We start from the raw sequence: 455,366 nt of genomic DNA on the forward strand, positions 1-455,366 counted from the left end.
GGGCTCCAGCGGCTCGAGCACGCTGATCTGGGTTGGATCATCGAAGCTGTGGGGCTCGGAGCGGCTCTGGTAGTCGAGCAGCGTGGTAGCCTGCTCCGGCAGCAGTTCCCGGAGGCGTTTTCCCAGCTGGGTCGCATCCTCGCTGTTGGCGGCGATGACTCCGGATGGGCTGATGATACTGACGTGACCGTTGCCCTCGAAGAGTTCCCGGCTGCTGGCCAGACTGCTTTGCTGAAGGCTGTCGAGGCTGATGTCCAGACCGATCACGGCGATGGTGCGGTCGTTCTCCAGCAACGGAAAGGCCACGCTGGTGACCAGCTTCGGGGTTCCCGACGATGCATCGAAGTAGGGTTCCAGGACGCAAATCTGAAGACTGTCCCGAGGGCAGGTGAAGAACGCGTTGAAGGGGGCGCCGCTGGGGCCAGGCGAGGTGTCGGCCAGCAGCTTCTCATCGCCGGGCACGGCCTGTAGTTCGCCGGGGTTGGCTTGCAACCAATAGAGGGCGAAGCGCCCCGCGTCATTGCTGCCGACGTCACCTCGGCCACGAAAGTCGGCATCCCGGCCGTCCAGGGCGTTGGGTTCGAAGATCAGGAACAGGCCCAATAATTCGGACCGTTGCTGCACGGCTTGGCGCAGGGCTTCGGTCAGGGCTTCGCGCAGCGCCTGGGAGCTGATCTCGCCTTTGGCGGCCCGTTCGCGCAGGTAGAGCAGGTGCCGCGCCAGGCCAACGCCATAGTCGTGGGTGCGGTTGAAGGTGCGCTGTATCTGTAGCGCCTGCACCTTGCCCTGGGCCTGGAGGTTGAGGCGGGCGGCCTCGGCCAGCATGGCGCTGCTGGAGTCCTTGACCCGTTCCGTGCTGGCGCGGGTCTGGTACAGCGAAAGCGCTACCAGCAGGGCTACGACCAGGGTCAGGCAGAGGCTGGCGAGCAGGGTGATCTTGCTTTGGATGCTGAGGATGCTATTGGGCATGCGGGGCGGGCCGAGTTCAAAAGGCCGGGGCGCTGCCGCCCCGGAGATGCTCAGAAAGTGGTGAAGAACACCAATTGGCTGTAGAGGTTGCGGTCGTCGTTACCCAGCTGGGTGCCGCCTTCGGCCGCGCTCTTGTCCGGCTGGTAGAGGCCGACCAAAGGCATGACCACCAGGCTCTCGCTCACGGCCCATTCCGCATAAAGGTCCAGTTCGCGGCCGTCGAAGTTGCCGAGGTCAGTATCCAGGGTGTTGAAGTCGAACCACAGGGCGCCCACGCTCAGGTTTTCCAGCGGGCTGGCCTTCAGGGCGACGTGGTGGACTGCAGTGTTGCTGTTGAAGGGACCGGCGTAGTTGCCGGCAACCTCACCCTGGAACCAGGTGCCGAAGCCGCGGCTGAGGCCAAAGAACAGTGGATCGAAGGCTTCCGAGAAGCGGCTGTAGCGGTAGCTGGCGCTGGGGTTCCAGGGGGTGTCGGCAAAGGTCCAGCCGGCTTCCAGGTACCAGGCGTCTTCGTTGCCGCTTTGCTTCTTGTCCTGCCAGGCGTATTCGCCGGAGAGGAACAGGTTTTCCACGCCGGCATTGCCCTGGCCACGCAGGCTGTAGGTTTTCAGTCCGGCGCGCTCGGCCTGGAAGGGCGAAGCGTATTGTTCGTCGATGTCACGGATGTCGATGGCGGTGAGGCCGATCGTGCCGGCGTCCGCTACATGTTCCAGGGTGCCGACGAGCATTTCCGGCTTGGCCTGGGCGCGGTTGTCGGACTTCAACCACATCAGGTCGCTGCGCCAGCCGGTCTGGCCTCCAAGGCGCAGGACGGCGGTCTGGTCGAAGTTCTTGCGGGCGGCCAGGTAATAAGCGCCGCCGCGGTCGAACTCGCCATCGGCCAAGCCTTCTCCCAGGTTCAGCGCATCGCCATTGATCAGGAAACCGTCGCCGACAACGATCATCTGGCGGCCGAAGGAGAGGTCCACGCCGTCTTCGCCCAGCGCTTCGAACAGCTTGCCGGAGCGCCAGCCGAGGTAGGCATCTTCGATCTTGGTAGTGCGCTCGGAACCATCAGTGAAACCTGCGGCATCACCATCGCCCCAGGTGCCGGAGCTGAGCAGACCAAAGGCGCCATAACCGGTGCCGGCCCCACTCAGCCCCTGGTCGAAGCTCAGGCCGTACTTGGCGTAACCCTCGCGCCAGGACGAAGAGCCTTCGTCCTTGGTGCCTGTGATGGCGTAATTCTCCTGGCTGTGGAAGAGGCCGAACATGGCCTCCAGGTTGGCGTTCAGGTGGGTGTCGTCATCGGCGTACAGCTCGTAGGCGCCGACCTGCGCGGTGGCGCCAATGAGCAGAGCAAGGGTTGAAAGACGAAACAGGGGGGACCGGACCATGCGTAGCTTCCTTCTTGTAGGTATTGGTAGGGGAGCGTTTCTGGACCGGGATACTAAGGAGTTGGTAGTCACTGGCCTTGTGCCTGCTTGCCAAGCGTTTGACGCTGCGTGCCAGATTCCATCCGGGCTGTGGGGCGTAGGCTCGGCTGAGTCCTGCGAAGTCCGGCGTCTTTGCTGTGTCTGCACGGACCCTTCCTCTCCTTTTCAGGGAGAGGGTTGGGGAGGCTGGCTGCGGAAGTCTGAGCGGATTCTAAGTTGGGCCGGGCATTCCGCACCCCCGGCCCCTCTCCCGGAGGGAGAGGGGAGTAAAAGTCAAAAAAAACCGGCCCATGGGGCCGGTCGAACATTCACGCTGCAAGTTCGGTCAGGCTTGTTCCGGGCGCTTCAGCACCAAGGTGAGGATGTCGTAGCTGGCCACCAGTTCGCCGTTCTGGTTGGTGACTTCCACGTCCCAGGCCACCACACCTTGCGGTTCGCCTTTGGGGCTCTTCTTGCCCTGGTCGATCTTGCGCTTGCAGGTCAGGCGCGCCTGGATGGTGTCGCCGATGCCGACCGGGTTGATGAAACGCAGGGTGTCCAGGCCGTAGTTGGCCAGCACCGGGCCGGGTGCCGGGGAGACGAACAGGCCGGCGGCTGCCGAGAGCACGAAGTAGCCGTGGGCGATACGCTTGCCGAACTGGGATTCCTTGGCAGCGATTTCGTCGAAGTGCATGTAGAAGTGGTCGCCCGAGAGGCAGCCGAAGTTCACCAGGTCGGCTTCGGTGACGGTGCGGCGGTGGGTCAGCAGGGACTCGCCGATCTGCAGCTCGTCGAAGTAGCGGCGGAACGGGTGAACCTCGGTTTCGATCACCTTGGCTCCGCGCACGTATTCGCGGGTGACAGCGGCCAGCATGGTGGGCGAGCCTTGCACCGCGGCGCGTTGCAGGTAGTGCTTGACGGCACGCAGGCCACCCAGCTCCTCACCACCACCGGCGCGGCCCGGGCCGCCGTGCTTGAGCACCGGCAGCGGCGAACCGTGGCCGGTGGACTCGGCGGCGGATTCGCGGTCGAGGATGTGCAGGCGACCGTGCAGGGCAGCGGCTTGCGGCACCACCTTGGCGGCTACCAGTGGGTCTTTGGTCACCAGGCTGGCGACCAGGCTGCCCTTGCCGCGTGCGGCCAGGGCTATGGCTTCGTCGAGGTCGTCATAGGCCATCAGGGTGCTGACCGGGCCAAAGGCCTCGATGTCATGGGCGCCGCCTTCAGCGTGCGGATCGCGGGCCAGCAGCAGGGTGGGGGCGAAGAAAGCGCCTTCATTTACACCTTCGCCACGCGGGGCGAAGCCGTCGCGGGCGCCGAACAGCAGGTCGCTGCTGGCCAGCAGGGCGTCCAGACGCTCGGCTACGTCGGCTTGCTGGGCGTGGGATGCCAAGGCGCCCATGCGTACGCCTTCCACGGCCGGGTCACCGATCACCACCTGGCTCAGGCGCTCGCGCAGTTTGCTGGCAACGGCGTCGATATGTTTGGCGGGGACGATGGCACGGCGGATGGCGGTACATTTCTGCCCGGCCTTGACCGTCATCTCACGAGCGACTTCCTTGACGAAGAGGTCGAACTCCGGATCATCCGGGGTGATCTCCGGAGCGAGGATGGCGCAGTTCAGCGAATCCGCCTCGGCGTTGAAGGGGATGGAGTTGCGCACCAGGTTGGCGTTTACGCGCAGCTTGGCGGCGGTGTCTGCGGAGCCGGTGAAGGTCACCACGTCCTGGCCTTGCAGGCGGTCGAGCAGGTCACCGGTGCCGCCGATGATCAGCTGCAGGCTGCCCTCGGGCAGCAGGCCAGAGGCATGCATCAGGCGTACGGCGGCTTCGGTGAGGTAGCTGGTGGCGGTGGCCGGTTTGATGATGCAGGGCATGCCGGCGAGGAAGCTCGGCGCGAACTTCTCCAGCATGCCCCAGATCGGGAAGTTGAAGGCGTTGATGTGCACGGCCAGGCCGCCGCGCGGCACCAGGATGTGGGTGCCGGCGAAATGGCCTTGCTTGCCCAGCGGCATGGCCGGGCCTTCATGGACGATGTTGCCCGAGGGCAGCTCGCGGGTACCGACCCCGGCATAGGCAAACAGGGTGCCGGAACCCCCTTCTATGTCGATCCAGCTGTCGGCGCGGGTGGCCCCGCTGTGGCGCGACAAGGTGTAGAGCTGTTCCTTGTGCTCATTGAGGTACAAGGCCAGGGCCTTGAGCCGCGCGGCACGTTGTTGGAAGTCCATGGCCATCAGACTGGCGATGCCACGCTTGCGGCCATGCTCGATGGCCTCACTGAAGTCCAGGGCTTCCTCGTGGGTGCGGGCGATGGCCTGGCCGTCGATGGCGCTGCGCAGGGCCTGGGCGCCGTGTTGGCCGATCCAGCGGCCGCCGATGAAGCTTTGCAGTGTGGGGGCGTGACTCATCACGGGTCCTCCGGGGGAGTGGTAGAGGCCGGCGCCAGATGGCAGGCGCCAGCAGGGGTTTGTTTGCCTTACCAGAGGGCCAGGGTGTAGCCGAGGATCAGGCGGTTTTCGTCAACGTCAGTCGTGAGCCCGTTGCCGGAGCGGAAGGTCACATTGCGCCAGCGCAGGCTCAGGCCCTTGAGGCCGCCGCTTTGCACTACGTAGGCGAGGTCGGTATCGCGTTCCCATTCCTCACCGTCGTCGGTGGTCGTCGTTTTGACGTTGCGGCCGTCGACATAGCGGGTCATGAAGGTCAGGCCGGGAACGCCCAGGCTGGCGAAGTCGAAGTCGTAGCGCAGTTGCCAGGCATCTTCCTCGGCGCGGGTAAAGGTGTTGAAGGTCACCAGGTTGACCACGTACGGGTCGCCGCCATTGAGAAAGGGGAAGGCACTGTCGCCGGACATGCTCTGGAAGGCCGCGCTGACGCGGTGCGGCCCGTGGATCAGGCTGAACATGCCGTTGAGGTTGCGGTTATCGATCTCTCCCGCCCGCTCGTTGCCATCACCGCGACTGTCGAAGTAGCGAATGTCACTGCGCAGGGTGAAGCCGGCCGGCAGCGGCTGGGTGTGCAGCAGACCGGCAAACTGCTGGCGATAGATGTCGTCCAGCGTGCCGTAGTAGTAACTGAGCGCCAACTGCGGGTTGATGGCGTAGGTGCCGCCTGCGAAGTCGAAGGCATCGCTGCTGGCTGCACCGTAGCCGATGTCGTCGCGGCTGGAAGAGTCGCGCAGGTTAGTGCGGGTCAGGCGGCCGCCGTTGAACGTCAGGCCCTCCAGTTCCTGGGAAGTCAGCATGCCGCCCTGGAAGGTAGAGGAAAGCAGCCGGGTGTCGTTGTAGGTGGCTACCGGCAGCAACGGTTGCAGGGTGCCCAGGCGCAGCACGCTTTTGGAGGCGCGCAGCTTGGCGGTCAGGCCCAGTTCGCTGTAGTCATCCACCGGCTCCTTGCTCGTGGGGCCGAAGGGCAGCAGCCCCGTGCCGCGACGATCGCGGCTGGAATCCAGCTTGAGGCCCAACTCGCCGATGGCGTCGAGACCGACACCGACCGTGCCCTCGGTAAAGCCGGATTCCAGGCGTGCAGTAAAACCCTGGCCCCATTCGGCGGCTTTGGACTGCACCGCGCCCTCCTGGCGGAAGTCGCGGTTCAGGTAGTGGTTGCGCAGTTCCAGAGTGCCTTTGCTGTCTTCGAGAAAGCCTGCCAGGGCCGACGTGGCAAAGGGCAGGGTGAGCGCCGCCAGCAGCGGCGCAGAAATGCGGGTGTGGGTCATTGTTCTTGTATCCATCATCCGGTTCGACTGGGCTCAGTGGCGGCTGGCAGCGGCTGCGCCGATGCCGGTCATGGAGCGAATGAATTGCGCCAGGTAACGGCCGCGTTCCTCGCGGGCACGCTCGGAACTGTCGGTCACCGAGAGCAGCCAGGCACTGAAGAAGGCCAGCCCCATGGAGAACAGCGCCGGGTTGGAGTAGGGGAACAGGGCCTTGTCGTGATGCAGCACGTTCACCCAGACCGCCGGGCTGAGTACCAGCAGGACGATGGCCGAGAGCAGGCCGGCAACGCTGCCCGCAACGGCGCCACGGGTGGTCAGGCCTTTCCAGAACATGGAGAGGAACAGCACCGGGAAGTTGACCGAGGCGGCGATGGCCAGCACCAGGCCGGATAGGAAGGCGATGTTCTGCGACTCGAACAGCAGGCCGAGGATCACCGCCAGCACGCCAATGCACAGGGTGGCGATGCGGGAGACGCGCATTTCTTCGCGCTCGGTCGCCTTGCCCTTGCGAATCACGCAGGCATAGAGGTCGTGGGAGACCGCTGACGCACCAGATAGCGCCAGGCCCGCGACCACGGCGAGGATGGTGGCGAAGGCCACGGCCGAGATGAAGCCGAGGAACAGGCTGCCGCCCACAGCATGGGAGAGGTGCACTGCAACCATATTGCCGCCGCCGATGATGGCACCTGCTGCATCACGGAACTCGGGGTTGGTGCCGACCATGACGATGGAGCCGAAGCCGACCACGATCAGCAGCAGGTAGAAGTAGCCGATGAAGCCAGTGGCGTAGAACACGCTCTTGCGCGCTTCCTTGGCGCTGCCAACGGTGAAGAAGCGCATGAGGATATGCGGCAGGCCGGCGGTGCCGAACATCATGCCGAGCCCCAGGGAGATGGCATCGATTGGGTTCGACAGCAAGCCGCCGGGCGCCATGATCGCGGTGCCTTTGGCATGCACGGAGGTCGCGGCGGCGAACATGGCTTCGGTGCTGAAGCCGAAGTGCTTGAGGACCATGAAGGCCATGAAGCTGGTGCCCGAGAGCAGCAGAACCGCCTTGATGATTTGCACCCAGGTGGTGGCCAGCATGCCGCCGAAGGTCACGTAGCAAACCATCAGCACGCCCACCAGCAGCACCGCTTGCAGGTAGGAAAGGCCAAACAGCAGTTCGATCAGCTTGCCGGCGCCGACCATCTGCGCCACCAGGTACATCAGCGCCACGGTCAGGGTGCCGAAGGCGGCTGTGATGCGGATCGGGCTCTGATCCAGGCGATAGGAAACCACGTCAGCGAAGGTGTACTTGCCCAGGTTGCGCAGGCGTTCGGCGATCAGGAACAGGATGATCGGCCAGCCGGCGAGTACGCCCAGGGCGTAGAGCAGACCGTCGTAGCCATTCATGAACATCATCGCGGAAATGCCCAGGAAGGACGCCGCACTGATCATGTCACCGGCGATCGCCAGGCCGTTCTGGAAGCCGGTGAGGCCGCCGCCGGCGGTGTAGAAATCGGCGGTCGAGTGGGTGCGCAGGGCGGCCCAGCGGGTAATGCCGAGGGTGAAGAGGACGAACAGCAGGAACATGCCAATGGCGTTCCAGTTCAGCGGGCGCGCGGCGGTTTCCGCGGCGAGGGCGTTGTCGGCAATCAGGATGCCGCCAGCGAGCAACAGGCTGAGCAGGGCTTTCATTGGGCGCACTCCTGCTTCAGCTTGTCGTTCAGCGGGTCCAGTATGGCGTTGGTGCGCTGCACATAGATGCCGGTCAGGGCGAAGGAGAGGATGACGATGACCACGCCCACCAGCATGCCAACGGTGGTGACTCCGCCACTGAGGGGTTGGCCGAGGACGCCGGGGGCAAAGGCCACCAGCAGCACGAAGCCGTAATAGATCACCAGCATGGCCGCGGTCAGGGACCAGGTCAGGCGCTGCTTGCGGCGAACCAGTTGAAGGAAATCGGGATGCTGACGGATTCGATCAAGGTCTTGCGGGGTCATGGTTGCTCTCTCTTGTTGTGATTGTGAGGCGGTGTTTTCACGGGCCGACGGCAAGGCCCGGGTATTGCTCTGGTTCTTGTAGGAGCCAGCTTGCTGGCGAAGCTCTTTGGAGCTCCGCTTTCGCGAGCAAGCTCGCTCCTACAGCTCGTTTGCCCTGAGTCAGAGCTGGTCGAAGTCGAGGACTACCTTGTCGCTGATCGGGAAGGTCTGGCAGGACAGGACATAGCCCGCTGCCACCTCGTAGTCCTCCAGGGCGAAGTTGCTGTCCATTTCCACCTCGCCCTCGACCACCTTGCACTTGCAGGTCGAGCACACGCCGGCCTTGCAGGAGTAGGGCAGTTCGGCACCCTGGGCGTTGCCGGCCTCGAGGACGCTGACACTGTTGCGCGGCAGTTCGAAGGACAGCTCGCGGCCATCGCTGATGACCGTGATCTGGCTCACGGCGCCATCGGTGGCACGGGCGGCCTCGCGGGCTTCGCGCTTCTCGCTGCTTCCGGCGGCGGCGAACAACTCGAAGTGGATGCGCTCGGCCGGCATGCCGTTGCCCTTGAGCTGGTCGCGGACGGTTTCGGTCATGGCCTGCGGGCCGCAGATGAATGCGGCGTCCAGGGTCTTGACGTCAATCCAGCGGGAGAACAGTTGGCCGCATTTGTCGGCGTCGATACGGCCGTTGTAGAGGTCAACATCCTGCTGCTCCCGGCTGAACACGAAGATCAGGTTGAGGCGTTGCAGGTAGCGGTTCTTCAGGTCCTCCAGCTGCTCGCGGAACAGCGCCGAGCCGCTGGAACGGTTGCCGTAGAGCAGGGTCACGCGGCTGTGGGGCTCGGCTTCCAGAGTGGTCTTGATGATCGACAGGATCGGCGTAATGCCGCTGCCGGCGGCCACCGCCAGGTAGTTGCCATGGCGCGCGGTATCCAGCGGGACGAAGAAGTGCCCCGACGGCGGCATCACTTCCAGGCTCTGACCGGCCTTGAGTTGTTCGTTGGCATAGGCGGAAAAGCGGCCGCCGGGCACGCGCTTGATCGCCACGCGCAGTTCGCCGTCATTGACGCCGGTGCAGATGGAGTAGGAGCGACGCACTTCTTCACCGTCGAGGTGGGTACGCATCACCAGGTGCTGACCCTGGGTGAAGCGGAAGCTGTCGGCCAGATCGGCAGGAACGTCGAAGGCGATGGACACCGCGTCGCGGGTTTCCGGGCGCACTTCCTTGATCGTCAGGCTGTGGAATTTGCTCATTGTTCTTCTCCGACGGCGGCGCCGTTCAGATGCACTTGAAGTAGTCGAATGGCTCGAGGCAATCGCGGCAGCGGTACAGCGCTTTGCAGGCCGTCGAGCCGAACTCGCTGAGCCGCTCGGTATGGGCGCTGCCGCACTGTGGACAGCACACCTCCGGTGTCTCGCCCAGCAGGCTGCGCTTGCTGGAGCTGCCCACTGGCGGGGCGATGCCGTATACGCGCAGGCGTTCGCGGCCCTCGGCGCTGATCCAGTCCGTTGTCCAGGCCGGGGTCAGGCGGCGCTCCAGGCGCGGGGCGAAGCCCGCGTCCAGCAGCGCCTGCTCGATGTCACGCTCGATGACCTCGGTGGCCGGGCACCCGGAGTAGGTGGGAGTCACCACCACGTGCAACTCGCCGTCCTGCTCGTCGACTGCGCGGACGATGCCGAGGTCGACGACGCTGACCACCGGGACTTCCGGGTCCATCACCGCGCCCAGCACATGCCAGGCGCGGCTCAGGTCCTCGGTGCCGAGCGGCCCGCGGACGCGGTCGCTGGCGATCAGCTCACCAGGTCGCATCGGGGTAGGCTCGCTGAAGGAACTGCATTTCGGCCAGCAGCAGCCCGAGGTGCTCGGTGTGCAGGCCACGTTTGCCGCTCAGGTAGAAGTAGCTGGCCGGCTCCGGCAGGGGCAGGGTGGCGCTGGCGAACACGTCGGCGACCTTGGCCTTCCAGGCGGCAGCCTGTTCGGCTGGGTTCGGTGCGATTCCGGCTTCGAACAGGCGTTGCTCGATTTCGTCGCCATTCACCAGTTCCACGGTGAAGCGCCAGACCTCGGGGATAGCCGCCAGCATGCGCTTGTGGCTTTCCTCGGTACCGTCACCCAGGCGCTCGACCCATTCGGCGGAGCGGCGCAGGTGGTAGGTGACTTCTTTCAGGGCCTTGGCGGCAATGCCGGCCACGCGCTCGTCGCTGGAACCAGTCAGGCCGTGCAGGATCTGGAAATGCCAGGCGTCAAACAGGAATTGCTTGGTGATGGTCACGGCATAATCGCCGTTAGGCTGCTCCACCAGCAGCAGATTGCGGTAGGCGCGCTCGTCACGGCGGAACGCCAGGTGGTCGGCGTCGCGGCCGTCGCTCAGCAACTCGGCGGCATATTCCAGCCAGTTGCGCGCCTGGCCTACGAGGTCGAGGCCGACGTTCATCAGCGCCAACTCTTCTTCCAGCGCCGGAGCACGGCCGCACCATTCGCAGAGGCGCTGGCCCTGGACCAAGGCGCTATCGCCAAGGCGCAGCAGGTATTCGATCAGGTCGGTGTTCGGGTTCATGGCGCGCGCCTCACATGTGGCCGACTTCGGGCGGCAGCTCGTAGAAGCTGGCGTGGCGGTAGACCTTGTCCTGCGCCGGGTCGAACAGCGGCTCCTTCTCGTCCGGAGAGGAGGCGGTGATCAGTGCGGACGGCACGACCCACAGGCTCACGCCTTCGTTGCGGCGGGTGTACAGCTCGCGGGCGTTCTCGATGGCCATGGGCGCATCCGCGGCATGCACGCTGCCAACATGCTTGTGGTTGAGGCCGTGCTTGCTGCGCACGAAGACTTCGAAAAGGGTCCATTCGGACATGGCGGGAATCTCCAGATCAGGGGCAGGTCAAGCGGCGTCCGCTTTGCGTTGTTGTTTGCGGGCGTGGGCGACCGCGGCTTCGCGGACCCAGGCGCCGTCTTCGATGGCTTTACGGCGGGTACTGACGCGCTCGTGATTGCACGGGCCGTTGCCCTTGAGCACTTCGTAGAACTCGTCCCACTGGATTTCGCCGAAGTCGTAGTGGCCGCGTGCCTCGTTCCACTTCAGGTCCGGGTCCGGGGCGGTGCAGCCGAGCAACTCCAGTTGCGGCACGGTCTGGTCGATGAAGCGCTGGCGCAGTTCGTCGTTGCTCTGGCGTTTGATCTTCCAGGCCATCGACTGGGCGCTGTTGGGGGAATGTTCGTCGCTGGGGCCGAACATCATCAGGGCCGGCCACCAGAGGCGGTTGATAGCGTCCTGGACCATGTCCTTCTGGGCCTGGGTGCCGTGGCGCATCATCGTCAGGAGGATTTCGTAACCCTGGCGCTGGTGGAAGCTCTCCTCCTTGCAGATACGGATCATCGCGCGGGAGTAGGGGCCGTAGGAGGTGCGCTGCAGCACCACCTGGTTGACGATGGCAGCGCCATCTACCAGCCAGCCCACCGCGCCCATATCCGCCCAGTTCAAGGTTGGGTAGTTGAAGATGCTCGAGTACTTGGCGCGGCCGCTGTGCAGCTTGGCGACCTCTTCGTCACGGTCGGCGCCCAGGGTTTCCATGGCGCTGTAGAGGTACAGGCCGTGGCCAGCCTCATCCTGGATCTTGGCCATCAGCTGCAGCTTGCGCTTGAGTGTCGGGGCGCGGGTCACCCAGTTGCCTTCAGGCAGCATGCCGACGATCTCGGAGTGGGCGTGTTGGGAAATCTGGCGGATCAGCGTCTGCCGGTAGGCGTCCGGCATCCAGTTCTTCGCTTCGATCTTGATCTCCGCGTCGATCTTTTCCTGGAAGGCGCGCTCCTCCGGGGACATCTCCTCCAGCGCCTTCACGCGCTTCACGCCGGTTTCAACCAATTGTGCGTACATGCCGTTCTCCAGCCATGCAGGGTTCGTGGGGTGGCCTGGGCCATGGCGCTATTTTTAAATGATACAAAAACAAATATCAAACACTAATTTGTGTATCTTGTGTTCTTTTTGTATCGCTTTGACGAGTGGTAGGGGCGGCGAGCGGGCATCGCGAAAGGGCTCTTCATCTTCCTCGCAGGAGCGAATTCATTCGCGACAATGCGCTGAAATGGCTGAAATAGCCTGGATCAGAGTGGAGTTGACCTGCTTTTGCGAATGGGCTCGCTCCTGCAGGGGCGTGCTCCGGCCTCACGTTTGGCCATGTGATACGTAAAGTTGATATTAGTGTTTGTATATGCTGTTGCTTTTGGGGCGTTCAGGCCGACCAGCGATTCGTGTGGGGGTAGTGGAGTAGGCGCGTGGCTCTTGCGTACCTCCCACTCCTACGCGCTGCGAGCTAAAAACCGGACTCCACGAAGAAGCCGGGACTCGGATCGAAGAGACGGATCACGACACCCTGATGGTGGTGGTGCCGGAAGAAGAACGGCTGGCGCACCCTACGAAGCTCCGATGGAACTCCAAGAAACGCTGGGGATGGCCCACGAATTGATGGGAGTGGCCCATGAATCCGTGGTGGTGCCCCATGAGGGCAGCATGGCTGTGCCGGTAATGAAAGCCCCCGAAGTGGCCACCGCCGAGGTGGGCAGGGACCAGCAATCGCCGGATCGACAGGATGGGGGGCGAAGTTGCGCCCCATCCGACCGGCGGCCATCATCGCTCCGCTCTCGAAACGGAGCACGAGCCGGCCGAAGGTCCAGGTTCGACTCTCGGTAGGGTAAGGGCCTTTGCCCAGGCGCGTTAGCCATGGTGAGCGCGGGGACCATACTTATGTCAGTGGATTGATTACTCCAGAGGCTGGAGGTGGGTATGCGCTTCGATGCATTTTCCTTCGGCTCCATCAGCATCGATGGAGTCACCTATTCCCATGATGTAGTCATCGCTCATGAGCAGGTACGCAAACGCAAAAAAAAACCGTCCAGGAAGTTCCGCGATGCCTTTGGTCATACGCCGCTGTCAATTGAGGAGGACATCCCCTGGGATTGCCGCCGGCTTGTAATCGGCACCGGCACCGGGGCCTTGCCAGTCATGGAGGAGGTGAAGCGCGAGGCTGAGCGTCGGCACGTTGAGTTGCTCATAGTGCCGACTGAGAAAGCCATCGCGAAGCTGGCGGAACAACTTCCTCAGACCAATGCGATTCTGCATCTGACCTGTTAGATCACGCTGCCCACCAATCGCAGATTGCTGACGACCGACCCCGCTCCTTTCATTGGCCGTGCCTGCGTTGTCCCTTTCCGGACTGAAGTCCGGGTTACCTGTGCCGTGAGCCGCTGCCGTTTGCGCAGGCATGAAAAACCCCGCCTGATACGGCGGGGCTTTTTGATGGCGCGGCCTCAGCTCTTGTTGCGCTTGTCGAAGACGTGGCAGGCCTTGCCTTCGGAGCGCTTCAGCGAGTAGCTGGGGCGCAGGACGATGCGCGAGCTGATGCCGATGTAGGTCTTGATGTACTTCGACAGTTCGTTGCACAGGGCCTGCTGCTGCGATTCGCCGAGTTGATCGTGCTCGTGCTTGAGTTCGACGTGGACCTCGATGCTGTCCAGGTTGCCGTTGCGGAACAGGTGGATCTCGTAGTTCTCGGAGAGCTGCTTGACCTTCAGCACCTGCTCCTCGATCTGGGTCGGGAACACGTTGACACCGCGGATGATCAGCATGTCATCGCTGCGGCCGGTGATCTTGTCCATGCGCCGCATCGGCCGCGCGGTGCCCGGCAGCAGGCGGGTCAGGTCGCGGGTGCGGTAGCGGATCATCGGCAGCGCTTCTTTCGACAGCGAGGTGAACACCAGCTCGCCCAGTTGGCCGTCCGGCAGCACTTCGCCGGTCACCGGGTCGATGATCTCGGGGTAGAAGTGGTCTTCCCAGATGGTCGGACCGTCTTTGGTTTCCGCGCACTCCATGGCGACGCCCGGGCCCATGATTTCCGACAGGCCGTATATGTCCAGGGCAGTGATCCCCAGGCGCTCTTCGATGGCGCGGCGCAGTTCGGCGGTCCAGGGTTCGGCGCCGAAGATGCCCAGGCGCAGGGCCAGTTTGTGCGGGTCGATGCCCTGGCGCTCGATCTCGTCCGCCAGGTTCAGCATGTAGGACGGGGTGACCATGATGATGTCCGGCTGGAAGTCGCGAATCAGCTGGACCTGCTTCTCGGTCTGGCCCCCGGACATCGGGATCACGGTGCAGCCAAGGCGCTCGGCGCCGTAGTGGGCGCCCAGGCCGCCGGTGAACAGGCCATACCCGTAGGAGATGTGCACCTTGTCGCCCTTGCGGCCGCCGGCGGCGCGGATCGAGCGGGCCACGACGTTGGCCCAGGTGTCGATGTCGTTCTGGGTATAGCCGACCACGGTGGGTTTACCGGTGGTGCCGCTGGAGGCATGCAGGCGCACCACGTCCTGCATGGGAACGGCGAACATGCCGTAGGGGTAGTTGTCGCGCAGGTCGGACTTGGTGGTGAAGGGGAACTTGGCCAGGTCTTCCAGAGACTTGAGGTCATCAGGGTGCACGCCCAGTGCGTCGAAGCGCTGGCGGTACAGCGGGACGTTCTCGTAGGCGTGCTTCAGGCTCCAGCGCAGGCGCTCCAGCTGGTGCTGGCGCAACTGGTCGATGCTGGCGGTTTCCATCGGGTCAAGCAAGGCGGTTTTGGCAATCATGTTCATGGTTCACTCGCATTGTTCTTGTGCGTCAGCCCGCGTGGACTGTGAGTGCTATGAGGGCAGGATAACGCCCCCGTGTTCCTTGGTCGCTGGTGCTTTGGTCAAACCCGCTCGATGACCAGGGCGATGCCCTGGCCTACGCCGATGCACATGGTGCAGAGGGCGTAACGGCCCTGGCGCTCTTCGAGTTCGTGCAGGGCGGTGGTGACGAGGCGGGCGCCGCTCATGCCCAGCGGGTGGCCGAGGGCGATGGCGCCACCGTTGGGATTGACCCGTGCGTCATCGTCGGCCAGGCCCAGCTCACGCAGTACCGCTAGGCCTTGTGCGGCGAAGGCTTCGTTGAGTTCGATCACATCCATGTCCGCCAGGGACAGGCCGGTCAGTTCCAGCACCTTGCGGGTGGCCGGTACCGGGCCAATACCCATGATGCGTGGCTCGACCCCGGCCGTGGCCATGCCGACCACGCGGGCGCGGGCCTTGAGACCGAAGCGCTTGGCGGCTTCGCTACTGGCCATCAGCAGGGCGCAGGCGCCGTCATTGACGCCGGAGGCATTGCCGGCAGTGACGCTGCCGCCTTGGCGGAACGGCGTACCCAGTTTGGCCAGTTGCTCCAGGGTGGTATCGCCGCGCGGGTGCTCATCCTGCTCGACCCGTTTCGGCGGGCCTTTGCGCTGCGGGATTTCCACCGGGACTATCTCTTTCGCCAGTCGGCCGTTGGCTTGTGCTGCGGCAGCCTTGTGCTGGCTACGCAGGGCAAAGGCGTCCTGGTCGGCGCGGGGAATGTTGAACTGTTCGGCGACGTTTTCTGCGGTTTCCGGCATGGAGTCGATGCCAAACTGGGCTTTCATCAGCGGGTTGACGAAGCGCCAGCCGATGGTGGTGTCGAAGATTTCCGCCTGGCGGGAGAACGCGGTTTCGGCTTTGCCCAACACGAGGGGGGCGCGGGACATGGACTCGACACCGCCAGCGAGCATCAGCCCGGCTTCCCCACAGCGCAGTGCTCGGGCAGCGTTGCCGATGGCGTCCAGTCCGGAGCCGCAGAGGCGGTTCAATGTGGTGCCAGGCACGGTCACCGGCAGGCCGGCCAACAGGGCGGACATGCGTGCGACGTTGCGGTTGTCTTCGCCGGCCTGATTCGCGCAGCCATAGATGACGTCATCTATGGCGCTCCAGTCCAGTTCCGGGTGGCGTTGCATCAGGGCACGCAGCGGCACCGCGCCGAGGTCGTCGGCGCGGACGCTGGCGAGGGCGCCAGCGTAGCGCCCGATGGGCGTGCGCACGGCGTCGATGATCAAAGCGTCATTCATCTGCGTTCTCCTGCGCGAGTACCGAACCGCGCACTTTGTAGGACTTGCCATGGAAGAGGGCGATCAGTTGCCCATCCTGATTTTCAATGCGCACGTCGTAGTTGCCGGTGCGACCGCTGCGGCTCTGCTCGATGGCCTGGGCGGTCAGGGTGTCGCCCAGGCGCGCCGGGGCTACGTAGTCGATGCTGCAGCCGATAGCCACGGTCGCTTCGTTGTAGGTATTGCAGGCAAAGGCGAAGGCCGAGTCCGCCAGGGCGAACAGGTAGCCGCCGTGGCAGGTGCCGTGGCCCTGGACCATGTCATCGCGCACGCTCATGCCGACCCGTGCAGCACCCGGCGCCACCGAAAGCAGGCGCATGCCCATGCGCTGGCTGGCAGCGTCACGCTCGAATAGCGCGCTGGCGCAGGTTTCGGCGAGGGAGAGGGCTTGCTGGTTAGTCATGGAAGTTCCTCCCCTCGGCAACCCTTCGGCGCAGCAGCAGGGAAGGGCGATAGCGTTCTTCGCCATAACTGGCCTGGAGGTTTTCCAGGGTCTTGAGTACCGCCGGCAGACCGATGGCATCAGCCCAGGCCAGCGGACCTTGCGGGTAGTTGACGCCAGCGCGCATGGCCAGGTCGATGTCGGTGACCGAGCCGACACCTTGCAGGACCGCATCGGCACCTTCATTGGCGAGCATGGCGACGGTGCGAAGAACGGCGAGGGCGGGGATGTCGGCCAGCCCGCTGACCTTGAGCCCGGAGCGTTGTAGCAGGGCGACGGCCTGGTCGCGTGCAGTGGCCGTGGTGTCGGCCGCCCAGGTGATGCCCAGGCGACCCGCTTTGGCGAAATCCAGGGCGAGATCGATCAGCACCAGGTTGCGCAGGCCGTCTTCGCGGGCGCGCTGGCTGGCCAGGCGGCCGTCCGACAGGGCGAGTACGGCGTCGCCGACCCGCAGCAGGCCGCTGCCATCGCGCTCGGTGACGGCGACGCCGGCTGCCTTCAAGCGCTGGACCAGATGGCGGGCGATGCCCAGGTCGCCTTCGATGACGCAGGCGTTCACCTGGGCATCGCTGTTCAGTTCGGCCGGTTGCGGGCGTTCGGCGCCTTCGGCGTAGTCATAGAAGCCGCGCCCGCTCTTGCGGCCGAGACGGCCGGCGTCGACCAGTTCCTTCTGGGTCAGCGAGGGCTGAAAGCGGAAATCGCCGTAATAGGCGTCGAACACGGAGCAAGTCACGGCGTAGTTGACGTCATGGCCAATCAGGTCGGTCAGCTCGAACGCGCCCATGCGGAAGCCACCGGCGTCGCGCATCAGAGCGTCGAGGGTGGCGCAATCGGCGGCGCCTTCCTGCAGCAGACGCAGGCTTTCGGCATAGAAGGGACGTGCCACGCGGTTGACGATGAAGCCCGGCGTGGACTTCGTGTGCACCGGCTGTTTGCCCCAGGCCTTGGCGGTTTCGTACAAGCATTGGGCAAGTGCGGGATCGCTGGCCAGGCCCGCGACGATTTCCACTAGCGCCATCAGCGGCGCCGGGTTGAAGAAGTGCATACCGAGCACCCGACCCGGATGCTGGAGGCCGGCGGCCAGGCTGGTGATAGACAGCGAGGAGGTGTTGCTGGCGAGGATGCAGTCGGCGCTGCACAGCGCTTCCAGCTGGCGTAGCAGGGCGCGCTTGATCTCGAGGTTCTCGACGATGGCCTCGATCACCAGGCTGGCATCGGCCAGGGCCTCGATGGCCTCAGCCGGTTGCAGGCGGGCGACGATGGAGCTGCGGGCCTCGGCATCGAGCTTGCCTTTCTCGACCAGACGGCCGAGCTGGCGGTCGATGCCGTCAATGGCTTGGGCGGCGGCGCCGGCGCGATTGTCATAAAGCCTGACCGGGTGCCCGGCCTGCGCGGCAACCTGGGCGATGCCGGCACCCATGGCGCCAGCGCCGATGACGGCGACAGTAGCGGAAGTGTTCAGGGCAGGCATGGGCTCAGCGTCCTTTAAAACTGGGGGTGCGCTTTTCCATGAAGGCACTGACGCCTTCGCGGTAGTCCTCGCTGCGGCCGGCAAGGCGTTGCAGGTCGCGTTCGAGGTCCAGCTGTTCGTCGAAGCTGTTGCTCAGGCTGGCATTCAGGCTTCGCTTGATCAGGGCGAGGCCATAGGTGGGCTGGGCAGCCAGGTGGCGGGCCAGCTTCAGGGCCTCTTCGCGCAATGCGGCATCGTTCACCACGCGGTAGATCAGGCCCCATTGCTCCGCCTGTTCGGCGGTCAGGCGATCACCCAGCAGGGTCAGCGCCTTGGCGCGGGCCATGCCGACCAGGCGGGGCAGGGTCCAGGTGCCGCCGGAATCCGGGATCAGGCCGATCTTGCAGAACGCCTGGATGAAGCTGGCGGAGCGGGCGGCCAGAACCAAGTCGCAGGCCAGTGGGATGTTGGCGCCGGCGCCGGCGGCCACGCCATTCACTGCGCAGATCACCGGCAGCGGCAGGTCGCGCAGCGCGCGGATCAGCGGGTTGTAGAACTTCTCGATGGATTCGCCCAGATCGGGCGCGGCAGAACCGGGAGCGACGTTACGGTCGCCCAGGTCCTGGCCTGCGCAGAAGCCGCGGCCTTCACCAGTCAGCAGGAGTACGCGAACTTCAGGGTTTTGCCTGACTAGTTTCAGCGCTTCGCGTACTTCGCCATGCATCTGGGCATTGAAGCTGTTCAGCTGTTCAGGGCGATTGAGGCTGAGGGTCGCGACGCCCGCCTCGATGGAAAAGAGGATGTGCTCGAAGTTCATGGGCAAGGGCGCTCCAGGTCTGTCGAAGAGGTCGGTCGGCCAGTGGTTACTGGCCGGTGAATTCGGGGCGGCGTTTTTCCTGGAAGGCGCGAATGCCTTCCTCGCGGTCCTGGGTGCCGGCCAGCACGGTGAAGGCATGGCGCTCGAAGCGAAGGCCGCTGGCGAGGTCGGTGTCCTCTGCCTTGAGCAGTGCCTCCTTGGCCAGGCGCACGGCCAAAGGCGCCTTCTGGGCAATGACGCGAGCGATGGCGATGGCTCGTTCGACGGTGAATTCCGGCTGGGTCACTTCGCTGACCAGGCCTGCGCGCAGGGCATGGCGGGCATCGATGGCTTCGCCCGTGAGCACCATCTGCATGGCCAGGGACTTGCCCACGGCGCGCAGCAGGCGCTGGGTGCCGCCGGCGCCGGGCATGATCCCGAGGTTGATTTCCGGTTGGCCGAAGCGGGCGTCTTCGCCGGCGATGAGAATGTCTGCATGCATGGCCAGTTCGCAGCCGCCGCCGAAGGCAAAGCCGTTCACGGCGGCGATCAGCGGTTTCTTGAAGGCGGTGATGCGCTGCCAGTGGGCCAGGCGCGGGTCATTGAGGATGCCCACCAGGTCACGCTCGGCCATTTCCTTGATATCGGCGCCAGCGGCAAAGGCCTTGCGGCTGCCGGTGATGACCACGGCGCGGGTATCGGCATCCTGTTCGGCGCTTTCCAGCTCAAAGGCCAGCTCGCCCAGCAGCTCGGTATTGAGGGCATTCAGTGCCTCGGGGCGCTGCAGGGTGATCAGGCGGACACCCTGCTCGGGAGGCAGGACGGCAAGGGTACGAGGCATGACGACTGTCCTCAGGCTGCACGCGCGGCATTGCCGCTCTTATTAGTGGGTCAGGGAAGGCCTTTCCTGTGCTGCCGAGGCGCGGGGCGAGGCAGCTCTTGCCGGAGTATACGCATAAAGCGATACAAGACAATATGTAAAAACATTATTTATGTGTCTTAAAGTCGGTGTTTTTGTGGGTGAGGTCGAGTGTCCTATCAAGTAGTGTCTGGCTGTATGTAGCGTAAATACTGGGTTATATGGCGTGAAGAGGCGGTTTGAAAGTGCCGATTGACCGATCGTCATCTGATACAGTTAGGTTGGCTTTCATGTGTTGGAATGATGTGATACAAAGTGAAGTAGATTTTGAATCGCTTTGTGCCGCCTTGCAGAACACCCATCCAGATTCAATTGAGGACGTCTCCATGTCGACCACCGCCCGCACCGCTGCCCTTGAATTGTTCGCGCATCACCGGGAGACGCTTGATCGCGCGGTCCAGGCGATAGCCGAGCGGGGTTATTGGTCGCCCTATCTGGAAAGCCTGAAGCAATACCCGGAAGAGTCGGTCAAAGGCGCCCAGTCGGCCTTCGAATCTCAACTCAATCGCCATTTCTCGCTGGTTGGGCCCCAGTCGGTGGGACGTGCAGGTTCTGAGCGCTCGCCTTACGGTTTCGATCTGGGAGTGACCTATGACCGATACGATGCAGATGCTCTGCTGGGGCGTATGCAGCAGGCGCTGCCCGCCTGGCGTGATGCCGGCCCTGCGGCGCGGGTGGGCACTTGCCTGGAAATCCTGCAGCGGCTCAATGCCTTGAGCCCGACCCTGGCCCATGCCGTCATGCATACCAGCGGGCAGGCCTACATGATGGCTTTCCAAGCGGGTGGACCTCACGCCCAGGACCGCGGTCTGGAGGCGCTGGCCTACGCCTGGCGTGCCATGTCGGAAGTGCCGGAGGCGGCGTGCTGGATCAAGCCCCAAGGCAAACAGGAACCATTGGTGCTCGACAAGCGCTGGCACATTGTGCCGCGCGGCCTGTCCCTGGTGATTGCCTGTTCCACCTTCCCGACCTGGAATACCTATCCGGGCCTGTTCGCCAGCCTGGCCACCGGCAACCCCGTACTGGTCAAGGCGCATCCAGGCGCGATACTGCCGGTGGCCATGAGCGTCAAGGTCGCCCAGGACGTGCTGGGCGAGCTGGGCTTCGATCCGGCGCTGGTGAGTCTGGTGGTAGACACCCCCGACGCCCCGGTGAGCCAGCACCTGGCTCTGGATCCAAGGGTCAGGCTGGTGGACTTCACCGGCTCCAACGCCTTCGGCAACTGGCTGGAGGCCAACGCCACCCAGGCCCAGGTGTTCACCGAGAAGGCTGGGATCAATACCGTGATCATCGACAGCGTGCGCGACGTCAAGGCCGTGGCGCGCAACCTGGCTTTCTCCCTCAGTCTCTATTCCGGGCAGATGTGCACCACGACCCAGGTCATCTACGTGCCGCGTGGCGGTATCCGCAATGGGGAGGAGTACCTGAGTTTCGAGGAGGTGGGCCAGACCCTGGCTGGCGCCGTTCGCAGCTTCCTTGCCGACAACGAGCGCGCCTGCGCGGTGATCGGCGCCATCCAGTCCGAGGCCACGGCCCAGCGCATCCAGGCTTGCCGTGAGTTGGGCGAAGTGCTGCTGGACAGCGAAGCGCGCGAGCATCCGCAGTTCCCCGGTGCGCGCATCCATACGCCGCTGCTGCTGAAAGTGGATGCGGCCGACCGCGCGGCCTATGCCGAGGAGCGCTTCGGCCCCATCGCATTCGTCATCGCCACCGACGACACGGAGCACAGCCTGCGCCTGGCTGCCGAGGTGATCGGCGAGAAGGGGGCTCTGACGCTTGGCATCTACTCCACGGACGAAGCCGTGCTGGACCGCGCCGAGCAGTTGTCGATGGAGGTGGCGGTTGCACTGTCGGTGAACTTCGATGGCGGTATCTTCGTCAACCAGTCCGCCGCGTTCAGCGACTTCCATGCCAGCGGCGGTAATGCCGCGGCCAATGCCTCGATCACCGATGGTGCCTTTGTCGCGCGTCGGTTCGTCACGGTGCAAAGCCGCCGACATGCGGTCCCATAACAAGAAGGAGCACTGAATGACCTGCTATAGCCTTGACGGCCTGACTCCCGTGGTCGATCCGACCGCCTACGTACACCCCTCCGCCGTGCTGATCGGCGACGTGATCATCGGCCCGGGTTGCTATGTTGGCCCGTTGGCCAGCCTGCGGGGTGACTTCGGCAGGATCATCCTGGAGGAGGGCGCCAACATCCAGGACACCTGCGTGATGCATGGCTTCCCTGACAGCGATACGGTGGTCGAGCGCAATGGCCATATCGGGCATGGCGCTGTCCTGCACGGCTGCCGTATCGGCGCGGACGTGCTGGTGGGCATGAATGCGGTGGTCATGGACGGCGCCCGGATCGGTGCGCGCTCCTTCGTTTCCGCTGCCGCCTTCGTCAAGGCCGGGTTCAGTTGCCCCGAGCAGTCCCTGGTGATGGGCGCTCCGGCCGTCATCAAACGCTCGCTCAGCGATGAAGAGGTGGCCTGGAAGCTGGCCGGTACCCGCGAGTACCAGATTCTCGCCCAGCGCTGCCTGCAGAACATGGTGGCGTGTGAGCCCCTGGCAGAAGTCGAGGCGCGGCGTCCGCGCATCGCCGATCGTGGTCTGCGTCCAAAGGGGAGCGGGCCACAATGAGGGCGGTCTTCGCACAGTGGGCACGCAACCTGATGGTCATGCCATCGAGCCTGCGGGTATATTCGGCTCTTTTCCCGCATCCAGAATGTTCATGACCACGCTTGCGCCCTTGGATCACCTCGTCTCTCGCTTTCAGGAGCAGACACCTATCCGTGCCAGTTCGCTGATCATCACCCTCTACGGCGATGCCATCGAACCGCATGGTGGCACTGTCTGGCTGGGCAGCCTGATCCAGCTGCTGGAGCCGATGGGCATCAATGAACGGCTGATCCGCACTTCCATCTTCCGCCTGACCAAGGAAGGTTGGCTTAGCGCGGAGAAAGTGGGCCGACGCAGCTACTACAGCCTGACCGGCGCAGGCCGGCGTCGGTTCGAAAAGGCGTTCAAGCGGGTGTACAGCTCCAGCGTGCCGTCCTGGGATGGTGCCTGGTGCCTGGTGATGCTGTCGCAGCTGCCGCAGGACAAGCGCAAGCAGGTGCGTGAAGAGCTGGAATGGCAAGGTTTTGGTGCAATTTCCCCGACCGTGCTGGCCAATCCGCGCTGCGATCGGGTGGATGTTGCCGCGACCCTGCAGGAACTCGACGCCCTTGAGGACAGCATCATTTTCGACACCCGTCCCCAGGACGTGCTGGCTTCCAAGGCACTGCGCATGCAGGTGCGAGAGAGCTGGAATATCGATGAGCTGGGCACCCACTACAGCGAGTTCATCCAGTTGTTCCGCCCGTTATGGCAAGGGCTGCGCGAGCAGGAGCAGCTGCAGCCGGCGGACTGCTTCCTGGCTCGAACCTTGCTGATCCACGAATACCGCAAGCTCCTGCTGCGTGACCCCCAACTACCCGACGAGCTCCTGCCGGGCGATTGGGAAGGCCGCGCCGCCCGCCAGTTGTGCCGCAACATCTACCGGCTGATCTACGCGAAGGCCGAAGAGTGGTTGAATGCTGCATTGGAAACTGCGGACGGGCCACTGCCTGATGCTGGCGAGAGCTTCTATCAGCGTTTCGGTGGATTGAGGTAAGGCGCGCCTGCTGGATGGTGCGCAGATTGCGGTAGGGAAAGACCCGGCCTGTTGCTGCGCCCGGCCGGATAACGATAAGAACAGACGCTTGCATGAGGCTTAGAAAGCCATGACCACTGCACATGCACAGAAGGCAGACCGCTTCGATGAGTGGCTGCAAGGCATCAACCAGGTTTGCGGTCGCTTCGGCGCCAAGGTCCTGGGATCTGACTTCTCCGGCTCGATCCGCGAACACAAGGCCGGCGCCATCAAGCTGAGCGTTGTCGACGTGACCCAGGCGAAGCTGTTCCGCACCGAGCGGGAGGTGGCGCAAAGCGATGGTCAGCACTTTTACCTGGCCTTGCAGCTGGAAGGACACGCAGGCATGGAGCAGGGCGGCAACGGCATCGTGCTGGCGCCCGGCGACATCACGCTGATCGACTCCACGCTGCCCAGCAACTTCGTCTACAGCGACAATTCCCGCCAATTGTCCTTGATCCTCCCTCGTGACCTGGTGGAAAAAAGCCTGCGCTTCGCGGTCGCTCGTTGCGGTCAGCGTATCCCCGCATCCTCGCCGGTCGCGATCCTGGCCAACCGCTTGATCCTGGAGTCCACCCACCAGCAGTACCTCAGCCTGCCGGAGAGCGAAGCGATGTTGGAGGCAGTGGTCAGTCTGCTGCGTCCGGCCATCAGCAGTAGCGAGGCCGAGCTGGACGTGCATGAGCGCCTGTTTCGCAAGACACTGCGCTTTATCGACGAGAACATCCGAGCGGAAGAACTGAGCCCGGAAACCATTGCCCGCGAGGTGGGCGTTTCGGTGCGTGGCCTGTATCGGATGTTCTCGAAGAAGGGCCTGGTGGTCGCCCAGTACATCAAGAACCGGCGCCTGGACTTCTGTGCCGAGAGCCTGCGAAACGGCGGTGGCGAGCAGAAGCTTTCCGCCCTTGGCTACGGTTGGGGCTTCACCGATTCCAGCTACTTCTCGACAGCCTTCAAGGCCCGTTTCGGCGTGTCGCCCAGCGAGTACCGCAAGCGCTACAGCCAGAGTTGAATCCGAGCTGGGGGTGTATCAATCCCACAGGAATCTTTCGCCTAGTCCTTGGCAGCCCTGCCAACACGATTGGCATAGAGAAACAAACCTCCATTGCTCCCGACGTCGACAATCCGTGAAGCATTCGGGCGTGCGCCCCGTCTAGAGAGGATCGAGAATGAGCAAGGTTGAAATCCTGCCGCAGGTGGCGGCATTCCTGGAGCGCCGACACGGTTGCTTCATCGACGGTCAGTGGGTGCTGCCGGAAGGGCCGACCACGCCGGTACTCAACCCTGCCACGGGCAAGGCTATTTCGGCGGTGCCGGATGTGCCGCTGGAGTACCTGGAGCGCGCGGTGCAGTCCGCGCACAAGGCATTCAAGTCGCGGGTGTGGTCGGGGTTGCGACCTGCCGATCGTGAGCGCATCCTGCTGCGCTTCACGGCGCTGGTGGAGGAGCACGCAGAGGAACTGGCTCAGCTGGAAACCCTGAGCCAGGGCAAGTCGATCAACATCTCGCGCATGCTGGATGTCGGCGCCACCGTGGAGTTCATGCGCTACATGTCCGGCTGGGCCACCAAGATTGAAGGCCAGACCCTGGACGTGTCGATTCCGATTCCGCCAGGCTCTCGCTTTACTGCGTTCGCACGTCGTGAGCCGGTGGGCGTGGTGGCGGGTATCGTGCCATGGAACTTCCCCCTGATGATTGCCACCTGGAAGCTGATGCCGGCGCTGGCCTGCGGCTGCACCGTGGTGATCAAGCCGGCCAGCGAAACCCCGCTGACCTGCCTGCGCCTGGCCGAGCTGGCCTTCGAGGCGGGTATTCCGGCCGGTGTGTTCAACGTCATCACTGGTGGTGGCAGCACCGTCGGCAATGCGCTGGCCTCTCATCCGCTGATCAACAAGGTGTCCTTCACCGGCTCCACCGCAGTTGGCAAGAGCGTCGGCGTAGCGTGCATGGAGAACATGACCCGCTTCGCCCTGGAGCTGGGTGGCAAGAACCCGATGATCCTGTTGGAGGATGCCGACGTCGAGAAGGCGATCCAGGGCGCGTTGCTCGGCGGCCTGCTCAACCAGGGCCAAGTGTGTGCTGCGGCGTCGCGCTTCTACGTACACCAGTCGCGCTATGGTGAATTCGTCGAGGGCTTGGCCGCCGCGGTCAAGGACTTGTCGATCGGTCCGGGTATGGACCAGGAGGCCGCCATCAACCCGCTGGTGTCGCGCAAGCAGCAACTGGGCGTGCTCAAGCACATCGAGGTTGCCCGCCAGGAAGGGGCGCGCGTTGTGGCGGGCGGGCAGCCTATCGAGGGAGATGGCTTCTTCGTCCAGCCGACGGTGCTGGCCGACGTCAACCATTCGATGGCGGTGGCCCGTGAAGAAGTGTTCGGCCCGGTGCTGTCGGTGATCCCGTTCACCGATGAAGATGCCATGATTGAGCTGGCCAACGACAGCCCTTATGGCTTGGCGGCCAGCCTCTGGACCAACGACCTGGGCAAGGCGATGAACCTGGTGCCGCGCATCGAAGCCGGCACCGTCTGGGTCAACGCCCATGTGCTGCTGGACCCCAACATGCCCTTTGGTGGGGTCAAGCAGTCGGGGATGGGCCGTGAGTTCGGCCGTGCAGTGATCGAGGCGTATACCGAGCTGAAGTCTGTCTGCATCGCCCACTAAGCAAAACCCTCGATTTCCGGCAGGCGTCTTGCGTCTGCCGGTTTTTTTTGGGGGGGCCTGTGGGGCACATTTGCTGCGGGTGCGATTTCACTTGCGAACGGTCGCTACCCCCGAACTGACTGGCAGTCCTGCAGCCTGCTGCTCGCGAATGAATTCGCGCTCACAAGAAGCAGCACGTCAGGTAGCACTGCACTGCTCAGGTGCACGGAAAGGTTGCAGGTTCCACGGCTGGGCTAAGCTTTCGGCAGTTCCCGGACAGTAAGGACTGCCCCGATGAGCGAGCCTCTTCTCAGCTTCGATGCACTCAAGCAAGCCGTTGCCGACGGCGAGATCGACACCGTGCTGGCGTGCATGGTGGACATGCAGGGGCGGCTGGTCGGCAAGCGCTTCCAGGCGGAGTTCTTCATCGACAGCGCCTTTGAAGAAACCCATTGTTGCAACTACCTGCTGGCCGACGATATCGACATGGAGCCAGTGCCAGGGTATGCCGCTGCCAGCTGGAGCCAGGGCTACGGCGACTTCGTGTTGAAACCGGACATGAGCACGCTACGCCGCGTGCCTTGGCTGGAATGCACGGCACTGGTGCTTTGCGATGTGCTCGACCACCAACACCGTGACCTGCCTCACAGTCCCCGGGCCATTCTCAAGAAGCAGGTGGCACGCCTCACCGAGCGTGGCTATGCCGGCATGTTCGCTTCCGAGTTGGAGTTCTACCTGTTCGATGAGAGCTACGGCGCAATCCACAAGCGCAATTACCAGAACCCGAAGACCGCTTCGCACTATATCGAGGACTACAGCATCCTACAGACCACCCGTGAGGAGCCGGTAGTGCGAGCGATCCGCAAGCACTTGCAGGCCTGCGGCGTGCCGGTGGAGAACTCCAAGGGTGAATGGGGGCCGGGGCAGGAAGAGATCAACGTTCGCTACAGCGATACGCTGACCATGGCCGACCGCCACGTCATCATCAAGCACGCGTGCAAGGAGATCGCCTACCAACAGGGCAAGTCGATCACCTTCATGGCCAAGTGGCGCTACGACCTGGCCGGCTCCAGCGGCCACATTCACAGTTCGCTGTGGGACCTGGCCAACGGAGGGCCGCTGTTCCTCGACCCGGCAGCCGAATTCGGCATGTCGAAGCTGATGCGTGGCTGGGTCGGCGGCTTGCTCAAGTATGCCAATGACATCACCTATTTCCTGGCGCCCTACATCAACTCCTACAAGCGTTTCCAGGCGGGAACCTTCGCACCGACGCGTGCGGTGTGGAGCCGCGACAACCGCACGGCTGGGTTCCGCCTGTGCGGCGAGGGCAGCAAGGCGGTGCGTATCGAGTGCCGGGTGGGTGGTGCTGACCTGAATCCATACCTGGCTTTTGCGGCGCTGATCGCTGCGGGCCTGGCCGGGATCGACGAGCAACTGGATCCGGGGGCTCCATTTGGCGGGGATGCCTACCTCGGCGAACAGCTGCCGGAGGTTCCCAAGACGCTGCGGGATGCGACCAACGCACTGAAAGCTTCAGCCATGCTCGGCCAGGCGTTCGGTGAGGAGGTAATTCAGCATTACGTGCATACCGCCGAATGGGAGCAGCGGGAATACGACCGCCGCATCACCGATTGGGAACTGCAGCGGGGGTTTGAAAGGTACTGACGTGCCCCGACCGAGTCGGGCCGGTATTCAGAAGATCCGGCCCAGGTTCAGGTACAGGGCTCGTTCCGCCTCATCGTTCAACCCATAGCTGAAATCCAGCGGGCCAAGCGGCGTATCGAAACTGATGAAGACGCTGCCGGCGTTGATGTAGCCGCTGTCGAAACTGTTGTCGTTGTTCCAGACGCGGCCTCGCTCCAGGCTGGCGCCGAGGTAAAGCGGGAAGTCCAATGGCAGGAAGGAGCGCTTGGTCATTCGGCGGTAATAGACCATCCGGCCGAGGCTGACGTTCTGCCCGGACACCGAGTCCTGGCGGAAGCCGGACAGTTGGCGGGCACCGCCGAGCAGGAAGCTGGAGGTCACGACCTCGGCATCGTCCAGGGTGCGGCCGTAGCGGCCCCCTAGAACGAAGGTGTCCGGTCCTTTGCCAAAGGCCTTGTCGAGGATCAGTTCCCATTGCCGGTAGCGCTCGTCCGAGCCCAGTTGCGGGTCGTATTGGCGCAGGCTGAGCCCGATGGCTTCGCCCTGGTGCGGGTAGTCGACGTTGTCCAGGGTGTCGAAGGAGTACTTCAACTCGTAGTAGCCCTCGGTGAAGCTGAAGCTTGGCAGGTCTTGGTCGCCGACGCGCACATCGGCTTCGCCCCAGGCCTGGCCGACGCCGAAGCGGATTTCGCCGTTGTTGGCGATCTGTCGACCGAGGTTGAGGCCGAGGCCGTAGCGTTCCAGCCGATATTCGGCGATGGGGTCGTTGTCGAGAATTGCCTCGACATTCTGTGCCTCGCCGAACAGGTAGGGGGCGACGAAGTAGCGCGAGCCGGCATCCAGCGGTTGGTAAAACTCGCTGTAGAGCTCCTGATGATCACCGAGTTGCACGCGACTCAACCATTCGGCGCCCAGTTCGTTGATGCCATTCTTGCGATAGCTGGCGCCCAGGTTGTATGCGCTGTCGCCACGCATGTCGTCGGACAGGTTGAGCCCCAGCCGCAGGTAGTCGGTGCCGGCGCGCTTGCCACGGGCATTGATCACCAGCGCATTGCCGTCCGGGCGGCGGACCACGCGGTAGTGCACCTGCTCGAAGTAGTCGAGACCGTACAAGGTACTCATGTCCGACTGCAGGCGTTCCAGGTCCAGCGGCTGCCCGAGGGGTTGGCGGATGTACCGGCGGATCACTGCATCGCTGATCTTCGAGTCGTTCTCCACCTTGATGCTGCTGATGACCGGTGTGCGTTCGCTCGGCAGGCGGGCGCTGTCCAGCGGGCGAGCCTGGCTGCTATCAGGCGAGCGAAGGATGGCCAGGCGGCTGTCGAGGATGGCGGTGGCGCGGTAGCCGGCATCGATCATCTCCTTCGCCTTTCCGAAGTCCGTCGATCCATATCCAGCCAGGGGTGGCTGGATCAGGACGTCCGCCGGCTTGAGGGTGGCGAGCTGGGCCTCCGAGTTGGTGCGGGTCATCAGGGTGATGGACTGGTTGAGCACGTCCACCACCGTACCCAGCTCCTTGCGCGGCCGCAGCGGGTTGCCGATATCGACCACAATGACCAGGTCGACCCCCATGCTTCGCGCCACGTCCACGGGGATGTTGTCGACCATGCCGCCATCTACAAGGAGCCGGCCGTCCACTTCCACTGGGGCGAACACTGCTGGGATCGACATGCTGGCGCGGATCGCCCGGGGCAGGTGGCCGCGTTGGAACACGACCTTGTCGCCGGTGGCGATATCGGTGGCAACGGCGCGGAAGGGAATGGCCAGGCGATCGAAATCCCGCGTGTCGTTGGTGTGGACCAGCAGGCTCTCCAGCAACAAGGCGAGGTTCTGGCCCTGGATCACACCGAGCGGCAGGCCGAGGCTACCGTCATCGCGGAAACTCAGGCGCTGCTTGACCAGGAAGTCGCGGTCGTCCTGCTTGCGGCGGAACGGGACGTCCCGGCGCGGCGGGGCGTCGGAAAGGGCCAATTGCCAGTCCAGGTGGGTGGCCAGCTGTTCCAGCTCATCGACCCGGTAGCCCGCTGCATACAGTCCTCCGATCACCGCGCCCATGCTGGTGCCGGCGATGGCGTCGACGCGAATGCCTTGTTCCTCCAGGGCCTTGAGCACGCCGATATGAGCGAGGCCACGTGCCGCGCCACCGGACAACACCAGACCAATCTTCGGGGGCGTGGCCTGGGCAAGGCAGAGGAGGGGAAACAGCAGCAGGATAAACAGCAGACGGCGCATAACGCATCCCTGGTCAGGCGGAGTGTAGGCGGGAGTGAGCGGCGGCCGATTGCGGTTGCCAGTGGCGTTCTCAATGGCCTGCCGAAGCTCGCTATTATAGGGACCTCATGATCGAGCGAGCCCTGCCATGTCGACGTCCAAGCCCGAAATTGTCATTACCTATTGCACCCAGTGCCAATGGTTGCTGCGTGCTGCGTGGCTCGCACAGGAGTTGCTCAGCACTTTTGCCGACGACCTCGGCCGGGTCTGCCTGGAGCCGGGGACCGGCGGAATATTCCGCATCACTTGCGACGGCGTGGAGATCTGGGAGCGCAAGGCCGATGGTGGTTTCCCAGAGGCCAAGGTTCTCAAGCAGCGGGTTCGCGACCAGATCGACCCAGCGCGTGATCTCGGGCATAACGACCGAAGCTGATTCGCACTGTCTCAGAGCTCTGCAGGCTTTGGATGGTTTCCGGTTTTCAGGGGCCGTTCCCCTCACCCCAATCCCTCTCCGCGACGAGGAGATGGATGGGGAGCTGCTCCGAGCCGGGCTAGCTCCTGGGGGATGAGGGTGTTGCTCAGGCCGTAGCAGGCTTTGGTTCTGCGGCAGCCCCTTTCCTTGCTGAAAGTGCAATGGCGAAGATGATCAGCACGCCGCCCGCCAGCATGCGCAAGCTCGGCTGCTCGTCGAACAACCACCAGGCGAAGGCGATCCCGTAGACCGGTTCCAGGGCGAAGATGACCGCCGTGGTCCGCGCCTTGAGAACCTTCAGGCTCGCCACGAACAGGCTGTGGGCGAGCCCCGTGCAGAAGACCCCGAGCAAGCCGATCCAGAGCCAGTCGATGAGCCTGACGTCGGCCAGCAGCGGCCAGCTGAAGGGAGCCAGGCAGAAGACAATGGTCAGGTTCTGGCAAAGGGCCGCCTTCACTGGGTCCAACCCTTTTACGCTGATCCGGTTAAGCAGCGACAGCAGCGAGAACAGCAGCCCCGAAAGGACAGCGGAGAGCAGCCCCTGGGTCGCTTCGCTGGCCCAGTCGAAGCTGGGCGTCACCAGCACCAGGCCGAGGGACACCAGGCCCACGATGATGATTTCCTGGAGTCGGATGCGCTCGTGGAACAAGAGGCCTTCGAGCAGCAGGGTGAAGGCGGGGAAGCTGGCGAAACCCAATGTGGCAATAGCTACCCCGGCGACCTGTACGGCATGGAAGAAGGTGATCCAGTGGGCACCTAGCAGCACCCCGCCCAGGCCCAGCAGAGCCAGCTGCCGCAGGTTCGGACCAGCGCCCCGGTTGCCCGCGATCAGCTTCGCAAACAGGGCCAGGGCGATGACCGCGAAAACCCCACGACCGAAGGTGGTGACCATCGGCGCGGTGGCGGCAAGTTTGCCGAAAATGCCGGAAAGCCCGAACAGCAGGGCGCCCAGGTGGATGGCCAGCAGCGCATTGCGCTCTTTCATGCCAGGCGGGCTCCATTGGGCAGGGGCATGTCGAAACTGGCCAGGACGACCTTGCCCTCGACGTCATGGACGCCTGTCACCAGCACCTCCGAGCGGATGCCGGCAATCCGCTTGGGCGCAAAATTGCACACACAAAGCACTTGCCGACCGACTAGCACCTCTGCGGCGTAATGGGCAGTGATCTGGGCGCTGGAGGTTTTGACCCCGAGTTCGCCAAGGTCTACTTCCAGCACATAGGCGGGCTTGATTGCCTTGGGATTGGGGCCAGCGGAAAGGATGGTGCCGACACGCAGTTCGACACGTTGGAAATCATCCCATTCAATGGTCGACATGAGGTTCTCCCTGTTCACGATCGACGCAGTCTAGAGCGGGCCGTGACCTTTGTCTGTCGCCAGGCTCGCGAGCTTTGTCGCGTTACTCGCGGGAACTGCGCAGGGTTCGCGGCGTTACGCCGAACTCGCGGGAAAGAGCGGCGGTAAAGGCGCTTTGCGAGCTGTAGCCAACGCGGGCGGCGATTTCTCCCACCGTCAGGTGGCTCTCCAACAGCAATTGCCGCCCCAGGCGCAAGCGTCGGGAGCGCACGTAGTCCATGGGTGTCTGGCCGATTTCGGCCAGAAAGCGGGCGTGGAACCACGCGACCGAGAGCTCGCACAGGCGCGCCAGATCGGCGACTTGCAGGGGGTGAGCGGCGTGCTGGTCGATATGGGCGTCGAGCGCAGCCAGCGGCAGGGCCGTGTCGATTGCCTGCTGCGCGGGAGCGACCAGACTGGCCAGCAGCAGTCCAGCGGACTGGGTGGCGATGACGTCGTCGGTCAGCGGGCTGGCGGCGATCCAGCTCACCAGTTGGCTCTGTGCCGGGTTGAGCGACAGCGCACCGGGCTCTTCCAGCAGGCGGCGGCCTGAGTCGAAGTGGCGCCCAAGGGTCTGCCTGAGCCAGTTTTCGTCCGGCACGTCTACCACCAGACAAAGGCTGCCATTGGGACTGCCGCAGGCGTGTTGCGCGTCGGGCGGGACCACGGCCAGTGTCTGCCGCTCGACGCGCGCGCCCAGGCCATCCACTTCGAACTCCAGGCAGCCGGTTAGCCCGAACACCAACTGGGCGTGGTGGTGGCTGTGGACGAGCAGGTCGTGGGTGTACTGGCGCAGGGACAGGATCGAGCTCATGGCGGCTTCCTCGATGTAGGTCGCCAGTTTACCTGTTGTCGGTGCGTTTGCCCTGTCATCGGTCTGCAATCAGCTGGTCATCTGCATTTCACCCCTAGCACGCACCATCGAAAAAACTCCGCAGGAGGCCGCTCATGAGCAGTGTCGAACGCCTGGACCCGAACAACAAAGGCAAAGCCCGCAAACAGCGCGTGCGAACCCTGTGGATCTCTGATGTCCACCTGGGAACCCGTGATTGCCAGGCCGAGCACCTGTCCCAGTTCCTCAAACACTTCCACGCCGATCGCGTCTACCTGGTCGGCGACATCATCGACGGCTGGAAGCTCAGGGGCGGCATCTACTGGCCGCAGGCGCATACCAATGTGATCCGCCGGCTGTTGACCATGAGCAAGCGCGGGACCGAGGTCATCTACGTCACCGGTAACCACGACGAGTTCCTGCGCCGCTATTCGGCCCTGATGCTGGGCAATATCCAGCTGGTGGATGAGGCGATCCACGAAACGGCCGACGGCCGTAAGCTGCTGGTGATCCATGGCGACCAGTTCGACGTGATCACCCGCTATCACAAGTGGCTGGCCTTCCTGGGCGACTCGGCCTACGAGTTAACCCTGACCCTCAACCGCTGGTTGAATCACTGGCGCGGGCATTGGGGGTACGGCTACTGGTCGCTGTCGGCCTACCTGAAGCACAAGGTGAAGAGCGCGGTGAACTTCATCAGTGACTTTGAGGAGGCTATCGCCCATGAATGCGTGAAACGGGGTCTGGATGGGGTCGTCTGCGGGCACATCCACCATGCCGAGATTCGCAAGGTGGGTGCCGTGGATTACCTGAACTGTGGCGATTGGGTGGAGTCTTGCACGGCGCTCATCGAGCACTGGGATGGCACCATCGAGCTCTATCGATTGGCCGATGACCAGGCCCGACAGATGGAAGCACGCGCAGCCGAGCTTATCGAGCCGGCGGCATGAGGATTCTGATCGTCACCGATGCGTGGGCACCGCAAGTCAATGGCGTAGTCACCAGCCTGCAGGCGCTGACGGCCGAGCTGAAGGCGCTGGGCCACGAAGTCTTGCTGCTGACGCCGCAGGCGTTTCGCTGTCTTCCCTGCCCGTGCTACCCGGAAATCCCCCTGGCCTGGGACCTCTGGCGCGTCAGCCCGATGATCCGTGCGTTCCAGCCGGACTGCGTTCACCTGGCCACCGAAGGCCCCCTCGGCTGGGCGGCGCGATACTGGCTGGCGAAGCGCGGCATGGCATTCTCCAGTGCCATCCATACGCGCTTTCCAGAGTACGTGAATGGCCGTTGGCCGTGGGTGCCGCTCCGCTGGGGGTATGCCTTCCTTCGGGCGTTCCACCGTCCGAGCCAGGCGGTGCTGGTCACCACCGAGCGGATGCGCGATGCCTTCTCGTCGCATGGATTCACCCACCTCATGCTGTGGCGCAAGGGCGTAGATACCGACTTGTTTCATCCGCGTCGCGAGCTATCCAGGCCGCCTGTGGCGGTGTTTCTTTATGTGGGGCGCTTGGCTGCGGAGAAGAACGTCGCGGCATTCCTGGACCTGGACTTGCCGGGTGAGAAGTGGGTGGTTGGCGACGGCCCGCTGCGTGGAGAGTTGGAGCGCCGCTATCCCGGGGCCCGATTCCTCGGTTACCGAAAAGGCGACACTCTGGCGCAGTGCTACGCCCAAGCCAGCGTGCTGGTGTTTCCTTCGCTGACCGATACCTACGGGCTGGTGATGCTGGAGGCGCTGGCTTGTGGGACTCCGGTGGCCGCGTTCCCGGTGACGGGGCCGTTGGATGTGCTGGTAGAGGGCATCACCGGCTGCCTGGATGCCGATCTGAAGCATGCCTGTCTGGCTGCACTGGAGCTGGATCGTGGACGCTGCGCCGAAGAGGCTGGGCGCCTGTCCTGGCGAGCGTCAGCACTGGAATTCCTGGCCCGACAGCCCTTGCTGGATGGGGCGCCTTGCAACGAGGTGGCTCCCGCCACGCCTTAGTCTGTAGGGGCGAATGAATTCGCCCCTACAAATCAGTTGCGTATGACACGGGACGTCAGGGAATGATCTTGTCGCGCAGTTTTTCCGCTGCATGCTGCAGGGCCTGGATCACTTTCTCCTTGTCGTAGTTCTGGATGCCATTGGTGTCCAGGTACATTGAGAAACCGGGTAGTTCGTGTTCGACGTAGCTTGAGGCGGCGCCCAGGTCGCGGCGGAAGTCCACCACCTGGTAGATCTGCACGGGGCGGCTGAAGCCCTTGACGTTGATCTGGCCCTTGTCGCGACACATGATCACGTCCTTGACCAGCGAATAGGTCTCGTGGGAGATCAGGATCTCGCCGGCGTCGGAGGCGTTTTCCAGCCGGCTCGCCAGGTTCACTTCCCGGCCGATGATGGTGTAGTCCATGCGCGTGTCCGCACCGAAGTTGCCCACCGTGCAGTAGCCGGTATTGATGCCCATGCGGATTTCCAGCGGCTTGGTGATGCCCTGGGCGCGCCATTGCTGGCGCAGCACTTTCATGTGCTTGCGCATGGCGACCGCCATGGATGCTGCCGCTACCGCATCCTTCTTGGCGCCTTGGCTGGTCGGGTCGCCGAAGAAGACCATGACGCTGTCGCCAACGAATTTGTCGATGGTGCCGCCATACTTGAGGGCGATCTTCGACATATCGTTGAGGTAGGTGTTGAGCAGGTCCGTGAGGGCTTCGGCTTCCAGTTCCTCGGACAGTTCGGTGAAGCCTTTGATGTCGGAGAAGAACACGCTGAGCTTCTTGCGCTGGGTTTCCAATCGCACGCTTTTCTTGCCGCTGAAGATCGACTCCCAGACTTGCGGCGACAGGTATTTGGCGAGATTTCGCGCCAGGCGAGCGGCCTTTTCCTGCTCACGTTTGATCTCGCTGCGCACCTGCGCCAGGCGCAAGCCCTGCTGGTGCACGAAAAACGCGGTGATGCAGATGTAGGCCGTGGTGAAGAGGATGCTGACCAGGGATACCAGGACGGGGGGGCCGTCCTTGAAGGCTGGCTGAAGCAGCAGCCCGACCAGCGTCACGCTGACCGTTGCCGCAATCAGTACAAGCAGCATCTGGCTCAGCCCGCCAAGGATCATGGCACTGAAGCAGAGTGTCAGCAGGACCATCAGGCTGGGCACTACCGAGAAACCGAGCAGCGCGGCAGCGGCTCCGGCATGCAGGGCATCGATGCCGAGCAGAATGGTGTCGGTGCGGCGCATGTTTTCCGGCTTGACCCGCCGGCTCAGTTGCTGGGCCAGGTGCGGGTAGAGCAGGGCATAGGGAACCATCCAGAGGATGTCGATGCTGAAGTACTGGACGTAGGTGCCTGCCGCAATGCTGGCGGCGGTCGCCATATACGCGAGCACTCTGGAGTAATACTCGCGCAGCGGCGGCGTCGCCGTAAGAGGATCGAGTGTTGTTGGCTTCATTGGCTTGATTCTGTCCCTGATGCTTTATTGACGCCGGTTGCGAGCACACTACGCGCGCTGCAATTCCTAAGCCATGAGTGTAGCGGGGGAAGGATCATAACCGCGTGCTGCGTCGTCGGCCAGCCAGCCGGGCAGGCTGCCTTCGATGTGATACAGCCTAGTGGATCGAATGCCTGGGCTGGCCCCGGCCGCGCTTTGCGCCTACCCGGAATGCAGCAGCCTGGCTGCTTTGTGGGACTCAGAAGCGGATTCGGCCGGTGAAGGCATCCTTGAGCATCACCCAGTCACCCATAAAGCTATAGAGCGGGTACTTGAACGTGGCGGGCTTGTTCTTCTCGAAGACGAAATGGCCAACCCAGGCGAAACCGTAGCCGGCGAGTGGCAGTGCCACTAGCCACAGCCACTGCTGGGTGGCCAGTGCATAGCCGAGGATGAACAGGACCAGCAGGCTGCCAACGTAGTGAAGCCGTCGGCAGGTGTCATTGCTGTGCTCCTGCAAGTAGTAGGGATAGAACTCGGCGAAGCTGTTGAAACGCTGTGTGGAATCGATGGCCATGGCCCACCTCCGGCTCTTGTTGTCTTGAGAAAGTGTAGGACGGGTCCCCCTCCGAACCAGTGGCAAAGGGGGCCAGATTAGTATCCTTGCGCCCCACCAGCCCGTGGCCCTGCAAAGGGGCGTCCGGCGGTCAGCTCACTTTTGGATTATCCAGGTCACTGAAACCTGGGGGAAATATTCTTGATTTAGGGTGGCTGCACGTTTTCCTGAGGATCATCGTGTGAGTCGTGCAGCAAGAAACCTTCGAAAGACCCTGGACGCTGTGGCCATCAACAATGAGGCGGCCGCGATAGCCGTGATGCGGGCGGCCGATCGAATCGGCGATGAACTGCTAAGGCAGCAATTGTTCAATGTGGTCCGGCGGATGAACCAGGACGCGGCCGAGTTGCGGGTTGCCCGGGAGAAGGTTTCGGGAACGGGAGCCTGGATGGCTTGATCTCAGCGGGACGGGGCGTCGTGGCACGCGTGTGCGCCCTGCTGCGTCCCTTCTAGCTCTGATTCGGTCTCTGTTTGCTGGCTAACTATGTGAATCCTTGACACATTCTTGGATTGGATGTTTCGCCACCGTTGGCTTGATGTTAGAGTGCCATCGGTCGCCAAGGAAGGCGCCCATCTCAGCCGCTTGTCTCGGCATTCGCCGCACCTCCCCATTCGATCCCTTGCAAGAACCGTCGCGTGACTCGGCGAACCCGCACGGATACCTCTCACTGATGGCCCGGTATTTCGACCTGGGGCGGGCTGGATATGCCGCGACCAGGGTGAGTATTCTTGGTCGCCAACTCGTCTCGCCTCGACGCGAGTTGTCCTGAACCCATCATAAGAAGGCGTCATGAGCGAACGCACCACCTCTTCGAGCTGGGCCCTTGGCATTGTGCAGGCCCTGGAAATGGGCGGAGTCGACTGCCATAGCCTGTTTCCCGAACTCGGCCTTGACTACCAGGCGCTTAGCGACCCCGATGCGCGTTTCCCGCAGGATGGCATGACGCGCTTGTGGCTGCGTGCGGTCGAGCTGTCGGGGAATCCGGCCATTGGCCTGAACATGGCGAAAGTGGTACGCCCGGCTTCTTTCCATGTGGTCGGGTATGCGTTGATGTCCAGCCGGACCTTGAAGGAAGGCTTCGCTCGCCTGGTGCGATATCAGCGGATCATTGCCGAGGGGGCTGACCTGAGCTTCGACTCAACAACCGAAGGTTATGCCCTCAGTCTGGCGGTGCATGGCGATCGCCTGCCACCGGCACGGCAAAGTGCGGAAGCATCGATGGCCTATTGCCTGGCGTTCTGCCGTTGGATGACGGGGCGGTCGATCAATCCCCTGGAAATTCGTTTCCAGGGCGGGCCGCCGGCGAATCTGGAGCCTTATCGGCAGGTGTTTCAGGCACCATTGCGCTTCAACGCCGAGCAGTGTTCGCTGCTGTTCAGCCGCGCTGACATGGAAGCCAAGTTGCCGACCGCCAACGAGTCCCTGGCGCAGTTGCATGACCGGTTCGCGGGTGACTTCCTGGCCCGGTTCTCTGGTAGTCGGGTTACCCACCAGGCGCGGCAGGTACTTTGTCGGCTGCTGCCTCAGGGGGAGCCGAAGCGCGAGGTGGTGGCGCGCACCTTGTGCCTGTCTGAGCGCACCTTGCAGCGTCGCCTGCAGGAGGAGGGAACGAGCTTCCAGCAGTTGCTCGATGACACCCGTCGCGATCTGGCTGAGCAGTACCTTGCACAGCCGAGCCTGACGCTGCTGGAGATTGCCTACCTGCTGGGCTTTGCCGATCCCAGCAATTTCTTCCGGGCCTTCCGTCGCTGGTTCGATAGCACGCCCGGTGAGTACCGCGCGCGCCTCGAGTGATCCACTGGCGGCCTCAGTGTCGCCAGAAGTAGGGAGTGCAAAGCACCAGCACGGTAAGGATCTCCAGCCGACCCAGGAGCATGCCGAGGGTGAGCAACCATTTGGCGCCGTCGGGTAGGCTGGAGAAGTTGCCGGCTGGGCCGATGATCTCGCCCAGGCCCGGCCCCACGCCTGAGACGGTAGCCGCTGCGCCGGTTAGCGACGTGATCCAGTCCAGCCCCATCAGCGAGAGGCCCAGGGCTATAACGCAGATGATGATGGTGAAAAAGAAGGAGAACGTCAGAATCGAACGGACGATATCCTCGTCCAGGCGATGGCCGTTGTACTGCTGCTTGATTACCGCGCGAGGGTGGATCAGCTGATAGAGGTTGGCCTTGAGCAGGATATAGGCCACCTGGAAGCGGAAGATCTTGATGCCCCCTGCCGTGGAGCCGGAGCAGCCGCCTACGAATCCCAGATAGAAGAACAGCATCAGCGAGAAATTGCCCCACAGGCTGTAATCGCCAAGGGCGAAGCCGGTAGTGGTAAGAATGGACGTGGTGTTCACCGCGACGTGGCGCAGGGCGTCGAGCCAGTGCAGTTCGGTGGTAAGCCAGTACCAGGTGCCCAACACCGCCCAGATGCCCAGTAGCATCCCCAGAAAACCGCGCACTTGCTGGTCCCTGAGCAAGGCATTGCGATTTCCGCGCAGGACGGAAACGTACAGCATGAACGGCAGACTGCCGAGGATCATCACCACCACCGCAACCCAGTGAACGGCAGGTTGGTCCCACTTCGCCAGTGACTGGTCCGACGTGGAGAAACCGCCGGTGGCGATGGCCGACATGGCGTGGTTGACCGCGTCGAAGCCGTTCATGCCGGCCATCCAGAAGGCCAGGGTGCCCAATATGGTGAAGCCGACATACACCACCACGATGTACTTGGCCACCATGTGCGAGCGGGGCATGACCTTTTCCGAGCGGTCGGAGGACTCCGTCTGGAACAGCCGCATTCCGCCGATGCGCAGTAGCGGCAGGATCGCTACTGCCATGCCGATGAAGCCGATACCACCCAGCCAGTGCAGCAGTGAGCGCCACATCAGGATGCCCGGGGACATGGTGTCCAGGCCGCTGAGCACGGTGGCACCAGTGGCGGTGATCCCGGACATGCTCTCGAAATAGGCATCGGTGAAACTCAGATGCTGGGTAAAGAGGAAGGGCAGGGACGCGAAGGTCCCGACAACGATCCAACTGCTTACCGTGAGCAGATACATGTCCCTGGGGCGCAGATGCACCTGCTCCGGGCGACCTGGGATGACCAGCCCGAGGCCTGCAATGAAGGTAATCAGGCTCGACCAGATAAAGGCATTGATGTCCTGGGTGCGCTCGTAGGCCACCAGTATCGAGGCGGGAATCGCCATGCTCACAGCCAGGGTGATGAGAAAGATGCCGATTAGGAAGCCGATGATGCGCAGAGTCGGCAGGGCCATTGGGTGTGCGTTCCTGGAAGCTGGGCGAAAGGCGCAATTCTAGCTGCGCCAAGCATCGGGTTAAACGGTGATCTCAGTGTTTCCAGAAGGCCGGGGTGAGCAACACCAGCACCGTCAGGATTTCCAGTCGGCCTAGGAGCATGCCGACGGTAAGCAGCCACTTGGCGGAGTCTGGGAGGGTCGAGAAGTTGCCTACCGGTCCGATGATCGGCCCCAGTCCGGGGCCAACGTTGCAGACGGCAGTGGCGGCACCGGTCAACGCGGTGACCCAGTCGAGCCCGATCAGGCAGAGGCCCAGGGCAATCACACCGATGGTGATGGTGAAGAAGAAGGAAAAGGTGATCAGCGAGCGGACGATGTCGTCGTCCAGGTTGTGGCCGTTGTATTGTTGTTTGATCACCGCGCGAGGATGCACCAATTGCTGGAGGTTGGCCTTGAGCAACTGGTAGGCCACCTGGAAGCGGAAGATTTTCAGGCCGCCGGCCGTGGAGCCCGAACAACCGCCGACGAAGGTGAGATAGAAGAACAGCATGACCGAGAAGCTGCCCCAGAGCGTGTAGTCGCCCAAGGCGAAGCCTGTCGTGGTCACAACGGAGGTGATGTTGACGGCAACGATTCGGACCGCGTCCATCCAGTTATTCTCGGAGTTGGCCCACAGCCAGGTGCCAACAACCAGCCAGGAGGCCACCAGGAAGCCGACGAACCCGCGAACCTGGTGATCCTTGAGGAGCGCTTTGCGGTGACCGCGAAAGGTCGCCACGTAGAGGGTAAATGGCAGGCTACCGAGCATCATCAGAATCACCGCTACCCAGTGCACGGCCGGTTGTTTCCAGTTGGCCAACGACGAGTCCGATGTGGAGAAACCACCCGTGGAGATTGCTGCCATCGAGTGGTTGATCGACTCGAATGGGGTCATGCCGGCAGCCCAGAACGCAAAGGCGCCAATTACTGTCAGGCTTGTGTAAACGAGCAAGATGAACTTGGCCACCATGTGCGAGCGGGGCATCACCTTCTCACCCCAGTCGGATGACTCGGTCTGGAACAGGCGCATGCCACCGACCCGCAGCAGCGGCAGGATCGCCACTGCCATGCCGATAAAACCGATACCGCCCAGCCAGTGCAGCATCGAGCGCCAGATCAGCAGTCCTGGGGATGCGCTGTCGAGGCCGGTCAGGACCGTCGAGCCGGTGGTGGTGATGCCGGACATGGTCTCGAAGAAGGAGTCCGTGTAGCTGATGTGCTGGATCAGCACCATCGGCAAGGCGGCGAAGCAGCACACCACCACCCAGCTGGCGGTGGTCAGCATGTACATGTCCCGCGGGCGCAGGTGAACGTGTTCGGGGCGCCCGGGCAGGACCACCGCCAGCCCCGCGACAAAGGTGACCAGGCTCGACCACAGGAACGCATCCAGGTCGTCGGTGCGCTCGAACATCAACAGAGTGAGCATGGGGAAGACCATGCTGACGGCCAAGGTGATGAGAAAGAGGCCGATGATGAAGCCGATCATGCGCAGGGTCGGGAGGGACATGGAGTCCTCTTGGACTGGGAGTCAGGCGCGCCATTCTACGCATCCGCCCAGGCCGAAGGAACGGCCCCATGGGGGCTTCACAAGTTTATTGCGCGGGATAGAATAGCCAGCCAAGCGCCGGCCCTTGCCGGTTTCTGAGATCTGTTCATCATCATGTCCGAATCCAATCCATGCTTGGCGTGCGGCGCCTGTTGCGCGCATTTTCGTGTGTCTTTCTTTTGGGGTGAGTGCCAGTCCGCCGGCGGTATCGTGCCGGATGATCGGGTAGTCCAGATCAGCCCCCATCTGGTTGCTATGCAGGGGACCGAGAGCAAGCCCGTGCGTTGTGTCGGCCTACTCGGCGAGGTGGGTTGCGGCGTACGCTGTGCCTTGTACGAGCACCGCTCCAGCACCTGTCGGGAGTTCGAGGCGTCCTGGACCAATGGTGAGCACAACCCCCATTGCGATACAGCGCGAGCAGCCTACGGCATGCCGCCTTTGACACCGCCCTTGCAACCGCACCAGGTGCCGGATCGGGTGGCCTGACGATCTCCATCAGATAGAATGCCGGCTCTTTGGAATCTGGAGGTGGCCGATGGAGGCTCTCGACGCTCTGCTTAATCGTGTATCCCTGGCCCGCCTTCAGGAGCCTGCACCTGATGCAGCCCAGCGCGAGCTCTTGTTCCGGGCGGCATTGCGGGCGCCGGATCATGGTTATCTGCGGCCGTGGCGTTTCCTGACCGTTGAGGGCGCGGCGCGTGACAAGCTCGGCGAACTGTTCGCCTCTGCGCTGCTAAGCAAGGACCCGGAGGCGTCTGAGCAAGCCATCGCCAAGGCGCGTGCCATGCCGCTGCGTGCCCCGCTCCTGGTGGTGGTTATTGCCACGTTGCAGGCAGGTCACAAGGTGCCGGAGGGCGAGCAACTGCTGTCTGCCGGTTGTGCCGCTCACGGCATACTGCTTGCCGCCCATGCCCAAGGCCTTGGGGCCATGTGGCGCACAGGAGAGATGAGCTATGACCGCCAGGTGGCCGCCGGACTCGGCCTGAGTGAGCAGGAGCGCATCGTTGGTTTCCTCTACCTGGGCAGCGTTGCGGGCGAGCGACGCAATCCGCCAGAGCTGCAGCCAGCAGACTTCGTCAAGGCCTGGGCCTGATCAGAATTCAGGGGATAACGGAAGCTCCAGGGTGGCGGCGAAGCCCCCATCGGGGCGATTCTCCAGCTTCAAGGTACCGCCATGGCGCTCCGCCGCGCGGCGGGCGATGGCCAGGCCAAGACCGTGACCTGCCGCGGCCTGGTTGGGCGCGCGGTAGAACGGCTCACCCAGTCGTGTCAGGTGCTCCGAGGCGACTCCAGGCCCGTGGTCGCGCACGCGGATCAGTAACCGATCCGCTTCCTGGTATGCCGCGATCTCGATGGGCTGCCCGGGCGAGTTGAAGCGCAGGGCGTTGCGCAGGAGGTTGTCCAATGCGCGTTCCAGCATGTCGCGCCAGCCGTCCAGCTGGACTCCGCTTTCACATTCGACTCGCAGGACCTGTTCCGGATCCAGCAGCTTGGCATCGTCGACCAGTTCGTCCAGTAGCGGGCGTAGCTGGATCGGTTGGCGGGCGCCTGGCTCTGCATCCAGGCGTGCCAGTGCGAGAATTTCGCTGATCAAGGCTTCAAGCCGGTCGCATTCTTGGCTGAGTCGGGGCCAGAGGCGATCGCGCTGCTCTGGGGTGGCACGCTCAGCCAGGGCAAGGGCTACCCGCAGACGGGCGAGTGGCGAGCGTAGTTCATGGGAGACATCACGCAGCAATTGGCGTTGACTGCCAATCAGCCCCTGGAGTCGTTGTCCCATGCGGTTGAAATCACCTGCAAGTACGCCGAGCTCGTCGCGGCGGCGGGCCAGCCTGGACAGGCTGTCCTGCTGGTAGGCGGTTTGCCCCAGGTCGTGGACAGCACGACGTAGGCGGTTAAGCGGCCGGGTAATGGACAGGGTCAGCGCCAGGCTGAACAGGGTCAGCACCACCAATGCAATGACCAGGGCACTGATTGGCCACAGAAGGCTCCCACGGTGCCAGGCATCGAGTTCCGGGTAGGGAATGCGGTAGATCAGCAGGTAGGACTCGTTGCTGGTGGGGCTGGTGTACTCCTCAGTCAGTCGGCGCCAGGGCAGTCGGCGCTTGTTGGGGTGGCGCGCCTCGAAAGCCGCGGCGCGTGGCGGGAAGGTGCCTTCCACCACCGGATGTCCGGTGTCGTTAAGTATCTGCACGTCGATCCGGGCGCGGTGCCGGAAGCGCTCGAGGTAGCTCTGGGTGTCGCCTGGGCCCTGGGTTTCATAGCGCTGGACCAACTGCTCGGCGAGTCCTTGCAGGGCGGGATGACGGCTGAGGATCCAGGCGTCCTGATTCAGGGCGCGGCCAAGCAGGATCGACAGACCGGCTACGATAGCCAGGGCCAGCCACAGGGTTGCGAGAATCCGCCAGAACAGTGAGCGCACTCGAATACTCCTGAACAGCAAAGCCCACCAGGCCGGCTGGCCTGATGGGCAGGGTAGTGGGCCGTCGGCACGGGGCCGCGGGTGTTACTGGGCCTTTTTGTCCTTCTCAGCCTTCCAGGCCTCGAACTCGGCGCGTTCGGCACGGCGCTCTTCCAGCTTCTTCTGCAGGTCGTCGAAGGCTTGCTGCTGCTCGGGTTTGAGCTGCGCGCGGATCGCGTCGTGATTCTTGGTTTCAGCGGCTTTCAGCTCGTCCTGCATGGCCTTTCGCTCGGCGGCGGGCAGTTTGCCCAGGTAGCGCTGGGTGATCTCGTGGCGGCTTTTCATCTGTTCGCGCATCAGTTTGCCGATTTCCTGGCGCTGCTCGCGGGTAAGGTCCAGCTCTTTGAACATGCGCGCGCCACCGTAACCGTGTTCGTGGCGCGGGCCGCCTTCAGGCATGGCCATGGCCACAGTAGGCAGTGCGGCGGCGAGCAGCAGGGCGGTGAGTGTCTTGCGCATGGTGGTTCTCCTCGTCTTGATTCCGGCCAGTTGCCGGATGTGCCCAGTCTAGGGATGGCAGGGTCAAGGGCAGTCAGCCGAGGGTAAAGCCTGAGTAAAGAGGTGCCGGTCAGGTTGAGCGTTTGTAGGAGCGAACTCATTCGCGAGACGCTGTGTAGCATCGCCGATGGGGCTGCCGCTGTCAGGCGCTGTAGTAGTAGCCGCGGCTACGCAGCGCCAGGATGCGCGGGCGGCCGTCGGCATGCAGACCGAGCTTCTTGCGCAGGTTGCTGACGTGCATGTCGAGGCTGCGGTCGTATAGGGTGAGCTTGCGTCCCAGCGCCAGTTGCGCCAGGTGTTGCTTATCAAGGGGCTCACCGGGCTGGCGCAGCAGGGCTTCCAGGATCCGGCCTTCGGACAGGGTCAGGCTGATCTCGTGGTCACCGATGGTCACGACGCCGCGCACCGGGCTGTAGCAAAGGTCACCCAGTTCCAGTTGGCTGGACTGCTGGGGCGGCAGTGTGCGGCGCAGCACGGCGCGCAGGCGGGCCGTGAGCTCGCGTGGGTCGCAGGGTTTGGCCAGGTAGTCATCGGCGCCCAGCTCCAGGCCGAGGATCCGGTCCAGGGGCTCGCCGCGTGCCGAGAGCATCAGCACCGGCAGTTCCGGGTGGTCGCTGCGCAGTTGCTTGAGTAGTTCCAGGCCGCTGCCGTCGGGCAGCATGACATCAAGCACCACGGCGGCGGGTGTCTGTTCGGCGAGGGCGAGGCGTGCCGAGCGGCCATCGTGGCACGCACGCGCGCTGAAGCCTTCCTGGCCAAGCCAACTGATCAGGAGCTCGCAGAGCTCCTGGTCGTCGTCGATAAGCAGCAGTTCGCTCATGGGGTAGGGGTATAGGTCAATTGATCCATTGGCGGCGATGTCGTTGGCTACCGCGAGCGGGCATGCCGCTCTCCTGGGAAAGGACGGGGACGCCACCATCCACGGCGAGTCGGCTTGCGGCTCGCCGACGAAGACAGTGCGCGCAGTTATCTCAGGGGTAGACCTGCTTGAACGGTTTTACCAGCACGTCCGCGTAGACGCCGGCTGCGCGGTAGGGGTCTGCGTCCGCCCAGGCCTGTGCTGCGGCCAGGGATTCGAACTCGGCGACGATCAGGCTGCCAGTGAAGCCCGCGCTACCTGGGTCGTTGCTGTCTACGGCGGGGTGCGGGCCCGCCAGCACGAGGCGGCCTTCGGCCTTCAGTTGCTCCAGGCGGGCGAGGTGTGCAGGGCGGCTGGCGAGGCGGTTCTCCAGGGAGTTGGCAACGTCGCTAGCAATGATGGCGTAGAGCATGGCGGTCCTTATTGGTGAGGTTTCTGGGTTTCGCCGTCATGGATGTGACGGGCGAGGAAGATGCCCTGTCCGACCAGGAACAATACGGTCATGCCCAAGCTGCCGAAGACTTTGAAGTCGACCCAGAACTCGTGGAAGGTGAAGGCCACGAACAGGTTGGCGAAGCCGCAGGCCAGGAAGAACATGATCCACGCCACGTTCAGGCGGACCCAGATTGGCTGGGGCAGATTGACCGCGTGGCCCATGATGCGCTGGATCAGTGGCTTGTCACCAATGAAGTGGCTGGCAGCAAAGCCCAGGGCGAACAACCAGTTCACGACCGGTGCCTTCCATTTGAGGAAGGTCTCGCTGTGGAAGGCCAGGGTCATGCCGCCGAATACCAGGCACGCCACCAAGGTCAGCCATTGGCCTTTTTCCAGCCGACGCTGGAGCAGGAACAGGGTGCCGTAGACGATCAGCGAACTGACGATCAAAACGGCGGTAGCGCTGAAAATTCCGCCTAGCATATAGGTATGCCCGGCAAGGTCGACGGCGCGAGGATCCAGTTTGTAGACGATGAAGAAGAGGATAAGCGGGATGAAGTCGATGAATTGTTTCACGGCGGCAGCCAGAAGCGGGATGTGGCGGCATAATAACAAACCATTCCCTTAGCGAAAGCCGACCCCATGCAGATTGACCTGCACTGCCACAGTACAGCCTCCGATGGCGCCCTGGCCCCCGCCGCCCTGGTTGCGCGCGCGCGCGAGCGCGGTGTACAGGTCCTGGCGCTGACCGACCACGATACCCTGGAGGGGCTGGATGAGGCCCGCGAAGCGGCCAAGTCGCTGGATATGCAACTGATAAACGGCATCGAGCTGTCTTGCACCTGGGGTGGCGCGACTATCCACGTCCTGGGCTATGCGTTCGACACGGATGCGCCGGCGCTGGTCGCGGCGATTGCCTCGCTGCGCGAGGGGCGTTGGGCCCGCGCAGAAGAAATCTCACGTCGCTTAGCCGCCAAGGGTATGCCCGGCGCCCTGGAAGGCGCTCGAGCCGTACAACAGCAGCTGGGGGACAGCGGTAACGCCCCGGCACGTCCGCATTTTGCCGAGTTTCTCGTGCGCGAAGGCCATGTCAGCGATCGTTCCGACGCGTTCCGAAAATGGCTGGGCGCGGGCAAGCTTGGCGATGTGAAACAGCATTGGCCCACCTTGGAAGAGGCAGTTGGTACGCTACGTGCTGCGGGCGCCTGGATCAGCCTGGCACACCCCTGGCAATACAATTTCACTGGCGCCAAGCGACGCAAGCTGGTGGCCGACTTCATCAAGGCTGGAGGCCATGCGCTCGAAGTCGCCAATGGCCTACAGCCCGCTGACCAGGTAGGTTGCTTGGCCGGTTTGGCGCGCGAGTTCGGCATGTTGGTGAGTGCCGGAAGCGATTTTCATGCACCCTGCGAATGGTCGGAGCTGGGCATGTACCGACCGTTGCCGGACGATTTGCCGCCAATCTGGGCGCGCTTCCGCCATGCACACAGCCATATTGCTGCCCTCTGAACAGGGAGAAGTCGTGAGTCAATTTTTCCAGGTACACCCGGAAAACCCCCAGCCGCGCCTGATAAAACAGGCAGTGGAGATCATCAAGGCCGGTGGCGTGATCGTCTATCCGACGGACTCATCTTACGCGCTGGGTTGCCTGATCGGCGACAAGGGGGCGGTGGAGCGAATCCGCCGGCTGCGTCGCCTGGATGAAAAGCACAATTTCACCCTGGTGTGTCGAGACCTGTCGGAATTGGGCGTGTTCGCCAAGGTCGATACCGCGGCGTTCCGACTGCTGAAGGGGCATACCCCGGGTCCGTATACGTTCATCCTCAGTGCGACCCGGGAGGTCCCGCGCATGCTCATGCATCCAAAACGGCGGACCATTGGGCTACGCGTGCCGAACCATCCCATCGCCTTGGCGCTGCTGGAGCAACTGGGGGCGCCGCTGATGAGCACCAGTCTGATTCTGCCGGGCGAAACGCTACCGATGAGCGACCCCTACGAAATGCGCCAGATCCTCGAGCATCAGGTCGACCTTATCATCGATGGCGGCCCCGGCGGGATGGAGGCCTCCACCGTGATCAACCTGTCCGAAGGCGAGCCCGAGGTGGTGCGCGTGGGCTGTGGCGACCCTGAGCCTTTCCTGAGCGAGGAATAACCTCGGCCTCGCATCGACTCAGAGCAGGATTGCCACCACGATCACGATCAGCAGAATGAGCAGGAAATCCGTCCCGCTCAGTGCTCCGCCTGCCGGCAGCGAGTCGATGCGCTGCGATAATTGAGCAGCTTCCTCCGCCGTCAGGGCTTTTACGCGGGCCCGGGCTGTGGCCGGATCGACACCCAATGACTGCATTTCGTCCGCGACGGTGGCTTGCGAGAGAAATGCTTCGATCTTGGCGTGATCATCCTGGATTTGCTGAGTCGCTATCGCCTCCTGCGTGCTGATGAGGCCAGCTTGGGCGGTCGCGGCGGGCAGCAGAGCGAGGCAAATGAGGATCAAGGCAGCGCTGGACATCAGGGTCAGTCGTTTCATGGCATCCTCCCGAGTTTCCGCTTGAGACATCCGTGGACTGGTTCGTGCTTTGTAAGTCTGGCACAGAGTGATACTTTCAGCGCTTTCCTACTGACTGGTAACGTCAGCGCCCCAGGCCTGATGAGAGGATCCCATGCAAGACACGCCGCCAACCGAGGCTGGCGAGGAGCAGGCCAGCGCCCAGCAGGAGTTGCCTTTTGCCCTGGTCTACGGTCAGGCGATCACCGAGTTGCCGCAGGACCTTTACATCCCGCCCGACGCGCTGGAAATCTTCCTCGAGGCTTTCGAAGGCCCACTCGACTTGCTGCTCTACCTGATTCGCAAGCAGAACATCGACATTCTCGATATCCCGGTCGCCGCGATCACCCATCAGTACATGGCCTACGTGGAGCTGATGAAATCGGTGCGTCTGGAACTCGCGGCCGAATACCTGGTGATGGCCGCCATGCTCGCCGAGATCAAGTCCCGCATGCTCCTGCCGCGCTCCAACGAGGTTGAGGCCGAGGAAGAAGACCCGCGGGCAGAGCTGATTCGTCGCTTGCAGGAGTACGAGCGCTTCAAGCAGGCGGCAGAAGGCATCGATGAGCTGCCCCGTGTAGGCCGCGACCTGACGGTGCCGCGGCTGGACGCCCCGCAGGCGCGTGCGCGCAAGCTGCTGCCGGACGTCTGCCTGGAAGAACTGCTGCTTTCGATGGCTGAGGTGTTGCGCCGTGCTGATCTATTCGAAAGCCACCAGGTCACCCGTGAGGCGCTATCTACCCGCGAGCGCATGAGCGAAGTGCTGGAGAAGCTCAAGGGCGGCGCTTTCGTCCCGTTCGTCGCCCTGTTCGCTGCGGAGGAAGGGCGCCTCGGCGTGGTGGTGACCTTCATGGCGGTATTGGAGCTGATCAAGGAATCCCTGGTCGAACTGGTGCAGAATGAGCCCTTCGCCCCGATCCACGTGCGTGCCCGAGCCGAATAAATGAACCTGAACGACCCCAAGGAACTCGCCTTTCTGCTGGAAGCCTTTCTGCTGGCCTCTGGCAAGCCCCTGTCGCTTGAGCGTTTGGCTGAGCTCTTTGAGGAGGGCGAGCGTCCGGAGTTGTCGTTGATCCGTTCAGCCCTGGCGATCCTGGCGAAAAGTTGCGAGGGCAGGGCGTTCGAGCTCAATGAGGTGGCATCCGGCTATCGCCTGCAGGTGCGTGAATGCTATTCGCCTTGGGTGGGCCGTCTTTGGGAGGAGCGCCCGCAGCGTTATTCGCGGGCGATGCTGGAAACTCTGGCGCTGATTGCCTATCGGCAGCCCATCACGCGCGGCGAGATCGAAGACGTTCGTGGCGTGGCGGTCAACAGCCAGACCATCAAGACTTTGCTCGAGCGTGAGTGGATTCGGATCGTTGGATACCGCGACGTCCCTGGCAAGCCAGCGATGTTTGCCACCACCAGGGCATTTCTCGACCATTTCAACCTGAAGAGCCTGGAAGAGCTGCCACCACTGGCCGCACTACGTGAGCTGGAGCCGGAACCGGTGCTGGGGCTGGATGAAGACGACGTACCCGTACCGGAGGGATTGCAGGCCCGTGCTGATGCGCAGGTGTCCGCCGAGCCTCGCGAGGAGACTAGCTTCCGCTCGCTGCTGGCAGAGCTCGATGATATGGAGCAGGGCTTGAAGACCGACTTCGATGATCTGCTGCAGGATGCAGACGAAGACGAAGACGAAGACGAAGACGAGGCCGTGATGGCCGAAGATGATGACGAGCCGCTGTCCGATGAAGTGCTTAATTGATTGCAGTCTGGCCGCTGGTCGGCGGATGGGCTGACGCGGAGGCACGACTCAACTAGCCTGAGCTCCGTCGGCCGCGTATGATGCGCGGCCTTTTTGTCTGCTACACCGGGAGGTGCCCAGATGAGTGACATCGAATACAGCCCCGCAGGGGAAAAGCTGCAGAAGGTCCTGGCCCGTATGGGGCTGGCCTCGCGCCGCGATATTGAGGCCTGGATCAGTGAAGGCCGTGTCAAGGTCAATGGCGAGGTTGCCAGCCTGGGCCAACGCGTTGACACCCATGACGCCATCAGCGTCGATGGTCGTCTGCTCAAACGGGAAGAAGCGATTGAGAGCGTTCGCCGCGTACTGATCTACAACAAGCCAGATGGTGAAGTCTGCACCCGTGACGATCCGGAGGGCCGCCCCACTGTTTTCGAACGTCTGCCGCGCCTGAAGGCGGGTCGCTGGATCAACATCGGCCGCCTAGACATCAATACGACCGGTCTGCTGCTGTTCACCACTGATGGTGAGTTGGCCAATCGCCTGATGCACCCCTCATATGAAATGGACCGCGAGTACGCCGTGCGCGTGCGAGGTGAAGTCACTGACGAAATCCTCGCGAACCTCAAGCAGGGCGTGATGCTGGATGATGGCCCGGCCAAGTTCACCGATATCCAGGAAGCACCTGGCGGCGAAGGACTCAATCATTGGTACCACTGCGTGGTGATGGAAGGCCGTAACCGCGAAGTGCGTCGTCTCTGGGAGTCCCAGGGGCTGGTGGTCAGCCGTCTGAAGCGGGTGCGTTTCGGTCCGGTGTTCATGACCTCCGACCTGACGATGGGGCGCTGGCGCGAGATGAGCCAAGGCGAAGTCGACATTCTGAGTGCCGAAGTTGGCCTGAAGCCAGTGGCTTTACCTGCCATGAAGGGCAAGTCCCGCGAAAAGCTGGACCGTCTGCAGCGTAAGTCGGCGAAGCCGGTTCCTGCCCGCGCACCGCGTCGTGACGACGTCGAGCGCCCGGTCCGCGGGCCGCGCAGCGATTCGAGCGAGCGTCCGGCACGTGGCCCGCGTAGCGATTCGGGTGAGCGTCCTGCTCGTGGCCCGCGAAGCGATTCGAGCGAGCGTCCGGCACGTGGCCCACGCAGTGAATCAGGTGAGCGTCCAGCCCGTGGGCCGCGGAATGAGTCGAGCGATCGTCCGGCTCGTGCACCCCGTCCGGCCGCTCGCGGTGGTGAAGGTCGTGGCACGCCGGTCGCTGAGCGTCCTCGAGACGTCAACAAGAAGCGTCCGGGCAAGCCGCAACACGAGCGTCCGGCGGTCGAGTTGGCTGATCGTCCCGCGCGCAAGCCCAAGCCGCAGCGCCCGGAGAACAAGCGCAGCGGCCCGCCGGCTAGCGAGGGGCAGCGTCCTGGCTTTGGCCGCCGCCGCTGATCGCTTCAGCCAGTGAATGCACAAGGGGCCCAATGGGGCCCTTTGTTCATTCGCGATGGTATGGGCTGGTGTTTCCAGCGAGGTGCCAAGATCAGCTCAACGCGCTCAGGTAACGCACGACGTCGGTGGCACCCACCAGGCGTAGCCCTTCGCCCAATGCCGTGGCCTCGACATGGTCTTTAGGCAGCATGAGGAACTCGGGGGCACCGACATTGCGCAGGAACTTCAGGCGGGAATAGGGAATGCCGGTGTCCAGCAAAAGTCCCATGAAAGCCGGATCGCTCCAGGCTTGCGTGGGCATTGCCAGCATGTGGTAGCGCATATCCAGCTGCGCCAGTCCTTCCGGCCTGAGCTGGTAATGGGTCACCTCGGCGGGCAGCGTGGTTTCCAGTTGGCGCAGTCGCGCATAGGAGATGGCAGCAGCAAATGCCTCGGTGTGTTGCTCGCCACACCAGAACATTCGGCTGCCGAGCCAACTGGCCCGACAGAGGTTGATGGGGTCGCCGGCGAGGAATCTCGGCAACGGCAGGCTGATGGCCTTGATGAAGTCCTTGTAGCTGATGATTTTGACGGACCGGATGTGCAGGCTGGCCAGGTAATCCTCGAAGCTGGGCGTCGGGGGCAGGTCCACATTGCTGTTGTTCAGCCCGTCGACCTGGCGCAGGTCAATGCTGGGCAGCTGATGCTGTTTCCGTTCCACCAGGCGAATCAAAACAGCGTGGGCGTCGGCCTTGTGCTCCTGAACGGGGCCAGACAGTGCGCCTCGCGGCAGTTCGACCAGCCGCTGCAGGGGTGGGCCGGCCTGCCACCAGATGCTGGGCTCGATTTTGGGTAGGGGCGCAAACGGAAGCCGGAGCTGGCAGGCTTTTTCGAAGATCCGCCGCGGTGCCTGATTACCAAGGCCAAAACGCTGGGCCAATGCAGCCAAGCGGGCGGTCAGCGTATTGGGCAGCAGCATGCTCATGGCCTGTTGGATACTCCCGGGTCACGACTGGCAGTGTGGCAGAAGGTTGTTGCCGTCGCACAATCAACCGTGGCCAATTCCGCTTGGCGGAAGCCGAATGTATACAAACGGATTGGCATAATCATCGTGGACATTTTCGAGGATGCCTCCGTGCCCAGTCTCGTGCTGGATATTTCCCTGGCTGCCGAAGCGTTCCTGGCAGTCTACCAAGGTCGCGCAAATCGTATATTACTGAAAAGCCGAGATGGCCGCAGGGTGAGCCTGCCGGCCCATCACCTGCGGCCGTATATTGGTCATGAGGGTGTGCGCGGTTGCTTCCAACTGGAGTTCAGTGGAGATGGCCGTCTGTTGAGTCTGCATCGCCTCGCGTGATGGGGGTTGCGCAGCTATAATCGCCGGCCCACATCGCCGATCGATATCCGACCATGTACTCCCTGGCCCGCGAACTGCTGTTCTCGCTCTCTCCTGAAACCTCCCATGAACTGTCCATCGACCTGATTGGTGCGGGTGGTCGCCTGGGCCTCAATCGCCTGCTGACCAAGGAACCGGCCAGTTTGCCGGTCAAGGTAATGGGGCTTGAGTTCCCTAATCCGGTGGGACTTGCGGCTGGCCTGGACAAGAACGGTGATGCCATCGACGGCTTCGCCCAACTGGGTTTTGGCTTCATCGAGATCGGCACCGTGACACCGCGCCCGCAGCCGGGTAATCCGAAGCCGCGACTGTTCCGGCTCCCGGAAGCCGAGGCCATCATCAACCGTATGGGCTTCAACAACCAAGGCGTCGACCACTTGCTTGCCCGTGTGCGCGCGGCAAAGTACAAGGGCGTGCTAGGTATCAACATCGGCAAGAACTTCGACACCCCGGTCGAGCGCGCCGTGGATGATTACCTGGCCTGCCTGGACAAGGTTTATGCCCATGCAAGCTATGTCACGGTGAACGTCAGTTCGCCCAACACCCCAGGCTTGCGCAGCCTGCAGTTTGGCGACTCGCTCAAGCAGTTGCTCGAGGCCCTTCGGGTCCGTCAGGAAAGCCTGGTCAAGGTGCATGGCAAGTACGTACCGCTGGCAATCAAGATTGCTCCTGACATGAGTGATGAAGAAACTGCCCTGGTCGCGCAGGCCTTGTTGGAGTCCGGCATGGACGCGGTCATCGCCACCAACACCACCCTCGGCCGCGAAGGTGTGGAAGGGTTGCCGCACGGGGACGAAGCTGGCGGTCTGTCAGGAGCACCCGTGCGGGAGAAGAGCACGCACACGGTCAAGGTGCTGGCTGACGAGTTGGGTGGACGCCTGCCGATCATTGCCGTTGGTGGGATCACCGAGGGCCGCCATGCCGCAGAGAAAATTGCGGCTGGGGCCAGCCTGGTGCAGATCTACTCAGGTTTCATCTACAAGGGCCCGGCGCTGATTCGCGAGTCCGTGGATGCCATTGCCGCGTTGCCGAAGAGCTTAGGGAAATAAAAAGGGCTCCCTTGAAGGGAGCCCCTGGGCTTGCGCCCGCCGCCCGGATGGGGCGTGCTTGATGAAGTCGGTGTGATCCTGGGTCAGCCGACGGCGTGGAGTTCGTTGAGGCGGTGAATACCGGCGGTGCCGGTCAAGCCATCCCAGTTATCGCCACGGCCTTCTCGCCAGCCGTTGATCCAGGCTTGCCGTGTGGTGGGATGGGTGAAAGGACAAAGGTCGCGGGATTTGCCATTGATGCCGTGCTGATAGCCGCGCAAGAATGCTCGCTCCATCGGATCACGCTTAAGTCTTCTCATAGGGTGTAGCCCTCATTTGTTGACTGTTATGTCCCAATGGCCCCTGGTGGGACCTGGCAGAAATCCTCTGCCTTCAGATGCCCGTTGCCGGCGTGACGGGTCTCCCGCCGTCACCCTTGCGGCGACGGCATAGACTGATTTCTAACGAATGCACCCAGGCCTGTGAATGATCAATTTGTCATAAGGGCGTAACCGAAATAGGGTTACGGCCATAAGCTGTAGGAAGGATTTTTCGCTCCTTCCTGGCCAAAGCCGCGGGTTACGTGGGCTGGCTGAATGCGTGCTGTCGATCTGCTAGTTCGCCAGCGACGCGAGATTAGGAATTTTCATTTCCGACGAAGGGCCATTCTGCGGCCATACGTCACACTATTTTTCACCGCACAGTCCTGTTTCTGTGCCGCTGATCGCCCGAGGTTCTGGAAACGCCCATGTCGGACCAATACGAACTTTTTCTCACTTGCCCGAAAAGCCTTGAAGGACTTCTGGTCGAAGAGGCCACTCGCCTGGGATTACAGGATGTCCGTGAGCAGGTGGCTGCTGTGCGAGGGCAGGGCGACCTGGAAACCGCCTATCGTTTGTGCTTGTGGTCCCGGTTGGCAAACCGCGTCCTGCTGGTGCTCAAGCGCTTCAAGCTGGAGAATGCCGAGGAGCTGTACCAAGGTGTCCACGATGTGGACTGGGAAGAGCATCTGGACCCGGCCGGCAGCCTCGCGGTGGAATTCAGCGGGCACGGCTCAGGCATCGACAACACACATTTCGGTGCCCTCAAGGTGAAGGATGCCATCGTCGATCGGTTGCGGACGGCTGAAGGCATTCGTCCGAAGGTCGACAAGGTGAATCCCGACCTGCGCGTGCACCTGCGCCTCGAGCGGGGTGAGGCGATTCTTTCCCTCGACCTGTCCGGCCACAGCCTGCATCAGCGAGGCTACCGACTGCAGCAGGGTGCCGCACCGCTGAAGGAGAACCTCGCAGCGGCGATCCTGCTGCGCGCGGGCTGGCCACGTATTGCCGCCGAGGGCGGTGCGCTGGCCGATCCGATGTGCGGCGTCGGCACGTTCCTGGTCGAAGCAGCCATGATGGCTGCCGATATCGCACCAAACCTCAAGCGCGAACGTTGGGGGTTCTCAGCCTGGCTGGGCCATGTTCCGGCGATCTGGAAGAAACTGGCCGAGGAGGCCGAAGCACGCGCTGAAACGGGACTCAGCCAGCCGCCGCTTTGGATTCGTGGTTACGAAGCCGATCCTCGCCTGATCCAGCCTGCGCGCAATAACATCGAGAGAGCCGGGCTGGGCGAGTGGGTGAAAATCTATCAGGGCGAGCTCGCGACCTTCGAGCCACGCCCGGATCGTAGCCAGAAGGGCCTGGTGATCAGCAACCCGCCTTATGGCGAGCGCCTGGGCGATGAGGCCAGCCTTCTCTACCTCTACCAGAACCTTGGTGAGCGCCTGCGTCAGGCGTGCCTGGGCTGGGAAGCTGCGGTGTTCACCGGCGCGCCCGAGCTTGGCAAACGTATGGGGATTCGCAGCCACAAGCAGTACGCGTTCTGGAACGGCGCACTGCCCTGCAAGCTGTTGCTGCTCAAGGTACTGCCCGAGCAGTTCGTGACCGGTGCCCGCCGCGCCGATGGCGCAAGCTCCAGCGATAGCAACGTGTCCACGCAAAGCGAGCCGGCCCGCCTCAGTGAGGGTGGCCAGATGTTTGCCAACCGATTGCAGAAGAACCTGAAGCAGTTGGGCAAGTGGGCCAAGCGTGAGGGCATCGACTGCTACCGGTTGTATGACGCAGATATGCCGGAATATGCACTCGCTGTAGATCTCTACGGAGATTGGGTGCATGTCCAAGAGTACGCACCGCCACGCTCCATCAATCCGGAGAAGGCCCAGGGGCGTCTGCTCGATGCCCTGGCGGCAATCCCCCAGGCACTCGGCATTGATCCTTCGCGGGTGGTGGTCAAACGCCGTGAACGTCAGACCGGTACCCGGCAGTACGAACGCCAAGGCAGTGAAGGGCGCTTCATGGAGGTCAGTGAGGGCGGCGTGAAGCTGCTGGTGAACCTCACGGATTACCTGGATACCGGGCTGTTCCTCGACCATCGGCCGATGCGCTTGCGCATCCAGCGGGAGTCGTCCGGCAAGCGCTTCCTCAACCTGTTCTGCTACACCGCCACGGCGAGCGTCCATGCTGCCAAAGGAGGGGCGCGCAGCACGACCAGTGTCGACCTGTCGAAAACCTACCTGGATTGGGCCCGTCGCAACCTGGCGTTGAATGGTTTCTCTGACAAGCACAAGCTGCAGCAGGGCGACGTCATGGCCTGGCTGACTGAGGACCGTGGCGAGTACGACCTGATCTTCATTGATCCGCCCACCTTCTCGAACTCCAAGCGGATGGAGGGCGTGTTCGACGTTCAGCGCGACCACGTCCAATTGCTCGATCTTGCGATGGCACGCCTGGCGCCCGGCGGCGTGTTGTACTTCTCCAATAACTTCCGCAAGTTCCAGTTGGACGAGGGCTTGTCCTCGCGTTATTCGGTAACCGACATCAGTGCCCAGACGCTCGATGCGGACTTCGCCCGCAACGCAAAGATCCACCGGGCGTGGCGCTTTACAACGCGCTGACGGCGGTATTCGGATGACCGCTCGGTCCGGTCGTCCGGCAACTGGGTGGCAGCGGTGTTACGCCGCTGTTTCTCCTAGGCAAAGTGCCACCACCTCGCTATGTTGATGCTCACAGGGACGGTCTTTCCACCCCCAGATCCGAGAAGTGAGCATGCGGTTGCTTGCGAAGGAAATACTGAACCTGTCGGCACGTTTTCCCGGCCGCCCGCTGGCATGGCTGGCGTGTCTGCTGGCCGTGCTGGGGGGGCTGGGTCTGACCTTGCTGGTCAGCGAGGCGGTCAGACGTTCCGAGGCGACGCAGTTACGCGAGCGTTTCACGCTTGCTGCCAGCGAACGCATCAGCCGCATCGAGGAGCGCCTGGACGGCCAGCTCTCAGAGCTTAACGCCGTACAACGCTTCTTCAGTAACGCCCGCGATGTGAAACGCGACGAATTCCAGAGCTTTGTCGGGCCAATGCTGGGCGACACCCTGGCGTATTCCTGGGTGCCACGCATCATCCACGCCGAGCGGGCTCGCTTCGAAGAGATGGCGCGTGCCGAGGGGCTCACCGACTTCAGCATTCGTGATGTCGATAGCCGAGGTGACCTGGGTGTCAGCCCTCAGCGGGCGGAGTACTTCCCGGTTTATTTCAGTGTGTCGACGCGAATCGGCAAGCCGCCGCTGGGCATGGACCTGTACTCCATTCCTGCCCGGCGCGGCGTGTTGCAGAAGGCTCGGAAAAGTCGCAGCACTGCCGTCAGTGAGCGGGTTCAGGTGTTCGGTGTGCAGGATCAAGAGGCAAACGGCCTTGTCCTGGTAGCCCCGGTCTTCTATCCCCCGGCGGACTCCGGGAGCAATTTGCGTGGCTACGTGGTCGCCGTGCTAAGCCTGCGCCTTGAGATGGAGGCCGAGATCGCCCCGAGCAGCCTGGAAAGTCTGGTGATGCGAGTGAGTGACGTCAGCCGCGATGCTGGCGAACAATTGCTGTACTCGAGCGGAAAGGCTGTGCAGAGCGGGTTGCGGGAGTATCGGGTGATTGCCTTCGCTGACCGGAAGTACCTGCTGGAGGTTATGCCAAGTCAATCCTTCCTGGATTCGAGCCCTTTTTCGACCGCGCGCCTGGTCGCGCTCAGTGGGTTGGCCTTCAGCCTGTTACTGGCGGGATATCTGTTCCTGCTCATCAACCAGCGGCAGCGTGCACTGCTGGAAGTTGCCGAACGAACCCATGCATTGCGTGAGCGTGAGCAGGAGTTGCAACTCAGCGAGGAGCGCTGGGGCTTCGCCCTGGATGGCGCGGGCCATGGTGTCTGGGATTGGGATACCCGGGCTGGGAGGGTTTTCTACTCCCGTGCCTGGAAGTCGATGCTGGGCTATGGCGAAGCAGACATTGACGATACGCTCGATGCGCGGACGCGCCTGATCCACCCACAGGACCAGCCCCAGGCGCGGTTGGAGTTGGAGCGACATCTGCGGGGGGCTTGCAGCGTCTACCAGAGTCAGCACCGGATGCGGCACAGGGATGGACACTGGGTCTGGGTGCTCGATCGTGGCAAAGTCATGGAGTGGGGCAACGATGGCGCTCCGTGCCGGATGATTGGTACCCAGACCGATATCAGCTCCAGCAAGGCGGTGGAGTTGCAACTGGCGGTGGCCAATGGTCAGCTGCGCGGCCTGCTCAACGCTGCGACCCAGGTGGCGATCATTGCCACTGATCTCAATGGCAACGTGCTCCAGTTCAATGTCGGTGCCGAGCGCATGTTCGGCTATTTGGCGTTGGAGATGCTGGGCAAAAATCCTGAACACTTGCATCTGGCCGCCGAGGTCGAGCAACGTTGCCGGGAACTGGGGCGGCGCTTGGGCAAGCCCGTCGATAGCATGCTCGACTTTGTGGCAGCGGTGACAGCCGAAGACCGATATGACGAGCGCGAGTGGACATTTCTGCGGCGTGATGGGAGCGAGCTGACCGCCAGCCTGATCTTGACGGGCGTGCGGGATGAGCGAAACGAGCGTGTGGGCTACCTTGGCATTGCCATCGATGTGACGGAGCGCAAGCGCGTCCAGCAGGCGCTGGAGGCTCGTGACCGGTTGCTGGAGAAGCTCAGTGCGCGTGTACCGGGCGTTCTCTATCAGTGCCGGATGAAGGCGGATGGCTCGGCCTGCTTCCCTTACACCAGTGCGGGAATCCGGGAAGTATTCGAAGTCGAGCCGGAGGATGTGCGCAATGATGCGCGGCGCTTGATGGAGCGCATCCACCCGGACGATAACGAGCGGGTTCAGGAGTCGATCCGCCGCTCAGCCAATGACCTGACCCCATGGCGCGAGGATTTCCGTGTCTTGTTGCCACGTCAGGGGATGCGCTGGTTGCGGGGAGAGTCGGTGCCCGAGCGCAACGATGACGGCACGACACTCTGGCATGGCTATCTCACCGACATCACCGGTCTGAAGCTGGTCGAGCAGGAGCTGCGGGCACTGTCGGTGACTGACGCCTTGACTGGCGTCTACAACCGGCGTTACTTCCAGGAGCGCCTGGATACTGAGATCGCACGCGCTCAGCGTCGTGAGGGGCCGTTGGCGCTGGTGATGCTGGATGTCGACCATTTCAAGCAAGTGAACGACCGCTTCGGCCATGAGGTGGGGGATCGGGTACTGAAGGTGATTTGCCAGAGGATTGGTGAGCGTCTGCGACGTATCGACGTGTTATGCCGCTTTGGCGGAGAAGAGTTCGTGGTGCTTTGCCCGGATACCAACGCCGAGCAGGCAGCGTCATTGGCGCAGGCGTTGTGGCAGACGCTGGAGCGGGAGGAGATACCAGGCGTCGGTCGGGTCACCGCCAGCTTCGGCTGTGCCAGTTGGCGTGAGGGGGAGGGCGCCAATGCCTTGTTGCGACGGGTGGATTCTGCTGTCTATGCGGCCAAGGAGGCCGGGCGCAATACGATCCGCATTGCCGAGTGATGCAGCGGTCGCCCGGTGGTTTCCAGACGACCGTCGAGCCATCAGGGGTTGCTGGTGGCGACGCTCTTGGGTTGGCGATGGAGATCCACCAGTACCTGGTCGAGGATCGCCGAGGCACCCCACGGGCGCTGGTCGTTGAGGATCGCCACCACTGCCCAGGTGTTGCCATTGTTGTCGCGACTGTAGCCGGCGATGGCGCGAACCGTGTTCAAGGTGCCAGTCTTGATGTGTGCTTCCCCTTCCAGTGCGGTGTGGCGCAGGCGTTTGCGCATGGTGCCATCCATAGCCACCAGGGGTAGTGAGGCAATAAACTCGGCGGCATAGGGGCTCTGCCAGGCGGCCTGCAGGATTGTGGCCATTTCCCGTGCGCTGACTCGCTCCTGACGCGACAAACCGGAACCGTTCTCCATCACCAGATGCGGTGCGGTGATGCCCTTGCGTGCCAGCCAGCTACGGATGACCCGCTGGGCTGCCTTGGCGTCGTCCCCATCGGTCTGGGTGCGGAACTGGGCACCAATGCTGAGGAACAGCTGCTGCGCCATGGTGTTGTTACTGTACTTGTTGATGTCCCGGATGATCTCGACGAGATCGGGAGAGAACGCGCGAGCCAGCAACTTGCCCTCTTTGGGCACTTCGCCAACGCGATCCTTGCCAAGAATGCTGCCGCCGAGTTCCTTCCAGATCGCGCGCACTGCGCCAGCGGCGTAGCCCGCATGGTCGAGGAGCGACAGGTACGTCTGGGCACTGCAGCCTTCGGGCAGCTTGCCTGTGGCAATCACAGTGGTGCCGTCGAATTCGGTCACCGGGTTGTAGCGCACGTCGGGCCAGGACGGGCACTTGCCGGCCTTGAGGACCTTGACGCGATTGTCGATGCGGACGCTCTCGATCGGTGGCTCCATGGCCAGGTTTACCCGGCCGCCTTCTGCGCGGGCGATGAAGCGCAAGGCCTTGAGGTTGACCAGCAGTGAGTCGGGACCGACCAGGAATGGTTTGTTCTCGTCGCCGCCATCGTCGTTGAAACTGGGCAACTGCGGGTGGACGAAGTGGCTGCGGTCCAGCACCAGATCGCCGGTGATCTTCAGGACACCATTGGCGCGAAGATCACGCATCAGGAGCCAGAGCTTTTCCATGTTCAGCTTGGGATCGCCGCCACCCTTCAGATACAGGTTGCCGTTGAGCACGCCATCGCGGACCGAACCATCGGTATAGAATTCGGTTCTCCACTGATGGGTGGGGCCCAGCAGTTCCAGCGCGGCATAGGTGGTGATCAGCTTCATGGTGGACGCTGGGTTCACCGAAAGATCGGCATTGACCAGCGTCTGCGTGCCTGGGCCAGTGAGCGGCAAGGTCACCAGGGACAGGGAATTCGTGGAAATCTTGTTGGCCTGGAGGGCCTTCTGCACTTTGGCTGGCAGGCTGGTATTGACCTGTGCCGCGTTGGCAGGCAGGGCACAGGGAATGATCAGGGCAGCGAATGCAAGGGTACGAATGGTCTTGAACATTAAATATGGCCCTCCCGGCAAGGGCGGGTAACAGAGAAGAATGACATGGCAAATGTTCCCATGGTGGTTCGGGAATTCAGCGCGCATTATGCCGCAACCCTGCGGACGCTGCTTTAGGTCTCGACACAGTGCGTATTCATTTCTTTCAGCTGTCCTGATGGCAAGACGCTCTGGAGCGGGCAAGTCTCGGCGGAAACTGCTAGAGTGCCGCCCGTCAAAAACTCCGAGGACTGCCTCATGGCTACCAACCGTTCCCGCCGCCTGCGCAAGAAGCTTTGCGTCGAAGAATTCCAGGAGCTGGGTTTCGAGCTCCACCTGAACTACAAGGAAGGTATGTCCGCTGATGCGGCAATGGCGTTCTTCGAGCGTTTCCTCGTTGAGGCTATCGAGGCCAATGGCCTCGGTTTCGTCGGCGTTCATGACTATGGTTTCGTTTGCCTTGGCAAGCGTGGCTCGGTCAGCGACGTGCAGCGTAGCGAGGTTGAGTCCTGGCTCCAGAAGGGCCACGATGAAGTAGCCAGCTTCAAGCTGAGTCCGCTGATGGACGTCTGGTACCCGGAAACTCCGGTCAACGCGTAAGCGTGCAGACACATAAAAGGGGTGCCGCGGCGCCCCTTTTTCATATGCGCTACTTATCAGCCGTTTGCCGAGTCCAGACCGGCTGTGGCCAGGACTGCCTGGTGGTCCACGTTGTCGATCTGCTCGGGCAGCAGGAAACGCCTCGCGTAATCCAGGTAGATGCCGGAGCGGACGAACAGCCCGAACAGGTCGGGGTCTATGTGAGCGCCCTTGCACATGCCGGTCATGATGTTCAAGGCCTCGGACAGCGTCTTGCCTTTCTTGTAGGGACGGTCGACCGCAGTGAGTGCTTCGAAGATGTCGGCGATCGCCATCATTCTGGCGGGCAGGCTCATTTCGTCCCGCCGCAAACGCTTCGGATAGCCCGTGCCGTCCAGCTTTTCATGATGGCCGCCGGCAATTTCTGCCACGTTTTGAAGGTGCGGCGGGAAGGGCAGGTGGTTGAGCATCAGGATCGTTTGCACAATGTGATGGTTGATGATGTAGCGCTCTTCGTCGGTCAGGGTGCCGCGGCCGATCGATAGGTTGTAGAGCTCTCCCCGGTTGAACTTGTACGCTGGGACCTGAAGTTTGAATCCCCATGGGTTGTCCGGCGGTATCAGCTCGGTAGGGGGGCGTTCCATCAGGTGGTCCGGTCGATCTGCTAGCAACGGCTCTTCCACCGGAAGGGTCGGTGCCGACTCCCGTTCCATACGCTGGGCTTCTTCCCAGGAGACGCCCAGTCGATTGTCCAACGTGCGCGACCAGGTTCGGGACGCGATCACCTTGAGCCGCTCAAGATCGTTTTCCGCCATGGCTTCGCCGCCCAGATTGCAACGGGCGATGAAGGCGAACTCCTCATCCAGCGTGGTGAGCAGCTCGTTGCGCAGTCTGGCCTGGCTGCTTTCATCCGCCCCTCCAGCAATTGCCTTCCAATAGGTGATCCAGGCATCGCGCTTGAGCACCTCGAAGCGGGTGCGGATTTCATGGATACGGTCGGTCAAGGTTTCGAGCTTGGTGGCCTTGTCCACGACATACTCCGGGGTAGTGACTTTGCCACAGTCATGGAGCCACGCCGCGATGTGCAAAGCCTCCCATTCCTCATCACTGGGGTTGTAGTCGCGAAAGGCCGGGGCATCACTGGCAGCGGCAGCGCGCGCCAGCATCATGGTGATCTCTGGGACCCGTTGGCAGTGGCCGCCGGTGTAAGGGCTTTTGGCGTCGATGGCTCCTGCGATCAGCTGGATGAAAGCATCCAGAAGTTGTTTCTGCTTTTCCAGCAACCGCTGGCTTTCGATACAGAGTGCGGCGACACCCGATATCGCCTCAATGAACGCAATGCGTTCGGGTTTGAGGATCGTCGGATTCGCGTCTTCGCCCGTATCACAGTGCAGCAGCACCAACACGCCAATGGTGGCACCCAGGCGGTTGTGCAGGCCGGTGCAGACCAGGTGGACGCGAGGACTCTCCAGCGTCCTCAGCAACGGCTGAAGGGCGCCGGCCTGGTCGAATCCGATGGACTGCACTGTGCTCTTGCCTCCTGTGGCGGGCTGGCGGAGCCAGTCAGGCAGCGTCGGGTCGTCGATGACATGGGCATGGATCCCGTGCTCTGCGAGGTCCTGTTTGCGCTCGGCGATGAATAGCTCTTGCGGCTCAAGGCGGCCTGTCTGGCTATCGCACAGGTAGATGAGGCCGCCGGAGGCCTCGCTGATCCCGATAGTCTCGCTCAGCACTCGGCGCAGTAGCGGCTCGAAACGGTATTCCGAAGACAGGCTGGCGGCGATCTCGTGGAATCGGGCGATGGTTTCCTTCATCCGGGCCATGGCCACGGCCAGCAGATCTACCTCCAATACCGGGGAGCGCCCCGGGGCGGGGTGCGTGAAGTCGAAGCTACGGATCGCCTTGGCCTCTTCGACCAATGCTTTCAAAGGCTTGACCAAGACCCGAGAGAGCAGCCAGCCAATCGGGATGCATAGCAGCAGGATTGCCAGCGTCAGTACTGCGCCTTGCCAGCGAATCCGGTAGGCATCGATCAGCAGTTCGTCTTCAGGGGCGAGGATGGCCAGGTAGAGGCCTTCCGGGCCGCCTTGACGGAAGCGTTTTTGGGACACGACCCAGCGGCGGTCGGCCAGTTCGAGGCTGGTCTGCAGATCATCGCTTGCTTTCAGACCGGCCAGTGCGGCCAGGGGAGCGCTGAGGTCGCGAACAGCTCCTAGTCTCGGGGTTCCATCGATCTGCTGCACCAGTTTAGTGGTATCGGGGTAGGCGACGGCGTTGCCATCGGGTTGGTACAGAACGACTTCGGTGGACGGAGTGACCTTGTGTCGTGCGAGAGTCGCCGACAGGTCGTCCAGCGTCAGGTCGGCTGCGACGACGGCATCCTCACCAGCGGCTAGGGCCAGAGTGGTTCCAACTGCGCCGCTGGAAAAGAACACATAGGGGGAAGTGGTGATTGTCCCTTCGCTTTCCAGCGCGGTATAGAACCATGGGCGGCCCCGCGGGTCGAAGCGCTCCTGGGGCGACTGTCGGCGAGCGATCAGTTTCAGGTCCGCATCGTAGAGCAGCGTTTGTGACTGGGCTTGTGCGTGGTTGTCACGCTCGATACTCCAGACTTGGTAGGCCGCATTGGGTGGCGCATCGAACGCTTTCTTCAGTGCGTCGCTGTGCAATGGGCGAACCATGAAGAAGTCGCCATCATCGTAGCCCAGGTAGAGCGAGGCGAGTTTTGGATTGTCGTGCAGGGCTTGGGCGAGGGGGGGGAGCAGGCGAACCAGGCGTTCGGAGGTGTCCAGTTGTTGATTGGTGCCATTGAGCGCAAGAAGGTTCAGCAGGTGATGGATCGGTACGTAGGTGTCACGCAGATCGGTTTCGACCTCATCGCTGATCTTCTCGAACAACTTGTCACTGCTGGAAAGGATGATTTTGCTGGTCTGTTGGTAGTTGAACAGACCCAGGACGATCCCAGCGAGCAGCAGCAGCAGGGTGAATAAAGCGCTGATGTGGACGTGCAGGGGATAACGGTGCTCAGTGAGCTTTTGCGGCATGGGGAACGCTCCTGAAACCCTTCCCTCGAGGGTAACGGAAGGAGCATAGATGGCCGGTTGTCCGATTGTCGCGGCTTGGCCAGCAAAATCGATGCGGGGCTGCTTCAGCCGAGGAGTTGCGCGGTCAGTGCCTTGAACTGGTTAAGATCGAGCGGCTTGGGAAGGCAGGCCAAGAGCGGTAGGCGACGGCTTTTAGCCCGGTCGGCGAGCTGATCCAGTTCGTCATCCATGGCGCTGCTCAGAATGATGCCGTGGTGTATATGGCCGTGACAGAAAAGCTCTTCCAACAGCTCCAGGCCGTACGAGTCTGGAAGTCGCTGGTCGCAGAGCAGCAAATCGAAGGGCGCCTGATGTTCTCGACAGGCCTGGCGTGCCTCGTGGGCGTTCATGGCTTGCGTCACGCGGATGACCCCAGGCTGATTGAGCAGCATCTCGACGGCAATTAACTGAAAGGGATGGTCCTCGACTACGAGAACTTCCAGCTTGACCACACGATCGCTCTTGGCAGCGGGCATCTGCCTAACCCTCCAGCGATTGGGTGGGGCCGCTTTGCTCTTGGAGCCAGCGGACGAAGTCGTTGGCCGGCATCGGGCGGCCGAACAGGTAGCCCTGGCCCTGGGGACAACCGAGGGCGCGCAGATAATGGAGCTGGGACTCGTTTTCGATGCCCTCGGCGACCACATTCAAGTTGAGCGAGCGCGCGAGTATCAGGGTACTGCTCAGAACGGCTTTGCTGCGGAGGTTATGGTCCATGGATTGGACGAACGATGCGTCCAATTTGATCTCGTTGCAGGGTATTTGGCAAAAGCGCTGGAGCGATGAGGTGCCGGTGCCGAAGTCGTCAATGGATACAGAGCATCCCATGAGGCGCAGCTTCAGAAGGTTTTCCAGGCCGGTGGCGGGCGCTTCGGCCAATCCGTTTTCGGTGATCTCTATATTCAGTGTCGAGGCTGGAAGGCCAAAGTAGTCCAAACGCTGCTTCAGGTGCGATGGCAGGTCAGGGTCATCCAACAGTCGGGGATTGAAGTTGATTGCCAGCGGCAACCTTCGGGTGGGCTCCTGCGACTGCACAAATGTGAGCACCGAGTCCAGCAAGCGATACGTCAACGCTGGCATCTCGCCGCCGCGTTCAATCAAGGGCAGGAAGCTGGAGGGGGTTAGTAGACCCAGGCCAGGGTGTCGCCAGCGCACCAAGACTTCTGCGCCAACCGGACTCAAGGTGTGCAGATCGACCTTCGGTTGGTAATAAGGCACAAATTGATCCTCGGCCAAGCCGCGCTTTGCTTCATTCAACGAGGGTATTCCGGCAGCGGGGACGGCTGGCGTTGGCACATGCACAGTTTCGTATCGGCCGAGCATCCTGCGCAATCCGTCCAGTGCCAGTGGTTTTCCCAGGTCGCCCAGAACCTGCACACCGAGCAGTTCGGCAAGCTGCCAAACTGAGTGGCGAAGATCAGGGGCCAGCTCACCAAGCAGGGCGACGGCACGGATTGCGCCTATTTCCGCTGCCTTGCGTAGAAAGCTCAGTCCGTCCATGTCCGGCTTCTGGATGTCGCAGAGGGCGATGTCGACGGATCCATGCCGGGCCAGGCTGGTTAGCGCCGAATTACCATCAACCGCGCAGATCGGCTGAGGGTGGCCAAGGGCTCTCAACTGTTGCACTGCGACCTGTAGCTGGAATGGATGGTCCTCCAGGACCAGGATGCGAAGCGATGACATGGAGGGTCATTCTGGGGCTAGGAAGTGGAGGGCATATTCTCGGGGGCATCCTGATTTGGTGCAGTAGGGTGAATCTGACGGAGGAGTGCGAAAGGTCTCTGCATTGTTCTTTCTGGTCCGATTTCTCGAGTGCAAGACTACCGGCAGTGCAGTACTTATCTCTCACGTTAGGATGTGGCTTGAGTCGTTAATGAAGGCACTCCTGTAGGCGTATCCCTAAGATTGGGTAGGGCTATTCCTGAAAGCGTCAGCTGGCGCCTCCGGGCACTCGACAGCGTCACCTGCATCTCTATCTTGGCAGCCTTCAATCGCGAGCCAAGGGAGAGCTGCCGTGAGCAAACTGGTCAATCTGGATGATTTTCTCGAGCAAGGAGGCGAAACCGTCAGCAAGATCGTGATCGTCGATGATCACCCAGTCATCCGGCTCGCCGTACGCCTGCTGCTGAATCGCGAGGGTTATGACGTCGTCGCGGAGACGGACAACGGTGTCGATGCCATTGCTTTGGCTCGGGAACACCTGCCGGATCTGGTAGTGCTGGACATCGGCATTCCAAAACTGGGTGGGCTGGATGTCATCTCGCGGCTGAGTTCTCTGGAAATGCCGGTGCGCGTTCTGGTGTTGACTGGGCAGAACCCTGCCCATTACGCCACCCGCTGCATGCAGTCCGGCGCTGCTGGCTTCGTCTGCAAGGAGGGTGATCTCGCGGAGCTGACCTCCGCCGTCCGGGCCGTGCTTTCCGGCTACAGCTACTTTCCAAGCGATGTGATCAAGTCCGGTAAGCGCCAGATGGGACTGCCCAATGAGACGGATCTCATCGGAAGGCTGTCCGATCGAGAGCTGGTCGTTCTCAAGTTCCTCGCCAACGGCTATAGCAACAAGGAAATTGCCGAGGAAATGTTCATCAGCAACAAGACGGTCAGCACCTACAAGACGCGTTTGCTACTCAAGCTCAATGCTCGCACATTGATCGAGCTGGTGGAGTTCGCCAATCGCAACGCGTTGGCCTGACTAAGTCGATGCGTTATGCACACTTGATTGGAGGGCTGATCTGCTGTTTCTGCCTGTTCGGTACATCGTACGGCGCGGCTGGGGACATTTCACTGAAGCTGCTCGGTCGCTCCGATCTGCCCGACCTCTCGGTTCAGTTAGATGATTATGATTTCCAGTGGCTGCGCGGCAAGGGCGCGCTGCGAATAGGCGTCGTCGAACCGGACCTACCCCCATTCGACATTACCGCCAGTGGTCAGCAGTATGAGGGGCTGACCGCCGACTATCTGCAGCTCATCAGTCGTGCATTGTCCCTGAGGCCCGAGATAGTGCGCTTTCCTGATCGCGAGTCTGCACGTAACGCGCTTCGCTCAGGGCGTATTGATGTACTCGGTAGCAGTCTCGAGGGGGATGCCGCCAGTCCCGGGCTAATCCAGACCGTGCCTTATGTTCAGCATCAGCCGGTCATGGTGATGCGCATCGACGACCGGCTCGCCGCTGGTGAACAGCGTGCTGGCATGCGCCTGGCCGTTTCAGCAGATGGAGCGAATCTCGATGAACTCCACCGGCTTTACCCGGCTGCCGAGGTCATCGTGTATGGGTCTGTCCGCGCGGCCCTACAATCGGTGGCCTTCGATCGGAGTGACGTATTCATCGGTGACGCGATCACCGCCAACTATTTGATCAGCCAGGGCTATCTGGTGAACGTGCGAATGACGAACTTCGCCGGATACGATGGCAAGGGTGTCAGCTTCTCGCTTGCAGCCGGCAACCATCGCCTCAAACGCATCCTTGATCTCACCATTGAGGCAATTCCCGAGGTTGAGCATGCCGGGATCCTGCGTCGATGGGGAGGAGCGACCAGCATGTCGCTGGAGGACGCGAGTTTGCAGCTCTCCAAGCGCGAGGTCGAATGGATTGAGCACAATGGACCTGCGCGCCTGGTGGTGGATAGCTCCTTCGCACCGTTGACCTTTTTCAATGCCGATAAACGCTTTCGCGGGATAGTCGCTGATTTGCTGGAACTGGTTCGTCTGCGGACCGGGCTGGAAGTTGAAGTGGTCGAAAGTGCCAGTCTGGTCGATATGCTTGGCCGTCTGCGCGAGGGCAGTAGTGACTTTTCCGCAACCTTGGTTTCCACGACCTCGCGCAGCGAGTTTCTCGCGGTAACACGCCCCTATTTCAGCAGCAGTACGGTGTTGGTCGTACGTAATGCGGACACGAATACCAGAAGCCTGGACCAGCTTCGGGGGCATGTTCTGGCTATTCCGAAGGGACACGCACTCGTCGAATTCCTGAGAGAGAAGCACCCGCAAGTACGGCTGCTCGAGGTCGACACCGGAATCCAGGCGCTTTCCCGTGTGGCGGATGGCAGGGCGGATGCCACGATACACTCGATGGTTTCTGCGACCTTTCTGATCAGTCGGTATTACCCGGAGAAGCTGCGCATCGCCGATACGATCGGTCGTGATCCTGCCCGATACGTGTTTTCCGTGGTGCGCGACAAGCCTGAACTGCAAAGTATCCTGGACAAGGCGCTGCTCTCCATCTCACCTGATGAGATCGGCAACATCGTCAATCGCTGGTACACGAGCGCCGAAGTAGCCGAGAGCACATGGGCCGAATACGAAACGCGCTTCTACTGGTTGGTCGTCGCCTGTGCGCTGCTGTCGTTGCTGTTCGTCATATGGGCCTATCGCCTGCGTCGGCAGGTGGCTCGGCGGGAGCGCAATGCTCGCCACTTGAATGATCAGCTGGAGTTCAAGAGGGCGCTGATTGACGGCATTCCGTATCCGCTGCTGGTGCGTGACCTTGAGGGGCGAACAGTTACCTGCAACCTGAGTTTTGCCGAGGCTCTTGGCCTGCCGCGGGAGCGTTTGCTAGGCAAGACGCTGGGTGAGTTCTCTGGGCTGGGTGATGGGGCTCTGGCGCAACTGGGGGATCTCGATCGCAGGGCGCTACTGGGCGGCACGGCGATGTTTGGTGACGGGGTACTGCAGGTCGGATCGCAGACCCGGCACGTCTCGTACTGGGCTATTCCTTATCGAACCTCGCAGCAGGTTCCTCGTGGGCTCATTTGCGGCTGGGTCGATATCACCGAGCGCCATCGATTGATGGCGGAGCTGCAAAAGGCAAAGGACCAGGCTGAGTCCGCCAATGTGGCGAAGAGCCGATTCCTCGCCACCATGAGCCACGAGATACGTACGCCACTAAATGCCATTACCGGGATGCTCGAGTTGGCGCTGATGCGAGAGAGTGGTCTTGATCGGGAGGCGATCCTGGTGGCTCAGGAAGCAGCTCATTCCTTGCTGGCCTTGATCGGCGACATTCTCGATATCGCTAAGATTGAATCCGGGCGTATGGTGCTTGATCCCAAGGCAACTTCTCCAAGGGCAGTGGTCGAGTCCGTGGTTCGGGTTTTCGAAGGGCTGGCTCAGCAGAAGGGCCTGGAACTGGACCTGTGGCTCGAGCACGACTGCAAGGATGATGTCTTGCTCGATCCGCTCTGCTTCAAGCAAATCCTCTCGAACCTGATCAGCAATGCCATCAAGTTCACCGAACGAGGTGGTGTCTCGGTGAGTTCCCACGTCGAGGCTCTGGACGAGCGGCGGGTAAGCTTGATCGTTGCGGTAGAAGACAGCGGTATCGGGATCTCGCCGGAAGACCAGAAGCGCCTGTTCCAGCCATTCACCCAGTTAGCAGTCGGTATGACTGCGGACCAGGGCGGTACCGGCCTCGGCCTGAGCATCTGTCGCAGGCTGGTGGAGATGATGAATGGTCGGCTTGGCCTGCACAGCAAGCCAGGAGTCGGGACGCGAATTTCCGTTCAGCTCGAGCTCCCGCGGCTGAACCCGACATCCGCAGCTGTGCCTGCTGCGGAGTCCGAAGCGGCTAGCCAGAAACCGTTGCGGATACTGGTTGTCGATGACCATCCGGCCAACCGGCTTCTGTTGCTCCAGCAACTGGAGTTTCTCGGCCATGTAACCGAGCAGGCCGGGAATGGCCAGGAAGCAGCACAGCGCTGGCAGCCCGGTGCATTCGATCTGGTGATCACCGACTGCAATATGCCTGTGAAGAACGGATATGAACTGGCTCGCCTGATTCGCGAACGTGAGACTCGGAGCGGTGTGACGCCTTGCCAGGTCGTAGGGTTGACCGCTAATGCGCAGCCAGAGGAGCGGGAGCGTTGTCGGGAAGCCGGAATGAATGACTGTCTGTTCAAACCGATTGGGCTGGACACGCTTCGCCGCTTCCTGCAGGACCATTCGCAGGCCGAGCTGCCGGATTTTCCGAAAGCAGAAAATTTCAGTATCGATCTGGCACTATTGGATAGCGTGACTGGCGGCTCGGCCGAGTTGGCCAGAACACTGCTCAGCGAACTGCATCGGACCAACGAAGCCGATGCTGCGTTGTTCGATGCACTATTGCTGGCCGGTGACTGGATCGGGCTGGAGCAACTCGTTCACCGGATCAAAGGGGCTGTCCAGCTGATTGCGGCCCAGCCCTTGATCGATCTCTGCATCGGCTACAGCCAGGCACACACCCTGAATGCAGGAGAGGACGAGTTGCGGAGGCTGGGCGAGGCCGTTCGCGAAACGCTGGCGGCTCTGCAAGTGGCTCTCCTGGCGCGTCTCGAAATCTGAGTCAGTTACTTGCCTGCACACTGCCCGAAGGATTTGGCATACCCCATCGTTGCTGCGTCTTATGGGCCAGGAAGGACACCAGCAAGGCCAATGCGGCTCCCAGGAGTGTGTTGTATAGACGCAATTCGGGCAGGTCCCAATCCTGCGCAAGGCTTTCGGCCAGCAATACGAAGCAGACGGTCGTCTGCACCACGAAAAGGCCATAGTGCTGGGCAATGAAAGCACGACTCAGGATGATCAGCGGCAGCATGAAGGCCACCAGCATGCCCGGGGTTTGAAGCCATTGCCCCAGCCCGATCAGCATCACTGCGCCGATCAGGCTGCCGCAACAACGCTGGATGCCGCGCACAAGGCTCATCGAGTGGTTCATCTGCAATGTAGTCAGCACGGTTAGCGTCAACCAATAACCGCGCGGTAGGTCGGACAGGCTCACTGCAAGCCCGGCCATCGCTCCTGCCAGGCTGCAGGCCAGGGCGTGGATCAGCCATAGGCGTTGGGATTGGCGGTGGATATGTCGGCTCAAGACCTTGGTAAGGCCGCGCAGGCGAGGCAGCAATGGCCACAGTCGCAGGCCGTGGGAGGCGCGCAGGGTGAAAGCCAGGAGCATGACCAGCAGGCCACCGATTGCAAACAAGGCCCCGACTGCCAGGCCGTTGTGCAGATTGCCGATGCCCGCCTGGCCCTGACCCAGGCATAGGCAGGCAGCCAGGCCCGCTCCCAGTTTGCCGAACTCATTGCCCAGGCGTTGCAGTAGCGCGAGCAGCAGGCCGAACGTCGCGAAGGTCACCAGACTGAGCACAGGGTGGCTTGCAGACCAGTAGCCGATCCCGGCGCTGGCTGCTCCCAGGCTCGTCAGCAGCAGCATGCGCAACATCCCAAGGCGATGCAGGGGATTGGCCAGAGAGGCCTGAAAGGCGCCAGTGGCGACCCAGAGAAATCCGCTATGGCTGGTGAAAAGCCCTAGCAACAAGGGCAGTCCGCAGCCCATACCTGCGATCAAGGCGGCGCCCCAGGCCGGTGGGCCGGCATGCCAGTGCAGGCTTTGTCTGATCAGGTTTCTCATCAGCAATGACTTCCTACCGTAGCGGCTTGCATCAGAAAGGACTCGAGCGTCCGGTCATTTCCCGAGCCATTTCGGTAGCGTAGCTGTCGGTCATCCCGGCGATGAAATCGATCATCCGCACGAAGGACGTGTACAACGGCCAGCCTGGGTCGGGTGCATTGTTGCCGAGGAGGTCGAGAATCCGCTGGTGCTTGAACGAGGGCGTACGTCCTCCGTGCTGCTCCAATGCGGCTCCGCAGAAAGCGTTGAGGAGTATCTCCAGGGTCGTGTAGGCGCCGATCTCGTGAAGGGTCTTGCGTTTGTCCTGGAAGATCTTTTCGCGGGCGATGGCCTTGGCTTTGAGGACGCAGTGTTTTGCCGGGCCATGCATGTGCTCAACCAAGTCGCCCTGCAGGCTGCCGTCCAGAAGCGCGGACTGCTGCTCTACGAATGCACGTGCAGCGGCATTGGTCAGGTGTTCAATGGCCTTGCCGCGGAGGATTGCGAGCCTGCGCCGGCGCGAGTCCTTCGGGCCGAGCTGGCGGTAGGTCTCTGGCAGGTCGTCACCGACCAGGCCGAGTAGCAGTGCCTCCACTTCCGCGTAGTCCAGCAGGTCCATCTCCAGGCCGTCCTCGAGGTCGATCAGGCCATAACAGATGTCGTCAGCGGCTTCCATCAGATAGACCAGTGGATGCCGTGCCCAGCGTTGTTCGTCGAGGTGAGGTAGGCCCAGCTTGTTGGCGATCTGCTCAAGCAGCGGGAGTTCGCTCTGGTAGCAGCCGAATTTGTGCTTCTTGTAGCCAAGGGCCTCGGCGTGACGGGAGGTCCAGGGGTACTTCAGGTAGGTGCCGAGCGTTGCGTAGGTAAGGCGCATTCCGCCGTCGAATTGGTGGTACTCCAACTGTGTGAGGACGCGCAACCCTTGCGCATTACCCTCGAAACTGAGGAAGTCGGCGCGCTCCGCGTCGCTCATGGCGTCCAACCAGCCACGCCCGGCGGCCTGTTGGAACCAATGACGAATGGCATCCTCGCCGGAGTGGCCGAAGGGCGGATTGCCGATGTCGTGGGCCAGGCAGGCGGATTGCACGATGACGCCGAGGTCTGACGGGGCGCACCAGTCCGGCAGTGTGTCGCGCAGGACTTCACCCACCCGCATCCCCAGCGAGCGACCTACGCAGCTGACCTCTAGCGAGTGGGTCAGGCGCGTGTGGATGTGGTCGTTGCTGGAGACCGGGTGGACCTGGGTCTTGCGGCCCAGGCGGCGAAAGGCGCCGGAGAAGATGATGCGGTCATGATCTTTGTGGAAGGGGCTGCGGCCCAGCTCATCGGTACTGTGCACCGGTTTGCCGAGACGTTCGCGAGTGAGCAGTGTCTGCCAGTCCAAGGCCGTTCCTCGCCGTTCAGTGGCTGAAGACCCTACTGTAACCCAAGCCCCGTGCAGGCAGCTCAGTCGGCTGCAAGGGCAGCTGCGTCAACATCCACCAACAGCAGGCGACGGCCGTCGTCGATGAATTGGCCCGCCGTCAGGCAGTACTGGTTGGTGGTGGCATCGCGATAGGTGCTTGATAGCGTGAGGCGGCGCTCTTCCCAGCCTTCGGCAAGGAGTTGGTAGAAGTACGGGCGCCACGACCAATTGTGGCCCAGGTAGCGACTGTCCTCTCGCCACGTGTCTTTTTGCCAGTGCAGGTTGGGGGTCAACTGGGTGCCGTGCCTATCGCATTGGTAGATGCGCAACAGCCAGGGGTAGGCGGCTGGCGCGGCCAGGTCAGTGGTGGGGGCGTTGCACTCGGCCCAATGGCGTAGCATGCCCATCAGTTCATTGAGGCTCTTGCGCAGCGCCATGAGGTTGGCACGTTCGGCCAGCTTGCGCTGCACGTAGCGATCGCGCAGGTGCGCGAAGCGCTGGACGAAGGCATCGGCTGCGAAGAACTCCCGCTGCGGCCCCGCGAACAGGAAGCCCTGGACATAACGCGCGCCACACTCCAGGGCGAAATCCAGCTCGGCTTCTGTCTCAACCCCTTCGGCAATGATCCAGCAGCCGGTTTTCTCGGCCATTTGCGCTAGCGCTTTCACCACCTCACTGCTCGGGCCGCCGCGAGCAGCTGCCTGGAACAAACGCATGTCGAGCTTGAGGATGTCCGGCCGCAGCGCCAGTACTCGATCCAGCTGGGAGTATCCGGCGCCGAAATCATCGATGGCGACTCTCGCTCCGGCTTCGCGATAACGTGAAACCACGTCGACCAGGCGCTGGATGTCGCCGCCCAGCTCGGTGATTTCAAACACGATGCGCTGGGCGGAAATGCCACTGCGCTCGAGCTGCTGGAGGCTGGGCAGGTTTTGCCCGGGGCGCAGGCGGCTGATCCAGAGTGGGGAAATGTTCAGGCCCAGAAACCAGTCATCTGGCGCTAGGTGCAGGCGCTCCAAGGCATCGTCGCGTAGCTGTCGGTCTAGCCTGCGCAACGCCGAGGGCGACAGCCTGGCCCCGCTGAACAAAGGGCCCACCGATTCCAGCCGGCCATCGGACTGGCGCAGGCGACCCAGGGCTTCTACGCCGGCGATGAGTCCCGTGGCGGTATCGATGAAGGGCTGGAAACAGGCCAATGGCTGCCCATCGATCACGTTGACTCCTTAGCGAATGGCAATGGCGAGCTGCAAGGGAAGCAGGGGAAAGTACCCGGCAACGGGCCGCACTCCTGTAGCAAGAATGTGGCCAGTCGCCAGAGGCTTAAGCCTGGTCTAGTCCTGCCGACCAGTTGGTGCCTTGCTGAGAAGGGCTGCGAGCAAAGGAATCAGGGCGCCCCCCAGGCTCAGTCCTCGCTTCAGACTGCCTTTGCGTGCCACCAGAAAGCCCAGCGCGGCCACGGCCGCCATGCCCCATAGCGGTGCATGGGGAAGGTCGAGCTTGTGGGTGAAGTCGCGAACCTGGCGTAGCGGCTGGGTCAGCTTCAACGACTCGTGGCGCAGTTCCTGTCGATGCAACTCCAGGCGCAGCCGCACCAGAGCCTTGCGCATCTCGCGACGGGATGCGTTGCGTGGCAGTTCCGGGATACTCATGGCAGCAGGCGCTCCCGGTCATTGGCCAACTCTTCCAGGGTTGCGCTGAACGGCGAGGTTTCGTCGTCGACCGAAGCCTTCAGGCGCAGCCCGCAGTAGAGGGTGGCGATTGCAAAGACCAGGCAGAGGCCGACCAGTGCCTCCAGACGCCAGGTGTCCCAGGCCAATACCAGAACCAGCGCGGAAGCGCCAATCAGCAGTAACAGCGTGAAGATCAGCGTCAGGCCGGCAAACAGCAGTAACTTGACCGTGTTGGCCTTCTGTTCCTGCAGCTCGATGCCGAACAGCTCCACGTGGCCATGCAGCAAGCCAAGAAGCGCGCCGGATAAACGCCCTGGCGAGGGCGCGCGCCCCGTCGCCTGGGCGGATTCGGTACCTTCGCTCATGTTCAGCGCCGGGCGGCCAGCAGGCCGAGCAGAAAGCCGATTCCTGCCGATATCCCGATGCTTTGCCACGGGTGTTCCTGCACATAACCTTCGGTGGCGTCTACCGCAGCCTTGCCTCGTTCGCGCAGGGCGCCTTCCGCGTCACGCAGGGTTTCGCGCGCTCGTTTGAGGCTGTCCTGGATTTGCAGGCGCAGTTGATCTGCCTGGTCACCGGCGAGGCCGGCGGTATGTTGCAGGAGCTTCTCAGTATCGCTTACCAGGGCCTGGAATTCGGTCAGCAGGTCATCCTGGACTTGGTTTGTGGTCTTACGTTCCATGGGAAATCTCCTTGTAGGACTCAGGTTTATGAGTGTAGGAGTTTCGCCTGGGTTCACTTTGATTTTCGTCAGTTCAACTGGTACAGCGCTTGCATTGCCCTGGTGCGCGATTAGCTGAATGTGCGCTGGATTGGGGCGTTGGATGCAGCCTAAAAGTCGGAGCATTTTCAGCCTAGTCAATTGAAAAATATAGAAAAAAGCAGTTTCTAGCTGTCGTTCCGCAAGTGATGCTGCACCAGTTTGGCTAAGGCGGTGGAGGCTTTCTGGTGTGGTATTGCTTCAGGATGGTGCGTGAATGGCTCGATTCGAACTGCTTTGGTGCTTTTTTCCGCTGCCGGAGAAGTCTTCATCAATGGAAAACCTCAATAGTGCCGTAGCCACGCTGATCCATGGCTCCAACACTCTGTTCATCCTGATCGGCGCCGTCATGGTGCTGGCGATGCACGCCGGATTTGCCTTTCTCGAAGTCGGCACGGTTCGTCAGAAGAACCAGGTCAATGCGCTGTCGAAAATCCTCTCCGACTTTGCTGTATCGACGCTGGCCTATTTCTTTGTCGGTTACTGGATCGCCTACGGCGTAACCTTCCTCGAACCTGCCTCGGTACTGAGCGCCGATCATGGCTATGCACTGGTCAAATTCTTTTTCCTCCTCACATTCGCGGCAGCCATCCCGGCCATCATCTCGGGGGGTATCGCGGAACGCGCGAAGTTCTATCCGCAGCTCGGCGCCACCTTGCTGATCGTCGCGTTCATCTATCCCTTCTTCGAGGGCATGATCTGGAACGGCAATTACGGGGTACAGGAGTGGCTTACCGCCCAGTTCGGCGCGAACTTCCATGACTTTGCCGGTTCTGTGGTCGTGCATGCCGTTGGTGGCTGGTTGGCATTCGCGGCCGTCGTCCTCCTCGGTCACCGCAATGGTCGCTACCGCGAAGGGCGTCTGGTGGCCTTCGCGCCATCGAACATCCCGTTTCTCGCGCTAGGCTCCTGGATCCTGATCGTGGGCTGGTTCGGCTTCAATGTGATGAGCGCCCAGACGCTGCAGGGCGTCAGCGGTCTGGTGGCGGTCAACTCGTTGATGGCGATGGTCGGGGGCACGGTGGCGGCCTTGGTGGTGGGGCGCAATGACCCGGGCTTCCTGCACAATGGCCCACTGGCTGGTTTGGTTGCGGTCTGTGCGGGTTCCGACCTGATGCACCCGGTGGGAGCGCTGGCCACGGGCGCAATTGCTGGGGGGTTGTTTGTTTGGGCGTTCACCGCCACTCAGGTGAAGTGGAAGCTTGACGATGTGCTGGGTGTCTGGCCTTTGCATGGCCTGTGCGGGGTTTGGGGCGGCATCGCCTGCGGCATCTTTGGTCAGCAGGCGCTGGGTGGAATTGGCGGAGTAAGCCTGGCCAGCCAGCTTATTGGCACTGCGATGGGGGTGTTGGTGGCGATGGTAGGCGGCTTTGCCGTATATGGCCTGCTCAAGGCGCTGGTGGGTATTCGCCTGAGCCAGGAGGAGGAGTACTACGGCGCGGACGTGTCGATCCACAAGATTGGCGCAACGTCTCAGGATTGAGGAGGTATGAGGCGAATGCGCGATCATTGATTCCGTGCTTCGCACCACACTTTAACCATGAAAAGCCCGCCATACGGCGGGCCGGCAAGTTTACCAGAGCCGCAGCACGTAGCTGACGATCAGGCGGTTTTCATCCAGGTCGTTGCCGAAGTTGGTCGAGCGAACCGTCGCGTTACGCCATTTGAGGCCGAGGTTCTTCAGTGGGCCGTCCTGGAACACATAGGCGATGTCGGTGTTGCGCTCCCATTCCTTGCCTTCCGGCTTGGCGGCGCCGAGGTCGATGTTGTCCCCGGAGAGGTAACGGGTCATGAAGGTCAGGCCGGGAATGCCGATGCTGGCGAAGTTGTAGTCATAGCGGGCCTGCCAGGATTTCTCGTCCTTGTTAGCAAAGTCGCCGATCTGCACGTAGTTCACTAGGAATGGGTCGGTGCCGTTGATGTAGGCGTATCCAGTGTCGCCGCTCATGCTCTGGTAGCCGAGGCCGAAGGCATGGCCACCGAGGGCGTAGGTGAACATGGCGCCGAAGGCCTTGTTGTCGATGTTGCTGGTGCCTTCGTCGGTGGATCGCGCGTAGCGCAGATCGCTCTTCAGCGATTGTTTGTCGGCCAGCGGCAGGGTGTGCAGGACGGTGAAGATGTGCTGCTTGTAGAACTCGTCCAGATTGCCGTAGTTGTAGCCTGTGGCCAGGCTGTCGCTCCACTTGTAGGTGGCGCCGGCAAAGTTGAATTCATCGCTGGTCTGTCCGCCTCGGACGGTGATGCCCCGGGCACCGCCATTGGTGATGGTCATGTCCTCGTAGTTTGAGGAATCGCGCTGATTGACCTGCTTGAGCTGGCCGGCATCTACAGTCAGGCCATCGATCTCCATGGAGTTCAGATGGCCGCCCTGGAAGGTCTGGGGCAGGAGGCGCGAGTCGTTGTACTGCACGGTGGGCATTTTGGGCAGCAGGGTGCCGACCTTCAGGACGCTCTTGGAGGCGCGCAGCTTGGCGGTGACGCCGACTTCGCCGTACTCGTCCTGGGCGCGCTTGGGCGCTTCGTTGTCGCGCTGGAGCAGCCCTGTGCCGGCACGGTCCGGGCTGGAGTCGAGCTTGACGCCGAGCAGGCCGATGGCATCGACGCCTACGCCCACGGTGCCCTCGGTGAAGCCGGATTCGTAGCGCAGGAGAAAGCCTTGGGCCCATTCCTCGGCCTTGGACTGGGAGGCGTTGTCCTGACGGAAGTCGCGGTTGAAGTAGAAGTTGCGCAGTTCCAGGCTGGCCTTGCTTTCCTTGATGAACTCGGCTTGGGCAATGGTCGGAAGGGTGAGGCTGGCCCCAAGCGTGGCCAGCGCCACGGCTTGGGAGAGGGACGTCTTACTCATTCTTATTAGATCCTCGTGGTTGCAGGTCGGTCGGGTCGTCCTGTTACAACGAGGTGACTAAATCATTTCGTTTCCCATTTTTCCCTTAGACCATCGTCGGCCAGTCACTCAACCCAGTTCGGGTAATAGCCGAGCTTGTCGTGCACTTTCGCATCATGTGCCGGGACTACGGTCAGCTTGGGTTCGCGTTGCAGCAGATCATGGACTTTCCGCAGCTGTGCGTGGGTGGCTTCGCGGTCATTGTCGACCATCAGGCGGCTGAGCCAGAACTTCTCACGGGGGCCGGTGAGGCCTTCCAGGCGCCAGCTGGTATCGCCGCTGAAAAAGAAACGGCGGCCGTCGTCCAGCGTCAGGAACAGGCCGACCGAACCAGGCGTATGACCGCTGAGCGGCACCAGCACAAGACTGCGGTCGCCGAACAAGTCGAGGCTCTCTTCAAAGCCCATGAAAGGGGCCGGCAGGAAAGTGAACGGATGCCACTTCACCGGGTGCGCAAACTGACTGGGCAACACAGCCGGCGGGGCTGAAATCTGGGCAAACTCGATCTCTTCGTAGGGCGCCCAGATCGGCACGTCCGGGAAGTCCGCCAGGGCCGACGCATGGTCCCAGTGGGCATGGCTGAGCAGGATGCGGTCGATGCGGATGCCATTCCGGTCCAGTTGGTCGCGTGCAGGGCTGACCTGGCCATATTGCAGCAGGGGTTTGCCCCACCAGGGCATTTCGCTGTCGAACTGTTGGTCTACCTGGCGCCCGAGTCCGGTATCGAACAACAAAGTGGCGGCATGATGCTCGATGAGCACGGCAACATGGTTGGCCGTAGCCTTTTTCGTCCAGCTGCCGCCAGAGACCGTGAAGGCGTCCAGCGTCTGAGTTTCCGAGGTTTTGACGAGAGCGAAGCGCAAGCTGGCGGCGTCGGCCGCAAGGCTGCAGAGGCCGAGGAGGGCAAGCATGAGCATGGAAGACGGGCGCATGAGTCAGAGTCCTTGTGGCAGGAAAGGTGAGGGCTGTGCTGAGTCGAATGCCAGCGGCAGCCGGCCGCGACGCAGGCACCAGCGCCCTGGCCTCAGGGCTATCAGGCGTTCCGCGCCTGGTAGGGTCGGCAGGCCGAGTGATTCGCCTGGCCAGTGAATCGTCGCGTGGGCTTCCACCTGCAACAGGTCGCCCGTAGTGAAGTCCACCCAGAGCAGGCCGCAACGTGGCTCAAGTAGCAGGTTGCCGAGGGTGTTGAACATCAGGTTGCCGCTGTAGTCGGGTAACCACAGTTGTCCATCGTTCGACAGCCGGACAAAGCCGGACGGGCCACCGCGGTGGGAGACATCCACTCCGCCGACGAGGGGGTCGCTGTGCTGGCTCGCGATGAAGAGGGTGTCGCTGCGGCTGACCAGGTCCAGCCAGCGTTGGTCGAGGCCTTCGCCTTGTTCCTTCGGGCCCGACGATCGCTGCTCGGGACGCCATTTGCGCGCCTGGATGTACTTGGGGCAGTTGCCGAAGGACTGGTGCACGGCGACGGTGAAGCCGCCATCATCATTCTCCACTATCGGACCGTTCATGCGATTGCGGCGCCGAGTTGGCAGTTCGAGACCGAGAAGGCCAAGCCGGCTATCGGGTTGAAGGTTTCCATCCAGAGGGTCATCAGCTTCAGGGCGGGCGTTGATTCTGAGCAAGGTGGCTTCAGGCGACCGAACGAATCCTGGCGCGCCCCACAGCACCGAGGCATGAGGCTGGCCGGATTCGTCCACGCTGCCGACCAGCAGCCAGGGCAGCAGGCCGAAGAATTCGCGGTGTTGTTCCGGCATGTGATCACGTATCACCCGGCTACCGAAATCCTCGACTTTTTCACGTACGCCCGAACGAGCTTGCATGGAATGTTCGCCGGGATGAAATGGACTATTCATGGTGGGCTCCATGCCGCTCAGCGGCCGGGTAGCTCGAGGTAGCCAGGCAGGGCGCGAATGCGGGCGAACCAGGCGTTCAGCTGGGCGTAAGGCGTCAGGTCCAGGCCGCCTTCATTGGCCATGGCCAGGTAGGGGTACACGGCAACGTCTGCAATGCTCGGATGTTCGCTGCCTACCAACCAAGTCTTGCTCTGAAGATGGCTGTCGACCAGTTCCAACACGCGACGCCCGCGTTCCTGGGCTGCGGCAAGGTCGATTGTCCGGCCGAACTTCAGGCCAACCCGCGCCAGGGCAGGGCCATGGTGAACTTCGTTTGCGGCAAAGCTGAGCCAGTTGGCGATTTGGCCTTGGGTCAGGGCATCCAGCGGGTACCAGGTTGTATCGGCATGGCGTCGTGCCAAATAGACAAGGATCGCCTGGGAGTCGCCAAGAGATTCGCCGTCGTCGACCAGTACCGGCACCTGTCCACGAGGGTTGAGCGCGAGGAACGGCGGTTGCTTGTGGGCGCCTGCCATCAGGTCGACTGGCAGCAGTTCGCAGGGGCTGCCAATCAGGCTAATGAAGAGTCGGACTTTGTAGCAGTTTCCGGAGAGATGGAAGTCATGGAGCTGCATGGCGGGTTCCCTTGCGTGGTTGTTGTGGATTGGATAATAGACAGACAGGTCTGTATATTTCAACCAACAATGAACACTTGATGGGCAACCGGTTTGAGCCAGGCGTGGTGGATGCGCATAATGCGCCGGTCAGGAGACAGCAGATGACATCGAGCAAACGCGATCAACTGGTCAATACCGCCCTCGAACTCTTCTATCGGGAGGGTTTCCATGCGACCGGGATCGACCGCATCCTGGCCGAATCCGGGGTGGCGAAAATGACCTTGTACAAGCATTTCAAATCCAAGGACGAGCTGATCCTTGCCGCGCTGGATTCGCGAATGCGACCAGCTGCCGAGCAAATGGCCAAGGCACTTGAACGCCTCCCGCCGCGCGACGCCATCCTGCGGGTGTTCGACGGGTTGCATGCATTACTGAACGAGAAAGAGTTCTTCGGCTGCGCCTTCATCAACGCCGCTGCGGAGTTCCATGAGCGCGACCACCCGATCCACCGTCTTGCTGCCACGCACAAGGCCAACGTGCTGGCACACTTCCGCACCGCATTGGAGCGCTTGCAGGCGTCAGATCCCGAGCGGCTAGCCAGGCAAATTCAGTACGTGATGGAAGGAGCGATCAGCATCGCCCATATCCAGGGGCCGGGCAGCCAGGCGATGGAGGCCAAGGCCGCCGTCGATACCCTGCTGCGCGCCGAGGGGCTCTGATCAGTCCTGGCCCGCCAGAAGTCTGGATTCACCTGCCTCGATGGCTGCCAGCGTCCCTGAAATCAGCACTGCATCTCCCACCATCAAGCTCAGGCTGTGCGCCAGCGGAACTTCCTGGCCATCTCGACGCACACCCTGAAGTTCCAGTTCCAGATCCTCCAGCGCCAGTTCCTCAAGCGTCCGACCGCAAGCGAAGGCATCCTCATTGAGGTTGACCGCATGCAACAGGCGCCTCGGTTGCTCGCCGGCATCGAGGAGGTTGGCCTGGGCGCCATGGTAGTAACCATGTAGAAGCCGATAGCGGTTACGACGAACTTCATCCAGATGTGTTTTCACCCGGCCGTGGGACAGACCCAGTAGAAGCAGGGCGTGGGAGGCGAGCATCAGGCTGGATTCCAGCACTTCGGGGACCACTTCGCTGGCGCCGGCCTGCTGAAGTTCCTCGAGTCGGCTATCGTCCCGGGTTCGAACCAGAATCGGCAGTGACTCGTGAAGGTTGCGTGCCTGCTCGACGATGCGCAAGGCAGAGTCCGTATCGTTCACGGCCACCACCAGCAGCTTGGCGCGTGCGGTACCCACGGCTTCAAGCAGGTCAGCGCGGCGCGAGTCACCGAAGTGCACATTGCTTTCGCCTGCAGTGGCCTCTTGCACCCTGACCGGATCGTCGTCGAGCGCGACGAAGGGAATTTCCTCACGGCGCAGAATACGTCCGATAGACTGGCCAACCCGGCCGTAGCCGCAGATCACCACATGATGCTCGAGGCTGGCGCTACTCGCGGCGACATCATCTACCCGATAATGCTCTCGATTTCTACGCCGCAAGTGGGCTGCCAGACGTGGTGCACTGCGCAGCAGCAGCGGCGTGATAGCCATGGAGCAAAAGGTCGCGGTCAGCAGGAGGCTACCAATCGAGCCGTCCAGCAGCGAACTCTTTTGCGCCTGGGCCACCAGGGCGAAGCAGAACTCACCGCCTTGGGCCAGGGCGAGACCTGTACGCCAAGCGCCTTCGAAGTCATCGCCTCGCAGCTTGGACAGCAGCGCCACCACCGTGCCCTTGATCGTCAGCAGCAGTAGAGTCAGGCCGAGAATCAGCCAGCCCTCATCGACGAACTGCCGCAGGTCGATCAGCATGCCGACACTGACGAAAAAGAGGCCCAGCAGAATGTCGCGGAATGGTCGGATATCTGCCTCGATCTGATGGCGGTAATGGCTTTCGCCGAGCAACATGCCCGCGAGGAAGGCTCCCAAGGCCATCGATAGACCCAAAAGGTGGGTGAGCCAGGCGGTCAGCAGCACGATGACCAGTGCCAGCATCACGAAGAGCTCGGCGGAATGGGCCTGAGCGACCTCATGGAACAGACGTGGCAGCAGCCAGCGACTGACAACCAGCAAGCCGGCGAACAACAAGCCGGTCTTGGCCAGCGTGATCGGCAATGCCCAGTACCACGGTTGCTCGCCTTGGCCGGCGAGGGCGGGCAACATGGTCAGTAGTAGCACGGCTACGAGATCCTGGAAGATCAGCACGCCAATCGCATTCTGGCCGTGAGTCGAGAACACCTCACCGAGGCTGCTCAGTTCCTTACCAACGATAGCGGTGGAGGAAAGCGCGAGGCTCGCGCCCAGCATGACAGCCGCAATTGGCCCGAGGCCCAGCCAGAGCATCAAGCCGGCTAGTGGGATGCCACAGCAGATCACCTGCAAACTGCCCAGGCCGAATACCACACGGCGCAAGGCAATCATTCTGGCCAGTGAGAATTCCAAGCCCAAGGTAAAGAGCAGGAACACCACGCCCATCTCCGCCAGCTGCGGCAGATTCTGATCGTAGTTCACCCAGTTCAGGGCCGAGGGACCCAGCATCAGGCCAACGCAGAGGTAACCGAGCACCGGTGGCAGGCTCATGCGGCGGAAGAGGGCGATGACCAGCAGCGAAGCCGCCAGGATGATCAGCAGGTTGGCAGACAAAGCGATAACTCCCTTCGCATCGCGATGGTGGGTTGAGCTATTTATAGTGCCAGCCTGCCAAGGCGTGCGCTGCAAAGGCTTGCGCTAGCGCAGTAGTGTGGCCATGAATGGGGGGCGTAATACTCGACGCGCAGGTTGCCCGACCGCCTGTAGCCCCTGCCGGACAAGGCTTCGCAGCGATCCAGATGGCGCATCGTGCTAGACTTTTCTCCTCGCAGGTCTTCGAGATAGGTCTCCATGCTTCCTGAATGCCAACTCTTCGGCACCCTTGGCTGTCACCTGTGTGAGGTCGCCGAAGGTGTGCTCATGCCATTCGTAGAGCGCGGCCTGTTGGTTGAGCTGGTGGATATCGCTGACCGTGAGGAGTGGGTCGACCTATACGGCATGCGTATCCCAGTGCTGCGTCGTTGTGACAATGGCGCGGAAATGGGCTGGCCTTTCGATGGTTGCCAGGTAGCTGCCTTCCTTTCCAGCTGAGCATGCCATTGGCCAACTTCCCGAAGGGGAGGGGGCACCATCAAAAATCGCAGGCAATAAAAAACCCGCCATCAAGGCGGGTTTTTTCGGGATTTGGTCGAGCGACTGGATTCGAATTTGTTCTGTAAGCGGCTGATTTATAAGAATGAATAAGAATTCATATTTTTTAGGCATACAAGCTGGCATACACGCCATCTGCGACGGGGCCGTTTCTCATGCCCCTTTGCAGGGATTTGCAGGGAAGGATGCCTCGTAAATCCATGGCCAACAGGCGTACCAAGGCCGGCTCAAGGGCTCTTGCAGGCATGCAGAAAAATCACCCTATCTAGCCCGCAGGCGTGGAGGGGGGACGACAGCGCGCGCCAGGAGCAGGTCATGGAGGCTGGTCATCACCTGGCTATGAACGGAGCCCAAATCAGAAAGCAGGCGAATGCAAGGACGCTCTTGATGGGACAGTGGTGATTTCACCGCTGGGCCTATGACAAGAGACTTAACTCCAGCTTGCATCACAGCAGTATCTCCGACGCGTCGTGTGCGAGCGGAGGAGTTCGCAGGATAAGGGGGAGCCAGCCAGGCGGATTTGCCGGCCATAGGTTCCATGATCAAGGAGCAAGGTGTGCTGCACGCTATCACGCACAACAAGTCGAGCCTGTATCGGCGCTATTTGGGGCAGAGAGACCCCAATGAACGAAGGGTCGCGGAGGAGGATGAAATCACCTCCCTGATTTTGGGTCCGCTAGCCTTCCTACCAGCCAGCGCAATAGGTGCCTTTTGGGTCGCTCTACTGAGGTGGAACCAAAAGGAAATTGAGCTCCCTGAGGGGGCGGTGACTCAGGCTGAAATGAGCTTCTGGCCCAGAAAGAACAATATCGAGCCGGACCTGCGGGTCGACCTTTCCTGGGGACATGAGACTAGGTTGCTATTGGTCGAGCTCAAATGGCGGGCTCCGCTCAGCGGAGAAGATCAACTACAAAAGCAATGGAACGAATATTTGTCGTACGAGGAGCAACTGCGTGCGTTGCACCTCTTTATCGCCCCCGATACGGCCGAAGGTAGTAAAGCGATCGGTCGGGACGATGTATGGCATGGGAAGTTGATGCTGCGTACCTGGTTTGATGTGTTGAATACGTTGAACCACCTCGATGAATCTGATCGTCTTCTCCTCAATCGCTGGTCAGCGGAGGTGATGCGTTGTCTACAAAAACTGGGGATCTGTCCTTTCCGCGGTTTCAAGGGGGTGGCTGTGCCAGAACTTGTGCAGCCAAAAGCCGAGGCCTTTTGGCGAGGCTTTGACGGCTTTGCTCGTCTGACAAAGCCCGAAGTTCCATTGCTGGGTGACTCACAACCAGCGTTCTTTTCCATGGCAGGAGGCCATTGTGTCTGATATCGGCAAGTCTATTTCTGAGTGCATCTCCTTCCTTTCCAAAGTCGGCGCGGAGTGTGAACTCCTGGCGCCGATGTTGAGGCAGGCACTGAATAACTTATTGAGCGATGAATTAGCCAAGAAATTCGCTGTGGCTGGCCCATGGCAAGAGGTCTCACTGTCGGAGAGCAGTGGTTGGATATGCACCGACTCTGCGCATTCTTTGCCCCTCATTATCAAGCCCAAGCGGACGGTCGGCGGTTACCTCAGTTTCCAGATCAGTCTGGGCGGGACTGGTATAGCTGCTGTTGGTAACGATCAACCTCTCCTACATATCGGGTTTTGGACTAAACCGGTGGATTTTGAAGAGCGCTGGATGGGGTTCCCGCTTGATGAGTCTGCTCTGACTCTGGAGCAAGGTCGCCTCTTCAGATGGCCGACGCCCCAAGAAAACTTGAGTGAATGGGTTTACTGCGTCCGATTGGCAGAGGTCAACACGATGCAGGATGTCCAAGAGAAGGTCGTCGCCCCTGTAAAGTTTCTCTTACTGAGTGAACGCGCCTCGGATAGCCACCCTCTATGCGTCCCAGGGGTCGTCCGATTCTGCGAGGTTGAGGGCGAGCCTGGTCAGTATCGTGTAGTGCAGTGATCTTGATGGCTGCGCTCTGCCTTTTCTTGCGGTCAGAGCGCACTGTAGGCGCGAAAGAAAGCCGCCCGAGGGCGGCTTGAAGGCGAGGGGTAGGGGGACGGGTTAGTCGGCGCTGGCGGGCTGCTTCTGCGGCCTGATCAGGGCCTCCAACTCCTGGCGGCGGCGCTGACGCTGCACGGGGCTGCCGATCTGCCGCTTCGGCAACTCATGGTCGCTCAGGGTTGCCGGCTCCAACTGCTGCCAGATCGGGTCGACCTGGTGCTCTACCGGGTCGGCGGTGGCTTTCTGCACCAAAGCGTTGAGTACCTGGCCCTGGCGCTGTTCGAGGGCTTCGCTGATCCGCTGCTGAGTCGGTGCGCGGGCGTCAGGCTCGAAGGCCGGGTGCTTGGCCAGCTCGCGTCCCAGGGTGGGCTGGTAGCGGGCCAGGGCTGCGACGAGTGCCTGACCTTCCGGCAGGGCAAACACGGCTGCGGCGGTGCTCTCCAGGCAGTGGAGCGCGTACAGGTTGTGTGCGGCCTCGCGGCGTTGCTCGGCGTCCAGGAATGCCTCTGCCGTATCCAGCTGCATCAGCCCGAACTCCGGCTCGAGCACTTCCACCAGGCGGCCGTACTCTTCTGCCAGTTCGCGGGCGTCCAGCTCTTCCCGTTTGAGGTCGCGGATCTCCTTCGTCAGCTCACCATCAGCCGCGTGGAACTTGGCGCGCCAGGTCGTGCCGGCCAGATCGGATTGCGCCGTGGCAGCGGCGGTGGTGTTGCGGTGCTTCTCCAGGCGCTGGCCAAGGATCACCAAACGCTCGCGCAGGGCTTGGTAACGCGCCATTGCTTCCTGGTGCTGTTCCAGGACTTCGCGGATGGGTTCAGGTAGTGCAGAGGTGTGGTCAGTCATTTCTGATCTCCAGGGTTAATGGCCGAGGTTGCCGGCCAGGGAAAGGTGCTCGAGGAGGCGGAAGTGCCCCTCGAGCAGAAGGCTTGCCAGAGGTTGCGTGGAACGAGAGTCAACAGATGTGTCAACAAGAATCACTCACCCCCCCCTTGTTCCTGCGTCTGATTTCGAAATCGTGGGGAACGGGGGATTGAGGGGAAAACTGCTCTAGAATGCGGCTTTCAGAGGTGCATTTTGTTCCCGCAGTTTTTTTAAGGGGAACAGACGGAGGGGGTTGGTTATTTAATGAACAGAGTTGTGTTCCCCCGTTCCCACTCCTCTCTTTAATGGGGGAACAGCGCAAACCCGCATGGTTGCTGGCTTGTTCCCCTGTTCCCCCGTTCCCCATGAAAAACCGTTGGAGTGCATAGGGAGGCTTGAAGGTTTTCATTGACTTTCTCCCAGATGCTCTAATCGCTCAGGGTCGATCACGTAGAAGCGCAGGCTGCCTCCTCCTGGAGTGCGATAGCGCTTCATCCACCGGGTGCGACCGGCTTCTTCGTCTTTCTTGGCCAGCGCCTTTGCTGTCATCAGCGCGCGCACAACTCGCTCCGCACCAAACCCTGGCGCCGCCTGTGCCAGTGCGGGCGAGTTGAACAGGTACAGGCGCCGGTCGAACTCCAGCTCGAAGTAGCCAGCCCGCTCGCGCACGGTGGTATCGGCGACCTGGGCATGGATGTTGGAAAAGCGGCTGTCGCCGTGCAGGGCGATGAAGTCGGCGATACCGCGCAGAATCTGCCGATCCTCCGCGTTGCCGTCACCCATCCTGGCGAGCCATTCGTTGAACAGTTGGCGGCACGCTTGCTCGGCTGTGCCGGCGGGCCAGTCCAGAAGCTGTTGTGAGATGGCCATCTCCCCGGCCAGCGCCATGATGGCGAAGCGGTCGGCCACGCGGCCGGCCTGTGAACTCTCGGTGTGGAAGCGCTCCCGCACTTGTTGGAAGGCAGCCAACAGGGCGTCCCGTGCTGGCTGCTCCACCAGCTGCTCGACGAAGCTCGGGCCGAGGTGGCCATAGTGCTGAACCACCGTGTCGCTGAGCACGCGGTGGAACTCCTGGCCGGTCATGCCGTGCACTTCATCAAAGGCGCGATAGGGGCGGGTGCCGGCGTTCACGTCCACCAGGCGCAGCTCGGCGCCGGCGTGGGCGCTGTTGCCGCTGATGGCGGCGTGCTCCGACAGCGAGCGCTCGCCACTGGAGAGGGCCAGCACGCGCCAGGTCAGCTTGGCGCGGCCCTCCCGCTCGCGGGTCATGGTGCCTTTGCCCATGCCGTTGGCGATGGCATAGGCCATCTCCTGGACGCGCTTGGGGTCGGCGCGCTTGATCTCGTCCAGGATCAGCACTGTGTCGTTGCGCGAGGCAGCCTCGATCTCCACGCCGCCCTTGGACACGTCCCAGGACGCGGCGAAGGTGCCGGGGTTGCCCCACACCGAAGCGGCCACCAGTTGCGCCAGGGACTTGCCGCTCGAGGAGTCGCCTACCAGATGCACGCCGCCACCGTTCACGCCCACTTTGGCCAGCAGTGGCCCGGCCAGGGCGCAGCACACGGCGAGAATCAGCACCGGGTTGCCGAGGCAGTAGCGGCCCACCTCGGCGCGCCAGCCGTCCAGGGTGCCGCGACTGGTGAAGAGGTTCACCGCACGCCCCGAGTCCTGGAAGCGCACGTTGTCGCCGCCAATCACCCGCGAGGGCAGCACGAAAGCGCCGGATTCATGCCAACCCGGGCGGGTGGTGGTGGCGATCACCAGGGCGGGTGAATGCTGGCTCGCCAGATAGGGCGCCACGTAGCGGCGCTGCTGGTATTCGATAGTCAGGCCTTGGCGCATGAGCGCCTTGAGCACTTCATCCGCCTTGCCGGCCAGCGCCTCCATGGGCATCGCCCACTCAATGCGTCGGCCGCGGTAGTGGAAGCTCAGCAGGCGGCCGATGCTGCCGTCCTCGCTGTTCACCGTCTCCGCCTCGATGTGCAGCGGAGCGCAGATCCAGTGGTCCACCGGAATCGTCTTGTCATCCGGGCCGCTCTGCCGTGCGCCGTGGTACCAGGTGCCGGCGCGGTAGTGCTTGCCCTCGCGGTGGGTGTCCTGGTCGTACACGGCGAAGCAGGGCCGCTCGATCTTCTCGGGTGTGGGTGCGGAGGGCTCGCCCACCAGACTCAGATGAGGCTTGTGGTCCTGGTCCTTCATGGTCAGTGCTCCTTGTACTTGCGCGTCTGCCAGAGGTGCAGGTCGTTGAAGTCGGAAAGCTCGAGCGGGACATCGGCCGGCCACTTCGGGTAGACCACCAGTGCATCGGCAGCGAGCGCCGCGCGGTTGGCGGCAACGCGGCCCGGGTTGCCCTTGCTCTGGCGGTCGTCGTCGCCGGCAATCACCAGCTCCACCGCTTCGCCGTGGCGTGCCCGCATGGTGATGGCCACCGCCTTGAGGTTGCCGGCGTTCATGGCACACACCACCGGGCAGCCTGTGTGGGCGTGCAGCGTGGCGCCCGTGGCCCAGCCTTCGCAGACAAACAGCCGACCGCTCCCTTCGATTCGGCCCATGAGCGAATAGGCGCCCTTCACGCGGCCGCCACTGAGGAAGCGCTTGGCGCCCTGGCTGTCGATGAATTGCAGATTCACCAGGTGGCCATCCAAACACAGCGGAACCAGCAGACGGCCGCCGCGCAGTTGGCGCAGGTTGTAGGGCGCCACGTCTTTGGCTTGTAGGTAGGGATGGTGACGGTCAGCTGGCCGCGCCATCTCCCAGAGCCGCGAGGCTTCTGCTGCAACGGCCCGGTGACGCTGCTCCAGACGCTCCCGCTGTTCGCGCTGATAGGCCTCACGGGCCAATCGATCGGCGTCGCTTTCCCGGGGCTGGGCGATGGTGTCGCCGGCAGAGCCAAACACGCCTAGGGCGAGGCGCTGGTCGATGGCTTGCGCCGCCTCCAGCTGGCTGCTGCCCTGCAGGTAGGCCAGCAGCGACACGAGATCGCCGCCGTGGGCGCTGTCATCGGCGAAGTCGTTCCAGCGGCCGCTGTCCAGGGACACGCCGAAGGAGCCGGCGCGCCGGTCCCCTCGGGCGATGTTGCGCGCCACCCATTCGCGGCCCTGGCGGGAGCCTTCCGGCAGCCACTCGGGGAGCAAGGTGTCGGCGCTGCGCAGGGCATGTTCGGCCACACGGCGAATCAGCTCAGGGATGCTTGGCTTCGTCATGGCTCACCCCCGTCGCGCAATGCGGCTTGGCGAGCGGCCTGGAGCAGATCACTGGCGTCTTCCAGCAGCAGGTAGGCGGCGTCCGCCACACGATTAACGTCCTTGCCATCAGCGTGCGTGATGACCATGGATGACAGGCTCAAGAGGAGATCCCGAACGGTGCTCAGACGTTGCTCTGCGCACTCCTGGAGCTCGAGGTACGGGCGGCTGGCATCGATGAGCAGCACGGGCGCATTGGTGGCATTACTGGTGAGCGGAACGAGCTTAGTCATGGGGCATCTCCTCCATCAGCAGGCAGCGCAGGACGACCAGAGGCACACCGTCGATGTGCTGTGCGCCGCGTTGGCGGGCATCGGCCACCGCGGCACGCAGCTCGGCCTTGGCCTCGGGGTTGTCGTTGAGGATCTCGATGGCGTCCATAACGCGCTCGAGGGCAGGGCGGGGCGCACCTTCATCGGGTGCCCAGTTCTGGAAGGCAGCGATCAGGTGGGCGAGGGCAGGAATGACGTCAGACATGACTTACCTCCCTGGCCTGCGAGTGGCTTGAGACAAGGGGGCGGGAGTAGGAACGGCGGGCTGAGTGAGGGCTAGTCATGACGCACCTCCTCGGCAACCTGCTCGGCGGCAGCGAGACGGGCGAGATGCATGTGGTGGTTGTAGCGGGCGAGACGGGTGGAAAGGCTGGAGTTTGCGCGGAGTGCAGCGAAGGCCATGGCCCGGTGTGCGAGTGCGCGGGTGAATCGTGGGGACGGATTGCGGGTGTGCATAGTGGAACTCCCATTGCTGAGGAGCTGCCACCGTTCGCGGCCAAGCGAATGAGGGAGGCAGCTGTACGCGGGTTGGCCGACCGGGGCAATAGGAACCCGGCACACCCGAAGGTGTCCCGCGCACAGCTGCCATAACACGACACTGCGGGCACAAAAAAAGCGCCTGCAATGGGAGTCTTGGCGCCTGTGCGCCTATTGCTATTCGACCGGCCAGGGTCGGTCACGGGATTGACCGTGACGGGCGGACTATAGGTCTGCTGGCCCGCGCTTGGCAAGGCTTTAGCGGGCTGCTGGCTGTTGTCAGAACATTCCGATGCCAGCGGGTGAAGCGCGCCAACATGGGCGAATGCCCTGGTCGTCGTGATAGGTTGCGGCCCGTGAGTTCTGCGGTAATTGGCCCTGGCAGCGTTGGCGCGCTTGCCGGGGCTTTGTCTTTTCTGAGGCATGAGAATCCCCTGGCCGCCCGGCGCGGGGCCGGGCAGCAGTTAGGCATTGAGTGGGCGGGTTAGCAGTCGGTGAGGATCTGGCCTTGCTGGCTCAGAAACTGGCGGCCGGGCGGTGGGGTAGGCGACTTCAGGCGCCCGGGCGTGGCGCCCAGTTCCAGGGTCGCCGAAATGCGCCCCGAGCTGGAGTCGCGGAAGGCTTCTTTCCCTGGCTTGCGAGCGGCCTCGAGCATGACGGCCTCCAGGGCGGCGAAGTCTTCCAGGGCGAAGCGGATCGACTGGCCGTTGATGTTGAGGGTGTAGTGGTTCATGGCTGGATCTCCTGAGTGAGTCGAGAAGTGCGAGCCCCCCGCATCGCGCTTGCTCGGTTGCGTTCTGCCAGGCGGTCGGAGATCCACTGATCGACCTCCGCCTCCAGCCAGGCCACGCTGTTACGCCCAATGGGCACCGGCTCCGGGAAGGTGCCGGCGCGGATCTCGGCATAGATCGCCGCGCGGCTCTTGCCCGTCTTCAACTCCACCTCACGCCGGCGCAGCAGTCGGTTACCCAATTGCAGGCCCTGGTGCGGCTGAAAGGTTGCTGTTCGGCCCCGGCTCATCGGCCTTCTCCCCGTGCCTCGATGCGCCCCTGAATCCACGCCTGCACCTCACTCAGCACAAAGGCGACCGGCGCGTTGCGTGCCTTGCTGTCGCTGAGCTTTACGGGCTTTGGAAAGGTGGCGTCGCTCTTCATCAGACGATGCGCCGAACTGCGCGACAGGCCGGTCAGATCCAGCAGCTCCTGGATGCGCACCAGACGCACCTCGACGGCGCCTTTTGCCCGGTGGATGCTGAGGTCAGTCATGGCCGCGCTCCTGCTGAGCTTGCAGGCCAAGCGCCTTCAGCACGCCCCGGCGAATGACGTTGGGCGCATAGGGAAGCTTGATCTCAGGATTGGGAAAACTCGGCGGGCTGAGCCGATGCGTGATCTCGTCCACCCCTGCAAAGGTCGCACCGCACACTACGTTGCGGCACACCAGGTAGGTGGTCGACAGCAGCACGTGCTTGCAATCAGAGCTGCGCTTGAGCAACGGCGCCCCGCAGTCCGGGCAGCAACGCCGGAGATTGCTCCTGGTCGTCTCGGGTGGACGGGGTGTTTCGTTCATGTCGAATGGGCCTCCATATCTGGACGGCCCAAGCATGCTGAGGACTGGGGAAGAAGGGTATGAGGGGGACTTGTAGGTGGGGTTGCTACAGGTGGGGTTGCGCTATAAAAGCTTCTAGGTTGGCGTTCAGAACTGAACAACCATTCGATTCAGTAAGGAGGAAGGAACCTATGTCCTTTAGCGACTATTGGAACGGACCTGCGCACCGGCAGCGAGCGGATGATCTGGACATCCAGCTTACGGACCTGCAGGCGCGCTATGCGCAGCTGCAAGCGCTCACTAGGAAGATCGGTGCCATGGAGGCTCTGGAGGTTCAGAGTCTGATAGCGCAGGAGAAAGAGAAGCTTGCTGCCGTCCGCTTGGAGATTCAGCGCGCCCAAGAGGGGGTGGCGGCGTTGGCGCAACGCTCCTCGGACTTGCAGGGGCAGATTTTAGTCTGGGAGGAGACGTTACTTCTCGAGAGCTTTGCGCTCTACGAGCCGAAGTTCAAATGTAAGCGAACGGGCATTACACCTTGCCGGCGGATACCCAGTTGTGCGGCAGCAGCTCGGCTAGAGCGCTGGCCTTCTGCGTCGGCAGTCGTGTCAGCACATCCTTGAGATAGGCATAGGGATCATGCCCATTCATGCGCGCCGACTGGATCAGGCTCATGATTGCCGCCGCCCGTTTGCCGCTGCGTAGCGACCCGGCAAACAACCAGTTCGAGCGTCCAAGGGCCCACGGCCGGATCTGGTTCTCGACCGGGTTATTGTCGATGGGCACAGCACCATCCTCGACATAGCGAGTCAGTGCCTGCCAGCGTTTGAGGCTGTAATCCAAGGCTTTCGCCGTGGCTGAGCCGTTGGGCACCCGATCACGCTGGGCCAGCATCCAGGCATGCAGCGCGTCGAGGATCGGTGAAGCCTGTTCCTGCCGTATTCGCCCGCGTTCTTCATCGCTCATGTCGCGCACTTGGCGTTCGACTTCGTACAGCCCAGCGATAGAGTGCAGCGCCTGTTCGGCCAGTTGGCTTTTGTTCGCCGCGTGCAGATCGAAAAACTTGCGGCGGGCGTGGGCCATGCAGCCGATTTCGGTGATGCCTTGCTCGAAACCGGCCTTGTAGCCAGCGAAGTCGTCGCAGACCAGCTTGCCATTCCACTGGCCAAGAAAATTGCGCGCATGCTCGCCGGCACGGCTGGGGCTGAAGTCGTAGACCACGGCCTTCAGATCGGCGAAGGGCGTGGTGCTGTAGGCCCAGACGTAAGCCCGATGGGTTTTCTTTTCGCCCGGCGCGAGCATTTGCACCGGGGTTTCGTCAGCGTGGATCACGCGTTGGCCCAGCACGGCTTCGCGCAGCGCATCGACCAGCGGCTGGAGCTGCACGCCGGTTTGCCCGACCCACTGCGCCAGCGTCGAACGAGCGATAGCCAGGCCGGCACGGCCGAAGATCTTTTCCTGCCGGTACAGCGGCAGGTGGTCGGCGAATTTGGCCACCATCACGTGCGCCAACAGGCCGGCGGTGGGGATACCCTTGTCGATCACCTGCGCCGGCACCGGCGCCTGGATCAGCGTTTCGCACTGGCGGCAGGCCCATTTCCCACGCACATGCTGCTCGACGGTGAACACGCCCGGCGTGTAATCCAGCTTTTCGCTGACGTCTTCACCCACGCGTTGCAGCTGGCAGCCGCAGGCGCACTGGGTGTTCTCCGGTTCGTGATGGATCACGGTGCGCGGGAGTTGCGGTGGCAGCGGTGCACGCTTGGGCTGCTGGCGTGCTTCGGCCGGCGCAGCCGGCGGATTGACCGCTTTCAGCTCCGCCTCGATGGCCACGATGTCGGTGTCGAGCAGGTCATCCAGCAGGCGGCCCTGGTCAGGGCTCAGTTGCTCGCTGCGCTTGGCAAACTTGTGCCGCTTGAGGATGGCGATTTCGTGGGTGAGGTTCTCGATAACCGTTTGGTCGCGGTGGATCTTCTTGCCCATCAGGTCGACCTGCGTGAGCAACTGCGCGGCCAGTGCGCGCAGCTGGTCAGGTGTCAGTTGGTCGAGATTGGGCGAGGCAGTCATGCCGCTGATTGTGCCAGAGCAGGCGGTCAGCGGAGATAAACCGATGGGCTAATGGCAGGTGCTACAGCACTGTGATCGCGCCGGCGGCACCGACCCGCTGCCAGGGTAGACCCAGTACCAAAGCCTGAAGTTGCTCGGTGTCGAGTTCGACTTCCGAGCCGTGCCGGATGCCTGGCCAGTGAAACTTGCCCTGGTGCAAGCGCCGCGCGGCCAGCCAGATACCCACACCGTCATGCACCAGGACTTTCATGCGGTTGGCGCGGCGATTGGCGAAGAGATAGGCACAGTGCGGCTTCGCCGCACCGAACACGGCCACCACACGGGCCAACGCGGTGTCGGTACCGGCGCGCATGTCCATCGGTTCGGTGGCGAGCCAGATGGTATCGATGCGGATCACGGGGTGAGCCCACGCACAAAGCGGGCGCAGCCTTCAGGATCGGAGGCTGGCCATTTCACCGTGACCGCTTGCTCGCCAAGGGACAACTCAATGATTGCGAACGCCTCAGTTGTTCGTTTAGGCGTGGCCCTCAATGGAACGAACGCCGGCAACGCCGCTGGTGGCTGATCTCGGTAAAGCGGCAGCCACTTGCGAATGACGTTGGCGTTGATGCCGTGGCTGATGGCAACGCTGGAGACGGTCGCACCAGGTTGCAGGCACTCCTGAACAACCTGGGCCTTGAACGGTTTGGGGTAAGAGCTTCGTTGGCGCATGGAAATCCCGGCGATAAGGGCTATCGCGTCCGCTTAAAAATACGCGGACACCATCGCCCTTAATGCGGGAGTTCGGAAGGTGACTTGGCTGGACGCTTACGTTCAAATTGAATGCCAGTCATGAATACAAGTCCCGATTAGACAGCGTTCGCGAGCGCCAGAAGGCGATGATCAAGAGTGGAGAGGCCGCTACCGGGAACATGGGTTGGGAGGTAAACGGGAGCAAGGCGGAGGGACGCAAACTCGTCAACGACATGATCAAGCTGGTGATCCGCTCGTTCAACAACGAGGCAGACTACTGCGTGGACAACGTAAAGTTTGACAACGTCGAATTGGGCGAGAAGAGAATCCTCAAGTCCTTCGAGGCCTGTAACCGCCTAGGCAGGGTTATGTCCGTGGAGCTATCGCGGAAGTACCTGGGTCTCAAGATCGATGAGCTGCACCTTGCCCATGAGTTTCAGATCAAGAAGCAGGAGGAAAAGGAAGAAGCCAAGCGTGCCCGGGAAGAGTTGCGGGAACAACAGAAGCTAGAGCAGGAGATTCGCGCTGCCCGGGAGAAGATTGCTAAGGAGCGCAAACATTTCGCGACCGCTATGCGTGACCTCCAGGCTCGCTTGGACAAGGCAGAGTCCGAAGAAGAGCGCGCGCCACTTTTGGCGAAGCTGGCTGAGGTTGAAGCGGGAAGGGCGGCGTTGGAGAGTGAAGAGAAGCTCATTGACTATCGCGAACAGAATGCCAAGGCCGGATATGTGTACGTGATCTCCAACGTGGGAGCGTTCGGGGAAGGGATATACAAGATCGGTATGACTCGCCGACTGGAGCCGTTGGATCGCGTCGATGAGCTGGGTGACGCATCGGTGCCGTTCTGGTTTGACGTGCATGCGATGGTCTTCTCTGATAACGCCCCAGCCCTGGAAGCGAAGCTCCACGAACGCTTTGCTGCAGGCCGCTTGAACAAGGTCAACGGACGCAAGGAGTTCTTCCGTGCGGACATTGCTGAGATCGAGTCAGTAATTCGAGAAAACTACGACGCTGCAGTCGAGGTCACGCACGAGGCGCCGGCCGAGCAGTATCGCGAAAGCCTGCGTATGGAATTGCCCAAGGCCGCAATTCAGCAGTCAGGACGAGTTGCGGCGCAAGGCTAGCAATACCAATTGGCCTCGGTTATCTAGAGGTCTATTTACCTCAGGGTATTTAGAGTAGAGAGAATTGATCTGTCCTTTTGTTGTTCTACTTTGTTTTCCAAGTCTTGTCGGCATCCGAAGTTTGTCACCAGTTTCTTCAGGTCAGAAGTAGATATGAATTAATAGAGTGATTCATTGTCGTATATGGTCTGAGCGGGAAGTTGCCAAGCCGAAGGGTGTTCGGCTTGGCGATATCTCAATATCTACCTATTTCTCTCTCTGCGTCTCGGACTTTCTCGAGCTCGATTTGCTTGTCTATAACCGAAATCCTGTCGCGCACCCAATTCCGGACATTATCATTTTCGTGATCAGACAACTCGCTAAGAGTGCGCTTGTCCTCTTCAAGGTAAGGGACGAGTGAGCCAGACCAAGACCTGCTGTTCATGTTCGAGGATAGGGCCGAAGTGACTTTGCTGTTAGTCCCAAACGCCTTCAATATTTCTATAAATAGGTTTCCTGGGTGTGGCTCTTCTTCTATTTTTTCAAATATATTAAGGCAGGCTGCAACGAAGGCTGGTCTAGTTTCAGGCGCTAGTTCGCACCATGCAGTTATTCTATCGGCAGGAATGACTGAGAATACGCTAGGTAAGTTAATTGTTAGCCCATTCTCGCGTTCAAATAACTGCATTAACCAATATTTTTCTTTGCCTTTAGCAGTCGAGATTGCAATACCAAACAGCGGCCAGATCCTGTCATGATGTTTGCGCATGAGTCGCAATAGTACAGGCTTGATGTGATTCCAAATATCTCCATGATCAAAGCCGATCTTGCAATCAGAAATTATCTGTTTTGCAACTGCTTCGGCTAAGTCTGAGTTGGAGTCGCTAATGACTTTTTCAATCAGGTCTCGCCATATGTGCATATCGCGATTGTGTGTGTCAGTGTCTTTGTGAATCGGCAAATTGGCTAAAAGTGAAGATATTGTAGCTTGCAGCTGCTCAAGGTTTTTCTTTTCGCCAAAGCAGTACATGTAAATAATGTTGACTGCCGCCCAGTGTCCTTCCGTTCCAAATGTTGCGAGCTTTGAGCAAAAATCTTCCACGATCTCAGGGGCTAGATCGTCAAGTACTCCTCCATAGCTCAATGATATAGTGCTTCGAGCCTTAATTGAGGATGACTTGACCAAGCTTATAATTTTATCAAGGTGCTTTTTATCGATTTGTCCTGTTCGAATTGCATCTGGATAAAATTTCACCATTTTTAGGTCGTGGGAAAGTTTTTCTATATGGATTTCCCATTGGGCGGGGTTTCTTTCATAGATGCCACGCAATAGTCCGAAGGGGAAATCTGTGCTGGCTCTTTCCAGTGTCCTCATGAAGTCAAAGGTTCGATTAAATAGCTCCTCTGCTTTAGTTGTATCTAGAGCTAGTTGACGACCAAAGGCAAATCCCTGCTTTGGTCTTTCTTTAACCAATAGTGAAAGTTTTTCATATATTGGTTCTATGTCGCCAGAAATTTCCGTTGCAAGTTTCTTTGCATTCTCTGCCGCAATGTCAATGTATCGTCCGTCCTCGCCTTGTTCGTGCTCCCAGGGAGGATTTACTACAATAATTTTTAGTTTTTCTTCTATGCTCGTTGGGGTTGGCTCTAAACGCTCTAGCCATTCACTTATGGCTAGAGCAATCTCTGGCTTGCTCGCGTCGCTGTCGTATTTTTGTGCTGCCTTGAGACTGTCTAATGCCTCTGGCCAATATCTGCCGCTATAAGATATTACTCTATCTATTGCATCGCTAAGTAATTGTATCCTACCGTGGAATAGCAGGCCTCTAATTGATTCTCCAATTATCGATCGTGCTTTGTCTTCTTGCTCTTTCCCTCTTTCCATTAAAGTGAGGAGCAAATCAAATGCAGACTGCCAATAATCAAATATTTCTTGCCATATTTTGGGTCGCCATTCTTCTAGCGGTGGTTTGGTCCCTTGGTACTCAGCTCCCACCGACCTGCTTCCGCTGCCGGTATTTATTGCCTCCTTTAAAGCAGTTAGTACTACCAGGTCAATATTTGTAGAGTGGCAACGCAGGGCGCTTTTCAGTAATGAAAATTTAATATTAGGTTCTGCAGCTGTTCCCGATAGGTTGATTCTGTAAAGCTGGGAAAACATTCCGGTTGCGTTGTTGCTCCAGCTTTCATTTTCTGCCACTGCCATTAGCAACATGCACCATGCGGCTTTTTCGAAAGTGTTAGAGTGGAAGCAGAGCTTTTCTAGAGCCCAAACTAAATGTCTTCGAATATCCCCCTCAATAGAAAGAATGTCCTCATGGTTAAGGCTGGTAAGTATTCTATGTAGTGCCGCTGTGGTGGACTCGTGGTTGACGTTCACAAACGAGCGGAAGAGCCTAGAACCCCGAGCCGACAAGATCACTTCCGCTTGGCCAAAAGGGCCTTTGGGCCCACACAACTGTTCAGTGAGTTTCTTGACGTCTGAGTGGTAGTCAAGTTTTTCTATTTGGAAGCAGAAACCCTCAATCATGTCCATTGGCATTGAATCAAGCAATTCTCTTTGCTTGGCTTCCCTTGTTTTTGACCACCATTGTCCAGCTAATCTTATAGCAAGAGGCTTAGGTACTAGCTGGCCGTATCTTCCGCGGCGATCAATTATTCCTCTATCCGTGTAATCCTGAATGCACGAAAATACCGAGTCAATATTAACTCCAACAATTCCTGCAATGAAATCTAAATGCGCTTCAACCTCTCCTTCAATTCCGAATGTGTCAAAAAGAGAGCAGGCCTGAAGAATTTTGATTTTCTCTGGATTTTCACTTTCCCCTCTGCGCCATAGCAACTTCTGCGCTAGATCGTCTTCGGTTAAGATACCGATTCTTGGGTCTTCTGTAAGTCTTGCCTCAGCTAGTAAGACTGCCATTTGTGGAAAGCCTTGTGCGAATGAGACTATCCGCTCTAGGTCCTGTAATCTGTCTTTATAGATTGGAGTTAGTAGATGAACTAGTTCAGCATCACTCATGGGCTCCAATCTAAAGCAGATTGAGTTTGTGGAGACGGAGTCCAGATCATAGTCAAGTGTTAGTAGGCTTATTTGGCTTCCCGTGCGTCGTACTTCTTTGGAAAGGCTTTCATGCAGTCTATAGTCGCAATTGTCTACAACGAGTATTGCTCTAAGTCCCAACCCTACCCAGTCAGCGACTAAAGCATCTATTTGTGGTGCATGATTTGCGTCTACATATACTAAATGGCTTCTAAGAGACTCTCGTTCTTCAAATATTTGGAAGGCAGTTCTTGTTTTCCCTAGCCCTGACAAGCCCATTATTCGCAGGCAAACCCTAGGTTCTTCTATTTTTATTTTTAAGGTTTCAAGCGTGCTCCTCCTGCTCTCTGCTTCAAGATACGGTAGGCGCGAAATATCCTCGTGCCCCTCCCATAGTTGATATGTCTTCAGGCCTCTTTCAACCGGAGTGCCAGCCCAGTGCTGGACAGATACTATTGCTGCAATATAATTATTTACCCAGTCTGCTATCTGAGCAGCATCGTAGATCTCCATGAGGAACGAGTCGGCATACGGCTTGGTTTGAGATCGAAGTTGTTCTCTGACGGCTGTCTTCCGCTCATTCTTCTGCTGAGTATTTAGCTCCTGGGATGTGAATACTATATATGCGGCTCCGTCTTGAAGGTACTTGTCTAGTACAGGCTTGACTACGCTGGGTTGATTTGACCGGGCCTTGGTCATGATTTCCTTTGCGTATTCTGCTGGACCCATTTCGGTGGCTTTATTTTGGAATACTATCAGTCGGTGTGGGAGATAGTTTGTTTTGTTTGGGCCGTTATTCCAGCTAATAATCCCATCAATTCCGCCGTCGCCAACTCTTATGTTGAGTGCGACTTCGGCGGCGTCTTGGGAAATGCCGCTGTTATAAGCTTCGGATTGAAGTAGAATGCTTAATAATTGTGTAAGTTGAACGTCTGTTAGCCTGTTGATGTGCTCTGATTCAACTCGGAATGGTTTGGCCATTTGTGCTCTTATCCCTATAAGCTATAAGTCTAATAATTATGTTGTGAGTGTTAAGAATCTTTTCGGTTTGTGGTTAGATGTTGACTTCGCGGCTCTTGATGATTGAGCGTGTCGAATGAATAGGCTTATGCCAGCGCTTTGGTGTAAGGACGGCTCCTAGGTCATTATTATTTACAAGAGGGATGCCTATAAGCAATCACACCCTGCGGTGTACGCTTGCTCAGCTGTCATTACGTTGCTCCTTCAGCAACCTCATTGCATGGTGTCTAGGACTGCCGATCGTTTGTGATGATGTAGGCATGGACGCTGCGTGAGATAAGGGCAGCGGGAAAATGGGGAATCAATTTTTCCTAATCTCAAGACCCATCCGGCTGGTATCTGCCAGTCCTCCACCGGCAGCATCGGGCAGAGTCGGTCGGCCATTGAGGTCGGCAATCTAGCCGTGTCGATCAAAGCGAATTGGTGCTGGAGCCGCGAATGTCAGCGCCAAGCCGGCGCGGATGAAGGCGAGCCGATTTGCTCACTTTGAATCGCCGCCCGGCATCACTGCCTTTTGAAATCCACCTGAACAACATTGCCGTGCTCGAGCATCTCCAGGTGCTCGGCATACCACTGCATCATTTCCCGCCGTCGCTCCAGATAGATCGCCTTGTTGTAGACCCCTGATACACCTTCCTCCACATGCGCCAACTGCGCCTCGACGTGCTCACGAGGAAAGCCGTTCTCGCGCAACAGTGTGGACGCGATGTGCCGGAAGCCGTGGCCGGTTTGCCGACCTTCGTAGCCCATGCGCCGCAGCGCCATGTTGAAGGCCATGTTGCTGCGTGGCTTGGTCCGGTCGTTGCGGCCTGGGAAGAGTAGGGGGTAGCGCCCATTCAGTTCCTGGAGCTTGCGAAGAAGCTCCAGGGCTTGCTTCGAAAGCGGCACGACATGATCGCGGCGCTTCTTCATGCGTGCGGCGGGGATGTTCCAGAGTCCTTTCTTCAGATCGAACTCCGTCCAGGGCGCCTCACGTAGCTCGCTGGGGCGAACCGCGGTGAGCATCAGCAGGCGAAGGCCGAGGCGAATGTCGTTGGCGTGGGGATAGGCGCTAATGGCGCGCAGGAGGGCAGGAAGTTCTTCGTGCGAGACGTGGGCGTAGTTTTCCGCCGCCCTGGACTGGAGGAATTTGTGCAGCCCTTCGAGGGGGTTGTAGAGCGCGCGGCCGGTGACACGGGCAAGGTCATATATCTCCTTGCAGAAGCGCCGGACGTTGCCGGTCTGGTCGACGATTCCTTTGCGCTCCATCTCCCGCAAGAACTCCATCCACTCCATGGGAGAGATCTCCGTGAAGGGGCGTGAGCCGAACACCGGGAATACGTGCAGTTGGAGCGAGCCGATGATTCGCCTGGAGGTGCCTTCTTCCCAGCTCGGCCGGCGAGCCTCAAACCACTCGCGGGCGAGCTTCTCGAATGTGTTGGTGGCCGCAGCGATGGCGGCTGCCTTGCGGGCGTGTTTGGTGACGAGGGGGTTGTTGCCGTTGGCGGCTTCGGTTCGCAGCTCAGCGGCTTTCTTGCGGGCGAGGGCGCCGCTTACTTCGGGGTAGGCGCCAAGGCCAAGCCAGGACCATTTGCCGTCCGGCTTCTTGTAGCGGAGTTCCCAGGATTTTTGCCCATTGGGCTTCACGCGGAAGTAGAGCCCGTTGCCGTCGTGTTCGCGGTAAACCTTGAGCTCTGGCTCGAGGGTGGCCAGGGTGGTATCGGCCAACGGACGGCGCTTGATTTCTTGCCGTTTCATCCTTGTATGCCTCTGGTTCGAATTTTCCCCGGGCATACACATTAGCATACACGGCGGGGTGAAATGACCTGAAGCTACATGGTACAGCTAGAAACAAGAAAGCCCGCACTAGGCGGGCTTTTCAGGGTGTTTCTGGTACTACTTGGGACAACCAGAAACATCGTATTGGTCGGAGCGACTGGATTCGAACCAGCGACCTTCTCGTCCCGAACGAGACGCGCTACCAAGCTGCGCTACGCTCCGTTGTGTGACGCGCATTCTACAGAAAACTTTATGGCGTACAAGGGGTTAGCTGAAATTTTTTTAAGCTCCCGCTTGATGCCGGGGCTGAAATGTTTCGGCGCTGTCCGGACCGCATGCTTAGCGGGCGGGCGAAGGGGGCAGTTGAGTGAGGCCCGCCCCTCGGCATGGGCGGGGCGGGCTCGAGGGTCAGAGTTCCTTGATGGTACGTACCTGATCCTTGTTCACCTTGGCTTGTCTACCGTCGAGTTCTTCGAACTCGTAGAAGCCTGTGTCTTCGTCATAGTCGGGTTTGTCCACGGCCTGAAACTCGCGCCCGTCATTGAGGGTGATCACGGTTGGCGAGGAGCAGCCAGCCAAAGTGAAAAAGCCCAGTGCGAGCAAGAAGGCGGGAACTATCCGCTGGTTCATCGTCAATCTCCTTGAGGATTACGCTAGTTGTACGAGCGTTCTGACGTGAATCTTCCTGGCAAGTTCCGGAAAAAATACGGGCTGTATCTGGGCGCGCGTGGAAATGCTTGGCGTGCGGTAGATCCTGCAAGGTCAGTTGCGCCCTGCAGCGTCTTCAGTGCTTCGCCTGGGTAGCATCGAGCAATTCAGGCGTATTCAGGTTGGCCAGTCGTGGGTCGTTGGCAGGGCAGTAGACCGCCACGGGGTCGAGCTGGCGCAGGACGCGTTGGGGGCTTCGCTCACCTGCTTGCCAGGCACGTTCGATCTGCGGCAGCAAGGATCGTGGCAGGACGCTGAACAGCGGCTCCCAGAAGTCGCCCTGGCGCAGCATGACCGGCCGCTCCCCCGCCGCGTTCAGCAGTGCGTCCAGGAGCTCCCGATCGAGCAACGGGGCGTCGCAGGGCAATATCAGGAGGTGGTCATGACGGGCGGCGGCCAAACCAGCGCGTATTCCCGCCAGTGGGCCGGGGAAGTCCGGGCTGTCATCCTGCACCAATTGATCCGCCCAAGCACAGTAGCGGTCGGCGTTGCGATTGCAGGAGATGATCAGGTCATCGGTGAGTGGCCGCACGCGCTCATGCAGCCAGGCAATCAGCGGCCGGCCTTGCCACTCGATCAGGCCCTTGTCGCGGCCACCCATGCGCTGCCCGCGTCCGCCGGAAAGCAGCAGGATTGAGCAGGGCGGAAAAGGCGTGTCGGACATGGCAGTTCTCCAGTGCGGGGCTGTGATATAACACCGGCCATTCACTCTAACAACTGGAAACCAGCCATGAGTCACAAGGCCGAGGCGGTGTTCGTGCCGCTGAATATCGCCGTTCTCACCGTCAGCGATACCCGCACCCTGGAAACCGATACTTCCGGGCAGCTCTTCGTTGATCGTCTGACTGCCGCCGGCCACAACCTGGCCGCCCGGGTGATGCTCAAGGACGATCTGTACAAGATCCGCGCCCAGGTAGCCACCTGGATCGCCGAGGACAGTGTGCAAGTGGTGCTGATCACCGGTGGCACAGGCTTTACCGGCCGCGACAGCACGCCAGAAGCGGTGAGCTGCCTGCTCGACAAGCAAGTAGAAGGCTTCGGCGAATACTTCCGGCAGATTTCCGTGACTGACATCGGTACTTCGACCATGCAATCCCGAGCGCTGGCGGGGCTGGCGAATGGCACCCTGGTGTGCTGCCTGCCGGGCTCCACCAACGCCTGTCGCACTGCCTGGGACGGCATCCTGGGTGAGCAACTGGATAACCGTCATCGCCCTTGCAACTTCGTGCCGCACCTGAAGCAGGTTGGGGCGTGCGAGAGCCGCGGATGAGTGGTTGCGACCATGCCGGCCTGCTGCCGGTAGAAGAGGCCCTGGCCCGCCTGCTGGCGTTGGCCGAATCCGCGCCAATTGCAGGTGATGAACAGGTTGCCCTCGCCGAGGCTGATGGTCGAGTTCTCGCTGTGCCCCTGGTGGCCGGACTTGACTTACCGCCCTGGGCCAACAGCGCGATGGACGGTTATGCCCTGCGCCTGGCGGACTGGACTGGCGAGCCCCTGGTCGTGAGTCAGCGGATTCTGGCCGGTAGCGCGCCGCAGCCGCTACAACCGGGCACCTGCGCGCGCATCTTTACCGGTGCACCTCTGCCCGAAGGGGCCGACACAGTGGAGATGCAGGAGAACGCTAATGTCGAGACCGATGGCCGAGTGGCCTTCAGTGAGCCGCTGAGGCGAGGCCAGAATGTCCGCCCCCAAGGGCAGGAGACGCGCCGGGGCGAAACGGTACTGCCAGCCGGCACCCGCATGGGCCCGATCGAGATGGGGCTTGCCGCTTCCCTCGGTGCAGCTGAGCTGACTGTGCGACGCCGGCCTCGGGTGGCTGTCGTGTCTACGGGGGATGAGTTGGTGCCGCCGGGCCAGCCGCTGGGACCGGGACAGATCTATAACAGCAACCGCGCCCTGCTGATTGCCTGGTTGAAGCGCCTGGGTTGCGCCGTGGTGGATGCCGGTATCCTCGCCGACGACCTGGAGCTGACGCGTGCCGCGTTGACGGGGTTGTCGGATGTGGACCTGATTCTTTCCACGGGTGGCGTTTCCGTCGGCGAGGCGGACTTTCTCGGCCATGCATTGCGTGAGGAGGGCGAACTGGCTCTCTGGAAGCTGGCGATCAAACCAGGAAAACCGCTGACCTTTGGGCATTTTCGTGGCGTACCGGTGATTGGCTTACCCGGTAACCCAGCCTCGACGCTGGTGACCTTCGGATTGCTGGCGCGGCCTTACCTGCTGCGTCGTCTTGGGGTTCAGGAGGTCGAGCCGCTGGGCTTCACGGTGCCTGCCGGTTTCGTCTGGAAGAAGCCGGGCAATCGTCGCGAATACTTGCGTGCGCGCCTGGAGCATGGTCGCGCGGTCATTTACCCGAACCAGAGTTCAGGCGTGCTGCGCAGCGCGGCCTGGGCTGAGGGGCTTGTGGAGGTGCTGGAGGGCACCGCGCTGGCTGAGGGTGACAGCGTGCGTTTTATTCCGCTGAGCGAGATTCAGGCGTAGCACTGGGGCTAGCATGCACTAACCCTGTGGGGGAATTCATTCGCCCAGCGTGCCATTGGCCTGCCCTTCAAGGGCCAAGGGGCCGCTTTGCGGCCCTTCGCGAATGAATTTGCCCCTACAGAAAGCGATCAGCCCCCAGCTCGCCGTTTCGCCTCGCGGTATTCCCCTGGCGTCTGCCCGGTCCAGGCCTTGAAGCTGCGATGGAAGGAGCGCGATTCGGTGAAGCCGAGGTAGCTGGCGATGTCCTGGATCGGCAGGTCGCTGCGCAGCAGATAGTGTTCGGCCAGGTCCTGGCGCAGCCCATCGAGGATTTGCTGGTAGCTAGTGCCGGCCTGCTGCAGATGGCGTTGCAGAGTGCGCACCGTCATGTTGAATTTCTCCGCCACGCGCTCCTTGCGCGGTAGTCCGTCTTTCATCAACAAACGCAGCGCGTTCTTCACGCGCTGTGGCAGCGGCTCGTCGTCGTCCAGCCCGGCCATCAGGGCCAGGGCGTGTTCTTCCAAGGTGCGCAGCAGGTTAGCGTCGGCCTGGCGTAGCGGGACGCTCAGATACTCGAGCGGTACCAGCAGGGCGTTGCAAGGCTGCTCGAAGCGTACCGGGCAACCGAAGACCTCTTCGTAATCCTCCAGGCGAGTGTCTATCGGCTGCGCGTGCTCGAACCAGACTTCGCGCGGGGAGCGCCGCATGTCGGCGATCCAGCGCGCATAGAGCAGCCAGGAGGCGAGCACGTTCTCCACCATGTGACGGCGGATGGCCGGGTCCTGGTGACGGCAGCTCCAGATCATCCGCACTAGGTCGTCTTCAGCCTCGATGCGGCTAGTGCCCATGTCACCCACGAGCTTTTCGTAGGGCGCTATACGGCTCATGGCTTCGCCCAGGGTGGCGCAATTCATGGTGATGTAGCCCAGCACGCTCCAGGACCCCGGCTGCACGAAGCGCGCCGAGTGCAAGCCGAAGAGCGAATCGCCAGACACCTGGATAAAGTGCTTTAGCAGGCGTTCGTGGGTTTCGCTGGGCAAGCGTTTGCCATTGTCGGCCAGGTCCTGAGCGCTGAGGCCTGCGGCCTGTAGCGCGACACTCTGGTCGAGGCCAAGCTGTTCGGCGTGGCGAAGGTATTTGAGAAGAGCGGGGACTGAGGTATAGCCAAGCGATTGCATGTGAGTTCTTGTTCTGGGTTGTCCTGATTGGCAAGGGTCGCTGTCCCGATCCGACAGTGACGTCCTTGCGCGGCTGGCTAGTATAGGCAGCCATTGAAAAGCTCCGAAACAACTCGAACAAGGAGAGCGGCATGCGACGTTGGAATGGCTGGGGAGATGAGGCAACAGTGGTGGAACTGCCCTCCAATGGGCAGGCGTTCCTGGCTGCCCGCATCGGCGCCGGCCAGCCTTTGGTCGATGCAAGCCTGGCGCAGGTGCTGGCACAGGTGCCGGCTTCGCGCCTCGCCGCTCACCCATTGGTCAGCCTGGATGCCGAGGTGCGCGTGCGCCACGCCCGTGGCCAGAGCCTGCCGGATTGGCTGGCAATGCGCGAAGGCACCTTTGGTTGCTTTCCCGATGGAGTGGCCTTCCCGGAGACAGCAGAACAGGTTCGCCAGTTGCTGGCCTGGGCCGCCGAGCATGATGTGCTGTTGATTCCCTACGGCGGTGGGACGTCGGTGGCCGGGCATATCAACCCTCAGGCCAGTGCCAAGCCTGTGCTGACCCTGTCGCTGGAACGCATGAATCGCCTGTTGGAGCTGGACGAGGAGAGTCAGCTTGCCACCTTCGGCCCGGGCGCTAACGGGCCGCAGGTGGAGAGCCAGCTGCGTGCACGGGGCTTTACCCTTGGACATTTCCCGCAATCCTGGGAGCTTTCGACCCTTGGCGGCTGGGTGGCCAGTCGCTCCAGTGGCCAGCAGTCACTGCGTTATGGGCGCATTGAGCAACTCTTCGCTGGCGGCACCCTGGAAACCTTCGCCGGCCCGCTGGAGTTACCGACCTTCCCCGCCTCGTCGGCGGGGCCTGATCTGCGTGAGTTGGTGCTAGGTTCCGAGGGGCGTTTCGGTGTCATCTCCGAGGTCAAGGTGCGGGTCGGTCGACTGGCAGAAGACGAGGCGTTCTACTCCGTATTCATGCCCAGTTGGGAGGCGGCCTTGCTGGGCATCCGCACCCTGGCGCAGGCGCGGGTGCCGCTGTCCATGCTGCGCCTGTCCAACGCCATCGAGACTGAAACCCAACTCGCGCTGGCCGGGCATCCGAGGCAGATCGCGTTGCTGGAGAAGTATCTGGCCTTGCGTGGCGCCGGGATCGGCAAGTGCATGCTGACCTTTGGTGTTACCGGCACCCGGGGTCAGAACATCGCCTCGTTGAAGCAGGCGAAACGGCTGCTGAAAAGATTTGGCGGCGTGTTCACTGGCACCTTACTCGGCAAGAAGTGGGCGGAGAACCGTTTTCGCTTCCCTTACCTGCGTCACGCATTGTGGGAGGCGGGCTACGTGGTGGACACCCTGGAAACGGCCACCGACTGGGTGAACGTCGACCGCCTGCTCAACCTCATGGAAGGCAGTCTGCGCGATGGCCTGGCGGAGGAGGGCGAGCAGGTGCATGTGTTCACCCATCTCTCCCACGTCTATGGCGAAGGTTCGAGCATCTACACCACCTACGTCTATCGTCCCGGCGGCGGCTATGCCGAGGCCCTGAGGCGCTGGCGCAAGCTGAAGACGGCGGCCAGCGAGGTCATCGCCCGCAATCGCGGCACCATCAGCCATCAACATGGCGTGGGGCGCGATCACGCGCCCTGGCTGCCGGTGGAGAAGGGGCCACTGGGCATGGCGGCACTGCGGGCGATGGCATCGCATTTCGACCCCGAGCGGCGCCTTGCTCCCGGCGTGCTGATCGAGGATTGAGCATGGTCGTCTGGAATGCCGAGTGGCGCTCCCGACAGTTGCCCGAGCTGGCCGCGCAGGAGTGGGACCTGATCGTGGTCGGCGGCGGCATCTGCGGCGCAGGCATCCTCCGCGAGGCGGCGCGGCGCGGCTGGAAGTGCCTGTTGCTGGAGCAACGTGACTTCGCCTGGGGCACGTCCAGTCGCTCTTCGAAGATGGTGCATGGAGGATTGCGCTATATCGCCAAGGGTCAGTTCGCCCTGACGCGTGCCTCGGTGCGCGAGCGCCAGCGCCTGCTTGCCGAGGCGCCGGGACTGGTCGATCCATTGAGCTTCGTGATGCTTCATTGCGGTGGGTTTCCCGGTCCCAGGGTGTTTGGCAGTCTGCTGACGCTCTACGATGCGCTGGCCGGCCGGCGAAACCACGCCTTCTTCCCGCTGCAGCAATTGCGCTACCTGGTGCCCGGGCTGAAGGAGGACGGGCTGCAGGGTGGCACGCGCTTCTTCGATGCGGTCACCGATGATGCACGCCTGGTGATGCGCGTGCTCGGTGAGGCGCGGAGTGATGGCGGCGAAGCGCTGAATGGCATGCGTGTGCTGGAACTGTTACGCGTAAACGGCCAGGTTTCGGGCCTGCGGGCGGAGGACGTGGAAAGCGGCCGCTGCTTTGACTTTCGTGCCCGGAGCGTAGCTCTGGCTACTGGCGCCTGGGCGGATCGCCTGCGTGCTGCCGGAAGTCCCGAGCGAATTCGTCCATTGCGTGGCAGTCACCTGTTACTGCCCGGTTGGCGCTTGCCCCTGGCTCACGCCATCAGCTTCATGCATCCGGTAGATGGGCGACCGGTCTTTGTCTTCCCCTGGGAAGGGGCCACGGTGATCGGCACCACTGATCTCGATCACGCCGACGGCCTGGACCAGGATGCACGCATCAGTTCGGCGGAAGTCGACTATCTGCTGGCTGCCTGTGCCGCACAGTTTCCTGCCGCAGCCATTTCACGAGGCGATGTGCTCTCCACTTGGTCAGGTGTTCGACCGGTGGTCAGCGACGGGGAGGCAGGGGTCAAGCCTTCTGATGAGAAGCGCGAGCATGCGCTATGGGTGGAGCAGGGCTGCGTGACTCTGGCAGGCGGCAAGCTGACCACCTTCCGCCTGCTGGCCCTGGAGGTGTTGCAGGCGTGCAGCGGCTTCGTCGATCGCCCACCGGCCGATAGCGACGCCGAGGTGTTCACGCCTTGCGCTGTCCCGGCGCTGCTCGGCCTCTCGCCGGCCCAGCAGCGGCGGATGGCAGGTCGCTACGGGCGTGCGCTACCTGGGCTGGCACGCATGATCGAGCGTTTGGGCGTCGAGCGCGTGGGTGTAACCGACACGCTCTGGGCGGAGTTGGCCTGGGCGGCCCAAGGCGAATTGGTCCTGCATCTCGATGACCTGTTGCTGCGACGGACGCGTCTGGGCCTGTTGCTGCCGGCTGGCGCGCAGGCAGAGCTCCAGCGGATCCGGGCCCTGTGTCAGCCGTTGCTGGGCTGGGACGATGAGCGTTGGTCGAGTGAAGTCCAGCAGTACCAGGCGCTATGGCAGCGTTGCTACAGCTTGCCTGAATAACAAGAACAAGGACCGTACCGTGAGCGAAAAGAGTTACCTGCTGGCCATCGACAACGGCACCCAGAGCGTACGCGCCCTGTTGTTCGACCTGGATGGCAACCTGGTGGGCAAGGGCAAGGTGCCACTGGAGGCCTATTTTTCCAGCCAGCCGGGCTGGGCCGAGCAGGACCCAGAATATTACTGGGCCAGTCTGGGGGAGGCGTGCCAGCGCCTCTGGGCTTCGGTAGACATCGACAAGCGATTGATCCGTGGTGTCTCGCTCACCACTCAGCGCGGCACGGTGATCAATGTTGATCAGCAGGGTGCGCCTTTGCGCCCGGCGATCCTCTGGCTCGATCAGCGTCAGGCCGAGGTGCGGGGTCGCATCAAGGGGCCTTGGGGGTGGCTGTTCAAGCTGATAGGTGAAGAAGCCACGGTGGACTATTTTCGTGCCCAGGCCGAAGCCAACTGGGTGGCGCAGAACCAGCCCGAGGTGTGGTCGCGCACCCACAAGGTCCTGCTCCTATCGGGTTTTCTCACCCATCGCCTGTGTGGTCGCTTCGTGGATTCGGTGGCCTGCCAGGTTGCCTATCTGCCGTTCGACTACAAGCGCTTGCAGTGGGCCGCCCCGCGTGACTGGAAGTGGCAGTCCATGCCGGTACGCCGTGAGCAGTTACCGGAGCTCTGCAAGCCGGGCGAGCGCTTGGGCAGCATCAGCGCGATGGCCAGCCGACTCACAGGCATCCCCGAAGGTCTGCCGCTGATTGCCGCCGGCGCCGACAAGGCCTGCGAAGTGCTCGGGGCGGGCGGGGTGGAGCCGAGCATTGCGTGCCTTTCATATGGCACGACAGCAACCATCAACACTACGCGAAGCCAGTATCTCGAGACGATTCCACTGATACCGCCTTACCCTGCGGCGATCCCGGATCAGTTCAATACCGAGGTGATGATCCATCGAGGCTTCTGGATGGTCAGCTGGTTCAAGCAGGAGTTCGGCTTGCATGAGATGCAGCGAGCCGGGGAGCTGGGGGTCGAGCCAGAAGACTTGTTCGACGAGCTGGTGAACAGCGTACCAGCGGGCTCCATGGGGTTGATGTTGCAGCCGTACTGGTCGCCGGGCATCCGCGAGCCGGGCCTGGAGGCCAAGGGCTCGATCATTGGTTTTGGTGATGTGCATACGCGTGCTCATCTCTACCGCGCCATTCTCGAGGGGCTGGCCTACGCCCTGCGCCAAGGCAAGGAGCGCATTGAAAAGCGCTCGGGAACGCGGATCAGCCGGCTGCGGGTATCCGGTGGCGGTTCGCAGAGCGATGCGGCGATGCAGATCACCGCCGATATCTTTGGGCTGCCGGCGGAAAGGCCGCATGTCTACGAGACCTCAGGGCTGGGTGCCGCCATCGACTGCGCGGTGGGGCTGGGGTTGTATCCCGACTTCCCCAGCGCAATCAGCGCCATGACGCGGGTCGGTCAGGTATTCCACCCAAACCCGCAGGCACGGGGCATCTATGAGCGCCTGTATCGCGAGGTCTATCAGGGGATGTATCAGCAACTGCGGCCGCTGTATCGGAAGATTCGCGAGATTACCGGTTATCCGGCCTGACGTGTTTGGGCGGCGCTGCTGCCGCCCCTCACCCTGTGGGAGAGGGGGGCAGTTGTATCAGGCCACATCCACGAGGACGATTTCACTGTCTTCGCTGGCGGTGAAGCGGAGGACCTCGACGTCCCTCACCGCAACACCGTCGCGCGCTTCGGCGGGGACGCCGTTGACCTCATAGCGGCCCTTGGCGGCGACCAGGTAGGCCTTGCGGCTGTTTTCCAAGCGATACTCGGCGGTCTGCCCAGCCTTGATCGTGGCCGCCACCAGGCGGGCATTGGCGCGGATCGGCAGGGCGTCGCCACCTTCATCCATGCCGCTCGCCAGGGTTACGAAGCTGCCGGAGCGCTCCCCCTTGGGAAACGGGCGTGTACCCCAGGACGGCGCGGTGCCGTACTGCGTTGGCATGATCCAGATTTGGAAGATCCGGGTGGTCTCGTCTTCCAGGTTGTACTCGCTGTGGGCAATGCCGGTACCGGCGCTCATCACCTGCACATCGCCCGCCTCAGTGCGGCCCTTGTTGCCCAGGTTGTCCTGGTGGGTAATCGCGCCATCTCGGACGTAAGTGATGATTTCCATATCCTGGTGCGGGTGCGGCGGGAAGCCTGAATGCGGCGCGATCTCGTCATCGTTCCAAACCCGCAGCTGACCCCAGTTCATGCGCTGGCTGTCGTAGTAGCCGGCGAACGAGAAATGGTGGCGGGCATTCAGCCAGCCGTGGTGGGCGCCGCCCAGTTCGGCAAAGGGGCGTACTTCGATCATGGTCGGATCTCCTCTCTGATCGTGGGGCTGCTTCCCCGCGATGGATGGTCGGCATGTTCTATCAACTTAATATCGATAAAAAGCGCAAATAGTCGAGATTTCCAATCTAATAAATGAATGTATTTGGGGTGGTCAGGCATTCGCTGAAGCGAAGGGAGCTTGCTTTTGCCGGCCTATACTCCGGCGATTGAACCCTTCCGGAGCGGTTGATGAGTGAGCGCAAGGCGTTGCTGATCCTGCATGGCAAGCAGGCGATCAATGAAGAGGTGCGGGCCGCCGTGCAGCGACGACGCAAGGCAGGCTGGGAGCTGGCTGTACGAGTGACCTGGGAGGCCGGCGATGCCCAACGGTTGGTGAACGAGGCTCTGGCTGCCGGCTACTCGACCCTGATCGCGGGTGGTGGTGATGGCCTGGTCAGGGAAGTAGCGGAGGCCATGGCGCTTGCCCGAGCCGATGCCAGCCTGGTGTTAATGCCCCTCGGCACTGCCAATGACTTTGCGCGTGCGGCAGGCGTGCCGCTGCTTCCGAACGAAGCGCTGGCAATGCTGGATGTGCAGGCGCGTCCCGTTGATCTGGGGGAAGCCGATGGCCACCTGTTCCTCAATATGGCCACTGGCGGTTTCGGCTCGAAGATCACCGCCAATACCCCGGAAGAGCTGAAAAAGGTGCTGGGTGGTGCAGCTTACCTGCTCACCGGATTGAGTCACTTTTCCGAAGTCCATTCTGCTTACGGTCGATTCCGCGGGCCGAATTTCAACTGGAAAGGTGAGTTTCTTGCCTTGGGTATTGGCAATGGCCGCCAGGCCGGGGGCGGTCATGTCCTTTGCCCTCAGGCTGAAATCGATGATGGATTGCTTGATCTTTGCATCGTCCCCGCTCCTCAGGATGTCGTGGGCACTCTTACGACGCTCCTCTCCGGTGGTGTGTTGGGACTCGAGTCCGTGTCCATCAGTGCGCGTTTGCCCTGGGTCGAAGTAGAGGCGCCCGAAGGTCTGGACATCAATCTCGATGGCGAGCCGTTGGAGAGTCGTGGTTTGCGATTCAGCGCACGCGCCGGTGCCGTGCGTATTCACCTGCCGCCAGACTCGCCTTTGCTCGGGGCCCGGTGAATGCCCTGGGCTGGTGTCAGGGTATTGGCTTTGGCATGACAGCGCGGTGCTATAGGGCTTCAGTTTTTCCGGCTGCTGCCGATGACTTGCCGTAGCTACCCGTACCCATCGCAGTAGAGGAGGTTTCAATGGCCGGCATTCTCGACACCGTCGATCAACGCACGCAACTGGTGGGCGAGAACCGACTGGAAATTCTCATGTTCCGCCTCAGCGGCCGCCAGCTTTTCGCCATCAACGTTTTCAAGGTCCAGGAGGTGCTGCAGCTGCCGAAGATGACGCTGATTCCGCAGCGTCACCCGGTAGTTTGTGGCGTGGTCAACCTGCGCGGCCAGACGTTGCCGGTGATCGATCTTTCCCAGGCCATCGGCATGCGCCCGCTGGTGCCGGATGAGCGCAGCACGATCATCGTCACCGAGTACAATCGTTCGGTGCAGGCATTCCTGGTCGGAGGGGTGGATCGAATCCTCAACCTCAACTGGGAATCCATCATGCCGCCGCCGGGCGGAGCAGGGCGGCAGCATTACCTGACCGCCATCACCAAGGTCGACGAGCAGATCGTTGAAGTCATCGATGTCGAGAAGGTGCTGGCCGAAATCGTGCCTATGAGCACTCGCGTTTCCAGTGAGCGCCTGGGCGAGCCACTCCTGCAGCGGGCCGTGGGCCGTGAGGTGCTGCTGGTGGACGACTCCAGTGTCGCCCTGACGCAGTTGCGGGAGACGCTTTCCCAACTGGGCATGCGCATGCACATCGCCAGCGATGGCTTGAAAGCCCTTAACCTGCTCAAGAAATGGGCCGACAGCGGCGAGGTTATGACCGACAAGCTGCTGATGGTGTTCACCGATGCGGAAATGCCGGAGATGGACGGCTATCGCCTGACCACGGAGATCCGCAACGACCCGCGCCTGCGTGACCTCTACGTGGTCATGCACACGTCCCTGTCCGGCAGCTTCAACGATGCCATGGTGAAGAAGGTCGGATGTGACAATTTCCTCTCGAAGTTCCAACCGGATCGCCTGGTGGACGTGGTACTGGATCGCTTGCGCCGCGAGTAGGAGCGAGTTCGCTCGCGAATGGATCGTGGACCGGATCCGTTAACAAACTCATATCGACAGCGTTTGAAAGGGTTGGACTGTGCACGCAGCTTCCGTATAACAGCTGTTTCGCTGTTTAGCCGAACAGGACGCTGGCCGATGTTGCGACTCTCCGAGATCTATCGTTACCCGATGAAATCTGCCATCGGCGAAGCGCTGCAAAGCGCTCGTATCGATGCGCTGGGCCTGGCAGGCGACCGACGCTGGATGCTGGTGGATGCCGAGAATGGCCGTTTCCTCACCCAGAGGGCCTACCCGATCATGTCGCAGCTGATGGCCCGCTGGAATGCCGCGGGCGGCCTGACGCTGAGCACAGAAGGCCTCGCGACACTGGAAGTTGCTTTGCCGGATGCTGATGCGAACCTGCGCGGCGCTTTCGTCTGGGGCTCATCCATGCATGTGCCGGACGCTGGCGATGAGGCGGCGGAATGGCTCAGTGGCTTCCTCGGCAAGGCTTGTCGTCTGGTGCATGTGCCGGATCACCGGGCACGAGACATTCCGGGAAGCCTCCTGCCAGAGGAGAAAGTGGGGTTCGCCGATGGCTTTCCGCTGCTGCTGATCGGCCAGGCTTCACTGGATGATCTCAGTGAACGAGTAGGACGCCCGCTGGAGATGCTCCGCTTCCGACCGAACCTGGTGGTGGAGGGAAGCACGCCTTACGCCGAAGACGGGTGGAAGCGTATTCGCATCGGTGGCATCGAATTCAGCGTGGCCAAGGGCTGCAGTCGATGCATTCTCACTACCATCGATCCGAAGACCGGGGAGCGAAGTGCAGACCGGGAACCGCTGACTACGCTCAAGACTTATCGCGAGCGGGAGGGGGAGGTGTACTTCGGGCAGAACCTGATCAACCGGGGTGCCGGGGTTCTCGACGTAGGGATGAACGTTGAGGTGCTGGAATAGATTCCAGCCCCGAAGAGGAAGGGCGCCATCCGGCGCCCTTCTTCATGTCTCACTGATCGTCAAAGTAGCGCTCGTGCCAGTCCACCAGGGGCTGCGGCGCGTCGAGCTTGTGCCCGTAGATTACCGAGTAGGACAGTACGTTCTGCACGTACTGGCGGGTTTCGTCGAATGGAATGGTTTCCACCCAGACATCGAACGACAGGTGGTTGGCGCCGCGCAGCCACTGGCGTACGCGACCAGGGCCGGCGTTGTAGGCGGCGGATGCCAGCACGCGGTTGCCGTTGAACTGGCCATGCACCTGGCTCAGATAGGCGGCACCCAGCTGAATGTTCACGTCGGGGTTGAACGCCTGTTTCGGCGAGCCCAGGGGAATACCGAACTTGCGCGCGGTTTCCTTGGCCGTGGCAGGCATCAGTTGCATCAGGCCCATGGCGCCGACTCCTGAGCGCGCATCGGCCATGAAGGCGCTTTCCTGGCGAGTGATCGCGAAGACCCAGCTAGAGTGGAGGCCGCGGGCCTTGGCTTGCTGGGTGAGGGCGGAGCGGTGCGCCATCGGGAAGCGGATATCCAGGTCGTCCCAGTACTGCGCCTGGCTGATGGTGCGAATAGCCGGGAAGTACCACTGCATGTCGTAGGCCAGTTTTGCTTGCGCCACCAATTCGTCGCGGTTGAACAGGCGACTGACGTGGTACCACTCGCGGCGACCGTCGACGATCTGACCGCGGGCATGGAACTCAAGGGCGCGGCGGATGCCTGCAGTGTTGCGAACCTTCTGCACAACCTTGGGGTCGAGCGCCAGCGGCTTGTTATTGAGCTGGTATGGCGCCTGGATGCGGTCAGCGGCGAGGAAACCGTAGAAATCGCGCTCGCGGGCCACCGGCTGGTATAGCGGGACTGGCTGCTGGCTCTGGGGATGGGCCAGTTGCAGGCTGCGAGCCTGCCAGTAGCGCCAGCGGTTGGTCTTGGCCAACTCCTCGGGCATGCGCTGGGTCAGCTGGTAGGCGTCCTGCCATTGGCCCAGGCGCAGCATCAGGCGGGCACGCCACTCACTGACGGTGTTGTCGCGCAGTTCGGGGTCGTACTGGGCCATCACCTTGAGGGCGCGGGAGTCGAAGCGTTTGGCCAATGTCAGGCCGACTTCGCGGGCGATGGCCACCTTTTCCTCCTTGGAGAAGGGCAGGCGGGCGGCATAGGTTTCCAGCAGATCCAGGGCCTTTTCCGGATCCTGGCGGGCCAGGCGACGCAGACCGAGGCCGACAACGTCCGCCATATGCCGGTCAGCAGGGACGAATCGCCCAGTTTGGGTGAGCATCAGCGGTTTCTGTGCGACTTCCACCAGCAGTTTGCCCTGCGTGCCCAAGCGGGGCATGGTCTTCACCAGATGACTGGCCAGGCCATAGTTGCGAGCCTCGGCGGCCAGCTTCGCCCGTTTCCAGCGCATTTCCTCGGTCAGCTGGCCGGTCGCGCTCCACATGCCGAACAGCACGTCACAGGCCTCAGGCTGCGACTTACCCACCAGCCAGAGTTTCTGCGCAGTGGCGCTGCCTTCGGTTTTCATGCCGTGCTTGAGCTGGTACTGGCCGTACAGGCAGTCCAATTCGGTGAAGTTGAGCTTGGGATCGTAGTAATTGACGAACGTCTGCCAATCGCCTCGTTCAGCCTGCCAGCGCAGCCAACGCAGCTTCATCCATCCGGACTGGGGCAGATCGCCGTGTTCGGCCAGGAACTTCTCGATCTCATCATTGCTCGCCCATTTCAGACGGGCGGTCAGCTCGTCATAGGCGAGGTAGGGCTCCAATGGATAATCGCGCAGGGCATTGGCGTAACGCTGGTAGGGGCCCGAGTCTCCTTTGGCGAGCGCACGCTTGGCTTCGTCATACATCAGACGCTGTTGAGCGAGAGATGCTGACGCAGCCTCCAAGCTGATAGTGGAGAGGAGCAAGCAGGAAAACAGGCTGAGCAGACGACCGCGCATGACACTTCCGGGTAGTTGAATCGTTGTGAATGCCTGTTTCCAAGCACCTGATATGACTAGCTTAGCTGTTAGCCAGAAGTGGTGAAAGCATCGTGCCAGCGCACAATGGTGACGAAAAATGCAGGCGAGCAGCCGCAGCAAGTCGGGTAGAATGCGCCCCCTGATTCAGGAGGCCCTCATGACGTTGCTCAAGTTCACCGATGTATCCCTCGCCTACGGCGCCATGCCGCTGCTGGACCATGTGTCCTGGCAGATTGCCCGTGGCGAGCGGGTCTGCATCATCGGGCGCAATGGTACGGGGAAATCCAGCCTGCTGCGCCTGGTCAAGGGCGACCAGTTTGCCGATGACGGCGAGATCTGGCGCGCGCCAGGGCTGAAGATTGGCGAGTTGCCCCAGGAATTGCCGCGTGCCGACGAACGCACGGTTTTCGATGTGGTTGCCGAAGGGCTGGCAGGGGTTGGCGCCCTGCTGGCCGAGTATCACCACCTGAGCCAGAACATCCACACCGATGCCGACCTGGCCAAGCTCACCCATGTCCAGCAGGAGCTGGAAGCGCGTGACGGCTGGAGACTCCAGCAATTGGTCGACAGCACCTTGAGCCGTCTGCAGCTGCCGGCAGACAAGACCCTGGCCGAACTGTCCGGTGGCTGGCGTCGTCGTGTGCTGCTGGCCCAGGCCCTGGTTGCCGAGCCTGACCTGCTGTTGCTGGACGAGCCGACCAACCATCTGGACATCGGTGCCATTGCCTGGCTGGAGGAGGCTTTGCTGGGCTTCAGCGGCGCCGTGCTGTTCATTACGCACGACCGTTCCTTCCTGCAGAACCTGGCGACCCGCATCCTCGAGCTGGATCGCGGCCACCTGATCGACTGGAACGGCGACTACGCCAGCTTCCTGGTGCACAAGGAGCAGCAACTGGCGGCAGAGGAAACGGCCAACGCCCTGTTCGACAAGCGTCTGGCCCAGGAAGAAGTCTGGATTCGCCAGGGTATCAAGGCACGCCGTACCCGTAACGAAGGGCGCGTGCGGGCGCTCAAGGCGATGCGCGCCGAGCGTTCGGAGCGACGCGAGCGTCAAGGTAAGGCCAGCATCCAGCTGGAAGCAGCGGACAAATCGGGCAAACAGGTGATGGTTGTTGAAAATGTCACCTTCGCCCATCCTGGCGGCGAGCCACTGATCCGCGACTTCTCCATGGTCTTGCAGCGCTCGGACCGGATTGGCCTGCTGGGTGCCAACGGTACCGGCAAGACAACGCTGCTCAAGCTGCTGCTGGGTGATCTGCAGCCCACCAGCGGCAAGGTCGAAGTCGGTACCCGCCTGGAAGTCGCGTATTTCGACCAGCTGCGCCACCAGCTCGAGCTCGAGAAGACCGTGATCGACAACCTCGCTGAGGGCCGTGAGTTCATCACCATCGATGGCCAGAATCGTCACGTACTGAGCTACCTCGGCGACTTCCTGTTCAGCCCTCAGCGGGCACGCACACCGGTCAAGGCGCTCTCTGGTGGCGAGCGGGCGCGGCTGCTCCTGGCCAAGCTGTTCAGCAAACCGGCAAACCTGCTGGTACTGGACGAACCGACCAACGACCTCGACGTGGAAACCCTGGAGCTGCTGGAGGAAGTGTTGTTGGGCTTCCCGGGCACCGTGCTGATGGTCAGCCACGACCGGGCTTTCCTCGACAACGTCGTCACCAGCACGCTGGTGTTCGAAGGTCAGGGGCGCGTCCGTGAGTACGTCGGTGGTTACCAGGACTGGCTGCGCCAAGGTGGCTCGCCGCGTCTGCTCGGCGTAGGGGAGTCTCGCGAGACCAAGGCAGCAGCACCGAAAGCAGCTGAGCCTGCGCCGGTGACAACGGCACCAGTCGAGGCTGCCAAGAAAAAGCTGAGCTACAAGTTGCAGCGGGAGCTTGAGGCCATCCCAGGGCAGATCGAGGCCCTGGAGCAAGAGCAGGTGGGGTTGCAGGAACAGATCTCCGATCCGGCGTTCTACCAGCGCCCAGCCGAACAGACGCGCCAGGTGCTGGAACGTTTGGATGCCCTGCAAAAGGAACTGGATCAACTGATCGAGCGTTGGGCTGAACTGGAAGACAGCTAAGGGATTGGGGCGCAGCGCCTATGACCATCGAATACCAAATCAGCCTAGATGAACTGCACGAGTTCAATTATCGCATTGAGCTGGAGCGTGGTTACGACCTTGTGCAGGCAGAACGGGCGCCCAAATGGACGCGGCTGGAACACCACCAGTGCAGCAATTGCCCATTGAGCCAGGCTGTGCACAGCCACTGCCCGGCGGCTGTCGACCTGCATCGTGTAATCGAGGACTTCCAGGGGTTGCCTGCGTTCAAGAAAGCGCAAGTCCGCGTACGTACGCCGGAGCGCGAATACGTCAAAGTGGTGGGGCTGGAGGAGGGCTTGCGGGCCCTGCTGGGTGTGATCATGGCGACCAGCGCCTGTCCGGTATTGGGCAGGCTGAGGCCAATGGCGCATCAGCACCTGCCTTTTGCCAGTAACCAGGAATTCATCCTGCGCGCTGTTTCGCTTTATCTCGCGCGGCAATACTTCAACTTCCGTGAAGGGCGCCATGCGGATTGGGAGCTGAAGGGGCTGGTGCGTCTGTTCCAGCAACTCCAGCTGGTCAATCAGGCGTTCTGGCAGCGGATCCACGATACGTGCGAAGGGGACTCCAACCTCAAGGCGTTCCTGACGTTCTTCTCGATGGCGTCGAGCATGACCTACTCGCTGGAGACCCAGTTGCAGAAGATCCGGCCACTGGTCATGAGCGCCGGCGAAGGCCTCGAGTAAAACCTGCGCCGACGCGTTTCGGGCGGAATCAGGCGGGCTTCTTCAGGCGTACTGCGAGCACGTCGCAAGGCGCGCCGTGAAGCACGTCGTTGGCAGTGGAACCCAGTAGCAACGCCAGGCCGTGCCGGCCGTGGCTACCGACGACGATCAGGTCGCAACCCTGTTCTTCGGCGAGTCGATGGATCTCCTGGCGCGGCTGGCCATAAGCCAGATGGCGCTGGTCGGCAAGCAGTTCGGGGTAGATGCCAGCGAAGGTGTTCAGCCTTTCTCGCGCCTGGTCGAACTGCTGCTGCTGGAGCATCGACAGGTCCATGGGGACATCGCCGCCGAAGGCCATGGCCATCGGTTCGACGATATGCACCAGCGACAGCTTGGCGTTGCTGGCTTGGGCCAGCGCTTGGGCACGGCGTACCACAGGGTGGCATTCATCGGTCAAGTCGACGGCGACCAATATGTGCTGGTAGGGCATGGATGACTCCTCCTTAAGGTGCTGCATGATCACAAGTATGGCTGCCTGGAACGTTTAACACAGGCTTTTACGTAGGGATAACTGTTATGACCTTCTGGATTGTCCTGTTGCTCCTGCTGGCGGTGCTTAGCCCGCTGGTTTGGCTGCTGCCATCCAAGCGCTTGCGTGGGCGCATGGAGCTGCGCCTGGAGGCTCGTCGCATGGGGCTTGCGATGCAGTTGTCGCGCCAGGAGTGGCCGCATTGGTTGAAAGAAGAACCGCCTGGGTCCTGTGCCCAATACCACCGTGCACGGCTGCGCGGGCGTGACAGTTGGTGCTATTGGCAGGATGGGCCAGGAGCCTGGGTCAATCAGTGGCGCGAGCCCTGCGCCGATGCGCGGCTGCTGGCACATCTGGCGGGGTTGCCAGCGGATGTCTACAAAGTCGAGGCCAGCGCGCAGATGATCGCCCTGTGGTGGGGGGAGCGGGGCACCGTCGAAAACCTGCAGCAGATCGCCAAAGCGCTCAAGGCGCTGGCCTGAGATGCAGGCGCGGCAAGCGGGAGGGGCACATCGCGCTGGAACTGTATCGCTCAGAGCTGAAGCGCCGCGTAGCGAGCAGAAACCTCCTCCAAGCCTTCAGTGATCCGGTCTGAATATTTGTTCACCAGGAAGGGCACGCTTTTTTCGTTGTAGTTCTTCAGCGACTTCTCGATATACCGCCATTTGGTGCCGATCTCGCTCAGGGCTTCCCTGATTTGTGGGGTGTTCTGCGGCGCGCCCTGCAGGTCTGCCAACTGACTGGTGAACTCGCCAGCCAGTTGGTCGATGGCTTTGCTGCCATTGGCGCCGATAAAGCTACCGCCCACCGATGCGCTACGTGACGCATAGTCGACCGCTATGGTCTGCATCATCAGGCTTTGTTCGCGGCTGCGCTGGGTCAAGGGGGGAACAACAGTCGCACCTTCCTGCTGGATCGTGCTGTAGAGCTCACTGCTCAGCGCTAGCAGGCGCTGATTGCGGACGGTGAGGTCGGCTACGGGCTGCAGGTCAGTGAAGCCTTGCTGCTTGAGTGCAGCCATCAAGTTTGCCAAGTCCTTGGCGTAGGCCTTCCACTCCTGCTCCAACTGCTGGCGCAGGGCACTGGAGGCTTCTCCGGGCATCCCGGTCAGCTCCTTCAGTCGAGCGTCGGCGAGCTGTACCGATACGTCGATCATCCGCGCATAGCGCTGATCGCCCTCCATCCCGTTGTACATATAGAAGTCACCCAGGCTGCGCTGCGCAGCCAAGCGCATCTGGTGCAACTTGAGGAGACTGGTGGCTGGATCTGCAGCGTGTGCGGATGAAGTCCAGGCGGGAAGGATGAAAAGGGCGCATAGCAGAATGGCAAGCAAACGGCTCGTCATGGTGCTTCTCCGTGGGCCGTCAGGCCTCGATTGTTGTTGTTCTGGTGGCTTGGAGGCATTGCGCCGACCAGGCTGGGGCGAATGTACCGTTGCCCGAGGCCATTTGCCAACCGCCCGATTGATCGGGACTCCGGCCGGAGTCATGGATCTTGATGGCGCCTCATCGTGCTCATGAATGTGGATGAGGCCGTACCTGTCACGCTCGTCTAAATGCAGCCTCATGGCGTTCTGGCTATGGCCGACTGGTCACGTTATGGAATTGACAAGCGCCGACTTTTCCGTAAATCTCCGCTCACCCAAATCAAACGGGCGTATGAATCAAGCGTTTGTCTTGCCAGGCACGTCTGATCCAGCCCGAATATCGCGTCGGCGGGTATGCCATACCGATTGGGACTATGCTCCGACGGCTGCGCCGCGGACGAGTCCGCCGGTTGGCTCCGATGTGTACAGTCCAGTTTCCAAACCGTGGAGATCAGTTGATGATTTACGAAGGTAAAGCCATCACGGTTAAGGCTCTTGAGGGCGGTATCGTCGAACTGAAATTCGACCTCAAGGGTGAGTCCGTCAATAAATTCAACCGTCTCACCCTGAATGAGCTGCGTGGCGCAGTCGAAGCCATCAAGGCCGACGCTTCGGTCAAGGGCGTTATCGTCAGCAGCGGCAAGGACGTATTTATCGTCGGCGCCGATATCACCGAATTCGTCGAGAACTTCCAGCTGCCCGACGAAGAACTGATGGCCGGCAATCTCGAAGCCAACAAGATCTTCAGCGCATTCGAGGACCTCGAGGTCCCCACAGTCGCCGCGATCAATGGCATCGCCCTGGGCGGGGGGCTGGAAATGTGTCTGGCCGCCGACTACCGCGTCATGAGCGTCAACGCCAAGATCGGTCTGCCGGAAGTCAAACTGGGCATCTACCCAGGCTTTGGCGGCACCGTGCGCCTGCCGCGCATCATCGGTACCGACAATGCCATCGAATGGATCGCCTCCGGCAAGGAAAACAATGCAGAGGACGCGCTGAAAGTCGGCGCTGTCGACGCCGTCGTTGCGCCTGAGTTGCTGCAGGCCGGCGCCCTGGACCTGGTCAAGCGTGCCATCGTCGGTGAGCTGGACTTCAAGGCCAAGCGCAAGCCCAAGCTGGAGAAGCTAAAGCTCAACGCCATCGAACAGATGATGGCCTTCGAGACCGCCAAGGGTTTCGTCGCTGGCCAGGCTGGTCCGAACTACCCGGCACCAGTCGAGGCTATCAAGACCATCCAGAAAGCTGCCAACTTTGGTCGCGACAAGGCGCTGGAAGTCGAGGCCGCTGGTTTCGTCAAGCTGGCCAAGACCCCGGTCGCTGCCAGCCTGATCGGACTGTTCCTGAATGACCAGGAACTGAAGAAGAAAGCCAAGTACTACGACGAGGCTGCCAAGGAAGTGAAACTGGCTGCCGTGCTCGGCGCCGGCATCATGGGGGGCGGTATTGCCTACCAGTCTGCGGTGAAGGGCACCCCGATCCTGATGAAGGACATCCGTGAGGAAGCCATCCAGCTCGGCCTGAACGAGGCCAGCAAGCTGCTAGACAAGCGTGTCTCCCGTGGCAAGCTGTCGGCCACCAAGATGGCCCAGGCTCTCAACGCCATTCGCCCGACCCTGTCCTATGGCGATTTCGCCAATGTCGACATCGTGGTCGAGGCGGTGGTTGAGAACCCGAAGGTCAAACAAGCTGTACTGGCTGAAGTGGAAGGCGTGGTGAAAGAGGACGCAATCCTGACCTCCAACACCTCCACCATTTCGATCAGCCTGCTGGCCAAGGCGCTCAAGCGCCCGGAAAACTTCTGCGGCATGCACTTCTTCAACCCGGTACACATGATGCCGCTCGTGGAAGTGATTCGTGGCGAGAAATCCGGCGAAACTGCAATCGCCACCACTGTCGCCTACGCCAAGAAGATGGGCAAGACCCCGATCGTGGTCAATGACTGTCCTGGCTTCCTGGTCAACCGCGTGTTGTTCCCGTACTTCGGTGGCTTCTCCAAGCTGCTTGGCTTCGGTGTTGACTTCGTGCGCATCGACAAGGTGATGGAGACGTTCGGCTGGCCCATGGGTCCGGCCTACCTGTCCGACGTCGTCGGCATCGATACCGGCCACCACGGCCGCGACGTCATGGCCGAAGGCTTCCCGGATCGTATGGCGGTTGAGGGCAAGACGGCCGTTGACGCCATGTACGAGGCTAACCGCCTGGGCCAGAAAAACGGCAAAGGCTTCTACTCCTACGAGATGGACAAGCGTGGCAAGCCGAAGAAAGTCACTGACCCGGCGGCCTATGAAGTGCTCAAGCCGATCGTCATCGAGCAGCGTGAAGTCACCGACGAAGACATCATCAATTTCATGATGATCCCGCTGTGCCTGGAAACCGTTCGCTGCCTGGAAGACGGCATCGTCGCCACCGCTGCCGAGGCCGATATGGGCCTGATCTACGGCATCGGCTTCCCACCCTTCCGCGGTGGTGCGCTGCGCTACATCGATAGCATCGGCGTGGCTGAGTTCGTAGCCCTGGCCGACAAGTACGCCGACCTGGGCGCGCTGTATCACCCGACCGCCAAGCTTCGCGAAATGGCCAAGAACGGCCAGAAGTTTTTCGGCTAATTGAGCGAGAGTGAAGAATATGAGCCTGAATCCTAGAGATGCAGTCATTGTCGACTTCGGCCGCACCCCGATGGGTCGCTCCAAGGGTGGCATGCACCGCAATACCCGCGCCGAGGACATGTCCGCGCACCTGATCAGCAAGCTGCTGGAGCGCAACGCCAAGGTCGATCCGGCCGAAGTGGAAGATGTGATCTGGGGCTGCGTGAACCAGACCCTGGAGCAGGGCTGGAATATCGCGCGCATGGCGTCGCTGATGACTCAGATCCCCCACGCCAGCGCTGGGCAGACCGTCAGCCGTCTGTGTGGTTCCTCCATGAGCGCCTTGCACACTGCCGTGCAGGCCATCCAGACCGGCAACGGCGACGTGTTCGTGGTCGGTGGCGTGGAACACATGGGGCACGTTGGCATGATGCATGGCGTCGACCCGAACCCGCACCTGTCCCTGTACGCGGCCAAGGCCTCGGGCATGATGGGCCTGACTGCCGAAATGCTAGGCAAGATGCACGGCATCAGCCGCGAAGCCCAGGACCAGTTCGGTCTGCGTTCGCATCAGTTGGCGCACAAGGCTACTGTCGAAGGCAAGTTCAAGGATGAAATCATCCCGATGCAAGGCTTCGACGAGAATGGCTTCCTGAAGGTGTTCGATTTCGACGAGACCATCCGTCCGGAGACTACCCTGGAAAGCTTGGCTGCCCTGAAGCCGGCGTTCAACCCGAAAGGTGGCACTGTGACTGCGGGTACTTCGTCGCAGATCACCGACGGCGCTTCCTGCATGATCGTCATGTCCGCCCAGCGTGCTCAGGACCTGGGTATCCAGCCGATGGCTGTCGTGCGCGCAATGGCGGTGGCAGGTGTTGACCCGGCGATCATGGGTTACGGCCCTGTGCCGTCGACCCAGAAGGCGCTCAAGCGTGCCGGCCTGACTATCGACGACATCGACTTCCTCGAGCTTAACGAAGCCTTCGCCGCCCAGGCCCTGCCGGTGCTGAAGGACCTCAAGCTGCTCGACAAGATGGAGCAAAAGGTCAACCTGCATGGTGGCGCCATCGCCCTGGGTCACCCGTTCGGCTGCTCCGGTGCACGTATCTCTGGCACTTTGCTGAACGTGATGAAGCAGAACGGCGGTACCCTCGGCGTGTCGACCATGTGTGTCGGCCTTGGTCAGGGCATCACCACCATCTTCGAGCGCCTCTAAGCACCACGAAAATGAAAAACCGGGGCCTTGCGCCCCGGTTTTTTGCTTTATTGAGGAGAATGCGTCGAAAAGGCTGGCCTGTGAACGTCTGAATCGGCACCATGCGCAACTTTTGCGGCTTAGGCCACCGTTATCACTTCGAGGGAACCATGAGCTTGCAGCCGGGACTCTATCGTCATTACAAGGGGCAGGAGTATCGCGTCATCGGCACTGCCCGGCACTCAGAAACCGAGGAAGAGCTGGTGGTCTACCAGGCCCTGTATGGTGAGTTCGGGCTTTGGGTGCGGCCATTGAGCATGTTTACCGAAACAGTGCAGGTGGACGGCGAGCAGATTGCGCGCTTCGCTTTGGTGAGCGCTGAAGCCGATCTCTTTCCGCGGCCCTGAGGGCTGCACGGTCCGAGGTGCGCTTGACCGCGCCTCGCTGGCCACTATATATAGCGGTGCCGCGACAGGCGGCTACCGCCTTTTACTTTTTACATTCAGGAACAAACCGATCAATGGGCAAATCGCTGGTCATCGTGGAATCCCCGGCCAAGGCCAAGACCATCAACAAGTACCTGGGCAACCAGTACGTGGTGAAGTCGAGCATCGGCCATATCCGTGACCTGCCTACCAGTGGTTCGGCCAGTGCGAGCAAGGAGCCTGCCAAGCGCGGCAAGGCTGCGGCCGAGGCGCCGGCACTTTCTCCCAAGGAAAAGGCCAAGCGGCAGTTGGTCGCGCGAATGGGCGTAGACCCCGAGCACGGCTGGAAGGCCAAGTACGAGATCCTGCCTGGCAAGGAAAAGGTGATCGAGGAGCTGCGACGCCTCGCCAAGGATGCTGACACAATCTATCTCGCAACCGACTTGGACCGCGAAGGGGAGGCCATCGCCTGGCACCTGCGGGAATCCATCGGCGGTGAAGACAGCCGCTACAAGCGCGTGGTGTTCAACGAGATTACCAAGAAGGCGATCCAGGAGGCGTTCTCCCGGCCCGGGGAGCTGGACATCAACCGTGTCAACGCCCAGCAGGCGCGTCGTTTCCTCGATCGCGTAGTCGGCTATATGGTTTCGCCCCTGCTTTGGCAGAAGATTGCCCGTGGCCTATCCGCCGGCCGCGTGCAGTCGGTTGCGGTCAAGCTCGTTGTGGAACGCGAGCGCGAGATCCGCGCCTTCGTCCCGGAAGAATACTGGGAAGTGCATGCCGATCTCGGCACTTCCAAGGGCGCCAAGGTGCGTTTCGAAGTGGCGCGGGAGAACGGCGAGGCCTTCAGGCCGGTCAACGAAGCCCAGGCCATGGCGGCCCTTGAGAAGCTCAAGGCTTCCTCGTACAGCGTTACCAAGCGCGAAGATAAGCCGACCTCCAGTCGTCCGTCCGCGCCGTTCATCACGTCCACCCTTCAGCAGGCGGCGAGTAACCGCCTGGGCTTTGGCGTGAAGAAGACCATGATGATGGCCCAGCGCCTCTACGAAGCCGGCTACATCACGTATATGCGTACCGACTCGACCAACCTCTCTGCCGACGCCATCGGGATGGTCCGTGGCTTCATCGAGGGCGAGTTCGGGCAGAAATATCTGCCGGGCAAACCAAACGTATACTCCAGCAAGGAAGGCGCCCAGGAGGCCCACGAGGCGATCCGGCCTTCTGACGTGAACCTGCGTCCGACGCAGCTTTCCGGCATGGAGCGCGATGCCGAGCGTCTCTACGACCTGATCTGGCGCCAATTCGTCGCCTGCCAGATGCCGCCGGCGGAATACCTGTCCACCAGCGTCAGCGTGGCAGCTGGCAAGTTCGAGCTACGTGCCAAGGGCCGCATCCTCAAGTTCGACGGCTACACCCGCGTCCTGCCACAACAGAGCAAGCCGGGCGAAGACGATGTGCTGCCGGAGATGAGCGAAGGCGAACTGCTCGAATTGCTGAAGCTGGACCCTAGTCAGCACTTCACCAAGCCGCCGGCGCGTTACTCCGAAGCCAGTTTGGTAAAGGAGCTGGAAAAGCGCGGCATTGGCCGTCCGTCTACTTATGCCGCGATCATTTCGACCATCCAGGAGCGGGGCTACGTCACGGTGCATAACCGCCGTTTCTATGCCGAGAAGATGGGCGATATCGTCACCGAACGGCTCAATGAAAGCTTCGCGAACCTGATGGACTACGGCTTTACCGCCGGGATGGAAGAGCATCTGGACGACGTGGCCCAGGGGGAGCGTGACTGGAAGCACCTGCTCGATGAGTTCTATGGTGATTTCAGGACGAAGCTGGAGCTCGCTGAGGGCGCGGAAAAAGGTATGCGCGCCAACCAGCCGACCCTGACCGACATTCCTTGCCGCGATTGCGGTCGGCCGATGATGATTCGCACGGCCTCAACCGGTGTGTTCCTGGGGTGCTCCGGCTACAGCCTGCCGCCGAAGGAGCGCTGCAAGGCTACCGTCAATCTGGTGCCGGGCGACGAGATCGCTGCTGATGACGAGGGTGAGTCCGAGTCCCGCGTTCTGCGCGGCAAGCATCGCTGCCCAATCTGTTCGACTGCGATGGATGCCTACTTGCTGGACGAGACCCGCAAGCTGCACATCTGCGGCAACAACCCGGATTGCTCGGGCTACGAGATCGAGCAGGGCCAGTACCGCATCAAGGGCTATGAAGGTCCAAGCCTCGAGTGTGACAAGTGCGGCAGCGAGATGCAGCTCAAGACGGGTCGTTTCGGTAAGTTCTTCGGTTGCACCAATGCCAGTTGCAAGAACACGCGAAAGCTCCTCAAGAGCGGTGAGGCAGCTCCGCCGAAGATCGATCCGATCCGCATGCCGGAGCTGAAGTGCGAGAAGGTCGACGACATCTATGTTCTGCGTGACGGAGCTTCCGGCCTGTTCCTGGCTGCCAGTCAGTTCCCGAAAAACCGCGAGACCCGCGCTCCGCTGGTGATGGAGCTGATCCCCCATAAGGACGAACTGGATGCGAAGTACCATTACTTGCTGGATGCGCCGAAGAAGGATCCCGAAGGGCGCCCTGCGGTGATCCGCTTCAGTCGCAAGACCAAGGAGCAGTACGTGCAAACCGAGGTCGAGGGTAAGCCTACCGGCTGGCGCGCCTTCTACGACGGCGGCAAGTGGAAGGTCGAAGACAAGCGTTGATCGGTTGTTGCGCGCCCGGCACAGCCTTGCTGGGCGCGCATATACTGCTTGAGTTCCCTTTGGAGGGCGCCGTCATGGCCCACGAACGTTATACCCGCACGAATCAGAAACTGTTCTTTGCCGGCCTGTCCCTGGAAGCTTGGCGCAAGGCCGAAGAGGCGCGGGCAATGAATGCCCAGGCCGTGGTTCAGGCAGAGCGGGAAGCTGCGCTGTTCCATCTTTACGGTGCTTTGCTCGGGCTCTGTCATGAGATTGCCGGTTACTACCGGTTGTCCGAAGCTGATGAACCAAGGGTCGAGTCGCTGCTCAAGCCCGAAGTGCTGGCGGCAGCCCCTTGCCCTGAGCTGAGTGAGTTGCTTGAGCTTGCCCAGAACCCTGAAACCTGGCTTGCCCAGTTGCTTGATTCTTACGCTGCGTTGTTCCAGCCGCCGCAGGCCCCTAAGGTTGCAAAGGTCGACCCGACGTTACCCCTCATTCCGACTGTGAAGGCCGAGGACGCGGCTGATGCTGCACCTTTGAGCCCTGCAACGCTTGAGGAATGGCGACAGAGCCTGAAGGGGCTTGCGCTTCGCTTCCGGGAAAGCCTCAGCGAATGCTGATTTGATCGGCGGGCTAGGGCGCGAGAGTGGCTGGCTGTTACAATAGCCACCTTTCGTGGAGATCAAATCTTATGCCTACGTCCTTTCTGGAAATAGTCGAGTTGCCCGACGGGCGCATTATCCTGCGTCGGGCTGAGGACGAGGAGGCGCTTGTAACGCTGGACTTTTCCTCTGACGCCAAAGCCTTCCTCCAGGGGCACCATCTGGAGGTTGCGAAAGCCATGCTGAATGTCGGTGTTCAAATGGCCGGTCGCCTGGCTGAAGGCGAAATGGACCACGAAGAGGGTCCGCGCGTCCTTCACTGATACCGTGCTTGATCTGACAGCAGGCTAATCATTGGTGGAGCTGGTTACAGCTTGATGTCAGCCGAGCGCAGTAGAACGCTTTTGCCACGCTTATCCCAGCAAGATGTTCAGGCTTTGTGCGCTGCCTTGGCGCGCGGCGTGAGCAAGTTGTTGTCGAGCCTTTGCGCTCAAACGAATCCAGCTGACTACAGTATGGCTACGGCCCAGGCGTAGGGCTTCGCAGGCCAGTTCCAGTGCGCTCTGCTCTCCACGAGACTGCAGGAGCAGGATGCGTTCGCGATTCAGGCCCGATTCGCGCAGCCAGGCCTGGGTCAGGCTAGGTGGGGCGTCGATCAGGGTCAGCCAGCGAGCATCCAGCTCCTCGCTCAGCTCGCGGAGTATAGAGGCCAGCAAGTGCCGGCAGTGGCCGGAAGCACCTCTAAGCGACAATTCGCTGAAGGCTTCTGGCTCGTTCAGAGGCGGACTGCTCTCAATCTCTGTCAGGATCGGGGCAGCAGGATTGGCCAGGATGGCATCGTGGAACAGTGGAAGCTGAGACCGGCCGAGCGACTGCGGGAACTGCATGGAGCCTCCTTTAGCGGCGAATTACGCCGACACTCAAACCTTCGATCACCAGATCCTGTTGATCCAGATCTACCTCGATGGGGGCAAACTCGGCATTTTCTGCGATCAGCCAGACCTTGTCGCCATCGCGCCTGAAGCGCTTGACCGTTACCTCGTCATTCAGCCGTGCCACGACAACCTGGCCGTTACGGGCCTCGCGAGTGCTATGGACTGCCAGGAGGTCTCCATCAAGAATGCCGATGTCCTTCATGCTCATGCCGTGGACACGAAGCAGGTAGTCGGCGCGAGGATGGAAGAAGCCCGGGTTGATACGGCAAGATTCTTCGATGTTCTGTTGCGCCAGGATAGGGGCGCCTGCCGCTACGCGACCCACCACGGGAAGTCCGTCTTCTTCGTTGTTTCCAGGCTCGAATCCGGGGATGCGGATCCCGCGTGATGCGCCGGGCGTCATCTCGATGGCGCCCTTGCGAGCCAGCGCCTTGAGGTGTTCCTCGGCAGCATTGGGGGATTTGAAGCCGAGTTCCTGAGCGATTTCCGCTCGGGTCGGTGGGAAGCCGTTGTCTTCAAGGCAGCGCTTGATGAATGCGAGAATCTCGGCTTGGCGGGGCGTCAGTTTCAGCATGGCGGCGCTCTGTTTTTTTATACAGTGACTGGAATTATATACAGTGCTTGGCGCTTGGCAATGCTTCTTTCCTGGATTGTTGCGCGGGGCTCCCTGAGTGTGAGCGAAAGAGGTGTACCGTCCGCGGCATTTCGGGCGTCTTTTACGGACGGCGCCAGCCTTGTATGACCATTGCGTCAGATACTGAAGGGTCCGACTTGACAAGTGGCGGTTATGAAACGTATGTTTCAAACAAGTGTTTGTCAGGCGGAGGAGCCATGGCCCAGTCGGAAACCGTCGAACGCATCCTTGATGCTGCGGAACAGCTGTTCGCGGAGAAAGGCTTCGCCGAAACCTCGCTGCGCCTGATCACCAGCAAAGCCGGGGTCAACCTGGCTGCAGTGAATTACCACTTCGGTTCGAAGAAGGCCCTTATCCAAGCAGTATTCTCGCGTTTCCTCGGTCCTTTCTGCCAAAGTTTGGAGCGCGAACTAGACCGTCGCCAGGCCAAGCCTGAGAACAAGGCGAGCCTTGAAGAGTTGCTGGAGATGCTGGTCGAGCAGGCGCTTGCGGTCAAGCCTCGAAGTGGAAACGACCTATCGATCTTCATGCGCCTGCTGGGCTTGGCATTCAGTCAGAGCCAAGGTCACCTGCGCAAGTACCTTGAAGAAGTCTATGGAAAGGTTTTCCGTCGTTACATGCTGCTAGTGAACGAGTCCGCGCCAAAAGTTCCACCGCTGGAGCTTTTCTGGCGGGTGCATTTCATGCTCGGCGCTGCTGCCTTCAGCATGTCCGGTATCAAGGCGCTCCGTGCCATGGCAGAGAACGATTTCGGGGTCAACACCTCGATCGAGCAGGTCATGCGTTTGATGGTGCCGTTCCTTGCGGCTGGCATGCGTGCCGAGACTGGGGTGTCTGACGAGGCGCTGGCCAAGGCAGTGCTCAAACCGCGCAACAAGACTGCGACCACGCTTGTAAAGGTCTGAGGCTATGGGCGCGGGCGGTCTGATCGGCTAAGCTTGCGGCCCATGCGCCAGCTAGATCTCCTGTACATATCCCTTGCCGACCAACAGCTGTACGGATTCTCTGCCGGACAGCTTCTAATTCGCCTGCCTGTTTCCACTGCGCTTAACGGCCCGGGGGAGCTCAATGGCTCCGGTTGTACTCCGCGCGGCCTTCACCAGATAAGAGCCAAGATTGGCACCGGGCTGCCCTTGGCGGCTGTGCTGCGCGGGCGGCGCTGGACCGGGGAGGTCTGGAGTGCGGAGTTGCACGGGCAGTTTCCGGGGCGTGACTGGATACTCACCCGTATTCTCTGGCTGAGTGGTTGCGAGCCTGGTCTGAATCGCCTGGGCAACGTCGACAGCTTCCGGCGATACATCTACCTTCATGGCACCCCGGACAGTGAGCCAATGGGCGTGCCACGATCCCACGGCTGCATTCGCTTACGCAATGCCGATATGTTGGAACTCTTTGACCTTGTACCCGTCCACTGTGCGGTACGCATCGATGAAGCGCCGTGTCCGGATTGGGCGGCGGCCACACTCTCCTAAGGATTTTCCATGCAAGGTTCCTTGATGCTGGATATCGGCGGCACTTGGCTGACCGCTGAAGATCGCCAGATCCTGCGTCAGCCGGAAGTCGCCGGCTTGATCATCTTCGCCCGCAATATCGAACATCCTCGTCAGGTTCGTGAATTGTGCGCTTCTATTCGTGCGATTCGCCCTGATCTCATCCTGGCGGTCGATCAGGAAGGTGGTCGCGTGCAGCGGCTGCGACAGGGTTTCTTGCGGTTGCCGGCGATGCGCGCATTGGCCGACAACCTGAATGCCGAGCAGCTTGCCGAACAGTGCGGCTGGTTGATGGCTACCGAGGTATTGGCTGCCGGACTCGATATCAGCTTTGCGCCGGTGCTTGACCTCGATCATCAGCGAAGCGCAGTGGTCGGGAGTCGAGCGTTCGAATCAGATCCGGGCCGTGCGACGCGCCTGGCAGCTGCCTTTATCTGTGGCCTGCGTAGCGCTGGCATGGCGGCAACTGGAAAGCACTTCCCTGGACATGGCTGGGCCGAGGCCGACTCTCACGTGGATATTCCGACTGACGAGCGCAGCCTTGAGCAAATTCGGCAATGCGACCTGGTTCCCTTCGCGCGTTTGGCCTCGGAGCTGGACGGCATGATGCCGGCCCACGTCATCTATCCTCAGGTCGATTTGCAGCCTGCCGGCTTCTCTAGGAGGTGGCTGCAGGACATCCTGCGCGGTGAGCTTAAGTTCTCTGGAGTCATTTTCAGCGATGATTTGTCCATGGCCGGCGCCCATGTGGTGGGTGATGCAGCTGCACGTATCGAGGCGGCGCTGTCCGCTGGCTGCGACATGGGGCTGGTGTGCAATGACCGAGGCGCTGCTGAGCTGGCGCTTTCGCGTCTGCAGCAGCTTGGCGTCAAGCCCGCGCCAAGTCTGGTACGGATGCGCCGCCGGGCCTTCCCAGGCACCGAATATCGCCAAGACCCGCGCTGGCTGCAGGCCGCTGCAGCATTGCGTGAAGCCCAGTTGATCGATTGAGGAACCAACATGACCGTCTACGCCATCATTGGTGGTACTGGGCTGACCCAGCTCGAAGGCCTGAGCATGAAAGCCTTGCTCAACCCGGAAACACCTTATGGCGCGCCCTCCGCGGGTATCGTTCATGGCGAGTATGCCGGGCGTGATGTGCTGTTCCTGGCTCGCCATGGTCATCCTCACCGGATTCCGCCGCACCAAGTCAATTATCGGGCCAACCTCTGGGCGCTGAAGCAGGCCGGTGCACAGGCCGTCATTGCGGTGAATGCCGTAGGTGGGATTCATCCGGCCATGGGTAGCGGGCATTTGGCTGTGCCGCATCAGGTGATCGATTACACCCACGGTCGCATCGGGACCTTTTTCGAAGGTGATCTGGACCATGTCACTCACATCGACTTCAGTCACCCCTACGATGAGGCGCTGCGCCGCAAGCTACTGGCGGCGCTGAATGCGTGCGATTACCCGCACAGTGATTTCGGGGTATATGGCTGCACCCAAGGTCCGCGCCTGGAAACAGTGGCGGAGATCGTTCGTCTTGAGCGTGATGGTTGTGACCTCGTCGGCATGACCGGTATGCCCGAGGCGGCGCTGGCTCGTGAGCTGAATCTGCCATATGCCTGCTTGTCGCTGGTGGTCAACCCGGCTGCGGGCAAGTCTGATGGCATCATTACCATGGAAGAGATCGAGGCAGCCCTGGCCGAGGGCATTGACAAGGTGCGCAACGTCCTGGCGTATCTGCTCAAGGGCTGAGAATTGTAGGGTGGGATGGGCATCGGGGGATGCCCGTCAGCTGCTTGTGGTTGTTGCTTGCAGTCGGTTTGGGTGGTTGCGCGGCTGCTGGGGGCCAGGCTCAATTGAGACGGGGCAGGGGGGCCAGCAGGGCTTCGATGTCGTCCTCCTGAAGCCGCCAGTCCTCCTGGCCGCGTCCGTCTAGGACGCCCTGGGCCAGCGCGGCTTTTTGCGCCTGCAGTTGCTGGATCTTCTCTTCCACGGTTCCCCTCGAAATCATCCGGTAGACGAATACCGGCTTTTCCTGGCCGATCCGGTAGGCGCGATCCGTGGCTTGCCGTTCGACGGCGGGATTCCACCAGGGATCGTAGTGGATCACGGTGTCTGCTGCGGTCAGGTTCAGGCCGGTACCGCCGGCTTTCAAACTGATCAAGAACAGTGGTACTTCACCGCTCTGGAAGCGTTTGACCGGGTTCCGCCTGTCCCGGGTATCGCCTGTGATCCGCACATAGTCTATGCCGCGTTTGTGCAGTTCTGCCTCGATCAGTGCGAGCATGCTGGTGAACTGGGAGAACAGCAGCACGCGGCGACCTTCGTCGAGCAATTCCTGCAGCATCTCCAGTAGGCTATCCAGCTTGCCCGAGCTGCTGCCCCGAGTCCTGGCACCAGGTTCCTCGATCAGTCGAGTGTCGCAGCAGACCTGTCGCAGCTTGAGCAGGGCCTCGAGGATGATGATCTGGCTGCGGGCGAGACCTTTGCGGCTGATTTCGTCGCGGACCTTGGTGTCCATCGCGAGTCTCACGGTTTCGTACAAATCGCGCTGGCGGTCGCTAAGCTCGACCCATTGGGTGATTTCGGTCTTGGCAGGCAATTCCGTTGCGACGGATTCCTTACTGCGCCTGAGCAGGAATGGCTTGATGCGGGCGGTGAGGTGGCTCAGTCGTGCGCTGTCACCGTGCTTTTCGATTGGTATGCGGTAGTTGTGATTGAAGTGTTTGCTGTCGCCCAACCACCCGGGCATCAGGAAGTGAAAGAGCGACCAGAGCTCGCCCAGATGATTTTCCAGGGGTGTACCGGTTAGGCACAGGCGCTGACGGGCTTCCAGCTGGCGCACGGCCTGTGCGGCCTTGCTGTTCGGGTTCTTGATGTATTGCGCTTCATCGAGGATGAGTACATGTAGCGGAATTGCTTTGAGCTGCTCCAGGTCGCGGGGCAGTATTGCGTAGGTGGTCAGCAGCAAGTCGTGTTCTGCCAGTTGATCGAAAAGCTTCTTCCTGCCGGGCCCGTGCAATGCCAGCACGCTTAGGCTCGGAGCGAATCGCGCGGCCTCGTCCTGCCAGTTGGGGATCAGGCTGGTCGGCATGACGACTAGTGCAGGGCGCTCCAGGCGTCCCGCTTCCTTCTCCGTGAGCAGGTGGGCGAGTGTCTGGAGCGTTTTGCCCAGACCCATGTCGTCGCCCAGGATACCGCCTGCCTCGACCTCCCGGAGGGTCTGCAGCCAGGCCAGTCCTTCTTGCTGGTAGTGGCGAAGCTCGGCCTTGAGTCCCGCTGGTGGTCGAATCGGAGTTGTGTTGCTGTCACGCAGTCTGGCTGCAAACTGGCGCAGCTGTTCTCCGCCTTGCCACTGGAGATCAAGAGACTCCAGCAGGCTCAGTCGTGCGGCGTCAGGTCGGCCGAGACGAATCGCCTGGCTGGGTTCCTGATCGCGCAGGTAAAGCTCGCCCAGCGTCGCCAGCAGTGGCTTGAGTCGGGCAAATGGCAGCATCACCTGCAGCGGACGGCCGTCGGATTCCCGGAGTGCATCGAGTTGCAGGCGTAGCTGCTCGTCGTCCTTGTGTTTCTGGAGGTGGTTTGGGTCCAGCAGTTCCGGATTGCGCTGGATAAGCCTGAGCAAGACCGGGAGCAAGCTGATTCGACGTCCTTCGACGACGATGCCGAGCTCCAGGTCGAACCAGTCGTGGCTGGGTGTTTCGTCAACCTCGGCGTACCAACCTTCGACCTGGCTGAGATCGAACTGGAATCCGGGGCGGATCTCGATCTGCCAACCAGCTTCCCGCAGCGCTGGGAGTCGATGCCTCATGAAGTCCAACCAATGCTCGTCGCTGGGCAGCTCGAACATCTCGCCGCTGTTGGCCGGCAGCGCCTGGCTCTGTCGCAGGGATTCCTTGAAGCCCAGCTGGCGGAGGTTGTCGCGCAACTGCTGTTCGACCTTGGATTGGCGGGCGATGGCGATGCGCTCGCCGTTGATTCGATGCTTGAGGCGTTCGGGCTTGGTGGTCTTTCCGTGGGTCTGCAGGCCTGCGTAATCGAATGTCAGGCCGGCACGGTGCTGTTGGCTGCCCACCATGCGTCCACTGCGCAGGTCGTATTGGCTCTGGGCGTGGCTGCCCAGGGTTAGGTGGGGGGTTGGCATGATGTCGTCCACTTGGCGCACTTCCATGGGGGCTGGACTTGCAGCGGGGAGTGCGTCCTCTGGAAGCGAAAGCAGGTAGGTGAGGGTGGCGACACAGTGTTTGCAGTTGTAGCTGACTGGGCAGCTGCAGCGGCCGACTACGCCCAGCCCGCGCGGGGCGAGGCGTATCAGCTGGGTATAGCGCTTGCCGGCCGAGCCTTCACAGCTGCTCTCGACGGTCGTCTCGCCAAGGCTCAGCAGGCGAACCCGGTCCTGTCGGGCGTAGTCCAGGCCGCGGCTCAGGGCGCCTTGGTCGAAATCAAGGCGCCAGTCCAGCTGCCGCAGTTGGTCGAGCAGGGCGCTCATGACGCCTTAGAGCGGGCTGACGCGGATCAGGATGCCGAGGCTGGAGTGGTCCAGATAGGTCAGCTCGCCATTCTTCAGACGGGTGGTCTGGCGGATGCGCTCGCTACCGCTGAGCAGGCCGTCGGCGTCGAACTGATTGACCCAGAAATCGGTGCGGGCCTCGATATTGCGGTCAATGCTCAGGATCAGGGTACCTTCCACCGGGAAGTGGCCCAATTGCTGGTTGCCCGAGGTCACGGATACAGCGCTTGGAGCGGTGGAGATGTTCTGTGACCAAGCCTTGTGGAGCAATACCTGGTAGCCCTTGGATGGGTCGAGTTTGGCAGCCTCCCCGTCCAGCGCCGTTCCGCGCTCGCTGCCTTCGATACTCTGACTGCCATTCGCCCAGTCATCGGGGGCGGGTTGGCTGGATGGAATGGGCTCGCCGGCCTGGCGGAACAGGATCATTTCAACCTGGTAGAGGCCGTCGGCAAAGGCTGCGGGCGCGAACAGGGCGAGCAGTAGGGCGAAGTAACGGATGGCACGCATGGATTGTTCCTTGTAATGACTATGTTTCCGGAGGCTACTGCTGTTGGGGCGCCAGACGTTCGAACAGCGCCTCCAGTGTATTGAAGCGTTCGTCAAGGCGTTCCATGGGGACCTGGAACTTGAACAGGGTGGCTCCTTCGAACTTGTAACGCTTGGGTTGGCCCTGGATCAGCTTGATCAGCACCAGGGGATCGACGCAGGTATCGGCGGCGAACTCGATGCGTCCGCCTTGGGGGCCGGCGTCGACCTTGCGGATGCCAAGCTTCTCGGCCTGGAGCTTGAGCTGGGTCAGGCGAACCAGGTTCTTGGTGGGTTCTGGAAGCAGGCCGAAGCGGTCGATCATCTCCACTTGAAGTTCTTTCAGACCCTCTTCGTCCGCTGCCGAGGCAATGCGCTTGTACAGGATCAGGCGGGCGTGGACATCCGGGAGGTAGTCCTCTGGGATCAGCGCTGGCAGGCGCAGGTTGATCTCGGGGCCGCCGCTGAGCGGCTGCTCCAGGTTGGGTTGTTCGCCCTTTCGGATGGCCTTGACGGCGCGTTCGAGCATTTCCATGTAGAGGGTGAAACCCACCGCCTGGATCTGGCCGCTCTGGCCTTCGCCCAGCAATTCGCCGGCGCCGCGGATCTCCAGGTCGTGGGTGGCGAGGGCGAATCCGGCACCGAGATCCTGGGCATTGGCGATGGCCTCGAGGCGCTTCTGGGCGTCGTCAGTCATCTGCTTGCGCGGTGGTGTCAGCAAGTAGGCATAGGCCTGGTGGTGACTGCGCCCGACCCGACCGCGCAGCTGGTGTAGCTGAGCCAGGCCGAATTTGTCGGCTCGCTCGATGATGATGGTGTTGGCGCTGGGGACGTCGATGCCGGTTTCGATGATGGTCGAGGCTACCAGCACATTGAAGCGCTTGTGGTAAAAGTCGCTCATCACTTGCTCCAGCTCGCGTTCGCGCATCTGGCCGTGACCGACGGCGATGCGTGCTTCGGGCACCAGCTCAGCCAGTTCGGCGGCGCACTTCTCGATACTCGCCACTTCGTTGTGCAAGTAATACACCTGGCCGCCACGTAGCAGTTCGCGCAGCAGCGCCTCCTTCACGACAGGCTGCTGGCGCTCCATGACAAAAGTGCGCACGGACAGGCGGCGGGCCGGCGGTGTGGCGATGATGGAGAGGTCGCGCATGCCAGCGACGGCCATGTTCAGGGTGCGTGGTATCGGTGTGGCGGTGAGGGTGAGGATGTCTACTTCGCTGCGCAGTGCCTTGAGCTGTTCTTTCTGGCGTACGCCGAACCGGTGCTCTTCGTCGATGATCACCAGCCCGAGGTTCTTGAACTTGACATCGCCCTGCAGCAGCTTATGGGTGCCGATGACGATGTCCACCTTGCCTTCTGCCAGTTGCTGCACGGCGCCGTCGACTTCCTTGGCCGACTTGAAGCGGCTCATGACCTCGACGGTTACGGGCCAATCGGCAAAGCGATCACGGAAGCTGTTGTAGTGCTGCTGGGCGAGCAGGGTAGTAGGGACCAGGACGGCAACCTGCCTGCCGCTATGTACGGCAACGAACGCCGCGCGCATGGCAACTTCCGTCTTGCCGAAGCCAACGTCGCCGCAGACCAGGCGGTCCATTGGCTTGGGTGCAAGCATGTCCGCCACCACGGCTTCGATGGCCGTCTGCTGGTCTGGGGTTTCTTCGAAGGGGAAGCCGGCGGCGAAGGTGGCGTAGTCGGCCTTCGGGTCGGTGAAGGCAAAGCCTTCGCGGGCAGCACGGCGGGCATAGATGTCGAGCAGTTCGGCAGCGACATCGCGAACCTGCTCGGCGGCCTTGCGCTTGGCCTTCTGCCAGGTTTCCGAGCCCAGGCGGTGCAGGGGCGCGAGGGCGTCGTCGCTGCCTGTGTAGCGGGCGATCAGGTGCAGGCTGGCGACAGGCACGTAGAGTTTGGCGTCCTCGGCATACTGGAGCGCGAGGAATTCTGCGGCCTGGCCTTCGATTTCCAGGGTGATGAGTCCCAGGTAGCGGCCGACGCCGTGGTCGATGTGCACCACGGGTGCACCCTCGCGCAGTTCGGCGAGGTTCTTGATGACGTTGTCGCCGGCATCGCCCCGACGTTCGCGGCGGCGTCGCTGCATCACGCGCTGGCCAAACAGCGGGCTTTCGGCGATCAGGGCCAAGCCTGGATCGTCGAGCAGCAGGCCTTCGTCCAGCGGTGCGATGGTAATGGCGAAACGTTCGTCACTGGCGACGAAGGTGGACCAGCCATCGACTTCCTGAGGGCGCAGCTTGATGCGTGCGAGCAACTCAAGCAGGACTTCGCGGCGCCCCGCAGACTCTGCACTGAAGAGGACGCGGCCGGGGAAGTCGTCGAGGAAGCGGCGCAGGGCCGCGAGGGGTTCCGTGGCCTTGGCCTGGATCGCCAGGTCGGGCAGGGCGCGGGCGGAGAAACGTTCGCGGCCAACACCGGGCTCAATGTCGTCCTGGCTGAGCACCAGGCGTGGGGAGCCTTTCAGGCGGGCGAAACAGTCTTCCACCGGCAGGAATAGCTCTGCTGGCGGGACCAGTGGGCGTTCGGGGTCGACCCGGCGATCTTCGTAACGGTTACGAACATCATTCCAGAATTGCTCTGCGGCCTGCTCGATGCCCGGCAGGGAAAAGACCTGGGTGTCCTGCGGCAGATAGTCGAAGAGGGTCGCAGACTCTTCGAAGAACAGCGGCAGATAATACTCGATACCGGCAGGGGTGATGCCGCTGGTCAAGTCCTGATAGATGGGGCAGCGACGGAAGTCGACGTCGAAACGCTCACGGAAGCGACCGCGAAAATCAGTGACAGCCTTCTTGTCCAGTGGGAATTCCCGAGCCGGTAGCAGACGGATTGATTGGACCTTGTCGATGGAGCGCTGTGTCTCTGGATCGAAGGTGCGCAGCGTCTCGATTTCGTCATCGAACAGGTCGATGCGGTAAGGTTGTTCGCTACCCATCGGGAATAGGTCGATCAGGGCGCCACGTACTGCGAACTCGCCATGTTCATAGACCGTGTCCACGCAGCGGTAGCCGGCTGCCTCGAGGCGCAGGCGCATCTCGTCCACGGCCAGCTTTTGGCCCACGTCCAGTACCAGGCTCGAGCCCAGCAGGAAGCGTGCTGGCGCTAACCGGTGCAGGGCGGTGGTGATTGGGACCACCAGTACGCCGCGCTTGACGCCCGGCAGTCTGTAAAGGGTGTCGACGCGCTGGGAGATGATGTCCTGGTGCGGCGAGAACTGGTCGTAGGGCAGGGTTTCCCAGTCCGGGAAGTGCAATACGGCGAGGTCTGGGGCGAAGAAGCCGAGCTCCTGCTCCAGGCGCTCAGCGCTCTGGCTGTCGGCGGTGAGCAGCAGGGTGAACCGCTGGGTGGCACTGGCGGCTTCGGCGATCGCCAGGCTGAGTGTGGCACCGGGCAAGTTGCCCCATTGCTGTTTGCCAGCGGCAACTGGGAGGGGCGGTAGACGCAATACGGACACGGGCAAGATGGCTCCGGTCGGAAAAAGGATCAGCGGATTGTAACTATCCCGACTAGCGGATGTCAGTCTTCAAGCCGCTGCTGATTGCCGACGCCTGCATGCGCCGTCATAATGTAGCCCCTTTTTTCATCCCCTACATGTGGAAGGTACTGCCCGTGACTCAGAAGCCCGACCAGTGTCTCGGTGAATGGATCGATCGTGAAGCCCTCGCGGAAGCCATGATTCCGATGATTGGCCAGCTCTATCGCAACAACAACGTTGTGACTTCGATCTATGGCCGTGGCCTGATCAACCGCTCCGTGATTGCCATCCTCAAGGCTCACCGCTTCGCGCGCCACCGTCTGGCTGAAGAAGCCGGACTGTCCGTGCACGAAACCTTCCCGATCCTCAAGACTATGAGCGAGCTCAAGCTGGGCGCCGCTTCGGTCGATCTTGGCAAGATGGTTGCCAAGTTCAAGGAAGAAGGTAACGGCCGCAGCATCGAGCAGTTCACCAAAGACGAGCTGGCCGATGTGGTTGGCAAGCAGAACGGGGCCGCCCGCGAGGGTACCGACGTTGTGCTCTACGGCTTCGGTCGTATCGGTCGCCTGCTGGCTCGCATCCTGATCGAGAAGACTGGCGGTGGCGATGGTCTTCGCCTGCGCGCAATCGTTGTTCGCAAAGGCGCGGAAAACGATCTGGTCAAACGCGCCAGCCTGCTGCGTCGTGATTCGGTGCACGGCCCGTTCGATGGCACCATCGTCATCGATGAAGAGAACAATACGCTGACTGCAAACGGCAACCTGATCCAGGTGATCTACTCCAACGACCCGGCGTCCATCGACTACACCCAGTACGGCATCAAGAATGCCCTTCTGGTGGACAACACCGGCAAGTGGCGCGATGCGGACGGGCTGGGTCAGCACCTCAAGTGCCCAGGCATCGATCGCGTGGTCCTGACCGCTCCGGGCAAAGGTGCGCTGAAGAACATCGTTCACGGCATCAACCATGGCGACATCACCGCCGATGACAAGATCATCTCCGCGGCTTCCTGCACCACCAACGCTATCGTGCCGGTGCTGAAGGCGGTGAACGACCAGTACGGCATCATCAATGGCCACGTCGAAACCGTTCACTCGTATACGAACGACCAGAACCTGATCGACAACTTCCATAAAGGCAGTCGCCGTGGTCGCAGCGCTCCGCTGAACATGGTGATCACCGAGACGGGGGCAGCCACCGCAGCCGCCAAGGCCCTGCCCGTGTTGAAGGGCAAACTGACCGGAAATGCCATTCGCGTGCCGACGCCGAACGTCTCCATGGCCATCCTTAACTTGAACCTGGAGAAGGCCACCACCCGCGACGAAATCAACGAATACCTGCGCCAGATGGCCATGCATTCTGATCTGCACAAGCAGATCGATTACGTCAGCTCCCAGGAAGTGGTGTCCTCTGACTTCGTCGGTTCACGTCACGCTGGCGTGGTGGACGCCGAGGCAACTATCTGCAATGACAACCGGGTCGTCCTCTACGTCTGGTACGACAACGAGTTCGGCTACAGCTGCCAGGTCGTACGGGTGATGGAGGACATGGCTGGTGTCAACCCGCCGTCTTTCCCGCGCTAAGCTGCAGTAAAAGAAAAACGGGAGCTCTCGGGCTCCCGTTTTTTATTTTTGGGTCTGTAATCGGTCAACACGTATCTCGATTGGGAACTCCCTGATGGAAGGACATCACTTGCACACCGGTCCGCTCAAGCGCGGACTCAAGAACCGCCACATCCAGCTGATCGCGCTCGGTGGCGCCATCGGTACCGGCCTGTTCCTCGGCTCTGCTGGAGTGCTCAAGTCGGCCGGCCCTTCGATGATCCTTGGTTATGCAATTGCAGGCTTCTTTGCGTTCCTGATCATGCGCCAACTGGGCGAAATGATCGTGGAGGAACCGGTGGCCGGTTCGTTCAGTCATTTTGCGCACAAGTACTGGGGCGGCTATGCGGGCTTCCTTTCCGGCTGGAACTACTGGGTGCTTTATGTGCTGGTGGGCATGGCGGAACTGACGGCCGTGGGCAAGTACATCCAGTTCTGGTGGCCGGAAGTGCCAACCTGGGCGACGGCTGCGGCTTTCTTTGTGCTTATCAATCTGATCAACCTGGCCAACGTGAAGGCATTCGGCGAGACCGAGTTCTGGTTCGCCCTGATCAAGGTGGTGGCCATCATCGGCATGATTGTGCTCGGCATCTACCTGCTGGTCAGCGGTGAAGGTGGGCCCCAGGCAGCAGTCAGCAACCTCTGGAGCCATGGCGGCTTCTTCCCCAATGGTCTTGAAGGTCTGGTGATGGTGCTGGCAATCATCATGTTCTCCTTCGGGGGCTTGGAGTTGATCGGTATCACTGCTGCTGAGGCGAGCGAGCCGAAGAAAGTGATCCCTAAAGCGATCAATCAGGTCATCTATCGCATCCTGATCTTCTACATTGGTGCCCTCAGCGTGTTGCTGATGCTCTATCCGTGGGACAAGCTGCTGGAGACCCTCGGTGCTGCCGGTGACCCCTATAGTGGCAGTCCTTTCGTGCAGATCTTCTCCCTGATCGGCAGCGATCTGGCGGCGCACATCCTCAACTTCGTGGTGCTCACTGCGGCCCTGTCCGTCTATAACAGCGGTGTCTACTGCAACAGCCGGATGCTTTACGGCCTGGCCGAGCAGGGTGATGCCCCGAAAGCGCTGATGAAGGTCGACTCGCGTGGGGTGCCGGTTCTGGCGATCGGTCTATCGGCGCTGGTCACGCTCCTGTGCGTGGTGGTCAACTATCTGGCCCCGCAGAAAGCACTGGAACTGCTGATGGCCCTGGTGGTGGCGGCCCTTGTAATCAACTGGGCAATGATCAGTCTGTCGCACTTGATGTTCCGGAAGGCCTTGCAGGCCAGAGGTGTCGAGCCTTTCTTCAAGTCTCTGTGGTATCCGGTCAGCAACTACCTGTGCCTGGCATTCGTTGCGCTGATCCTTGCCGTGATGCTGATGATTCCGGGCATCAACGTTTCGGTTTATGCCATTCCCTTCTGGCTTGGGTTCATTGCTATCTGCTACTTCTTCAAGCGTTCAGCGAAAGGTACGGTTGCGCAGCGATGAAGGAACGGGGGCTTTCGCTCCCGTTTTTTTGAGTGGTTCTGCGGTGGGTTTGCGATGGTCGGACAGTCGTTAAAGGGCCAGACATGCTCATTTGTTACTTAATATCCGGGAAAACAATGGCTTGGCTGGCCATGCAGGCAATCCGCTCTCTATAATCTCTCGCCTAATTCGCCCAGATCCCGTTTTGTACGTCGCGCCGACCCAATGGTCGGCGCGATCTGTTCTATTTTTGCCTGCGGGTGAAAAGCGATCTCTGGGCAGTCATTGAGTGTCAGGCGAAACCTATGATTAGAGTCAAAAGAGGATTGAACCTGCCGATAGCAGGGGAGCCGACGCAGCGGATCGAGGATGCTCGCCCGGTTCGCAGCGTTGCCGTCATCGGCTTCGATTATCACGGCATGAAGCCCACAATGGACGTCCAGGTAGGCGATCGAGTCAAGCTCGGTCAGCCACTGTTTTCCGACAAGAAGACGCCCGGTGTAGTTTTTACTGCTCCCGGAGCTGGCGTTATCAGCGCAATCCATCGTGGCGAGAAGCGAGTCCTGCAGTCGGTGGTCATTGACCTCGCGGGGGACGACGAGGTCCACTTCAACCAGTTCAGCATCGGCCAGCTGGACTCGCTGGATGCCCAGCAAGTGCGCGATAACCTGGTCCGATCCGGGCTCTGGACTGCGCTGCGTACCCGGCCTTTCAGCCTTATACCTGCAATCGATTCGACGCCCAGTTCTATCTTTGTGACCGCCATTGACACACATCCGCTGGCTGCGGATCCGCGGGTCGTAATCGGTGAGCATGCCGCTGACTTCGAGCATGGCTTGAAGGTCCTCTCGCGCCTTGCCCGGGTGTTTCTCTGCAAGGCCGAAGGCGTTAACCTGCCGGGTGAGGGATTGGCCCAGGTCCAGGTTGAAAGCTTCTCTGGACCACATCCGGCTGGTTTGCCGGGCACCCACATCCACTTCCTGGATCCGGTCAGCGCGAGCAAGTGCGTCTGGCACATCGGCCATCAGGACGTCATCGCCATCGGCAAGTTGTTCACTACCGGTCGCCTCTGGATCGAGCGCGTGGTGGCCTTGGCCGGTCCCGCAGTCAATCGACCGCGCCTGTTGCGTAGCCGCCTGGGCGCGAGCCTGGAAGAGCTCACCGCTGGCGAGCTTGAGCCCGGTAACAACCGCGTCGTATCAGGCTCCCTGCTGGGTGGCCGTACCGCGCATGGTCCCTTCGCCTTCCTGGGGCGCTATCACCTGCAGGTGTCTTGCCTGGGCGAGGGCAACGACCGTGAGTTCCTGCACTACCTGCGTGCAGGCGTGAACAAGCATTCGATCCTGAATATCTTCGTGTCCAGGCTGATGGGGGCTCGCAAGTTCGATTTCAGCACGTCCACCAATGGCAGCCCGCGCGCCATGGTGCCGGTCGGTAACTACGAGGCGGTCATGCCGTTGGACATCCTGCCCACCCAGCTGCTGCGCTATCTGATCGTCGGTGATACCGAGATGGCGCAGAAGCTAGGCTGCCTGGAGCTTGACGAAGAAGACCTGGCGCTGTGCAGCTATGTCTGCGCGGGCAAGTATGAGTATGGCCCGATCCTGCGGGATAACCTCAGTCGTATCGAGAAGGAGGGCTAGACCCATGAGCCTGCGGAAATTCCTCGACAAGATCGAACACAACTTCGACCAGGGCGGCCGCTATGAAAAGTGGTACGCCCTCTATGAAGCGATCGACACATTCTTCTACCGCCCGGGCAGCGTGACCCGGACGACCGCTCATGTGCGCGACGGCATCGACCTCAAGCGGATGATGATCACCGTCTGGCTGTGCACCTTTCCGGCGATGTTCTTCGGCATGTGGAACGTCGGCTATCAGGCCAACCTGGTCTTCGACCAGAGTCCTGATCTGCTGGCGGCCCAGGAGGGTTGGCGTATTGCCTTGACCGGCGCGCTGGCGGGGTTCGATCCCAACAGCATTTGGGACAACTTCGTCCAGGGTGCTGCCTGGTTTCTGCCGATCTACGCGGTGACGTTCATCGTCGGCGGCTTCTGGGAGGTGCTCTTCGCCTCTATTCGGCGCCATGAAGTGAACGAAGGCTTCTTCGTTACCTCGGTGCTGTTCGCCCTCACGCTTCCGCCGAGCATCCCACTCTGGCAGGTGGCGTTAGGCATCAGCTTCGGCGTCGTGCTGGGCAAGGAAGTCTTTGGCGGCACTGGCAAGAATTTCCTCAACCCGGCCCTCGCGGGTCGCGCTTTCCTGTTTTTTGCCTACCCGGCGCAGATATCTGGCGATGCCGTGTGGACCGCGGTTGATGGCTTCGCAGGCGCCACTTCGCTGAGCCTAGGCGCGGCTGGTGGCGTCGAGAATATCCTCGGTCACGGCATCACCTGGATGGATGCCTTCCTCGGCACCATCCATGGCTCCATTGGTGAAACCAGCACCCTGGCCATCTTGATCGGTGGTGGAGTGCTGCTCCTGACTCGCATCGCCGCCTGGCGCATCGTGGCCGGCGTGATGCTGGGCATGATCGCCATGAGTTACCTGTTCAACGCCATCGGTTCGGCCACCAACCCGATGTTCGCCATGCCGTGGCATTGGCATCTGGTGCTGGGTGGTTTTGCGTTCGGCATGATGTTCATGGCCACTGACCCGGTTTCGGCGTCCATGACCAACACCGGCAAGTGGCTGTTCGGCGCACTGATCGGTGTGATGGTCGTACTGATCCGCGTCGTCAACCCGGCTTTCCCGGAAGGCATGATGCTGGCGATCCTGTTCGCCAACCTGTTCGCTCCGCTGATCGACCACTTCGTCGTTCAGGCCAACATCAAGCGGAGGCTGGCACGCAATGTCTAGTCAGAAAGAATCCACCGTCCGCACGCTGCTGGTGGCCCTCGTGGTCTGCCTGGTGTGCTCGATTTTCGTCGCCGGCGCGGCCGTGGCGCTAAAGCCGGTGCAGGTCGAGAACCGTGAGCTGGACAAGCAGCGCAGCATCCTGACCATCGCCGGGCTTGCGCAGCCGGATATGTCGGCCGGGGAGATCCAGGAGCTCTACGCCAACCGCATCACGGCCAAGGTCGTCGACCTGGCCAGTGGCAAGTTCAGCGATGACGTCCAGGCTGCCGGCTATGACTCGCTCAAGGCCGCAAAGGACCCCAAGCTCTCCGACGCGCTTTCCGGTGCGCAGGACATCGCCTCGATCAAGCGTCGCGAGCGCCTGAGCACCGTCTATCTCGTGGAGACCGACGGTAAATTGGACACCTTGATCCTGCCGGTGCGGGGCTACGGCCTTTGGTCGACCCTCTATGGCTTCATGGCGCTCAAGGGTGATCTGAGCACCGTGGTTGGCCTGGGCTTCTACCAGCATGGCGAAACACCCGGTTTGGGCGGTGAGGTTGACAACCCGAAGTGGAAGGCACTGTGGAACGGCAAGAACCTGTTCGACGAACAGGGTCAACTCGCCATCGAGATCATCAAAGGTAGCGTCGATCCGCAGTCGGCCAGCGCGAAGCACCAGGTCGACGGTCTGGCCGGCGCCACTCTGACCAGCAAAGGCGTGAATAACCTGCTGCATTTCTGGCTGGGCGAGAACGGCTTCGGCCCCCTCCTGGCCAACCTCAACAAAGGGGGGGCATGAACATGGCGCAACCTACTATCCGTCAGGTCCTGCTGGACCCGATCCTGCACAACAACCCCATCGGTCTGCAGATCCTCGGGATCTGCTCGGCGCTGGCGGTGACCTCCAATCTCAAGACCGCGCTGGTGATGTCTGCCGCGCTGACCTTGGTCACCGGCTTCTCCAACCTGTTCATCTCGATGATCCGCAGCCAGATCCCCAGTTCGATCCGCATGATCGTGCAGATGGTGATCATCGCCTCCTTGGTGATCGTGGTCGATCAGGTGTTGAAGGCCTATGCCTTCAGCCTGTCCAAACAGCTGTCGGTATTCGTCGGCCTGATCATCACCAACTGCATCGTGATGGGGCGTGCCGAAGCCTTCGCCATGGCTAACCCACCGGTGCTGTCGTTCTTCGACGGCCTTGGCAACGGCCTGGGCTACAGTGCCATGCTGATCGTCCTGGGCATCATTCGTGAGCTATTCGGCGCCGGGAAGCTGCTGGGCTTCGAAGTGCTGCCAGTGATCAACGATGGTGGCTGGTATCAACCCAACGGGCTCCTGCTGCTGCCGCCCTCGGCCTTCTTCCTGATCGGCTTGATCATCTGGGCGCTGCGTAGCTGGAAGACCGAACAGAAAGAGGCCCCGGCCTTCAAGATTGCCCCGCAGGTATCCAACAAGGAGGCCTACTGATGGAGCACTACGTCAGCCTGTTCGTGAAGGCCGTGTTCGTTGAGAACATGGCGCTGGCCTTCTTCCTCGGCATGTGCACCTTCATCGCCATCTCCAAGAAGGTGGAAACCGCCATCGGCCTGGGGGTCGCGGTGATCGTGGTGCAGGCCATTACCGTCCCGGCCAACAACCTTTTGTACACCTTGTTGCTCAAGGACGGCGCGCTGGCTTGGGCCGGCCTACCGGACGTCGACCTGAGCTTCCTCGGCCTGCTCAGCTACATCGGTGTGATCGCGGCTATCGTGCAGATCCTCGAGATGCTGCTCGACAAGTATGTGCCGTCGCTCTACAACGCCCTCGGCGTGTTCCTGCCGCTGATCACGGTGAACTGCGCCATCATGGCCGGCTCGCTGTTCATGGTGGAGCGCGACTACAACCTCGGCGAGAGCGTGGTCTATGGCGTCGGCTCAGGCTTTTCCTGGGCGCTGGCCATCGCGCTGCTGGCGGGTATCCGCGAAAAGCTCAAGTACAGCGATGTGCCGGAAGGCCTGCAGGGCCTGGGTATCACCTTCATCACCATCGGTCTGATGTCGTTGGGCTTCATGTCCTTCTCGGGCGTCCAGTTGTAAGGAGAGGACATGCTGAGCTTTGAAATTTTCCTGGCAATTGGCATGTTCACCGCCATCGTCCTGGGGCTGGTGGTGATCATCCTCGCCGCACGAGCCAAGCTGGTTTCCAGCGGTGACGTGAACATTGTCATCAACGGCGAGAAGACCATCACCGTCCCTGCAGGCGGCAAGCTGCTGCAGACCCTGGCGGCACAGAACATCTTCCTCTCGTCCGCCTGTGGTGGCGGCGGCACCTGCGCCCAGTGCAAGTGCATCGTCGAGAGCGGGGGGGGCGAGATGCTGCCCACCGAGGAGTCGCATTTTACCCGGCGCCAGGCGAAGGAGGGCTGGCGACTCTCCTGCCAGACCCCGGTCAAGCAAGACATGCAGATCGAGGTGCCGGAAGAAGTCTTCGGCGTCAAGAAGTGGGAGTGCATGGTGGAGTCCAACCCCAATGTCGCCACCTTCATCAAGGAGCTGACCTTGCGCCTGCCAGAAGGTGAGAGCGTCGACTTCCGCGCTGGCGGTTACGTGCAGCTCGAGTGCCCGCCCCACGTGGTCAATTACAAGGACTTCGACATCCAGCCTGAGTACCGGGGCGATTGGGACAAGTTCAACCAGTGGAAGTATGTGTCCAAGGTCGATGAGACGGTGATTCGCGCCTACTCGATGGCCAACTACCCGGACGAGAAGGGCATCGTCAAATTCAACATCCGCATCGCCTCACCACCGCCAGGCAAGGACCACCTGCCGCCTGGGCAGATGTCGTCCTGGGTGTTCAACCTCAAGCCAGGTGACAAGGTCACGGTGTACGGGCCGTTCGGCGAGTTCTTTGCCAAGGACACCGATGCCGAGATGATCTTCGTTGGCGGTGGTGCGGGTATGGCGCCGATGCGTTCGCACATCTTCGATCAACTCAAGCGCCTCAAGTCCAAGCGCAAGATCAGCTTCTGGTACGGCGCGCGCTCCCTGCGCGAAGCCTTCTATACCGAAGAGTACGATCAGCTCCAGGCGGAAAACCCGAACTTCGAATGGCACCTGGCGCTGTCCGATCCGCAGCCGGAAGACAACTGGACGGGGCTCAAGGGCTTCATCCACAACGTGCTATACGAGAACTACCTCAAGGACCACCCGGCCCCTGAGGATTGCGAGTTCTACATGTGCGGCCCGCCGATGATGAATGCCGCGGTGATCAAGATGCTCACCGACCTGGGCGTGGAGCGTGAGAACATCCTGCTGGACGATTTCGGTGGCTAAAGCGCTGTCATTGCTGCTGTCGGCCAGCATGCTGCTGGCAGGTTGCAGTGAGCGAGTCGAGGAGTTCGGTGGCCCGACCATGGGCAGCACCTACTCGGTGAAGTATGTGCGAAGTGCGTCCGCTCCTTCGGTGGAGCAGGCTCGCGGCGAGGTGGAAGCGATTCTCGGCGAAGTCGACCGGCAGATGTCCACCTACCGGGCCGACTCCGATGTCGAGCGTTTCAACGCATTGCCTGCTGGCAGTTGCATGGCCTTGCCTGCCCCGATGCTGGAGTTGGTGGGGTTCGCGTCTGCTTTGTCCAGAGACAGCGATGGCGCCTTCGACATGACACTTGAACCCCTGCTCAATCTCTGGGGCTTTGGACCCAAGGGGCGGGGTGGGCATGTGCCGAGCGCCGAAGCCGTCGCCCGGGTGCGTGCAGATGTTGGTCATCAGCATCTATCCATCCGTGGCCAGGAACTGTGCAAGGATGCGGCTGTGCAGCTCGATTTCAACAGTATCGCGGCTGGCTATGCGGTAGATCGAGTCAGTGCGCGGCTGACCGGATTGGGCGCTACCAGTTTTCTGGTAGAGATTACCGGCGAACTGAAGGCGGTTGGTCGCAAGCCAGATGGGTCGCCTTGGCGCGTCGCGATCGAAGCCCCGCAGGATGATCGCCAGGTGGCGCAGAAAATTATCAGCCTGGACGGGCTCGCCGTTTCGACGTCCGGCGACTACCGCAACTATTTTGAAGAGAACGGCAAGCGTTACTCGCATACCCTGAACCCCAGGACCGGTGCGCCCATCACCCACAACCTCGCCTCGGTGACGGTGGTGGATGAGTCGGCTCTGCAGGCTGATGGGTTGTCCACGCTGCTGATGGTCCTAGGGCCAGAGGCCGGCGGTGCTTATGCCGAAGCACGTGGGATCGCCGCGTTCTTCGTGGTTCGCAAAGGCGAGGGTTTCGTGAGCCGAGGCAGCAGTCGGTTCGAGCAGCTATTCGCTGCGAAGGAGGATTGAGATGACCTGGTTACTGGTGTTCGTGATCATGCTGTTGGTGGTGCTGGGCATGGCCGTTGGAGTGATCATGGGACGCAAGCCTATCGCCGGCTCGTGCGGCGGCATCGCCAACCTCGGCATCGAGAAGGAATGCTCGATCTGTGGCGGCAATCGACAAAAGTGCGAGGAAGTGCAGCGCGGCGGTGATGTAGTGGACGCAAAGCTCGCCTACGACGCGACCAAGCGCTAATGTGCAGCGCCAACTGACTTGGTTAAGCTGCACGCCAGTTCTGAAATGCTGCGGTGATGGGTTCCGCAGTCTTGCCGGGGGCGCCAATGGGCGCCCCGGCCCGTTATGAGGAGTAAGCATGGCTGTCTACAACTACGACGTAGTGGTGCTGGGTTCCGGTCCGGCGGGGGAAGGTGCGGCGATGAATGCCGCCAAGGCCGGGTGCAAGGTGGCAGTGGTCGATAGCCGCCGCGAGGTCGGTGGCAACTGCACCCACCTGGGCACTATCCCGTCAAAGGCGCTGCGTCACTCGGTGCGGCAGATCATGCAGTTCAACACCAACCCGATGTTCCGCCAGATTGGTGAGCCGCGTTGGTTCTCCTTCCCTGACGTGCTGAAAAGTGCAGAGAAGGTAATCGCGAAGCAAGTCGCATCGCGCACCGGTTACTACGCGCGCAACCGTATCGACACCTTCTTCGGTACCGGCAGCTTCGCCGACGAGCAGACCATCGAAGTGGTCTGCCAGAACGGCGTTGTGGAGCGCCTGGTGGCCAAGCAGATCATCATCGCCACCGGTTCTCGTCCGTATCGTCCGGACGATGTCGACTTCAGTCACCCGCGGGTTTACGACAGCGACACCATCCTCAACCTGAGCCATACGCCGCGCCGCCTGATCATCTACGGAGCCGGTGTAATTGGCAGCGAATACGCTTCCATCTTCAGTGGCCTGGGGGTGCTGGTGGACCTGATCGACAACCGCGATCAGCTGCTCAGCTTCCTCGACGACGAGATTTCAGACGCGCTTAGCTACCACTTGCGCAATAACAACGTACTGATTCGCCACAACGAGGAGTACGAGCGCATCGAGGGACTGGACAACGGCGTGATCCTGCACCTGAAATCCGGTAAGAAGATCAAGGCCGACGCCTTGCTCTGGTGCAACGGCCGTACCGGTAACACCGACAAGCTGGGTCTGGAAAACATTGGCATCAAGGTCAATAGCCGTGGCCAAATCGAAGTCGACCAGAACTACCGCACCTCCATCTCGAACATTTACGCAGCGGGCGATGTGATTGGCTGGCCGAGCCTGGCGAGCGCCGCCTATGACCAGGGCCGCTCGGCTGCCGGCAATATCGTCGACAATGACAGCTGGCGTTTCGTGGATGATGTGCCGACCGGCATTTACACCATCCCGGAGATCAGCTCCATCGGCAAGAACGAGAGGGAACTGACCCAGGCCAAGATTCCCTATGAAGTGGGCAAGGCATTCTTCAAGGGAATGGCGCGGGCGCAGATCGCAGTAGAACCGGTCGGCATGCTGAAAATCCTCTTCCACCGCGAGACACTGGAGGTTCTGGGTGTGCACTGCTTTGGCTACCAGGCCTCGGAGATCGTGCATATCGGTCAGGCGATCATGAACCAGAATGGCGAGGCGAATACCATCAAGTACTTCGTCAATACCACCTTCAACTACCCGACCATGGCGGAGGCCTATCGGGTAGCTGCGTTCGACGGCCTGAACCGGCTTTTTTGAGCGGCTCCGACCGGTGGCCTGAACCGGTCGGGGTAGATCCGTTCAGCAATTCCCAAGGGTGGCGCTGGCCAAACCGGGAAAGTCTGTAATCAGGCTGTCCGCGCCGAAGTCAGCGAGCCGGCGCATCAGTGCCGGTTCGTTGACCGTCCATACCGACACGTGCAAGCCTTCCTTCTGGGCGCGCAAGAGTCGCTCCGGGGTGCACAGCGTCCAGTTCAGGGCGAGCAGGTTGCAGCCGTGATGCTTGGCGACCTTCAGGGGATCGAGCCAGGCATATTCGGCCACCAGCCCGCGTGAAAGCCTGGGCGTCAGTCGGTTCAGTGCCCGCAGCACTTCGCGGGAGCTGGAGGTCACCGTGACTTTGTCCATCACGTCGTACCGTTCGGCCAGTTCCTGGATTGCCAGGACTGTGCGTGCCGCGCGGACCCGAGATGCGCTTTTCACCTCCAGTTGCCAGTGCTCGAAGTCGCAAAGTTCGAATAGTTCGGCAAGCCGGGGAATAGGGCAGGGCTTTGGCCAATGCGGTCCGCTCATTCGAGCGTCGTAGGTCACCAGTTCGTTGGCGTCGTGTTCCGCCACTTTGCCGCGGCGTCCAGTGGTTCGTTTTAGCGTCGGGTCGTGAATTACCATCAGCTCGCCGTCGCGGGACAGGTGCAGGTCCAGTTCGCAGCGTTGCACGCCATGGGACAGGCATTGCTGGAAACTGGCCAGGGTATTTTCCGGGCATTCGCCCTTGGCGCCTCGATGGCCGTAGATCAGGGTCACTTGTATTCCCTTGGTGCTCTGGGTTGGTGGTGGCGGACGCTGTCGATCACTCGCCCGCTTTCGAAATAGACCGAGAACTCGCGATAGTCCAAGCGACTGATAGACGGGTTGCCGACAGCCGGTCGCCGTTCATTCGGAGGGCCAAAGCGCTTGAGCACGGCGTCTTGGGTTTGGCCGCGTAAAGGCAGGGGCAGAGTCGCGTCACCTTGTTGCCCGAGCGGTACTTCGAGGGTTTCGGCGCTCGTGGGCAGGGCGAGCACAAGGCCAAGCAGCAGGGCGGCGTGCAACATACGGTGGCCTCAGTCGGATGTGGACGGGCGTTGGCGGGCCTGGCGACGCTCCGACGCTTGCCTCTGCAGGATATGCTTGGCCAGCAATTGGCGCTGGGCATCGGTCAGTGCTTCGAACTCCGCGCCAATCTCGAACTCGTCTTCCCCCTGGGCTTGGCTATGTACGACTATGGCACGCAGCTGTAAACCGAGCGCCTGCGGCATCAGAACCATCTTCACTGCGAGGCGGGTGCCAGGTTCGAAGGGTGTTCGATTGCTGAAGTTGATGCCGGCTTCCGATAACGTCACCTGACGGGCCGGGCCGATATCGCGCAACAGGCTTCGGGCAAGGGCCTGTCCAATCAGGTCGATACGCTTGTTGATGACCTTCAGGTAGCTTGCCAGTGGGCGATCTCGTTCATGAATATGCCGCAGCAGGTGCTGTGACTCGAAATCCATCAGGTGCAATTCGCTGAGGAGGCTGAAAAGCTGGGAGGCATCCTCCTGATCGCCATCCACACTGGTTTCGCCAGATTTCAAAGGGCTGATTTCCAGTGCGATCGTATCTTCGATGCGGTAGTATTCGCGACGGTCTTCCGCGTCTCGTGTCGACATGGCGAACCCATGGCAGCAGTGGTGGTCTGAGTGTAAACGCTGCTTGCCGAGCCCCGCCACAAGGACGTCCCTTCTTTCGCCAGCGAACTTCATTTCCATGTTCAGACCGCTGTCTCTGTATATAGGCGCACGCTACACACGCGCCAAGCGTCGCAATTATTTCGTCTCCTTCATTTCTCTCACTTCGATGATTGGGTTGGCCTTGGGCGTCCTCGTGATGATCCTGGTGTTGTCGGTCATGAATGGTTTCGACCATGAGATGCGCACTCGCGTATTGGGCATGGTGCCCCATGCCACAGTGGAGTCGGCCGTTCCCATCGATGACTGGCGCAAGCTGGCCGAGGGGGTGGTGCGGCATCCGGAGGTCAAAGGCGTAGCACCTTACACGCAGGTTCAGGGGCTGCTGACCGCCGACGGCAAAGTGCAGAAAGTGCTGGTCAACGCAGTGGACCCACAGGAAGAGGCCAAGGTCTCGATCATCGAGGACTTCTTTCGGGAGGGGAGCCTTGCAAGCCTCGCCCCAGGTGAGTTCGGGATGGTGATCGGCGACCGGGCCGCGACCAAGCTTGGCGTCCGTATCGGCGACAAAGTCACCTTCGTCCTGCCCGAGGTCGCGGTAACGCCAGCAGGCGTGTTTCCGCGTATGAAGCGTTTCACCGTGGTTGGCATCTTCCATGTCGGGGCCGGTGAGCTCGATGGCTACCTGGCCCTTGCAAACATTGCTGACGTTGCCCGCCTGAAACGTTGGCAGCCCCACCAGGTGCAAGGTCTGCGGCTCAAGCTCGACGACCTGTTCAAGGCGCCACAACTGGCGTGGCAGATTGCCGGCGAGTTGAAGGGCGAGGACTTCTATGCTCGTGACTGGACGCGCTCCCACGGTAACCTCTATCAGGCGATCAAGATGGAGAAGGCCATGATCGGCCTGCTTCTGCTTCTCATCGTCGCGGTGGCTGCGTTCAACATCATTTCCACCCTGGTGATGGTGGTGACTGACAAGCGCGGTGACATTGCCATCCTGCGTACCCTTGGTGCGACACCGCGCCAGATCATGGGCATCTTCATGGTTCAGGGCACGGTCATCGGGGTGGTCGGCACATTGATTGGAGGCCTGCTTGGGATCCTCGCTGCACTCAAGGTGAGCGATGCCATCGGCTGGCTCGAGCGGCTGCTGGGGCTCAGGTTCCTCAATGCCGATGTCTATTTCATCGACTATCTGCCGTCGCAGCTAATGGTCGAGGATGTGGTGCTGGTCTGCTCGGCTGCGCTGATCCTGAGTTTCCTTGCCACCCTTTATCCTGCCTGGCGTGCTTCGCGCACCCAGCCTGCGGAGGCTTTGCGTTATGAGTGATAAGGCTGTCCTGAGTTGCCGCAACCTCGGCAAGAGCTACGAGGAGGGCCCGCAGTCCGTTGTCGTGCTGTCAGGTGTCGAGTTGGAACTGCATCCAGGCGAGCGAGTGGCCATCGTCGGCAGTTCCGGTTCTGGCAAGAGTACCTTGCTGAATATGCTGGGTGGTCTGGATACACCCAGTAAAGGCAGCGTCTGGTTGGCGGGTGAGGAGCTTTCCGCCCTCAGCGAGACCGCCCGTGGCCTGTTGCGGAACCGTGCGCTGGGGTTCGTCTATCAGTTCCATCACCTGCTGCCGGAGTTCACGGCTCTTGAGAACGCCTGCATGCCCTTGCTGATTGGCCGCACACCGATCGCCGAGGCCCGTCGACGGGCTACTGCGCTGCTGGAGCGGGTAGGACTGGGCCATCGCTTGTCGCACAAGCCGGCAGAATTGTCGGGTGGTGAACGTCAGCGCGTGGCAATCGCCCGGGCGCTGGTCAACCAGCCGGCCCTTGTGCTGCTCGATGAGCCTACGGGTAACCTGGACCAGCACACAGCCCACGGTATTCAGGAGCTGATGCTGGAGCTGAGCCGCTCCCTGAAAACAGCCTTCCTGATCGTGACTCACGACCTGCAGTTGGCCCACCAGATGGATAGGGTACTGCGCCTGGAAGACGGACGTTTGGTGGCTGCCTGAGATGTTCAGACCCCTGTCGATATTCATTGGCGCCCGCTATACGCGCGCCAAGCGTCGCAACCATTTCATCTCGTTCATTTCGCTGACCTCAATGATCGGCCTGGCCTTGGGCGTGCTGGCCATGATCGTGGTGCTCTCGGTCATGAACGGCTTCCAGAAGGAAATGCGCTCGCGCATCCTGGGCATGGTTCCTCACGCCACGTTGAGCGCCGAGCAGCCTCTGGACGACTGGCGCAAGGTTGCTGACAGTGCGATGAAGCATCCCGAGGTGGTCGGCGCAGTGCCTTTCGCCGAGTTGGAGGGGATGCTCTCCTACAAGGGCATGATGCAGCCGGTGCAGATCAACGGTATCGATCCGCGTGAAGAGTCCAAGGTTTCCATCATTGGAAAACACATGGTCCAGGGCGATCTGGACGCGCTGGTGCCCGGCGAGTTCGGCGTCGTCATCGGCGAAATCTCGGCACGTCGCTTTCGTCTCAATGTTGGCGACAAGCTGACGCTGATCGTTCCTGAGGTAAGCAGCGCGCCTGGAGGTATAACGCCACGCATGCAGCGCTTGACCGTCGTTGGCGTATTCAAGGTGGGCGCAGAACTGGACGGCTCGCTGGCGCTGGTCAACGTTGTCGATGCCTCGGCGATCCAGCGTCTGAAGGACGGCCAGGTGCAAGGCGTCCGAATTGCCCTGAAGGATCTGTTCATGGCGCCCGAAGTTTCGCGGCAGATCGTGGCCGAACTCGGACAGGGCTACCGCACCGATGACTGGACTCACACCCAGGGCAGCCTTTTCAGCGCAATGAAGATGGAAAAGACCATGATCGGTCTGCTCCTGCTGCTGATCGTGGCCGTGGCGGCGTTCAACATCATCGCTACCCTGATCATGGTGGTGGCCGACAAGCGTGCCGACATTGCGATCTTGCGGACGCTGGGCGCCACGCCACGGCAGATCATGGCGATCTTCATGGTGCAGGGTTCGGTGATTGGCACGGTTGGTACGCTGATCGGCACCGCGCTCGGGACAATCACCGCGCTTAACGTGAGTCAGTGGATTGCCGCTCTGGAGCGTGCAAGCGGTCGGCAAATCTTCAGCTCGGATGTCTACTTCGTAAGCTATCTGCCGTCCGAGTTGCAGGTCGGGGATGTGCTATTGATCTGTGCCGCTGCGCTGTCGCTGAGCTTCCTCGCCACGCTTTACCCGGCATGGCGCGCGGCCCAGACTCAACCGGCTGAGGCGTTGCGCTACGAGTGATGGCGCTGAGGTTCTTGCCCGCTAAACAAAAAACGCCGCACTGATGCGGCGTTTTTCGTTTCAGCGACTTTTCCGGCGGGCTTTCTGGCGTTTGCGCCAGCTATGGGCCACCCACCAGCGCCAGTAGAGCATCGTCAGCACATAGCCCAGGATGCCTGTCAGCACGCCGCAGACTACCGAGCCAAGCAGGAAAGGTTGCCAGAGGCTGCTGAGCTCCTGAGTGATCCAGTTCCAGGTCAGTTCATCGGGCAGCGCACGTGGCGGTACTTGCATCAGCCAGGCGCCGAGCTTGTAGGTGCAGTAGAACACGGGCGGCATGGTGATCGGGTTGGTCAGCCAGACCAGGCCCACCGAGATCGGCAGGTTGGCGCGGACCATAATGGCCAGGCCTGCGGCGAGGAGCATCTGCATCGGAATGGGGATGAAGGCAGCGAACAGGCCCATGGCCATCGCGCGCGCGACCGAGTGACGGTTGAGGTGCCAGAGATTGGGGTCGTGGATGAGCGAGCCGAGAAAGCGCAGGGACTTGTGTTCCCTGATGGTGTCCGGGTGGGGCATGTAGCGCTTGAAGATACGACGCGGCATGGGGACTCTCTGGCGATTGAAGCGCCGGTATTATGCACACAAAGAAGTGACACTGCCGGTTCAGTTTGTGTCGGCGGATTAATGTGGTGGGTCGTCGCTTCCCCAGCAAAAGCCGACAACGCAGGCCGATCTCCGGACTGCCAATCCCAGGGAAGGGGGGTATATGTCGTTGCATTCAGGGCTGGCTGCGTTTGCAGCAGGCCTCCTCCTGTTGCGGGCGCTGCCAATGCTCCCACCTGTCTGGTGGTTGTGGCCGCAACTCCTGCTCGGTGTGCTGCTGCTAGCAGGAAGAGGCTGGCGACTGGGTTTTTTTCTTGTCGGATTGTCCTGGGCGAGCCTGGCAGCCCAATGGGCGCTCGACGACCGACTGGAGCCCGGGCTTGATGGGCAGACGCGCTGGCTTGAAGGACGGGTGGTTGGTCTGCCTCAGCGCAATGATGGTGTGGCCCGATTCGAGCTGACGGATCTGACCTCGCGTCGCGCTCGCCTACCTGGCCGTTTGCGGTTGGCGTGGCACGGTGGGCCGGAAATCCACGCCGGCGACCGCTGGCGCCTCGCCGTTACCCTCAAGCAGCCTAGGGGGTTGGTCAATCCGGCGACCTTCGATTACGAAGCCTGGCTTCTGGGTCGGCATATCGGCGGTACGGGCTCTGTGAAAGCCGGGGAGCGCCTCGAGCCAGCGGAAGGACCTGCCGCTTGGCGCGACCAGTTGCGTCAGCGTCTTCTACAGGTCGACGCCCATGGGCGCCAGGGTGGGCTTGCCGCGCTGGTTATGGGGGACGGTTCGGGGCTGGATTCGAAGGACTGGCGCATCTTGCAGGATACCGGCACGACCCACCTGATGGTGATCTCTGGGCAGCACATTACACTGCTGGCAAGCGTGCTTTATGGGTTCGTCGCGTTGCTCGCGCGGTTTGGGTTTTGGCCTGGTCGCGTGCCGTGGCTACCGGCGGCCTGCGCTGCTGCGTTCGCAGGAGCATTGGGATACGGGTTTCTTGCAGGGTTCGATGTGCCCGTCCGACGGGCTTGCGTGATGATCGCGGTGGTATTGCTGTGGCGCTTGCGCTTTCGTCACCTGGGCATCGTCACGCCGCTGTTGTTGGCGTTGTGCCTGGTGCTGCTGACTGACCCCCTGGTGGTCCTGCAGCCAGGATTCTGGCTGTCGTTTGGTGCCGTTGCACTGCTCCTGTTGGTATTCGGTGGGCGTCTAGGCGCATGGATATGGTGGCAGGCGTGGTGGCGCGCGCAGTGGACCATGGCGCTGGGGTTGGCACCCCTGATGGTGGCGCTGGCCCTTCCGATCAGTATCAGCGGGCCTCTGGCGAACCTGGTGGCTGTGCCGTGGGTCAGTCTTATTGTGCTTCCGCTGGGCTTGCTCGGGACCTTGTCGTTGCCTGTGCCCGTCATTGGCGAGGGTCTTTTGTGGTTGGCGGGCGGAGCTTTGGACTGGTTGTTCATTCTTCTGGCCTGGATTGCCGGGCAATGGCCTGCTTGGATACCTGAGGCGGTATCGCTGTGGGGATGGGCGTTGGGCGCCTTGGGGGTGATTCTCCTGCTCCTGCCTGCCGGTATTCCCCTGCGGGCTCTCGGTGCGATGCTCTTGCTGCCAGCTCTGTTCCCCCCATCTCCACGTCCGTTGGTGGGGCATGCGGACATCTGGCTACTCGATGTGGGTCAGGGGCTCTCGGTCCTCGTGCGGACTCGCGAACATGCGCTGCTCTACGATGCAGGACCACGAAGGGGAGACTTCGATCTTGGTGAGCGAATCGTCGTGCCGGTACTGAGAGGGTTGGGCGTGGATCGTCTCGACCTGATGCTGCTAAGCCACGCGGACTCGGACCATGCCGGCGGCGCCTCGGCTGTGCAGCGAGGGCTGGCTGTCGAAGGGGTGGTCAGCGGCGAACCTGATCGCCTGCCAGCAGAGCTCGCGGCGAGTGGCTGCAAGGCGGGTGACGAATGGAGTTGGGATGGGGTCAGGTTCGCAACCTGGCAATGGCCTGGCGCCCAGGACAGTAACGACAAGTCCTGCGTACTCAGCGTCGAGGCCAGGGGCGAGCGCATGCTCTTGAGCGGTGATCTCGGTGCGCGTGGTGAGGCTGCCTGGGTCGCCGGTACCCAATACCTGCGAGCGCGTTGGCTGGTGGCTGGCCATCACGGTAGTCGGACATCATCCTCACCAATACTTCTGCGGGCCGTAGCCCCGGAGCGCGTGCTGATTTCACGTGGGGCGCATAATCCTTATGGGCATCCGCACCCGCTGGTGGTTTCACGCATCATGGGTCTGCCGGCCGCTATCCTGGATACGGCAGAGCGTGGGGCACTTCTTATCCGGCTTGGCCACTATGTCGAGGCAGAAGCCTATCGCGACAAGCCCGTGTTCTGGAGGGAAAAATGAGAACAGCAGCGGTCGGCGAGGGCTTGCCCCTATGCTAGAGTGGCGCCAATTTTCCGAAGGGGATTTCCTACCGTGTGGGAGCTGGTCAAAGCCGGCGGCTGGATGATGCTGCCGATTATTCTGTGTTCCATCGCCGCCACCGCCATCATCGCTGAGCGTCTATGGACATTGCGTATAAGCCGTGTATCTCCACCTCACCTGCTCGGGCAGGTCTGGCGTCAGATCAAGGACAAACAACTGAATGTCCAAAGGCTCAAGGAGTTGCGGGCATCGTCCCCGCTTGGCGAGGTGCTGGCTGCGGGGCTGGCTAACTCCAAGCATGGCCGCGAAATCATGAAAGAGTGCATTGAAGAGGCGGCCAGCCGAGTCATCCATGAACTGGAACGCTATCTCAACGCTCTGGGGACCATCGCCGCCATGGCTCCGCTGCTGGGCCTCCTGGGCACAGTGTTCGGCATGATCGAGATTTTCAGTGGCTTCATGGAAAACGGCATGGCGAATGCCCCCATCCTGGCGGGCGGTATTGCCAAGGCTCTGGTGACAACTGCTGCAGGCCTCATCGTTGCGATTCCTGCGGTGTTCTTCCACCGCTATCTGCTGCGTCGGGTCGATGAACTGGTGGTGGCCATGGAGCAGGAAGCGATCAAGCTGGTGGAAGTCGTACAGGGCGACCGTGAAGTGGATTTCGCAGAGGAAACCAAAGCGTGAAGTTCCGCCGCCGGGCGGGCAACGTTGCCCGAGAAGAGGTCTTCCTCAACCTGACTTCGCTGATCGACGTGATCTTCGTGCTGCTGCTGTTCTTCGTGGTGACCACGACCTTCAGCAAGCCCAGTCAGTTGAAGATCGAGTTGCCCGAGGCGGTCAGCGGTACGCCGCCGCAGGAAACCGAACTCAAGACGCTCGAGCTGAGTATTGCCGCCGATGGTCAATATTCGCTCAACGGCCAGGTCCTGGTGAAGAGCGACCTGGCGACCCTTATCAGCGCCTTGGGCCGCGAATCCGGGGGCGACAACAGCCTGCCCCTGGTCATCTCGGCAGACGCACGCACCACCCACCAATCGGTTGTCACCGCGATGGACGCCGCCGGCAAGCTGGGCTTCAGCCACCTGCGGATGACGACTGTCGAGGCGGATGCGGCCAAGCCCTGATGGCTTTCTCCAATCGCCTGCTGGATGCCTGGTACAAAGGGCATCCCGCTCTCGCCCTGCTGGGCCCGCTCGAGTCACTTTATCGCCGAGTGGCGGAACGCAAGCGTGCTGCTTTCCTCGCGGGGCAGGCCGATACCTATCGTCCACCAGTTCCCTTGGTCGTCGTCGGCAACATCACAGTTGGCGGTACCGGAAAGACGCCCCTGATTCTCTGGCTGATCGAACACTGCCGTGCCCGTGGGTTGCGGGTCGGCGTGGTCAGTCGCGGCTATGGTGCCAAGCCGCCACAACTTCCCTGGCGAGTCACCGCAGAGCAGGGGGCTGAGCAGGTGGGCGATGAGCCATTGCTGATCGTCCAGCGCAGCGGCGTGCCTCTGGTGATCGATCCGGACCGGTCGCGTGCAGTACGTGCGCTACTGGAAGGCGACGAGTTGGACCTCATTCTCAGTGACGACGGACTGCAGCACTACCGTCTTGCGCGTGACTTGGAGCTGGTACTGGTCGATGCCGCTCGTGGCCTTGGTAACCGGCGCTGTCTTCCAGCTGGCCCATTGCGCGAGCCCGCCGAGCGTTTGCAAAGCGTTGATGCTGTGTTGTGCAATGGAGCCGCCTCTGACAGCAATGATGGCTATGGAATGCAATTGCGGCCTACTGCGTTGGTCAATGTTCGCTCCGGGGACCGCGTCGGGTTGGGGCACTTTTTGCCAGAGCAGGCGGTACACGCAGTCGCCGGTATCGGCAATCCGCAGCGTTTCTTCAAGACCCTGGAGGCGTTAAACTGGCGCCCGATTCCGCATGCCTTTGCTGATCATGCTGTCTATAGCTCTGCAGAGCTGAATTTCACGCCGCATTTGCCGCTGCTGATGACGGAAAAGGATGCGGTGAAGTGCCGGGCCTTTGCTGCTGCCGACTGGTGGTACTTGGCGGTCGACGCCGTACCCTCGGAGGCCTTCGCCGCCTGGTTCGACGTGCAACTGGCCCGCTTGCTGCCGAACCGCTTCTAACTCCAGGTAGCCCTGCGGCTGCCGACTCAAGGAATTCCCCATGGACCCGAAACTGCTCGACATCCTCGCCTGTCCCCTGTGCAAGGGCCCGTTGAAATTGGCCGACGACAAGAGCGAGCTGATCTGCAAGGCTGATGCCCTGGCCTTTCCTGTACGCGATGGCATCCCAGTGATGTTGGAAGGTGAGGCCCGTCCCCTCAGCGTTGACGAGCGGCTGGATAAATGAGCCAGGCTTTCACCGTCGTCATCCCTGCTCGTTTCGCCTCCACTCGCCTGCCGGGCAAGCCGCTGCAGGACATTGCTGGCAAGCCGATGATCCAGCACGTCTGGGAGCAGGCTCGTCGCAGCGGGGCACAGCGCGTGGTGGTGGCCACTGACGATGCGCGTATTGTCGACGCTTGCCAGACATTCGGCGCTGAAGTGCTGTTGACTCGGGCCGATCATAATTCCGGCACTGACCGTCTGGCCGAGGTTGCCACGCAGCTGGGCCTCACCAACGATGCGATCGTGGTCAATGTGCAGGGCGACGAGCCCTTGATCCCTCCTGCAATCATCGACCAGGTTGCGGCAAACCTGGCTGCGCATCCTGAAGCGGGCATTGCGACCCTGGCTGAGCCAATCCATGAGGCGCAAGCGCTGTTCAATCCCAATGTGGTGAAAGTCGCTACCGACCTGAATGGCCTGGCGCTGACCTTCAGCCGCGCCCCTCTGCCATGGGCTCGGGATGCCTTTGCCGCGAATCCTGACCAACTCCCGGATGATGTCCCGTATCGGCGCCATATCGGCATATACGCCTATCGGGTTGGGTTTCTTCATGACTTCGTGGCCTGGGGACCGTGCTGGCTGGAAAACACCGAGTCTCTGGAGCAGCTGCGCGCGCTCTGGCATGGCGTGCGCATCCACGTAGCTGATGCCCTTGATGCACCGCCGGCAGGTGTCGACACCCCGGAAGACCTTGAGCGCGTCCGGCGCCTGCTAGGTGCCTGATGAAGGTTCTTTTCGTTTGCCTGGGCAATATCTGTCGCTCCCCGACTGCTGAGGGCGTCCTGCGCCACAAGCTGTGGGAAGCTGGCCTTGCTGAGCAGGTGCAAGTCGACTCGGCCGGCACCGGGGATTGGCACGTCGGCAAGGCGCCTGATGCCCGTACCCGTGTCGCGGCCCAGCGCCGTGGCTATGACTTGTCGCAACTGCGCGCTCGTCAGGTGGAGGCTGCTGACTTCGGTCGCTTCGACCTGATTCTCGCCATGGACAAGAGCAACCTGACCAACCTGCAGCGGCTTCGTCCTGGGGCGGGCGCCGAGCTTGACCTTCTTCTGCAGCGCTATGAGCTTGCCCTGGATGAAGTGCCCGACCCCTACTACGGCGGAGAGGATGGCTTCGAGACGGTGCTGGACCTGATCGAGCAGGCTTGCGATGCGCTGATCGATGAAATCAAGGGGCGCTTGTGAGCTTGAATCTGCGCGAGAACGTTTCTCTCAAACCTTTCAATACCTTCGGAGTCGATGTCACCGCACGTCTTTTCACTGAAGCTCATAACGAAGCCGAGGTGCGTCAGGCGCTTCAGGTGGCTGCCAATCGCAGCCTGCCGCTGTTGGTCATCGGCGGTGGCAGCAACTTGCTGTTGACCCGAGACGTGGATGCACTAGTGCTGCGCATGGCCAGTCGGGGGATCCGGATCCTTGCTGACGACGGTATCAGTGTGACGGTGGAAGCCGAAGCGGGGGAAGCCTGGCATCCCTTCGTGCTCTGGAGTCTTGATGAGGGATTGGGGGGGTTGGAAAACCTCAGTCTTATTCCTGGCACTGTTGGTGCTGCCCCGATGCAGAACATTGGGGCCTATGGTGTCGAGCTGAAGGATGTTTTCGCCGGTCTGTCGGCCCTGGACCGGGAGAGCGGTGAGATCCGCGATTTTGATCTCGAGGAATGCGAGTTCGCCTATCGTGACAGTCTATTTAAGCGCGAAGCCAGCCGCTGGCTGATCTTGCGGGTTCGTTTCAGGCTCAGTCGTGTACCGGAATTGCATCTGGATTATGGCCCTGTGCGGCAGTGGCTTCAGGCTGAAGGTGTCGACGCACCGGCGCCACGCGATGTCAGTCGTGCCATCTGTGCGATCCGCAGTGAGAAGCTGCCGGATCCTGCGCAGTTGGGTAACGCCGGGAGTTTCTTCAAGAACCCCTTGGTCAGCGCTGAGCTGGCGCAGCGCCTTCGTGCGGAGTGTGCCGATCTGGTCGCCTATCCGCAGGCAAACGGGCAGGTAAAGCTGGCAGCGGGTTGGTTGATCGAGCGGGCGGGCTGGAAAGGCTTCCGCGAAGGCGATGCGGGCGTTCATCGCTTGCAGGCCTTGGTGCTGGTCAACTATGGAGCTGCCACCGGACCTCAGTTGCATGCGCTGGCGCAGCGCATCCAGACTGACATTGCCGTACGTTTTGGCGTGGAGCTTGAGATGGAGCCGAATGTGATCTGACCAGGCCTGTCGCTGCCTGCCTACGCCAGCAGTCTTCTACTGGGCGTCTACCCACAAAATAACCGGCCTGAAGGCCGGTTATTTATCGATCAGCGCAACTCAGCGGTATTCGCACAGGTACGCAGTATCCTGGGCAACCTTGAGCTGGAACTTGCTGTTCGCCGGAACGGTGAACTGGCTGCCGGCAGCGAAGGTTTCCCAGCTGTCGCTGCCTGGCAGTCTGACGGTCAGGGCGCCAGCGATGACGTGCATTACTTCCAGTTGGCTGGTACCGAATTCATATTCGCCGGCAGCCATGACGCCGATGGTGGCCGGGCCGTCGTTCATGCCGAAGGCGATGGATTTAACGGTGCCGTCGAAGTACTCGTTTACCTTGAACATGCGGGGATCCTGGATAGGGGCTGAAATGGGCCGACAGTATGCCCAACGCGGTTCCCAGCGTCACTAGCCCTGTCGATGGGCTGGAAGGACTAGCGGCAGCAGTCGTGCGGTATTACGTGCGTCTTCGAGGGCTCGGTGCTGTTGGCCCTGGAAGTTCAGGCCGGCAAGCTGCAACGCGGTATTCAACCCTACTGCGCGCTTCAACTGGCGGGCCTCGGCGAAGCGCTGCTTGAGGTTCAAGTGAGGGGCCCCGGCCAGCAGGCTGTTGAGTCCGTGGCGGCGCCAGTCCTGCTCCAGTTGCTTGCGGTCATAGTCGCCCCAGCTGGCCCAACCTGCCAGGCGGGAACGGTGCTTGCCGAGCCAGCGCTCGAACGTCGGCCAGACCTGGGGCAGGGGAGCGGCGCTGTCCACATCAGCTTGGGATATGTGCGTAAGCGCACGACAGAACTGGGTCAGGCAGGGGCGCCGTTGCGGTCGGACAAAGCGCTGGAAGTGGTCAAGCTCATGTCCGTCGGCTGCCACCAGGGTGGCACCGATTTCGATGATCTCCATCTCCTCAAGGGGCCATCCCCCTTCCTCTGTTGTGGCTTCCAGGTCAATAACCAGCCAGTGCGGCATGCGGGTCTCCTTGACAGTGCGGCGCTATTGCCGGCTTGAGGCGAGTATGGAAGCGCTTTCGCGGCGTCGCAAACCACGTGTTAGGCTTCAAGCAGATCGACGATGGAGGTGAGCGATGGCTGATGTAGCGTTTATCGGACTGGGCGTGATGGGATTTCACATGGCCGGTCATCTGGCCTGCGAAGGGCATTCGGTGCGCGTTTTCAACCGCTCTCCGGCCAAGGCCGAGTTATGGTGCGATGAGTTTGGCGGTGATTCATTCCCGACGCCGCGAGAAGCCGCGCAGGGGGCTGACCTCGTCATGGTGTGCGTAGGCAATGACGATGATCTCCGTGCAGTGGTATTAGGCGCGGATGGTGCATTTGCGGGCATGTCGCCCGGCGCCATCCTCGTCGATCACACCACTGCATCGGCTGACGTCGCGCGCGAGTTGGCTGTGCTGGCGGCAGAGCGCGAGCTCGGTTTCCTCGATGCGCCGGTTTCTGGGGGCCAGGCTGGTGCCGAGAGCGGAATGCTGTCAGTGATGGTCGGCGGCGAACAGGTTTTCTACGATCGTGCGGCGCCGGTGCTCGAAAGTTACGCGAAGATGGTTCGCCTCATGGGGCCGGTCGGTAGCGGCCAGTTGACCAAGATGGTCAACCAGATATGCGTCGGCGGCCTGCTGCAGGGCCTGGCCGAAGCCTTGCACTTCGCACAGTGCGCGGGGCTGGATGCCCATGGTGCGATGGCGGTGATCAGCAAAGGAGCAGCCCAGTCGTGGCAGCTGGAGCATCGGCACCAGACCATGCTTGAAGGGGCGTTCGACTTTGGTTTTGCCGTGGACTGGATGCGTAAAGACCTTTCCATCGTCCTGACGGAGGCCGAGCGCAATGGAGCGCAACTGCCGGTTACTGCGCTGATTGATCAGTTCTATGCCGAAGTCCAGGCCATGGGGGGAGGGCGCTGGGATACGTCCAGCCTGATTGCCCGGCTCAAGACTCCTCGTTAATTGGTGCCTGTCTCAGGCGCGGAATATGAAGTAAACCGCGCCTAGCATGCAAAGTCCTGCCCACAGATAGTCGAGCTTGAGTGGCTGCTGCAGGTAAAGGACGCTGAAGGGTACGAACACGGCAAGGGTGATCACTTCCTGCATGATCTTCAACTGGCCAACCTGCATCTCGGTGTAACCGATACGGTTGGCCGGAACCATGATCATGTACTCGAACAGGGCGATGCCCCAGCTGATCAATGCGGCAATCACCCAAGGCTTGGTGTTGAGTGTTTTAAGGTGACCGTACCAGGCAAAGGTCATGAAGATATTGGACAGTGTGAGCAGGGCTGCGGTCTGTATCCATACCGGCATGTGGGGAGGTTCCGCGAAATCAGGGCGCAATAGGCTACTGGCTGTAGGCGCGAGTGAGAAGGGGCCCTCGATGCGTTATTGGCGGATTGTCGTTTGTTTGGCGATGGTGGGGTTGGGAGCTGTAATTGCGGCTATGCGCGCCCAGGAGGCCTGGAGTTCCAGGCCTGTGGTGCTCGAGTTGGTCGTGCCTCCGGCCTTTGTTGTTCCCCGGGACTTCGTTTTCGGTCGATATCGACTCCGCTGGCTTGGGCAGGGCTTCTTTATCCAGGCTCAAAGGTCGTCAGGCGGTCCATTATGGGAAGTGCGAGGCGGGTTCGTTGGTTCCGGAGTTGGCCGGACCAGTGAGCGCGAGGGGTATTGGCAAACGCGGTTGGCCGAGCAGCGGGACCTATCATGCTTCGAGCAGAGCCTGGAAAGCTTCGAGCGCCAAGGGGACAGGTTGATCCTGCGCGGTCATCTGCGTTGTGGCAATGATCAGCTGAGCTCCTACAGCGTGACATTTTCGGATGATCATGAACGTGGGGTGAGGCTGGCGGTTGAGTTGGCGGATACGAGATTCAATCGCCTCTATCTTGGCTGGAGGCGGGGCGGTGGCGAACGGCTATCTGGTCCATCCGGGGCGACACTCCCTGATCGTCGCATCGCGTTTGCCGGACCGGGAGCGAGCCGCGGGAATGTAAATTGCCTGGTGTCGGCATTGCGGAGCTTCTGCACCGAATCCGGCGCCCTCCAGTGGGTTGATCTTCGGGGAAGGGAGGAGGTCCAGCTCGAGGTCCATGCGCGTCACTTGGTGGCGTATCTGTCCGGCGGAGACTCTAGTGCGGCTATGCCAATCCGTCAGGCACCCAAGTAAAATGAGCGCCACTTCAAGCCCCGCTATGGTTTCCGAGGTCCTGACACTATGCAATGCCGTGCTGGATGCGGCGCCTGCTGCATCGCCCCATCAATCAGTTCGCCGATACCTGGTATGCCGGAAGGCAAGCCCGCGGGAGAGCGTTGTCTCCATCTTTCCATGGATAACCTTTGTCAGCTCTTCGGTGATCCGCGTCGTCCAGCAGTGTGCTCGGCCTTCGAGGCTGATCCCGAGGTCTGCGGTCAAAGCCGGGAGGAGGCCCTCCGGCTGCTCGGCTGGCTTGAGTCTGCGACGTCGGTGATACAGCCTATCGGGCAGTCTGTGGCTGTTCCTAACGGATCATGGGGGAAACATGGGGATTTTGAATAGGGCAACCGTGCTTTGCTTGCTTGGATTGCTTGCGGCTGGGGCTGCTGAAGCCGAGGATTGGAAGCTGGTCAAGGATGAGGATGGTATCAAGGTCTATCTCAGCGAAGTACCCGGCTCTCGGTACAAGGCTTATCGTGGGGTAGCGGTCATGAAAACCGATATTGCGAGGTTGCGCCAGCTCCAGGAGGATGTGGTTGGCTCGTGTGCCTGGATTCATGAATGCCAAGAGCAGAGGCTATTGAAGAGTGACGGCGCTCAAAGCTGGACTTATACCCGTTTCAATACGCCGTGGCCGGTCACGCCGCGGGACTCGGTCCTGCATGTCACCTCGCAGCTGGGAGCGGATGGTAGTGTGACGCGGTTGTTGGAGGCTGCGCCGGATTATCTTCCGAAGTCCAAGGGCTTCGTGAGAGTTAATCGCGTTGACGGCTTATGGAGGCTGGTGCCGAAAGGAGTGGGGGAGGTCGAGGTCACCTATCAGGCACATACCGAGCCGGGAGGTAGCGTGCCTTCCTGGCTGGCCAATAGCTTCGTTGTCGATGCGCCGTTCAACACTCTGAAGGCGATGCGTGAGCGTGCTGAGCAGCATTGATGTGTGAAAAGTAAAAAAGGCTGCCATTGGCAGCCTTTTTTCGTTCCGATTGCGTTATCTGCGAGCGTCCAGTTGCACGAAATCGCGCTGTTCGTATCCGGTGTACAGCTGGCGCGGGCGGCCGATCTTGTACGGGCTGGAGAGCATTTCCTTCCAGTGGGAGATCCAGCCGACAGTGCGTGCCAGGGCGAAGATCACGGTGAACATGCTGGTTGGGATGCCAATGGCCTTCAGGATGATGCCCGAGTAGAAGTCCACGTTCGGGTAGAGGTTGCGCTCCTTGAAGTAAGGATCGTTACGTGCAATCTCTTCCAGCTTCATTGCCAGTTCCAGCTGTGGATCGTTGATGCCGAGTTCAGCAAGAACTTCGTCGCAGGTCTGCTTCATGACCTTGGCGCGGGGGTCAAAGTTCTTGTAGACGCGGTGGCCGAAGCCCATCAGCTTGAACGGGTCATTCTTGTCCTTGGCCTTCGCCACGAACTTCTCGATATTGGAGACGTCACCGATCTCGTCCAGCATGGTCAGCACGGCTTCGTTGGCACCACCGTGAGCCGGACCCCAGAGCGCAGCGATGCCGGCGGCGATACAGGCGAAGGGGTTGGCGCCAGAGGAGCCGGCCAGTCGTACGGTGGAGGTGGATGCGTTCTGCTCATGGTCGGCGTGCAGGATGAAGATACGATCCATTGCGCGAGCCAGCACTGGGCTGATCGGTTTGATCTCGGCCGGGGTGTTGAACATCATGTGCAGGAAGTTTTCTGCGTAATTCAGGTCGTTACGCGGATACATCATCGGCTGGCCCATGGAGTACTTGTAGGCCATGGCGGCGATGGTCGGCATCTTGGCGACCAGGCGCATCGCCGATACTTCGCGGTGCTGCGGATTATTGATGTCCAGGGAGTCGTGGTAGAAGGCGGAGAGCGCGCCTACTACACCGCACATGATCGCCATGGGGTGGGCGTCACGACGGAAGCCGTTGAAGAAGCTCTTCAGCTGCTCGTGAACCATGGTGTGGTTCTTGATGGTGCCTACGAACTGGGCCTTCTGGTCTGCGTTCGGCAGTTCGCCGTTCAGCAGCAGGTAGCAGGTCTCCAGGTAGTCGGACTTCTCCGCGAGCTGCTCGATCGGGTAACCGCGGTGGAGCAATACGCCCTTGTCGCCGTCGATGTAGGTGATTTTCGACTCGCAAGAGGCGGTCGACATAAAGCCAGGATCAAAGGTGAAGCAGCCCGTGGCGGTAAGGCCCCGCACATCGACTACATCGGGACCCACGGTACCGGACAGAACGGGCAGCTCGACGGGGGCTGCGCCCTCGATGATCAACTGCGCTTTTTTGTCAGCCATAGCGGCCTCCTAGTTATGCTTGAAATCATCAGACAGCCCCCCACGCAGGGCCCGGAACACTATAGAGAGATAAATTTGAATGTCAATTTGAAGAAACCCATACAGCAGAGGGGTTTGCGCGGGTTTTTTGTGGAAAAAAGCGGGCTATTTACGCCTTTTGCATAGGCAGCGCAATCCGCTTTTAGGGGCAGGACTTCGCATTGTCATTAGTCTGCTAACTGTCTATACTCAGCGCCCGATCGCCAGGGGCCTTGCGCCCATATTCTGGAGGTCGGCACTCCCTTTGGTGAGGGGTACCTGATCAGTGCACTTCCCGACAACTTGCCCTGTTTGTTAGGGGCCTCAGTGTGAAAAAAAGCCGTGAATAGCCAACGACCTGTAAACCTAGATCTCAGGACCATCAAACTCCCCATCACTGCTTACACGTCCATCCTGCATCGTATTTCTGGCGTCATTCTCTTTGTCGGCATTGCCGTGCTGCTTTATGCGCTCGACAAATCGCTGGGCTCTGAGGAAGGCTTCGAGCAGGTGAAAGCGTGTTTGACCAGCGCGCTGGCCAAGTTTGTGATTTGGGGCCTCCTATCCGCACTTCTTTATCACCTGGTCGCCGGCGTGCGCCACCTGGTAATGGATGCGGGCGTCGGCGAGACGCTCGAGGGCGGCAAGCTGGGCTCGAAAATCGTCATCGCCGTTTCCGCGGTGCTGATCGTGCTGCTGGGGGTGTGGGTATGGTAACCAATGTCACGAACTTCTCGCGTTCTGGCCTCTATGATTGGATGGCTCAGCGCGTTTCCGCTGTCGTTCTCGCGGCTTTCTTTCTCTTCTTGCTGGGCTATCTGGTATTCAATCCAGGTCTGACCTATGCCGAATGGCATGGCCTGTTCTCCCACACTTGGATGCGTATCTTCAGTCTGCTGGCCCTTGTTGCCCTCAGCGTTCACGCGTGGGTCGGCATGTGGACCATCTCCACTGACTACCTGACGCCCATGGCGCTAGGTAAGGCGGCGACTGTAGTGCGTTTCCTCTTCCAGGCGGTATGCGGCATGGCAATGTTCGCGTTCTTCGTCTGGGGTGTGCAGATTCTCTGGGGTGTCTGATCCATGGCTAGCATTCGTACTCTCTCTTTTGACGCCATCATCGTAGGTGGTGGTGGTGCCGGCATGCGCGCGGCACTGCAACTGGCGCAGGGCGGCCACAAGACTGCTGTGGTCACCAAGGTTTTCCCAACCCGTTCCCACACTGTTTCCGCCCAGGGTGGGATCACTTGTGCCATTGCTTCGGCCGACCCGAATGATGATTGGCGCTGGCATATGTACGACACCGTCAAGGGCTCCGACTACATCGGTGACCAGGATGCCATCGAATATATGTGCTCCGTTGGCCCTGAGGCCGTGTTCGAGCTGGAACACATGGGTCTGCCTTTCTCCCGCACAGAACAGGGTCGTATCTACCAGCGTCCATTCGGCGGTCAGTCCAAGGACTTTGGCAAGGGTGGTCAGGCCGCCCGTACCTGTGCTGCGGCCGACCGTACCGGTCACGCCCTGCTGCATACGCTGTATCAGGCCAACCTGAAGAGCGGCACTTCGTTCCTCAACGAGTGGTATGCCGTTGATCTGGTGAAAAACCAGGATGGCGCCATCGTGGGCATCATCGCGATCTGCCTTGAGACCGGTGAAACCGTCTACATCCGCTCCAAAGCCGTGGTCTTGGCTACTGGTGGCGCTGGCCGCATTTATGCGTCCACCACCAACGCCCTGATCAACACTGGTGATGGCGTGGGCATGGCCCTGCGTGCCGGTGTTCCGGTGCAGGACATCGAAATGTGGCAGTTCCACCCCACTGGCATCGCCGGTGCTGGCGTGCTGGTGACCGAAGGCTGCCGTGGCGAGGGTGGCTACCTGATCAACAAGCATGGTGAGCGCTTCATGGAGCGTTATGCTCCGAACGCCAAGGACCTGGCTGGTCGTGACGTTGTCGCGCGCTCCATGGTCAAGGAAGTCATCGCTGGCAACGGCTGTGGCCCGGATGGTGATCACGTGCTGCTGAAGCTGGATCACTTGGGTGAGGATGTGCTGCACAGCCGTCTGCCGGGCATCTGCGAACTGTCCAAGACCTTCGCGCACGTCGACCCTGTTGTTGCGCCGATCCCGGTTATCCCGACCTGCCACTACATGATGGGCGGCGTTGCCACCAACATTCATGGTCAGGCCATCACCCAGGATGCCAACGGCAACGACAAGATCGTTGAAGGCCTGTTTGCTGTGGGTGAAGTGGCTTGCGTTTCGGTCCATGGCGCCAACCGCCTGGGCGGCAACTCGCTGCTCGACCTGGTGGTATTTGGCCGCGCTGCAGGCCTGCACTTGGAGAAAGCCCTCAAGGAAGGTATCGAGCACCGCGGTGCCAGCGAAACCGACCTGGAGCTGTCGCTCAAGCGCCTTTCCGGTGTGAACGAGCGCACCAGTGGCGAAGACGTCGCGCCGCTGCGTAAAGAGCTGCAAAACTGCATGCAGAACTACTTCGGTGTGTTCCGCACCGGCGAATACATGCAGAAGGGCATTGCCCAGCTGGCCGAGCTGCGCGAGCGAATCGCCAAGGTGAAGATCGCCGACAAGAGCCAGGCTTTCAACACCGCGCGCATCGAGGCGCTGGAACTGCAAAACCTGCTCGAAGTGGCCGAGGCTACCGCCGTCGCCGCCGAGGTCCGCAAAGAGTCCCGCGGTGCTCACGCCCGCGAAGACTTCGAAGATCGCGACGACGAGAACTGGCTGTGCCACACCCTGTACTTCCCGGGTGAGAAGCGCGTTACCAAACGCTCCGTCAACTTCACGCCGAAGACCGTTCCGGCGTTCGAACCCAAAGTACGTACTTATTAAGGGTGGCCGATATGTCGCAAGCCAACATTCTCACTGTAAGCGTTTATCGCTACAACCCTGATCAGGACGCTGCGCCGTTCATGCAGGACTTCCAGGTCGATACCGCCGGCAAGGACATCATGGTCCTCGACGTGCTAGCGCTGATCAAAGAGCAGGACGAGGGCTTCTCCTACCGTCGCTCCTGCCGTGAAGGTGTCTGCGGTTCCGATGGTATGAACATCAACGGCAAGAACGGTCTCGCCTGCATCACCCCGCTGACTGCTGCCGGGCTGCGTGGCGGCAAGCTGGTGATCCGCCCGCTGCCGGGGCTGCCGGTCATTCGTGACCTGGTGGTCGATATGAGCATCTTCTACAAGCAGTACGAGAAGGTGAAGCCTTTCCTGCAGAACGACACGCCCGCTCCGGCGATCGAGCGTCTGCAGTCGCCGGAACAACGAGAGAAGCTGGATGGTCTGTACGAGTGCATCCTGTGCGCTTGCTGCTCGACTTCCTGCCCGTCGTTCTGGTGGAACCCGGACAAGTTCCTCGGTCCAGCTGCACTGCTGCAAGCCTACCGTTTCCTGGCTGACAGCCGTGACACCAAGACTGAAGAGCGTCTGGCTGCGCTGGACGATCCGTTCAGTGTGTTCCGCTGCCGCGGCATCATGAACTGCGTCAACGTCTGCCCCAAGGGTCTGAACCCGACCAAGGCAATCGGTCACGTACGTAACATGCTGCTGCAGAGCGGTACCTGATCGACTGTTATACCCGTAAGACCTGCGATACCGGTTTGTTGCCGGTATCGCAGTAAAACCAGGAGCGCAGCTCACAAAGCCGTGCTCCTTATTTGAAAAATATATAGATGACCAGCAGGGGCAACCGGGCTGGTGCCCGGACTATCTGCGGGATCCTCGGTGGCTTTACCGAAGTCGCTATGCCAGGACTTCAAAGCCCGATGCGGTTTCCACGCCGGTGGTGTCCCCTTATCGAGGGTGACCAAGCATGCAAGAAAGCGAAATGCAGCGCATGTGGAACAGCGCCCACCTATCCGGTGGTAACGCTGCCTATGTGGAAGAGCTCTATGAGCTCTACCTGCACGATCCCAACGCTGTGCCAGAAGAGTGGCGCACTTACTTCCAGAAGTTGCCGGCTGACGGCAGCCTCGCCACTGATGTCTCGCATTCTACTGTACGCGATCATTTCGTCCTGCTCGCCAAGAACCAGCGCCGTGCTCAGCCGGTCTCCGCTGGTACTGTGAGCAGCGAGCATGAGAAGAAGCAGGTCGAAGTCCTTCGCCTGATCCAGGCATTCCGCATGCGGGGCCATCAGGCTTCTGCACTCGATCCGCTTGGTCTCTGGAAACGCCCGGCGCCTGCCGACCTTTCCATTCGTCACTACGGCCTGACCGATGCTGACCTCGACACCACCTTCCGCACCGGTGAGCTCTACATCGGCAAGGAGGAGGCGACCCTACGCGAGATTCAGCAAACGCTCAATGATACATATTGCCGCACCATCGGCGCCGAGTTCACCCACATCGTCGATTCCGAGCAGCGCAAGTGGTTCCAGCAGCGCTTGGAAAGCGTGCGTGGGCGTCCGATGTTTTCGGCAGAAGTACAGGGGCACCTGCTGGAACGTCTGACTGCTGCCGAGGGCCTCGAGAAGTATCTGGGTACCAAGTACCCGGGCACCAAGCGTTTCGGCCTCGAGGGTGGTGAGAGCCTGATCCCGCTGCTGGATGAGATCATCCAGCGCTCCGGCTCCTACGGCCTGCAGGAAATCGTCATCGGTATGGCCCACCGAGGTCGTCTGAATGTCCTGGTCAATACCTTCGGCAAGAACCCGCGCGACCTATTCGACGAGTTCGAAGGCAAGAAGACCGAGGGCCTGAGCTCCGGTGACGTGAAGTACCACCAGGGTTTTTCTTCCAACGTCATGACTCCGGGTGGCGAAGTGCACTTGGCGCTGGCGTTCAACCCGTCCCACCTGGAAATCGTCTCTCCGGTAGTGGAAGGCTCCGTACGTGCCCGTCAGGATCGCCGCCAGGACAAGACTGGCGACAAGGTGCTGCCGATCTCCATCCATGGCGACGCGGCCTTTGCCGGCCAAGGCGTGGTCATGGAAACCTTCCAGATGTCGCAGACCCGGGGTTACAAGACGGGCGGCACCATCCACATCGTCATCAACAACCAGGTAGGCTTCACCACCAGCCGTCCAGAGGATTCGCGTTCCACTGAGTACTGCACCGACGTGGCGAAGATGATCCAGGCGCCGATCCTGCACGTGAACGGCGATGATCCGGAAGCGGTCCTGTTCGTGACCCAGCTGGCCGTCGACTATCGCATGCAGTTCAAGCGTGACGTGGTCATCGACTTGGTTTGCTACCGTCGTCGCGGCCACAACGAGGCCGATGAGCCGAGTGGTACTCAGCCATTGATGTATCAGCAAATCTCCAAGCAGCGCACGACCCGTGAGCTCTACGCTGATGCGCTGACCCAGTCGAACGTCCTCGACACGGCTGCTGTGCAGGCCAAGATCGATGAATATCGTGCTGCCCTGGATAACGGTCAGCATGTCGTCAAGAGCCTGGTCAAGGAGCCCAACAAGGAGCTGTTCGTCGATTGGCGCCCCTACCTCGGCCATGCCTGGACCGCCCGTCACGACACCAGCTTCGATCTCAAGACCCTGCAGGATCTCTCTGCCAAGCTGCTGGAAATGCCGGAAGGCTTCGTGGTCCAGCGCCAGGTTGCGAAGATCCTCGAAGACCGCCAGAAGATGGGCGCGGGCGCGATGCCGATCAACTGGGGCTATGCCGAGACAATGGCCTACGCCACCTTGTTGTTCGAGGGCCATCCGGTTCGCATCACCGGCCAGGACGTTGGTCGCGGCACCTTCTCGCACCGCCATGCTGCGTTGCACAACCAGAAGGAGGCCGGTACCTACCTGCCGTTACAGCACCTGTACGACGCCCAGCCGAAGTTTGATCTTTACGACTCCTACCTTTCGGAAGAGGCCGTACTGGCGTTCGAATACGGTTATTCGACCACCATGCCTAATGCACTGGTGATCTGGGAAGCCCAGTTCGGTGATTTCGCCAACGGTGCCCAGGTGGTGATCGACCAGTTCATCACCAGCGGCGAGCACAAGTGGGGGCGTCTCTGCGGCCTGACCATGCTGCTGCCGCACGGCTACGAAGGGCAGGGCCCGGAGCACTCCTCTGCGCGCCTGGAGCGCTACCTGCAACTGTGCGCCGAACACAACATCCAGGTGTGTGTTCCGACGACTCCGGCCCAGGTCTACCACATGCTGCGCCGCCAGGTGATCCGCCCGTTGCGCAAGCCGCTGGTGGCCCTGACGCCCAAGTCGCTGCTGCGCCACAAACTGGCGATCTCCACGCTGGAGGATCTGGCAGAAGGCTCGTTCCAGACCGTCATTGACGAGATCGACCCGATTGAGCCGAAGAAGGTCGAGCGCGTCGTCCTGTGCAGCGGCAAGGTCTACTACGACCTGCTGGAGAAGCGCCGTGCCGAAGGTCGCGAAGACATCGCCATCGTTCGGATCGAACAGCTTTATCCGTTCCCTGAGGACGACCTGGCCGAGGTACTTGCCCAGTACAAGAACCTCAAGCACATCGTGTGGTGCCAGGAAGAGCCGATGAACCAGGGCGCCTGGTACTGCAGTCAGCATCACATGCGTCGCGTCGCCAGCGCCCACAAGAAAGGCCTGTTCCTCGAGTACGCCGGCCGTGAAGGTTCGGCAGCTCCGGCCTGCGGTTACGCCTCGATGCACGCCGAGCAGCAGGAAAAACTGCTGCAGGATGCCTTTACTGTTTAACGCTTCGCGCAGAAGAAACCGAATCAGATAGGAAACTCACAGAATGGCTATCGAGATCAAAGCCCCAACCTTCCCGGAATCGGTCGCTGACGGCACCGTTGCCACCTGGCACAAGAAGCCGGGCGATGCGGTCAAGCGCGACGAACTGATCGTCGACATCGAAACCGACAAAGTCGTGATGGAAGTGTTGGCCGAGGCCGACGGCGTGCTGACCGAAATCGTCAAGAACGAGGGTGACACTGTCCTCAGTGGCGAACTGCTCGGCAAACTGAACGCTGGTGGCGCCGCTGCTGCAGCACCTGCCGCTGCAGCCCAGGCAGCCGCGCCTGCTGCTCCGACCGTCGCTCCCGTAGCCGCCGATGATGCGATCCTTTCGCCAGCCGCGCGCAAGCTCGCCGAAGAGAATGGAATCGACCCGAACAGCATCGCTGGCACCGGCAAGGGTGGTCGTGTGACCAAGGAAGACGTCGTCGCCGCCGTTGAAGCCAAGAAATCCGCCCCGGCTGCGCCGGCTGCCAAGCCGGCCGCTCCGGCCAGCGAAGCCCCGATCTTTGCAGCAGGTGACCGCGTTGAGAAGCGCGTGCCAATGACCCGCCTGCGTGCCAAGGTCGCCGAACGTCTGGTTGAAGCACAGTCCACCATGGCCATGCTGACGACCTACAACGAAGTCAACATGAAGCCGGTCATGGACCTGCGCGCCAAGTACAAGGATCTGTTCGAGAAGAAGCACAACGGCGTTCGCCTTGGCTTCATGTCCTTCTTCGTGAAGGCCGCCACCGAGGCGCTGAAGCGCTTCCCGGGTGTCAATGCTTCCATCGACGGCAACGACATTGTTTACCACGGCTACCAAGACATCGGTGTTGCGGTATCCAGCGACCGTGGCTTGGTGGTACCGGTGCTGCGCAACGCCGAGTTCATGAGCCTGGCCGAGATCGAAGGCGGTATCGCCGATTTCGGCAAGAAGGCCAAGGCCGGAAAGCTGACCATCGAAGAGATGACGGGTGGCACCTTCACAATCTCCAACGGTGGGGTGTTCGGTTCGCTGCTCTCCAGCCCGATCGTCAATCCTCCGCAAACTGCGATCCTTGGCATGCACAAGATCCAGGAGCGCCCGATGGCTGTGAATGGCCAGGTCGTGATCCTGCCGATGATGTACCTTGCGCTGTCCTACGATCACCGCCTGATCGATGGCAAGGAAGCTGTAAGCTTCCTGGTTACCATCAAGGACCTGCTGGAAGACCCGGCTCGTCTGCTGCTCGACATCTGATCGGCAGTCTCTCCAACGGCGGCCCCCCATACAGGGGCCGTCCGGTTTCATACGAGAAGGAATGAGTTATGACCCAGAAATTCGACGTGGTAGTGATTGGTGCGGGCCCAGGTGGCTACGTGGCAGCCATCAAGGCGGCTCAGCTCGGTCTCAAGACCGCCTGCATCGAGAAGTACCAGGACAAGGATGGCAAGACCGCGCTGGGCGGCACCTGCCTGAACGTCGGCTGCATTCCGTCGAAGGCGCTGCTGGACAGCTCCTACAAGTATCACGAGGCCCATGAAGGCTTCAAAGTCCACGGAATCGAAACCAAGGGCGTCACCATCGACGTACCGGCGATGATCGGTCGCAAGAACACTATCGTCAAAAACCTGACTGGTGGCGTGGCCACCCTGTTCAAGGCCAACGGCGTGACCCTGCTGGAAGGCCACGGCAAGCTGCTGGCCAACAAGCAGGTGGAAGTGACCGGTTCCGATGGCAAGGTGCAGATCGTCGAAGCCGAGAACGTGATCCTCGCCTCCGGCTCCAAGCCGGTCGACATTCCGCCGGCCCCGGTAGATCAGGACGTGATCGTCGACTCCACCGGTGCCCTGGAATTCCAGTCCGTACCGAAGAAGCTGGGCGTTATCGGCGCTGGTGTAATCGGCCTTGAGCTGGGCTCGGTATGGGCGCGTCTGGGCGCTGAAGTGACCGTCATCGAAGCCTTGGACAAGTTTCTCCCGGCTGCCGACGATCAGATCGCCAAGGAAGCCCTGAAGATCCTCACCAAGCAGGGTCTGCAGATTCGTCTGGGTGCTCGCGTGACCGGCTCAGAAGTCAAGAAGAAGCAGGTTACCGTTAACTTCACTGACGCCCAAGGCGAGCAGAAGCTGACTTTCGACAAGCTGATCGTTGCTGTCGGCCGTCGCCCGGTGACCACCGACCTCCTGGCTGCAGACAGCGGCGTAACCATGGACGAGCGTGGCTTCATCTACGTCGACGACTTCTGCGCGACCAGCGCTCCGGGCGTTTACGCCATCGGTGACGTCGTTCGTGGCGCGATGCTGGCCCACAAGGCGTCGGAAGAGGGCATCATGGTCGCCGAGCGTATCGCTGGCCACAAAGCCCAGATGAACTACGACCTGATCCCATCTGTCATCTACACCCACCCGGAAATCGCATGGGTCGGCAAGACGGAGCAGGCGCTGAAGGCCGAAGGCGTTGAAGTCAACGTCGGCACCTTCCCGTTCGCAGCCAGCGGCCGCGCCATGGCGGCCAACGATACCGCCGGTCTGGTCAAGGTCATCGCCGACGCCAAGACCGACCGCGTCCTGGGCGTTCATGTGATTGGCCCGAGCGCTGCTGAGCTGGTCCAGCAAGGGGCCATCGGTATGGAGTTCGGCACCAGTGCCGAAGACCTCGGCATGATGGTCTTCTCCCACCCGACGCTCTCCGAAGCTCTGCACGAAGCGGCGCTTGCTGTTAACGGCCACGCGATTCACATCGCCAACCGCAAGAAGCGCTAAGCAGTATCCCCCAGCGTCGGCCGCGCGCGTGTCTTCGCTGGGATGAGGAACCACGGTGGGCTGCCCGTCGTGAGCTTTCGGGCTCGCCGCGGAAAGCCCGCCGGATTGCCTTCACTGGCAGTCACAGGTGGCGCGGCACCACGAATGCAGCGCCGAATGCGCAATACCTAAACGAAGACGGTAGACAAGCATGAATCTCCACGAGTATCAGGGTAAGCAGCTGTTCGCTGAATACGGCCTGCCCGTATCCAAGGGCTTTGCCGTAGACACCCCGGAAGAAGCCGCAGAAGCCTGCGATAAAATCGGTGGCAGCGAATGGGTTGTGAAGGCCCAGGTCCACGCAGGCGGCCGCGGTAAAGCGGGCGGCGTGAAGCTGGTCAAGAGCAAGGAAGATGCCAAGGCCTTCGCAGCCAACTGGCTGGGCAAGCGCCTGGTGACCTATCAGACTGACGCCAATGGTCAGCCGGTCAGCAAAATCCTGGTCGAATCCTGCACCGACATCGCCAAGGAACTGTACCTGGGCGCCGTGGTAGATCGTTCCAGCCGCCGTATCGTGTTCATGGCCTCCACTGAGGGTGGCGTGGACATCGAGAAAGTTGCCCACGAGACTCCCGAGAAGATCCTCAAGGCCACCATTGACCCGCTGGTCGGCGCTCAGCCCTACCAGGGCCGCGAGCTGGCATTCCAGCTGGGCCTGGAAGGTGACCAGGTCAAGCAGTTCACCCACATCTTCGTTGGCCTGGCCAAGCTGTTCCAGGACTATGACCTGGCCCTGCTGGAAGTGAACCCGCTGGTGATCAAGGCCGACGGCAACCTGCACTGCCTGGACGCCAAGATCAACATCGACAGCAACGCCATGTACCGTCAGCCCAAGCTGCGTGCCATGCACGACCCGTCCCAGGACGACGCTCGTGAAGCCCATGCGCAGAAGTGGGAACTGAACTACGTAGCGCTGGAAGGTAACATCGGTTGCATGGTCAACGGTGCTGGCCTGGCCATGGGTACCATGGACATCGTCAACCTCCACGGTGGCAAGCCGGCCAACTTCCTCGACGTTGGCGGCGGTGCAACCAAGGAGCGCGTAACCGAAGCGTTCAAGATCATCCTCTCCGACAGCAACGTGAAAGCCGTTCTGGTGAACATCTTCGGCGGCATCGTTCGCTGCGACATGATCGCCGAAGGCATCATCGGTGCCGTGAAGGAAGTTGGCGTCAAGGTTCCGGTCGTCGTCCGTCTGGAAGGCAACAACGCTGAACTCGGCGCCAAAGTGCTGGCCGAGAGCGGTCTGAACATCATCGCGGCGACCAGCCTGACCGACGCTGCACAGCAGGTCGTCAAGGCCGCGGAGGGCAAGTAATGAGCGTCCTGATCAATAAAGACACCAAAGTCATCTGCCAAGGCTTCACCGGTAGCCAGGGTACTTTCCACTCCGAACAAGCCATCGCCTACGGCACCAAGATGGTCGGCGGTGTGACTCCCGGCAAGGGCGGTACCACCCACCTGGGCCTACCGGTGTTCAACACCGTCAAGGAAGCCGTTGAAGCCACCGGTGCAGACGCTTCGGTGATCTACGTTCCGGCTCCGTTCTGCAAGGACTCCATCCTTGAAGCGGCCAACGGCGGCATCAAGCTGATCGTCTGCATCACCGAAGGCATTCCGACCATTGACATGCTGGAAGCCAAGGTCAAGTGCGACGAGCTGGGCGTACGCCTGATCGGTCCAAACTGCCCGGGCGTGATCACTCCCGGCGAGTGCAAGATCGGCATCATGCCGGGTCACATCCACCTGCCGGGCAAGGTAGGCATCGTGTCGCGTTCCGGCACCCTGACCTACGAAGCCGTGAAGCAGACCACCGATGCCGGCTTCGGCCAGTCCACCTGCGTGGGCATCGGCGGTGACCCGATCCCAGGCTCCAACTTCATCGATATCCTGAAGCTGTTCCAGGAAGATCCGAAGACCGAAGCGATCGTCATGATCGGTGAGATCGGTGGTTCCGCCGAGGAAGAGGCTGCTGCGTTTATCAAGGCGAACGTGACCAAGCCGGTGGTGTCCTACATCGCCGGTGTGACTGCCCCTCCGGGCAAGCGCATGGGTCACGCCGGCGCCATCATCTCCGGTGGCAAAGGCACTGCGGACGAGAAGTTCGCTGCGCTGCAGGACGCTGGTGTGAAAACCGTGCGTTCCCTGGCCGACATCGGCAAGGCCCTGGCCGAGCTGACTGGCTGGGAAGTCAAGAACGCCTAAGGCATTCTGACTCAAGCAAAGGCCACCCCTTGTGGTGGCCTTTGCTTTTCTGGTGCAACCATTCGTTGTGCAAGGGAAACCGTTTGTCAGCTGAGCGACAGAAAAGGTTGCTATGCCGACAACCTGATCCACGTCAGGTGCAACTCGAAGTAAAATCATCAACCTTGCAATTCCCTTGCTCGCCACGCTCCAAAAGAGCGCAGGCGGGGCACTAGCGATCAATCCCAAACGGATGGATGACGTTTCCCCAACTCCACGGGAAACCCTTCGGAACTTATGAATTTCTGCCAGCGGTATTCCCCTTTATGACTCGATTGAAAGGTCTGGACCTTCTAGCCCTTGGCTTCATGACATTTGCGCTTTTCCTGGGCGCAGGAAACATCATCTTTCCGCCGAGTGCCGGCTTGGCAGCAGGCGAGAACGTCTGGCGTGCGGCTGCGGGTTTCCTGCTCACGGGCGTCGGTCTGCCGCTGTTGACGGTGATCGCGCTGGCCCGCGTGGGCGGCGGTATGGATCGCCTGACGGCTCCCTTGGGCCGGCGCGCGGGTCTGCTGTTTGCCGTGGCCGTATATCTGGCTATTGGCCCACTTTTCGCCACGCCCCGTACTGCCGTGGTGTCCTTTGAAATGGGGGTCGCCCCATTCACCGGAGAAAGCAGCCTGGCGCTGTTCCTCTACAGTGCGGCCTATTTCGCTGCAGTGCTCTTCCTGGCCTTGAATCCAGGAAAGCTGGTCGATAGCGTCGGCAAATTAATTACACCGGTGTTGCTTTCGGCGCTGCTTGTGTTGGGTGGTGCTGCATTGTTCGCACCTGCTGGCGCCATTGGCAGCAGTTCCGCCGAGTACCAGGCCGCTCCGCTGGTTGAGGGTTTCCTACAGGGCTACCTCACCATGGATACGCTGGGCGCGCTGGTTTTTGGCATTGTCATCGCGACTGCCATTCGCGACCACGGCGTCAAGGACTCGAGCCTGGTAACCCGCTATTCGGTGATTGCCGGGGCTATCGCCGCCTTGGGCCTATGCCTGGTCTACCTGGCGCTCTTCTACCTTGGCGCAACCAGCCAGGGGATTGCCGGTGAAGCGCAGAACGGGGTGCAGATCCTTACCGCCTATGTGCAGCACACCTTTGGGGTGGCGGGTAGCCTGCTGTTGGCTGTGGTCATTACCCTGGCGTGCCTGACTACTGCGGTTGGTCTGCTGACTGCCTGTGGTGAATTCTTCAGTGGAATGCTGCCGCTGTCTTACCGCACTGTCGTCATCGTATTCGGTCTGTTCAGCCTGGGAGTGGCCAACCAGGGCCTGACCCAGTTGATAAGCCTCTCGGTACCCGTCCTTGTTGGCTTGTATCCGCTGGCCATCGTACTGGTGGCTTTGAGCCTTATGGACCGTTTTTGGCTCGACCCACGCCGTGTCTTTGTACCAACCATGGCGGTAGCGCTGTTGTTCGGTTTGGTGGATGGGCTGACGGCAGCCGGTTTTGCTGGTCTGGTTCCGGCAATGTTTGCTGGCTTGCCACTGGCTGGCCAGAGCCTGGGCTGGCTGATGCCAGTTCTGATGACGCTCACTGTCGCGGTGCTGGTCGATCGTTTGATGGGGCGGAGGTTGCCAGCACCTGCCTGAGCACGATTCTGTCAGCCAAAAAGGCCACCCACCGGGTGGCCTTTTTCTTGGCGCCCGGAGTGACTTCTCACGGTTATAATTCGCGCCGCTTTTACAAGGAATCCGCATGTCGACCATTCTGCGCAACCTACCGCACTTGCTGGCCATCCTCTGGTTCATCGCCTGCTGGGTTGGCTACACCCGTTACGCGATCTGGAAGGCTAAGGACACAGCCTGCCTGGCCTCGGTCCTGCACCTGTATCGCGAAGACTGGATGCGCCGGGTATTGCTGCGTGACAACCGCATTGCCGATGCCAGCGTGATTGGCAATCTGGAGCGCAATGCTTCGTTCTTCGCATCAAGCACCCTAATCATCCTGGCTGGCATCCTCACCGTACTTGGCTCAACGGATCGCGCGGTGTCGGTGCTGGCTGATCTGCCATTCGTGCAGACCGCCAGCCGAGGAATCTCCGAACTGAAGCTGTTGGGGCTGGCAGTGGTGTTCGTGTATGCCTTCTTCACTTTCAGCTGGTGTATGCGTCAGTACAACTTCGCAGCAGTATTGGTGGGCTCGGCGCCGATGGTTGGTGAGAAACACATTACCGAACAGGAGCGCAAGGCGTTTGCCGAGCGAGCGGCGCGTGTAGTGTCGCTGGCCGCCAACCAGTTCAACTTCGGATTGCGCAGCTACTATTTCGGTTTGGCGATGTTGGCTTGGTTTATCAACCCTTGGTTTTTCATGATTGCGACCACGGGTGTCGTGCTCGTGCTGTATCGCCGTGAGTTTCACTCTGATGTGTTGGAAGTAATGGTCTACACCCCGACGCAGCCGCTGGATGTTCCGAAGGAGAAGATGGAATGAGCATCCCGTTCTGGTGCCTGTTCATCGCCGCCTTGCTGATCTACGTGGCAAGGGCGCCAGTTGCCAAGGCGATGCAGAAGGAGGGTGGTTACGATAATCGCAACCCGCGAGCTCAGCAGGCACAGCTCAAGGGCTTCGGTGCCAGGGCATTGGCTGCACACCAGAACAGCATCGAAATATTTCCGTTGTTCGCCGCAGGGGTCCTGATGGCCCACGTAACCCAGACCCAGGGTTATTTCGTCGATCTGCTGGCAGTCGTCTTCATCCTTTCACGGATTCTCTACCTGTTTCTATACTGGCGCGATCTGGCTACCGCGCGCAGTACTACCTGGGTGGTTGGATTGGTCTGCTGCCTGTTGTTGATGCTCAGCCCTGCGCTCTAAATGACAAGGCCCGCATAAGCGGGCCTTGTCGTTCCAAGAGGTAGGAGCCTTACTGGGCTTCCTCTTCCGGAGCGGCTGGAGCAGTGCTCGGAGCTGCCGGGGCAGGCTCGCTGGCGGGCGGCGTAGCAGCCTCAGGTGCAGCAGGTGCGGCTGGAGCGCTCGGCTGGGTTTCGGTTGCCGGTGCAGCCGGGGCCTGGGCCTCTTCCTTTTTATCGCAGGCAGCAAGACCAAGGCTGGCAGCCAGCAGCAGGGCGAGAGACAGGGTTTTTTTCATCGTTGGGCCTCCATGTAGGGCTTTCCTCGTAGATAGCCCTTTGAGTTTCGGTTCGGCTTCTAAGTTCAATAAATCTTTTCGGACTGATCAATCTGAAGTTTGTCCGCGGCATGGAGGTATGGGGCAGGGTATGATTCGGATCTTTGCCCATTCTCCGCCCAGGTTGCTGTCATGACGGAAAACACTCTTATCGAACAGGCCAGGCGCTTTCTCTCGGCGCTGCGCCATTGCCAGGTGCTCGGTCTCAGTGTTCAGGATGCGACGCCACAAGGCCTTACCCTGCGCTTGCCTTACAGTGATTCCATCATTGGGAATCCGGAAACCGGTGTGATCCACGGTGGAGCCATCACTACTTTGATGGATACCACCTGCGGCATTTCGACTGTTTGCGTGCTGCCTGAGTTCGAAATCTGCCCAACTCTCGATCTGCGTATCGACTATATGCACCCGGCTGAGCCAAATAGGGATGTTTTCGGATTCGCTGAGTGCTACCGGGTCACGCCGAACGTCATCTTCACTCGGGGTTACGCTTATCAGGACGACCCCAAGCAGCCGATTGCGCACGTGGTGGGCGCTTTCATGCGAATGGGCAAAGCCGTCCAGGGCGGTATCAAATTGCACAGTGAAGCCAAGCGGGGGGCTGCTCAATGAGCCTCGATCTCAATGCATTGGTGCGCGAAGCCCACGAGCAGAACAACTACGATTCGCTGATCAGCCTCATTCCCTATGCCCGCTTGATCGGTATCGAGTGCTTGCGCTTGGGCGAGGATGTGGTTTTTCGCCTACCGGCGAACAAGGACAACATCGGCAATCCCACTTTGCCTGCCATTCACGGCGGCGTAATAGCAGGCTTCATGGAGCATGCGGCAATGCTTCACCTGTTGATGTTCATGGGCGCCCCCCATATGCCGAAAATCATCGACTTCTCGATAGATTACCTACGTGCTGGTCATTATCGTGACACTTATGCTCAATGCCTGGTGTGGCGCCAGGGGCGTCGTGTGGCCAATGTCGCGATCACTGCTTGGCAGACGACTCAGACCGAACCGATCGCGACCGCCCGCGCCCATTTCAAAGTCGATGAACCTTGAGATAGCCCGGCGGTGGCGGTCGTTACCCTGTCCTAGGAACGCTTGATGGTTGCGTTATTGATACTTGGAGGCCTGCTGCTGATCATCACGGGCCTGGTCTGGCTCGTGATGCTGGCCTTTGGTACCAGCCTGCTCTGGGGGATTGGCAGCCTGATCCCGCCAATCAACCTCGCCTATGCTCTGCGTCACTGGCGCATCGCGCGAAAGGCCGTAGTGCTTGGCAGCATGGGGGCCATCCCCCTGGTGGTCGGTGTGACCATGCTGGCCGCCCAGGACCCGGGACGATTGCAGGCCATCCTCAGTCTGCGTTGGATGGGAGGCGACGAGCCCCAACTGGCTGAGTTGGACATCCGTCTGCGTGGCGAACTCAATGGTCAGCGTTTCCTGCCGCAGCATGCCGAACTGATCGACGGGGTCCTGACTCTGCGCGAGGGGCATGACTTCTATGCACGCCGCGAGCTCGTCATTCGTCTGGGCGAGCAACCTCAGGGGGCGCTGCGTTTAGACGTGCTGCCACAAGATGCCGGCAAGCAGCCAGAAGTAGAGATCAGTTGGGTGCTGCCGGACCAGGATCTGCCAGAGGCGCGACGCATTCCTCGTGGCTACACGCTGCATCTTGATCTGCAGCCGGTAGCGCCGAACAAGTTGGCGGGCGAGTTTCATCTGGTCCTGCCGCCACGATTCGCCACGACCCTCAGTGGAAGGTTGGAGCTGTTCATGGACCAGCTTCGATATCGCGATGGGCGGGTGGACACGACCTACGACTCCCGGGATACCCTGGCCCACGTGATTCGTGACTACCTGCAACGCCGCTTCTCAACCCGTGAGGTGGATTTGCGTCCATTGCCAGCCTTGAGCCTGCCGGCGCGCGAGCTGGAGGTGCAGGTTGGGGCGCGTATTGCGGGCCAGCCGCAGGATTTGCTGCTGCAGCTGTTCAAGAATGACGCCAGTGGCTGGCGTGTTCGCAACGATCGCTATCCGCCCCTTGCGCCGGTCGTTCCACAGCCTGCAACCGCGACCCTGGTGGTAGCCCGGGACGCGGTGGGCAGCATCTCAACGTCTCTGCCGGTCGATCGGCGTGAGCACTTTTCGCTCCAGCAGCTCCTGACTAATCCCCGGGATTATCAAAACCTCGAGCTACGTGTAGCCACGCTCCGTGGCAGCATGGCGCAAGGTCGCTTTGCCGGTCTCGATCAGGACGGGCGCCTGGTGATCCGGCGCAGCCTGGGAGGGGCAGGGGTGGCCATTTTCAGTGTTGGTGCCGAGGAGATCGAACGGATCGAACTCCTCGAGCCTTGAAGGTCGATCATTGTGCAGGCGAGCGAGCGTTGGCTAAGCACTTGAAATCCTTGCCGATGCCCCCATCTGGATGACATCCGCCGCTGTTGCGGCCTAAGCCATCCAAGTGGAGTTAGAAGACCATGAGTGTGGAGACTCAAAAAGAAACCCTGGGCTTCCAGACAGAAGTGAAGCAACTGCTTCACCTGATGATCCATTCCCTGTACTCGAACAAGGAAATCTTTCTCCGCGAACTGATTTCCAACGCATCCGATGCGGCAGACAAGCTGCGATTCGAGGCGCTGGCCAACCCGGAACTGCTGGAAGGTGGCGCCGAGCTGAAGATCCGTGTCAGCTTCGACAAGGATGCCAAGACCATCACCCTCGAAGACAACGGCATCGGCATGAGCCGTGACGAGGTGATCGCGCACCTGGGCACCATCGCCAAGTCCGGTACCGCCGACTTCCTGAAGAATCTCTCGGGCGACCAAAGAAAAGATTCGCACCTGATCGGTCAGTTCGGTGTGGGCTTCTACTCGGCCTTCATCGTTGCCGACAAGGTTGACGTTTTCAGCCGCCGTGCAGGCCTTTCGGCCAGCGCGGGTGTGCATTGGTCGAGCAAGGGGGAGGGCCAATTCGAAGTCGCGACGATCGACAAGGCTGAGCGTGGCACCCGCATCGTCCTGCACCTGAAGGCTGGCGAAGAGGAATTCGCCGATGGCTGGCGCCTTCGCAACGTCATCAAGAAGTACTCTGACCACATCGCCCTGCCCATCGAGCTGCCAAAAGAGCACCATGGCGAAGACGCGCCGAACGAGCAGGAGTGGGAAACCGTCAACCGCGCCAGTGCCCTGTGGACCCGTCCGCGCACGGAGGTCAAGGACGAGGAATACCAGGAGTTCTACAAGCACGTAGCCCACGATTTCGAGAACCCGCTGACCTGGAGTCACAACAAGGTGGAGGGCAAGCTGGAGTACAGTTCGCTGCTCTACGTCCCGGCCCGCGCGCCCTTCGACCTGTACCACCGCGAAGCCCCGCGCGGACTGAAGCTCTATGTCCAGCGTGTTTTCATCATGGACCAGGCCGACCAGTTCCTGCCGCTCTACCTGCGCTTCATCAAGGGTGTGGTGGACTCCAATGACCTGTCGCTGAACGTTTCCCGCGAGATCCTCCAGAAAGATCCGGTGATCGACTCCATGAAGTCGGCCTTGACCAAGCGTGTGCTGGACATGCTTGAGAAGTTGGCAAAGAACGAACCCGAACAGTACAAGGGGTTCTGGAAGAACTTCGGCCAGGTGCTGAAGGAAGGCCCGGCCGAAGACTTCGCCAACAAGGAGAAGATCGCCGGCCTGCTGCGCTTTGCCTCCACCAGCGATGATTCCGGGGAGCAGAGCGTTGCCCTTGCCGATTACATCGCCCGCATGAAAGAAGGCCAGGACAAGATTTACTACCTCACCGGCGACAGTTACTCGCAGGTCAAGAACAGCCCGCACCTGGAAGTCTTCCGCAAGAAAGGCATCGAAGTGCTGTTGCTGACCGACCGCATCGACGAGTGGCTGATGAGCTACCTGAGCGACTTCGAAGGCAAGGCCTTCGTCGACGTGGCGCGTGGTGACCTCGACCTCGGCAAACTGGACTCGGAAGAGGACAAGAAGGCCCAGGAGGAAGTGGCCAAGGCCAAGGAAGGGCTCATCGAGCGGCTCAAGCAATCGCTGCAGGAGCAGGTCAGCGAGGTGCGTGTGTCGCACCGCCTCACCGACTCGCCGGCAATTCTCGCCATTGGCGAGGAGGACCTCGGCCTGCAGATGCGTCAGATCCTCGAGGCAAGCGGCCAAAAAGTGCCTGAGTCCAAGCCGATCTTCGAGATCAACCCAGCTCACCCGCTGATCGAGAAGCTCGACGGCGAGCAGGATGAAGACCGCTTCGGCGAGCTGTCGCACATCCTCTTCGACCAGGCTGCCCTGGCAGCTGGCGATAGTCTGAAAGACCCCGCTGCTTACGTGCGCCGTCTCAACAAGCTACTGGTCGAGCTTTCTGCCTGACGTTTGTCTGGAAACGCCAAAGGCCCGCAATGCGGGCCTTTTTCATGTCGTCCTGCGCGCTTGCCTGGCAGGCGAAGCACGCTGCAAGGCCGAGTGGCGTCTTGTAAACCTCATGACCCAGGCTGCGTGGCAGGTCTAACCTTATTAGTCCCACTGCCAGGCAGAGACCGTTCCCATGAACAAATTGCTGCTTTCCCCGTTCCTGCTCGCTTTTTGTACTTCGGTAGCGGCTGAGATGGTCAGCCGGCCCGTGCCATACGAGATAGACGGCAAGCCCTTCGAGGGGGCCCTGGTTTATGACGATACGCAGAAGTCACCGCGCCCCGGCCTGGTCATGGTGCCCAACTGGCTCGGTGTATCCCCGGCCGCTACGGAGCAGGCCAAGCTCATTGCCGGCCAGCGCTATGTCATCTTCATCGCCGACATGTACGGCAAGGACATCCGTCCCAGCAATCCCGATGAAGCGAGGGCGGCTGCAACGGCCGTGCGGGGGGACCGGGCGTTGATGCGCAAACGGGCGCAGGCAGCAGTCGATGTCCTTAAGGCACAAGATGGGCAGGTGGCCTTGGCTCCCGGCAAGCTGGGTGCAATCGGCTTCTGCTTTGGTGGCGGCAGTATCCTTGAGCTGGCCCGCTCAGGGTCGCCGCTCAAAGGCTTCGTCTCTTTCCACGGCAACCTGGATACGCCTGATCCTGCCGACGCTCGCCAGATCAAGGCGCCGATTCTGGTCCTGCATGGCGCGGACGACCCGTCAGTACCCAAGGCTCAGGTCGACGCTTTCCAGGCTGAGATGACCGCTGCCAAGGTGGATTGGCAACTGGTCAGCTATGGAGGGGCGGTGCATTCGTTCACTGACCCGGATGCCAATGTTCCTGGGCGCAACCAGTACCACCCGGCTGTTGCCTTGCGTGCCTACAAGGCCATGAACGACTTGTTCGATGAGGTGTTCGCGCAACCCTGATGAGCCCCCGGCACGGCTTCGACACTAGTCTGGCAGCTCGATGCGGGTGGACTCGCCTGGGACTTTCGGCCAATCGCCGGCTGCCCAGCGGCTGCGCGCCTGCTCGATCAACTCCGGGGTGCTGGCGACGAAGTTCCAGTTCATCCGCCTGGGACTGTCCAGCGGTTCCCCACCGATCATCGCCAGGCGGCAGGCGCCGCAGGCACTCAGTACGAACTCAACTCCTTCAGGCAGTACTACGAGGGAGTTTGGTTCGAGCGGCTGGTCGTCCAGCAGTGCCTCACCGTCGAGCAGATAGAGCGCACGCTGCGGGTGCTCGCAGGGGATGGCCAGGGTGGCGCCAGCCTCCAGCTGCAGATCGGCGTAGAGAGTAGGGGAGAGCACGGGCACCGGCGAGGTCAGGCAGAAGCCCGTGCCTGCAACCATCCGGATGCGTACGCCAAGGGACTCCTGTTCCGGCAGGGCGCTGGCCGGGTGATGGCTGTAGCTCGGTGCGCAGCTCTCGAGCTCGCGAGGCAGAGCCAGCCAGACCTGCAGACCGTGAATGCGAGATCCGCTGCTTACCAGATCCGCCGGCGTGCGTTCGACGTGGGCGACGCCGCTACCGGCAGTCATCCAGCTGACGTCTCCGGGCTTTACCCGCTGGTCCGATCCTAGGCTGTCCTTGTGCTGCAACTCGCCCTCGAACAGGTAGGTGAGGGTCGATAGCCCGATATGCGGGTGCTGGCGAACGTCCAGGCCTCGGCCAGGCTCATAGGCGCTCGGCAGCATGTGATCGAAGAAGACGAAGGGCCCGACGCTGCGGCACTGTGCCGACGGCAGTGGGCGCAGGATAGGCTGTCCGGCCACCTCTTCGGCGCGCGGTCGGATGTTCAGGGGGGCAGAGATGGTCATGTCGCTTCTCCTGCGGACGAATGCAATGGAGCTGGATGATCGGGAGCGTGGCGCCAAGTGCCCGTCATTGACCGAAATCGCCTTCGGCCAGACGGGTCTCGATGGTTACCTCCACTTGAGTCATCAGTTTATGGACTGGGCACTTGTCGGCAATGCGTAGCAAGGTCGCGCGCTGCTCATCGCTCAGCGGCCCGCGCAAAGTGAGTTTGACGTTCAGGCGGTAGTTCCCTTTGCGCTCTTCGCTGTCATCGCGGGTCACCTCTACGCCGATTCCCGTCAGTGGGATGTCATTCTTGCGTGCGTAATAGGTGACGGTAAGCGCTTTGCAGCTGCCCAGGGCAACGTCGAAATAGTCGTGGGGTTCAGGGGCGGAGCCCTCTCCGCCCAGGTCTTCCGGCAGATCGGTGAACAGCGGTACCTGGCCTTCCAGTTCGATGCGTTGGCGATAGCCGCTGTCGGATTCGCTGTTCAGGGTAATGATCATGGAGGGCCTCCAGGCCTTTAGCGGAAAACAAGTCCCGCAAGGCTAGACGAATGTGCGCTTGCTGGCACCCGTAGTCATCGTGGGAACGGCCGGCTGAACCCCGAGCAAGGCGCGCCGGTCTATAGTCCCCGAGACGTCAGGAGGATAGACCTTGCCAACTGCCCGTTCATGCCTTGCCGCGTTGCTTGCCCTGGCTGCCTTGCAATGCCAGGCGAGAGACTACCGCTACAGCGACGCGCACCTGCACTACGTGGATTTCTTCCAGGAAAGCGAAGGCATGCAGCGACTGGTCAAGGAGATGGATGCTGGCGGCATCGACCATGTGATGATTTCGGGCATTCCGGTGGCGAAGAAGTGGCACGAGGATGAGCCCAAGCGTCCGCGCTACTATGCGGGTGATGATGCGGGGGCCTACTGGTTCAGCGCGACCGATGTGTTCGTCGCCGCTGCGGTGAAAGCGCTACCCGCCGAGCAGCGTCAGCGCTTCCACCCCTTCCTGACCGGCTTCAACCCCAACGATAAGAATGCAGATGCCCACATCCGCCAGATGCTGGAACTGGACCCGGGGCTTTGGCAGGGCCTGGGGGAGGTATTTACCCGCCACGACGATCTCACCGCGCTGATCTACGGTGAAACGCCACGCGCCAACAACGAGGCGATGACACGCATCTACCACCTGGCTGCCGAGTATGATCTGCCGGTGATGCTGCATGCCAACATCACTTCCAAACGTGAGAAGAACCCCTTGTACCTGGGCGAAATCGAGGAAGCGCTACGTAATCATCCCCATGTGCGCTTTATCTGGGCCCATGCCGGTACCAGCATGGAGATCCATCGGCACCAGGAAAAACTGGATTTTCTGCTTCCGACCTTGACCCGGATGCTGCACGACTACCCGAATCTCTACATCGATCTTTCCTGGACGGTGCTGCGACCCTATCTGCTCGACGCCAAAGGCATTCCGGATCCGAAGTGGCTGGCGTTGGTCGAGAAGCATCCAGACCGCTTCATGCTCGGCTCCGACGTGGTGGGCCGCTTCGATGACCTGGGCAAGTATCTGGCATCTTTTCGCCCGTTCCTGGACGCCCTGCCAGACGACGTGGCGCAGAAAGTCGCGCGTGACAACTTCCTCGCAGTACTGCCGCGCAAAGGCGCTGGCGTAGCGCCTTGAAGCTGTAATCAGCCTGTCATGCCGATGTCATAGCCTCGCGCCACCGCAAACAAGGAGCGCGACATGACTCTCTCCCGACTGAGCACGCTGATTGCACTGGGCCTGGTTTCCAGTGTTGCCATTGCCGACGTGCGCCTCGAAGGCCCGATCGAGTTCGGCATCTTCGAAACCCAGTACAAGGATCACCAGCCCGGTGAGCGCGTACTGACCCGCAGTGACCAGAATATCCTTGCTACTGACCAGGTGCCGGCCAAGCTGGGAACCAAGTTCGGCATGCGCTACTCCCTCTCGGGCAAACGCGAAAACGATACGCCTCTGACCCTGCTGTATCTCACTCCTGGAGTCACTACCCCGGACGGCAAGCGTCATGACAAGTTCGAAGTGGTCCAGAAACTGGTGCCTGGTGTGCCGATGGACGTCATGGCCTTCGAATTCACCGAAACTCACGAAGTGGTACCCGGCGAATGGCGCTTCCTGGTCTTTCAGGGGGATCGCCTGCTGGCCGAGCAACGTTTTCACGTGAACTGAATCGCCGATGAGTTGCGGGGCTGCCGGGGCACCCACGAGCTATAGTCCGAAGGATTGAAAATAGCGAAAGGCGGGCCCCATGGCCGAACAAACCAGTATCCTGGTGGTGGATGACGACGCCGAGATTCGCGAACTATTGCTCGACTACCTTGGTGGACTGGGCTACCAGGTCTGCGCTGTGGCGGACAGCGAGCAGTTGCGGGCGCGCCTGGCCGAGGCGTTGCCTGATCTGGTGTTACTGGATGTCGGCCTGCCAGGGGAGGACGGCCTGAGCCTGGCGCGTTACCTGCGCGAGCATCACGACCTCCCGGTGATCATGGTGTCCGGTGCTGGCAGTTCGCTAGACCGCATCATCGGTCTGGAAGTGGGCGCCGATGATTACCTGGCCAAGCCCTTTGACCCTCGGGAGCTACTGGCGAGGGTCAAGACCGTCCTGCGTCGGTACCGTCGACCGGCGGCGACCGTGGACGTCCCGCGAAGCGAGCCAGGGGGCGATTGCTTGCGTCTGGGGCAATGCCGGCTGCACCTGCAAAGTCGCCAGCTGTTCGATGCGGCAGGCCAGGAAATCCCCCTGACGGCGATGGAATTCGATCTGCTGCAGGCCTTCGCCCAGCGTCCCAATCGGCCACTCTCCCGCGATCAGCTGCTCAATCTCACCCAGCATCGTGATTGGAGCCCCTTCGACCGGTCCATCGATATCCGCATCGCGCGGTTGCGGCGCAAGCTCGAACAAGACCCGGACAAGCCACAGATCATTCGTACCGTGCGTGGCGTCGGCTACATGTTCGTTCCGGGCGGTGTTGCATAGCGCGGCTCTCAATAGAGCAATCTGTGCAAGGTCGAGTGCGTTGGGGCCCATCACTTGGTGGGGGCCGAAGCCGAGTGACGCCAGGCCCCTGTGGTTAACGCAGACCCGCCACCGCAACGCATTGTTTCAATTGTTTCAATACGTCCTGGGCCCTGCCGGGCTGGCACGGGCTGTCTCTATACTCAGGCTGTCCACCCAGCCCGGAGGGTCGCCAGGTGAGCCAGAGCCTGACCAGCAGTTTTGTCGCCGTGAGCGCTGAAGAGCACCAACTCCGGCAGATTGTCGACAACAGCAGCGCAGTGATCTATGTGAAGGACCTGGATGGTCGCCTGCGATTGGTCAACCGTGCCTTCGAGCGGTTGTTCAAGGTCAATTCGGATCGGGTGATCGGCCGTACCGACCACGACTTCTTCCCCAAGGAGATGGCCGACGTCCTGCGTGCCAACGACCTGCGCGTGGCACAACTCGGGCATGAGCTGGAGTTCGAGGAGCAGGTGCCCCTTGGGGGTAGCGTTCGCACCTATCTGTCGACCAAGTTTCCGCTGTTCGACAGCGAAGGCCGGGTAACAGCCGTCTGCGGCATATCCACGGACATCAGCTCGCGCAAGAGCCTGGAGGAGGTGTTGCGCTTCGTGGCTCTTGGGGTCTCCGCTGCTACCGGCAATGAAGTTTTCGAAGCCATCGCGCGTTACATGGTGCGCTCCCTGCAGGCCGACTTCGCCTTCGTCAGCCGCATCAGCGATGTCGGTCCGCATTGCCTGACGACTCTTGCGCTTTATTACGGAGGCAAATTGCACAGCAATGCCACCTATGAGCTGGTCGGGACGCCCTGCGCCGAGGTGTTCGGTGGAAGCTTCCACTTCATTCCCCGTGACCTGCAGCAGATTTATCCGAGCGATTCGGTGTTTGCCAAGTTCGGAGTGGACAGCTACGCGGGCTATCCGCTTTTCGCCAGCGATGGCCGCCCACTTGGCCTGATCGCGGCCGGGCGCTGTGGTCCGATGAGCGACCGTGGCCGGGCGGAGTCGGTTTTGCGCATCTTCTCCGTAAGGGCTGCTGCCGAGATCGAGCGTCTGGAGGCCGAGGCGAGTTACCGGGCGATTTTCGAAACGTCGGAAGATGCGATCTTTGTCCATGACATCGAGACTGGTGCCTTGGTGGACGTCAATCCCAAGGCTTGTCGGGCCTACGGCTACAGCTACGACGAGATGCTGAAGCTGGACATGGACGCCTTCAGTGCCGGCTACTCGCCTTATACCGGCAAGGAGGCGGCGGGTCATCTGGCGCGGGCAGCGGCCGGTGAGGTCCAGCGCTTCGAATGGCATCGGCGCAACCGCGATGGCAGCCTGCATTGGGACGAGGTGCTGCTCAAGCGTGTAACCATTGGCGGGATCGACCGCATCCTCGCCATCACCCGCGAAATTACCCAGCGCAAGGAGGCCGAACAGGCCCTGCGTGCCAGTGAACTCCAGTATCGGGCGATCACTAACACCGCCCTGGATTGCTTCATCAGCATGGATGAGGTGGGCCGTGTGCTGGCCTTCAATCCGGCTGCCGAGCAGTGTTTCGGGTTGAGCCGTGCTCAGGTGCTGGGGCATCCCTTGCTCAAGCTGATCATTCCGCCACGATTTCGTGAAGCCTATGAACGGGGTTTCGAACATTACCTGGAGACCGGCCACGGTGCCTTCCTCGGCAAACGGATGGAGGTGGTGGCGCAGCGCTCGGACGGTGAAGAGTTCCTCGCGGAGCTGGCGCTGACGCAGGTGCCGGGTGACGAGGGACCTCGTTTCATCTGCTATTTGCGTGACATAACCGAGCGCCAGCGGGCCGAGGAGGAGCGGGCACGGCTAGAGCAGCAGCTGCGCCAGGCGCAGCGCATGGAAGCCATCGGCCACCTGACCGGCGGGATTGCCCATGACTTCAACAACCTGCTGACCAGCATGCTGGGGTATACCGTCATGGCCCGGGAGCTGGCCGAGCAGCAGTACGACGAGCGTCTGGGTAAGTACCTGGCGCGCGTACAACGCTCGGCGGAGAAGGCGCGTGACCTCATCCAGCAGATGCTCACCTTCAGTCGCGGAAGCCGCGGCAAGCCGCAGGAAGTGGCGCTGGATCGCCTGCTCGGCGACTTCATCCGGCTGGTGGAGTCGACGTTGCCCGCCACCGTAGAGCTGCACACCCGGTTGGATCACGATCTGCCCAGCGTCCTGGCCGACCCCGTGCAACTAGAACAGGTGCTGATGAACCTGTGCATCAACGCACGGGATGCCATGGGTAGCGTTGGCTATTTACGCGTCAGTCTAGGGCAGGAGCATCTGGAAACGGTCTGCGCCTCTTGCCAGCAACCCATCAACGGGGCGTTTGTCACTTTGACCGTGAGCGACAGCGGCCCGGGTATCGAGCCGGCGCTGAGAACACAGATATTCGAGCCGTTCTTTTCCACCAAGGCCAGCGGTCAGGGCAGTGGCATGGGGCTGTCGATGGTGCATGGCATTGTCCACGAATACGGTGGCCATATTCACCTGGATAGCCCGCCTGGGCAGGGCGCAACCTTCCGCATCCTCTTGCCGCCTCATCGCGAGGGTTGTGTTGCGGCAAGTCCGGCCGAGGAGTCTGGCCTGTATCGTGCGCCGCTGCGCTCGTCGCTCTCTGGTCGGGTGGCAGTGGTCGACGATGATGATCAGGTTGCTGAGTTCATGGGCGAACTGCTGGAGGGGTGGGGGCTGGAACCGACGATCTTCTGTGATGCCGAGCAGGCCAGCCAGCAGCTCTGTGCAGAGCCCTACGGATGGGATTTCGTCATCCTCGACCAGAGTATGCCGCGGCTCAGTGGTATGCAGCTGGCGCGGCGCTTGCACGCCTCCAGGTCCGACTTGCCAATCGTGATCTATACGGGTTTCAGCGATGCCCTGGTGGAGAGTGAGGTGCAGCAGCAGGGAGTCAGGGCCCTGCTGACCAAACCGTTGGATCAGCAACGCTTGCATCGTTTGTTGCAGGCATCGCTGGGCACCCCGAGGGAGGGATACAAGACGGAAACAAATTGAGTGCGATCAGCCATCGGCTTGATACAGGCCTGGGCGAAGCTGAGTTCGACGCCAGCCATTGGCCGTCGACCAGAAACCCAGGCAGGAGCGCATCATGTTCGACTATTTCAAGCGCAGTTCGATCTTTCTTTATGGCGTGATCAGTTACCTGATTTTCTTCGCTACCTTCGTATATTCCATCGGCTTCATCGCCAATCTGCCCTTCGCCCCGCGTACGCTGGACGGGGAGCCACGGCTGCCGTTCTGGGCAGCGTTGGGGATTGATGCCCTCCTGCTGGGAATTTTCGCGGTACAGCACAGCCTCATGGCCCGGCCAGCCTTCAAGGCCTGGTGGACCCAATGGATACCGCCGGAAGCCGAGCGCAGCACTTATGTGCTGTTCTCCAGCCTGGCCTTGCTGATGCTGTATAGCTTCTGGCAACCGCTGGGGGGCGAGATCTGGACCATCGAGAACCGTTCGGGCCGCCTGGTCTTGGGCGCTACCTTCGCGTTCGGCTGGGCGCTGGTGTTTTACAGCACACTGTTGATCAACCACTTCGATCTGTTCGGCTTGCGCCAGGTCTGGCTCAACCTGCTGGGCAAACCCTATACCTCGCTGCAGTTCAAGACACCGGGGGCCTACAAGCTGGTTCGCCACCCGCTATATCTGGGCTGGTTCCTGTGCTTCTGGGCAACGCCGACAATGACCGCTACGCACCTGCTGTTCGCCGTGATGACCAGCATTTATATCCTTGCTGCGATCCAGCTGGAGGAGCGGGACTTGATGCGGGCACACCCGGAATATGCGGATTATCGTCGGCAGGTGCCCATGCTGCTGCCACGTTTTGGTCGCCGTAGCAAAGTTGAACGCGAGCGTGAAGCGGCCTGAGCATCTCGACCTGACGTAGAAAGGGCGCCTGATGGCGCCCTTGTCTTGTCTGGGATGTGGCTGCTATGGGGTACTGGTTCGCGCTGAGTCGAAGGTGAAGGCTAACATTTCGGGGTGGAGGTTCGGCCTGGCCCAAGGAGTGCCCGCAAACGAAAAAGCCCGTATCGAACGATACGGGCTTTTTCGTCAACTGCAGGACTGGATCAGCCCTTGAAACGCTTCAGGACCAGGGTGGCGTTGGTGCCGCCGAAGCCGAAGCTGTTGGACATGACGGTGTCGACCTTGGCGTTTTCACGGGTCTCGCGCAGGATCGGCATGTCGGCTACTTCCGGGTCCAGCTCGTCGATATTGGCCGAACCAGCCATGAAGTTGCCTTCCATCATCAGCAGGCAGTAGATCGCTTCCTGTACGCCAGCAGCGCCCAGGGAGTGGCCGGACAGGCTCTTGGTGGAGCTGATGGCCGGCGCCTTGTCACCGAACACCGCGCGTACGCCGCGGATTTCCGCTACGTCGCCCACAGGAGTCGAAGTGCCGTGGGTGTTCAGGTAATCGATCGGCGTGTCGACGGTGGACAGTGCTTGCTGCATGCAGCGGATTGCGCCTTCGCCGCTCGGGGCAACCATGTCGTAGCCGTCGGAGGTCGCGCCGTAGCCGACGATTTCGGCGTAAATCTTGGCGCCACGCTTGAGGGCATGCTCAAGCTCTTCTACGACCACCATGCCGCCGCCACCGGCAATGACGAAACCGTCACGCTTGGCGTCGTAGGCGCGGGAGGCCTTCTCGGGGGTGTCGTTGTACTGGGTCGACAGTGCGCCCATGGCGTCGAACAGGCAGCTCTGGCTCCAATGCTCTTCTTCGCCACCGCCGGCAAAGACCATGTCCTGCTTGCCCAGCTGGATCTGCTCCATAGCCTGGCCGATGCAGTGCGCGCTGGTTGCGCAGGCCGAGGAAATGGAGAAATTCACGCCCTTGATCTGGAAGGGGGTGGCCAGGCACGCGGAAACAGTGCTGCCCATGGTGCGGGTTACGCGGTATGGGCCGATGCGCTTGACGCCTTTCTCGCGCAGAATGTCGATGGCTTCCATCTGGTTGACAGTGGAGGCACCGCCGGAACCTGCAATCAGGCCCACGCGCGGGTTGGAGATCTGCTCGGCGGTCAGGCCGGCATCCTCGATGGCCTGCTGCATGGACAGGTAGGCGTAGGCAGCAGCATCACCCATGAAGCGGAAGATCTTGCGGTCGATCAGCTCTTCAAGGTTCAGGTCTACCGAGCCGGAAACCTGGCTGCGCAGGCCCATTTCGGCGTACGAGGGGTTGTAGCGGATACCGGCACGGCCAGCGCGCAGGTTGGCGGAGACGGTGGCTTTGTCATTGCCCAGGCAGGAAACGATGCCCAGACCGGTAATCACGACGCGACGCATGCGGATGTCCTTCAGAAGCTGTCGGTAGAGGTGAAAAGGCCGACGCGCAGGCCTTCGGCGCTGTAAATCTCGCGGCCATCGACGCTGACGGTGCCATCGGCAATGCCGAGGATCAGCGATCGGTTAATAGTGCGCTTGATGTGAATGTTGTAGGTGATCTTTTTCGCGGACGGCAGGATCTGGCCGAAGAACTTGACCTCGCCAGAGCCCAGCGCACGGCCACGGCCGGGGTTGCCCTGCCAGCCGAGGAAGAAACCAACCAGCTGCCACATGGCGTCGAGGCCGAGGCAGCCGGGCATGACCGGGTCGCCTTCGAAGTGGCAGGCGAAGAACCACAGGTCGGGGTTGATGTCGAGCTCTGCGACGATTTCACCTTTGCCGTACTTCCCGCCGGTTTCGCTGATATGAACGATGCGATCGATCATCAGCATGTTGGGGGCGGGCAGTTGCGCATTACCTGGGCCGAACAGCTCGCCGCGACTGCAGCGCAGCAGGTCTTCCCGGGAATAGGCGTTTTGTTTGGTCATGCGAGCTCCTCAATGGTCCCCGTGTGGTACAGGGCTTGGCATTTCATCCTGCTGCCGATCACGCACAGGGCGACCGTCGACAGACTAGTCATAGACTATTGCGTTGTAGTGAAAGTCACAGGGTGAAGAGAACAGTCGTTCACCCAATGGGTTTAAACGGTCGCAAGGGGCGTGCCAAAGGCATCCCGCTTGCCAAGCGTGCTGCACTTTAACACTCCTGGCCACTCTCCGAATGTCTGGAAGCGGCACTCGCTCGTCAGCTTGGCGGATTTTGCAGCCAACGCTGCATGACTCGATGCAGGTCGGCACGCTTGAAGGGCTTGGCAAGGTAATCGTTCATGCCGGCCGCAAGGCAAGCCTCACGGTCGCCCTGCAGGGCATTGGCGGTGAGGGCAATAATCGGTATCGCTGAGCAGCCATTCATCCGACGAATCTGCCGGGTGGCCTCATAACCGTCCAGCACCGGCAGTCGGCAATCCATGAGAATCGCGGAGTATTGGTTACGCGAAGCGGAGTGCACGGCCTGGGCGCCATCGCCCACCAGGCTGACCTGGAAGCCGAGGCTGCGCAGCATGGCTTCGATCACTGTCTGGTTGACCGGGTTGTCCTCCACCAGCAATACGGTCAGGCCATTAGCTTCTGCTGTGTTCTGGATCCGACTATAGGCGACCGGTCCGATTTGCCGACGGAAGGGCAGGGGAATTTCCAGGGTAAAGACCGAACCGGTGCCCTCGTGGCTCTCCGCGCGCAGTGTGCCGCCCATGCGCTCGGCTAGGGTCCGGGCGATGGGCAGGCCGAGGCCGGTGCCGCCGTAGCGCCGGGAAATCGAGTTGTCCGCTTGTTGGAAGGCATTGAACATATGTTCCAGCCGTTCCGGCGAGATACCGATGCCGCTGTCGTGGACGGCGCAAGTGAGCCAGAGTACTTCGCTATCCAGCGCCTGCCAGCGTGTTTCTACGCGGATGCTGCCATCTTCAGTGAACTTGAGCGCGTTACCTACCAGATTGACCAGGATTTGCCTGATACGCGTAGGGTCACCCTGAACCTCCACGCCTTCCAGCCCGTCCTGGGTGTCCAGGGATAGGGCGAGGCCGCGTTGCTGTGCACTGTGCTGGAACACCTGCACCGAGCCGAGGATCAGTTCGAGCAGGTTGAAGGGAATCCGTTCGAGTTCGAGGGCTCCACGCTCTATGCGAGAGAAATCGAGGATGTCGTTGATGACCTTGAGCAGGTGTTCAGTGGATTCGGTAGCGAGCGCTGTATATTCCGCCTGCTCCTCGTTCATTTCAGTGGTTTCCAGCAGCTGCAGCATTCCAAGTACGCCATTCATCGGTGTACGCAGTTCGTGGCTCATCATTGCGAGGAAGTCCGACTTGGCCCGGTTGGCGCTCTCCGCTTCCTCCCGCGCCTTGATCAGCTGGCTCATGGCTTGTTGCTGCTCGGCGCTGGCCTTTTCGAGGCCGCTGGCAAGGTCGTTGATGTGGCGGGCCAGAATGCCCAACTCGCTTTCGTCCACTACCGGCAGGCTAGTGTTGTAGTTGCCGGCCTGAATGGCCTTGACTGCCCCGCCCATGTCGATGATCGGTTGTGATAACCGGGTGGCCAGCCGGCGGGCCAGCAGGAACGTCAGGAAGAGCGCAACGAATGCCAGGACCGTGGCCTTGAGGAGGATTTCCTGCTGGCGATTGCTGAAGGCATCGTTGGACATACCGACCACGACCCGGCCGAGGTAGCCCTTGTCGTTGCGACCACGGACTACAGCCGGCACCGCCGGGCTGCCCGTCGACACCTGCTGGCGAAAGATGGGCGCATGAAATACTTCCACCTGCGGGCTGCTTTGCTCCAGTCTGGCGACTTGCTCGAGGTAGACCAGAATGTTGTCCGCCCGATCGCGGATTTCGAGGAAACGGACATGGGGTGTGCCGAGGCTGGCGTGCAGGAGGTTTTCCAATACCTCCAGCTTGCCGGATACCACCCCATACTCTGCTGCCGGTGCCAACTGGTTGGCGATCAATTGGCCGGTATGGTTGAGCTCCTGGCGCAGGTCCTGCAGGCGAGCGAAGGTGAAGAATCCAGTGAGTAACAGGGTGAGCAGGAGTGCCGGCCCAAGGCTGATCAGCTGGGTGCGGGTGTGGATGTCCCAGTGATGCCTAAAGGTCATTGACCGAGCCCTGTCGTCACGCAGATCAGGGGCTTGCAGAACAGTCTGGTCGCCGGTGGCGATTCGGGCGGCTGGGTCAGGGGATAGCATCGGCACTTCATCCTTAGGCCTCGTCACAACGTCGTCCGTGGAGAGGGCAGGTCTATGCTGGAACTCTAGCCTTGTTATGTCCCCGGTACTGGGGATTTTCGACAGTATCAGGATTGTGTCGGACGTTGGTTCCGTTTTTGTGCATCCAAGAGGTGGCACCTTGCCGCATCGGGCCTGTCAAAACTTCACGACATCTTAACCGAGGCGCGCTGCTTTGCCAGCGGCAACGGGCGAGATAGAGGCTGCCCGGCAGGCGGTGCCTCCGTATAATGCGCGCAACCGCCACTTCGATGGCTCTACATGGATCCGTTATGACTGAACAGCAACCCATTGCGGTGCTCGGTGGCGGCAGCTTCGGCACTGCCATTGCCAACCTGATGGCCGAGAATGGCCAGCGCGTGCGCCAGTGGATGCGCGACCCTGAGCAGGCCGAGGCGATCCGCACCCAGCGTGAGAATCCGCGCTACCTGAGGGGTGTGAAGATTCACCCGGGGGTTGAGCCTGATACCGATCTGTCCGCCGTGCTCCAGGCGTGCGAGTTGGTCTTTGTCGCGATCCCGTCCGGCGCGTTGCGCAAGGTACTGGAGCCGGTGGCCGGTCTCCTGGCCGGCAAGCTCCTTGTCAGCACCACCAAGGGAATCGAGGCACAGAGCTTCAAGCTGATGAGCCAGATTCTCGAAGAAATTGCGCCAGCTGCGCGCATCGGTGTGATCTCCGGCCCCAACCTGGCCAAGGAAGTCGCCGACCATGCGCTGACCGCGACCGTAGTCGCCAGCGAGGATGCCGAACTCTGCACGCGCGTCCAGCACGCTCTCCACGGCCGCACATTCCGCGTTTATGCGAGCCAGGACCGCTTTGGGGTCGAACTGGGCGGTGCCCTGAAGAACGTCTACGCGATCATTGCAGGGATGGCAGCTGCCCTTGGCATGGGCGAGAACACCAAAAGCATGCTGATTACCCGTGCCCTGGCGGAGATGACTCGTTTTGCCGTCAAACTCGGCGCAAACCCCATGACCTTCCTGGGGCTGGCCGGCGTCGGCGATCTGATCGTCACCTGCTCTTCGCCCAAGAGCCGCAACTACCAGGTCGGTTTTGCCCTGGGAGAGGGGCTCAGCCTGGAGGATGCGGTGGCGCGCCTCGGTGAAGTTGCCGAAGGGGTGAATACCCTCAAGGTGCTCAAGACCCGCTCCGAGGAATTGCAGGTGTACATGCCGTTGGTCGCAGGTTTGCATGCGATCCTCTTCGAAGGGCGCACGCTGGCCCAGGTGATCGAAGTACTGATGCGCGGCGAGCCCAAGACCGACGTAGACTTCATTCCAACCACTGGCTTCTGAATACGAACCGCATACCCGGACAAGGAGAATCCCCATGAGTGAAGAACGTGACGACCTGCAGCGTGAATCGATCCTGCTGCGCATCGTCTGGATGCTCATTTTCGTCGTCGTTTGGCAGCTTGCCGAAATCGTTCTCGGCGCTGTGGTGCTGCTGCAACTCGGCTACCGCGTGTTCTACGGAGCACCTAGCGCCAGCTTGCTGGCTTTCGGCGACAGCCTCAGTCAGTACTTGGCACAGATCGGTCGCTTCGGCACCTTCAACAGTGAAGAAAAGCCCTGGCCCTTTGCCGATTGGCCCGAAGCCCAGGCTCCGCAAGGAGAGGCTGCATATCAGGTACCGGCAGCGGCCCATCCCGTTCGCGACGAAGAGCCGAAGCTGTGAGGCTTTGGCTATTGCGCCACGGCGAGGCGGAGGCTCATGCGTCCACCGATGCCGAGAGGGAGCTGACGCGGCATGGTCGTAAGGATGTGCTCCACGCAGCAGCGCAGCTGGCTGGCAGGCATCTGGACGCGATCCTTGCCAGCCCGTATGTGCGGGCGCAGCAAACTGCCGAGCTGGTTCGCGAGGCCTTGGGATTCAGGGGCGCGGTTGGTACTGCGCCTTGGCTCACGCCCGATAGCGACCCGCGCGAAGCCTTGAATTTCCTTGCTGAACGAAGCGAAGGGGACCTGCTGTTGGTTACTCATAATCCCTTCGTCAGCGAGCTTGCCGGGCTGCTCATCAATGGCCACCGCCAGGAACCGTTGCCCATGAGCACGGCCAGCCTGGCGGAGCTGGAAGGCGATCTGCTGGTGCCTGGCCTGATGTCCTTGCGTGCGGTGCATCACGTCCGTCATCACTGACGGGCGTGCAACATTTCTTAACTTGCGCCACCTCCAGACGCGTGGAATAGTCAGCCAAGCAAGTGCTTGGTTGTCCCCACAAAAAGAATAAAGGAGGAGGCCCTGTGGCTGATGCAGTCCGTTTGCCGCTTGAGAAGTTCTTTGAGCGTGAAGCTCGTCATCCGAACAAACGCTACTTGGTCCAGCCCATGGAGGGAGGTCGGCTCGAAGAGCTGACCTGGGCCGAAGTAGGGGACCAGGCAAGACGCGCCGCCAGTTGGTTGCGCGGACGCGACCTGCCCCAGCGCAGCCGCATCGCGATCATTTCCAAGAACTGTGCTCACTGGATCATCGCCGACCTGGCAATCTGGATGGCCGGTCACGTTTCCGTTCCGCTTTACCCCAATCTGACTGCCGATTCGGTGCGCCAGGTGCTGGAACACTCCGAATCCGTCCTGGTGTTCGTCGGTAAGCTGGACGATTGGCCGTCCATGGCCGACGGTGTGCCGGCCGGCGTACCCGCCGTGGCGTTGCCGATCCACCCGAAAAGCGAGTTCAACTACCACTGGAGGGACCTGCAGGCTACTCCGCCGATCCGCGATGACCCCAAGGGTCAGCCCGACCAGCTCGCCACCATCATCTACACCTCCGGGACCACTGGCACGCCGAAGGGCGTAATGCACAACTTCAGCAACCTGGCCTTTGCCGCCAGCCATGGCGTGGAGCTTTTCAGTACCAGCGAGGATGATCGGCTGCTGTCCTACCTGCCGCTATGCCATGTGGCCGAGCGCATGTTCGTTGAGATGGCGTCCATCTATGCCGGGCAGACGGTGTTCTTCGCCGAAAGCCTGGAAACCTTCCTCGAGGACCTGCGCCGGGCCCGGCCTACGGCAATCTTCGGCGTGCCGCGGATCTGGACCAAGTTCCAGATGGGGGTCTACGCGAAGATGCCGGCGCAGAAGCTCGATCGCCTACTCAGGTTGCCCATCATCGGACGCATGGTCGGGCGCAAGGTGCTGGCGGGCCTTGGCCTCGACGCCGTGCGCATTGCATTGTGCGGCGCCGCTCCAGTTCCCGAGGCGCTGCTCGACTGGTACAAGCGCCTGGGCCTCGACGTGTTGGAGGTCTACGGCATGACCGAGAACTGCGGCTACTCCCATGTCTGCCGTGCCGGGAAGCAGAAACCCGGCTGGATCGGCCAGAACAGCCCAGGCGTCGACGTGCGCATCAGCGAGGAAGGCGAGGTGCTGGTGCGCAGTGGTGCCACCATGCAGGGTTATTACAAGGACCCGGCCAAGACTGCCGAGACCCTGACCGTCGACGGCTACCTGCGAACCGGTGATAAAGGCGAACAGGACGCCGAGGGCAACCTGCGGCTGACCGGGCGCATCAAGGAAATCTTCAAGACCAGCAAGGGCAAGTATGTCGCGCCGGCCCCCATCGAGAATCGCCTGGCGGTGCATCCGCGCATCGAACAGGTGTGCGTCGTCGGCGATGGATTGCCGCAACCCATGGCGCTTTGCGTGCTGTCTGAGGTGGGGCGCCAGGAGGCTGCCAACAGTGCCCGTCCTGAACTGGAACTCAGCCTTCGGGAGCTGCTCGAGGAGGTCAATGGCGTGCTCGACAAGCACGAGCGCCTGCAGGGGCTAGTGTTGGTCAAGGAAATCTGGGCCGTGGACAACGGCTTCCTCACTCCGACGCTGAAGATCAAGCGCAATCAGGTGGAAGATGCCTACGGCAAGCGTTTCCCCGAATGGATCGAGCGCGGCGAGGCAGTGCTTTGGCACGAATGAGTCCAGCACGCCGGGAGTATCCCTCCGGCATCATGACAAGGAGCGAACATGTGCTTGTGGAAACGAAAGCCTGATCTGAAACACCTCAACGAAACCCTGAGCAACACCATCGGCGAGCAACTGGATATTCGCTTCGAAGCCTTCGATGATGAGTCCCTCACGGCCAGCATGGTGGTCGACAGTCGCACCCATCAACCGTACAGCCTTCTGCATGGCGGTGCCTCGGTCGTGCTCGCGGAGACCCTGGGCTCCACCGCCAGCTACCTGTGCATCGATAGCAGCCGCTTCTACTGCGTTGGCCTGGAGGTGAATGCCAACCACCTGCGCGGACTGCGCAGTGGACGTGTCACCGCTGTGGCGCGACCGGTTCACCTGGGCCGTACCACCCATGTCTGGGATATCCGCCTCCGCGGCGAAGATGGCAAGCCCAGCTGCATATCCCGCCTGACCATGGCCATCGTGCCGCTTGGTGCTGAGCCACCGAGGGGTTGACGGGGGATCGAAGCAGGAAGGTCCGGGTGGAACACCGCCCGTTCACGCATCGGGGAGAGGGGCTGGGGTGTGAGAGCTCGGGAGGCTGCTTGGACGCCCAAGGGCAGGCCTGCGGTCTGCTCGGCGAATGTGTTGGCTCTGTCTGCATCGAGTGTTGCAAGTGGCGGCATTTCTTATAGGAGCGAGCTTGCTCGCGAAAGGGTCCGGTTCGCGAGCAGGAACTCGGCGTTCCCTCGCTCCTACAAGGCTCTCAGCCCGGCCATTGATTGCTAGTAACAGCCAACGCAGGCATAGCCAATGAGTTCACCCTTACAAAGCCCAGGCCCACGTCCCCACCCCTGCAATTTTGTCCAAGATGCTGCCTTCGCCACGGAGTAGAGTGGCGTCCACGGAACAGATCAATCACATCCTAAGCAGCTTGCCCAGCGTCCGCTTGATCGACGCCGAGGACCACGGCTTCCGTTTCCCCCGGCACTTCCATCTGGAATTCCAACTGGGACTGTTGGTGCATGGTCGGCAGCGCTATCTGCACCAGGGCGAGAAGTGCCAGCCGGATGCTCGGTGATGGTTGCCAGGGAGCTCTTAGGCTGACCAGGTCGGTGCTGCGGCCTGGTATTCCTGCTGGTCGCTCTGGCCATCCTCACCCGGCTGCTGGCACCCGGAGTTTGGCATTAGCGCCATCATCACTGGCGGTTACGGTCATTGCCCAACTCGTGGGCCTGCCGGAGAATTCCGGCATCTCCTGAAGAGCTGGCATTACGATGTCGCAATCAATCTTTTTCGCTCATGCCAACGGGTTTCCCTCGGCTACCTACGGCAAGCTATTCGCTGCTCTGGCACCGGACTTCCGTGTCGAGCACCTGGATCAGCATGGCCACGACCCGCGTTTCCCGGTCAACGACAACTGGGAAAACCTGGTCGACGAACTGATCCACCATCTGGAAGTAATTGACGAGCCCGTTTGGGGCTTGGGCCACTCCCTCGGCGGCGTGCTGCATTACCACGCCGCCCTGCGCCGTCCAGACCTTTATCGGGGCGTGGTGATGCTCGACTCGCCGGTGCTGACCCTGGCCGACCGCATTGTCATTCGGGCGGCCAAGCGCTTTGGCTTCATCGACCGGATCACTCCTGCGGGTCGTACCCTTGGACGACGGGAAGAGTTCGCCGACTTCAGCGAGGCGCGTGACTATTTCGCCGGCAAGGCCTTGTTCCGCCGCTTCGACCCGGAGTGTCTGGACGCCTATGTCCGCCACGGCCTGGCCCAAGGTGGTAGCGCCTTGCGTCTGAAGTTCGACCCGGCGACCGAGATCAGTATCTACCGCAGCGTGCCGCACAGTACGCCTGGGCGGCCGCAGCAGCTCGAAGTGCCGCTGGCGTTGGTGCGTGGGCGCCACAGCCGCGTGGTGCTGCCGCACCATGCACGGCTCGTGAAGCGGGTACCCAAAGGGGAATACCTGTCGGTGCCGGGCGGCCATATGTTCCCTCTGGAGCAACCCAAGGAAACGGCCGACCTGCTGAGATCGGTCTTCAATCGTTGGAACGAACGCCATGAAGGCGAACAGGTAATTGCATGAGCGCCCACGTCGAAGAGATCCGCCTCAACCTTCCGCATATCGAACTGGCTGCACATCTCTACGGACCTGAAGATGGTCAGCCGGTTATCGCCCTGCATGGCTGGCTCGACAATGCAGCCAGCTTTGCTCGCCTGGCCCCGCGCCTACCGGGGCTGCGCATCGTCGCCCTGGATTTCGCCGGTCACGGCCATTCGGCCCATCGGGCACCCGGCGCCAGCTACCTGCTCTGGGACTATGCACTTGACGTTCTGCTGGTGGCCGAGCAACTGGGATGGGACCGTTTTGCACTGCTTGGCCACTCCATGGGGGCGATCGTTTCGGTGATGCTGGCGGGCGCCATGCCAGACCGGGTAAGCCGGCTGGCCCTGATTGATGGCCTGATGCCTTACACCGGCGAAGCTGACCAGGCGCCCACCAAGCTTGGCGAGGCGCTACTGGCGCAGCTAGCCCTGCCCGCCAAGCGCAAGCCGGTTTATGCCGCGATTGATCGTGCTGTCGAAGCGCGCATGAAAGGGGTTGGGGCTGTCAGTCGCGAGGCTGCGGAGCTGCTGGCCCAACGCGGGCTGATGCCAGTCGCGGGAGGCTATACCTGGCGCACCGACAGCCGCCTGACACTGCCCTCTCCGTTGCGTCTGACTCGCGCCCACGCCCTGGCCTTCGCCCGCAACCTGAAGTGTCCAGCCCTGCTGGTGCTGGCCGAGCATGGGCTGCTGCAGACCGAGCCGAAGTTCGTCGAGTTGTTGGGCGGTCTGCCCCTGGATGTGCGCAGGTTGCCGGGCAAACACCACCTGCATCTCGACGATGAAGCCGGAGCCCAGGCGGTAGCAGACTGTTTCAATCCCTTCTTCGCCGCGCCTTGACTTGCGCTGACCAACTGGGGAGGCTGGCGGCTTTGGATCAAGGAGAATCGGCATGATCGACCTCTACACCGCTGCTACCCCCAACGGTCACAAGGTTTCGATTGCCCTGGAGGAACTGGGGTTGGCCTACCGGGTTCATGCACTGTCCTTCGACAAGAAGGAGCAGAAGCGCCCCGGGTTCCTGCGGATCAACCCCAACGGTCGCATTCCGGCCATCGTCGATCGGGACAACGACGACTTCGCCGTGTTCGAGTCCGGCGCCATCCTGATCTACCTTGCAGAAAAGACCGGCCAGCTCATGCCCACGGACGTCAAAGGTCGCTCGCGGGTCATCCAGTGGCTGATGTTCCAGATGGGTGGGATCGGGCCGATGCAAGGCCAGGCCAATGCCTTCTTCCGCTATTTCCCGGAGAAGATCCAGCCCGCCATCGACCGCTACCAGCACGAGACGCGGCGCCTCTACGAAGTGCTCGATGGACGGCTGGGTGAGGCCGAGTTCCTGGCCGGCGACTACAGCATTGCCGACATCGCCACCTTTCCCTGGGTGCGCATCCATGATTGGGCCGGTGTGTCGATCGACGGGCTCGCACATCTCCAGCGCTGGCTCGCCGCAATCGAAGCGCGGCCAGCTGTGCAGCGGGGACTGGCGGTTCCAAAGCGCCAGGAAAACACCGACAAAATGGTCCAAACTGCTCAATCCATGTTGATTCGCTAAGGATGCGCATGCGTCTGATGATTCTTGCCGGTGTGTTGCTGGCGGTCGCTGCGCAGGCTGCCGATCTGCCTGACAGCCACGACCTCGCGGCACTTCCGCGCTTCCCCCATGCTGAGATCGTCGATTTTCGTGATGTACCTGATCAGGAGCGCACCTATCCGCAGGCGTCCATCCGCCGGATCAGCAACCAGTTGCGCATGGAGCGCAAGATCGAAGTCGAGGGGCGGCAGACGGCCGTGACCTATCGCTTGCCCAGCGACCACAGTTCCACAGAGGCATTCGACCGTGCGCGCAGGGACCTGTTGGCAGGCGGCGCTGAGCTGCTCTACTGGTGCCAGGGCCGAGACTGCGGCTCCAGCAGCCTCTGGGCCAATGCCATCTTTGGCAACTCGAAACTCTACGGACCGGACGAACAGCAAGCTTATCTGCTGCTGCGCCTGGCTGAGCCTCAGCAGGACAGCGTGCTGGCGATCTACAGCATCACCCGTGGCAACCGTCGTGGCTACCTGCATGCCGAGCAACTGGACGCGGCAAAGCCTCTGGGCGAGTTGCTGCCGACCCCTGATACCCTGATGCGTGAACTCAAGAGCAGCGGTATCCTGCGCCTGGCACGCCTGCCAGCCGAGCCCTCTGAGGCCTGGGCTACGCTGCTGGCGCGCTGTCTCAATCTCGACAGCACCTTGCGCGTCAGCCTTGCCGGCGAGGGAGCCGATGCCTGGCGTGAGGCCCTGGCAAGCCAGGGTGTCCGCGCTTCACGCCTGGAGCTGGGGGAGGGCGTCGAACCCGGCCTGCAACTGAACCTCCTGCACTGAGCGCTGGTCTTCGAACCGCCACCACCATCTGCCTCTATGCTTGTGCTTGCGAGCCATTTCCGTTGCATTGGCTTGCGTTACCTTTTCTGTTCGCCGGAGTACTACAGGGATGCTCAATAACGATCGGCTGCTCGTGCAGATACTTCTGCTTGGCTTACTCGGTGCCAGCCTTTGGGTTCTTGCTCCCTTCTGGTCCGCATTGTTCTGGGCTGGCGTGCTGGCGTTCGCCAGTTGGCCGTTGATGCGCCTGCTGAGCGGCCTGCTGAATGGTCGCGAGTCCATGGCTGCAGCGTTGCTCACCGCTGGGTGGGTGCTGCTGGTGGCTCTGCCGCTGGCATGGCTCGTATCCAATCTGGCCGAGCACATTCGCGATGCGACCGAACTGGTCAAGAGCGTGCAGTTGCAAGGACTACCCGTTGCGCCGGACTGGCTGCGGCAGATTCCGTTGGTGGGCGAGCGGCTGGTTCGTCTATGGCAGACCGTCGATGCCCAAGGCGGCGCGTTCTTTGCCAGCCTGAAACCCTATATGGGCGAGGCGGGGAACTGGCTCCTCGCGCGCAGTGCCCAGGTTGGCGGTGGCTTGGTGGAACTGGTGCTGAGCCTGGTGCTGGTGTTCTTCTTCTATCGCGATGGCCCGCGCATGGCGACGTTTGCAGAGCGAGCCCTGGAGCGATTGATCGGTGATCGCGCCGAGCACTATCTGGAACTCGTCGCAGGCACTGTGCAGCGTGTTGTGAATGGTGTGATAGGCACTGCTGCCGCCCAAGCACTGCTGGCGCTGATCGGCTTCTGGATTGCTGGAATTCCAGGGGCGCTGGTACTCGGCATCGTCACGTTCGCCTTCAGCCTGATTCCCATGGGGCCACCCCTGGTCTGGGTGCCTGCGACGGCGTGGCTGGTGTGGCATGGCGATTATGGCTATGCGGTGTTCCTGGGTATCTGGGGCATGTTCGTCATCAGCGGTGTGGACAACGTGCTCAAGCCCTATCTGATCAGCCGCGGCGGTAACCTGCCGCTGGTGGTGGTGCTGCTTGGTGTGTTCGGGGGCATTCTGGCGTTCGGCTTCATGGGCCTGTTCCTCGGCCCAACCCTGCTGGCTGTGGCCTATAGCCTGATTTCCGACTGGATAGATCAACCTGTGCCGAAACTTCCGGAGCAGGCCAGCATCGAGGAAGAAGCCCGGCCTTCCTGAGCAATGGCCGGGGGCTTTCGGGTCGACAGGTTCAATTGGCAGTTACCACCGCTTGAGCCGCGTCGCTAGCTGCTGTCCATGACGTTGCTCGTTGCTGATGGTGGTGCTGCATCGGGTTGCTTGCAGGAGACGTCCTCCATGCTGTAGCCGGACAGCTATCGGCGCGAGGGCTCGCTTGTGCGGGGCTCGGGACCATGTCGGCTATGTGTCGGTGTTGGTACAGAGCTTGTGCGGCTTGCGCCCCTCACCCCCGGCCCCGCTCCAGAGGGACGAGGTCGGATATCACATGGCCCGCCAGGGCACGGAAAGCTCCCTCTACCTGGGCCGCCAGGCCCATTTCTTTACGCATTCTTGATGCCCCACGCCCCCCGTGGGTCTCGTTCCTTTACGCACCCCTTTCCGACAATGGCTCCACAGCGGCCCAGACCGCATCAAGGAGCAGAAGCAATGAGCATTCTCGACGGGGCGTCCCTGGTTCTCGCCACGGGGCTTTTCATCTATTTGCTGGTGGCGCTGCTGCGCGCCGAGCGCGGCTAGGAGGCGGCATGCACGTTCAAGACTATGGCCTGATCCTGGCTTTCTTCGTGCTGGTGCTGGTGCCAGCACCGTTTCTCGGGCGCTTCTTCTATCGGGTGATGGAGGGTGAACGCACCTTCCTGGCCCCGATATTCGCGCCGGTGGAGCGGCTCAGCTACCGCCTCTCCGGCATCGACCCCAACCGTGAACAGGACTGGAAAACCTATGCACGAGCCTTGGTGGCCTTCTCCCTGACCAGCCTGGCGGCACTGTTCGCCATCCTGATGCTGCAGGGTATGCTTCCGCTAAACCCGCAGAAGCAGCCGGGCCTGGAGTGGACCCTGGCGTTCAACACCGCGGCCAGCTTCATGACCAACACCAACTGGCAGGCCTACAGTGGTGAAGCCACCCTGAGCTACTTCAGCCAGATGGTCGGCCTTGGCGTCCAGAACTTCGTCAGCCCTGCCGTCGGCCTGGCCGTATTGGTGGTGTTCTGTCGCGGCATCGCCCGTCGCTCGACTGACAGTGTGGGCAACTTCTGGGTCGACCTGACCCGCGCAACGCTCTATGTCCTGCTACCGCTGTGCGTGCTGCTGGCGCTGTTCCTGGTTTGGCAGGGCGTACCGCAGACTTTCCTCGGATACGCCCATGCCGTGACTCTGCAGGGTGCTGACCAGAGCATTCCGCTCGGTCCGGCAGCCAGCCAGATTGCCATCAAGCAACTGGGCACCAATGGCGGCGGCTTCTTCGGCGTCAACTCAGCGCATCCGTTCGAGAACCCGACTGCCTGGAGCAACTTGCTGGAGATGGCCTCCATCATCCTGGTCCCTGCGGCGCTGGTGTTCACCTTCGGCCACTACGTCAAGGACCTGCGCCAGAGCCGTGCACTGTTGGTGTGCATGCTTGTGCTCTTCATCATCGGCCTGGGCGTGACCCTGTGGAGCGAGTACCAGCCGAACCCGGCGCTGGCTTCCCTGCCGGTCGACCAGACGGGTTCGCTGGAAGGCAAGGAAAGCCGATTCGGCATAGCCGGTTCGGCGCTCTGGGCAGTCACCACCACGGCGGCGTCCAACGGCTCGGTCAATGCCATGCATGACAGCTTCAGCGCCATTGGCGGCATGATCCCGATGTTCAACATGATGCTCGGCGAGATCATCTTCGGCGGTGTTGGCGCGGGCCTCTACGGCATGCTGCTGTTTGTCCTGATCGCCGTGTTCCTCGCCGGCCTGATGATCGGCCGCACCCCGGAATACCTCGGCAAGAAGCTGGAAGCCCGCGAAGTGCGCCTGCTGGTGGCAACCCTGCTGGTGATGCCGATCGGCGTGCTGGTGTTCTGTGGCCTGGCCATCAGCCTGGAAGGCCCGGCTGCGTCCATCACCAACTCCGGTGCGCATGGCTTCAGCCAGGCGCTCTATGCCTACACCTCAGGTACCGCCAACAACGGTTCGGCCTTTGCCGGCTTTAGTGCCAACACGCCGTTCCACAACCTGATGATTGGCCTAGCCATGCTCCTCGGTCGCTTCGGTTACATCCTTCCGGTGCTGGCCATTGCCGGCAGTCTGGCCGCCAAGAGGCGCGCGCCGCTGGGTGCCAACAGCTTCCCGACCCATGGTCCGCTGTTCGTCACGCTGCTGACCCTGACCATCCTTCTGGTCGGCGGGTTGACCTTCCTGCCGGCGCTGGCCCTTGGGCCGATCGCCGAACACTTTGCGCTGATCCAGGGCTTCTAAGGGAGATCACAATGAATGCCCCCATGCAGGCGCACAAAAGCGCCAAAGTCCAACCCAAGACCACCTTCGATGCGCTGTGGAAGCAGGCGTTGATCCAGGCTTTCGTCAAGCTGGACCCGCGCCAGCTGGTTCGCTCGCCGGTGATCCTGGTCGTTGAGTTAACCGCTGTTCTGACGACGATCCTCTGTGCCATCCCCAGCCCTGCGGTGAGTACAGGTCTGGCAGTGCAAATCGCACTCTGGCTGTGGTTTACCGTGCTCTTCGCCAACTTCGCCGAGGCATTGGCCGAGGGCCGTGGCAAGGCCCGCGCAGACAGCCTGCGAGCCGGCAGCCAGGGGCTGAACGCGCGTCGGCAGAAGAGCAGCGGCCAGTTCGAAACCGTCCCCGCCAGCACCTTGCGCAAGGGCGATATCGTCCGTGTCGAAGCCGGCGAGCTGATCCCCGGCGACGGCGAAGTAATCCAAGGGATCGCCGCCGTCAACGAAGCAGCGATTACCGGCGAGTCTGCGCCGGTGATCCGTGAGTCCGGCGGTGACCGCTCCGCTGTCACCGGCAACACCCGCATCGTCTCCGACTGGCTGCTGGTGAAGATCACCGCCAATCCGGGCGAGTCGACCCTCGACCGCATGATCGCCCTGGTGGAAGGCGCCAAGCGCCAGAAGACGCCCAACGAGGTGGCGCTGGACATCCTGCTGATCGGCCTGACACTGATCTTCCTCCTTGTGGTGGCCAGCCTGCAGCCGTTCGCCCGCTTCGCCGGTGGCGACCTGCCGCTGGTGTATCTGTTGGCCCTGCTGGTGACGCTGATTCCGACCACCATCGGTGGCCTGCTCTCGGCCATCGGCATTGCTGGTATGGACCGCCTGGTGCGCCTGAATGTGATCGCCAAGTCTGGCCGGGCGGTAGAAGCGGCCGGTGACGTGCATGTGTTGCTGCTGGACAAGACTGGCACCATCACCTTCGGCAACCGCCGTTGTAGCGCGATGATCAAGGCGCCGGGCGTGTCCAGCAACGAGCTGGCCGAAGCTGCACTGCTGGCCTCGCTGGCCGACGAAACCCCCGAAGGCAAATCGATTGTCGAGTACCTGCGTAACTTGCACTCGTTACAGGCGCCGGAGCGCGAGCAGATCGAGGTCATCCCGTTTACCGCTGAAACTCGCCTGTCCGGCGCCGACTGGGCTGGCCACAGCTACCGCAAGGGCGCGGTGGATGCGGTGCTGGACTGGGTTGGCGTCAGCCGCAGCGACGTGCCGGCACCTCTGGCCCGTGAGATCGAGAAGATCGCCCAGAGCGGTGGCACGCCGCTGCTGGTCTCTGCCGACAGTAAGCTGCTCGGCGCCATTCACCTGAAGGACGTGGTCAAGCCGGGCATCCGCGACCGTTTCGCCGAACTGCGGCAGATGGGCATTCGTACCGTGATGGTCACCGGTGACAACCCGCTGACCGCCGCCGCCATTGCTGCCGAGGCCGGCGTGGACGACGTGATCGCCGAGGCCACGCCGGAGAAGAAGCTCGCCCGCATCCGCCAGGAACAAGGCGAGGGCAAGATGGTCGCCATGTGCGGTGATGGCGCCAACGACGCGCCGGCGCTGGCCCAGGCTGACGTCGGCCTGGCCATGAACGATGGCACCCAGGCTGCCCGCGAAGCCGCCAACCTGGTGGACCTGGATTCCGATCCGACCAAGCTGCTGGACGTGGTGCAGGTGGGCAAGGAGCTGCTGGTGACCCGTGGTGCGCTGACGACCTTCTCGGTAGCCAACGATGTGGCCAAGTACTTCGCGATCCTCCCGGCGCTGTTCGCGGGCATCCATCCGCAACTGGGCGTGCTCAACATCATGCACCTGGCCAGCCCGCAGAGCGCGATCCTCTCGGCCATCGTGTTCAACGCACTGGTCATCATCGCGCTGGTCCCGCTGGCCCTGCGTGGGGTTCGCGTGCAGGCCACCGACGCGGCCCACCTGCTGCGTCGCAACCTGTTGATCTACGGTCTGGGCGGCATCGTTGCTCCCTTCGTGTGCATCAAGGTGATCGATGTGCTGCTGACCGCCGTCGGCCTGGTGTGATGGATCGCCCCTCTCCCGCTTATGGGGGAGGGGCAGGTGGGAGGACCTGACTTGTCCCGCCTGAACTTAGATTTCCGTAGAGGAACTGAATATGCTTACGCAACTTCGCCCGGCCCTGAGCATACTGGCTTTGATGACCCTGATCACTGGTGTTGCCTACCCGCTGGCCGTAACCGGCATTGCCCAAGTCGTTTTTCCGGAGCAGGCCAATGGCAGTCTGGTGCGCGATGCGAAGGGCGCGATTCGTGGCAGCGCGCTGCTGGCGCAGAGTTTCGAGGGCCCTGAGTGGTTCCAGCCCCGCCCTTCGGCGGCGTCCTTCGCCACTGTGGCCAGTGGTGCCAGCAACCTTGCGCCGAGCAACCCAGCCCTGGCCGACCGTATCGGCAAGGATGCTGCGCGGCTGGCAACGGAAGGCCAGGGCAGGGTGCCTATGGCCCTGGTCACTACCTCGGGCAGTGGTCTGGACCCACACCTGCCAACGGCAGCGGCGCGCTACCAGATCCCGCGCATCGCCGCCGAACGCGGAGTTCCAGCCGAGGCCCTGGCCCGCCTGGTTGACCTCAACACCGAGCGCCCGTTGGTGGGGCCCGCGGTGGTCAACGTACTGGCCCTGAACATGCAGTTGAATGAGATGCCTCGATGAGTGATGCCCTCCGCGCCGATGCGCTGCTGGCCGAAATGCCCCGGGAGGGGCGCGGCCGACTGAAAGTATTCCTCGGCGCGGCACCGGGTGTAGGCAAGACCTTCGCCATGCTCCAGGCCGCTCAGGCGCAACTGCGCCAGGGCGTGAATCTGCGCGTTGGCGTGGTGGAAACCCATGGCCGCGCAGAAACCGAATCCATGCTCGCCGGCCTGCCGCAGCAGCCGCTACGTCGCCTGGACTACCGTGGCGTGGCCATGACCGAGATGGACCTCGATGGCTTGCTCGCGCAGCGGCCGAAACTGGCGCTGGTGGACGAGTTGGCCCACACCAATGCGCCAGGTAGTCGTCACGCCAAGCGCTGGCAGGATGTGCAGGAACTTCTGGATGCCGGCATTGACGTCTACACCACGGTCAACGTCCAGCACCTCGAAGCCCTCAACGACCAGGTACGTGACATCACGGGCGTGCAGGTGCGTGAGACGCTGCCCGACTGGGTGTTGCAGGAGGCCGACGAGATTCTCCTGGTGGATCTGCCTCCACGGGAGCTGCTCGAGCGCTTGCGCGAGGGCAAGGTCTATGTGCCAGAGCAGGCCCGTGCCGCCATCGACGCCTTCTTCAGCCAGACCAACCTCACTGCCTTGCGAGAGCTGGCCATGCAGACGGCCGCCGCACGTGTCGATGCGGATCTCAATCGCCGCTATCGCCAGCGTGGCCAGGAAGCACCGGCCGTGCGTGGACGCCTGCTAGTGGGCATTGACGGCGACCATCAGGCCGAGCGCCTGGTGCGCCATGCCTGCCGGGTCGCCGAGCGCCGCCACCTGCCGTGGTCGGTGGTCCACGTGGATACCGGCATTGGGCGCTCGGAAGAGGCACGCGTGCAGCTGCAAGGCGCCCAGCAGCTGGCTGAGCGGTTGGGCGGCGAGGTAGTCACGCTGCGTGGCGAATCGGTGGCCAAGGCTTTGGTCGAGCATGCCGATGAGCGACGTGCCAGCCTGCTGCTGGTTGGCAGGAGCCGACAGCGCTTGCGTCGTCACTGGCTGGGTCGGGGACTGGCCGAGCGGCTCCTGCGCCAGGCCAATGGCCTGGAGATCAGCGTGATCGACACCGAAGTCGACCGGCGTCCGGCCACGGCGAGGGCCCGTCAGCCGGTGCGCCTGCTCGATTACGGTGTGGCGATGGTCGCAGCAGTAGCCGCCACGGGCCTGGCCTGGGTGGTGTCGCACACGCTGGCGCTGCCGAACATCTCCCTGGTGTTTCTCGCCGCAGTGCTGCTGGTCGCCGTCCGCAGCAGCCTGGGACCAGCGCTGGCCTGCGCCGCGCTGTCCTTCCTGGCCTATGACTTTCTCTTCATACCGCCCACCTTCTCGTTCACCATCGCCCGCCAGGAGGATGTGCTCACCTTGCTGTTCTTCCTGCTCATGGCGGGGTTGACCGGCAACCTGGCCTCACGCCAGCGACGCCAGCTCGATGCTTTGCGCGATACCCAGACGGAAACCACCGTCTTGCTCGACCTGTCGCGCAAGCTCACCGCAGCCACTGACCGCCAGGCGGTGCTGAATGTCGCAGTGCAGCAGTTCTCCGCCTGGACCGACGTGGAGGTCTGCCTGCTGGCCCGTGGCAAGGATGGTGTGTGGAAGGTGGAAGCTGGCGTTCAGCGCTTGCTGGCCGACCAGGAGCGCGCCGCCGCCGAGTGGTCTTGGCAGCATGACCAGCCTGCGGGCCTGGGCACTGATACCCTGCCAGGCGGGCGCTGGTGGTGGCTTCCGCTATCGGGCGAGGAGGGGCCGCTGGTGCTGCTGGGTGTCAGCCCGCGCGACGAGGCCCCGCTGCCGGCCCCGCGTCGACGCTTGATCGCCGCCCTCGGGCAGCCTTTGGCCCAAGCCCTGGCCCGCGCCCAACTGGCCGAGGATCTGGAGGCCGCGCGCCTGCATGGCGAAACCGAGCAGCTGCGCAGTGCCTTGCTCGCGTCCGTCTCCCACGACCTACGTACCCCGCTCACGGCCATGCGCGGCTCCATCGACAGTCTGTTGGCGCTGGGCGAGGCCATTCCCCTGGGGGACCGACTCGAGCTGCTCGAAGGCACCCGCGATGAGGCCGAGCGGCTCGATCGCTACATCCAGAACCTGCTGGACATGACCCGCCTCGGCCATGGCGGCTTGAAGCTCGCACGCGACTGGGTGGCGCCCGTGGATATCGTCGCCAGCGCGCTGCAGCGCTTGCGACCCGTGCTGGCGCCGTTGCAGGTGGAAACCCTGATTCCCCAAGAGCTACCGCTGCTCTACGTACATGCCGCATTGATCGAGCAGGCCTTGGTCAATGTGCTGGAGAACGCGGCACGTTTCTCTCCCAGCCAAGGCCGCCTGCGGATCAGCGTGGAGGCCGATGACGTCGAGCTGCGCTTCGCTGTCAGCGATCAGGGTCCGGGTATCCCGCTTGAAGAACGCGACAAGATCTTCGACATGTTCTATACCGCTGCCCGTGGCGATCGGGGCGGGCAGGGTACCGGACTGGGCCTCGCTATCTGCCAGGGCATGGTCGGTGCCCATGGTGGCAGGGTTTCGGTCGGTGATGGCATCGATGGCCAGGGCACGACCCTGACCCTGCACCTGCCTCTGCACCCGCAGCCGCAGCTGGAAGAAGAGTGAGTGGCCGGTCATACGAGTGAGTTTCCGGGGAGGCTAGTTCTGTGGGGGCAAATTCAGTGGCTATGTCCCAGTTAGGTATTGCAACTGGCTGCATTCCCTGTAGGAGCGAGCTTGCTCGCGAATCGGACCTTTTCGCGTGTATGAACTCGGCATCTCCCCATTTCTACAAGACTCTTCGCTCGGCGGCCTATTCCTGGCAACAGCTAGCGCAGACAGAGCCAATTCATTCGCCACGCAGACCGCAAGTCTGCCCGGGGGGCGCAATCGGGATAGCTTTGCCACCCTTGGCGAATGAATTCGCACCCAAAGAAAAAGAACGGCCCTTGCCACTGACGGATTGATGAACGGAACGATGACAATCAACCAGCCGACCATCCTGGTCATTGACGACGAAGCGCAGATTCGCAAGTTCCTGCGTATCAGCCTCACAGCCCAGGGCTATCGGGTGCAGGAGGGCGCCAACGGCCGCGAAGGCCTCGCTCAGGCAGCGCTTGGCAAACCGGATCTGGTAGTGCTCGATCTCGGGCTACCGGATCTGGATGGAAAGGACGTGCTGCGCGAACTCAGGGAGTGGTCCCAGATCCCCGTGTTGGTGCTCTCGGTGCGAGCCAGCGAGGGCGAGAAGGTGCTGGCGCTGGATGGCGGCGCCAACGACTACGTGACCAAGCCGTTCAGCATCCAGGAATTCCTCGCTCGCGTCCGCGTGCTGCTGCGCCAGGGCGCGCCTGGCGAGCAACAGGTCGCCCATGTCGCCAGTGGCCCGCTGGTCGTGGATTTCGCTTACCGCAAGGTCATGCTCGATGGCGCCGAGGTTGGGCTGACGCGCAAGGAGTACGCCGTGCTCGCCCAACTCGCCCGACATCTGGGCCGCGTGGTCACCCAACAGCAATTGCTCAAGGACGTCTGGGGCCCGACCCATGTGGAAGACTCGCACTACCTGCGCGTGGTGGTAGGGCACCTGCGGCAGAAGCTTGGCGACGACCCGGCCAATCCGCGTTTCATCGTCACCGAGGCAGGCGTCGGCTACCGGCTTCTGGAGGGGTGACAGGACTCCATTAGCCCGGACCTCAGTCCGCTCTACGTGAAGTTTGCTGCGCTTGTGCTGCGAGGCGGGAAATAGGCGTCTAGCCCATATCAAGCCTGAAACCCGTACTGCTGGAAAGAAAGCATGCAGCAATTGCTGAACGAGATTCTCGACGAGATCCGCCCCCTGATCGGCCAGGGCAAGGTCGCCGACTACATTCCCGCGCTGTCTCACGTCGCACCCAACCAGTTGGGTATCGCGGTCTACAGCAACGAAGGAGAACTCTACTCCGCCGGTGACGGCCTGACGCCATTTTCGATCCAGAGCATTTCCAAAGTGTTCAGCCTGGTTCAGGCTATCCAGCACTCGGGAGAGGACATCTGGCAGCGCCTGGGACACGAGCCCTCGGGGCAGCCGTTCAACTCGCTGGTGCAACTGGAGTTCGAACGCGGGGTACCGCGTAATCCCTTCATCAATGCCGGGGCCTTGGTGATCTGCGACATCAACCAGTCGCGATTTGCTGCACCAGCCCTATCCATGCGGGATTTCGTTCGCCGCCTGAGCGGCAACCAGTTAGTGGCGTCCGACGACGTGGTGGCCCGATCGGAGTACCAGCATCGGGCGCGCAACGCGGCGATGGCCTACCTGATGCAAGCGTTCGGAAACTTCCATAACGATGTCGAGGCGGTGCTGCACAGCTACTTCCACCACTGCGCCATTCGCATGAGTTGTGCCGACCTCGCGCTTGCCTTCAGCTTCCTCGCCAACCAGGGCGTCAGCCCGCATAGCGGCGAACGGGTGCTGACGCCGCGTCAGACCAAGCAGGTCAACGCCATCATGGCCACCAGTGGCCTGTACGACGAAGCGGGCAACTTCGCCTATCGGGTCGGCCTGCCCGGCAAGAGCGGAGTAGGCGGCGGTATAGTCGCCGTGGTGCCGGAGCGCTTCACGGTGTGTGTCTGGTCGCCCGAGCTGAACCCGGCTGGCAATTCCCTGGCAGGCATGGCAGCACTGGAATTGCTCTCCGAGCGAATCGGCTGGTCGATTTTCTGATCGTGCTGTCCCGCTCCCAAGGAGAGAACAGTCAGGGCGGGCTCTAGCCCGCCCTTGAGTTCGACCCTTGGCTGACGCGGAGCGCCGCCCGACCTACCCTACAGGCTGCCCGACATCCTTCACTCCAAGGGGATGGGTATTGGTCAGTTGCCCTGTTCGTAGCGGTCCAAGGTGTCGCGGGCAACCAGGCGGCCGAGTTGGATCAACTCCGGCGCCTTGTAGAACTCGAAGAAGCGGCAGACCTTCTTCGGTACGTTGATCAGGATGTCTGGCGGATAGCCAGCGATCTTGTATTGCGCCAGCGACGTCTGCATCACCTCGAAACTCTGGTTGATCAACTCCAGCAGCGAAGCGGCTCCGACACTGGCAACGACCTCGGAACCGGCAGCCGACTTCGGCGCTCCGGAGCTTTCCGGGGCGGCTGGTGGCTGCTGGGGCGCGGCGCGCTCCAGCCAGGGGTTGCCACCTGGCAGGCTTTCCGGGTCCAGCAGGCCAGCTTCATCTTCCGGTGCACGTTTCAGGAAGGGTAGGCGTGAACCAAGGGAAAACATCAACTGGTCGATGCGGCTCTTGATAGCCGGCGGCCGTTCGATAACGGGCAGTTGGTATTGCAGTTGGTTGGTGGCGTTGAGGTTCACGGCGATGATCAGGTCGCAGTGGCTGGATACCACCGGAATGATCGGCAGGGGGTTCAGCAGGCCGCCATCCACCAGCATGCGCTGACCTTGCAGTACCGGGGTGAACAGGCTCGGAATGGCGGCTGAGGCACGCATGGCCTGGTGCAGGCAGCCTTCCTGGAACCAGATTTCCTGCTGGTTGGTCAGGTCCGTGGCGACTGCCGTGTAGGGAATCGACAGGTCTTCGATATTGATCTCCCCCACGATGTCGCGAATGCGGCCAAAGACCTTCTCGCCACGGATTGCGCCGAGGCGGAAACTCACGTCCAGCAAGCGCAGCACATCAAGATAGTCGAGGCTTTCCGTCCACTCGCGGTACTGGCGCAGTTTTCCTGCGGCATAGATACCCCCCACGACAGCGCCCATCGAACAGCCCGCGATACAGGCGATCTGGTAACCACGTGCCTCGATTTCCTCAATCACGCCAATATGCGCGTAACCTCGTGCGCCCCCCGAACCCAACACCAGCGCTACTCGCTTGCTCATCCGTTCACCCCTACAACCAGTGGTTTGACGATACGCTGCAACCAGGGTGGCGCCAAGGCATGCCATGCCCATCCTCCGTCCGGTCGTCGGTGGCCCGGTCCAGACGTATGCCATGCAGCGCACAGAGTTGAATCTTGGTGTTTTCGCAGCGTCTATTCAGGCACTAGACTTTCGCCATCTCGACCATAAGGAGCTTCATCGATGAAAGCCTGGATCAGCCTGCCCCTGATCGCATTCATGCTTGTTGGCTGTGCTGGCAAGACGGCCTATCGCAGCAGTTGCGCTGCCGAACTTGACGCCGCCTGGCAGGAACTGGACCTGGCCAAGGCCGAAGGTTTCTCCGGTACGGTCAGTTATTCCAAGGCTCTTAGCCTGCTTACCGCTGCCAAGACTCAACAACAGTTCGAGGCCTTCGAAGGTTGCGCCAACAAGGCGGAGAAGGCTCGTTTCTACATTCGTGAATCGCGCGCTGGGCGGTAGAGTGCCCTTGCAGCCCTCACTCCCAACCCCCAGGGGTGGGGGAGAGGGCCCGTTCCCGGCGATAACGTCCCGGTGTCACTCCCTTCCAGCGCTTGAACGCATGCAGGAAGTTGGACACTTCTCCATACCCTAGCCGCTCGGCAATTTCCTCCAGGCTCAATCCCGTTGAGGCCAGCAGCTCCTCGGCCAGCGTCTGGCGCACTTCCTCCAGCAGCCCCCTGAAGCTGGTGCCCTCCGCCTCAAGCCGGCGGCGCAAGGTGCGCGACGTCATGTGCAGTTCGCTCGCCAGCTGTTCCATATCAGCCCCTAGCCCTGGTAGCGCGAGCAGTCGGTCGCGAACCCGCCCGGAGAGTCCGCCGCGCTCCCGTCGGCGCGCCAGGAGGACGCGACACTGCTCTTCGCAATGCAGGGCAACCTGTGGGTTGGCGCCGGGCAGGGGCAGGTCAAGGAGGCGGCGGGAGATGATGATGCGGTTGTCCTCGGCGTTGAATTGCGGGGTCAGGCCCAGTAAATCGCGATAAGGCGCGAGATCGGTTGGTGCCGGGATACGGAAGCGGGCTCCAAGCAGCGGAAGTTTGGCGTTGGTCAGGTCGCGCTGTACGCTCAGGGCGCCGGCAACGTCGCGTTCGAGCGTGAAGGTGCGCAGGTCTTCCGGCACGTCCTTATCGTCGAACACCAAGTGGGCCTCGTCGCCGTCTTCATCCAGGCGTATGCGGTGGAACGCGTAGGTCAGGTCCAGGTAGCGCAGTCCGAGTTGTGCGGCGCTGCGGTAAGTAGGGCTGCTGAGCAGAGCGAAGCCCCAGATCCCATAGGTGTTGAGGCGATAGCGCTGGCCCGCCTCAAGGCCCGCGCTTGGGAGATGGCCAAGACCCTGGGCGATATTGCGCAGAAGTTGCAGCTCCTGGCTGGCAGCCACTTCGGCGCTCGGGTCGGCGAGCAGGCGCCAGTCCAGGCCCGTGTTGGCCAGGCAATGCTCGATGGACAGGCCGTGATCGAGGCCGAATTGGGTCATCAGTTGCACGCTGATAGCGCTGCGCCGTGAAGGCCAGCGAGGAGGCTGGGGCATCAGGGAAAACCTGTCCGAATTTCACAATAGTATGTCCGACTATGCCATAACGCGACGTATCGCAGCGCATTAGCATTTTCTCTACCACGCAAGCCCCTCGGGCTCGCGAGAGTACATCCATGGGAGAGAACAATGCAGAAGAATCCCCAGCAGCCAGCGCCCCTGCACGTGCTGATCATTGGCGCCGGTTTTGGAGGCATGGGCCTGGCCATCCAGTTGCAGAAGGCCGGCAACCACGACTTCCTGATCCTGGAGAAAGGCAGCGAAGTGGGCGGTACCTGGCGAGACAACAGTTACCCCGGCGCAGCCTGCGATGTGCCCTCGCACCTGTATTCCTTTTCCTTCGAACCCAAGGTCGACTGGTCGCGCAAATTTGCGCCGCAGGCCGAGATATTCGCCTACCAGCGCCATTGCGCGGACAAATATGGGCTGCGCCGGCACATTCGCTTTGGATGCGAAGTGGCGGGTGCCGAGTTCGATGAGGCCAGCGGCCTCTGGCAGGTGCATACGCAGAATGGGGAACGCTACAGCGCAAGGGCCCTGGTCAGCGCATGTGGTCAGCTGAACCGCCCCGCGTGGCCGCGTATCACTGGGTTGGAAAAGTTCCGTGGCGAGCTGTTCCATTCGGCGCGCTGGAACCATGGCTACTCGCTGGCAGGCAAGCGCGTGGCGGTGATCGGTACCGGCGCCAGCGCCATCCAATTCGTTCCGCAGATCGCCCCAGAGGTCGCTCGACTGCATCTGTTCCAGCGCTCGGCGCCTTATGTGATCCACAAGGCGGACCGTGCCTATCGCCCCTGGGAGCTCGCGGTGATGCGGCATGCGCCAGGCCTGCAGAAACTGGATCGGATGCTCAAGTACATCCAGCACGAGTCGCGGGTGTTGGCTTTCTCGATGTTTCCGCCGTTGATGAAGTTCATACGCTTCAAGTTCGACCGACACCTCGCACGCGGAGTCCCCGATGCATCGTTGCGCCAGCGCCTGCAACCGGACTACCCGCTGGGCTGCAAGCGCATTCTCATCTCTAACGACTTCTACCCGGCGCTGGCCAGGCCAAATGTCGAGTTGGTGACCGAGGCCATCCGCGAAGTCACCGAGGATGCGGTGATTACCCGTGACGGTGTAAACCATGAAGTGGATGCCATCATCCTCGGCACCGGCTTCACCGCTACTGATTTCCTCGCGCCCATGAGCATACGAGGCTTGGGCGGGCGTGACCTGAACCAGGCCTGGCGGGAGGGCGCAGAGGCTTACCTGGGCATCAGCGTCAGCGGCTTTCCCAACCTCTTCATCCTTTACGGGCCGAACACCAACCTGGGTCACAGCTCGATCATCTACATGCTCGAAAGCCAGTACCCGTATGTGTTGGACGGCATCAATGCCTTGGTTGAGCGGGGCCTGCGTTATCTGGACCTGAAGCAGGACGTGCAGAAGGACTACAACCGGGAACTGCAGCGCCAGGTGCACCACACTGTTTGGGAGCAGGGATGCAACAGCTGGTACAAGACCGCCGAGGGCAAGAACACCAACAACTGGCCGGGTTTCACCTTCACCTACCGCCTACAGGCCCGCCGGCTGGAGTTCGAGCACTATGAATGCGCCCGTTGAGTTCACTGCGCCAGCGCCCGGCCAGCCGCTGCGTCGTGCGCTGTTGCGCGGCGCCTTGCGCCTGTTGTTCCGTGGCTTGATGCGACCGCCGACTCCCGTGACGCTGCAACGCCTGGTGCTGCGCGCACTTGCGGCCAGCACGCTGGCTCCACGCGGTATCAGGCACGAGGCCGGCCAGTTGGCGGGCGTGCGGTGCGAATGGCAGCGGCCGACGGACAGCGGCCATGGCGTACTGCTCTACCTGCATGGCGGGGCCTTCATGACTGGCTCGCCGGCGACCCACCGGGCCATCACCGCCAGCCTCGCCAAGCGTACGGGCCTGAATGTGTGCGCGTTGGATTACCGGCTGGCACCCGAGCATCCATTCCCCGCCGCGCGAGACGATGTCCTGGCCGCCTACCAGGCGTTGCTGGACGTTGGGTATCCGGCGTCGCGCATCATCATGGGGGGCGACTCGGCCGGAGGGAACCTGACTCTCGCCACAGCTCTTGAGCTCAAGCGCCAAGGACTTCCGCTACCGGCGGGCTTGATTTGTTTATCGCCGGTCACGGATTTGGGTGGAGCGCATCGGCATCGGCCGGTAGCGGGCGACCCGCTGATCCATCCTGCTTGGGTCGAGCAGGCGACGAACCGGTATTGCCCGCCTGGAATGGACCGCTGTAGCCCAGGCCTTTCGCCCATCTATGCCGACCTCACCGGGCTGCCGCCGCTGTTAATCCAGGTTGCGGAGGACGAGGTGTTGCGAAACGACAGCCTGCGCTTGGCTGCCCGAGCAGGGGCGGCTGGCGTGTGGGTGCGGCTGGAGCGCTATCCGGGGCTGTGGCACGTGTTCCAGGCCCAGGTGGGCCTGCTCCGGGCGGCAGACGAGGCCATGGCACGGGCGGCGGATTTCATTGGCAAGCACATCGGGGAGGGAACCTGAGATGGACAACATCCTGATTACCGGGGCCGCTTCCGGCATAGGCGCAGCGACGGCGCGGCTCTTCCACGAGCGCGGCTGGAAGGTGGGGCTGATCGACTTGAATCGGCAGTCTCTCGAAACCCAAGCGGCAGCCTTGGGTGGAGCCTGGTTCCGCTCCCTCGACGTCACCGACCTGGTGGCGTTGCAGCAAGCGCTGGCAGACTTCTGCAACCGCCACGACGGTCAGTTGCGGCTGTTGTTCAACTGCGCGGGCGTGTTGCGCTTCGGTCATTTCGAGGAGATCGAGATGGTCGAGCACGCGCGTATCCTCAATATCAACGTGCTTGGGCTGGTCCAGGCGACGCACGCGGCATTTCCCTACCTCAAGGTGACCCGGGGCGGCCAGGTGATCAACATGGGTTCGGCTTCGGGGCTCTATGGCACGCCGGACATGACTAGCTACTCCGCCTCGAAATTCGCAGTGCGCGGCTTCACCGAGGCGCTGGAACTGGAGTGGCGCCGTCATGGCATCCGCGTCGGTGACCTGATGCCCCCTTTCGTGCGTACGCCGATGGTCAGCAGTCAGCGCTTCGAGCCACCCGTACTGCGCCGCCTGGGAGTCAAGCTGACGGCTGAGGACATCGCCTTGGCGGCCTGGCAGCAGGCCCATGGCGCAGCCGTGCATCGGCCGGTGAGCGTGCTGTTCAAGCTGATGTACTGGTCGGGGCAAGTCTCGCCCACCTGGGTCAGCAGGGCGATCATGGGGTTCCTGAGCCGGGCGTGAAGTCAGTTTACTGGCGCAGCAGCCTTGGGCACCGCCTGTCGCCAGATTTGTGACAATTTGTCCTGCCATACGGCAGACCTCGCTCAGCAACGCTACCCTGCAAATTGATGTTGTCATTCACGCTTCACGAGCGGGTGACTGGCCAAGTCCGCGCGGGATGTGGCCAGGGGTCGTACTTGTGTTATCAGGGGACGACTCAGGGCGGCACTGCATGGTGCTGTGAGGTCGATGTCATCGGCCTCGGGGATTAAGCGAAACATTATCCATCGCCAAGAGGAGGTCGTTTCATGAGCACAGCCTTCCACGATGATGTCAGCAGTGATCTCCTTCATCGGATGAAAGAGGGCGGTTTCGATTTTGCCCGGGTCCATCCGATCGAGTTCTACGCCATCTTCCCCGATGAGGACCGGGCGCGATTGGCGGCACGTAATTTCCGTGGCGAATCCTTGAATGCCCAGGTGTCCGCCCGTGCAGATGGGGCTTGGCACCTGCAGGTGAGCAAGGTGATGTATGCGACCCATGCCGGAATCGGCGATTTCGAGCATGACCTGGAAGCCCTGGTGGTACCCCTGGGTGGGGTGCTGGATGGTTGGGGCGTCACACAGGAAATCTCTCCAACGCACCCTTGATCAGATGTCTGGGGGCGCGCCGGCCAGCCTCTTGGGCTGGCTGGTGGGTGGGGCGAAGGTATTCCGGGCAATTGATCAGGCGGTTCTGCGTCCCCTTGCAATGACACGTATTCCACGAAAGCACCTATGTTTCCTTCGCTCGACCCCGACATGCCCTTTGCCTCAGACTCCGCCAACGGAGGCAAACCATGACCGATATCCTGATCCTTACCCACGCTGATTTCTGCTCCCCTGGCCACCTCGGTGCCGTGCTCGATCGCGCCCAGCGCGAATTCACCGTGCTGCGCGTCGACCAGGGCGAGCTGGACGATTACGACCTTGATCGGCCCAAGGCAGTCGCCATCATGGGTGGTCCCATGAGCGTCAACGATCCGATGCCCTGGATCGGGCAGGAGATCGACGCAATTCGATACTGGGTCGACCGTGATGTCCCGATGGTCGGTCACTGTCTGGGTGGGCAGCTGATCGCCCGCGCCCTGGGTGCTTCGGTTCACCGCATGCCCTATACGGAAATTGGCTGGCAGCCGCTGGAGAAGCGTGCACAGGCATCTGACAACCCCTGGCTGGCGCACCTGCCGCAAGAGTTCGCCATCTACCAATGGCACAGCGATACCTTCGAGCTGCCGGAGGGCGCCGAGGGGCTGATGGGCAGTCCCTGGTGCCCAAACCAGGGTTTTGCCTGGGGGGACAAGGTGCTTGGACTGCAGGGCCACCCGGAAATGACCGAGGATCTGGTGCGCCTCTGGTTGACCGACTGGGCGCACCTGCTGGATGAAACCCAGGCCAGCCAGCAGGGCAGGGCACAAATGCTGGAGGACCTGCCGGCCAAGGTGACGGCGCTGAACCAGGTCGCGGAAGGGTTCTACCAACGCTGGCTGAGCTTGGCATTTGCCTGAAAACGCAGGTTGGGTGAAGTGAGCGGCTCTGTGAGGGCGAATGATTTCGCCCTCACAAGGACCAGGCCTTCAATGCCGGATCATCACGTGGCGTACCACGGTGTAATCCTCCAGGCCATACATCGACAGGTCCTTGCCGTAGCCGGATTGCTTGAAGCCGCCATGGGGCATTTCGTTGGTCAGCATGAAGTGGGTGTTGATCCAGGTGCAGCCGTATTGAAGGCGCGAGGCGACCGCTGCGGCGCGGCCGATGTCGCGGGTCCAGACGGACGAGGCCAGGCCATAGTCGGAATCGTTGGCCCAGCGCACGGCTTCATCCACGTCGCTGAAGGGCGTGACGGTCACAACGGGGCCGAATACTTCCCGTTGCACGATCTCATCGTCCTGCCGGGCGTGCGCTACCACCGTGGGTTCATAGAAAAAGCCGCTGCCGGCGACGGGCTTGCCGCCCGTGGCGATCTGGATATGCGGCACGGCACGGGCGCGCTCGACAAAGCCGGCCACGCGCTCACGCTGGCTTTGAGTGATCAATGGGCCCAGTTCGGTAGCCGGATCGTCCTGCAGCCCGGTCTTGAGGCTGGACACCGCACCGGCCAGGTCGGCGACGAAATTGTCGTAGATCTTCTTGCCGGCGTAGATGCGGCACGCCGCCGTGCAGTCCTGCCCAGCGTTGTAGAAGCCGAAGGTGCGGATGCCGGCCACCACGTCGGCCAGGTCGGCGTCATCGAACACCAGCACCGGGGCCTTGCCGCCCAGCTCCATGTGCGTGCGTTTCACGCTTTCGGCGGCGCTGCGGATGATCGCCTTGCCGGTGCCGACGGAGCCGGTCAGTGACACCATGCGCACCAACGGGTGAGAAACCAGGGGGCTGCCCACGGTCGGGCCACGGCCGAGGACGATATTGACCACTCCGGGCGGCAGCAGCTCGGCGATGAACTCGGCCAGGCGCAGGGCGGTCAGCGGGGTCTGCTCAGAGGGTTTCAGCACAACGGTATTGCCGGCGGCGAGCGCCGGGCCGAGTTTCCAGGCGGCCATCATCAGTGGGTAGTTCCACGGTGCGATGGAGGCGATGACGCCTATCGGGTCGCGGCGGATCATCGAGGTGAAGCCCGGCAGGTATTCCCCGGCGGCGGAGCCGGTCAGGCAGCGGCTGGCGCCGGCAAAAAAGCGGAATACGTCGGCGATGGCCGGGATCTCGTCGTTCAGCGCTGCGGAATAGGGCTTGCCGCAGTTGTTCGACTCCAGCCTGGCCAACTCGTCGGCGTGGGTCTCGATACGGTCCGCCAGCTTCAGCAGCAGGGTGGCGCGCTCGCGTGGGGCGGTGCGGGCCCAGCCTTCGAAGGCAGCATCGGCAGCGCGCACCGCCGCGTCCACTTGGGCTTCATTGGCTTCGGGGATTTTTACCAGCACCGCTCCGGTGGCCGGGTTGAATACTTCCAGTGCTTCGCCTTCACCTTGGACGAACTGGCCGTTGATCAGCAATTTGGTTTGCATGGGGCATCCTCGTGTCAGGTGCTAGCCCCTCTCCTGGAAGGAGAGGGGAAAAGACTATTTCCCACCGCCCGCCACCGCTTCGGTACCCCGCGTCAGGTAGTAAGCGCCGAGGATTGGCAGCATGGTGACGAGCATGACCAGCAGGGCGACCACGTTGGTCACAGGTACGTCTCGTGGGCGGCTGAGCTGGCTCAGCAGCCAGAGCGGCAGCGTCTGCTCGTGGCCAGCAGTGAAGGTGGTAACGATGATTTCGTCGAAGGACAGCGCAAAGGCCAGCATGGCGCCAGCGAGCAGCGCGGTCGCAATGTTGGGCAGAATGATGTAGCGAAAGGTCTGCCAGCCGTCGGCGCCCAGGTCCATCGAGGCTTCGATGAGGCTTTGGGAGGTGCGGCGGAAGCGCGCAATCACGTTGTTGTAGACGATCACCACGCAGAAGGTGGCATGGCCAACCACGATGGTGAAGATGCCGGGCTCTATCCCCAAGGTCTTGAACGCTGCAAGCAGGGCAATGCCAGTGATGATGCCGGGCAGCGCGATGGGCAGGATCAGCATCAGGGTTATGCTTTCCTTGCCGAAGAAGTCGCGGCGGTACAGTGCGGCGGCGGCCAGCGTGCCGAGCACCATGGCCAGGACGGTGGCCATGCAGGCGACCTTCACCGAAAGGATGATGGCCTGGAGCACGTCCTCGCGGCCCAGGACCACGCCGAACCATTCGAGGGTGAAACCCTGCAACGGAAAACTGTAGGCCGACTCTTCGGTATTGAATGCATAGAGCAGGATGATCAGGATCGGGAAGTGCAGGAAAACCAGCCCGCCCCACGCGGCCAGTCTCAGTCCCCAGGAGGCTCGCTCAGAGTGCATCGAAGGCCCCCAGCCGTTTGGCGATGGACAGGTAGATAGCAATCAGCAGGATGGGTACCAGGGTGAAAGCGGCAGCCAGGGGGATATTGCCCACCGAGCCTTGCTGCACATAGACCATGGTGCCGATGAATAAACCGCTGGGCCCCACCAGTTGCGGGATGATGAAGTCCCCCAAGGTGAGGCTGAAAGTGAAGATGGACCCGGCCACCACGCCCGGAAAGGACAGCGGCAGGATCACCTGCACGAAAGTCTGGCGGGGCCGTGCGCCGAGATCGGCCGAGGCTTGCAGCAGTGACGGGGGCAGGCGTTCCAGCGAGGCCTGGATCGGCAGGATCATGAACGGCAGCCAGATGTAGGTAAACACCAGGAAGCGTCCCAGGTGGGAAGTGGACAGCGTGTTGCCACCCACTGTGGGGACTGTCAGCAACGCACCCAGCAAACCGTCCAGGTGCAGTTGCTGGATGAGCCAGTAGAGAATGCCGCCCTTGGCCAGGATCACCGTCCAGGCATAGGCCTTGACGATGTAACTGGCCCACATGGGCAGCATCACCGCGATGTAGAAGAACGCCTTCTCCTTGGGCGTGGCAAAGCGCGCCATGTAGTAGGCGATGGGGAACGCGAGCACGGCACTGGCCACGCTGACCGCGATGGCCATGGTCAACGTTCGCAGGATGATGTCGTAGTTGGCCGGGTTGAACAGGGCAACGTAGTTGGCCAGGGTCAGCTCCGGTGTCACGGCCATGGTGAAGTCGTCGAAGGTGTAGAAACTCTGCCAGAGCAGGGCGAACAGCGAGCCGACATAGACCACGCCGAACCACAGCAAGGGTGGCGTCAGCAGCAACAGCAGGTACAGCGTACTGCGGCGGTAGAGCAGGTTGGAGAGACTGCGTAATGGGCCGCTGTGCGGACGTTGAAGCACGGCGGCCATGGCCGCTACTCGCTGAGCGCGATCATCGCGCTGCGGGCCCAGCAGACCTGCACCTGCTGGCCGGGTTGCGGGCGATTGGCGTCCAGTAGCTCGCCATTCGGCAGGCTGACCGCCAAGCGGCTGCCATCGTCCAGGATCAGTTCGTAACGGCTGCTGGCTCCCAGGTATTGCACATCGTGGACGGTGCCGCCGAGTTGCAGCTCGCCCTCTCCGGCATTGCCAAATCGCACATGCTCGGGCCGCAGGGAAAAACTGCCAGTGGCGCCGGTCAGGCGTTGGGCCTGCTCGCCGTGGAGCACGTTGGCGGTGCCGACGAACTCGGCCACAAAGCGGGTTCGCGGCTGGCGATAGAGGTTTTGCGGGCTGTCTACCTGCTCGATACGGCCCTTGTTGAACACGGCCACGCGGTCGGACATCGACAGCGCTTCGCCTTGGTCGTGGGTCACGAAGATGAAGGTGATGCCGAGCTGACGTTGCAGCTTCTTCAGTTCGACCTGCATCTGCTCGCGCAATTTGAGGTCCAGCGCGCCGAGCGGCTCATCCAGCAATAGGACACGTGGGCGGTTGATCAGCGCGCGGGCCAGGGCCACGCGCTGGCGCTGGCCGCCGGAGAGCTGTGCAGGTTTGCGCTCGCCATAGCCGCCCAAGGCGACCATGGTCAGTGCTTCTTCCGCGCGGGTATGGCGCTCGGCCTTGGCCACGCCTTTGACCTTGAGACCGTAGGCAACGTTGTCGCGCACGTCCATGTGTGGGAACAGGGCGTAGTCCTGGAATACCGTGTTGACGTCACGCTCGTAGGGCGGCAGACCTGCGGCTTCCGAGCCGTGAATGCGGATGGAGCCGGAAGTGGGCTGCTCGAAGCCGGCGATCAGGCGCAGGCAGGTGGTCTTGCCGGAGCCCGACGGGCCGAGCATGGAGAAGAATTCGCCGTCCCGGATCTCGATGGACACCCGATCCACGGCCTTCACGTCGCCATAGTGTCGGCAGACATCGGTGAACTGAACGGCTGTGGTCATGGCAAGCAACTCCGGGGGCCCCCTCTCCCCAAGGGAGAGGGGGAAGTTGGGTCCTACCTGCCACCCATGATCGCGATGTAATCCTGGGTCCAGCGGCTGTAGGGCACGAACTTGCCGCCCTGGGCCTCCGGGGTTTTCCAGAAGGCGATCTTGTCGAACTGGTCGTAGCCGTTGGTGGTGCAACCGCCGGGGCCCAGCAGCTCGCTACTGGTGCAGCCTTTGGCAACGACGGGCAGTGAGCCGAACCAGGCGGCGAGGTCGCCCTGGAGCTTGGGCTCCAGCGACCAGTTCATCCACTTGTAGGCACAGTTCGGGTGCTTGGCGTCGACATGCAGCATGGTGGTATCCGCCCACCCGGTGACGCCTTCCTTCGGCACGACCGTGGCCACTGGCTGCTTCTCGGCCTGCAGGGTGTTGGCCATGTAGCCCCAGGTGCTCGCCGCAGCCACGCCTTCGTTCTTGAAGTCGCTCATTTGCACGGTCGCGTCATGCCAGTAGCGGTGCACCAGGCTGTGCTGCTTGCGCAGCAACTCGAGCGCGGCAGCGTATTGCGCTTCCGTCAGCTGATAAGGGTCCTGGATACCCAGTTCCGGCTTGGCGGACTTCAAATAAAGGGCGGCGTCGGCGATGTAGATCGGGCCATCGTAGGCCTGCACGCGGCCCTTGTTGCTCTTGCCGTCAGCCAGCGTGGTTTCCTCGAACACGACGCTCCAGCTATCCGGGGCCTGCTTGAACAGCTTGGTGTTGTACATCAGCAGGTTCGGACCCCATTGATAGGGTGTACCGAAATGCTGGCCATTCACCGTATGCCAGGGCGCATCGGTGAGCCGCTCGTCCAGGTTCTTCCAGTTGGGGATCAGGTCCGGGTTGATCGGTTGTACACGCTTGCCAAAGATCAGTCGTAGCGATGCGTCGCCTGAGGCTGTGACCAGGTCGTAGCCGCCCTTGGCCATCAGGCTGACCATTTCATCGGAGGTGGCTGCGGTCTTCACGTTGACCTTGCAGCCGGTGTCTTTCTCGAACTGGGTCACCCAGTCGTAATTCTTGTCCGTTTCGCCGCGCTCGATGTAGCCGGGCCAGGCAATGATGTCCAGGGCGCCTTCAGTCGGACCCAGTTGTTTGGGAGGGTCCGCAGCTTGCGCCGAGGCGACGAGGCACATACAGCTGACAGCAAAGGACAGGCAGGTGGGTTTGAGCGAAAAAGACATGGTCGACTCCTGAGGTACGGAACGTTGGGAGCCGTTGCGGCGAAAGTACAGGCCGATGGCGGCGTGCTGCAAGCAGTCGGAAAATTTGCTGCTACTCGCTCTGAGCAGCGTAGTTCGGGGCTTTTGGGCTGACAAGGAATCGCCCGCGCAGCCCTTGGCGATGAAGTGACCAGGTTCAGAAGCGGATGGTGGGTTCGCCCTTGTGCCAGTTGCAGGGACAGAGCTCATCGGATTGCAGAGCATCGAGCAGGCGCAAGGTTTCCTGGGGATTGCGTCCCACGGAGTGGTCATTGACCGATACGTGCCGAATCAGATTGGCGGGGTCGACGATGAAGGTGGCACGCAGTGCCACCCCCTCACGGCGATCGAGAATGCCGAGGGCGCCGGCGAGTTCATGCTTGATATCGGCCAGCCAGGGAAAGCTCAGACCCTTGAGGTCCTGGTGGTCGCGACGCCAGGCAAGGTGTACGAACTCGCCATCCGTAGAGGCGCCGATCAGCTGGGTGTCGCGCTCATTGAATGCATCGAGAAGGTCGCCGTAGCCCCTGATCTCGGTCGGGCAGACGAAGGTGAAGTCCTTCGGCCAGAAGAACAGCACCTTCCATTTGTCGGGGAAGCTGTCCTGGTTCACGCGCTTGAATGCCTGGTCGGGCTGCGCGGCCAGTTCCGAGTCGCTGTCCACGGCCAGTAGATCGAAGGATGGCAACTTGTCTCCGACGGTGAGCATGGCAGAGCCTCTCCAAAAGGGGCGGGCGAATTGCCCGAGGAATATGGAAAGCCTCGGTGAACCGGGGAAATGCACTCCGACTATATCGCCGATAACTCTGGCTCTCGTCACCGCCCAGCGAAGATTTTAGGCCGGATAGTTATAGGTGAAATTCCAAATCGCAACATATGCATAGAACAATCGGGCGCAACCTGCTCTGCAATGCTGGCCTAGACTGAAGTTCTCGTGTGTCGCGGCGCTCAACCGACTGGCCATGGCAGAGTCCCCGCCAGTCCGATTCACTCCAAAAATACGGCGCCGCCTAATAGGGCGAGGCTGCTGGTTCTGCCCTTCGGGCTGCACCAGACTGGAGCGTGATGGTTGTGTGGGGCTTGCAAGTTATTGAATTGCATTGAGTTGTTGCGATGGCACGAGGCTTGCGAATGAGCATTTGCCCGTGGCGACAAGGAGTACGGCATGTCCCGCACCTTTTATGACGAGATGTATGACGCGAGTGGCCAGTGCCGTCCGCATTATCAGGAATTTGCGCGCTGGCTGGCGGATGCCCCGCCGGAAATGCTCGCCCAGCGCCGGCGTGAGGCTGACCTGCTGTTTCACAGGGCCGGCATCACCTTCACCCTTTATGGCGACGAGCAGGGCACCGAGCGGCTGATTCCCTTCGACACCATTCCGCGTGCCATCCCGATGAGCGAGTGGCGGGTGGTGGAGAGTGGCTGCATCCAGCGTGTGAAGGCGCTGAACCTGTTCCTCGCTGACCTCTACCACAACCAGCGCATCATCAAGGCCGGAATCATTCCCGCTGAACAGGTGCTGGCCAACGAGGGCTATCAGATCGCGATGCAGGGCTTGGACCTGCATCGCGACATCTACGCCCATATCGCCGGCGTGGATCTGGTGCGCGACGGTGATGGCAGCTATTACGTGCTGGAGGACAACTTGCGCACGCCAAGCGGCGTCAGCTACATGCTGGAAGACCGCAAGATGATGATGCGGTTGTTCCCCGAACTCTTCTCCGCGCAACGCATCGCGGCCATCGACCATTACCCGAACCTGCTGCTCGACACCCTGAAAAGCTCTAGCCCGCTGGACAACCCCAGTGTGGTGGTGCTCACGCCAGGGCGGTTCAACAGCGCCTATTTCGAGCACGCCTTCCTCGCCCGTGAGATGGGCGTGGAGCTGGTGGAAGGGGCCGACCTCTTCGTGCGCGACGACCGTGTATTCATGCGCACCACCTCCGGCCCGCAAGCGGTGGATGTGATCTACCGGCGTCTCGACGATGCCTTCCTCGACCCGCTGGCCTTCAACCCCGAGTCCATGCTCGGCGTACCGGGCCTGTTAGCGGCCTACCGTTCCGGCAACGTCGTGCTGGCCAACGCCATCGGCACTGGGGTCGCGGACGACAAGTCAATCTATCCCTATGTCGGCGAGATGATTCGCTTCTACCTGGATGAGGAGCCGATCCTGAAGAACGTGCCTACCTGGCAATGCCGCAAACCCGAAGACCTGTCCCATGTGTTGGCGCACCTACCGGAACTGGTGGTCAAGGAAACCCAGGGCTCGGGCGGCTACGGCATGCTCGTGGGCCCGGCGGCCAGCGCCAGGGAGATCGAGGATTTCCGTGCGCGTCTCAAGGCCCGTCCAGAGGCCTACATCGCCCAGCCGACGCTGTGCCTGTCCACTTGCCCGACCTTCGTCGAGCAGGGTATCGCCCCGCGTCATATAGACCTGCGCCCCTTCGTGCTTTCTGGCCGCGAAACCCGTTTGGTGCCGGGAGGCCTCACTCGGGTGGCGCTGCGTGAGGGCTCGCTGGTGGTGAATTCGTCGCAGGGCGGCGGCACCAAGGACACCTGGATAGTGGAAGACTGATCATGCTGAGTAGAACTGCCTCCGAACTCTATTGGATGTCCCGCTACCTGGAGCGTGCGGAGAACCTCGCACGCATGCTCGACGTCAGCTACTCGCTGTCGCTGATGCCACAGCACGGTCGGGGCGATGGCCTGGAGGAGCTGGCCATGTCGCTGCTCAGTACCGGCACCCTGGATCTGTACCAGGAGCGCCACGGTGAACTGAACGCCGCGCGCATGCTGCACTTCTTCGCCCTCGACGCCGACAATCAGGCCAGCATCTTCAGCTGCCTGCGCGCGGCACGCATCAACGCCCATGCCGTGCGTGGGCGGATCACTGCGGACATATGGGAGAACATCAACGCCACCTGGCTGGAGGTGCTGAGCATCGCCAACGAGGGGCTCGGCCGTTACGGCATCAGCCGCTTCTGCGAGTGGGTGAAGGAGCGCTCGCACCTGTTCCGTGGCGCGACCTACGGCACCATCATGCGCGGCGAGGCCTATCGCTTCATCCGGCTGGGCACCTTCATCGAACGGGCGGACAACACCTTGCGCCTGCTCGATGCGCGCTACGAGATGTTCGGCGAGGAGTCGGAGGAGGTCAGCGATCTGTCCGCCCGCGGTTACTACCAGTGGAGCGCCTTGCTTCGCGCCCTGTCGTCGTTCGAGGCCTATACCGAGGTCTACCGGGGGTCCCCCAACGCCCGCCAGGCCTCCGAACTGCTGCTCCTGCGTGCGGACGTGCCGCGTTCGCTGCGTGCCTGCATGGAGGAACTCAACCTCATCCTGGCCAGCCTGCCGGGCGACAATGGCCGCCCGGCTCAGCGCCTGGCTGCCGAGTTGGATGCGCGACTGCGCTACACCGCCATCGACGAAATCCTCGACGAGGGCCTGCATACCTGGCTGACGGACTTCATCCTGTTGGTTCGCCAGCTGGCCAGGGCCATCCACAGTTCCTATCTGGAGGCTGTATGAGACTGTCCATTCGCCATGACACTACCTACCGCTACGACGACCAGGTCCGCGCGAGCATCCAGTACCTGCGCCTTACTCCGCAGAAGAGCGAACGGCAGCATGTGCTCAGCTGGCAGCTGAGCCTGCCGCGCCCGGCGCGTGCGCAAATCGACCCTTTCGGCAACGTGCTCCACGTGCTGACCCTGGACGAGCCGCACGAGACCATCGTCATTGGTGCTCGCGGCCAGGTGGAAATCGATGAGAAGCGCGAAGCCGAGCACGATAAGCAGTCAGCGTTGCCCTTCCTGCGTTTCACGCGTCTGACCACCGCCGACGATGCGTTGCGTGAGTTCGCCGCGCTCCAATGCGGTACGCGGCGAGACCGCACCGGGCTGATCGACCTGATGGAGGCGCTGCATGCGCAGATGCCGTTCAAGCCCGGTGCCACCTGTGTGGACAGCACTGCCGCGGAGGCCTTCGCCGGGCGCGCCGGAGTCTGTCAGGACCACACCCATGCCTTCCTCGCCTGCGCGCGGAGCCTGGGCATCCCGGCACGCTTTGTCTCTGGCTACCTCTACCAGGGCAACGAACAGAACCTGGCCAGCCACGCCTGGGCCGAGGCCTGGATCGGCGATGCCTGGTACAGCTTCGACGTGACCAATCAGCTGGCCAAGCCCGAACGTCATCTGAAACTGGCGGTCGGCCTGGACTACCTGGATGCCTGCCCGGTTCGCGGCATGCGCCGTGGCGGCGGAGGCGAGCAGATGCACGCCAAGGTCGATGCACCGCCGATGCTGGTGGTGCAGGAGCAGTAAGGCACCACACAAGCTTCATGCCGCGCCGGCAAGCTGTTTCCTGCCTGGCCCGTTATTCTGGACGGACCCGGCTTGCCGGCACAGAAGCGTGTGCAGGAAACGCATGGGGGACTACAAGGAGAAAGTGGCATGACGTACTGCGTAGCCATGCACTTGGCCGAGGGCCTGGTGTTCGTGTCCGACTCGCGAACCAACGCGGGCATCGACCACATTGCCACCTTTCGCAAGCTGTTCACTTTCGGCGTTACCGGTGAACGCCTGATCGTCCTGCAGACCGCAGGTAACCTCGCCACCTCACAATCGGTGGTCAACCTGCTCAAGCAGCGACTCGACGGCCAGCAGCCCAACCTGCACAACGTACCTACGTTGTACGACGCCACGGCCCTGGTGGCGGAAACCATACGCGAGGTCATCGCGCGTGACGGTGTGTCACTGGCCGGCAATACAGACCTGACCTGTTCCTTTCTGGTGGGGGGGCAGATTGCCGGCAGCCTGCCGGACCTTTACAGCATCTATCCGCAGGGGAACTTCATCCAGGCAACCGAGGACACCCCGTTCCTGCAGCTGGGGGAGAGCAAGTACGGCAAGCCGATCCTCGACCGCAACCTGGAGTTCGACACCGATCTGGAGGAGGCCCTGCGCTGCGCTCTGGTGTCCTTTGACTCCACCATCCGCAGTAACCTCTCGGTGGGCATGCCGCTGGATCTGCTGGTCTATCACCGCGACAGCCTGATTATCCCCGCCGGGTATCGAGTCACCGAAGAAGACCCCTATTTCGCCGGTATTCGCCGTCGGTGGGCCGCAGGGCTGCATGACCTGTTGGGCGAGCTGCCGTCGCCTCCGGTGGAGTACAACGTGTAGGCAGGGCTTCCCTTTTCCCACAGGACTCGGACTGCTCCCTCTCCCTCCGTGAGAGGGTTGGGGGGAGGGATGCCTGGCAGACCTGAAATCATTCATCGTGATTGAATTCGCTCACAGGGTTTGGGATGGGTTTGGCGTCGGGGAGAGGCGAACTGCGGTTTCCGTGGCGAATGAATCCGGCCCTGCATTGCCAGGGTGCCCCACGGCAGTTCACTGGAAGGGGCGAGCGGCACTCCATTGAACGGGGCGATACCCAGCGAACCCTTCGCGCACGAATTCATCACTACAGCGTCAGGCCCAGCGGTGCGCCAACCGTCAGGGCGTCACCTTCCTATCTGCCATATGTCGCAGGTAGCCAATCAACTGCCCCAGCTCGGCATCGCTGATCACCTCCCTGGAGAAGCCCGGCATCTTGCCCTGGGGCCAGCGGCGCAGGCTCTGCGGGTCGCGGATGTAGCGCGGCAGGAAGTCGCCTGCGAGATACTCGGTCGGGTTGTGGGGAATGTTCAGGTCGGGCCCGAACTGGGCGTCGCCAGCACCGTTGAGGCGGTGGCAGGCCAGACAGTTCTTCTGGAACAGGGCAAAACCCGCCACCACCGCCGGGCTGGCATTGCCGGCCGGGCGCAGCGCGGGGAAGCGTTCAGCCGCTGAAGGCAGGGTACGGATCTTCGCCACTTGGAATGGCCACTGCTCCGGCCCGATGTCGGAGGCTTGTGGATCGGTCCATACCAGATAGAACGGCCCCGCGCTGGGCTTGCCTTTGGCGAGTGGTGGCCAAGGCTTGGACGGATCTTCCACGGCCAACCAGGCCCGCGATCCACGGCGGTTGAGCAACGGCGCGGCGGGCAGTTCTGCGGCAAAACCGTCCAGGGCGACGGCCTGCAGGTGCTGATCGGGGGTTACGCCTTCGAGCAACGCGGCCAGCGGGACCGCACGGTAGTGCATGGTCGTCTTGTAGGTCACGTCTGCCGTGATCGCCACGTCCCGCGCCTGGGGATGGGCGAGCAGGGTGTCGGTATCCCAGATGCGGGGGCCGCCGGGGAGATCCAGGGTCAGCTCGGCGGCGTGGAGCGGGGTCAGGGCGAACAGCAGGGTGAGTAACGCGCGGCGCATCGTCAGTCCTTTTCGAGAGCGGTTTTCAGGTCGTCATAGCCGCCGCCGTTGATTACCTGGCGATAGCCGAGGCCTTTGAGGTTGTCCTGGGCGATGCCGGCCCTGCGACCACTTTGGCAGTAGAGCACGATGGGTGTGTCCTTGTTCGGGGCGACCTCGGCGATATGTGCATCGATTTTATCGTACTCGATGAACTTGGCGCCGGAGATGGCTCCATCAGCTATCTCCTTGGGCGTACGGACATCGATCAGCACTGTGTCGGAACGTTCGAGCGCTGCGAGAGCAGCTGCCTCATCGATATCGCCGGCCAGCGCCGGCAAGCTGAGCGAAAGGGCGAGAACGGCAAGCAGTGTACGCATGATGGCGTCTCCCTCAGCAGGGTGTTCTGGCACCCTAACACAGTTGCCCAGCGCTGTTATCGCCGGCTAGGATCGCGTTTTTTCGTCATAACCAAAGCGTTTTTCAAGGCCCTTGGGCGGACGAAAAGGCTTTTAAGGAGCAGGCCATGCTGGCCGAGTTGTTCGCCGTGATGGCGCCGGTGTTGATCGTTGCCGGCATCGGCTATGGCTGGGCCCGCTCAGGCCAGTCCTACCCCACGGAATTCATCGCCCGACTGGTTCTGAATATCGGTACGCCGAGTCTGGTGCTTTCCACACTGAGCCGAACCGAGATCGATCGCCACGCCTTCGGCCAGGTGGCCATCGCCTGCCTGGTAGTGATGCTGTTGATGGGACTCATCGGCGCCGGGTTTAGCCGGGCGTTCAAGCAGGACTGGCGCATCCTGGTGCCGGCCTATCTGTTTCCCAACTCCGGCAACATGGGCCTGCCCATCGTCCTCTATGCCTTTGGCGAGAAAGGCTTGGCGCTGGCAGTGGCCTTCTTTCTGGTGCTTTCGGTGGGGCACTTCAGCCTGGGGTTACTGCTATCAGGTACTGAACGCTCGCCCAAGCGGTTGTTGGCAAACCCCATCATCATCAGCCTGGCGCTGGCTTTGCCGATCGTCCTGCTGGATCTCGAACTGCCGCGCTGGCTGGCCAACACCATCGGGTTGCTGGGCGGCATGACCATCCCGCTGATGCTGCTCACCCTTGGTGTTTCGCTGGCTAGCATTCGCGTACGTCATCTGGGAAACGGGTTATTGCTGGGCGGCCTGCGGATTCTCTGCGGGGCAAGCGTGGCCTGGGTGATCGGTGCCGCGCTGGGGCTACCACCCTTGGCCCAAGGCGTACTGGTGATGCAATCGGCTATGCCGGTAGCGGTGTTCAACTATCTGTTTGCGGTGCGTGCGGGGCGCTCGCCGGAAGAGGTGGCGAGTCTGGTGATGTGTTCGACGTTGCTTTCGTTTGGTTTGATTCCGCTGCTGCTGGCGTGGTGGTTACCCGCGCTGCGTTGACCGCCTTGAGCGGTGCGCAGCACAGGACGACCACGTAACGACGATCAGCTGATCAGTCGAGTCAGGTTGGGCAAAATGAGGACGACGGTCGTGGCAAAGACGATAAGACTCGCTTGCCGCATCTTCGGCTGCTTGAACATGGCCAGTTGCCTTTGTTGTTGTTGGAAGATCCTTGCACCAAGCTCCCTACGGCCGGCTTGGATGCCCGAATTCTTCCGTGGCGACGACTAAAAAACCGCCCCGGAAAAACCCGGCAGCGGCCCTTGCATTTCCAACTCTAGGGCTCGGATCACAGCTGCCTTATATCAGTTGGTCACTTCTGTTGTGTTCTTAGTAGCTTCAGGTTATTGGCGCCTGTCAGGTCGAACCGGGCAAGCCCGAGGCCAGACGCATCGCTGATGGCTTTGCCGCCAGTAGGCCACCATTCAACCGTTCGTCTGAGCGCAGTGGTCAATGGGCCTGAGCATTTCCGTCATTGAACCCATGGCCTATAGCGATAAGGTAACTGCACCCTGCCGGGGTATTGGCAAGGCCACTTACAAGAACAACGGGCACCCCGCGTGCCGACCAGCTGCCTCAAGAGGACGCCATGACCGAAGCATTCATTTTCGACGCGGTGCGCACGCCCCGCGGCAAGGGCAAGAAGGACGGTGCACTGCACAGCGTCAAGCCGGTCAACCTGATGGCTGGGCTGCTCAGGGCCCTCGTCGAACGTAATGATCTGGACACCAGTCAGGTGGATGACATCGTCCTCGGTTGCGTGACTCCCGTAGGAGATCAGGGCGCCGACATCGCCAAGACCGCCGCGCTGGTGGCCGATTGGGACGAGTCAGTCGCCGGCCAGCAGATCAACCGCTTCTGCGCATCCGGCTTGGAGGCGGTGAACCTGGCGGCGATGAAAGTACGCTCGGGCTTCGAGGACCTGGTGGTTGCGGGAGGTGTGGAGTCCATGTCGCGCGTGCCCATGGGGTCGGACGGTGGTGCCTGGGCGATGGACCCGGAAACCAACTTCCACACCAACTTCGTGCCGCAGGGCATTGGCGCCGATCTGATTGCCACCCTGGAAGGTTTCAGTCGAGAAGATGTCGACGCCTTCGCCCTGCGCTCGCAGCAGAAAGCTGCCCGGGCCAGTGCCGAGGGTGCGTTCAAGAAGTCCCTGGTACCGGTCACCGACCAGAACGGCATCGTGCTGCTCGATCATGACGAATTCATTCGCGCTGACTCCACGCCCGCCGGCCTTGCTGCGCTCAAGCCGAGCTTCGAGATGATGGGGCAAATGGGCTTCGACGCCACCGCGCTGCGCAAGTACAGCCATGTGGAGCGCATCAACCACGTACACACGCCGGGCAACAGTTCCGGCATCGTCGATGGCGCCGCCGCCATGCTCATCGGCTCTGCCGCCAAGGGCCAGGAGCTAGGGCTCAAGCCGCGCGCGCGCATCGTCGCGACGGCGGTGACCAGCACGGACCCGACCATCATGCTCACCGGCCCGGCGCCGGCCACCCGCAAGGCCCTGGCCAAGGCAGGCTTGACCGTGGCCGACATCGGCTTGTTCGAGGTCAACGAAGCATTCGCCTCGGTGGTGATGAAGTTCATGAAGGACATGGGCGTTCCCGAGGAGAAGGTCAACGTCAATGGCGGCTCCATCGCCATGGGCCACCCGCTGGGTGCCACCGGTTGCGCCATCCTCGGCACCCTGCTGGACGAGCTGGAGGCGCGCAACCTGCGCTACGGCCTGGCCACGCTCTGCGTGGGCGGCGGAATGGGTATCGCGACCATCATCGAACGAATCTGAAATGTAGGAGCGAGCTTGCTCGCGAATGACGCCAAGGATTCGCGGGCAAGCTCGCTCCTACGGTTTCCCCATCGGGATGAGAACAAGAACATGACAGACGCCATTCGTTACGAAAAAGGCCAGGACAATATCGTCGTACTGACCATGGACATGCCCGGGCAGAGCGCCAACACCATGAACGCCGCCTATCGCCAAGCCATGAGCGAGACCGTTGCGCGCCTCGAGGCGGAAAAGGACAGCATCGCTGGGGTGATCATCACCTCCGGCAAGAAGACCTTTTTCGCTGGCGGCGACCTTAACGAGCTGGTCAAGGTCACCAAGGCCGAGGCCAACGAGTTTTACCAGATGGTCCTGGGCATCAAGGGCCAGCTACGCCGCCTGGAAACCCTTGGCAAGCCAGTGGTGGCCGCGATCAACGGCGCGGCCCTCGGCGGTGGCTGGGAAATCTGCCTGGCCTGCCATCATCGCATTGCCCTCAATGACAACGCCGTGCAATTGGGGCTGCCGGAAGTCACACTCGGCCTGCTGCCCGGCGGTGGCGGCGTGGTGCGCATGGTGCGTTTGCTAGGGATCGAAAAAGCGCTTGCGTACTTGGCAGAAGGCAAGAAGGTGCGCCCCGAGCAAGCGCTCAAGGCCGGCCTGATCCACGATATCGCCCAGACCCCGGATGAGATGTTGGCCAAGGCCCGTGCCTGGATCGCTGCCAATCCGACTGCTGTGCAACCCTGGGACGTGAAAGGCTACAAGATCCCCGGCGGCACTCCGTCCAGCCCCAACGTGGCGCAGATGCTCGCCATCGCCCCTTCGGTGTTGCGCGACAAGACCAAGGGCTGCTTCCCGGCGCCGGAGAAGATCATGTGTGCGGCCGTCGAGGGCGCCCAAGTGGATTTCGACGTCGCCCAACTGATCGAGACCCGCTACTTCACAGAGCTGACCACTGGCCAGGTGGCGAAGAACATGATCGGGACGTTCTGGTTCCAATTGAACGAAATCAATGCCGGCAGCTCGCGTCCGAAAGGCCCGGCGCCTTATGTGACGAAGAAGGTCGGCGTGCTCGGCGCGGGCATGATGGGCGCGGGTATTGCCTATGTCTCGGCTATTTCCGGCATCGAGGTGGTGCTCAAGGATGTCTCCGTCGAGGTAGCACAGAAGGGCAAGGCCTACTCCAAGGGGCTGCTGGATCAACTGGTGAGTCGTGGGCACATGAGCGCCGAGAAACGCGATGGACTGCTCGCCCGCATCAAGGCGACCGATCAGGATGCTGACCTCGAAGGCTGCGACCTGATCATCGAGGCCGTATTTGAGAACCGCGAGCTCAAGGCCAAGGTCAGCTCCGCTGCCGAAGCGGTTGCGTTGCCGGATGCAGTGATCGCCTCCAATACCTCGACGCTGCCCATCACAGGCCTGGCCAAGGCCGTGACCAAGCCCGAGAAGTTCATCGGCTTGCATTTCTTCAGCCCAGTGGACCGTATGCCTCTGGTGGAAATCATCAAGGGCGAGAAAACCTCGGATGAAACCCTTGCGCGTGCATTCGACTACGTCCTGCAGATCAAGAAAACGCCGATCGTGGTCAACGACAGCCGCGGCTTCTTCACCTCGCGGGTGTTCGGCACCTTCACCAATGAAGGCATTGCCATGCTGGGCGAAGGTGTCTCGGCGTCGATGATCGAGAACGAAACGCGCAAGGCCGGCATGCCGGTAGGGCCGTTGGCGATCTCCGATGAAGTGTCGATGAGCCTGATGACGCACATTCGTAACCAGACCGCCGAGGACCTCAAGGCAGAAGGCAAGAGCATGCCGCAGCATCCGGCTTTTGCGGTGATCGACCTGATGGCCAACGAGTTCAAACGGCCGGGCAAAGCCGCAGGAGGTGGGTTCTACGATTACCCCGCCGGTGGCCGGAAAACGCTCTGGCCGGAGCTCAAGGCGCGCTTCGAAAAGGCTGATCGGCAGATCCCGCAGGAGGACGTGCGTGACCGCATCCTCTTCATCCAGGCCATCGAGACTGTGCGTTGCGTGGAGGAGGGCGTCCTGCGCTCGACGGCGGACGCCAACATCGGTTCGGTGTTCGGTATTGGTTTTGCCGCCTGGACCGGCGGCGCGCTGCAGTTCATCAACCAGTACGGCATCCGGGACTTCGTCGCTCGGGCGCGTTACCTGGCCGAGCAGTACGGCGATCGTTTCGAGCCGCCAGCGTTGTTGCTGGACAAGGCGGCCAAGGGCGAGCGTTTCTAAACGCCAGGCCTGAACAATAAAACCGGCTCTCATGGAGCCGGTTTTTTGTGTCGCTCGTCTTGCAGCTGGCCGCGGTCGGGACCTACGCCTGGGTGAAGCGGCTTTCCAGGTAGCGGATGATGTCGTTGGACTCGTACATCCAGCGGCTTTCGCCGCTCTCTTCGATCCGCAGGCAGGGCACCTTGATCTTGCCGCCGCCGGCCAGGAGGTCGGCGCGGTGGGCTTCGTCGTTCTTCGCATCGCGAAGGACAATCGGCAGGTTCAGCCGGTGCATGGCTCGGCGGGTCTTTACGCAGAAGGGGCAGGCGTTGAACTGGTAGAGCGCGAGGCTTGCCGCTTCCTCCGCGATCCTGGCTTGCTCTTCAGCGCTGCGACGTAGCTTGCGCGGGCGGGTAATGAAGTCGATGAAAATGATCAGTTGGCCCAGGCCGACTCGTAATGCCTTGATGAACACTGTTGCGCACCCTTGGGTGAAAAAGCGGGGCAGCAGTTTACCCGAACTCGCTGGGCGCGGCCGCCTTTCACGCCAGGTGGCTGTGGCAGCACACCAGCGAGCTCATATCGAACGCAGCGGGCAGTTGCAGCTCGCGGCCGGTCGGAGGGTTGCCGGAGAGGCTCTTCAGGGCTCGGTCGGTCAGGATGCTGCGACCGATGTTGTGATTGCACTCGATGTTCTTGGCGACAGCGCCAACCGAGCCGTGGCCATAGCCGAGCAGCGAGAAGCCATTGGTCAGGATCGCCAGGGCAGTAAGGATGAAGAGTCGGGTACGTTGGTTTTTCATGATGCGCATTGCCTGTGTTGGAGCATCAGCCTTGATGCCCGGCGCTACTGTTCTTCCGACTTGCCAGGGCTGCTGGAATGGCCTGGCTGAGGGATTGGTAGAAGGTCATCGAGGCATCGACTGGGCTGGCACCGACACGACCGCGTTCATACCCGAAACTCACGGTGAGCAGCACCATGACTGCGATGAAATACAGCCCGAGGGAGGCAAGGGCGCCGTTACGTGCGTATTGGAGGGGTAGGTTGCTCATAGGGTGATCCGCATCCGGGAGTTGGGATGGGCGTAGCTTCATGGAAATCGGTTCGATGAAAAAGCGCCGATTCCGCATGGTAAATATCGACAGAACCAATAGTTTCATCTGGTGCGTAAAATTTTATTGACGTCTTGAGCGGGGCAGTGAACTCGCAGGCAAGTCCCCAATTCATGCGGGCTTGAGACGGTCAATCAAGACTGGTGCCGGCGGGCTGGTAAAGTGGGCCGGAATTATGGGTGAAAAGTGGTATTTCCTTCGTTCGGTCAGTGTGTTAAATAAATTTCACATTTTGGCCGAGCGCCCTCTACGCTTCAGGAAAAGTTACCCATGCCGCTTCGTATCTGCATTCTGGAAACCGATATCCTCCGCCCAGAACTGGTTGACCAGTACAAAGGCTACGGCCTGATGTTCGAACAACTGTTCGCCAAGCAGCCGATCCCGGCGGAATTCAGCGTGTACAACGTCGTGGAGGGCCACTACCCCCCAGAAGGGGAGAAGTTCGATGCCTACTTGGTGACGGGTAGCAAATTCGACTCTTTCGGCGATGATCCGTGGATCCAGAAACTGAAGAAGTTCCTGCTGGAGCGATACGAAAACGGCGACAAGCTGCTGGGCGTGTGTTTTGGTCACCAGTTGCTGGCCTTGCTGTTGGGTGGCAAGACTGAACGTGCCACGCAAGGTTGGGGTGTGGGCACCCATAGCTATCAGCTGACCCAGAAGCCCGAATGGATGACCCCGGCACTGGATGAGCTGACCTTGCTCATCAGCCACCAGGACCAGGTCACCCAGCTGCCAGAGAACGCCACACTGCTGGCTTCCAGCGACTTCTGCCCAAATGCCGCATACACCATCAAGGACCAGGTACTGTGCTTCCAGGGCCACCCGGAGTTTGTCCATGACTATTCCCGCGCCATATTGGAACTCCGCCAGGACTACCTGGGCGAGCAGGTCTACAACCAGGGCGTGAGCAGCTTGGACCGCGACCACCAAGGTGCTGCCGTGGCGGAGTGGATGATGCGCTTCGTCGCGCGCGACCGCGCGCCGGAGTCGAGCTGATCGCAGCCACCATGAAGAAGCCCGCCATCAGGCGGGCTTCTTCATTTCTGGGCCGTCGGCAGTTCAGAGCCAGCCGTAATGCTTGAAGCTGGCGTACAGGCCAGTGCAGCCAGCCGCAATGAATCCCAGTACGCCGAAGTACCCGTAGTGCCAGGTCAGCTCCGGCATATTCTGGAAGTTCATTCCATAGATGCCCGCCACAGCGGTGGGAAAGGCGAGAATGGCCGCCCAGGCGGCAAACTTGCGCTGCACGACGCTCTGTCGGGATGACTCCAGCAGGAGACCGACTTCGATTGCGTGATCAGCCATTTCCCGCAAGCCGGTGAGGTCCTCCAGCAAACGGCTCACGTGAATGCCGATGTCACGGAAGTAAGGGCGCATGTGCTTGTCGATGAAGGGGAAGTCCAGGCGCTGCAGCTCCTGGCAGATTTCTGCCATGGGGCCGATGTAACGGCGCAGTCGTAGCAGGTCACGCCGCAGACACTGGACGCGCTCGACATCCGCCTGAGTGAGCGGGCGTTTGAGGACATCCTGTTCGATCTCCTCCAGTTCGGCGTGGTAGCTATCCATCAACGGCCGGTAGTTCTCCATCACGAAGCTGAGCAGCGCATAGAGCACAAAGTCTTCGCCGTGCTCCAATAGCAGCGGACGTGCCTCGCATCGTTGGCGCACCCGGGAATAGGGTGCGGACTCGCCATAGCGGGCGCTGATCACATAGCCCTTGCCGGCGAAAAGCTGCGTCTCGATGAACTGCAACTCGCCCTTCTCCTCGATGGGCGAGTAGACCACCAGGAACAGAGCGTCTCCGAAGGTTTCCAACTTGGGCCTGGTATGGCGCGTAAGGGCATCCTCGAGGGCGAGCTCATGCAGATCGAACTGTCGTTGCAGGTTGCTCAGCTCCTCGGCGCCCGGATCATGCAGGCCAATCCAAACGAAATGGCCGGGTTTGCTGGCCCATTCCAAGCCTTCATCGAGGGTGATGTCGGTGACTCTCTTGCCCTTGGCATAGACTGCGGCAGCAACGACTCGACCCATGGTTTCAATGTTCCTTGCGGTGACGTTCTTCTTTGAAATTATTGCGCCGAGCTTAGCGCGCTTGAGGTTATGAGTCTCGTCGCGTGCCTTGAGTTCGCGCGCGGCAGCAATCCCGGCAGCCTTTATTGAAAGTTTGAGTGCTGTGCCGTCGGTCGAGCGCCATGAAACATCATGTTACGTCTACTAGCGTTAAGTGGTGACTGCCAGCTTGAAAAGGAGGCCTGACATGTCGCTCAGAAAATGTCTGCTGGCGATTGCCATCTGCTCGGTAATGGGGGGCTCGCTGGCGTTGCTGTCTGGCGACTTGTCCAGCCTTTCTGGCGCCTATGCCAAGGAGGGCGGCAGTGGCGGTGGAGGAGGTGGTGGTCACGGTGGCGGAGGCAGTGGAAGTGGCGGACACGGTGGCGATGGAGGTGGCGGAAGCAGTGGTCACGGCGGCGATGGTGGCGGGAGTGGTCACAGCGGTGAAAGCGATGGGGGCCATGGCGGCAACAGAGGCCCGGGTAGCGCGAACAGCGGACGTAGCGGGGACGACGGAGCTGGCCACGACGTTGGCGATGACCATGGTGCTCGCCAGGGCGCCGATGATGGGCCGGACCATGACGTAGGTGATGACCATGGCATGCGACACGGAGCGGATGACGGGCCAGACCATGATGTCGGTGATGACCATGGTGTTCATGCCGGCGGTGAGCCAGGGGACGACAAGGGCGGCACGATGTAGACCTCCCTGCATGAAACAGCCCCGCGCTGCGGGGCTGTTTGTCGGCCAGTTCAGACCAGGTGTTGCTTGTCCATTTCGATGGCCGCGTCCAGGGTATCGAGCAGCGTCTTGCGTACCTTGAGCTTGGTGTTCTTGTGCGCGGTCATGTTGATCTTCTTCAGCTGTTGCGCTGCAGCGAGCGCCGCTGCGGGAAGTTGCTCGGCAGGCACCACTTTGTCGAGGAATCCAGCATCCACGGCGCCCTGCGGGTTGAACATCTCGCCATTGATGACCGAGCGGTGGAAGGCGGATTTACGCAGGCGATCACGCGCCAGCTCGATGCCCACGTGGTGCATGGTCATGCCGATCTGAACCTCGTTCAGGCCGATGTTGAAAGAGCCTTCCACGCCAATGCGGTAATCCGCCGACAATAGGATGAATGCGCCTTTGGCAACTGCATGACCCGGGCAGGCCACGATGATGGGGTAGGGGTGGGCCAGCATCCGGCGGGCCAATGTGGAACCCGCTGCCACCAGCGCAACGGCATTCTGCGGGCCGGAGGTCATCACCTTCAGGTCGTAGCCGCCGGAAAGGATGCCTGGTTGCCCGGTAATGATCACCACTGCACGGTCCTGCTCAGCGCGATCCAGCGCCGCGTTGAACGCCGCAATTACATCCGGGGAAATGGCGTTGACCTTCCCATTGCACAGGGTCAGCGTGGCAATGCCGTCCTCGAGTTGGTAGGAGATCAGCTCAGTCATGGCGGGTTCCTTATGAAGAAGTGGGGCAGACGTTACTCAGCGGCACCCGCCAGGTAAAGCACTTTGACTGACTGGTGAGTCAGGCGCAGCGGGCCTTTCAACCCTTTCGAACCCCATCCGACGCGCCCCTTGAGGCCCGGCTGTTGCGCTTTCCAGCGCCTCTTCGCCCCGCTTCAGCCCTCTTGACAGGGCAAAGGGAAGTTGGCATCGCTAAACAAAATTCATAAACGCATGAAAATTATGAAAAAAGTGTTTGCATTCCGGAAAACACTCCACTAAATTAGCGCACCTCGACGGGGCCAACGCTTCGAAGAGATTCCGGTGAGGTGTCCGAGCGGTTGAAGGAGCACGCCTGGAAAGTGTGTATACGGGAAACCGTATCGAGGGTTCGAATCCCTCCCTCACCGCCACTTTCCGTATAGATAAGCCCCTGATGTCTAACGAGATCAGGGGCTTTTTCTTTGCCTGCGAAAAAGTGGGTGCCGAAGAAGTGTCGAAGCTGTCGCAGCCACCCCTTCCAGCCTCAGCTCACCCCGGACGAGAATGCCCAATCGCTCTGGACGACAGAGCCGTGCAGGATGCGCACGAACGATGTTCTCATCGACTACGAAAGCGTCCAGTCCCTCGAGCTGCAGCAGCCTCACTTCCATATTCGGGTCTTTCTCGGCCCGAACAACACCAAGCTTCCCATTGACTTGGTCGTCTGCATACACCGCTTTCATGACCGCTCGGAGTACGCCCAGCTCGATACGCCCGGCACCAACGAGTTGTATCTGGGGGGCGCGTATTCGATCTTTATGTTGGCCTCTTTACTGAAGGGAATGAACAACTAGGGGCAGATTTGATTTCTGGTCCCTTGATGGCTTCGGAGCAGCGGCTGCCGGTCGCAAATGGCTGGAGCAGATATATGGGAGTCGTTGATTGCCCATCGGCCAGGACGACTATTGATCATCAGGACTGGAAGGAGTGTGTCAGCCGCTATGGTCCGGAGCGCGTGAGAAGAACGGGATACTGTTCTCGGCCCGCTGCGGAAGGTGGCGGCGTCTGCGCGGTTGAACGGGGGAGGGACGGGGCGCGGCCGTTGGACGGCGTTTTCCCATTGTCGGTGGGTGGCAGGAAGCCTGGCCGGCGCTCCCAGGGCGCTGGCAGGTGCCCGACGGGAACTTCAGGGTGGTAGCGGAGGTCGGAGATCACCGCCATGCCAGCCCTTCGCCCACGCGTGCGACTCCGGGCCACGGCGGGATATTCGATAACAGACAAGATCCACTACCCGCCGTCCTGAGACCTCCGTCTTGGATCAGGTGAGAATGCATCCCATGCAATCAAAGCGCTTTATGTCGATCCTGATGCTGGCCATCTGCACGGCCGCTTCGTTGCCTGCGTTGGCGGCCCAGCAAAGCAATAGCGCGTCGGCTGCGATGTTGGAGGCTGCGTCGCTGCAACTGGAGTTTGGTGAGGTGGAGCAGGCCGGCGACACCCTGGAGCGCGCCTTGCGCATCGAGCCGAACAACCCCGCCACCTTGCATTATCTGGGGCAGGTCCGCCTACAGCAGGGGCAGTATGAGCAGGCCGTAGCCCTGGCTACGAAATCCAATGCGCGCGCTCGCAACAATACCGAGTTGCACAACCGCAATCTCCAGCTGATTCAGGCGGCCCGGCAGGCCATGGGGCCGGGCGTGTCGACCGGTTCGGCCGTGGAGGTGGAGGTAGATGAGCTGGCTGAGGTCCAGGTGGGCTTGGATCAGGAAGTGGAACGGCAGCGTGCGGCGGGCATCGCAGCTGCCTCGGCGGAAGATGGGGAGCAGTTCACCTCACTCGCCCCGGCGCAGGAAGAGTTCATAACGGAGCCGCAGTCAGGGGGTTGGCAACCGCGTGACGAAGGAGGCCTGCGGGCTGCCTCTTTCGAGACACAGCCAGCTTATGAAGAGCTGCGTATCCCCCGTGGGCATATGCCGCCGCGTGGCAAGTGCCGAATCTGGTTTCCTGATCGCCCCGCAGGACGCCAGCCAGCGCCCGGGAAATGCAAAAAGCTGCAGCATCGGGTCCCGCAAGGCGCCTATCTTGTGCGGGGTTGAGGCCTGAGCCTTCATTCGTCCTGGTTCATGTTGATTTAACGGGTAACGCTACGTAAGGCCGCGGTCGGCTCCGCCCTCGAAGAAGTGGGTGCGGGTTCCCGAGCGGTTCTCGATCACCCAGGGGCCATAGATGTGCCCGGAGGATCGGTAAGGCAACCGGGTGGACCGAGCGGCTAGCCCGCCAGGCGCCGGTGATGTAGCGCTGGGTAACCGGGGAGGTTGCGACCCGTATGGTCTGGTTTTCTGCGGGCTTGTGGGGTCGTTTGCCGCACGAAGTGGCTACAGTTAAACACTGGATGCGGAGGATGGGCGATATGAAATGCGCGAACTGCTCAGGCGAGGCGCAGCAGGTTGATTCTGAACTCGATGGGATTGAGATCAATTGTCCCAGCTGCGGGCATTTCGGCGTCTCTGCGAGCGTGTTGAGGCAAAGGTCTGGACGATCTTTTGACGTGGAAAAAACCAGGATATTTCTCCATAACGAGCGTGACATCAATCCTGGGCGTATCCCCGTTATCGATAGTGAGAATGTGATGTGGGAATAGACCGGTTGGTGCATTTGCCTGTTGCCTGATTGACGCCAGTTGTCCCAATGCCCGTTTGCTCGGGAGGCTGCTATGGACTAGCGATCCAACAGACCACCATCCAGGCCAAGGGGACATGGCTGGATCAAGCCTTCGCAGTGACGGTCTTGTTCAAGGATCGAGCTTCGGTGTTGGTGTTTGCGGTGAAGCTGAAGCATCGCGTAGATGCGCCGCGCTGCATCCCGCAAGACTTGCTGCGGCGCTGGGCCGATGGACACGCCGGAGGATGCGAGGGCGAGTGATTCGTCTCGTCTGTCTGGGTCCGGTGGCGTGTCAAGTTTAGCGGAGGGCTGATGATGGCTTGCTTGATTTGTGGCGGTGCTGCTCAGGTCTGGGAGTACGACAGGGGTGGGCTTTCTGTTGATTGCGTTGATTGCGGCCGGTACGACGTTACTGGATCAGTCATGGAAATCCGCGCCAAGAACGGCTTCAGTTTCGATGTTGGCCAAACCAAGCTGTGGCTGGACGCTCAGCGCCTCACTGGCCGCCATGCACCTCTTATTGATACCGGAACGGTTAAATGGAGCGCCAGCCAAGCTGAATAGACGCAAGCCCCTGTCCCCTTTTTGAGCTATCTGATCTGTTGGGCCAGGGCGGCATCGCGGTTCTCTGGGGCAGTGTTCTGGTTGCTGTCGGCGAACAGCCGGTCGTCGTGGCTCCAGTCGTTTTTACCTACTGGCTGTTACCCCACGATCGGTATCATCTGGATCTTTCCGCCTCCTGCGGAGGCCGCTAGCCTGGCGAGCAGCAGGGTAGTGAAGGGTGCTTGGCTTGCCGGCATCAAGTCCCCTGCCAGCGAGTTGGGAGAAGGGGCAGGCGCCGAGCGCTTACCGCGGATGCATCTGGTCTGGCCGTGCGAGCCCTACGATTCGGCTGTCAAAATGGATCAGGTCCGCGGAGGAGTGCTGACCTCCCACTTTCGCAGTCTGATGGCTTTGGGCGCTGCAATACCCAGGACGGCCTTATCACCGATGGCTGCCATGATCCGGACGGTGACGTTGTCGCTGATGCGGATCGTTTCGCCGACGTGGCGGGTGAGAACCAGCATGTCGATCTCCTTTCCGCTCATGGGCGGGGGCGGGCTGGCGCCGCGCTTTCCCTGTCCTGGGAGCAGCCTTGCAGCCTCAGTGTTCCTTGGCTACTGGCGGCTTTACGCGGTACCAGCCTCACTACAGTTGATCTTGGTGCTGGCGCTGCGGTTCCCATGGATAGCGGCCGTCAGTCGGTGCCCTTGATCGGCATGGCGGTGCGGCCCACTCGTTGCCGCGCGCGGTGTCATGCCTTGCTGGGTGGCGTCCGTGTCGATTTGGGAGTTCAGTCAACGCAAATGTTACAACCGCCGGGCTTCTTGATCGTCAGGACCAGCCCCTTCTGGAGTTGACCGATGGGCCAGGTGGCGGCCAGGATGGTGTGCTCGCGGCAACTGGTGTTCTCAATTCGAAGCCCCAACCAAATCCTTGTCATTGGTGATTGTGGCCCAGCCCGTTCCCGCAGCTCTTCCTCTCTCAGCCGCTTGTGCTTTGCAGCGGCATCTTTAACTGACACTTCTTGTGTCGTGACCTTCCCCGGCACTCCAGTGATGTTCAGGTCGCCCCGCGTTCCAGTAGGCGGGCGTAGCGGGATGCTTCCTGGTAGCTCTGGCGGAAGCCCAGTACGCGGCCGGTATCAGCATCGATGAGTTGAATCGGCGCGCGGCCGGCGATCACCAGTTGAACCGCGCGGGGCGTTGGCAGCGAGGCGTGCTTCTGGTTGGGGCTGATGCTATGGAGGGCGAGTCGCTTTGCGAGTACGGAGAGGCTTTCCTTGGCCATCAGCAGTGGTTTCATCGCACGTACCTCGTCAAAGTGCCGCTGGCATGGCCAGTGGCTGGGTGGGTTAGGCAAAAGGGCTTTGTCGCCAGCGGCGCCGCTACCCCCGTGGGGGAGGACTTCCGAATTTCAGCGTAGACGCTTGCTCTGGCTTTACTCGGACTTGAGCGTGCTTTTGTGGAGTCGCGCTAACGTTGATGCGTGCCGATCCGCCCCAACAAATCGCTGCTCCCCAACTACAGATGCCCCTGCGATTCGTACATAATTCAGGCGTTTCTGCTTTTCGGCGATCCCTGCTTAGGACCGAATAATGGACGAAGATTTTGATTTGCACGAACCCGAGCACGATCACCTGCTCGACAATGACGATGATCTGGACGAGTTCCTCGACGATGAGGACGCGTACCCGCTCGATTCGCCGGAAGGGGAGTGCGATTACTGCGGCGACATCACCGGCCGAACTGATCCCCGTGGAAACTTTGTTTGCGAAGACTGTGCCGACTGAGGTTTGAGTCTCTCACTGCGGCGGGAGCTTCGCTCTCTGTTACAGCGTAAAAATGTCATTTTCCAGAGCTAGGATCAGTGCGCTTCCACGGCACTTTCTACTGGATCCCCATTCGATGGCCAACTTGATCAGTTGGTCATTTTTTTCCTGCCGTGAAATTGGGGTCGTCTTCGGCCCAGGCTCATTCAGCAGGGGGCTCCCATGGATATCTCGATCCAGCAAGTTACAAACCAGGGCTTCGAGTCGTGGCAAGTTGAGGTCTTTGGTGTGACGGTCAGCTTCAAGGATCGAGCCTCTGCCCTGGCTTTCGCGGTGAAGCTGCAGGAGCGGGTAGATGCGCCGCATCAGATTTCGGAGGAAACGCTCCGGCGCTGGGAGGCGGAGCACGCTAGTCTGCAGGCAGATGGCTGAAATGTTCTCGAGTCGGGATTCTCAGTCCGGCTTGTTCAACCCGCAGGAGGTGGCAGGTGAGGGCGGTTCAGTTCATAAGTGCAGCAGCCCTGCAGGCATGTACGTTTGTTGCGATGGCAGGAGATTGGCCAGCCGGCGGCAGCGAGAAGTTCAACAAGGAGTGCTTTGCCGGTGCGTCCGTGCAAGTGCCAGCCAAGCAAGCCCTCGCTTACTGTGAGTGTTCCAACGAGATGATGAGGGAAGTGTTCTCAACTCAGCAGCTGGCCGCCATTGCCGGCGGCAAGAAGCCATCGGAGGACGAGGTTTCGGTGCTGGTGGATATCTCGCGAAACTGTGCGCGCGAAACGCTGAAGTGATGCCGTGATCCGCCATTTCAGCAGCGACGGCCCGTCTGGCCCAGACTCAGTGCCTCGGCGAGCCATTCTTTTTCCTGGTCATCAATCCCGGCCGCGCGCCATGTCCTGATCCCGCCGACGTCGACGTGGATGAAGCCTTTCGACGGATAGAAGCCCACACCGCCGGCACCGATTGCCCTTACGAGCTTGCCCAGTCGTTCGACGCTGACACCGGGAATCCGAATGTCGGCAGCCATCCCCCGGACATGCAAAGAGTGCCGTGCCGCGCCTTCGAGCGAAGCGTTATGTTGCAGGGTCCGGTAGCCGCTATTGATGATGATTCGATTGGGCAGTCTGTTGGCTCGGAGCCAAGCCTGAATGAGGAACAACAGGTCCAGCAGCTTGGGATTGATCTTCACGGTAGCCTTGTACTTCACGTCCCGCAGGATGCGGCAGGCCTGTCTGTAGCCGGTGAGGTCCCAGCCCTTGCCTTTTCGGAAGTAACAGAAGCTTGCCTTTTCGCCGCTGGCCGGTCGTTCAAGCCGCAGGTAACGGTCACGGTTGAGGATCAATGCCCGCCAGTCACGTCGGCGTCGGGTTGTCGTGAGGGTCGCGGCGAATGTGCTGCCGGTAGCAAGCAGCAGAAGTGCGGCTGCCAGTGCCTTGAGCAGTTGCCTACGGGACACGCCAGAGTTCGAAGTAGCCATGGAGCGATCGGCCTTCTCGAGCCGGGTTTAACAATATACACCCCCGCTATCACTCAAATCGAAGCCCCGTCCACACAACGCTGGATCAGCTTGGAGACGCTAGAGAGGACCTCCTGGGTGCAGGCCGCACATCAACATGACCTCAGCGATGCCGTCCCTTCCTGTGGTCTCGGTCAGAACGATCATCATCATCCCAGTCATGGTTTTGGTGGGAGTCTCGGTAGCCGCCCCAGTAACGATCATGGTCGTGGTCGTGATGGTGGTACACACAGCCAGCGCTCGAAAGCAGGGTAACCAGCAAGGTGAGTTTGACGACTTGGGCAAGCATGGTCTCTACCTCTCACTTCAATGGGAGCCGATAGCCCTTACAGCCATCTGACAGCGTGCTTGCGTAAAGGGTCATCAGTGAGTGGTGGAGCCTTTATCTGGTGGGTGCGGCGGCGGGCTAGGGTTCTGCTCCATTGGCCAGCTCCAGCCGCTTGGCAATGCTTTCCAGCAGGATGAGGTCGCTCTGATTGAGCCGGCCCTCACGTGCCGCCTGTTCGATGGCGGACAGGGCTTCGCGAGAACGGGCGGTGAGGTTGCCGCCAATGGAGTAGGCGGCGCTTTGAGGTTCTGCAATTCGCAAAGCGGCTCGATTGGGCGGCAGCAGGTCGCCGAGTTGCAGGCCGAGTGCATTGGCCATCCGGTCGAGGTCATCGAGCGAGGGTTCCCTTGAGCCCCTTTCGTAGTTGCCGACGCGCGATTGCGAAGGCCAGCCGCAAGCGGTCGCGAGTTTTCTCTGGGAGAGTCCTTTCTGCTTCCTGAAGTGTGCAATGCGCGAGCCAAGCGTTTTCATACCGCTGATCCTGATTGTTGAGTGAAACCGCTGATAATCACGAAATGTGCTTTTCTGGTCACGAATGGTGATTAGGATGGTGCGTGTCCTAAGTATTCCCATCAACACTTTCGAATCATCGGCGAGGACAACCTGACATGGCCACCAGGCATCTGCTCGCGCCAAGGTTAACCGGAGACGGCAAGTCGTTGCGCCATCAGCACGTTAGCCAGCCCGGAACCGTTGGTACTGCACGTCGCGAGGCAGGGGAGCGGAATAGCCAGTCCAGCCGCGGGTGGCGCGGCCCAATGGCAACCGGGCCGCCATGACGGCGAGCAGGGGCTCGCATCGTTGACCTGGGTTTGAACCAGTCTGCGGGTGTCGGTGGAGGTTGCTTCCATACCGTCGGCCCGCGTCGACGTCTCTTGAACAGGTGGTCAGCCCGGGCCGGGTGAGGAATGGCGAAGTGCCCCCTGCCAATTGGCGATACGTATGAGCACTATCGAAACGGTTGATTTCTATTGGTTGCATGCGGGACTTAGTCTCTCTTCAACGCAAGTTGATGGAGGTGGCCATGTCCCACGTCGATGTCGTATCCCTGATCGGTACCGCTGTTCCAGAGTCGCTCAGGTCTGAAGGGCACATGGCCTGCTGGATTGTTGCAGTGGACGGCGTGATGCGCTCCGGCCCCTTCGTCTCGCGTGACGCTGCTGGTGCCAGCAAGTCCATCTGGCTGCTCGAGTTGGCCAGGCGCCAACGTGATTCCAACCAATTCCTGGCTTGAGGGTTATCTCAGCCAAACCTGTTCTGCTCCATGCTCCCAACCTTGGCCCGCCTATATGGCGGGCATTTTGTTTCAAGTGCCGCAGCCGGTTCGTTGAATCGGCTCATGGCGGGCGACGTGGGGATTTCCTGCTGCTGGGTGCCGGGACTGGTTACACTTCTCTTTTTCCCGGAAGCCCTGAATCGTGAAGTGGGACATTTTCTGCAACGTTGTCGATAACTTTGGCGATATCGGCGTGACCTGGCGACTGGCCCGGCAGTTGGTGGCCGATCATGGGCAGTCGGTTCGACTATGGGTGGACGAGCCCGCTGTGTTTGCACCGCTTTGCCCAGGGTCCGATCCCATGGCCGAGTCGCAGTGGCAGCAGGGGGTTGAGATCCGGCATTGGCGCAAGGAGTGGCCAGGTGCCGAGCCTGCGGATGTGGTGATCGAAGCTTTCGCCTGCCAGTTGCCGGCGCCCTACCTCGCCGAGATGGCTGCCAGAGAGCTCCGACCGCACTGGCTCAACCTGGAATACCTGAGCGCCGAGGAGTGGGTAGCCGGTTGTCACGGGCTGCCTTCGTTCCAATCCAATGGGTTGCTGAAATATTTCTATTTCCCCGGATTCACGCCCGACACCGGCGGCCTGTTGCGCGAGGCGGGGCTGATTGAACGGCGCCGCGCGTTTCAGGCTGATCCAGATGCTCGGCGGGAGTTCCTGCAATCACTGGGCGTGCCTCTGCAAGAGGGTGCCCAACTGATCTCTCTGTTCGCCTATGAGAACCCGGCATTGTCGGGCTGGCTGGATCAGCTGGCGTCCGGCCAGCGTCCCGTGCAGTTGCTGGTGCCCGTTGGTCGCGTACTGGGGGACGTTGCGGGTTGGCTCGGAGAAAATTCACTAGCAGCCGGCGCACATTTGCGCCGCGGTAGCGTGAGTATCCATGTGCTGCCTTTCGTCAGCCAGGACGATTACGACCGATTGCTTTGGAGCTGCGAGTTGAACGCTGTGCGCGGAGAAGATTCGTTCGTTCGCGCACAATGGGCCGGGCGACCATTCCTGTGGCACATTTACCAGCAGGAGGCGGACGCCCATTGGGAAAAGCTGGAAGCGTTTCTCGACCTCTACCTGCAGGAGCTGTCGCCCAGCGCAGGGCTGGCGCTGGCTGAAGCCTGGAGAGCCTGGAATGGCGGCGAGGGCATGGCTGAAGCCTGGGCTGCGCTGGCTGTCCAATGGCCAGAGTTGCAGCGGCATGCCGAGCAATGGTGCACTGCTCAGGCTGGCCAAACCGACCTGGCGACGGGTCTGGTGCAGTTTTGTACAAATTCGCTATGATACGCGGCCTGTTTTTTGTCACTCATCCAAATCGGATATTCGTATGAAAACCGCTCAAGAGTTCCGCGCCGGCCAAGTCGCCAACATCAATGGCGCTCCCTGGGTCATCCAGAAGGCCGAGTTCAACAAGTCCGGCCGTAACAGCGCAGTCGTCAAGATGAAGCTGAAAAACCTGCTGACCGGCGCCGGCACTGAAACCGTGTTCAAGGCCGACGACAAGCTGGAGCCGGTCATCCTCGAACGCAAGGAAGTGACCTACTCCTACTTCGCCGATCCCCTGTACGTCTTCATGGACACCGAGTTCAACCAGTACGAGATCGAGAAAGCTGACCTGGAAGGCGTCATGACCTTCATCGAAGACGGCATGACCGATGTCTGCGAAGCCGTTTTCTACAACGATCGCGTGATCTCCGTCGAACTGCCGACCACCATCGTTCGCGAAATCGCCTACACCGAACCGTCCGTCCGTGGTGACACCTCCGGCAAGGTGATGAAAACTGCCCGCCTGCACAACGGTGCCGAGCTGCAGGTTTCCGCTTTCTGCGAAATCGGCGACTCCATCGAGATCGATACCCGCACCGGCGAGTACAAGTCCCGCGTGAAGGCCTAAGCCTTTTGCGAGACAAGAAAAAGCCCGGCTGACGCCGGGCTTTTTCGTTTTTTGCGCTGTTTGCTTACTGCAGGTGTTTCTTCAGCTCTTCGGAGGCTTGTTGCATGGCCGAACGGGTGCCGGGGACGTTGGCCAGAACGTTGAGCAGGCCAAAGTCATGGATCATCCCGTTGTAGCGCACTGACGTCACCGTCACGCCGGCTGCGTCCAGCTTGCGGGCGTAGGCTTCGCCTTCGTCACGTAGCACATCGAACTCCGCAGTCTGCACCAGGGTTGGTGGCAGGCCTTTCAGTTGCTCCACCGACGCTTGCAGCGGCGAGGCATAGATCTCGGCGCGCTGGCGCGGATCGGTGGTGTAGTTATCCCAGAACCACTGCATCAGGCTCTTGCTGAGGAAGTGGCCGTCGGCGAACTGGTTGTACGACGCGTTGTTGAAGTTGGCGTCGGTGACCGGCCAGAGCAGTGCCTGGAAGCGGAGCTTCGGCGTGCCCTTGTCCTTGGCCATCAGGCTGACCACTGCCGCCATGTTGCCGCCCACGCTGTTGCCGGCCACGGCCAGGCGCTTGCCGTCGACCCCGATCTCCTGGCCATGCTCGGCCACCCACTTGGTCGCCGCATAGGCCTGGTTGATGGCCGTCGGATACTTGGCCTCGGGGGAAGGTGTGTAGTTGACGTAAACGGCCACCGCACCGGATCCGGCCACCAGGTCACGAATCAGGCGTTCGTGGGTCGGGTAGTCACCCAGCACCCAGCCACCACCGTGGAAGAACATGAAGACCGGCAAGGTACCCTTGGCGCCTGCGGGTCGGACGATGGTCAGGTCGATTTGCTGGCCATCGGCGGTGATGGTCTTCTGGCTGACATCGGCCCTGGGCAGTTCCAGCTTGACGCTTGCCTGGGCACCCACCAGCACGGCACGGGCATCTTTCGGCGCCAGGGTCTCCAGCGGCTTGCCGCCGCCTGCGGCCAGGGCCTCGAGGAAAGACTGGGTGTTGCGTTCGACGCCTGGGCTACCGGCGGCGAAAGCGCTGCCCACTGAAAGAGCGAGCAGGCTACCGGCGAGAATCGTGCTGATCGGTTTCATCTTCATGTTCCTCCAGTTGGGTGGGCTGGGTTCAGACAGTGACGTTCAGACGGACGTCGATGTTGCCGCGAGTGGCGTTCGAGTACGGACAGACCTGGTGAGCGGCGGCTACCAGTTCTTCCGCGGCGGCGCGGTCAAGGCCCGGCAAGTCTATGTTGAGTTCCACTTCCAGGCCGAATCCGCCTGGGATCTGGCCGATTCCGACCTTGCCGGTGATGGAGGCGTCGGCCGGGATCTGGCGCTTGTTCTGACTGGCAACGAACTTCAGGGCGCCGATGAAGCAGGCTGAATAGCCGGCTGCGAACAGTTGCTCGGGGTTGGTGGCTTCACCGCCCAGGCCGCCGAGTTCGCGGGGGGTGGTCAGTTTCACGTCGAGGAATCCATCGGAAGAAATGGCCCGTCCGTCACGACCGCCGGTGGCAGTTGCAGTGGCGGTGTACAGCGCTTTGATGGTTTGCATGTCGAAGTCTCCAGGTGGTTTGCTTGGTAAAATTTAGCGCGCTAAGTAAGTGCGTGGATAGAAATTTAGTGCGAATAAAGTTAGCGCGCAAGATACAGCTTAGAGAATTTCGAAATAAACCTATGCAGATTCTGGAATGAGTAGGTCAGACGGCCTTTTGCAGGCTGTTACGCAGGGCGACGAGTTCGGATTTGAGGCTGCCAAGCTCATCCAGGCCCAGCTCCGTTGCCGTCAGGATGCACGCGGGAACGCGCTTCGCCTGCTCCTGCATGGCCCGGCCCTTGTCTGTTAGACGCAGTTCCACCACGCGCTCGTCCTTGGTGCTGCGGGTACGCGTGAGCAGTCCCTCGGCCTCCAGGCGCTTGAGCAGGGGCGTAAGCGAGCCGGGGTCGGTGAGCAATCGGGTGCTGATTTCGCCAACGGTGATGCCGTCACGTTCCCAGAGCACCATCATCGCGAGGTATTGCGGGTAGGTCAGGCCGAGTTCCTGAAGCAACGGCTTGTAGACCTTGGTCATCATCAGCGACGTGGAATACAGGGCGAAGCACAGCTGGTTGTCGAGCAGCAGTTCTTTACAGGTTTCGTTGGCGGCCATGGCTGTCTCCGGGCTGTGGAATGTCACTAATTTAGCGCGCAAGTCTTTCGCGGGCAAAATTTATGAGGGGCAGTGGCCGGCTGGGGCAACCGGCCAGCTAGAGGCTTTCTTGCGAGAGGCGCCGAACAAGCCACACTTGCAAGACCGATAACAGCACGGAGAGCAGCATGGAAAATCTGGAGAACCCCTATCAGGCTCCTCAGGCGGAGCTGACGCTGAGCACAGCCGAACCATTGCTGGCGAGTCGCGGGACGCGCTTGGGGGCAGCGTTGATCGATGGCTTGATCATGAGCCTGACGACCCTGCCAGTCGCTTTTTTCAGTGGTGCCTTCGAGGCGGCCAAGCAAGGTCTCGAACCGACGCTCGGCCAGCAGTTGTTGGGGTTGGTTGTGGGACTCGTCGCGTTTGTGCTGATCAATGGCCACTTCCTCAATCAGTATGGGCAGACGGTCGGCAAGCGCGTACTGAAAATCGCCATCATCGGCTTGCAGGGGGAGAAGCCCGAGCTGGCCGGGTTGATCGTCAAGCGTTACCTGATCTGGTGGCTGGTGGCATACATCCCATTGGTGGGCGCTTTGCTGGTGCTGGTGAACTACCTGTTCATCTTCCGCGGTGACCGGCGCTGCCTGCACGACCTCACGGCAGGGACGCGGGTCGTACAGCTACCGGGTTGATCAACCTCGACCCAGGCCGCTTTGCAGAGCCAGGTCCCAGGGCGGCACGGGGCCGAAACGGCTCTTCAGGAACTCCAGCAACAAACGGCTGCGCGAACTGGCCTCACCTTCCAGGCGCAAGGCATAGATGCCGCTGGGTTCCGGAGGGGGCAGGCCGTTCTCGCAGAACAGCGGCACCAACTCGCCACGTACCAGGTAGTCGCTGATCAACCAGGTGGGCAGGTGAGCGATGCCGAGGCCGGCGAGGGCGCTGAACAGCAGCGTTTCGGCGTTGTTTGCGGTCATGCGCATGCGTCCGGGGCGTATCGATTGGAGGCGCCCATCCACCTCGAAGCGCCATGCGTACGGCGGCGCCAGGGCGTCCCAGTCCAGCCCGTCGTGCTCGGGCAGTTCGCGCACACTGCGGGGAATGCCGCGCCGCTTGAGGTAGTCTGGGCTAGCGCAGAGTACGCGCACCAGGGGCGCCAGTGGCGTGGCCACCAGGCGGGTATCCGCCAGCGGTCCGATGCGCAACACCAGATCCACCTGCCCAAGGTGCTCGCCTTCCATGTCGATGAAGCTGTCGATCAGCCGCAACTGCACATCCAGGCCGGGGTAGGTCACCAGGAACTCGGCAATGGCCGGAGCCAAGTGGCGACGGCCGAACGGGGCCGGCGCATCTATGCGGATCAAACCTTCTGGCGCGCTGCTGAGTGACACCGCCTCGGCGCGGGCCAGGCGCAGTTCGGCGAGAATGCGCCTGGCGCGCTCGGCAAAAGCCAGGCCGGCGGGTGTTGCCCGTACCGCGTGGGTACTGCGGACGAACAGGCTGCTGCCCAGGGCCCGTTCCAGGGAGTCGATCCGTCGTGCCACTGCGGAAGGTGTTAGTGGATGGCGGCGAGCGGCGGCGGAAAAGCTGCCAGCGTCCATCACATCAAGGAACAGTGCCAGCTGCTCGGTAAGGGCATCGGGATTCATAGGCTTGCCTTTGCGATATGTGCACAGCCATTTTGCGCCGCTGTGCGTTTCCGTTCCAGCCAGGGCTGCGTAGCATGCGCGGCAGCTCAATGGAGGCGCTATGGATTTGCTGGCGATCGTGTTCAACCTGGTGCTTGGTGCTGCCCTCGGTACCTTGGGTGGGCTTTTTGGCATTGGCGGTGGGTTGATTGCCATTCCGGCACTGGGCGTGCTGTTCGGCCTTGACCAGCAATTGGCCCAGGGAACCGCGCTGGTGATGGTAGTGCCGAATGTGCTGCTGGCGCTCTGGCGCTACCACCAACGCAACCGCATCGATGCGCGCTACGCGGGGCTGCTGGCAGCGACCGGCTTCGCCTGTGCCTGGCTGGCCTCGCTGTTTGCCGTACGTGTCGACGCGTCCAATATGCGCCTGGCGTTCGTCGCCTTCCTGCTGGTGCTGGCTGCCTACAACGCTGCCAGGATGTTCATGGCCAAGACCGCAGCCAGCAGCGAATTGCGTCACCCCTGGCCCTTGCTGGGTGTGCTGGGCGGTGCGGCCGGTGCTGCGGGAGGATTGTTCGGCGTGGGCGGTGCGGTGATTGCCACTCCGGTGCTGACCAGCGTGTTCGGTACCACACAGGTGGCGGCCCAAGGCCTTTCGCTGGCCCTGGCGGCCCCTAGTACCGCCGTGACCCTGGCGACTTATGGGCTGCACGATCATGTGAGCTGGGCAATGGGACTGCCCCTGGCAGCGGGTGGCCTGCTTAGCATCAGCTGGGGTGTGCGCCTGGCCCACGCCTTGCCGGAACGGGTGCTGCGCTCGCTGTTCTGTGCATTCCTGGTGCTGTGTGCGGCGTTGCTGTTGATGAAGCAGGCCGGGCCGTAGGCAGGTTGGTACTGAGCTTGCGAAGCCCAACATCCCACGGCACGCTGCGCCTGCCTTGTTGGGCTTCGCAAGCTCAGACCAGCGTGGCCCGCACCAACCTGCGGAGAGATCGCAGTTAGATCCTGAAACCTTCGACGATGTGCTCGGCGAGGGTTTCGGTGACCGGCGACTGGCTGCTCTGGTTGCGGACCAGCACGATGCTGCACATCGGTAGCTGGGGCAGGCCTTCGGCTTCGCCGAGGATGCGCTGGTCGGGCGTGATCAGGCTTTGTAGTTGGGCCGTCACGGCGAGGCCTGCACTGACTACCGCCATGATCGCCGACAGGCTGGGGCTGGAGTAAGCGACCCGGTATTCGCGCTCGATGGCGTCCAGCGCATTGCAAGCCCAGGCACGACAGAAGCAATCGGTGTTGAACATGGCCAAGGGCATGGGGCGTTGCTCGTGGGGGCTGAAGCCGATCGCCTCGGCCCAGACGAAGCGTTCCTGGCGCAGCAGCTCGCCGATTTCGTTGCCCGGCTTGCGGGTGACGATGGTGAGGTCCAGGTCCTGGCGTTGCAGCAATTGCGACGAGGATTCGCAATGCACTTCCACCTGCACCAGCGGGTAGGACTGGGCGAAGCGCGAGAGGATGCCGGGCAGAAAACGCATCACGTAGTCATCCGGCGTGCCGATGCGCACCGAGCCGACCATATGTGGCTGGCGCAGGGTGTTCATCACTTCGCCGTGCAGCTTCAGGATGCGCCGAGCGTAGCCCAGCAGGATCTGGCCCTCCGCGGTCAGTCGCACCTGGCGTCCGTCGCGCTCGAACACCGTGCGCTGCAGCACGTCTTCCTCCAGGCGCTTCATCTGCATGCTCACCGCCGATTGGGTGCGGTTGACCGCCTCGGCCGCGCGGGTGAAACCGCCGTTGTCGGCGATGGCGACGAAGGTGCGGAGCAGTTCGGTATCGATGGCGGGGTAACTCATACATCAAATCCTGAGATGCAGTGCATCAGAAACATTCGTTGGATTGATCATAGGCCGGGCCTGAAACTGGCGCCATCCCCGAACGGAGGGTTGCACGATGAAAGGTCAATACGGTTTTGTCGGTACGCTGCATCAAGGTCAGGCCCTGGGTTCACCCAGCCGCGACAATCTGATCGAGCGGGCATGGAAGCAGGTCAAGCGCTGGAACCAATTGGCGCGGGAGCGCTATCAGCTGGCAACCTTGAGCGATGAAATGCTCAAGGACATCGGCCTGACCCATAGCGATGTCATGCAAGAGAGCGAGCGGCCTTTCTGGGACGATCCGCTGAAAAAATGAGCCGCCAACCCAACTCAAGGACAACAGGGAGTATCCGATGTCGCAACACTATGAACTGGCCCAGGTGAACATCGCCTGGATGAAGGCGCCGCTGGACACGCCACAGATGGCCGACTTCGTCGCCAATCTGGAGCCCGTCAACGCCTTGGCCGAGGCTGCGGCGGGCTTCGTCTGGAGGTTGCAAGACGAAGGGGGCGATGCCACTGCCATTCGGCCATTTGGCGAGGATGTGCTAGTCAATCTCTCGGTATGGAGGGATGTGGCCAGCCTCACCGAGTTCGTCTACAAGTCGGCCCACGTCGAGATGCTCAAGCGGCGCAAGGAGTGGTTCGAACGGACCGCCCATGCTCACCAGGTGCTTTGGTGGGTGCCACAGGGGCATCGTCCGGACGTGGCCGAGGCTGCCCACAAACTCGCTTTGCTGCGTGAGGCAGGGCCCACGCCCGAAGCCTTCACCTTCCGCCAGACCTTCCTGGCTCCCGATCAATGGATGCCCGTCGGGCCCTTTTCGGCCAGCGGCGACTCAACCGGAGGTTGATGCTACTTTGCTGTGAAGTGTCGGTATTTCACGGCAGGGAGCCCCCCCCATGACGCCATCGCTTTCCCAGGCAGAGGCCCGCCGCTTGGCGCTCAGCGCCCAGGGTTTCGCCCGCATACCCCGTGGCATTGTCCGCCATCGTCAATTGCGGGCGCAGCTCGATGCATTGGGCGTTGTGCAGATCGACTCCGTTAACGCCCTGGTGCGTTCGCACTACTTGCCGGGCTTTTCGCGCCTGGGTCATTACGACCGAGACTTGCTGGATGACCTGGCCTGGGGCAAGGCCAGGCACCGCGCGCTGTTCGAATACTGGGGGCATGAAGCGTCATTGCTGCCTCTGGATCTGTATCCACTTATGCGCTGGCGCATGGCACGCGCGGCCAATGGCCAGGGTATCTACCAGCAACTGGCGCGCTTCGGTTTCGAACAGCAGGGCGTGATTCAGCGTGTGCTGCAGGCTGTCCGCGAGCAAGGGGCCTTGGGGGCTGGAGCCTTGAGCACTCGCGCCGAACGCGCCGGCCCCTGGTGGGATTGGAGCGCGGAAAAACATGCGCTGGAATGGCTGTTCGCTGCGGGTGAAGTCACGGTAGCGGGGCGACGGGGTTTCGAGCGCCTCTACGACTTGCCGGAGCGGGTAATCCCGAGCGAGTGGCTGAACCAGCCCGAATTGCCCGAGGCCGAGGCTCAACGCCGCCTGTTGTTGCGCTCGGCCGCGGCCCTTGGTGTGGCCACCGAGCGCGACCTGCGCGACTACTATCGCCTGGAGACCGCGGATTGCCAGGCGCGGCTGGCCGAATTGGTGGAAGCGGGCGAGTTGCAGCAGGTTGAGGTGCAAGGATGGAGGCAGCCGGGTTATTGCTCTGGCGAGCTGAAGATCCCGCGCAAGGTGAAGGCCAGTGCCTTGCTCTCGCCGTTCGACTCGCTAATCTGGGAACGCGCGCGGACCGAGCGCCTGTTTGACTTCCACTATCGCCTGGAAATCTACACCCCTCAGCATAAGCGCCAGTTCGGCTACTACGTGTTGCCATTCCTACATGACGAGCGCTTGGCGGCTCGCGTTGATCTGCGTGCCGAGCGCGCCCAGGATCGCCTGGCGGTGCATGCCTTGCACGAAGAAGAACAGGGGCTGGGCGAGGGCGGCCTGCTCGCCCTGGCGGAAAATCTGCGAAAGCTGGCGGATTGGCTTGGCCTGGCGGAAGTGGCGATCACTTGTCGCCGCCCGGGCACTGTTCGCCTGCATGCTGCGCTGGAGTGCGTGACGAACGGCTGATCCGTCGCCACGTGCTCACAGCTCTCAGAGTGTCAGTTTCAGCTTGCTGGTCAACGCCCCCGGCAGCAGCGTCGACCAGGTCTGGCGCTCGCCATAGGTGGCGTTGGAGAGGCGCAACTGCCGCTCCTGGGTCAGGGCCTCCAGGTGCTCGCCGAGGAAACTGTAGAGACTGTCGTCGAAGCGCATGGTGCTGACCGGTGCCTGGATGCGTCCATCCTCCACCCAGAACGTGGCGAAACGGGTCATCCCGGTGATGCGCGCGGCGGGTACGTCGGACCAGTTCAGATACCACAGGTTGCCGATGTAAAGGCCGGTACCGAGAGCGTCCAGCGCCTGCTCCAGAGGGAGCGTGCCGGGAGCCACGGCCAGCGACTGAGGCGCCTCGTTGGCGTCGGCGCAGTTGACCGTCAAGCCGTACTCGCTTGCGCTGCGTGGGTAGACCAGTTGGCCCGTCAGGCGACCTTCGCGCAGCAGTGCAACGTCACTGCGCGGCGTACCTTCCGGGCCGAATGCCGGGGCCATCGCGCCGGCCACCCGCTCATCCAGGTCGAGTAGCGGGCTGAGTTGGGCACTGCCTTCCTGCAAGCGTTGCAGCGGACTTTCCTTGTTGGCCAGAGCGCGGGCGGAAAAACCGCCCCAGGCGAGCATGCCGAGCACTTCATCGAGGGCGGCCGGAGCGAGGTAGGCTCGGTACTCGCCGGGTTCCAGGGTGCGCAGCGGCTTGCCTAGGTGGTCCAGTTGCTGGCGAGCATCCTTGACGCGGCGGGCGAATTCGTCCGGGCTCCACTCGGCACCCGCATAATCGGCTTTGACGGCCTGGCCGTTGGCGTGGAACAGGCTCCAGTCGAAGTTGAAGCTATGCGCAACGTGCCAGCCAAAGGCGCCAAAGCTGTTGGCAAAGCCCCGATAGAGCGGGCCAGCGGCGTAGATGCCGACCAGGTCCAGCCCGCTCGCCAAGGTTGTCATTTGCGCCAGGACATCGGTGCTGTCCGGCAGTCGAGCCTCGTCGAGCGTGCGACGCTGCCAGGCCGTTCGTTCCAGTTGCAGGTAAGGATCAGCCGGCAGCTCGCTGACGGCCACTCGCAGTTGCACCAGACCATCGGCGAGGCGCTGTTGATCGGTGTCCAGATCGCCGGTGAGGGTGATGGCGAGTTCCGCATGGCGCCCATCGCGGATCAGCTTCAAGCGGGCAACGGCCTGACGCACCCGGCCGGCCTGGCGCACTTGCGCGTGGTTGAGACGGATGAATTCGGACTCCTCGGCGCTGTACCAGAGGGTGAAGTCTTCGCCGGTCTGCAACTGGGGGCCCAGGCGTTCGGCGAGGGCGGTGAACAGGGATTCTGCGTGGCTCATCAGGCGGCACCTCCGAAGACGTCGACCTGGCTGAACACGCAGGCAGGTGAAGCATGGCCGACCCGCACCACCTGGTTCGGCTCGCCCTTGCCACAATAGGGCGTGCCATGGACTTCCACGGTGCTGGCATTGCCGACGGCAGCAAGGTTGCGCCAGAACTGCGAGGACACGCCCCGGTAGTTGGGGTTCTTCACCACACCCTTGAGCTCGCCGTTCACTATCAACCGGCCCCATTCGCAGCCGAACTGGAACTTGTTGCGTGCGTCGTCGATGGACCAGGAGCGGTTGGTACACATCATTACCCCGTGCTCGATGCCGGCGATCAACTGGGCCAGGCTTTGGTCGCCCGGCTCCAGGTTGAGGTTGGCCATGCGGTCGATGGGCGCGCGGTTCCAGCTGCTGGCGCGGCTGTTGGCCACTCCGGGCAAACCGCTACGCAGTTGCGACAGGGTGCCGCCGAGGGGGCGCAGCAGCAGGCCATCTCGGATCAACAACTCCTTGCGTGCCGGGTGGCCGTCATCGTCGTGGCTGTAGCTGGCCAGTTCTTCGGGGATGCCAGGGTCGAAGGTGACATTCAGCAACCTGGATCCGTACTGGTAGCGGCCAAAATCCGCAAGATCGATGAAGCTGGTGCCGGCGTAGTTGCGCTCGTCGCCGAGGATGCGGTCCAGTTCCAGCGGGTGGCCAATGGATTCGTGGATCTGCAGCATCATCTGGTCGGGCATCAGCAAGAGGTCGGTGCGGCCGCTCGGGGTATTGGGAGCCAGCAGCAGCTGCAGGGCTTCGTCCGCAACTCGTGCTGAGGCACCGACGAATCCCAGGCGCTGAAGTATCTCGGCTCCGCCTTGCTGGCCACTGCCGTAGCCACCGAAAGTGCGGGTCTGGCTGTCACTGCCGTCGAATGCGGTCACGCTGATGCCTGGATAGACGAAGCGCAGCGCCTGCCATTGCTCGGCGCCTGCGCTATTGAGGTAGAGCTGTTCGTGCCGCTGGCAGTCGAGATAGAGGTTCCAGTTCGCCAGACGCGGATCGTTGGGGACGCGCGCGGACTCTTCGGCCAGCAGCTCGAAGCGTTCGGCAAGGCCCGGAAAGGGGAGGTGCAGGCTGGGCGACTCGTAATGAGCCTGGCCTTTCGGTGTCGGCGGTTCACCCGGCGGCATCAGGGCATGGCGACTGATCATCTGGGCCTGTCGCTCGGCGGCTTCGAGGGCACGCTGCAGCCCGGCAAGACTCAGGTCGCTGGTAGCGGCATAGGCCTCCACGCCGGCGATGCGCACGCTGAGCATCGCACCCAGGTCGTCGGTGAAAGCCGGCGGCTCGGGAACATTGCGTCGCAGGCTGCAGTGTTCGCCCGTTTGCCGGACGATGCGCAGGGCGTGGAACTCGGCATGAGTGGTCAGCGCAGCGAAGTGCTGCTTCAAGCGTTCGAACACGGGGTTCCCCCTACAGCTGAGAATTCGCAGGCTTCATGGTGAGCGCGCCTCGAGCCGCGTTCAAGGGCTCAAGGACGATGTAATGGCTTGGTAAATAGCCGGTAAAGAGGCTATGCCTGGCGGCTACAACTGCTTATCGTTCACGCTCTCGCACAGCTTGACCCGAATCATGTCCCCAAATCCTCAAAAAACCCCGCACGCACGCACCCTTCGTCATTGGATGACCATCGCCTTCGGTCTGCTCGCCTTGCTCGCGCTGATCTGGTGGCTGTGGCCGGAAACGGCCGCCCAACCCGTCGGCAAAAGCGGTCGAGGAGGGCCAGGACGCCCGGGCTTCGGCGCGTTCTCCGGACCGGTCCCGGTGCGTGTGGCAACCGTGACGCGAGCCGACTTCCCTGTGTACCTCAAAGCGTTGGGCACGGTGACCGCGCTGAACACGGTGAACGTGCGCGGCCGTGTCGACGGCGAGCTGGTCAAATTGCAGTTCGAAGAAGGTCAGCAGGTCAAAGCCGGCGACCTGCTGGCAGTGATTGATCCGCGTCCCTACCAGGTCGCCTTGCAACAGGCCCAGGGCACTTTGCTGCAGAATCAGGCGCAGCTCAAGAATGCCGAGATCGACCTGGCGCGCTACAAGGGCCTGTATGCCGAAGACAGCATCGCCAAGCAGACCCTGGATACCCAGGCGGCACTGGTGAACCAGTACAAAGGCACCCTCAAGGCCAACGAGGGCGCTGTGGCCGAGGCCAGGCTGAACCTTGAATTCACCCAGGTCCGTGCGCCGATTTCCGGCCGCCTCGGCCTGCGCCAGGTGGATCTTGGCAACCTGGTCACCAGTGGCGACACCACGCCGCTGGTGGTGATCACCCAGACCAAACCGATCAGCGTGGCCTTCACCCTGCCGGAGGGCCAGCTGCCCGCCGTGGTTTCGCGCTTCCGCAACGGTCAGCTGCTGGTGGTCGAAGCCTGGGACCGCGCTGACAAGGTCAAGCAGGCCGAAGGTGTGTTGCAGAGCCTGGACAACCAGATCGACACCACCACCGGCACGCTGAAGCTCAAGGCCCGGTTCGCCAACGACGACGAGATGCTGTTCCCCAACCAGTTCGTGAATGTGCGCCTGCGCGCCGACCTGATCCCGCAAGCGGTGCTGATCCCTTCGGCCGCTGTGCAGTTCGGCAGCCAGGGCACCTTTGCCTACGTGATGGACGGCGAGAAGAAGGTCAAGGTCAGGCAGCTCGAAACTGGCCCTGACAACGGTGAGCTGACTGTGGTCAGCAAAGGGCTGGCGCCGGGCGACAAGGTGGTGCTGGAAGGCACTGACCGCCTGCGCGATGGCAGCGAAGTGGAAGTGGTGCACGACAAGGACGAAGAGCCTGCCGAGCCCAGCGGGCAGCTGCAGGGCGCCAAGCCGGCTGGCCAGGACGCGAAAGGCGGCGTATGAATCTCTCGCGTCTGTTCATCCTGCGGCCGGTCGCCACCACCCTGAGCATGCTGGCGATCCTCCTCGCCGGCCTGATCGCCTACCGCCTGTTGCCGGTTTCCGCACTGCCGGAGGTGGATTACCCGACCATCCGCGTCATGACCCTCTATCCGGGCGCCAGTCCGGATGTGATGACCAGCGCCGTAACCGCGCCGCTGGAGCGCCAGTTCGGGCAGATGCCGGGGCTGACGCAGATGTCCTCCACCAGCTCCGGCGGCGCCTCTGTGATCACCTTGCGCTTCAGCCTGGAAGTCCAGCTGGACGTGGCCGAGCAGGAGGTGCAAGCAGCGATCAATGCGGCAACCAACCTGTTGCCCAACGACCTGCCGGCTCCGCCCGTGTACAACAAGGTCAACCCGGCGGACACGCCCGTCCTGACCCTGTCGGTCAGCTCCACGACCATGCCGCTGCCCAAGCTGCATAACCTGGTCGACACGCGCATGGCCCAGAAGCTGGCGCAGATCAGTGGCGTCGGCATGGTCAGCATTGCGGGTGGCCAGCGCCAGGCCGTGCGCATTCGCGTCAACCCGGAAGCCCTGGCGGCCAACGGCCTGAACCTGTCGGATGTGCGCAGCCTGGTCGGTGCGTCGAACGTTAACCAGCCCAAGGGTAACTTCGACGGCCCGACGCGCGTGTCGATGCTGGACGCCAACGATCAGCTCAAGTCGGCTGAGGAATACGCCAACCTGATCCTTGCCTACCAGAACGGTGCGGCGCTGCGCCTGAAGGATGTGGCCGACATCGTCGACGGTGCCGAGAACGAACGCCTCGCCGCCTGGGCTAACCAGAACGAAGCGGTGCTGCTGAACATCCAGCGCCAACCTGGCGCGAATGTGATCGAGGTGGTCGACCGCATCCAGGCGCTGCTGCCTTCCATCACCGCCAACCTGCCGGCGGGCCTGGACGTGGTGGTGCTCACCGACCGCACCCAGACCATTCGCGCCGCCATCACCGATGTGAGGCATGAGCTGTTCCTCGCCATCGCCCTGGTGGTGATGGTCACCTTCCTGTTCCTGCGTCGCCTCAGCGCCACCATCATTCCGTCCATCGCCGTGCCTTTGTCGCTCGTGGGCACCTTCGCGGTCATGTACCTGGCCGGCTTCTCCATCAACAACCTGACGCTGATGGCGCTGACCATCGCCACTGGTTTCGTGGTCGACGACGCCATCGTCATGCTGGAGAACATCGCGCGGCACCTGGAGGAGGGCGCCACACCGCTGGAGGCGGCGCTCAAGGGAGCCAGGCAGATCGGCTTCACGCTGATCTCGCTGACCTTCTCGCTGATCGCGGTGCTGATCCCGCTGCTGTTCATGGCCGACGTGGTAGGGCGCCTGTTCCGCGAGTTCGCCATCACCCTGGCGGTGGCCATCCTCATCTCCCTGGTCGTATCCCTGACCCTGACGCCGATGATGTGCGCACGCCTGCTCAAGCGCGAAACCAAGGAAGAAGGGGGCGGCTTCTACAAGGCCAGCGGCGCCCTCATCGATGGCATGATCGCGAGCTACGGCCGCGGCCTGACCTGGGTGCTCAAACACCAGGGGCTGACGCTGCTGGTGGCGGTGGGCACGTTGGTGCTGACCGTGCTGCTTTATCTGGCCGTGCCCAAGGGCTTCTTCCCGGTGCAGGACACCGGTGTCATCCAGGGCATCACCGAGGCGCCGCAGTCCGTCTCGTTCCGCTCCATGAGCGAGCGTCAGCAGCATGCCGCTGCGCTGATCCTCAAGGACCCTGCGGTAGAAAGCCTGACTTCCTACATCGGCGTGGACGGCGACAACGTCACCCTCAACAGTGGGCGCCTGCTGATCAACCTCAAGCCCCATGCCGAGCGTGACCTGACCGCCAGCGAAGTGATCCAGCGCCTGCAACCGGAACTGGAACGCCAGAGCGATATCCGCGTCTACCTGCAGCCGGTGCAGGATCTGACCATCGAAGACCGGGTCAGCCGCACCCAGTTCCAGTTCAGCCTGGAGTCACCGGACGCCGACCTGCTCAACGAGTGGACCAGCAAGCTGGTCGACGCTTTGCGCCAGCAGCCGGAGCTCTCGGATGTGGCCAGCGACCTGCAGGACAAGGGGCTGCAGGTGTACCTGAACATCGACCGTGACATGGCCGGGCGACTCGGCGTGGAGATATCCAGTATCACTGATGCGCTGTACGACGCCTTCGGCCAGCGGCAGATTTCAACCATCTTCACCCAGGCCAGCCAATACCGCGTGGTGCTGGAGTCCGCCCCGGGCGAGCAGATCGGGCCGCAGGCGCTGCAGCAGATCCACGTTGCCACCAGCGCCGGCAGCCAGGTGCCGCTAACCGCGTTGGCGAAGGTGGAGGAGCGCCAGGCGCAACTGGCCATCAACCACATCGGTCAGTTCCCGGCGGTAACGCTGTCATTCAACCTCGCGCCTGACGTGGCGCTAGGCGAAGCCGTGGAGGTGATCGAGCGGGTACAGCAGGAAATCGGCATGCCGGAAGGCATCCAGATTCGCTTCCAGGGTGCAGCGGCAGCCTTCCAGGCCTCGCTGTCGAGCACGCTGCTGCTGATCCTCGCGGCCGTAGTGACCATGTACATCGTTCTGGGTGTGCTCTACGAGAGCTACATCCACCCGGTAACCATTCTCTCCACGCTGCCCTCGGCTGGTGTCGGTGCCTTGCTGGCCTTGCTGCTGACCGGCAATGACCTGGGCCTGATCGCCATCATCGGCATCATCCTGCTGATCGGCATCGTGAAAAAGAACGCGATCATGATGATCGACTTCGCCCTTGAGGCCGAACGGCAGCAGGGCATGTCGCCTGAGGCGGCCATCTACCAGGCGGCGCTGCTGCGCTTCCGGCCGATCCTGATGACTACCCTGGCGGCCCTGTTCGGCGCCATCCCGTTGATGCTCGCCACCGGTTCCGGCGCGGAGCTGCGCCAGCCCCTGGGCCTGGTGATGGTGGGCGGCCTGCTGCTCTCTCAGGTGCTGACCCTGTTCACCACTCCGGTGATCTACCTGGCCTTCGATCGTCTGGCCCGTCGCTTCACCGGCCGTACCGCGGCGGGAGTGCAAGTGTGAACCGTAGCTTGCATCCGCTTCGGACTGGCGCCCCTCTCCCTGTGGGAGAGGGGCAGGGGGTGAGGGCAGTCGTGCCCCGCTCGGCCTCCAGCCATGCCCACCATCCCTCATCCGACCCTTCGGGCCACCTTCTCCCAGAGGGAGAAGGGATATGAACCTCTCAGCCCCTTTCATCCACCGCCCAGTGGCCACCATGCTGCTGAGCCTGGCGATCCTGCTGCTGGGCAGCGTCAGCTTCGGCCTGTTGCCGGTGTCGCCGCTTCCGCAGATGGATTTCCCGGTGATCACTGTGCAGGCCAGCCTGAGCGGCGCCAGCCCGGAAATCATGGCGTCCAGCGTCACCACGCCGCTGGAGCGGTCCCTTGGCACCATCGCCGGGGTCAACCAGATGACCAGCCGCACCGGCCAGGGCTCGACGCGGATCATCCTCCAGTTCGACCTTGACCGTGACATCAACGGCGCCGCCCGTGATGTGCAGGCGGCCATCAATGCTTCCCGCAACCTGTTGCCCAGTGGCATGCGCAGCATGCCCACCTACAAGAAGGTCAACCCGTCGCAGGCGCCGATCATGGTGCTGTCGCTGACCTCCGACGTCCTGCAGAAGGGCCAGCTCTACGACCTGGCCTCGACCATCCTGGCGCAGAGCCTGTCGCAGGTGAAAGGCGTCGGCGAGGTGCAGATTGGTGGCAGCTCGCTGCCGGCAGTACGGGTGGAACTGGAGCCGCAGCTGCTCAACCAGTACGGCATCGCCCTGGACGATGTGCGCAGCACCATCGATGCCGCCAACCAGCGCCGGCCCAAGGGCGCAGTGGAGGATGCCGGGCGACACTGGCAGGTAGGCGCCAATGACCAGTTGGAGAGGGCCGCCGACTACGCACCGCTGATCATCCGCTACCAGGATGGCGCCGCCCTGCGCCTGGGCGACGTAGCCAAAGTCCGCGACGCAGTGGAAGACCGCTATAACAGCGGCTTCTTCAACGACAATTCGGCGGTGCTGCTGGTGATCAATCGCCAGGCCGGCGCCAACATCATCGAGACCATCGAAAGCATCAAGACGCAGCTGCCAGCGTTGCAGGCGGTGTTGCCGGCCAGCGTCAAGCTGGACCTGGCCATGGACCGCTCACCGGTGATCCGCGCCACCCTGCACGAAGCCGAGCGCACGCTGCTGATTGCCGTGGCGCTGGTGATCCTGGTGGTCTTCCTGTTCCTCGGTAACCTGCGCGCTTCGCTCATCCCCGCGCTGGCGGTGCCGGTATCGCTGGTGGGCACCTTCGCGGTGATGTATCTGATGGGCTTCTCGCTCAACGTGCTGTCGCTGATGGCGCTGATCCTTGCTGCCGGATTGGTGGTGGACGACGCCATCGTGGTGCTGGAGAACATCTCGCGGCATATCAACGATGGCATGGCACCCTTCAAGGCCGCGTTGCAGGGCACCCGTGAAGTGGGCTTCACGCTGCTGTCGATGAACCTCTCGCTGGTGGCGGTGTTCGTCTCCATCCTGTTCATGGGCGGCATCATCGACCGGTTGTTCCGCGAGTTCTCCCTGACCCTGGCGGTGGCCATCCTGGTATCGCTGCTGGTTTCGCTGACGCTGACACCGATGCTCTGTGCGCGCTGGCTCAAGCCCCACGTGCCGGACCAGGACAGCCGCATCCAGCGTTGGAGCGAGGCCATCCACCAGCGCATGGTCGATGTCTATGGCCGTAGCCTCGGCTGGGCCTTGCGCCACCCGCGCCTGACCCTGACCAGCCTGCTGGTGACCATCGCCTGTAACGTCGGGCTGTACGTGGTGGTGCCCAAGACCTTCCTGCCACAGCAGGACACCGGCCAGTTGATCGGCTTCATTCGTGGCGATGACGGCCTGTCCTTCAGTGTGATGCAGCCGAAGATGGAGATTTTCCGCCGCGCCGTCCTGAAGGACCCGGCGGTGGAAAGTGTGGCCGGCTTCATTGGCGGCAGTGGTGGGATCAACAATGCCTTCATGATCGTGCGCCTGAAACCTATCGCCGAGCGCAAGCTGTCGGCGCAGAGGGTCATCGAGCGGCTGCGTGAGCGCCTGCCCAAAGTGCCCGGCGGGCGCCTGATGCTGATGGCCGACCAGGACCTGCAATTTGGTGGTGGCCGCGAGCAACGCAGCTCGCAGTACGAATACGTGTTGCAGTCCGGCGAGTTGGCAGACCTGCGCACCTGGGGGCCGAAGGTCACCGCTGCGCTCAAGGCATTGCCGGAGCTGACCGCCATCGACGCCAACGAGGGCGATGGCGCCCAGCAGGTTACGCTGGTCGTGGACCGTGACACCGCCAAGCGTCTGGGCATCGACATGGCCATGGTCACGTCGGTACTGAACAACGCCTACAGCCAGCGGCAGATATCCACCATCTACGACAGCCTGAACCAGTACAAGGTGGTGATGGAGGTCAATCCGAAGTACGCCCAGGATCCGGAAACCCTCAAGCAGGTGCAGTTGATCACCGCCGACGGTTTACGTGTGCCGCTGTCCAGCTTCGCCCGTTACCAGCGCAGCCTGGAGGAGGACCGCGTCACTCACGAAGGGCAGTTCGCCTCGGAGAGCATTGCCTTCGACCTGGCGCCTGGCGTCAGCCTCGACCAGGCGACGCTCGCCATCGAGAAGGCGGTGGCCGCCATCGGTCTGCCCAGCTCGGTGATCGCCCGCCTGGGCGGGAGCGCCGATGCCTTCGCCAGCACCCAGCAGAACCAGCCCTGGATGATCCTGGCGGCGCTGGGCCTCGTGTACCTCGTACTGGGCATCCTCTACGAGAGCTACATCCACCCGCTGACCATCCTCTCGACGCTGCCGTCGGCCGGGGTGGGCGCGCTGCTGGCGATCCTCGCCATTGGCGGCGAGTTCAGCCTGATCTCGCTGCTCGGCCTGTTCCTGCTGATCGGTGTGGTGAAGAAGAACGCCATCATGATGATCGACCTGGCCTTGCAGCTAGAGCGCCATGACGGGCTGTCGCCGGACGAATCCATCCGCCGCGCCTGCCTGCTGCGCCTGCGTCCGATCCTGATGACCACGCTGGCGGCGATCCTCGGTGCCGTACCGTTGCTGATCGGCGGCACCGAGGGGGCGGAAATGCGTCAGCCGCTGGGCGTGGCCATTATCGGCGGCCTGGTGCTGAGCCAGATCCTCACCCTCTATACCACGCCCGTGGTTTACCTCTACCTCGACCGCCTGCGCCATCGCTTCAATCGCTGGCGCGGCGTGCGTACCGATGCCGCATTGGAAACACCGCTATGAAAACCCCGCTTCCGACCACGAAATCGCTGCGCCGCGCCGTTGCTTTGGCCTTCGCTGTGCTGCTGCTGGCCGGCTGTGCCATCGGCCCGGATTACAAACGTCCCGAGCATGTGCTGCCCGCACAGTTCAAGCACGCCGAAGGCTGGAAGTTAGCCGCCCCGGCCGACCTGGAACACCGTGGCCGTTGGTGGGAGCTGTACGGCGACACCACGCTGAACGATCTGCAGCAGCGCCTGGAGGTCTCCAATCAGACACTGGCCCAGTCCGTTGCCCAGTACCGCCAGGCCCAGGCATTGGCCCGCGGCGCTCGTGCGTCGTTCTTCCCGTCGGTTTCCGCAAACGTCGGCAAGACCCGTTCGGGGCAGGGCGGTGGCAGCAGCACGGTGCGTCTGGCCGACGGCTCTACCGTGACCAGTTCCGGGAGCAGTGGTGTATCCAAGAGCTACGATGCCAACCTCGGGGTGAACTGGGAACTGGACCTGTGGGGTAAGCTGCGTAGGCAACTGGAGTCCGACACCGCGAGCATGCAGGCCAGCGCCGCCGATCTCGCCGCTGCCCGCCTGAGCCTGCAATCGGAGCTGGCGCAGAACTATCTGCAACTGCGTGTTCTCGATGCGCAGAGGCGATTGCTGGATGCCACGGTCGCCGCTTATCAGCGTTCGCTGACCCTGACGGAAAACCAGTACAAGGCCGGCATCGTCACCAAGGCGGACGTGGCCCAGGCCACCACCCAGCTAAAAGGCACCCAGGCCCAGGCTATCGACCTGAAGTACCAGCGCGCCCAACTCGAGAACGCCATCGCCGTGCTGGTTGGCGTTCCGCCGGCGGAGTTCAGCCTGACCGAGGTGGACAGCGTGCCGGGCTTGCCGCAAGTGCCGGCGCTGCTGCCCTCGCAACTGCTGGAGCGCCGCCCTGATGTCGCCGCTGCCGAACGCGACGTCATGGCCGCCAACGCACAGATCGGAGTCGCCAAGTCCGCTTATTTCCCGAGCCTGAGTCTCACGGCGGCTGGTGGCTATCGTGGTGACAGCCTGAGTGACTGGATCAGCACGCCGAACCGCTTCTGGTCGATTGGGCCAGAGTTCGCCATGACGCTGTTCGACGGTGGGCTGATCCGCTCCCAAGTGGCCCAGGCCGAAGCCAGCTACGACCAGACCGTGGCCTTCTACCGCCAGACCGTGCTCGACAGTTTCCGCGAGGTGGAGGACTACATGGTCCAGCTGGCCGTACTGGAAGAGGAGAGCGGGGTGCAGCAGGAAGCCCTGGACGCCGCCCGTGAGGCTCTGCGCCTGACCACCAATCAGTACAAGGCTGGCACCGTCGATTTCAACAGCGTGGTGACCACCCAGACCACCGCGCTCAGCAACGAACGCAGCGTGTTGACCTTGCTCGGCAGCCGTCTCACCACCAGCGTCCAACTCGTCGCCGCCTTGGGTGGCGGTTGGGAGCAGGCGCAGTTGGAGAAGGCGGATTCGGATTCGGAAGAGACGCCTTGAGTCCTCGCCCCCTTTTCCGAAGGGAGAGGAGTGACTCGCGCCGACTAGCCTGTGCACGGACAACCCCCTCTCCCTCTGGGAGAGGGTTGGGGTGAGGGATGCTTATAGCACTGGCGAGAACACCTCCACCCGCTTTGCCAATGAATCATCCCCCACAAAGCGCCCTCAGTCTCTCTACCAGCTCCTCCCCCTTACGCCCCAATCCTGCCCGCCCATAGAGCGCCAACCGCAATCCCCGTATCTCCGGCAATCCCTCCATCTCGCCCAGCAGCCGGTGCTCCGGCCCCAGCACACGCACCGGCAGCAGACTGACACCGAGCCCGGCCGCAACCGCCGCACAGACACTCGCCAGGCTCGCGCTGGAGTAGGCGATGCGCCAGCGCCGGCCCTGGACCTCCAGCCCATGGAGCATCTCATTGCGATACAAGCCACCGGCGGGGAACACCACCAGCGGCAGCGGGTCGCGATGGATGGCCGGCTGGCTGGCGCTATCCACCCAGCACAGCGGCTCCGGCCACGATGCGAGGCTGTCGTCGGTGTCGCCCATGCGCTTGACCAGCAGCAGGTCGAACTCGCCCCCTTGGTACAGGCGCAGCAACTCCGGGCTGAGGCCGCTGGTGACTTCCAGGCGCAAACCCGGGTGGGCGGCGGAGAACTCCGCCAGCAGCGGCATCAGGCGTTCGGCGGCGAAGTCTTCTGGCACGCCCAGGCGCAACACACCACCGCCGGGCTGGTGGCGTAGTACGTCGGCGGCCTCGTCATGCAGGGCGAGGATGCGTCGGGCGTAGCCCAGCAGCTGTTCGCCTTCGGGAGTGGCGACGACCTGGCGCTGGCTGCGGTCCAGCAGGCGACAGCCGAGGGCTTCCTCCAGGCGGCGCAACTGCTGGCTGACGGTGGATTGGGTGAGGTGCACGCGCTCGGCGGCACGGGTGAAGTTGCCGCAGTCGGCGACGGCCACAAAGCTGCGTAGAAGGAGTGGATCGAGCATGGCTGATCATTCTTATGGCCACTGATAGGCATGTTTATATTTAATTTCAGAATACCTGACCAGACGGACATACTTTCGGCCATCCGCTTTAACTGGAGCATCCGATGTCGCTGGAGAACAACTTTCTCGAACAGGCCGTGGAACTGGCCCGGCAGAATGTCGAAAACGGTGGAAGGCCCTTTGGCGCTCTGCTGGTGCGCGACGGCCAGGTGTTGGCACGCGCGGTGAATGAGATCCACCTCAACCAGGACCCGACGGCCCACGCCGAACTCCAGGCTATCCGCGCCGCCAGTCAGCAGTTGGGGCCGCGTCTGGATGGTTGTGTGATCTACGCCAGCGGTCAGCCATGCCCCATGTGCCTGGCGGCCATGCACCTGTGTGGTGTGGAGCGGGTGGTATTCGCTGCAGCCAACGCCGAGGGCGAGGCGTTCGGCCTGTCCACCGCCGCTATCTACCAGCAGATGGCTCTGCCGCTGGGTGAGCAGAAGCTCGATATCCAGCACTTGCCGCAGCCGGCCATGGCTGTTGTCTATGCCCGCTGGAAGTCATTGCATGACCTGCACTGAACGCTTGCAGGACGCAGCCGGTTGGTTGTTGCTAGTGGTCCTGGGCCTGAACCTGCGCCCGATGCTCAGTTCGGTCAGCCCCTTGCTGGCAGAAATCCGGAGTGCCACGGGGATGGGCTTCCAGACCGCTGCACTGCTGACGACCTTGCCGGTGATCTGCATGGGGCTGGTGGCATTGCTGGGCAACCGCTTGGGTGTCCTGGGCGAACGCCGAGGCATCGCGCTCGGGTTGTCATTGATCGCCGCTGCCTGTTTGGCGCGACTGCTCTGTGGCCAGGCCGGCCCGCTGCTGGCGACGGCATTGCTGGGCGGAGCCGGGGTGGCCTTGATCCAGGCTTTTCTGCCCGGGGTGATCAAGCACCGCTTCGAGGGCCGGGTAGCTCTGGCCATGGGCGTCTATTCCGCATCGCTGATGGGCGGCGGTGGCCTGGCGGCGCTGTTCAGTCCGCTGTTGGCCCATCATTTCGAGCATTGGCAGGTGGGGTTGGGCTTCTGGCTGGTACCTGCATGTCTGGCGCTGCTGCTATGGCTACTGTGGCCGCTTGCTGGGAGCGCCTCGGAGGCGGCAGGCAGAGCGTCGAGCTTCCTGCGCCAACGTCGTGCCTGGCTGCTGGCGCTGTACTTCGGGCTGGTCAACTGCGGTTACATGAGCATGGTGGCCTGGTTGCCGGCGTATTACCTGCAACTGGGCTGGAGTCCGACCCGCAGTGGTTCACTGCTGGCCTTCATGACCATCTTCCAGGTGCTGGCGGCGTTGCTGATGCCGGCGCTGGCGCAAAGCCAGGTAGATCGCCGGCCACTGCTCAGCGTCAGCCTGCTGGCGCAGGGCTTCGGCTTCGTTGGCCTGGTCTGGCTGCCATTGGAGTATTCCACGCTATGGGTGGCGTTGATTGGTTTTGGCTTGGGGGCTTGTTTTGCCCTGAGCCTGATCCTCACCCTCGACCATCGGCAGGACCCGCGCGAGGCCGGGCAGCTGGCGGCCTTCGTGCAGGGCGTGGGATTCCTGATCAATGCTGTGTCGCCATGGCTCAGTGGCTGGCTGCGTGAGCTGACCGGCAGTTTCGTCAGCGCCTGGGTGGTGCTGGCGGTCACGGTGGTGCTGATGCTCGGGGTCACGCGATTGTTCAATCCGGCGAGCTATCGGACACAAGGCCTCGGGAAACCGGCCCTGGAGCCGGGGTAGGGCGGCGCGGAGCGATCGCAGCTACCTCGACTGTCGTAAGTTGGTACTGAGCCCGCGAAGCCCCGCAGTTCGAGCGCAGATCGCTGGGCCTGACTCCGCCCAGCGCTAAGCTGCCCAGCGTTATGCCTTCGCCGCTGCGCAGCTTTCTAGCGGCAGGTAACGCAGACAGACCCACTACATTGGTCGGGCCATTTGCAGGAATGGGCAGTTTGCTTCACCCCAGCCCTCTCCCGGAGGGAGAGGGCGTCAAAACGGTCCATCTGCCGTAGGCGGGGTTCGCGCAGCACTGATAACCGGTCAGACGCGCCGCGCCAACTCCGGCTATACCACAGAAAAGGCCTCCATCCGGTCGCATGCCGTGTCCTTCCTGGCCTTTGCTGGAGGCTTCATGCAGCAGTCCGTCAGAACCGCCATTGTCACCGGTGCATCCCGTGGCATCGGCGCTGCCATTGCCCGGCGCCTCGCCGCCGACGGAATCCAGGTAGTGGTCAACTACGCTACGCGGCCCGAGGCCGCGGAGACGGTGGTGCAGGAAATCAAACAGGCTGGGGGTCATGCCTATCCGATTCTCGCTGACGTCAGCGACCCTGTGGCGGTGGAGGTGCTGTTCGACCAGGCGGAGATGGAGTTCGGTGGCGTCGACATCCTTGTCAACAATGCTGGGATCGTCCAGCCGGGAGCGGTACTGCTGGCTGATACCGACCGGGCGCTGTATGACCGGATTTTCGCCGTCAACACCCGAGGCACCTTCAACACCCTGAAGCTGGCGGCCACGCGCCTGCGCACCGGCGGGCGTATCGTCAACCTGTCCAGCAATGCGGTTGCGCTAGGGCTGCCGGGCCACTCGGTTTATGCCGCCTCGAAAGCAGCGATCGAAGCCATGAGTGCGATCTTCGCGAAGGAGTTGCGCGGGCGGAACATCACCGTCAACTGCATCGCGCCGGGGCCGATTGCGACCAGGCAGTTCCTAGAGGGCAAGTCGCCAGAGTTGATCGAGCGCCTGAATCGGCAGGCACCGCTCGAGCGCTTGGGGACGCCGGAGGATGTCGCCGCGATCGTGGCATTCCTGGTGGGGCCCGATGGCGGCTGGGTCAACGGCCAGACCCTGCGGGCCAACGGCGGTATTGCCTGAACGGGGTAGCGACCGATTGTGGATGGGGTAGCGCGCTTCATCGGCTAGTCCCTCGTCTCCCAGCAGCGGGTGCCATGCTTGACTGACATTGATATGGCGGAGGGTTGTGATGAAAGGTTTCCAAGTCACGTTCTATACCCAGCAGAACCGGCGGCATGAGGGCAAGATGCTCGCCGACTGGTTGGTTGCGCTGGCCATGGAAATGGGGTTGCGCGGCGCAACCCTGGTATCCGGTATCGAGGGGTTCGGTCGCACCCGGCATTTCCATTCCCACCATTTCTTCGAGATGGCCGACCAGCCTATGTTGATCGTCATGGCCATGAGCGAAGAGGAGTGCGAGGAACTGTTCCAGCGCCTGCACGATGAAGAGGTCACCCTGTTCTACGTGAAGGTGCCGGCGGAGTTCGGGGTGCTCGGGCCGCCGCTGGATGCTTGAATCGGCGCGCGGCTCTGCGACAATCGCAGGCCGTCGACGTCTATCGAGAGTCTGATGAATCCTGAAGACCTGCTGCTCCTGGTCACTCGTGAAATGCCCTACGGCAAGTACAAGGGCAGGCTGATCGCCGACCTGCCCGGTAATTACCTCAACTGGTTCGCCCGTGAGGGCTTTCCAAAGGGGGAAATCGGGCGTCTGTTGATGCTGATGCAGGAAATCGACCACAACGGGTTGAAGCCGTTGCTGGAGCCCCTGCGCAAGGGGAGGGGGAAGGTGCGGAGGTGAACTCCGCCACCCTCACCCTGCGTCGTTGTCCCACTTCGGTTCCCGTCCGATAACCGCCCATCCCCGCCTCACCCCATCCCTGCGCCAGCCGCTCTAGCTCCGTATCACTCGCCATTGTTCTCGATTCGCAAACACTCATATCGCTGAAACCGGAATTGTTGGTGGGCAGGGCGACTTGTAGCTTGCGATCCAGCCGAACAAGCCGAAACCCGCACTGCCAGCGGGCCCTGCATCGGCATCAGGCTGACTAATAACAACAAGGTAGCTGCCATGATTCCTCGCAAGCCTCTTTCCGCATCCTCGCTGCTCGGCCCGGTGCTGGCCGTCGCGGCATTGCTCCCATCGTTGACTCAGGCCGCCGAACCCGGCCCCAGCGGTTCTCTGTTTCGCAGCGTCTTCGGCGACAGCCTGGAGCGGGACCACGGCATCAAGGTCCATGGCTGGGGTCAGGCCGGCTGGATCTATAACGACAACGCCAGCGATGACGTGAGCAAGCAGGCCTTCTTCAACAATGACGAAGGCTTCAATCTCAACCAATTCGCGCTGGCCATCGAGAAGGCGCCCAAGGGCAACGTGGTTGGCCGTGTTGGCCCGTTCCCCGGGCCCATGCCGCAGGAAGCCGACTGGGGTTTCAACATCACCGCCATCTACGGTAAGGACGCGCGCTTCTTCAAGACCTACGGCTTCGACGAAGACCTCGGTGTGAACCGCTCGGCTGATGCCAACGATGAAAACTTCAACATCGCCCAGGCGTTCCTGGACTTCTACTTTCCGGTTCTGGGCGGCTCCAACCTGATGCTCGGCGTGTTCCACACCCCTCTGGAGAACGACATCGGCTTTGCCCTCGGCAACCCCGCACCAGCGGACTTCTATAGCCACACCTATTCCTTCATGCACGGCCCGGCCAAGCACACTGGTGCGCTGTATTCCTTCAAGCTGCCGCAGGAGGAGGGCGGCAGCATGCTCGGGTTCGAGCTGGGCGTGGTGCAGGGCTGGAACAACATGCAGGATCCCAACGGCGACCCGGACGTGATCGCCAACCTGCGCTGGCGTTCGGCGGATTTCCGCACCTGGGTGGACTGGGAAAACATCTATGGCAACGGCGCTGGAGACAGCTTCGCCGAGTGCGCTTGCGGGTCGCCCATTCCCGCTGGGACCGAGGACGACAACCTGACTCGCTATGCCTCCTACCTTACGGTTTCGCGGGTCCTGGACGAGCGCAACCGGGTTGCCGCCGAGTTCAACTATGGCCAGCAGGAGGACGCCGCTTTCGCCAGCTTTGCGGACAAGGACAATGCCCATTGGTATGGCGCCGACTTCAACTGGTACCACCGCCTGGCCGACGATCTGATGTGGAACAGCCGCGCCGAGTGGTTCTACACCGACGCCCCGGTGCATGTGGTGATGGCCAACATCGATCCGCAGACCGGCATCCCGGACCCGAGCTGGGGCAGCTTCTACGGCGTCACCACCAACCTGGCCTGGACACCGGTGCCCAACCTGCGCCTGCGCCCAGAGCTGCGCTACGACATTCACAGCGGCAACGGCCGTGACGCCTTTGGCGGCGGCCAGGAAGACCGCCAGCTGATCGGCTCCTTCGACATCACCGTTTTCTTCTGATCCCTGCCCCAGCACGCCCGGGTTCCCAGCGGAGCCCGGGTCAGGATCGATCCTCCCAACGAGGTACCTGCCATGAACAACAAGAAACTCCTTGGTGCCGGGCTTTCCCGGCGTGATTTTCTGCGGGCCAGCGGCGTCGTGGCTGGTGGCTCGCTGCTCGCAGGCTTTTCTTCCGGCCCGCTGATCGCCTCGGAAAGGGTCATCCGCATTGGTTACGTCAGCCCGCAGACCGGCCCGCTCGCGCCCTTTGCGGCAGCCGATGCCTACATCATCGAAAGTCTCGCCTCGGTGTTGAGGAACAGCATCACGGTCGGCGGCCAGCGCTGCCGGCTGGAGGTGATAGTCAAGGACAGCCAGTCCAATCCCAACCGTGCCGCCGAGGTGGCCAACGAGCTGATCCTCGAAGACGGCGTTGACCTGATGCTGGTGTCGTCCACGCCGGAAACCACCAACCCGGTGTCGGATCAGTGCGAGATCAACGAGGTCCCGTGCATCTCCACCGTGGCGCCCTGGCAGCCCTGGTTCTTCACCCGTGGTGGCAAGCCGGATGAGGGTTTCGAGTGGACGTACCACTTCTTCTGGGGGCTGGAGGATGTGATCGCCACCTACACCGCGATGTGGGGTGGCATGGCGAGCAACCAGGTGATCGGTGGCCTGTTCCCCAACGACGGCGACGGCAATGCCTGGGGCGACGCCAAGCTGGGCTTCCCGCCGGTGCTGGCGCAAAAGGGATTCCAGTTGGTGGACCCGGGCCGTTTCCAGAGCCTGACCGACGACTTTTCCGCGCAGATTTCCGCGTTCAAGAAGGCTGAAGCCCAGATCGTCACGGGCGTCGTCATCCCGCCGGACCTCACCACCTTCTGGACCCAGGCGCGTCAGCAGGGGTTCCAGCCCAAGGCGATGTCGGTGGGCAAGGCGCTGCTCTTTCCCTCCGCCGTGGAGTCCCTGGGCAAGGCTGGGCACAACCTGTCCACGGAAATCTGGTGGAGCCCGAGCCACCCCTTCAGCTCCTCGCTCAATGGCCTCAGCGCCCAGCAGTTGGCCGAGCGCTACACCCAGGCCACCGGCAAGCAGTGGACTCAGCCGCTGGGCTTCGTGCATGCCCTGTTCGAGCTGGCGGTGGACATCCTTCAGCGCACGGAGGAGGTCGGCAATCCGCAGGCCACGCGCGATGCGCTGCTGAAGACCGAGCTGAACACGGTGGTCGGCCTGGTGAGCTGGAAGAACGGGCCGGTGAAGAACGTCGCCAAGACGCCATTGGTATCTGGTCAGTGGCGTTTGGGCGGGCCATTCACCTACGACCTGGTCATCACCAGCAACCAGACCGCACCACAGATTCCGCTGGGTGGGGAGATGCAGGCGATCACTTACGGCAGCTGACTCTGAGCGTGGGCGGGGTCCCCTCACCCCGCTCCGCGCCCCGGCCAGAGCGCTTCGCGTTCTGGCGCTCTCAGGCACTGAAAGCAGTGCTTCCAAAAGCATGCCTGATTGGCCCCGGAGGGAGAGGGGGCTCGTCCGGGCTACAGCTTCATACAGGTAACGACACATGCAAAAACTCCTCGTACTGGAGCAGGTGCACAAGCGCTACGGCTCGGTGAAGGTGACGGACGACTTCAGCCTGACCCTGGCGCCGGGCGAGGCACTGGGCATCATCGGGCCCAATGGCGCGGGCAAGAGCACGCTGTTCAATCTCATCGCCGGGGGGGTGCCACCGGATAGTGGGCGTATTCATTTCCAGGGCGCTGACGTAACCCGTGAGCCAGTGTTCAAGCGCTGCCAGCGTGGCATCGGCCGATCGCACCAGATCCCACATCCCTTCGTGAAGATGACGGTGTTCGAGAACCTGCTGGTGGGCGCCACCTTCGGTGCCGGGCACGGGGAAAAGGACAGCTACGGCTGGTGCGCGCACATCCTCGAACTCACCGGCCTGATTAAGAAGGCCAATGCCCAGGCCGGCGCATTGACCCTGCTGGAGCGCAAGCGTCTGGAAATGGCTCGTGCCTTGGCGACGCGACCGCAACTGTTGTTGCTCGACGAGATCGCCGGCGGCCTCACCGAGCCGGAGTGCCTGGAGCTGGTAGGCACCATCCAGGGTATCCACCGCGCCGGTACCGCGATCATCTGGATCGAACACATCGTCCATGCGCTGCTGGCGGTCGTTGGCCGTCTGGCAGTGATCAACTTCGGCCGCAAGCTGGACGAAGGCGAGCCCAACGCGGTGATGGCCAACCCCAAGGTGCAGGAAATCTACATGGGCATCGGGAACTGAAGTCATGCTGACGATCCGCAAACTGCGCGCCGGCTACGGCGACTTCCAGGCGTTGTTCGAAATCGACCTGGACCTGGCGGAGGGCGAGACCCTGGCCATCATCGGCTCCAACGGCGCCGGCAAATCCACCTTCCTGCGGTCCCTGGCCGGGCTGATCCGCAATGACCCCGGGGCTATCCGTTTCAAGGGCGAATACATCGGCAACCTTCCGGCCAACCACGTGCTGGAGCGCGGCATTGCGCTGGTACCGGAGGGACGCAAGCTGTTCCCCTCACTGAGCGTCGAAGAGAACCTGCTGATCGGCGCCTACAGCGGGCGCAAGGGCGCTTGGAGCCTGGCGCGCATCTATGCGCTGTTCCCAGTGCTGGAGACCCTGCGCAAACGCCCCGGCACCGCGCTGTCCGGTGGGCAGCAACAGATGGTCGCCATCGGCCGCGCGCTGATGTCGAGCCCGAGCCTGCTGCTCTGCGACGAAATCAGCCTTGGCCTGGCGCCGACCACGATCAAGGACATCTATGCCGCGCTGCCGTCGATCAAGGCGGACGGCACGGCAGTGGTCCTGGTCGAGCAGGACATCAACCAGGCTTTGAGCGTCGCCGACCGCTTCTACTGCTTCCAGGAAGGACGCATTTCTCTTTCCGGCAAGCCGGGCGAGGTGAGCAAGGATCAGATCAAGGCGGCCTATTTCGGCCTGGCGGAGGCATGACGATGGAATGGCTCAATACCCTGGTGCAGGGCGTGCTGCTCGGCGGCCTTTACGCCATGTTCGCGGTTGGCTTGTCGCTGATGTTCGGCATCATGCGCCTGGTCAACATCGCCCACGGCGACTTCATCGTATTCGCGTCATACCTGGCGCTGGTGGTGGTGGAGGCAGTCGGTCTGTCGCCACTGCAGAGTCTGCTGGTGGTGGTGCCGGTGATGTTCACGGCGGGTTATTGCCTGCAGCGTGGTCTTCTCAATCGCACCCTTGGTCAGGACATCCTGCCACCGCTTTTGGTGACCTTCGGCCTGTCGATCATCCTGCAGAACGTTCTGCTGGAGTTCTTCAGTGCCGATAGCCAGAAGCTCTCGCAGGGCGACCTGGAGGTGGCGAGTGTGGCAGTCGGCGGGCTCAGCCTTGGCGTCATGCCGCTGATGGTGTTCGGCAGCGCGCTGCTGGTGATCGGCGGTCTGCAGCTGCTGTTCTACAAGACGCGCCTGGGCCGTGCCTTCCGAGCTACCTCGGATGACCAGCAGACCGCGCAGCTGATGGGCATCGACAATGCTCACATCTTCGGCCTGGCCATGGCCCTGGCGATGGCGGTGGTGTCCATCGCCGGCGTGTTCCTCGCCGTGCGCACCAGCTTCGACCCCAGCGTCGGACCGGCGCGCCTGCTTTACGGCTTCGAAGCGGTGATCATCGGCGGCCTCGGTAGCCTCTGGGGCACGCTGGCTGGCGGCGTGATCCTCGGTGTTGCCCAGGCGGCAGGAGCACGCATCGATCCGGGCTGGCAGATCCTCGCCGGCCACCTGGTGTTCCTGCTGATCCTGGTTTTCCGCCCGCGCGGCTTGTTTCCCCGGAGTGTCGACTGATGAATGCGATGAACAATGCCTACCTCGTCCAGCGCGCGACTCGCAGCAGTCAGGTGGGTCTGGGGGTGCTTGGTGTGGTGGTGCTGGTGCTGGCGTCGCTGCCTTTCTGGGCCGACCGCGCGCTGCTGCGCCTGGTGGTGGAGTTCGCCTACTACCTGGCCCTGGCGCAAATGTGGAACCTGCTCGCGGGTTATGCCGGCATGGTTTCGGTTGGCCAACAGGCCTTCGTCGGCCTGGGCGGCTACTTGCTCTTCGCGTTGGCGACGAGATTTGGCGTACCGCCGCTGCTGGCGGTGGTGCTTTCAGGTGTGCTGGTGGCGCTGCTGGCGGTGCCGACGGCACTGGTGCTGTTCCGCCTGCGCGGCGCTTACTTCGCCATCGGCACCTGGGTGGTGGCGGAGGTCTTCCGCCTTGGACTGGCCCAGGTCGGCAGCTTGGGTGGCGGCTCCGGGCAGAGCCTGCCGGCGGGCATCGTGCGGCAGATGGGCAGCAGCCGTGACGGCCGTGAGATGCTGCTTTACTTCAGTGCCCTGGCCATCGCCGTGGCGGCGGTGCTGCTCGTGTACTTCCTGCTGCGCTCCCGCCAGGGCCTCGCACTCACGGCGATCCGCGACTCCGAGCCAGCATCCGGCAGCCTGGGCATCAATGTATTTCGCACCAAGTTGATGGTCTATGTGCTGGCTGCCGGTTTCACCGGGGCGGTCGGCGCGCTGATCTTCCTGCAGAAGCTGCGCATTTCGCCAGATGCGGCTTTCAGCGTGCAGGACTGGACGGCTGCGGTGATCTTCATCGTTATCATCGGCGGCATCGGCACTCTGGAAGGCCCGCTGGTCGGCACGCTGATCTACTTCGCGCTACGCAGTTGCTTCGCGGAGTTCGGCGCTTTGTACATGATCATCCTCGGCAGCGTTGCGGTGGTGATGATGCTCAAGGCCCCGCAAGGTGTGTGGGGGCTGGTGAGCGAGCGGTTCGGCTGGCAGCTGTTTCCAATGCAGCGCCGACTGGTGGGGAGCTGAGGGCGTGCTCCTTCTATGTGGTGGGGGCGAATGAATTCGCCCCCACATGCTTCAATCCTGCAACTCACTGCCAACTTGGAAAGCACCATGGACCGTCTGCTCAGCATCGAAGCCTTCGTCCGCGTCGCGGAAACCGGAAACTTCGCCAAAGCTGCCCAACAACTGGGCGTGACGCGTTCGGTCGTCAGCCATCGCATCCAGCAGCTGGAAGCCTTTATCAACGCACCGCTGTTCCACCGCAGCACCCGCCATGTGCGGCTGTCGGAAGTGGGGGAGACCTACTACAAGGAATGCGCGGACATGGTGGCGAGCTTCAACAGCCTCACCGAGCACATGCGCGACCTACGCGCCAAGCCCACCGGCAAGCTGCGGGTGCAGATGCTGCCGGGATTCGCCCTCGGCCACTTTGGCCGCCTGCTGGCGGAATTCACCGAGCTGTATCCGGACATCGATGTGGATGTGATCGTCAACGACCGGGTGGTGGACCCGATCGAGGAAGGCTTCGATGTGGCCTTCCAGATGTTCCCGCCGCTGGCCGAGTCCCTGATCGGGCGCAAGCTGTTCAGTGTGCGCCGGCTTTTTTGCGCCGCGCCCGAATACCTTGAGCGCCACGGTGCACCGAACGAGCCTGCCGATCTGCAGGCGCACAAGGTGGCGTTGTACGAAGGCTACCCTTCGCGCAACAAGTGGGTGTTCAACGGTGGGGCGGAGCCGGTGGAGCTCAGTCTGGCCGGGCAGGTGCGTTCCAACTCGGTCCACCTGCTGCGCGACTATGCGTTGAACGGCACCTGCGTCGTCTGCCTGCCGACCCTGGTGGCCAGCGATGACCTACTGGCTGGGCGTCTGGTGCCGGTGTTGGCTGATTACGCGCTCACATCCTTCAACTTCTCTGCCGTCTACCCGGCGACCCAGCGCCGAGCCCTGAAGGTGCGCACGCTGATCGACTTTCTGGTGGAACGGATCAGCGAGGAGCCGGCGTGGGATCGGCCGTTATTGGAGCAGGGCTGGGTTCGGTAGGGTGTGCTGTGCGCACCGGGCGTCGGACGTGGTGCGCACAGTGCGTCCTACGAACGGCCCGCATGCCTGATCAGCAGCAGGAGCAGCGCTGCTATGCCAAGCAACGCACTGCAGTAGAAGGCGAGGGCGGCGCCATGGCTTTGCCACAGCCAGCCGGCAATCACACTGGCCAGCAGCAGTGCGATGCCGCTGGCGAAGTTGAACAGGCCGAACGCGGTGCCCTTGAGGTCGCTTGGCGTTGTCTCCGCGACCATGGCCGCGAGGATGCCTTGGCTGAAGCCCATGTGCAGGCCCCACAGGGCAACGCCGACCATGACCATCGGGGCTGCCGTGGCCCTGGCCAGCACCACATCGGCCATGACCAGCAGCACCAGACCGGCTATCAGTAGCGCCGTCCGCCCGATTCGATCGGACCATTTGCCCGCCGGGTAGGCCGACACCATGTAACACCCGGCCATCACCACCATGACCAGGGGAATCCAGGTGATGCGGAACCCCAGCTGCTGCGCGCGCAGTACCAGGAAGGCCTCGCTGAAGCGAGCCAGTGTGAAGGCTGTACCGATCGCCATCACCCACCAGTACGCCCTTGAGAAACGATTCAATGAGCTCAGTCTGATGGGAGAGCGGAACACTCGCCGTGAGGTGTCGTGCGGGGGCTCGCGCACGCCGCCCCCCAGGAACGCGACCGACAGCAGCGCAGGAATCACGGCGAACCACAGGACCATTGCAATGTCGTCGTGCAACCAGCTCATCAACAGGATCGCCAGGATGGGACCCAGGAAAGCGCCCACCGTATCCATGGACTGACGCAGCCCGAAGCAGGCCCCGCGAATGTCGGGTGGCGCAATATCAGCGACCAGGGCATCCCGGGGAGCACCTCGAATGCCTTTGCCAATGCGGTCGAGGAGCCGAGCCACAAACACCTGCTCGGCAGCGTGGGCGAGAGGGAACAGCGGCTTGGTCAGCGCCGCCAGTCCATAGCCGAGCAGCAGCAAGACTTTGCGACGGCCGATGGCATCACTGATGGCCCCGGAGAACACCTTGACGATGAGCGCAGTCGCTTCCGCCATGCCTTCGATGAAGCCCAGGGTCAGCACGCTGATGCCCAAGGTGCCGACCAGAAATACCGGCAGCAGGCTGTGAATCAACTCGGACGACAGGTCCATGAACAGGCTGACGAAGCCCAGCATCCATACGGTACGTGGGATCAGCGGGGACGAAGTGGGTGCAGGCATATCCCGGTCTCCGGCCATGGAGGGTGGCGTCGGCGGCAACCTGTTCCGCCCTTCGCTAACGCGATGCATGCAGCAGCTTTGAAGTCCAGACAGTTCAGCACATCGACGAGGATGTTGAAGCCGCCTTCGATGTCCAGTACGCGCAGGTCGACTCCTGAACCTGACCGTCGCGTGGCGTTGACGTTTTTTTCACGTGCCTTCGACCAACTGCTCACGAGCGCTCAAGCAGACTGGCGCGACCTTTATTCGAGCAGGACTTAGCAATGCCGTACTCCCGCCCGTTCAACTTCCGCTTTTGGATCGGCTTACCGATTGCCTTGATGGCCCTGCTGTTGATCGTAGACGTCCCGCACCTGGATTTTGCCCTGGCCCATCTGTTCTACGATCCGCATGGTGGTTTCATCGGGCGCCATAGCCAATTCCTCGAAGATGTGTTGCATGACCGTGCCAAGCAAGCGGTCATCCTCCTCGGCGTCCTGGCGATTGTCGGGTTCCTGGTAAGCCTTTTGCCAACCCGTGTGCGCAGAATCCGCCGACCGCTCGGTTACCTGGTGCTGGCCCTCGGGCTGAGTACCGCGATCGTTTCACCGCTCAAGGCGGTGACTGCTGTCCAATGCCCCTGGAGCCTCAGCGAGTTCGGTGGCGTAGAACCCTACTCACCATTGCTTGGGCATCATCCCTTCGTCGAGAAGGCAGGCCGCTGCTGGCCGGGTGGACATGCGTCTGCCGGCTTCTCCCTGCTGGCGCTGTTTTTTGCCCTGCGTGATCGTCGCCCACGTCTGGCTCGGGTTGCCCTGATCGGGGCGCTGCTGCTGGGCTCGGTGTTTTCGTTGGGGAGGATGATGCAAGGGGCGCATTTCCTGTCGCACAACGTCTGGACGCTGCTGTTCGACTGGATGATCAGTGTGGTCTGCTACCGATTGGTCCTGTATCGGCCCGTACCGGTGATGGATCGGCAGGCCAGCGCGTTGGCCGATCCCGCGGTCTGAGATTGGCGCAGTTCGCTCATCCTGTGAGGGTGAGCGAACCGCCAGGACTCAGGGTTTTTTGAAGACATAGAACAGGTTCGGTTCGCTGACCACGTAGAGGTTGCCCTCGGTGTCCAGGGTCAGTCCTTCGGCCTGGGGGGCGCTGTGCTTCAGGTCGCTGAGTTGCCCCTGCAGGGAGCGGTAGCTGACCATCTCGCCGTCATCGCTCAGTTCGATGATCAGCTTGGACTCATCGCTCAAGACCAGCAGGTGGCTGGTTTTGGCATCGTAGTGCAGGTCGGAAATGTCCGTGGTGAACACGCTCCGCTCGACCCAGGGAGTCAGGTCGAGAATGCTGACCTGGAGCTTGCCCGCAAGGCTCTGCTTTATGCCCGACACCTGATAGAGCTGGCGCGGGCCTTTTTCCTTGGCGATGAACAGTCGATCGTGGTCGGCATCATAGGTGATGCCTTCGAACCCTTTGTTCTGCGTGCTGAGGTTGATACCGAGGGAAAGAAACTCAGTATCCTTCACGTCGATTGCTGCGCCCGGCTGTTCTGGCAAATGGAAGAAGTTGAGCCGCTGGGCATCTTCGTCCGTGACGGCCACGAGACCGTCGCCCATGTAGGCCAGGCCTTCGACGTCCTGAAAACCTGTCAGTGGATACGCTTCGAGCAAGGCACCATCCTTGCCCAGCACCACCAGGCGAACGGGGGTGGCATTGGTGACAGCCAGCAGACGGCTTTTGTCGTAGTCGTAGGCGATCGCTGAAAGGTCATCTTCGATTCCGGCGATGGGCCTGGCCTCGATGGCGATCTTGTAATCCGGTAGCCAGATGTTGCGACCAGTCTGCTGATCGGTATTCATGCTGCTGACGATCGTGTAGTAAAGCCACTGATGCCAGTGGAACTTGATGACGGCATAACCCACGAGAGCGATGGCGGCCGCGCCCAGCGCCCAGAGGCATAGGGGACGCCAGCCGCGGTGCGGGAGGTGCTTGCGCCGGTGATGTCCAACAGCACTGTTCATTTCAGGACTTCCTGTTTACGGACGGGAAAAAGTGTCTTTCGCCATCCAGCGCGACTCGTGCTGGATGGCGGGGGGCTCAGGGAAACGGGGTTGTCCAGGCGAACCTGTAGGACGGGTTGGTGGACAGGGGTTGGCATTGGCCATTGATCGCTTCCGCCTGCACCAGGTAGGCAAGGCCGTCGGCGGCATGCTCCAGTTTGAGAGCCTTGTCCGGGATGAAGCAGCGGGCGAGCTCCGGTTCTGAGACGAGGGCGAATGCTGCCGGATGATCTTTCAGCCATTGCACGGCACTTTCGGTCCGGTTTGGCGTGTTGGCACCAAAATGGACGATGGGTTGGCGGGCATACAGCCACACGCCTTCCCGCCAGTAGCTCAGCACCAGGTCGGCCCCGTGGGTCTTCTCCGCAACTTCGGACATGAGCACCTGGCGCTCGTTGACGCCTTCCTTGATCGGCTCCAGGAAGCCTCTGGCGAACCAGGCAATGAACCAGAACACCACCAGGCCGATGAACACCTTGCGCCCGCGCGGACGCTGGCTGAACCAGCGGTGCAGCAGCCAGGGCACCAATGGCGCTATCGCCAGTACCAGGCCAGGAAGGGCCGGGAAGATGTAAAGTTTGCGCTTGCCTGTACTCAGGCTGAAGAACAGCAGCACCAGGACGACCCATCCCAACAGGATGAGGAAGCGACCATCCCTTTTGGACAGTTCTCGGCGCCAGGCCGGCACTAGCCAGGGCAGGGCGAGCACCAGCGGAAGCCAGTACTTGGGGATCACTTTCACGAAGAAATACCAGAACGGCTCCTGATGGTGCCAGGCGCTGGTATAGCGTTGAGCGGTCTGGCGCAGGAGGATTTCGGCGACATAGGCACGGCTGCTTTCATCCCCCTGGAAGACGACTGTCAGCAGCAGCGGCACCAGCCATACACCAATGGCAGTCAAGGTCACCAGCAGGCCCAGCCACCAGGTGCGGGCTTGTCCCGGCATGCGCACGACACCGTGCCAACCCTTGCGTGCAGCGTACGCATAGGGGATGAGCATCAACACCGGGAGAAATCCCACGCCCTTGCTGATGATGCCGAAGCCCATGCCGGCGCATGCTACGTAGAACCAGCCCCAGGCAGGTCCGAGCAGCAGGTGGCGCGCCATGCCGTAGAAGCTGATGGCGATCAGCAGACAGAGAAACCCGTCGATCTGGCCGGCACGGAGGATGCTGTAGGTCTGGTAGGTCGCCAGGAACAACAGGGCGGCAATCACCCCGATGCGGCGGTTCCAGAGCCGTTTGCCGAGGTCATACAGGCAAGCGGTGGTGACCACTCCGGCCAGCAGGGCGGGAAGGAACAGTGCCAGCGTTGGTGCGCCGGTCAGGCGAATGAAGAGCGCAACGACCCACATGAAGAGTGGCGGTTTGTCCGGGTAGATTTCGCCTGCACGGTGCGGAATCAGCCAGTCGCCACTCTGCAACATCTCCAGGGCGACACCGATGAAGCGCTCTTCATCCACATTGGCGGGCCCGCGTAGACCGAGGCCGGCGCCGATCATCAGTAAAGCGAGTGACAGCAGGAGGAACAACTCGATACGAGGCGAGCGGGAGAGCTGCATCAGTCAGCTCCCCTGGGCCAGACACAGGGTTTTGCGCACCATCGTCAGCCCTCCAGCTCGCGGGCGGAGGTGTCGAGGCGGGTACGGCGGATGAGCCACCAGACTCCGAACAGGTCGAGGATGCCTACCAGCGCCCGGTCCAGGTTGCCATATTTGGAAACGCCTGCGCTGCGCGGGCGGTGGTTGACCGGGTGCACCAGCATGCTGCCGTGGTGGCGTTGGATCAGGGCGGGAATGAAACGGTGCATGTGATCGAAGTAGGGCAGCTGGAGGAACGCCTCGCGTTCGATCAGCTTGAGTCCGCAGCCGGTGTCCGGTGTGTTGTCCTTGAGCAAGCGGCCGCGCAGCTTGTTAGCGAAGCGCGACGCCCAGCGCTTGCTTGCCGAGTCGCGTCGGTTGACCCGATGCCCGGCGATCAGCTTGAGGTTGAGGGGGGGCTCCGACGCGCGGACGATGGCGAGCATGCCGGGAATGTCCGCAGGGTCGTTCTGGCCATCCCCATCCAGGGTGGCCAGCCAGGTGCCCTGGGCGGCTTGGGCTGCATGGTAGATCGAAGTGCTTTGGCCCAGCGACCGATCATGGCTGAGAAGGCGCAGTTGCGAGTAGCCGGAATGCTTCAGTGCGAGCAGCCGTGAGGCGGTGTTATCGGTGCTGCCGTCGTCGACGACAATCACTTCGAAGGATTCTCCGGCGAGGGCCTGGCGAATCTCCTCCAGCAGGCTGGGCAGGTTTTCGGCTTCGTTCTTTGCCGGGATCAGCACGGAGAGGTAAGGCCTGTTCGACATTCTGGGTCCATTCGTAAGTGTGATCGTTAAGGGTTCGAACCCTGGGGTTCGGATTACGGTGCGAGTTGCGCTCGTGAATCGGTAGCGGCCTGCATCAAGGTTGCTCTGTTTCACCCAGGGCAGTGTCGACCTTGTCGTCGATGCTCAAGCCGTGACGGTGGCGGTGGTACAGGTACGCACCGAGCACTCCTGAGAAGAGGAACAGCACTGCCGCAGCGCCGATCCGCAGTGTCGGCGCGACGTTGATGCCGCTGCCGACCAGGGCGAAAACCAGCGTCTGCGGTAGGAAGCCGATAAAGCTCGCGGCCAGGAACGGCGCCATGCGTGCGCTGGAGATGCCGGCGGCAAGGTTGGTCAGCACGTTACTGCCAACCGGCAGCAGGCGGATCAGCAGCGTCATCGAAAAAGGATGGTCATGGATGAATTGGTCGAATCGCGCGGCGCGCTTCCCCAGACGGTCGCGCAGCAGGCTCCTGCCAAAGAACCGGGCATAAAGAAAGGTGGTCATGCAGCCGAGCAGCGCGGCCAGTGCTCCGAGCAATGTGCCTGGCAGCAAGCCGAAGGCATAGCCAGCGAGAAAGGCAATGATCTGCCGTGGCAGGCCAACGGCGGTGAACAGTGCGCCCATCGCCAGGAACAGCAGGGTGCCCTCGACCCCATGCCCGCGTATGTGGGCATCGACCCAGGCTTCGTTGACTGCATTGCCCAGGTCACTGCTTTTGAACAGGTAGCCGAACAGCGCGAGGCTGAGGATCAGGCCAAGCCCCTTGAACAGCACTCGAAGGTTCATCATGCGCCTGCTCCGGATTCGTTCACCGAGGTCCGGACGCCGGCTTGCGCCAGGGCGGCATGTGCACCGGCCTGGATTCTGTCCTGTAGAAGCATTGAAAGGTATCGCCCGTTCGACATATTGGGTCTTTTTATGGTGTGTCCAGAGTAGTGCAGGAGCGGTAAGGCCTTGCTTCATATTGATCTTGCCTGATCGCTTCAGGCTCCGTAGAAATCGCGGTACCAGGCAACGAAATGGCCAACGCCCTCCTTCAACGGGGTACGTGGTTGGAAGCCCGTCCGTTCAGCCAGTGCGCTCACATCGGCCCACGTTTGCAGCACATCCCCTGGTTGCATGGGTTTCAGCTGCTTGATGGACTGGACGCCGGTGGCTGCTTCGATGCAGCCGACGAAATCCAGCAGTCGAACGGGCGAGCCAAGGCCAATGTTGAATAGCCTGGCGGGCGGTCCCTGCCTGGCTTGTTCCGGCTCGTCAGGGTAGGGCGGTGGGCAGTCCTGGATGCGGACTATTCCTTCGACGACATCATCGATGTAGGTGAAGTCCCGCGACATATCGCCGTTGTTGTAGATGTCGATGGGCTGGCCTTCGAGAATTGCCTTGGTGAACTTGAATGGCGCCATGTCGGGGCGGCCCCAGGGGCCATACACGGTGAAGAATCGCAGCCCTGTGGTCGGTATCCGATACAGGTGCGCGTAAGTGTGTGCCATCAGTTCATTGGCGCGCTTGGTGGCGGCATAGAGCGATACCGGGTTGTCGACGGCGTCCTCGGTGGAGAAGGGCACCTTGCTGTTCATCCCATAAACCGAGCTGCTGGAGGCGTACACCAGGTGCTGGACGCCATTGTGGCGGCAACCTTCCAGCACATTGACGAAGCCGGTCAGGTTGGCGTCGGCATACGCATGGGGATTCTCCAGCGAGTAACGCACCCCGGCCTGGGCCGCCAGGTGGATGACTCGCTCGAAGCGCTGATCGCGAAACAGCGCCTGCATGCCAGTGCGGTCTGCAAGATCGAGCTTCACGAAACTGAACCCGGGATGCTGGTTCAGTCGCTCCAGGCGAGCGAGTTTGAGCTCGACGCTGTAGTAATCGTTGAGGTTGTCGAGGCCGACGACTTCATGCCCGGCCAGGCACAGCCGGTTTGCCGTGTGGAATCCGATGAAGCCTGCTGCGCCAGTAACCAGGAACTTCACGCTTCACCTGCTCGCACGACGGTGCGCCCGATGGGATAGTAGGAAAGACCGGCCTGCTTCACCCTGGAGGGCTCGAACAGGTTGCGGCCATCGAAGATCACCTGGTCGATCAGCTTCGCCCTGAGTTCGTCGAAGTCAGCGATGCGGAAGTTCCGCCACTCAGTGAGTATCACCAGCGCGTGGGCTTTTTCCACTGCGGACTCCTTCGAACCGGCCAACACCAGGTCGCCGCGCTCGCCATAAATGCGCCGGGCCTCGTTCATCGCCTCCGGGTCATAGGCCTGCACGCGAGCGCCAGCGTTCCAGAGGCTTTCCAGCAGCACACGGCTGGGCGCTTCACGCATGTCATCGGTATTGGGCTTGAAGGACAGGCCCCATACAGCGAAGGTCTTGCCGCTGACGTCGTCGTGGTAGTGCTTGCTGATGTTCTCGAACAGCTTGTGTTTCTGCTTGTGGTTGACCGCCTCGACGGCATCGAGCAGATGAGGCTCGTAGCCAACCTCCGCCGCGGTGCGCCGAAGCGCCTGGATGTCCTTGGGAAAGCAGGAGCCGCCGTAACCGCACCCGGCATAGATGAAGTCGTAGCCGATGCGCGAGTCCGAGCCGATGCCCTTGCGCACCATCTCGATGTCCGCGCCAAGCCGTTCAGCCAGGTTGGCCATTTCGTTGATGAAGGAAATCTTGGTGGCCAGCATGCTGTTGGCAGCGTACTTGGTCAGCTCCGCACTGCGGCTGTCCATGACGATGAGCTTGTCGTGATTGCGGCTGAAGGGTTTGTACAGCTCGCGGAATATATCGATGCCGGCCTGGTCGTCGATGCCGATGATGATGCGTTCAGGGCGCATGCAGTCTTCGACCGCCGAGCCCTCTTTCAGGAACTCTGGGTTCGATACGACCCGCATGTCGAGGGCAAGGTGCCTCCGGGCAAGGCCTTCATTGACCCGGGCCTTGATCTTTTGCGCGGTGCCGACGGGCGATGTGGACTTGTTGATGATGATTTTGGCGCTCGTTGCGTACGCGGCGATGGCATCCGCCACTGAGAAGACCTGTTTCAGGTCCGCACCGCCATCTTCGCCGGGCGGGGTGCCCACGGCGATGAAGATGATCTCGGCATAATCGATGCCCTGGGTCGCGTCCACGGTAAAACTGATTCGCTTCGCGGCGAGATTGGTCTGTATCAGCGCTTCGAGGCCCGGCTCGAAAATGGGCGAGTGACCTGCGTTCAAACGGCTGACCCGCACTGCATCGATATCGACGCAGCAGACCGAGTGGCCAACCTCTGCAAAGCATGCCGCCTGAGTCAAGCCGACATAGCCCGTGCCAAAGATGGTGATCTTCATGCTGTACTCGCTAATGAGGTGAGACGTGGCCCAGCGCCTGGGCTCTTTTTTGTTGTTCTGGTAGCTCTTGCTGGCCTGTCGACATTTGCACTGCTCCGCCCTGGCGAGGGCCGGCAGCTCCGGGGGAATACGAAAGGCGCCGTATCCCCTGGTGACGTGCGCCGTTCTGCTTCATTCGACCACCCAATTGACGACAGAGATATGACGAGATCGTATAAAACGCAAGCCCAGCCCGACCCAATTGCGACAACTCTGTCACTCGATGACGGTGCAGCGACCATCAATTCTTCTCCGTGCGTTTGAGTTCGAGCACGCGGTCACGGCCCTGCTCGGCAAGCAGGTAAAGGCCGGGAGCAGTTTCGACCAGGGTCTGGGCCGAGCGCAGATGGGTGAGGATTTCATGCACGTGGCCCTGGCTGTCCATGAGCAACAGGCGGGCCATGTGGGTGGTGTCTTCGGTCACCCAGAGGCCTTCGCGGTTGCACAGGAGAAAGCCGGGGGCGTTCAGGCCGTCGAGCACTATCCTGTCATTGCCATCCGGCAGCAGTTGCTTGATCTGCCCGCGTTTCTTCTCGCTGTAGAACAGCCTCCCGTCGGGGCATGCGGTGACGGCTTCCGCTTCCTCCAGCCCACTGCGCAGCGTTTCCGTTGCACCGGACTCCGGGTTGTATCGCAGTAGCCTGCCATCGCTCTTGAGGTCTTCGATGGCATAGAGGAAGTGGCCATCGGTGGCGACGCCTTCGATGTTGGCCCCACTGAGCAATTGCTGGATGCCGTGATCGTTCATCCAGTACACCGGCTGCTCGCCGCCTTCCTGGCTGAATACCACGCCGCCCCGGTACGGCACCATGCCGTCGGGTTTTGAGAGTCCGGTTTCTACCGCCTTGCTATCGCCGTTGACACCAAGTCGCAGGATGCGCCCCTTGCTGTCGTCGAACTCCTGGCTCACATACAGGCCGCCGCGACCATCCGGGGCCAATGCGCTGACCCGCTCGATCGCGTCGAATCGAACCTGCATGGACCAGCCCGGAGCCGCGCTTGCTGGATACAAATGCCGCCAGGCCGGAACAGTGGTAAACCCCAATAACAGCACTGAGGCACCCGCCATCGCCCAGCGACCGACCCGGGAGCGAAAGGAGGACAGGATGCTCTTGCACGAGGTTGCTGGGCGCTGGAGCAGGGAATGAATAGCTGTTACGGACATGCTCACGCCTCCTTGCGCAGAACATAGACTCGCCACATTGCGTAGCCTGGCAGCAGATCCTGGCGGGACAGGATATGGAAACCGACACTGCGGAACTCTGCTTCGATGGTTTCCCGCGCGACGACGAATCGCCCCTGTCGGGGCGAGCCTTCACTCATTGCTGCACGACGTCGCTCAAGGCGCATGCGCCTCCACGCCTTGAAGTTGCCGTCGACCCACAGCGAGACGATCAAGGTGTCACGGGTAACACGATGGAATTCTCGCAACAGCTCCAGGCGCTGGTCCGCTGTCTCGACACGTTGCAAGTAGCGCATGCAGAAGATGCAGTCCACGGCATTCTCGCCAAGCTCTATTGCAAAGGGTGTGGCCTGGAAGGTACGAACACGCCGCGCTACGTCCGGTGAATGATTGGCATGGGACGCGGCCAGCCATTCTGCGTTCTGGTCCCCGGCCAGGATCAGTCGATTCGGATGTTCTGCCAGCAGGGGCCAGAAGCGGCCATCGCCACAGGGCAGGTCGAGGATCAAGTTCGGTTGTCCGGCCACCTTCAGTGCACGCAGGGCCATCTGCTCGTCACGCCAGCGGGCCAGGCGCAGTCGCAAATGATCCTTGCATGTGCCGGGGCGCAACGTGGATTCCTCTTGGGCAAGCGGCGTGTCGATCGAACTAGACCGGGGCTGCGGCATCAAGACCGGCTCCTGAATCCGTGGAAGCGCACCAAGGTAGAGGGCAGCTTGTTGTGGTCTGGTAAAGAAAATGTGAAAAAAATGTCAGTTATCACGACTCCGTTTCCGTGGCCCGGCATGGCGCGAACATATCCAGCGATGCGTTGTACTCACCGGTTTGAATCTCGAGCAGGCCGAGCATCGAGTGGAAAAGGTTGTCCTGGCTGAGGGGCTTGTCGCGCTCCCGGGCCAGGCAGTCGGATGCGACGGCGAAATCCTGTTGGTAGCTATCAGAGAACCACGCGAGCATTGCTACGTGCTTCTGCTGGTCAGGGGCCAGGACGTAGGGTGTGCCGTGCAGGAAGAGGTTGTACTCGCCCAGCGACTCACCGTGGTCGGAGAGGTACAGCATGGCGGTATCCACCTTGTCCTGATTCTTGCGCAGCAGGTCGATCAGGCTCGAGACCACGTAGTCCGTGTAGATCAGCGTGTTGTCATATGCGTTGGTGATGCTTTCGCGGGAGCAGTCATTCAGGGCATTGCTGGTGCAGACCGGAGTGAAAATTTCGAACTGGCTGGGATAGCGCTTGAAGTAGTCCGGCCCGTGGCTGCCCATCTGGTGCAGGACCAGCACCGAGTCATCCTTCAGGTTATCGATATAGTCCTGCAGCCCTTTGACCAGAATTTCGTCATGACACTCGCCATCCGCGCACAGCATGGGATCCTTGAGGTGACTCAACTGCATGAAGGCCACACGGTCGCAGGTGCCTTTGCAGCCCGACTGGTTGTCATGCCAGGCAACGGTCAGGCCAGCGCGCTTGAGCAGGTCTAGCAGGCCTTCCTGGCTGCGGGCCTGGGTGGCGTCGTAACCCGCGCGTCCCATGTTGGAGAACATGCAGGGAACCGATACGGCAGTTTCTGTGCCGCAGGAATGCACATTGCGAAAGGTCAGCAGACCGTCCTCCTTACTGAGGCGCGGCGTGGTGTTGCGTCCATAGCCGAGGACGCCGAAGTTGTCCGCTCGCGCGCTCTCGCCAACCACCAGCACGGTCAGCGACTTGCGCTTGTGCGTGTTCCAGGCGGGGGCCTTGTGCGCATCGGTGCCGATCTGGCGCAGTGACTGCTGGTTGAGCGCCAGTTCCTCGCGCAGGTAACCGAAGGAGGCGCCAAGGTAGTTGCTGGGCACCACCAGCATCCTCAGCTCATGGTGGTTACGTAGCAGTGAGGCCAACCCCTGGTAGTTGCCCAGGGCAATCAACCCCAGCGCTGCCACGCAACCAAGTGCCAAGGCGCACTTGACCATCAACTCGCGGTGAATCGGGCGATGTTTGACGGGGAGTCGCCACAACAGCCAGCTGGGCAAAACGCCGAGGAAGAAGATGAACAGGAAAAGTCTCAAGGAAAGCAGGTCGCGCACTTCGCCGACATCGGTTTCAGCGACATTGCGCAGCATGTTCTTGTCGACCAGCACACCGTACTGGCTCATGAAGTAGGCGACCGCGGAGCTGGAGACCAGCAGAAAGACCAGGAACGGCTTGAAGACCCAGCGAAATGACAGCGTTACCAGCACGAGATTGAAGATTGCGAAGACCATTGCGCCGAACGCAATACGCATCCCCAGCCCGCCGGCGCCCGCCGGAATGATCGAGAAGAGATGGTGCCAGAGCGGAAAATTATAAATGGCAAGAAGTAGGAGACTGACCAGGAAGGCCAGTGTTTCTGGTCGAAGTGCAAGCCTGTCGAACGGATCGACGAGCTTGCTCGCATAATTTGAAAGTTGCATGTTCCGGCATTCCAGGAGATTGCGGCAAGCAGTCTAGAAACCCGGTTATCAAATTTGCGTGAAAAAAACCTGTAAAAAAGGTGAGTCGCCAACAGCCACATTATCGTCCTCTATTCGACGGGCCAACAGAGTTGTGTGCTGCATGCAAGGGCGATTCTTACGAGCGAGGGGCAGGGGAAGGAGGCCCGGAACCGGGCCTCCGAGGTGACATTACTCTTCAATATGCTCGATCTTGCGTGGAGCCATGAAGTAAAGCCAGGTGAGAGCGATGAAATACATCGCCGGAATCATGGTGAACAACACCGCGTAGTTGTTGTTGGTGGCGGTCAGCACGCCACCGACGATCTGGGTCATGAACATGCCGCCAATTGCAGCGCACATACCGCCGAAGCCAAACACGGTGCTCATCATGTACTTGGGGGTGTAGTCCATTACCAGGCTCCAGATGTTGGCGGTCCAGGCCTGGTGCGCTCCCACAGCGAGGGCGATGGCTAGAACAGCGACCCACAGTCCGCTGGCATTGGCGGCGAAGACCACGCCGACGATGGTGCAGGCGAAGATCAGCATCGACACCAGGCGAGCGGTGATCGAGCGGACGCCACGGCCGATCAGCCAGGACGAAAGGATGCCGCCGCCCACACTGCCGAAGTCGGCGGTCAGCCAGATCAACATCAGCGGAATACCCATCTGGGTCACGCTGATACCCAGGTTGTACTGCTGGTTGAGGAAGGGCGGCAGCCAATAAAGGTAGAACCAGAACACCGGAGCAGTGATCGAGTAGGCCAGGGCGAAGGCCCAGGTGCCGCGCATGCGCAGGATGCGGGAGAATGGCACCTTGACCGGCTCGGGCTCGGCTTCCTGGTTGATGTAGTCCAGCTCGCTCTTCTGCACACGCGGATGCTCTTCCGGGTTGTAGTAGTTCAGAGCCCAGAACACCAACCAGACAATGCCCAGCAGGCCCATGCCGATAAAGGCGGCTTGCCAGCCCCAGACGGAGAGAATCAGCGGCAGCAGGGCTGGCGTGACCATGGCGCCGACGTTGGTGCCGGCGTTGAAGATGCCGGTAGCCAGGGCGCGTTCCCCAGCCGGGAACCAGAGGCGCGTGGTCTTCACGCAGGCCGGGTAGTTGGCCGCTTCGGTCAGGCCGAGGATGAAGCGGCAGACCATGAAGCCAACGGCCGAAGTGGCCAGGCCATGGGCGCCGGTGGCCAGGCTCCAGAGCAATACCGCGAAGAAGAAGGCGCGTTTGACGCCGACCTTGTCGATGAAGCGACCCTGGAGGATGAAGCCGACGGCATAGCCGACCTGGAACCAGAAGTTGATGTTGGCGTAGTCCATCGCCGTCCAGGCCATCTTCTCAGCGAGGATCGGCTGCATCACACCAAGCGCGGCGCGGTCGATGTAGTTAAGGGTGGTGGCGAAAAACACCAGTGCGAGCATGTACCAGCGCGTTTTTCCGACCGCCATGGCGCCGCGGACCTTGCCGAATATGCCGCCATGCGCGACAGCGCTGTCAGGGGTGATGCGAGTGGTGTGGGACTGAATCATTTTTGTTTGGCCATCCGTTCTAGGGCTGGGCTTCACGCCAGCCGGACTTCGTCAGGTCCTGTGGCGACATCAGATGTGCGCTCAGCTCGTCGCGAAGTTGTGCTCGAGCCTGTCGACCGGCGCCGTTGTGGCTGGTCGTTCGCTGGAAATCCGTGTTTGCCTTGGGACCGGTATCCGTCGCTCCGGAGTATCCGGAGCGGGTCGGGAGCCCGACTTACTGGGTGTGTGGCAACGCGGCAGTCCGGCAGGGACGGAAACTGCACGCTCGGCCCAGGTTGGCCGGAGACGCAGGGAGCTTGTGGCGAATGGAGGGAGTTGCGGCTGGTACAACATTGAGTGCGAGCATGAGCAGGTACCCGTTTCTTGAAATTGTTATGTCGTGACGCTGGGTCGCTTTTGCAGGCCCCCTGGTGGCTTGGGCTGGGCAGTGAATCGGCCGCCGGGTGGTTGTCTGCGAGCTGTTGATCATGTTGCGCAGTGATCGAAAAAGCGTCAATTCGATTACCGGCCTTTTGTTCGATAAACGAACACAAAACTAACTAGTTCGTACAAATAAAATTGATGTGCTGACTGTACGCGCGAATAATCGATTCCACCAGAAAGCAGTAGAGATTTCCGATCGCTTGTGGGGGCGAATCATTTGCCGCCGAAGAAAACCTGCACCCAGCCGCTGACCAAAGAGCCGGCGCCAACTCACCAGGAGCTGAAGAGCATGCAGCGTTCCATTGCCACCGTCTCCCTGAGCGGTACCCTGCCGGAAAAACTGGAAGCCATCGCCGCCGCCGGGTTCGACGGCGTCGAGATCTTCGAGAACGACCTCTTGTACTACGCCGGCAGCCCGCGCGAAATCCGCCAGCGTTGTGCTGACCTCGGCATCGCCATCACCCTGTTCCAGCCTTTCCGCGACTTCGAAGGCTGCCGTCGTGATCGCCTGCAGAAGAACCTCGACCGCGCCGAGCGCAAGTTCGACCTGATGGAAGAGCTGGGAACCGACCTCGTGCTGGTGTGCAGCAACGTCGCGCCGGACTCCCTGGGCGATGAACAAATCCTTGTCGACGATCTGCGCCTGCTGGCCGAGCGTGCAGGCGCCCGTAACCTGCGCATCGGATACGAAGCCCTCGCCTGGGGCCGCCACGTGAACACCTGGCAACAGGTCTGGAACCTGGTGCGCCAGGCCGATCACCCGGCCCTTGGCGTATTGCTCGATAGCTTCCATACCCTGTCGTTGAAGGGTGACCCGACCGCCCTCGCCGATATTCCTGGCGACAAGATCTTCTTCGTACAGATGGCCGACGCGCCGTTGCTGAACATGGATGTGTTGGAGTGGAGCCGGCACTTCCGCTGCTTCCCCGGCCAGGGTGAGTTCGACCTGGCAGGCTTCCTCGCGCCGATCATCCGCAGCGGCTACACCGGCCCGCTGTCGCTGGAGATCTTCAACGATGGTTTCCGTGCTGCACCGCCACGCGCCAACGCGGCCGATGGTTTGCGCTCGTTGCTCTATCTGGAGGAAAAGACCCGCAAGCTGCTGGCCAAGGACCCCGTGCCTCCGGCCAACCTCGACATCCTCTTCTCGCCGCCACCGGCCAGCCGCTACGACGGTGTGGAGTTCCTCGAGTTTGCCGTCGACGAGGCCCAGGGCGCCAAGCTCGCCGGCTGGCTCGAGCGCCTGGGCTTCGCCCGCGCCGGCAAGCACCGCTCCAAGGATGTGAGTCTGCTGCGCCAGGGGGACATCAACATCGTGCTTAATGCCGAGCCCTATTCGTTCGCCCATGGCTACTTCGAGTCCCACGGGCCGTCACTTTGCGCCACCGCTCTGCGGGTTAAGGACAGCGCCTCGGCACTGGAGCGCGCCTGTGCGTTCAAAGGCCAGCCCTATCGTGGTCTGGTCGGGCCCAACGAGCGGGAGGTCCCTGCCGTGCGAGCCCTGGACGGCAGCCTGATCTATCTGGTCGAGCAGGCGCCGGCGGGGCAGACCATTTACGACAGCGACTTCGTACTCAACCCTGATGCGGTCGAGAGCGGCAACCTGCAGCGCATCGACCACATGGCCCTGGCGCTACCGGCAGACGCTCTGGACAGCTGGGTACTGTTCTACAAGAGCCTGTTCGACTTCGAGGCCGACGATGAGGTGGTCCTGCCCGATCCTTACGGCCTGGTGAAAAGCCGTGCGCTGCGCAGCCGGTGCAGCACCGTGCGGCTGCCGCTGAACATCTCGGAGAACCGCAACACGGCGATTTCCCATGCACTGTCCAGCTACGGTGGTTCGGGCGCACACCATATCGCCTTCTCCTGTGAAGACATCTTCGCCGAGATCAGCCGTGCCAAGGAGGCCGGGGTTCCGCTGCTGGATATCCCGTTAAACTACTACGACGACCTGGCGGCACGCTTCGATTTCGACGACGAGTTCCTCAGCGAGCTGGCTTACTACAACGTGCTTTACGACCGCGACGCCCAAGGCGGCGAACTGTTCCATGTCTACACCGAACCCTTCGAAGGGCGCTTCTTCTTCGAGGTCCTGCAACGCAAGAATGGCTATGCCGGCTACGGTGCGGCCAACGTTGCGGTACGCCTGGCAGCGATGGCCAAGGCGCGGAGCGGCGCTGCCCGCCAGGCCAGGCTGTAAGTCAGGCAGCGCAGACCCGGCGAACTCTGGGCGCCGGGCTTCCTTAGCCATGCTGGCCAGACCATAATCGCTACAGTTTCCGCTGGCCGTGAGCCCAAGATGACCATAACCGCCGAACGCCCCGAAATGCCTGCCGAGTCACCTCGCAAAGGGCGAAAGAACAACCCGGAAAAAACCCGCGAAGACATTCTCAAGGCGGCCATTGCCGAGTTCGTCCAGCAGGGGCTTTCCGGCGCCCGCGTCGACTCCATTGCCGAGCGCATGCAGACCTCCAAGCGGATGATCTACTACTACTTCGGCAGCAAGGAGCAGCTCTACGTCGAAGTGCTGGAGAAGCTCTACGGCGATATCCGCAGTACCGAGGGCAAGTTGCATCTGGCGGAGCTGGAACCTCGCGAGGCGATACGCCGCCTGGTGGAGTTCACCTTCGATCATCACGAGAAGCATGTGGATTTCGTGCGCATTGTCAGCATCGAGAACATCCATCATGGCGAGTACGTCAAGCAGTCTGCTGCCATCCGCTCCATGAGCAACACCATTCTCGATGCCTTGGGCGACATCCTGCGCCGGGGTGAGGCTGAAGGTGTGTTCCGCTCCGGGGTAAACCCCCTCGACGTGCATTTGCTGATTAGCTCGTTCTGCTTTTACCGCGTCTCCAATCGCAGCACCTTCGGCGAGATCTTCCAGATCGACCTGGCCGATGAGCAGGTCAAGCAGCGCCACAAGGTGATGATCTGCGAATCGGTCCTGCGCTACCTGCAGGCGTGAGGTTCGTTTTCTCTCGTATTGTGACGAGGGGGCGGCGAAGAGTCTTCGTGACAGGTCTGCGGCCCGCTCTGCGAATGAGTTCGCACCCACAAGCGTGAGTGCCGGAGCCCAGCAGGCGGGCCAGTGGCCTGCCGGGCGATCCGGGAGATGGATCAGTTGTTGGTGAACGCTTTGGGCTGAACCTGCTCGAAGGTCAGTTGCAGGCGCTCGCTGCTCCAGGCGCGGACCTGGTTGGTCAGTTCCAGGTTGTTGTTCAGCTTCTGGCCATAGGAGGGGATGATCTCCTTCAGCTTGGCCTGCCATTCTGCGCTCTTGACCTCGTCCTTGAACGTCTTCTCCAGCACCGTGAGCATGATCGGCGCGGCAGTCGAAGCACCCGGCGATGCGCCCAGCAGTGCAGCGATGCTGCCGTCTTCGGAACTGACCACTTCAGTGCCGAATTGCAGGATGCCGCCGTGGTCCGCATCCTTCTTGATCACCTGCACGCGCTGGCCAGCCTGCAGCAGTTCCCAGTCTTTGGCCTTGGCTTCGGGGAAGTACTCGCGCAGTTCGGCGATGCGGTCTTCCTGGCTGAGCATCAGTTGGCCCATCAGGTAGGTGCTGAGGTCGAGGTTGTCGAGGCCGGCATGGGTCATAGGGCCGATGTTGTCGGTGGTCAGCGCGCTGAACATATCGAGCATCGAGCCGTTCTTCAGGAACTTGGTAGAGAAGGTCGCGAAGGGTCCAAACAGCAGGACCTTCTGGCCGTCAATCAGGCGGGTATCGAGGTGCGGCACGGACATCGGCGGCGAGCCGACCGACGCTTTGCCATAGAGTTTCGCCTGATGACGGGCGACCACTTCCTGATTGCGGGTCACGAGGAACTGCCCACCCACCGGGAAGCCCGCATAGCCTTCGGCTTCCGGGATGCCGGATTTCTGCAGTAGCTTGAGGGCGCCGCCGCCGGCACCGATGAAGACGAACTTGGCCTTCACGCGGGTTTCCGCACCGCCATTGGCGAGGTCTGCCATCAGCACGCTCCAGGTGCCGTCGTCGTTCCGGGTGATGTCGCGCACGTCATGCTGCAGGCGCAGTTTCACGTTTCCGTCGCGGGTCAGCGAACCGACCAGCTGGCGGGTGATCTCGCCGAAGTTCACGTCGGTGCCGATGGCCATGCGCGTGGCAGCCACTTTCTGCTCAGGCGAACGGCCTTCCATCGCCAGCGGGGCCCACTGTTTGATCTGGTCGAAGTCTTCCGAGTACTCCATGCCTCGGAACAGCGAGCTGTGCTGCAGCGCTGCGTGGCGCTTCTTGAGGAAGGCAATGTTGTCGTCGCCCCAGACGAAGCTCATGTGAGGCACGTTATTGATGAAAGACTTCGGGTTGCTCAGCACGTTCTGCTGGACCTGATAGGCCCAGAACTGCTTGGAGATCTCGAAGGACTCGTTGATCGCCACGGCTTTGCTGATGTCGATGCTGCCGTCGGCAGTTTCCGGGGTGTAGTTCAGCTCGCAGAACGCCGAGTGACCGGTGCCCGCGTTGTTCCAGGGGTTGGAGCTCTCCGCCGCGACCCGATCGAGGCGCTCGACGATATCGATAGTCCAGTCAGGCTCCAGCTCGTGCAGGTAGGTACCGAGGCTTGCACTCATGATGCCGGCACCCACCAGCAGGACATCGACCGACTTTTCGGGTTCTTTGTTTTGGGAACAGCTGGCGACGCTCAGGCACAGGAGCGCCAGCAGAATCTTTTTCATGGGGCAGTCCATTCATTAATTCATACAAGGCGCGCACCAAAGGCAAAGATCGTGCCGGGTTCTTGATATGTGTATGAACTGGGCCCCGCAGGCGCTTGGCCCGCTGTTTCGACTCGTGTCGTTTGGCGGAATCCCGCCATGGTAGGCATGTTCAGGCGTTAAAGATGGCGGGTTTCCGCCTTTCATTCCGGCTTGCGCGTGAGATGGAAGCGGCAGACGTGCCCCGCACGAACCATGCATTCAAGGTGTTCCACGGTGCCGCCGGCAAGGGCGCCGATCAGCGCCAGGTCCAGCTCGCAGACTTCCGGGTGGGCCGCTGCCAGGTGATGGAAGACGCAGTTGTGCGCGATGATTTCTGGCTCACCGGAGGAGCGGAAGAAGACTTTGGCCTCGTAACCGACCTGGTTCATGTGCTCGACGATGCGTGCCTCGTCCACCACCTGCTGCTCCATGTCGGCGGCCAGCTTGCGGCCCAGGGTCCGCATCAGCCGGAGTAGTGCATCGCGGCCGATCAGGCCGGCGACTTCGTCGATCAGCAGGTCGGCCAGCATCTGGTATTGCCGGGGGAACAGTTCCCGGCCTTGTGCGGTGAGCAGATAAAGCTGTTCGGGGCGTCGGCCGGTGGGGCGGGTTGCGCCACGGACGATCAGCCCATCGCGCTCCAGCGCGGCCAGGTGCTGGCGTATCGCCGTACGGGTCACGGCCAGATGGTCGGCCAGTTCGTCGATGCTCATGCCGGCTGCCTGATACAGCAATGCGCCAAGCAGATCCTGCTGTGTCCGTCCCATTCCTTGAAACATCCGACTACCTCTCGATCCTTGGTCCTGGGGAGGAGGGCGCTGGAGCGCCCTCAGCGTCGTTTCAGAATTTATCCGGGAACTGCTTGACCAGCGCTGCGGCCAAGGTGTCTGCCAATGCCAGCATATGCTCACGCATGGCTTTCCAGGTCTTCGCTTCGGCTGCGTAATCCTTCTTGCTCACCTGGTCGACCTGGACCACGTGGTGCCCACCGTGGGCACTGAGCATGGTAACCAGGGTGCCTTCCGGCAGGTTGGGGTTGGCAGTGGCGAGGAACTTGGCGATGGCCTTGGCGTTGCTGGTCAGTTCAGCGACGGCAGCGTCCTTGCCCATCGCGTTTTGGGCGACCGAAGCGTCACTGTAGTGCTTCACTGCGCTCCAGTGCCCGGCCAGCAGTTTGAGCATCTGGTCTGCCGCTGGTTGGCCATAGAGCGGAGCGAGGCTGTTGGCAATGGCCGTGGCATTGGCCACGACTTCGGTGTCAGCGGCCTCGGCCTGCTTGCGCTGGCCCTCCTGGTTGGCGACGACGTAGTTCCTGACCCAGAAGATGTGCTCCACCCACAAATCGCGCAGCGCCAGGCGCGTGTCGAGCGCGGCGGCGCCTGGTGAGGCCTGGACGGCCTGGTTCTGGTCCGTCTGGCTCCAGGCGGGTTGGGTGAGAACGGCAAACAGCAGCAAAGCCATTGTCCTGATGTTCATGACGCTACCCTCACGGTGTGGAATGCGTACAAAAACAATTAAAGCATAAAAATATGCCAATATTGTCAAAAGACGCCAAACGTCGCATCACCGGATGAACGGTGGACGACTCAGGGCCGGGAAAGATGGAGCGGGACGCTTATTTCTTGTGCAACCAGCTCAGGAAGCCGCCTTTCTTGATCGCTTGTGGCTTTTGCAGCAGCAACGAGTTGCTGGCCTGCTCCCGGAAACTGCGTAGCCGATTCAGCGCGGAGCGGACCTCGATGCGCTGGTCGAGGCAGGTGCGAATGGTGTCTTTCTCGATGCGATAAAGGACGCAGGAGGTGAGGGTGGTGAAACGGGCCTGGGAGGGCGAGTCGTTGACGATGCCTTCTTCACCGAGAATCTCGCCCGGCCCCATGCGGCCGGCCTCAACCATGGCGTTGCCATCGGCGACGGAGGCCGAGACGACGCCGGTGGCGATCACCAGCAGGCAGTCGGAGACTTCGCCCTCGGCGAGCACCACCTGGCCGGCCGGGAACTCCACGGCCAGCATGCTCTGGCTCAGGCGATCCTTTTCGTCGCTGCTGAGTGCACGGAAGATCTTCACGTCATCCAGCAGAAGGCGCTGGCGTGTCCAGGGCGTCTGGGCCAGGTCGGTGTTCCAGGCAATGCCAGCAGCCTCCAGATGACGATGAGCCAGGTCGTACATGAGGTTGCGGATCTCGGCCTTGTTCGTCCCGGCACGTACGAAGCCACTGGCTTCATACTGCATCGAGTTCAGGTCCGATCCTTTTATGGCGACCTTGGGCTTTGGGTCCGGGAGCAGGGCACTGATGCCTTGGATGGTCTTCTCCAGGGCATCCAGCACCCGGCGAGGGCGAACCTGGGCCGGGATCGTCAGGCTGATGGACACGCCGTTGATGTCGTTGGGGCGGTTGTAATTGAGGATCTTCGCCTTTGCCGCCACCGAGTTGGGAATCACCACCGTATTGCCCTGGCTGGTCAGCAGATGGGTGGCGCGCCAGTCGATTTCCACCACCTTGCCTTCGGTGCCGTCGATGGCGATCCAGTCATCCAGCTGGTACGGCTTGGTGGTGTTCAGGACGATGCCGGAGAACACGTCGCTCAGGGTACTCTGCAAAGCCAGGCCGATGACGATGGCCATGACCCCCGAGGTGGCGAGCAGCCCCTTGACTGGCAGCTGCATCACGTAGGCCGCTGCGGCCACGATTGCAATCAGGAAGATCACCGCGCCAAGCACATCCTGCAACAGCCGCCCGGCGTGACCGATACGCGGCATCAACAGGCCCAACACAACGGTGAGCGTCCGCGCACCGAACAGCCACCAGACGATCTCCAGCGCCGTTGCCGTGAGGTTGTGGGCGGTCTCGGTAAAGGGCGGCGGCTGCAAGGGGCTGATGCCGGCGTCGATCAATACCCAGCTATAGAGCAGGAAAAGCACCAGGCGGCAGAACGCGCGCCATGCCCTTCGTTCCACCGGGATCGCGCGCCAGGCGAGCAGGTCCACCAGCAAAAGGACGCCGCAGGCAACCAGCGGATGGCTTTGGACAAGTGCGAGCATGAGATCCCTTCCGAAAATGATTGACGCCGCCGGCTGTGGATCACGTTAGCTCAGGGCCGGGTGCTTGCCAGGGCGGACAAATCTTGAGAAAACGCAGCCGGGGCAGCCACCTGGCGCTGACCGAACGAAAGAGAACAGGTCATGAGCAGCGAATTGAAGGTCGAAGATATCCAACTCGGTGACGGTAAAGAAGTGGTCAAAGGCGCTTTGATCACGACCCACTACAGCGGCTACCTGGAGGACGGCACCAAGTTCGACTCCTCCTATGATCGCGGCAAACCATTCCAGTGCGTCATCGGCACCCGCCGGGTCATCCAGGGGTGGGACAAGGGCTTGATGGGCATGAAGGTCGGGGGCAAGCGCAAGCTGTTCGTCCCTGCGCATCTCGCCTATGGCGATCGTCAGATTGGCGAACACATCAAACCGAACTCCAACCTGATCTTCGAGATCGAGTTGCTGGAAGTGCTGACCCGCGATGATTGAGTACGGCGCGTAACAGCCGATCAGCAGTAGCGCTGAACGGCCTCGGCCAAGTCCGGGGCCAGCAGTGCCGTCGGTGCTTTCAACTCATCGCCGGGCCTGTACTTGCCGGTCTTCACTAGACAGGCATGCAGTCCGGCGCCCAGGGCTCCTAGTACGTCCGCCTCGACGTCATCGCCAATCATCAGCGCCGCATCGGGCCTGACACCCAGCTCATCCAGGGCACTGACGAAGAAATCCGCAGACGGCTTGCCGAGCACCAACGCCGGCTTGCCTGCTGCGTATTCGAGCGCGCGGACAAAGGGGCCAGCGTCCAGGTGCAGGGCTCCCTGGCTGCGGAAGTAGCGATTGTCACCCATGCAGATCAGCGGTGCGCCCTCGATCAGCAACTGGAACGCGCGGTCGAGGTGGGGGTAGTCGAAGCGCATTTCCGCATCGCCGAGGACAACGGCATTGGGCTCTGGCAAGTCGAGCAGTTCGGCGAACTCCTCTTCGAGGTCTGGATGGATCAGGCAGTACGGCCTTAGCCCGTGGGCCTGGGCGTGGCGGAGTACAGCCTGCGGTGCGCTGAACAGTTGCTCGGGGGCGACCGTAAAGCCCATGGCGGTCAGTTTGCGGTGGATGGCCGTCTTGCCCTGCCGGGAGGTATTGGTGACCAGCCGCAATGGGTAGCCCCTGGACTGCAACGTTTGCATCGCTTGCAGGGCCCCCGGCAGAGGCTGGTCATCCTCATAGAGCACCCCGCTGATGTCGAGCAGCACTGCCTGCAACATGGCCGGACCCTCCGTCGCGTGAACCAGACTCCAACAACCCTAGGCCCTACGCGGCTGCATGCAAAGCAGCCTCTGCCTCGTCGTTGCTACTTCGGGGCCGGCAAAGGCACTGCTGCGAAGGGCACCAGCAGCTTCAGGTCGCCATGGGCTGACAGGTTGACGCGGATGAGGGTGACCATGCCGCGGATGTCCTGCAGGCGCCAACGCAGAGATCGGCGATTTCCACAGCGATTGCTGTCCGGCGGCAGTGGTGGCAGTCCAGACGGATTCTGGGCTCAAGCCGCGAGCAGGAGCAGCAACAGCGCGACAACTGGTCGAAACATGGCAAGCCTCGAATGACGTCAGCACTCAGGCTAGCGTCAGCTGACATGTCGATCGCCTAACCTGAGATTGGCGTCAGGTTAGGCGTTCCGCTACGCCGGGCACTTCCGACGACATCTACCCCTTGACCCATTCCACCGACCCACCCTAAAGTGCGTCGCATGAATTATTCCCCGTCGTTGTTCGGCCAATCGATTATTACCGCCATTCCAGCAATGGCGGGTTAGCCAGCAACCACACCGAACCCGCCCTTGAGGCGGGTTTCTTCTTCTGTCTCCTGGGCCAAAATCTCGAACCAGGAGACGTGCATGACCACCCTCGCTTTCCAGCCCGCCAGTGACCTGACGGAATTTCCGCTCGATTCCCGCGAAAGCCTGCTCAAGTACTACGTGCGCAAGACGCTGTCGGCGCCGGTGTATGACGTCGCCATTGAAACGCCGCTGCAACCTGCCCGTCAGTTGAGCGAGCGACTGGGCAACCAGATCCTGCTCAAGCGGGAGGACCTGCAGCCGGTCTACTCCTTCAAGATTCGTGGCGCCTACAACAAGCTGGTGCAGCTGAATGCCGAGGAGCGGGCGAGCGGGGTCATCGCCGCGTCGGCTGGCAATCACGCCCAGGGCCTGGCCTTGGCGGCGAAACGCCTGGGTGTCGAGGCGACCATCGTCATGCCGCGCACTACGCCGGAGCTCAAGGTGCAGGGCGTGCGATCCCGCGGCGGCAAGGTGGTGCTGCACGGCGATGCCTTCCCGGAGGCACTGGCCCACGCGCTGAAGTTGGCGGAGGAAGAGGGTTACACCTTCGTGCCGCCTTATGACGATCCGGACGTGATTGCGGGGCAGGGCACCGTCGCCATGGAAGTCCTGCGCCAGCATGCTGGACGACTCGACGCGATCTTCGTGCCGGTCGGTGGCGGCGGGCTGGTCGCCGGAATCGCTGCTTACGTGAAGTACCTGCGCCCGGAGATCAAGGTGATCGGCGTCGAGCCGGATGACTCCAACTGCCTGCAAGCGGCCCTGGCTGCCGGAGAGCGCGTGGTGCTCGGCCAGGTCGGTCTGTTTGCCGATGGCGTGGCGGTGGCGCAGATTGGCGCACATAACTTCGAGCTCTGCCGCCAGTTCGTCGATGAGGTGGTCACCGTCAGCACCGACGAGATCTGCGCGGCGATCAAGGACATCTACGACGATACTCGCTCGATCACCGAGCCTGCCGGCGCCCTGGCCGTGGCGGGCATCAAGAAATACGTCGAGCGTGAGGGCGTTCACGGCCAGACCCTGGTCGCCATCGATTCCGGCGCCAACATCAACTTCGACCGCCTGCGCCATGTGGCCGAGCGCGCGGAGCTGGGCGAGCAGCGTGAAGCCATCATCGCCGTCACCATCCCGGAGCGGCCGGGCAGTTTCAAGGCTTTCTGCGAAGCGATCGGCAAGCGCCAGATCACTGAATTCAACTACCGCTACAACACCGATGATGAAGCGCACATCTTCGTCGGCGTACAGACCCATCCGGAAAACGACCCGCGCGCGGCGCTGGTGGAAAGCCTGCGCAATCAGGGCTATCCGGTGCTGGACCTGACCGACAACGAAATGGCCAAGCTGCACATCCGCCATATGGTCGGCGGGCGTGCCGCGTACATCGGTGAGGAACGGCTGTTCCGCTTCGAGTTTCCCGAACGCCCGGGCGCGTTGTTCAACTTCCTCGACAAGCTCGGCGGGCGCTGGAACATCACCCTTTTCCATTACCGCAACCACGGCGCTGCCGATGGCCGCGTGCTGGCCGGGCTGCAGGTGCCCGAGGACGAGTGCCACCTGATCAATGAAGCGCTGGACGAGATCGGTTACCCCTATTGGGACGAGAGCGACAACCCGGCCTGCAAGCTGTTCCTGGGTTGAAACGACCGTGTGCCTTACCCCTTTTCCGCTTGCGGGATAGGGGAAGTAAGGCGCACGGTCCAGGCATCCAAACAGGCCGGAAAGGAAAATCTGACGAACGCTATGTTAGCGATAACAAAGCAGTGTTAGAGTGTTGCTCATTCTGAACCCATCCCCTTTGGAGAACTGCCCATGTTGACCTGCGGAGAGCTGCTGGTTGAGCTGCTGGAAGGCTTTGGCGTGGATACCGTGTTCGGTATCCCCGGTGTGCACACGGTCGAGCTGTATCGCGGCTTGCCGGCTACCCGGATCAAGCACATCACCCCGCGCCATGAGCAGGGCGCGGGCTTCATGGCCGACGGTTATGCCCGTGTCAGCGGCAAGCCAGGCGTGTGCTTCATCATCACCGGGCCGGGGATGACCAACATCACCACCGCCATGGGCCAGGCCTATGCCGACTCCATCCCGATGCTCGTGATCTCCAGCGTCAACAATACCGAGCAGCTGGGTATGGGCGGCGGTCGCCTGCACGAGCTGCCGTCGCAGCGCAACCTGGTGTCCGGCGTGGCGGCTTTCAGCCACACCCTGATGCGTCCCGACGAGTTGCCGGCGGTGTTGTCCCGTGCTTTTGCCGTGTTCAACGGCGCGCGTCCACGCCCGGTGCATATCGAGATCCCGATCGACGTCATCACCGCCCCGGCTGATCACGTGCGCCGCAAGCTGGGTGCCCAACCGAGCCGTCCGGCACCGTGCCCGGCGGCTATCACTCGCGCCGCTGAGCTGCTGAAGGCCGCCAAGCGTCCGTTGGTGCTACTGGGCGGCGGCTGTGCCGATGCCGGCGCCGAGGCCCAGCGTCTGGTGGAAGCCCTGGATGCGCCAACTGCCTACACCATCAACGCCAAGGGCGTGCTGCCCAAGGGCCATCCGCTGGCCCTGGGCTGCAACCAGGCCTGGGTGCCGGTGCGCCAGCTGGTGCTGGAGTCGGACCTGGTGCTGGCGATCGGCACCGAGCTGGGCGAGACGGACTATGACGTGGTGTTCGACGGCAATTTCCGCATCGAGAGCACCCTGATCCGCGTGGACATTGACGCCGAGCAGCTGAACCGCAATTACCCGGCTGACCTCGCGATCCTCAGTGACGCGCGCCTGGCCATGGCCGCCCTGGCCGATGCCCTGGGCGAAGGCGCCCACTTCAGTGCCGACAGCGCTGGTTCGCAGCGCGCGGCCGCCGTGCGCGAGCAACTGGAGGCCCAGTGGCCTGCGGCTTGGGCCGGCCAGCGCAAGGTACTGGCCACGCTGCAGCAGGCCCTGCCGGACCTGATCGTGGCGGGCGACTCTACCCAGCCGGTGTATTCCGGCAATCACCTGTTCGAGGCCACGCAGACGCGTTCCTGGTTCAACTCGGCCACGGGCTACGGCACTCTCGGTTACGGTCTGCCGGCTGCGGTAGGCGCCAAGTTGGCTGCACCGCAGCGCCCGGTGGTGGCTCTGATCGGCGACGGCGGTATTCAGTTCACCCTGCCGGAACTGGCGTCTGCCGTAGAGGCGAACGCGCCGATCATCGTGCTGCTGTGGAACAACAGTGGTTACGGCGAGATCAAGCGCTACATGCAGAACCGCGACATCCCCACCATCGGCGTCGACATCTACACGCCGGACTTCCTCGGCCTGGCCAAGGCCTTCGGCTGCAACGCCGGGCGGGCCGAAAGCCTGGAGCACCTGAGCGAGCTGCTGAAGACGGCCGCCCAGGCGGATCGCCCAACGGTGATCGAGGTCTGGGAGCACGCGGAGTTCCTGCAGTAACAGGGCGCGGCCAGCGCATTTCTGTGGGGGGGCGATTTCAATCGCTAAGCGGACCGCAGGTTCGCCCCTGGCCTCCAATGGGGTAGCTGCGTTGCCCTCAGAGAGTGCATTCGCCCCCACAGGGTTCATGCATGTGCCGATAAAGGATGTTCGGCGCCTGACGGACAGGGATAATGCCCGTACCCGAAAGGCGCCAGAGGCCATGATGTCGATCAAGAGCAAACCCACGCTACAGGATGTTGCCCGGATGGCTGGGGTTTCCAGCATGACGGTGTCGCGGGCGCTGACCAAACCGGACATCGTTTCCGAGCAGACGCGGCAGAAGATCGACCACGCCGTGCGTGAGCTGGGCTATGTGCCCAACCTGGCCGCCAGCCAGCTGGTGACCAGACGCAGCGGCATCGTCGGCGCCCTGATCACCACCATCACTAACCCCATTCTCGCGACGACCATCGAGACCCTGCAGCAGGGGTTGGCCCGCGCCGGCTTTCATATGTTGATCGGTGAAACCCGTTTCTCCCAGGAGGAGGAGGGCAAGCTGCTGCGTGCATTCCTCGGTCGCCAGCTCGATGGCCTGATCCTCGCCTACGGCTACCACTCTCCAGAAACACTGGAGCTGCTCCAGGCCGCGGAAATCCCGGTGATCGAACTCTGGGACCTGCCCGAGGGCGAGGTGCCTCGCCAGCCCGTGGGCCAGGTGGTGGGCTTCTCAAACTGGGCAGCTGGCGCTTCGGCAGGTCGCCACCTGGTGGCCTGCGGTTACCGCAAGCCAGCGTTCTTCGGCTACGACGACGAGCGCGAGAACCTGCGTTTCCAGGGCTTTCGCCGTGCGGTGCTGGATGGGCTTGGGGTTGAGCCGCAGCGCTACAAGACCTCGGCCATTCCGAGCATCGAGGACGGCGTCGATATGATCGAGCGCCTCGCTCGTGGCGAGCTGGACTGCGATGCCGCGTTCTTCACCAACGACATGCAGGCGATTGGCGCCTTGTTCACCTGCCAGCGCCTGGGCATTGCTGTGCCGCAAGCCCTGGGTATCTGTGGTTTCGGTGACTTGCCGATCGCACGGGTGGCCGCCCCTTCACTGACCAGCGTGCGAATACCCGCAGAGAGAGTAGCCAACTCGACGGTGGAGCTGCTCTGCCAGCGCATCAAGGGCGAAGAGCCCTGGGCGGCCAACATCGATGTGGGCAGCGAGCTGGTGGCGCGGGAATCAACTGCACTGTGCCGCTAGTCCACGAGCAGGACATGCACTGCGCGCGGTCCATGGGCGCCATAAAGGAGTTGGCCGCCAATATCTGCGGTGCTGGAGGGGCCGGTGATCAGCTGGATGGCTTGCGATGCCGATGCTCCTTCGCGCGCCAGAAGCGGCCAGAGTTGATCCAGGTGGCCCAGCAGGCGTGCCCTGGATAGAACGACCAGATGATGCTCCGGCAGGAAATTGAGGGCGGACGGGCTCTGGCTGCTTGCCACCATGACAAGGCTCCCGGTGGCTGCGATGCCGGCATAGGCCTGGCCAACACCCAGCGTGTGCTGGCGATCTGCAGTTCCGATGTCCACGGGCAGTTCCCGAGCGGACCAGGCCAGCGAGGCCAGTGCTGGGGCTATGGCGGTTGAGCCTTTCAGCGCATGGCGGGCAAGGTAGTCGGCGACCGCGGCGGGGACTTCATCCAGGGTCAAGGTTTCCAGCGTGACTCCGGTCATCGCCAGGCGCTCGCGAAATCGGGCTTCAAGCACGTCACCGCTCCTGTCATTCAACGGGATGGTGCCCAGGGCGATGGAAGGTGGCGAGGCGACTTCATCTTCGGCCCGACGTCCCAGGGCGCCACGAAGGTTGGCGAAGATCTGCTGGCGGGCGCTGCTCATCGGTGTTCCTCATTCTTCTGCGATTGGCGCTGGCGCCAGAGTTGCTGGAAGGTAGCGCCCTGCGGCGCCGGCATGTCGCGCTCCCGCGTCCAGTGACCGGCCATTGGCAGGTGCCTGAAACGGCCACGCACCTGGCCCAGGCGCCCCAGCGCTTGGGCAAGCAGCGCGGTCAGTCGACGGTAGAGTGCGGGGCGGCGCGCGATCGCCGCCCACAGCGTGAGTCCCCACCGCGAGGTGCGGGCGGTGAGTCGCTGGCTCCATTGTCGGCTGCGCAGCACGCGCATCATGTCGGGCAGTGGAATCTGCATGGGGCAGACCTGGGCGCAGCGACCGTTAAGGGTGCAGGCGTTGGGCAGGTCGGTGGTCTGTTCCAGGCCGACCAGGTTGGGGGTCCACACCGAGCCCATGGGGCCGGGATAGATCCAGCCGTAGGCGTGGCCGCCAACCCAGTTGTACACCGGGCAGTTGTCCATGCAGGCGGCGCAGCGGATGCAGCGCAACATGGGGCGAAACTCACCGGCGAGCATTTCGCTGCGGCCGTTGTCGAGGAGTACTACGTGGCATTCCTCGGGGCCATCGAGATCATCCCCCTGACTGGGGCCGCCATAGATCGAGGTGTAGCTGGTCAGCGGCTGGCCGGTGGCACTCAGGGCCAGCAACTGCAGGTGAGTACCTGCATCGGCCAGTGTGGGCAGCACCTTTTCGATGCTGGCCAGGACGATGCGGACCCGCGGCAAGGTGCTGGCCAGGTCACCGTTGCCTTCGTTGGTCACCAGTACGTGGCTACCGTCTTCGGCAATCAGGAAATTGGCCCCGGTGATACCGACATCCGCGTTGACGAAGCGTTCACGCAGCAGTCGGCGCGCCTCGTCCAACAATTCGATGGGATCCAGCAGGTAATGGTCGCGGCCAAGGCCCTGGTGGTGCTCATGGAACAGGGCCTGCACCTGCCGCAAAGTCTTGTGGATGGCGGGGCCGTTGATGTGGCTGGGCGGTTCGTCGGCCAGTTGCAGGATGTACTCGCCGAGGTCGGTCTCATGGCGTTCGATGCTGGCGCGGGCGAGGGCGGCGTTGATGCCCATCTCTTCGCCGATCATCGTTTTCCCTTTGATGACGTGGCGCGCATTGGCCTGGCGGCAGATGGCGAGCACGGCGTCCTGGGCCTCCTCCGGGGTGCGTGCCCAGTGCACCTGGGTGCCGCGCCGCGTGGCTTCGGCTTCATAGCGTTCCAGATAGTGATCGAGGTGGGCGAGGGTGTGGTCCTTGATCGCCTTGGCCCGATCGCGCAGTGCCTGGAAATCTGGGGTGAGGTCGACCTGCCGGCGCACGTGGGCGGCAAAACGGCGGTTCTCGGCCATCGCTTCCTGCAGGTCGGTATCCTGCAAAGCGGCACGAGCAGCGGGTTTGAACTGAGCGGAGGCCAGATCCATCAGCGTGGGTTCCCTTCGCCGATGGCCGGGCCATCGGCCATACCGGCCAGCACTTCGGTCACATGATAGACGCGTACGTCCATGCCGAGCCTGCTCAGCCGCCCGCTGATGTTCAGCAGACAGCCGATATCGCCGCCGAGCAGGGTATCGGCGCCACTGGTACGGATGTTGGTGGCCTTTTCGCTGGCCATGCGTGCGGAAATATCCGGGTACTTCACACAAAAAGTGCCACCAAAGCCACAGCAAGTCTGTGCTTCGGGCATTTCAGTCAAGGTCAGGCCTTCCACCTGATCCAGCAGCCGGCGAGGTTGTCGCTGGATGCCCAGTTCACGCAGGCCCGAGCAGCTGTCGTGGTAGGTCGCCGTGCCCGCGTAGCGGGCGCGCAGCGAGTCCAGGCCTCTTACATCGGCGAGGAAACTGACCAGCTCGAAACAGCGCTCGGCCAGCGCTCGGGCGCGGGCATGCCAAGCGGGGTCGTCGGCCAGCAGTTCCGGGTAGTGCAGCTTGAGTTGTGCCATGCAAGAGCCGGACGGTCCGACCACGTAGTCGAACCTTTCGAAGGCTTCGATCACTTGCCGGGCGAGGGCACGTGCCTGGCCGATGGCGCCACTGTTGAAGGCCGGCTGGCCGCAGCAGGTCTGTTCGGCTGGGACCTCGACGGTGCAGCCTGACTGTTCCAGCAACTGCACGGCCGCAAAGCCGACGCTAGGGCGATAGAAGTCCACCAGGCAGGTGTGGAACAGGCCGACACGTGGTTTGGGCTCTGGTGCGAACATGGCGCCGCCTCCGTCAACTGGTAAAGGAATGGCGACTCTATGTTAGCGATAACATCTGTGTCAATGTGATGTCCGCGTGACCGCCGGCTGTGGCTGGTGGAGAATCAGCGGTCCTTTTAACAACCCAGATGGGGAGCCTGTGAGCGTCAGCACGTTCGACCTTTCCCAGTGGCAGCATCAGGGGGCCTGTTTGATCAAGGCGATCGGCCTGGCCGATTTCCCTCGTCAGCTGCTGACCTCGATTTTCGCGGCGGTGGAGATCGACAGCGCTTTCGTCGTGGCGCACAGCCTGGCGCAACGGCCGGTGATCCTGGAAGACGAGCGGGTGCGCGCCGAGCGCCGAGACGAAGTGCTGCGCTACCTGGCAGGGCCTTACCTGCTCGACCCCGTGCACCTTGCCTGTATCGAAGGCCGTAGGCAGGGGCTGGTGCGGTTGCAGGACATCGCGCCTGACCACTTCCACGAGTCGGAGTATTACCGTTCCTTCTATGTCTCCCATGGGCTGGCGGATGAAGTGAATTACCTGATCCGGCTGGAAGAGGGCGGAGGCATCGCGGTCTCGTTGGGGCGCCTGGCCGAACACGGGCCGTTCGATGCAGCTGAGCTGGAAGCGCTGGAGAGCATCGAGCCCATCGTCAGCGCGGCTGCCCAACGCCACTGGGCAGAAGGTACGCTGGCTGCCGAGTACAACGATGCACCCAGCCAGGCCTTGCACGCGCAACTGGAGCGTGCCTTCGATGACTTCGGCCGCTCGGTGCTGACCGAGCGGGAAGGCGAGGTGGCCCGACTGATCCTGCGTGGGCACTCATCGAAGTCCATTGCCCGCGCGCTGGACATCACTCCGGACACGGTTCGAGTGCACCGCAAGAACATTCACACCAAGCTGAATATCGGCTCCCAGGGCGAGCTCTTCTCACTGTTCATCAACGCCATCGCTTGCGCCCGGGGCAACTCGGGGGAGGATCCCTTGCAGGTCTATCTCAGCCGCCGTACCCCAATTTAGGTATGGCTGCGCCGACTACCCATCCCTAGGCTGACTCCCATGCTCAGCACCGGCTACATCCTCTGTGGCGCCGGGTGCGTAGTGCCGGGAGACAGCCAATGCCAACAATCGATTCGAACACCTTATGCATCAACGGTGACCGCCTCTGGGCACGGCTTATGGAGATGGCGCGCATCGGCGCCACGGCCCAGGGTGGTTGTAACCGCCAGGCCCTGACCGACCTGGACAAGGCTGGGCGCGACCTCTTCGTGCAATGGTGCCGGGCAGCCGGTTGCTGCATCAGCGTGGACCGCATGGGCAACATCTTCGCGCGCCGGGCCGGTCGGGATGACGTTTTGCCGGCGGTGATCACCGGTTCACACCTGGACACCCAGCCGACGGGGGGCAAGTTCGATGGCGTCTACGGTGTGCTGGCCGGGCTGGAGGTCATCGAATCCCTCAACGATGCCGGCATCGCCACCGAAGCACCGTTGGAAGTCGTGGTGTGGACCAACGAGGAGGGTGCGCGCTTTTCGCCTGCCATGATTGGGTCTGGGGTCTGGGCCGGAGCCTTCGACCTCGGTTATGGCCACAGTCGTGCGGACAAACTGAGTCTGACCATCGGTGAGGAGTTGGCCCGCATCGACTATTTGGGCGAAGCGCCGGCCGAGGCTCGCCCTTTGAAGGCGGCCTTCGAGGTGCATATCGAGCAAGGCCCGATCCTCGAGACCGAGAATCGTCAGATCGGCGTGGTCACCGGCGTGCAAGGCATTCGCTGGTATGACCTGACGCTGACTGGTCAGCCGGTGCATGCGGGGCCGACACCGATGACGGTGCGCCGCGATCCCTTCATGGGACTGGCCCCGATCCTCCAGCGCCTGTACGCCCTGGCTGAAGCCCATGGCCCCTGGGCACGAGTCACCTTCGGCGATATCCGTGCCGAGCCGGGCTCGCGCAATACCGTGCCTGAACGGTTGGTGGTGGCGGTGGACCTGCGTCACCCAGAGCAATCCGTGCTTGATGAGTTGGACGCCGCCTTCCGCCGCCTGGTGGAGGAGGAAGCTACACGGCTCGGCCTGCAGTCCGACATTCGCGAAGAGTGGCACTCCCCTGCGGTGGCCTTCGACCCGCGCTGCGTGGATGCGGTGCAGCAGGCCGTGGATGCCCTTGGCTACTCGCACTTGCGCATGTGCAGCGGTGCCGGCCACGACTCGGTGTATATCGCGCGCGTCGCCCCCACCAGCATGATTTTCGTGCCCTGCGAACAGGGTATCAGCCACAACGAAGCGGAAAACGCTGCCCCCGAGGACCTCGAAGCGGGCGCCAATGTCTTGCTGCACGCCATCCTGCACATGGCCAATTCCTGACCCTGGAGATCATCAATGACTGGATTCACCCTGAAACACCGCCGCGAGGGCGGCGATACGCCGCGCCTGGAGCAATGGGGCGCGGACTCCGAATATGGCGTGCTGCGCGATGTACTGCTCGGCCCGGTGGATCACTACCATTGGCTGGAAACCAGCTCCATTTCGCGCAAGAGCCTGCGCCTGGGCTATCAGTTCGATGCCCGCGTGGCCAAGGCCCAGCATGCTGAAATGGTCGATGCCTACCGGGAAGCCGGCGTGAAGGTGCACATGTTGCCGACCGACCCGAACCTCAAATATCAGGTGTTCGCCCGTGACTCCAGCGTGATGACGCCTTTCGGTCCCATCGTCACCCAGATGGCACAGTGGTGGCGGCGCGGCGAGTACGCCCCGGTGATCCAGTTCTACCGGGACAACGGCATCCCGATCTACGACATGATCACCGCCGGTTCATTCGAGGGCGGTGACTTCATGATGCTGGAGCCGGGCGTGATCCTTTGTGGCTACACCGGCGAGCGCTCCCAGGATCCGGCGGTGAGGCAGCTGCAGGCGTGGTTGGAGCGCGAAGGCTGGGAGGTGAAACTCTATGGCATGGACCCGTTCTTCGTGCACATGGATGCGCTCTGCGTGATGCTCGCCGAACGCCTCGCGGCAGTCTGCGTCGAAGCGGTGGAGCCCGAGCTGGTGACCTGGCTGAAAGGGAAGGGCATCGAGATCGTCGACATCCCCTTCAAGGAGGCCATGGAGCTGGGCTGCAACGTGGTTGCCCTGGGCGAAGGCCGCGTGTTGCTGCCGGCAACCAGCAAGGTGCTGAAGGAGAAGTGCCTGGCCCAGGGCCTCAAGGTCTACGATCCGGATATCAGCATGATCGCCAAGGGTGGTGGCGGGGTGCATTGCATGTGCCAGCCGTTGCGGCGTGATCCGGCCTGATTGCGGCCTGGTTATTCTGTGGGGCCGAATTCATTGGGTCTGTCGGCGTTAGCTGTTGCTAGCCATCAACGGTCGGGCTGAGAGCCCTGTAGGAGCGAGGGGGACGCTGAGTTCTTGCTCGCGAAATGAGCCCGTTCGCCAGCAAGCTGGCTCCTACAAGGGAGCCAGCCAGTGGCAACACATAACTGGGACAGAGCCAATTCATTCGCTCCCCCATCTCAACCCATCAATGATCAGGGTTGCTCTTCCGCCCACTGCAACAGCCATTCGGCGAAGCGGGTGATCTTCGAATCGCGCGTCTGCTTGGGCACGACGACGTAGTAGCTGCCGCAAACCAGCGGTTCCTGGCAGGCGATCACCAGACGCCCTTCCTCGACTTCCCTGGCCACGAAGAAGCGTGGCAGCACCGTCACGCCCAGGCCATGCAGGGCGGCGTCCAGCACGAACTGGAAATGCTCCAGGCGTTGGCCGGGCAGGGCTTCGATCTCCCTGGGGGTGAGCCCGGCGCTGTGAAGCCAGAGCTGCGTGGACGACTTGGTCAACGTCGTGAGCGAGGTATGGTGCAGCAGCGGATAGCGCAGGATGTCGCGCCGATCGATGATCGGACCATAGCGCTCGAGCAATTCCGGTGCGCACACCGCGACCATTTCCCCTGCCATCAGGTAGCGTGAATCGAACTCCGGCCAGTTGCCGTCGCCGTACAGGATCCCGACGTCATAGCCCTCGTGGCGATCATAGAGCCGGCGCAGGTCGTTCATGATCTCCAGCTCGATCTCGGGATGCAGACGCGCGTATTCCTTGAGTTTCGGCAGCAGCCAGCGGGTGGTGAAGGACGGTTCGGCACCGACCCGCAGGCGTCCGGAGTGGCTGCTGCGCACGCGATGCGTGGCCGCTTCCAGCTGATCCAGCAACAGGCTGACTTCCTGCACGTACTCACGACCGGAGTCGGTGAGTAGCAGGCGCTGCTTGACTCGCTCCACCAGGGTGCAGCCGAGCATGTCTTCGAGGTTCTTGATCTGCCGGCTCACGGCGCTTTGCGTCAGGTTGAGCTCTTCGGCTGCCTTGGTAACGCTCATGTGCCGAGCGAAGGCGGCAAAACAACTCAGGGAGATCATGCTGGGGAGCTGTCGGCGCACGGGAGTTCATTACGTTTTGGAATGAGTCTCAGGAGGATAAATCGATATTCCGCCCTCAACAAGCGCCATAAGCTGCGCCACAAGGGATGAAGGTGGAGTAGGCGCAGTCTGAACGGCGCGTCCGCACAGGGAGGTGGCCAAGCTCCCCTTGTTGTCGATACCAGACTGGCGGGAACGCGCAATGAACAGAACAACTACAGAACAGTCGCTCCGTACGGACCTCGCGGCAGCCTATCGGCTGCTGGACGTCAACGGCTGGAGTGACCAGGTCTTTACCCATATCTCGGTGCGTCTGCCGACGGATGAGCCGGCCTTCCTGATCAACCAGTACGGTTTGCGGCCCGAAGAGGTCAGCGCCTCCAACCTGGTGGCCATCGATGTGAATGGCAAGAAGCTCGATGACAGGGCGCCCGAAGTGAACCCGGCTGGCTTCACCGTCCACAGCGCCGTCCACATGAATCGCCACGATGCGGTTTGCGTGATGCATACGCACACCCTCGCCGGCATGGCGGTAGCGGCTCTGGAAGAGGGTTTGCTGCCCTTGAACCAGACCAACATGATGTTCTATGAGCGGGTCGCCTATTACGACTATGAAGGTGTTCCGCTGGATCTGGAGGTGCGTGCGCGAATCGTCGCTGCCCTGGGCGACAAGCAGTGCGCCATCCTGCGCAACCATGGCCTGCTCACCGTCGGTCGCAGCGTGGCTGAAGCCTACTTCCGGATGTTCTACCTGAACCAGGCCTGCGAGATTCAGCTGCAGGCCATGAAGACCGGTCGACCGCTGATCCTTCCATCCCCTGAAGCCTGTGAATTCACTGCCCGCCAACTCGAGAACGAGCGCTACCACCTGGAAAGCGTGGATCTGGTGTGGCAGGCCGAGCTGCGCAGACTGGACCGGCTCGACCGTTCCTATCGGGACTGATCGCTGAATCCGCCCTGATCCAGAAACGCTGATCAACTTTGCACGTGCCGGGAGTCTCTGCGCTGCTCCGGCTCGATATCCACTACAAATACAAGAAGGTGTGACCACCATGCATGAACAACCCGATTCCGGAGCGGCCATTCCACGGTCTGGAGGCATCCTGAGCCAGTACAGCACGGCGCAATTGCTGCGCTTCATTATTCCGTCGCTGCTCGGCATGCTGCTGTTCCTGACGCCGATGGACATCGACGGCCGCAGCACCATCCTGATTGCCTTCGTCATCGACTACATCAACGACGTCATCAAGCCAATGATGGTGCCGGTCACTGTCGGCATCGCGACCATCCCCAGCCTGATTACCGTGCTGGTGACCTTTAGCCCGCTGAAGAAGAATCCCAATCGCTTCATCCAGCTGTTCAACCCGGGTCTGGCCTGGACGGCGGTTCGAGCCATCGGCGCGGTGCTGATGGTGATGGTGTACTGGAAGATCGGCCCAGAGTGGGTCTGGCACCGTAATACTGGCGGCGTGATGCTCTATGACGTGGGTCCGGTGGTGTTGGCGATCTACTTCCTCTCCGCCATCCTCCTGCCGCTGCTGACCGACTACGGTCTGATGGAGTTCATCGGCAGCCTGGTCAGCCGCGCTTTCGAGAAGCTTTTTGGGCTGCCCGGCCGTGCTGCGGTGGACTGCCTGGCCTCCTGGCTGGCGGCGTCCAGCGTGGGCATCATCCTCACCACCCAGCAGTATCGCCAGGGCTTCTACACCAGCCGTGAGGCCTGTGTGATCGCCACCAACTACTCCATCGTGTCGATCGCCTATTCCTACCTGCTGCTCAAGCTGATCGGCATGGAGCATGTATTCGTCCAGTGGTACATCGCCGTAGCTATCACCGGTGTGATCTGTGCCCTGATCGTGCCGAAGCTGCCGCCGCTGCGCGGCAAGCCGCAGGCTTACAACCCGGCGGTTGGCAAACAGCTGAAGACCGATCGCCGCGACGGCGAGGGGCTGTTCGCCTTGGGCCTGCGCCGCGCCATCGAGCGTGCCGACAGCGCTCCTTCGCCACTGGCCCAGGTCAAGCACGGCGTGCATGTAAGCCTGGACATCGCCATCTCCGTCTACCCGGCGATGATGCTGATCGGCTGCGTGGGCCTGTCGCTGGTCGAGTTCACCAGTCTGTTCCAGATCCTGTCGGTGCCGCTGGTGCCGTACCTCGAGCTGCTGCAACTGCCGGAAGCCGAGAAGGCCGCACCTGCACTGCTCGCGGGCATGGTCGACAGCATCATGCCGTCGATCCTCGGTGCCAGCATCGAGAGCGAAGTCACCCGCTTCGTGATGGTGGGTGTTGCGGTCAACCAGATCATCTTCTTCACCGAAGCGGCCATCCTGCTGATTCGCGCCAACATCGGCCTGAAGTTGCATGACCTGCTGCTGATCTATGTGCTGCGCGTGCTCGTCTCGCTGCCGATCCTGGCCTTCCTTGGCCACATGATCGTCGGTTGATCCGCCTGCCGGAGCGCCGGACGGGCGCTCCGGTCGTGCCGATTTCCAAAAGACTTCTGATCGGGACTTCTCTGACATGGACAAACACACCGACTTCCGCTCGTCCAACGTTCCTGGCCCAGCCGGTGCTGCCGACCTGGTGCTGACCAACGGGCGCATCTACACCGTGGATGCGGCCAATCCCTGGGCTGAAGCCGTGGCGATTCGCGGCGGGCGTTTCATCGCCGTCGGCAGTGCCGCGGATGTCGACCCGCTGATCGGCGCGAACACTCGCGTGCTCGATCTCAACGGCCGCTTCGCCATGCCAGGCCTGTATGACATGCACACGCATCCTGACCTGGCATTGGCCCCCGGCTACGCGGGCTACCTGGAAGTGGGCCTGGAAGATCCGACGCCGGAACAGGTCAAGCAGGCCATCCTCGATTACGCCGCGGCCCACCCCGGCGAGGGTTGGGTCTATGGCCAGTACTTCGTGCGCTACACCTTCAAGCAGGCCGGGCTGGTAGCCGACCGCGACTGGCTGGACAGCTTCATGCCGGACCGCCCAGTGGCGATCCTCGACCGCTCCTGGGGCTGCATGATGGTCAACTCCAGGGCGCTGGAACTGGCCGGCATCGACGCCGATACCCAAGACCCGCGCCATGGCTACATCGAGCGTGACAGCGTCACCGGTGAGCCCACCGGCATCCTGGTGGATGGTGCCTATGCGCTGATCCATGCCGCCATGCCACCGACTCCACAACATGCGCTGAAACGCGCCTACCGCGAAGGTGTGCAGTTCCAGAGTGGTCACGGTGTGGTAGGTACCAAGTACGTCCATGTCTGTGAGCATCGCCTCAATGCGCTGAAGTCCATCGACCAGGCGGGCGAGTTGTCCGTGCGGGTGGAAGCGGCAATCAGCTGGCAGGACGACATCTTCCCGGTGAAGCGCCGTTGGGAACTGCTGGCCGGCGAACGCCACTTCTATCGCAGCGCACGGCTCAATGCCAACGCGGTGAAGTTCCACTTCGATGGCACCCACGAGTCGCGCTCGTCCTACCTGTCCAGCGCCTGGCCGGGCGACAGCAGTTGGCGCGGCCACCTGAACCTGACCCCGGAACACATCACCGACATGGTGGTGGACATGGACCGCAAGGGTGTGCGCGTCATTGCCCACTGCACCGGGGATGGCGCATCCGACCTGTTCCTCGACGCCGTGGCTGAGGCACGCCGCCGCAACGGCAACAGCGGCGTGCGCCACCAGTGCGCCCACAGCACCACACTGCTGGACGCCAACCTGCCGCGTTTCGCCGAGTTGCAGGTCACCGCCGAGTTCTCGCCGGTGGGCTGGTTCCCGTCGTCATTCGCTTATGCACGTGCGGTATTCGGCGAAGACCGCATGCAGCGCGCCTACAACTTCAAGGGCGTGCTGGACGCCGGCGGCGTGGCGGTCATGGGCACCGATTGGCCGGTCTCCAGCATCAACCCCTGGATCGGTTTCGAGGCGATGATCACCCGCGAGAACCCGTTCGGCGAGGAGGAGGGCAGCTTCTACGGCAACCCGATTTCCCTGGAGCAGGCCATTCGCGTGATGACCCTCAATGGCGCCTGGTGCATGGGCATCGAGGACAAGGCGGGCTCGATCGAGGTCGGCAAGTCCGCCGACCTGATCGTGCTCGATCGCAACCTGTTCGAGGTCGAGGCGAAGGGCAACATCCACAACACCCAGGTGCAGCTGACGTTGCTTCAAGGGGAAGTGACCTGGGACCGCCAGGGCGAGTTCGATGACACCGAGCATGCCGCAATCTGGCGCGGTGAACTGCCGAACTTCTGATCCAACCGGCCGGGTTTTGCCCCGGCCCATTGCCAAGAGGCCAAGGGCCATGAGCAGACGCAACAGCATCCCAGTGACCATCGTTTCCGGCTTTCTCGGCGCGGGCAAGACTACGTTGCTGAACCGCATCCTCACCAGCGACCACGGCCTACGCATGGCGGTGATGGTGAACGACTTCGGCGCCATCAATATCGACAGCCAATTGATCGTCAGCCAGACCCAGACCATGGTCAGCCTGGCCAACGGTTGCATCTGCTGCACAGTGGAAAGCGACCTGATCGAGCAGCTCGGCCGTCTGCTCGATGATCGGCAGAATCGTCCCGAATACATCATTATCGAGGCCAGCGGCGTCTCCAACCCGAGCAAGATTGCCAATACCCTGCGCTACCCGCAGTTCCGCGATGTGCTCAGCATCGACAGCATCCTCACGGTGGTGGACGCCGAGCAGTTCGAGAACCTCGAGGGTGACATGGCGCAACTGGCCATGGAGCAGTTGGACGTGGCCGACATCATCGTGCTGAACAAGGTTGACCGGGTCAGCCGCGGCCAGATCGAGGCCTTGAAAGCGCGCTGGCTCTACCCGAATGCGCGGTTGCTGGAGAGCCAATATGGTGAGGTGCCGCTGGAGCTGGTGCTGGACGTCGGGAGGTTCAGCAAGGCCATGTCGTTCAAGCCGGTGGCGACAGGACCCACGCCGCTCGTGGCCGGTGCCACGCAGCCTGACCACGGTGCGCTGTTCGATACCTGGAGCTTCAGCTGCGATCAGCCGTTGTCACTGAAGGCTTTGCGTCAGATGCTGGCGGCCTTGCCGGCCAAAATCTATCGTGCCAAGGGCGTGTGCCAGATTGCCGAGGTGCCGGGGAAACGTTGCATCTTGCACCTGGTGGGCAGTCGCAGCGAGATCAAACCCGGTGACGGCTGGGAGGACAGGGCTCCGCATACCCAACTGATCGTTATCGGCAAGCGCGGGGCCATCGATGCGGCGGCACTGCAAGTGGCGTTCGAGGCCTGCATCGCCTGACGGATCGGCTCATGGGGTGGGCATTGCCTTGTGGAGCGAATTCATTGGCCCTGTCTGCGTTGAATGTTGCAAGTGGCGCCATTCCTTGTAGGAGCGAGGGGGATGCCCCAAAAAGGCAGACCTGCGGTCTGCTTGGCGATTGAAATCGCCCCCAGAGAAAACGCTGCTCGCACCCCCATCTGCTTTTGCTGACCAAAAAGAAAGAAGGCGCCAAAGATGGCGCCTTCTGCCTTTCCAGGGTTTGCATACATCGTGAATGCCTGCCTCAGGTCTGCTCCAGGGATCAGCTGATGCGGTTGGCGCCAGTGCGATCGGCACCACTTTCGGCTACGCGGAAGGCATTGGTGTGGTCGGAACCACCTTCGGTGACACGGAAGGCATTGGTGCGGTCAGAACCGCTTTCAGCTACGCGGAAAGCACTGGTGCGGTCGGCACCCCCTTCGGCGACACGGAAGGCGTTGGTGCGGTCGGCACCACCTTCGGCGACACGGAAGGCATTGGTGCGGTCAGAACCGCTTTCAGCTACGCGGAAAGCACTGGTGCGGTCGGCACCACCTTCGGCGACACGGAAGGCATTGGTGTGGTCGGAACCACCTTCGGCGACACGGAAGGCATTGGTGCGGTCAGAACCGCTTTCAGCTACGCGGAAAGCACTGGTGCGGTCGGCACCCCCTTCAGCGACACGGAAGGCATTGGTGTGGTCGGAACCACCTTCGGCGACACGGAAGGCATTGGTGCGGTCAGAACCGTTTTCAGCTACGCGGAAGGCATTGGTGTGGTCGGAACCACCTTCGCCGACACGGAAGGCATTGGTGCGGTCAGAACCGTTTTCGGCAACGCGGAAGGAATCAGTGCGATCAGCACCTCCTTCAGCGACGGTCGCGCCTTGGGGTAGGGCAAAAGCGGTGGCGGACAGGGTGGCGATGAACAGGCCGGCAAGGATTTGCTTTTTCATGATGGGACCTCGATGGAAGGGGGGTGAATTTCGTCTACGGGGCCCATGTTACGGAAACAAATTCGATGAAGAAGTGATGCCTCGTGATGTTAACCATCAACGTCAATGATGGAGGTGAAAAATACTTACAAAACAATCGCCTATAAGCATTATTTGCTCGGATTCGGCTGATCTGGAACAAATTTATACGTTGATTGAAGTAATCGATTAATTCGATTTATTCGGGCCATTGTCTCCTTCTATTTCTCCAGATATTTGGCATTCACCCCTTCCAGAAAGTGCGACCCCCAGGGGGGAGGTGACCGAAATAGAGCGCTCCGCCCGCTGTTCGCGTTTTGCAAACACTGTTGTCGCCAGCCTTGGAATTGTTGGTCGGTGCCCCGGCTCGTAACGTGGCTGCACCAACTACAACAACAACGGTGAATGACATGAGCACTGCCGCATTCCGTACCGTATTCGGCTCCTTCGATAATTACCGCAAGGGCTCGATCGAGATCATCCAGGGCGAAGCCCGCCATTACGCCTTCTCTAATATCTTCGAAGTTGCCCGGCAATCCGCGCCCTACGAGAAAGTGGTGGTCGGGCTGAACCTGGGTTATGTGATCGAGACTCTGCGCGCCGAAGGGCAGTCCCCTTGGTACACCTGCGCTCACGATGAATTCGCGATCTCCGTGGATGGCGACATCCGTGCCGATTTCCTCAAGCTGGACGAGCCGCTTGTCGAGGGCGAGGGCACCCGCCTGGCGGGCGAGCAGCCCAAGGGCCGGCCCATGGGCTACGTGCTGCTCAAGCGCGGCCATCAGTGCCTGCTGCCGGCAGGCTGCGCCTATCGCTTCGAGAGCGCGTGCCCCGGTGTCGTGCTGCTGCAAACCATCCAGGGCCCGCTGTCGGTGGAGAAGTGGGCAGACATTTGCCTGAAGTGACACAGCCCCGACCGACAACCAGAACAAGAGGACAACCACCATGGCCATGCTCGAAACCGTCGACACCTCCGCCAGCTTCGCTGCCGATGAAGTCGAAGCCAGCCTTCCCGATGCCGTTACCGGCTACCGCGCCTTCAAGCTGGGCGCCTTCACCCTGTCCCGCGACGAATACTTCGTGCGTATCCAGTGGCCGGCCAAGGGCCAGGAGCGCTCGCACCTGATCCCTGCCGACGCCTTCCTGCGCGCCACCATGCGTGACGTAGCCTGGGGCTTCTTCTATGGCTGGGTGAACTTCGATGAGGTTATCGGTACCCGCAACCATTACGGCAGGGTCGATCTCTATGCCGGCACCTTCAATGGCGTGCTCAAGGCCGCTGGCGTCGACTACACCGAACAGTTCGAGACGCCGAAGATCATGGCCACGTTCAAGGCCATCCTGCGGGACTGGACCAATGCCGGCTTCGACCCCTTTGCGGCGCCAGAAGAAACCGGCAGCGCCTTTGGTCGCAAGCGTGGCGACAATCTCGAAGCCATCGAGCGCTTCCGTGTCTCCACCCGGCGCATGCCGGGGCTGCCGGACGACTCTCCACTGCGTGACGACCTGCCGGTCAACCGCCAATTTGCCGATGTTGCCCAGGACGAGCCGGAAATCCATGCCGCCGAGGGTTTCGAAGGCGAACTGCATGCCTTCAACCTCTACAAGTACCTGTCGCGCTCCGACGTGACGTGGAACCCCTCGGTCAGCTCGGTGTGCAAGGCCAGCCTGTTCTGCCCCACCACGGAAGAGTTCATCCTCCCGGTGTTCCACGGCAATGATCGCGTGGAGTGGTTCCTGCAACTGTCCGATGAAATCATCTGGGACGTGGCGGACAAGGACGATGGCAGTCCCCGTGCGCGTATCACCATGCGCCCCGGTGATATCTGCGCCATGCCGGCGGACATCCGCCACCAGGGCTACTCGACCAAGCGCTCGATGCTGTTGGTGTGGGAGAACGCCACGCCGAACCTGCCGCAGCGCTATGAGAGCGGTGAGCTGAAACCGTATCCGGTCGAGTTCTGATCGCCTGCGCCCTCTCACTTCGGGAGAGGGCCGGTGTGACGGCAACCTGTTCTCGGCTCCGTAACCCCCTCTCCCTAGCCCTCTCCCCGGAGGGGCGAAGGGACAAAACGTATTTCACCCATGGTCGCCGCGTTCATCCGGCGGCACCCGGAGATTTTCATGCAGAACCAACTCTTCATCGACGGCCGCTTCGTGCCGGCAGTGAAGGGCGGGACCATCGAAGTCCTGTCCCCGCACGATGGAACGCTGATCACCCATATCGCCGCGGCTGAAACTGAGGATGTGGACCTGGCCGTGGCCGCAGCCAAGCGTGCATTTCCGGCCTGGGCCGCGTTGTCCGCCGCCGAGCGGGGGCGCCTGCTGCTCAAGTTGGCAGACAAGATCGAGGAGAACGCCGAAGAGCTGGCGCAGCTGGAGTCCCTCGATACCGGCCATCCGATCCGCGATTCGCGCAGCCTCGACGTGCCGCGTACCGCAGCCTGCTTCCGCTATTTTGGCGGCATGGCCGACAAGATCGAAGGCGCGGTGATTCCGGTCGAGGCGGGCTTTCTCAATTACGTCCAGCGCAAGCCCATCGGTGTAGTCGGGCAGATCGTGCCGTGGAACTTCCCGCTGATGTTCACCAGCTGGAAGATGGGCCCAGCCCTGGCCGCCGGCAACACCGTGGTGATCAAACCCTCGGAGATCACGCCGTTGTCGACCCTGCGAATCGCCGAACTGATGAAGGAAGTGGGCTTTCCCGATGGCGTGGTCAACGTGGTGCCGGGCTACGGCCACACCGCCGGCCAGCGCCTGGCCGAGCATGAAGATTTGGGCAAGATCGCCTTCACAGGCTCCACCGCCACCGGGCGGCGCATCGTCGAAGCGTCCCAAGGTAACCTCAAGCGGGTGCAGCTGGAGCTGGGCGGGAAGGGCGCCAATATCGTCTTCGACGACGCGAACCTCGATGCAGCTGTCAATGGTGCGGCGTGGGCGATCTTCCATAACCAGGGCCAGGCGTGCATCGCGGGCTCGCGGCTGATCCTGCACGAGCGCATCGCCGACGAGTTCCTCGAGCGTTTCATTGGTCTTGCGCGCTCCATCCACCTGGGCAGCCCGCTCGATCCCAACACCGAGATGGGCCCGTTGACCTCGGCGCAACATCGCGATCGGGTGCTTGCTTATGTCGATATCGCCCGTGCCCAGGGCGGCAAGGTCCTGACCGGCGGCAAGGCCCCGCAGGACCCAGCCCTGGCCGACGGCTACTACATTGAACCGACGGTAGTCGAAGCGAAACCGGATCACCGCGTGGCTCAGGAGGAAGTCTTCGGCCCCTTCGTAACCGTACTGCGCTTCTCCACGGACGAAGAGGCGCTGGCGATTGCCAACGGCACCCAATACGGTCTTGGCAGTGGCCTCTGGACCCGGGACCTGCAACGGGCCCATCGCATGGCGGCGAATATCCGCGCCGGCATGTGCTGGATCAACTGCTACAAGCGTGTCAGCCCCGGCAGTCCTTTTGGTGGTCTCGGGCAGTCCGGCTATGGCCGCGAGATGGGCTTCGAGGCCATTCACGACTACACCGAGGCCCGTTCGGTGTGGGTCAATGTGGACGCCAAGATTCCACCGCACTTCAAACGTTGAGGTCGACCATGAATCCATTCGTCTATCAGGGCCTGGCTTCCCGCGTGGTATTCGGCTGGGGCCGCCTGGACTCGTTGTCCGAGGAGCTAGACAAGCTCGGTACGCGCCGTGCGCTGGTCCTCACCACGCCCGAGCAGCGCCACCTGGGGGAACGGGTCGCAGCCATCCTTGGCGAGCGTGCCGCTGGGGTCTACCCCGAGGCAGTGATGCATGTGCCCATCGAGGTGGCACGGGCCGCTCGGGAAGAGGCGGCGCGCCTGGATGCTGATTGCTGCGTGGCCATCGGGGGTGGCTCCACCATCGGCCTGGGCAAGGCCATTGCGCTGGAGTCCGGCTTGCCGATCCTGGGGGTGCCGACTACCTACGCTGGCTCGGAGATGACACCGATCTACGGCCTCACCGAAAACCGCCTGAAGAAGACCGGGCGTGACTTCCGCGTGTTGCCGAAGACGGTCATCTACGACCCTCAACTGACCCTGACGCTGCCTGCCGCCATCTCGGCCTGCTCGGGCATGAACGCCATGGCCCATGCCGTGGAAGCGCTCTACGCCCAGGACGCCAACCCCATCATCAGCCTGATGGCCGAGGAGTCGATTCGCGCCCTGGCCGAGGCCTTGCCGGGCGTGGTGGCCAACCCCGAAAACGCCGAGGCGCGCAGTCGCGCGCTCTACGGCGCCTGGTTGGCTGGCATCTGCCTGGGTTCCGTCGGTATGGCCATCCACCACAAGCTTTGCCACACCCTCGGCGGCACCTTCAATCTGCCGCACGCCCAGGCCCACGCCGTGGTTCTGCCGCACGCCGCGCACTACAACCGTGAGGCCGCTGCTGAGCCCCTGCGCCGCGCCGCTCGCGCCCTGGGTGGGCAGGAGGCGGATGAGGTAGGGCCACTGATTTTCGCCCTCAACCAGAAGTTGGGCATTCAAGCGTCCCTGGCGGAAATCGGCTTGCCCACGGAAGGCCCGGCCGAGACTGCACGCATCGCTTGTTCCAGCCCTTACTACAACCCTCGCCCCTTTGAGCAGGGCGCCATCGAAGCCCTCCTGACCCGCGCCTGGCAGGGCCTGCCACCTGAGTAGGAGAAACTCCCCTCTCCCTTTGGGAGAGGGGTTGGGGGTGAGGGATGTTCGTCCCGAACTCACAGCCACCCACTACGGGAACACACCATGAACAACATCCCGCCCAACGAAGCCAAAATCTCCTCCCAAGCTGTAGCCAGTTTCGCCAATACGCCTGACCCACGCTTGCGCCAGATCGTCCAGGGCCTGGTGCACCACCTGCATGCGTTCGCCAGCGAGGTCGAGCTGACCGAAGAGGAGTGGCTGCACGGCATCCGCTTTCTCACGGACACCGGCAAGATGTGCGATGGCGTGGTTCGGCAGGAATTCATCCTGCTCTCCGACGTCATTGGCCTCTCCATGCTGGTGGATGCCATCAACCATCGGGCCAGCGAGGACGTCACCGAAACGACGGTATTCGGGCCTTTCTATATGACTGGCATGCCCGAGCGCGGCCATGGCGAGAGCATGGCGCTCACCCCTGGCCAGCCGGCCCTCGTCCAGGGGCGAGTGCTGGATGCGCAAGGCGAGCCGATTTCCGGAGCAGTGCTGGACGTCTGGCAGAGCGCCGAGAACGGTATGTACTCCGGGCAGGACCCGGCCCAGCCGCTGGCCAACCTGCGCGGTCGGTACCGCACGGATGATCAGGGCCGTTTCGCCATTCGCACCATCCTTCCAGTGAGCTACCCCATTCCCACCGATGGGCCGGTGGGCCGCTTGCTGCAAGCCACCAACCGCCATGCCTGGCGCCCGGCGCACCTGCATTTCATGGTGAAGGCCGAAAGACACCGGACGCTGGTCACCCACCTGTTCAATCATGACGACCCCTACCTGGAGTCGGATGTGGTGTTCGGTGTGAAGGACTCGCTCAAGGTGGTCTATGAACCTTGCCAGACGGACCATCCATTGGCGGTCCGGTATGACTTCACCGGGCCCTTCAGCCTGGCCAGCTACGACTTCGTGCTGGAGCGCGCCTGAGCCATGGGCCAATATTTCGCAATCTTCGCCACCGACAAACCCGGTCTGCAGGCATTGCGCAGCGAGGTGCGTCCGGCGCACCGCGAGCACCTGCGAAATCCCTATCCGCATCGGGTGGTGGTTCGCCTGGGCGGCCCCACCCTCGACAGCGGCAACGGGCATATGAACGGTACCCTGCTGGTGGTCGAGGCCATGAGCCTTGGCGATGTGCAGGCTTTTCTCAGCGATGATCCCTACATGCAGGCCGGGCTGTTCGATCAGGTAGAGATCCGGCCCTGGCACTGGGGCCTGGGCAACCCGGAGCTGCGCGGATGACGGACCTTTGCGCAATCGGAGACATCGCTGAGGGCGGCGCCCTGGCCCTGGACGCTCGGCTGGGCGGTCATTCGGTGTGCCTGGTGCTGGTCCGCCGGGGCCAGGCGGTGTGGGGCTATCGTAACCGCTGCCCGCACTTCTCCGTCGGCCTGGACTACCGCCCCGGTGAGTTCTGCACCTACCGTGGCCAGGTACTGATGTGCGCTCATCACAGCGCAATGTTCCGCTTCGAGGACGGGCACTGCATCGAAGGCCCCTGCGAAGGCAGCCGGCTGGATGCCGTGGCGGTGAAGGTGGTGGAGGGGAGGGTGGTGCTAGGGGCTGATGCTGGGCAGGCTGCTTGTGGCGGCGATTTCAATCGCTAAGTAGGCCGAGGGAGTGTGCTGGGAGTCCGATTGGGGTAGCTCTGCTGCCCTTGGCGAATGAATTCGCCCCTACAGGTGCTTGGCCCACCCACGAAGCTCTACTTGGGGCTGCCCTTAACAAAAAAATGCCAATGCCCAAACCCGCTAAACGTGTGATAACGGCTCATCGCTATTCACAGGCAGCACGCCATGAACCTGTTCGAAGACATGCGGGTGTTCGTGGTTGTCGTGGAGGCCGGCGGCTTCTCCGCGGCGGCGCAACGCCTGAACATCGCCAAATCAGTGGTCAGCCGCCGTATGAGCGCGCTGGAGAAACATCTGGAATGCCGCCTGTTCAACCGCACCACCCGGCGCCTGAGCCTGACCGAAACCGGCATCGACTACTTCGAACGCACCCAGCGAATCCTTCGTGACCTGGCCGAGGCCGAGGAGGCCACCCGAAGTCTGCAGACCGAGCTGCGTGGCCGCCTGCGCCTGGCCGCGCCGATGTCCTTCGGTCTCAAGTACCTGTCTCCGGCGCTCAACGACTTCATGGCCGCGCACCCAGGGCTGGACGTGGAACTGGACCTCAACGACCGCTACGTCGACCTGGTCAACGAAGGCTACGACATCACCCTGCGCATCGGTCGCCTCAGCGATTCGACCCTTGTCGCCCGTGAACTGGCACCGTGCCCCCACGCAGTCTGCGCCAGCCCGGCTTACCTGGATACCCATGGCCGGCCGCAAGTGCCGGACGACCTGCGCAAGCACACCTGCCTTGGCTACAAGAACCGCGCCAACAGCAGCCAGTGGCAATTTCTCATGGGCCGCGAGTGGCGTTCAGTGCCGGTGCGCCCGCGGCTGCTGGCGAATAACGGCGAGGCATTGGTGCAAGCCGCGGTGAATGGACTTGGACTGGTATCCCTGCCGCGCTTCCTGCTGGAGGAAAGCCTGGCCAGTGGCAAGTTGGAGGAAGTGTTGCGGGATTTTCCGCTTCCCAGTTCGCAAATCTATGCTGTATGTCCCCCCGGAAGGCCCTTGCCGACCAAGGTTCGGGCGTTCATCGACTTCCTCGTGAAGCGCTTTTCCCAATAGCTGCTGCCGACTGGCGCCAGTCACGTTAGGCTAGTGGCACTTTTCAGCAGACGGATACCGCAATGTCCACCGAGATTCATGCACTGTTCGCCGAAGAACCCCTCACCGCCACAGAGGCCCGGCTACTCGGCAGCCTGATCGAGAAGCAAGCCACCACGCCCGAGGCCTATCCGCTGACCCTCAACGCCCTGGTGCTGGCCAGCAACCAGAAGACCAGCCGTGAGCCCGTGATGAACCTGAACCCCGGCCAGGCTGGTCAGGGAATGCGCAGCCTGGAGGCCCGTGGGCTGGCAAGGCTCGTCATGGGTAGCCGCGCCGACCGCTGGGAACAGCGCGCGGACAAGACGCTGGAGCTTGTGCAGCCGCAGCTGATTTTGATCGGTTTGCTGCTCCTGCGTGGCCCGCAAACCCTCAGCGAGCTGCTTACCCGTAGCAATCGCATGGCCGACTTTGACGATACCGAGCACGTCCGCCATCAGCTCGAGCGCCTGATCGGCCGCGGCCTAGCCACGCTGCTGCCGCGCCAGAGTGGCCAGCGTGAGGATCGCTATATGCACCTGATGGGTGATCCGGCTGACCTCGAAGCGCTGCTGGAGGCCCGTGCCAGCATGCCCGAGCGTGCCGAGTCCCGCGCCGCCGCGGATGCCCGGATCGACGAACTGGAAGCCCGCGTCGCCGAGCTGGAAGCGCGCCTGGCCCGCCTCGAACAGGCGGATTGACCACCGTGGGGTGCTGGCTGTCCGTCCATGTCGCCCCGACGATTTCCACCCCGTGCCCGACCTGCGATCCTGTGGGGCACCGTGAAGCATTCGCCATGAGGTACCCATGAAGATCAGTTCGGACTTCGACAGCGGCAACATCGAAGTGATAGATGCCAGCAACCCGCACCAGGTGCTGCTTGCCATGCGCCCGGACCTGAAGAGCCACCACTTCCAGTGGTTCCATTTCAAGGTCGAGGGACTCAAGCAGGGCGAACGTTATGGCTTCAGCCTGACCAACGCTCCGCAGTCCGCGTACAGCCATGCCTGGACCGGTTATAACGCTGCCGCCTCCTATGACCAGGTCAACTGGTTCCGCGTGCCGAGCAGCTTCGACGAGAAGGGGCTGCACTTCAGTCTGGAACCGACCCACGAGCAGATCTGGTTCGCCTATTTCGAGCCCTACAGCCGCGCTCGCCACGACTGGCTGGTCAGCGAGGCCTTGGACAAGGCCGGCGCCGAGGTGGTTGCCGTCGGCAAGAGCATCGAAGGACGTGAGATTCCGCTGCTGTGCATCAGCCGTAATCCCAACGCCAAGCGCAAGGTCTGGATCATCGCCCAGCAGCATCCTGGCGAGCACATGGCCGAGTGGTACATGGAAGGTGTGATCGAACGCCTACAGAAAGGCGATGACACCGAACTCGATGCCCTGTTGCAGAAGGCCGACCTTTACCTGGTTCCGAACATGAACCCGGACGGCGCCTTCCGTGGCCATCTGCGCACCAACGCCGCCGGCAAGGACCTCAACCGCGCCTGGCAGTCGGCCAACGACACTGAAACGCCTGAGGTTTTCTTTGTCCAGCAGCAAATGCGCAAGATCGGCGTCGACCTCTTCCTCGACATCCACGGCGACGAGGAAATCCCCCATGTGTTCACTGCCGGCTGCGAGGGAAACCCCGGCTACAGCCCACGCCTGGAGTTCCTGGAAAGCGAGTTCCGTCAGCGGCTGGTAGCTGTGGGTGCCGAGTTCCAGACCCAGTTCGGCTATCCACGCGACGAACCGGGCCAGGCCAACACCACCTTGGCCTGCAACGCCGTCGGGATGGCTTTTGACTGCCTGTCGTTCACCATCGAAATGCCCTTCAAGGATCATGACGACAATCCCCACCCGCATACGGGCTGGAACGGCGCTCGTTCCAAGCGCCTTGGCAAGGATGTGCTGTCGGTCATTGCCGCGATGGTGGATCGGTTGCGTTAAGTCCGCGTCCTGGCCTCTCTCCCGGCCAATCTCCCTGAAGTGGAGGGGGGCCGGAAGATAAGGTTGCTTGCGCCGCTCCTCAGGCCCCGAACCCGATGAGGCCCCTCATCATGTCCAACACCTGCGAACTCTTTTCCCGTCAGTCCGACGCCTACCGCGCCAACCGCCCGACCTACGACCCCGCACTATTCGCCTGGCTCAGCCAACAGGCGCCGGACCGTACTCTGGCCTGGGACTGCGGCTGCGGCTCTGGCCAGGCTACTGTCGACCTGGCGCGACATTTCGAGCGGGTGGTGGGAACCGATGTGAATGCCCAGCAGTTGGCGAAAGCCGAGGCGGCGGCGAACATCGAGTACCGCTGCGAGCCAGCCGAAGCGACGTCGCTGACGAATGCCAGCGTTTCGCTGACCGTGGTCGCCCAAGCGCTGCATTGGTTCGATCTCGATCGGTTCTACGCAGAAGTGCGGCGTGTATCCCAGCCTGGCGGCCAGTTGGCGGTGATTTCCTACAATCTGCTGCAGATCACGCCGGAGCTGGATGTGCTGGTCAATCGTCTCTACTACGACATCCTCGGGCCTTACTGGGCGGAGGAGCGCAAGCACGTCGAACAGGGCTATCGGACCTTGCCATTCCCCTTCGAACGCATCGAGGTGCCGGTCTCCACGTTGAACGCCCGCTGGGACCTGGCTCGGTTACTCGGTTACCTGGAAAGCTGGTCCGCCCTGGCGACTTACCAGGCCACCCATGGCCGCAATCCCCTGGACTCACTACGAGCACAGTTCGAAGCTGCCTGGGGTAAGCCGGGTGCCTTGCGCGAGGTGAGCTGGCCGCTGACGGTCAATCTCGGGCGGGTGCCGAGCCCACGGTCCTAGACCGCGATGGAGAGTGCGCCGCGCGCACCAGATTCGGCATAGGTAACTCATGGTGCACCCGGCGCAGCTGAGTGGGCGAATTCATTCGCGAAGGGCAGCCACTGCGACCCCCCACTGCAGAGTGGGCCTATCCCAGGCTATCCGGATCACCGCAGTACATCTGAATGCGCGAGCGCAGCCAGCGTTCGGCCGGGTCGTTATCCTGAGCGCCGCGCCAGGCCATGGAGAGTTCGAACGCCCGCGTGGGCAGCGGTGGATCTTCAGCGCGCAGGCCGCCTGCGGAAGTCAGGGCTGCGGCGGTGTAGTCGGGTACCATCGCCACCAGGTCGGTGCCGGCGAGCAGCGTGCCAAGGCCGTTGAATTGGGGAACGGCCAGCACGACCCTGCGTTGCCGGCCCACCTTCGCTAATTCTTCGTCGACGAAACCTGCCAGGTCGCCGGCAAAGGACACCAGTGCATGGGGGCGTTCGCAATAATCGTCCAGTGACAGGGCGCCCGGAACCGCGTCTGCCCGTAGCAGCTTGGGCTTGGAACGCCGCAAAGTCTTGCGCTTGGCGTTCGCGGGAAGCTCCTCGGTATAGCTGACACCAACGGAAATCTCGCCTGAGGCCAGCAGGTTGGGCATCAGCAGATAGTTGGTGCGGCGCACTACCAGCACCACGCCGGGCGCTTCGGCTCGCAGGCGGCGGAGTAGGGCGGGAAGCAAGGCGAACTCGACATCGTCCGAGAAGCCAACGCGGAACACTGCGGTGCTGGTGGCGGGGTCGAAATCTGCGGCGCGGCTGATGGCGGTGGAGATGGAGTCCAGCGCTGGCGTGAGCAGGGAGTAAATCTCGATCGCTCGCGCCGAAGGTTCCATGCTCCGGCCGGTACGGACGAATAGCGGGTCGTCGAACAATGTGCGCAGGCGGGCGAGCGCGGCGCTGATCGCTGGCTGGCCGAGGAAAAGCTTCTCGGCGGCGCGCGTAACGCTGCGCTCGTGCATGAGCGTCTCGAATACGATCAAAAGGTTGAGGTCAACCTTTCGCAGGTCGTTCCGGTTCATGGAATCATCCGTAATTAATGTGTGAAAGGTGAAGGCCCTGCGCGCTGACGTCAAGGTTCGCATCATCCGCGTTCATGACAACTATTGATGGGCACGGGTGGTTTTGTGTTCTAAGCCCGGATAAAGTCCGGGGCTATAAAGAGCCAAAAGGCGAGGTATGTGATGTCCCGCATGATCCGTTTCCATCAATTCGGTGGCCCCGAAGTGCTCAAACTGGAAGAGCTGCCGAGCCCTGTTCCGGGCCCGGGTGAAGTTCTGGTACGCACTCAGGCCCTGGGTGTGGGCTGGAAGGACGTGCTCTGGCGGCAGAACCTGGCGGCTGAGCAGCCGACCCAACTTCCATCTGGCTTGGGCTTCGAGCTGGCGGGTGTGGTCGAGGCCGTCGGTCCCGGTGTCGATGACCTTGTTCCTGGCACGCCCGTGGCCAGCTTTCCTGCCAGTACGCCGAACCGTCATCCGGCCTGGGGTGACCTCGTGGTGATGCCGCGCAATGGCCTGGTTGCTTATCCCGATACCCTGACGCCCATCGAAGCTTCTGTGCATTACACGCCGCTGCTGATGGCCTATTTCGCCCTGGTGGACCTGGGTGGGCTCAAGGCTGGCCAGCATGTGCTGATCACCGAGGCTGGGCACTGCCTGGCGCCACAGACCGTGCAACTGGCCAAGGCACTGGGTGCAAAGGTCATTGCCTCGACCAGTCATCCGGAGAGCCGTGCGTTCCTTCGCGAACTGGGTGCCGACAAGATCATCGTGACCGAGGAGCAGGATCTGGTCCTCGAAATCGAGCGCATCACCGAAGGCAAGGGCGTCGAAATCGTGCTCGACCAGTGCGCCGGCCAGCAGCTGAAACTGCTGGGTGATGTTGCCGCTACGCGTGGCAAACTCATTCTCTACGGTGTCAACGGCGGCAATGACGCCGCGTTCCCAGCCTGCGCCGCATTCAAGAAGCACCTGCAGTTCCATCGGCATTGCGTGCTGGACTTCACCGGTTCGCCTGAAATGGGCATCGAGCCCAACGAAGCGCTGGTCAAGCGCGCCCTGGAGCACATCAACCAGCTGACTCGCGACCAACTGTTGAAGCCGCCGATTGATCGCGTGTTTGCCTTCGAAGACTTCGCCGATGCCAACCGATACATGGAGACTTGCCCTCCGGGTGGTCGCGTGGTGATGCAGGTCGCCGACTAATCCAGCGGGCCGTAGGGTGGTTGCGAAGTGCAGTGAAGCCCAAGACAGGATCGGTTCCCTTGTTGGGTTTTGCCTTTGACCCAGCGCCAGCCTACGGTTTCAGATATCGGGCAGTTTGCCGCGCGAGGCGGCAGAGAGGATAGCCGGATTCTGCTGGATTCTTGCCTGATCCTCCTAGGCCGCTGCCCAGCGCGAGACGCGAGGGCAGGGCTTGGATAAAGTTGGCCCATCGTTGCCCGGGGTCGAGACCATGAATCCACAAGCCTCCCTTGCGCCAATACAGAGCCTGGCGGCCGCGCCACAGCAGCATGAGCTGGTGCGTTTGATTGATCGATTCACTGGACAGGACGGCATCCGTCCCACGGCTATCCACGGCTTGACACTGTACCGCGCATCGCTCCCAAGCGAGCCTCTTCATTGCCTGTACGAGCCCGCTGTCGGTCTGGTGGTGCAGGGGCGCAAGCAAGTGCTGCTGGGCGAGGAGCGCTATCTGTACGGCCCGTCGCAGTACCTGGTGGTGTCGCTTGACCTGCCGGTGATCGGCCAGGTCATCGAGGCCAGCACCGAGGTTCCCTTTCTCAGCTTGCGGCTGGACCTGGACCCGGCGGAAATCGGCAGTCTGCTGATGGACCTGGATATCCCAGCGCCAGACGTCCAGGGCTGTCCGCGCGGCATGGCCGTGAGCGGTCTGGGCGCTCCCTTGCAGGATGCTGTACTGCGGATGCTGCGTCTGCTGGACAACCCTGAAGATATTCCTGCACTGCTGCCGCTCATTCGCCGGGAAATCCTCTACCGCCTGCTACGCGGCGAGCAGTGTGCACAGTTGCGCCAGATCGCCAGCAGTGGCACGCAGGGGCACCGCGTCAGTCGGGCGGTCAACTGGCTCCGGCAGAACTTCCACCAGCCCCTGCAGATCGAACGTCTGGCCAGCGAGGTGAACATGAGCACGTCGTCGCTCCACCATCATTTCAAGGCTTTGACGGCCATGAGCCCGCTGCAATTCCAGAAACAACTGCGCCTGCAGGAGGCACGCCGGTTGATGCTGGTGGAGGCCCTGGATGCCGCCAGCGCCGGTAGCCGCGTGGGATACGAGAGCCCGTCGCAGTTCAGCCGCGAATACAGCCGGGTGTTCGGCGCGCCGCCGATGCGCGATATCGCACGATTGCGCCAGAGCGCCTGAAACGCGCCGCCGGCTGCGCCAATCGGCGGCGAAGATCCGACTAGCTTGGAAAAAACCGTGCCGAGCCGGGTTCCTCCGGCCGGTGAACTGTAGCCATCCCGACAGAGGTTGGACGCCTGATGATTACCCTTAACCTGAATGGCAAGGACCACGAACTCGACATTCCAGCGGATATGCCCCTGCTGTGGGCGCTGCGTGATGTCGCAGAACTCACCGGTACCAAGTACGGCTGCGGCATGGCGCTGTGTGGCGCCTGCACGGTGCACGTGGAAGGCCAGCCAACGCGGGCCTGCATCACCCCGGTATCGGCCGTGGTGGGCAAAAAAGTCACCACCATCGAAGGCGTTGGCCAGGACCCGGTGGGTACGGCGGTCCAGGCGGCCTGGCGCAAGCTCGATGTGGTGCAGTGCGGTTACTGCCAGTCCGGGCAGATCATGTCTGCCACGGCCTTGCTCAAGGCGAACCGTGCACCGAGCGATGCTGACATCGACGCGGCCATGGGCGGCAACATCTGCCGCTGTGCCACCTATGTGCGGATTCGTGCCGCCATTCATGAAGCCGCCAGCACGCTGGCTTAAGGAGAATCGTCATGGGCAAGTTCGAGCGTGAATCAGTGGCGGACAATGGAATTCTCAATGTCAGCCGGCGTACTTTCCTGCAGGGCAGTGGTGGGCTGGCCCTGGGGGTGTTCTTCGCGCCGCTGATGCGTGGTGGGGAAGCACTGGCCGCGCCGGAGGGCTTTGTGCCAAATGCTTTCGTGCGCATCGGCAATGATGGCCGCGTCACCGTCCTCGCCAAGCACCTGGAGATGGGGCAGGGCAGTTATACCGGACTGGCAACCTTGCTGGCCGAAGAGCTGGATGCCGATTGGGCACAGGTGCGGGTGGAAGGCGCGCCTGCTGATGCGGCGCTCTACAAGAATCTGGCTTTCGGCACCATGCAAGGGACTGGCGGCAGTTCCGCCATGGCCAACTCTTTCGAGCAGATGCGCAAGGCAGGTGCCAGTGCCCGCGCGATGCTGGTCGCGGCTGCCGCCAAAGAGTGGCAGGTGCCGGTCGATAGCATCGAGGTCAGTCAGGGCGTGGTCAGCCATCCGGGCTCTGGCCGCAAGGCCGGGTTTGGTGAGCTGGCCGATGGCGCGGCCAAACAACCCATCCCGACCGATGTGAAACTGAAGGACCCAAAGGACTTCAAGCTGATCGGCAGGGCCCAGCTCAGTCGCAAGGACAGTGTGGACAAAACCGACGGCAGCGCCATCTTCACCCAGGACATCAAGCTGCCTGGCATGCTGGTGGCCGTAGTTGCCTACCCGCCGCGCTTCGGTGGCGTGCCAAAGGCCGTGGATGCCGCCAAGGCCAAGGCAGTGCCGGGTGTCGTGGAAGTGGTCCAATTCACCGACACACCGCATGGGCGTGCCGGAGTGGCGGTGCTGGCGAAAAATACCTGGGCCGCGCGCCAAGGGCGCGATGCGTTAGTGGTGGAGTGGGACGAGAGCAAGACGTTCCGCTTGGGCAGCGAGGAGATCCTGGTCCGCTATCGTGAGGCTCTGAGCAAGGAGGGGTTGCTTGCAGCGAAGCGCGGAGATGCCAACGCCGCTCTTGCAAAGCCAGCCAAGGTGATCGAAGCCGATTTCGAGTTCCCCTACCTGGCGCACGCGGCGATGGAGCCGATGAATTGCCTGGTCAAGGTTTCCGATGGCCAATGCGAAGTCTGGAATGGTGAGCAATTGCAAACCGCAGACCAACTGAGCATCGCCAAGTACCTGGGCATCCCGGTGGAGAAGGTCAGCCTGACCCAGCTGTATGCCGGCGGTAGCTTCGGTCGCCGCGCCAGCCCGCAGTCGGACTACCTGCTAGAGGCCGTTGCGATCACCAGGGCGGCGCGGGCCAAGGGCCACGACGCGCCGGTGAAACTGGTATGGACCCGCGAGGACGATACCCGCGCCGGTTATTACCGGCCGGTCTACGTGCATCGTGCGCGACTGGCACTGGATGAGCAGGGCATGCTCCAGGCCTGGCACCATCGCCTGGTGGGCCAGTCCATCGGCAAAGGCACGGTGTTCGAGGGGGGGCTGGTCAAGGACGGTGTCGACCATACCTCGGTGGAGGGACTGTCGAACCTTTCCTATGAGGTACCCAACCTTCAGGTGGAGCTGCACACGCCCGAGGATATCGGTGTGCCCATTCAGTGGTGGCGCTCCGTCGGGCATACGCACACCGCCTATGCGGCCGAGGTGCTGATCGACACGGCGGCATCGGAGGCCGGGAAAGACCCATACGAGTACCGCCACGCGTTGCTGGCGAAGCACCCGCGCCACCGTGCGACCCTGGAGCTGGCCGCGCAGAAGGCAAGCTGGAATACGCCGCTGGCGCCTGGCACTGCCGGGGAGAAGCGCGGTCGAGGCATCGCCGTGCATGAGTCTTTCGGGTCGTTCGTGGCCCAGGTCGCGGAAGTGACGGTCAAATCTGACGGCAGCTACAAGGTGGATCGCGTGGTGTGCGCTGTGGATTGCGGCCTGGCGATCAACCCTGATGTGATCAAGGCGCAGATGGAAGGTGGTATCGGCTTTGGCTTGGCAGCGGCGCTGCACGGTGCCATCACGCTGAAGGATGGCGTGGTCCAGCAGTCGAACTTCCACGACTTCCAGGTACTCAGGATCAACGAAATGCCGGCGGTGGAGGTGCACATCGTGCCATCAGCCGAGGCGCCCACGGGCGTGGGTGAGCCGGGTGTTCCGCCCATTGCACCAGCCGTGGCCAACGCCTTGCACGCGGCGGTCGGTCAGAGGCTTCATACGCTCCCGTTCCCCCGGCAACTCAAGGTGTGAGGGGCTCTGCGGTGAGATCAGCTGGCCTCGCCGCAGATCAGCTCCCGCAGGGCCTTGCGTTCGGCGATTGGCGTAGGCGCCTGGCGAACTGCCAGGCTGCCGTCCTCCAGGCTTACCGCCACTTCGGTCTCGAAGCGCAGGCGCAAGTCGTCCACGGTCACGTGGGTGACCTGGTACAGCTGTTCAGCAAGCTTCTGGTCGGCGGACATGTCGGTTGCCTCGAACCTGTTGGCCGAATGGCCGATGGCGCTAGATTGCCGGCAGGGAGTCGAGGAGGAAATTGATTCGGCCTGATGGTGGCCATCACTGGAATCGATTGCGCCCTGGTGCAGCGGTTGTGGGGCTTCTCTGTGCTAGCGGAGCGCCGCTGGCCCACCCTACAGACCGCAGCCCGGACTTCAGTCCGGGGCTGCCGCCGGTGGGCCTGGAGGAGGTGGCGGGATCTACTTGGATAGCAGCATCGCCAGCTCGTCGACCTCTTCTGCCCAGTCCGAATCCTCCTGCAAGGCCTCGCGCAGGAAGGTGGCCTGGGCAGGGGTCCAGAAGGGGGCATCGGCTACGGCCAGGCCTGCGGTGAGACGATGGCTGGCAATGAACTCCTCGATCTCGGCCTTGCTGGAGGCCAATCCAAGCTGTTGGAAAAGGGTGCCGAGGTTGTGCTGGCTGGTGTCCATGACGAAGCTCCGTTGGCGGAAAACGTAGGGGAGACGTCAAAGGACTATAGACCTTGGACGATCCGGCGACGGCAGCTTGCTGAAGGTCGTGGATGCGATCCAAATCACGAAAGTCGTGAGGAAAGTACGGAACTGGGAAAGACCCAATTGTTCAAATGGGGCTATCTGCAGCTGACTGGCGGGACATTGGGCGGTCAGCCTGTCAGTGTCCCCCTGGTCCGGCAGTTCCCGCTGGGTTGCCCCTGGTACACGGAGTCACTTCATGAAAATCAGCACGAAACTCACTCTGGCCGCTCTACTGGCTCTGCCTTTGACAGGTTGCCTGCAGCAGGGATCGGAAGTCGATCAGGCAATGCTTTGCACCTACACCACCGATGCTGAGGCGAAGCTGTGCAAGGCCGGCCAAATGTCCTGGTTCAAGGCAGCACGAGCGGGCAATCCACAATTGCCGCTTAGCGTGGCAGCGGCCTACTGCGACTTCAACCATCCGGTGATGTACAACGAGGCTGGCGTGATCTGCGTCTTTACCGACAAGCGCCTGAACCTGGTCAAGCAGTAAAAGCGGGGTATATCCGCAGCGCCTGGACACGCCCGGCGCTGCGAAGGGCTGGCGCGGTGAGTCAGCGCTTGCCCATCGAGCGGCGGGTGCCACGTGGCGCGGGGCCGGGACGTTGTCCGCGATCGTGGGACTTGAAGCCCTGGTACCAAGGGGCGCTCTGTTTCTTGGCGGCGGGTGCGGGCGCGGTGGATTCGCCTTCGGCCTCGGTCGCCGGGTTCTGCGGAATGAGTTGGTCTTCGGTGGTCATGCTGTGCTTGCCGTGAATCGCCGGCCCGGGTTTGGGCCAAGGGCGCGCATAATACCGCAGAACGCCACGGACCCCTAGATTGCACCTGCGCCTGTCATCGGTAGTGACTAGTATCCAGTTGCCGGTCGTCCTGATGGGGCTGGAAAGCCGGGGCTGCAGGCCCCGAACTGATTTGACCAGGGGCTTTGGGGGAGGGGACAGGTGCCGATCTTCGATAAAAATGCGCTCAACGAGGGCGTTCCGCGTCGTGAGGTGTTGGCGTGGGCGACCTACGATTTCGCCAATTCCGGATACACCACCGTCGTCCTGACTGCAGTGTTCAACGCTTACTTCGTGGGGGTTGTGGCTCGCGACCTGAGCTTTCCGACCTTGCTCTGGACCCTGGCGGTCGGGTTCTCCAGCATTCTGGTGTTTTTCCTGCTCCCTGTGCTGGGGTCATATGCCGACGTGCACGCCCGCAAGAAGGAAGTGCTGGCCGTGGTCACCTGCGGGTGCGTCCTGGCCACGGCTGCGCTCGCCTTGGCCGGCCCGGGAGATGTTGCCGTCGCGATGGCTGCGGTGATCGTCTCGAACCTGTTGTTCCAGGCGGGTGTGGCGCTCAACAGTGCCTTCCTGCCCGAGCTGGCCAAATCGAGCGCGTTGGGCAAGGTTTCCGGCTGGGGCTGGAGTTTTGGCTACCTGGGAGGGCTGTTCTCCCTGGGCTTGTGCCTGGGCTATGTGACCTCCGCCCAAGGGCGGGGCGAGCCGGCCGAGGCCTACGTACCCATTACCATGCTGATCGTGGCCCTGGTCTACGGACTGGCCGCCATTCCCATGTTCATCTGGCTCAAGGAACGCGCCCGGCCGCAATCGGGCATCGCGGCGACCGGGGCGCTGGGTCAGTCGATTCGGCGAATGTGGGAGACCTTGCGCAACATTCATCGCTTTCGGGACTTCGGCTGGCTGCTGGCATGCGGCTTGTGCTACCAGGCGGGCATTGCGGTGGTGATCGCCCTTGCGGCCATCTATGCCCAGGAAGTGATGAACTTCACGGTGACCCAGACGATGCTGCTGATTCTTCTGGTCAACGTCACCTCTTCCATCGGTGCTTTCGCCTTCGGCTATGCACAGGATCGGCTTGGTCATCGCCGGGCCCTGGCTTTCACCCTGGTCGGATGGGTGTTGATGGTTTCGATCGCCGCACTGTCCACAGCGGTTGCGGCATTCTGGATAGCGGCCAACATCGCTGGGTTGTGCATGGGCGCGAGCCAGTCGGCGGGGCGTGCACTGGTCGGTTATCTCGCCCCGGAAACGCGGCGGGCCGAGTTCTACGGGCTGTGGAACTCCGCCGTTGGGGTGTCGGCGATCATCGGGCCGCCCACATACGGGCTGGTGACCTGGGTGACGAACAACGACCACCGCCTGGCTATCCTGATTTGCGGCCTCTACTTCGTGCTCGGTCTGGCTCTGCTCGGCAAGGTTGATGTCGAGCGTGGTCGAGTCGCCAGTTTGCCTGCCCAGGCGTAAACCTGGGCAGGCAAGTTTGCTCAGGCGTTGGCGTCCTTCGGTGGATTTGGCCAGGCGGCGTGGTCCACGCGCAGGTCGACGTGGTTGATGGCGGACATGATATGGTCAGGCTCCGTGAGGGCCGGTGCCATGGTCCAGCGGTCGATGGGTTCGTTGCCGATGCGCACCATGCCGGTGTGGGTGAATTGATTGCGGTCCACTTCCGGTTCGACGTCGTAGAAGCCGAGGCTGTAGCGTAGCGCCCGGATATCTTCCGGCGTTCCGGTGAGGAACTGCCAGCCGGGCCCGATGCGGAACTTGTCGATGTATTCCTTCAGGTGCCGGGGCTGGTCCAGCTCCGGCTGCAGGGTGATCGAGTACATGAAGACGTCCCGCCCCAGGCGGTCGCCCAGCAGCTGCTGGACCCTGCGCAGGTTGGCGGTGGCGGTGGGGCAGGTGTTTCCGCAGCTCGTGTACATCATGTTGAGCACGACCACTTTGCCGCGGATCAGGTCATCATAAAAGCTCACCTTCTTCCCTTCATGGGTGAACACCGGGACATTCGGGAACTTGTCGCCGAGGGTGCGCTGGCGGCTTTCACGCTCGTTGGTTCTGCCGTACGCGCCCAAGGCCAAAAGACCCAGTGCGCCAACTCCCAGGCCGCCGAGCAGGTTTCTACGAGTGTTCATCTCAATCTCTCCGGCCCCGGCTGCCCGGGGCATGGCTCAGGCCTGTACGACGTCGAAGCGCAGCATCATCGCGTGGTCTTCATGGATCAGGTTGTGGCAGTGCATGACGTATTTGCCGACGTAATCACGGAAGCGGATGAGGATCCGAACGGTTTCATTCTCATGAATGACATAGACATCCTTGCGGCCTTGCTCGTAGGCCGGAATGGGAAGTTGTTGGCCATTGCGGACTCGCGAGAGGATTCGGCCTTCCTCAAGGTGAATATGGATGGGGTGGGACCAGCCATCATTGATGTTGACCAACTCCCAGACCTCGAAGCCCCCCTTGGGTATGCTGAAGCGCGGCCCAGTAACATTGACGAACTGTCCATTGATGGCCCACATGTTGTTGGACCGATCGAAGATGAATCGTCGAACCGGGGCTGCGGCGACTTGGGCTGCGGTGTAGGTTGGCAGGGGCCGCAAGTTGGCTGGCACCATGCTCAGGTCCTGGCTGGTAGGCCAGCGATCGACCACGATCTTCAGCACCCGCACGCCAGTGTCGCGGATGTCTTTGGGCCCGCGCGTCTCTTCCTGGCGCATCCGGTTGACCAGATACAGCGTGGTACCCACCAGGTACTTGGAGAAGTCGACCACGATATCGGCACGCTCTGCCACACCGAGGGTCACGATGTTCTGATTCAACAGTGGCTTGGGTAGCAGGTTGCCGTCGTTGGCGATGTAGGTGAATGTTTGTTTGACGTTGCTCCCGTTGACCAGGGAAAAGGCGTAGAAACGGCTCGGCCCGGCATTGAGGAAACGGAAGCGATAACGGCGCCTGGCAACTTTGAGCACGGGTTCGATCATGCCATTGACCATCACCTTGTCGCCGAGCACGCCTTCAGGGTTGACCTGGTCGTAGTATAGTTTTCCAGCGGCATCGAAACGGCGGTCGGCAAACGCTAGCGGGTAGTCGTACGGATGGCTGGGCAACCGAAGGGCGCCGGGTGTAGGGTCGGCCTCATCGCCCGAGTCCAGATGGTCGTATAGCAGGTAGAAGCCTACCAGGCCGCGGTAGAGGTTGGGTGATGTGAAGTCCAGGGTGTGGTCGTGATAGAAGAGTGTTCCTAGAGCCTCGCGATAGTCGCCGATGTTGTCCTGCAGGTCTTCGAAGCCGGCACAAACGTTGGGGTAGAAGTGGTCCTTGAACTTGCCTTTGGTGGTCAGCGTTGGGCCAGCCTTGTTCGGGCTGTAGTAGTCACCCGGGAAACCATCGCTTTCGGAACCGCAATGCAGGTTGTGCAGGTGCGTCGATATCTCGGGAGTGCCGAAGCCGACATGATTTTGCGGCAGGTCGTTGTAGATGCGGCAAAGCACTGGCTTGCCATAATGCCCCATGACCGTCGCGCTGAACTCTTTGTCGGGCGTGTTGCTTCCTCGATAGACCCAAACAGGCTGGGGAGGATAGGCCGGATTGAAGACCCAATTGGGGCGTTCCACGGCACGCAGTTCGTAGTACTCCGCGTACGGAAAGAATTTGTTCCAGTATTGATGGGGCGCCCGCCCGGCTTCGCCGCCGGCGGTGTTGGCCGTTTGCGTTGGCGCCGGCGTCAGGGTCGTGGTGCCGGCCAGTGGCACGATGGCCTTTGGCAGCTCCATGACCCAGGGAATAGTGGCTGGGCTCGGGGGTAGCAGCGGGGCCGTGCTTTCATCATCATCGTCACCCGCGAAACTGGTGCTGGCAGAAATGATCGCTGGCGCGGCAATCGTTGCGGCGGAAACCTTGAGGAATGAGCGCCGCGCATCGTCTGTCTGCTTATCGTTATTGTCGTCAATCGGTCCAGCAGTCTTGCCTTTCATGGATGTGCTCCACCTCCCCGAAAGCCAATCAGCATGAGCAGCTCACCCTGCATGCCGTGCTCCAGGGCTTTTCCTCCCCACCGCTCACACATTTGACGGGCCGCTAAAAGACCAGCAAACGGCCAACACGCCAATAATTCGACTAAAGACCGTCAAGTTAGGGCGTGCAATTGGTGAAATGACAATTATTCGTCGATTTCTCTTCTCGGCGGGGCACGGCACTAGGGATGGCGACAAGTGTAACGAGATATGTCTCGAAGACGTGCGGCGGCGATTGGGCGGCAGGCGGTAGGGGGCTCTGGAGCGGGAGTGAGCCGCCCGGGAGATGGGGTCCCGGACGCACTCGGAAGGCCCGTCAGGATAACGGATATACCCTGCTGGCCCTTGCTACTTTCACTTGCTGTACTTGGAGCGGAAGAGGGCGATCTGCTTCTCCGGCTTCGGCTCTTCCTTGGCCAGGACGTAGACCACGCGCTCGCCGTTCGGACCGCCGCCGATATCGACATAGCTGAAGGTTGGTTCACCGATCTTGTACATGTCCATCATGTCGCCGTAGCGGCTGAACACATAGATGATGCCTTCCTCGTCGCGCAGCTCGCCGTAGAAAGGTTGTGCCGGCGGCAGGCTGACGTCGAGGAAGCGCTTGACGGACAGCGTGTTCACATCCTTGCCCTGGTCGCCGGACTTGGGCACCAGAACGATGTCACGGCCAAACCCATCCTGCTTGCCAGTGCTCACTTTTGCCACTGCCTCGCCGCTATTGGCAAAGTCACGGTAGGCGGCGTAGTCGTCGAACAGGAACAGTTCCTTCTCGGAGCGAATCTGGTACCAGTCTTCGTTGTCCAGCGATGCGGCTTTGGCTGGCGCGGGAGCCTGGTTGCTGCAGGCGCTCAGTGCGGCTGCGAGCAGGGCTGTGGCGATCGGTTTGATCAGGGTCTTCTTGTTCATTGCAGGTCCTCCCCAGGAATGTGGAGCAGAGAATCTGCCTGCGGCGAGTGACTGATTGATGACGGGATTGTGTCGTGATGATTAAAGAGGTGGGGGCTTTTGATTCAGTGGGTTAGGGAGAGTTTTTGAAGTTGTGTGTCTCATTTAGAACGGCACACCCCCCCGAGTAAAGAAAAGGGCAAAGGCTCTCGCCTTCACCCTTGTAAAGGCCCTGCGCGTGGCAGGGCAGTCGAGGGGTTCTTGATTAGCCGCGGTAGTAACGCTGCGCCACGAAGGGTGTCTTGGCGACTTTCATGGGGATGCGCTTGCCGCGCACCATGGCCCAGACTTCGGTGTCAAGCGCCGCATGGGCGGTTTGCACGTAACCCATGGCCACCGGCGCGCCCAGGCTGGGGCCGAAGCCGCCACTGCTGACGCGCCCGATGACGGTACCGGCGGCGTCGACGATTTCCGCGCCTTCACGAACCGGCACGCGCTCCAGGGGGAGCAGGCCGACACGCTTGCTGGCGACGCCTTCGCGTTGTTGTTCGAAGATTTTTCCGGCGCCAGGGAAGTTGCCGGCACGCAGGCCGTCGATGCGGCGCGCCTTGGAGATGGCCCAGCTCAGGCTGGCTTCGATCGGCGTGGTGGCGGTGCTCATGTCATGGCCATAGAGGCACAGGCCGGCTTCCAGGCGCAGCGAGTCACGGGCGCCGAGGCCGATGGCCTGGACTTCCGGCTCCGCCAGCAAGGTGCGAGCCAGGGCTTCGGCCTGCTCGACCGGCACGGAAATCTCGTAGCCGTCTTCACCGGTGTAGCCGGAGCGGCTGACATAGCAGTCGACCCCTTGCAGGCGCACGCTGGCGAACTGCATGAAGGTCATGGCCTTCACCTCCGGCGCCAGGCGGCCCAGCACTTCGGCGGCCTTCGGCCCCTGCAGCGCCAGCAGCGCGCGGGTTTCGAACAAGGATTCGATCTGGCACTGCTCGCCGATGAACTGGCGCAGGTGGTCCAAATCCTGTTCCTTGCAGGCGGCGTTGACGACCAGGACCAGGTGATCGCCCGCATTGGCCACCATCAGGTCGTCGAGGATGCCGCCGTGCTCGTCGGTGAACATGGCATAGCGCTGCATACCCGCTGGCAGGTCGATGATGTCGACCGGTACCAGGCTTTCCAGGGCCCGGGCGGCATGCTCGCCACGCAGGATGATCTGGCCCATGTGCGAGACGTCGAACAGACCGGCCTGTTCGCGGGTGTGCAGGTGCTCCTTGAGCACGCCGAGCGGGTACTGCACCGGCATGTCGTAGCCGGCGAAAGGCACCATGCGCGCGCCGAGTTCGAGGTGCAGGGCGTGCAGCGGGGTTTTGGCGAGGATTTCAGTGGTCATGCATAAGCTCCGAACTGGTTGTTCCCTTCCCCCCTGGGAGAAGGTGGCCCTTGGGCCGGATAAGGGATGCCGGGAGCGAGACTGGGCTGGCCTTCACTCCCGGCCCCTCTCCCAATGAGAGAGGGGAGGTATCAGCATTCGATGATGTTCACGGCGAGGCCGCCGCGGGCGGTTTCCTTGTACTTGCTCTTCATGTCGGCGCCGGTCTGGCGCATGGTGCGGATCACCTTGTCCAGCGAGATGAAGTGCTGGCCATCGCCGCGCAGGGCCATGCGCGCGGCGTTGATCGCCTTCACCGAACCCATGGCATTGCGTTCGATGCAGGGCACCTGCACCAGCCCGCCGACCGGGTCGCAGGTCAGGCCGAGGTTGTGCTCCATGCCGATCTCGGCAGCGTTTTCCACCTGCTGCGGAGTGCCGCCCATGACTTCGCAGAGCGCGCCGGCGGCCATCGAGCAGGCCACGCCAACTTCGCCCTGGCAGCCGACTTCGGCGCCGGAGATCGAGGCGTTTTCCTTGTAGAGGATGCCAATGGCGGCGGCGGTGAGCAGGAAACGCTCGATACCATCGTCATTGGCGCCCGGGATGAAGCGGCTGTAGTAATGCAGCACCGCCGGCACGATACCCGCCGCGCCGTTGGTGGGCGCGGTGACCACGCGGCCGCCAGTGGCGTTTTCCTCGTTCACCGCCAGGGCGTAGAGGTTGACCCAGTCGAGCACGCTGAGGCTGTCGCGCAGGCTGGCTTCCGGGTGCTCGCTGAGCTGCCGGTAGAGCGCGGCAGCGCGGCGCCGGACCTTGAGGCCACCAGGCATGATGCCTTCCTTGCGGCAGCCCGTGGTTACGCAATCCTGCATCACCTGCCAGATCTTCATCAGGCCCGCACTGGTTTCCTCAGGGCTGCGCCAGGCCTTTTCGTTCTCGCGCATCAGGTCGCTGATGGAGAGCCCGGTGTCAGTGCAATGGGCGAGCATGTCCTTGCCGGATTTGAAGGGATAGCGCAGCGGCGTGCGGTCTTCGACGATGCGGTCCATGCCAGCGGCTTCCTCGTCCACCACGAAGCCGCCGCCCACCGAGTAGTACTCGCGGGAGCGGATCTGGATGCCGGCGTCGTCGAAGGCGCGGAAGATCATGCCGTTGGGGTGATAGGGCAAGGGTTTGCGGATCATCGCCAGGTGTTCCTTCTCGACGAAATGGATCGACTTTTCCCCGCCCAGGCACAGGACGCCACTCTCGCGGATGGCCGCCAGTCGAGCGTCGACACTTTCGGTGTCGACGGTATCGGGCTGTTCACCTTCCAGCCCCAGCAGCACGGCCTTGTCGCTGCCGTGACCCTTGCCGGTGGCGCCGAGGGAGCCATAGAGCTCGACTTTCAGGCGCTCGGTGTCAGCCAGCAGATTTTCCCGGCGCAGGCCGTCTATGAAGCGCGCGGCGGCGCGCATCGGGCCCACGGTGTGGGAGCTGGAGGGTCCGATGCCGATCTTGAACAGGTCGAAGACGCTGAGGGACATGTCGTGCTCCTGAGCTCGCGCTCGGCTCATGCTTACTAGTCAGCGTAGACAGCCGGGCGCATCGGGTCCGAAGACCCGACCGCCGAGTGGTAGAAACTCCCTGTAGGAGCGAGGGGGACGCCGAGTTCTTGCTCGCGAATGGCTCCGGCAGAAGCGCTTCGCCAGCAAGCTCGCTCCTACAACGGGCCGCCGTCAGGCGTCCTGATAGGCCTCGATGGACGGGCAGGCACAGACCAGGTTGCGGTCGCCGTAGACGTTGTCGACGCGGCCCACCGGCGGCCAGTACTTGGCCTCCACCAGACTGGCGGTCGGGTAGACGGCCAGCTCGCGGCTGTAGGGGTGGCGCCACTCACCGACCAGCTCCGCTGCCGTGTGCGGGGCGTTCTTCAGCGGATTGTCGTGGGCATCCAGCTGACCTTCCTCCACCGCGCGGATTTCTTCGCGGATGCGGATCATGGCGTCGCAGAAGCGATCCAGCTCTTCCTTCGACTCGCTCTCAGTCGGCTCGATCATCAGCGTGCCGGGTACCGGGAACGACATGGTCGGCGCGTGGAAGCCGAAGTCGATCAGGCGCTTGGCCACGTCGTCGACGCTGATGCCGCTGGTTTCCTTGAGCGGCCGCAGGTCGAGGATGCACTCGTGGGCCACCAGGCCATTGCTGCCGGTGTAGAGCACCGGGTAGTGCTCTTCCAGGCGACGGGCGATGTAGTTGGCGTTGAGGATCGCCAGTTGCGAGGCACGCTTGAGACCTTCGCCGCCCATCATGCGGATGTACATCCAGGTGATCGGCAGGATGCTCGCGCTGCCGAACGGCGCGGCGCTGACGGCGCCTTCCTTGCGCGCCAGGTGGCCCTGGCCGTGGCCGGGGAGGAACGGTGCCAGGTGCGACTTGACGCCGATCGGGCCGACGCCCGGGCCGCCGCCACCGTGGGGGATGCAGAAGGTCTTGTGCAGGTTCAGGTGCGACACGTCGCCGCCGAACTGGCCCGGCGCGCAGAGGCCGACCATGGCGTTCATATTGGCGCCGTCGATGTACACCTGGCCGCCGTTGTCGTGGATGATCGCGCAGATTTCGCGGATGCCTTCCTCGAACACCCCGTGGGTCGACGGGTAAGTGATCATCAGCGCGGCCAGACGGTCCTTGTGCTCTTCGGCCTTGGCCTTGAGGTCGGCGATGTCCACGTTGCCGCGGGCGTCACAGGCGGTCACCACCACGCGCATGCCGGCCATGCTGGCAGTAGCCGGGTTGGTGCCGTGGGCGGAGGCTGGGATCAGGCAGATGTCGCGCTGGTCGTCGCCACGGCTCTGGTGATAAGCGCGGATGGCCAGCAGGCCCGCGTACTCACCCTGGGAGCCGGCATTGGGCTGCAGGGACACCGCGTCATAACCGGTGGCCTTGCAGAGCATGGCTTCCAGCTCGGTGGTCAATTCCTGGTAGCCGGCGCTCTGCTCGGTGGGAGCGAAGGGGTGCAGGGAGCCGAACTCGGCCCAGGTGATCGGGATCATCTCGCTGGCGGCGTTGAGCTTCATGGTGCAGGAACCCAGCGGGATCATGCTGCGGTCCAGCGCCAGATCCTTATCCGCCAGCTTGCGCAAGTAGCGCATCAGCTCGGTTTCCGAGTGGTAACGGTTGAACACCGGATGGCTGAGGATGGCAGACTGGCGCAGCAGGGCAGCCGGCAGGCGGTTGGCAACGCTGGCGGCCAGATCGGCGAAAGCTGGCAGGGCCTGGCCATCGGCGAATACAGCCCAAAGCTGCTCGATATCCGCCTGAGTAGTGGTTTCATCCAGCGACAGGCCAACGCGGTCGGCATCGACTTCACGCAGGTTGATGTGCTGGGTGCGGGCCTTGGCATGCAGGTCGGCGGTCTTGGTGCCGGTGGCCAGGGTCAGGGTGTCGAAGAAGCTGGCCTGCTCGACGGCAACGCCCAGTTGGACCAGGCCCTGCGCCAGGATGGCAGTCAACTGGTGCACGCGCTGGGCAATGCGGGTCAGGCCTTTCGGGCCGTGGTAAACGGCGTACATGCTGGCGATGTTGGCCAGCAGGACCTGGGCGGTGCAGATGTTGCTGGTGGCCTTTTCGCGGCGAATGTGTTGTTCGCGGGTCTGCATGGCCAGGCGCAGGGCCGGCTTGCCGTGACGATCGATGGATACACCGACGAGACGGCCAGGCATATCGCGCTTGAAGGCGTCACGGGTGGCGAAGTAGGCCGCGTGCGGGCCGCCGAAACCCAGCGGCACGCCGAAGCGCTGCGCGCTGCCCAGGGCGACGTCGGCACCGAACTCGCCGGGCGGAGTCAGCAGAGTCAGGGCCAGCAGGTCGGCCGCGACGGCTACCAGGGCATTGGCGGCGTGGAAACGCTCCACCAGCTCGCGATAGTCGAAGATGTCGCCATCAGCCGTCGGATATTGCAGCAGGGCGCCGAAGTAGGTGCTGGCGTCGCTGATCTCGCGCTCGTCGCCTACGACCACTTCGATGCCCAGCGGCTCGGCACGGGTGATCAGGATTTCGAGGGTCTGCGGGTGGCAATGCCTGGAGGCGAAGAAGGCGTTGCTGGCCTTGTTCTTCGACAAGCGCTTGCAGAAGGTCATGGCTTCGGCAGCGGCGGTGCCTTCGTCCAGCAGGGAAGCGTTGGCCACCGGCAGGCCGCTCAGGTCGCTGATCAGCGTCTGGAAGTTCAGCAGGGCTTCCAGGCGGCCCTGGGAGATTTCCGGCTGGTAGGGGGTGTAGGCGGTGTACCAGGCCGGGTTTTCCAGCAGGTTGCGCAGGATCGGCGACGGCGTGTGGCAAGGGTAGTAGCCCTGGCCGATGTAGTTCTTGAACAGCTGGTTCTTCGCGGCGATGGCCTTGATCGCGGCCAGCGCTTCGGCTTCGCTCTGGCCGGCTGGCAGGTCGAGTACGGCAGTGCCCTTGATGCTGTCCGGGATCACGCTGGCGGTCAGCGCTTCGAGGCCCTGGTAGCCGAGCAGCTCGAGCATGGCCTGGATGTCGGTTTCGCGCGGGCCGATGTGGCGGGCGATGAACTCGTTGGTGGTGCCGAGGGCAGGGGTTTCGATGCTCATGGTCGTTCCTCAGCCGTTGGCTTTCAGCAGGTTTTCGTAGGCGGCCTGGTCCATCAGGGCATCAAGCACGCTGTTGTCAGCCAGTTGCATGCGGAAGAACCAGCCATTGCCCAGGGGCTCTTCGTTGACCAGTTCAGGGCTGTCGACCAGTTGATCGTTGGTTTCCACCACTTCGCCGTCGAGCGGCATCACGATATTGCTGGCGGCTTTCACGGACTCGAGCACCGCGACTTCCTCGCCCTTGGCATAGCCCTGGAGCTCGGGGAGTTGAACGAAGACCACATCGCCGAGGGCATCCTGGGCGTACTCGGTAATGCCGACGGTGACGCGACCGTCTTGTTCAAGGCGCAGCCATTCGTGGTCGGCGGTGAAACGCAATTCGCTCATCTTTAGTCCTCAACTCATATGTCGCGCCTGTTTCTTGTGCCAGGCGCTTAGCCCCGTACGCGGTCATGGCCGCGAACTGTTGCCCGCGCTTTAGCAAAGGGAGTGCCAGAAGCATGAAAGCCTTGTGTAACAAGGCGTTGAGGATATTTCTGAAGATTCTGCCTTAAATTTCCTGTACTGAAATCGATACAGGGGGGCGGGGGTTATTCGATCCAGCCTGTGGCAGGCCTTCACTGGCGCGGCTTCCAGCGATGTGTAGCGAAATCATTACGCTGTAGCGATTTCGATACAGGCTTGGGCTAACCAAAATTAATATTCTTATTTAACAGCAAGTTGAATGATATTAATGATGTTCTTGTTGAGGATTGCGAGGCTTCCGGGAGATGTGGGAGCGAATTCATCCGCGAATGGCCGCCTAGCTGCCTCGGAGGCCCAAGGTGAAGCCGCTGGCCTGCTTCGCGAAGAATTCGCTGCTACAGGGCAAGTCAAGTTTATGATGAGAATATCGCTTGTTTTTCAGTTAGATACTGGCTTTATCAAGAATCGACTTAAGCTTTCCCTGGGATTCCATATTTGCGCAACCGATGCGCGATGGCGGTATGGGATGTCTGCAGCCGCGCCGCCAACTGGCGGGTTGAGGGGTAATTGACGAAGAGCTTTTCCAGCAGTGCACGTTCGAAGTTCTCCATGGCCTCTTCCAGGCTGTTGACTTCGCCATCGTTCTGCCGCGCTACCGCAGTCCCAGCGATATCCAGATCACCAATCTCCACCAGATTGCCGTCACAGATGGCGGCTGCGCGAAAGATCACGTTCTGCAGCTGGCGCACATTGCCTGGCCAGCGGTTGGCCAGTAGCGCCGGGTAGGTTCCGGGCGCCAGGCGGCAGGTCGGGCGCTGAATCTGGGTGCAGGCCTGCTGCATGAAGAAGCGGGCGAGCAGCAGGATGTCCTGGCCCCGCTCACGCAGTGGCGGCACTTCGAGGTTAAGGACGTTCAGGCGGTAGAACAGGTCTTCGCGGAAACTGCCCTCGGTGACCATCTTTTCCAGGTTACGGTGGGTCGCGCTGAGGATGCGCACGTCGACCTTGATCTCGCGGTCGCCACCGACGCGACGGAAGCTGCCGTCGCTGAGGAAACGCAGCAACTTTGCTTGAAGATAGGGCGACATTTCGCCAATTTCGTCGAGGAACACCGTGCCCTGGTGGGCCAGCTCAAGCAGGCCGGGCTTGCCGCCCCGCTGAGCGCCGGTGAAGGCGCCAGGGGCGTAGCCGAACAGTTCGCTTTCCGCGAGGTTTTCCGGAAGTGCGGCGCAGTTCAGCGCCAGGAACGGCTGGTTACGACGAGTGCTGGCAGCGTGGCAGGCACGTGCTACCAGTTCCTTGCCAGTTCCGGTTTCGCCGCGGATCAGCAGCGGGGCGTCGAGGGCTGCCACGCGCTGGGCGCGGGCCTTGAGGGTGTTGATTGGCTGGGATTCGCCGAGCAGGGCGTCGAATCCTTCGGTAGTGTGATCGTGATGCAGGGCTGACAGTCGCTCGCCGATCCGATTGGGGAGATAGAGCGTCAGCAAGGCCCCGGCCAGGCGTTCGCCTTCGTTGATCGGAACGGCATCCAGCAGCAGCGCCTGGCCTTTGAGCGTGACCTCGCGCAGTGGCAGGCGGAAACCCTGTTCCAGCAAGGCGCAGTGGAGGCTGTCGTCACCGAACAGGCTGGCCAGGGGCTCGCCCTCGGGCTCGCGGCCGTAAAGGGCGATCAGCGCCGGGTTGGCCAGCAGCACGCGGCCATCGCCGTCCACCGCCAGCACCGGGTCGCTCATGGCGGCCAGCAATGCATCCAGCTGCAGGCGCCGACGCTGGCCGGGGAGGATGTCGACGATGGTCACCGCCTGCACGCCGCGTACCGCGTGCAAGGCATCGCGCAGCTCGTCGAGCACCTCGGGGCTAAGGGTCGGCGCGTCGATGTAGACGTTGGGCGGGACCATCTCAACGGCGTCGAGGTTCAGATTGCGGCCACCCAGCAGTGCCAGGACCTCCTGGGTGATGCCGACACGGTCGATAAAGGTGACGTGAATGCGCATGGAGAAGCTGGGTTGCCAAGACGAGGCGCGGATTATGCCCGGTCTGTCGTCCTTAGGTAACCGCCTGTCGTCCCCGGCGAATGCAGCAGGCGTTGTTTCAGATGCGAGCCACTGTGAACAGTAAGTTGGATGGCACCCTGTCTACCCACCACTGAATCCGCGTGAAGTGGATCAGTGAGCTGTGATCCTCCTCCCTATGCATTGCCCCGTGTGTCGGGTTGGGGGAGAAGGGTCAGAAATTCGTACGCCCATGAAAAAGCCCCGCATTGCGGGGCTTTCTTCTGCGCGGCTAATCAACATGTCAGGGACTTCTGGGCCCGGTCGATCACGTTCTGCAGACGATTGGCATTGCCATAATGCTCGGGGTACAGACGCTCGCTATGACGGGCGACACCATGCTCGTTGACGACGGTGAAGCTGAAGTTGCCGTTGCGGGCGGCGGTGATGTGGCAGGTGAACGGTGCAAATGCGTGGGTCAGGGTGCTGATTGCAGCTTGGGTCTTGTGATGGATGTTCATGGGTGTTGCTTCCTTCGAATTGCGGCTAATGCCGCCAGGCAATAGCTCCGAATCCGCTGAGCAATTGGCTCTGGACGGATGATCCTTATCGGAGCAAGTGAGCCGGTGTGAAGTTCCCGTTCTGGGATCAACGGCCGGCAGCTGGTACTTGGGATGCCAGGTGCTGCGCCGGGCAAGGGTCTGGCCTGGCTGGCAGTCCTGGTCAATCTACCGGGTGCTCATGACAGCTGTGCTTCATCGCCAAGGGGCGCTGGTCGCTGTCGGTGAGATTCCGGGGAGGCTATGTCCCTTTGACTTGGCAGCTCGTTGGAGAGTGCGTAGGGATCGGAAGGCCGGATTGACTTACAACTTGGTACAAACGCTGCGGAGTCTAACAGATTGGCACAGTGATTGCTAATCATGGCTGCCGCTATTGATTGAGGGGCAATTGGCTGATGTCAATCTCGGTTACCAGCGAGGTGCGAGTCGGCAGCGTGCGGGCGAGCAGGGGGCAATAACGCTCCAGGGACTGGATCAGGTCCCATTGCAGCTCAAGGTCCTGGCCGAGTTGGGTGATTCGATCGAGCAGGGGCAAGGACGCTGCCTGGAGGTTGCCGTCAGAGGAAGTCGTGAGATTGGCCGTGACTTGCGCAAGCAGCATGGTGACCGTGGTCATGTTGCGGGTGTTCAGCGCCAGGATATTCGCCAGCAAAGCGATTTCACTTGGTGGGATTTGTGATGAATTGATGTCCATTCGAACTCCTGATTGGCACCCTGGTTATATGGCGATACGCCATGACGGGCCTGATATGTCCTGCTTAACGATGGCGGCACGTCCACTGGGTGCGCCGGCTGATCTCTCACCTCGTTGTACGAAATCGGATACGAGCCATGCCTGTGGTCCGATATAGGTCGAAAGAAGCATTGCTGATAAGAGGGCACTGATCGAAGCTGGTTCCCTCGCTCAGGCGGCGTGACTGTGATGAACATCTCATTCGAACTTGGCCGTGCAGCTCCATCGACTACTGCTGAGATGAGGCAGGGCAATGGCTTACACCTGCGGCTGATATGCCAGCCTGGCGTGGACCTGGCGGCAGCCGTGCTGGAGGTGACAGCGGGAAGCTTTGATGAGCCGGTCGTTTATCCAGGTTTGGCGCATTTCCTTGAGCATCTGCTGTTCCTGGGGAGTGAGGGCTTTGCCGAGGAGCAGGGTTTGCTGTCTTTCGTGCAGGGGCTGGGTGGCCGGGTCAACGCCACAACGGGCGCCGGCATCACGCGCTTCTTCTTCGAAGTGCCGGCGACCCATTTCGAGGACGCCCTCGAACGGCTGCTGGACATGCTCGCGAGACCGTTGCTGGCATCAGACGCTATGTGGCGTGAGCGTGAGGTATTGGACGCCGAGTACCACGCCCGAGCGCAGGACCCGCAGACGCTCTGTGATGCTGCGCTGGCTTGGGCCCTGCCGGCTGCGCACCCTCTGGGCGGATTCCACGCCGGCAACGCTTCCAGTTTGAGGTTGGAGGACGAGTGTTTCGCCGCAGCCCTGCGTGCATTCCACAGCAGCCATTTCCAGACCGGGCGTATGCGTTTGACCCTGGTCGGCCCCGAGCCACTCGAGCGAATGGCGGCCTTGGCTAGCCGACTGGGCGCACGATTGGCTTGCGGGTCGCCTGCCCGGCGTATCGAATCGCCGCCGATGTTGCCGCTTCGTGCGCAGGCCTTGCAGCTCAGTCTTCCTGGGGGGCGGCCCATGCTGCACCTGGGGTTTGTGCTGGACGCTCTGGGCGAAGTGCTTGAGGCTGCGGTCGAGTTCCTTGGCTGGACGTTACAGAGCGAAGCTGAGGGTGGGCTGCTGGCAACCCTGCGCGCAGCCGGCTTGTGCGACGAACTGCGTGTGCGGTTGCCTTACGTTTATGGCGAACAGGCGCTGCTGGTGATGGCGTTCGATCTGGTAGCGGGCGCCGATACGGCTGTGCTGGAGGTGGAGGTGCTCGAATGGCTCGCGGCTTTCCGCAACGCAGCACCATGGGCGGAGCTGCGTGAGGCGTACGTCGAGGCGCAAAGGCTGCGTGCCCAGAACCAGCAGCCGCTTGAGCTGGCCCTGGCAGCCGGTCGCGAATCGCCTGAGGAGCTTGGGGTGCTGCTGGGCCAACTCCGCCGAGACCGGCTGATTCACCTGCACGTTTGTTCAGAGCCTGTCGACGGTCGCGTCGTGTCGGCGGGATTCCCGTTGCATATGAGCGTCCTGCCCAGGGTGGCCGAGCGGCAAGCGCGGGCCAGTTGGTCCATGCCTGAGGCCAATCCATACGGGAAGGTGATGGATACAGACGAATCCAAGGCCGCACTTTCCCTGCGCTGGCGTGTCCTGCAGGGCGGTTTGCCGAGTGGCCTTGGGCATGGTTTACAGCGTGCGTTGCGGCCGATCCTCTGGCAAGCCCGTCAGGCGGGCGTAGAGGGGCGCTTTGTACCTCAGGCCGATAGCCTTGAACTGGCGCTGAATGGACATACCCAATTGCTGATGCAAGTGGCCGGTGACCTGATGGACGTGCTGCACTCGCCTTCGCTTACGGCCCTTACGCAGGGCCCGAGGCTGGAGGCTGAGGCGGCCCGCCAGTTGGCCGGTGAGCTGCCCATACGTCAGCTATTCCAGCAGATGGCCAGATTGTTCGGCGACCAGGCGGATAAGTCTGCGCCCTTGGCCAATCACGATGAGGTGCAGGCGTTCTGGTCCACCAGCTGCTGGCTGGGACTGCACCTTGGGCTAGGCGAGCAGGGCGGGCAGCGCTTGCTCGCTCGGGCGCCGGGCGAGCCGGACATGGCATCCGCCAGGCAGCCGCCTGATGGTCGCGTATGGCGTCGAATGGCACTGCCCGGGACCGATGCGGCAGTCCTGCTGTTCTATCCACTGCCGGGCGGCGGGGCGGAAACCGAGGCTGCATGGCGTCTGCTTGGCCTCGACCAGGAGCCGGCTTTCCATCAACGCATGAGGGGGGAGCTGCAATTGGGCTACGGCCTTGCTTGCGGCTTTCGGCAGGTTGGTCCGCACCGGGGCCTGATGTTCGCGGTGCAGTCACCTCGCGCATCGGCTACCGAGATCGTTCAACACATCCAGGCCTTCCTGGTTGATCGCCACACCCGGCTGAGCAAACTCGACGCGGGCCGGTTCGAGACGCAGCGCCGGACTCTGGCAGCACAGCTATTGCGCCAGGCGGCACGCTTCACCAGCCGTGTCGAGCAGGCCTGGCAAGATCGACTCGCCGGCCTGCCCGACGATCACGCAGCGCAGGTGCGCCAGGCGCTTACCGGTCTCCAGCTCAATCGCGTGCTCGAAGAGCAGGAGCGGCTACTGGACGACGTCAGCTCCTGCCGAGCCCTGGCCAATGCCGATTGCCCGATCGGTGCCTGGCGGGCTGCTGACTGATCGCTCGCTGATACTGCTGCCTGTTCGACCAACCCCGGCCCAGCGCCGGGGTTTTTGTTTTTGCGGCCGTCACCTCCCGAGGTCTCGGGTATGGCCAGCCGGGGTACGACCTTCGCCCTGGTCCGACGGTGTCCCTGGGTCTTACACCTTGCCGGGCGGGTCTCCGAACCCGGCCAAAGCAGTGGCGAAATGATTCCAATGCAGCGTATGTCGAGCCTCGGCCCGTTTCGATAATCGCCTCCGACACGACTGACCTGCCGGTCGTCCACAACAGCGGAGAGCGCAATGCACAACAAGAAGATCGCCCATGCCTGTTTCGCCCGTCTTGCCCTGGCGGCAGCCGTGGCCCTCGCAGCCCAACAGGCTGCCGCCGAAATCGTTCTCTATGACAAGGACCAGACGAGCTTCTCTACTGACGGTTATATCAACGCCTTCTACGTCAACAGCGATGTGGATCGGGAGGGCGAACAGTTTGACCGTCGCCAGTCGCGGGTGAAGATGGGGTTCCTGCCAAACTGGATCGGCTTCAACATGGGCAAGCAGGTGGATGACCTGAAACTCGGCGCCCGCTCATCTTTCTGGGTCACCATCAACGACAGCGAAACCAACGGTACCGCCACTGCCATCGACGTACGCCAGTTCTACGGCACCGTCACCGGCGACTGGGGTGAAGTGCTGGTGGGGAAGGACTTCGGCCTGTTCGCCCGCTCCAATATCCTGCTCGACGAGATGCTCGCCGGCTATGGCCAGGTCAGCGATACCCTCGGGCTGGTTGATGGCGGCGGCGTGTCGTTCGGCAATATTGGCAGTGGTTACCCATACCCGTTCCCCACCTCGCAGATCACCTACCGCTCGCCGGTCAGCGACGGCCTGCGCCTGGCCGCAGGCATCATGGACCCGGTCGACACCAATGACGACAGCCCCACCGGCAAGGCCTACCAGGAGAACCCGCGCTTCGAGTCGGAGCTTACCTACCAGTTCGACCTTGCCGGCGCGCAGATCTACTCCTGGCTCAACGGTGGCTACCAGACCTCCGAAAACACCGATCCCAATGTCGACTCTGTTACGTCGAAGGGCCTTGGCTATGGCGTGCAGGCCAAGATGGGCGACTTCACTGTCGTGGGCTCGGGCTTCCAGGCCAAAGGCATCAACCCCTTCTTCACCAACAACGCCGGCGAGCCGACCCTGCGCGAAGTGGACAGCGATGGTTACCTGCTGCAGAGCTCCTACCGCTTCGGCAAGAACCGTGTCGCGCTGTCCTATGGCAAGACCAAGGATGACGGCAACGGCGTGGTGAACACCGGCGCCGACTATGAGACGCGTGGCATCGCGCTGTTCCACGACATCAACGCCAACCTCAAGCTGGTGGCCGAGTACAACCAGTTCGAGATCGATGGCCACGAAGGCAGCGCGCAGAACGAAGACACCGACACCTTCGCGGTGGGTGCCGTACTGAACTGGTAAGAACTTGCTCCGAATTTGGCGGGAGTGACGAAAGTCCTCCCGTCTTTTTTATTTGAACTTGGGAAACCAGGTCCTTTGATCAAGAGTCATCGGCTCTGCCTGTGACGATTGAAATGTGCCGACTAGCGGGTTTTCTGCAGGAGCGAGCTTGCTCGCGAAAGATCGCGCTCGGGTTGCTCGCGAGCAGGAGCTCGGCGTCCCCCTCGCCCCCACAACTCCAGCGGTGAGCCAGGCGCAGATGTCATGCTCCGCCGGCTCCTTGTGGTAGGCAGATCAATTCGCATCCACACACTACCTTCGGACTAGTCGGTCGCTACCCAAGAAGGATGGGGACCACGTGGGCCACTTCGTAGAATTCCTCCATTGATCTCAGGTTTATTGGGTGAGACTCACCATGCTCCAGGAACCGGCAGAAGGTGTCGTCACCGCCATGTCCCAGGCCTTAGAGGCTGAAACAGTGGCGCAGGACCTTGCACGCCAGCTGATCCACCCTTACCTCGGCTTCGTGCTGTTCTTCTGTTCCGCCGAGTACGACCTCGAGGCCCTGGGCCAGGCGTTGGAGCAATACTTTGGCGGTGTGCGCCTGGTGGGTTGCACCAGCGCCGGCGAAATAACGCCTCAAGGCTACGGTCGCAACTGCGTCAGCGCCGTGGGTTTCGACCACCGCAGCTTCTCCATCGCCAGCGCGCTGGTTGATGAGATGGACCGCTTTGGCCTGATCGATGCCCAGCAGCTGGTGGAGCGCCTGGTGCAGGACTGCCGGGTCAACTCGCTAGCCCCGATCAAGGGCCACAGCTTCGCCCTGACGCTGCTCGATGGCCTTTCCAGCCGCGAAGAAGTGGTGCTGGCGGCATTGGGCGCAGCCTTCGGCAGCATTCCCCATTTCGGTGGCTCGGCGGCTGACGACAATCACCTCAAGCACACCCACGTCTACTACGAAGGGCAGTTCCATGCCGGTGCGGCGGTGGTGGTGCTGTTCAACACCTGCCTGGACTTCGAGGTGTTCAGCACCCACCACATGCTGCCCGGCAGCGAGAAGCTGGTAGTGACCGCCGTCGACAGCACCAGCCGCCGGGTATACGAGCTGAATGCCGAGCCGGCGGCGGCGGTTTATGCGCGCCTCATCGGGGTGTCACTGGAGGGCCTCGACTACCGTGTCTTCGCCGCGCACCCCCTGGCGGTGCGAATAGGCGAACAGCATTACGTGCGTTCAATTCAGCGAGTCAACGCCGATCTCAGCCTCAGCTTCTATTGCGCGGTGGAGAACGGCATCGTCCTCACCGCAATGCGTACCGGCCCCTTGTTGCCCAACCTGGAATCGCTGTTCCAGCGCTTGCAGGAGAAGCTCGGACCGCCGTTGCTGACCATCGGCTGCGACTGCTTCCTGCGGCGCCTGGAAATCGAGGAAGACGCCGAGGCCGTGGCACGCACTTCCGCCGTCCTCCGTCAGCAACGAGTGATCGGGTTCAACTCCTACGGGGAGCAGTTCAATGGCATGCACATCAACCAGACCTTCACCGGAGTCGCCATCGGACGACGTGGCCGCAACGGCGGACACTGATCTGCAGGTGCGCCTGGCCGCCCTCGAAGACGAGAACCGCAAGCTCAAGCGCATCAATGCCGCGCTGATCGAACGGGTCGAGTCCAGCGCGTCACGCCGTGACGACAGTTACGCCGCGTTCCAGCACTCCGTGGTGCTGGCCGAACAGGTGCGCGAGCGCACCGATGCACTGAACCAGGCCATGGCCGAGTTGAAGGCCAGCAACCAGCTGCTCAGCGATGCCCGACTGCGTGCGGAAACCGCACACCAGCACCTGATCGACGGCATCGAGAGCATCTCCGATGCTTTCGTGCTCTTCGATCGCGAACATCGCATCGTTCTGTTCAACAGCCGCTTCAAATCGTTCTGGGCCAAGACCCGCGCACGCATCTGTGCCGGAACGCGACTCTCGGAAATCAGGCGGCTGGCCGAAAGCACCGGCCTGATCGTCGAAGAACACCGCAGCACCCTGGACGACAACATCCTCTACCGCCTGCACGACGGTCGCTGGGTGCAGGTCAGTGAACGGCCCACCCGCGAGGGCGGCCTGGTCATCGTCTACACCGACATCACCGAGGTCAAACAGAGCGAGACCGCCCGCCGTGAACAGGCGCTGGCACAGAAGTCCCGGCTGCTGCAGCGCGCCGTGGACAACCTGTCCCAGGGTGTCGCCATGATCAATGCCGATGGCACTTTGGAGCTTTGGAACCATCGATTCCTCGAACTCTGCGGCCTGGCCCCGGTGGAGGCCCATCGAGCCTTCTCAGGCGTCATGGCCGACAGCGAACTGCCGCTGCTCACGCCCGACACCCGTGACGCCAACGGCAGGTCGATCCGGGAAATGGAGCACCGCCTGTACAACGGTCGGGTCCTGGAGGTCCGCACCCATCCGCTGCCCACCGGTGGTTTCGTCAACACCTTCACCGACATCACCGAGCGCTACCGCCATGCCGAGGCGCTGAGTGAGAGCGAGCGCTGGATTCGTCTGATTACCGACCATGTACCTGCGTTGATCGCCTACCTCAGCGCCGAACTGGTCTACGAGTTCACCAACAAGGTCTACGAAGAGTGGTACCGCTGGCCACGCGGGGCGATGCTCGGTCAGCGCCTGCGCGATGTGCACAGCGAAGAACATTGGCGGCGCCTCGAGCCTTATGTCGAACGGGCGCTGGCGGGGGAAAGCCTGTCGTTCGAGGTGGCCGAGACCAACCTGAACGGCCAGGAACGCTTCATGTTGCGTTCCTACGTGCCGAACCGCCTGGCCAATGGCGAGGTCGTCGGCATCTTTGTGCTGATCCGTGACATCACTGAACGCCGCCGCACCGCCGAGGCTCTGCACCAGGCTTATCAGAACCTTGAGCAGCGCGTGCGCGAGCGCACCACCGAGTTGACCGCACTCAACACCCAGCTGCGGCGCGAGATCGATGAGCGCAGCCAGGTGGAGCTGCGCCTGCGCGAGGCCAAGTCCGAGGCCGAGCGTGCCAACCTGTCGAAAACCAAGTTCCTCGCCGCCGTCAGCCACGACCTGTTGCAACCCCTGAATGCCGCCCGGTTGTTCACCAGCGCGTTGCTTGAACAGCGCAGCCAGACGTGCAACCTGGCTCTGGTCCGGAATGTCAGCAATTCGTTGGAGGATGTGGAGAGCCTGCTGGGGACGCTGGTAGACATTTCCAAGCTGGATGCGGGCGTGATCAAACCGGATATCGCGCCTTTCGTGGTCAGCGAGCTGCTGGAGACTCTTGCTGCCGAGTACAGCCAGGTTGCGATCAGCGAAGGGCTGATACTCCATTTTGTCGGCAGTTCGGCAGTTGTGCGCAGCGATCTTCAGCTGTTGGCGCGCATCCTTCGCAACCTGCTGAGCAACGCCATCCGCTACACGCCGAACGGGCGCATTCTGCTGGGTTGCCGCCGCCGGCGGCACAGCCTGGCCATCGAAGTCTGGGATACCGGTGTCGGCATCGCCCACGACAAGCTCGGTGAGATCTTCCAGGAGTTCAAACGCGGTGACGCACCGCGCGAGAAGCCGGACCGTGGCCTCGGGCTTGGGCTTGCCATTGTCGAGAAGATCGCGCGGATGCTGGGGCATCGCATCCAGGTTACCTCGCGATTGGGCATAGGCTCGCGGTTTGCGGTGGAAGTCCCGCTGGCCCGTTGCGCACCCCGGCAGAAGATGGCGCTCGACGAGCCCCAGGCGGTGCTCGAACGCCTTCAAGGGGCGCGGGTCTGGGTGCTGGATAATGACGCGGCGATCTGCGCCGGCATGCGCACCCTGCTGGAAGGCTGGGGTTGCCGTGTCACGACCGCACTGTCGGAGGAAGATTTGGCGCGGCAAGTCGACAGCTTCCACGCTGAGGCCGACTTGCTCATCGCCGATTACCACCTGGACAACGGCTGCAATGGCGTCGATGCCGTCGCCACCATCAACGCCCGCCGTAGCGCGCCCTTGCCAGCGCTGATGATCACGGCCAACTACAGCAACGAACTCAAGCAACAGATGCGCGAGCTGGGCCATACCCTGATGCACAAACCGGTGCGTCCGATGAAGCTGAAAACGGCGATGAGTCATTTGCTGGGACGGTAGCGACGAACTCCCCTTGGAGCATTTATCCCGTGGGAGCGGATTGATTCGCGAGAAAGGTCAGGGTCAGTGTTTCGCACCGTTCGACACCAACCTATACGGTACCCGGCCTAGCACGCAGGACCAGGGCGATACCGCCCAGTACCGCGATCGACACCAGCGACAGGCGTAGGCTGATGGTTTCACCCAGCAACAGGCTACCGCCGAGTGAGGCCAGCACAGGCACGCTGAGTTGCACGCTGGCCGCTTGCAGGGCGCCGAGGCTGGAGAGGGCGCTGTACCTGATGGCTTAGCCGATTCCGGAGGTGAGGGCACGGGAGAGCAGCGGGTAGATCACCCTGGGCAGGTCCCTGCGCAGTCCGTGAGGAAGGGCACCAGCAGCAGTGCGGCAAACGGCAAAGTGCGTCGGTTGGGCAGGGCGCAGCGAAGCCCAACTGCCGTTCGCACGGCGAGGGGGCGGGATCGTTGGGCTCGGCTGGGTCAGCGGCGCAGGTAGGCGGTGAAGTCGATGTCGTTGGCCGAGAGGATGGCCTGTACGCGGTTATGCACGTTGAGCTTGCGCAGGATCGCCGACACGTGGGCCTTCACCGTCGTTTCGGCGATGTCCAGGTTGTAGGCGATCTGTTTGTTCGACTCGCCCTTGGTCATGCGCTCCAGCACCAGTAGTTGCTTGCGGGTCAGGGCCTGCAGCAGCTCCGGGGGAATGCTGGACTCTTCATGGTGGCGGCGTGGCGAGGTTTTCTGGGTGCGGATAATGTCAGAGGGCAGGTAGACGTTACCGTTGAGGATCTGCTCGATGGCATCGGTCATCTGCGCCCGTGGCGACGACTTGGTGATGAAACCCACCGCACCGTAAGTGATGGCTTGCAACACCACCTGTTTGTCCTGCTCGGCGGAGACGATCACCACCGGCACAGTCGGTGCTTCGTTGCGCAGGTTGATCAGGCCATTGAGGCCATGCATGCCGGGCATGTTGAGGTCGAGGAGGATCAGGTCCAGGTCGTCGTGTTCCTGGGTCAGGGCCAGGGCGCTGTCCAGGTCGGCGGTCTCCATCACTTCGCTGTCGGGAAAGCCGTCGCTGATAACGTTATGGATGGCTTCACGGAAGAGCGGGTGATCATCGGCAATCAGAATCTTGTACACGGCCTTTCACCTCATTGTTTTGATTATGGTGCGGTTGGCGTGGCCACGCAGGGTCAGGGTAGCGGTTCGGGATGGGCGGGCTGCAGGGGCAGGCCCGCCTGTTCCCAGGCATCGATGCCGTCACGGTACCAATAGAGTTGGGTATAGCCCAGTGCGCTAGCGCGCTTCACGGCATTCCAGCTCAACCAGCAGTCGGAGCGGCAGTAAAAGACCAGCGGCCGCTCCTTGTGACCCTGGCTGGCGCGTTGCAGGTGGCTGGCGAAGTAATCCTGCCATTGCGGGGCGAGTTGGCCGTCGCCGGTGTTGGCTAGCCACAGGCTGCCGGGCAGGTTGGCATGGGGTTCGTCAGCGATGAACTGGCCATTGAGCCATTGGCGGCGGTAGACATCGATCAACAAGGCGTCGGGGGATTGTTGCAGGAGCGCCTGCAGGGCAGGGGTATCGATGGTGCGAGCGGGCTCGGCACGCTCCGGCGTGGGGCTGCGGTAGCGGGTAATCCGGTAGCCGTCGTCGGAAAACAAGGCCGATTCGGAGGTGTTCTCGGCAAGGGCGGGCAGGGCCGGCAGCAGGCCCAGCGCAAGGGAGCACAGGCAGGCGAAAAAGCGCTTCATGGTGATGTCTCTATTCTTCTTGTGCCGTCATTACATGCCAGTAGTGCTGGTTTGGGAATGCTACGTTAAGCGGGGAGAACCAGTACCAAAGTAGTAATTTTGCGTGCAACTCAGCCCGCCCGCCTCAGCGCAGCATGCTGCGGGTTGAAACTCCACAATGCCGCCAGGCTGAACAACAGCGTCAGCCCGACACATACGGCAAACGCCAGGCCATTGAATCGTCCGTACAGGGCATAGCGCACCAACTCGACGGCATGGCTGAACGGGTTCAGGGCACACAGCCAGTACAGCCATTCGCTCGCCTCGCGCATTTTCCAAAGCGGATACAGCGCCGAAGACAGGAAGAACAGCGGAAAGATCACGAAATTCATCACTCCGGCAAAGTTCTCCAGCTGGCGGATGCCATTGGACAGCAGCAGGCCCAGTGCACTGAGCAACAGCGCCACCAGCAGCAGCACCGGCAGCGCGGCCAGCAACCCCATGGCAGGTGGCTGCACGCCGTACAGCCAGGCGATGCCGAGGAAGGCATACACCTGCAGTAGCGACACCAGCGCCGTCGCCAGCAGCTTGGCCGCTAGCAGGAAGGCGCGCGGCAAGGGGCTGGTGAGCAGCAGGCGCATGCTGCCCATCTCCCGGTCGTAGACCATCGACAGCGAACCCTGCATGCCGTTGAACAGCAGGATCATGCAGGCCAGGCCTGGGACGATGTAGGTCTCGTAAGTGATGTAGGTGTTGTAGGGCTCGATGATGGCGATGCCCAGCGCCGCACGAAAACCGGCAGCGAACACCAGCAACCAGAGCAACGGGCGTACCAGGGCGCTGAGGAAGCGGCTGCGCTGCAGGACGAAACGCAGCCACTCGCGTAGCAGGATGCCGCGCAGGCAATGCCAGTAGGGGATCAGCATGGTGCGAACTCCGTGATTGCGGTGCGTGTGGCGCGCCCTGGGTGAGGGCATTCGTCGCAGGGTGCTGCGCTGCGCGCACCTTGCACTGGTGAGTTCATGCGCAGGCCTTCGCCGTGGTGAGGCGGTCGAAGGCTTGCGCCAATCCGCCTGCTTCCTGGCCTCCGACGGCGCCGGCACGGTCGTCGGTGATGATCCGGCCCTGGTGCAACAGCAGCAGGTGGTCGTCCGCCTGCACCTCGTCCAGCAGGTGGGTGGTCCAGAGCACGGCCATGTTCTGATCGCGACACAGCTGCCGCACGTGCCGGTTGAGGCCATTGCGGCTGGCCGGGTCGAGCCCACTGCTGGCCTCATCGAGCAACAGCAGGCTGGGTTCGTGGAGCAGGGCTCGGGCGATTTCCACGCGCCGGCGGTGGCCGCCATTGAGTAGGCGCACCTTTTCGCGCCGGCGCTGGCCAAGCTGTTGGCGCTCCAGTTCACGCTCGATGCGCAGTGCCGCAACCTTGCCCGACAAGCCGTGCAGGGCGGCGTGGTAGCGAAGGTTCTGCTCCACGCTCAAGTCCAGATCCAGGGTACTTTGCTGGAACACTACCCCAAGCCGGGCAAGAGCGACGCGTGGCTGGTGCTTCAGCGAGTGGCCGCAGACGGCAATTTCGCCCAGTTGCAGGTCGTAGAACCGGGTGAGCAGAGCGATCAGGGTCGACTTGCCGGCGCCATTGGGCCCGAGCAGGGCGGCAAACTCGCCAGCCGCCAGGCTGAAGCCAACACCTTTCAGGGCTTCACGCTGGCCATAGCGGAAGCCGACTGCTGACACTTCCAGGGCATTCATGGCGTCACCACCACGCCCCAGGGATAACGGCCGACCTTGATGGATTTCTCCACCTTGAGGCTGGCGACGTCGATCACCGACACATCGCCGCTGATGCCATTGGTCGCCAGCAGACGTTTCTCGCCCGGAGTAAAGGCCATGTGCCAGACGCGCCGCCCCACCAGCAGGTAGTCGAGCACCTCATAGGTCTTGGCGTCTACTACAGCCACGTGATTGGCCGGCCCGAGGGCGACGAAGGCGTACTGGCCGTCGGAGGTGAGCTTCACCCCGACCGGCTGGACCTTGTCCGGGTGCACGCCCTTGATCTGGAACTTGAGGACTTTCTTGATCTGCCGGCTGGCCACATCCACCACGCTGACCGTGCCGCCGATCTCCGCCGACGCCCAGAGCAGGCTGCCATCCGGGCTGAACTCCACATGGCGGGGGCGCTGGTCCACCAGGGTGTTGTCCACTAGCTGGTGAGTGCTGGTGTCGATCCAGTGCAGCATATTGGTGGTTTCGCTGGTATTCACCGCCCATTTTCCATCCGGGCTCACGGCCATGCCTTCTGGTTCGACGCCCACGTCGATCTGCGCCAGTACCTGGTCGCTCTGAGTGTCGACGACCGTCACTAGCGCGTCATCCTCATTGGAGATATACAGCCAGCGATCATTGGGATGCAGGGAGAATTGCTCGGGGTCGGCTCCGGAGGGCAGCTCCTTGATGACCTTGCGACTGGCCAGGTCCATCACTTGCACGGTGTCCGAATCGCTGGCGCAGATGTACAGCAGCGTGTTGTCGCGGGAGAGGGCTAGGCCACGGGGGCGCATGCCGACCTCGAGGCTGGCGGTGACCTCCAGGCTGTCGAGGTCGATCACGCTGATGCTGTCGTCCTTTTCGTTGGATACATAGGCCGTGGCGGCCAGGGCCTGCCCACCCAGGAGCAGGAGCGTGCCGCTCAGGAAGGCAGCGATTGGCATAGGCATGGGGTCATCCTTCTTGTGGTGTGGAGTCACCGACGGCGAACTGGCGGCATTGGGTTTCGGGACGGTCGTAGCCAAGGCTGTCCAGTTCGCTGACCGGGTGCAGGAAGCCATCCTGGGGGGAGGTGCTGACCAGGGCGCGTGGATGTACCAGGAGAATGGGCTGGCGTAGCTGGCCATCCCAGTCGCGATAGCTCAGCTTGCGGCCTTTGAATCCGTCCAGCGGCAGGTCAGCGGAAAGCGCCAGTTTGCGGATCGCCACGGCGTCGTCGGTCTTCAGGCGTGTGATGGCGCTGGCAATGCTGCGCACGGCGATCCAGGCGGCGAAGTCACGGTCGTTCATCCAGCGTCCGGCAAGCGCCTCGAAACGCTTCTGCAACTGCGCGGCGCCGTAGGTTTCCACCGTCTTGTGCCACCCGGTTGCCGTGAGGCCCTGGGTACCGGCCACGGGGCGCGGGTACCAGGTGTTGTAGGGCAGGTATTCGCCGAAATCGCCGCGCTCGTCCGCCACCAGCACCACGTCGTATTCGGCGGTCTGGGTGAACAGCGGCATCTCCGCCTGGGCACTGCGGCGCTGGTCGTTGTCGAAGCTCCAGGGTTTTTCCGCCACCAGCTGCGCACCGAAGCGGCCCGCTGCACGGCGCAAAGAGGCGGCATAGGCCTGATCGTCAGGCTGTTGGCCGACTACCAGGAACCAGCGCTGCCATTTGCGCACTGCGAGGAACTGCGCCAGGGCATCGGTGAGCATGGCGCGACTCGGCAAGCTGTGCAGCAGATTCCCCCGGCACTGGGCGCCGCGCAGTTCGTCGGCTGGGCTGCCGGCGTTGATCAGAAGACTGTCCGGCAGTGCATCTGCCAGTTGCAGCACCGAATCGGTTGGAGCGTTGACCACGAACAGGCGCAGGCCGGTCTGATGCAACTGCTTGGCTTCCGCCAGGAGCTGCTCGGGACTGCTGGCCTGGACTGGGCTCAGCTGGTAGCCGTGCTTGAGGAATCGTCCGGTGCTGTTGCTGTCGGTGATTGCCAGTTGTGCGCCGCGCAGGCCGGCATCCTCTGGCTCGGGGATGACGTTGGAGAGCAGCGGGCCACGCGCAGGTTGGTAGCCCAGGTAGCCGATGCGCACAGTCAGCTGGCCTGCTTCGGCATGGGCCTCTGTGGCCAGGGCGGCGCCGCCGGCGATGGCGAGCAGGTAGACCAGGCCATGGAACAGATACTGACGCATTGCGGCGACTCCTCTACTGGTGTCGCCAGCATAAGAAGAGTGCAGGGGGCGGAAAATATGCAGAAAGTACCGGTCTGGCGGTACCAAGGTCGTAGAAAACCGAGGCTCGATCGGCCCTAGCATGGCAGCACAAAAACCAGAAAGAGGTTGCTCTCATGCGTACCGTCAAGCATCTATTTTTGCCCCTGCTGCTGATCCTGAGCCTGCTGGGCTTCGACAGAGTACTGGCCGCTGGGGATCTGACCCGGCGCACCATCAGCCTGCCCGACCTGGTGCTGGGCTCGGAGGAGAGCGACTACAGCCTGTCGCAGCAGGAGTACCAACTGGAAACCGGCAAGGCCTACCAGCTCAAGGTCATCGCCAGCGGCAGGAAGGAATACGCCTTCCAGGCTCCCGAGTTCGCCACGTCGATCTACCTGCGCAAGGTCGAGGCGGGCGGTGTCGAGATCAAGGCGGTGACCCTCACCGAGCTGGAGTTCGAAGATGCCAGCGAGGCAGAAATCTTCTTTGTGCCGATCAAGCCCGGTCGCTATCGCTTCTATGCCAAGGGCCTGGAGGCCAAGGGCATGCAGGGCAGCTTCGTGGTCAAGTAAGCCGCGCCATGGCTACGCTGGGGCATATGGCAAGGACAGCGGGTGGTGGCCGAGTTGCTCGGCGGCAGTACAAGATCACTCAGCAAGCTCGAGATCTTCGTGATCCTGCTGCGTGGCTTGCCGGCAGGGAAAATCGCCCGACAAGTCCCTCCGCTCCTACAAGGCCCGCCACTTGTAACGCTCAACGCAGAAAGAGCCAATGAATTCGCGGCCTATCGCTTAGGGTCACCCCCAGTCCGTTCGATCGGCCTTGCAGCCCTAGCCCTCCATGTTGGCTTCCTGCAAGTTGGCGTGGGCCTGCCTGGCAGGTTGGTACCGAGTCTTGTCGAAACCCGATAATGGCGGCAAATCCACCCCTTCCGTCCCTGTCCATGGTTCGTTGCGATCAGCGTTGCGTCCTCCTGTTCCCCGGCGGGCATGGCGTGGACGTGCTGCGAAAGCGCCTTCACTGACCTACCGCCGCTCTACTACCAAGGGAGTAGGGGCTGGCCACCAAAGCAGCATTCTGCCGTTGGCCCATGGGTTCTTACCATTTCCTCACTGCGCTCCAACCGGGGCGCCGCCTTGCACAGCAGCTCGATGAGGAAACACGCCATGAACAAGAACAGCGCACTGCGCGGCCTGGTAATCGCTGCCGGCCTTACCCTGAGCGGATTGGCCTTGGCCCACGGCGACGTGGTACCGCAAGCGGTCAACACCGAGGGCCTGGAGCCCCTGGGCAAGGAGTGGCGCGACGAGAACCCCTATCGCCAGCCTTATGAGAAGAACGGTTTGGCGGTGGAGATTGGCGCTTCGGCTTACAACCAGAACTGCGCCCGTTGTCATGGCCTGGAAGCCAAATCGGGCGGTATCGCCCCCGACCTGCGCTACCTGGAGGCCGATGTCAGCGGTGACGAATGGTTCAAGGAGCGGGTGATCAACGGCGCGGTGCGCGATGGCGCGGTGTATATGCCGAAAATGGCCGATTACCTCAGCCAGGAAGCGCTCTGGGCCATTCGTAGCTACCTGGAAAGCGTCGCTGTAACCGAGTAACTGCCATGCGCCTGCTCGCCTTGCTGGTCTGTCTGCTGTGCCTGCCTGTTGCGCAGGCACAGGTGCGCCCCTATGACGACATCCTCGAATCGGGGGTGCTCAAGGTGGCGGTGTACGAGAACTTTGCGCCGTACAGCTTCCAGGAGGCGGGCCAGGCGCGCGGGGTGGATCTGGACCTGGCCAAGGCCTTGGCCGAAGGGCTGGACCTCAAGCTTGAAGTGCTTTGGGTAACGCCGGGCGAGAAGCTCGACGACGACCTGCGCAACTTCATCTGGAAGGGGCACTACCTGCGGCCAAATGTGCTGGCGGACGTAATGCTGCGGGTGCCCTACGACCGTGACTATGCCTTCAAGCGCAACGATGTGGGCGAGCTGGCCAACGAACTGGTGGTGATGTTCGCCCCTTATCAGCGCGAGCGTTGGCAGGTGGCCTATGACAGCCGTCGCCTACCGGAGGTGCCGAGCATCGGGGTATTCCAGTTCCATCCCATCGGCGTGGAACTGGAGAGCGTACCGTCCTTCTACCTGACCTCGGTCTTCGGTGGGCGCCTGAGCCGCAACACCCATCACTATCCGGGGCCGCAAGCGGCATTCGAAGGCATGCGCAAGGGCGAAGTGGATGCCGTGATGGCGTTGCGTGGCGAGCTGGACTACATGCAGCACCAGGCTCGTGACCCGCAGATCAAAAACGCGGACAACACTTACCCCAATCTCGGCCAGCCCGACTGGGATATCGGCATGGCGGTGCACGAAAGCAACCGTCAGCTCGCCAATGCCCTGGAGGCGGAAGTCGACACCCTGGTGCGCGACGGCCGCATGCAGAAGCTCTACGCCGCCTACGGGCTGCGCTACGAACTACCGGGACTTTATCAGGACGTTGAATGACACGGAGGTGCGGCATGCGCAGGCGTTCGTTGCTGGCGTTGGCCCTGCTGGGAGGCACCGCGTCCTTGTGGGCAGCACAGGACCCGGTGGAGTCGGTGATGTGGAGCTTCTTCCACAAGCGACTGCTGGAGGGGCAACCTTTCGTCTACGACGACAAGGTGGTGCTGGAAGCGCCGCCCTTCGCCGAAGACGCCCGACAGGTGCCGATCCAGGTGGACGCCCGTGCGTACAGCGGGCAGGTGGTGAAGATCATGGCCTGGGCCGAGCTGAACCCCATCCCGCAGATATTCACCTTCGTGCCGGGAGAACGGGTGGCGCCGATGCTGGCTATCCGCATTCGCATCGAACAGGCGACGCCGATTCGTGCAGCGGTGTTGACCCGTGACGGTCTCTGGCACATCGGCTCGACCCGCATCGACGCTGCTGGCGGTGGCTGCACCGCGCCCAGCGTGGTGCGGGCCAAGGCTGGCTGGGAAGACCAGCTTGGGCAGGTCCACGGCGCGCGCTTTGACCATGGCGACGCCAGTCGCCTGCGCCTGCGGGTTGACCACCCGATGGACAACGGCCTGACCGGCGGCATCCCCGAATTCTTCATCAACCAGGCCGAGTTGCGGGATGCGCAAGGCGATCCCCTGGCGACCCTTGAACTGTTCCCGGCGGTGAGCGAGAACCCCACCATCAGCCTGGAAGTGCAGGGCGAGATCGAAGCTCGCCTGTGGCTACGGGACAACAACGGCAACGAATTCGAAGCCGCGTTCTGAAGGAGACTCCATGCGCCTGTTCGCCATGCTCATCGCCTGCCTGGCACTGGCCGCCCAGGCCAGCCAGGAATATCGGCTGCAACCGCGTGAAATCGCCTCCGATACCTGGCTGCTGGACGGCAGCACCGACAACTTCGACAAAACCAACGGCGGCAATATCGTCAACACCGGTTTCATCGTCACCGACGCGGGCGTGGTGGTGGTCGACAGCGGACCATCCAGGGCTTACGGCGAATCCATGCGCAAGGCCATTGCGCGGGTCACCGACAAACCGGTGGTGTGGGTCCTGCTGACTCACCATCACCCGGACCACGTGCTCGGCAACCAGGCGTTCGTTGATGTCCCCATCGCCGCGCTGGCTGGGACCCGCGACTTGCTGGCTGAGCAGGGCGACGCCATGGCGGAAAACATGTACCGCCTGGTGGGCGACTGGATGCGCGGCACGGAGGTACTCCTGCCGACTGAGCGGGTGCAACCCGGAATCCGTGAGCTGGGTGGCCACCGCTTTCGCATGCTGGGCCTGCGTGGCCATACCGGCGCCGACCTGGCCATCCTCGACGAGACGACCGGCGTGCTCTTCGCCGGCGATCTCGTGTTCTATCAGCGCGCCCTCACCACACCCAACAGCCCCGGCCTGGGCGCCTGGCTAGCCGATCTTGACCAGCTGGAACGATTGCCCTGGAAGCAGGTGGTGCCCGGCCATGGCCCAGTCAGCACGGACCGCGCGCCCTTCGCCCAGATGCGTGACTACCTCGGCTGGCTCGACGGCCTGCTCCGCGATGCGGCGGAGCAGGGCGAGGAGATGAACGAAGTGATCCGCGCGCCAATCCCCGAGCGCTTCGCCGCTGTCAGCTTGAGCCGGTACGAGCTGATTCGCACAGTCAGCCATCTCTACCCGCGCTATGAAGCACAGCGGTTGCATCGAGTGGACAGTGCCGCGGCCGAGTAGGGTCGCGGGATCATGGGACGGGTCGGGCTGCACAGGTCCGACACTGCATCCGTTATGGCTGACTGGGCCGTGGTGCGGCCCTTTACGAATGAAAATTCATCCCAGCCTCACTCCACTTCGCCCCAACGGTTGCGTTGAACTTGATGCATATCAACTCAACCAGGCACGGCCAGGCGCAGCCTGAGTCAATACAGGGCAGTTACAGCATTCAGACCCGGTCTCTTGCACGCGGAGCCAGGGAATAAACAGGCGTCGGGAAATAACCACCAAATCCTTTGGAGGTTTCCATGAGCCAATATCGCCGACTGTTGCTGATCCTCGAGTCCGTCGCACGTCCATCCTCCGCTCTGAGCCGGGCTGCCGCCCTGGCTGAAGCCAGCGGTGCAGCCATTCACATCGTCACCTGTGGCGGCCCCTACTCGACCGTGTGGTTGATGGACAAGGCGGTGCAGGAGCACATGCATGTCGACTTCATGAAAGGGCAGGAGGCGCATCTGAAGGAAGTCGCGGAGCCCTTGCGCGCCAAGGGTCTCCAGGTGACCACTGAAGTACTCTGGACTGAGGACGCGGTGGGGGAACTCATTCGCCATGTGAAGGAGTTGCCAGCGGACCTGGTGATCAAGGACACCCATCACGAGCCTGCGCTCAAGCGGGCGTTCATGACCCCGCTGGACTGGCAGCTGCTGCGTGAGTGCCCGGTACCCGTGAACCTGGTGACCTTTGCCGAGCAGCCGTTGCCGCGCAAAGTGGTTGCAGCCGTGGACTTGTCCCAGCCGGAAAGCCAGATTGGGGGTGTCAATGAGCGCATCCTCGCGGCCGCCAACGATCTGGCGCTGCAAAGCAATGCCGAGTTGCACTTGCTGCATGCCTACGAGAATTCGCCCGCCTACCTGACCTATGCCGCCGGCCCGGTGGGTTGGTCCAAGGAGTTGCAGGACGAGCTGACTGGCTTGTTGCGCGCCAATTTCAACCAGTTCGCCGAAAAACATGGCGTCCCGGAGAAGCGTCGGCACGTGGTATTGGGTTCGCCGATCCGGGTCATCTCCGACTTCGCCGGCCGCGAGCATATGGACGTGGTCGTGATGGGGACGTTGAACCGCAAGGGCTTGGAAAAAGTGCTGGGTAGTACCACCGAGCAGGCGCTGTACCAAGTGCCCAGCAGCATCCTTGCTGTCAGGCCGCCGACTGAAGGTTGAAGCAGGGTAGGGGCAGTGCGTGACCCAATGATGTTGTGCGGGCAACCTCGTTCCTTGCCCATGCACCGCCAGGTGCACAGGGCGCAAGCTGGACGGGTGGATTTTCAGCTTCGCGAACGTATTAGACCCTACAAACATGTGCCGTCTTGCTACACCTAATGAATAGATGAGGGGATTCGAGGGCTGCCTGATGACGCGCTCCGATTCGATCCAGATCCCGATACGTGACCGGGTGGCCGCTGGCCAGGCCCTGGCGCCCATGCTGTACGCGTACCGGCGCCGAGCTGACGCCATCGTGCTGGCCTTGCCGCGCGGCGGTGTCCCCGTGGCCTTCGAGATTGCCACAGCCCTGGAACTGCGCCTGGACTTGATGCTGGTGCGCAAGCTGGGAGTTCCATACCACGAGGAACTGGCCATGGGCGCCATCGCCAGTGGTGGCGTGCGCGTACTCAACCGCGACGTGGTGAAGATGCATGGCATCGATGAGGCTACGCTGGATGAAGTGGCGCAGCGGGAGATGCTCGAGTTGCAACGTCGCGAGCGGGTCTATCGTGGCAATCGCCCCCAACCTGACCTGCAGGGTCAGCAGGTGATTCTGGTGGACGATGGTTTGGCCACCGGCGCGACCATGCGCGCAGCCGTGCGCGCGGTGCGCCGTCTGGGCGCCGCGCGGATCGTCGTTGCGGTACCGGTGGCGCCGGATGACACCGTGGCAGAGTTGCGTGAGGAGGTGGATGAAGTGGTCTGCCCCTTCATGCCTGAATGGTTCATGGCGATCGGCCGCTGGTATGTGGACTTTTCACAGACCACGGACCAGGAGGTGATCGACCTGCTACAACGTGCCTGGCGCCGTGAACAGCACGGACCTGGCTGAGTTCCCGGAGGTGACTGATGCTTCAACCTCAACATCAATGTATCGAACTAACGGATGTGCAGCTGGTGGGGGACCTGCTGTTGCCTCCGGGCGCCAAGGACCTGGTGGTGTTCGTGCATGGCAGCGGTAGCAGCCGTTTGAGTCCACGCAATCAGCATGTCGCCCGGTACCTGAGCGATCGTGGCCTCGCCACTTTGTTGTTCGATCTGCTCACCGAGCGAGAGCAGCGTATCGACCAGGTTACCTGCGAGTTGCGGTTCGACATTCCGATGTTGACGCGTCGGCTGGTAGGCGTGCTTGACTGGATTGCGGCCAAACCCGAACTGCGCCATCTGCCCGTCGGGCTGTTCGGTGCGAGCACTGGCGCGGCGGCGGCGATACTGGCAGCGGTGGAGCGACCACGGTCTGTCCACGCCATCGTCAGCCGAGGCGGCCGGACCGACCTGGCGGGTGAGGCACTGGAGAAGGTTCAGGCTCCGACCCTGCAGATCGTCGGTGCCCGCGACCTGCCTGTTCTCGGCCTGAATCGCAAGGTCAGCCGTGCATTGGGCTGCGAACAGCGCTTGGAAGTGATCCCTGGTGCTACGCACCTGTTCGAGGAGCCAGGCACCCTGCAGGAGGCTGCGCGACTGGCGGGTGACTGGTTCGAGAGCCATCTGCGCGAGCCGATCCAACTGGGCGCCTAGGCCCTGTTCATGCGAGACACCTGAGCCGCCGCCGGTGGCAAGGACGCGTGGATGAAGATTCAGGCGCTCAGTCCAGCGGAGGCTCTGGTCAGCCTCAAAAGCGGCGAGGATGGCCTTGCGGAAGCGGAGGCTGCGCGGCGTCTGGAGTTTTTCCAGCCTAACCGTATCCAGCATGTGCAGCGGGTGCCGTGGTGGCGACGACTTCTGGCAGGCTTTACCCACTTCCTCGCGATCGTCTTGTGGTTGGCCGCGCTGCTGGCCTTCTTCGCCGAATGGAGCGATCCGGGCAAGGGGATGGCGACGCTGGGTGTGGCCATCATCTGCGTCATCCTGATCAACGCGTCCTTTTCCTACTGGCAAGAACACCGGGCGGAGCGCTCGATCCTCGCCCTTGAACGCTTGATGCCCGACACCGTCCGGGTCATGCGTGACGGCCGCTTGCGCAAGCTCAAGCGTGCGGAGTTGGTGCCAGGCGATGTTCTGCTGTTGTCGGCCGGTGACGATGTGCCGGCCGATTGCCGGGTGATCGAGGCATTCGACGTGCGTGTCAATACCGCGACCCTGACTGGCGAGTCCTATCCGGTGGCCCGCGATGCCGTCCCCACCGACACCGCCGACCTGATCCACTGCCGAAACATTCTCCTGGCGGGTACCTCTCTGGCCAGCGGAGAGGCGCGGGCGCTGGTCTATGCCACGGGGATGCGCACGGAGTTCGGTCACATCGCCCAGCTCATGCAGACCGGTGGCGAGGTGGAAAGCCCGTTGCAGCTCCAGATCAACCGCTTGAGTCGGCTCATTGCGATGCTGGCCGTGTTGCTGGGTGTCCTGTTCTTCGGTCTTGGCCAATGGGTCGGGCTGGGGTTCTGGAACAGCTTCCTGTTCGGCATCGGGATCATCGTGGCCAATGTACCGGAGGGTCTGCTACCGACCGTGACGCTGGCCCTGGCCATCGGCGCCCAGCGCATGGCCGCCAGGCAAGCGCTGATCCGAAACCTGCCAAGTGTCGAGACGCTGGGTTCGGCAACGGTCATCTGCACGGACAAGACCGGCACGCTGACGCAGAACCGAATGGAGGCGCGGCTGGCTGTGTATGCGGGTACTGATATCGACCTGACTGCCGGGCAGGTCGCTTTGCCGGCCACCCTGGTGGCCGTGGCTGCCCTCTGTCAGACGCTCCAGCCAGGCGAGGTCGATGGCCGGCAAACGCTGGTCGGTGACCCGTTGGAAGAGGCGCTGCTGCGGATGGCCGAGAACGCAGGCACTGCGCAGGCGATACCGCGTGTGGACGAACTGCCGTTCAGCGCCGAGCGGCGCATGCTTTCGACCCTGCACCGCTCCGAGCAGGGCCTGGTGCTTTACAGCAAGGGCGCCCTTGAAGCGTTGCTGCCCATCGCTACGCGGGTCCAGACCGCTCTTGGAGAGTCGCCCCTGGACGAGACACAGCGCAATCAGTGGCGTAATGCCGAGCATCGCCTGGCGGACCGGGGATTGCGGGTGCTGGCCTTTGCCTTCAGGCCGGTGGCGGAGGGTTATGAGCGTGACCAGTTGGAGCGTGAAATGGTGCTGATCGGGCTCGTGGGGCTGGAGGACCCGCCTCGTCCAGAGGTGCCCTCGGCGGTCAGGCGCTGCCGGGCGGCGGGAATCCGGGTCCTCATGGTTACAGGAGACCATCCCCGTACCGGAGTGGCCGTAGCCCGTGAAATCGGCTTGGCCGAGGGCCAGCCCACGGTCATCACCGGGACAATGCTGGCCGCCATGTCACACAGCCAGCTGAGCCTGGCCCTGGAGGCGCGGGAACTGATCTTTGCCCGGGTCAATCCGGAGCAGAAGCTGCTCATCGTCAAGGAGCTTCAGGCCAAAGGTGAAACGGTGGCAGTCACCGGCGATGGGGTGAATGACGCACCCGCTCTGCGCCAAGGCGATATTGGTATTGCCATGGGCCTGTCCGGCAGCGATGCCGCACGGGAAGCTTCCGACATGGTGCTGCTGGATGACAACTTCGCCAGCATCGTTGCCGCCGTGGAGGAGGGGCGTGCAGTCTTCCAGAACATCCGTCGATTCATGACCTACATCCTTACCTCCAACGTCCCGGAGATCGTGCCCTACCTGGCCTTTGTGCTGTTCCGCATTCCGCTGCCACTCACCGTTGTGCAGATTCTGGCGGTCGACCTTGGTACCGATATGCTGCCGGCCCTCGGGCTAGGTGCGGAGCGTCCCGATGCCGAGATCATGCAGCGCCCGCCGCCTGCGCGGCATGAACGGCTGTTGGACAGGCGCCTGCTGGCACGTGCCTATCTGGTGCTCGGGCCCATGGAAGCTGCGGCAGCATTGGCAGCCTTTTTCTATGTGCTTGATGCCGGCGGTTGGCAATACGGCGTGCTGTTGCCTGCCGATGCCCCGTTGTACCAAGCTGCGACCACCGCATGCCTCAGCGCCATCGTGGTCATGCAGATGGTGAACTTGTTCCTCTGCCGCAGCGAGCGGGGGCGGGCATTCGGCAGTGGCTGGCCGAATGGGCTGATCTGGGCCGGACTTGCGTTCGAGGTAGTGCTGATCCTGTTGATCGACTACACGCAGCTCGGCAACTGGCTGTTCGGTACCGAGCCTTTGTCTGCCAGGGCCTGGCTGTTCATGCTGCCGTTCGCACTGGGCATGGTCCTGCTCGAAGGGCTGCGCAAGGTCGCAGTCGCGCGCCGACGCTGAGCTGAGTGCGATTCAGATCAGCACGCTGGCGATGGCGAAGTAGATCAGGATCGAGAGCAGGTCCTGGACGACGGTCGCCAAGGGGCCGCTGCCGAATGCAGGGTCCAGCGAGAGGGTACTGAGCAGCCAGGGCAGCGCCATGGCCGCCAGGGTGGCGGTTCCGCATGCCGCGAATACGGCGAGACCAACGCAGAGTGCGACGTCGGTCGCTCCCCAGATCCACCACACCAGGGGACCCGCCACCAGTGCCAGGGTGAGCCCAATGGCCAGGCCGACCAGTATTTCGCGTCGTAGCATCTGACCCATGCTGGCACCCACCGATAGGCCACGAACGACCACGGTCTCAGTCTGGGTGCCGACGGCGTCTGCCAGGTAGACGATCCCGGGCAGGAAGAAGGCGAGCATGAGCGTGCTTTCCAGCTGGTTCTGAAAGCGCTCGACGAAATTCGCCGCCAGCAGGGCGCCGATAAGCCCGACCAGCAACCACGGGATCCGATGCTGGAAGCGCCGCTCGACTGGCTCCTCACTGGAGGTCCGAGCACTCTCGGTGCCCTTGATGAAGCCGCCGAGACGCGTGAGGTCTTCCTCATGCTCCCACAGTAGGACCGCCAGCAGGCGATGGGGCGGGATCACGCCGACCAGTCGGCCATTCGCATCGACCACGGTGAGCGCCGACTCGCCATGGCGAACGGCGCGCCAGGCGGCGATTTCCTGGTCCTCGTGGGGCGTCACAGTAGGCGCATCACGGTCCATCAAGCCATCCAAGGCAGCGTCTGCGGGTGCGCCGAGCAGGTCCTCGATCCGCACCAGTCCAAGGAAGCGCTGATCCTCGCAGACCATGATGTGGCTGGCGCAATCATAGTGGTGGCTCATCAGGGTTACGCGGGCGTCGCCGACCAGTCGGTCGGGCGGGAACACTGGAATTCGAGTCGTGGCATGTTGTGCCGCGGTTTCAAAGCTGATTCGCTCGCGGGCGACCTTGGTGTCCAACAGCATGGGCATCTCCTGGCCTAAGGGAGCGAGCGGCATGACGCTCGCTACCCGTCTGGGATTGTCTGGACTATAGGCGCTATCACGCTCGCCGCCGTGCCTGTACAGCCGCCTGGCGTCCCTCCCAAGCTTCTTCCGGTTTTCTTGATGTTGATCAAGCAGCGCGGCAAGCCCGCTGCCTAGCCTGAGCTAAAGAAATGAATGGAGGGGCGGTAATGCGCAGCGAGGCCAACACCGCTTGTCATTCGAGGTGCAACGCATTGCGGGCGGAGTGTCATGCCTGCGTATACCCGGCCGATTACCATGCGCGCCTATAGCCTGGAGCGTCCCGAGCTGCTGCGCGACCATCTGGCCAGGCAGTGCCAGGTGTTCGAATTGCGGGCGAACGGCCAAGGTACTCATACCTGGCAACAGGCCTGCGATCAGGACCCGCATCCCTTCTCACCGCCTGCCGACCCGCCCGGCTGCTCCGCCAAATCCTTCTTCTTCCCAGAGCGGGAGCTGCTGTTCCGTTTCGACGGTGGTGCCTTCTACTCGGAACTACCCGCTGTCAGGCCTCAGGTACTGTTCGGCCTGCCAGCCTGCGATCTCCAGGCGATTGCCTACCAGGACCGTTTCTTTGTCGCTGACCCGTACTACCAGGCGCGACGCGAGGCTACGCTGCTGGTGGGTGTCGATTGCGTGCACAGCTGCCGCCACGGCTCCTGCAGCCTGTTCGGTTGCGGGCCGCAGGCACAAGCCGGTACCGCCGACCTGGTGCTGGTGCCCCTGCAAGGCATGGCAACTAGCTGCTTACTGGTCACTTCACTGGCGGGGGAGCGTGCGTTGTGCGGCCTCGAGTTGGAGATCATGGAGAGCGACTGGACGCACGAACGGGCCTTGGCCGGCGAACAGGTGATGTGCGAGCAGATGAATACGGACGCCATCATTGAGGGCATCGCCGCCATCAATGCCGGTTGGGTCGAACAATCCACGTGGGACGAATTGGGGCAGCGCTGTTTGAACTGCACCGGCTGCACCAGCGTCTGCCCGACCTGCTCCTGTTTCACGGCAGTCGATATACCGGCAGATGGCTCAGGCATCGCGCACGTCCGGGCGTGGGCCTCATGCCTGGACGAGGGTTTCCAACGCGAGGCGGGAGGGCGCAATCCCAGCGCAAGCGCTTGGCAACGGGTCCAGCGATTCTGGTTCCACAAACTCGGGGAGGCATTCCGCGCCCGCATGGGCGGATATGGCTGCGTCGGCTGCGGTCGCTGTGACCGTCAATGCCCTGACGGCATGGGGCTGATGGGCGTCATGCATCGGCTGGAGCAACCATGAACGGCGTCACCCCCCGCAGGGTGCACCTGCTCTGCCAGTACCCGGACGGCGAAAATGCGCGGCACTTCAGCTTCCGCATCGCACGCCCGCAACCGCGGGATTTCGAGGTGATTCCCGGCCAGTTCTTCATGCTCAGCGTGCCAGGCTACGGTGAAGCACCCTTCAGTTATGTGAGTGTCCCGGACCTGGAGGGGCGATTCGATGCCCTGATTCGCCGGCAGGGGGGCCTGACCGCTGCCTTGTTCGAACAGCCCGAAGGCGCGCTTCTCGGCTATCGCGGCCCCTTCGGAAAAGGCTGGCCGTTGCTGCTCGGTAATGAACGCTTGCTGCTGGTAGCCGGCGGTTGCGGGCTGGCGCCACTCGCCGGAGTCGTGGATGAGGCGGGGCTGGCCCTCTATCCGATTCGCATGACGGTGATCTACGGGGCGCGCCATCGCCAGAGCCAGGTCCTCGGCCGTGAACGTGAGCGCTGGAAGGGCCGCGTCACCTTGCATGAGACCTGCGATGACGAGCCTCTCGGGCAGTGTCATGGTAACCCCTTGCAGCAGCTGCGGACGCAGCTCGTCCTTGAACGCCCGGATGCTGTGTTCTGCTGCGGCCCGGAGCCTTTCATGCAGGCGGTGGCGGGTGAATGCCTGAAACACGGGGTGCTGGCCAACCGCATCTGGCTGTCCATCGAACGCAACATGGCCTGCGGCACCGGCCTGTGCGGGCACTGCTACCTGGGGTCCAGTTACGTCTGTACGGACGGTCCGACCTACCGCTACGACCGTTACCGGGAGTTGTTGGGCAGCGGCAACGCCCATCCGCCAACGTTCAGTAGCGAGTTTTGCTGAGAGGGAGACGCGCCATGCGCTCAACCATGATCGAGAAAACCGCCAGCGACTTGCCGGTGAGTCCCAACTGGCTGGACAGCGCCCAGGCGCGGGCGGCGTTCTCCTGGGCAGCGGAGGCCCGCGAACTGGTTGGCCTGCCGGGAGGTGGGCTGAACCTGGCCTTCGAAGCCGTCGACCGCCATGCTCAGGGTCCACGTCAGGACTGGGTAGCCCTGCGGCTACTGGACCGTGATGGGCTCAGTCGTGACATCAGCTACCGCGCGCTGGGCCTCCAGACCAATCGCTTCGCTCACTTGCTGCAGCGTCTTGGCGTCGCCAGCGGCGAGCGGTTGTTCGTGCTCTGCGAACGCGGGCTGGAGCTCTACCTGGGCGTTTTGGGGGGGCTGAAGTATGGATGCGTGGTCTCGCCGCTGTTTTCCGCGTTCGGACCGGAACCCATCGCCACCCGCATGCGCCTGGGTGAGGGCAGCATCCTGGTGACCAGCGAGGTGCTGTACCGCCGGAAAGTGGCCGACATTCGTGCCAACCTGCCCTCGCTCAAGCACGTACTGCTGTTCGGCATTCCTGAAGGCGAAGCATTGCCTGACGGGACGCTGGACCTGCACGCGATGCTGGCCGACGCCGAGGACAGCTTCACGGTTGCCCCCACTACGGCCGAAAGCCCCTCGCTCCTGCATTTCACCAGTGGCACCACCGGCACCCCGAAAGGCGCACTGCACGTGCACGGCGCTGCCGTGACCCACTATGTCACCGGCAAATACGCGCTGGACCTGCATCCGGATGACATCTACTGGTGCAGTGCCGACCCCGGCTGGGTCACCGGTACCTCCTATGGCATCCTCGCGCCACTGATGCTGGGGGTGACCTGCATCGTCGATTGCGCCGAGTTCGATGCCGAGCGCTGGTATCGAATCCTAGAAGAGCAGCAGGTCAGCGTGTGGTACACCGCACCCACGGCCATTCGCCTGCTGATGAAGGCCGGCGCGGCGCTGGCCGCTGCGCATCACTTCCCGGCCCTGCGCTTCGTCGCCAGCGTCGGCGAGCCGCTGAATGCGGAAGCCGTCTGGTGGGGCAAGGAAGTGCTCGGTCACCCCATCCATGACAACTGGTGGCAGACAGAAACCGGCGGAATCATGATCGCCAACACGGCCGCCATGGCCATCAAACCCGGCTCCATGGGCAAGCCGCTGCCGGGTGTCGAGGCGGCGATCGTCGATCACAGCGAAGAAGGCCGGCTGACACTGCTGGGTAACGAGCAGGTGGGCGAGCTGGCGCTGAGAAAGCCCTGGCCGGCACTGTTCAGGGCGTACCTGGGGCAGGTGGAGCGCTATCAGCGTTGCTTCGTCGGGGATTGGTATCTCAGCGGCGACTTGGCCCGCCGCGACAGCGATGGTTATTACTGGTTCGTCGGTCGCAGCGACGATGTGATCAAGTCTGCGGGTCACCTGATCGGCCCATTCGAAGTGGAGAGCGTGCTGATGGAGCTGCCGGCCGTTGCGGAGGTGGCGGTGATCGGCAAGCCGGACCCGCTGCTGGGTGAGACGGTGAAGGCCTTCGTTTCGCTCAAGGGTGGGTACGCCGCGAGCCCGGCCCTGCACGATGAGCTGCTCGGCCATGCGCGCAAGCGACTGGGAGCAGCGGTGGCGCCCAAGGAGTTGGAGTTCGTTGCGAGTCTGCCGCATACCCGCAGCGGCAAATTGATGCGGCGCCTGCTCAAGGCCCGTGAGCTCGGCTTGCCGGAAGGCGATCTCTCGACGCTGGAGAATCCCTCATGAACACGCCAGACGTGCCATACCCGGCAGATTTCGCCTTGCGTCTGTTGCGCGACATGTTGCGTATCCGCCGTCTGGAGGAACGCGCGGCGGAACTGTATGGGGAAAGCAAAATCCGTGGCTTTCTGCACCTGTATATCGGCGAGGAGGCGGTGGCGGCCGGCGCGCTGCATGCGCTGGCGATCGACGATGCGGTGGTGGCGACCTACCGCGAGCACGGCCACGCGCTGCTCAAGGGCGTGCCCATGACTGCGATCATGGCTGAGATGTTCGGCAAACAGGGGGGCTGCTCCCGAGGGCGCGGCGGCTCGATGCACTTGTTCGACGCCCGCACACGCTTCTATGGAGGCAACGCCATCGTCGCCGGTGGCCTGCCGCTGACGGTGGGGTTGGCGCTGGCGGAGCGGATGCAAGGCGGCAACCGGGTCAGCGCCTGCTTCTTTGGCGAGGGTGCAATGGCCGAGGGCGCATTCGCCGAGTCGTTGAACCTGGCTGCCCTTTGGCAGCTACCGGTGCTGTTCTGCTGCGAAAATAACCTGTATGCGATGGGCACAGCATTGGCCCGCTCGCAATCCCAGATCGACCTGTGCGCCAAGGCAGGAGCCTTCAAGGTCACCACCCGTGCTGTCGACGGCATGGATGTGGTGGCCGTGCACGAGGCCACGCGGGAGGCTGTAGCGGCGATACGGGCCGGGGGTGGACCCTACTTCCTGGAGTTTCAGACCTATCGCTTCCGCCCGCACTCGATGTTCGATCCGGAGCTGTACCGGGACAAGGCCGAAGTGGAGAAATGGAAAGAGCGGGGGCCCATCCACACCTTCAGCGCGCGGCTGAAGGCGCAGGGTCTGCTGGACGAGGCCGGTTTTCTGGTAATCGCCGACGAAGTGAACGAGGAGGTGGAGGCGGCGGTGGCCTACGCCGAGGCCGACAGCCTGGAGCCTACGGCTGATCTCGCCCGCGATGTCTACACTCCGGAGGTGGCGCCATGAGCGAGCCGACCACCTACCGCGCGGCGATACGAGAGGCGCTGCGTGAAGCCCTGCAACGTGACCCGCGGGTGTTCCTGATGGGTGAAGACGTTGGCCGCTATGGCGGTACCTACGCTGTGACCAAGGGATTGCTGGAGGAGTTCGGCCCGGAACGCATCCGAGATACGCCGTTGTCGGAACTCACGTTCGTGGGCGCTGGCATCGGGGCGGCGCTAGGTGGCATGCGCCCAATCGTGGAAGTGATGACGGTGAACTTCAGCCTGTTGGCACTGGACCCGCTGATGAATACGGCGGCGACCCTGCGGCATATGTCCGGCGGGCAGTTCTCCGTGCCGCTGGTGCTGCGCATGGCCACTGGTGCCGGCCGCCAACTGGCGGCCCAGCATTCGCACAGCCTCGAAGGTTGGTACGCGCACATCCCCGGCCTGAAGATTCTCGCACCGGCCACCCTCGAGGACGCTCGCGGCATGTTCTGGCCGGCGATTGAGGACCCGGACCCGGTGCTGATCTTCGAGCATGCTCAGCTTTACAACCTGGAAGGCCAGTTGAGCATCGCAGAGCCGGTGGATATCCGCTCGGCGCGAGTGCGCCGCGAGGGCCGTGACCTAACGCTGGTCGCCTACGGTGGCACCCTGGGCAAGTCGCTGGCAGCCGCCGAGCAACTTGCCGGCGAGGGGATAGACGCGGAAGTGATCGACCTTCGCGTGTTGCGGCCTCTGGATGACGCGACGATCCTGGCTTCGGTACGCAAGACCCGTCGCGCGCTGGTGGTCGACGAAGGCTGGCGCAGTGGGAGCCTGTCAGCGGAGATCATCACGCGCATCGTTGAACAAGGTTTTTTCGAACTGGATGCGCCGCCGGCAAGGGTCTGCAGCGCGGAAGTGCCGATTCCTTACGCCAAGCACCTGGAAGAGGCCGCGCTGCCGCAGGTGCCGGATATCGTAGCCGCGGCCCATGGCATTTGCGGGTAATGACTCCCAGGTCCGCTCTGGGCCAATGAGGTGCGGATGATCGAATTCAAACTGCCGTCGCTGGGCGCCGACATGGATCAAGGGACCTTGCTGGAATGGCGGGTCAAGCCCGGCGACAAGGTCCAGCGCGGGCAGGTGGTCGCCGTGGTCGACACGGCGAAGGCGGCGGTGGATGTGGAGTGCTGGCAGGACGGCGAGGTGTTCCAGTTGCTGGTCGAACCGGGCAGCAAGGTGCCGGTGGGCACGGTGATCGCCACCTTGCTCGAGGCGGGGGAGTCCCCCGAAACCGCGCGGCGCCGGCCCGAGGCACCGCCAGTCGCAGCCGCTCCATTGCCAGCTGCCAGCCGACCAAAGGTTTCCCCGGCTGCTCGGCGGCGTGCCGGGGAGCTTGGCATCGATCCCGAAACCCTGAGCGGCAGCGGTCCCCATGGCGTCGTTTCGCTGGAGGATGTGGAGCGGGCCGCAGCCGCCACTGCACCCGTTGATCGGGCGGCTGCGATGCGCCAGGCGATTGCAGCCTTGATGAGCCGTTCCAAGCGCGAGATTCCGCATTACTACCTGTCGGAAACCATTCCCCTTGGCGCAGCGTTGGCCTGGTTGCAGATGCACAACGCCGGGCTGCCGCCGGAAGAGCGCCTGTTGCCGACGGTGATGTTGCTCAAAGCCGTGGCCCTGGCGCTGCGTGAGCACCCCGAGCTCAACGGCCACTGGCGCGAGGGTGCTTTCAAACCCGTGACGGGCATCCACCTGGGGGTTGCCATCGCGCTGCGGCAGGGTGGTTTGGTCGCGCCCACGCTTCAGGATGTCGCTGACAAACCTCTTGCGCAGTTGATGACCGAGCTTGCCGACCTGGTGGTGCGCGCGCGTAACAGCTCACTGCGTAGCTCAGAGTTGGGCGAGGCAGGCTTGACCGTGACCCAGCTCGGCGAGCAAGGGGCAGATTCGGTGTTCGGGGTGGTCTACCCGCCCCAGGTATCGCTCGTGGGCTTTGGCCGAATCGCCGATCGACCCTGGGTGGAAGATGGAAACCTTTGCGTAATGCCGACGGTGATATCCAGCCTGGCGGCCGACCATCGGGCCAGCGATGGACATACCGGCGCCCGGTTCCTCGCTGAGATCAAACGACTGTTGCAGGCACCTGAGCGGTTATGAGGAGCGCACCATGAATGACGCGACGATTCGCCAGCAGGTGCTGGATGCGCTGAAGAGCGTTGCACCCGAGATCGAACCGCAGCACCTGCGCTGTGATCGGCCTTTGCGCGAGGAGGTGGATCTGGATTCGATGGACTGGCTGCGCTTTCTCGGCACCCTGCATCGATCGACCGGGGTGAACATTCCGGAAGCGGACTACCAGCAGCTCGATAGCGTGGATGCCCTGGTGGCGTATCTGCGCCTACGAAAGGGCTGATGTCGGACGATTCAAGGGCATGTCGGCTGAACACAAGCGCAGCCAGGTACCCGCCATCCCGGGCAACCTGGCCAAGGGGGAGTGGTGTCTATATTGAGAAGGCCCCTTATCGCCTGGTTTGACGACGCACGATGAAATACTTCGACTGGCTGCCTGCGGATGCCGCGCACATCGTCTTCGTGCTGTTCCTGTCCTTTCTCATCGGGCTGGAACGGGAAGAACGCAAAGCCAGCAATGAGCACTTCGCCTTTGGGGGCGTGCGCACCTATCCACTGATAGGCCTCGTTGGTTATGCAGTAGCGGCGCTGTCGGGTGGCAACCTGTTGGCGCAGATGCTGGGTTTTGCTGTGCTGGCGGGGTTCTTGATGATGGCCTACTGGCACAAGCTCACCTCGTCGGGCTATTCAGGGGTTACCTCGGAAATGTCCGGCTTGACCACCTACCTGATGGGGGCCCTGGTCTATCGCGAGATGTTCTGGCTGGCCACTGCACTGACCGTATCGAGCATTCTTCTGCTCGAACTCAAGGCGCAGCTGGAGAATCTGGCAAAGCGTATCGAGGCGACGGACATTCTCACGTTTGCCACGTTTCTGTTGCTTTCGGCCGTGATCCTGCCGCTGCTACCCAACGAACAGCTGACTCAGTTCCAGATCAACCCCTTCAAGACATGGCTCGTTGTGGTGGCGGTCAGTGCCGTTTCGTATGGCAGTTATGTGCTGCAGAGAGTGACCAAGGGGCAGGGTGGCGTGCTCCTCAGCGCACTGGTCGGCGGTGCCTATTCGTCGACGGTCACGACCGTGGTCCTCGCACGAAGGTCAAAGCAGGATGAACAGGCTCACCTCTATTCCGGTGGCATGCTGATTGCCTCAGGCGTGATGTATCTGCGCGTGGCGGTGTTATTGGCGCTGTTCAATCATGATTTGATGGATCTGCTGGCACTTCCCTTTATCGCTCTGGGCTGTGTGGCGATGCTGATCGGTTGGCTCTGGTCCCGCAGGGGCGATGAAGGCACAGCCAGGGATATGGCTCCGTTCGAGCCGAAGAACCCACTCGAGATCAGTGCGGCACTGCTGTTTGCGCTGCTCTTCGTGGGCATGCTCGTGGCGACGCACGTGGTCAGTCGGCATCTCGGCGTGGCAGGTGTCTATACGCTTGCGACCCTGATGGGCGTTATCGACGTCGATCCTTTCATCATGGGCATGACGCAGTCTGCCTCGACCATCACGCCCTTGCCCGTGGCAGGGACGGCAATCATTGTTGCAGCGGCCAGCAACAACATGGTGAAGGGGATCTATGCGTTTGTGCTTTCTTCGCGGAAAGCGGGAATGGAGAGCATGTGTTTTCTATTCGGGCTGGCTGCCTGCGGTTTGCTCCTTCTCTTTTTCCTGAGGTGATATCAGCACGCAATGAAATTTTCACGAGTACCTGACGGCGCCTTCACGTCACGGTGCATAGGCTCGTGCTCATTTGGAGCAGTCTCTGCGATCGGTGAAGAAGTCTCTCATGCAAAGTATCACTGCCATTACGGGGCGCAGCCTGGGGCTGCTGGTTGGCTGCCTGTTCGCGGTGGTTGCCCAGGCTCAGCCGCAGGTGGTCGGCTGGGTCGAAGATGCCGTTCTGTTGCCAGAAAATGTCCAGGTCAAGGCCAAGATGGACACTGGGGCACTGACTTCGTCGCTGGATGCAAAGGAGATCGAGCGCTTCGAGCGCAATGGCAAGAAGTGGGTGCGGTTCAAGGTCGAACTGACGGACAGCAAGACCGGGAACGATTTCGTCAGCGAATTCGAGCGGCCGGTGGTGCGCAATGTGAAGGTACGCGGCGCCGGCGGTGTAGACCATCGCTCGGTGGTCGAGATGTCGATCTGTATCGGCAAGCAGCGCTATGACGAGCAGTTCTCCCTGCGCAACCGCAGCAAGATGCTCTACCCGGTCCTGATTGGTCGGCGAACGCTTGAGCATCTTGGTCTAGTGGATGTATCGCGGACCTTCACCCTCAAGCCACAGTGTGGCCAATCGGTTCTTGACGAAGGTGGTTAGCGCAAACGACTTCCCGCGTTACCTCCAGGCGGCTATCGGTCCGGTGATTTCAGCGCGCCTGGCCGTGGCGCACCAGCTCGATGCGAAAGTCCGGTTCGTAGGGTGGCACATGGCATTCGACGATGTCGCCCGGTGCCACTTGCAGTGAGATGCCGACAATATCGGCTCGGATCGGCTGCTTCTGTACGCAACGATCCACCAATACGGCGGTGTGGATCTGACGAGCGCCAAGGCTGGCCAGATACGCGCACGTGCGCAGCAGCGAGTGGCCTTCGTAGAGCACATCGTCCACCACCAGCAAATGCATGCTGGCGAGGTCCATCGTCGCCAGTTCAGGGTTCTCGGTCAGGGCCGTACCGGCATGGAGAAGGCTGAGGTCGTCGGCATAGCGCTTGACCTTGAGCGCATGCAGCGGCGGCCCATCCTGCCCGGTCAGCGCGGCCAGGTGCTGGCGAAGCATCCGCGCCAGGGGTTCGCCACGTCGCAGGATGCCGACCAGCATGCACTCATGCACTGGGAGCCGGGCGCTGACATTGTGCGCCATGGCGGCGATGATGGTGTCGAGTTCATCGGAGTCGTACAGGCAGTACCGCTCTGGGGTGGTTGCAAGGATCATGCAGCGACTCCCGATTGCCTGAGAAAGGTGAATCGCCTGAGCGCAGCCGCCGGTCAGGCGGACAATCCGCCCAGGCGGTGCAAGGCTTGTGGGTCGAGGATATGGAGCTCCCGACCGGAACTGTCGATCAGGTTCTGCTCGCGGTAGCGGGTGAACAGGCGGCTGATGGTCTCTGTCGTAAGCCCCAGGTAGTTGCCGATCTCGCTGCGGCTCATCGGCAGCAAGAAGTTCACCGGTGAAAGCCCACGCTTGCTGTAGCGCGATGACAGGTTGAGCAGGAACGAGGCCAGGCGCTGCTCGGCGCTTTCCCGAGTGTGGCTGAGGTGTTCGTGTTCCGCCTGGATCTCGTGGCTCATGACCCGGAGCAATTGCTTTCTCAGGCTCGGGATCACTCCGGCCAGCTCTTCCAGCTGGTGGATCGGGATGGCGCATACCATCGAAGTTTCCAGGGCTTCAGCGTAACTGGGGTAGTGCTCGTAGCCAATGCCATCCAGGCCGATCAGCTCGCCTGGCAGGTGAAATCCGGTGATCTGCTCGGTTCCGTCCTTGTCCAGCAGGTAGCTCTTCAGCGCCCCCGAGCGCAGTGCGTAGACATGCTGCATGGGCTCGCCCGCCCTGAAGAGGTGCTCATGCTTTTGTAATGGACGATTGCGCTTGATGATGCTTTCGAGCTGGGAGACTTCCCCCTCGTCCAGGCTTTCGGGCAGGCAGAAACGACTCAACGCACAGTCGTGGCACTGGATATGAGACTTCACAGGGGAGCGAGGCAGAATGCCTTGATCGTCTGTGGACATGAGCAGCGTGACCTCGAGCCGATTTGTGATTCAAGTCTAGGTCGCCAGCAGGCGACACGGACAGTGTTCCGTCGGATTACGTACAGCATTGAACGGTAGTTGCGATTTAGTAGCTTTGCACGAGACGTGCGGCTACCAAGGCACTGGTACCAAGAATCTCCAGACGCTGTGCTGCCACCTCCGGGGCAAGGCGAAATGGCGGCACGCTGTCGCATATCACGATGCGCTCGAACAATGGGCTGTCGAGCAGGGCGCTGCCGCCCGTGAACAGGCCATGGGCAGCGGCGGCGAACAAACGGATGGCGCCAGCTTCCTGACAGGCCTTGCCCGCTTGCAGCAAGGTGGAACCGGTGCTGATCAGATCGTCGACGATGATCGCCGTCTTGCCTCGAACCGAGCCGAGCAGTCCGCCACCGGTCACTACGTCGTTGTTGCGGTGCTTCTCGACGCAGGCGCTCGCTACCGGGCGTCCAAGGCGTTGCTCCAGCCGTGAGCGAAATCGTTCGGCACGCTTGATTCCACCCATATCGGGCGAAACAGCCACCAGTTCGGTGCCATCCGCCAGGCCGGCGAAGTGTTCGGCGAAGAGTTCGGTGCTGTCCAAATGTTGGGTGGGGATGCGAAAAGCGTTATCGAAGGCCGCAGCATCGTGTACTTCCAGCGTCATCAGGCGATCGACGCCGCTGGCTTCCAGCAGCGTGGCGACATAGCGGTTGATCACCGCGTCCTGGGGGTGGGTACGGCGTTCCTTGCGCGTGTAGCAGAGGTATGGGGCGACCACCTGGACCTGGCTGGTGCCGGCATCCTTCAGGGCGCAGCAGAAGAACATCAGCCGGCAGAGTTTGTCGTTGGTGCTCAATTCGGCATCGCTGTGCAAGGAGGCGAACAGCACCACGCGGCGACCATCGACTTCATCCACTGGCCAGGATTTGTGCTCACCATCCTCGTAGACACGTTCCTCTACAGCTGCCAGCGGCAGGCCCAGCCTGGCGGCGACGCGGGCTGCATAGGCCTGGTTGTCATGCAGGGCGAACAGCAGGGGACTATTGGTGGCCATGGGCTGATCCTCGAGATGCCTTGCTGTTGAGCATCGCCCTTATCGTCAGACCGTCAAGCGCCAGAGGGGCGGCAACCGGGGCCGCCCTTGATGAACATCAAAGAGCTGGGCGGACCTCGCGCGCAGGCTGGACAAAAATCGGTGCCATTCTTGTCAGTAGCACCGGCAAGCCTGAACCGGGAGGTGCGTCATGAGCCAGTATCGTTGCCTTTACCTGATCGCAGAACCTTCACTTCAGAGTGCGGCCGCGCTGCAACGGGCCACGGCGCTGGCGCAAGCCAGCGGCGCGGCATTGCACATCCTGACGTTCTTCGAGCCAACCACCTCCATGCGACGCCTGGACCAGGTCGATCAGGCGCTGCTCCGCGAGAGCGCCTTGCAGCAGTGCCGCCATTGGGTGGAGGAACAGGCCGCGCAGGTTCGCGCCAAGGGTATCCAGGTGTTTGCCGAGGCCATCTGCACGGATGACCCGCTTGAAGAAATCCTGATCCAGATCGCCGAGCAGAAGCCGGACATGGTGATCAAGGGGGCGCAGACGGAGTCGGAGCTGCTGCGTACCTTCGTTACGCCCCTGGATTGGTACCTTCTCAGTGAATGCCCGGTGCCCGTGCATCTGGTGGGTGCGATCATCCATCCGCTACCTCGCAAGGTCATTGCAGCGGTCGATGTCAGCGACACGGAGGAGCAGGTGCCGGGCCTCAACCAGAGGATCATCCAGGCCGCCAATGGCCTGGCCCTGCAATGCAATGCCGATTTGCATCTGCTATATGTCTGCGACCTTAGCTCGGCCCATCTGGCCGATGCGCTGGCATTGGCCTGGGAAACGGATTTCACCGAGGACCAGCGGGCGGCCTTGTGGAGCGCGTTCACAGCCATGGCCGAGCGCTTCAGCGTGCCCCTGGAGCGTCGGCATTTCGTCGTCGGGCGGACGATCAGTTCGATCGCCGATTTCGCTGCGCAGAGCCGGGCAGATGTGATCGTCATGGGCCGGGTTCAACGACATGGCCTGGAAAAAATGCTCGGCAGCACCGCGGAACATGTGCTGCAGCGTGTTCCGTGCAGCATCCTGGCAGTGGAGCCGGGTTAGTTCGAGTCAGGAGGAGTTTGCCTTGAACGATGCCCGCTCATGATGTTTCGCAGTTTGTTAGTGCAGTGCAGTGCAGTGCAGGTGCATCCGGCAACCTGATTTCTCGATAGGCGATCGTGCTGCATGGTACGAGAAAAATCGAGCGCGACCGATAAGGTCGCGCTCAGCAGAACAGACGCCTTACTTGGGCTTGATCGGGATCACTTTCTCCGGTTTTATCGCTTCCGGACGTTTTGCTAGCGAGATCGTCAGCACACCTTTGGTGAAGCTAGCCTCGATCTGTTCAGGGTCTACCCCTTTGGGCAGGGTGAACATACGCTCGAAGGACCCGTAATGCCGTTCCGAGAGGTAATAGTCCTTCTGTTTCTCCTCCTTCTCTTCTTTCTTTTCGCCTTTGATGATCAGGTTGCCATTGGCTAGACGGATCTCGATGTCCTTCTCGTCCATTCCCGGTAGTTCGGCTGTGATCTCAAAGGATTTCTCCTTCTCGGTAATGTCCACGGCCGGCACTCCATGACCGATCATCGGACGGCGCCAAAACGGCTCTACATCAAAGGCGCTGCGGCCGAATGGGAAATGCATGGCTCCGCGGCCGAAGTCCTCAAAGAGGCGATCGACCTGTTGGCGGAGGCTGTCCAATGGCCGCCACGCTTCTGGCACTGTCGGAGTTTTACTGGCTTGTTCCTGTTGTTGAACAGGGACTTTTTTTGCGGATTCAGCCATTTTCAATTCCTCCATTCGCAAGTGGTTTGAACAGGACAATTTCATTTTGTGGCTCTTCCTGCCCACCCATTTTGATCTTGATCAAGATCATTCCCCTCGACTGGTAATCGTCTGAATTTCCTCGGATTCAGACCATGGCGACGGGGTTGGATTCAGGGGGCTAAAGCTGCAATGTGTGGATCACCTGGGTCGTATCCTCGGGGTCGCGCTGACGCTCGAATCCCAGGTAGCTGGCCAGGTCCTGCAAAGGTCTGTTGGCGGCCGAATCGATGGAGTACATCTGCTTGAATCCATTTTTGCGCGCGGCATCGATGAGATGGCGCATCAGGGCAACGGCCAGACCGCGATGCTGCCAGGCGTCGGCGACCGTCACTGCGCATTCGCAGCGGTCTTTCTCGCCGCTGGCGGCATAGCGGCTGATGCCGACTTCGACCAGTTCGCCGTCCTGGTGGGCCAGAGCGACCAACGCCAAACTGTTGCGGTAATCGACTTCCATCAGTCGGTCGAGCAGTTCGGGGCTGACTTCCTTGATCGTGCCCAGGAAGCGGAAGTGCCTCGCCTCCGGGGAAAGCCGTTCGATGAAGTCGATTTCCCGATCGCGGTCGTCGGGTTGCAAGGGGCGGATCAGCACGTGGCTGCCGTCCTGGAGTGTCTCGATCCAGTGGCCTTCACCTAAAAAAGGGGTCAGCTCGCTGGTGTCAGGGGTTGGGAATGTTGGCATGGTGGGTACTCCAATCAACTGAATGGGGCCTACTGGGCCGATTGCACGGAATCAACGCGGGCCACCCGGCACCACGCCAAGCAGTGGGGTATGTAGGCTGGGCGAGTCCAGGGGGCGGGACAGCGGAGGGAAGTCGGCGGGCGTCAGGGTTTCCTTTTCCTGAAGCAAGCGTGCGCCCTGTTCGAGGTCAACTCGGTGCTCGGTCAACAGGGCCTTGGCGCGGGCGTAGGCCTCGTCAAGCAATTTGCGGACGCATAGGTCCACTTCGCGCGCAGTCTGTTCCGAGTAATCCTTTTCGCGCAGCATCGGCAGATGCTCGCCCAGGTACGCACCGGACTGCTTTTCCAGCACTGCGTGGCCCAGTTCTTCGCTCATGCCGAAGCGCGTGACCAACTGACGGGCGATATCGGTGGCCTTGGCCAAGTCGTCGGCCGCTCCGGTGGAAACTTCACCGAATGCCAGGGACTCCGCAGCGCGACCGGCCAGCAGCACGACGATACGGTCCTTGAGTTCCTGTGCGCCGATCAGGAAACGGTCCTCGGTCGGCCGTTGCAGCGTGTAGCCCAGGGCACCAAAGGCACGGGGGATGATGGATACCTTGTGCACCGGGTCCATTCCCGGCAGGGAGACCGCTGCCAGCGCATGGCCCATTTCGTGGTAGGCCACCACACGGCGGTCGTTCGGTTGAAGTAACCGGCTCTTGCGTTCGATACCCGCGACGATGCGTTCGACGGCCACGGTGAAATCGTTCAAACGGACTGCCTCGTCACCTCGGCGCGTGGCGACCAACGCGGCTTCATTGACCAGGTTGGCCAGGTCAGCCCCGGTAAATCCGGTTGTGATTGCGGCGATCTGGTCGCAATCGACATCGCTGCCGGCGCGAACCTGCTTGAGGTGGACCTTGAGGATCGCTGCACGACCCCGGCGGTCCGGACGGTCGATCAGGATTTGCCGGTCGAACCGACCCGAGCGCAGCAGGGCTGGGTCCAGCACCTCGGGCCGGTTGGTGGCGGCCAGCAGAACCACTCCCTCGCGCGGGTCGAAACCATCCAGCTCGGCAAGCAGTTGGTTGAGGGTCTGTTCTTTTTCGTCGTTGCCACCGAAGGAGCCTACGCCGCGCATCTTCCCCAGAGCATCCAGTTCGTCGATGAAAATGATGCATGGAGCCGCCTTGCGCGCCTGCTCGAACAGATCGCGAACCCGCGCGGCGCCAACGCCGACGAAGAGCTCGACGAACTCCGATCCAGAGATGGAGAAGAAGGGCACGCCTGCCTCGCCGGCTACGGCCTTGGCTACCAGGGTCTTGCCGGTGCCCGGCGGGCCGACGAGCAAGATGCCCTTGGGCACTCGCGCGCCCAGCCGGCTGTACTGCGGCTGGTCCTTGAGGAATGACACCAATTCTTCCAGCTCTGCCTTGGCTTCGTCTATGCCGGCCACATCATCGAAGGTGATGCCCGTGTCCCGTTGTACGAATACCTTGGCGCGAGAGCGGCCGACATTGACCAGCCCGCCGAATCCCTGCTTTTCGGCCAGCCCACGGAAGAGGAAGCTCCAGAGTGCGAAGATCATGATGAACGGCAAGATCCACCCCACAAGGGTAGTGACCAGCGTGTTCTCATGTACCCCGGTGAAGCGCACATCCGCGCGGGCGAGTTCATCGGCCAGGGCCGGCTCGACCCGGTTGGTGGTGAAGTGGCTGCGGCCGTTGATCGGCTCCTTCAGGGTGCCGCTGATGCGTTGTTCTTCGATTTTCAGCTCGGCGAGCTTGTTCTGCTGTAGCAGGCTCAGGAACTCGCTGTAGGGGATGGTTTCGACCGCGCGCTGCTCCGTCCACCAACTCTGCAGCAGCATCAGGGCGCTGAAGGTGACGATGAAGTACCAGATGTTCCACTGGTGCTGCTTCTCCATGATGCGAACTCCTGCCGCAGCCGAAAGAAGGGCGACCGCATACGACCGCACTTTGCAGTTTGAGCCGCTCTTCGCGAGCAAACTTGATGCATATCAAGTCACCGGGATATGACCAGGTCCAGTCTGTTGCGAAGTGCTGATCCTAAGTGCTGCAGTGCGTTGCCAGGCAATCCAGAGGTGCGACATGAGCCCGATGCAAAGACTTTTGCTGATCGCCCATCCCGACCAGCGCCATTCTCCCGCCCTGCAACGCGCGGTCGCGCTGGCCTTGGCGAGCGATGCGCCACTTCACGTGGTGGCATTCGTGGAGCCATTTGCGACCTTCGGCTTGCTGGACCGCAAGGTCCAGGAGCAGACCCGCGAGAGCCTGTTGCTGGAGCAGCGTCAATGGTGGGAAGAAGAGGCCAAGACACTGCGCGGACGGGGTGTGAAGATCACGACTTCGGTGGTCTGGACGACCGATAGGCACCGGGAGACGATTCGCCAGATCCTGGAGATGCAGCCGGACCTGGTGGTTAAGGACATCCAGCGCGAGCCGGCGCTCAAACGCGCCTTCGTCACGCCGCTGGACTGGTACCTGCTACGTGAATGCCCGGTTCCGATACACCTGGTAGCGGACGCCCGGCACCCGCTGCCGCACAAGATCGTCGCTGCAGTCGACCCGATGGACCCGGACACCCAGATCAGTGGCGTGAACGAGAAGATCATCTCGGCTGCCACCGGATTGGCCCTGCAATCCAACGCGGAACTGCATCTGCTGTACATCTATGACTGCCTGCCAGCGTACATGGCCAACAGTGGCGAGGGCGGCGTGTCGTGGTCCGACCTGGCTGAAGAATTGCGCATTGCGTTGCACCAGTCGTTCGTCAGTCTGGCCGACCGCTTCGGTGTGCCGCAGGAGCGTCGCCACTTCCTGATGGGCTCACCGATACGCGGCATCGCCGACTTCGTAACGGAGCAGGCGGCGGATGTCGTAGTGATGGGCCGCGTCCACCACAAGACGATCGATAAACTGATTGGAAGCACCACCGAGCACACGCTCTACCAGGTGCCCAGCAGTATCCTGGCTGTTCGGGCTGACAAGTAATTGCTTCAGGGGCTGGGCGAGGTCAGGAAGCAGGGTGGACTTCAGCCCTCCCTACGTGAGTCCTGGCCATAAATCGGTAGCCTGTTGGGCAGCGCAGAAAGGCGAAGCCCACCCGACTGGCAGCGGGGAGAGAACGGAGAAAGGGGCCCGGTGCACGGTCCCATTATCCCTGTGCACTGAACTGGTACGCGCCACCCCCGACGGCCTTGGCCCGATACATCGCGGCATCCGCCCGGTCGAGCAGGACGTCGGCGGTCAGGCCGTCGTGCGGGTAGAGGCTGATGCCGATGCTGATATGGGTTTGCACGAGATGCTCGTCCAGCATGAATGGTCGGTCGATGCTGGCAACCAACTGGCTTGCCATGGACTCCAGCACCTCCGTCTGGTCCAGGTTGGTGACGAGAATCGCGAACTCGTCGCCACTGAGCCGTGCCACGATGTCGGTCTTGCGCACGGAGCGCTCCAGGCGTTCGGCCACGGCGATCAGCAGCTTGTCGCCAATCGCGTGGCTGAGCCGGTCGTTGACCTGTTTGAACTGATCGAGGTCAAGGAACATCAGCCCCAGCATCTGTCCGTGCTGCGCAGCATGGTTGATGGCCTGCTGCGCCAGATCGAGGAACAGCATGCGGTTGGCCAGCCCGGTCAGCCCATCGTGATACGCCAGTTGGCGCATCTGAGCGCGCTCCTGGTCCTCCATGGTCAGGCAGTGCTGGATGGCGACGAAGTGAGTGATGCAACCGGTGTCATCGAACAGTGGGGTGATGACCTGGTTGACCGTGTAGCAGCAGCCGTCCTTGCGCCGTTCGATCAGCTCACCTTGCCAGGCCTGGCCGGCAAGGATGGTCTGCCAGAGATCCTGGTAGAAGGTCATTTCCTGCCGTCCGGAATGGAGCATGTGCGGGGTCTGGCCGACCAGTTCGTCGTGCGTGTAGCCGCTCTGCCGGCAGAGGGCTGCGTTGACCCAGACGATGCAGCCTGAGCGGTCGGTGATCAGTATGGCGTTCGTTGTGGCTTCCAATGCCTTCACCAACAGCTGTTGGTCTTGTTCGATCATTGGAGCCTCCGCCTTTGATCGGAGATGTCACGTTGATATCGTCACGATAGTCTGGTGGTCTGCTAAACCCTTTGATCAGGATCAAGCGGTTTTTGGGCATAGGCTCTACAGGAGAGTTCGATGCGACTGACGTTTCTTGGTGCGGCTGGCACCGTGACGGGAAGCAAATACCTGGTGGAGCATGAGCACAAGCGTGTGCTGGTCGATTGCGGATTGTTCCAGGGTTACAAGCAACTACGCCTGCGCAACTGGGACCACTTTCCGCTGCCGATCGAAGATCTGGACGCCATCGTCCTGACCCACGCCCACCTCGACCACAGCGGTTACCTGCCGGTGTTAGTGCGCGATGGTTATCGCGGGCCGGTCTATGCGACGCCGGCTACCTGCGAGCTGGCGCGAATCCTCCTACTGGATAGCGGCCGACTCCAGGAGGAAGAGGCCGAATATGCCAACCGGCGGGGCTATTCAAAGCACCATCCGGCGAAGCCGCTGTATACCGAAGCGGACGCAGAGCGAGCCTTGAAGCTGTTCCATCCCATTGCCTTGCACCACCCGCAAAACATTCTGCCCGGCATCCGTCTGCTACTGCGCACGGCTGGGCATATTCTGGGTGCCGCGACCGTGGAGCTGGAGGTGGGCGGCGTCAAGCTGGTGTGTTCCGGGGATCTGGGGCGGATGCACGACCCGGTCATGAAGGAGCCTGAACTGATCGACGAGGCCGACTACCTGTTGGTGGAGTCGACTTATGGCGATCGCAAGCACTCACCCGAGCCGGTGGAAAAACAACTTGCGGATGTGATCAACCGAACCGCCATGCGCCAGGGCATTACCCTGGTGCCGTCCTTTGCGGTGGGACGCGCGCAGCTGCTGATGTACCACCTGTATCGCCTCAAGGAGGAGAAACTCATCCCCGACATTCCGATCTTCCTCAACAGCCCGATGGCGACCGATGCCACAGCGCTCTATCACCGGTTTCGCAGCGAGCACCGGCTTACGGCGGAGGAATGCGAAGGGACCTGCAAGGTGGCCCACATTGTGCGTTCGGTCGATGAATCCAAGCTATTGGACGAATTTCGCAGGCCGGCGGTGATCATTGCGGCGAGCGGCATGGCGACTGGCGGCCGGGTGCTGTATCACCTCAAGACTCTTGCACCGAACCCGCATAATACGTTGCTGTTCTCCGGGTTCCAGGCTGGAGGCACGCGAGGCTCGCTGATCGTCAGTGGTGCCGAAACCGTGCGCATGCATGGCCAGGAAGTGCCGATCCGGGCCGAGGTCGTGCAAATGGAGAACCTCTCCGCCCATGCCGATGCGGATGAAATCATGGAGTGGCTGCGGGGCTTCAAGCGTCCACCCAAGCACACCTACGTGGTGCATGGTGAGCCGATGGCGGCGGATGTCCTGCGGCGGCGCATCAGTGTCGAGCTGGGCTGGTCGGTTTCGGTGCCGGAGCACCGAGACCGGGTAGAGATGAAGAAAGAGTGAGCGAAAGGTTCGCTCAGCCTGGATGGCCGTCGACCCGGGCCTTCCAGAGCATGGGCGCGTAGTAGCGCAGGAACAGCAGGAACGCCGCTATCCACGCCAGTGCAGAGAGCCACAGGCCGAAGGTCGAGAAGGCTGTCAGCAGCACACGGCTGAGGGCCGCCAGTTGTAGCAGAACAAAGGCCCAGACCATGGCCGCTGGAGGCGACAACGGCCGTCCGGTATGCCCGAGGCTGACCCTTGCGATCATCGCCAGGATCAGGCCGCCCATGGCGCCTACGGCCAGGGCGTGGGTGGCAGAGCTCGACTGGCTTATCAACCCTGCGTGCCACAAGGCCATGCCCAGGGTGGCCAGCATCAGCCAGGCGTAGGCCAGGTGCAGCGACCAGAGCAAGGGAACCTGCCAGATTCGCCGGTCGTGCCACAGCAGCAACCGCTCCCCATGCAGCATGGTTGCCAGCAGGAACAACAGCGCCACCAGCAGTGAAGGCTGGAAGCCGATCCCCGCTGCGGCCACACCGGCAATGCACAGTGAACAGCCGAAGGTCAGCCAATCCAGCCACGGTTGCGGTGGGAACGGATCAGGGCGGCCAACACCGCGCTGGGTGAAGAAGGGGATCACCCGCCCACCGATCAGGCTGAGGAGGGCCGCAACCAGCCAGAGCGCTCCGAGTGCCCCCTGACGCTGCAACGTGTCATCGGCCCAGGCCAGCCCGAAGAGGGCCAGCAGTTGACATGCGGCCATCAACAGCAGCACGGCCACCACGGGGTAATTCCGGCGCTGGCGCACCCGCCAGAGCTGCATGCCCAGGACCGCTGCCAGCAAAGGCAGGAACGCTGCTTGCGTGGCGACCAATAGTGCCACGGGCAGGGGCAGGAACCAGGCGATACGTGCCGCCAGCCAGACCAGGAACAGCAGGACCAGTGGCCGGCCGCTGAGTCCGGGCTGCCCGGTCCAGCTCTGTACCGCAGTCAATAGGAAACCAGCGATGATCGCGGTCGCGAAGCCAAAGGGCATCTCGTGTCGATGCCAGGCCAAGCTGCCGCCAAGGGGATGCCAGCCAGGCAGCAGGCCATACAAGAAGGCTGCCCAGAGGCCGATCGCCAAGATGGCAAATGCAGCCCCGGACAGAAAGAACGGACGAAACCCCAGGCGCCAGATCGGTGGAATGGCCAGCGCCTTGCTGCGATCAAGCACCTGCATGGCTGGCCTCCCAGTTCCGCCCCTGCAGGCCATGCAGCGCCACCAAGCGCATGACGTAGCCCACCTTCAGCAGCGTTGGCCCGACAATCACCAGCGTGTGAGCGAGGACCCGTTGGGCTATGGCCAGCTGCTGGTCCAGGCCATAGGCCGTGTAGACGCCGGCCAACAGCAGGAACAGTCCGGTCCAGAGCAGATTGCGTGACAGCCTGAGAAGGTTCCGTGGATCGCTGACGAAGGAGATCATGGCAACAACTCCTGGGGTCCATCGTTTCGAGACCGGTTTACAGCTCGGCGGCTGGACCGAAGAACTCGTAGTGCGACTGCTGCTCGGGTACGCCCAACTCGCGCAGGAGCTTCTTCACCTGGGCCATGAACGGTTTAGGCCCAAGGAAATAGGCATCCAGATCGCGCTCGGCCGGCAGCCAGCGGGCCAGCAGCTCGTGGCTCAGGAAACCTTCGGCATGGGCGTCATCACCCTCGCGCGGCTCGCTGTAGCAGAAGAAGTGGCGGATCTGCGGATGCTTCTCGGCCTGGGCCTCGATCCACTCGCGGAAGGCGTGCACACCGCCGTGGCGCGCGCAATGGATGAAGTGGATCGGACGGCCACTCTGCTTTGCGCTTTCCAGCATAGCCAGCGCGGGGGTGATGCCGACGCCAGCAGTGATCAGCGCCAGGGGCTTGTCCGATTCACGCAGGACGAACTCACCGGCCGGCGGGAACAGCTCCAGCGTCGAACCGACCTGAACCCGGTCGTGCAGGTAGTTGGACACCTTGCCTTCAGGCTCACGCTTGACGCTGATGCGGTACTCACGGCCATTGCTGCTGGCGGACAGCGAATAGTTCCGACGTACCTCTTCACCATCGATGACCAGGCGCATGCCGATGTACTGACCGGGGGCATGAGCGACCAGCTCGCCTCCGTCTTCCGGCACCAGGTGGAAGGAAGTGATTTCCTCGCTTTCTTCCACTTTCTGATCCACGCGGAACTGCCGGCCGCCGCGCCAGCCGCCCACGGCCTCGGCGTTGGCGGCGTAGACCTGCTCTTCGGCACCGATCAGGATATCGGCCAGCTGCCCATAGGCCGCTGCCCAGGCTTCGATCACTTCGTCTGTGGCGATTTCCTCGCCCAGGACCTCGCGAATTGCGCGCAGCAGGCAGCTGCCGACGATGGGATAATGCTCCGGCAGGATCTGCAGCGACACGTGCTTGTGGACGATCTGGTTAACCAGCGGGCCCAGTGCCTGGAGCTGGTCGATATGCCGTGCGTACATCAGGACGCCATTGGCCAGGGCACGTGGCTGGTCACCGTTGGCCTGGTGCGCTTGGTTGAACAGAACGCGCACTTCGGGGTACTCGCCCAGCATCACCTTGTAGAAATGGCGGGTGAGGGTTTCGCCGCCACTTTCCAGGAGCGGGACGGTAGCTTTGATGATCGCGATGTGTTGACTCGACAGCATGGGTATCTCCGGTGGTGACTATTCAGGGATTGGCTTGGATGCGTCCGTCGTTCAGGGTGACCTGATCGCCGGGTGAAAAAGTCTGGTGAGGTGCACGAACCGTTCTGACTTCACCGTCACTTGTGCGGACTTCATAGGCCTGTTGGCTGAGGCCAGCGGCGTTCTGACCCACTCCGCCCAGCCAAGCCCCGGAGAGGCCGCCCACCAGGGCGCCAACCGGACCTGCGAGGCCTCCGAGCAGAACGCCCGTCAGGCCGCCGAAAACCTGACCGGTGCGGTTATCGTCCACGGCCTTTTCGACTTCTGCCGCATGAGCTGCGCCAGCCAGGCTCAAACTGGCTGCCAGGGTGCAGATCACTAACGTCTTCATGGCGTTTCCTTTACGTGTTAGCGTTGTCAGTCATAGATCTATCAGGAAGCGTGCCAATAAAATATGCACGTAAAAACAATGACTTACATAATTGATGGTCTTTGTGACAACATATTTGCATTGTCATAAAGACCAATTGGTAGTCGAAATGACCGCAAGTGCGCTGCTGCAAACCCTGATCCCCCTGGTGGCGGATCTGTCCAGGGATCTGAGCAATGAGGAACGCTATCGTCGCTTGCTGGCGGCCTTGCGGGAGCTGTTTCCCTGTGACGCCGTTGCCTTGTTGCGGTTGGCTGAAGACGTTCTGGTGCCGGTGGCTGTCGAGGGGCTGAGTGCAGATACCCTGGGGCGCCGATTCAGGGTTACCGAACATCCTCGCCTACAGGCGCTGCTGGAGAATCGCGGACCGCTCAGGTTCGCAGCCGACTGCGGCTTGCCCGATCCCTACGACGGTCTGGTGGAGGGGCATCGTGGCCACCTGGAAGTGCACGATTGCTTTGGCTGCCCCCTGTATCTCGACGATCAGCTCTGGGGACTCTTGACCCTGGACGCGCTTGACCCCGCAAGCTTTGGACAGGTTGACCTTGGCGCATTGGGCGCATTCGCCAGCCTGGCCGCCGCAACGGTAAAGGCCAGCGAACGCATCAATGGCTTGACCCGGCGTATAGCCGACGAGCACCAATTGATGGAGGTCTACAAGCAAGCGGCAAATCGTTCGCGAGCGCGTGAACTGATTGGCCAGAGTGCTGTGCACAAGAAGCTGCTGAATGAAGTCAAGCTGGTTGGCGACAGTCAGCTGACGGTGCTCATCACTGGCGAAACCGGCGTCGGCAAGGATCTGGTGGCCGAGACCATCCATGCCGAGTCGCCACGTGCGGCAAGGCCTTTCATCAGCCTCAACTGCGCCGCATTGCCGGATACCCTGGTGGAAAGCGAGCTTTTCGGCCACGTCCGCGGTGCGTTTTCCGGTGCGGTCAACGAACGCAGTGGCAAGTTCGAGCTGGCCGATGGTGGCACGCTCTTTCTGGATGAGGTGGGCGAACTCCCTCTCGCTGTCCAGGCCAAGCTGCTGCGGGTGCTGCAGAGCGGGCAATTGCAGCGAGTGGGCTCGGACCGCGAGCACCATGTGGATGTGCGGGTCATTGCCGCAACCAATCGTGACCTGGCCGACGAGGTCAGGGCAGGGCGCTTCCGCGCCGATCTCTATCACCGGCTCAGCGTCTACCCACTGCCGGTGCCGCCGCTCCGCGAGCGCGGGCGTGATGTTCTGCTATTGGCGGGCTACTTCCTCGAAGAGAATCGCGCGCGGATGGGGTTACGCAGCTTGCGTCTCGGCGCGGATGCGCAGCGTTCGCTGCTGGCCTACGACTGGCCGGGGAACGTTCGCGAGTTGGAGCACCTGATCGGCCGTGCCGCGCTCAAGGCGCTTTCGCAGCATGCGGAGCGGCCGCGCATACTCACCATCGAGGCCGACGCGCTGGACCTGCCGGTCTCGACGCCGCTCGAGGCGGGACACGAGGATGTATCGCTGCCAACTGGACTTCCAGCCGGCCAGGATCTTCGCCAGGCCATCGACATCTTCCAGCGTCGACTGATCGAACAGGCGTTGGCGCGTCACCAGGGTAAATGGGCGGACGTCGCGCGGGAGCTGAACGTGGATCGTGCCAACCTGAGCCGTCTCGCCAAGCGCCTGGGATTGAGGTGACTCGGGTGAGCAGGTTGGGCAGACACCGAAAGACCGCCTTCGACGTCGTTGCCGGGCTTCGCGTTCCTCGGCGCCAACCTGCTGTTTCAGACCCTGCGGAACTGCTTATTCCCGACTGGCCAGCCAGGAGCGCCAGCCGCCGAATCGACTGATGTCCTCGGCACCTTCCAGGCCCCAGGCGTCGCAGATGAAGCCGGTTTCCCAGCTGCCGTCCGCCAGCTCTACCTTGCCCAGGCCAAGCGGCGCTGGAATGCGGGTGAGAAAAGACCCGAGTTCTGCGCTGGGCAGCTCCCAGACTTCTACTTCGATCGCCACACCGTTTTCGGCCACGCGCATCATGCCGGGACGCAGCGGCGGGCCGCCGGCCAGGGCATGCAGGCGATAGGCCGGGGCGCTGCGGGTCTTGCATTGCAAGGTTGCGCCGCGCTGGCGCAGTTGCCAGTTCAGGGCGAGGCCATCGAGATGAGCACCGCAGACCACCAGCCGTGCCTTATCGTGGCTGGCCGCCGAAGCGGGCACGGGCAGTTTCGCGGCCACCCCGCCGGTCAGTGGAAGAGCAGTGCGGCGCTGCAGTGCATCAGCGAGACTCAGCAAGTACTGGTCGGTGAACGCGCGACCAAAGAGTGTCACGCCCCAAGGCAGCCCGTTGTCCATCAGCGCACTGGGCACGGCGACAGCGGCGTAGTCCAGCAAGTTCATGAAATTGGTGTAGTAGCCTAACTCGGAGTTGCGCAGCACCGGTTCGGCATGCAGTTCGGCTAGCGTCACCGGGCGGCCGATGGTGGGGGTCAGCACGCAGTCGACCGTGCTCAGAAGTGCATCACTCACTGCCTTCAATTCCTGGAGGCGGTATTGCGCGCGGAAGGCTTCCACAGCGGTGACACTTGGCGCCTTCGCCAGGACGGCGCGGATCACTGGCAATATGGCCTCGGGGTCGCGTTCCATCAACTCGCCCATGATGCTGTAACGCTCAGCCACCCAGGGGCCTTCATAAAGCAGGCGCGCGGCCTCGAGGAAGGGTGAGAAGTCCAGTTCCACCGGCTCACCGCCGATCGCGCGTAGTTGCTCGATGGCATTGGCGAACAGCTCGGGGCCTTCATGACAGCCGAAGAACTGCAGGTGGTGCGCCTGTGGTACGCCAAAGCGAAATGGTCGCGGTGTTCCGAAGGCACCGCCGTCATTCCACTGCGGGTTGGCCCGGCTGTAGGCGTCCAGCGGATCAAGCTGTGCGGTGAGGGCGAGCAGTTCGCTGGCTTCACAAGCGGTGGCGGTGAAGTAGGTGATGCAGTCCAGCGTGCGGCACGCCGGCACCAGGCCGTGAGTGGACAGCAGCCCCTTGGAAGGCTTCAGCCCGACCAGGTTGTTCAGCGCCGCTGGCACACGTCCCGATCCTGCGGTATCGGTGCCCAGGGCGAAGGTGGCGATGCCGAGGGCCACAGCCAGCGACGAGCCAGCACTGGACCCGCCGGAAGGGTATTCGGGCAGCACGCTGTTGCGGCATTCGCCGTAAGGCGAGCGGGTGCCATTGAGACCGGTGGCGAACTGGTCGAGGTTGGTCTTGCCCAGCGGCACGGCGCCGAGGGCGACCAACCGCCGGACCACGGATGCCGATTCCGCCGGGGTATAGGCAAAGGCCGGGCATGCGGCGGTGGTCGGGATTCCGGCCAGGTCGATGTTGTCCTTGATGGCGAAGGGGATGCCGTAAAGCGGCAGCTCCGCCGGGGACTTTCCTTCCAGCGCGGCGAGGTAGGGCTCCAGTTCTTCCTGGCTGAGCAGGTGGATGAATAGGTGGTATTCGGAGTTCAGTGCTGCAGCCTTGTCACGTAGCTCGGTGATCAGCTCACGCGGGGTAATGCGGTCATCGTGGTAGGCCGTGCGCAGGGTATCCAGGCGGAGGTCGAAGTTGTGGCTCATTCGTTCGGTCCTATGTACTGCCGGTAAGCCGCTCCCCGGCCCTCTCCCTGAAGGGCGAGGGGGAAGAGCGCCCCGGCATGAAGTCTCGGAATTCGTTCGTGGCTGAGTCCCTTGCTCCGAAAATTCCTCTCTCCCGCTAGCGGGAGAGAGTTAGGGAGAGGTGCTCTTGGCAGACTCACACTCAGGCCTCGTCCAGCACCAGGACTCGCTGTCCGGCACGCACCGGTGAGCCAGGTTGCACGCGCACTTCGCGAACCACGCCGTCGCGCGGCGCGGTGAGCGGGATTTCCATCTTCATGGATTCGAGGATCACCAGGATGTCGCCGGCCTTCACGTTGGCGCCTTCTTCGACCTGAACCTGCCAGAGGTTGCCGGCGATATGGCTTTCGATTGCGTGCTGGCCGGCGCCGAGTGGCGTGTCTTCTCCCTGGTCGGCGGTCACTTCTTCGCTGTCGAAATGGGCTTGGCCGGTGTCGATCCAGCGCTCCCGCTCGGCGTTGAAGGCGGCCTGTTGCTGTCTGCGGAAGGCCGCGATGCCCTCGGCCTCACGTGTGAGGAAGGTCTGGTAGTCGGCCAGGCAGAGCTCGCTTTCCTCGATGTGCAGCGGGTAGCGTCCCAAGGGGAAGTCGCGGCGGATACGCAGCAATTCATCCGCCGACACGGGATAAAAGCGAATCTGGTCGAAGAAGCGCAGCAGCCAGGGCTTGCCGCCGAAGGCTTCTACATCGCGGTAGCGATTCCACATCTGCAGGGTGCGGCCAACGAACTGGTAGCCGCCGGGACCTTCCATGCCGTACACGCACATGTAGGCGCCGCCAATGCCCACAGAGTTCTCGGCGGTCCAGGTGCGTGCCGGGTTGTATTTTGTGGTCACCAGCCGGTGGCGCGGGTCCAGCGGAGTGGCCACCGGAGCGCCCAGGTAGACGTCACCCAGCCCCATCACCAGGTAGCTGGCGTCGAATACGGTGCGCTGCACCTCACGCAGGTTGGGCATGTCATTGATGCGACGAATGAACTCCAGGTTGCTCGGGCACCAGGGGGCGTCCTTGCGCACCGTGGTCATGTACTTCTCGATGGCCCGTTGGCAGGCCGGGTCGTCCCAGGACAGCGGCAGGTGCACGATGCGGGAAGGCACTTTGAGGTCGCCCGCGGCGCAAACGTTGTCCCAGAGGCCTGCGACGGTTTCCAGCAGCTGCTCCAGCGGCAGGGTTTCAGGCTGGTAATGCACCTGCAGCGAGCGGATGCCGGGGGTGAGGTCGATGACGCCGTCCAGCGCCTTGGCTTCCAGCGCTTGCATCAGGGCATGGGCGCGGAAGCGCAGCACCAGATCCAACTCCGGGGCACCAATTTCCAGCAACAGGTGGGTGTCGCCGGAAAGGCGGGCGACGAGGCGTTTGTCGGCGTTGCCCAAGTCGAGTACGATCGGTGAGCTTGTAGGAGCGGGCTTGCTCGCGAATTCCGGGGTGGGAGTTTCGCGAGCAAGCTCGCTCCTACGAAGGGCCTGGTACTCCTGGTCCTGGGTTATGGCCAGTTTCCGAGCCTCGCGGATGCTCACCGGCACGAATCGCACCTTATCCCCGGCCTTGAGTTGTCCCAGCTGCCACAGGTCGGCTTCGATAATGGTGACTGGGCAGACGAAGCCGCCCAGGCTCGGCCCGTCCGGCCCGAGGATCACCGGCATGTCGCCGGTGAAGTCCACAGCGCCGATGGCGTAGGGGTTGTCGTGGATGTTGGAGGGGTGCAGCCCGGCTTCGCCGCCGCTTTCGCGTACCCATTCCGGCTTCGGCCCGATCAGGCGCACGCCGGTGCGGCTGGAGTTGAAGTGCACTTCCCAGGCGGTGGTGAAGAATGTCTGGATATAGGCCGAGGTGAAGTATTCCGGCGCGCCATGGGGGCCGTAGATGACACGCAGCGTGCGTACTTCCGTCAATTCAGTGCGATGTGCCTGCGGCAGGGTCTGTCCGACGCTGCGGTCGGCCAGTGGTGCCAGGTGCAGCACGTCGCCGGCGCGCAGGGCACGGCCGCCGTGGCCACCGAACTGTCCGAGGGTGAAGGTGCTCTTGCTGCCGAGGTAATCCGGCAACTGGATGCCACCGCGTAGGCAGAGATAGCTGCGTGCACCTCTACCGGCGATGGTGCCGAGACTCAGGCTGGCGCCTGCCGGAATCAGCAAGGCGGTATCCATGGGTTGCGGTTCGCCGTCCAGGCTGAGCGGGATGGGCGCACCGGTGACGGCGACCACGGCGTCGCAGTTGAAGCGCAGCGTGGGGCCGCTCATGGTGATTTCCAGGCCGGCAGCGCCCTCGGGGTTGCCCAGCAGGCGATTGCCGAAGCGCAACGCGCGGCTGTCCATCGGCCCCGAAGGCGGTACGCCCACGGCCCAGTAGCCGAGGCGGCCGGGGTAATCCTGCACCGTGGTCTGGGTGCCGGCGGCCAGCACCTCGAAGGTGCTGGCCTGGTACTGCATGCCTTCCAGGCAGCGGGTCCAGGGCGAACCGCTGGCGAAGGGCGCATCCTTGAGGATCTGCCGCAGGTAGTCGCGGTTGCATTCCACGCCGTAGAGGCGGGTGCCTTCCAGCGCGCGGTCGAGGGCGACGCTGGCATCAGAGCGGGCCGGCGCCCAGGCGATGAACTTGGCGATCATCGGGTCGAAGTAGGGTGGGATTTCACAGCCGGCCTCTACCCAAGTGTCGATACGTAGGGCCTTGCCGTCAGCTTCAGGGAACTCCACGGCAGTGAGCAGGCCGGGGCAGGGCTGGAAGGCGCGCCCCGGGTCTTCAGCATAGAGCCGCGCCTGGATGGCATGGCCGCTGGGCTCGAGACCCCTGGCCAACTCGGCGAGTGGCGCCAGGGTGCCCGCGGCCAGTTCGATCATCCAGCGCACCAGGTCGACGCCCCAGACTTGTTCGGTAACGCCGTGCTCCACCTGCAGGCGGGTGTTCACTTCAAGGAAGTAGAACTGTTCTGCCTCGCTGTCGTAGACGAATTCCACGGTGCCGGCACTGCGGTAGTGCACGGCCTTGGCCAGCTTGATGGCGGCAGCGCAAAGCGCCTCGGCCATTCCTACTGGGAGGTTCGGGGCCGGTGTTTCTTCCAGCACCTTCTGGTTACGCCGCTGCACTGAGCAGTCGCGCACGCCCAGGGCCAGCACTTCGCCCTGACCGTCACCGAATACCTGCACTTCCAGGTGGCGGGCACGCGGGATGTACTTCTCGATGAACACGCCGGCATCGCTGAAGTTGTTCTGGCCCAGGCGTTTTACGGCTTCGAAGGCATCACTGAGCTCAGTTGCCGAGTGGCACACGCGCATGCCGATGCCGCCACCGCCTGCGGTGCTCTTCAGCATTACCGGGTATCCCACCTGCTCACCGGCAGCCAGGGCGTCGTCGAGGCTTTCCAGCAGCTCGGTGCCTTCCAGCATCGGCACGCCGTGGGTCTTGGCCAGGGCGCGTGCAGTGTGCTTGAGGCCGAAGACGCGCAGCTGTTCGGGTGTCGGGCCGACGAAGGCAATACCGGAGGCTTCGCAGGCTTCGGCGAAGGCGGCGTTTTCCGAGAGGAAGCCATAGCCAGGGTGGATGGCCTGGGCGCCGCTGTCGCGAGCGGCCTGGAGGATTTTCTCCACCACCAGGTAGGTGCTGACGGCAGGGCCCTCGCCCAGGCTGATAGCTTGGTCCGCCTGCTGGATGTGCAGGCTGGCGGCGTCGGCTTCGGAATACACGGCCACACCGCGCACGTCGAGCTGGCGCAGGGTACGCAGGATGCGGCAGGCGATGGCGCCGCGGTTGGCGATCAGGAGTGTTTCGAACATGAGGCTTTCCTCATGGGTGGCGGGCCGTCCCACCGGTCTTTGGTCTGCGCCACGGTCGTCCGTGACTGGAAGCTTTGGTTCCCTCTCCCTCAGGGAGAGGGGAGGTATTCAGGCACTGCCCCGCACGGCTCTGGCAGAGTTGGAAGAGCCAGGCGCGCAGGCTGCTCAGTCCCATACCAGGACCTCCGCCGGCGTCGGGTTGTAGGCATTGCAGGGGTTGTTCAGCTGCGGGCAGTTGGAGATCAGTACGATGATGTCCATATGCGCCTTGAGTTCGACGTACTTGCCCGCGGCGGAGATGCCATCCTCGAAGGTCAGGCCGCCTTCGGGGGTGACCGGCACGTTCATGAAGAAGTTGATGTTGGCGCTGATGTCACGCTTGGTCAGGCGGCCGTCGTGCAGGCTGGCGCGCAGGAAGTTGTCGCGGCAGCTGTGCATGTAGCGCTTGTCCAGGGCATAACGCACGGTATTGCTTTCCTGGGCACAGGCGCCGCCGAGGGTATCGTGGCGGCCGCAGGTGTCGGCGCTGATGGTCAGCATGGGGTTGCCGAGGTTGGAGTAGAGGACGCTGCCCGTGGTGAGGTACACGCGGTTCTGCCGGCGCAGGGTGCGTTGCACGTCATAGCGCTCACGCGGGTTGGCGGCGCTGTAGAAGAGGGTGTCGACCGCCTGGTTGCCTTCCAGGTCGAGCAGGCGCAACGACTGGCCAGCTTTCACTTCGCAGATGAAGGGTTCGCCGGCGGCGATCACGGCGCGATACACGGCAGCTTCAGGATGTTTTTCGCTCAGGGTCAGGTGCATTTCGGCAGCCCTCAGATGTACAGGCGTTCGGTGTTGTAGAAGCCGCGCCCGTTCTCCGGGCGCGAGGTGCGGCAGAGCAGGCTGATGCCATCGCTCTGCGCCTGGTGCCAGGTGAGCTGCACGGGTTTCGGCGCGTAGGTGGGATTTGGGTCCATCGGGTGCTGCAGGGCGGTGAGCACCACCAGCGTATCCATAGGGGCGTAGAGCTCGATGTAGTCACCCGCCTTGGAGTTGCCGGGCTGGAAGTGGAAGCAGCCGTCGCTGTCCACGGTGACCTTGCTGAACAGGTTCAGGCACATCAAGAGATCGGCCAAGCCCAGGTCCCACTTGCCCATCTCCACAAGCAAGTTGTCCACGCCGTTGCGGTAGAAGCTGTTGCGCAGCTCCTGATAGCGGCCGTCACCGTATTTCTCTTGCACTTCGGAGGCCGAGAGCACGCCGCCGAAGCTGTCATGCCAGCCGCAGGTATCCGCGGTAATGGCGGCCAGTACCCGGCCCATGTCGGAGTAGAGGCAGTGGCCAGCGGTGAGCTTGGCAGTGTGCTGGCACTTGAGGCTGTCGGGCAGGTTTAGGCGCTCGCTCTTTTCGGCCGCATTGAGCAGGAGCAGGCTGACGTTAGCGCTGCCCTCAAGGTCAGTGATGCGTAGCAACTGCCCGCGCTTGAGTATGAAGGAGGTATGGCCGCCGCCGGGGACGGTTTCTTCATAAAGGGTAGGGCGCAAGGCCAGGGAAACGGTCATGGGCAGGCTCCTTGTCAATGTGCGGTGGTGGGCTGCAGGACGGCGGTGACGCGTTCCGGCAGTGCCTCGACTGCAGCGCGGACGGCGCGGCGGTCGGTGTTGAGGGGGATGTCGTAGGTGATGCGCGCACCATAGGCGTTGGGGGCCTGCGGATCGAGGCGCACCTTGTCGAAAACCATCAGGCGCGTGCCAAGGCTGAAGCCCTCGGAGAGGTCATGGGTGACCATGAACACGGTGAGTCGGGTCTCGTGCCACAGGTTGAGCAGCAGTTCGTGCATGTCCTTGCGGATGCCCGGGTCCAGAGCGCCGAAGGGCTCATCGAGCAGCAGCACACGCGGCTTCATGATCAGCGCCTGGGCGATGGCCAGGCGTTGCTGCATACCGCCGGAGAGCTGGTTGGGGTACTTGTCCAGGGCGTGGTCGAGACCGACCTTGGCCAGCATGGCGGCGGCCTCTTGACGGGCGGCGCGCTTGGCGCCGCCGAGCAGACGCCCTAGCAAGGGCGAGCGGGGTAGTTCCAGGCCCAGCACGACGTTGTCCAGCACGCTGAGGTGCGGGAATACCGAGTAGCGCTGGAACACCACGCCACGGCTGGCGTCAGGCTCTGCGGCCAGTGGCCTGCCTTCCAGCTGGATGCTGCCGCGACTGGGCGATTCCTGCCCCAGTAGCATGCGCAGGAAGGTGGACTTGCCACAGCCGGAGGCGCCGACCAGTGTGCAGAATTCGCCTTCGTTGACGCTCAGGCTGAGGTTTTCCAGGACGACCTGGTCGCCATACTCCTGCCAGACGTTCTTCACTTCGATGAAGGCGCTCATGCCTTGGCTCCTTCGTACCAGGGGAAGGCCAGCCGGGTGAGCTGGCGCAGGCCCAGGTCCATCAGCCAGGCGAGGAGGGTAATCCACACCACGTAAGGCAGGATCACGTCCATGGCCAGGTAGCGGCGGACCAGGAAGATGCGGTAGCCCAGGCCATCGGTGGAGGCGATGGCTTCGGCGGCGATCAGGAACAGCCAGGCGGAGCCCAGTACCAGGCGCAGGGAGATCAGCAGGCGCGGCAATAACTGCGCAAGCACCACGCGCAGGATCAGGGTCCAGGTGTTGGCACCCAGGGTCTGCGCCTTGATCAGCAACTCGCGGGGGATTTCCCGGGCGCGTTGCTCAAGGTCGCGGGCGATGCAGGGGGCGATGCCAATGACGATCAGCATCACCTTGGACAGTTCACCCAGGCCGAAGACGATGAACAGGATCGGCAGTATTGCCAGCGGTGGAACCATCGATAGCACGGTGAGCAGCGGCGACAGCGGCGCACCGAACAGCGGCAGTACGCCGGCGGCGATCCCGAGGGTCAGGCCCAGCAGGGCGGCGATGCCAAGGCCGAGGCCAAGGCGCTGGAGGCTGGAGGCCGTGTCCTGCCAGAGCAGGTAGTCCCCGGAGCGCTGGTCCTCGGTGAACGCCAGGCGCTCTACTGCGTCACGCATTTGCACCGCGCTGGGCAGCAGCTTGTCGTTGGGGTTTTCCGTGAGCCGCGCGGCTGAGCAGGTGAAGTAGGTGAACAGCAGTAGGGCAAAGGGCAGCAGGACCAGGATCAGGCGTCCTGCACGGTCAGGCTGGCGGTTTATCAGGCGCATGGCGTTTACTCGGTTCGGTGAACTGGGCGGTGCCCCAGGTGGTAGCCCGGACTTCAGTCCGGGCTACGGGCTCGATGCCAACCCGGGGTCAAAGCTTTCCTTCGGCGGCCATCTGCGTGTAGGTCGGGTCGAAGCGCAGCTTGACGTTGCCCTTGTCGCCGGTGACCACGCCCTTGGCGAAGCTCATGCCGACGGCGTTGGCATCCTTCGCGCCCTCACCGAGCAAGCCATGGCTGAAGCTGAAGCTGGCAACCTTGTCCATGGTGGCTGGCAGCTTGGGGCTGGTGACGAAGGCCAGGGCGTCGGCCGGGGTGTAGAAGAGCTTGGTGGCAGCCAATTGCGCCTGATAGCCGGCCAGGTCGGTGCCGGAAGCCTTCGCCATGTGTTCAAGGGCGGCCTGGCTTTGCGCGTCGCCCGCGTTCATCAGTGCGACGATCTCGAACCAGGCGCCGGTCAGGGCTTTGCCCAGGGCAGGGTTGGCATTGAGGGTCTCGGTGTTGACCACCAGCATGTCCATGATCTCCCCGGGAATCTTGCTGGAGTCGAACACTAGAGAGGTGCCCGGTTTACCCTTGATGTCGGCGAGCATCGGGTTCCAGGTGGTCACTGCCTGTACTTCGGCGGTGTCGAAGGCTGCGGCGATGTCGGCGTCGGAGGTGTTGACCACCTGCACGTCCTTCTCGCTGAGATCGGCGCGCTCCAGGGCACGAGCGAGCAGGTAATGGGAGACGGAAAGCTCCACCAGGTTGATCGGCATACCCTTGAGGTCGGACAAGGCCCTGCCTTCGCCCTTGAGCACGAGGCCGTCGTTGCCGTTAGAGAAGTCGCCAACGATCAGCGCCGTGCTGTCCACGCCGCCAGCGGCAGGAATGGTCAGGGCGTCCATGTTGGTCATGGTGCAACCGTCGAACCCACCTGCGGTGTACTGGTTGATGGACTCGACGTAGTCATTGAGCTGGGTGACCTGGATGTCGATACCGTACTTCTTCGCCCACTTGTCGACTATGCCTTGGGTGGCCCCGTACTCCCAAGGCATCCAGCCGGCGTAGATGGTCCAGCAGATGTTGAAGCTGTCCTTGGCCATGGCGCCCGTGGAAAGGGCGAAGGCGGCGAGGCTGGTGGCCAACAGGGTGAACAGACGCGGCTTGCGCATGGGGAACCTCCGGTTCGATTGTCGGGCGGGCAGGAGCCGAGCGACGCATGGCGCTCTTTTCTCCCGGGCTTTTATCCCGCCGTGTAACCTCGCTGGAGGTCGACAGCTCTCGGACCAGTCACTTGCTTCGCAAGCCGGAACCCTAGCCGTCCATTTTTCGAAATGTGGTGCCGCTTGCCGGTCGATCCGGCGGCTCCTGCACGCTTTGGCTAAAGCGAATGGCGTGCCAGTTTGGCGGATTGCCCATTGCAGAGCCGTTTGCATGCTTCGCGCGCTGTCTGTCCATGCAGCGGATGCACACGAGTGGGGCGCTGCTGCTGCATCCTGGTGCGTACCGTGTTCAGGGACAGGGGTCAATTGATTGCGTAGTTCTACGTAGGCTTGCTTGGTAGTTGTGCGAATGTCTCCGGCGCTGCTTGGCGCAGATAGTGGCCGGGCCCTTATCCAGGGCTAAACAACAACAAAAGCCGCCGCAGGTAACCGCCAGCGGCAGGAGACTTTCGATGACCCAACTGGCTACCCGAATTGCCTGGTTCGCCGTTGCCGTACTGGGCGCATTTGCGCTTGGTACTGTGGCGTTGCGTCGTGGCGAAGCCATCAACGCCCTCTGGATCGTTACTGCTGCAACCGCGATCTACCTCATTGCCTACCGCTATTACAGCCTGTTCATCGCCACCAAGGTGATGCAGCTCGACCCGACCCGTGCCACCCCCGCCGTGCTCAACAACGATGGTCTGGACTACGTGCCGACCAACAAGCACATACTCTTCGGCCATCACTTCGCCGCCATCGCCGGTGCCGGTCCGCTGGTGGGTCCGGTGCTCGCTGCGCAGATGGGCTATCTGCCGGGCACGCTCTGGCTGATTGCCGGTGTGGTCCTGGCCGGTGCGGTGCAGGACTTCATGGTGCTGTTCATTTCCAGCCGGCGTAACGGCCGCTCCCTGGGCGAGCTGGTGCGCGAGGAGATGGGCCAGATTCCCGGCACCATCGCGCTGTTCGGCGCCTTCCTGATCATGATCATCATCCTCGCGGTGCTCTCGCTCATTGTGGTCAAGGCCCTGGCCGAGAGCCCCTGGGGCATGTTCACGGTGATGGCGACCATCCCGATCGCGATGTTCATGGGCATCTACATGCGCTACATCCGCCCAGGCCGCATCGGCGAGATTTCGGTGGTGGGCGTAGTCTTGCTGCTGGCTTCCATCTGGGCGGGCGGGCAGGTCGCCGCTGACCCGGTCTGGGGCCCGGCCTTCACCTTCACCGGTATCCAGATCACCTGGATGCTGATCGGCTATGGTTTCGTCGCTGCCGTCCTGCCAGTGTGGCTGGTCCTGGCGCCGCGGGATTACCTGTCGACCTTCCTCAAGATCGGCACCATCCTCGGGCTGGCCATTGGCATCCTGATCATCGCGCCTGACCTGAAGATGCCGGCGCTGACGCAGTTCGTCGATGGTACTGGGCCGGTGTGGAAGGGCGCGCTGTTCCCCTTCCTGTTCATCACCATCGCCTGCGGTGCAGTGTCCGGTTTCCATGCGCTGATCTCCTCCGGCACCACGCCCAAGTTACTGGCTAATGAGTCGCACGCTCGTTATATCGGCTACGGCGGCATGTTGATGGAGTCCTTCGTCGCCATCATGGCCATGGTGGCGGCCTCGGTGATCGAGCCGGGCGTGTACTTCGCCATGAACAGCCCAGCGGCACTGGTGGGTTCGGACGTCAACACCGTGGCGGCGACCATCAGCAGCTGGGGCTTTGCCATCAGCCCGGAAATACTCCAGCAAACCGCCAACGACATCGGTGAGCACAGCATCCTGGCACGCGCCGGTGGTGCGCCGACTCTGGCCGTGGGCATCGCGCAGATCCTCCATCAGGTATTGCCGGGCGAGAACACCATGGCGTTCTGGTACCACTTCGCGATCCTCTTCGAGGCACTGTTCATCCTCACTGCGGTGGACGCGGGCACCCGTGCCGGTCGCTTCATGCTGCAGGACCTGCTGGGCAACTTCGTGCCGGCACTGAAACGCACCGAGTCCTGGACCGCTAACGTGATCGCGACCGCCGGTTGCGTCGCCATGTGGGGCTTCCTGCTCTATCAGGGCGTGATCGATCCGCTGGGTGGCATCAATACCCTCTGGCCGCTGTTCGGCATCTCCAACCAGATGCTGGCGGGCATCGCCCTGATGCTGGGCTGTGTGGTGCTGATCAAGATGAAGCGCCAGCGCTACGTGTGGGTGACGCTGATTCCGGCCACCTGGCTACTGATCTGCACCACCACCGCGAGCCTGATCAAGCTGCTCGACCCGAATCCGGCTGTTGGCTTCCTGGCCCTGGCCAAGAAGTACAGCGATGCGCTGGAGGCTGGCCAGGTCCTGGCTCCGGCCAAGGACATCGGTCAGATGCAGCACGTGATCTTCAACGCCTACACCAACGCGACCCTGACCGTGTTGTTCCTCTTCGTGGTCATGAGCATCCTGTTCTACGCGATCAAGGTAGGGCGCAGCGCCTGGATGAAGTCCGAGCGCAGCGACAAGGAATCACCGTTCCAGCCAATCCCGGAAGCCTGAGGAGGCGCTGCGCATGTTCAATGACCTGAGCCGCATGGGTAAGTATCTGGGCCAGGCTGCCCGCATGCTGGTGGGCATGCCCGACTACGATACCTACGTCGAGCATATGCGCGGCAAGCACCCGGACAAACCGGTAATGGCCTATGAGGAGTTCTTCCGCGAGCGGCAGGAGGCCCGCTACGGTGGCGGCAAGGGCCGCCCCGTCCGCTGCTGTTGAATCTCCATTGCGGTAACCTGAGCGCCACGCTTCGTCGTGGCGCTTTTCATTTGTAGGATCTAGGGGAACCCCTGGGCCTTGCTCGCGAACGCCCCGAGCAAAGCGATTCGCGAGCAAGCTCGCTCCTACGGTTGAACCGCGATTTCAAGGATTGCTCTAATGTCTGCCCATCTTTCCATCCCGGTGACCGTGCTCAGCGGCTTTCTCGGTGCCGGCAAGACCACGCTGCTGCGGCATATCCTCAAGGCCGAACACGGCCTGAAGATCGCCGGATGGCGGACTTCTTCGCGGGGTGTCTACCAGAGCGGCAGCACGGAGCCGACGATCAGGCAGTTTTCATTCAGGCTGGCCTTGCTGGCCGTGATTAGCTCGGCCTGGGGAGGGATAGCGGCACCCATGGCGCGACTTGCGAGCAGGAATACGGAAGAGCACCTCCGAGCATTATGGTGCATGTTCTTATCTCTTTTTATTTTGAAAGAGTCGCTGGTGCAGCCATGGCGGGTGAAGTGAAACTTCCTGTTCCCGGTTGCCATCTACCAAGGCTGATTTCGCCCGATGCCATAACCTGAAGACTATTCACGCGGGAGACTCCTATTGACATGCGCTTTACTACCTACCCACGCTGCATGGAGCTACGCAGTTTGCTTGCGCGTGATCTTTCCGTGCATGTTTTTCTGGTGGTAGGCGTCAAGTGAGAAATATGCAGCTTAAATACAAAATAGTGACGCTGAGTGTTTTGCCGCTCATAGTTTCGGTGCTGTTTATCTGTGTCCTGGTTTTTGCGCAGAGTCAAAAACTGGAGGAAGATCAGGCGAAATTGATTGAAAGCAGTATTCTGGCGGCAAAACAGGCTGAACTGAAAAACTATATTGAATTGGCTTCGAGCCTGATCGCTCCTTTGTATGACAGTGGCAAGAACGACGAGGCGACAAAGAACCAAGCGCTCGATATCCTGGCGCGCGCCAACTTCGGGGTGGACGGTTATTTCTTCGTGTATACCCGCGAAGGGAAAAATCTCATGCATCCAAGGCAGTCCAGCCTGGTGGGGAAAGACCTCCTGGGGATGACCGACAAGAATGGTTTTCCGGTCATCCGGGCCCTGCTGGAAAGTGCACAGCATGGTGACGGATTCCAGCGTTATGCCTGGGAAAAACCTTCGACGGGGCAAGTGACCGAGAAACTCTCCTACGTCGTGATGCTTGATCAATGGGGCTGGATGCTGGGTACCGGTATCTACATCGACGACGTGGAAGTGGCGACGAAGAAATCACGGGAGGAGGTCGCTTCCGGCGTGCTGACCACTGTGCTCGCGATTTCGTCCTTCGCGCTCATAGCCGTGCTGGTGGTGTTCGCCGGAGGACTGATGCTCAACTTCACCGAACATCGCTTGGCGGACCGCAAACTTTGTGCCCTCAACCAGCGCATCGTGAATCTTCAGGAGGAGGAGCGATCCCGTGTTTCCCGGGAGTTGCACGATGGCATCAGCCAGCAACTGGTCTCCATCAAGTTCCAGTTCGAACTGGCTTGCCTGGAACTCCAGAACGGCCAGGGCAGTGGCCTTGAGAACCTGCGCTCAGGCACCGCCCGCCTGGGCGACGCCATCGGCGAGATCCGGCGCATCTCCCACGACTTGCGTCCGTCGCTCCTCGATACTCTCGGCCTCTCTCCGGCCATCGATCAACTTGTTGCCGAGTTCGAACAGCGCACTGGAATATTGGCGCACTATGAACGCGGCATTGGTGAGCCCATAAATGACAAGAACATATCCGTCACGCTTTTCAGAATAATTCAGGAGGCTCTGGCCAATATCGAGCGCCATTCAAGAGCGAGTACCGTCATAATTTCGTTGCTCGATGCAAAGGATGCAATTGCTCTTCGCATTGAAGATAATGGGGTGGGCTTCGATCCTGGCCTGATGGACAAGAGTCAGGGTATAGGCCTGCGGAATATCAGGGAGCGAGTGGATCATCATCTTGGTTCGTTCACGGTTTCATCTTCACCTGGCAGTACGGAAATAATCGTTGAGATTCCTATCCAAAGAGCTTGATACGCTTGATACAAATAACAATAAGAGGCCTATATGAGCGATTCCAAGCCTATAAGAATTGCGCTGATCGATGACCATGCCCTGGTCCGTGATGGTGTGAAGTCCCTGCTTTCCGCGATTCCACATTTCGAGGTGGTGGCACAGGCCGAGTCCGGTGCCGAAGCGCTCGAACTGCTCCAGTCGACGGAAATCGACCTGCTGCTCATCGATATCGGCCTGAAGGATATGAACGGGCTTGAACTGACGAGGAAGCTCTGCGCCCTCTATCCGGGAATCAAGATCCTGATCCTGAGCATGTACGACAACCAGGAATACGTGCGCACTTCCATCAGTGCAGGCGCTTTTGGCTATGTCCTCAAGAACGCTCCCTCTCAAGAGCTGATCGCGGCGATCGAGGCTATTGTTGCCGGCGGGATTTTCTACAGCCCCGAGGTGGCAAGAAAGCTGGCGAGCAATATCCGCAAGGACGATGAGCTGACACCACGTGAGATTCAGGTTCTGTCGATGATCGCCAAAGGTCTCAACAACAAGGAGATGGCGCGCGAACTGGATATCAGCGTCAGGACCGTCGAAACCTACAGGCTGAGCATCAGGCGCAAGCTCAATATCGATAAACCCGCCGCCCTGATGAAGTACGCATTGGAGCACGGGCTCATCTCGATCTAGGTTCTCATGTCGGCCTGGATCGCTGGGTCGCGAGACCGCCCGAGGCCTTGCACACCGAAGTAGCTGCTGCGCAAGTGATCCGGGGCGCCTCCGAAGTTGGCGCATCGAGTCGGACAGCGCCCATCAGGACCGGCATTCCCCGGTGGTCAGCAGCAGGCTGAATGCCTCGACCTCTGCCCACTTGTAGGCCGCGTCCGTCAAGGCAATGCATATCTGGCTACACTGACTCTGAAGGTCCCCACAGGCGCAGTGAGCAATTTATGTACTGGTTACGTCAGCGTCACCACAATCTCTTGTGCCTTACCCTGGCAGCGTGGGTAGTGGCGGTGGTAGTGACGGCTTTTCAGGGCTGCTTGCTGGAGCCGGAGCGGAGCCTCGCCACTCCAAACAACTCGCCCGTCGCAACACAGCATGCGGATCAGCATGCTCAGCACACCACCAGCTGTGAGCACAGCGGTGCCAATACGGTTACCGCAATCAGCTCGATACCGCACACTCTGGGACTGGATGCCCTCAGTTGGGCCACCCTGTTGCTGGTGCTGTTCATCCCCTCTAAAGCATCAGCCGTGCCCGCTCTTGTGCTGAGGCGCCCCGTACCGTCCAGACCTCCAGCCCGCCTGATCTTCGTTCGCTTCAACGATTAGTCCGTATTTCAGGACGACTGAACAGCTGCCGTCCTGTTCTTTTGCACCCATCCTGCGCGACCCGGAAGTGGCTGCTTATCCCTCATCACCAGGAGCTGAATATGCAAAAGCAATCGAATTGGGCTTTGTCCGTCAATTGGGCCAGCGGTCCGTTCATGGCTTCGGCGGAGTAAGCCCGTCGCACGGCCGACGCGGTTGCCTGCCCATAGCCTGGCATGCCGGACAGTCGGGATGGCGATCCACTCGAAATGGACTGAGCAGACGGTAATGGTTTCCCAGCCGCGATGGAGGTGCACATGATCCACCTACCACAAGGGAGCAACTCCACGCACCTGTGGGTGTTCTGGGGCTTTGTCGCTATTGCTGGCTTCTTTCTGCTGAGCGAGCACCGTGCACACGTGCTTGGGATCCTGCCTTATCTGCTGCTGGCAGCCTGCCCGCTGATGCACCTGTTCATGCATCACGGTCATGGCGGTCATCGTCACAGGCACGAGCAGCAACCAGGCCGAGCGGGGGAGGAGGACAAACCATGAGTCATACCGAATCGGCGTACGGCCTGTGGTCGCTGGTCATCATCAACTCACTGGTCTTCATCCTGTTCGCGTTCAGCTTCGCCCGACCCCGGACGACCCGTGACTGGCGCTCCTTCGGCATGTTCTCCGCCTTTCTGGTGGCCCTGTTCACCGAGATGTACGGCTTCCCGCTGACGCTCTATCTGTTGCTGCCTTGGCTCAGTCGTCTTTTCCCTGGCATCGATTTCCTGTCGCACGACGCCGGGCATCTGCTCGAAATGTTCTTCGGCTGGAGGGTCAACCCGCACTGGGGGCCGTTCCACCTGCTCAGCAACTTGCTGATCCTGGGCGGTTTCTGGCTGCTGGCGGCAGCTTGGCGCGTGCTCTATCGGGCCCAGAGCAGCAGCTCGCTGGCGCAGGACGGCCCCTACGCGCGGGTCCGCCACCCGCAGTACGTTGGCTTTGTGCTGATCATGTTCGGTTTCCTGTTGCAGTGGCCGACCCTGATCACCCTGGTGATGTTCCCGATCCTGCTGGTGATGTACGCCAGGCTGGCCAGGGCCGAGGAGCAGGAGCTGCTCGTGCAGTTTGGTGCTGACTACCTCGCCTATCGCGAACGCACCCCGGCGTTCGTGCCCCGGCTCAACGCTCGTCGCTCCAGCGCCACGGATGCAAGGAGAAAATCATGATCGCTCCCTGGAAAACCGGTCTCGCCCTAGCCCTGACCATGGCGATTTCCTACACCGTGTGTGCACTGCTCTATGCGCTGTGGCCGGCGCAGGGCATTGCCTTCCTCAATGCATTGTTCCATGGGCTGGACTTCGGCCGTCTGGAGAGGCCGCAAGCCTATACCGTCGCCACCTTCGTCGGCCCGTTGTTGGTGCTGATCTTGTGGGGGCTGATGGTAGGAACCTTGTTTGCCTGGCTATACGACAAGTTCCACGGGAAGTCGCGCTGAGGAGGTGCCCCATGGACCATTCACCCATGCAGCACGCAGGCCCTCGCTACGGGGCAGCGTCTGGAGACTCACCTGCCTTGGCGGCCGAGCAAGGGCATGTTCTCGACCCTGTGTGCGGGATGTCCGTCGTGCCGTCGACAGCAGCCGGCAGCGCGGAATTCGAAGACCAACGCTATTGGTTCTGCTCGAGTCATTGCCGTGAGGAATTCCTGCGCGATCCGCCTCGATACGCAAAAGGCGCCGCCGCCGCGCAACCTTGCCCATCTGGGCATCAGCATGCTGCCGCCACGGTGGCGCCTGCTGCCGCGGCGCTGCTCGGTGGCAGGCAATTGGCGAAAGACCCGGTCTGCGGAATGATGGTGGACAAGGCCACGGCCCTGTCGCGAGAGCGCGGCGGACGTACCTATTACTTCTGCAGCGACAGCTGTGTGCGCATCTTCGAGTCGCCAGAGCGTGAATTGAAGGCCATGAAAGCCCGAGTGGCGATCGCCCTTACCGGCGTACTGGCCTTGGCCATGTTGCGTGCCGGTGCCTTCATCGCGCTGGCTGCCGGCGCCACGCTGTTGACCTGGGTGCCGATACCGGCACTGCCCTGGTTCACCTGGGGCATGTGGCTGTTCCTGCTGGTAACCCCAGTGCAATTCATCGGCGGTTGGAGCTTCTACAAGGGTGCATGGAATGCCATCCGCACCCGCAACATCAATATGGATTTCCTGATCGCCCTGGGCACCTCGGTCGCGTACTTCTACAGCGTAGCGGTGCTGTTTGCCCCGGACGTCTTGCCGGTAAAAGTGGAGGAGCGCGACATCTATTTCGAAGTGTCAGCGGTGATCATCGCGTTTGTCCTGCTCGGCAAGTACATGGAGGAAATCATCAAGAAGAAATCCTCGGCAGCGGTGCGGCGCTTGCTGGACCTCAAGCCGGCGACTGCGCATGTGCTGCGTGACGGCCAGGAAGTCGAATTGCCAGCGGAAAACGTCATGGCTGGCGAGTTCCTGATCGTCAAACCTGGCGAGAAGATTCCCACCGATGGCGAGGTGACTGAGGGTACGTCGACGGTCGATGAATCGATGTTGACCGGCGAGTCCATGCCGGTCGACAAAAAACCAGGCAGTGCCGTGATCGGCGGTACGCTCAATCGCAGTGGTGTGTTTACCTTCAAAGCGAGCAGGATCGGCGCCGATACGGCACTGGCGCAGATCATCAGGATGGTCGAGGAGGCTCAGGCCAGCACGGCTCAGATCCAGCGGTTGGCCGACCAGGTCACCGGCTATTTTGTGCCTGCGGTGGTGGCGGTCGCATTCCTGGCGCTGGTCGGCTGGACGATCGCGGGGAGTTTCCCGCAGGGGCTGTTGGCCTTCATTGCAGTGCTCATCATCTCCTGCCCCTGTGCGCTGGGAGTGGCCACGCCTGCTGCACTGATGGTCGGTGTCGGCAAGGGCGCCGATAACGGCATTCTGATCCGCGGCGGCGAAGTGCTGGAGCGGGCCGAGAAACTGAGCACGGTGGTCTTCGACAAGACCGGCACCATCACTCGCGGTGAGCCGAACGTGACCGACGTGATCTCGTTCGACGCGACTCCGGAAAGCGAGGTACTGATGCTCGCCGCTGCCGTGGAGTCAGGGTCAGAACATCCGCTCGGCGAAGCGATAGTGCGAGCTGCACGGCATCGCGGCATCAGCCTGCCGAAAGCGACCGGAATCAGCGGGATCGCCGGTCACGGCATCGAAGGCAGCATCGATAGCCGCAAGATCTGGCTGGGCAACCGACGCTTGTTCGCCCGCCAGCGGATTTCGATCGAGACGGCCGAGGCGAGCCTCGTCGCCCTGGAGGCCGATGGCAAGACCGCTATGCTGGTCGGCGTCGACAGCCGCCTGCTCGGGGTGATCGCCGTTGCCGATACCGTCAAGCCGGAAGCAGCCGAAGCCGTCACGGCATTGAAGGCGACCGGAATCAAGGTTGTGCTGTTGAGTGGCGACAACCGGCGAACCGCCGAAGCAGTGGCGCGGCAGGTGGGGATCGAACGGGTGATTGCCGAAGTATTGCCGGACGATAAAGTCGTGGTCATTCGCCAACTGCAGAGCGAGGGGCAGGTGGTGGCGATGGTCGGCGATGGCGTCAACGATGCGCCGGCCCTGGCGGCCGCCGATATCGGCATTGCCATTGGTTCCGGCTCCGATGTTGCCAAGGAAACCGGCAGCATCATTCTGATCCGCGATGATGTGCGCGATGTCGTGGCAGCGATCCAGCTGTCGCGTGCCACCATGATCAAGATCAAGCAGAACCTGTTCTGGGCGTTCATCTACAACAGCATCGGCATCCCGGTCGCGGCGTTGGGGTTCCTCAATCCGATCCTGGCCGCGGCGGCCATGGCGTTGTCGTCGCTCTCGGTGATCGTCAACTCTGCGCTGTTGAAGCGGGGGCGGCTTGCTGCGGCGGCGAAAACGGAGGCCCCATGAGACGCGCGATTCACTGGTTCTGCGCGTTGCTGGCGATAGCGGTGGCGGGGTGGGGGCTGTTCCGTTATGGGATCTCACCGTTGTCGCTTCTGGTGGCGCTGTTGCTGCTGTCCTGTCCGGTTTTCGTCGTCTGGCTTACCCTGAGTCAGGCGCGGCGAACCGAGCGGGACATCGAAGCAGCAACCCGCCAGGAACTGACGCGTCGCGCGCGATCGAAGCCAGGAAACCAGCTGTGACCGTTGCTGTGTCCACGACTGCGGTTGCGTGGTCAAGCCATGAGTTTCACGGCGCCTGCTGCTCGCCGATTGCCGATACCGAGGGGGTCTCCCTGCGCTTTCTCGCCCAGCCGACCAGAAGGGTTACGGCAATGAAACCTGCAACGATAAGGAGCGGGTAGGCGATCATCAATTCGCCCAGGCTGTATTTCCAGGCAAGTGGACGACCGACCCCAAGCATCGCGGCGTAGAACCAGGAAACCCCGGATACCGTGCCGGCGAAAATCGCAAGTGTCCGCATGCCCAGTTCGAGCTTGAGCAAGGTGCCGGCCTTGACCAGGGCGGGCATGATCACGGAGTGCAATAACGCACCGTTGACGGTGAGCAGGGAGACGATGAGGACCTTGGCTTGTAGCTTGGGGTTGAGGAAATAACTTGCGCCCTTGACGTAGGAGTCGAGCATGACGATCAGCGCGCCTGAGACCCAGAGCACTTGCAGAGCGAGCGTGATGGTTCGCTTGAGCGTATCCAGATGTTCTTTCTTGCAGTGTGCGGAGTCGGAGCCTTCCAGCAACTGCTTGACCATGGCGAAGTCGCTTGTCAGGACAAGGCCGATGGCCACACAGCATGCGATCAGGTGCGCATAAACAACGCCCAGTCGCAAGAATTCCATGGTTGCTTCGTGCTGCAAGAGCGAAGCGACTAGATGAAAAAATTCCACGGTCTCTCTCTTGTTTTATGGAACCGGTCATCAACCGCGCTGGGGGCGATGACGATACATCTGGTATGGGGATTGCGGTGGCTGGCATGAGGCCTGAGCGATGTGGGATGACCTGGTTCACCCAACTTCCGGTCTGGCGCCGCAACAGCCTGAACAAGTGTGCTGATGTGCCCCGCAGTCATGAGCCAGGCGCAACGGGATCCGATGTTATTTGTAAGTAATTATTATTGTCAAAAAAAATCAGGCGTTACAGCTGCCCGTTTCCGTCGAGTCCCGATGAACGGCTAGCGAGTGTGGCTGCAATCGTGTTCAGTTGAATATGGCAAACCACCTCCTTGCCGCAGTTTGAGTCAGGTAGCAGCTGAAGCTCGATGGCGTTGGTTGCTGCGTAAGTACCCGACATTGGCATCGGTAGTCCCCGCGACTGTGCCTCAATCCATCACGGCGTGCAGCTCGGCCTTGTCGTTGCCCTTCTGAATGGGCTTGAGTAGGAGCACCAGGGGTAGCGATGCCAGAGTGATGAACATCATCAGCCGGAAGTCCTGCAGGTAGGCAAGGATCGAGGCCTGGCGGGTCACCTCGGCATTGATGGCCACCAGCCCTGCGGGCGTACTGAGGTCGTAGACACCGCCCTGGTTCGCCTCGGCAAGCGCCTGGTTGAATGGCGTGATGAAGTCACTGAAGGCGGCATGATTGATCTGGGTTCGTTGCGCCAGGTAACTGATCACAATCGAGATGCCGATGCCGCTGCCCACATTGCGCATCAGGCTGAAAAGGGCAGTGGCGTCGTTTCGGTAGTGGGGAGCCAGCGTGGAGAAGGCGAGGGTGGATAGCGGCACGAAAATCAGCCCGAGCCCAAGCCCCTGGACGACGCCGGTGCGAATGATCTCAGTCGCGGAAACTTCGGCGGTGAACAGGGTCATTTCCCACATCGACAGCGCAGTCAGCAGCAGGCCAAGGCTGATCATGCCGCGCGGGTCGACCCGGTTGATCAAGCGGCCGACCACCATCATCGCCACCATAGTGCCAATGCCTCTTGGGGCCATCAGATAACCGATATCGAGGATTGGGTAGCCCATCAGGTGTTGCATGAAGGGTGGCAGCAGGGCCATCGCGGCGAGCAGGATGATGCCGACCATGAAGATCAGGATCAGGCCGAGACAGAGATTGCGATCCCTGAACATCGCCGACTCGATGAAGGGCTGCCTGCAGGTCAGCAGATGCACCAGGAACAGGTAAAGGCTCAAGCCGGCAAGCAAGGCCTCGACGAGGATTTCGCGGCTGGCGAACCAGTTCTGGGATTCGCCGCGGTCGAGCATCAATTGCAGGGAGCCAATGGCCAGGGCCAGCAGGCCAAAGCCCAGCAGATCGAAATGACGGGTGCGATCGGTCGGTGCTTCCTTGACGAAGGCCGCCAGGCCGAACCAGGCGAGCAGGCCGAAGGGCAGGTTGATGTAGAAGACCCAGCGCCAGCTGTAGTACTCGGTAAGCCAGCCTCCCAGTGTCGGCCCCAGGATCGGGCCGACCATGACACCCACCCCCCACATCGCCATCGCCGAGCCGTGCTGCTCCTGGGGGTAGGTGTCAAGCAGGACCGCCTGTGACAGTGGCACCAGGCTGGCGCCGAACATGCCCTGAAGTATGCGGAAGAGCACGATCTGGTCCAGGCTTTGCGCTGCGCCGCAGAGCATCGAAGCCAGGGTGAAACCGACAATGGACCAGATGAACAGTCGCCTGCGGCCAACTCGCGCGGCAAGGAATCCGGTCAATGGCATGAAAATCGCCGTGGCCACGATATAGGAGGTGAGCACCCAGCTGATCTGGTCCTGGGTGGTCCCCATGCTGCCTTGCATATGCGGCAGTGCGACGTTGGCGATGGTGGAATCCAGCGCCTGGATGATGGTGGCGAGCATCACGGTCAGGGTGATCAGCCCTTTGTGCGTGCCACCCCGTGTCGTTGTAGTAGACCCCATGGCTCGAGTCCGTCAGGGCAGCAAGCTGGCCAGGCTGCGACGATGTGTCGTGTCGACCTCGACGTCTGCACTGAGCCCAGCCCGCAGGCTTGGTAGCTCGGAGTGGGCGTCGAGTCTGATGCGCACGGGAACACGCTGGGTCACCTTGACCCAATTGCCTGTGGCGTTCTGCGCCGGGATCACGGAGAACTCGGCACCGGTGGCTGGGCTCAGGCTTTCCACGACGCCTTGCCAGATGCGATCGGGGTAAGTATCGAAGCGGATGCTCACCGTCTGCCCGGGCCGTACGTAGGTCAACTCCTTCTCAGGGAAGTTGGCTTCGACCCACAAATTGCCGTCGGCGACCAGGGTCATCGCCGTATTGCCCGCCGTGATGTACTGGCCGGGTTGCGGAACTCTGCTGACACTGCCCGACAAGGATGCGCGAACCTCGACGCGAGTCAGGTCCAGCCGGGTCTGATCGAGCTCGGCCAAGGCAGAACGGTAACTGGGATGCTGCTCGACGGGTATGTCCGGGCTGCCGCCCAGGGTTTCGGCGATGCGCTTGAGATCGTGCTCACGGGCGGAGATTTCCTGTGCGGCAATCTCTTCTGCTTGCCGGGATTCATCCAGGCGCGCGACGGACAGATAGCCCTTGCTAGCCAGGTTGGTCTGGCGCTGAAGGTCCCGGGCGGCGAACGTCTGACGCGTCCTGGCCAATGCCAGTTCGGCCTTTTTCTCCTGATAGCTCGCCTTGAGGGCCGTCAGGTCGGTACGTACCTGGGCGAGCCTTGCTTCGGCCCTGTTGACGGCAATCCGGAAACTGGCCGGGTCGATCCGGAATAACAGTTCTCCCGCTTCGACATGCTGGTTCTCGTGGACAACGACTGCTTGGATGGTGCCAGAAACGTCAGCGCTAACCGGGACTTTGTCAGCCTTGACGTAGGCGTTATCCGTTTCCACGAATCGTCCACCTTGCAGGTAAGCCACGAGACAGCCGGCCATGACCAGCAGTGGGACGACGCCCATCAGCACAAGGCGCTTGATGCGCGAGGCCGGGTGGGAGGGTGCATAGACAGTGGCAGATGGCTCTAGGGCAGCGTTCACGGCAGTGCTGTTCCTTGGTGGATCAACGAGAGGACAGGTTCGAGCGCATCTTGCGCAGGGCGGAAGTCAATGCTGCTGCTTCCTGCTCTGATAGATCGTGCAGCGCGATGCCATGGGTAATGGCAGACACCTTCTCGATTGCCCGGAGCTCCTGTTTTGCCTTGGGAAGCAGAAAAAGCCGGTAGGCCCGGCGATCCTCTGGATCAGGCCGGCGCTCGACCAGGCCGAACTGCTCCAGTTGATCGATCAACCGAGCCAAGGTGATCGGCTTCACCTCCAGCCGATCGGCCAACTCGATCTGGCGGCAACCTTCGTTGCGCGCTACGTGCACCAGTGCCCGCGCCTGGCTCAACGTCAGGGCGCTGTCTACCAGATGCTCTTCGAAGGTGCGCCTCATCAGCCTGGAGACGTCAGCGATCAGGAAGCCAAGGCTCTCGTCACGGGAGGACATGGAGTGCATACCTTATAATAAGCGTTGCTTACTTTATGATGGCGTGGGTTCTCATGTCCAGTTCGTCACCGATTGTTCGTTTTCAGGCTGGGGCATCGAATCCTGTTGGAAGCGCCACGCGAAGCTTCATGGCGATGGATGCGGGTGATAGCTCCGCAGACCGGCTACATTTGCAACGTGTTCGTGCTTTTGCCAACACAGCTGAATCTGCTTTCAGGCGAGACGGTGCCGTCAGGGAGCACGCTCGGGAGGCGCAGCGCGGTATCTGACACATGGGCTCGAACCCAAGGGAACTGTCCGGGCAACTGGGGAGGTGTTGTCATGCCAGGCAATGCGCAAGAAAAGCGGGCACGCGTGCTCAATCCGATCGACCGTGTCTCGGAGGTGATTTTTGGCCTGCTGATGGCGATGACGTTCACCGGGACTTTCAGTGTGGCTTCGTCCGGTGGCGAAGAGGAGCGCACGATGATGATCGCCGCCCTCGGCTGCAACCTCGCCTGGGGGCTGGCGGATGCGGTGATGTACCTGGTGCGCACCCTGACCGAGCGGACGCGAGGTCGAACGCTGCTCGCACGCCTGCACGGCGGTGCTGACGCGGCCACCGGGCAGGCGCTGATCGCTGAGGTCTTGCCGGAGCGTATAGCGGTTGCAGCCGGCCCCGAGGGGCTTGAGATGCTCCGCCGGCGCATGATCGAGCATCAGGGGCTGCCCATTCGGCCGCGCCTCGGGTGGGATGACTTCAAAGGTGCATTCGGGGTATTCCTGCTGGTGGTATTCGCGACGTTCCCGCTCGTGGTTCCTTTCATAGTGCTCGACCAGTCGATGCTCGCGGTGCGCATATCCAACCTGGTCGGGGTCGTCATGCTGTTCCTCGCCGGCTGGATTCTTGCGGGCTTCGCCGGGGCCAGCCGATGGTACGGTGGGCTGGCGATGGCAGTGACCGGCACCGTGCTGGTGGCAGCGATCATCGCGCTCGGCGGTTGAGGGCGCGCGAACGTCTGCAACAGATCGGACAAAGTGCTTCAGGAGCCTGGAACACTGCAGTCCTGTTCGCTGAGGATATCCAGACGCCAATTACACCAAGCCCGGTGAACTCTCGGATTTGATTGGCCCGACATTTGATTGGCCCGACAACAGAGGCGCGATTTCTTGGTTTCTCGACCGATTTGCGATTCAGCACAAGGGCGCAGTGGCGAAGACCATGAACATCACGCCGAAGGAGCGCACCTGGAACATGATCACCACCAGGGTCAGCAGGATCATCACCGGGAAGAGCGCGGCGAGCGCCTTGTTGGCCTTGACGCTTTCCTCCACCGGCCCGCCGATAGCCACCCGGTAGCCAACCGGCAGCTTGGCGATCAGCGGCTGCAGCTCTGCGTAAACGGCCTTCTCCACATCCGGCGGCTGGGTGCCTTTGATGATGTCGGCGCGCACTTCGGAGGTGGGCTCTCGGTCGCGGCGCTTCTGGGCAGGCTCCTCCATCACCGCCTGGAAGTGGCCCACCTGTTCCAGCGGCACCGAGACGCCGGCGGCGTTGGTGATGGTCAGGCCTGCGATGCCGCCGAGGTTCTCCCGTTGGGCATTCAGCGCCCGTACCATCACCGCCACGGTGCGGGTGCCTTCGCGCACCTCGGTCACCGGGTTGCCGGTGAGCAGGGCGTTGAGTTGGCTCTTCACCTCGCTGGGAGTGAAGCCGAGCAGGCGCAGGCGGTCCTGGTCCAGCACCTGTCGCGAGACGGCGCCAGTTACAGGGCGCGGCTGGGGTGCCGAGACATCGCTGTCGGCCTTGCTGTCGCAGCCACTGAGCCCCAGCAGGGCGATCGAAATCAAGGCGAGAAGGGCGGCGTGACGGCGGTTCATGAGGCGATCGTCTTGTTCGGCGGCGGGGCTGCAGTGCGGTGAGTTGAAAATATGATAGGTGCAATGTAAATGTCTGCATATATGCCGCTCATCATTTAATCGGCCCCAAGGAGGCAGGAGCCAATGGACGTGATTGCGATGAGCCGAATCCGGATGCCTGGGACGCCCAAGGCCGAGAAGCGCTAGCCAGTCCGCCGCGCCGCGCGGGTGAATTCGATGAAGGCCTTGAGTACGGCCGGAACCTGGCGACGGCTCGGGTAATAGAGGTGCAGACCGGGGTAATAGGGACACCAGTCGTCCAGCACCTGGACCAGCTTCCCATCGGCGATGAGCTCTTTGACCATGTCTTCGAAGACGTAGGCCAGGCCGGTGCCCTGCAACGCCGGTGCGACCATCAGGCCGACGTCCCCCAGGGTCAGGGGCCCGTCGACCTCGATTTCCAGCTGCTGGCCATCTCGTTCGAACTCCCAGCGATAGAGCGAACCGCTGGGAAACCTGTGGCGGATACAGGGCACGGCGTGCAGGTCCTGGGGATTCTTCGGCATGGGGTAGCGCTGGAACAGGGCAGGCGCCCCGACGACGACGGAGCGCAAGGCGGGGCCGATGGGCAAGGACACCATGTCCGCCTCCAGGCGTTCGCCGAAACGCACGCCAGCGTCGAAGCCGGTAGACACGACATCCACGAGTGCGTCATCGGCCGAGACTTCGATACTCACATCCGGGTAGGCCGCGAGAAAGCGGTTGACCAAGGGTAACAGCACGAGCTCCGCGGCCGAACGACCTGCGCTGATGCGCAGCGTTCCGAACGGGGTATCCCGAAACTGATTGAGGTCGTCGAGGGCATCGTCGATATCGCGGAATGCGGGTCTGATACGCCTGTAGAGGCGCTCACCGGCCTCTGTAAGTGCCACGCTGCGTGTGGTGCGGTTGAATAACCTGACGCCCAAACGCTCCTCCAGATTGCGTAACGCATGACTGAGGGCCGAGGGCGACAGGCTCAATTCGATCGCGGCACGGCTGAAACTGAGGTGGCTGGCAATACTGAGGAAGATTGAAAGATCAGCAGCAGAGACTGGCTTCATTAATGAATCCTGCTCAAAAGCCCATGCGATTTTATTGGGATTATCACAGGAGTATTTGAATTCTAGAGTGGCGTCAACTCATCGAGATGGCCCGGCATGTTGCAGGGCCGCAGACAGGAGGAGTTGATATGCGTACTTGGTTCATTACTGGCGCTTCCCGCGGTTTCGGCGCCCTGATCGCGAAACTGGCCTTGCAAGCCGGTGATGCGGTCATCGCCACCGCCCGTAATCCCGCCGACGTGGAAGCTCGGCTTGGGGAGCATCCTGACCTCCTGGCTACTCGCCTGGATGTCACCGATGAAGACCAGGCGCACCGGGCCGCTGCTGAAGGCATCAAGCGTTTCGGTCGCATCGATGTGCTGGTCAACAACGCGGGTTACGGTGTGCTTGGGGCGGTGGAAGAAACCAGCGCCGGTGAAGTCGAGCGGCTGTTTGCGACCAACGTGTTCGGTCTGCTCAACGTGACCCGCGCCGTGCTGCCCTATATGCGCCGCCAACGCTCCGGGCACGTCATCAATATTTCGTCTCTCGGCGGCTACCAGGCCTACTTGGGCTGGGGGGTCTATGGCGCAACCAAGTTCGCAGTGGAGGGGATTAGCGAAGCGCTGTCCCAGGAGCTTACCCCCCTGGGTATCCACGCCACGGTGGTCGAGCCCGGTTTTTTCCGTACCGATTTTCTCGATGACCAGTCGTTGGTGAAGACGGCGCTGCAGCTTCCGGATTACGAGGACACCGTCGGCGCGATGCGCCGCTTCGCCCACGGCGCCAATCACGCCCAACCCGGTAACCCGGACAGATTGGCGACGGCGATCATGGCGCTGGTCGATGCGCCCAACCCCCCGCAACGATTGCCACTGGGCAGTGACGCCGTCGCCAGGATTGAGTCCAAGAACCGCCTGGTCGAAGAGGAGCTGGCAACATGGAGGCATCTGGCCCTATCCACTGATTTCCAAGTCTGAATCAGCACCCCGAGGGTTGTGACCGCCGTCATGAAGCAGTTCGGCTCCTCCGGCCAACTGCTTCGTGACGGCCTGCACTCCAGGCTGGCCACAGCGCTAGGGCAGTGCGTAGACCTCGAACAGCAATTTGGACGTACCGCGAGCGCCACCCAGGTATTTGGCGTATGCCTGCTCGATTTCACCCGAGCGGTACATCTCGCTGATCACGGTATCTACCAGCAGACGGAAGTCTTCATCTCCGCGTTCGAGCGCCATTGACGCCGGAACGAATTCGAATTGGCGAGGGACTACCATCAGGTCCTCGGCGTGCTTGCTTTTCTCCACGACATTCTTGAGCAGCATGCGTTCGGAGAAAAAGGCGCTGGCTTTGCCTTCGGCGACCAGATTCACGCCTTCCATGTTGTCCTTGACCGTCACCAGCGTGGTCACCACGCCAAGCATCCGCGTCTTGTCGCGAATCCACTCCTCGGTGAGCCCGTCCTTGATGGCTGCAAAGGTCTGGTTGGCCAAGCCCTGGTTGACGGTCGCGCGCCAGGTCGGGCCGGTATGCGCCACTTGGCCATTGAGCACCCGCAACAGCGGTTCGGAGGCATCCTTGCGCACCACGGCTGAAAGTCCGGCGGTGTAGATGGGGATCGAGTAGCTCACCGACTTGCGGTCTGCCAGTGTTTCCGGGGCGGGTGTGCAGAGGATGTCGACCTTTCCTGAGCTGACGGCACTGATCTCCTCCGCGACCGTGAGGCCTTGGTACCGCACCTGCAGGCCGGGCAGGTTCAGCTCGCTCTTGATCTTGTCGACGACCTTCAGGCAAAGCTCGATGGCATAGCCGGTGGCCTTGTCACCGTCCTGGTTGCTGAAGGGAGCGAAGTCCTGCACATAGCCGAGGGTGATGGCGTTGTTGCTGCGTACGCGCTCCAGCGTGTTAGCACTGGCCAGAACCGGCAGCAGCGCGAGCAGGCACGCGAGCATCATGCTTACGGGTTTGGGCAATTTCACATTCATATCCTGTTCCCCATGTTCAGATGTCTTTTCGGCTCTGAAGACAACGCCTACGGTTTGTCGACCCTGGCCAGCGAAGACGGCGGTTCATCGACGAAGCGCTTGGCGATAAAGCCATAGAGCAGGTAGCCGATCGCAAGGACGATGGTGCCACCGAAGACGGCGTCCTTGCCGCAGGCATACAGGGCGTAGAAACAGTAGATACACGCCACCAGCAATACCGCCGTGTTGCGGCCGTATACAGCTGGGCTGACCCCGGCCTTGTACATGATGACCAGCAGGCCGGTCAGCGCCGTCACGTAGGGGATCAGGTTGGTCACCGCGGCCAGGCCGACCAGCTTGCCGAACTGGGCACTGGCGTTGGGCGAAATGGTCGAGAGGGCCATCAGAGTCTGCAACACGCCGCAGACGATCATGCCGATGATCGGTGCGTTCTTGGCGCTGACCTTGCTAAACAGTTTCATGAACATTCCCTGGTCGGCCGTCATCTTGGCCGTTTGCGCCAGTGTGAACTGCCAGCCGAGCAGCGAACCGACACAGGCCATCACAGCCAACGCCATCACGAGGTTGCCGATCGCGGGATGGAAAATCTGCGCATAGACCAAGGCGAACGGCGCTGAGGAGTTGGCCAGCTCAGCGTTGGGCACGATGCCCTGGATTACCGTTGTCGAGAGGATGTATACGACGGCGGCGCCAAGGGTCCCGAACAGGCACGCCAGGGGCACGTTGCGCTTAGGGTCTTCAACTGCATCGCTGGCCTGAGCCGCCGATTCCATCCCAAGGAACGCCCAGAGAGTTAGCGGAATGGTCTTGCCGATGGCCTCGGAGAGCGCGATGTTGTTCGGGTTCCAGGCCGCGGCGAATACGTCCGTCTTGAACCAGAACCAGCCGATCACGCTCAGCCCTGCTACCGGGATGATCACACCCCATACCGTAATCGTGCCGAGTCGGCCGGTGATGCTCGGTCCACCGAAGTTGGCCAGGATGGTCAACCAGATCAGGGCAATGGTGCCGATGCACAGTGGAACGGCGCCGCTGCCCAGCCAGGGTATGAACGACGTCAGGTAGCCCACTGCCGAGATGGCGACCGCGACGTTGGCGATGGCCAGCGACAGGAAGTAGAGATACGAGCAAAGGAAGAACCCTGACTTGGCGTGCGCCTCTTCCGTATAGGCCGACAACCCGCCTGAGCGTGCACAGAAGACACCGCACTGGGCGAAGCAGTAGGCGATCGCCATGGAGCCGATTGCAGTGAAGATCCATGACAACAATGAGACAGCGCCAAGCTGGGCCATGTTCGTTGGCAGCATGATGATGCCCGAGCCCATCATATTGACCGTGACCAATGTGGTGAGCCCCATGAGGCTCATTTTCTTACTTGACTCAGCCATCGAAGACTCCTTGCTTTGTCCGAAGCACTGGCCTCTCTCCGGCGGCGTTTTCCTGCCACAGGGGAGGGGAGCTAAACCCTACTGCCTGACCACATAGATCCTGTACGTGAGGCGCCCCTGATCGTCTCGCTCGATCTCTACGCCGTGGTTGTCATGCACGAAGCCGGGGAAGCGTCCGTCGAACATTTCCATCGCCAGCAGGTAATCGACGATGGCTCGCTTGTCGGCACCGGCTTTCTCGCCGGGCATCATCAGGGGGATGCCAGGCGGGTAGGGCACGATCTGAACCGCGACGGTGCGGTTTAGCATGTCGCGCACGGCGATTTGCTCGATTTCGCCCTTGACCAGCTTGGCGAAGGTTGCGCGTGGCGAGAACACCGGGTCGGGCAGCAAGGTGAAGGCCGCATCCATGTTGTGCAGCAAGTTCGTGGCGAGCATTTCCTGGTGCATCTCTTCGGCCAGGTCCTTCAGGCCCATGCCGGCATAGCGCTCGGGGTAATCGGCAACCAGGCCGGGCAGCACTTGCTCCAGTGGGGAGTTGGCGTCGTAGTGCCGCTTGAACTCCATCAGACCGGCGACCAGCGAACCCCACTTGCCCTTGGTGACGCCCAGGCTGAACAGCAGCAGGATCGAGTACGGCTCCGTCTTCTCTACCACGATTCCGCGGCTGGAAAGGAAGGACGACACCAAGGGTGCCGGAATGCCGCTGGGCTCCATCGCGCCTTCCAGGGTCTGCCCCGGCGTCAGCACCGTGACCTTGATCGGATCGAGCATGCAGTAGTCGTTACCCAGGTCGCCGAAACCATGCCAACTGGCCGAAGGCTTGAGGACCCAGGCATCGCTACGGTGCAGGGCCTGTGGGTCGAGATCGGCGAACGGTACGCCGTCGACCACATCGGGTTGCCAGACACCGAACCACCAGTCCTTGGCGTTGCGCTTGCGCACTTCGAAACTGAGACGCGCCATGGCCTGGCGGAAGGCGATGGCTTCATCGATCGATTCGTCGGTCAGGTAGTCGCCGGCATCGTTCATCATCTTCGCCGACACGTCGGTGGAGGCGATGATGCTGTACTGCGGCGAAGTCGACGTGTGCATCATGAAAGATTCATTGAACAGCGCCGGCTTGACCGGGACCTTGCCCGACCGGACGTGGATCATCGAGGCCTGCGATAGCGCAGCAAGCAGCTTGTGCGTGGAGTGGGTGACGGTCACCGTGGCGTCATCGGCGTGCCGTTCCCCTCGGTGCATCCCGTAGCGCCCTTCGTACAGTGCGTTGAAGCGTGCATAGGCGAACCAGGCTTCGTCGTAATGGATGCGGTCCACACTCTGACTGAGCTCACGGGTGGTCACCTGCACGTTGTAGCAGAGGCCGTCATAGGTCGAGTTGGTCAGTACAGCGAGCACAGGCTGTGCCTGCTTGTCTTTTGCCAGTGGGCTTTCCGCGATTTTTTGCGCGACGGCATCGGGGGTCAGCTCGCTTCGCGGCACCGGGCCGATCAAGCCTCGCGCATTACGCCGTGGGCGCAGATAGAGTGGCACCGCGCCGGACATGTTCAAGGCATAGTTCAGCGACTTGTGGCAATTGCGATCGACCAGCACGGTGTCGCCGTCAGTCACCGCCGAATGCAGGATGATCTCGTTACTCGCCGAGCTGCCGCCGACCGAGAAGAAGGTGAAGTCGGCACCGAACACGCGGGCAGCGTATTTTTCCGCCTCGGCCAAGGGCCCCGAATGGTCGTTCAGCGAACCCAGTTCGCCGACCGACACGCTGAGGTCGGAGCGCAGCATCTGCTCACCATAGAAATCGAGGAAGCTGCGTCCCACCGCTGTCTTCATGAAAGCGGTACCGCCGGTATGGCCCGGGGTGTGCCAGGAGTACTCGTGGGCACCGGCGAAGTTGACCAGGGCGCCGAAGAACGGTGGCAGTATGGTGTCGAGGTACCGGCAGGCGGCGGCCTGGATGCGCCCGGCGATGAATTCCGGACTGTCTTCGGGCTGCCAGACGAAACCCTCGATATTCTCGACGAAGGCCAGTGGCACCTGGCTCTGGTGGGCCTGGGTCATGCCCAGAATGATCGGCAACTGGGCGGTGCGCCGACGAATCAGCTGGATAAGCTGCAGGGCCTTGGTCTTGTCGTGTTCGCACAGGCCCCAGCCCAGGATCACGCAGCTGTAGGTGGGGGCTGCGCGCATGGCGATTTCGGCATCCTCCAGCGAGTCGACCAGCTCCACCCCCAGGTCATATCCATGCAGCGCATCGGCGATCGCTTCGAGGTTGCGAAGGATGATGCTGTCTTCATGTGCCTTGGCATTGATGACGATGAGGACGGGAAAGCGTTTTCTCATCGACTCGGGTAACGGCGTTTTTGATTGACTCATGGGTATCCCTGCCGAGCTTGTTTGATGCTTACCGAAGAAACGTCCCATTGCACACGTCAGCCAGGAGCGTTCTACGTCGGAGCTTCGCCTTCTCCTGCGACCGTGCCGAGTCGCACCGGATCGGCGCAGGCGAAGGGCCTGTATCTAACTTTTCAGTACATAGCCGTATGCGCGGGTGCGACCGTCTTCGTGCTTGAGGTAGACACCCTGCAGTTCCGGGGTGAAACCCGGCAGCCGGTTGATGCCTTCTTCAAGGGCCAGGAAGTAGTCCAGTACCGGGCCACCCCATACTTCGCCCGGTACCACGCAGAGGAGGCCGGGTGGATAGGGCAGCGCGCCTTCGGCTGCGATGCGCCCGGCCGCTTTGGACAGAGGGACCAATTCGGCGTTGCCGCGCACGAACTCGATCTGCGCCGCGTGGGGCAGCATCGCCACTTTCGGCAGGTGCGCCTTGCGGAACATGTCCGTCTGTAGCTGCTTGACGTTGCGACTGCGGTAAAGGTCGTGCATGTCCTGGCACAGCTGACGAATGCTGTAGTTGCGGTAGCGGTCCTGATACGCCTCGTAGATGGCCGGCAGGACACGGCTCATGGGGGCGTCGTCACTGACGAAACGCTCGAAGCGGGCGAGTTGGGCCACCAGGTGGCTCATCTTTGCCCAGTCCTCCGCCGGGGTGAGCAGGAACAGGATGGAGTTGAGGTCGGACTTCTCCGGGATTATGCCGTTCTGCCGCAGGAAGTTGGCGAGGATGCCGGCGTGGATGCCGAACTCGGTATAGCTGCCGTCGACCGGGTCGATGCCTGGCGTGGTGAACAACAGCTTGCACGGGTCGATGAAGTACTGGTTATCAGCGTAACCGGGGAAGGCGTGCCAGCGGTCCTGGGGGTGGAACTTGAAGAAGCGGATGTCGTTGGCAATCTCATCGGTGGGGTAGTCCTGCCAGTTGCGACCATCGATCTGGGGAGGCAAGAACGGGCGGATCAAGGTGCAGGTTTCCAGCACCAGCTTGCGTGCGTTGATGCCGAACTTCACGCAGTCGCCCCACAGCCTCAAGCCGCTGCGATCGCTGTGGATCGCAGCGTTGACGTCCAGAGAAGAGAACAGCGGATAGAACGGGCTGGTGGAAGCCTGGGCCATGAAGGCATTGTTCAGCCGGGCATGGTTGCAGTAGCGCGGCTGGCCCTTGATATGGCGATCCTTCTTGTGGATCTGCGAGGCCTGGGAAAAACCGGCCTGCTGTTTGTGCACCGACTGGGTGACGAAGATGCCCGGATCGTTTTCGTTGAGATCGAGCAGCAGGGGTGAGCAATCCTTCATCATCGGGATGAACTGCTCGTAACCGACCCAGGCCGAATCGAACAGGATGTAATCACACAGCTTGCCTATGCGGTCGACCACCTGCCGGGCGTTGTAGATGGTGCCGTCGTAGGTGCCGAGCTGGATGACCGCAAGGCGGAACGGGCGCGGCAGTTTGGCCTTGTCTGGCGCGACTTCGTTGATCAGCTCGCGCAGGTAGTCTTCCTCGAAGCAATGGAAGTCGATCCCGCCGATGAAGCCGTAGGGGTTGCGCGCGGTCTCCAGGTAGACCGGGGTGGCACCCGCCTGGAGCAGCGCACCCTGGTGGACGGACTTGTGGTTGTTGCGGTCGAACAACACCAGGTCACCGGGCGTGAGCAGGGCGTTGGCGACCACCTTGTTGGAGGCCGAGGTGCCATTGAGCACGAAGTAAGTCTTGTCGGCGTTGAACACCTTGGCCGCATGCTTCTGCGCCGCCAATGCCGGGCCTTCATGGATCAGGAGGTCGCCCAGCTTGACGTCGGCGTTGCAGATGTCGGCACGGAACAGCGTTTCGCCAAAGAACTCGAAGAACTGACGGCCGGCCGGATGCTTGCGGAAGAATTCACCGCCCTGGTGGCCGGGGCAGGCAAAGGTGGCATTGGCTGTTTCGGTATAGCGCTTGAGGGTGCCAAAGAAGGGCGGAAGCAGTGTCTCTTCGTAGCCCTTGGCTGCAGCCTCGAGTTGATTCCCGTAGAAATCGGCATTACTGCGGGCCGGATCGAACACGCCGGTGACCTGCAGGAGCATCTCGCTTAGAAGGGAGTAGGCCTCGAGGGCACGATTCCCCTGCTGCGATGCGACGAGAAAGATCGGAATGTTGAAGCCCGTGCGTTGAATCGCGTCCAAGGCTCCAGCCTGGATATCGTCGGGCGAGAACACTGCCACGGCGACATCGGTGTAATCGGTTTCGTTGAGGGCGACGACTTCACGGCTGGTGTTGAAGCAATTTCGCACACCTTCGTTGGCGGCGATTTTCAGGACTTTCATGAACACGGAGCTCCTTCTCAGCAGATCGGCGAGTTGCTCCAGGGGCAGTGACCACCAGGCACTTGGCTAAACGCTCGACCCGACTACCTGTGTCCCTGAATAAATATAGGGTATAGATCATTTTCTTCGGCAGGATTGCGGCGTGGTGGCAGGAAAATTTGTCCTGATTAATCTGGAACAGTTTTCTTGCTGGGCAACAAACTGGTCGGCAGCATGAATGGCTTTGTCTGCGTTAGCTGTTGCTAGCAATCGATGGCCGTGCTTAGAGCCTTGTAGCTGCGGGGGGATGCCGAGTTCCTGCTCGCGAACCGGACCCTTTCGCGAGCAAGCTCGCTCCTACAAGGAATGCCGCCACCTGCAATACTCAACGCAGCCACAGCCGCATGAGTCGCCGGGGGCTCTGCCCAGAAATGTCGGTGGCTGCATATTCATGGATGCTGAAACGGGCGGGGACCAGGCGGGAACTTGCGGGGGGCGTGAGACGCAAGCGGTGAGGGGATGGGTTTGGAGGAGCCGGCTGTCGATGACATAGGTCATCAGCCCGCGCATGGGGAGGGCAAAGCGTTTTGTACAACGAAGCTCGGTGACTCATCCAGGAGTCCGCATAGGTACCCATTGTTCAGTGGGCGGGCGCGCCCTGGAAGCAGAACCTGTCGGATCGGGAGCCAGGCGAAAGAGGTACTTGAATGGAACGTCGTATGCCGCGCCCCTCGCGCTGCGCGGTGTTCCTTCATCAACATGATGCTTGTCCTCCAGGTTCGCATCCCTTGGTCAGTCAACGACTAGGGGCACTTGGTTTTCTCGCAAGGATTGGTATTCCAGCTGCTGTTACCCGTCTTCTTCCGATGGCAGCACAGGTCATCCAGCACCGAATTGGTGTAGGTCACCGTCACCGTCGTCACACCGATCCGCGAGTGAAAGTTGAGGTCGCGAATCGAGGCCTGGCTGCCAACGTGCACGCAGGCGTGTGAGCCGGTGTTGAGCAGACCCTCGTGAATGGCCTGGATGCCCTTGAAGAAGATCGCGTAGTTCATGGTGCCGGCGCCGCTCTTGGAATAGCGCGCGCCCTTGCCGGACTTGGCTACCGGGTCGGTCAGGTTGCCGAGTCTGACGTTCTCGGAGTCCGTGTAGCCCAGGCCCTCCAGCCGTGTGACCTTGGAAGCCTTCACACGGTCGGTCAGGCCAATGCCGAGCATCGTCGAGCCGCCCGCAATCGGCAACACGACATCGGCCGGGACCTTGCTCGATTTCGTACTGTATTTGGCGGTCAGGGTCCCGGTGGGCATGCGCGGTTCCAGTTGGCCAGCGGCCTTGGCGGCGGCCTTGTGCCCATCATCGACCACCGCCTTGTCGAAGTGAATGGTAATGGTGTCGACCCAGGGCTGCTTCTTGGGGTCGGTGAGCGTTTCGTTGGCGGCGTCGAAGGCAATGGTGTCCTTGCCCTTGCTGCGGTACCGGGCCAGTGTGCGATTCACGCCCGCGCCGGCGTTTGCATTACCCGCGGAGCCGGTTTGCTGGACCACGTGGGTCAGTTCATGGGCGATCAAATGTTGGCCGGCCGAGGTTTCGGGCGAGTATTTGCCGGAGCCAAAGACAACGTCGCGTCCTACTGCGTAAGCGTCGGCGTTGATCTCATGGGCCGAGCGTTCCGCCTGGCTACCGAGGTGCACCCGGACATGGGAAAAGTCGTATCCGAAACGTGGCTCCATGTCCTGCCGTAATGCCGGCGCCAGTGGCTGACCGGAACTCGCCAGTGTTTGGTTGACGTTCTCGGGCATCTCAATGGATTGTCCGGTGCAGTGGCCTGCGAAGCGCTGGATGCGAGATGACACGCTGCTGACGGCAGGCACTGAGGGTGTTGCCATCACCTCGTTGGCCACTCGATCCGCTTCCCGTTCGAAACTGTCTCCCGGCTCGCTGATCGCCAGTTTCGTCTGTATCGGCGAAGGCTCGCGGC

416 protein-coding genes, 2 tRNA genes, 4 pseudogenes and 1 riboswitch (1 of these 423 only partly in view) are annotated in these 455,366 nt (G+C 62.0%); of the genes and pseudogenes, 233 read left to right on the plus strand and 189 right to left on the minus strand.

All coding sequences use genetic code 11. The features are described from left to right. The 11 genes and pseudogenes from OXH74_RS18875 to paaA all read right to left on the minus strand — a co-directional run. Positions 1-969: pseudogene (locus OXH74_RS18875) on the minus strand (HAMP domain-containing protein) (its annotated part extends 318 nt beyond the left edge of the window); the annotation flags it as partial. A 50-nt stretch (positions 970-1,019) separates the two neighbouring features. After that, complete coding sequence (locus OXH74_RS18880) at positions 1,020-2,345, minus strand: hypothetical protein (protein ID WP_375738328.1); 1,326 nt, start codon at positions 2,343-2,345, stop codon at positions 1,020-1,022. A gap of 364 nt (positions 2,346-2,709) precedes the next feature. After that, positions 2,710-4,770, minus strand: coding sequence for a phenylacetic acid degradation bifunctional protein PaaZ (paaZ, locus tag OXH74_RS18885; protein ID WP_375738329.1), 2,061 nt, complete (start codon positions 4,768-4,770; stop codon positions 2,710-2,712). Between the two features lie 68 nt (positions 4,771-4,838). Further along, the gene (locus OXH74_RS18890) at positions 4,839-6,074 is read right to left on the minus strand and encodes an OprD family porin (RefSeq protein ID WP_375738330.1); all 1,236 of its coding nucleotides are present in this window, start codon (positions 6,072-6,074) and stop codon (positions 4,839-4,841) included. Between the two features lie 33 nt (positions 6,075-6,107). Continuing rightward, positions 6,108-7,754 carry a cation acetate symporter gene (locus OXH74_RS18895; protein ID WP_375738331.1) on the minus strand — a complete coding sequence of 549 codons (1,647 nt, stop codon included), beginning with the start codon at positions 7,752-7,754 and terminating at the stop codon, positions 6,108-6,110. Continuing rightward, a complete protein-coding gene (locus OXH74_RS18900; RefSeq protein WP_375738332.1) occupies positions 7,751-8,059 on the minus strand; it encodes a DUF485 domain-containing protein in 309 nt (102 codons plus the stop codon). The genes OXH74_RS18895 and OXH74_RS18900 overlap by 4 nt, the downstream gene beginning before the upstream one ends. Positions 8,060-8,218: 159 nt before the next feature. Then, positions 8,219-9,295 carry a 1,2-phenylacetyl-CoA epoxidase subunit PaaE gene (gene paaE, locus OXH74_RS18905; protein WP_375738333.1) on the minus strand — a complete coding sequence of 359 codons (1,077 nt, stop codon included), beginning with the start codon at positions 9,293-9,295 and terminating at the stop codon, positions 8,219-8,221. A 25-nt stretch (positions 9,296-9,320) separates the two neighbouring features. Next, positions 9,321-9,851 carry a 1,2-phenylacetyl-CoA epoxidase subunit PaaD gene (paaD, locus tag OXH74_RS18910; RefSeq protein WP_375738334.1) on the minus strand — a complete coding sequence of 177 codons (531 nt, stop codon included), beginning with the start codon at positions 9,849-9,851 and terminating at the stop codon, positions 9,321-9,323. Then, the gene (paaC, locus tag OXH74_RS18915; protein WP_375738335.1) at positions 9,838-10,599 is read right to left on the minus strand and encodes a 1,2-phenylacetyl-CoA epoxidase subunit PaaC; all 762 of its coding nucleotides are present in this window, start codon (positions 10,597-10,599) and stop codon (positions 9,838-9,840) included. The genes paaD and paaC overlap by 14 nt, the downstream gene beginning before the upstream one ends. A 10-nt stretch (positions 10,600-10,609) precedes the next feature. Continuing rightward, entirely contained in the window at positions 10,610-10,891 is a 282-nt protein-coding gene (paaB, locus tag OXH74_RS18920) for a 1,2-phenylacetyl-CoA epoxidase subunit PaaB (protein WP_215369951.1), read from the minus strand. A gap of 27 nt (positions 10,892-10,918) precedes the next feature. Then, a complete protein-coding gene (paaA, locus tag OXH74_RS18925) occupies positions 10,919-11,911 on the minus strand; it encodes a 1,2-phenylacetyl-CoA epoxidase subunit PaaA (protein ID WP_375738336.1) in 993 nt (330 codons plus the stop codon). Positions 11,912-12,817: 906 nt separating this feature from the next. On the opposite strand from paaA, the gene OXH74_RS18930 reads away from it, so the two are divergent. Then, the gene (locus tag OXH74_RS18930; RefSeq protein ID WP_375738337.1) at positions 12,818-13,165 is read left to right on the plus strand and encodes an MTH938/NDUFAF3 family protein; all 348 of its coding nucleotides are present in this window, start codon (positions 12,818-12,820) and stop codon (positions 13,163-13,165) included. 176 nt (positions 13,166-13,341) lie between these two features. On the opposite strand, the gene paaK is transcribed toward OXH74_RS18930, so the two are convergent. The 6 genes from paaK to paaF all read right to left on the minus strand — a co-directional run bounded on the left by paaK (position 13,342) and on the right by paaF (position 19,527). Continuing rightward, on the minus strand, positions 13,342-14,655 hold the full coding sequence (gene paaK, locus OXH74_RS18935) for a phenylacetate--CoA ligase PaaK (RefSeq protein WP_375738338.1): 1,314 nt from the start codon (positions 14,653-14,655) through the stop codon (positions 13,342-13,344). 98 nt (positions 14,656-14,753) lie between these two features. Further along, positions 14,754-15,959 (minus strand): 3-oxoadipyl-CoA thiolase, encoded by a 1,206-nt coding sequence (gene pcaF, locus OXH74_RS18940; protein ID WP_375738339.1) that lies wholly within the window; start codon positions 15,957-15,959, stop codon positions 14,754-14,756. Continuing rightward, complete coding sequence (gene paaI / locus OXH74_RS18945) at positions 15,952-16,401, minus strand: hydroxyphenylacetyl-CoA thioesterase PaaI (RefSeq protein WP_375738340.1); 450 nt, start codon at positions 16,399-16,401, stop codon at positions 15,952-15,954. Before paaI ends, pcaF begins: the two co-directional genes overlap by 8 nt. Continuing rightward, positions 16,394-17,911 (minus strand): 3-hydroxyacyl-CoA dehydrogenase PaaH, encoded by a 1,518-nt coding sequence (gene paaH, locus OXH74_RS18950; protein ID WP_375738341.1) that lies wholly within the window; start codon positions 17,909-17,911, stop codon positions 16,394-16,396. Before paaH ends, paaI begins: the two co-directional genes overlap by 8 nt. A gap of 4 nt (positions 17,912-17,915) precedes the next feature. Further along, on the minus strand, positions 17,916-18,707 hold the full coding sequence (gene paaG / locus OXH74_RS18955; protein ID WP_375738342.1) for a 2-(1,2-epoxy-1,2-dihydrophenyl)acetyl-CoA isomerase PaaG: 792 nt from the start codon (positions 18,705-18,707) through the stop codon (positions 17,916-17,918). Between the two features lie 46 nt (positions 18,708-18,753). Then, on the minus strand, positions 18,754-19,527 hold the full coding sequence (gene paaF, locus OXH74_RS18960) for a 2,3-dehydroadipyl-CoA hydratase PaaF (protein ID WP_375738343.1): 774 nt from the start codon (positions 19,525-19,527) through the stop codon (positions 18,754-18,756). A gap of 404 nt (positions 19,528-19,931) precedes the next feature. On the opposite strand from paaF, the gene paaN reads away from it, so the two are divergent. The 6 genes from paaN (at position 19,932) to OXH74_RS18990 (ending at position 27,570) form a co-directional block, all read left to right on the plus strand. Then, the gene (gene paaN, locus OXH74_RS18965; RefSeq protein WP_375738344.1) at positions 19,932-21,617 is read left to right on the plus strand and encodes a phenylacetic acid degradation protein PaaN; all 1,686 of its coding nucleotides are present in this window, start codon (positions 19,932-19,934) and stop codon (positions 21,615-21,617) included. Positions 21,618-21,633: 16 nt separating this feature from the next. Further along, positions 21,634-22,233 (plus strand): phenylacetic acid degradation protein PaaY, encoded by a 600-nt coding sequence (gene paaY / locus OXH74_RS18970; RefSeq protein ID WP_375738345.1) that lies wholly within the window; start codon positions 21,634-21,636, stop codon positions 22,231-22,233. A 91-nt stretch (positions 22,234-22,324) separates the two neighbouring features. Then, complete coding sequence (gene paaX / locus OXH74_RS18975) at positions 22,325-23,248, plus strand: phenylacetic acid degradation operon negative regulatory protein PaaX (RefSeq protein WP_375738346.1); 924 nt, start codon at positions 22,325-22,327, stop codon at positions 23,246-23,248. Between the two features lie 109 nt (positions 23,249-23,357). Beyond that, positions 23,358-24,278: a transcriptional regulator FeaR gene (feaR, locus tag OXH74_RS18980; RefSeq protein WP_375738347.1), complete on the plus strand. Its 921-nt coding sequence runs from the start codon at positions 23,358-23,360 to the stop codon at positions 24,276-24,278. A 157-nt stretch (positions 24,279-24,435) separates the two neighbouring features. Beyond that, positions 24,436-25,926, plus strand: a complete 1,491-nt coding sequence (locus OXH74_RS18985; RefSeq protein WP_375738348.1) for an aldehyde dehydrogenase family protein — start codon at positions 24,436-24,438, stop codon at positions 25,924-25,926. Positions 25,927-26,199: 273 nt separating this feature from the next. Continuing rightward, positions 26,200-27,570 carry a glutamine synthetase family protein gene (locus OXH74_RS18990; RefSeq protein WP_215369987.1) on the plus strand — a complete coding sequence of 457 codons (1,371 nt, stop codon included), beginning with the start codon at positions 26,200-26,202 and terminating at the stop codon, positions 27,568-27,570. Between the two features lie 27 nt (positions 27,571-27,597). On the opposite strand, the gene OXH74_RS18995 is transcribed toward OXH74_RS18990, so the two are convergent. Then, on the minus strand, positions 27,598-29,781 hold the full coding sequence (locus OXH74_RS18995; protein WP_375738349.1) for a patatin-like phospholipase family protein: 2,184 nt from the start codon (positions 29,779-29,781) through the stop codon (positions 27,598-27,600). Positions 29,782-29,908: 127 nt separating this feature from the next. Between OXH74_RS18995 and OXH74_RS19000 the strand changes: the two genes are divergently transcribed. Beyond that, positions 29,909-30,193 carry a SelT/SelW/SelH family protein gene (locus OXH74_RS19000; protein ID WP_375738350.1) on the plus strand — a complete coding sequence of 95 codons (285 nt, stop codon included), beginning with the start codon at positions 29,909-29,911 and terminating at the stop codon, positions 30,191-30,193. Between the two features lie 145 nt (positions 30,194-30,338). Here OXH74_RS19000 and OXH74_RS19005 read toward each other — a convergent pair whose 3' ends face one another. The 3 genes from OXH74_RS19005 to OXH74_RS19015 all read right to left on the minus strand — a co-directional run bounded on the left by OXH74_RS19005 (position 30,339) and on the right by OXH74_RS19015 (position 32,381). Further along, entirely contained in the window at positions 30,339-31,217 is an 879-nt protein-coding gene (locus OXH74_RS19005) for a DMT family transporter (RefSeq protein ID WP_375738351.1), read from the minus strand. Further along, the gene (locus OXH74_RS19010; RefSeq protein ID WP_375738352.1) at positions 31,214-31,549 is read right to left on the minus strand and encodes a tRNA-binding protein; all 336 of its coding nucleotides are present in this window, start codon (positions 31,547-31,549) and stop codon (positions 31,214-31,216) included. Before OXH74_RS19010 ends, OXH74_RS19005 begins: the two co-directional genes overlap by 4 nt. Before the next feature lie 82 nt (positions 31,550-31,631). Continuing rightward, a complete protein-coding gene (locus tag OXH74_RS19015) occupies positions 31,632-32,381 on the minus strand; it encodes an AraC family transcriptional regulator (RefSeq protein ID WP_375738353.1) in 750 nt (249 codons plus the stop codon). 134 nt (positions 32,382-32,515) lie between these two features. Between OXH74_RS19015 and OXH74_RS19020 the strand changes: the two genes are divergently transcribed. Both OXH74_RS19020 and OXH74_RS19025 read left to right on the plus strand, forming a co-directional pair. Continuing rightward, the gene (locus OXH74_RS19020; RefSeq protein WP_375738354.1) at positions 32,516-33,349 is read left to right on the plus strand and encodes a UDP-2,3-diacylglucosamine diphosphatase; all 834 of its coding nucleotides are present in this window, start codon (positions 32,516-32,518) and stop codon (positions 33,347-33,349) included. After that, a complete protein-coding gene (locus OXH74_RS19025; protein WP_375738355.1) occupies positions 33,346-34,377 on the plus strand; it encodes a glycosyltransferase family 4 protein in 1,032 nt (343 codons plus the stop codon). Before OXH74_RS19020 ends, OXH74_RS19025 begins: the two co-directional genes overlap by 4 nt. A gap of 55 nt (positions 34,378-34,432) precedes the next feature. Here OXH74_RS19025 and OXH74_RS19030 read toward each other — a convergent pair whose 3' ends face one another. After that, entirely contained in the window at positions 34,433-35,815 is a 1,383-nt protein-coding gene (locus OXH74_RS19030) for an adenylate/guanylate cyclase domain-containing protein (RefSeq protein WP_375738356.1), read from the minus strand. 238 nt (positions 35,816-36,053) lie between these two features. Further along, complete coding sequence (locus OXH74_RS19035) at positions 36,054-36,371, minus strand: Mpo1-like protein (RefSeq protein WP_375738357.1); 318 nt, start codon at positions 36,369-36,371, stop codon at positions 36,054-36,056. Between the two features lie 220 nt (positions 36,372-36,591). Between OXH74_RS19035 and OXH74_RS19040 the strand changes: the two genes are divergently transcribed. Next, the gene (locus OXH74_RS19040; RefSeq protein ID WP_215370010.1) at positions 36,592-36,807 is read left to right on the plus strand and encodes a hypothetical protein; all 216 of its coding nucleotides are present in this window, start codon (positions 36,592-36,594) and stop codon (positions 36,805-36,807) included. Between the two features lie 393 nt (positions 36,808-37,200). Then, positions 37,201-38,205 (plus strand): AraC family transcriptional regulator, encoded by a 1,005-nt coding sequence (locus tag OXH74_RS19045; RefSeq protein ID WP_375738358.1) that lies wholly within the window; start codon positions 37,201-37,203, stop codon positions 38,203-38,205. 13 nt (positions 38,206-38,218) lie between these two features. On the opposite strand, the gene OXH74_RS19050 is transcribed toward OXH74_RS19045, so the two are convergent. Then, positions 38,219-39,673, minus strand: a complete 1,455-nt coding sequence (locus OXH74_RS19050) for a TrkH family potassium uptake protein (protein ID WP_215370015.1) — start codon at positions 39,671-39,673, stop codon at positions 38,219-38,221. A 73-nt stretch (positions 39,674-39,746) separates the two neighbouring features. Then, positions 39,747-41,201: a TrkH family potassium uptake protein gene (locus OXH74_RS19055; protein WP_375738359.1), complete on the minus strand. Its 1,455-nt coding sequence runs from the start codon at positions 41,199-41,201 to the stop codon at positions 39,747-39,749. Between the two features lie 153 nt (positions 41,202-41,354). Here OXH74_RS19055 and OXH74_RS19060 point away from each other — a divergent pair, with 153 nt between their 5' ends. Continuing rightward, positions 41,355-41,726, plus strand: a complete 372-nt coding sequence (locus OXH74_RS19060; RefSeq protein WP_375738360.1) for a YkgJ family cysteine cluster protein — start codon at positions 41,355-41,357, stop codon at positions 41,724-41,726. A 49-nt stretch (positions 41,727-41,775) separates the two neighbouring features. Continuing rightward, positions 41,776-42,333, plus strand: a complete 558-nt coding sequence (locus tag OXH74_RS19065; protein WP_375738361.1) for a nitroreductase family protein — start codon at positions 41,776-41,778, stop codon at positions 42,331-42,333. Here OXH74_RS19065 and OXH74_RS19070 read toward each other — a convergent pair whose 3' ends face one another. The 5 genes from OXH74_RS19070 to OXH74_RS19090 all read right to left on the minus strand — a co-directional run bounded on the left by OXH74_RS19070 (position 42,334) and on the right by OXH74_RS19090 (position 46,066). Further along, on the minus strand, positions 42,334-43,659 hold the full coding sequence (locus OXH74_RS19070; protein ID WP_375738362.1) for an ATP-binding protein: 1,326 nt from the start codon (positions 43,657-43,659) through the stop codon (positions 42,334-42,336). An 84-nt stretch (positions 43,660-43,743) separates the two neighbouring features. Then, the gene (locus tag OXH74_RS19075; RefSeq protein WP_375738363.1) at positions 43,744-44,157 is read right to left on the minus strand and encodes a Spy/CpxP family protein refolding chaperone; all 414 of its coding nucleotides are present in this window, start codon (positions 44,155-44,157) and stop codon (positions 43,744-43,746) included. Positions 44,158-44,338: 181 nt separating this feature from the next. Continuing rightward, positions 44,339-45,016 (minus strand): response regulator transcription factor, encoded by a 678-nt coding sequence (locus OXH74_RS19080; RefSeq protein ID WP_375738364.1) that lies wholly within the window; start codon positions 45,014-45,016, stop codon positions 44,339-44,341. 151 nt (positions 45,017-45,167) lie between these two features. After that, on the minus strand, positions 45,168-45,467 hold the full coding sequence (locus OXH74_RS19085; RefSeq protein WP_215370029.1) for a YciI family protein: 300 nt from the start codon (positions 45,465-45,467) through the stop codon (positions 45,168-45,170). Positions 45,468-45,475: 8 nt separating this feature from the next. Next, entirely contained in the window at positions 45,476-46,066 is a 591-nt protein-coding gene (locus OXH74_RS19090) for a septation protein A (protein ID WP_375738365.1), read from the minus strand. Between the two features lie 66 nt (positions 46,067-46,132). Here OXH74_RS19090 and OXH74_RS19095 point away from each other — a divergent pair, with 66 nt between their 5' ends. Further along, positions 46,133-46,999 (plus strand): PHP domain-containing protein, encoded by an 867-nt coding sequence (locus tag OXH74_RS19095; protein WP_215370034.1) that lies wholly within the window; start codon positions 46,133-46,135, stop codon positions 46,997-46,999. A 13-nt stretch (positions 47,000-47,012) separates the two neighbouring features. After that, the gene (locus OXH74_RS19100; RefSeq protein WP_375738366.1) at positions 47,013-47,642 is read left to right on the plus strand and encodes an L-threonylcarbamoyladenylate synthase; all 630 of its coding nucleotides are present in this window, start codon (positions 47,013-47,015) and stop codon (positions 47,640-47,642) included. An 18-nt stretch (positions 47,643-47,660) separates the two neighbouring features. Here OXH74_RS19100 and OXH74_RS19105 read toward each other — a convergent pair whose 3' ends face one another. Next, entirely contained in the window at positions 47,661-48,017 is a 357-nt protein-coding gene (locus OXH74_RS19105) for a PA2779 family protein (protein ID WP_375738367.1), read from the minus strand. Positions 48,018-48,279: 262 nt separating this feature from the next. On the opposite strand from OXH74_RS19105, the gene OXH74_RS19110 reads away from it, so the two are divergent. The 3 genes from OXH74_RS19110 (at position 48,280) to rluB (ending at position 51,192) form a co-directional block, all read left to right on the plus strand. Further along, the gene (locus OXH74_RS19110; protein ID WP_375741647.1) at positions 48,280-48,978 is read left to right on the plus strand and encodes a segregation and condensation protein A; all 699 of its coding nucleotides are present in this window, start codon (positions 48,280-48,282) and stop codon (positions 48,976-48,978) included. Beyond that, positions 48,979-49,782, plus strand: a complete 804-nt coding sequence (gene scpB / locus OXH74_RS19115) for an SMC-Scp complex subunit ScpB (protein WP_375738368.1) — start codon at positions 48,979-48,981, stop codon at positions 49,780-49,782. A 120-nt stretch (positions 49,783-49,902) separates the two neighbouring features. Beyond that, positions 49,903-51,192 carry a 23S rRNA pseudouridine(2605) synthase RluB gene (gene rluB / locus OXH74_RS19120; protein ID WP_375738369.1) on the plus strand — a complete coding sequence of 430 codons (1,290 nt, stop codon included), beginning with the start codon at positions 49,903-49,905 and terminating at the stop codon, positions 51,190-51,192. Between the two features lie 91 nt (positions 51,193-51,283). Here the strand turns inward: rluB and OXH74_RS19125 are convergent, their stop codons facing one another. Then, a complete protein-coding gene (locus OXH74_RS19125; protein ID WP_375738370.1) occupies positions 51,284-52,156 on the minus strand; it encodes a DUF6685 family protein in 873 nt (290 codons plus the stop codon). Between the two features lie 150 nt (positions 52,157-52,306). Here OXH74_RS19125 and OXH74_RS19130 point away from each other — a divergent pair, with 150 nt between their 5' ends. Both OXH74_RS19130 and OXH74_RS19135 read left to right on the plus strand, forming a co-directional pair. Beyond that, a complete protein-coding gene (locus OXH74_RS19130) occupies positions 52,307-52,528 on the plus strand; it encodes a DUF2835 domain-containing protein (RefSeq protein ID WP_375738371.1) in 222 nt (73 codons plus the stop codon). Positions 52,529-52,581: 53 nt separating this feature from the next. Continuing rightward, complete coding sequence (locus OXH74_RS19135) at positions 52,582-53,616, plus strand: quinone-dependent dihydroorotate dehydrogenase (protein WP_375738372.1); 1,035 nt, start codon at positions 52,582-52,584, stop codon at positions 53,614-53,616. 83 nt (positions 53,617-53,699) lie between these two features. Here OXH74_RS19135 and rmf read toward each other — a convergent pair whose 3' ends face one another. Next, positions 53,700-53,915 (minus strand): ribosome modulation factor, encoded by a 216-nt coding sequence (rmf, locus tag OXH74_RS19140; protein ID WP_016491998.1) that lies wholly within the window; start codon positions 53,913-53,915, stop codon positions 53,700-53,702. 428 nt (positions 53,916-54,343) lie between these two features. On the opposite strand from rmf, the gene rlmKL reads away from it, so the two are divergent. Then, positions 54,344-56,530 (plus strand): bifunctional 23S rRNA (guanine(2069)-N(7))-methyltransferase RlmK/23S rRNA (guanine(2445)-N(2))-methyltransferase RlmL, encoded by a 2,187-nt coding sequence (rlmKL, locus tag OXH74_RS19145; RefSeq protein WP_375738373.1) that lies wholly within the window; start codon positions 54,344-54,346, stop codon positions 56,528-56,530. 151 nt (positions 56,531-56,681) lie between these two features. Further along, positions 56,682-59,462 (plus strand): diguanylate cyclase, encoded by a 2,781-nt coding sequence (locus OXH74_RS19150; protein ID WP_375738374.1) that lies wholly within the window; start codon positions 56,682-56,684, stop codon positions 59,460-59,462. 41 nt (positions 59,463-59,503) lie between these two features. Here OXH74_RS19150 and dacB read toward each other — a convergent pair whose 3' ends face one another. Next, positions 59,504-60,964 carry a D-alanyl-D-alanine carboxypeptidase/D-alanyl-D-alanine-endopeptidase gene (gene dacB, locus OXH74_RS19155; RefSeq protein WP_375738375.1) on the minus strand — a complete coding sequence of 487 codons (1,461 nt, stop codon included), beginning with the start codon at positions 60,962-60,964 and terminating at the stop codon, positions 59,504-59,506. Between the two features lie 237 nt (positions 60,965-61,201). Between dacB and OXH74_RS19160 the strand changes: the two genes are divergently transcribed. Beyond that, positions 61,202-61,543, plus strand: a complete 342-nt coding sequence (locus tag OXH74_RS19160) for a YggL family protein (RefSeq protein ID WP_375738376.1) — start codon at positions 61,202-61,204, stop codon at positions 61,541-61,543. 56 nt (positions 61,544-61,599) lie between these two features. Here OXH74_RS19160 and OXH74_RS19165 read toward each other — a convergent pair whose 3' ends face one another. The 3 genes from OXH74_RS19165 to OXH74_RS19175 all read right to left on the minus strand — a co-directional run bounded on the left by OXH74_RS19165 (position 61,600) and on the right by OXH74_RS19175 (position 66,285). Next, complete coding sequence (locus OXH74_RS19165; RefSeq protein WP_375738377.1) at positions 61,600-64,566, minus strand: HD domain-containing phosphohydrolase; 2,967 nt, start codon at positions 64,564-64,566, stop codon at positions 61,600-61,602. 104 nt (positions 64,567-64,670) lie between these two features. Further along, positions 64,671-65,081: a response regulator gene (locus tag OXH74_RS19170; RefSeq protein ID WP_375738378.1), complete on the minus strand. Its 411-nt coding sequence runs from the start codon at positions 65,079-65,081 to the stop codon at positions 64,671-64,673. A gap of 4 nt (positions 65,082-65,085) precedes the next feature. Beyond that, positions 65,086-66,285 carry an EAL domain-containing protein gene (locus OXH74_RS19175; protein WP_375738379.1) on the minus strand — a complete coding sequence of 400 codons (1,200 nt, stop codon included), beginning with the start codon at positions 66,283-66,285 and terminating at the stop codon, positions 65,086-65,088. Positions 66,286-66,616: 331 nt separating this feature from the next. Here OXH74_RS19175 and OXH74_RS19180 point away from each other — a divergent pair, with 331 nt between their 5' ends. Beyond that, positions 66,617-67,294: a response regulator transcription factor gene (locus tag OXH74_RS19180; protein ID WP_215370076.1), complete on the plus strand. Its 678-nt coding sequence runs from the start codon at positions 66,617-66,619 to the stop codon at positions 67,292-67,294. Between the two features lie 8 nt (positions 67,295-67,302). Next, positions 67,303-70,917: an ATP-binding protein gene (locus OXH74_RS19185; RefSeq protein WP_375738380.1), complete on the plus strand. Its 3,615-nt coding sequence runs from the start codon at positions 67,303-67,305 to the stop codon at positions 70,915-70,917. Between the two features lies 1 nt (position 70,918). On the opposite strand, the gene OXH74_RS19190 is transcribed toward OXH74_RS19185, so the two are convergent. From OXH74_RS19190 to OXH74_RS19215, 6 genes are all read right to left on the minus strand, one after another. After that, positions 70,919-71,980, minus strand: a complete 1,062-nt coding sequence (locus OXH74_RS19190; protein WP_375738381.1) for an FUSC family protein — start codon at positions 71,978-71,980, stop codon at positions 70,919-70,921. Between the two features lie 31 nt (positions 71,981-72,011). Next, positions 72,012-73,343 carry a deoxyguanosinetriphosphate triphosphohydrolase gene (locus tag OXH74_RS19195; RefSeq protein WP_375738382.1) on the minus strand — a complete coding sequence of 444 codons (1,332 nt, stop codon included), beginning with the start codon at positions 73,341-73,343 and terminating at the stop codon, positions 72,012-72,014. A gap of 62 nt (positions 73,344-73,405) precedes the next feature. Then, the gene (locus OXH74_RS19200) at positions 73,406-74,578 is read right to left on the minus strand and encodes an EAL domain-containing protein (RefSeq protein ID WP_375738383.1); all 1,173 of its coding nucleotides are present in this window, start codon (positions 74,576-74,578) and stop codon (positions 73,406-73,408) included. Between the two features lie 117 nt (positions 74,579-74,695). Next, positions 74,696-75,013, minus strand: coding sequence for a hypothetical protein (locus OXH74_RS19205; RefSeq protein WP_375738384.1), 318 nt, complete (start codon positions 75,011-75,013; stop codon positions 74,696-74,698). Further along, on the minus strand, positions 75,010-75,399 hold the full coding sequence (locus OXH74_RS19210; protein WP_375738385.1) for a phage holin family protein: 390 nt from the start codon (positions 75,397-75,399) through the stop codon (positions 75,010-75,012). Before OXH74_RS19210 ends, OXH74_RS19205 begins: the two co-directional genes overlap by 4 nt. 2 nt (positions 75,400-75,401) lie before the next feature. Next, positions 75,402-75,716: a YqjD family protein gene (locus tag OXH74_RS19215; protein WP_375738386.1), complete on the minus strand. Its 315-nt coding sequence runs from the start codon at positions 75,714-75,716 to the stop codon at positions 75,402-75,404. Between the two features lie 352 nt (positions 75,717-76,068). On the opposite strand from OXH74_RS19215, the gene OXH74_RS19220 reads away from it, so the two are divergent. Further along, on the plus strand, positions 76,069-77,277 hold the full coding sequence (locus OXH74_RS19220) for an ammonium transporter (protein WP_375738387.1): 1,209 nt from the start codon (positions 76,069-76,071) through the stop codon (positions 77,275-77,277). A gap of 90 nt (positions 77,278-77,367) precedes the next feature. On the opposite strand, the gene OXH74_RS19225 is transcribed toward OXH74_RS19220, so the two are convergent. From OXH74_RS19225 to OXH74_RS19240, 4 genes are all read right to left on the minus strand, one after another. Then, positions 77,368-78,639, minus strand: coding sequence for an OprD family porin (locus tag OXH74_RS19225; protein WP_375738388.1), 1,272 nt, complete (start codon positions 78,637-78,639; stop codon positions 77,368-77,370). 104 nt (positions 78,640-78,743) lie between these two features. After that, positions 78,744-79,610: an MBL fold metallo-hydrolase gene (locus OXH74_RS19230; protein ID WP_375738389.1), complete on the minus strand. Its 867-nt coding sequence runs from the start codon at positions 79,608-79,610 to the stop codon at positions 78,744-78,746. Between the two features lie 3 nt (positions 79,611-79,613). Continuing rightward, the gene (locus tag OXH74_RS19235; RefSeq protein WP_375738390.1) at positions 79,614-80,534 is read right to left on the minus strand and encodes a pyridoxamine 5'-phosphate oxidase family protein; all 921 of its coding nucleotides are present in this window, start codon (positions 80,532-80,534) and stop codon (positions 79,614-79,616) included. A gap of 17 nt (positions 80,535-80,551) precedes the next feature. Further along, a complete protein-coding gene (locus OXH74_RS19240) occupies positions 80,552-81,148 on the minus strand; it encodes a glutathione S-transferase family protein (protein WP_375738391.1) in 597 nt (198 codons plus the stop codon). Positions 81,149-81,291: 143 nt separating this feature from the next. On the opposite strand from OXH74_RS19240, the gene OXH74_RS19245 reads away from it, so the two are divergent. After that, positions 81,292-81,849, plus strand: coding sequence for a TetR/AcrR family transcriptional regulator (locus OXH74_RS19245; RefSeq protein ID WP_375738392.1), 558 nt, complete (start codon positions 81,292-81,294; stop codon positions 81,847-81,849). Here OXH74_RS19245 and OXH74_RS19250 read toward each other — a convergent pair whose 3' ends face one another. Further along, positions 81,850-83,811 (minus strand): cation:proton antiporter, encoded by a 1,962-nt coding sequence (locus tag OXH74_RS19250; protein WP_375738393.1) that lies wholly within the window; start codon positions 83,809-83,811, stop codon positions 81,850-81,852. It lies immediately after the preceding gene. Between the two features lie 237 nt (positions 83,812-84,048). On the opposite strand from OXH74_RS19250, the gene OXH74_RS19255 reads away from it, so the two are divergent. The 3 genes from OXH74_RS19255 to OXH74_RS19265 all read left to right on the plus strand — a co-directional run bounded on the left by OXH74_RS19255 (position 84,049) and on the right by OXH74_RS19265 (position 86,300). Further along, positions 84,049-84,288 carry a glutaredoxin family protein gene (locus OXH74_RS19255; RefSeq protein WP_375738394.1) on the plus strand — a complete coding sequence of 80 codons (240 nt, stop codon included), beginning with the start codon at positions 84,049-84,051 and terminating at the stop codon, positions 84,286-84,288. Between the two features lie 598 nt (positions 84,289-84,886). After that, positions 84,887-85,672: a hypothetical protein gene (locus OXH74_RS19260; protein WP_375738395.1), complete on the plus strand. Its 786-nt coding sequence runs from the start codon at positions 84,887-84,889 to the stop codon at positions 85,670-85,672. Then, positions 85,665-86,300 (plus strand): hypothetical protein, encoded by a 636-nt coding sequence (locus OXH74_RS19265; RefSeq protein WP_375738396.1) that lies wholly within the window; start codon positions 85,665-85,667, stop codon positions 86,298-86,300. Before OXH74_RS19260 ends, OXH74_RS19265 begins: the two co-directional genes overlap by 8 nt. Before the next feature lie 102 nt (positions 86,301-86,402). Here OXH74_RS19265 and OXH74_RS19270 read toward each other — a convergent pair whose 3' ends face one another. The 13 genes from OXH74_RS19270 to OXH74_RS19330 all read right to left on the minus strand — a co-directional run bounded on the left by OXH74_RS19270 (position 86,403) and on the right by OXH74_RS19330 (position 95,514). Beyond that, complete coding sequence (locus tag OXH74_RS19270) at positions 86,403-87,185, minus strand: hypothetical protein (protein WP_375738397.1); 783 nt, start codon at positions 87,183-87,185, stop codon at positions 86,403-86,405. A gap of 423 nt (positions 87,186-87,608) precedes the next feature. Continuing rightward, on the minus strand, positions 87,609-89,402 hold the full coding sequence (locus OXH74_RS19275) for a DUF927 domain-containing protein (RefSeq protein ID WP_375738398.1): 1,794 nt from the start codon (positions 89,400-89,402) through the stop codon (positions 87,609-87,611). Positions 89,403-89,404: 2 nt separating this feature from the next. Continuing rightward, positions 89,405-90,406 carry a toprim domain-containing protein gene (locus OXH74_RS19280; RefSeq protein WP_375738399.1) on the minus strand — a complete coding sequence of 334 codons (1,002 nt, stop codon included), beginning with the start codon at positions 90,404-90,406 and terminating at the stop codon, positions 89,405-89,407. Further along, a complete protein-coding gene (locus OXH74_RS19285) occupies positions 90,403-90,678 on the minus strand; it encodes a hypothetical protein (RefSeq protein ID WP_375738400.1) in 276 nt (91 codons plus the stop codon). Before OXH74_RS19285 ends, OXH74_RS19280 begins: the two co-directional genes overlap by 4 nt. Further along, positions 90,671-90,922, minus strand: a complete 252-nt coding sequence (locus OXH74_RS19290) for a hypothetical protein (RefSeq protein WP_375738401.1) — start codon at positions 90,920-90,922, stop codon at positions 90,671-90,673. The genes OXH74_RS19285 and OXH74_RS19290 overlap by 8 nt, the downstream gene beginning before the upstream one ends. A 71-nt stretch (positions 90,923-90,993) precedes the next feature. Then, positions 90,994-91,173: a hypothetical protein gene (locus OXH74_RS19295; RefSeq protein ID WP_375738402.1), complete on the minus strand. Its 180-nt coding sequence runs from the start codon at positions 91,171-91,173 to the stop codon at positions 90,994-90,996. Positions 91,174-91,678: 505 nt separating this feature from the next. Then, a complete protein-coding gene (locus tag OXH74_RS19300) occupies positions 91,679-91,927 on the minus strand; it encodes a hypothetical protein (protein ID WP_375738403.1) in 249 nt (82 codons plus the stop codon). Then, entirely contained in the window at positions 91,924-92,214 is a 291-nt protein-coding gene (locus tag OXH74_RS19305; protein WP_069083210.1) for an AlpA family transcriptional regulator, read from the minus strand. The genes OXH74_RS19300 and OXH74_RS19305 overlap by 4 nt, the downstream gene beginning before the upstream one ends. Beyond that, positions 92,211-92,459, minus strand: coding sequence for a helix-turn-helix transcriptional regulator (locus tag OXH74_RS19310; RefSeq protein ID WP_375738404.1), 249 nt, complete (start codon positions 92,457-92,459; stop codon positions 92,211-92,213). Before OXH74_RS19310 ends, OXH74_RS19305 begins: the two co-directional genes overlap by 4 nt. Then, positions 92,452-92,760, minus strand: a complete 309-nt coding sequence (locus OXH74_RS19315; protein ID WP_375738405.1) for an ogr/Delta-like zinc finger family protein — start codon at positions 92,758-92,760, stop codon at positions 92,452-92,454. Before OXH74_RS19315 ends, OXH74_RS19310 begins: the two co-directional genes overlap by 8 nt. Positions 92,761-93,267: 507 nt before the next feature. After that, on the minus strand, positions 93,268-94,803 hold the full coding sequence (locus OXH74_RS19320) for an IS66 family transposase (RefSeq protein ID WP_375737726.1): 1,536 nt from the start codon (positions 94,801-94,803) through the stop codon (positions 93,268-93,270). A gap of 61 nt (positions 94,804-94,864) precedes the next feature. After that, complete coding sequence (gene tnpB, locus OXH74_RS19325; RefSeq protein ID WP_155688131.1) at positions 94,865-95,200, minus strand: IS66 family insertion sequence element accessory protein TnpB; 336 nt, start codon at positions 95,198-95,200, stop codon at positions 94,865-94,867. After that, positions 95,197-95,514, minus strand: a complete 318-nt coding sequence (locus OXH74_RS19330) for a transposase (protein WP_375737727.1) — start codon at positions 95,512-95,514, stop codon at positions 95,197-95,199. Before OXH74_RS19330 ends, tnpB begins: the two co-directional genes overlap by 4 nt. Positions 95,515-95,681: 167 nt before the next feature. Between OXH74_RS19330 and OXH74_RS19335 the strand changes: the two genes are divergently transcribed. Then, positions 95,682-96,659 (plus strand): DUF4041 domain-containing protein, encoded by a 978-nt coding sequence (locus OXH74_RS19335; RefSeq protein WP_375738406.1) that lies wholly within the window; start codon positions 95,682-95,684, stop codon positions 96,657-96,659. 235 nt (positions 96,660-96,894) lie between these two features. Here the strand turns inward: OXH74_RS19335 and OXH74_RS19340 are convergent, their stop codons facing one another. The 5 genes from OXH74_RS19340 to mobA all read right to left on the minus strand — a co-directional run bounded on the left by OXH74_RS19340 (position 96,895) and on the right by mobA (position 103,831). After that, a complete protein-coding gene (locus OXH74_RS19340) occupies positions 96,895-100,662 on the minus strand; it encodes a hypothetical protein (protein ID WP_375738407.1) in 3,768 nt (1,255 codons plus the stop codon). Positions 100,663-101,205: 543 nt separating this feature from the next. Continuing rightward, positions 101,206-102,438: a tyrosine-type recombinase/integrase gene (locus OXH74_RS19345; protein WP_375738408.1), complete on the minus strand. Its 1,233-nt coding sequence runs from the start codon at positions 102,436-102,438 to the stop codon at positions 101,206-101,208. 166 nt (positions 102,439-102,604) lie between these two features. Further along, positions 102,605-102,681 (minus strand) — tRNA-Pro (locus tag OXH74_RS19350). A gap of 186 nt (positions 102,682-102,867) precedes the next feature. Next, positions 102,868-103,089: a YgdI/YgdR family lipoprotein gene (locus OXH74_RS19355; RefSeq protein ID WP_375738409.1), complete on the minus strand. Its 222-nt coding sequence runs from the start codon at positions 103,087-103,089 to the stop codon at positions 102,868-102,870. A 154-nt stretch (positions 103,090-103,243) separates the two neighbouring features. After that, the gene (gene mobA, locus OXH74_RS19360) at positions 103,244-103,831 is read right to left on the minus strand and encodes a molybdenum cofactor guanylyltransferase MobA (RefSeq protein ID WP_375738410.1); all 588 of its coding nucleotides are present in this window, start codon (positions 103,829-103,831) and stop codon (positions 103,244-103,246) included. 66 nt (positions 103,832-103,897) lie between these two features. Between mobA and moaB the strand changes: the two genes are divergently transcribed. Further along, positions 103,898-104,437 (plus strand): molybdenum cofactor biosynthesis protein B, encoded by a 540-nt coding sequence (gene moaB / locus OXH74_RS19365; RefSeq protein ID WP_375738411.1) that lies wholly within the window; start codon positions 103,898-103,900, stop codon positions 104,435-104,437. Next, positions 104,434-105,648, plus strand: a complete 1,215-nt coding sequence (gene glp / locus OXH74_RS19370; protein ID WP_375738412.1) for a gephyrin-like molybdotransferase Glp — start codon at positions 104,434-104,436, stop codon at positions 105,646-105,648. Before moaB ends, glp begins: the two co-directional genes overlap by 4 nt. Before the next feature lie 128 nt (positions 105,649-105,776). Here glp and OXH74_RS19375 read toward each other — a convergent pair whose 3' ends face one another. Next, positions 105,777-106,805 carry an AraC family transcriptional regulator gene (locus OXH74_RS19375; protein ID WP_375738413.1) on the minus strand — a complete coding sequence of 343 codons (1,029 nt, stop codon included), beginning with the start codon at positions 106,803-106,805 and terminating at the stop codon, positions 105,777-105,779. Between the two features lie 131 nt (positions 106,806-106,936). Between OXH74_RS19375 and OXH74_RS19380 the strand changes: the two genes are divergently transcribed. The 3 genes from OXH74_RS19380 to OXH74_RS19390 are packed head-to-tail and all read left to right on the plus strand — an operon-like array spanning position 106,937 to position 111,688. Continuing rightward, the gene (locus tag OXH74_RS19380; RefSeq protein WP_375738414.1) at positions 106,937-108,532 is read left to right on the plus strand and encodes an FAD-binding oxidoreductase; all 1,596 of its coding nucleotides are present in this window, start codon (positions 106,937-106,939) and stop codon (positions 108,530-108,532) included. A 2-nt stretch (positions 108,533-108,534) separates the two neighbouring features. Beyond that, positions 108,535-110,109, plus strand: a complete 1,575-nt coding sequence (locus OXH74_RS19385) for a glycerol-3-phosphate dehydrogenase/oxidase (protein WP_375738415.1) — start codon at positions 108,535-108,537, stop codon at positions 110,107-110,109. Between the two features lie 19 nt (positions 110,110-110,128). Further along, the gene (locus OXH74_RS19390; RefSeq protein WP_375738416.1) at positions 110,129-111,688 is read left to right on the plus strand and encodes an FGGY-family carbohydrate kinase; all 1,560 of its coding nucleotides are present in this window, start codon (positions 110,129-110,131) and stop codon (positions 111,686-111,688) included. A gap of 57 nt (positions 111,689-111,745) precedes the next feature. Here the strand turns inward: OXH74_RS19390 and OXH74_RS19395 are convergent, their stop codons facing one another. Further along, positions 111,746-112,444 carry a pirin family protein gene (locus tag OXH74_RS19395; RefSeq protein ID WP_375738417.1) on the minus strand — a complete coding sequence of 233 codons (699 nt, stop codon included), beginning with the start codon at positions 112,442-112,444 and terminating at the stop codon, positions 111,746-111,748. A 209-nt stretch (positions 112,445-112,653) separates the two neighbouring features. On the opposite strand from OXH74_RS19395, the gene yegS reads away from it, so the two are divergent. The 3 genes from yegS to OXH74_RS19410 all read left to right on the plus strand — a co-directional run bounded on the left by yegS (position 112,654) and on the right by OXH74_RS19410 (position 115,547). Beyond that, on the plus strand, positions 112,654-113,553 hold the full coding sequence (gene yegS, locus OXH74_RS19400) for a lipid kinase YegS (protein ID WP_375738418.1): 900 nt from the start codon (positions 112,654-112,656) through the stop codon (positions 113,551-113,553). Between the two features lie 128 nt (positions 113,554-113,681). Continuing rightward, positions 113,682-114,605, plus strand: coding sequence for a chemotaxis protein CheV (locus OXH74_RS19405; protein ID WP_375738419.1), 924 nt, complete (start codon positions 113,682-113,684; stop codon positions 114,603-114,605). A gap of 138 nt (positions 114,606-114,743) precedes the next feature. After that, positions 114,744-115,547: an MOSC domain-containing protein gene (locus tag OXH74_RS19410; protein ID WP_375738420.1), complete on the plus strand. Its 804-nt coding sequence runs from the start codon at positions 114,744-114,746 to the stop codon at positions 115,545-115,547. Positions 115,548-115,596: 49 nt separating this feature from the next. On the opposite strand, the gene OXH74_RS19415 is transcribed toward OXH74_RS19410, so the two are convergent. Further along, the gene (locus tag OXH74_RS19415) at positions 115,597-117,522 is read right to left on the minus strand and encodes a transglycosylase SLT domain-containing protein (protein WP_375738421.1); all 1,926 of its coding nucleotides are present in this window, start codon (positions 117,520-117,522) and stop codon (positions 115,597-115,599) included. 178 nt (positions 117,523-117,700) lie between these two features. Here OXH74_RS19415 and OXH74_RS19420 point away from each other — a divergent pair, with 178 nt between their 5' ends. Next, positions 117,701-119,611, plus strand: coding sequence for an ATP-binding cassette domain-containing protein (locus tag OXH74_RS19420; RefSeq protein ID WP_375738422.1), 1,911 nt, complete (start codon positions 117,701-117,703; stop codon positions 119,609-119,611). Between the two features lie 20 nt (positions 119,612-119,631). Next, positions 119,632-120,318: a DUF6901 family protein gene (locus OXH74_RS19425; RefSeq protein WP_375738423.1), complete on the plus strand. Its 687-nt coding sequence runs from the start codon at positions 119,632-119,634 to the stop codon at positions 120,316-120,318. Positions 120,319-120,346: 28 nt separating this feature from the next. Here OXH74_RS19425 and OXH74_RS19430 read toward each other — a convergent pair whose 3' ends face one another. After that, positions 120,347-120,787: a universal stress protein gene (locus OXH74_RS19430; protein ID WP_375738424.1), complete on the minus strand. Its 441-nt coding sequence runs from the start codon at positions 120,785-120,787 to the stop codon at positions 120,347-120,349. 86 nt (positions 120,788-120,873) lie between these two features. On the opposite strand from OXH74_RS19430, the gene OXH74_RS19435 reads away from it, so the two are divergent. Beyond that, positions 120,874-121,308 carry a hypothetical protein gene (locus OXH74_RS19435; protein ID WP_375738425.1) on the plus strand — a complete coding sequence of 145 codons (435 nt, stop codon included), beginning with the start codon at positions 120,874-120,876 and terminating at the stop codon, positions 121,306-121,308. Between the two features lie 50 nt (positions 121,309-121,358). Here OXH74_RS19435 and OXH74_RS19440 read toward each other — a convergent pair whose 3' ends face one another. Beyond that, positions 121,359-122,171: a hypothetical protein gene (locus OXH74_RS19440; RefSeq protein WP_375738426.1), complete on the minus strand. Its 813-nt coding sequence runs from the start codon at positions 122,169-122,171 to the stop codon at positions 121,359-121,361. Between the two features lie 479 nt (positions 122,172-122,650). Between OXH74_RS19440 and fadB the strand changes: the two genes are divergently transcribed. From fadB to OXH74_RS19470, 6 genes are all read left to right on the plus strand, one after another. Beyond that, on the plus strand, positions 122,651-124,798 hold the full coding sequence (fadB, locus tag OXH74_RS19445; protein WP_375738427.1) for a fatty acid oxidation complex subunit alpha FadB: 2,148 nt from the start codon (positions 122,651-122,653) through the stop codon (positions 124,796-124,798). Between the two features lie 19 nt (positions 124,799-124,817). Next, entirely contained in the window at positions 124,818-125,993 is a 1,176-nt protein-coding gene (fadA, locus tag OXH74_RS19450; RefSeq protein ID WP_375738428.1) for an acetyl-CoA C-acyltransferase FadA, read from the plus strand. A 149-nt stretch (positions 125,994-126,142) separates the two neighbouring features. After that, a complete protein-coding gene (locus OXH74_RS19455) occupies positions 126,143-126,379 on the plus strand; it encodes a DUF1653 domain-containing protein (RefSeq protein ID WP_215370780.1) in 237 nt (78 codons plus the stop codon). 113 nt (positions 126,380-126,492) lie between these two features. After that, positions 126,493-129,099 (plus strand): type I DNA topoisomerase, encoded by a 2,607-nt coding sequence (gene topA / locus OXH74_RS19460; RefSeq protein WP_375738429.1) that lies wholly within the window; start codon positions 126,493-126,495, stop codon positions 129,097-129,099. A gap of 74 nt (positions 129,100-129,173) precedes the next feature. After that, positions 129,174-129,698, plus strand: a complete 525-nt coding sequence (locus OXH74_RS19465) for a DUF6586 family protein (RefSeq protein ID WP_215370198.1) — start codon at positions 129,174-129,176, stop codon at positions 129,696-129,698. A gap of 71 nt (positions 129,699-129,769) precedes the next feature. Then, positions 129,770-130,003 (plus strand): hypothetical protein, encoded by a 234-nt coding sequence (locus OXH74_RS19470; RefSeq protein ID WP_375738430.1) that lies wholly within the window; start codon positions 129,770-129,772, stop codon positions 130,001-130,003. A gap of 90 nt (positions 130,004-130,093) precedes the next feature. Here OXH74_RS19470 and sulA read toward each other — a convergent pair whose 3' ends face one another. Both sulA and lexA read right to left on the minus strand, forming a co-directional pair. Next, positions 130,094-130,567, minus strand: coding sequence for an SOS-induced cell division inhibitor SulA (sulA, locus tag OXH74_RS19475; protein WP_375738431.1), 474 nt, complete (start codon positions 130,565-130,567; stop codon positions 130,094-130,096). A gap of 10 nt (positions 130,568-130,577) precedes the next feature. Further along, positions 130,578-131,189: a transcriptional repressor LexA gene (lexA, locus tag OXH74_RS19480; RefSeq protein WP_375738432.1), complete on the minus strand. Its 612-nt coding sequence runs from the start codon at positions 131,187-131,189 to the stop codon at positions 130,578-130,580. Between the two features lie 257 nt (positions 131,190-131,446). Between lexA and OXH74_RS19485 the strand changes: the two genes are divergently transcribed. From OXH74_RS19485 to OXH74_RS19500, 4 genes are read left to right on the plus strand one after another with little or no spacing between them, the layout of a single operon-like run. Next, positions 131,447-132,154 carry a TetR/AcrR family transcriptional regulator gene (locus tag OXH74_RS19485; protein ID WP_375738433.1) on the plus strand — a complete coding sequence of 236 codons (708 nt, stop codon included), beginning with the start codon at positions 131,447-131,449 and terminating at the stop codon, positions 132,152-132,154. Positions 132,155-132,196: 42 nt separating this feature from the next. Continuing rightward, a complete protein-coding gene (locus tag OXH74_RS19490; protein WP_375738434.1) occupies positions 132,197-132,721 on the plus strand; it encodes a L,D-transpeptidase family protein in 525 nt (174 codons plus the stop codon). Positions 132,722-132,730: 9 nt separating this feature from the next. Continuing rightward, on the plus strand, positions 132,731-133,729 hold the full coding sequence (gene nagZ, locus OXH74_RS19495) for a beta-N-acetylhexosaminidase (protein WP_375738435.1): 999 nt from the start codon (positions 132,731-132,733) through the stop codon (positions 133,727-133,729). A 9-nt stretch (positions 133,730-133,738) separates the two neighbouring features. Continuing rightward, positions 133,739-134,476, plus strand: coding sequence for an S-methyl-5'-thioinosine phosphorylase (locus tag OXH74_RS19500; protein WP_215370221.1), 738 nt, complete (start codon positions 133,739-133,741; stop codon positions 134,474-134,476). Positions 134,477-134,576: 100 nt separating this feature from the next. On the opposite strand, the gene OXH74_RS19505 is transcribed toward OXH74_RS19500, so the two are convergent. Genes OXH74_RS19505 through mfd form a run of 3 tightly spaced genes read right to left on the minus strand, consistent with a single transcriptional unit; the run spans position 134,577 to position 141,222 of the window. After that, positions 134,577-137,213: a DEAD/DEAH box helicase gene (locus tag OXH74_RS19505; protein ID WP_375738436.1), complete on the minus strand. Its 2,637-nt coding sequence runs from the start codon at positions 137,211-137,213 to the stop codon at positions 134,577-134,579. 6 nt (positions 137,214-137,219) lie between these two features. Further along, the gene (locus tag OXH74_RS19510) at positions 137,220-137,741 is read right to left on the minus strand and encodes a CsiV family protein (RefSeq protein ID WP_375738437.1); all 522 of its coding nucleotides are present in this window, start codon (positions 137,739-137,741) and stop codon (positions 137,220-137,222) included. 34 nt (positions 137,742-137,775) lie between these two features. Then, positions 137,776-141,222 carry a transcription-repair coupling factor gene (mfd, locus tag OXH74_RS19515; protein WP_375741648.1) on the minus strand — a complete coding sequence of 1,149 codons (3,447 nt, stop codon included), beginning with the start codon at positions 141,220-141,222 and terminating at the stop codon, positions 137,776-137,778. Between the two features lie 137 nt (positions 141,223-141,359). Between mfd and OXH74_RS19520 the strand changes: the two genes are divergently transcribed. The 11 genes from OXH74_RS19520 to sthA all read left to right on the plus strand — a co-directional run bounded on the left by OXH74_RS19520 (position 141,360) and on the right by sthA (position 153,197). After that, entirely contained in the window at positions 141,360-142,826 is a 1,467-nt protein-coding gene (locus OXH74_RS19520; RefSeq protein WP_375741649.1) for a glyceraldehyde-3-phosphate dehydrogenase, read from the plus strand. A gap of 94 nt (positions 142,827-142,920) precedes the next feature. Next, positions 142,921-144,321 carry an amino acid permease gene (locus OXH74_RS19525; protein WP_375738438.1) on the plus strand — a complete coding sequence of 467 codons (1,401 nt, stop codon included), beginning with the start codon at positions 142,921-142,923 and terminating at the stop codon, positions 144,319-144,321. Positions 144,322-144,605: 284 nt separating this feature from the next. Further along, a complete protein-coding gene (locus OXH74_RS19530; RefSeq protein ID WP_375738439.1) occupies positions 144,606-145,943 on the plus strand; it encodes a Na(+)-translocating NADH-quinone reductase subunit A in 1,338 nt (445 codons plus the stop codon). A 4-nt stretch (positions 145,944-145,947) separates the two neighbouring features. Then, positions 145,948-147,159 (plus strand): NADH:ubiquinone reductase (Na(+)-transporting) subunit B, encoded by a 1,212-nt coding sequence (locus OXH74_RS19535; protein ID WP_215370236.1) that lies wholly within the window; start codon positions 145,948-145,950, stop codon positions 147,157-147,159. Then, positions 147,152-147,940: a Na(+)-translocating NADH-quinone reductase subunit C gene (locus tag OXH74_RS19540; RefSeq protein WP_375738440.1), complete on the plus strand. Its 789-nt coding sequence runs from the start codon at positions 147,152-147,154 to the stop codon at positions 147,938-147,940. Before OXH74_RS19535 ends, OXH74_RS19540 begins: the two co-directional genes overlap by 8 nt. Beyond that, positions 147,937-148,611: an NADH:ubiquinone reductase (Na(+)-transporting) subunit D gene (locus tag OXH74_RS19545; protein ID WP_375738441.1), complete on the plus strand. Its 675-nt coding sequence runs from the start codon at positions 147,937-147,939 to the stop codon at positions 148,609-148,611. The genes OXH74_RS19540 and OXH74_RS19545 overlap by 4 nt, the downstream gene beginning before the upstream one ends. Then, a complete protein-coding gene (nqrE, locus tag OXH74_RS19550; protein WP_375738442.1) occupies positions 148,611-149,219 on the plus strand; it encodes an NADH:ubiquinone reductase (Na(+)-transporting) subunit E in 609 nt (202 codons plus the stop codon). Before OXH74_RS19545 ends, nqrE begins: the two co-directional genes overlap by 1 nt. 9 nt (positions 149,220-149,228) lie before the next feature. After that, positions 149,229-150,455: an NADH:ubiquinone reductase (Na(+)-transporting) subunit F gene (gene nqrF / locus OXH74_RS19555; RefSeq protein WP_375738443.1), complete on the plus strand. Its 1,227-nt coding sequence runs from the start codon at positions 149,229-149,231 to the stop codon at positions 150,453-150,455. Positions 150,456-150,483: 28 nt separating this feature from the next. Next, entirely contained in the window at positions 150,484-151,455 is a 972-nt protein-coding gene (locus tag OXH74_RS19560; protein WP_375741650.1) for an FAD:protein FMN transferase, read from the plus strand. 1 nt (position 151,456) lies between these two features. Beyond that, positions 151,457-151,684 (plus strand): (Na+)-NQR maturation NqrM, encoded by a 228-nt coding sequence (nqrM, locus tag OXH74_RS19565; RefSeq protein ID WP_215370252.1) that lies wholly within the window; start codon positions 151,457-151,459, stop codon positions 151,682-151,684. A 118-nt stretch (positions 151,685-151,802) separates the two neighbouring features. Further along, the gene (sthA, locus tag OXH74_RS19570) at positions 151,803-153,197 is read left to right on the plus strand and encodes a Si-specific NAD(P)(+) transhydrogenase (RefSeq protein ID WP_375738444.1); all 1,395 of its coding nucleotides are present in this window, start codon (positions 151,803-151,805) and stop codon (positions 153,195-153,197) included. Positions 153,198-153,239: 42 nt separating this feature from the next. On the opposite strand, the gene OXH74_RS19575 is transcribed toward sthA, so the two are convergent. Genes OXH74_RS19575 through OXH74_RS19585 form a run of 3 tightly spaced genes read right to left on the minus strand, consistent with a single transcriptional unit; the run spans position 153,240 to position 154,846 of the window. After that, complete coding sequence (locus OXH74_RS19575) at positions 153,240-153,962, minus strand: glycerophosphodiester phosphodiesterase (RefSeq protein ID WP_375738445.1); 723 nt, start codon at positions 153,960-153,962, stop codon at positions 153,240-153,242. Continuing rightward, positions 153,959-154,252 (minus strand): phosphodiesterase, encoded by a 294-nt coding sequence (locus tag OXH74_RS19580; RefSeq protein WP_375738446.1) that lies wholly within the window; start codon positions 154,250-154,252, stop codon positions 153,959-153,961. The genes OXH74_RS19575 and OXH74_RS19580 overlap by 4 nt, the downstream gene beginning before the upstream one ends. Before the next feature lie 9 nt (positions 154,253-154,261). Beyond that, complete coding sequence (locus OXH74_RS19585; RefSeq protein WP_375741651.1) at positions 154,262-154,846, minus strand: PilZ domain-containing protein; 585 nt, start codon at positions 154,844-154,846, stop codon at positions 154,262-154,264. Between the two features lie 97 nt (positions 154,847-154,943). Between OXH74_RS19585 and OXH74_RS19590 the strand changes: the two genes are divergently transcribed. Genes OXH74_RS19590 through OXH74_RS19600 form a run of 3 tightly spaced genes read left to right on the plus strand, consistent with a single transcriptional unit; the run spans position 154,944 to position 158,116 of the window. Then, positions 154,944-156,194 carry a lipoprotein-releasing ABC transporter permease subunit gene (locus tag OXH74_RS19590; RefSeq protein ID WP_375738447.1) on the plus strand — a complete coding sequence of 417 codons (1,251 nt, stop codon included), beginning with the start codon at positions 154,944-154,946 and terminating at the stop codon, positions 156,192-156,194. Beyond that, positions 156,187-156,870: a lipoprotein-releasing ABC transporter ATP-binding protein LolD gene (gene lolD / locus OXH74_RS19595; RefSeq protein WP_375738448.1), complete on the plus strand. Its 684-nt coding sequence runs from the start codon at positions 156,187-156,189 to the stop codon at positions 156,868-156,870. Before OXH74_RS19590 ends, lolD begins: the two co-directional genes overlap by 8 nt. Position 156,871: 1 nt before the next feature. Continuing rightward, complete coding sequence (locus OXH74_RS19600) at positions 156,872-158,116, plus strand: lipoprotein-releasing ABC transporter permease subunit (RefSeq protein WP_375738449.1); 1,245 nt, start codon at positions 156,872-156,874, stop codon at positions 158,114-158,116. 60 nt (positions 158,117-158,176) lie between these two features. Here OXH74_RS19600 and OXH74_RS19605 read toward each other — a convergent pair whose 3' ends face one another. Further along, positions 158,177-158,701 carry a DUF2062 domain-containing protein gene (locus tag OXH74_RS19605; RefSeq protein WP_375738451.1) on the minus strand — a complete coding sequence of 175 codons (525 nt, stop codon included), beginning with the start codon at positions 158,699-158,701 and terminating at the stop codon, positions 158,177-158,179. Between the two features lie 163 nt (positions 158,702-158,864). Between OXH74_RS19605 and OXH74_RS19610 the strand changes: the two genes are divergently transcribed. From OXH74_RS19610 to murB, 8 genes are all read left to right on the plus strand, one after another. Then, a complete protein-coding gene (locus OXH74_RS19610) occupies positions 158,865-161,096 on the plus strand; it encodes a DNA internalization-related competence protein ComEC/Rec2 (protein WP_375738452.1) in 2,232 nt (743 codons plus the stop codon). A gap of 72 nt (positions 161,097-161,168) precedes the next feature. Beyond that, positions 161,169-161,804, plus strand: a complete 636-nt coding sequence (locus OXH74_RS19615) for a MotA/TolQ/ExbB proton channel family protein (protein ID WP_215370278.1) — start codon at positions 161,169-161,171, stop codon at positions 161,802-161,804. Further along, positions 161,801-162,244 carry an ExbD/TolR family protein gene (locus OXH74_RS19620; protein ID WP_375738453.1) on the plus strand — a complete coding sequence of 148 codons (444 nt, stop codon included), beginning with the start codon at positions 161,801-161,803 and terminating at the stop codon, positions 162,242-162,244. The genes OXH74_RS19615 and OXH74_RS19620 overlap by 4 nt, the downstream gene beginning before the upstream one ends. Continuing rightward, on the plus strand, positions 162,244-163,248 hold the full coding sequence (gene lpxK / locus OXH74_RS19625; protein ID WP_375738454.1) for a tetraacyldisaccharide 4'-kinase: 1,005 nt from the start codon (positions 162,244-162,246) through the stop codon (positions 163,246-163,248). The genes OXH74_RS19620 and lpxK overlap by 1 nt, the downstream gene beginning before the upstream one ends. Positions 163,249-163,288: 40 nt before the next feature. After that, positions 163,289-163,474 carry a Trm112 family protein gene (locus OXH74_RS19630; RefSeq protein WP_215370287.1) on the plus strand — a complete coding sequence of 62 codons (186 nt, stop codon included), beginning with the start codon at positions 163,289-163,291 and terminating at the stop codon, positions 163,472-163,474. After that, positions 163,471-164,235, plus strand: coding sequence for a 3-deoxy-manno-octulosonate cytidylyltransferase (gene kdsB, locus OXH74_RS19635; protein WP_375738455.1), 765 nt, complete (start codon positions 163,471-163,473; stop codon positions 164,233-164,235). The genes OXH74_RS19630 and kdsB overlap by 4 nt, the downstream gene beginning before the upstream one ends. After that, complete coding sequence (locus OXH74_RS19640; RefSeq protein ID WP_375738456.1) at positions 164,235-164,696, plus strand: low molecular weight protein-tyrosine-phosphatase; 462 nt, start codon at positions 164,235-164,237, stop codon at positions 164,694-164,696. The genes kdsB and OXH74_RS19640 overlap by 1 nt, the downstream gene beginning before the upstream one ends. Then, complete coding sequence (gene murB / locus OXH74_RS19645) at positions 164,693-165,712, plus strand: UDP-N-acetylmuramate dehydrogenase (protein WP_375738457.1); 1,020 nt, start codon at positions 164,693-164,695, stop codon at positions 165,710-165,712. The genes OXH74_RS19640 and murB overlap by 4 nt, the downstream gene beginning before the upstream one ends. 99 nt (positions 165,713-165,811) lie before the next feature. On the opposite strand, the gene OXH74_RS19650 is transcribed toward murB, so the two are convergent. Both OXH74_RS19650 and OXH74_RS19655 read right to left on the minus strand, forming a co-directional pair. Beyond that, positions 165,812-166,093 carry a pyrimidine/purine nucleoside phosphorylase gene (locus tag OXH74_RS19650; RefSeq protein WP_375738458.1) on the minus strand — a complete coding sequence of 94 codons (282 nt, stop codon included), beginning with the start codon at positions 166,091-166,093 and terminating at the stop codon, positions 165,812-165,814. 63 nt (positions 166,094-166,156) lie between these two features. Further along, the gene (locus OXH74_RS19655; protein WP_375738459.1) at positions 166,157-166,711 is read right to left on the minus strand and encodes an exonuclease domain-containing protein; all 555 of its coding nucleotides are present in this window, start codon (positions 166,709-166,711) and stop codon (positions 166,157-166,159) included. A gap of 115 nt (positions 166,712-166,826) precedes the next feature. Between OXH74_RS19655 and OXH74_RS19660 the strand changes: the two genes are divergently transcribed. Next, positions 166,827-167,699 (plus strand): NAD(P)-dependent oxidoreductase, encoded by an 873-nt coding sequence (locus OXH74_RS19660; protein WP_375738460.1) that lies wholly within the window; start codon positions 166,827-166,829, stop codon positions 167,697-167,699. Positions 167,700-167,711: 12 nt separating this feature from the next. Here the strand turns inward: OXH74_RS19660 and OXH74_RS19665 are convergent, their stop codons facing one another. Beyond that, on the minus strand, positions 167,712-168,053 hold the full coding sequence (locus OXH74_RS19665; RefSeq protein WP_375738461.1) for a DMT family protein: 342 nt from the start codon (positions 168,051-168,053) through the stop codon (positions 167,712-167,714). A gap of 901 nt (positions 168,054-168,954) precedes the next feature. On the opposite strand from OXH74_RS19665, the pseudogene OXH74_RS19670 reads away from it, so the two are divergent. Both OXH74_RS19670 and OXH74_RS19675 read left to right on the plus strand, forming a co-directional pair. Then, positions 168,955-169,203, plus strand: a pseudogene (locus OXH74_RS19670) (YkgJ family cysteine cluster protein); the annotation flags it as partial. Positions 169,204-169,258: 55 nt separating this feature from the next. Then, on the plus strand, positions 169,259-169,867 hold the full coding sequence (locus OXH74_RS19675; protein WP_375738462.1) for an START domain-containing protein: 609 nt from the start codon (positions 169,259-169,261) through the stop codon (positions 169,865-169,867). Positions 169,868-169,921: 54 nt separating this feature from the next. On the opposite strand, the gene gltA is transcribed toward OXH74_RS19675, so the two are convergent. Then, positions 169,922-171,208 (minus strand): citrate synthase, encoded by a 1,287-nt coding sequence (gltA, locus tag OXH74_RS19680; protein ID WP_215370361.1) that lies wholly within the window; start codon positions 171,206-171,208, stop codon positions 169,922-169,924. Between the two features lie 360 nt (positions 171,209-171,568). Here gltA and sdhC point away from each other — a divergent pair, with 360 nt between their 5' ends. The 12 genes from sdhC to OXH74_RS19740 all read left to right on the plus strand — a co-directional run bounded on the left by sdhC (position 171,569) and on the right by OXH74_RS19740 (position 185,753). Beyond that, positions 171,569-171,943, plus strand: a complete 375-nt coding sequence (gene sdhC, locus OXH74_RS19685) for a succinate dehydrogenase, cytochrome b556 subunit (RefSeq protein WP_215370365.1) — start codon at positions 171,569-171,571, stop codon at positions 171,941-171,943. Further along, entirely contained in the window at positions 171,937-172,305 is a 369-nt protein-coding gene (gene sdhD / locus OXH74_RS19690) for a succinate dehydrogenase, hydrophobic membrane anchor protein (protein WP_215370368.1), read from the plus strand. The genes sdhC and sdhD overlap by 7 nt, the downstream gene beginning before the upstream one ends. Positions 172,306-172,308: 3 nt before the next feature. After that, complete coding sequence (gene sdhA, locus OXH74_RS19695) at positions 172,309-174,081, plus strand: succinate dehydrogenase flavoprotein subunit (protein ID WP_215370371.1); 1,773 nt, start codon at positions 172,309-172,311, stop codon at positions 174,079-174,081. 26 nt (positions 174,082-174,107) lie between these two features. Next, positions 174,108-174,815 carry a succinate dehydrogenase iron-sulfur subunit gene (locus tag OXH74_RS19700; RefSeq protein WP_215370801.1) on the plus strand — a complete coding sequence of 236 codons (708 nt, stop codon included), beginning with the start codon at positions 174,108-174,110 and terminating at the stop codon, positions 174,813-174,815. A gap of 247 nt (positions 174,816-175,062) precedes the next feature. After that, positions 175,063-177,894 (plus strand): 2-oxoglutarate dehydrogenase E1 component, encoded by a 2,832-nt coding sequence (locus tag OXH74_RS19705; RefSeq protein ID WP_375738463.1) that lies wholly within the window; start codon positions 175,063-175,065, stop codon positions 177,892-177,894. A 43-nt stretch (positions 177,895-177,937) separates the two neighbouring features. Continuing rightward, the gene (odhB, locus tag OXH74_RS19710) at positions 177,938-179,161 is read left to right on the plus strand and encodes a 2-oxoglutarate dehydrogenase complex dihydrolipoyllysine-residue succinyltransferase (RefSeq protein WP_375738464.1); all 1,224 of its coding nucleotides are present in this window, start codon (positions 177,938-177,940) and stop codon (positions 179,159-179,161) included. A gap of 68 nt (positions 179,162-179,229) precedes the next feature. Continuing rightward, positions 179,230-180,666 carry a dihydrolipoyl dehydrogenase gene (lpdA, locus tag OXH74_RS19715; RefSeq protein WP_375738465.1) on the plus strand — a complete coding sequence of 479 codons (1,437 nt, stop codon included), beginning with the start codon at positions 179,230-179,232 and terminating at the stop codon, positions 180,664-180,666. Positions 180,667-180,856: 190 nt separating this feature from the next. Further along, positions 180,857-182,023 (plus strand): ADP-forming succinate--CoA ligase subunit beta, encoded by a 1,167-nt coding sequence (gene sucC, locus OXH74_RS19720; protein WP_375738466.1) that lies wholly within the window; start codon positions 180,857-180,859, stop codon positions 182,021-182,023. Next, positions 182,023-182,910 carry a succinate--CoA ligase subunit alpha gene (sucD, locus tag OXH74_RS19725; RefSeq protein WP_215370388.1) on the plus strand — a complete coding sequence of 296 codons (888 nt, stop codon included), beginning with the start codon at positions 182,023-182,025 and terminating at the stop codon, positions 182,908-182,910. Before sucC ends, sucD begins: the two co-directional genes overlap by 1 nt. Before the next feature lie 305 nt (positions 182,911-183,215). Then, positions 183,216-184,529 carry a branched-chain amino acid transport system II carrier protein gene (gene brnQ / locus OXH74_RS19730; protein ID WP_215370806.1) on the plus strand — a complete coding sequence of 438 codons (1,314 nt, stop codon included), beginning with the start codon at positions 183,216-183,218 and terminating at the stop codon, positions 184,527-184,529. Between the two features lie 106 nt (positions 184,530-184,635). Then, entirely contained in the window at positions 184,636-185,370 is a 735-nt protein-coding gene (locus OXH74_RS19735; RefSeq protein WP_215370391.1) for a DUF599 domain-containing protein, read from the plus strand. Beyond that, positions 185,367-185,753, plus strand: a complete 387-nt coding sequence (locus OXH74_RS19740; protein WP_375738467.1) for an MAPEG family protein — start codon at positions 185,367-185,369, stop codon at positions 185,751-185,753. The genes OXH74_RS19735 and OXH74_RS19740 overlap by 4 nt, the downstream gene beginning before the upstream one ends. A gap of 49 nt (positions 185,754-185,802) precedes the next feature. Here OXH74_RS19740 and OXH74_RS19745 read toward each other — a convergent pair whose 3' ends face one another. Continuing rightward, positions 185,803-186,027, minus strand: a complete 225-nt coding sequence (locus OXH74_RS19745) for a hypothetical protein (RefSeq protein WP_375738468.1) — start codon at positions 186,025-186,027, stop codon at positions 185,803-185,805. Between the two features lie 171 nt (positions 186,028-186,198). On the opposite strand from OXH74_RS19745, the gene OXH74_RS19750 reads away from it, so the two are divergent. The 5 genes from OXH74_RS19750 (at position 186,199) to OXH74_RS19770 (ending at position 191,399) form a co-directional block, all read left to right on the plus strand. Next, positions 186,199-186,678 (plus strand): PaaI family thioesterase, encoded by a 480-nt coding sequence (locus OXH74_RS19750; RefSeq protein ID WP_375738469.1) that lies wholly within the window; start codon positions 186,199-186,201, stop codon positions 186,676-186,678. Next, complete coding sequence (locus OXH74_RS19755; RefSeq protein WP_375738470.1) at positions 186,675-187,118, plus strand: PaaI family thioesterase; 444 nt, start codon at positions 186,675-186,677, stop codon at positions 187,116-187,118. Before OXH74_RS19750 ends, OXH74_RS19755 begins: the two co-directional genes overlap by 4 nt. Positions 187,119-187,163: 45 nt before the next feature. Beyond that, a complete protein-coding gene (locus tag OXH74_RS19760; RefSeq protein WP_375738471.1) occupies positions 187,164-188,417 on the plus strand; it encodes an MFS transporter in 1,254 nt (417 codons plus the stop codon). A gap of 122 nt (positions 188,418-188,539) precedes the next feature. Further along, positions 188,540-190,438 (plus strand): molecular chaperone HtpG, encoded by a 1,899-nt coding sequence (gene htpG, locus OXH74_RS19765; RefSeq protein ID WP_375738472.1) that lies wholly within the window; start codon positions 188,540-188,542, stop codon positions 190,436-190,438. 175 nt (positions 190,439-190,613) lie between these two features. Further along, positions 190,614-191,399, plus strand: a complete 786-nt coding sequence (locus OXH74_RS19770; protein WP_375738473.1) for a dienelactone hydrolase family protein — start codon at positions 190,614-190,616, stop codon at positions 191,397-191,399. A gap of 24 nt (positions 191,400-191,423) precedes the next feature. On the opposite strand, the gene OXH74_RS19775 is transcribed toward OXH74_RS19770, so the two are convergent. Together OXH74_RS19775 and OXH74_RS19780 are read right to left on the minus strand one after the other, a co-directional pair. Beyond that, on the minus strand, positions 191,424-192,287 hold the full coding sequence (locus tag OXH74_RS19775; RefSeq protein WP_375741652.1) for a pirin family protein: 864 nt from the start codon (positions 192,285-192,287) through the stop codon (positions 191,424-191,426). Positions 192,288-192,357: 70 nt separating this feature from the next. After that, positions 192,358-192,777, minus strand: a complete 420-nt coding sequence (locus tag OXH74_RS19780; RefSeq protein ID WP_375738474.1) for an OsmC family protein — start codon at positions 192,775-192,777, stop codon at positions 192,358-192,360. A 151-nt stretch (positions 192,778-192,928) separates the two neighbouring features. On the opposite strand from OXH74_RS19780, the gene OXH74_RS19785 reads away from it, so the two are divergent. The 5 genes from OXH74_RS19785 to mddA all read left to right on the plus strand — a co-directional run bounded on the left by OXH74_RS19785 (position 192,929) and on the right by mddA (position 199,196). After that, the gene (locus tag OXH74_RS19785) at positions 192,929-193,948 is read left to right on the plus strand and encodes an amidohydrolase family protein (protein WP_375738475.1); all 1,020 of its coding nucleotides are present in this window, start codon (positions 192,929-192,931) and stop codon (positions 193,946-193,948) included. A 63-nt stretch (positions 193,949-194,011) separates the two neighbouring features. Next, complete coding sequence (locus OXH74_RS19790; protein ID WP_375738476.1) at positions 194,012-194,476, plus strand: DUF3859 domain-containing protein; 465 nt, start codon at positions 194,012-194,014, stop codon at positions 194,474-194,476. Between the two features lie 79 nt (positions 194,477-194,555). Next, on the plus strand, positions 194,556-195,284 hold the full coding sequence (locus OXH74_RS19795) for a response regulator (RefSeq protein WP_375738477.1): 729 nt from the start codon (positions 194,556-194,558) through the stop codon (positions 195,282-195,284). A 215-nt stretch (positions 195,285-195,499) separates the two neighbouring features. Further along, positions 195,500-198,328, plus strand: a complete 2,829-nt coding sequence (locus OXH74_RS19800; RefSeq protein ID WP_375738478.1) for a PAS domain S-box protein — start codon at positions 195,500-195,502, stop codon at positions 198,326-198,328. Positions 198,329-198,422: 94 nt separating this feature from the next. After that, positions 198,423-199,196, plus strand: a complete 774-nt coding sequence (mddA, locus tag OXH74_RS19805) for a methanethiol S-methyltransferase (protein WP_375738479.1) — start codon at positions 198,423-198,425, stop codon at positions 199,194-199,196. 203 nt (positions 199,197-199,399) lie between these two features. On the opposite strand, the gene fabB is transcribed toward mddA, so the two are convergent. The 3 genes from fabB to OXH74_RS19820 form a co-directional block, all read right to left on the minus strand. Beyond that, positions 199,400-200,617 carry a beta-ketoacyl-ACP synthase I gene (gene fabB, locus OXH74_RS19810; RefSeq protein WP_375738480.1) on the minus strand — a complete coding sequence of 406 codons (1,218 nt, stop codon included), beginning with the start codon at positions 200,615-200,617 and terminating at the stop codon, positions 199,400-199,402. An 11-nt stretch (positions 200,618-200,628) separates the two neighbouring features. Then, positions 200,629-201,144 (minus strand): 3-hydroxyacyl-[acyl-carrier-protein] dehydratase FabA, encoded by a 516-nt coding sequence (fabA, locus tag OXH74_RS19815; RefSeq protein ID WP_215370440.1) that lies wholly within the window; start codon positions 201,142-201,144, stop codon positions 200,629-200,631. 256 nt (positions 201,145-201,400) lie between these two features. Next, on the minus strand, positions 201,401-203,305 hold the full coding sequence (locus OXH74_RS19820) for an ATP-binding protein (protein ID WP_375741653.1): 1,905 nt from the start codon (positions 203,303-203,305) through the stop codon (positions 201,401-201,403). 401 nt (positions 203,306-203,706) lie between these two features. On the opposite strand from OXH74_RS19820, the gene OXH74_RS19825 reads away from it, so the two are divergent. The 18 genes from OXH74_RS19825 to glsB all read left to right on the plus strand — a co-directional run bounded on the left by OXH74_RS19825 (position 203,707) and on the right by glsB (position 222,663). Further along, positions 203,707-204,729 carry an NAD(P)H-dependent glycerol-3-phosphate dehydrogenase gene (locus tag OXH74_RS19825; protein ID WP_375738481.1) on the plus strand — a complete coding sequence of 341 codons (1,023 nt, stop codon included), beginning with the start codon at positions 203,707-203,709 and terminating at the stop codon, positions 204,727-204,729. A gap of 34 nt (positions 204,730-204,763) precedes the next feature. Next, a complete protein-coding gene (locus tag OXH74_RS19830; RefSeq protein ID WP_215370447.1) occupies positions 204,764-205,111 on the plus strand; it encodes a DUF4389 domain-containing protein in 348 nt (115 codons plus the stop codon). Then, positions 205,108-205,572 carry a phosphohistidine phosphatase SixA gene (sixA, locus tag OXH74_RS19835; protein ID WP_215370450.1) on the plus strand — a complete coding sequence of 155 codons (465 nt, stop codon included), beginning with the start codon at positions 205,108-205,110 and terminating at the stop codon, positions 205,570-205,572. Before OXH74_RS19830 ends, sixA begins: the two co-directional genes overlap by 4 nt. A gap of 104 nt (positions 205,573-205,676) precedes the next feature. Continuing rightward, a complete protein-coding gene (locus OXH74_RS19840) occupies positions 205,677-207,344 on the plus strand; it encodes an AMP-binding protein (protein ID WP_375738482.1) in 1,668 nt (555 codons plus the stop codon). A 48-nt stretch (positions 207,345-207,392) separates the two neighbouring features. Beyond that, a complete protein-coding gene (locus OXH74_RS19845) occupies positions 207,393-207,836 on the plus strand; it encodes a hotdog fold thioesterase (protein WP_375738483.1) in 444 nt (147 codons plus the stop codon). A gap of 379 nt (positions 207,837-208,215) precedes the next feature. Then, positions 208,216-208,401, plus strand: coding sequence for an AraC family ligand binding domain-containing protein (locus OXH74_RS19850; RefSeq protein ID WP_375738484.1), 186 nt, complete (start codon positions 208,216-208,218; stop codon positions 208,399-208,401). A 196-nt stretch (positions 208,402-208,597) separates the two neighbouring features. Then, entirely contained in the window at positions 208,598-209,410 is an 813-nt protein-coding gene (locus OXH74_RS19855) for an alpha/beta fold hydrolase (protein WP_375738485.1), read from the plus strand. Further along, positions 209,407-210,270 (plus strand): alpha/beta fold hydrolase, encoded by an 864-nt coding sequence (locus tag OXH74_RS19860; protein ID WP_375738486.1) that lies wholly within the window; start codon positions 209,407-209,409, stop codon positions 210,268-210,270. Before OXH74_RS19855 ends, OXH74_RS19860 begins: the two co-directional genes overlap by 4 nt. 52 nt (positions 210,271-210,322) lie before the next feature. Then, entirely contained in the window at positions 210,323-210,985 is a 663-nt protein-coding gene (locus OXH74_RS19865) for a glutathione S-transferase family protein (protein WP_375738487.1), read from the plus strand. Between the two features lie 2 nt (positions 210,986-210,987). Next, positions 210,988-211,797: a DUF4892 domain-containing protein gene (locus OXH74_RS19870; RefSeq protein ID WP_375738488.1), complete on the plus strand. Its 810-nt coding sequence runs from the start codon at positions 210,988-210,990 to the stop codon at positions 211,795-211,797. A 109-nt stretch (positions 211,798-211,906) separates the two neighbouring features. Beyond that, complete coding sequence (locus tag OXH74_RS19875; RefSeq protein ID WP_375738489.1) at positions 211,907-212,989, plus strand: AI-2E family transporter; 1,083 nt, start codon at positions 211,907-211,909, stop codon at positions 212,987-212,989. A gap of 447 nt (positions 212,990-213,436) precedes the next feature. Further along, complete coding sequence (kdpF, locus tag OXH74_RS19880) at positions 213,437-213,526, plus strand: K(+)-transporting ATPase subunit F (protein ID WP_215370479.1); 90 nt, start codon at positions 213,437-213,439, stop codon at positions 213,524-213,526. 8 nt (positions 213,527-213,534) lie between these two features. Beyond that, positions 213,535-215,235: a potassium-transporting ATPase subunit KdpA gene (gene kdpA / locus OXH74_RS19885; RefSeq protein WP_375738490.1), complete on the plus strand. Its 1,701-nt coding sequence runs from the start codon at positions 213,535-213,537 to the stop codon at positions 215,233-215,235. A gap of 11 nt (positions 215,236-215,246) precedes the next feature. Beyond that, positions 215,247-217,298: a potassium-transporting ATPase subunit KdpB gene (kdpB, locus tag OXH74_RS19890; protein WP_375738491.1), complete on the plus strand. Its 2,052-nt coding sequence runs from the start codon at positions 215,247-215,249 to the stop codon at positions 217,296-217,298. A 91-nt stretch (positions 217,299-217,389) separates the two neighbouring features. After that, positions 217,390-217,941, plus strand: a complete 552-nt coding sequence (kdpC, locus tag OXH74_RS19895; protein ID WP_375738492.1) for a potassium-transporting ATPase subunit KdpC — start codon at positions 217,390-217,392, stop codon at positions 217,939-217,941. Further along, complete coding sequence (locus OXH74_RS19900) at positions 217,938-220,586, plus strand: ATP-binding protein (RefSeq protein ID WP_375738493.1); 2,649 nt, start codon at positions 217,938-217,940, stop codon at positions 220,584-220,586. Before kdpC ends, OXH74_RS19900 begins: the two co-directional genes overlap by 4 nt. 352 nt (positions 220,587-220,938) lie before the next feature. Continuing rightward, entirely contained in the window at positions 220,939-221,631 is a 693-nt protein-coding gene (locus OXH74_RS19905) for a response regulator (protein WP_375738494.1), read from the plus strand. A 123-nt stretch (positions 221,632-221,754) separates the two neighbouring features. Further along, on the plus strand, positions 221,755-222,663 hold the full coding sequence (glsB, locus tag OXH74_RS19910; RefSeq protein ID WP_375738495.1) for a glutaminase B: 909 nt from the start codon (positions 221,755-221,757) through the stop codon (positions 222,661-222,663). Positions 222,664-222,806: 143 nt separating this feature from the next. Here glsB and OXH74_RS19915 read toward each other — a convergent pair whose 3' ends face one another. Beyond that, positions 222,807-223,826 (minus strand): patatin-like phospholipase family protein, encoded by a 1,020-nt coding sequence (locus OXH74_RS19915; RefSeq protein WP_375738496.1) that lies wholly within the window; start codon positions 223,824-223,826, stop codon positions 222,807-222,809. A gap of 201 nt (positions 223,827-224,027) precedes the next feature. On the opposite strand from OXH74_RS19915, the gene OXH74_RS19920 reads away from it, so the two are divergent. Next, a complete protein-coding gene (locus OXH74_RS19920) occupies positions 224,028-224,306 on the plus strand; it encodes a hypothetical protein (protein WP_375738497.1) in 279 nt (92 codons plus the stop codon). A gap of 16 nt (positions 224,307-224,322) precedes the next feature. On the opposite strand, the gene OXH74_RS19925 is transcribed toward OXH74_RS19920, so the two are convergent. Beyond that, complete coding sequence (locus OXH74_RS19925) at positions 224,323-225,372, minus strand: AraC family transcriptional regulator (protein ID WP_375738498.1); 1,050 nt, start codon at positions 225,370-225,372, stop codon at positions 224,323-224,325. Between the two features lie 132 nt (positions 225,373-225,504). Here OXH74_RS19925 and OXH74_RS19930 point away from each other — a divergent pair, with 132 nt between their 5' ends. The 5 genes from OXH74_RS19930 (at position 225,505) to OXH74_RS19950 (ending at position 230,190) form a co-directional block, all read left to right on the plus strand. Further along, positions 225,505-226,980, plus strand: a complete 1,476-nt coding sequence (locus tag OXH74_RS19930; protein WP_375738499.1) for a flavin-containing monooxygenase — start codon at positions 225,505-225,507, stop codon at positions 226,978-226,980. Next, on the plus strand, positions 226,964-227,902 hold the full coding sequence (locus tag OXH74_RS19935; protein ID WP_375738500.1) for an alpha/beta hydrolase: 939 nt from the start codon (positions 226,964-226,966) through the stop codon (positions 227,900-227,902). Before OXH74_RS19930 ends, OXH74_RS19935 begins: the two co-directional genes overlap by 17 nt. Position 227,903: 1 nt before the next feature. Next, positions 227,904-228,665 carry an SDR family oxidoreductase gene (locus OXH74_RS19940; RefSeq protein WP_375738501.1) on the plus strand — a complete coding sequence of 254 codons (762 nt, stop codon included), beginning with the start codon at positions 227,904-227,906 and terminating at the stop codon, positions 228,663-228,665. A 287-nt stretch (positions 228,666-228,952) separates the two neighbouring features. Further along, the gene (locus tag OXH74_RS19945) at positions 228,953-229,294 is read left to right on the plus strand and encodes a ribonuclease E inhibitor RraB (protein WP_215370511.1); all 342 of its coding nucleotides are present in this window, start codon (positions 228,953-228,955) and stop codon (positions 229,292-229,294) included. Between the two features lie 188 nt (positions 229,295-229,482). Further along, complete coding sequence (locus OXH74_RS19950) at positions 229,483-230,190, plus strand: type 1 glutamine amidotransferase (protein WP_375738502.1); 708 nt, start codon at positions 229,483-229,485, stop codon at positions 230,188-230,190. 69 nt (positions 230,191-230,259) lie between these two features. Here the strand turns inward: OXH74_RS19950 and OXH74_RS19955 are convergent, their stop codons facing one another. From OXH74_RS19955 to OXH74_RS19980, 6 genes are all read right to left on the minus strand, one after another. After that, positions 230,260-231,684, minus strand: a complete 1,425-nt coding sequence (locus OXH74_RS19955) for a gamma-aminobutyraldehyde dehydrogenase (protein WP_375738503.1) — start codon at positions 231,682-231,684, stop codon at positions 230,260-230,262. A gap of 54 nt (positions 231,685-231,738) precedes the next feature. Next, entirely contained in the window at positions 231,739-232,545 is an 807-nt protein-coding gene (locus tag OXH74_RS19960; protein WP_375738504.1) for an ABC transporter permease, read from the minus strand. Beyond that, positions 232,535-233,473, minus strand: coding sequence for an ABC transporter permease (locus OXH74_RS19965; RefSeq protein WP_375738505.1), 939 nt, complete (start codon positions 233,471-233,473; stop codon positions 232,535-232,537). Before OXH74_RS19965 ends, OXH74_RS19960 begins: the two co-directional genes overlap by 11 nt. A 5-nt stretch (positions 233,474-233,478) precedes the next feature. Then, positions 233,479-234,489 (minus strand): ABC transporter ATP-binding protein, encoded by a 1,011-nt coding sequence (locus OXH74_RS19970; RefSeq protein ID WP_375738506.1) that lies wholly within the window; start codon positions 234,487-234,489, stop codon positions 233,479-233,481. Positions 234,490-234,542: 53 nt separating this feature from the next. Then, positions 234,543-235,697 carry a putative ABC transporter substrate-binding protein YdcS gene (ydcS, locus tag OXH74_RS19975; protein WP_215370531.1) on the minus strand — a complete coding sequence of 385 codons (1,155 nt, stop codon included), beginning with the start codon at positions 235,695-235,697 and terminating at the stop codon, positions 234,543-234,545. Positions 235,698-235,872: 175 nt separating this feature from the next. Then, positions 235,873-236,424 (minus strand): peroxiredoxin, encoded by a 552-nt coding sequence (locus tag OXH74_RS19980; protein ID WP_375738507.1) that lies wholly within the window; start codon positions 236,422-236,424, stop codon positions 235,873-235,875. Between the two features lie 456 nt (positions 236,425-236,880). On the opposite strand from OXH74_RS19980, the gene OXH74_RS19985 reads away from it, so the two are divergent. The 4 genes from OXH74_RS19985 (at position 236,881) to OXH74_RS20000 (ending at position 240,898) form a co-directional block, all read left to right on the plus strand. After that, on the plus strand, positions 236,881-238,290 hold the full coding sequence (locus tag OXH74_RS19985; protein WP_375738508.1) for a circularly permuted type 2 ATP-grasp protein: 1,410 nt from the start codon (positions 236,881-236,883) through the stop codon (positions 238,288-238,290). 2 nt (positions 238,291-238,292) lie between these two features. Then, positions 238,293-239,243, plus strand: coding sequence for an alpha-E domain-containing protein (locus tag OXH74_RS19990; protein WP_375738509.1), 951 nt, complete (start codon positions 238,293-238,295; stop codon positions 239,241-239,243). Further along, entirely contained in the window at positions 239,240-240,037 is a 798-nt protein-coding gene (locus OXH74_RS19995; protein ID WP_375738510.1) for a transglutaminase N-terminal domain-containing protein, read from the plus strand. The genes OXH74_RS19990 and OXH74_RS19995 overlap by 4 nt, the downstream gene beginning before the upstream one ends. Positions 240,038-240,166: 129 nt before the next feature. Beyond that, positions 240,167-240,898, plus strand: a complete 732-nt coding sequence (locus OXH74_RS20000; RefSeq protein WP_215370546.1) for a proteasome-type protease — start codon at positions 240,167-240,169, stop codon at positions 240,896-240,898. Positions 240,899-241,213: 315 nt separating this feature from the next. Here OXH74_RS20000 and OXH74_RS20005 read toward each other — a convergent pair whose 3' ends face one another. After that, positions 241,214-242,011 (minus strand): c-type cytochrome, encoded by a 798-nt coding sequence (locus OXH74_RS20005; RefSeq protein WP_375738511.1) that lies wholly within the window; start codon positions 242,009-242,011, stop codon positions 241,214-241,216. 2 nt (positions 242,012-242,013) lie between these two features. Continuing rightward, positions 242,014-242,370, minus strand: coding sequence for a rhodanese-like domain-containing protein (locus OXH74_RS20010; RefSeq protein ID WP_375738512.1), 357 nt, complete (start codon positions 242,368-242,370; stop codon positions 242,014-242,016). Positions 242,371-242,516: 146 nt separating this feature from the next. On the opposite strand from OXH74_RS20010, the gene OXH74_RS20015 reads away from it, so the two are divergent. The 3 genes from OXH74_RS20015 to OXH74_RS20025 all read left to right on the plus strand — a co-directional run bounded on the left by OXH74_RS20015 (position 242,517) and on the right by OXH74_RS20025 (position 247,434). Beyond that, positions 242,517-243,404 carry an AEC family transporter gene (locus OXH74_RS20015; protein WP_375738513.1) on the plus strand — a complete coding sequence of 296 codons (888 nt, stop codon included), beginning with the start codon at positions 242,517-242,519 and terminating at the stop codon, positions 243,402-243,404. 589 nt (positions 243,405-243,993) lie between these two features. Then, entirely contained in the window at positions 243,994-245,199 is a 1,206-nt protein-coding gene (locus tag OXH74_RS20020) for an acetyl-CoA C-acetyltransferase (RefSeq protein ID WP_375738514.1), read from the plus strand. 90 nt (positions 245,200-245,289) lie between these two features. Next, a complete protein-coding gene (locus OXH74_RS20025) occupies positions 245,290-247,434 on the plus strand; it encodes a 3-hydroxyacyl-CoA dehydrogenase NAD-binding domain-containing protein (protein WP_375738515.1) in 2,145 nt (714 codons plus the stop codon). Positions 247,435-247,516: 82 nt separating this feature from the next. On the opposite strand, the gene OXH74_RS20030 is transcribed toward OXH74_RS20025, so the two are convergent. The 3 genes from OXH74_RS20030 to OXH74_RS20040 form a co-directional block, all read right to left on the minus strand. Further along, positions 247,517-247,888: a glutathione S-transferase N-terminal domain-containing protein gene (locus tag OXH74_RS20030; RefSeq protein ID WP_375738516.1), complete on the minus strand. Its 372-nt coding sequence runs from the start codon at positions 247,886-247,888 to the stop codon at positions 247,517-247,519. 67 nt (positions 247,889-247,955) lie between these two features. After that, positions 247,956-248,216: a hypothetical protein gene (locus tag OXH74_RS20035; RefSeq protein ID WP_215370569.1), complete on the minus strand. Its 261-nt coding sequence runs from the start codon at positions 248,214-248,216 to the stop codon at positions 247,956-247,958. 25 nt (positions 248,217-248,241) lie between these two features. Continuing rightward, complete coding sequence (locus tag OXH74_RS20040; RefSeq protein ID WP_375738517.1) at positions 248,242-248,466, minus strand: hypothetical protein; 225 nt, start codon at positions 248,464-248,466, stop codon at positions 248,242-248,244. Between the two features lie 330 nt (positions 248,467-248,796). Between OXH74_RS20040 and OXH74_RS20045 the strand changes: the two genes are divergently transcribed. Next, positions 248,797-249,525, plus strand: coding sequence for an amidotransferase (locus OXH74_RS20045; protein WP_375738518.1), 729 nt, complete (start codon positions 248,797-248,799; stop codon positions 249,523-249,525). Positions 249,526-249,588: 63 nt separating this feature from the next. Here the strand turns inward: OXH74_RS20045 and OXH74_RS20050 are convergent, their stop codons facing one another. Further along, the gene (locus OXH74_RS20050) at positions 249,589-250,560 is read right to left on the minus strand and encodes a magnesium and cobalt transport protein CorA (protein WP_375738519.1); all 972 of its coding nucleotides are present in this window, start codon (positions 250,558-250,560) and stop codon (positions 249,589-249,591) included. A 226-nt stretch (positions 250,561-250,786) separates the two neighbouring features. On the opposite strand from OXH74_RS20050, the gene OXH74_RS20055 reads away from it, so the two are divergent. Continuing rightward, a complete protein-coding gene (locus OXH74_RS20055) occupies positions 250,787-251,284 on the plus strand; it encodes a hypothetical protein (protein ID WP_375738520.1) in 498 nt (165 codons plus the stop codon). A 50-nt stretch (positions 251,285-251,334) separates the two neighbouring features. On the opposite strand, the gene OXH74_RS20060 is transcribed toward OXH74_RS20055, so the two are convergent. Then, the gene (locus OXH74_RS20060) at positions 251,335-252,024 is read right to left on the minus strand and encodes a crotonase/enoyl-CoA hydratase family protein (protein WP_375738521.1); all 690 of its coding nucleotides are present in this window, start codon (positions 252,022-252,024) and stop codon (positions 251,335-251,337) included. Between the two features lie 320 nt (positions 252,025-252,344). Between OXH74_RS20060 and OXH74_RS20065 the strand changes: the two genes are divergently transcribed. From OXH74_RS20065 to OXH74_RS20080, 4 genes are all read left to right on the plus strand, one after another. After that, positions 252,345-252,434 (plus strand) — tRNA-Ser (locus tag OXH74_RS20065). A 168-nt stretch (positions 252,435-252,602) separates the two neighbouring features. Next, the gene (locus tag OXH74_RS20070; RefSeq protein WP_375738522.1) at positions 252,603-252,857 is read left to right on the plus strand and encodes a hypothetical protein; all 255 of its coding nucleotides are present in this window, start codon (positions 252,603-252,605) and stop codon (positions 252,855-252,857) included. Between the two features lie 483 nt (positions 252,858-253,340). Beyond that, on the plus strand, positions 253,341-254,099 hold the full coding sequence (locus tag OXH74_RS20075) for a tetratricopeptide repeat protein (RefSeq protein WP_375738523.1): 759 nt from the start codon (positions 253,341-253,343) through the stop codon (positions 254,097-254,099). Between the two features lie 988 nt (positions 254,100-255,087). Beyond that, positions 255,088-255,228: a hypothetical protein gene (locus OXH74_RS20080; RefSeq protein ID WP_375738524.1), complete on the plus strand. Its 141-nt coding sequence runs from the start codon at positions 255,088-255,090 to the stop codon at positions 255,226-255,228. Between the two features lie 341 nt (positions 255,229-255,569). On the opposite strand, the gene OXH74_RS20085 is transcribed toward OXH74_RS20080, so the two are convergent. After that, a complete protein-coding gene (locus tag OXH74_RS20085; protein WP_375738525.1) occupies positions 255,570-255,731 on the minus strand; it encodes a carbon storage regulator in 162 nt (53 codons plus the stop codon). A gap of 535 nt (positions 255,732-256,266) precedes the next feature. Continuing rightward, positions 256,267-256,509 carry a hypothetical protein gene (locus OXH74_RS20090; RefSeq protein ID WP_215370594.1) on the minus strand — a complete coding sequence of 81 codons (243 nt, stop codon included), beginning with the start codon at positions 256,507-256,509 and terminating at the stop codon, positions 256,267-256,269. A gap of 292 nt (positions 256,510-256,801) precedes the next feature. On the opposite strand from OXH74_RS20090, the gene OXH74_RS20095 reads away from it, so the two are divergent. From OXH74_RS20095 to OXH74_RS20105, 3 genes are all read left to right on the plus strand, one after another. After that, positions 256,802-256,996, plus strand: a complete 195-nt coding sequence (locus tag OXH74_RS20095) for a hypothetical protein (protein ID WP_375738526.1) — start codon at positions 256,802-256,804, stop codon at positions 256,994-256,996. 201 nt (positions 256,997-257,197) lie between these two features. Beyond that, the gene (locus OXH74_RS20100) at positions 257,198-257,407 is read left to right on the plus strand and encodes a hypothetical protein (RefSeq protein ID WP_215370600.1); all 210 of its coding nucleotides are present in this window, start codon (positions 257,198-257,200) and stop codon (positions 257,405-257,407) included. A gap of 113 nt (positions 257,408-257,520) precedes the next feature. Then, positions 257,521-257,763 carry a hypothetical protein gene (locus OXH74_RS20105; RefSeq protein WP_375738527.1) on the plus strand — a complete coding sequence of 81 codons (243 nt, stop codon included), beginning with the start codon at positions 257,521-257,523 and terminating at the stop codon, positions 257,761-257,763. A 17-nt stretch (positions 257,764-257,780) separates the two neighbouring features. Here the strand turns inward: OXH74_RS20105 and OXH74_RS20110 are convergent, their stop codons facing one another. Together OXH74_RS20110 and OXH74_RS20115 are read right to left on the minus strand one after the other, a co-directional pair. After that, positions 257,781-258,449: a YcbK family protein gene (locus tag OXH74_RS20110; protein WP_375738528.1), complete on the minus strand. Its 669-nt coding sequence runs from the start codon at positions 258,447-258,449 to the stop codon at positions 257,781-257,783. 445 nt (positions 258,450-258,894) lie between these two features. Then, positions 258,895-259,287, minus strand: coding sequence for a helix-turn-helix domain-containing protein (locus OXH74_RS20115; protein WP_375738529.1), 393 nt, complete (start codon positions 259,285-259,287; stop codon positions 258,895-258,897). A gap of 553 nt (positions 259,288-259,840) precedes the next feature. Between OXH74_RS20115 and OXH74_RS20120 the strand changes: the two genes are divergently transcribed. The 3 genes from OXH74_RS20120 to efp all read left to right on the plus strand — a co-directional run bounded on the left by OXH74_RS20120 (position 259,841) and on the right by efp (position 261,972). Continuing rightward, on the plus strand, positions 259,841-260,050 hold the full coding sequence (locus OXH74_RS20120) for a hypothetical protein (RefSeq protein WP_375738530.1): 210 nt from the start codon (positions 259,841-259,843) through the stop codon (positions 260,048-260,050). Between the two features lie 181 nt (positions 260,051-260,231). Beyond that, the gene (gene earP / locus OXH74_RS20125; protein WP_375741654.1) at positions 260,232-261,362 is read left to right on the plus strand and encodes an elongation factor P maturation arginine rhamnosyltransferase EarP; all 1,131 of its coding nucleotides are present in this window, start codon (positions 260,232-260,234) and stop codon (positions 261,360-261,362) included. Positions 261,363-261,405: 43 nt separating this feature from the next. Beyond that, complete coding sequence (gene efp, locus OXH74_RS20130) at positions 261,406-261,972, plus strand: elongation factor P (RefSeq protein ID WP_215370620.1); 567 nt, start codon at positions 261,406-261,408, stop codon at positions 261,970-261,972. Between the two features lie 64 nt (positions 261,973-262,036). On the opposite strand, the gene OXH74_RS20135 is transcribed toward efp, so the two are convergent. The 3 genes from OXH74_RS20135 to OXH74_RS20145 form a co-directional block, all read right to left on the minus strand. Further along, complete coding sequence (locus OXH74_RS20135; protein ID WP_375738531.1) at positions 262,037-263,056, minus strand: alpha/beta hydrolase; 1,020 nt, start codon at positions 263,054-263,056, stop codon at positions 262,037-262,039. Positions 263,057-263,087: 31 nt separating this feature from the next. After that, positions 263,088-263,516, minus strand: coding sequence for an organic hydroperoxide resistance protein (locus OXH74_RS20140; RefSeq protein WP_215370626.1), 429 nt, complete (start codon positions 263,514-263,516; stop codon positions 263,088-263,090). 145 nt (positions 263,517-263,661) lie between these two features. Continuing rightward, positions 263,662-264,111 (minus strand): MarR family winged helix-turn-helix transcriptional regulator, encoded by a 450-nt coding sequence (locus tag OXH74_RS20145; protein ID WP_375738532.1) that lies wholly within the window; start codon positions 264,109-264,111, stop codon positions 263,662-263,664. 167 nt (positions 264,112-264,278) lie between these two features. Between OXH74_RS20145 and OXH74_RS20150 the strand changes: the two genes are divergently transcribed. Next, entirely contained in the window at positions 264,279-264,785 is a 507-nt protein-coding gene (locus tag OXH74_RS20150) for an RDD family protein (RefSeq protein ID WP_215370632.1), read from the plus strand. On the opposite strand, the gene OXH74_RS20155 is transcribed toward OXH74_RS20150, so the two are convergent. Then, entirely contained in the window at positions 264,786-265,742 is a 957-nt protein-coding gene (locus tag OXH74_RS20155; RefSeq protein WP_215370635.1) for a LysR family transcriptional regulator, read from the minus strand. Positions 265,743-265,842: 100 nt separating this feature from the next. On the opposite strand from OXH74_RS20155, the gene OXH74_RS20160 reads away from it, so the two are divergent. After that, a complete protein-coding gene (locus OXH74_RS20160) occupies positions 265,843-266,607 on the plus strand; it encodes a sulfite exporter TauE/SafE family protein (protein ID WP_375738533.1) in 765 nt (254 codons plus the stop codon). A gap of 115 nt (positions 266,608-266,722) precedes the next feature. On the opposite strand, the gene OXH74_RS20165 is transcribed toward OXH74_RS20160, so the two are convergent. Further along, positions 266,723-267,574, minus strand: a complete 852-nt coding sequence (locus OXH74_RS20165; RefSeq protein WP_215370642.1) for a LysR substrate-binding domain-containing protein — start codon at positions 267,572-267,574, stop codon at positions 266,723-266,725. A 97-nt stretch (positions 267,575-267,671) separates the two neighbouring features. Between OXH74_RS20165 and OXH74_RS20170 the strand changes: the two genes are divergently transcribed. From OXH74_RS20170 to OXH74_RS20180, 3 genes are read left to right on the plus strand one after another with little or no spacing between them, the layout of a single operon-like run. Continuing rightward, entirely contained in the window at positions 267,672-267,911 is a 240-nt protein-coding gene (locus tag OXH74_RS20170; protein WP_215370646.1) for a DUF1127 domain-containing protein, read from the plus strand. A gap of 37 nt (positions 267,912-267,948) precedes the next feature. Beyond that, on the plus strand, positions 267,949-268,449 hold the full coding sequence (locus OXH74_RS20175) for a DUF3291 domain-containing protein (protein ID WP_375738534.1): 501 nt from the start codon (positions 267,949-267,951) through the stop codon (positions 268,447-268,449). A 49-nt stretch (positions 268,450-268,498) separates the two neighbouring features. Next, a complete protein-coding gene (locus OXH74_RS20180) occupies positions 268,499-269,719 on the plus strand; it encodes a winged helix-turn-helix domain-containing protein (RefSeq protein WP_375738535.1) in 1,221 nt (406 codons plus the stop codon). 24 nt (positions 269,720-269,743) lie between these two features. Here OXH74_RS20180 and OXH74_RS20185 read toward each other — a convergent pair whose 3' ends face one another. Both OXH74_RS20185 and OXH74_RS20190 read right to left on the minus strand, forming a co-directional pair. Then, positions 269,744-271,072 carry a TldD/PmbA family protein gene (locus OXH74_RS20185; RefSeq protein WP_375738536.1) on the minus strand — a complete coding sequence of 443 codons (1,329 nt, stop codon included), beginning with the start codon at positions 271,070-271,072 and terminating at the stop codon, positions 269,744-269,746. Next, positions 271,072-272,505, minus strand: a complete 1,434-nt coding sequence (locus tag OXH74_RS20190) for a TldD/PmbA family protein (RefSeq protein ID WP_375738537.1) — start codon at positions 272,503-272,505, stop codon at positions 271,072-271,074. The genes OXH74_RS20185 and OXH74_RS20190 overlap by 1 nt, the downstream gene beginning before the upstream one ends. Before the next feature lie 169 nt (positions 272,506-272,674). Between OXH74_RS20190 and OXH74_RS20195 the strand changes: the two genes are divergently transcribed. The 4 genes from OXH74_RS20195 (at position 272,675) to OXH74_RS20210 (ending at position 281,787) form a co-directional block, all read left to right on the plus strand. Continuing rightward, positions 272,675-273,943: an MdtA/MuxA family multidrug efflux RND transporter periplasmic adaptor subunit gene (locus OXH74_RS20195; RefSeq protein ID WP_375738538.1), complete on the plus strand. Its 1,269-nt coding sequence runs from the start codon at positions 272,675-272,677 to the stop codon at positions 273,941-273,943. Next, positions 273,940-277,032: an MdtB/MuxB family multidrug efflux RND transporter permease subunit gene (locus OXH74_RS20200; protein WP_375738539.1), complete on the plus strand. Its 3,093-nt coding sequence runs from the start codon at positions 273,940-273,942 to the stop codon at positions 277,030-277,032. Before OXH74_RS20195 ends, OXH74_RS20200 begins: the two co-directional genes overlap by 4 nt. 151 nt (positions 277,033-277,183) lie before the next feature. Next, a complete protein-coding gene (locus tag OXH74_RS20205) occupies positions 277,184-280,291 on the plus strand; it encodes an efflux RND transporter permease subunit (RefSeq protein WP_375738540.1) in 3,108 nt (1,035 codons plus the stop codon). After that, a complete protein-coding gene (locus OXH74_RS20210; RefSeq protein WP_375738541.1) occupies positions 280,288-281,787 on the plus strand; it encodes an efflux transporter outer membrane subunit in 1,500 nt (499 codons plus the stop codon). Before OXH74_RS20205 ends, OXH74_RS20210 begins: the two co-directional genes overlap by 4 nt. 145 nt (positions 281,788-281,932) lie before the next feature. Here the strand turns inward: OXH74_RS20210 and OXH74_RS20215 are convergent, their stop codons facing one another. Next, the gene (locus tag OXH74_RS20215; protein ID WP_375738542.1) at positions 281,933-282,775 is read right to left on the minus strand and encodes a LysR substrate-binding domain-containing protein; all 843 of its coding nucleotides are present in this window, start codon (positions 282,773-282,775) and stop codon (positions 281,933-281,935) included. Positions 282,776-282,879: 104 nt separating this feature from the next. On the opposite strand from OXH74_RS20215, the gene OXH74_RS20220 reads away from it, so the two are divergent. The 12 genes from OXH74_RS20220 (at position 282,880) to OXH74_RS20275 (ending at position 293,871) form a co-directional block, all read left to right on the plus strand. After that, a complete protein-coding gene (locus OXH74_RS20220) occupies positions 282,880-283,341 on the plus strand; it encodes a nucleoside deaminase (protein ID WP_375738543.1) in 462 nt (153 codons plus the stop codon). Then, entirely contained in the window at positions 283,328-284,524 is a 1,197-nt protein-coding gene (locus OXH74_RS20225) for a CynX/NimT family MFS transporter (protein ID WP_375738544.1), read from the plus strand. The genes OXH74_RS20220 and OXH74_RS20225 overlap by 14 nt, the downstream gene beginning before the upstream one ends. Positions 284,525-284,912: 388 nt before the next feature. Next, a complete protein-coding gene (locus tag OXH74_RS20230; RefSeq protein ID WP_375738545.1) occupies positions 284,913-285,656 on the plus strand; it encodes an SDR family oxidoreductase in 744 nt (247 codons plus the stop codon). Positions 285,657-285,765: 109 nt separating this feature from the next. Next, positions 285,766-286,092 (plus strand): DUF190 domain-containing protein, encoded by a 327-nt coding sequence (locus tag OXH74_RS20235; RefSeq protein ID WP_215380709.1) that lies wholly within the window; start codon positions 285,766-285,768, stop codon positions 286,090-286,092. A gap of 54 nt (positions 286,093-286,146) precedes the next feature. After that, on the plus strand, positions 286,147-286,377 hold the full coding sequence (locus tag OXH74_RS20240) for a DUF3820 family protein (protein WP_375738546.1): 231 nt from the start codon (positions 286,147-286,149) through the stop codon (positions 286,375-286,377). Positions 286,378-286,647: 270 nt separating this feature from the next. Then, entirely contained in the window at positions 286,648-287,997 is a 1,350-nt protein-coding gene (locus OXH74_RS20245; protein ID WP_375738547.1) for an outer membrane beta-barrel protein, read from the plus strand. A gap of 72 nt (positions 287,998-288,069) precedes the next feature. Further along, positions 288,070-289,377 carry an ABC transporter substrate-binding protein gene (locus tag OXH74_RS20250; RefSeq protein ID WP_375738548.1) on the plus strand — a complete coding sequence of 436 codons (1,308 nt, stop codon included), beginning with the start codon at positions 288,070-288,072 and terminating at the stop codon, positions 289,375-289,377. 166 nt (positions 289,378-289,543) lie between these two features. Continuing rightward, positions 289,544-290,266: an ABC transporter ATP-binding protein gene (locus tag OXH74_RS20255; RefSeq protein ID WP_375738549.1), complete on the plus strand. Its 723-nt coding sequence runs from the start codon at positions 289,544-289,546 to the stop codon at positions 290,264-290,266. Positions 290,267-290,270: 4 nt separating this feature from the next. Next, positions 290,271-290,972 (plus strand): ABC transporter ATP-binding protein, encoded by a 702-nt coding sequence (locus OXH74_RS20260; RefSeq protein WP_215380722.1) that lies wholly within the window; start codon positions 290,271-290,273, stop codon positions 290,970-290,972. Positions 290,973-290,974: 2 nt separating this feature from the next. Further along, positions 290,975-291,838, plus strand: coding sequence for a branched-chain amino acid ABC transporter permease (locus tag OXH74_RS20265; RefSeq protein WP_375738550.1), 864 nt, complete (start codon positions 290,975-290,977; stop codon positions 291,836-291,838). Continuing rightward, positions 291,838-292,854, plus strand: coding sequence for a branched-chain amino acid ABC transporter permease (locus tag OXH74_RS20270; protein WP_375738551.1), 1,017 nt, complete (start codon positions 291,838-291,840; stop codon positions 292,852-292,854). Before OXH74_RS20265 ends, OXH74_RS20270 begins: the two co-directional genes overlap by 1 nt. Before the next feature lie 87 nt (positions 292,855-292,941). Continuing rightward, a complete protein-coding gene (locus OXH74_RS20275; RefSeq protein ID WP_375738552.1) occupies positions 292,942-293,871 on the plus strand; it encodes a LysR substrate-binding domain-containing protein in 930 nt (309 codons plus the stop codon). A 47-nt stretch (positions 293,872-293,918) separates the two neighbouring features. Here the strand turns inward: OXH74_RS20275 and OXH74_RS20280 are convergent, their stop codons facing one another. Further along, a complete protein-coding gene (locus OXH74_RS20280; protein WP_375738553.1) occupies positions 293,919-295,106 on the minus strand; it encodes an MFS transporter in 1,188 nt (395 codons plus the stop codon). Positions 295,107-295,369: 263 nt separating this feature from the next. On the opposite strand from OXH74_RS20280, the gene OXH74_RS20285 reads away from it, so the two are divergent. Then, on the plus strand, positions 295,370-296,095 hold the full coding sequence (locus tag OXH74_RS20285; RefSeq protein ID WP_375738554.1) for a phosphatase PAP2 family protein: 726 nt from the start codon (positions 295,370-295,372) through the stop codon (positions 296,093-296,095). 48 nt (positions 296,096-296,143) lie between these two features. On the opposite strand, the gene OXH74_RS20290 is transcribed toward OXH74_RS20285, so the two are convergent. The 10 genes from OXH74_RS20290 to OXH74_RS20335 form a co-directional block, all read right to left on the minus strand. After that, the gene (locus OXH74_RS20290; RefSeq protein ID WP_375738555.1) at positions 296,144-297,103 is read right to left on the minus strand and encodes an SdiA-regulated domain-containing protein; all 960 of its coding nucleotides are present in this window, start codon (positions 297,101-297,103) and stop codon (positions 296,144-296,146) included. Between the two features lie 76 nt (positions 297,104-297,179). Then, the gene (locus tag OXH74_RS20295; RefSeq protein WP_375738556.1) at positions 297,180-298,703 is read right to left on the minus strand and encodes an ArnT family glycosyltransferase; all 1,524 of its coding nucleotides are present in this window, start codon (positions 298,701-298,703) and stop codon (positions 297,180-297,182) included. A gap of 44 nt (positions 298,704-298,747) precedes the next feature. Then, positions 298,748-299,488: a glycosyltransferase family 2 protein gene (locus OXH74_RS20300; protein WP_375738557.1), complete on the minus strand. Its 741-nt coding sequence runs from the start codon at positions 299,486-299,488 to the stop codon at positions 298,748-298,750. A 94-nt stretch (positions 299,489-299,582) separates the two neighbouring features. Beyond that, entirely contained in the window at positions 299,583-300,281 is a 699-nt protein-coding gene (locus tag OXH74_RS20305) for a TVP38/TMEM64 family protein (protein WP_375738558.1), read from the minus strand. Positions 300,282-300,475: 194 nt separating this feature from the next. Continuing rightward, complete coding sequence (locus OXH74_RS20310) at positions 300,476-301,468, minus strand: NAD-dependent epimerase (protein WP_375738559.1); 993 nt, start codon at positions 301,466-301,468, stop codon at positions 300,476-300,478. Continuing rightward, positions 301,465-302,808: a UDP-glucose dehydrogenase family protein gene (locus tag OXH74_RS20315; protein ID WP_375738560.1), complete on the minus strand. Its 1,344-nt coding sequence runs from the start codon at positions 302,806-302,808 to the stop codon at positions 301,465-301,467. Before OXH74_RS20315 ends, OXH74_RS20310 begins: the two co-directional genes overlap by 4 nt. Positions 302,809-303,088: 280 nt before the next feature. Next, positions 303,089-304,012: a hypothetical protein gene (locus OXH74_RS20320; protein WP_375738561.1), complete on the minus strand. Its 924-nt coding sequence runs from the start codon at positions 304,010-304,012 to the stop codon at positions 303,089-303,091. Positions 304,013-304,014: 2 nt separating this feature from the next. Beyond that, entirely contained in the window at positions 304,015-304,698 is a 684-nt protein-coding gene (locus tag OXH74_RS20325) for a class I SAM-dependent methyltransferase (RefSeq protein WP_375738562.1), read from the minus strand. A gap of 91 nt (positions 304,699-304,789) precedes the next feature. Beyond that, the gene (locus OXH74_RS20330) at positions 304,790-306,460 is read right to left on the minus strand and encodes a phosphoethanolamine transferase (protein ID WP_375738563.1); all 1,671 of its coding nucleotides are present in this window, start codon (positions 306,458-306,460) and stop codon (positions 304,790-304,792) included. Between the two features lie 210 nt (positions 306,461-306,670). After that, positions 306,671-307,927 carry an MFS transporter gene (locus tag OXH74_RS20335; RefSeq protein WP_375741655.1) on the minus strand — a complete coding sequence of 419 codons (1,257 nt, stop codon included), beginning with the start codon at positions 307,925-307,927 and terminating at the stop codon, positions 306,671-306,673. Positions 307,928-308,720: 793 nt separating this feature from the next. On the opposite strand from OXH74_RS20335, the gene quiC reads away from it, so the two are divergent. Next, on the plus strand, positions 308,721-310,631 hold the full coding sequence (quiC, locus tag OXH74_RS20340) for a 3-dehydroshikimate dehydratase QuiC (protein ID WP_375738564.1): 1,911 nt from the start codon (positions 308,721-308,723) through the stop codon (positions 310,629-310,631). 99 nt (positions 310,632-310,730) lie between these two features. Continuing rightward, positions 310,731-311,399, plus strand: a complete 669-nt coding sequence (locus OXH74_RS20345) for a TetR family transcriptional regulator (RefSeq protein WP_375738565.1) — start codon at positions 310,731-310,733, stop codon at positions 311,397-311,399. A gap of 152 nt (positions 311,400-311,551) precedes the next feature. Here OXH74_RS20345 and mqo read toward each other — a convergent pair whose 3' ends face one another. The 4 genes from mqo to OXH74_RS20365 all read right to left on the minus strand — a co-directional run bounded on the left by mqo (position 311,552) and on the right by OXH74_RS20365 (position 316,193). Beyond that, a complete protein-coding gene (gene mqo, locus OXH74_RS20350; protein ID WP_375738566.1) occupies positions 311,552-313,132 on the minus strand; it encodes a malate dehydrogenase (quinone) in 1,581 nt (526 codons plus the stop codon). 182 nt (positions 313,133-313,314) lie between these two features. Beyond that, positions 313,315-313,932 carry a helix-turn-helix transcriptional regulator gene (locus tag OXH74_RS20355; RefSeq protein ID WP_375738567.1) on the minus strand — a complete coding sequence of 206 codons (618 nt, stop codon included), beginning with the start codon at positions 313,930-313,932 and terminating at the stop codon, positions 313,315-313,317. Between the two features lie 61 nt (positions 313,933-313,993). Beyond that, a complete protein-coding gene (locus OXH74_RS20360) occupies positions 313,994-314,629 on the minus strand; it encodes a hypothetical protein (RefSeq protein ID WP_375738568.1) in 636 nt (211 codons plus the stop codon). 139 nt (positions 314,630-314,768) lie between these two features. Next, positions 314,769-316,193: a mechanosensitive ion channel domain-containing protein gene (locus OXH74_RS20365; protein ID WP_375738569.1), complete on the minus strand. Its 1,425-nt coding sequence runs from the start codon at positions 316,191-316,193 to the stop codon at positions 314,769-314,771. A gap of 141 nt (positions 316,194-316,334) precedes the next feature. On the opposite strand from OXH74_RS20365, the gene OXH74_RS20370 reads away from it, so the two are divergent. After that, positions 316,335-316,676: an FKBP-type peptidyl-prolyl cis-trans isomerase gene (locus tag OXH74_RS20370; protein ID WP_375738570.1), complete on the plus strand. Its 342-nt coding sequence runs from the start codon at positions 316,335-316,337 to the stop codon at positions 316,674-316,676. A gap of 20 nt (positions 316,677-316,696) precedes the next feature. Here OXH74_RS20370 and OXH74_RS20375 read toward each other — a convergent pair whose 3' ends face one another. Continuing rightward, positions 316,697-317,446, minus strand: coding sequence for a TIGR01458 family HAD-type hydrolase (locus OXH74_RS20375; protein ID WP_375738571.1), 750 nt, complete (start codon positions 317,444-317,446; stop codon positions 316,697-316,699). A 695-nt stretch (positions 317,447-318,141) separates the two neighbouring features. On the opposite strand from OXH74_RS20375, the gene ilvA reads away from it, so the two are divergent. The 3 genes from ilvA to OXH74_RS20390 all read left to right on the plus strand — a co-directional run bounded on the left by ilvA (position 318,142) and on the right by OXH74_RS20390 (position 322,669). Next, the gene (gene ilvA / locus OXH74_RS20380; RefSeq protein ID WP_375741656.1) at positions 318,142-319,656 is read left to right on the plus strand and encodes a threonine ammonia-lyase, biosynthetic; all 1,515 of its coding nucleotides are present in this window, start codon (positions 318,142-318,144) and stop codon (positions 319,654-319,656) included. A 171-nt stretch (positions 319,657-319,827) separates the two neighbouring features. Beyond that, complete coding sequence (locus OXH74_RS20385) at positions 319,828-321,438, plus strand: 5-guanidino-2-oxopentanoate decarboxylase (RefSeq protein WP_375738572.1); 1,611 nt, start codon at positions 319,828-319,830, stop codon at positions 321,436-321,438. 202 nt (positions 321,439-321,640) lie between these two features. Continuing rightward, positions 321,641-322,669 (plus strand): LacI family DNA-binding transcriptional regulator, encoded by a 1,029-nt coding sequence (locus OXH74_RS20390; protein ID WP_375738573.1) that lies wholly within the window; start codon positions 321,641-321,643, stop codon positions 322,667-322,669. Here the strand turns inward: OXH74_RS20390 and OXH74_RS20395 are convergent. Genes OXH74_RS20395 through OXH74_RS20405 form a run of 3 tightly spaced genes read right to left on the minus strand, consistent with a single transcriptional unit; the run spans position 322,666 to position 325,507 of the window. Then, positions 322,666-323,301, minus strand: coding sequence for a lactate utilization protein C (locus tag OXH74_RS20395; RefSeq protein WP_375738574.1), 636 nt, complete (start codon positions 323,299-323,301; stop codon positions 322,666-322,668). The genes OXH74_RS20390 and OXH74_RS20395 overlap by 4 nt on opposite strands. Continuing rightward, on the minus strand, positions 323,298-324,731 hold the full coding sequence (locus OXH74_RS20400) for a lactate utilization protein B (RefSeq protein ID WP_375738575.1): 1,434 nt from the start codon (positions 324,729-324,731) through the stop codon (positions 323,298-323,300). The genes OXH74_RS20395 and OXH74_RS20400 overlap by 4 nt, the downstream gene beginning before the upstream one ends. Continuing rightward, positions 324,731-325,507 (minus strand): (Fe-S)-binding protein, encoded by a 777-nt coding sequence (locus OXH74_RS20405; RefSeq protein WP_375738576.1) that lies wholly within the window; start codon positions 325,505-325,507, stop codon positions 324,731-324,733. Before OXH74_RS20405 ends, OXH74_RS20400 begins: the two co-directional genes overlap by 1 nt. A 190-nt stretch (positions 325,508-325,697) precedes the next feature. On the opposite strand from OXH74_RS20405, the gene OXH74_RS20410 reads away from it, so the two are divergent. The 3 genes from OXH74_RS20410 to OXH74_RS20420 all read left to right on the plus strand — a co-directional run bounded on the left by OXH74_RS20410 (position 325,698) and on the right by OXH74_RS20420 (position 328,783). Next, complete coding sequence (locus OXH74_RS20410) at positions 325,698-326,510, plus strand: LuxR C-terminal-related transcriptional regulator (RefSeq protein ID WP_375738577.1); 813 nt, start codon at positions 325,698-325,700, stop codon at positions 326,508-326,510. A gap of 98 nt (positions 326,511-326,608) precedes the next feature. Next, the gene (locus OXH74_RS20415) at positions 326,609-327,856 is read left to right on the plus strand and encodes a Zn-dependent hydrolase (protein WP_375738578.1); all 1,248 of its coding nucleotides are present in this window, start codon (positions 326,609-326,611) and stop codon (positions 327,854-327,856) included. A 15-nt stretch (positions 327,857-327,871) separates the two neighbouring features. Further along, complete coding sequence (locus OXH74_RS20420) at positions 327,872-328,783, plus strand: dimethylarginine dimethylaminohydrolase family protein (protein ID WP_375738579.1); 912 nt, start codon at positions 327,872-327,874, stop codon at positions 328,781-328,783. Between the two features lie 233 nt (positions 328,784-329,016). Here the strand turns inward: OXH74_RS20420 and OXH74_RS20425 are convergent, their stop codons facing one another. Beyond that, positions 329,017-329,919: a LysR substrate-binding domain-containing protein gene (locus OXH74_RS20425; RefSeq protein WP_375738580.1), complete on the minus strand. Its 903-nt coding sequence runs from the start codon at positions 329,917-329,919 to the stop codon at positions 329,017-329,019. Between the two features lie 181 nt (positions 329,920-330,100). On the opposite strand from OXH74_RS20425, the gene OXH74_RS20430 reads away from it, so the two are divergent. The 4 genes from OXH74_RS20430 to OXH74_RS20445 all read left to right on the plus strand — a co-directional run bounded on the left by OXH74_RS20430 (position 330,101) and on the right by OXH74_RS20445 (position 335,176). Then, a complete protein-coding gene (locus OXH74_RS20430; protein ID WP_375738581.1) occupies positions 330,101-330,841 on the plus strand; it encodes a class II aldolase/adducin family protein in 741 nt (246 codons plus the stop codon). A 109-nt stretch (positions 330,842-330,950) separates the two neighbouring features. After that, complete coding sequence (locus OXH74_RS20435; RefSeq protein WP_215380787.1) at positions 330,951-332,342, plus strand: YjiH family protein; 1,392 nt, start codon at positions 330,951-330,953, stop codon at positions 332,340-332,342. 76 nt (positions 332,343-332,418) lie between these two features. Further along, positions 332,419-334,155, plus strand: coding sequence for an amidohydrolase (locus OXH74_RS20440; RefSeq protein ID WP_375738582.1), 1,737 nt, complete (start codon positions 332,419-332,421; stop codon positions 334,153-334,155). Positions 334,156-334,204: 49 nt separating this feature from the next. Next, positions 334,205-335,176 (plus strand): CobW family GTP-binding protein, encoded by a 972-nt coding sequence (locus OXH74_RS20445; protein ID WP_375738583.1) that lies wholly within the window; start codon positions 334,205-334,207, stop codon positions 335,174-335,176. 283 nt (positions 335,177-335,459) lie between these two features. On the opposite strand, the gene OXH74_RS20450 is transcribed toward OXH74_RS20445, so the two are convergent. Then, positions 335,460-336,131 carry a hypothetical protein gene (locus OXH74_RS20450; protein WP_375738584.1) on the minus strand — a complete coding sequence of 224 codons (672 nt, stop codon included), beginning with the start codon at positions 336,129-336,131 and terminating at the stop codon, positions 335,460-335,462. Between the two features lie 428 nt (positions 336,132-336,559). Here OXH74_RS20450 and OXH74_RS20455 point away from each other — a divergent pair, with 428 nt between their 5' ends. The 11 genes from OXH74_RS20455 to OXH74_RS20505 all read left to right on the plus strand — a co-directional run bounded on the left by OXH74_RS20455 (position 336,560) and on the right by OXH74_RS20505 (position 346,352). Next, on the plus strand, positions 336,560-337,054 hold the full coding sequence (locus OXH74_RS20455; RefSeq protein ID WP_375738585.1) for a hydroxyquinol 1,2-dioxygenase: 495 nt from the start codon (positions 336,560-336,562) through the stop codon (positions 337,052-337,054). Between the two features lie 40 nt (positions 337,055-337,094). After that, positions 337,095-338,114 carry a hydroxyquinol 1,2-dioxygenase gene (locus tag OXH74_RS20460; protein WP_375738586.1) on the plus strand — a complete coding sequence of 340 codons (1,020 nt, stop codon included), beginning with the start codon at positions 337,095-337,097 and terminating at the stop codon, positions 338,112-338,114. 159 nt (positions 338,115-338,273) lie between these two features. Further along, the gene (locus OXH74_RS20465) at positions 338,274-339,737 is read left to right on the plus strand and encodes an aldehyde dehydrogenase family protein (protein WP_375738587.1); all 1,464 of its coding nucleotides are present in this window, start codon (positions 338,274-338,276) and stop codon (positions 339,735-339,737) included. Between the two features lie 8 nt (positions 339,738-339,745). Continuing rightward, entirely contained in the window at positions 339,746-340,813 is a 1,068-nt protein-coding gene (locus OXH74_RS20470; RefSeq protein WP_375738588.1) for a maleylacetate reductase, read from the plus strand. 87 nt (positions 340,814-340,900) lie between these two features. Then, positions 340,901-341,770 (plus strand): intradiol ring-cleavage dioxygenase, encoded by an 870-nt coding sequence (locus OXH74_RS20475; protein WP_375738589.1) that lies wholly within the window; start codon positions 340,901-340,903, stop codon positions 341,768-341,770. A 3-nt stretch (positions 341,771-341,773) separates the two neighbouring features. After that, positions 341,774-342,085, plus strand: coding sequence for a YciI family protein (locus OXH74_RS20480; RefSeq protein WP_375738590.1), 312 nt, complete (start codon positions 341,774-341,776; stop codon positions 342,083-342,085). Then, positions 342,082-342,450 carry a Rieske (2Fe-2S) protein gene (locus tag OXH74_RS20485; protein ID WP_375738591.1) on the plus strand — a complete coding sequence of 123 codons (369 nt, stop codon included), beginning with the start codon at positions 342,082-342,084 and terminating at the stop codon, positions 342,448-342,450. Before OXH74_RS20480 ends, OXH74_RS20485 begins: the two co-directional genes overlap by 4 nt. 189 nt (positions 342,451-342,639) lie before the next feature. Next, positions 342,640-343,524, plus strand: coding sequence for a LysR family transcriptional regulator (locus tag OXH74_RS20490; protein ID WP_375738592.1), 885 nt, complete (start codon positions 342,640-342,642; stop codon positions 343,522-343,524). A gap of 62 nt (positions 343,525-343,586) precedes the next feature. Beyond that, positions 343,587-344,243: a YceH family protein gene (locus tag OXH74_RS20495; RefSeq protein WP_375738593.1), complete on the plus strand. Its 657-nt coding sequence runs from the start codon at positions 343,587-343,589 to the stop codon at positions 344,241-344,243. 106 nt (positions 344,244-344,349) lie between these two features. Continuing rightward, entirely contained in the window at positions 344,350-345,480 is a 1,131-nt protein-coding gene (locus OXH74_RS20500; protein ID WP_375738594.1) for a M14-type cytosolic carboxypeptidase, read from the plus strand. Positions 345,481-345,590: 110 nt separating this feature from the next. Further along, on the plus strand, positions 345,591-346,352 hold the full coding sequence (locus OXH74_RS20505; RefSeq protein WP_375738595.1) for a class I SAM-dependent methyltransferase: 762 nt from the start codon (positions 345,591-345,593) through the stop codon (positions 346,350-346,352). A 127-nt stretch (positions 346,353-346,479) separates the two neighbouring features. On the opposite strand, the gene OXH74_RS20510 is transcribed toward OXH74_RS20505, so the two are convergent. Beyond that, complete coding sequence (locus tag OXH74_RS20510; protein ID WP_375738596.1) at positions 346,480-347,397, minus strand: LysR family transcriptional regulator; 918 nt, start codon at positions 347,395-347,397, stop codon at positions 346,480-346,482. 162 nt (positions 347,398-347,559) lie between these two features. On the opposite strand from OXH74_RS20510, the gene OXH74_RS20515 reads away from it, so the two are divergent. From OXH74_RS20515 to OXH74_RS20530, 4 genes are all read left to right on the plus strand, one after another. Beyond that, positions 347,560-348,582: a zinc-dependent alcohol dehydrogenase family protein gene (locus OXH74_RS20515; protein WP_215381616.1), complete on the plus strand. Its 1,023-nt coding sequence runs from the start codon at positions 347,560-347,562 to the stop codon at positions 348,580-348,582. A 250-nt stretch (positions 348,583-348,832) separates the two neighbouring features. Beyond that, positions 348,833-349,762, plus strand: coding sequence for an AraC family transcriptional regulator N-terminal domain-containing protein (locus OXH74_RS20520; protein WP_375738597.1), 930 nt, complete (start codon positions 348,833-348,835; stop codon positions 349,760-349,762). A gap of 119 nt (positions 349,763-349,881) precedes the next feature. Then, positions 349,882-350,340 carry a (2Fe-2S)-binding protein gene (locus OXH74_RS20525; RefSeq protein ID WP_375738598.1) on the plus strand — a complete coding sequence of 153 codons (459 nt, stop codon included), beginning with the start codon at positions 349,882-349,884 and terminating at the stop codon, positions 350,338-350,340. 11 nt (positions 350,341-350,351) lie between these two features. Further along, positions 350,352-352,589: a molybdopterin cofactor-binding domain-containing protein gene (locus OXH74_RS20530; RefSeq protein WP_375738599.1), complete on the plus strand. Its 2,238-nt coding sequence runs from the start codon at positions 350,352-350,354 to the stop codon at positions 352,587-352,589. Positions 352,590-352,606: 17 nt separating this feature from the next. On the opposite strand, the gene ptrC is transcribed toward OXH74_RS20530, so the two are convergent. Both ptrC and OXH74_RS20540 read right to left on the minus strand, forming a co-directional pair. Beyond that, complete coding sequence (gene ptrC / locus OXH74_RS20535) at positions 352,607-352,798, minus strand: type III secretion system co-regulatory protein PtrC (RefSeq protein WP_215381607.1); 192 nt, start codon at positions 352,796-352,798, stop codon at positions 352,607-352,609. 234 nt (positions 352,799-353,032) lie between these two features. Beyond that, on the minus strand, positions 353,033-353,263 hold the full coding sequence (locus tag OXH74_RS20540) for a DUF2789 domain-containing protein (protein ID WP_375738600.1): 231 nt from the start codon (positions 353,261-353,263) through the stop codon (positions 353,033-353,035). A 262-nt stretch (positions 353,264-353,525) separates the two neighbouring features. Here OXH74_RS20540 and OXH74_RS20545 point away from each other — a divergent pair, with 262 nt between their 5' ends. Next, the gene (locus OXH74_RS20545) at positions 353,526-353,822 is read left to right on the plus strand and encodes a hypothetical protein (protein ID WP_215381603.1); all 297 of its coding nucleotides are present in this window, start codon (positions 353,526-353,528) and stop codon (positions 353,820-353,822) included. A gap of 61 nt (positions 353,823-353,883) precedes the next feature. On the opposite strand, the gene OXH74_RS20550 is transcribed toward OXH74_RS20545, so the two are convergent. Continuing rightward, positions 353,884-354,069, minus strand: a complete 186-nt coding sequence (locus OXH74_RS20550) for a hypothetical protein (RefSeq protein WP_375738601.1) — start codon at positions 354,067-354,069, stop codon at positions 353,884-353,886. Positions 354,070-354,270: 201 nt separating this feature from the next. Here OXH74_RS20550 and OXH74_RS20555 point away from each other — a divergent pair, with 201 nt between their 5' ends. After that, positions 354,271-355,575, plus strand: a complete 1,305-nt coding sequence (locus tag OXH74_RS20555; protein ID WP_375738602.1) for an MFS transporter — start codon at positions 354,271-354,273, stop codon at positions 355,573-355,575. A gap of 20 nt (positions 355,576-355,595) precedes the next feature. Here OXH74_RS20555 and OXH74_RS20560 read toward each other — a convergent pair whose 3' ends face one another. From OXH74_RS20560 to OXH74_RS20605, 10 genes are all read right to left on the minus strand, one after another. Beyond that, positions 355,596-356,243, minus strand: coding sequence for an SCO family protein (locus tag OXH74_RS20560; protein ID WP_375738603.1), 648 nt, complete (start codon positions 356,241-356,243; stop codon positions 355,596-355,598). A gap of 36 nt (positions 356,244-356,279) precedes the next feature. After that, a complete protein-coding gene (locus OXH74_RS20565) occupies positions 356,280-358,082 on the minus strand; it encodes a multicopper oxidase family protein (RefSeq protein ID WP_375738604.1) in 1,803 nt (600 codons plus the stop codon). A 393-nt stretch (positions 358,083-358,475) separates the two neighbouring features. Continuing rightward, positions 358,476-359,030, minus strand: a complete 555-nt coding sequence (locus OXH74_RS20570; RefSeq protein WP_375738605.1) for a hypothetical protein — start codon at positions 359,028-359,030, stop codon at positions 358,476-358,478. 244 nt (positions 359,031-359,274) lie between these two features. Beyond that, positions 359,275-360,396, minus strand: a complete 1,122-nt coding sequence (gene gcvT / locus OXH74_RS20575; protein ID WP_375738606.1) for a glycine cleavage system aminomethyltransferase GcvT — start codon at positions 360,394-360,396, stop codon at positions 359,275-359,277. A 131-nt stretch (positions 360,397-360,527) separates the two neighbouring features. After that, positions 360,528-361,904, minus strand: coding sequence for an L-serine ammonia-lyase (locus OXH74_RS20580; RefSeq protein ID WP_375738607.1), 1,377 nt, complete (start codon positions 361,902-361,904; stop codon positions 360,528-360,530). A gap of 192 nt (positions 361,905-362,096) precedes the next feature. Beyond that, positions 362,097-364,967, minus strand: coding sequence for an aminomethyl-transferring glycine dehydrogenase (gcvP, locus tag OXH74_RS20585; RefSeq protein WP_375738608.1), 2,871 nt, complete (start codon positions 364,965-364,967; stop codon positions 362,097-362,099). Positions 364,968-364,976: 9 nt separating this feature from the next. Further along, positions 364,977-365,354 (minus strand): glycine cleavage system protein GcvH, encoded by a 378-nt coding sequence (gene gcvH / locus OXH74_RS20590; protein ID WP_375738609.1) that lies wholly within the window; start codon positions 365,352-365,354, stop codon positions 364,977-364,979. 548 nt (positions 365,355-365,902) lie between these two features. Continuing rightward, positions 365,903-367,426, minus strand: a complete 1,524-nt coding sequence (locus OXH74_RS20595; protein ID WP_375738610.1) for a sigma-54-dependent transcriptional regulator — start codon at positions 367,424-367,426, stop codon at positions 365,903-365,905. A gap of 293 nt (positions 367,427-367,719) precedes the next feature. After that, positions 367,720-367,944: a hypothetical protein gene (locus OXH74_RS20600; RefSeq protein ID WP_215378787.1), complete on the minus strand. Its 225-nt coding sequence runs from the start codon at positions 367,942-367,944 to the stop codon at positions 367,720-367,722. Between the two features lie 409 nt (positions 367,945-368,353). Beyond that, positions 368,354-368,677, minus strand: coding sequence for a hypothetical protein (locus tag OXH74_RS20605; RefSeq protein WP_375738611.1), 324 nt, complete (start codon positions 368,675-368,677; stop codon positions 368,354-368,356). Positions 368,678-368,905: 228 nt separating this feature from the next. Here OXH74_RS20605 and pqqF point away from each other — a divergent pair, with 228 nt between their 5' ends. From pqqF to nahK, 4 genes are all read left to right on the plus strand, one after another. After that, entirely contained in the window at positions 368,906-371,344 is a 2,439-nt protein-coding gene (gene pqqF, locus OXH74_RS20610; protein ID WP_375738612.1) for a pyrroloquinoline quinone biosynthesis protein PqqF, read from the plus strand. Positions 371,345-371,629: 285 nt separating this feature from the next. Continuing rightward, entirely contained in the window at positions 371,630-372,808 is a 1,179-nt protein-coding gene (locus OXH74_RS20615) for a porin (protein ID WP_375738613.1), read from the plus strand. 394 nt (positions 372,809-373,202) lie between these two features. Beyond that, a complete protein-coding gene (gene nosP, locus OXH74_RS20620) occupies positions 373,203-374,369 on the plus strand; it encodes a nitric oxide-sensing protein NosP (RefSeq protein WP_375738614.1) in 1,167 nt (388 codons plus the stop codon). After that, the gene (nahK, locus tag OXH74_RS20625; protein ID WP_375738615.1) at positions 374,299-376,929 is read left to right on the plus strand and encodes a hybrid sensor histidine kinase/response regulator NahK/ErcS'; all 2,631 of its coding nucleotides are present in this window, start codon (positions 374,299-374,301) and stop codon (positions 376,927-376,929) included. The genes nosP and nahK overlap by 71 nt, the downstream gene beginning before the upstream one ends. A 91-nt stretch (positions 376,930-377,020) precedes the next feature. Here nahK and OXH74_RS20630 read toward each other — a convergent pair whose 3' ends face one another. The 7 genes from OXH74_RS20630 to OXH74_RS20660 form a co-directional block, all read right to left on the minus strand. Next, complete coding sequence (locus OXH74_RS20630; protein ID WP_375738616.1) at positions 377,021-377,164, minus strand: hypothetical protein; 144 nt, start codon at positions 377,162-377,164, stop codon at positions 377,021-377,023. A 242-nt stretch (positions 377,165-377,406) separates the two neighbouring features. Next, positions 377,407-378,069, minus strand: a complete 663-nt coding sequence (locus OXH74_RS20635) for a response regulator transcription factor (protein ID WP_215378802.1) — start codon at positions 378,067-378,069, stop codon at positions 377,407-377,409. Between the two features lie 53 nt (positions 378,070-378,122). Beyond that, complete coding sequence (locus tag OXH74_RS20640; protein WP_375738617.1) at positions 378,123-378,680, minus strand: PQQ-dependent catabolism-associated CXXCW motif protein; 558 nt, start codon at positions 378,678-378,680, stop codon at positions 378,123-378,125. A gap of 110 nt (positions 378,681-378,790) precedes the next feature. Continuing rightward, a complete protein-coding gene (locus OXH74_RS20645) occupies positions 378,791-379,582 on the minus strand; it encodes an ABC transporter permease (protein WP_375741657.1) in 792 nt (263 codons plus the stop codon). A gap of 97 nt (positions 379,583-379,679) precedes the next feature. Continuing rightward, positions 379,680-380,411 carry an ABC transporter ATP-binding protein gene (locus tag OXH74_RS20650; RefSeq protein WP_375738618.1) on the minus strand — a complete coding sequence of 244 codons (732 nt, stop codon included), beginning with the start codon at positions 380,409-380,411 and terminating at the stop codon, positions 379,680-379,682. After that, a complete protein-coding gene (locus OXH74_RS20655) occupies positions 380,408-381,376 on the minus strand; it encodes a YVTN family beta-propeller repeat protein (RefSeq protein WP_375738619.1) in 969 nt (322 codons plus the stop codon). Before OXH74_RS20655 ends, OXH74_RS20650 begins: the two co-directional genes overlap by 4 nt. A gap of 4 nt (positions 381,377-381,380) precedes the next feature. Then, a complete protein-coding gene (locus OXH74_RS20660) occupies positions 381,381-382,595 on the minus strand; it encodes an ABC transporter substrate-binding protein (RefSeq protein WP_375738620.1) in 1,215 nt (404 codons plus the stop codon). A gap of 155 nt (positions 382,596-382,750) precedes the next feature. On the opposite strand from OXH74_RS20660, the gene OXH74_RS20665 reads away from it, so the two are divergent. The 9 genes from OXH74_RS20665 to OXH74_RS20705 all read left to right on the plus strand — a co-directional run bounded on the left by OXH74_RS20665 (position 382,751) and on the right by OXH74_RS20705 (position 392,273). Beyond that, positions 382,751-383,188: a copper-binding protein gene (locus tag OXH74_RS20665; RefSeq protein WP_375738621.1), complete on the plus strand. Its 438-nt coding sequence runs from the start codon at positions 382,751-382,753 to the stop codon at positions 383,186-383,188. 594 nt (positions 383,189-383,782) lie between these two features. Continuing rightward, the gene (gene pedF, locus OXH74_RS20670; protein ID WP_375738622.1) at positions 383,783-384,220 is read left to right on the plus strand and encodes a cytochrome c-550 PedF; all 438 of its coding nucleotides are present in this window, start codon (positions 383,783-383,785) and stop codon (positions 384,218-384,220) included. 5 nt (positions 384,221-384,225) lie between these two features. Beyond that, positions 384,226-385,104 carry a substrate-binding periplasmic protein gene (locus tag OXH74_RS20675; protein ID WP_375738623.1) on the plus strand — a complete coding sequence of 293 codons (879 nt, stop codon included), beginning with the start codon at positions 384,226-384,228 and terminating at the stop codon, positions 385,102-385,104. 14 nt (positions 385,105-385,118) lie between these two features. Then, a complete protein-coding gene (locus tag OXH74_RS20680) occupies positions 385,119-385,865 on the plus strand; it encodes a quinoprotein dehydrogenase-associated SoxYZ-like carrier (protein ID WP_375738624.1) in 747 nt (248 codons plus the stop codon). A 10-nt stretch (positions 385,866-385,875) separates the two neighbouring features. Next, complete coding sequence (locus OXH74_RS20685; RefSeq protein WP_375738625.1) at positions 385,876-386,814, plus strand: quinoprotein relay system zinc metallohydrolase 1; 939 nt, start codon at positions 385,876-385,878, stop codon at positions 386,812-386,814. Between the two features lie 287 nt (positions 386,815-387,101). Then, the gene (locus OXH74_RS20690; protein WP_375738626.1) at positions 387,102-388,010 is read left to right on the plus strand and encodes a universal stress protein; all 909 of its coding nucleotides are present in this window, start codon (positions 387,102-387,104) and stop codon (positions 388,008-388,010) included. A 190-nt stretch (positions 388,011-388,200) separates the two neighbouring features. Then, positions 388,201-388,884 (plus strand): phosphoribosyltransferase, encoded by a 684-nt coding sequence (locus OXH74_RS20695; protein ID WP_375738627.1) that lies wholly within the window; start codon positions 388,201-388,203, stop codon positions 388,882-388,884. Between the two features lie 17 nt (positions 388,885-388,901). Further along, positions 388,902-389,570, plus strand: coding sequence for a dienelactone hydrolase family protein (locus tag OXH74_RS20700; protein ID WP_215378828.1), 669 nt, complete (start codon positions 388,902-388,904; stop codon positions 389,568-389,570). A 51-nt stretch (positions 389,571-389,621) separates the two neighbouring features. After that, complete coding sequence (locus OXH74_RS20705; protein WP_375738628.1) at positions 389,622-392,273, plus strand: cation-translocating P-type ATPase; 2,652 nt, start codon at positions 389,622-389,624, stop codon at positions 392,271-392,273. A gap of 12 nt (positions 392,274-392,285) precedes the next feature. Here OXH74_RS20705 and OXH74_RS20710 read toward each other — a convergent pair whose 3' ends face one another. Further along, positions 392,286-393,269 (minus strand): magnesium transporter, encoded by a 984-nt coding sequence (locus tag OXH74_RS20710; RefSeq protein ID WP_375738629.1) that lies wholly within the window; start codon positions 393,267-393,269, stop codon positions 392,286-392,288. Between the two features lie 270 nt (positions 393,270-393,539). On the opposite strand from OXH74_RS20710, the gene OXH74_RS20715 reads away from it, so the two are divergent. The 9 genes from OXH74_RS20715 to OXH74_RS20755 all read left to right on the plus strand — a co-directional run bounded on the left by OXH74_RS20715 (position 393,540) and on the right by OXH74_RS20755 (position 402,596). Beyond that, positions 393,540-394,583, plus strand: coding sequence for a 4Fe-4S dicluster domain-containing protein (locus OXH74_RS20715; protein WP_375738630.1), 1,044 nt, complete (start codon positions 393,540-393,542; stop codon positions 394,581-394,583). After that, positions 394,580-395,419, plus strand: a complete 840-nt coding sequence (locus OXH74_RS20720; RefSeq protein WP_375738631.1) for an FAD-binding oxidoreductase — start codon at positions 394,580-394,582, stop codon at positions 395,417-395,419. The genes OXH74_RS20715 and OXH74_RS20720 overlap by 4 nt, the downstream gene beginning before the upstream one ends. A 14-nt stretch (positions 395,420-395,433) precedes the next feature. Next, positions 395,434-397,194 carry an acetate--CoA ligase gene (gene acsA, locus OXH74_RS20725; protein WP_375738632.1) on the plus strand — a complete coding sequence of 587 codons (1,761 nt, stop codon included), beginning with the start codon at positions 395,434-395,436 and terminating at the stop codon, positions 397,192-397,194. Further along, a complete protein-coding gene (gene pdhA / locus OXH74_RS20730) occupies positions 397,191-398,180 on the plus strand; it encodes a pyruvate dehydrogenase (acetyl-transferring) E1 component subunit alpha (protein WP_375738633.1) in 990 nt (329 codons plus the stop codon). The genes acsA and pdhA overlap by 4 nt, the downstream gene beginning before the upstream one ends. Next, complete coding sequence (locus OXH74_RS20735) at positions 398,177-399,151, plus strand: alpha-ketoacid dehydrogenase subunit beta (RefSeq protein WP_375738634.1); 975 nt, start codon at positions 398,177-398,179, stop codon at positions 399,149-399,151. The genes pdhA and OXH74_RS20735 overlap by 4 nt, the downstream gene beginning before the upstream one ends. Positions 399,152-399,187: 36 nt before the next feature. Next, the gene (locus tag OXH74_RS20740; protein ID WP_375738635.1) at positions 399,188-400,303 is read left to right on the plus strand and encodes a dihydrolipoamide acetyltransferase family protein; all 1,116 of its coding nucleotides are present in this window, start codon (positions 399,188-399,190) and stop codon (positions 400,301-400,303) included. A gap of 10 nt (positions 400,304-400,313) precedes the next feature. Then, positions 400,314-400,559 carry an acyl carrier protein gene (locus tag OXH74_RS20745; protein ID WP_375738636.1) on the plus strand — a complete coding sequence of 82 codons (246 nt, stop codon included), beginning with the start codon at positions 400,314-400,316 and terminating at the stop codon, positions 400,557-400,559. 131 nt (positions 400,560-400,690) lie between these two features. After that, positions 400,691-401,953, plus strand: coding sequence for an MgtC/SapB family protein (locus OXH74_RS20750; RefSeq protein WP_375738637.1), 1,263 nt, complete (start codon positions 400,691-400,693; stop codon positions 401,951-401,953). A 109-nt stretch (positions 401,954-402,062) separates the two neighbouring features. Further along, positions 402,063-402,596 carry an ATP-dependent zinc protease gene (locus OXH74_RS20755; protein WP_375738638.1) on the plus strand — a complete coding sequence of 178 codons (534 nt, stop codon included), beginning with the start codon at positions 402,063-402,065 and terminating at the stop codon, positions 402,594-402,596. Positions 402,597-402,645: 49 nt separating this feature from the next. Here OXH74_RS20755 and OXH74_RS20760 read toward each other — a convergent pair whose 3' ends face one another. The 3 genes from OXH74_RS20760 to OXH74_RS20770 form a co-directional block, all read right to left on the minus strand. Beyond that, complete coding sequence (locus tag OXH74_RS20760) at positions 402,646-403,212, minus strand: phosphoribosyltransferase family protein (RefSeq protein WP_375738639.1); 567 nt, start codon at positions 403,210-403,212, stop codon at positions 402,646-402,648. 53 nt (positions 403,213-403,265) lie between these two features. Next, entirely contained in the window at positions 403,266-404,006 is a 741-nt protein-coding gene (gene fnr, locus OXH74_RS20765) for a fumarate/nitrate reduction transcriptional regulator Fnr (RefSeq protein WP_375738640.1), read from the minus strand. A 106-nt stretch (positions 404,007-404,112) separates the two neighbouring features. Then, the gene (locus OXH74_RS20770; protein WP_375738641.1) at positions 404,113-405,063 is read right to left on the minus strand and encodes a ribose-phosphate diphosphokinase; all 951 of its coding nucleotides are present in this window, start codon (positions 405,061-405,063) and stop codon (positions 404,113-404,115) included. A gap of 190 nt (positions 405,064-405,253) precedes the next feature. Here OXH74_RS20770 and OXH74_RS20775 point away from each other — a divergent pair, with 190 nt between their 5' ends. Beyond that, positions 405,254-406,150 carry a universal stress protein gene (locus tag OXH74_RS20775; RefSeq protein WP_375738642.1) on the plus strand — a complete coding sequence of 299 codons (897 nt, stop codon included), beginning with the start codon at positions 405,254-405,256 and terminating at the stop codon, positions 406,148-406,150. Between the two features lie 180 nt (positions 406,151-406,330). Here the strand turns inward: OXH74_RS20775 and OXH74_RS20780 are convergent, their stop codons facing one another. The 3 genes from OXH74_RS20780 to ftsH all read right to left on the minus strand — a co-directional run bounded on the left by OXH74_RS20780 (position 406,331) and on the right by ftsH (position 409,502). Then, positions 406,331-406,873 (minus strand): Hsp20/alpha crystallin family protein, encoded by a 543-nt coding sequence (locus OXH74_RS20780; RefSeq protein ID WP_375738643.1) that lies wholly within the window; start codon positions 406,871-406,873, stop codon positions 406,331-406,333. Positions 406,874-407,033: 160 nt separating this feature from the next. Next, positions 407,034-407,594 (minus strand): GNAT family N-acetyltransferase, encoded by a 561-nt coding sequence (locus tag OXH74_RS20785; RefSeq protein WP_375738644.1) that lies wholly within the window; start codon positions 407,592-407,594, stop codon positions 407,034-407,036. Between the two features lie 51 nt (positions 407,595-407,645). Continuing rightward, positions 407,646-409,502 carry an ATP-dependent zinc metalloprotease FtsH gene (gene ftsH / locus OXH74_RS20790; protein ID WP_375738645.1) on the minus strand — a complete coding sequence of 619 codons (1,857 nt, stop codon included), beginning with the start codon at positions 409,500-409,502 and terminating at the stop codon, positions 407,646-407,648. Between the two features lie 184 nt (positions 409,503-409,686). Here ftsH and OXH74_RS20795 point away from each other — a divergent pair, with 184 nt between their 5' ends. Next, entirely contained in the window at positions 409,687-410,589 is a 903-nt protein-coding gene (locus OXH74_RS20795; protein WP_375738646.1) for a universal stress protein, read from the plus strand. Between the two features lie 163 nt (positions 410,590-410,752). On the opposite strand, the gene OXH74_RS20800 is transcribed toward OXH74_RS20795, so the two are convergent. Next, positions 410,753-411,643, minus strand: coding sequence for a diguanylate cyclase domain-containing protein (locus OXH74_RS20800; protein WP_375738647.1), 891 nt, complete (start codon positions 411,641-411,643; stop codon positions 410,753-410,755). 120 nt (positions 411,644-411,763) lie between these two features. On the opposite strand from OXH74_RS20800, the gene OXH74_RS20805 reads away from it, so the two are divergent. Continuing rightward, a complete protein-coding gene (locus OXH74_RS20805) occupies positions 411,764-413,128 on the plus strand; it encodes an MBL fold metallo-hydrolase RNA specificity domain-containing protein (protein WP_375738648.1) in 1,365 nt (454 codons plus the stop codon). Between the two features lie 13 nt (positions 413,129-413,141). Here OXH74_RS20805 and OXH74_RS20810 read toward each other — a convergent pair whose 3' ends face one another. The 4 genes from OXH74_RS20810 to OXH74_RS20825 are packed head-to-tail and all read right to left on the minus strand — an operon-like array spanning position 413,142 to position 416,156. Beyond that, a complete protein-coding gene (locus tag OXH74_RS20810) occupies positions 413,142-414,329 on the minus strand; it encodes an NnrS family protein (RefSeq protein WP_375738649.1) in 1,188 nt (395 codons plus the stop codon). Continuing rightward, positions 414,316-414,573 carry a transmembrane sensor/regulator PpyR gene (locus OXH74_RS20815; protein ID WP_375738650.1) on the minus strand — a complete coding sequence of 86 codons (258 nt, stop codon included), beginning with the start codon at positions 414,571-414,573 and terminating at the stop codon, positions 414,316-414,318. The genes OXH74_RS20810 and OXH74_RS20815 overlap by 14 nt, the downstream gene beginning before the upstream one ends. Before the next feature lie 37 nt (positions 414,574-414,610). Next, entirely contained in the window at positions 414,611-415,786 is a 1,176-nt protein-coding gene (gene hmpA, locus OXH74_RS20820; RefSeq protein WP_375738651.1) for an NO-inducible flavohemoprotein, read from the minus strand. A gap of 22 nt (positions 415,787-415,808) precedes the next feature. Beyond that, entirely contained in the window at positions 415,809-416,156 is a 348-nt protein-coding gene (locus OXH74_RS20825; RefSeq protein ID WP_375738652.1) for a hypothetical protein, read from the minus strand. 148 nt (positions 416,157-416,304) lie between these two features. Here OXH74_RS20825 and norR point away from each other — a divergent pair, with 148 nt between their 5' ends. Further along, complete coding sequence (norR, locus tag OXH74_RS20830; protein WP_375738653.1) at positions 416,305-417,861, plus strand: nitric oxide reductase transcriptional regulator NorR; 1,557 nt, start codon at positions 416,305-416,307, stop codon at positions 417,859-417,861. Positions 417,862-417,966: 105 nt separating this feature from the next. On the opposite strand, the gene atzF is transcribed toward norR, so the two are convergent. The 7 genes from atzF to OXH74_RS20865 all read right to left on the minus strand — a co-directional run bounded on the left by atzF (position 417,967) and on the right by OXH74_RS20865 (position 427,904). After that, on the minus strand, positions 417,967-419,775 hold the full coding sequence (gene atzF / locus OXH74_RS20835; RefSeq protein WP_375738654.1) for an allophanate hydrolase: 1,809 nt from the start codon (positions 419,773-419,775) through the stop codon (positions 417,967-417,969). 181 nt (positions 419,776-419,956) lie between these two features. Continuing rightward, the gene (gene uca, locus OXH74_RS20840; protein ID WP_375738655.1) at positions 419,957-423,583 is read right to left on the minus strand and encodes an urea carboxylase; all 3,627 of its coding nucleotides are present in this window, start codon (positions 423,581-423,583) and stop codon (positions 419,957-419,959) included. Positions 423,584-423,748: 165 nt separating this feature from the next. Further along, a complete protein-coding gene (locus OXH74_RS20845) occupies positions 423,749-424,384 on the minus strand; it encodes an urea amidolyase associated protein UAAP2 (RefSeq protein ID WP_375738656.1) in 636 nt (211 codons plus the stop codon). An 11-nt stretch (positions 424,385-424,395) separates the two neighbouring features. Then, entirely contained in the window at positions 424,396-425,124 is a 729-nt protein-coding gene (locus OXH74_RS20850) for an urea amidolyase associated protein UAAP1 (protein ID WP_375738657.1), read from the minus strand. Between the two features lie 14 nt (positions 425,125-425,138). After that, a complete protein-coding gene (locus OXH74_RS20855; protein WP_375738658.1) occupies positions 425,139-425,939 on the minus strand; it encodes an ABC transporter ATP-binding protein in 801 nt (266 codons plus the stop codon). Further along, positions 425,936-426,751 (minus strand): ABC transporter permease, encoded by an 816-nt coding sequence (locus tag OXH74_RS20860; RefSeq protein ID WP_375738659.1) that lies wholly within the window; start codon positions 426,749-426,751, stop codon positions 425,936-425,938. The genes OXH74_RS20855 and OXH74_RS20860 overlap by 4 nt, the downstream gene beginning before the upstream one ends. Before the next feature lie 88 nt (positions 426,752-426,839). After that, positions 426,840-427,904: a putative urea ABC transporter substrate-binding protein gene (locus OXH74_RS20865; RefSeq protein WP_375738660.1), complete on the minus strand. Its 1,065-nt coding sequence runs from the start codon at positions 427,902-427,904 to the stop codon at positions 426,840-426,842. Positions 427,905-427,962: 58 nt separating this feature from the next. Next, positions 427,963-428,061, minus strand: a riboswitch (guanidine-I (ykkC/yxkD leader). Positions 428,062-428,407: 346 nt separating this feature from the next. Here OXH74_RS20865 and OXH74_RS20870 point away from each other — a divergent pair. The 10 genes and pseudogenes from OXH74_RS20870 to OXH74_RS20915 all read left to right on the plus strand — a co-directional run bounded on the left by OXH74_RS20870 (position 428,408) and on the right by OXH74_RS20915 (position 438,204). Beyond that, positions 428,408-430,465 carry a carbon starvation CstA family protein gene (locus tag OXH74_RS20870; RefSeq protein ID WP_375738661.1) on the plus strand — a complete coding sequence of 686 codons (2,058 nt, stop codon included), beginning with the start codon at positions 428,408-428,410 and terminating at the stop codon, positions 430,463-430,465. A gap of 13 nt (positions 430,466-430,478) precedes the next feature. After that, a complete protein-coding gene (locus OXH74_RS20875; protein ID WP_215378899.1) occupies positions 430,479-430,682 on the plus strand; it encodes a YbdD/YjiX family protein in 204 nt (67 codons plus the stop codon). A 159-nt stretch (positions 430,683-430,841) separates the two neighbouring features. Then, positions 430,842-430,952, plus strand: a pseudogene (locus tag OXH74_RS20880) (GTP-binding protein); the annotation flags it as partial. Between the two features lie 430 nt (positions 430,953-431,382). Continuing rightward, complete coding sequence (locus OXH74_RS20885; RefSeq protein WP_375738662.1) at positions 431,383-432,729, plus strand: cache domain-containing protein; 1,347 nt, start codon at positions 431,383-431,385, stop codon at positions 432,727-432,729. A gap of 33 nt (positions 432,730-432,762) precedes the next feature. Continuing rightward, positions 432,763-433,395 carry a response regulator gene (locus OXH74_RS20890; protein ID WP_375738663.1) on the plus strand — a complete coding sequence of 211 codons (633 nt, stop codon included), beginning with the start codon at positions 432,763-432,765 and terminating at the stop codon, positions 433,393-433,395. A 940-nt stretch (positions 433,396-434,335) separates the two neighbouring features. Then, the gene (locus OXH74_RS20895) at positions 434,336-434,572 is read left to right on the plus strand and encodes a DUF2933 domain-containing protein (protein ID WP_375738664.1); all 237 of its coding nucleotides are present in this window, start codon (positions 434,336-434,338) and stop codon (positions 434,570-434,572) included. Next, positions 434,569-435,240, plus strand: a complete 672-nt coding sequence (locus OXH74_RS20900) for a methyltransferase family protein (protein ID WP_375738665.1) — start codon at positions 434,569-434,571, stop codon at positions 435,238-435,240. The genes OXH74_RS20895 and OXH74_RS20900 overlap by 4 nt, the downstream gene beginning before the upstream one ends. Beyond that, positions 435,237-435,509 (plus strand): DUF5676 family membrane protein, encoded by a 273-nt coding sequence (locus OXH74_RS20905; protein WP_375738666.1) that lies wholly within the window; start codon positions 435,237-435,239, stop codon positions 435,507-435,509. The genes OXH74_RS20900 and OXH74_RS20905 overlap by 4 nt, the downstream gene beginning before the upstream one ends. Positions 435,510-435,520: 11 nt before the next feature. Further along, the gene (locus tag OXH74_RS20910; protein ID WP_375738667.1) at positions 435,521-437,968 is read left to right on the plus strand and encodes a heavy metal translocating P-type ATPase; all 2,448 of its coding nucleotides are present in this window, start codon (positions 435,521-435,523) and stop codon (positions 437,966-437,968) included. Then, on the plus strand, positions 437,965-438,204 hold the full coding sequence (locus OXH74_RS20915; RefSeq protein WP_375738668.1) for a hypothetical protein: 240 nt from the start codon (positions 437,965-437,967) through the stop codon (positions 438,202-438,204). The genes OXH74_RS20910 and OXH74_RS20915 overlap by 4 nt, the downstream gene beginning before the upstream one ends. A 46-nt stretch (positions 438,205-438,250) precedes the next feature. Here OXH74_RS20915 and OXH74_RS20920 read toward each other — a convergent pair whose 3' ends face one another. The 4 genes from OXH74_RS20920 to OXH74_RS20935 form a co-directional block, all read right to left on the minus strand. Further along, a complete protein-coding gene (locus tag OXH74_RS20920; RefSeq protein ID WP_215378919.1) occupies positions 438,251-438,856 on the minus strand; it encodes a hypothetical protein in 606 nt (201 codons plus the stop codon). 479 nt (positions 438,857-439,335) lie between these two features. After that, positions 439,336-440,877, minus strand: coding sequence for a DHA2 family efflux MFS transporter permease subunit (locus tag OXH74_RS20925; RefSeq protein WP_375738669.1), 1,542 nt, complete (start codon positions 440,875-440,877; stop codon positions 439,336-439,338). A gap of 12 nt (positions 440,878-440,889) precedes the next feature. Then, on the minus strand, positions 440,890-441,963 hold the full coding sequence (locus OXH74_RS20930) for an HlyD family secretion protein (RefSeq protein WP_375738670.1): 1,074 nt from the start codon (positions 441,961-441,963) through the stop codon (positions 440,890-440,892). A 22-nt stretch (positions 441,964-441,985) separates the two neighbouring features. Further along, complete coding sequence (locus OXH74_RS20935) at positions 441,986-442,414, minus strand: MarR family winged helix-turn-helix transcriptional regulator (protein WP_215378923.1); 429 nt, start codon at positions 442,412-442,414, stop codon at positions 441,986-441,988. A 321-nt stretch (positions 442,415-442,735) separates the two neighbouring features. Between OXH74_RS20935 and OXH74_RS20940 the strand changes: the two genes are divergently transcribed. After that, a complete protein-coding gene (locus tag OXH74_RS20940) occupies positions 442,736-443,398 on the plus strand; it encodes a hypothetical protein (protein WP_375738671.1) in 663 nt (220 codons plus the stop codon). A 195-nt stretch (positions 443,399-443,593) separates the two neighbouring features. Here OXH74_RS20940 and OXH74_RS20945 read toward each other — a convergent pair. Both OXH74_RS20945 and OXH74_RS20950 read right to left on the minus strand, forming a co-directional pair. Continuing rightward, positions 443,594-444,145, minus strand: a pseudogene (locus tag OXH74_RS20945) (efflux RND transporter permease subunit); the annotation flags it as partial. A gap of 311 nt (positions 444,146-444,456) precedes the next feature. Then, entirely contained in the window at positions 444,457-445,356 is a 900-nt protein-coding gene (locus tag OXH74_RS20950; RefSeq protein WP_375738672.1) for a LysR family transcriptional regulator, read from the minus strand. A 128-nt stretch (positions 445,357-445,484) separates the two neighbouring features. Here OXH74_RS20950 and OXH74_RS20955 point away from each other — a divergent pair, with 128 nt between their 5' ends. Further along, a complete protein-coding gene (locus OXH74_RS20955) occupies positions 445,485-446,315 on the plus strand; it encodes an oxidoreductase (protein WP_375738673.1) in 831 nt (276 codons plus the stop codon). A 96-nt stretch (positions 446,316-446,411) separates the two neighbouring features. Here the strand turns inward: OXH74_RS20955 and OXH74_RS20960 are convergent, their stop codons facing one another. From OXH74_RS20960 to OXH74_RS20980, 5 genes are all read right to left on the minus strand, one after another. Continuing rightward, positions 446,412-447,317: an amino acid ABC transporter substrate-binding protein gene (locus OXH74_RS20960; protein WP_375738674.1), complete on the minus strand. Its 906-nt coding sequence runs from the start codon at positions 447,315-447,317 to the stop codon at positions 446,412-446,414. Between the two features lie 47 nt (positions 447,318-447,364). After that, positions 447,365-448,705: a putrescine-ornithine antiporter gene (potE, locus tag OXH74_RS20965; protein WP_375738675.1), complete on the minus strand. Its 1,341-nt coding sequence runs from the start codon at positions 448,703-448,705 to the stop codon at positions 447,365-447,367. A 78-nt stretch (positions 448,706-448,783) separates the two neighbouring features. Continuing rightward, on the minus strand, positions 448,784-451,084 hold the full coding sequence (locus OXH74_RS20970; RefSeq protein ID WP_375738676.1) for an Orn/Lys/Arg decarboxylase N-terminal domain-containing protein: 2,301 nt from the start codon (positions 451,082-451,084) through the stop codon (positions 448,784-448,786). Positions 451,085-451,228: 144 nt separating this feature from the next. Further along, positions 451,229-453,409 (minus strand): ornithine decarboxylase SpeF, encoded by a 2,181-nt coding sequence (speF, locus tag OXH74_RS20975; protein WP_375738677.1) that lies wholly within the window; start codon positions 453,407-453,409, stop codon positions 451,229-451,231. Between the two features lie 782 nt (positions 453,410-454,191). After that, on the minus strand, positions 454,192-455,274 hold the full coding sequence (locus OXH74_RS20980; RefSeq protein WP_375738678.1) for a DUF4157 domain-containing protein: 1,083 nt from the start codon (positions 455,272-455,274) through the stop codon (positions 454,192-454,194). Positions 455,275-455,366: the final 92 nt, after the last annotated feature.

Origin of the sequence: Metapseudomonas boanensis (genome assembly GCF_042232855.1) — a bacterium.
Classification (GTDB): domain Bacteria; phylum Pseudomonadota; class Gammaproteobacteria; order Pseudomonadales; family Pseudomonadaceae; genus Metapseudomonas; species Metapseudomonas boanensis.

Coding starts and splice junctions, on each gene's coding strand:
- OXH74_RS18880 (WP_375738328.1), bottom strand. CDS start 2,345: ATGGTCCGGTCCCCCCTGTTTCGTCTTTCAACCCTTGCTCTGCTCATT.
- paaZ (WP_375738329.1), bottom strand. CDS start 4,770: ATGAGTCACGCCCCCACACTGCAAAGCTTCATCGGCGGCCGCTGGATC.
- OXH74_RS18890 (WP_375738330.1), bottom strand. CDS start 6,074: ATGACCCACACCCGCATTTCTGCGCCGCTGCTGGCGGCGCTCACCCTG.
- OXH74_RS18895 (WP_375738331.1), bottom strand. CDS start 7,754: ATGAAAGCCCTGCTCAGCCTGTTGCTCGCTGGCGGCATCCTGATTGCC.
- OXH74_RS18900 (WP_375738332.1), bottom strand. CDS start 8,059: ATGACCCCGCAAGACCTTGATCGAATCCGTCAGCATCCCGATTTCCTT.
- paaE (WP_375738333.1), bottom strand. CDS start 9,295: ATGAGCAAATTCCACAGCCTGACGATCAAGGAAGTGCGCCCGGAAACC.
- paaD (WP_375738334.1), bottom strand. CDS start 9,851: ATGCGACCTGGTGAGCTGATCGCCAGCGACCGCGTCCGCGGGCCGCTC.
- paaC (WP_375738335.1), bottom strand. CDS start 10,599: ATGAACCCGAACACCGACCTGATCGAATACCTGCTGCGCCTTGGCGAT.
- paaB (WP_215369951.1), bottom strand. CDS start 10,891: ATGTCCGAATGGACCCTTTTCGAAGTCTTCGTGCGCAGCAAGCACGGC.
- paaA (WP_375738336.1), bottom strand. CDS start 11,911: ATGTACGCACAATTGGTTGAAACCGGCGTGAAGCGCGTGAAGGCGCTG.
- OXH74_RS18930 (WP_375738337.1), top strand. CDS start 12,818: ATGCGCTTCGATGCATTTTCCTTCGGCTCCATCAGCATCGATGGAGTC.
- paaK (WP_375738338.1), bottom strand. CDS start 14,655: ATGAACATGATTGCCAAAACCGCCTTGCTTGACCCGATGGAAACCGCC.
- pcaF (WP_375738339.1), bottom strand. CDS start 15,959: ATGAATGACGCTTTGATCATCGACGCCGTGCGCACGCCCATCGGGCGC.
- paaI (WP_375738340.1), bottom strand. CDS start 16,401: ATGACTAACCAGCAAGCCCTCTCCCTCGCCGAAACCTGCGCCAGCGCG.
- paaH (WP_375738341.1), bottom strand. CDS start 17,911: ATGCCTGCCCTGAACACTTCCGCTACTGTCGCCGTCATCGGCGCTGGC.
- paaG (WP_375738342.1), bottom strand. CDS start 18,707: ATGAACTTCGAGCACATCCTCTTTTCCATCGAGGCGGGCGTCGCGACC.
- paaF (WP_375738343.1), bottom strand. CDS start 19,527: ATGCCTCGTACCCTTGCCGTCCTGCCTCCCGAGCAGGGTGTCCGCCTG.
- paaN (WP_375738344.1), top strand. CDS start 19,932: ATGTCGACCACCGCCCGCACCGCTGCCCTTGAATTGTTCGCGCATCAC.
- paaY (WP_375738345.1), top strand. CDS start 21,634: ATGACCTGCTATAGCCTTGACGGCCTGACTCCCGTGGTCGATCCGACC.
- paaX (WP_375738346.1), top strand. CDS start 22,325: ATGACCACGCTTGCGCCCTTGGATCACCTCGTCTCTCGCTTTCAGGAG.
- feaR (WP_375738347.1), top strand. CDS start 23,358: ATGACCACTGCACATGCACAGAAGGCAGACCGCTTCGATGAGTGGCTG.
- OXH74_RS18985 (WP_375738348.1), top strand. CDS start 24,436: ATGAGCAAGGTTGAAATCCTGCCGCAGGTGGCGGCATTCCTGGAGCGC.
- OXH74_RS18990 (WP_215369987.1), top strand. CDS start 26,200: ATGAGCGAGCCTCTTCTCAGCTTCGATGCACTCAAGCAAGCCGTTGCC.
- OXH74_RS18995 (WP_375738349.1), bottom strand. CDS start 29,781: ATGCGCCGTCTGCTGTTTATCCTGCTGCTGTTTCCCCTCCTCTGCCTT.
- OXH74_RS19000 (WP_375738350.1), top strand. CDS start 29,909: ATGTCGACGTCCAAGCCCGAAATTGTCATTACCTATTGCACCCAGTGC.
- OXH74_RS19005 (WP_375738351.1), bottom strand. CDS start 31,217: ATGAAAGAGCGCAATGCGCTGCTGGCCATCCACCTGGGCGCCCTGCTG.
- OXH74_RS19010 (WP_375738352.1), bottom strand. CDS start 31,549: ATGTCGACCATTGAATGGGATGATTTCCAACGTGTCGAACTGCGTGTC.
- OXH74_RS19015 (WP_375738353.1), bottom strand. CDS start 32,381: ATGAGCTCGATCCTGTCCCTGCGCCAGTACACCCACGACCTGCTCGTC.
- OXH74_RS19020 (WP_375738354.1), top strand. CDS start 32,516: ATGAGCAGTGTCGAACGCCTGGACCCGAACAACAAAGGCAAAGCCCGC.
- OXH74_RS19025 (WP_375738355.1), top strand. CDS start 33,346: ATGAGGATTCTGATCGTCACCGATGCGTGGGCACCGCAAGTCAATGGC.
- OXH74_RS19030 (WP_375738356.1), bottom strand. CDS start 35,815: ATGAAGCCAACAACACTCGATCCTCTTACGGCGACGCCGCCGCTGCGC.
- OXH74_RS19035 (WP_375738357.1), bottom strand. CDS start 36,371: ATGGCCATCGATTCCACACAGCGTTTCAACAGCTTCGCCGAGTTCTAT.
- OXH74_RS19045 (WP_375738358.1), top strand. CDS start 37,201: ATGAGCGAACGCACCACCTCTTCGAGCTGGGCCCTTGGCATTGTGCAG.
- OXH74_RS19050 (WP_215370015.1), bottom strand. CDS start 39,673: ATGGCCCTGCCGACTCTGCGCATCATCGGCTTCCTAATCGGCATCTTT.
- OXH74_RS19055 (WP_375738359.1), bottom strand. CDS start 41,201: ATGTCCCTCCCGACCCTGCGCATGATCGGCTTCATCATCGGCCTCTTT.
- OXH74_RS19060 (WP_375738360.1), top strand. CDS start 41,355: ATGTCCGAATCCAATCCATGCTTGGCGTGCGGCGCCTGTTGCGCGCAT.
- OXH74_RS19065 (WP_375738361.1), top strand. CDS start 41,776: ATGGAGGCTCTCGACGCTCTGCTTAATCGTGTATCCCTGGCCCGCCTT.
- OXH74_RS19075 (WP_375738363.1), bottom strand. CDS start 44,157: ATGCGCAAGACACTCACCGCCCTGCTGCTCGCCGCCGCACTGCCTACT.
- OXH74_RS19080 (WP_375738364.1), bottom strand. CDS start 45,016: ATGAGCGAACTGCTGCTTATCGACGACGACCAGGAGCTCTGCGAGCTC.
- OXH74_RS19085 (WP_215370029.1), bottom strand. CDS start 45,467: ATGCTCTACGCCATCATTGCTAGCGACGTTGCCAACTCCCTGGAGAAC.
- OXH74_RS19095 (WP_215370034.1), top strand. CDS start 46,133: ATGCAGATTGACCTGCACTGCCACAGTACAGCCTCCGATGGCGCCCTG.
- OXH74_RS19105 (WP_375738367.1), bottom strand. CDS start 48,017: ATGAAACGACTGACCCTGATGTCCAGCGCTGCCTTGATCCTCATTTGC.
- scpB (WP_375738368.1), top strand. CDS start 48,979: ATGAACCTGAACGACCCCAAGGAACTCGCCTTTCTGCTGGAAGCCTTT.
- rluB (WP_375738369.1), top strand. CDS start 49,903: ATGAGTGACATCGAATACAGCCCCGCAGGGGAAAAGCTGCAGAAGGTC.
- OXH74_RS19125 (WP_375738370.1), bottom strand. CDS start 52,156: ATGAGCATGCTGCTGCCCAATACGCTGACCGCCCGCTTGGCTGCATTG.
- OXH74_RS19135 (WP_375738372.1), top strand. CDS start 52,582: ATGTACTCCCTGGCCCGCGAACTGCTGTTCTCGCTCTCTCCTGAAACC.
- rmf (WP_016491998.1), bottom strand. CDS start 53,915: ATGAGAAGACTTAAGCGTGATCCGATGGAGCGAGCATTCTTGCGCGGC.
- rlmKL (WP_375738373.1), top strand. CDS start 54,344: ATGTCGGACCAATACGAACTTTTTCTCACTTGCCCGAAAAGCCTTGAA.
- OXH74_RS19150 (WP_375738374.1), top strand. CDS start 56,682: ATGCGGTTGCTTGCGAAGGAAATACTGAACCTGTCGGCACGTTTTCCC.
- dacB (WP_375738375.1), bottom strand. CDS start 60,964: ATGTTCAAGACCATTCGTACCCTTGCATTCGCTGCCCTGATCATTCCC.
- OXH74_RS19160 (WP_375738376.1), top strand. CDS start 61,202: ATGGCTACCAACCGTTCCCGCCGCCTGCGCAAGAAGCTTTGCGTCGAA.
- OXH74_RS19165 (WP_375738377.1), bottom strand. CDS start 64,566: ATGCCGCAAAAGCTCACTGAGCACCGTTATCCCCTGCACGTCCACATC.
- OXH74_RS19170 (WP_375738378.1), bottom strand. CDS start 65,081: ATGCCCGCTGCCAAGAGCGATCGTGTGGTCAAGCTGGAAGTTCTCGTA.
- OXH74_RS19175 (WP_375738379.1), bottom strand. CDS start 66,285: ATGTCATCGCTTCGCATCCTGGTCCTGGAGGACCATCCATTCCAGCTA.
- OXH74_RS19185 (WP_375738380.1), top strand. CDS start 67,303: ATGCGTTATGCACACTTGATTGGAGGGCTGATCTGCTGTTTCTGCCTG.
- OXH74_RS19190 (WP_375738381.1), bottom strand. CDS start 71,980: ATGAGAAACCTGATCAGACAAAGCCTGCACTGGCATGCCGGCCCACCG.
- OXH74_RS19205 (WP_375738384.1), bottom strand. CDS start 75,013: ATGAGTATCCCGGAACTGCCACGCAACGCATCCCGTCGCGAGATGCGC.
- OXH74_RS19210 (WP_375738385.1), bottom strand. CDS start 75,399: ATGAGCGAAGGTACCGAATCCGCCCAGGCGACGGGGCGCGCGCCCTCG.
- OXH74_RS19215 (WP_375738386.1), bottom strand. CDS start 75,716: ATGGAACGTAAGACCACAAACCAAGTCCAGGATGACCTGCTGACCGAA.
- OXH74_RS19220 (WP_375738387.1), top strand. CDS start 76,069: ATGGAAAACCTCAATAGTGCCGTAGCCACGCTGATCCATGGCTCCAAC.
- OXH74_RS19225 (WP_375738388.1), bottom strand. CDS start 78,639: ATGAGTAAGACGTCCCTCTCCCAAGCCGTGGCGCTGGCCACGCTTGGG.
- OXH74_RS19230 (WP_375738389.1), bottom strand. CDS start 79,610: ATGCGCCCGTCTTCCATGCTCATGCTTGCCCTCCTCGGCCTCTGCAGC.
- OXH74_RS19235 (WP_375738390.1), bottom strand. CDS start 80,534: ATGAATAGTCCATTTCATCCCGGCGAACATTCCATGCAAGCTCGTTCG.
- OXH74_RS19240 (WP_375738391.1), bottom strand. CDS start 81,148: ATGCAGCTCCATGACTTCCATCTCTCCGGAAACTGCTACAAAGTCCGA.
- OXH74_RS19245 (WP_375738392.1), top strand. CDS start 81,292: ATGACATCGAGCAAACGCGATCAACTGGTCAATACCGCCCTCGAACTC.
- OXH74_RS19255 (WP_375738394.1), top strand. CDS start 84,049: ATGCTTCCTGAATGCCAACTCTTCGGCACCCTTGGCTGTCACCTGTGT.
- OXH74_RS19260 (WP_375738395.1), top strand. CDS start 84,887: ATGATCAAGGAGCAAGGTGTGCTGCACGCTATCACGCACAACAAGTCG.
- OXH74_RS19270 (WP_375738397.1), bottom strand. CDS start 87,185: ATGACTGACCACACCTCTGCACTACCTGAACCCATCCGCGAAGTCCTG.
- OXH74_RS19275 (WP_375738398.1), bottom strand. CDS start 89,402: ATGAAGGACCAGGACCACAAGCCTCATCTGAGTCTGGTGGGCGAGCCC.
- OXH74_RS19280 (WP_375738399.1), bottom strand. CDS start 90,406: ATGACGAAGCCAAGCATCCCTGAGCTGATTCGCCGTGTGGCCGAACAT.
- OXH74_RS19285 (WP_375738400.1), bottom strand. CDS start 90,678: ATGACTAAGCTCGTTCCGCTCACCAGTAATGCCACCAATGCGCCCGTG.
- OXH74_RS19290 (WP_375738401.1), bottom strand. CDS start 90,922: ATGTCTGACGTCATTCCTGCCCTCGCCCACCTGATCGCTGCCTTCCAG.
- OXH74_RS19295 (WP_375738402.1), bottom strand. CDS start 91,173: ATGCACACCCGCAATCCGTCCCCACGATTCACCCGCGCACTCGCACAC.
- OXH74_RS19300 (WP_375738403.1), bottom strand. CDS start 91,927: ATGAACCACTACACCCTCAACATCAACGGCCAGTCGATCCGCTTCGCC.
- OXH74_RS19305 (WP_069083210.1), bottom strand. CDS start 92,214: ATGAGCCGGGGCCGAACAGCAACCTTTCAGCCGCACCAGGGCCTGCAA.
- OXH74_RS19310 (WP_375738404.1), bottom strand. CDS start 92,459: ATGACTGACCTCAGCATCCACCGGGCAAAAGGCGCCGTCGAGGTGCGT.
- OXH74_RS19315 (WP_375738405.1), bottom strand. CDS start 92,760: ATGAACGAAACACCCCGTCCACCCGAGACGACCAGGAGCAATCTCCGG.
- OXH74_RS19320 (WP_375737726.1), bottom strand. CDS start 94,803: ATGACTGCCTCGCCCAATCTCGACCAACTGACACCTGACCAGCTGCGC.
- OXH74_RS19330 (WP_375737727.1), bottom strand. CDS start 95,514: ATGCGCCAACGAAGCTCTTACCCCAAACCGTTCAAGGCCCAGGTTGTT.
- OXH74_RS19335 (WP_375738406.1), top strand. CDS start 95,682: ATGATCAAGAGTGGAGAGGCCGCTACCGGGAACATGGGTTGGGAGGTA.
- OXH74_RS19340 (WP_375738407.1), bottom strand. CDS start 100,662: ATGGCCAAACCATTCCGAGTTGAATCAGAGCACATCAACAGGCTAACA.
- OXH74_RS19345 (WP_375738408.1), bottom strand. CDS start 102,438: ATGAAACGGCAAGAAATCAAGCGCCGTCCGTTGGCCGATACCACCCTG.
- OXH74_RS19355 (WP_375738409.1), bottom strand. CDS start 103,089: ATGAACCAGCGGATAGTTCCCGCCTTCTTGCTCGCACTGGGCTTTTTC.
- mobA (WP_375738410.1), bottom strand. CDS start 103,831: ATGTCCGACACGCCTTTTCCGCCCTGCTCAATCCTGCTGCTTTCCGGC.
- moaB (WP_375738411.1), top strand. CDS start 103,898: ATGAGTCACAAGGCCGAGGCGGTGTTCGTGCCGCTGAATATCGCCGTT.
- glp (WP_375738412.1), top strand. CDS start 104,434: ATGAGTGGTTGCGACCATGCCGGCCTGCTGCCGGTAGAAGAGGCCCTG.
- OXH74_RS19375 (WP_375738413.1), bottom strand. CDS start 106,805: ATGCAATCGCTTGGCTATACCTCAGTCCCCGCTCTTCTCAAATACCTT.
- OXH74_RS19380 (WP_375738414.1), top strand. CDS start 106,937: ATGCGACGTTGGAATGGCTGGGGAGATGAGGCAACAGTGGTGGAACTG.
- OXH74_RS19385 (WP_375738415.1), top strand. CDS start 108,535: ATGGTCGTCTGGAATGCCGAGTGGCGCTCCCGACAGTTGCCCGAGCTG.
- OXH74_RS19395 (WP_375738417.1), bottom strand. CDS start 112,444: ATGATCGAAGTACGCCCCTTTGCCGAACTGGGCGGCGCCCACCACGGC.
- yegS (WP_375738418.1), top strand. CDS start 112,654: ATGAGTGAGCGCAAGGCGTTGCTGATCCTGCATGGCAAGCAGGCGATC.
- OXH74_RS19405 (WP_375738419.1), top strand. CDS start 113,682: ATGGCCGGCATTCTCGACACCGTCGATCAACGCACGCAACTGGTGGGC.
- OXH74_RS19410 (WP_375738420.1), top strand. CDS start 114,744: ATGTTGCGACTCTCCGAGATCTATCGTTACCCGATGAAATCTGCCATC.
- OXH74_RS19415 (WP_375738421.1), bottom strand. CDS start 117,522: ATGCGCGGTCGTCTGCTCAGCCTGTTTTCCTGCTTGCTCCTCTCCACT.
- OXH74_RS19420 (WP_375738422.1), top strand. CDS start 117,701: ATGACGTTGCTCAAGTTCACCGATGTATCCCTCGCCTACGGCGCCATG.
- OXH74_RS19425 (WP_375738423.1), top strand. CDS start 119,632: ATGACCATCGAATACCAAATCAGCCTAGATGAACTGCACGAGTTCAAT.
- OXH74_RS19430 (WP_375738424.1), bottom strand. CDS start 120,787: ATGCCCTACCAGCACATATTGGTCGCCGTCGACTTGACCGATGAATGC.
- OXH74_RS19435 (WP_375738425.1), top strand. CDS start 120,874: ATGACCTTCTGGATTGTCCTGTTGCTCCTGCTGGCGGTGCTTAGCCCG.
- OXH74_RS19440 (WP_375738426.1), bottom strand. CDS start 122,171: ATGACGAGCCGTTTGCTTGCCATTCTGCTATGCGCCCTTTTCATCCTT.
- fadB (WP_375738427.1), top strand. CDS start 122,651: ATGATTTACGAAGGTAAAGCCATCACGGTTAAGGCTCTTGAGGGCGGT.
- fadA (WP_375738428.1), top strand. CDS start 124,818: ATGAGCCTGAATCCTAGAGATGCAGTCATTGTCGACTTCGGCCGCACC.
- OXH74_RS19455 (WP_215370780.1), top strand. CDS start 126,143: ATGAGCTTGCAGCCGGGACTCTATCGTCATTACAAGGGGCAGGAGTAT.
- topA (WP_375738429.1), top strand. CDS start 126,493: ATGGGCAAATCGCTGGTCATCGTGGAATCCCCGGCCAAGGCCAAGACC.
- OXH74_RS19465 (WP_215370198.1), top strand. CDS start 129,174: ATGGCCCACGAACGTTATACCCGCACGAATCAGAAACTGTTCTTTGCC.
- OXH74_RS19470 (WP_375738430.1), top strand. CDS start 129,770: ATGCCTACGTCCTTTCTGGAAATAGTCGAGTTGCCCGACGGGCGCATT.
- sulA (WP_375738431.1), bottom strand. CDS start 130,567: ATGCAGTTCCCGCAGTCGCTCGGCCGGTCTCAGCTTCCACTGTTCCAC.
- lexA (WP_375738432.1), bottom strand. CDS start 131,189: ATGCTGAAACTGACGCCCCGCCAAGCCGAGATTCTCGCATTCATCAAG.
- OXH74_RS19485 (WP_375738433.1), top strand. CDS start 131,447: ATGGCCCAGTCGGAAACCGTCGAACGCATCCTTGATGCTGCGGAACAG.
- OXH74_RS19490 (WP_375738434.1), top strand. CDS start 132,197: ATGCGCCAGCTAGATCTCCTGTACATATCCCTTGCCGACCAACAGCTG.
- nagZ (WP_375738435.1), top strand. CDS start 132,731: ATGCAAGGTTCCTTGATGCTGGATATCGGCGGCACTTGGCTGACCGCT.
- OXH74_RS19500 (WP_215370221.1), top strand. CDS start 133,739: ATGACCGTCTACGCCATCATTGGTGGTACTGGGCTGACCCAGCTCGAA.
- OXH74_RS19505 (WP_375738436.1), bottom strand. CDS start 137,213: ATGAGCGCCCTGCTCGACCAACTGCGGCAGCTGGACTGGCGCCTTGAT.
- OXH74_RS19510 (WP_375738437.1), bottom strand. CDS start 137,741: ATGCGTGCCATCCGTTACTTCGCCCTACTGCTCGCCCTGTTCGCGCCC.
- OXH74_RS19520 (WP_375741649.1), top strand. CDS start 141,360: ATGTGGAAGGTACTGCCCGTGACTCAGAAGCCCGACCAGTGTCTCGGT.
- OXH74_RS19525 (WP_375738438.1), top strand. CDS start 142,921: ATGGAAGGACATCACTTGCACACCGGTCCGCTCAAGCGCGGACTCAAG.
- OXH74_RS19530 (WP_375738439.1), top strand. CDS start 144,606: ATGATTAGAGTCAAAAGAGGATTGAACCTGCCGATAGCAGGGGAGCCG.
- OXH74_RS19535 (WP_215370236.1), top strand. CDS start 145,948: ATGAGCCTGCGGAAATTCCTCGACAAGATCGAACACAACTTCGACCAG.
- OXH74_RS19540 (WP_375738440.1), top strand. CDS start 147,152: ATGTCTAGTCAGAAAGAATCCACCGTCCGCACGCTGCTGGTGGCCCTC.
- OXH74_RS19545 (WP_375738441.1), top strand. CDS start 147,937: ATGAACATGGCGCAACCTACTATCCGTCAGGTCCTGCTGGACCCGATC.
- nqrE (WP_375738442.1), top strand. CDS start 148,611: ATGGAGCACTACGTCAGCCTGTTCGTGAAGGCCGTGTTCGTTGAGAAC.
- nqrF (WP_375738443.1), top strand. CDS start 149,229: ATGCTGAGCTTTGAAATTTTCCTGGCAATTGGCATGTTCACCGCCATC.
- OXH74_RS19560 (WP_375741650.1), top strand. CDS start 150,484: ATGCTGCTGGCAGGTTGCAGTGAGCGAGTCGAGGAGTTCGGTGGCCCG.
- nqrM (WP_215370252.1), top strand. CDS start 151,457: ATGACCTGGTTACTGGTGTTCGTGATCATGCTGTTGGTGGTGCTGGGC.
- sthA (WP_375738444.1), top strand. CDS start 151,803: ATGGCTGTCTACAACTACGACGTAGTGGTGCTGGGTTCCGGTCCGGCG.
- OXH74_RS19580 (WP_375738446.1), bottom strand. CDS start 154,252: ATGTTGCACGCCGCCCTGCTGCTTGGCCTTGTGCTCGCCCTGCCCACG.
- OXH74_RS19585 (WP_375741651.1), bottom strand. CDS start 154,846: ATGTCGACACGAGACGCGGAAGACCGTCGCGAATACTACCGCATCGAA.
- OXH74_RS19590 (WP_375738447.1), top strand. CDS start 154,944: ATGTTCAGACCGCTGTCTCTGTATATAGGCGCACGCTACACACGCGCC.
- lolD (WP_375738448.1), top strand. CDS start 156,187: ATGAGTGATAAGGCTGTCCTGAGTTGCCGCAACCTCGGCAAGAGCTAC.
- OXH74_RS19600 (WP_375738449.1), top strand. CDS start 156,872: ATGTTCAGACCCCTGTCGATATTCATTGGCGCCCGCTATACGCGCGCC.
- OXH74_RS19605 (WP_375738451.1), bottom strand. CDS start 158,701: ATGCCGCGTCGTATCTTCAAGCGCTACATGCCCCACCCGGACACCATC.
- OXH74_RS19610 (WP_375738452.1), top strand. CDS start 158,865: ATGTCGTTGCATTCAGGGCTGGCTGCGTTTGCAGCAGGCCTCCTCCTG.
- lpxK (WP_375738454.1), top strand. CDS start 162,244: ATGGCTTTCTCCAATCGCCTGCTGGATGCCTGGTACAAAGGGCATCCC.
- OXH74_RS19630 (WP_215370287.1), top strand. CDS start 163,289: ATGGACCCGAAACTGCTCGACATCCTCGCCTGTCCCCTGTGCAAGGGC.
- kdsB (WP_375738455.1), top strand. CDS start 163,471: ATGAGCCAGGCTTTCACCGTCGTCATCCCTGCTCGTTTCGCCTCCACT.
- OXH74_RS19640 (WP_375738456.1), top strand. CDS start 164,235: ATGAAGGTTCTTTTCGTTTGCCTGGGCAATATCTGTCGCTCCCCGACT.
- OXH74_RS19650 (WP_375738458.1), bottom strand. CDS start 166,093: ATGTTCAAGGTAAACGAGTACTTCGACGGCACCGTTAAATCCATCGCC.
- OXH74_RS19655 (WP_375738459.1), bottom strand. CDS start 166,711: ATGCCGCACTGGCTGGTTATTGACCTGGAAGCCACAACAGAGGAAGGG.
- OXH74_RS19660 (WP_375738460.1), top strand. CDS start 166,827: ATGGCTGATGTAGCGTTTATCGGACTGGGCGTGATGGGATTTCACATG.
- OXH74_RS19665 (WP_375738461.1), bottom strand. CDS start 168,053: ATGCCGGTATGGATACAGACCGCAGCCCTGCTCACACTGTCCAATATC.
- OXH74_RS19675 (WP_375738462.1), top strand. CDS start 169,259: ATGGGGATTTTGAATAGGGCAACCGTGCTTTGCTTGCTTGGATTGCTT.
- gltA (WP_215370361.1), bottom strand. CDS start 171,208: ATGGCTGACAAAAAAGCGCAGTTGATCATCGAGGGCGCAGCCCCCGTC.
- sdhD (WP_215370368.1), top strand. CDS start 171,937: ATGGTAACCAATGTCACGAACTTCTCGCGTTCTGGCCTCTATGATTGG.
- sdhA (WP_215370371.1), top strand. CDS start 172,309: ATGGCTAGCATTCGTACTCTCTCTTTTGACGCCATCATCGTAGGTGGT.
- OXH74_RS19705 (WP_375738463.1), top strand. CDS start 175,063: ATGCAAGAAAGCGAAATGCAGCGCATGTGGAACAGCGCCCACCTATCC.
- odhB (WP_375738464.1), top strand. CDS start 177,938: ATGGCTATCGAGATCAAAGCCCCAACCTTCCCGGAATCGGTCGCTGAC.
- lpdA (WP_375738465.1), top strand. CDS start 179,230: ATGACCCAGAAATTCGACGTGGTAGTGATTGGTGCGGGCCCAGGTGGC.
- sucC (WP_375738466.1), top strand. CDS start 180,857: ATGAATCTCCACGAGTATCAGGGTAAGCAGCTGTTCGCTGAATACGGC.
- sucD (WP_215370388.1), top strand. CDS start 182,023: ATGAGCGTCCTGATCAATAAAGACACCAAAGTCATCTGCCAAGGCTTC.
- brnQ (WP_215370806.1), top strand. CDS start 183,216: ATGACTCGATTGAAAGGTCTGGACCTTCTAGCCCTTGGCTTCATGACA.
- OXH74_RS19735 (WP_215370391.1), top strand. CDS start 184,636: ATGTCGACCATTCTGCGCAACCTACCGCACTTGCTGGCCATCCTCTGG.
- OXH74_RS19740 (WP_375738467.1), top strand. CDS start 185,367: ATGAGCATCCCGTTCTGGTGCCTGTTCATCGCCGCCTTGCTGATCTAC.
- OXH74_RS19745 (WP_375738468.1), bottom strand. CDS start 186,027: ATGAAAAAAACCCTGTCTCTCGCCCTGCTGCTGGCTGCCAGCCTTGGT.
- OXH74_RS19750 (WP_375738469.1), top strand. CDS start 186,199: ATGACGGAAAACACTCTTATCGAACAGGCCAGGCGCTTTCTCTCGGCG.
- OXH74_RS19755 (WP_375738470.1), top strand. CDS start 186,675: ATGAGCCTCGATCTCAATGCATTGGTGCGCGAAGCCCACGAGCAGAAC.
- OXH74_RS19760 (WP_375738471.1), top strand. CDS start 187,164: ATGGTTGCGTTATTGATACTTGGAGGCCTGCTGCTGATCATCACGGGC.
- htpG (WP_375738472.1), top strand. CDS start 188,540: ATGAGTGTGGAGACTCAAAAAGAAACCCTGGGCTTCCAGACAGAAGTG.
- OXH74_RS19770 (WP_375738473.1), top strand. CDS start 190,614: ATGAACAAATTGCTGCTTTCCCCGTTCCTGCTCGCTTTTTGTACTTCG.
- OXH74_RS19780 (WP_375738474.1), bottom strand. CDS start 192,777: ATGATCATTACCCTGAACAGCGAATCCGACAGCGGCTATCGCCAACGC.
- OXH74_RS19790 (WP_375738476.1), top strand. CDS start 194,012: ATGACTCTCTCCCGACTGAGCACGCTGATTGCACTGGGCCTGGTTTCC.
- OXH74_RS19795 (WP_375738477.1), top strand. CDS start 194,556: ATGGCCGAACAAACCAGTATCCTGGTGGTGGATGACGACGCCGAGATT.
- mddA (WP_375738479.1), top strand. CDS start 198,423: ATGTTCGACTATTTCAAGCGCAGTTCGATCTTTCTTTATGGCGTGATC.
- fabB (WP_375738480.1), bottom strand. CDS start 200,617: ATGCGTCGCGTCGTGATTACCGGTCTGGGCATCGTTTCCTGCCTGGGC.
- fabA (WP_215370440.1), bottom strand. CDS start 201,144: ATGACCAAACAAAACGCCTATTCCCGGGAAGACCTGCTGCGCTGCAGT.
- OXH74_RS19820 (WP_375741653.1), bottom strand. CDS start 203,305: ATGACCTTTAGGCATCACTGGGACATCCACACCCGCACCCAGCTGATC.
- OXH74_RS19825 (WP_375738481.1), top strand. CDS start 203,707: ATGACTGAACAGCAACCCATTGCGGTGCTCGGTGGCGGCAGCTTCGGC.
- OXH74_RS19830 (WP_215370447.1), top strand. CDS start 204,764: ATGAGTGAAGAACGTGACGACCTGCAGCGTGAATCGATCCTGCTGCGC.
- OXH74_RS19845 (WP_375738483.1), top strand. CDS start 207,393: ATGTGCTTGTGGAAACGAAAGCCTGATCTGAAACACCTCAACGAAACC.
- OXH74_RS19855 (WP_375738485.1), top strand. CDS start 208,598: ATGTCGCAATCAATCTTTTTCGCTCATGCCAACGGGTTTCCCTCGGCT.
- OXH74_RS19860 (WP_375738486.1), top strand. CDS start 209,407: ATGAGCGCCCACGTCGAAGAGATCCGCCTCAACCTTCCGCATATCGAA.
- OXH74_RS19865 (WP_375738487.1), top strand. CDS start 210,323: ATGATCGACCTCTACACCGCTGCTACCCCCAACGGTCACAAGGTTTCG.
- OXH74_RS19870 (WP_375738488.1), top strand. CDS start 210,988: ATGCGCATGCGTCTGATGATTCTTGCCGGTGTGTTGCTGGCGGTCGCT.
- OXH74_RS19875 (WP_375738489.1), top strand. CDS start 211,907: ATGCTCAATAACGATCGGCTGCTCGTGCAGATACTTCTGCTTGGCTTA.
- kdpF (WP_215370479.1), top strand. CDS start 213,437: ATGAGCATTCTCGACGGGGCGTCCCTGGTTCTCGCCACGGGGCTTTTC.
- kdpA (WP_375738490.1), top strand. CDS start 213,535: ATGCACGTTCAAGACTATGGCCTGATCCTGGCTTTCTTCGTGCTGGTG.
- kdpB (WP_375738491.1), top strand. CDS start 215,247: ATGAATGCCCCCATGCAGGCGCACAAAAGCGCCAAAGTCCAACCCAAG.
- kdpC (WP_375738492.1), top strand. CDS start 217,390: ATGCTTACGCAACTTCGCCCGGCCCTGAGCATACTGGCTTTGATGACC.
- OXH74_RS19900 (WP_375738493.1), top strand. CDS start 217,938: ATGAGTGATGCCCTCCGCGCCGATGCGCTGCTGGCCGAAATGCCCCGG.
- OXH74_RS19905 (WP_375738494.1), top strand. CDS start 220,939: ATGACAATCAACCAGCCGACCATCCTGGTCATTGACGACGAAGCGCAG.
- glsB (WP_375738495.1), top strand. CDS start 221,755: ATGCAGCAATTGCTGAACGAGATTCTCGACGAGATCCGCCCCCTGATC.
- OXH74_RS19915 (WP_375738496.1), bottom strand. CDS start 223,826: ATGAGCAAGCGAGTAGCGCTGGTGTTGGGTTCGGGGGGCGCACGAGGT.
- OXH74_RS19920 (WP_375738497.1), top strand. CDS start 224,028: ATGAAAGCCTGGATCAGCCTGCCCCTGATCGCATTCATGCTTGTTGGC.
- OXH74_RS19925 (WP_375738498.1), bottom strand. CDS start 225,372: ATGCCCCAGCCTCCTCGCTGGCCTTCACGGCGCAGCGCTATCAGCGTG.
- OXH74_RS19930 (WP_375738499.1), top strand. CDS start 225,505: ATGCAGAAGAATCCCCAGCAGCCAGCGCCCCTGCACGTGCTGATCATT.
- OXH74_RS19935 (WP_375738500.1), top strand. CDS start 226,964: ATGAATGCGCCCGTTGAGTTCACTGCGCCAGCGCCCGGCCAGCCGCTG.
- OXH74_RS19940 (WP_375738501.1), top strand. CDS start 227,904: ATGGACAACATCCTGATTACCGGGGCCGCTTCCGGCATAGGCGCAGCG.
- OXH74_RS19945 (WP_215370511.1), top strand. CDS start 228,953: ATGAGCACAGCCTTCCACGATGATGTCAGCAGTGATCTCCTTCATCGG.
- OXH74_RS19950 (WP_375738502.1), top strand. CDS start 229,483: ATGACCGATATCCTGATCCTTACCCACGCTGATTTCTGCTCCCCTGGC.
- OXH74_RS19955 (WP_375738503.1), bottom strand. CDS start 231,684: ATGCAAACCAAATTGCTGATCAACGGCCAGTTCGTCCAAGGTGAAGGC.
- OXH74_RS19960 (WP_375738504.1), bottom strand. CDS start 232,545: ATGCACTCTGAGCGAGCCTCCTGGGGACTGAGACTGGCCGCGTGGGGC.
- OXH74_RS19965 (WP_375738505.1), bottom strand. CDS start 233,473: ATGGCCGCCGTGCTTCAACGTCCGCACAGCGGCCCATTACGCAGTCTC.
- OXH74_RS19970 (WP_375738506.1), bottom strand. CDS start 234,489: ATGACCACAGCCGTTCAGTTCACCGATGTCTGCCGACACTATGGCGAC.
- ydcS (WP_215370531.1), bottom strand. CDS start 235,697: ATGTCTTTTTCGCTCAAACCCACCTGCCTGTCCTTTGCTGTCAGCTGT.
- OXH74_RS19980 (WP_375738507.1), bottom strand. CDS start 236,424: ATGCTCACCGTCGGAGACAAGTTGCCATCCTTCGATCTACTGGCCGTG.
- OXH74_RS19985 (WP_375738508.1), top strand. CDS start 236,881: ATGTCCCGCACCTTTTATGACGAGATGTATGACGCGAGTGGCCAGTGC.
- OXH74_RS19990 (WP_375738509.1), top strand. CDS start 238,293: ATGCTGAGTAGAACTGCCTCCGAACTCTATTGGATGTCCCGCTACCTG.
- OXH74_RS19995 (WP_375738510.1), top strand. CDS start 239,240: ATGAGACTGTCCATTCGCCATGACACTACCTACCGCTACGACGACCAG.
- OXH74_RS20000 (WP_215370546.1), top strand. CDS start 240,167: ATGACGTACTGCGTAGCCATGCACTTGGCCGAGGGCCTGGTGTTCGTG.
- OXH74_RS20005 (WP_375738511.1), bottom strand. CDS start 242,011: ATGCGCCGCGCGTTACTCACCCTGCTGTTCGCCCTGACCCCGCTCCAC.
- OXH74_RS20010 (WP_375738512.1), bottom strand. CDS start 242,370: ATGCGTACACTGCTTGCCGTTCTCGCCCTTTCGCTCAGCTTGCCGGCG.
- OXH74_RS20015 (WP_375738513.1), top strand. CDS start 242,517: ATGCTGGCCGAGTTGTTCGCCGTGATGGCGCCGGTGTTGATCGTTGCC.
- OXH74_RS20020 (WP_375738514.1), top strand. CDS start 243,994: ATGACCGAAGCATTCATTTTCGACGCGGTGCGCACGCCCCGCGGCAAG.
- OXH74_RS20025 (WP_375738515.1), top strand. CDS start 245,290: ATGACAGACGCCATTCGTTACGAAAAAGGCCAGGACAATATCGTCGTA.
- OXH74_RS20035 (WP_215370569.1), bottom strand. CDS start 248,216: ATGAAAAACCAACGTACCCGACTCTTCATCCTTACTGCCCTGGCGATC.
- OXH74_RS20040 (WP_375738517.1), bottom strand. CDS start 248,466: ATGAGCAACCTACCCCTCCAATACGCACGTAACGGCGCCCTTGCCTCC.
- OXH74_RS20045 (WP_375738518.1), top strand. CDS start 248,797: ATGCCGCTTCGTATCTGCATTCTGGAAACCGATATCCTCCGCCCAGAA.
- OXH74_RS20050 (WP_375738519.1), bottom strand. CDS start 250,560: ATGGGTCGAGTCGTTGCTGCCGCAGTCTATGCCAAGGGCAAGAGAGTC.
- OXH74_RS20055 (WP_375738520.1), top strand. CDS start 250,787: ATGTCGCTCAGAAAATGTCTGCTGGCGATTGCCATCTGCTCGGTAATG.
- OXH74_RS20060 (WP_375738521.1), bottom strand. CDS start 252,024: ATGACTGAGCTGATCTCCTACCAACTCGAGGACGGCATTGCCACGCTG.
- OXH74_RS20070 (WP_375738522.1), top strand. CDS start 252,603: ATGCGCACGAACGATGTTCTCATCGACTACGAAAGCGTCCAGTCCCTC.
- OXH74_RS20075 (WP_375738523.1), top strand. CDS start 253,341: ATGCAATCAAAGCGCTTTATGTCGATCCTGATGCTGGCCATCTGCACG.
- OXH74_RS20080 (WP_375738524.1), top strand. CDS start 255,088: ATGGAAATCCGCGCCAAGAACGGCTTCAGTTTCGATGTTGGCCAAACC.
- OXH74_RS20085 (WP_375738525.1), bottom strand. CDS start 255,731: ATGCTGGTTCTCACCCGCCACGTCGGCGAAACGATCCGCATCAGCGAC.
- OXH74_RS20090 (WP_215370594.1), bottom strand. CDS start 256,509: ATGAAACCACTGCTGATGGCCAAGGAAAGCCTCTCCGTACTCGCAAAG.
- OXH74_RS20095 (WP_375738526.1), top strand. CDS start 256,802: ATGGACGAAGATTTTGATTTGCACGAACCCGAGCACGATCACCTGCTC.
- OXH74_RS20100 (WP_215370600.1), top strand. CDS start 257,198: ATGGATATCTCGATCCAGCAAGTTACAAACCAGGGCTTCGAGTCGTGG.
- OXH74_RS20105 (WP_375738527.1), top strand. CDS start 257,521: ATGGCAGGAGATTGGCCAGCCGGCGGCAGCGAGAAGTTCAACAAGGAG.
- OXH74_RS20110 (WP_375738528.1), bottom strand. CDS start 258,449: ATGGCTACTTCGAACTCTGGCGTGTCCCGTAGGCAACTGCTCAAGGCA.
- OXH74_RS20115 (WP_375738529.1), bottom strand. CDS start 259,287: ATGAAAACGCTTGGCTCGCGCATTGCACACTTCAGGAAGCAGAAAGGA.
- OXH74_RS20120 (WP_375738530.1), top strand. CDS start 259,841: ATGTCCCACGTCGATGTCGTATCCCTGATCGGTACCGCTGTTCCAGAG.
- efp (WP_215370620.1), top strand. CDS start 261,406: ATGAAAACCGCTCAAGAGTTCCGCGCCGGCCAAGTCGCCAACATCAAT.
- OXH74_RS20135 (WP_375738531.1), bottom strand. CDS start 263,056: ATGAAACCGATCAGCACGATTCTCGCCGGTAGCCTGCTCGCTCTTTCA.
- OXH74_RS20140 (WP_215370626.1), bottom strand. CDS start 263,516: ATGCAAACCATCAAAGCGCTGTACACCGCCACTGCAACTGCCACCGGC.
- OXH74_RS20145 (WP_375738532.1), bottom strand. CDS start 264,111: ATGGCCGCCAACGAAACCTGTAAAGAACTGCTGCTCGACAACCAGCTG.
- OXH74_RS20150 (WP_215370632.1), top strand. CDS start 264,279: ATGGAAAATCTGGAGAACCCCTATCAGGCTCCTCAGGCGGAGCTGACG.
- OXH74_RS20155 (WP_215370635.1), bottom strand. CDS start 265,742: ATGAATCCCGATGCCCTTACCGAGCAGCTGGCACTGTTCCTTGATGTG.
- OXH74_RS20160 (WP_375738533.1), top strand. CDS start 265,843: ATGGATTTGCTGGCGATCGTGTTCAACCTGGTGCTTGGTGCTGCCCTC.
- OXH74_RS20165 (WP_215370642.1), bottom strand. CDS start 267,574: ATGAGTTACCCCGCCATCGATACCGAACTGCTCCGCACCTTCGTCGCC.
- OXH74_RS20170 (WP_215370646.1), top strand. CDS start 267,672: ATGAAAGGTCAATACGGTTTTGTCGGTACGCTGCATCAAGGTCAGGCC.
- OXH74_RS20175 (WP_375738534.1), top strand. CDS start 267,949: ATGTCGCAACACTATGAACTGGCCCAGGTGAACATCGCCTGGATGAAG.
- OXH74_RS20180 (WP_375738535.1), top strand. CDS start 268,499: ATGACGCCATCGCTTTCCCAGGCAGAGGCCCGCCGCTTGGCGCTCAGC.
- OXH74_RS20185 (WP_375738536.1), bottom strand. CDS start 271,072: ATGAGCCACGCAGAATCCCTGTTCACCGCCCTCGCCGAACGCCTGGGC.
- OXH74_RS20195 (WP_375738538.1), top strand. CDS start 272,675: ATGTCCCCAAATCCTCAAAAAACCCCGCACGCACGCACCCTTCGTCAT.
- OXH74_RS20200 (WP_375738539.1), top strand. CDS start 273,940: ATGAATCTCTCGCGTCTGTTCATCCTGCGGCCGGTCGCCACCACCCTG.
- OXH74_RS20205 (WP_375738540.1), top strand. CDS start 277,184: ATGAACCTCTCAGCCCCTTTCATCCACCGCCCAGTGGCCACCATGCTG.
- OXH74_RS20210 (WP_375738541.1), top strand. CDS start 280,288: ATGAAAACCCCGCTTCCGACCACGAAATCGCTGCGCCGCGCCGTTGCT.
- OXH74_RS20215 (WP_375738542.1), bottom strand. CDS start 282,775: ATGCTCGATCCACTCCTTCTACGCAGCTTTGTGGCCGTCGCCGACTGC.
- OXH74_RS20220 (WP_375738543.1), top strand. CDS start 282,880: ATGTCGCTGGAGAACAACTTTCTCGAACAGGCCGTGGAACTGGCCCGG.
- OXH74_RS20225 (WP_375738544.1), top strand. CDS start 283,328: ATGACCTGCACTGAACGCTTGCAGGACGCAGCCGGTTGGTTGTTGCTA.
- OXH74_RS20230 (WP_375738545.1), top strand. CDS start 284,913: ATGCAGCAGTCCGTCAGAACCGCCATTGTCACCGGTGCATCCCGTGGC.
- OXH74_RS20235 (WP_215380709.1), top strand. CDS start 285,766: ATGAAAGGTTTCCAAGTCACGTTCTATACCCAGCAGAACCGGCGGCAT.
- OXH74_RS20240 (WP_375738546.1), top strand. CDS start 286,147: ATGAATCCTGAAGACCTGCTGCTCCTGGTCACTCGTGAAATGCCCTAC.
- OXH74_RS20245 (WP_375738547.1), top strand. CDS start 286,648: ATGATTCCTCGCAAGCCTCTTTCCGCATCCTCGCTGCTCGGCCCGGTG.
- OXH74_RS20250 (WP_375738548.1), top strand. CDS start 288,070: ATGAACAACAAGAAACTCCTTGGTGCCGGGCTTTCCCGGCGTGATTTT.
- OXH74_RS20255 (WP_375738549.1), top strand. CDS start 289,544: ATGCAAAAACTCCTCGTACTGGAGCAGGTGCACAAGCGCTACGGCTCG.
- OXH74_RS20260 (WP_215380722.1), top strand. CDS start 290,271: ATGCTGACGATCCGCAAACTGCGCGCCGGCTACGGCGACTTCCAGGCG.
- OXH74_RS20265 (WP_375738550.1), top strand. CDS start 290,975: ATGGAATGGCTCAATACCCTGGTGCAGGGCGTGCTGCTCGGCGGCCTT.
- OXH74_RS20270 (WP_375738551.1), top strand. CDS start 291,838: ATGAATGCGATGAACAATGCCTACCTCGTCCAGCGCGCGACTCGCAGC.
- OXH74_RS20275 (WP_375738552.1), top strand. CDS start 292,942: ATGGACCGTCTGCTCAGCATCGAAGCCTTCGTCCGCGTCGCGGAAACC.
- OXH74_RS20280 (WP_375738553.1), bottom strand. CDS start 295,106: ATGCCTGCACCCACTTCGTCCCCGCTGATCCCACGTACCGTATGGATG.
- OXH74_RS20285 (WP_375738554.1), top strand. CDS start 295,370: ATGCCGTACTCCCGCCCGTTCAACTTCCGCTTTTGGATCGGCTTACCG.
- OXH74_RS20290 (WP_375738555.1), bottom strand. CDS start 297,103: ATGAACAGTGCTGTTGGACATCACCGGCGCAAGCACCTCCCGCACCGC.
- OXH74_RS20295 (WP_375738556.1), bottom strand. CDS start 298,703: ATGCAGCTCTCCCGCTCGCCTCGTATCGAGTTGTTCCTCCTGCTGTCA.
- OXH74_RS20300 (WP_375738557.1), bottom strand. CDS start 299,488: ATGTCGAACAGGCCTTACCTCTCCGTGCTGATCCCGGCAAAGAACGAA.
- OXH74_RS20305 (WP_375738558.1), bottom strand. CDS start 300,281: ATGATGAACCTTCGAGTGCTGTTCAAGGGGCTTGGCCTGATCCTCAGC.
- OXH74_RS20315 (WP_375738560.1), bottom strand. CDS start 302,808: ATGAAGATCACCATCTTTGGCACGGGCTATGTCGGCTTGACTCAGGCG.
- OXH74_RS20320 (WP_375738561.1), bottom strand. CDS start 304,012: ATGTCCGTAACAGCTATTCATTCCCTGCTCCAGCGCCCAGCAACCTCG.
- OXH74_RS20325 (WP_375738562.1), bottom strand. CDS start 304,698: ATGCCGCAGCCCCGGTCTAGTTCGATCGACACGCCGCTTGCCCAAGAG.
- OXH74_RS20330 (WP_375738563.1), bottom strand. CDS start 306,460: ATGCAACTTTCAAATTATGCGAGCAAGCTCGTCGATCCGTTCGACAGG.
- OXH74_RS20335 (WP_375741655.1), bottom strand. CDS start 307,927: ATGGCGGTCGGAAAAACGCGCTGGTACATGCTCGCACTGGTGTTTTTC.
- quiC (WP_375738564.1), top strand. CDS start 308,721: ATGCAGCGTTCCATTGCCACCGTCTCCCTGAGCGGTACCCTGCCGGAA.
- OXH74_RS20345 (WP_375738565.1), top strand. CDS start 310,731: ATGACCATAACCGCCGAACGCCCCGAAATGCCTGCCGAGTCACCTCGC.
- mqo (WP_375738566.1), bottom strand. CDS start 313,132: ATGAAAAAGATTCTGCTGGCGCTCCTGTGCCTGAGCGTCGCCAGCTGT.
- OXH74_RS20355 (WP_375738567.1), bottom strand. CDS start 313,932: ATGTTTCAAGGAATGGGACGGACACAGCAGGATCTGCTTGGCGCATTG.
- OXH74_RS20360 (WP_375738568.1), bottom strand. CDS start 314,629: ATGAACATCAGGACAATGGCTTTGCTGCTGTTTGCCGTTCTCACCCAA.
- OXH74_RS20365 (WP_375738569.1), bottom strand. CDS start 316,193: ATGCTCGCACTTGTCCAAAGCCATCCGCTGGTTGCCTGCGGCGTCCTT.
- OXH74_RS20370 (WP_375738570.1), top strand. CDS start 316,335: ATGAGCAGCGAATTGAAGGTCGAAGATATCCAACTCGGTGACGGTAAA.
- OXH74_RS20375 (WP_375738571.1), bottom strand. CDS start 317,446: ATGTTGCAGGCAGTGCTGCTCGACATCAGCGGGGTGCTCTATGAGGAT.
- OXH74_RS20385 (WP_375738572.1), top strand. CDS start 319,828: ATGTTGACCTGCGGAGAGCTGCTGGTTGAGCTGCTGGAAGGCTTTGGC.
- OXH74_RS20390 (WP_375738573.1), top strand. CDS start 321,641: ATGATGTCGATCAAGAGCAAACCCACGCTACAGGATGTTGCCCGGATG.
- OXH74_RS20395 (WP_375738574.1), bottom strand. CDS start 323,301: ATGAGCAGCGCCCGCCAGCAGATCTTCGCCAACCTTCGTGGCGCCCTG.
- OXH74_RS20400 (WP_375738575.1), bottom strand. CDS start 324,731: ATGGATCTGGCCTCCGCTCAGTTCAAACCCGCTGCTCGTGCCGCTTTG.
- OXH74_RS20405 (WP_375738576.1), bottom strand. CDS start 325,507: ATGTTCGCACCAGAGCCCAAACCACGTGTCGGCCTGTTCCACACCTGC.
- OXH74_RS20415 (WP_375738578.1), top strand. CDS start 326,609: ATGCCAACAATCGATTCGAACACCTTATGCATCAACGGTGACCGCCTC.
- OXH74_RS20420 (WP_375738579.1), top strand. CDS start 327,872: ATGACTGGATTCACCCTGAAACACCGCCGCGAGGGCGGCGATACGCCG.
- OXH74_RS20430 (WP_375738581.1), top strand. CDS start 330,101: ATGAACAGAACAACTACAGAACAGTCGCTCCGTACGGACCTCGCGGCA.
- OXH74_RS20435 (WP_215380787.1), top strand. CDS start 330,951: ATGCATGAACAACCCGATTCCGGAGCGGCCATTCCACGGTCTGGAGGC.
- OXH74_RS20440 (WP_375738582.1), top strand. CDS start 332,419: ATGGACAAACACACCGACTTCCGCTCGTCCAACGTTCCTGGCCCAGCC.
- OXH74_RS20445 (WP_375738583.1), top strand. CDS start 334,205: ATGAGCAGACGCAACAGCATCCCAGTGACCATCGTTTCCGGCTTTCTC.
- OXH74_RS20450 (WP_375738584.1), bottom strand. CDS start 336,131: ATGAAAAAGCAAATCCTTGCCGGCCTGTTCATCGCCACCCTGTCCGCC.
- OXH74_RS20455 (WP_375738585.1), top strand. CDS start 336,560: ATGAGCACTGCCGCATTCCGTACCGTATTCGGCTCCTTCGATAATTAC.
- OXH74_RS20460 (WP_375738586.1), top strand. CDS start 337,095: ATGGCCATGCTCGAAACCGTCGACACCTCCGCCAGCTTCGCTGCCGAT.
- OXH74_RS20465 (WP_375738587.1), top strand. CDS start 338,274: ATGCAGAACCAACTCTTCATCGACGGCCGCTTCGTGCCGGCAGTGAAG.
- OXH74_RS20470 (WP_375738588.1), top strand. CDS start 339,746: ATGAATCCATTCGTCTATCAGGGCCTGGCTTCCCGCGTGGTATTCGGC.
- OXH74_RS20475 (WP_375738589.1), top strand. CDS start 340,901: ATGAACAACATCCCGCCCAACGAAGCCAAAATCTCCTCCCAAGCTGTA.
- OXH74_RS20480 (WP_375738590.1), top strand. CDS start 341,774: ATGGGCCAATATTTCGCAATCTTCGCCACCGACAAACCCGGTCTGCAG.
- OXH74_RS20485 (WP_375738591.1), top strand. CDS start 342,082: ATGACGGACCTTTGCGCAATCGGAGACATCGCTGAGGGCGGCGCCCTG.
- OXH74_RS20490 (WP_375738592.1), top strand. CDS start 342,640: ATGAACCTGTTCGAAGACATGCGGGTGTTCGTGGTTGTCGTGGAGGCC.
- OXH74_RS20495 (WP_375738593.1), top strand. CDS start 343,587: ATGTCCACCGAGATTCATGCACTGTTCGCCGAAGAACCCCTCACCGCC.
- OXH74_RS20500 (WP_375738594.1), top strand. CDS start 344,350: ATGAAGATCAGTTCGGACTTCGACAGCGGCAACATCGAAGTGATAGAT.
- OXH74_RS20505 (WP_375738595.1), top strand. CDS start 345,591: ATGTCCAACACCTGCGAACTCTTTTCCCGTCAGTCCGACGCCTACCGC.
- OXH74_RS20510 (WP_375738596.1), bottom strand. CDS start 347,397: ATGAACCGGAACGACCTGCGAAAGGTTGACCTCAACCTTTTGATCGTA.
- OXH74_RS20515 (WP_215381616.1), top strand. CDS start 347,560: ATGTCCCGCATGATCCGTTTCCATCAATTCGGTGGCCCCGAAGTGCTC.
- OXH74_RS20520 (WP_375738597.1), top strand. CDS start 348,833: ATGAATCCACAAGCCTCCCTTGCGCCAATACAGAGCCTGGCGGCCGCG.
- OXH74_RS20525 (WP_375738598.1), top strand. CDS start 349,882: ATGATTACCCTTAACCTGAATGGCAAGGACCACGAACTCGACATTCCA.
- OXH74_RS20530 (WP_375738599.1), top strand. CDS start 350,352: ATGGGCAAGTTCGAGCGTGAATCAGTGGCGGACAATGGAATTCTCAAT.
- ptrC (WP_215381607.1), bottom strand. CDS start 352,798: ATGTCCGCCGACCAGAAGCTTGCTGAACAGCTGTACCAGGTCACCCAC.
- OXH74_RS20540 (WP_375738600.1), bottom strand. CDS start 353,263: ATGGACACCAGCCAGCACAACCTCGGCACCCTTTTCCAACAGCTTGGA.
- OXH74_RS20545 (WP_215381603.1), top strand. CDS start 353,526: ATGAAAATCAGCACGAAACTCACTCTGGCCGCTCTACTGGCTCTGCCT.
- OXH74_RS20550 (WP_375738601.1), bottom strand. CDS start 354,069: ATGACCACCGAAGACCAACTCATTCCGCAGAACCCGGCGACCGAGGCC.
- OXH74_RS20560 (WP_375738603.1), bottom strand. CDS start 356,243: ATGAACACTCGTAGAAACCTGCTCGGCGGCCTGGGAGTTGGCGCACTG.
- OXH74_RS20565 (WP_375738604.1), bottom strand. CDS start 358,082: ATGAAAGGCAAGACTGCTGGACCGATTGACGACAATAACGATAAGCAG.
- OXH74_RS20570 (WP_375738605.1), bottom strand. CDS start 359,030: ATGAACAAGAAGACCCTGATCAAACCGATCGCCACAGCCCTGCTCGCA.
- gcvT (WP_375738606.1), bottom strand. CDS start 360,396: ATGACCACTGAAATCCTCGCCAAAACCCCGCTGCACGCCCTGCACCTC.
- OXH74_RS20580 (WP_375738607.1), bottom strand. CDS start 361,904: ATGTCCCTCAGCGTCTTCGACCTGTTCAAGATCGGCATCGGACCCTCC.
- gcvP (WP_375738608.1), bottom strand. CDS start 364,967: ATGAGCATCGAAACCCCTGCCCTCGGCACCACCAACGAGTTCATCGCC.
- gcvH (WP_375738609.1), bottom strand. CDS start 365,354: ATGAGCGAATTGCGTTTCACCGCCGACCACGAATGGCTGCGCCTTGAA.
- OXH74_RS20595 (WP_375738610.1), bottom strand. CDS start 367,426: ATGCGCATTCACGTCACCTTTATCGACCGTGTCGGCATCACCCAGGAG.
- OXH74_RS20600 (WP_215378787.1), bottom strand. CDS start 367,944: ATGAACATCCATCACAAGACCCAAGCTGCAATCAGCACCCTGACCCAC.
- OXH74_RS20605 (WP_375738611.1), bottom strand. CDS start 368,677: ATGGACATCAATTCATCACAAATCCCACCAAGTGAAATCGCTTTGCTG.
- pqqF (WP_375738612.1), top strand. CDS start 368,906: ATGAACATCTCATTCGAACTTGGCCGTGCAGCTCCATCGACTACTGCT.
- OXH74_RS20615 (WP_375738613.1), top strand. CDS start 371,630: ATGCACAACAAGAAGATCGCCCATGCCTGTTTCGCCCGTCTTGCCCTG.
- nosP (WP_375738614.1), top strand. CDS start 373,203: ATGCTCCAGGAACCGGCAGAAGGTGTCGTCACCGCCATGTCCCAGGCC.
- nahK (WP_375738615.1), top strand. CDS start 374,299: ATGGCATGCACATCAACCAGACCTTCACCGGAGTCGCCATCGGACGAC.
- OXH74_RS20640 (WP_375738617.1), bottom strand. CDS start 378,680: ATGAAGCGCTTTTTCGCCTGCCTGTGCTCCCTTGCGCTGGGCCTGCTG.
- OXH74_RS20650 (WP_375738618.1), bottom strand. CDS start 380,411: ATGAATGCCCTGGAAGTGTCAGCAGTCGGCTTCCGCTATGGCCAGCGT.
- OXH74_RS20655 (WP_375738619.1), bottom strand. CDS start 381,376: ATGCCTATGCCAATCGCTGCCTTCCTGAGCGGCACGCTCCTGCTCCTG.
- OXH74_RS20660 (WP_375738620.1), bottom strand. CDS start 382,595: ATGCGTCAGTATCTGTTCCATGGCCTGGTCTACCTGCTCGCCATCGCC.
- OXH74_RS20665 (WP_375738621.1), top strand. CDS start 382,751: ATGCGTACCGTCAAGCATCTATTTTTGCCCCTGCTGCTGATCCTGAGC.
- pedF (WP_375738622.1), top strand. CDS start 383,783: ATGAACAAGAACAGCGCACTGCGCGGCCTGGTAATCGCTGCCGGCCTT.
- OXH74_RS20675 (WP_375738623.1), top strand. CDS start 384,226: ATGCGCCTGCTCGCCTTGCTGGTCTGTCTGCTGTGCCTGCCTGTTGCG.
- OXH74_RS20680 (WP_375738624.1), top strand. CDS start 385,119: ATGCGCAGGCGTTCGTTGCTGGCGTTGGCCCTGCTGGGAGGCACCGCG.
- OXH74_RS20685 (WP_375738625.1), top strand. CDS start 385,876: ATGCGCCTGTTCGCCATGCTCATCGCCTGCCTGGCACTGGCCGCCCAG.
- OXH74_RS20690 (WP_375738626.1), top strand. CDS start 387,102: ATGAGCCAATATCGCCGACTGTTGCTGATCCTCGAGTCCGTCGCACGT.
- OXH74_RS20695 (WP_375738627.1), top strand. CDS start 388,201: ATGACGCGCTCCGATTCGATCCAGATCCCGATACGTGACCGGGTGGCC.
- OXH74_RS20700 (WP_215378828.1), top strand. CDS start 388,902: ATGCTTCAACCTCAACATCAATGTATCGAACTAACGGATGTGCAGCTG.
- OXH74_RS20705 (WP_375738628.1), top strand. CDS start 389,622: ATGAAGATTCAGGCGCTCAGTCCAGCGGAGGCTCTGGTCAGCCTCAAA.
- OXH74_RS20710 (WP_375738629.1), bottom strand. CDS start 393,269: ATGCTGTTGGACACCAAGGTCGCCCGCGAGCGAATCAGCTTTGAAACC.
- OXH74_RS20715 (WP_375738630.1), top strand. CDS start 393,540: ATGCCTGCGTATACCCGGCCGATTACCATGCGCGCCTATAGCCTGGAG.
- OXH74_RS20720 (WP_375738631.1), top strand. CDS start 394,580: ATGAACGGCGTCACCCCCCGCAGGGTGCACCTGCTCTGCCAGTACCCG.
- acsA (WP_375738632.1), top strand. CDS start 395,434: ATGCGCTCAACCATGATCGAGAAAACCGCCAGCGACTTGCCGGTGAGT.
- pdhA (WP_375738633.1), top strand. CDS start 397,191: ATGAACACGCCAGACGTGCCATACCCGGCAGATTTCGCCTTGCGTCTG.
- OXH74_RS20735 (WP_375738634.1), top strand. CDS start 398,177: ATGAGCGAGCCGACCACCTACCGCGCGGCGATACGAGAGGCGCTGCGT.
- OXH74_RS20740 (WP_375738635.1), top strand. CDS start 399,188: ATGATCGAATTCAAACTGCCGTCGCTGGGCGCCGACATGGATCAAGGG.
- OXH74_RS20745 (WP_375738636.1), top strand. CDS start 400,314: ATGAATGACGCGACGATTCGCCAGCAGGTGCTGGATGCGCTGAAGAGC.
- OXH74_RS20750 (WP_375738637.1), top strand. CDS start 400,691: ATGAAATACTTCGACTGGCTGCCTGCGGATGCCGCGCACATCGTCTTC.
- OXH74_RS20755 (WP_375738638.1), top strand. CDS start 402,063: ATGCAAAGTATCACTGCCATTACGGGGCGCAGCCTGGGGCTGCTGGTT.
- OXH74_RS20760 (WP_375738639.1), bottom strand. CDS start 403,212: ATGATCCTTGCAACCACCCCAGAGCGGTACTGCCTGTACGACTCCGAT.
- fnr (WP_375738640.1), bottom strand. CDS start 404,006: ATGTCCACAGACGATCAAGGCATTCTGCCTCGCTCCCCTGTGAAGTCT.
- OXH74_RS20770 (WP_375738641.1), bottom strand. CDS start 405,063: ATGGCCACCAATAGTCCCCTGCTGTTCGCCCTGCATGACAACCAGGCC.
- OXH74_RS20775 (WP_375738642.1), top strand. CDS start 405,254: ATGAGCCAGTATCGTTGCCTTTACCTGATCGCAGAACCTTCACTTCAG.
- OXH74_RS20780 (WP_375738643.1), bottom strand. CDS start 406,873: ATGGCTGAATCCGCAAAAAAAGTCCCTGTTCAACAACAGGAACAAGCC.
- OXH74_RS20785 (WP_375738644.1), bottom strand. CDS start 407,594: ATGCCAACATTCCCAACCCCTGACACCAGCGAGCTGACCCCTTTTTTA.
- ftsH (WP_375738645.1), bottom strand. CDS start 409,502: ATGGAGAAGCAGCACCAGTGGAACATCTGGTACTTCATCGTCACCTTC.
- OXH74_RS20795 (WP_375738646.1), top strand. CDS start 409,687: ATGAGCCCGATGCAAAGACTTTTGCTGATCGCCCATCCCGACCAGCGC.
- OXH74_RS20800 (WP_375738647.1), bottom strand. CDS start 411,643: ATGATCGAACAAGACCAACAGCTGTTGGTGAAGGCATTGGAAGCCACA.
- OXH74_RS20805 (WP_375738648.1), top strand. CDS start 411,764: ATGCGACTGACGTTTCTTGGTGCGGCTGGCACCGTGACGGGAAGCAAA.
- OXH74_RS20810 (WP_375738649.1), bottom strand. CDS start 414,329: ATGCAGGTGCTTGATCGCAGCAAGGCGCTGGCCATTCCACCGATCTGG.
- OXH74_RS20815 (WP_375738650.1), bottom strand. CDS start 414,573: ATGATCTCCTTCGTCAGCGATCCACGGAACCTTCTCAGGCTGTCACGC.
- hmpA (WP_375738651.1), bottom strand. CDS start 415,786: ATGCTGTCGAGTCAACACATCGCGATCATCAAAGCTACCGTCCCGCTC.
- OXH74_RS20825 (WP_375738652.1), bottom strand. CDS start 416,156: ATGAAGACGTTAGTGATCTGCACCCTGGCAGCCAGTTTGAGCCTGGCT.
- norR (WP_375738653.1), top strand. CDS start 416,305: ATGACCGCAAGTGCGCTGCTGCAAACCCTGATCCCCCTGGTGGCGGAT.
- atzF (WP_375738654.1), bottom strand. CDS start 419,775: ATGAGCCACAACTTCGACCTCCGCCTGGATACCCTGCGCACGGCCTAC.
- uca (WP_375738655.1), bottom strand. CDS start 423,583: ATGTTCGAAACACTCCTGATCGCCAACCGCGGCGCCATCGCCTGCCGC.
- OXH74_RS20845 (WP_375738656.1), bottom strand. CDS start 424,384: ATGCACCTGACCCTGAGCGAAAAACATCCTGAAGCTGCCGTGTATCGC.
- OXH74_RS20850 (WP_375738657.1), bottom strand. CDS start 425,124: ATGACCGTTTCCCTGGCCTTGCGCCCTACCCTTTATGAAGAAACCGTC.
- OXH74_RS20855 (WP_375738658.1), bottom strand. CDS start 425,939: ATGAGCGCCTTCATCGAAGTGAAGAACGTCTGGCAGGAGTATGGCGAC.
- OXH74_RS20860 (WP_375738659.1), bottom strand. CDS start 426,751: ATGCGCCTGATAAACCGCCAGCCTGACCGTGCAGGACGCCTGATCCTG.
- OXH74_RS20865 (WP_375738660.1), bottom strand. CDS start 427,904: ATGCGCAAGCCGCGTCTGTTCACCCTGTTGGCCACCAGCCTCGCCGCC.
- OXH74_RS20870 (WP_375738661.1), top strand. CDS start 428,408: ATGACCCAACTGGCTACCCGAATTGCCTGGTTCGCCGTTGCCGTACTG.
- OXH74_RS20875 (WP_215378899.1), top strand. CDS start 430,479: ATGTTCAATGACCTGAGCCGCATGGGTAAGTATCTGGGCCAGGCTGCC.
- OXH74_RS20885 (WP_375738662.1), top strand. CDS start 431,383: ATGCAGCTTAAATACAAAATAGTGACGCTGAGTGTTTTGCCGCTCATA.
- OXH74_RS20890 (WP_375738663.1), top strand. CDS start 432,763: ATGAGCGATTCCAAGCCTATAAGAATTGCGCTGATCGATGACCATGCC.
- OXH74_RS20895 (WP_375738664.1), top strand. CDS start 434,336: ATGATCCACCTACCACAAGGGAGCAACTCCACGCACCTGTGGGTGTTC.
- OXH74_RS20900 (WP_375738665.1), top strand. CDS start 434,569: ATGAGTCATACCGAATCGGCGTACGGCCTGTGGTCGCTGGTCATCATC.
- OXH74_RS20905 (WP_375738666.1), top strand. CDS start 435,237: ATGATCGCTCCCTGGAAAACCGGTCTCGCCCTAGCCCTGACCATGGCG.
- OXH74_RS20910 (WP_375738667.1), top strand. CDS start 435,521: ATGGACCATTCACCCATGCAGCACGCAGGCCCTCGCTACGGGGCAGCG.
- OXH74_RS20915 (WP_375738668.1), top strand. CDS start 437,965: ATGAGACGCGCGATTCACTGGTTCTGCGCGTTGCTGGCGATAGCGGTG.
- OXH74_RS20920 (WP_215378919.1), bottom strand. CDS start 438,856: ATGGAATTCTTGCGACTGGGCGTTGTTTATGCGCACCTGATCGCATGC.
- OXH74_RS20925 (WP_375738669.1), bottom strand. CDS start 440,877: ATGGGGTCTACTACAACGACACGGGGTGGCACGCACAAAGGGCTGATC.
- OXH74_RS20935 (WP_215378923.1), bottom strand. CDS start 442,414: ATGTCCTCCCGTGACGAGAGCCTTGGCTTCCTGATCGCTGACGTCTCC.
- OXH74_RS20940 (WP_375738671.1), top strand. CDS start 442,736: ATGCCAGGCAATGCGCAAGAAAAGCGGGCACGCGTGCTCAATCCGATC.
- OXH74_RS20950 (WP_375738672.1), bottom strand. CDS start 445,356: ATGAAGCCAGTCTCTGCTGCTGATCTTTCAATCTTCCTCAGTATTGCC.
- OXH74_RS20955 (WP_375738673.1), top strand. CDS start 445,485: ATGCGTACTTGGTTCATTACTGGCGCTTCCCGCGGTTTCGGCGCCCTG.
- OXH74_RS20960 (WP_375738674.1), bottom strand. CDS start 447,317: ATGAATGTGAAATTGCCCAAACCCGTAAGCATGATGCTCGCGTGCCTG.
- potE (WP_375738675.1), bottom strand. CDS start 448,705: ATGGCTGAGTCAAGTAAGAAAATGAGCCTCATGGGGCTCACCACATTG.
- OXH74_RS20970 (WP_375738676.1), bottom strand. CDS start 451,084: ATGAGTCAATCAAAAACGCCGTTACCCGAGTCGATGAGAAAACGCTTT.
- speF (WP_375738677.1), bottom strand. CDS start 453,409: ATGAAAGTCCTGAAAATCGCCGCCAACGAAGGTGTGCGAAATTGCTTC.
- OXH74_RS20980 (WP_375738678.1), bottom strand. CDS start 455,274: ATGGCAACACCCTCAGTGCCTGCCGTCAGCAGCGTGTCATCTCGCATC.